The organism is Pseudomonas oryzihabitans (genome assembly GCF_024652905.1).
Lineage (GTDB): Bacteria > Pseudomonadota > Gammaproteobacteria > Pseudomonadales > Pseudomonadaceae > Chryseomonas > Chryseomonas benzopyrenica.
The window spans coordinates 1,533,581-1,983,524 of the sequence record NZ_CP102428.1; the positions used below are offsets into that span (position 1 = coordinate 1,533,581).

407 protein-coding genes, 23 tRNA genes, 3 rRNA genes, 1 other RNA gene and 7 pseudogenes (1 of these 441 only partly in view) are annotated in these 449,944 nt (G+C 64.7%); 200 read left to right on the forward strand and 241 right to left on the reverse strand.

Annotated features, from left to right (window positions below; translation table 11 throughout):
• From treY to NRG74_RS07110, 6 genes are all read left to right on the forward strand, one after another.
• A protein-coding gene (gene treY, locus NRG74_RS07085) for a malto-oligosyltrehalose synthase (RefSeq protein ID WP_257706143.1) crosses the window boundary here: on the forward strand, nt 1-891 show its final stretch. It extends 1,917 nt beyond the left edge of the window; the window shows 891 of its 2,808 coding nt (coding positions 1,918-2,808); the start codon falls outside the window, past its left edge; its stop codon occupies nt 889-891.
• Nucleotides 888-1,376: a DUF2934 domain-containing protein gene (locus tag NRG74_RS07090; protein ID WP_257706144.1), complete on the forward strand. Its 489-nt coding sequence runs from the start codon at nt 888-890 to the stop codon at nt 1,374-1,376. The genes treY and NRG74_RS07090 overlap by 4 nt, the downstream gene beginning before the upstream one ends.
• Before the next feature lie 249 nt (nt 1,377-1,625).
• The gene (gene glgX / locus NRG74_RS07095; protein ID WP_231893088.1) at nt 1,626-3,815 is read left to right on the forward strand and encodes a glycogen debranching protein GlgX; all 2,190 of its coding nucleotides are present in this window, start codon (nt 1,626-1,628) and stop codon (nt 3,813-3,815) included.
• Entirely contained in the window at nt 3,812-4,573 is a 762-nt protein-coding gene (locus NRG74_RS07100; protein WP_017639947.1) for an endonuclease/exonuclease/phosphatase family protein, read from the forward strand. Before glgX ends, NRG74_RS07100 begins: the two co-directional genes overlap by 4 nt.
• Nucleotides 4,570-5,817: a cardiolipin synthase ClsB gene (gene clsB, locus NRG74_RS07105; protein ID WP_257706145.1), complete on the forward strand. Its 1,248-nt coding sequence runs from the start codon at nt 4,570-4,572 to the stop codon at nt 5,815-5,817. The genes NRG74_RS07100 and clsB overlap by 4 nt, the downstream gene beginning before the upstream one ends.
• Complete coding sequence (locus NRG74_RS07110; RefSeq protein WP_017639949.1) at nt 5,814-6,860, forward strand: lysylphosphatidylglycerol synthase transmembrane domain-containing protein; 1,047 nt, start codon at nt 5,814-5,816, stop codon at nt 6,858-6,860. The genes clsB and NRG74_RS07110 overlap by 4 nt, the downstream gene beginning before the upstream one ends.
• A gap of 7 nt (nt 6,861-6,867) precedes the next feature.
• Here NRG74_RS07110 and NRG74_RS07115 read toward each other — a convergent pair whose 3' ends face one another.
• The 8 genes and pseudogenes from NRG74_RS07115 to NRG74_RS07150 form a co-directional block, all read right to left on the reverse strand.
• Nucleotides 6,868-7,593, reverse strand: a complete 726-nt coding sequence (locus NRG74_RS07115) for a polysaccharide lyase family 7 protein (RefSeq protein WP_257706146.1) — start codon at nt 7,591-7,593, stop codon at nt 6,868-6,870.
• Between the two features lie 89 nt (nt 7,594-7,682).
• On the reverse strand, nt 7,683-9,902 hold the full coding sequence (gene glgB, locus NRG74_RS07120; RefSeq protein WP_257706147.1) for a 1,4-alpha-glucan branching protein GlgB: 2,220 nt from the start codon (nt 9,900-9,902) through the stop codon (nt 7,683-7,685).
• Entirely contained in the window at nt 9,899-13,228 is a 3,330-nt protein-coding gene (gene treS / locus NRG74_RS07125) for a maltose alpha-D-glucosyltransferase (RefSeq protein WP_257706148.1), read from the reverse strand. Before treS ends, glgB begins: the two co-directional genes overlap by 4 nt.
• Nucleotides 13,229-13,361: 133 nt before the next feature.
• On the reverse strand, nt 13,362-15,365 hold the full coding sequence (locus NRG74_RS07130) for an alpha-1,4-glucan--maltose-1-phosphate maltosyltransferase (protein ID WP_257706149.1): 2,004 nt from the start codon (nt 15,363-15,365) through the stop codon (nt 13,362-13,364).
• Between the two features lie 461 nt (nt 15,366-15,826).
• Nucleotides 15,827-16,654, reverse strand: coding sequence for an ammonia-dependent NAD(+) synthetase (gene nadE, locus NRG74_RS07135; protein ID WP_257706150.1), 828 nt, complete (start codon nt 16,652-16,654; stop codon nt 15,827-15,829).
• A complete protein-coding gene (locus NRG74_RS07140; protein WP_064308798.1) occupies nt 16,651-17,160 on the reverse strand; it encodes a CinA family protein in 510 nt (169 codons plus the stop codon). The genes nadE and NRG74_RS07140 overlap by 4 nt, the downstream gene beginning before the upstream one ends.
• Before the next feature lie 210 nt (nt 17,161-17,370).
• A pseudogene (locus NRG74_RS07145) lies at nt 17,371-17,808 on the reverse strand (nucleotidyltransferase family protein); the annotation flags it as partial.
• A 2-nt stretch (nt 17,809-17,810) separates the two neighbouring features.
• The gene (locus NRG74_RS07150; RefSeq protein ID WP_257706151.1) at nt 17,811-18,800 is read right to left on the reverse strand and encodes an XdhC family protein; all 990 of its coding nucleotides are present in this window, start codon (nt 18,798-18,800) and stop codon (nt 17,811-17,813) included.
• 144 nt (nt 18,801-18,944) lie between these two features.
• Here NRG74_RS07150 and NRG74_RS07155 point away from each other — a divergent pair, with 144 nt between their 5' ends.
• The 6 genes from NRG74_RS07155 to NRG74_RS07180 all read left to right on the forward strand — a co-directional run bounded on the left by NRG74_RS07155 (nt 18,945) and on the right by NRG74_RS07180 (nt 25,513).
• A complete protein-coding gene (locus NRG74_RS07155) occupies nt 18,945-19,814 on the forward strand; it encodes a Ku protein (RefSeq protein ID WP_257706152.1) in 870 nt (289 codons plus the stop codon).
• A gap of 11 nt (nt 19,815-19,825) precedes the next feature.
• Nucleotides 19,826-22,384: a DNA ligase D gene (gene ligD / locus NRG74_RS07160; protein WP_257706153.1), complete on the forward strand. Its 2,559-nt coding sequence runs from the start codon at nt 19,826-19,828 to the stop codon at nt 22,382-22,384.
• A gap of 117 nt (nt 22,385-22,501) precedes the next feature.
• A complete protein-coding gene (locus NRG74_RS07165) occupies nt 22,502-23,515 on the forward strand; it encodes an acyl-CoA dehydrogenase (RefSeq protein WP_371913893.1) in 1,014 nt (337 codons plus the stop codon).
• Nucleotides 23,503-24,264 carry a PIG-L deacetylase family protein gene (locus tag NRG74_RS07170; protein WP_236712145.1) on the forward strand — a complete coding sequence of 254 codons (762 nt, stop codon included), beginning with the start codon at nt 23,503-23,505 and terminating at the stop codon, nt 24,262-24,264. Before NRG74_RS07165 ends, NRG74_RS07170 begins: the two co-directional genes overlap by 13 nt.
• Nucleotides 24,261-24,860, forward strand: a complete 600-nt coding sequence (locus tag NRG74_RS07175; RefSeq protein WP_017639961.1) for a class I SAM-dependent methyltransferase — start codon at nt 24,261-24,263, stop codon at nt 24,858-24,860. The genes NRG74_RS07170 and NRG74_RS07175 overlap by 4 nt, the downstream gene beginning before the upstream one ends.
• Nucleotides 24,857-25,513: a glycosyltransferase gene (locus NRG74_RS07180; RefSeq protein WP_160922323.1), complete on the forward strand. Its 657-nt coding sequence runs from the start codon at nt 24,857-24,859 to the stop codon at nt 25,511-25,513. The genes NRG74_RS07175 and NRG74_RS07180 overlap by 4 nt, the downstream gene beginning before the upstream one ends.
• 3 nt (nt 25,514-25,516) lie before the next feature.
• Here the strand turns inward: NRG74_RS07180 and NRG74_RS07185 are convergent, their stop codons facing one another.
• Nucleotides 25,517-26,311 carry an AraC family transcriptional regulator gene (locus tag NRG74_RS07185; protein ID WP_257706154.1) on the reverse strand — a complete coding sequence of 265 codons (795 nt, stop codon included), beginning with the start codon at nt 26,309-26,311 and terminating at the stop codon, nt 25,517-25,519.
• Between the two features lie 76 nt (nt 26,312-26,387).
• Here NRG74_RS07185 and NRG74_RS07190 point away from each other — a divergent pair, with 76 nt between their 5' ends.
• Nucleotides 26,388-27,398: a bile acid:sodium symporter family protein gene (locus NRG74_RS07190; protein ID WP_184288526.1), complete on the forward strand. Its 1,011-nt coding sequence runs from the start codon at nt 26,388-26,390 to the stop codon at nt 27,396-27,398.
• 24 nt (nt 27,399-27,422) lie between these two features.
• On the opposite strand, the gene gorA is transcribed toward NRG74_RS07190, so the two are convergent.
• Together gorA and galU are read right to left on the reverse strand one after the other, a co-directional pair.
• Entirely contained in the window at nt 27,423-28,796 is a 1,374-nt protein-coding gene (gorA, locus tag NRG74_RS07195; RefSeq protein WP_257706155.1) for a glutathione-disulfide reductase, read from the reverse strand.
• A gap of 127 nt (nt 28,797-28,923) precedes the next feature.
• Nucleotides 28,924-29,754, reverse strand: coding sequence for a UTP--glucose-1-phosphate uridylyltransferase GalU (galU, locus tag NRG74_RS07200; protein ID WP_007161840.1), 831 nt, complete (start codon nt 29,752-29,754; stop codon nt 28,924-28,926).
• 239 nt (nt 29,755-29,993) lie between these two features.
• Here galU and NRG74_RS07205 point away from each other — a divergent pair, with 239 nt between their 5' ends.
• Nucleotides 29,994-30,476, forward strand: a complete 483-nt coding sequence (locus NRG74_RS07205; RefSeq protein ID WP_231355378.1) for a hypothetical protein — start codon at nt 29,994-29,996, stop codon at nt 30,474-30,476.
• 149 nt (nt 30,477-30,625) lie between these two features.
• Nucleotides 30,626-31,000, forward strand: a complete 375-nt coding sequence (locus NRG74_RS07210; protein WP_064308804.1) for a hypothetical protein — start codon at nt 30,626-30,628, stop codon at nt 30,998-31,000.
• Here the strand turns inward: NRG74_RS07210 and NRG74_RS07215 are convergent.
• From NRG74_RS07215 to NRG74_RS07225, 3 genes are all read right to left on the reverse strand, one after another.
• Nucleotides 30,966-31,322: an antibiotic biosynthesis monooxygenase family protein gene (locus tag NRG74_RS07215; RefSeq protein WP_257706156.1), complete on the reverse strand. Its 357-nt coding sequence runs from the start codon at nt 31,320-31,322 to the stop codon at nt 30,966-30,968. The genes NRG74_RS07210 and NRG74_RS07215 overlap by 35 nt on opposite strands.
• Complete coding sequence (locus NRG74_RS07220) at nt 31,319-32,029, reverse strand: glutamine amidotransferase-related protein (RefSeq protein ID WP_257706157.1); 711 nt, start codon at nt 32,027-32,029, stop codon at nt 31,319-31,321. The genes NRG74_RS07215 and NRG74_RS07220 overlap by 4 nt, the downstream gene beginning before the upstream one ends.
• A gap of 176 nt (nt 32,030-32,205) precedes the next feature.
• Complete coding sequence (locus tag NRG74_RS07225; RefSeq protein ID WP_173147314.1) at nt 32,206-33,243, reverse strand: NADP(H)-dependent aldo-keto reductase; 1,038 nt, start codon at nt 33,241-33,243, stop codon at nt 32,206-32,208.
• Between the two features lie 193 nt (nt 33,244-33,436).
• Here NRG74_RS07225 and NRG74_RS07230 point away from each other — a divergent pair, with 193 nt between their 5' ends.
• The 5 genes from NRG74_RS07230 (at nt 33,437) to tcyN (ending at nt 37,492) form a co-directional block, all read left to right on the forward strand.
• A complete protein-coding gene (locus tag NRG74_RS07230) occupies nt 33,437-34,090 on the forward strand; it encodes a 7-cyano-7-deazaguanine/7-aminomethyl-7-deazaguanine transporter (protein ID WP_257706158.1) in 654 nt (217 codons plus the stop codon).
• A gap of 68 nt (nt 34,091-34,158) precedes the next feature.
• On the forward strand, nt 34,159-35,151 hold the full coding sequence (locus NRG74_RS07235; protein ID WP_257706159.1) for a D-cysteine desulfhydrase: 993 nt from the start codon (nt 34,159-34,161) through the stop codon (nt 35,149-35,151).
• A 111-nt stretch (nt 35,152-35,262) separates the two neighbouring features.
• Nucleotides 35,263-36,060 (forward strand): cystine ABC transporter substrate-binding protein, encoded by a 798-nt coding sequence (gene tcyJ / locus NRG74_RS07240; protein WP_257706160.1) that lies wholly within the window; start codon nt 35,263-35,265, stop codon nt 36,058-36,060.
• The gene (gene tcyL, locus NRG74_RS07245; protein ID WP_064308810.1) at nt 36,057-36,731 is read left to right on the forward strand and encodes a cystine ABC transporter permease; all 675 of its coding nucleotides are present in this window, start codon (nt 36,057-36,059) and stop codon (nt 36,729-36,731) included. Before tcyJ ends, tcyL begins: the two co-directional genes overlap by 4 nt.
• Nucleotides 36,728-37,492 carry an L-cystine ABC transporter ATP-binding protein TcyN gene (gene tcyN, locus NRG74_RS07250; RefSeq protein ID WP_064308811.1) on the forward strand — a complete coding sequence of 255 codons (765 nt, stop codon included), beginning with the start codon at nt 36,728-36,730 and terminating at the stop codon, nt 37,490-37,492. The genes tcyL and tcyN overlap by 4 nt, the downstream gene beginning before the upstream one ends.
• Here tcyN and epsC read toward each other — a convergent pair.
• On the reverse strand, nt 37,483-38,427 hold the full coding sequence (epsC, locus tag NRG74_RS07255) for a serine O-acetyltransferase EpsC (protein WP_017639976.1): 945 nt from the start codon (nt 38,425-38,427) through the stop codon (nt 37,483-37,485). The two genes, tcyN and epsC, sit on opposite strands and share 10 nt — an antisense overlap.
• Before the next feature lie 116 nt (nt 38,428-38,543).
• On the opposite strand from epsC, the gene sseA reads away from it, so the two are divergent.
• The 6 genes from sseA to NRG74_RS07285 all read left to right on the forward strand — a co-directional run bounded on the left by sseA (nt 38,544) and on the right by NRG74_RS07285 (nt 43,249).
• Nucleotides 38,544-39,395 (forward strand): 3-mercaptopyruvate sulfurtransferase, encoded by an 852-nt coding sequence (sseA, locus tag NRG74_RS07260; protein ID WP_257706161.1) that lies wholly within the window; start codon nt 38,544-38,546, stop codon nt 39,393-39,395.
• A 157-nt stretch (nt 39,396-39,552) separates the two neighbouring features.
• A complete protein-coding gene (gene ahpC / locus NRG74_RS07265) occupies nt 39,553-40,116 on the forward strand; it encodes an alkyl hydroperoxide reductase subunit C (protein ID WP_007161854.1) in 564 nt (187 codons plus the stop codon).
• 83 nt (nt 40,117-40,199) lie between these two features.
• Nucleotides 40,200-41,759, forward strand: coding sequence for an alkyl hydroperoxide reductase subunit F (ahpF, locus tag NRG74_RS07270; RefSeq protein ID WP_257706162.1), 1,560 nt, complete (start codon nt 40,200-40,202; stop codon nt 41,757-41,759).
• Nucleotides 41,760-41,972: 213 nt separating this feature from the next.
• Nucleotides 41,973-42,638, forward strand: a complete 666-nt coding sequence (locus NRG74_RS07275; RefSeq protein ID WP_017639979.1) for a gamma-glutamylcyclotransferase — start codon at nt 41,973-41,975, stop codon at nt 42,636-42,638.
• A complete protein-coding gene (locus tag NRG74_RS07280) occupies nt 42,635-42,862 on the forward strand; it encodes a TIGR02450 family Trp-rich protein (RefSeq protein ID WP_064308814.1) in 228 nt (75 codons plus the stop codon). The genes NRG74_RS07275 and NRG74_RS07280 overlap by 4 nt, the downstream gene beginning before the upstream one ends.
• A 126-nt stretch (nt 42,863-42,988) precedes the next feature.
• The gene (locus NRG74_RS07285; RefSeq protein ID WP_007161858.1) at nt 42,989-43,249 is read left to right on the forward strand and encodes a hypothetical protein; all 261 of its coding nucleotides are present in this window, start codon (nt 42,989-42,991) and stop codon (nt 43,247-43,249) included.
• A gap of 43 nt (nt 43,250-43,292) precedes the next feature.
• Here NRG74_RS07285 and NRG74_RS07290 read toward each other — a convergent pair.
• The 11 genes from NRG74_RS07290 to NRG74_RS07340 form a co-directional block, all read right to left on the reverse strand.
• Nucleotides 43,293-43,379, reverse strand: a tRNA-Leu gene (locus NRG74_RS07290).
• 107 nt (nt 43,380-43,486) lie between these two features.
• A tRNA-Cys gene (locus NRG74_RS07295) sits at nt 43,487-43,560 on the reverse strand.
• Nucleotides 43,561-43,596: 36 nt separating this feature from the next.
• Nucleotides 43,597-43,672 (reverse strand) — tRNA-Gly (locus tag NRG74_RS07300).
• A 61-nt stretch (nt 43,673-43,733) separates the two neighbouring features.
• Nucleotides 43,734-44,294, reverse strand: a complete 561-nt coding sequence (pgsA, locus tag NRG74_RS07305) for a CDP-diacylglycerol--glycerol-3-phosphate 3-phosphatidyltransferase (RefSeq protein ID WP_017639981.1) — start codon at nt 44,292-44,294, stop codon at nt 43,734-43,736.
• Nucleotides 44,295-44,325: 31 nt separating this feature from the next.
• Nucleotides 44,326-46,152 (reverse strand): excinuclease ABC subunit UvrC, encoded by a 1,827-nt coding sequence (gene uvrC, locus NRG74_RS07310; RefSeq protein ID WP_026083722.1) that lies wholly within the window; start codon nt 46,150-46,152, stop codon nt 44,326-44,328.
• A gap of 1 nt (nt 46,153) precedes the next feature.
• A complete protein-coding gene (gene gacA, locus NRG74_RS07315; RefSeq protein ID WP_257706163.1) occupies nt 46,154-46,798 on the reverse strand; it encodes a response regulator transcription factor GacA in 645 nt (214 codons plus the stop codon).
• Nucleotides 46,799-47,507: 709 nt separating this feature from the next.
• Nucleotides 47,508-47,623, reverse strand: a 5S ribosomal RNA gene (rrf, locus tag NRG74_RS07320).
• A 158-nt stretch (nt 47,624-47,781) separates the two neighbouring features.
• Nucleotides 47,782-50,674 (reverse strand): 23S ribosomal RNA (locus NRG74_RS07325).
• A 292-nt stretch (nt 50,675-50,966) separates the two neighbouring features.
• Nucleotides 50,967-51,042 (reverse strand) — tRNA-Ala (locus tag NRG74_RS07330).
• Nucleotides 51,043-51,048: 6 nt separating this feature from the next.
• A tRNA-Ile gene (locus NRG74_RS07335) sits at nt 51,049-51,125 on the reverse strand.
• Between the two features lie 96 nt (nt 51,126-51,221).
• Nucleotides 51,222-52,758: ribosomal RNA gene (locus NRG74_RS07340) — 16S ribosomal RNA — on the reverse strand.
• Together the 16S, 23S and 5S rRNA genes with 2 tRNA genes alongside form the textbook arrangement of a ribosomal RNA operon.
• A gap of 595 nt (nt 52,759-53,353) precedes the next feature.
• Between NRG74_RS07340 and NRG74_RS07345 the strand changes: the two genes are divergently transcribed.
• Complete coding sequence (locus tag NRG74_RS07345; RefSeq protein ID WP_257706164.1) at nt 53,354-55,294, forward strand: UvrD-helicase domain-containing protein; 1,941 nt, start codon at nt 53,354-53,356, stop codon at nt 55,292-55,294.
• An 87-nt stretch (nt 55,295-55,381) separates the two neighbouring features.
• Here NRG74_RS07345 and NRG74_RS07350 read toward each other — a convergent pair whose 3' ends face one another.
• From NRG74_RS07350 to NRG74_RS07365, 4 genes are all read right to left on the reverse strand, one after another.
• On the reverse strand, nt 55,382-56,557 hold the full coding sequence (locus NRG74_RS07350) for an L-rhamnonate dehydratase (RefSeq protein ID WP_257706165.1): 1,176 nt from the start codon (nt 56,555-56,557) through the stop codon (nt 55,382-55,384).
• Between the two features lie 93 nt (nt 56,558-56,650).
• Nucleotides 56,651-57,664, reverse strand: coding sequence for a 4-hydroxythreonine-4-phosphate dehydrogenase PdxA (locus NRG74_RS07355; RefSeq protein WP_257706166.1), 1,014 nt, complete (start codon nt 57,662-57,664; stop codon nt 56,651-56,653).
• Nucleotides 57,661-58,611 carry an amidohydrolase family protein gene (locus tag NRG74_RS07360; protein WP_257706167.1) on the reverse strand — a complete coding sequence of 317 codons (951 nt, stop codon included), beginning with the start codon at nt 58,609-58,611 and terminating at the stop codon, nt 57,661-57,663. Before NRG74_RS07360 ends, NRG74_RS07355 begins: the two co-directional genes overlap by 4 nt.
• Nucleotides 58,604-59,926, reverse strand: a complete 1,323-nt coding sequence (locus NRG74_RS07365; RefSeq protein WP_257706168.1) for an MFS transporter — start codon at nt 59,924-59,926, stop codon at nt 58,604-58,606. The genes NRG74_RS07360 and NRG74_RS07365 overlap by 8 nt, the downstream gene beginning before the upstream one ends.
• Nucleotides 59,927-60,217: 291 nt before the next feature.
• Between NRG74_RS07365 and NRG74_RS07370 the strand changes: the two genes are divergently transcribed.
• From NRG74_RS07370 to NRG74_RS07415, 10 genes are all read left to right on the forward strand, one after another.
• Entirely contained in the window at nt 60,218-61,216 is a 999-nt protein-coding gene (locus NRG74_RS07370) for a tripartite tricarboxylate transporter substrate binding protein (RefSeq protein WP_257706169.1), read from the forward strand.
• 28 nt (nt 61,217-61,244) lie between these two features.
• The gene (locus NRG74_RS07375; protein ID WP_017641784.1) at nt 61,245-61,763 is read left to right on the forward strand and encodes a tripartite tricarboxylate transporter TctB family protein; all 519 of its coding nucleotides are present in this window, start codon (nt 61,245-61,247) and stop codon (nt 61,761-61,763) included.
• Nucleotides 61,760-63,280: a tripartite tricarboxylate transporter permease gene (locus NRG74_RS07380; protein WP_257706170.1), complete on the forward strand. Its 1,521-nt coding sequence runs from the start codon at nt 61,760-61,762 to the stop codon at nt 63,278-63,280. Before NRG74_RS07375 ends, NRG74_RS07380 begins: the two co-directional genes overlap by 4 nt.
• Nucleotides 63,281-63,372: 92 nt before the next feature.
• Nucleotides 63,373-64,326, forward strand: coding sequence for a LysR family transcriptional regulator (locus NRG74_RS07385; protein WP_017641782.1), 954 nt, complete (start codon nt 63,373-63,375; stop codon nt 64,324-64,326).
• 128 nt (nt 64,327-64,454) lie between these two features.
• Complete coding sequence (locus tag NRG74_RS07390; RefSeq protein WP_064308880.1) at nt 64,455-65,189, forward strand: SDR family NAD(P)-dependent oxidoreductase; 735 nt, start codon at nt 64,455-64,457, stop codon at nt 65,187-65,189.
• 199 nt (nt 65,190-65,388) lie between these two features.
• On the forward strand, nt 65,389-66,624 hold the full coding sequence (zigA, locus tag NRG74_RS07395) for a zinc metallochaperone GTPase ZigA (RefSeq protein WP_257706569.1): 1,236 nt from the start codon (nt 65,389-65,391) through the stop codon (nt 66,622-66,624).
• 14 nt (nt 66,625-66,638) lie between these two features.
• On the forward strand, nt 66,639-67,538 hold the full coding sequence (gene folE2, locus NRG74_RS07400; protein WP_257706171.1) for a GTP cyclohydrolase FolE2: 900 nt from the start codon (nt 66,639-66,641) through the stop codon (nt 67,536-67,538).
• Between the two features lie 112 nt (nt 67,539-67,650).
• Complete coding sequence (locus tag NRG74_RS07405) at nt 67,651-67,914, forward strand: hypothetical protein (protein WP_257706172.1); 264 nt, start codon at nt 67,651-67,653, stop codon at nt 67,912-67,914.
• Nucleotides 67,915-68,180: 266 nt separating this feature from the next.
• Nucleotides 68,181-68,762 (forward strand): hypothetical protein, encoded by a 582-nt coding sequence (locus NRG74_RS07410; RefSeq protein ID WP_017641777.1) that lies wholly within the window; start codon nt 68,181-68,183, stop codon nt 68,760-68,762.
• 395 nt (nt 68,763-69,157) lie between these two features.
• Nucleotides 69,158-69,379 carry a hypothetical protein gene (locus NRG74_RS07415; RefSeq protein WP_143075217.1) on the forward strand — a complete coding sequence of 74 codons (222 nt, stop codon included), beginning with the start codon at nt 69,158-69,160 and terminating at the stop codon, nt 69,377-69,379.
• Between the two features lie 447 nt (nt 69,380-69,826).
• On the opposite strand, the gene NRG74_RS07420 is transcribed toward NRG74_RS07415, so the two are convergent.
• Nucleotides 69,827-69,914, reverse strand: a tRNA-Ser gene (locus NRG74_RS07420).
• 127 nt (nt 69,915-70,041) lie between these two features.
• On the opposite strand from NRG74_RS07420, the gene NRG74_RS07425 reads away from it, so the two are divergent.
• From NRG74_RS07425 to NRG74_RS07455, 7 genes are all read left to right on the forward strand, one after another.
• Nucleotides 70,042-70,710: a Bax inhibitor-1/YccA family protein gene (locus tag NRG74_RS07425; RefSeq protein WP_017641775.1), complete on the forward strand. Its 669-nt coding sequence runs from the start codon at nt 70,042-70,044 to the stop codon at nt 70,708-70,710.
• Between the two features lie 49 nt (nt 70,711-70,759).
• Nucleotides 70,760-71,155, forward strand: a complete 396-nt coding sequence (gene tusD, locus NRG74_RS07430) for a sulfurtransferase complex subunit TusD (protein ID WP_257706173.1) — start codon at nt 70,760-70,762, stop codon at nt 71,153-71,155.
• Nucleotide 71,156: 1 nt separating this feature from the next.
• Nucleotides 71,157-71,513, forward strand: coding sequence for a sulfurtransferase complex subunit TusC (tusC, locus tag NRG74_RS07435; RefSeq protein ID WP_257706174.1), 357 nt, complete (start codon nt 71,157-71,159; stop codon nt 71,511-71,513).
• A complete protein-coding gene (gene tusB / locus NRG74_RS07440) occupies nt 71,510-71,809 on the forward strand; it encodes a sulfurtransferase complex subunit TusB (RefSeq protein WP_257706175.1) in 300 nt (99 codons plus the stop codon). The genes tusC and tusB overlap by 4 nt, the downstream gene beginning before the upstream one ends.
• A 2-nt stretch (nt 71,810-71,811) precedes the next feature.
• A complete protein-coding gene (locus NRG74_RS07445; protein WP_257706176.1) occupies nt 71,812-72,126 on the forward strand; it encodes a TusE/DsrC/DsvC family sulfur relay protein in 315 nt (104 codons plus the stop codon).
• Nucleotides 72,123-73,106 carry a glycosyl transferase family protein gene (locus NRG74_RS07450; protein WP_257706177.1) on the forward strand — a complete coding sequence of 328 codons (984 nt, stop codon included), beginning with the start codon at nt 72,123-72,125 and terminating at the stop codon, nt 73,104-73,106. Before NRG74_RS07445 ends, NRG74_RS07450 begins: the two co-directional genes overlap by 4 nt.
• A 65-nt stretch (nt 73,107-73,171) precedes the next feature.
• Complete coding sequence (locus NRG74_RS07455; protein ID WP_257706178.1) at nt 73,172-74,173, forward strand: glutathione S-transferase family protein; 1,002 nt, start codon at nt 73,172-73,174, stop codon at nt 74,171-74,173.
• A 3-nt stretch (nt 74,174-74,176) separates the two neighbouring features.
• Here the strand turns inward: NRG74_RS07455 and cysG are convergent, their stop codons facing one another.
• The 5 genes from cysG to NRG74_RS07480 are packed head-to-tail and all read right to left on the reverse strand — an operon-like array spanning nt 74,177 to nt 81,358.
• Nucleotides 74,177-75,571 (reverse strand): siroheme synthase CysG, encoded by a 1,395-nt coding sequence (cysG, locus tag NRG74_RS07460; protein WP_064308041.1) that lies wholly within the window; start codon nt 75,569-75,571, stop codon nt 74,177-74,179.
• Nucleotides 75,571-76,848 (reverse strand): serine--tRNA ligase, encoded by a 1,278-nt coding sequence (gene serS / locus NRG74_RS07465; protein ID WP_017641767.1) that lies wholly within the window; start codon nt 76,846-76,848, stop codon nt 75,571-75,573. Before serS ends, cysG begins: the two co-directional genes overlap by 1 nt.
• A 47-nt stretch (nt 76,849-76,895) precedes the next feature.
• Nucleotides 76,896-78,224, reverse strand: coding sequence for a replication-associated recombination protein A (locus tag NRG74_RS07470; protein WP_257706179.1), 1,329 nt, complete (start codon nt 78,222-78,224; stop codon nt 76,896-76,898).
• 9 nt (nt 78,225-78,233) lie between these two features.
• Complete coding sequence (lolA, locus tag NRG74_RS07475) at nt 78,234-78,857, reverse strand: outer membrane lipoprotein chaperone LolA (protein WP_257706180.1); 624 nt, start codon at nt 78,855-78,857, stop codon at nt 78,234-78,236.
• Between the two features lie 17 nt (nt 78,858-78,874).
• Nucleotides 78,875-81,358, reverse strand: coding sequence for a DNA translocase FtsK (locus NRG74_RS07480; RefSeq protein ID WP_017641765.1), 2,484 nt, complete (start codon nt 81,356-81,358; stop codon nt 78,875-78,877).
• 255 nt (nt 81,359-81,613) lie between these two features.
• Here NRG74_RS07480 and aat point away from each other — a divergent pair, with 255 nt between their 5' ends.
• From aat to infA, 3 genes are all read left to right on the forward strand, one after another.
• Nucleotides 81,614-82,303, forward strand: a complete 690-nt coding sequence (gene aat / locus NRG74_RS07485; RefSeq protein WP_017641764.1) for a leucyl/phenylalanyl-tRNA--protein transferase — start codon at nt 81,614-81,616, stop codon at nt 82,301-82,303.
• A 35-nt stretch (nt 82,304-82,338) separates the two neighbouring features.
• Nucleotides 82,339-83,046, forward strand: a complete 708-nt coding sequence (locus NRG74_RS07490; RefSeq protein WP_017641763.1) for an arginyltransferase — start codon at nt 82,339-82,341, stop codon at nt 83,044-83,046.
• A 94-nt stretch (nt 83,047-83,140) separates the two neighbouring features.
• Complete coding sequence (gene infA, locus NRG74_RS07495) at nt 83,141-83,359, forward strand: translation initiation factor IF-1 (RefSeq protein ID WP_002553999.1); 219 nt, start codon at nt 83,141-83,143, stop codon at nt 83,357-83,359.
• A 71-nt stretch (nt 83,360-83,430) separates the two neighbouring features.
• On the opposite strand, the gene clpA is transcribed toward infA, so the two are convergent.
• On the reverse strand, nt 83,431-85,701 hold the full coding sequence (gene clpA / locus NRG74_RS07500; RefSeq protein WP_093248996.1) for an ATP-dependent Clp protease ATP-binding subunit ClpA: 2,271 nt from the start codon (nt 85,699-85,701) through the stop codon (nt 83,431-83,433).
• Nucleotides 85,702-85,749: 48 nt separating this feature from the next.
• On the reverse strand, nt 85,750-86,106 hold the full coding sequence (gene clpS / locus NRG74_RS07505; RefSeq protein ID WP_017641761.1) for an ATP-dependent Clp protease adapter ClpS: 357 nt from the start codon (nt 86,104-86,106) through the stop codon (nt 85,750-85,752).
• 221 nt (nt 86,107-86,327) lie between these two features.
• Here clpS and cspD point away from each other — a divergent pair, with 221 nt between their 5' ends.
• On the forward strand, nt 86,328-86,603 hold the full coding sequence (gene cspD / locus NRG74_RS07510; RefSeq protein ID WP_093248999.1) for a cold shock domain-containing protein CspD: 276 nt from the start codon (nt 86,328-86,330) through the stop codon (nt 86,601-86,603).
• 2 nt (nt 86,604-86,605) lie between these two features.
• Here the strand turns inward: cspD and NRG74_RS07515 are convergent, their stop codons facing one another.
• Nucleotides 86,606-86,926 (reverse strand): SelT/SelW/SelH family protein, encoded by a 321-nt coding sequence (locus NRG74_RS07515; RefSeq protein WP_017641759.1) that lies wholly within the window; start codon nt 86,924-86,926, stop codon nt 86,606-86,608.
• A 71-nt stretch (nt 86,927-86,997) separates the two neighbouring features.
• Between NRG74_RS07515 and NRG74_RS07520 the strand changes: the two genes are divergently transcribed.
• The gene (locus tag NRG74_RS07520; protein WP_257706181.1) at nt 86,998-89,196 is read left to right on the forward strand and encodes a patatin-like phospholipase family protein; all 2,199 of its coding nucleotides are present in this window, start codon (nt 86,998-87,000) and stop codon (nt 89,194-89,196) included.
• Here NRG74_RS07520 and NRG74_RS07525 read toward each other — a convergent pair whose 3' ends face one another.
• The 3 genes from NRG74_RS07525 to recQ all read right to left on the reverse strand — a co-directional run bounded on the left by NRG74_RS07525 (nt 89,197) and on the right by recQ (nt 94,291).
• Nucleotides 89,197-91,404, reverse strand: coding sequence for a FimV/HubP family polar landmark protein (locus NRG74_RS07525; protein ID WP_257706182.1), 2,208 nt, complete (start codon nt 91,402-91,404; stop codon nt 89,197-89,199).
• A gap of 240 nt (nt 91,405-91,644) precedes the next feature.
• Nucleotides 91,645-92,079, reverse strand: a complete 435-nt coding sequence (locus NRG74_RS07530) for a MarR family transcriptional regulator (protein ID WP_017641756.1) — start codon at nt 92,077-92,079, stop codon at nt 91,645-91,647.
• Nucleotides 92,080-92,152: 73 nt separating this feature from the next.
• Nucleotides 92,153-94,291 carry a DNA helicase RecQ gene (gene recQ / locus NRG74_RS07535; RefSeq protein WP_017641755.1) on the reverse strand — a complete coding sequence of 713 codons (2,139 nt, stop codon included), beginning with the start codon at nt 94,289-94,291 and terminating at the stop codon, nt 92,153-92,155.
• 162 nt (nt 94,292-94,453) lie between these two features.
• On the opposite strand from recQ, the gene NRG74_RS07540 reads away from it, so the two are divergent.
• On the forward strand, nt 94,454-95,038 hold the full coding sequence (locus NRG74_RS07540; RefSeq protein WP_173148137.1) for a YecA family protein: 585 nt from the start codon (nt 94,454-94,456) through the stop codon (nt 95,036-95,038).
• A 3-nt stretch (nt 95,039-95,041) separates the two neighbouring features.
• Complete coding sequence (locus NRG74_RS07545) at nt 95,042-95,440, forward strand: YbaN family protein (RefSeq protein WP_068383999.1); 399 nt, start codon at nt 95,042-95,044, stop codon at nt 95,438-95,440.
• Between the two features lie 63 nt (nt 95,441-95,503).
• Here the strand turns inward: NRG74_RS07545 and NRG74_RS07550 are convergent, their stop codons facing one another.
• The 5 genes and pseudogenes from NRG74_RS07550 to NRG74_RS07565 form a co-directional block, all read right to left on the reverse strand.
• Nucleotides 95,504-95,671, reverse strand: a complete 168-nt coding sequence (locus NRG74_RS07550; RefSeq protein WP_184290704.1) for a hypothetical protein — start codon at nt 95,669-95,671, stop codon at nt 95,504-95,506.
• 57 nt (nt 95,672-95,728) lie between these two features.
• Complete coding sequence (locus tag NRG74_RS07555; protein ID WP_017641751.1) at nt 95,729-96,340, reverse strand: tRNA-uridine aminocarboxypropyltransferase; 612 nt, start codon at nt 96,338-96,340, stop codon at nt 95,729-95,731.
• Nucleotides 96,341-96,402: 62 nt separating this feature from the next.
• Nucleotides 96,403-97,404: pseudogene (locus NRG74_RS24575) on the reverse strand (methyl-accepting chemotaxis protein); the annotation flags it as partial.
• Nucleotides 97,405-97,686: 282 nt separating this feature from the next.
• Nucleotides 97,687-97,968: pseudogene (locus tag NRG74_RS24580) on the reverse strand (PAS domain-containing protein); the annotation flags it as partial.
• Nucleotides 97,969-98,072: 104 nt separating this feature from the next.
• Nucleotides 98,073-98,975: a LysR family transcriptional regulator gene (locus NRG74_RS07565; protein WP_231356153.1), complete on the reverse strand. Its 903-nt coding sequence runs from the start codon at nt 98,973-98,975 to the stop codon at nt 98,073-98,075.
• A 136-nt stretch (nt 98,976-99,111) separates the two neighbouring features.
• Here NRG74_RS07565 and speB point away from each other — a divergent pair, with 136 nt between their 5' ends.
• The 3 genes from speB (at nt 99,112) to NRG74_RS07580 (ending at nt 103,148) form a co-directional block, all read left to right on the forward strand.
• A complete protein-coding gene (gene speB, locus NRG74_RS07570) occupies nt 99,112-100,062 on the forward strand; it encodes an agmatinase (RefSeq protein WP_017641748.1) in 951 nt (316 codons plus the stop codon).
• Nucleotides 100,063-100,199: 137 nt separating this feature from the next.
• Nucleotides 100,200-101,705: a purine-cytosine permease family protein gene (locus NRG74_RS07575; RefSeq protein ID WP_257706184.1), complete on the forward strand. Its 1,506-nt coding sequence runs from the start codon at nt 100,200-100,202 to the stop codon at nt 101,703-101,705.
• Nucleotides 101,706-101,768: 63 nt separating this feature from the next.
• Nucleotides 101,769-103,148, forward strand: a complete 1,380-nt coding sequence (locus tag NRG74_RS07580) for a sodium:solute symporter (protein ID WP_257706185.1) — start codon at nt 101,769-101,771, stop codon at nt 103,146-103,148.
• 56 nt (nt 103,149-103,204) lie between these two features.
• Here the strand turns inward: NRG74_RS07580 and NRG74_RS07585 are convergent, their stop codons facing one another.
• On the reverse strand, nt 103,205-104,467 hold the full coding sequence (locus NRG74_RS07585) for a cytochrome P450 (RefSeq protein ID WP_257706186.1): 1,263 nt from the start codon (nt 104,465-104,467) through the stop codon (nt 103,205-103,207).
• A 199-nt stretch (nt 104,468-104,666) separates the two neighbouring features.
• Between NRG74_RS07585 and NRG74_RS07590 the strand changes: the two genes are divergently transcribed.
• Complete coding sequence (locus NRG74_RS07590; RefSeq protein ID WP_257706187.1) at nt 104,667-105,320, forward strand: DUF2238 domain-containing protein; 654 nt, start codon at nt 104,667-104,669, stop codon at nt 105,318-105,320.
• Here NRG74_RS07590 and NRG74_RS07595 read toward each other — a convergent pair.
• Nucleotides 105,317-107,011, reverse strand: coding sequence for a dihydroxyacetone kinase family protein (locus NRG74_RS07595; protein WP_257706188.1), 1,695 nt, complete (start codon nt 107,009-107,011; stop codon nt 105,317-105,319). The two genes, NRG74_RS07590 and NRG74_RS07595, sit on opposite strands and share 4 nt — an antisense overlap.
• A 213-nt stretch (nt 107,012-107,224) precedes the next feature.
• Here NRG74_RS07595 and msrP point away from each other — a divergent pair, with 213 nt between their 5' ends.
• The gene (gene msrP, locus NRG74_RS07600; protein ID WP_068383981.1) at nt 107,225-108,235 is read left to right on the forward strand and encodes a protein-methionine-sulfoxide reductase catalytic subunit MsrP; all 1,011 of its coding nucleotides are present in this window, start codon (nt 107,225-107,227) and stop codon (nt 108,233-108,235) included.
• Entirely contained in the window at nt 108,235-108,846 is a 612-nt protein-coding gene (gene msrQ / locus NRG74_RS07605) for a protein-methionine-sulfoxide reductase heme-binding subunit MsrQ (RefSeq protein WP_257706189.1), read from the forward strand. The genes msrP and msrQ overlap by 1 nt, the downstream gene beginning before the upstream one ends.
• A 167-nt stretch (nt 108,847-109,013) precedes the next feature.
• On the opposite strand, the gene NRG74_RS07610 is transcribed toward msrQ, so the two are convergent.
• Both NRG74_RS07610 and NRG74_RS07615 read right to left on the reverse strand, forming a co-directional pair.
• A complete protein-coding gene (locus NRG74_RS07610; RefSeq protein ID WP_017641740.1) occupies nt 109,014-109,613 on the reverse strand; it encodes an START domain-containing protein in 600 nt (199 codons plus the stop codon).
• Nucleotides 109,614-109,663: 50 nt separating this feature from the next.
• A complete protein-coding gene (locus NRG74_RS07615) occupies nt 109,664-109,918 on the reverse strand; it encodes a YkgJ family cysteine cluster protein (protein ID WP_257706190.1) in 255 nt (84 codons plus the stop codon).
• Nucleotides 109,919-110,103: 185 nt separating this feature from the next.
• Here NRG74_RS07615 and NRG74_RS07620 point away from each other — a divergent pair, with 185 nt between their 5' ends.
• Both NRG74_RS07620 and NRG74_RS07625 read left to right on the forward strand, forming a co-directional pair.
• Nucleotides 110,104-110,655: an exonuclease domain-containing protein gene (locus NRG74_RS07620; RefSeq protein ID WP_257706191.1), complete on the forward strand. Its 552-nt coding sequence runs from the start codon at nt 110,104-110,106 to the stop codon at nt 110,653-110,655.
• A gap of 83 nt (nt 110,656-110,738) precedes the next feature.
• Entirely contained in the window at nt 110,739-111,020 is a 282-nt protein-coding gene (locus tag NRG74_RS07625; RefSeq protein WP_017641737.1) for a pyrimidine/purine nucleoside phosphorylase, read from the forward strand.
• An 84-nt stretch (nt 111,021-111,104) separates the two neighbouring features.
• Here the strand turns inward: NRG74_RS07625 and pdxB are convergent, their stop codons facing one another.
• Complete coding sequence (pdxB, locus tag NRG74_RS07630; protein WP_257706192.1) at nt 111,105-112,268, reverse strand: 4-phosphoerythronate dehydrogenase PdxB; 1,164 nt, start codon at nt 112,266-112,268, stop codon at nt 111,105-111,107.
• 130 nt (nt 112,269-112,398) lie between these two features.
• Between pdxB and NRG74_RS07635 the strand changes: the two genes are divergently transcribed.
• The 3 genes from NRG74_RS07635 (at nt 112,399) to NRG74_RS07645 (ending at nt 116,743) form a co-directional block, all read left to right on the forward strand.
• Complete coding sequence (locus NRG74_RS07635; RefSeq protein WP_017639686.1) at nt 112,399-113,760, forward strand: MATE family efflux transporter; 1,362 nt, start codon at nt 112,399-112,401, stop codon at nt 113,758-113,760.
• Between the two features lie 93 nt (nt 113,761-113,853).
• Nucleotides 113,854-116,007: a mechanosensitive ion channel family protein gene (locus NRG74_RS07640; protein WP_257706193.1), complete on the forward strand. Its 2,154-nt coding sequence runs from the start codon at nt 113,854-113,856 to the stop codon at nt 116,005-116,007.
• An 85-nt stretch (nt 116,008-116,092) separates the two neighbouring features.
• Nucleotides 116,093-116,743: an SGNH/GDSL hydrolase family protein gene (locus tag NRG74_RS07645; RefSeq protein WP_257706194.1), complete on the forward strand. Its 651-nt coding sequence runs from the start codon at nt 116,093-116,095 to the stop codon at nt 116,741-116,743.
• A gap of 232 nt (nt 116,744-116,975) precedes the next feature.
• Here NRG74_RS07645 and NRG74_RS07650 read toward each other — a convergent pair whose 3' ends face one another.
• The 3 genes from NRG74_RS07650 to rlmM all read right to left on the reverse strand — a co-directional run bounded on the left by NRG74_RS07650 (nt 116,976) and on the right by rlmM (nt 119,205).
• Nucleotides 116,976-117,557 (reverse strand): Sbal_3080 family lipoprotein, encoded by a 582-nt coding sequence (locus tag NRG74_RS07650; protein WP_257706195.1) that lies wholly within the window; start codon nt 117,555-117,557, stop codon nt 116,976-116,978.
• Nucleotides 117,558-117,632: 75 nt separating this feature from the next.
• The gene (gene tusA, locus NRG74_RS07655) at nt 117,633-117,872 is read right to left on the reverse strand and encodes a sulfurtransferase TusA (protein ID WP_064308061.1); all 240 of its coding nucleotides are present in this window, start codon (nt 117,870-117,872) and stop codon (nt 117,633-117,635) included.
• Between the two features lie 271 nt (nt 117,873-118,143).
• Nucleotides 118,144-119,205 (reverse strand): 23S rRNA (cytidine(2498)-2'-O)-methyltransferase RlmM, encoded by a 1,062-nt coding sequence (gene rlmM / locus NRG74_RS07660; protein ID WP_257706196.1) that lies wholly within the window; start codon nt 119,203-119,205, stop codon nt 118,144-118,146.
• Between the two features lie 197 nt (nt 119,206-119,402).
• Between rlmM and acnA (NRG74_RS07665) the strand changes: the two genes are divergently transcribed.
• Nucleotides 119,403-122,102 (forward strand): aconitate hydratase AcnA, encoded by a 2,700-nt coding sequence (gene acnA, locus NRG74_RS07665; protein WP_257706197.1) that lies wholly within the window; start codon nt 119,403-119,405, stop codon nt 122,100-122,102.
• A 48-nt stretch (nt 122,103-122,150) separates the two neighbouring features.
• Here the strand turns inward: acnA (NRG74_RS07665) and NRG74_RS07670 are convergent, their stop codons facing one another.
• From NRG74_RS07670 to NRG74_RS07735, 14 genes are all read right to left on the reverse strand, one after another.
• Nucleotides 122,151-123,044 carry a LysR family transcriptional regulator gene (locus NRG74_RS07670; RefSeq protein WP_257706198.1) on the reverse strand — a complete coding sequence of 298 codons (894 nt, stop codon included), beginning with the start codon at nt 123,042-123,044 and terminating at the stop codon, nt 122,151-122,153.
• Between the two features lie 74 nt (nt 123,045-123,118).
• The gene (locus NRG74_RS07675) at nt 123,119-124,078 is read right to left on the reverse strand and encodes an ABC transporter substrate-binding protein (protein ID WP_257706199.1); all 960 of its coding nucleotides are present in this window, start codon (nt 124,076-124,078) and stop codon (nt 123,119-123,121) included.
• A gap of 13 nt (nt 124,079-124,091) precedes the next feature.
• The gene (locus NRG74_RS07680; protein ID WP_257706200.1) at nt 124,092-125,273 is read right to left on the reverse strand and encodes an acyl-CoA dehydrogenase family protein; all 1,182 of its coding nucleotides are present in this window, start codon (nt 125,271-125,273) and stop codon (nt 124,092-124,094) included.
• On the reverse strand, nt 125,274-126,599 hold the full coding sequence (locus NRG74_RS07685; RefSeq protein ID WP_257706201.1) for an LLM class flavin-dependent oxidoreductase: 1,326 nt from the start codon (nt 126,597-126,599) through the stop codon (nt 125,274-125,276).
• Entirely contained in the window at nt 126,596-127,543 is a 948-nt protein-coding gene (locus NRG74_RS07690) for an ABC transporter substrate-binding protein (RefSeq protein ID WP_257706202.1), read from the reverse strand. The genes NRG74_RS07685 and NRG74_RS07690 overlap by 4 nt, the downstream gene beginning before the upstream one ends.
• Before the next feature lie 69 nt (nt 127,544-127,612).
• Nucleotides 127,613-128,701 carry an LLM class flavin-dependent oxidoreductase gene (locus NRG74_RS07695; RefSeq protein WP_173148173.1) on the reverse strand — a complete coding sequence of 363 codons (1,089 nt, stop codon included), beginning with the start codon at nt 128,699-128,701 and terminating at the stop codon, nt 127,613-127,615.
• Nucleotides 128,702-129,386: 685 nt separating this feature from the next.
• Nucleotides 129,387-129,743: a hypothetical protein gene (locus NRG74_RS07700; protein ID WP_257706203.1), complete on the reverse strand. Its 357-nt coding sequence runs from the start codon at nt 129,741-129,743 to the stop codon at nt 129,387-129,389.
• 405 nt (nt 129,744-130,148) lie between these two features.
• Nucleotides 130,149-131,015: an ABC transporter permease gene (locus NRG74_RS07705; RefSeq protein ID WP_257706204.1), complete on the reverse strand. Its 867-nt coding sequence runs from the start codon at nt 131,013-131,015 to the stop codon at nt 130,149-130,151.
• A 15-nt stretch (nt 131,016-131,030) separates the two neighbouring features.
• A complete protein-coding gene (locus tag NRG74_RS07710) occupies nt 131,031-131,912 on the reverse strand; it encodes an ABC transporter ATP-binding protein (protein ID WP_017639670.1) in 882 nt (293 codons plus the stop codon).
• Between the two features lie 14 nt (nt 131,913-131,926).
• Nucleotides 131,927-132,808 carry a TauD/TfdA dioxygenase family protein gene (locus NRG74_RS07715; protein ID WP_160923165.1) on the reverse strand — a complete coding sequence of 294 codons (882 nt, stop codon included), beginning with the start codon at nt 132,806-132,808 and terminating at the stop codon, nt 131,927-131,929.
• 26 nt (nt 132,809-132,834) lie between these two features.
• Complete coding sequence (locus NRG74_RS07720; RefSeq protein WP_257706205.1) at nt 132,835-133,842, reverse strand: ABC transporter substrate-binding protein; 1,008 nt, start codon at nt 133,840-133,842, stop codon at nt 132,835-132,837.
• Between the two features lie 136 nt (nt 133,843-133,978).
• Nucleotides 133,979-134,644 carry an aspartate/glutamate racemase family protein gene (locus NRG74_RS07725; protein WP_257706206.1) on the reverse strand — a complete coding sequence of 222 codons (666 nt, stop codon included), beginning with the start codon at nt 134,642-134,644 and terminating at the stop codon, nt 133,979-133,981.
• Between the two features lie 56 nt (nt 134,645-134,700).
• Nucleotides 134,701-135,174, reverse strand: coding sequence for a ribonuclease E activity regulator RraA (gene rraA / locus NRG74_RS07730; protein WP_257706207.1), 474 nt, complete (start codon nt 135,172-135,174; stop codon nt 134,701-134,703).
• 30 nt (nt 135,175-135,204) lie between these two features.
• Entirely contained in the window at nt 135,205-135,888 is a 684-nt protein-coding gene (locus NRG74_RS07735; RefSeq protein ID WP_017639665.1) for a TerC family protein, read from the reverse strand.
• A 235-nt stretch (nt 135,889-136,123) separates the two neighbouring features.
• Here NRG74_RS07735 and acnA (NRG74_RS07740) point away from each other — a divergent pair, with 235 nt between their 5' ends.
• The 8 genes from acnA (NRG74_RS07740) to NRG74_RS07775 all read left to right on the forward strand — a co-directional run bounded on the left by acnA (NRG74_RS07740) (nt 136,124) and on the right by NRG74_RS07775 (nt 146,822).
• Nucleotides 136,124-138,811 (forward strand): aconitate hydratase AcnA, encoded by a 2,688-nt coding sequence (gene acnA / locus NRG74_RS07740; protein ID WP_257706208.1) that lies wholly within the window; start codon nt 136,124-136,126, stop codon nt 138,809-138,811.
• 160 nt (nt 138,812-138,971) lie between these two features.
• A complete protein-coding gene (phbB, locus tag NRG74_RS07745; RefSeq protein WP_017639663.1) occupies nt 138,972-139,715 on the forward strand; it encodes an acetoacetyl-CoA reductase in 744 nt (247 codons plus the stop codon).
• 68 nt (nt 139,716-139,783) lie between these two features.
• Nucleotides 139,784-141,121 (forward strand): CitMHS family transporter, encoded by a 1,338-nt coding sequence (locus tag NRG74_RS07750; protein WP_068383950.1) that lies wholly within the window; start codon nt 139,784-139,786, stop codon nt 141,119-141,121.
• Between the two features lie 141 nt (nt 141,122-141,262).
• The gene (locus NRG74_RS07755; RefSeq protein ID WP_017639661.1) at nt 141,263-142,183 is read left to right on the forward strand and encodes a GntR family transcriptional regulator; all 921 of its coding nucleotides are present in this window, start codon (nt 141,263-141,265) and stop codon (nt 142,181-142,183) included.
• A gap of 224 nt (nt 142,184-142,407) precedes the next feature.
• Entirely contained in the window at nt 142,408-143,478 is a 1,071-nt protein-coding gene (locus NRG74_RS07760; protein ID WP_017639660.1) for an isocitrate/isopropylmalate dehydrogenase family protein, read from the forward strand.
• Nucleotides 143,479-143,544: 66 nt separating this feature from the next.
• A complete protein-coding gene (gene otnK / locus NRG74_RS07765; protein ID WP_257706209.1) occupies nt 143,545-144,816 on the forward strand; it encodes a 3-oxo-tetronate kinase in 1,272 nt (423 codons plus the stop codon).
• A 19-nt stretch (nt 144,817-144,835) separates the two neighbouring features.
• A complete protein-coding gene (locus tag NRG74_RS07770) occupies nt 144,836-145,732 on the forward strand; it encodes a LysR family transcriptional regulator (protein WP_257706210.1) in 897 nt (298 codons plus the stop codon).
• A 28-nt stretch (nt 145,733-145,760) separates the two neighbouring features.
• Nucleotides 145,761-146,822, forward strand: coding sequence for an AbrB family transcriptional regulator (locus NRG74_RS07775; RefSeq protein ID WP_257706211.1), 1,062 nt, complete (start codon nt 145,761-145,763; stop codon nt 146,820-146,822).
• Nucleotides 146,823-146,894: 72 nt separating this feature from the next.
• Here the strand turns inward: NRG74_RS07775 and NRG74_RS07780 are convergent, their stop codons facing one another.
• The 9 genes from NRG74_RS07780 to NRG74_RS07815 all read right to left on the reverse strand — a co-directional run bounded on the left by NRG74_RS07780 (nt 146,895) and on the right by NRG74_RS07815 (nt 156,151).
• The gene (locus tag NRG74_RS07780; protein ID WP_017639656.1) at nt 146,895-147,629 is read right to left on the reverse strand and encodes a transporter substrate-binding domain-containing protein; all 735 of its coding nucleotides are present in this window, start codon (nt 147,627-147,629) and stop codon (nt 146,895-146,897) included.
• Nucleotides 147,630-147,647: 18 nt separating this feature from the next.
• Nucleotides 147,648-148,961 carry an MFS transporter gene (locus tag NRG74_RS07785; protein ID WP_064309047.1) on the reverse strand — a complete coding sequence of 438 codons (1,314 nt, stop codon included), beginning with the start codon at nt 148,959-148,961 and terminating at the stop codon, nt 147,648-147,650.
• Between the two features lie 63 nt (nt 148,962-149,024).
• Nucleotides 149,025-150,068 (reverse strand): lactonase family protein, encoded by a 1,044-nt coding sequence (locus NRG74_RS07790; RefSeq protein ID WP_257706212.1) that lies wholly within the window; start codon nt 150,066-150,068, stop codon nt 149,025-149,027.
• Between the two features lie 285 nt (nt 150,069-150,353).
• Entirely contained in the window at nt 150,354-150,788 is a 435-nt protein-coding gene (locus tag NRG74_RS24465; protein ID WP_367576070.1) for a helix-turn-helix domain-containing protein, read from the reverse strand.
• Entirely contained in the window at nt 150,707-152,047 is a 1,341-nt protein-coding gene (locus NRG74_RS07795) for a CitMHS family transporter (protein WP_257706213.1), read from the reverse strand. Before NRG74_RS07795 ends, NRG74_RS24465 begins: the two co-directional genes overlap by 82 nt.
• A 69-nt stretch (nt 152,048-152,116) precedes the next feature.
• A complete protein-coding gene (gene phbB / locus NRG74_RS07800; RefSeq protein ID WP_257706214.1) occupies nt 152,117-152,860 on the reverse strand; it encodes an acetoacetyl-CoA reductase in 744 nt (247 codons plus the stop codon).
• Nucleotides 152,861-152,995: 135 nt separating this feature from the next.
• Nucleotides 152,996-153,808: an amidohydrolase family protein gene (locus tag NRG74_RS07805; protein WP_257706215.1), complete on the reverse strand. Its 813-nt coding sequence runs from the start codon at nt 153,806-153,808 to the stop codon at nt 152,996-152,998.
• A 109-nt stretch (nt 153,809-153,917) separates the two neighbouring features.
• Nucleotides 153,918-154,988 (reverse strand): isocitrate/isopropylmalate dehydrogenase family protein, encoded by a 1,071-nt coding sequence (locus NRG74_RS07810; protein ID WP_257706216.1) that lies wholly within the window; start codon nt 154,986-154,988, stop codon nt 153,918-153,920.
• Between the two features lie 284 nt (nt 154,989-155,272).
• Nucleotides 155,273-156,151 (reverse strand): GntR family transcriptional regulator, encoded by an 879-nt coding sequence (locus NRG74_RS07815; protein WP_257706217.1) that lies wholly within the window; start codon nt 156,149-156,151, stop codon nt 155,273-155,275.
• Nucleotides 156,152-156,454: 303 nt separating this feature from the next.
• Between NRG74_RS07815 and NRG74_RS07820 the strand changes: the two genes are divergently transcribed.
• The 6 genes from NRG74_RS07820 to NRG74_RS07845 all read left to right on the forward strand — a co-directional run bounded on the left by NRG74_RS07820 (nt 156,455) and on the right by NRG74_RS07845 (nt 161,199).
• The gene (locus NRG74_RS07820; protein ID WP_257706218.1) at nt 156,455-157,828 is read left to right on the forward strand and encodes an NAD-dependent succinate-semialdehyde dehydrogenase; all 1,374 of its coding nucleotides are present in this window, start codon (nt 156,455-156,457) and stop codon (nt 157,826-157,828) included.
• A 22-nt stretch (nt 157,829-157,850) separates the two neighbouring features.
• Entirely contained in the window at nt 157,851-158,264 is a 414-nt protein-coding gene (locus tag NRG74_RS07825; protein ID WP_257706219.1) for a cupin domain-containing protein, read from the forward strand.
• Nucleotides 158,265-158,331: 67 nt separating this feature from the next.
• A complete protein-coding gene (locus tag NRG74_RS07830; RefSeq protein WP_231356199.1) occupies nt 158,332-158,517 on the forward strand; it encodes a tautomerase family protein in 186 nt (61 codons plus the stop codon).
• A gap of 23 nt (nt 158,518-158,540) precedes the next feature.
• The gene (locus NRG74_RS07835) at nt 158,541-158,834 is read left to right on the forward strand and encodes an antibiotic biosynthesis monooxygenase family protein (protein WP_257706220.1); all 294 of its coding nucleotides are present in this window, start codon (nt 158,541-158,543) and stop codon (nt 158,832-158,834) included.
• Between the two features lie 58 nt (nt 158,835-158,892).
• Nucleotides 158,893-159,660 carry an SDR family oxidoreductase gene (locus NRG74_RS07840; RefSeq protein WP_257706221.1) on the forward strand — a complete coding sequence of 256 codons (768 nt, stop codon included), beginning with the start codon at nt 158,893-158,895 and terminating at the stop codon, nt 159,658-159,660.
• 198 nt (nt 159,661-159,858) lie between these two features.
• Nucleotides 159,859-161,199, forward strand: a complete 1,341-nt coding sequence (locus NRG74_RS07845; protein WP_257706222.1) for a 2-hydroxycarboxylate transporter family protein — start codon at nt 159,859-159,861, stop codon at nt 161,197-161,199.
• Between the two features lie 22 nt (nt 161,200-161,221).
• Here NRG74_RS07845 and NRG74_RS24415 read toward each other — a convergent pair.
• Together NRG74_RS24415 and NRG74_RS07850 are read right to left on the reverse strand one after the other, a co-directional pair.
• Nucleotides 161,222-161,350, reverse strand: a pseudogene (locus NRG74_RS24415) (aliphatic sulfonate ABC transporter substrate-binding protein); the annotation flags it as partial.
• Nucleotides 161,351-161,367: 17 nt separating this feature from the next.
• Nucleotides 161,368-162,342, reverse strand: a complete 975-nt coding sequence (locus NRG74_RS07850; RefSeq protein WP_437181184.1) for an aliphatic sulfonate ABC transporter substrate-binding protein — start codon at nt 162,340-162,342, stop codon at nt 161,368-161,370.
• Between the two features lie 269 nt (nt 162,343-162,611).
• On the opposite strand from NRG74_RS07850, the gene NRG74_RS07855 reads away from it, so the two are divergent.
• On the forward strand, nt 162,612-163,979 hold the full coding sequence (locus NRG74_RS07855; RefSeq protein ID WP_257706224.1) for an LLM class flavin-dependent oxidoreductase: 1,368 nt from the start codon (nt 162,612-162,614) through the stop codon (nt 163,977-163,979).
• A gap of 17 nt (nt 163,980-163,996) precedes the next feature.
• The gene (locus NRG74_RS07860) at nt 163,997-164,782 is read left to right on the forward strand and encodes a MetQ/NlpA family ABC transporter substrate-binding protein (protein ID WP_257706225.1); all 786 of its coding nucleotides are present in this window, start codon (nt 163,997-163,999) and stop codon (nt 164,780-164,782) included.
• A 24-nt stretch (nt 164,783-164,806) separates the two neighbouring features.
• Here NRG74_RS07860 and NRG74_RS07865 read toward each other — a convergent pair whose 3' ends face one another.
• The 14 genes from NRG74_RS07865 to NRG74_RS07930 form a co-directional block, all read right to left on the reverse strand.
• Nucleotides 164,807-165,409: a class I SAM-dependent methyltransferase gene (locus tag NRG74_RS07865; RefSeq protein WP_257706226.1), complete on the reverse strand. Its 603-nt coding sequence runs from the start codon at nt 165,407-165,409 to the stop codon at nt 164,807-164,809.
• A 29-nt stretch (nt 165,410-165,438) separates the two neighbouring features.
• Entirely contained in the window at nt 165,439-166,185 is a 747-nt protein-coding gene (locus tag NRG74_RS07870) for an ABC transporter ATP-binding protein (protein WP_068383928.1), read from the reverse strand.
• 3 nt (nt 166,186-166,188) lie between these two features.
• Nucleotides 166,189-167,511 (reverse strand): ABC transporter substrate-binding protein, encoded by a 1,323-nt coding sequence (locus NRG74_RS07875; protein ID WP_257706227.1) that lies wholly within the window; start codon nt 167,509-167,511, stop codon nt 166,189-166,191.
• A gap of 76 nt (nt 167,512-167,587) precedes the next feature.
• Nucleotides 167,588-168,634 (reverse strand): branched-chain amino acid ABC transporter permease, encoded by a 1,047-nt coding sequence (locus NRG74_RS07880; RefSeq protein ID WP_257706228.1) that lies wholly within the window; start codon nt 168,632-168,634, stop codon nt 167,588-167,590.
• Between the two features lie 10 nt (nt 168,635-168,644).
• A complete protein-coding gene (locus NRG74_RS07885) occupies nt 168,645-169,526 on the reverse strand; it encodes a branched-chain amino acid ABC transporter permease (protein WP_017639643.1) in 882 nt (293 codons plus the stop codon).
• Between the two features lie 170 nt (nt 169,527-169,696).
• Entirely contained in the window at nt 169,697-170,485 is a 789-nt protein-coding gene (locus NRG74_RS07890) for an ABC transporter ATP-binding protein (RefSeq protein WP_257706229.1), read from the reverse strand.
• A gap of 3 nt (nt 170,486-170,488) precedes the next feature.
• Nucleotides 170,489-171,580 (reverse strand): dimethylsulfone monooxygenase SfnG, encoded by a 1,092-nt coding sequence (gene sfnG / locus NRG74_RS07895; RefSeq protein WP_017639641.1) that lies wholly within the window; start codon nt 171,578-171,580, stop codon nt 170,489-170,491.
• A gap of 291 nt (nt 171,581-171,871) precedes the next feature.
• Complete coding sequence (locus NRG74_RS07900; RefSeq protein ID WP_093249046.1) at nt 171,872-172,525, reverse strand: methionine ABC transporter permease; 654 nt, start codon at nt 172,523-172,525, stop codon at nt 171,872-171,874.
• Nucleotides 172,518-173,615: a methionine ABC transporter ATP-binding protein gene (locus NRG74_RS07905; protein WP_257706230.1), complete on the reverse strand. Its 1,098-nt coding sequence runs from the start codon at nt 173,613-173,615 to the stop codon at nt 172,518-172,520. The genes NRG74_RS07900 and NRG74_RS07905 overlap by 8 nt, the downstream gene beginning before the upstream one ends.
• Nucleotides 173,612-174,454, reverse strand: coding sequence for a MetQ/NlpA family ABC transporter substrate-binding protein (locus tag NRG74_RS07910; protein WP_257706231.1), 843 nt, complete (start codon nt 174,452-174,454; stop codon nt 173,612-173,614). The genes NRG74_RS07905 and NRG74_RS07910 overlap by 4 nt, the downstream gene beginning before the upstream one ends.
• Before the next feature lie 63 nt (nt 174,455-174,517).
• Complete coding sequence (locus NRG74_RS07915) at nt 174,518-175,546, reverse strand: ABC transporter substrate-binding protein (RefSeq protein WP_257706232.1); 1,029 nt, start codon at nt 175,544-175,546, stop codon at nt 174,518-174,520.
• 264 nt (nt 175,547-175,810) lie between these two features.
• A complete protein-coding gene (locus NRG74_RS07920) occupies nt 175,811-176,776 on the reverse strand; it encodes an ABC transporter substrate-binding protein (RefSeq protein ID WP_257706570.1) in 966 nt (321 codons plus the stop codon).
• 5 nt (nt 176,777-176,781) lie between these two features.
• Complete coding sequence (locus NRG74_RS07925) at nt 176,782-177,735, reverse strand: ABC transporter substrate-binding protein (protein ID WP_257706233.1); 954 nt, start codon at nt 177,733-177,735, stop codon at nt 176,782-176,784.
• On the reverse strand, nt 177,732-178,511 hold the full coding sequence (locus tag NRG74_RS07930) for a class II aldolase/adducin family protein (RefSeq protein WP_257706234.1): 780 nt from the start codon (nt 178,509-178,511) through the stop codon (nt 177,732-177,734). Before NRG74_RS07930 ends, NRG74_RS07925 begins: the two co-directional genes overlap by 4 nt.
• 251 nt (nt 178,512-178,762) lie before the next feature.
• Between NRG74_RS07930 and NRG74_RS07935 the strand changes: the two genes are divergently transcribed.
• Both NRG74_RS07935 and NRG74_RS07940 read left to right on the forward strand, forming a co-directional pair.
• Complete coding sequence (locus tag NRG74_RS07935; protein WP_257706235.1) at nt 178,763-179,365, forward strand: cysteine dioxygenase; 603 nt, start codon at nt 178,763-178,765, stop codon at nt 179,363-179,365.
• Entirely contained in the window at nt 179,362-180,930 is a 1,569-nt protein-coding gene (locus tag NRG74_RS07940; protein WP_257706236.1) for a rhodanese-related sulfurtransferase, read from the forward strand. Before NRG74_RS07935 ends, NRG74_RS07940 begins: the two co-directional genes overlap by 4 nt.
• Here NRG74_RS07940 and NRG74_RS07945 read toward each other — a convergent pair.
• On the reverse strand, nt 180,927-181,574 hold the full coding sequence (locus NRG74_RS07945; RefSeq protein ID WP_257706237.1) for an alpha/beta family hydrolase: 648 nt from the start codon (nt 181,572-181,574) through the stop codon (nt 180,927-180,929). The two genes, NRG74_RS07940 and NRG74_RS07945, sit on opposite strands and share 4 nt — an antisense overlap.
• Before the next feature lie 112 nt (nt 181,575-181,686).
• Here NRG74_RS07945 and hemN point away from each other — a divergent pair, with 112 nt between their 5' ends.
• Together hemN and fnr are read left to right on the forward strand one after the other, a co-directional pair.
• On the forward strand, nt 181,687-183,069 hold the full coding sequence (gene hemN / locus NRG74_RS07950) for an oxygen-independent coproporphyrinogen III oxidase (RefSeq protein WP_257706238.1): 1,383 nt from the start codon (nt 181,687-181,689) through the stop codon (nt 183,067-183,069).
• A gap of 63 nt (nt 183,070-183,132) precedes the next feature.
• Nucleotides 183,133-183,864 (forward strand): fumarate/nitrate reduction transcriptional regulator Fnr, encoded by a 732-nt coding sequence (gene fnr, locus NRG74_RS07955; RefSeq protein WP_017639628.1) that lies wholly within the window; start codon nt 183,133-183,135, stop codon nt 183,862-183,864.
• Nucleotides 183,865-183,908: 44 nt separating this feature from the next.
• Here the strand turns inward: fnr and NRG74_RS07960 are convergent, their stop codons facing one another.
• From NRG74_RS07960 to NRG74_RS08015, 12 genes are all read right to left on the reverse strand, one after another.
• The gene (locus tag NRG74_RS07960) at nt 183,909-186,326 is read right to left on the reverse strand and encodes a TonB-dependent siderophore receptor (RefSeq protein ID WP_257706239.1); all 2,418 of its coding nucleotides are present in this window, start codon (nt 186,324-186,326) and stop codon (nt 183,909-183,911) included.
• Between the two features lie 76 nt (nt 186,327-186,402).
• A complete protein-coding gene (locus NRG74_RS07965) occupies nt 186,403-187,332 on the reverse strand; it encodes a DUF4880 domain-containing protein (RefSeq protein WP_257706240.1) in 930 nt (309 codons plus the stop codon).
• Nucleotides 187,329-187,838, reverse strand: coding sequence for a sigma-70 family RNA polymerase sigma factor (locus NRG74_RS07970; protein ID WP_160923136.1), 510 nt, complete (start codon nt 187,836-187,838; stop codon nt 187,329-187,331). Before NRG74_RS07970 ends, NRG74_RS07965 begins: the two co-directional genes overlap by 4 nt.
• 98 nt (nt 187,839-187,936) lie before the next feature.
• Complete coding sequence (recR, locus tag NRG74_RS07975; RefSeq protein ID WP_017639624.1) at nt 187,937-188,536, reverse strand: recombination mediator RecR; 600 nt, start codon at nt 188,534-188,536, stop codon at nt 187,937-187,939.
• A gap of 62 nt (nt 188,537-188,598) precedes the next feature.
• A complete protein-coding gene (locus NRG74_RS07980; protein WP_257706241.1) occupies nt 188,599-188,925 on the reverse strand; it encodes a YbaB/EbfC family nucleoid-associated protein in 327 nt (108 codons plus the stop codon).
• A 33-nt stretch (nt 188,926-188,958) separates the two neighbouring features.
• The gene (gene dnaX / locus NRG74_RS07985) at nt 188,959-190,935 is read right to left on the reverse strand and encodes a DNA polymerase III subunit gamma/tau (RefSeq protein WP_257706242.1); all 1,977 of its coding nucleotides are present in this window, start codon (nt 190,933-190,935) and stop codon (nt 188,959-188,961) included.
• Nucleotides 190,936-191,113: 178 nt separating this feature from the next.
• Entirely contained in the window at nt 191,114-191,395 is a 282-nt protein-coding gene (locus tag NRG74_RS07990) for a hypothetical protein (protein WP_257706243.1), read from the reverse strand.
• A 176-nt stretch (nt 191,396-191,571) separates the two neighbouring features.
• Nucleotides 191,572-191,668: signal recognition particle sRNA small type (ffs, locus tag NRG74_RS07995), an RNA gene on the reverse strand.
• A gap of 88 nt (nt 191,669-191,756) precedes the next feature.
• Nucleotides 191,757-193,523, reverse strand: a complete 1,767-nt coding sequence (locus NRG74_RS08000) for an ABC transporter ATP-binding protein (RefSeq protein WP_257706244.1) — start codon at nt 193,521-193,523, stop codon at nt 191,757-191,759.
• Nucleotides 193,520-194,641 carry a beta-glucosidase gene (locus NRG74_RS08005; protein WP_257706571.1) on the reverse strand — a complete coding sequence of 374 codons (1,122 nt, stop codon included), beginning with the start codon at nt 194,639-194,641 and terminating at the stop codon, nt 193,520-193,522. The genes NRG74_RS08000 and NRG74_RS08005 overlap by 4 nt, the downstream gene beginning before the upstream one ends.
• Before the next feature lie 8 nt (nt 194,642-194,649).
• On the reverse strand, nt 194,650-195,828 hold the full coding sequence (gene glf / locus NRG74_RS08010; RefSeq protein WP_093249076.1) for a UDP-galactopyranose mutase: 1,179 nt from the start codon (nt 195,826-195,828) through the stop codon (nt 194,650-194,652).
• Nucleotides 195,819-196,997, reverse strand: a complete 1,179-nt coding sequence (locus NRG74_RS08015) for a glycosyltransferase family 1 protein (protein ID WP_093249078.1) — start codon at nt 196,995-196,997, stop codon at nt 195,819-195,821. The genes glf and NRG74_RS08015 overlap by 10 nt, the downstream gene beginning before the upstream one ends.
• A gap of 359 nt (nt 196,998-197,356) precedes the next feature.
• Between NRG74_RS08015 and galE the strand changes: the two genes are divergently transcribed.
• Nucleotides 197,357-198,445 (forward strand): UDP-glucose 4-epimerase GalE, encoded by a 1,089-nt coding sequence (gene galE / locus NRG74_RS08020; RefSeq protein ID WP_257706245.1) that lies wholly within the window; start codon nt 197,357-197,359, stop codon nt 198,443-198,445.
• 214 nt (nt 198,446-198,659) lie between these two features.
• Here the strand turns inward: galE and ligA are convergent, their stop codons facing one another.
• From ligA to smc, 3 genes are all read right to left on the reverse strand, one after another.
• On the reverse strand, nt 198,660-201,044 hold the full coding sequence (ligA, locus tag NRG74_RS08025; protein WP_257706246.1) for an NAD-dependent DNA ligase LigA: 2,385 nt from the start codon (nt 201,042-201,044) through the stop codon (nt 198,660-198,662).
• 114 nt (nt 201,045-201,158) lie between these two features.
• Entirely contained in the window at nt 201,159-202,058 is a 900-nt protein-coding gene (zipA, locus tag NRG74_RS08030; protein WP_257706247.1) for a cell division protein ZipA, read from the reverse strand.
• Between the two features lie 205 nt (nt 202,059-202,263).
• The gene (smc, locus tag NRG74_RS08035; protein WP_257706248.1) at nt 202,264-205,749 is read right to left on the reverse strand and encodes a chromosome segregation protein SMC; all 3,486 of its coding nucleotides are present in this window, start codon (nt 205,747-205,749) and stop codon (nt 202,264-202,266) included.
• Nucleotides 205,750-205,917: 168 nt separating this feature from the next.
• On the opposite strand from smc, the gene NRG74_RS08040 reads away from it, so the two are divergent.
• Nucleotides 205,918-206,913 (forward strand): sulfate ABC transporter substrate-binding protein, encoded by a 996-nt coding sequence (locus NRG74_RS08040; protein WP_257706249.1) that lies wholly within the window; start codon nt 205,918-205,920, stop codon nt 206,911-206,913.
• A gap of 91 nt (nt 206,914-207,004) precedes the next feature.
• Here the strand turns inward: NRG74_RS08040 and NRG74_RS08045 are convergent.
• The 6 genes from NRG74_RS08045 to NRG74_RS08070 all read right to left on the reverse strand — a co-directional run bounded on the left by NRG74_RS08045 (nt 207,005) and on the right by NRG74_RS08070 (nt 207,601).
• A tRNA-Gly gene (locus NRG74_RS08045) sits at nt 207,005-207,080 on the reverse strand.
• Between the two features lie 4 nt (nt 207,081-207,084).
• Nucleotides 207,085-207,160, reverse strand: a tRNA-Glu gene (locus tag NRG74_RS08050).
• Nucleotides 207,161-207,224: 64 nt separating this feature from the next.
• Nucleotides 207,225-207,300 (reverse strand) — tRNA-Gly (locus tag NRG74_RS08055).
• Between the two features lie 4 nt (nt 207,301-207,304).
• Nucleotides 207,305-207,380 (reverse strand) — tRNA-Glu (locus NRG74_RS08060).
• 63 nt (nt 207,381-207,443) lie between these two features.
• Nucleotides 207,444-207,519, reverse strand: a tRNA-Gly gene (locus NRG74_RS08065).
• Between the two features lie 6 nt (nt 207,520-207,525).
• Nucleotides 207,526-207,601, reverse strand: a tRNA-Glu gene (locus NRG74_RS08070).
• A 171-nt stretch (nt 207,602-207,772) separates the two neighbouring features.
• Between NRG74_RS08070 and NRG74_RS08075 the strand changes: the two genes are divergently transcribed.
• Nucleotides 207,773-208,540 carry a hypothetical protein gene (locus NRG74_RS08075; protein ID WP_257706250.1) on the forward strand — a complete coding sequence of 256 codons (768 nt, stop codon included), beginning with the start codon at nt 207,773-207,775 and terminating at the stop codon, nt 208,538-208,540.
• A gap of 25 nt (nt 208,541-208,565) precedes the next feature.
• Here the strand turns inward: NRG74_RS08075 and NRG74_RS08080 are convergent, their stop codons facing one another.
• The 4 genes from NRG74_RS08080 to msrB all read right to left on the reverse strand — a co-directional run bounded on the left by NRG74_RS08080 (nt 208,566) and on the right by msrB (nt 210,930).
• Nucleotides 208,566-209,054, reverse strand: coding sequence for a GAF domain-containing protein (locus NRG74_RS08080; protein ID WP_184290825.1), 489 nt, complete (start codon nt 209,052-209,054; stop codon nt 208,566-208,568).
• Nucleotides 209,051-209,938 carry an ATP-binding protein gene (locus NRG74_RS08085; protein WP_257706251.1) on the reverse strand — a complete coding sequence of 296 codons (888 nt, stop codon included), beginning with the start codon at nt 209,936-209,938 and terminating at the stop codon, nt 209,051-209,053. Before NRG74_RS08085 ends, NRG74_RS08080 begins: the two co-directional genes overlap by 4 nt.
• 108 nt (nt 209,939-210,046) lie before the next feature.
• Nucleotides 210,047-210,532, reverse strand: coding sequence for a glutathione peroxidase (locus NRG74_RS08090; RefSeq protein WP_257706252.1), 486 nt, complete (start codon nt 210,530-210,532; stop codon nt 210,047-210,049).
• Nucleotides 210,529-210,930 carry a peptide-methionine (R)-S-oxide reductase MsrB gene (gene msrB, locus NRG74_RS08095; RefSeq protein ID WP_184290831.1) on the reverse strand — a complete coding sequence of 134 codons (402 nt, stop codon included), beginning with the start codon at nt 210,928-210,930 and terminating at the stop codon, nt 210,529-210,531. Before msrB ends, NRG74_RS08090 begins: the two co-directional genes overlap by 4 nt.
• Nucleotides 210,931-211,086: 156 nt before the next feature.
• On the opposite strand from msrB, the gene NRG74_RS08100 reads away from it, so the two are divergent.
• Nucleotides 211,087-212,298 (forward strand): pyridoxal phosphate-dependent aminotransferase, encoded by a 1,212-nt coding sequence (locus NRG74_RS08100; RefSeq protein ID WP_173148232.1) that lies wholly within the window; start codon nt 211,087-211,089, stop codon nt 212,296-212,298.
• Nucleotides 212,299-212,491: 193 nt separating this feature from the next.
• Nucleotides 212,492-213,370, forward strand: a complete 879-nt coding sequence (gene htpX, locus NRG74_RS08105; protein WP_017642582.1) for a protease HtpX — start codon at nt 212,492-212,494, stop codon at nt 213,368-213,370.
• A gap of 39 nt (nt 213,371-213,409) precedes the next feature.
• Here htpX and NRG74_RS08110 read toward each other — a convergent pair whose 3' ends face one another.
• Both NRG74_RS08110 and NRG74_RS08115 read right to left on the reverse strand, forming a co-directional pair.
• Nucleotides 213,410-214,585, reverse strand: a complete 1,176-nt coding sequence (locus NRG74_RS08110) for a vWA domain-containing protein (RefSeq protein WP_257706253.1) — start codon at nt 214,583-214,585, stop codon at nt 213,410-213,412.
• An 8-nt stretch (nt 214,586-214,593) separates the two neighbouring features.
• Nucleotides 214,594-215,427 carry an AAA family ATPase gene (locus tag NRG74_RS08115; protein WP_257706572.1) on the reverse strand — a complete coding sequence of 278 codons (834 nt, stop codon included), beginning with the start codon at nt 215,425-215,427 and terminating at the stop codon, nt 214,594-214,596.
• 111 nt (nt 215,428-215,538) lie between these two features.
• On the opposite strand from NRG74_RS08115, the gene cysK reads away from it, so the two are divergent.
• Entirely contained in the window at nt 215,539-216,513 is a 975-nt protein-coding gene (gene cysK / locus NRG74_RS08120) for a cysteine synthase A (RefSeq protein ID WP_257706254.1), read from the forward strand.
• A gap of 103 nt (nt 216,514-216,616) precedes the next feature.
• Here cysK and NRG74_RS08125 read toward each other — a convergent pair whose 3' ends face one another.
• The 5 genes from NRG74_RS08125 to tig form a co-directional block, all read right to left on the reverse strand.
• A complete protein-coding gene (locus tag NRG74_RS08125) occupies nt 216,617-218,473 on the reverse strand; it encodes a SurA N-terminal domain-containing protein (protein ID WP_257706255.1) in 1,857 nt (618 codons plus the stop codon).
• A 174-nt stretch (nt 218,474-218,647) separates the two neighbouring features.
• The gene (gene lon / locus NRG74_RS08130) at nt 218,648-221,044 is read right to left on the reverse strand and encodes an endopeptidase La (RefSeq protein WP_064308841.1); all 2,397 of its coding nucleotides are present in this window, start codon (nt 221,042-221,044) and stop codon (nt 218,648-218,650) included.
• Nucleotides 221,045-221,170: 126 nt separating this feature from the next.
• The gene (clpX, locus tag NRG74_RS08135; RefSeq protein ID WP_017642587.1) at nt 221,171-222,451 is read right to left on the reverse strand and encodes an ATP-dependent Clp protease ATP-binding subunit ClpX; all 1,281 of its coding nucleotides are present in this window, start codon (nt 222,449-222,451) and stop codon (nt 221,171-221,173) included.
• Nucleotides 222,452-222,561: 110 nt separating this feature from the next.
• Complete coding sequence (gene clpP / locus NRG74_RS08140; protein WP_007162222.1) at nt 222,562-223,203, reverse strand: ATP-dependent Clp endopeptidase proteolytic subunit ClpP; 642 nt, start codon at nt 223,201-223,203, stop codon at nt 222,562-222,564.
• Between the two features lie 90 nt (nt 223,204-223,293).
• On the reverse strand, nt 223,294-224,604 hold the full coding sequence (gene tig, locus NRG74_RS08145) for a trigger factor (protein ID WP_160923123.1): 1,311 nt from the start codon (nt 224,602-224,604) through the stop codon (nt 223,294-223,296).
• A gap of 281 nt (nt 224,605-224,885) precedes the next feature.
• On the opposite strand from tig, the gene NRG74_RS08150 reads away from it, so the two are divergent.
• Both NRG74_RS08150 and NRG74_RS08155 read left to right on the forward strand, forming a co-directional pair.
• A complete protein-coding gene (locus tag NRG74_RS08150) occupies nt 224,886-226,193 on the forward strand; it encodes an Nramp family divalent metal transporter (protein WP_017642590.1) in 1,308 nt (435 codons plus the stop codon).
• A gap of 54 nt (nt 226,194-226,247) precedes the next feature.
• Nucleotides 226,248-227,198, forward strand: coding sequence for a 2-hydroxyacid dehydrogenase (locus NRG74_RS08155; protein WP_257706256.1), 951 nt, complete (start codon nt 226,248-226,250; stop codon nt 227,196-227,198).
• A gap of 29 nt (nt 227,199-227,227) precedes the next feature.
• Here NRG74_RS08155 and NRG74_RS08160 read toward each other — a convergent pair whose 3' ends face one another.
• Both NRG74_RS08160 and NRG74_RS08165 read right to left on the reverse strand, forming a co-directional pair.
• Nucleotides 227,228-227,674: a hypothetical protein gene (locus NRG74_RS08160; protein ID WP_173148240.1), complete on the reverse strand. Its 447-nt coding sequence runs from the start codon at nt 227,672-227,674 to the stop codon at nt 227,228-227,230.
• Between the two features lie 98 nt (nt 227,675-227,772).
• Nucleotides 227,773-228,729 carry a LysR family transcriptional regulator gene (locus NRG74_RS08165; protein ID WP_257706257.1) on the reverse strand — a complete coding sequence of 319 codons (957 nt, stop codon included), beginning with the start codon at nt 228,727-228,729 and terminating at the stop codon, nt 227,773-227,775.
• A 208-nt stretch (nt 228,730-228,937) separates the two neighbouring features.
• Between NRG74_RS08165 and NRG74_RS08170 the strand changes: the two genes are divergently transcribed.
• From NRG74_RS08170 to NRG74_RS08200, 7 genes are all read left to right on the forward strand, one after another.
• Complete coding sequence (locus NRG74_RS08170) at nt 228,938-230,671, forward strand: AMP-binding protein (RefSeq protein WP_257706258.1); 1,734 nt, start codon at nt 228,938-228,940, stop codon at nt 230,669-230,671.
• Complete coding sequence (locus tag NRG74_RS08175) at nt 230,668-232,182, forward strand: CoA-acylating methylmalonate-semialdehyde dehydrogenase (protein ID WP_257706259.1); 1,515 nt, start codon at nt 230,668-230,670, stop codon at nt 232,180-232,182. Before NRG74_RS08170 ends, NRG74_RS08175 begins: the two co-directional genes overlap by 4 nt.
• 13 nt (nt 232,183-232,195) lie before the next feature.
• Nucleotides 232,196-233,092: a 3-hydroxyisobutyrate dehydrogenase gene (gene mmsB / locus NRG74_RS08180; protein WP_257706260.1), complete on the forward strand. Its 897-nt coding sequence runs from the start codon at nt 232,196-232,198 to the stop codon at nt 233,090-233,092.
• Nucleotides 233,089-234,141, forward strand: coding sequence for an enoyl-CoA hydratase/isomerase family protein (locus NRG74_RS08185; RefSeq protein ID WP_257706261.1), 1,053 nt, complete (start codon nt 233,089-233,091; stop codon nt 234,139-234,141). The genes mmsB and NRG74_RS08185 overlap by 4 nt, the downstream gene beginning before the upstream one ends.
• Before the next feature lie 11 nt (nt 234,142-234,152).
• The gene (locus tag NRG74_RS08190) at nt 234,153-235,304 is read left to right on the forward strand and encodes an acyl-CoA dehydrogenase family protein (protein WP_064308847.1); all 1,152 of its coding nucleotides are present in this window, start codon (nt 234,153-234,155) and stop codon (nt 235,302-235,304) included.
• Nucleotides 235,305-235,441: 137 nt separating this feature from the next.
• A complete protein-coding gene (locus NRG74_RS08195; RefSeq protein WP_017642599.1) occupies nt 235,442-236,242 on the forward strand; it encodes a universal stress protein in 801 nt (266 codons plus the stop codon).
• Nucleotides 236,243-236,391: 149 nt separating this feature from the next.
• The gene (locus NRG74_RS08200; protein WP_017642600.1) at nt 236,392-236,943 is read left to right on the forward strand and encodes an ATP-dependent Clp protease proteolytic subunit; all 552 of its coding nucleotides are present in this window, start codon (nt 236,392-236,394) and stop codon (nt 236,941-236,943) included.
• A gap of 62 nt (nt 236,944-237,005) precedes the next feature.
• Here NRG74_RS08200 and NRG74_RS08205 read toward each other — a convergent pair whose 3' ends face one another.
• Nucleotides 237,006-238,778 carry a glycoside hydrolase family 5 protein gene (locus NRG74_RS08205; protein ID WP_257706262.1) on the reverse strand — a complete coding sequence of 591 codons (1,773 nt, stop codon included), beginning with the start codon at nt 238,776-238,778 and terminating at the stop codon, nt 237,006-237,008.
• A gap of 397 nt (nt 238,779-239,175) precedes the next feature.
• Between NRG74_RS08205 and NRG74_RS08210 the strand changes: the two genes are divergently transcribed.
• The gene (locus NRG74_RS08210) at nt 239,176-239,583 is read left to right on the forward strand and encodes a response regulator (RefSeq protein WP_026084051.1); all 408 of its coding nucleotides are present in this window, start codon (nt 239,176-239,178) and stop codon (nt 239,581-239,583) included.
• A 65-nt stretch (nt 239,584-239,648) separates the two neighbouring features.
• Nucleotides 239,649-239,858, forward strand: coding sequence for a hypothetical protein (locus tag NRG74_RS08215; protein WP_017642825.1), 210 nt, complete (start codon nt 239,649-239,651; stop codon nt 239,856-239,858).
• A gap of 16 nt (nt 239,859-239,874) precedes the next feature.
• Here the strand turns inward: NRG74_RS08215 and NRG74_RS08220 are convergent, their stop codons facing one another.
• The gene (locus tag NRG74_RS08220; protein WP_017642824.1) at nt 239,875-240,336 is read right to left on the reverse strand and encodes an Lrp/AsnC family transcriptional regulator; all 462 of its coding nucleotides are present in this window, start codon (nt 240,334-240,336) and stop codon (nt 239,875-239,877) included.
• Between the two features lie 223 nt (nt 240,337-240,559).
• Here NRG74_RS08220 and NRG74_RS08225 point away from each other — a divergent pair, with 223 nt between their 5' ends.
• From NRG74_RS08225 to NRG74_RS08245, 5 genes are read left to right on the forward strand one after another with little or no spacing between them, the layout of a single operon-like run.
• Nucleotides 240,560-241,792, forward strand: coding sequence for a 3-methyl-2-oxobutanoate dehydrogenase (2-methylpropanoyl-transferring) subunit alpha (locus tag NRG74_RS08225; protein WP_257706263.1), 1,233 nt, complete (start codon nt 240,560-240,562; stop codon nt 241,790-241,792).
• 4 nt (nt 241,793-241,796) lie between these two features.
• Nucleotides 241,797-242,855 (forward strand): alpha-ketoacid dehydrogenase subunit beta, encoded by a 1,059-nt coding sequence (locus tag NRG74_RS08230; protein ID WP_017642822.1) that lies wholly within the window; start codon nt 241,797-241,799, stop codon nt 242,853-242,855.
• Between the two features lies 1 nt (nt 242,856).
• Nucleotides 242,857-244,149 (forward strand): dihydrolipoamide acetyltransferase family protein, encoded by a 1,293-nt coding sequence (locus tag NRG74_RS08235; RefSeq protein ID WP_257706264.1) that lies wholly within the window; start codon nt 242,857-242,859, stop codon nt 244,147-244,149.
• A 2-nt stretch (nt 244,150-244,151) separates the two neighbouring features.
• Nucleotides 244,152-245,534 carry a dihydrolipoyl dehydrogenase gene (gene lpdA, locus NRG74_RS08240; protein WP_257706265.1) on the forward strand — a complete coding sequence of 461 codons (1,383 nt, stop codon included), beginning with the start codon at nt 244,152-244,154 and terminating at the stop codon, nt 245,532-245,534.
• Nucleotides 245,531-246,550: a helix-turn-helix domain-containing protein gene (locus NRG74_RS08245; protein WP_064308929.1), complete on the forward strand. Its 1,020-nt coding sequence runs from the start codon at nt 245,531-245,533 to the stop codon at nt 246,548-246,550. The genes lpdA and NRG74_RS08245 overlap by 4 nt, the downstream gene beginning before the upstream one ends.
• On the opposite strand, the gene NRG74_RS08250 is transcribed toward NRG74_RS08245, so the two are convergent.
• The 9 genes from NRG74_RS08250 to tyrS form a co-directional block, all read right to left on the reverse strand.
• Nucleotides 246,547-246,948 carry an ester cyclase gene (locus NRG74_RS08250; RefSeq protein ID WP_184290861.1) on the reverse strand — a complete coding sequence of 134 codons (402 nt, stop codon included), beginning with the start codon at nt 246,946-246,948 and terminating at the stop codon, nt 246,547-246,549. The two genes, NRG74_RS08245 and NRG74_RS08250, sit on opposite strands and share 4 nt — an antisense overlap.
• A gap of 61 nt (nt 246,949-247,009) precedes the next feature.
• Nucleotides 247,010-248,263, reverse strand: coding sequence for a metal-dependent hydrolase family protein (locus NRG74_RS08255; protein ID WP_184290863.1), 1,254 nt, complete (start codon nt 248,261-248,263; stop codon nt 247,010-247,012).
• Complete coding sequence (locus NRG74_RS08260; protein ID WP_184290865.1) at nt 248,260-249,555, reverse strand: MFS transporter; 1,296 nt, start codon at nt 249,553-249,555, stop codon at nt 248,260-248,262. The genes NRG74_RS08255 and NRG74_RS08260 overlap by 4 nt, the downstream gene beginning before the upstream one ends.
• A gap of 195 nt (nt 249,556-249,750) precedes the next feature.
• Complete coding sequence (locus tag NRG74_RS08265) at nt 249,751-250,653, reverse strand: LysR substrate-binding domain-containing protein (RefSeq protein ID WP_160923107.1); 903 nt, start codon at nt 250,651-250,653, stop codon at nt 249,751-249,753.
• Between the two features lie 65 nt (nt 250,654-250,718).
• Nucleotides 250,719-251,504 carry an enoyl-CoA hydratase gene (locus tag NRG74_RS08270; protein WP_257706266.1) on the reverse strand — a complete coding sequence of 262 codons (786 nt, stop codon included), beginning with the start codon at nt 251,502-251,504 and terminating at the stop codon, nt 250,719-250,721.
• Between the two features lie 14 nt (nt 251,505-251,518).
• The gene (locus NRG74_RS08275; protein WP_257706267.1) at nt 251,519-252,703 is read right to left on the reverse strand and encodes an acetyl-CoA C-acyltransferase; all 1,185 of its coding nucleotides are present in this window, start codon (nt 252,701-252,703) and stop codon (nt 251,519-251,521) included.
• A gap of 10 nt (nt 252,704-252,713) precedes the next feature.
• Nucleotides 252,714-253,481, reverse strand: coding sequence for an SDR family NAD(P)-dependent oxidoreductase (locus NRG74_RS08280; protein WP_160923104.1), 768 nt, complete (start codon nt 253,479-253,481; stop codon nt 252,714-252,716).
• 98 nt (nt 253,482-253,579) lie between these two features.
• Complete coding sequence (locus tag NRG74_RS08285) at nt 253,580-254,257, reverse strand: SDR family oxidoreductase (RefSeq protein ID WP_184290869.1); 678 nt, start codon at nt 254,255-254,257, stop codon at nt 253,580-253,582.
• A gap of 10 nt (nt 254,258-254,267) precedes the next feature.
• Nucleotides 254,268-255,512: a tyrosine--tRNA ligase gene (tyrS, locus tag NRG74_RS08290; protein WP_257706268.1), complete on the reverse strand. Its 1,245-nt coding sequence runs from the start codon at nt 255,510-255,512 to the stop codon at nt 254,268-254,270.
• Between the two features lie 607 nt (nt 255,513-256,119).
• Here tyrS and NRG74_RS08295 point away from each other — a divergent pair.
• Both NRG74_RS08295 and NRG74_RS08300 read left to right on the forward strand, forming a co-directional pair.
• Complete coding sequence (locus NRG74_RS08295) at nt 256,120-257,292, forward strand: GAF domain-containing protein (protein WP_257706269.1); 1,173 nt, start codon at nt 256,120-256,122, stop codon at nt 257,290-257,292.
• A 5-nt stretch (nt 257,293-257,297) separates the two neighbouring features.
• Nucleotides 257,298-257,909: a histidine phosphatase family protein gene (locus NRG74_RS08300; RefSeq protein ID WP_257706270.1), complete on the forward strand. Its 612-nt coding sequence runs from the start codon at nt 257,298-257,300 to the stop codon at nt 257,907-257,909.
• On the opposite strand, the gene NRG74_RS24585 is transcribed toward NRG74_RS08300, so the two are convergent.
• The 7 genes and pseudogenes from NRG74_RS24585 to NRG74_RS08325 all read right to left on the reverse strand — a co-directional run bounded on the left by NRG74_RS24585 (nt 257,906) and on the right by NRG74_RS08325 (nt 264,807).
• Entirely contained in the window at nt 257,906-258,448 is a 543-nt protein-coding gene (locus tag NRG74_RS24585) for a methyl-accepting chemotaxis protein (RefSeq protein WP_256664477.1), read from the reverse strand. The two genes, NRG74_RS08300 and NRG74_RS24585, sit on opposite strands and share 4 nt — an antisense overlap.
• A 48-nt stretch (nt 258,449-258,496) precedes the next feature.
• A pseudogene (locus NRG74_RS24590) lies at nt 258,497-259,219 on the reverse strand (PAS domain-containing protein); the annotation flags it as partial.
• Nucleotides 259,220-259,467: 248 nt separating this feature from the next.
• A complete protein-coding gene (locus NRG74_RS08310; RefSeq protein ID WP_257706573.1) occupies nt 259,468-260,931 on the reverse strand; it encodes a chemotaxis protein CheW in 1,464 nt (487 codons plus the stop codon).
• Complete coding sequence (locus NRG74_RS24595; protein WP_371913851.1) at nt 260,931-261,539, reverse strand: methyl-accepting chemotaxis protein; 609 nt, start codon at nt 261,537-261,539, stop codon at nt 260,931-260,933. Before NRG74_RS24595 ends, NRG74_RS08310 begins: the two co-directional genes overlap by 1 nt.
• Nucleotides 261,540-261,590: 51 nt before the next feature.
• Nucleotides 261,591-263,396: pseudogene (locus NRG74_RS08315) on the reverse strand (PAS domain-containing protein); the annotation flags it as partial.
• Between the two features lie 144 nt (nt 263,397-263,540).
• Entirely contained in the window at nt 263,541-264,326 is a 786-nt protein-coding gene (locus NRG74_RS08320) for a sulfite exporter TauE/SafE family protein (protein ID WP_026084050.1), read from the reverse strand.
• Between the two features lie 118 nt (nt 264,327-264,444).
• Complete coding sequence (locus tag NRG74_RS08325; protein WP_017642806.1) at nt 264,445-264,807, reverse strand: hypothetical protein; 363 nt, start codon at nt 264,805-264,807, stop codon at nt 264,445-264,447.
• Between the two features lie 166 nt (nt 264,808-264,973).
• On the opposite strand from NRG74_RS08325, the gene NRG74_RS08330 reads away from it, so the two are divergent.
• From NRG74_RS08330 to NRG74_RS08340, 3 genes are all read left to right on the forward strand, one after another.
• A complete protein-coding gene (locus NRG74_RS08330; RefSeq protein ID WP_017642805.1) occupies nt 264,974-265,177 on the forward strand; it encodes a hypothetical protein in 204 nt (67 codons plus the stop codon).
• Between the two features lie 76 nt (nt 265,178-265,253).
• Nucleotides 265,254-265,382 carry a hypothetical protein gene (locus tag NRG74_RS08335; RefSeq protein ID WP_017642804.1) on the forward strand — a complete coding sequence of 43 codons (129 nt, stop codon included), beginning with the start codon at nt 265,254-265,256 and terminating at the stop codon, nt 265,380-265,382.
• A 177-nt stretch (nt 265,383-265,559) separates the two neighbouring features.
• Nucleotides 265,560-265,754 carry a hypothetical protein gene (locus tag NRG74_RS08340; protein WP_064307152.1) on the forward strand — a complete coding sequence of 65 codons (195 nt, stop codon included), beginning with the start codon at nt 265,560-265,562 and terminating at the stop codon, nt 265,752-265,754.
• Nucleotides 265,755-265,873: 119 nt separating this feature from the next.
• On the opposite strand, the gene NRG74_RS08345 is transcribed toward NRG74_RS08340, so the two are convergent.
• From NRG74_RS08345 to NRG74_RS08355, 3 genes are all read right to left on the reverse strand, one after another.
• Nucleotides 265,874-265,958 (reverse strand) — tRNA-Leu (locus tag NRG74_RS08345).
• 51 nt (nt 265,959-266,009) lie between these two features.
• Nucleotides 266,010-266,085: transfer RNA gene (locus NRG74_RS08350), tRNA-His, on the reverse strand.
• Between the two features lie 35 nt (nt 266,086-266,120).
• A tRNA-Arg gene (locus NRG74_RS08355) sits at nt 266,121-266,197 on the reverse strand.
• 248 nt (nt 266,198-266,445) lie between these two features.
• Here NRG74_RS08355 and folD point away from each other — a divergent pair.
• Complete coding sequence (gene folD, locus NRG74_RS08360) at nt 266,446-267,300, forward strand: bifunctional methylenetetrahydrofolate dehydrogenase/methenyltetrahydrofolate cyclohydrolase FolD (RefSeq protein ID WP_017642802.1); 855 nt, start codon at nt 266,446-266,448, stop codon at nt 267,298-267,300.
• 42 nt (nt 267,301-267,342) lie between these two features.
• Here the strand turns inward: folD and NRG74_RS08365 are convergent, their stop codons facing one another.
• The gene (locus NRG74_RS08365) at nt 267,343-268,188 is read right to left on the reverse strand and encodes a glycine betaine ABC transporter substrate-binding protein (protein WP_423814414.1); all 846 of its coding nucleotides are present in this window, start codon (nt 268,186-268,188) and stop codon (nt 267,343-267,345) included.
• A 269-nt stretch (nt 268,189-268,457) separates the two neighbouring features.
• On the opposite strand from NRG74_RS08365, the gene NRG74_RS08370 reads away from it, so the two are divergent.
• Nucleotides 268,458-269,768: an alpha/beta fold hydrolase gene (locus NRG74_RS08370; protein ID WP_160923094.1), complete on the forward strand. Its 1,311-nt coding sequence runs from the start codon at nt 268,458-268,460 to the stop codon at nt 269,766-269,768.
• A gap of 97 nt (nt 269,769-269,865) precedes the next feature.
• Complete coding sequence (locus NRG74_RS08375; protein ID WP_231893032.1) at nt 269,866-270,582, forward strand: MlaA family lipoprotein; 717 nt, start codon at nt 269,866-269,868, stop codon at nt 270,580-270,582.
• A gap of 3 nt (nt 270,583-270,585) precedes the next feature.
• Here the strand turns inward: NRG74_RS08375 and NRG74_RS08380 are convergent, their stop codons facing one another.
• Together NRG74_RS08380 and NRG74_RS08385 are read right to left on the reverse strand one after the other, a co-directional pair.
• On the reverse strand, nt 270,586-271,722 hold the full coding sequence (locus NRG74_RS08380; RefSeq protein ID WP_257706272.1) for a patatin-like phospholipase family protein: 1,137 nt from the start codon (nt 271,720-271,722) through the stop codon (nt 270,586-270,588).
• Complete coding sequence (locus tag NRG74_RS08385) at nt 271,723-272,658, reverse strand: lipid A biosynthesis lauroyl acyltransferase (RefSeq protein WP_257706273.1); 936 nt, start codon at nt 272,656-272,658, stop codon at nt 271,723-271,725.
• Between the two features lie 151 nt (nt 272,659-272,809).
• Here NRG74_RS08385 and minC point away from each other — a divergent pair, with 151 nt between their 5' ends.
• The 6 genes from minC to NRG74_RS08415 all read left to right on the forward strand — a co-directional run bounded on the left by minC (nt 272,810) and on the right by NRG74_RS08415 (nt 277,499).
• On the forward strand, nt 272,810-273,556 hold the full coding sequence (minC, locus tag NRG74_RS08390) for a septum site-determining protein MinC (protein ID WP_257706274.1): 747 nt from the start codon (nt 272,810-272,812) through the stop codon (nt 273,554-273,556).
• 134 nt (nt 273,557-273,690) lie between these two features.
• Nucleotides 273,691-274,509: a septum site-determining protein MinD gene (minD, locus tag NRG74_RS08395; protein ID WP_017642794.1), complete on the forward strand. Its 819-nt coding sequence runs from the start codon at nt 273,691-273,693 to the stop codon at nt 274,507-274,509.
• A complete protein-coding gene (minE, locus tag NRG74_RS08400; protein WP_017642793.1) occupies nt 274,506-274,760 on the forward strand; it encodes a cell division topological specificity factor MinE in 255 nt (84 codons plus the stop codon). Before minD ends, minE begins: the two co-directional genes overlap by 4 nt.
• Nucleotides 274,761-274,879: 119 nt before the next feature.
• Nucleotides 274,880-275,515 carry an RluA family pseudouridine synthase gene (locus tag NRG74_RS08405; RefSeq protein WP_160923090.1) on the forward strand — a complete coding sequence of 212 codons (636 nt, stop codon included), beginning with the start codon at nt 274,880-274,882 and terminating at the stop codon, nt 275,513-275,515.
• 45 nt (nt 275,516-275,560) lie between these two features.
• Nucleotides 275,561-276,139 carry a class I SAM-dependent methyltransferase gene (locus NRG74_RS08410; protein ID WP_160923089.1) on the forward strand — a complete coding sequence of 193 codons (579 nt, stop codon included), beginning with the start codon at nt 275,561-275,563 and terminating at the stop codon, nt 276,137-276,139.
• A gap of 70 nt (nt 276,140-276,209) precedes the next feature.
• Nucleotides 276,210-277,499, forward strand: a complete 1,290-nt coding sequence (locus tag NRG74_RS08415; RefSeq protein ID WP_017642790.1) for a M18 family aminopeptidase — start codon at nt 276,210-276,212, stop codon at nt 277,497-277,499.
• A 7-nt stretch (nt 277,500-277,506) separates the two neighbouring features.
• On the opposite strand, the gene NRG74_RS08420 is transcribed toward NRG74_RS08415, so the two are convergent.
• A complete protein-coding gene (locus NRG74_RS08420; protein WP_017642789.1) occupies nt 277,507-278,244 on the reverse strand; it encodes a UTRA domain-containing protein in 738 nt (245 codons plus the stop codon).
• Nucleotides 278,245-278,426: 182 nt separating this feature from the next.
• Here NRG74_RS08420 and NRG74_RS08425 point away from each other — a divergent pair, with 182 nt between their 5' ends.
• Genes NRG74_RS08425 through NRG74_RS08450 form a run of 6 tightly spaced genes read left to right on the forward strand, consistent with a single transcriptional unit; the run spans nt 278,427 to nt 283,528 of the window.
• Nucleotides 278,427-279,488, forward strand: a complete 1,062-nt coding sequence (locus tag NRG74_RS08425) for an ABC transporter substrate-binding protein (RefSeq protein ID WP_160923087.1) — start codon at nt 278,427-278,429, stop codon at nt 279,486-279,488.
• 4 nt (nt 279,489-279,492) lie between these two features.
• Nucleotides 279,493-280,290, forward strand: coding sequence for an alkaline phosphatase family protein (locus NRG74_RS08430; protein ID WP_160923086.1), 798 nt, complete (start codon nt 279,493-279,495; stop codon nt 280,288-280,290).
• Nucleotides 280,287-281,120, forward strand: coding sequence for an ABC transporter permease (locus NRG74_RS08435; protein ID WP_093249171.1), 834 nt, complete (start codon nt 280,287-280,289; stop codon nt 281,118-281,120). The genes NRG74_RS08430 and NRG74_RS08435 overlap by 4 nt, the downstream gene beginning before the upstream one ends.
• Nucleotides 281,107-281,892 (forward strand): ABC transporter permease, encoded by a 786-nt coding sequence (locus NRG74_RS08440; RefSeq protein ID WP_059314502.1) that lies wholly within the window; start codon nt 281,107-281,109, stop codon nt 281,890-281,892. The genes NRG74_RS08435 and NRG74_RS08440 overlap by 14 nt, the downstream gene beginning before the upstream one ends.
• Nucleotides 281,889-282,878 carry an ABC transporter ATP-binding protein gene (locus NRG74_RS08445; RefSeq protein ID WP_017642784.1) on the forward strand — a complete coding sequence of 330 codons (990 nt, stop codon included), beginning with the start codon at nt 281,889-281,891 and terminating at the stop codon, nt 282,876-282,878. The genes NRG74_RS08440 and NRG74_RS08445 overlap by 4 nt, the downstream gene beginning before the upstream one ends.
• Nucleotides 282,875-283,528 (forward strand): HAD family hydrolase, encoded by a 654-nt coding sequence (locus NRG74_RS08450; protein WP_257706275.1) that lies wholly within the window; start codon nt 282,875-282,877, stop codon nt 283,526-283,528. Before NRG74_RS08445 ends, NRG74_RS08450 begins: the two co-directional genes overlap by 4 nt.
• Nucleotides 283,529-284,065: 537 nt before the next feature.
• Here NRG74_RS08450 and NRG74_RS08455 read toward each other — a convergent pair.
• The gene (locus NRG74_RS08455; RefSeq protein WP_026084048.1) at nt 284,066-285,028 is read right to left on the reverse strand and encodes an NAD(P)H-quinone oxidoreductase; all 963 of its coding nucleotides are present in this window, start codon (nt 285,026-285,028) and stop codon (nt 284,066-284,068) included.
• 237 nt (nt 285,029-285,265) lie between these two features.
• On the opposite strand from NRG74_RS08455, the gene NRG74_RS08460 reads away from it, so the two are divergent.
• Together NRG74_RS08460 and NRG74_RS08465 are read left to right on the forward strand one after the other, a co-directional pair.
• Nucleotides 285,266-287,347, forward strand: coding sequence for a carboxy terminal-processing peptidase (locus NRG74_RS08460; RefSeq protein WP_017642781.1), 2,082 nt, complete (start codon nt 285,266-285,268; stop codon nt 287,345-287,347).
• 92 nt (nt 287,348-287,439) lie between these two features.
• A complete protein-coding gene (locus NRG74_RS08465; protein WP_257706276.1) occupies nt 287,440-289,185 on the forward strand; it encodes a bifunctional diguanylate cyclase/phosphodiesterase in 1,746 nt (581 codons plus the stop codon).
• Between the two features lie 3 nt (nt 289,186-289,188).
• Here the strand turns inward: NRG74_RS08465 and NRG74_RS08470 are convergent, their stop codons facing one another.
• The 3 genes from NRG74_RS08470 to NRG74_RS08480 form a co-directional block, all read right to left on the reverse strand.
• Nucleotides 289,189-289,560, reverse strand: a complete 372-nt coding sequence (locus NRG74_RS08470) for a hypothetical protein (protein WP_184290902.1) — start codon at nt 289,558-289,560, stop codon at nt 289,189-289,191.
• Nucleotides 289,561-289,565: 5 nt separating this feature from the next.
• Complete coding sequence (locus tag NRG74_RS08475) at nt 289,566-290,030, reverse strand: YkvA family protein (RefSeq protein WP_017642778.1); 465 nt, start codon at nt 290,028-290,030, stop codon at nt 289,566-289,568.
• A 150-nt stretch (nt 290,031-290,180) separates the two neighbouring features.
• Entirely contained in the window at nt 290,181-290,954 is a 774-nt protein-coding gene (locus NRG74_RS08480; protein ID WP_017642777.1) for an FKBP-type peptidyl-prolyl cis-trans isomerase, read from the reverse strand.
• 255 nt (nt 290,955-291,209) lie between these two features.
• Between NRG74_RS08480 and NRG74_RS08485 the strand changes: the two genes are divergently transcribed.
• The 8 genes from NRG74_RS08485 to NRG74_RS08520 all read left to right on the forward strand — a co-directional run bounded on the left by NRG74_RS08485 (nt 291,210) and on the right by NRG74_RS08520 (nt 298,240).
• The gene (locus tag NRG74_RS08485; RefSeq protein WP_017642776.1) at nt 291,210-291,500 is read left to right on the forward strand and encodes a hypothetical protein; all 291 of its coding nucleotides are present in this window, start codon (nt 291,210-291,212) and stop codon (nt 291,498-291,500) included.
• Between the two features lie 63 nt (nt 291,501-291,563).
• On the forward strand, nt 291,564-292,238 hold the full coding sequence (locus NRG74_RS08490; protein WP_231356297.1) for an ABC transporter ATP-binding protein: 675 nt from the start codon (nt 291,564-291,566) through the stop codon (nt 292,236-292,238).
• On the forward strand, nt 292,235-294,694 hold the full coding sequence (locus NRG74_RS08495; RefSeq protein ID WP_184290906.1) for an FtsX-like permease family protein: 2,460 nt from the start codon (nt 292,235-292,237) through the stop codon (nt 294,692-294,694). The genes NRG74_RS08490 and NRG74_RS08495 overlap by 4 nt, the downstream gene beginning before the upstream one ends.
• A complete protein-coding gene (locus NRG74_RS08500) occupies nt 294,684-295,736 on the forward strand; it encodes a lipocalin-like domain-containing protein (protein WP_184290908.1) in 1,053 nt (350 codons plus the stop codon). Before NRG74_RS08495 ends, NRG74_RS08500 begins: the two co-directional genes overlap by 11 nt.
• A 124-nt stretch (nt 295,737-295,860) precedes the next feature.
• The gene (locus tag NRG74_RS08505) at nt 295,861-296,172 is read left to right on the forward strand and encodes a DUF6482 family protein (protein ID WP_017642772.1); all 312 of its coding nucleotides are present in this window, start codon (nt 295,861-295,863) and stop codon (nt 296,170-296,172) included.
• A gap of 163 nt (nt 296,173-296,335) precedes the next feature.
• On the forward strand, nt 296,336-296,767 hold the full coding sequence (locus tag NRG74_RS08510; protein WP_017642771.1) for a DUF4440 domain-containing protein: 432 nt from the start codon (nt 296,336-296,338) through the stop codon (nt 296,765-296,767).
• Nucleotides 296,768-296,910: 143 nt separating this feature from the next.
• On the forward strand, nt 296,911-297,936 hold the full coding sequence (locus NRG74_RS08515) for a TerC family protein (protein ID WP_257706277.1): 1,026 nt from the start codon (nt 296,911-296,913) through the stop codon (nt 297,934-297,936).
• Nucleotides 297,937-297,952: 16 nt separating this feature from the next.
• Nucleotides 297,953-298,240: a hypothetical protein gene (locus NRG74_RS08520; RefSeq protein WP_257706278.1), complete on the forward strand. Its 288-nt coding sequence runs from the start codon at nt 297,953-297,955 to the stop codon at nt 298,238-298,240.
• 380 nt (nt 298,241-298,620) lie between these two features.
• On the opposite strand, the gene NRG74_RS08525 is transcribed toward NRG74_RS08520, so the two are convergent.
• The gene (locus NRG74_RS08525) at nt 298,621-299,094 is read right to left on the reverse strand and encodes a GreA/GreB family elongation factor (protein WP_026084046.1); all 474 of its coding nucleotides are present in this window, start codon (nt 299,092-299,094) and stop codon (nt 298,621-298,623) included.
• Between the two features lie 139 nt (nt 299,095-299,233).
• Here NRG74_RS08525 and NRG74_RS08530 point away from each other — a divergent pair, with 139 nt between their 5' ends.
• The gene (locus NRG74_RS08530; protein ID WP_257706279.1) at nt 299,234-300,067 is read left to right on the forward strand and encodes a DUF1206 domain-containing protein; all 834 of its coding nucleotides are present in this window, start codon (nt 299,234-299,236) and stop codon (nt 300,065-300,067) included.
• 268 nt (nt 300,068-300,335) lie between these two features.
• Here the strand turns inward: NRG74_RS08530 and hrpA are convergent, their stop codons facing one another.
• The 3 genes from hrpA to NRG74_RS08545 form a co-directional block, all read right to left on the reverse strand.
• Nucleotides 300,336-304,361 carry an ATP-dependent RNA helicase HrpA gene (hrpA, locus tag NRG74_RS08535; protein WP_257706280.1) on the reverse strand — a complete coding sequence of 1,342 codons (4,026 nt, stop codon included), beginning with the start codon at nt 304,359-304,361 and terminating at the stop codon, nt 300,336-300,338.
• A 286-nt stretch (nt 304,362-304,647) separates the two neighbouring features.
• Nucleotides 304,648-305,427 carry an SGNH/GDSL hydrolase family protein gene (locus tag NRG74_RS08540; protein WP_064307172.1) on the reverse strand — a complete coding sequence of 260 codons (780 nt, stop codon included), beginning with the start codon at nt 305,425-305,427 and terminating at the stop codon, nt 304,648-304,650.
• 152 nt (nt 305,428-305,579) lie between these two features.
• Nucleotides 305,580-307,259 (reverse strand): long-chain fatty acid--CoA ligase, encoded by a 1,680-nt coding sequence (locus tag NRG74_RS08545; protein WP_257706281.1) that lies wholly within the window; start codon nt 307,257-307,259, stop codon nt 305,580-305,582.
• A 259-nt stretch (nt 307,260-307,518) separates the two neighbouring features.
• On the opposite strand from NRG74_RS08545, the gene NRG74_RS08550 reads away from it, so the two are divergent.
• Nucleotides 307,519-307,989, forward strand: coding sequence for a MaoC family dehydratase (locus tag NRG74_RS08550; protein WP_017642763.1), 471 nt, complete (start codon nt 307,519-307,521; stop codon nt 307,987-307,989).
• A gap of 153 nt (nt 307,990-308,142) precedes the next feature.
• On the opposite strand, the gene NRG74_RS08555 is transcribed toward NRG74_RS08550, so the two are convergent.
• The 14 genes from NRG74_RS08555 to NRG74_RS08625 all read right to left on the reverse strand — a co-directional run bounded on the left by NRG74_RS08555 (nt 308,143) and on the right by NRG74_RS08625 (nt 323,950).
• Nucleotides 308,143-308,718 carry a DUF1349 domain-containing protein gene (locus NRG74_RS08555; protein ID WP_257706282.1) on the reverse strand — a complete coding sequence of 192 codons (576 nt, stop codon included), beginning with the start codon at nt 308,716-308,718 and terminating at the stop codon, nt 308,143-308,145.
• Nucleotides 308,719-308,771: 53 nt separating this feature from the next.
• The gene (locus NRG74_RS08560; protein WP_017642761.1) at nt 308,772-309,839 is read right to left on the reverse strand and encodes a protein-glutamate methylesterase/protein-glutamine glutaminase; all 1,068 of its coding nucleotides are present in this window, start codon (nt 309,837-309,839) and stop codon (nt 308,772-308,774) included.
• Nucleotides 309,839-310,336, reverse strand: coding sequence for a chemotaxis protein CheD (locus NRG74_RS08565; protein WP_257706283.1), 498 nt, complete (start codon nt 310,334-310,336; stop codon nt 309,839-309,841). The genes NRG74_RS08560 and NRG74_RS08565 overlap by 1 nt, the downstream gene beginning before the upstream one ends.
• A gap of 11 nt (nt 310,337-310,347) precedes the next feature.
• Complete coding sequence (locus NRG74_RS08570; protein WP_017642759.1) at nt 310,348-311,160, reverse strand: CheR family methyltransferase; 813 nt, start codon at nt 311,158-311,160, stop codon at nt 310,348-310,350.
• A gap of 2 nt (nt 311,161-311,162) precedes the next feature.
• Nucleotides 311,163-311,645 (reverse strand): chemotaxis protein CheW, encoded by a 483-nt coding sequence (locus NRG74_RS08575; protein WP_257706284.1) that lies wholly within the window; start codon nt 311,643-311,645, stop codon nt 311,163-311,165.
• Nucleotides 311,645-313,306, reverse strand: coding sequence for a methyl-accepting chemotaxis protein (locus NRG74_RS08580; RefSeq protein WP_257706285.1), 1,662 nt, complete (start codon nt 313,304-313,306; stop codon nt 311,645-311,647). Before NRG74_RS08580 ends, NRG74_RS08575 begins: the two co-directional genes overlap by 1 nt.
• 354 nt (nt 313,307-313,660) lie before the next feature.
• Nucleotides 313,661-315,964 carry a methyl-accepting chemotaxis protein gene (locus NRG74_RS24600; RefSeq protein ID WP_437181170.1) on the reverse strand — a complete coding sequence of 768 codons (2,304 nt, stop codon included), beginning with the start codon at nt 315,962-315,964 and terminating at the stop codon, nt 313,661-313,663.
• 57 nt (nt 315,965-316,021) lie between these two features.
• Complete coding sequence (locus NRG74_RS08595; protein WP_017642755.1) at nt 316,022-316,528, reverse strand: chemotaxis protein CheW; 507 nt, start codon at nt 316,526-316,528, stop codon at nt 316,022-316,024.
• Between the two features lie 3 nt (nt 316,529-316,531).
• Nucleotides 316,532-318,976, reverse strand: coding sequence for a methyl-accepting chemotaxis protein (locus tag NRG74_RS08600; protein WP_257706286.1), 2,445 nt, complete (start codon nt 318,974-318,976; stop codon nt 316,532-316,534).
• A 20-nt stretch (nt 318,977-318,996) separates the two neighbouring features.
• Entirely contained in the window at nt 318,997-321,162 is a 2,166-nt protein-coding gene (locus NRG74_RS08605; protein WP_257706287.1) for a chemotaxis protein CheA, read from the reverse strand.
• The gene (locus NRG74_RS08610; RefSeq protein ID WP_257706288.1) at nt 321,159-321,464 is read right to left on the reverse strand and encodes an STAS domain-containing protein; all 306 of its coding nucleotides are present in this window, start codon (nt 321,462-321,464) and stop codon (nt 321,159-321,161) included. Before NRG74_RS08610 ends, NRG74_RS08605 begins: the two co-directional genes overlap by 4 nt.
• 20 nt (nt 321,465-321,484) lie before the next feature.
• The gene (locus NRG74_RS08615) at nt 321,485-321,856 is read right to left on the reverse strand and encodes a response regulator (RefSeq protein ID WP_007162125.1); all 372 of its coding nucleotides are present in this window, start codon (nt 321,854-321,856) and stop codon (nt 321,485-321,487) included.
• An 11-nt stretch (nt 321,857-321,867) separates the two neighbouring features.
• Nucleotides 321,868-322,896: a methyl-accepting chemotaxis protein gene (locus tag NRG74_RS24425; RefSeq protein WP_437181185.1), complete on the reverse strand. Its 1,029-nt coding sequence runs from the start codon at nt 322,894-322,896 to the stop codon at nt 321,868-321,870.
• A 286-nt stretch (nt 322,897-323,182) separates the two neighbouring features.
• Entirely contained in the window at nt 323,183-323,950 is a 768-nt protein-coding gene (locus NRG74_RS08625; RefSeq protein ID WP_064307183.1) for an FCD domain-containing protein, read from the reverse strand.
• 221 nt (nt 323,951-324,171) lie between these two features.
• Here NRG74_RS08625 and NRG74_RS08630 point away from each other — a divergent pair, with 221 nt between their 5' ends.
• The 4 genes from NRG74_RS08630 (at nt 324,172) to NRG74_RS08645 (ending at nt 328,880) form a co-directional block, all read left to right on the forward strand.
• On the forward strand, nt 324,172-325,866 hold the full coding sequence (locus tag NRG74_RS08630; protein ID WP_184290934.1) for a lactate permease LctP family transporter: 1,695 nt from the start codon (nt 324,172-324,174) through the stop codon (nt 325,864-325,866).
• 73 nt (nt 325,867-325,939) lie between these two features.
• Nucleotides 325,940-326,764: a (Fe-S)-binding protein gene (locus tag NRG74_RS08635; protein ID WP_184290936.1), complete on the forward strand. Its 825-nt coding sequence runs from the start codon at nt 325,940-325,942 to the stop codon at nt 326,762-326,764.
• Between the two features lie 5 nt (nt 326,765-326,769).
• Nucleotides 326,770-328,215 carry a LutB/LldF family L-lactate oxidation iron-sulfur protein gene (locus NRG74_RS08640; RefSeq protein WP_257706574.1) on the forward strand — a complete coding sequence of 482 codons (1,446 nt, stop codon included), beginning with the start codon at nt 326,770-326,772 and terminating at the stop codon, nt 328,213-328,215.
• Complete coding sequence (locus NRG74_RS08645) at nt 328,212-328,880, forward strand: LutC/YkgG family protein (protein ID WP_184290940.1); 669 nt, start codon at nt 328,212-328,214, stop codon at nt 328,878-328,880. Before NRG74_RS08640 ends, NRG74_RS08645 begins: the two co-directional genes overlap by 4 nt.
• A 340-nt stretch (nt 328,881-329,220) precedes the next feature.
• Here NRG74_RS08645 and NRG74_RS08650 read toward each other — a convergent pair whose 3' ends face one another.
• From NRG74_RS08650 to NRG74_RS08660, 3 genes are all read right to left on the reverse strand, one after another.
• On the reverse strand, nt 329,221-329,691 hold the full coding sequence (locus NRG74_RS08650) for an MEKHLA domain-containing protein (RefSeq protein WP_257706289.1): 471 nt from the start codon (nt 329,689-329,691) through the stop codon (nt 329,221-329,223).
• Between the two features lie 104 nt (nt 329,692-329,795).
• Nucleotides 329,796-330,917: a YncE family protein gene (locus tag NRG74_RS08655; RefSeq protein WP_257706290.1), complete on the reverse strand. Its 1,122-nt coding sequence runs from the start codon at nt 330,915-330,917 to the stop codon at nt 329,796-329,798.
• A gap of 102 nt (nt 330,918-331,019) precedes the next feature.
• Nucleotides 331,020-332,024, reverse strand: coding sequence for a ribonuclease Z (locus tag NRG74_RS08660; RefSeq protein WP_257706291.1), 1,005 nt, complete (start codon nt 332,022-332,024; stop codon nt 331,020-331,022).
• Nucleotides 332,025-332,210: 186 nt separating this feature from the next.
• Between NRG74_RS08660 and NRG74_RS08665 the strand changes: the two genes are divergently transcribed.
• The gene (locus NRG74_RS08665; protein WP_257706292.1) at nt 332,211-333,455 is read left to right on the forward strand and encodes an acyl-CoA dehydrogenase family protein; all 1,245 of its coding nucleotides are present in this window, start codon (nt 332,211-332,213) and stop codon (nt 333,453-333,455) included.
• Nucleotides 333,456-333,522: 67 nt separating this feature from the next.
• Here the strand turns inward: NRG74_RS08665 and NRG74_RS24605 are convergent, their stop codons facing one another.
• The gene (locus tag NRG74_RS24605) at nt 333,523-333,954 is read right to left on the reverse strand and encodes a methyl-accepting chemotaxis protein (RefSeq protein ID WP_437181186.1); all 432 of its coding nucleotides are present in this window, start codon (nt 333,952-333,954) and stop codon (nt 333,523-333,525) included.
• Between the two features lie 156 nt (nt 333,955-334,110).
• Nucleotides 334,111-334,839: pseudogene (locus NRG74_RS24610) on the reverse strand (PAS domain-containing protein); the annotation flags it as partial.
• A 211-nt stretch (nt 334,840-335,050) separates the two neighbouring features.
• Here NRG74_RS24610 and NRG74_RS08675 point away from each other — a divergent pair.
• From NRG74_RS08675 to NRG74_RS08690, 4 genes are all read left to right on the forward strand, one after another.
• Nucleotides 335,051-336,217, forward strand: a complete 1,167-nt coding sequence (locus NRG74_RS08675) for an acyl-CoA dehydrogenase family protein (protein WP_257706294.1) — start codon at nt 335,051-335,053, stop codon at nt 336,215-336,217.
• 10 nt (nt 336,218-336,227) lie between these two features.
• Nucleotides 336,228-337,313 carry a sigma-54 interaction domain-containing protein gene (locus NRG74_RS08680; protein ID WP_257706295.1) on the forward strand — a complete coding sequence of 362 codons (1,086 nt, stop codon included), beginning with the start codon at nt 336,228-336,230 and terminating at the stop codon, nt 337,311-337,313.
• 73 nt (nt 337,314-337,386) lie between these two features.
• Nucleotides 337,387-338,247 carry a pirin family protein gene (locus NRG74_RS08685; RefSeq protein ID WP_257706296.1) on the forward strand — a complete coding sequence of 287 codons (861 nt, stop codon included), beginning with the start codon at nt 337,387-337,389 and terminating at the stop codon, nt 338,245-338,247.
• 55 nt (nt 338,248-338,302) lie between these two features.
• Nucleotides 338,303-338,644 (forward strand): FKBP-type peptidyl-prolyl cis-trans isomerase, encoded by a 342-nt coding sequence (locus NRG74_RS08690; RefSeq protein ID WP_017640343.1) that lies wholly within the window; start codon nt 338,303-338,305, stop codon nt 338,642-338,644.
• A gap of 13 nt (nt 338,645-338,657) precedes the next feature.
• Here the strand turns inward: NRG74_RS08690 and NRG74_RS08695 are convergent, their stop codons facing one another.
• On the reverse strand, nt 338,658-338,846 hold the full coding sequence (locus tag NRG74_RS08695; protein ID WP_017640342.1) for a hypothetical protein: 189 nt from the start codon (nt 338,844-338,846) through the stop codon (nt 338,658-338,660).
• Nucleotides 338,847-339,070: 224 nt separating this feature from the next.
• Nucleotides 339,071-341,746 (reverse strand): glycoside hydrolase family 5 protein, encoded by a 2,676-nt coding sequence (locus NRG74_RS08700; protein ID WP_257706297.1) that lies wholly within the window; start codon nt 341,744-341,746, stop codon nt 339,071-339,073.
• 443 nt (nt 341,747-342,189) lie between these two features.
• On the opposite strand from NRG74_RS08700, the gene xth reads away from it, so the two are divergent.
• Entirely contained in the window at nt 342,190-342,978 is a 789-nt protein-coding gene (gene xth / locus NRG74_RS08705; RefSeq protein ID WP_160923052.1) for an exodeoxyribonuclease III, read from the forward strand.
• A gap of 6 nt (nt 342,979-342,984) precedes the next feature.
• Here the strand turns inward: xth and NRG74_RS08710 are convergent, their stop codons facing one another.
• Complete coding sequence (locus NRG74_RS08710; RefSeq protein WP_017640340.1) at nt 342,985-343,377, reverse strand: hypothetical protein; 393 nt, start codon at nt 343,375-343,377, stop codon at nt 342,985-342,987.
• A gap of 251 nt (nt 343,378-343,628) precedes the next feature.
• Between NRG74_RS08710 and NRG74_RS08715 the strand changes: the two genes are divergently transcribed.
• Both NRG74_RS08715 and rfbD read left to right on the forward strand, forming a co-directional pair.
• Nucleotides 343,629-344,474: a sigma-54-dependent transcriptional regulator gene (locus NRG74_RS08715; protein WP_257706298.1), complete on the forward strand. Its 846-nt coding sequence runs from the start codon at nt 343,629-343,631 to the stop codon at nt 344,472-344,474.
• Nucleotides 344,475-344,726: 252 nt separating this feature from the next.
• A complete protein-coding gene (rfbD, locus tag NRG74_RS08720) occupies nt 344,727-345,611 on the forward strand; it encodes a dTDP-4-dehydrorhamnose reductase (RefSeq protein WP_257706299.1) in 885 nt (294 codons plus the stop codon).
• A 69-nt stretch (nt 345,612-345,680) separates the two neighbouring features.
• On the opposite strand, the gene NRG74_RS08725 is transcribed toward rfbD, so the two are convergent.
• The gene (locus tag NRG74_RS08725; protein WP_257706300.1) at nt 345,681-347,249 is read right to left on the reverse strand and encodes a catalase; all 1,569 of its coding nucleotides are present in this window, start codon (nt 347,247-347,249) and stop codon (nt 345,681-345,683) included.
• A gap of 260 nt (nt 347,250-347,509) precedes the next feature.
• Between NRG74_RS08725 and NRG74_RS08730 the strand changes: the two genes are divergently transcribed.
• Both NRG74_RS08730 and NRG74_RS08735 read left to right on the forward strand, forming a co-directional pair.
• Nucleotides 347,510-347,785 (forward strand): hypothetical protein, encoded by a 276-nt coding sequence (locus NRG74_RS08730; RefSeq protein ID WP_160923048.1) that lies wholly within the window; start codon nt 347,510-347,512, stop codon nt 347,783-347,785.
• Between the two features lie 74 nt (nt 347,786-347,859).
• Nucleotides 347,860-348,066 (forward strand): carbon storage regulator, encoded by a 207-nt coding sequence (locus NRG74_RS08735; RefSeq protein ID WP_257706301.1) that lies wholly within the window; start codon nt 347,860-347,862, stop codon nt 348,064-348,066.
• 21 nt (nt 348,067-348,087) lie between these two features.
• Here the strand turns inward: NRG74_RS08735 and NRG74_RS08740 are convergent, their stop codons facing one another.
• The gene (locus NRG74_RS08740; RefSeq protein ID WP_160923047.1) at nt 348,088-348,558 is read right to left on the reverse strand and encodes a hypothetical protein; all 471 of its coding nucleotides are present in this window, start codon (nt 348,556-348,558) and stop codon (nt 348,088-348,090) included.
• Between the two features lie 590 nt (nt 348,559-349,148).
• Between NRG74_RS08740 and NRG74_RS08745 the strand changes: the two genes are divergently transcribed.
• Entirely contained in the window at nt 349,149-349,400 is a 252-nt protein-coding gene (locus NRG74_RS08745; RefSeq protein WP_257706302.1) for a hypothetical protein, read from the forward strand.
• Between the two features lie 183 nt (nt 349,401-349,583).
• Here NRG74_RS08745 and NRG74_RS08750 read toward each other — a convergent pair whose 3' ends face one another.
• From NRG74_RS08750 to dapA, 7 genes are all read right to left on the reverse strand, one after another.
• On the reverse strand, nt 349,584-350,318 hold the full coding sequence (locus NRG74_RS08750; RefSeq protein ID WP_257706303.1) for a retron Ec48 family effector membrane protein: 735 nt from the start codon (nt 350,316-350,318) through the stop codon (nt 349,584-349,586).
• Nucleotides 350,311-351,504, reverse strand: a complete 1,194-nt coding sequence (locus NRG74_RS08755) for a reverse transcriptase family protein (RefSeq protein ID WP_257706304.1) — start codon at nt 351,502-351,504, stop codon at nt 350,311-350,313. Before NRG74_RS08755 ends, NRG74_RS08750 begins: the two co-directional genes overlap by 8 nt.
• Nucleotides 351,505-352,244: 740 nt before the next feature.
• Nucleotides 352,245-352,334 (reverse strand) — tRNA-Ser (locus NRG74_RS08760).
• 80 nt (nt 352,335-352,414) lie between these two features.
• A complete protein-coding gene (gene purC / locus NRG74_RS08765; RefSeq protein WP_007162774.1) occupies nt 352,415-353,125 on the reverse strand; it encodes a phosphoribosylaminoimidazolesuccinocarboxamide synthase in 711 nt (236 codons plus the stop codon).
• 157 nt (nt 353,126-353,282) lie between these two features.
• Nucleotides 353,283-354,041 carry an MBL fold metallo-hydrolase gene (locus NRG74_RS08770; RefSeq protein ID WP_017640332.1) on the reverse strand — a complete coding sequence of 253 codons (759 nt, stop codon included), beginning with the start codon at nt 354,039-354,041 and terminating at the stop codon, nt 353,283-353,285.
• Nucleotides 353,980-355,164 carry an outer membrane protein assembly factor BamC gene (gene bamC / locus NRG74_RS08775; protein ID WP_257706305.1) on the reverse strand — a complete coding sequence of 395 codons (1,185 nt, stop codon included), beginning with the start codon at nt 355,162-355,164 and terminating at the stop codon, nt 353,980-353,982. The genes NRG74_RS08770 and bamC overlap by 62 nt, the downstream gene beginning before the upstream one ends.
• Before the next feature lie 14 nt (nt 355,165-355,178).
• Nucleotides 355,179-356,057: a 4-hydroxy-tetrahydrodipicolinate synthase gene (dapA, locus tag NRG74_RS08780; protein WP_257706306.1), complete on the reverse strand. Its 879-nt coding sequence runs from the start codon at nt 356,055-356,057 to the stop codon at nt 355,179-355,181.
• 153 nt (nt 356,058-356,210) lie between these two features.
• Here dapA and NRG74_RS08785 point away from each other — a divergent pair, with 153 nt between their 5' ends.
• Together NRG74_RS08785 and NRG74_RS08790 are read left to right on the forward strand one after the other, a co-directional pair.
• Nucleotides 356,211-356,771 carry a glycine cleavage system protein R gene (locus tag NRG74_RS08785; RefSeq protein ID WP_007162770.1) on the forward strand — a complete coding sequence of 187 codons (561 nt, stop codon included), beginning with the start codon at nt 356,211-356,213 and terminating at the stop codon, nt 356,769-356,771.
• Nucleotides 356,772-356,793: 22 nt separating this feature from the next.
• A complete protein-coding gene (locus NRG74_RS08790; protein WP_257706307.1) occupies nt 356,794-357,267 on the forward strand; it encodes a peroxiredoxin in 474 nt (157 codons plus the stop codon).
• Here the strand turns inward: NRG74_RS08790 and NRG74_RS08795 are convergent, their stop codons facing one another.
• A complete protein-coding gene (locus NRG74_RS08795) occupies nt 357,268-357,522 on the reverse strand; it encodes a sulfurtransferase TusA family protein (RefSeq protein WP_184290996.1) in 255 nt (84 codons plus the stop codon). It lies immediately after the preceding gene.
• Nucleotides 357,523-357,617: 95 nt separating this feature from the next.
• Between NRG74_RS08795 and NRG74_RS08800 the strand changes: the two genes are divergently transcribed.
• On the forward strand, nt 357,618-359,057 hold the full coding sequence (locus NRG74_RS08800; protein ID WP_160923041.1) for a M48 family metalloprotease: 1,440 nt from the start codon (nt 357,618-357,620) through the stop codon (nt 359,055-359,057).
• A 17-nt stretch (nt 359,058-359,074) separates the two neighbouring features.
• Here the strand turns inward: NRG74_RS08800 and nadA are convergent, their stop codons facing one another.
• Nucleotides 359,075-360,133 carry a quinolinate synthase NadA gene (nadA, locus tag NRG74_RS08805; protein WP_257706308.1) on the reverse strand — a complete coding sequence of 353 codons (1,059 nt, stop codon included), beginning with the start codon at nt 360,131-360,133 and terminating at the stop codon, nt 359,075-359,077.
• A gap of 211 nt (nt 360,134-360,344) precedes the next feature.
• On the opposite strand from nadA, the gene NRG74_RS08810 reads away from it, so the two are divergent.
• On the forward strand, nt 360,345-362,198 hold the full coding sequence (locus tag NRG74_RS08810; RefSeq protein WP_257706309.1) for a pyruvate kinase: 1,854 nt from the start codon (nt 360,345-360,347) through the stop codon (nt 362,196-362,198).
• A 21-nt stretch (nt 362,199-362,219) separates the two neighbouring features.
• Here the strand turns inward: NRG74_RS08810 and NRG74_RS08815 are convergent, their stop codons facing one another.
• The 5 genes from NRG74_RS08815 to apbC all read right to left on the reverse strand — a co-directional run bounded on the left by NRG74_RS08815 (nt 362,220) and on the right by apbC (nt 366,770).
• Entirely contained in the window at nt 362,220-363,110 is an 891-nt protein-coding gene (locus NRG74_RS08815; protein ID WP_160923039.1) for a S66 peptidase family protein, read from the reverse strand.
• Complete coding sequence (locus NRG74_RS08820; protein WP_160923038.1) at nt 363,107-363,910, reverse strand: MOSC domain-containing protein; 804 nt, start codon at nt 363,908-363,910, stop codon at nt 363,107-363,109. The genes NRG74_RS08815 and NRG74_RS08820 overlap by 4 nt, the downstream gene beginning before the upstream one ends.
• A 72-nt stretch (nt 363,911-363,982) precedes the next feature.
• Nucleotides 363,983-364,912, reverse strand: a complete 930-nt coding sequence (locus NRG74_RS08825; protein WP_017640322.1) for a chemotaxis protein CheV — start codon at nt 364,910-364,912, stop codon at nt 363,983-363,985.
• Between the two features lie 115 nt (nt 364,913-365,027).
• Nucleotides 365,028-365,594, reverse strand: coding sequence for a dCTP deaminase (gene dcd, locus NRG74_RS08830; protein WP_007162761.1), 567 nt, complete (start codon nt 365,592-365,594; stop codon nt 365,028-365,030).
• A gap of 81 nt (nt 365,595-365,675) precedes the next feature.
• Nucleotides 365,676-366,770: an iron-sulfur cluster carrier protein ApbC gene (apbC, locus tag NRG74_RS08835; protein WP_184291004.1), complete on the reverse strand. Its 1,095-nt coding sequence runs from the start codon at nt 366,768-366,770 to the stop codon at nt 365,676-365,678.
• A 122-nt stretch (nt 366,771-366,892) separates the two neighbouring features.
• Here apbC and NRG74_RS08840 point away from each other — a divergent pair, with 122 nt between their 5' ends.
• From NRG74_RS08840 to NRG74_RS08860, 5 genes are all read left to right on the forward strand, one after another.
• Nucleotides 366,893-368,044 (forward strand): M14 family metallopeptidase, encoded by a 1,152-nt coding sequence (locus NRG74_RS08840; RefSeq protein ID WP_257706310.1) that lies wholly within the window; start codon nt 366,893-366,895, stop codon nt 368,042-368,044.
• 220 nt (nt 368,045-368,264) lie between these two features.
• On the forward strand, nt 368,265-370,304 hold the full coding sequence (gene metG, locus NRG74_RS08845) for a methionine--tRNA ligase (RefSeq protein WP_257706311.1): 2,040 nt from the start codon (nt 368,265-368,267) through the stop codon (nt 370,302-370,304).
• Nucleotides 370,305-370,496: 192 nt separating this feature from the next.
• Nucleotides 370,497-371,471, forward strand: coding sequence for an RnfABCDGE type electron transport complex subunit B (locus tag NRG74_RS08850; RefSeq protein ID WP_257706312.1), 975 nt, complete (start codon nt 370,497-370,499; stop codon nt 371,469-371,471).
• Nucleotides 371,468-372,106, forward strand: coding sequence for an endonuclease III (nth, locus tag NRG74_RS08855; protein ID WP_017640316.1), 639 nt, complete (start codon nt 371,468-371,470; stop codon nt 372,104-372,106). Before NRG74_RS08850 ends, nth begins: the two co-directional genes overlap by 4 nt.
• A gap of 140 nt (nt 372,107-372,246) precedes the next feature.
• The gene (locus NRG74_RS08860) at nt 372,247-372,435 is read left to right on the forward strand and encodes a PA3496 family putative envelope integrity protein (RefSeq protein ID WP_160923033.1); all 189 of its coding nucleotides are present in this window, start codon (nt 372,247-372,249) and stop codon (nt 372,433-372,435) included.
• A 50-nt stretch (nt 372,436-372,485) separates the two neighbouring features.
• On the opposite strand, the gene NRG74_RS08865 is transcribed toward NRG74_RS08860, so the two are convergent.
• Together NRG74_RS08865 and NRG74_RS08870 are read right to left on the reverse strand one after the other, a co-directional pair.
• Nucleotides 372,486-373,703: an argininosuccinate synthase gene (locus NRG74_RS08865; RefSeq protein WP_017640314.1), complete on the reverse strand. Its 1,218-nt coding sequence runs from the start codon at nt 373,701-373,703 to the stop codon at nt 372,486-372,488.
• A gap of 116 nt (nt 373,704-373,819) precedes the next feature.
• Entirely contained in the window at nt 373,820-374,770 is a 951-nt protein-coding gene (locus tag NRG74_RS08870) for a flagellar protein MotY (RefSeq protein ID WP_257706313.1), read from the reverse strand.
• Between the two features lie 141 nt (nt 374,771-374,911).
• Between NRG74_RS08870 and pyrC the strand changes: the two genes are divergently transcribed.
• The 4 genes from pyrC (at nt 374,912) to bfr (ending at nt 377,633) form a co-directional block, all read left to right on the forward strand.
• A complete protein-coding gene (pyrC, locus tag NRG74_RS08875) occupies nt 374,912-375,955 on the forward strand; it encodes a dihydroorotase (protein WP_257706314.1) in 1,044 nt (347 codons plus the stop codon).
• Nucleotides 375,956-375,957: 2 nt separating this feature from the next.
• Nucleotides 375,958-376,629 carry a ribonuclease T gene (gene rnt / locus NRG74_RS08880; protein WP_371099781.1) on the forward strand — a complete coding sequence of 224 codons (672 nt, stop codon included), beginning with the start codon at nt 375,958-375,960 and terminating at the stop codon, nt 376,627-376,629.
• Between the two features lie 118 nt (nt 376,630-376,747).
• On the forward strand, nt 376,748-376,963 hold the full coding sequence (locus tag NRG74_RS08885; protein WP_026083759.1) for a bacterioferritin-associated ferredoxin: 216 nt from the start codon (nt 376,748-376,750) through the stop codon (nt 376,961-376,963).
• A 193-nt stretch (nt 376,964-377,156) separates the two neighbouring features.
• Complete coding sequence (gene bfr, locus NRG74_RS08890; RefSeq protein WP_017640309.1) at nt 377,157-377,633, forward strand: bacterioferritin; 477 nt, start codon at nt 377,157-377,159, stop codon at nt 377,631-377,633.
• Nucleotides 377,634-377,693: 60 nt separating this feature from the next.
• On the opposite strand, the gene grxD is transcribed toward bfr, so the two are convergent.
• Nucleotides 377,694-378,020 carry a Grx4 family monothiol glutaredoxin gene (grxD, locus tag NRG74_RS08895; protein WP_017640308.1) on the reverse strand — a complete coding sequence of 109 codons (327 nt, stop codon included), beginning with the start codon at nt 378,018-378,020 and terminating at the stop codon, nt 377,694-377,696.
• A 243-nt stretch (nt 378,021-378,263) separates the two neighbouring features.
• Between grxD and NRG74_RS08900 the strand changes: the two genes are divergently transcribed.
• Both NRG74_RS08900 and argF read left to right on the forward strand, forming a co-directional pair.
• Entirely contained in the window at nt 378,264-378,668 is a 405-nt protein-coding gene (locus tag NRG74_RS08900; RefSeq protein ID WP_017640307.1) for a DUF3597 domain-containing protein, read from the forward strand.
• Between the two features lie 194 nt (nt 378,669-378,862).
• Nucleotides 378,863-379,780: an ornithine carbamoyltransferase gene (gene argF / locus NRG74_RS08905; RefSeq protein ID WP_257706315.1), complete on the forward strand. Its 918-nt coding sequence runs from the start codon at nt 378,863-378,865 to the stop codon at nt 379,778-379,780.
• 45 nt (nt 379,781-379,825) lie between these two features.
• On the opposite strand, the gene NRG74_RS08910 is transcribed toward argF, so the two are convergent.
• Nucleotides 379,826-380,608, reverse strand: coding sequence for a PhzF family phenazine biosynthesis protein (locus NRG74_RS08910; RefSeq protein WP_257706316.1), 783 nt, complete (start codon nt 380,606-380,608; stop codon nt 379,826-379,828).
• Nucleotides 380,609-380,903: 295 nt separating this feature from the next.
• On the opposite strand from NRG74_RS08910, the gene NRG74_RS08915 reads away from it, so the two are divergent.
• The 5 genes from NRG74_RS08915 to metR all read left to right on the forward strand — a co-directional run bounded on the left by NRG74_RS08915 (nt 380,904) and on the right by metR (nt 387,004).
• Nucleotides 380,904-381,776: an MIP/aquaporin family protein gene (locus NRG74_RS08915; protein ID WP_257706317.1), complete on the forward strand. Its 873-nt coding sequence runs from the start codon at nt 380,904-380,906 to the stop codon at nt 381,774-381,776.
• A gap of 30 nt (nt 381,777-381,806) precedes the next feature.
• Nucleotides 381,807-383,315: a glycerol kinase GlpK gene (gene glpK / locus NRG74_RS08920; protein WP_093249319.1), complete on the forward strand. Its 1,509-nt coding sequence runs from the start codon at nt 381,807-381,809 to the stop codon at nt 383,313-383,315.
• Between the two features lie 172 nt (nt 383,316-383,487).
• The gene (locus tag NRG74_RS08925; RefSeq protein WP_007162742.1) at nt 383,488-384,252 is read left to right on the forward strand and encodes a DeoR/GlpR family DNA-binding transcription regulator; all 765 of its coding nucleotides are present in this window, start codon (nt 383,488-383,490) and stop codon (nt 384,250-384,252) included.
• Nucleotides 384,253-384,408: 156 nt separating this feature from the next.
• Nucleotides 384,409-385,938: a glycerol-3-phosphate dehydrogenase gene (glpD, locus tag NRG74_RS08930; protein WP_257706318.1), complete on the forward strand. Its 1,530-nt coding sequence runs from the start codon at nt 384,409-384,411 to the stop codon at nt 385,936-385,938.
• A gap of 148 nt (nt 385,939-386,086) precedes the next feature.
• Nucleotides 386,087-387,004 carry a transcriptional regulator MetR gene (gene metR, locus NRG74_RS08935; protein ID WP_064307222.1) on the forward strand — a complete coding sequence of 306 codons (918 nt, stop codon included), beginning with the start codon at nt 386,087-386,089 and terminating at the stop codon, nt 387,002-387,004.
• Nucleotides 387,005-387,026: 22 nt separating this feature from the next.
• Here the strand turns inward: metR and NRG74_RS08940 are convergent, their stop codons facing one another.
• Nucleotides 387,027-387,287 (reverse strand): type B 50S ribosomal protein L31, encoded by a 261-nt coding sequence (locus tag NRG74_RS08940; RefSeq protein WP_007162739.1) that lies wholly within the window; start codon nt 387,285-387,287, stop codon nt 387,027-387,029.
• A gap of 397 nt (nt 387,288-387,684) precedes the next feature.
• On the opposite strand from NRG74_RS08940, the gene NRG74_RS08945 reads away from it, so the two are divergent.
• The 4 genes from NRG74_RS08945 to NRG74_RS08960 are packed head-to-tail and all read left to right on the forward strand — an operon-like array spanning nt 387,685 to nt 392,679.
• Entirely contained in the window at nt 387,685-389,457 is a 1,773-nt protein-coding gene (locus NRG74_RS08945; RefSeq protein ID WP_257706319.1) for an N-acetylglutaminylglutamine amidotransferase, read from the forward strand.
• Between the two features lie 13 nt (nt 389,458-389,470).
• A complete protein-coding gene (gene ngg, locus NRG74_RS08950) occupies nt 389,471-391,210 on the forward strand; it encodes an N-acetylglutaminylglutamine synthetase (protein ID WP_173146868.1) in 1,740 nt (579 codons plus the stop codon).
• Nucleotides 391,207-392,394, forward strand: a complete 1,188-nt coding sequence (locus tag NRG74_RS08955; RefSeq protein WP_017640298.1) for an osmoprotectant NAGGN system M42 family peptidase — start codon at nt 391,207-391,209, stop codon at nt 392,392-392,394. Before ngg ends, NRG74_RS08955 begins: the two co-directional genes overlap by 4 nt.
• Nucleotides 392,395-392,448: 54 nt before the next feature.
• Nucleotides 392,449-392,679 (forward strand): YheU family protein, encoded by a 231-nt coding sequence (locus NRG74_RS08960; RefSeq protein ID WP_007162735.1) that lies wholly within the window; start codon nt 392,449-392,451, stop codon nt 392,677-392,679.
• A 15-nt stretch (nt 392,680-392,694) separates the two neighbouring features.
• Here NRG74_RS08960 and NRG74_RS08965 read toward each other — a convergent pair whose 3' ends face one another.
• The 13 genes from NRG74_RS08965 to NRG74_RS09025 all read right to left on the reverse strand — a co-directional run bounded on the left by NRG74_RS08965 (nt 392,695) and on the right by NRG74_RS09025 (nt 398,790).
• Complete coding sequence (locus NRG74_RS08965) at nt 392,695-393,024, reverse strand: YnfA family protein (RefSeq protein ID WP_007162734.1); 330 nt, start codon at nt 393,022-393,024, stop codon at nt 392,695-392,697.
• Nucleotides 393,018-394,160, reverse strand: coding sequence for a GNAT family N-acetyltransferase (locus tag NRG74_RS08970; protein ID WP_257706320.1), 1,143 nt, complete (start codon nt 394,158-394,160; stop codon nt 393,018-393,020). Before NRG74_RS08970 ends, NRG74_RS08965 begins: the two co-directional genes overlap by 7 nt.
• 134 nt (nt 394,161-394,294) lie before the next feature.
• A tRNA-Glu gene (locus tag NRG74_RS08975) sits at nt 394,295-394,370 on the reverse strand.
• A 34-nt stretch (nt 394,371-394,404) separates the two neighbouring features.
• Nucleotides 394,405-394,480 (reverse strand) — tRNA-Ala (locus tag NRG74_RS08980).
• Nucleotides 394,481-394,520: 40 nt separating this feature from the next.
• Nucleotides 394,521-394,596 (reverse strand) — tRNA-Glu (locus NRG74_RS08985).
• Nucleotides 394,597-394,630: 34 nt separating this feature from the next.
• A tRNA-Ala gene (locus NRG74_RS08990) sits at nt 394,631-394,706 on the reverse strand.
• 39 nt (nt 394,707-394,745) lie between these two features.
• Nucleotides 394,746-394,821: transfer RNA gene (locus tag NRG74_RS08995), tRNA-Glu, on the reverse strand.
• 41 nt (nt 394,822-394,862) lie between these two features.
• Nucleotides 394,863-394,938, reverse strand: a tRNA-Ala gene (locus tag NRG74_RS09000).
• Nucleotides 394,939-395,037: 99 nt separating this feature from the next.
• Complete coding sequence (locus NRG74_RS09005; protein WP_026083922.1) at nt 395,038-395,916, reverse strand: ParB/Srx family N-terminal domain-containing protein; 879 nt, start codon at nt 395,914-395,916, stop codon at nt 395,038-395,040.
• A 70-nt stretch (nt 395,917-395,986) separates the two neighbouring features.
• A complete protein-coding gene (locus NRG74_RS09010; RefSeq protein ID WP_017641792.1) occupies nt 395,987-397,108 on the reverse strand; it encodes a beta-ketoacyl-ACP synthase III in 1,122 nt (373 codons plus the stop codon).
• A gap of 72 nt (nt 397,109-397,180) precedes the next feature.
• Nucleotides 397,181-398,170 (reverse strand): DctP family TRAP transporter solute-binding subunit, encoded by a 990-nt coding sequence (locus tag NRG74_RS09015; protein ID WP_257706321.1) that lies wholly within the window; start codon nt 398,168-398,170, stop codon nt 397,181-397,183.
• Between the two features lie 187 nt (nt 398,171-398,357).
• A complete protein-coding gene (locus NRG74_RS09020; RefSeq protein WP_007162893.1) occupies nt 398,358-398,489 on the reverse strand; it encodes a hypothetical protein in 132 nt (43 codons plus the stop codon).
• 61 nt (nt 398,490-398,550) lie between these two features.
• Entirely contained in the window at nt 398,551-398,790 is a 240-nt protein-coding gene (locus NRG74_RS09025) for a DUF2789 domain-containing protein (protein ID WP_017641794.1), read from the reverse strand.
• Between the two features lie 139 nt (nt 398,791-398,929).
• On the opposite strand from NRG74_RS09025, the gene cprA reads away from it, so the two are divergent.
• A complete protein-coding gene (gene cprA / locus NRG74_RS09030) occupies nt 398,930-400,081 on the forward strand; it encodes a cationic peptide resistance protein CprA (protein WP_257706322.1) in 1,152 nt (383 codons plus the stop codon).
• 42 nt (nt 400,082-400,123) lie between these two features.
• Here cprA and NRG74_RS09035 read toward each other — a convergent pair whose 3' ends face one another.
• Complete coding sequence (locus NRG74_RS09035; protein ID WP_051226173.1) at nt 400,124-401,041, reverse strand: bestrophin family protein; 918 nt, start codon at nt 401,039-401,041, stop codon at nt 400,124-400,126.
• 304 nt (nt 401,042-401,345) lie between these two features.
• On the opposite strand from NRG74_RS09035, the gene NRG74_RS09040 reads away from it, so the two are divergent.
• A complete protein-coding gene (locus NRG74_RS09040; RefSeq protein WP_257706323.1) occupies nt 401,346-401,984 on the forward strand; it encodes a DsbA family oxidoreductase in 639 nt (212 codons plus the stop codon).
• Here the strand turns inward: NRG74_RS09040 and def are convergent.
• Nucleotides 401,981-402,520: a peptide deformylase gene (gene def / locus NRG74_RS09045; RefSeq protein ID WP_017641798.1), complete on the reverse strand. Its 540-nt coding sequence runs from the start codon at nt 402,518-402,520 to the stop codon at nt 401,981-401,983. The two genes, NRG74_RS09040 and def, sit on opposite strands and share 4 nt — an antisense overlap.
• Nucleotides 402,521-402,573: 53 nt before the next feature.
• Here def and NRG74_RS09050 point away from each other — a divergent pair, with 53 nt between their 5' ends.
• On the forward strand, nt 402,574-403,764 hold the full coding sequence (locus NRG74_RS09050; RefSeq protein ID WP_173146862.1) for a serine hydrolase domain-containing protein: 1,191 nt from the start codon (nt 402,574-402,576) through the stop codon (nt 403,762-403,764).
• Between the two features lie 4 nt (nt 403,765-403,768).
• Here NRG74_RS09050 and NRG74_RS09055 read toward each other — a convergent pair whose 3' ends face one another.
• The 6 genes from NRG74_RS09055 to NRG74_RS09080 all read right to left on the reverse strand — a co-directional run bounded on the left by NRG74_RS09055 (nt 403,769) and on the right by NRG74_RS09080 (nt 411,145).
• A complete protein-coding gene (locus tag NRG74_RS09055; RefSeq protein WP_257706324.1) occupies nt 403,769-405,610 on the reverse strand; it encodes a M48 family metallopeptidase in 1,842 nt (613 codons plus the stop codon).
• A 4-nt stretch (nt 405,611-405,614) separates the two neighbouring features.
• Nucleotides 405,615-406,202, reverse strand: a complete 588-nt coding sequence (locus tag NRG74_RS09060; protein WP_257706325.1) for a LemA family protein — start codon at nt 406,200-406,202, stop codon at nt 405,615-405,617.
• A 122-nt stretch (nt 406,203-406,324) separates the two neighbouring features.
• Complete coding sequence (locus NRG74_RS09065; protein ID WP_257706326.1) at nt 406,325-406,933, reverse strand: hypothetical protein; 609 nt, start codon at nt 406,931-406,933, stop codon at nt 406,325-406,327.
• 378 nt (nt 406,934-407,311) lie between these two features.
• Entirely contained in the window at nt 407,312-409,951 is a 2,640-nt protein-coding gene (pepN, locus tag NRG74_RS09070; RefSeq protein ID WP_257706327.1) for an aminopeptidase N, read from the reverse strand.
• Nucleotides 409,952-409,963: 12 nt separating this feature from the next.
• Complete coding sequence (locus tag NRG74_RS09075; RefSeq protein ID WP_257706575.1) at nt 409,964-410,797, reverse strand: DUF2797 domain-containing protein; 834 nt, start codon at nt 410,795-410,797, stop codon at nt 409,964-409,966.
• 84 nt (nt 410,798-410,881) lie between these two features.
• Complete coding sequence (locus NRG74_RS09080; RefSeq protein WP_059314391.1) at nt 410,882-411,145, reverse strand: YeaC family protein; 264 nt, start codon at nt 411,143-411,145, stop codon at nt 410,882-410,884.
• A 509-nt stretch (nt 411,146-411,654) separates the two neighbouring features.
• Between NRG74_RS09080 and pdeM the strand changes: the two genes are divergently transcribed.
• Nucleotides 411,655-412,314 carry a ligase-associated DNA damage response endonuclease PdeM gene (gene pdeM, locus NRG74_RS09085; RefSeq protein ID WP_017641805.1) on the forward strand — a complete coding sequence of 220 codons (660 nt, stop codon included), beginning with the start codon at nt 411,655-411,657 and terminating at the stop codon, nt 412,312-412,314.
• Nucleotides 412,315-412,507: 193 nt separating this feature from the next.
• Here the strand turns inward: pdeM and NRG74_RS09090 are convergent, their stop codons facing one another.
• A complete protein-coding gene (locus tag NRG74_RS09090) occupies nt 412,508-412,732 on the reverse strand; it encodes a hypothetical protein (protein WP_017641806.1) in 225 nt (74 codons plus the stop codon).
• 67 nt (nt 412,733-412,799) lie between these two features.
• On the reverse strand, nt 412,800-413,681 hold the full coding sequence (locus tag NRG74_RS09095) for a polyprenyl synthetase family protein (RefSeq protein WP_093249359.1): 882 nt from the start codon (nt 413,679-413,681) through the stop codon (nt 412,800-412,802).
• Between the two features lie 135 nt (nt 413,682-413,816).
• On the opposite strand from NRG74_RS09095, the gene fni reads away from it, so the two are divergent.
• The 6 genes from fni (at nt 413,817) to NRG74_RS09125 (ending at nt 420,454) form a co-directional block, all read left to right on the forward strand.
• Nucleotides 413,817-414,866: a type 2 isopentenyl-diphosphate Delta-isomerase gene (gene fni / locus NRG74_RS09100; protein WP_257706328.1), complete on the forward strand. Its 1,050-nt coding sequence runs from the start codon at nt 413,817-413,819 to the stop codon at nt 414,864-414,866.
• Entirely contained in the window at nt 414,866-416,161 is a 1,296-nt protein-coding gene (locus tag NRG74_RS09105) for a nucleotide disphospho-sugar-binding domain-containing protein (RefSeq protein WP_257706329.1), read from the forward strand. The genes fni and NRG74_RS09105 overlap by 1 nt, the downstream gene beginning before the upstream one ends.
• Nucleotides 416,124-417,317, forward strand: coding sequence for a lycopene beta-cyclase CrtY (gene crtY, locus NRG74_RS09110; RefSeq protein WP_257706576.1), 1,194 nt, complete (start codon nt 416,124-416,126; stop codon nt 417,315-417,317). The genes NRG74_RS09105 and crtY overlap by 38 nt, the downstream gene beginning before the upstream one ends.
• On the forward strand, nt 417,314-418,810 hold the full coding sequence (locus NRG74_RS09115) for a phytoene desaturase (RefSeq protein WP_064308033.1): 1,497 nt from the start codon (nt 417,314-417,316) through the stop codon (nt 418,808-418,810). Before crtY ends, NRG74_RS09115 begins: the two co-directional genes overlap by 4 nt.
• Before the next feature lie 2 nt (nt 418,811-418,812).
• Complete coding sequence (locus tag NRG74_RS09120; RefSeq protein WP_257706330.1) at nt 418,813-419,748, forward strand: phytoene/squalene synthase family protein; 936 nt, start codon at nt 418,813-418,815, stop codon at nt 419,746-419,748.
• A 172-nt stretch (nt 419,749-419,920) separates the two neighbouring features.
• On the forward strand, nt 419,921-420,454 hold the full coding sequence (locus tag NRG74_RS09125) for a gluconate 2-dehydrogenase subunit 3 family protein (protein WP_017641813.1): 534 nt from the start codon (nt 419,921-419,923) through the stop codon (nt 420,452-420,454).
• 39 nt (nt 420,455-420,493) lie between these two features.
• Here NRG74_RS09125 and NRG74_RS09130 read toward each other — a convergent pair whose 3' ends face one another.
• From NRG74_RS09130 to NRG74_RS09150, 5 genes are all read right to left on the reverse strand, one after another.
• A complete protein-coding gene (locus tag NRG74_RS09130; RefSeq protein ID WP_093249373.1) occupies nt 420,494-421,021 on the reverse strand; it encodes a sterol desaturase family protein in 528 nt (175 codons plus the stop codon).
• Between the two features lie 22 nt (nt 421,022-421,043).
• The gene (gene yegS, locus NRG74_RS09135) at nt 421,044-421,988 is read right to left on the reverse strand and encodes a lipid kinase YegS (protein ID WP_257706331.1); all 945 of its coding nucleotides are present in this window, start codon (nt 421,986-421,988) and stop codon (nt 421,044-421,046) included.
• A gap of 126 nt (nt 421,989-422,114) precedes the next feature.
• The gene (locus NRG74_RS09140) at nt 422,115-423,311 is read right to left on the reverse strand and encodes a molybdopterin molybdotransferase MoeA (protein ID WP_257706332.1); all 1,197 of its coding nucleotides are present in this window, start codon (nt 423,309-423,311) and stop codon (nt 422,115-422,117) included.
• Complete coding sequence (gene moaB / locus NRG74_RS09145) at nt 423,308-423,847, reverse strand: molybdenum cofactor biosynthesis protein B (protein WP_017641817.1); 540 nt, start codon at nt 423,845-423,847, stop codon at nt 423,308-423,310. Before moaB ends, NRG74_RS09140 begins: the two co-directional genes overlap by 4 nt.
• Before the next feature lie 237 nt (nt 423,848-424,084).
• On the reverse strand, nt 424,085-424,576 hold the full coding sequence (locus NRG74_RS09150) for a hypothetical protein (protein WP_017641818.1): 492 nt from the start codon (nt 424,574-424,576) through the stop codon (nt 424,085-424,087).
• A 203-nt stretch (nt 424,577-424,779) separates the two neighbouring features.
• Here NRG74_RS09150 and mobA point away from each other — a divergent pair, with 203 nt between their 5' ends.
• The 3 genes from mobA to NRG74_RS09165 all read left to right on the forward strand — a co-directional run bounded on the left by mobA (nt 424,780) and on the right by NRG74_RS09165 (nt 425,982).
• A complete protein-coding gene (gene mobA, locus NRG74_RS09155) occupies nt 424,780-425,361 on the forward strand; it encodes a molybdenum cofactor guanylyltransferase MobA (protein ID WP_257706333.1) in 582 nt (193 codons plus the stop codon).
• A gap of 246 nt (nt 425,362-425,607) precedes the next feature.
• Nucleotides 425,608-425,829, forward strand: coding sequence for a YgdI/YgdR family lipoprotein (locus NRG74_RS09160; protein ID WP_064308028.1), 222 nt, complete (start codon nt 425,608-425,610; stop codon nt 425,827-425,829).
• Between the two features lie 76 nt (nt 425,830-425,905).
• Nucleotides 425,906-425,982: transfer RNA gene (locus NRG74_RS09165), tRNA-Pro, on the forward strand.
• 780 nt (nt 425,983-426,762) lie between these two features.
• On the opposite strand, the gene herA is transcribed toward NRG74_RS09165, so the two are convergent.
• From herA to NRG74_RS09195, 6 genes are all read right to left on the reverse strand, one after another.
• Nucleotides 426,763-428,502 carry an anti-phage-associated helicase HerA gene (gene herA / locus NRG74_RS09170; RefSeq protein ID WP_257706334.1) on the reverse strand — a complete coding sequence of 580 codons (1,740 nt, stop codon included), beginning with the start codon at nt 428,500-428,502 and terminating at the stop codon, nt 426,763-426,765.
• A complete protein-coding gene (locus tag NRG74_RS09175; RefSeq protein WP_257706335.1) occupies nt 428,499-429,770 on the reverse strand; it encodes an SIR2 family anti-phage-associated protein in 1,272 nt (423 codons plus the stop codon). The genes herA and NRG74_RS09175 overlap by 4 nt, the downstream gene beginning before the upstream one ends.
• A 32-nt stretch (nt 429,771-429,802) precedes the next feature.
• On the reverse strand, nt 429,803-430,750 hold the full coding sequence (locus NRG74_RS09180; protein ID WP_257706336.1) for a hypothetical protein: 948 nt from the start codon (nt 430,748-430,750) through the stop codon (nt 429,803-429,805).
• Between the two features lie 283 nt (nt 430,751-431,033).
• Complete coding sequence (locus NRG74_RS09185) at nt 431,034-431,654, reverse strand: LysE family translocator (RefSeq protein WP_257706337.1); 621 nt, start codon at nt 431,652-431,654, stop codon at nt 431,034-431,036.
• Nucleotides 431,655-431,759: 105 nt separating this feature from the next.
• Nucleotides 431,760-432,248 (reverse strand): hypothetical protein, encoded by a 489-nt coding sequence (locus NRG74_RS09190; RefSeq protein WP_184291064.1) that lies wholly within the window; start codon nt 432,246-432,248, stop codon nt 431,760-431,762.
• A gap of 206 nt (nt 432,249-432,454) precedes the next feature.
• A complete protein-coding gene (locus tag NRG74_RS09195; protein WP_082900412.1) occupies nt 432,455-432,841 on the reverse strand; it encodes a response regulator in 387 nt (128 codons plus the stop codon).
• Nucleotides 432,842-433,076: 235 nt separating this feature from the next.
• Between NRG74_RS09195 and NRG74_RS09200 the strand changes: the two genes are divergently transcribed.
• The 4 genes from NRG74_RS09200 (at nt 433,077) to NRG74_RS09215 (ending at nt 439,065) form a co-directional block, all read left to right on the forward strand.
• A complete protein-coding gene (locus NRG74_RS09200) occupies nt 433,077-434,690 on the forward strand; it encodes a hybrid sensor histidine kinase/response regulator (protein WP_026083928.1) in 1,614 nt (537 codons plus the stop codon).
• Between the two features lie 261 nt (nt 434,691-434,951).
• Complete coding sequence (locus tag NRG74_RS09205) at nt 434,952-436,445, forward strand: ATPase domain-containing protein (protein WP_064308015.1); 1,494 nt, start codon at nt 434,952-434,954, stop codon at nt 436,443-436,445.
• Nucleotides 436,442-438,544 (forward strand): ATP-binding protein, encoded by a 2,103-nt coding sequence (locus NRG74_RS09210; RefSeq protein ID WP_257706338.1) that lies wholly within the window; start codon nt 436,442-436,444, stop codon nt 438,542-438,544. Before NRG74_RS09205 ends, NRG74_RS09210 begins: the two co-directional genes overlap by 4 nt.
• A 35-nt stretch (nt 438,545-438,579) precedes the next feature.
• The gene (locus NRG74_RS09215; protein ID WP_064308013.1) at nt 438,580-439,065 is read left to right on the forward strand and encodes a GNAT family N-acetyltransferase; all 486 of its coding nucleotides are present in this window, start codon (nt 438,580-438,582) and stop codon (nt 439,063-439,065) included.
• A 743-nt stretch (nt 439,066-439,808) separates the two neighbouring features.
• Here the strand turns inward: NRG74_RS09215 and codA are convergent.
• Nucleotides 439,809-441,050 (reverse strand): cytosine deaminase, encoded by a 1,242-nt coding sequence (gene codA / locus NRG74_RS09220; RefSeq protein WP_257706339.1) that lies wholly within the window; start codon nt 441,048-441,050, stop codon nt 439,809-439,811.
• 11 nt (nt 441,051-441,061) lie between these two features.
• Nucleotides 441,062-442,321 carry a cytosine permease gene (gene codB / locus NRG74_RS09225; RefSeq protein ID WP_437181171.1) on the reverse strand — a complete coding sequence of 420 codons (1,260 nt, stop codon included), beginning with the start codon at nt 442,319-442,321 and terminating at the stop codon, nt 441,062-441,064.
• A gap of 197 nt (nt 442,322-442,518) precedes the next feature.
• Between codB and NRG74_RS09230 the strand changes: the two genes are divergently transcribed.
• The 7 genes from NRG74_RS09230 (at nt 442,519) to NRG74_RS09260 (ending at nt 449,937) form a co-directional block, all read left to right on the forward strand.
• Nucleotides 442,519-443,436, forward strand: a complete 918-nt coding sequence (locus NRG74_RS09230) for a 3-hydroxyacyl-CoA dehydrogenase family protein (RefSeq protein ID WP_257706340.1) — start codon at nt 442,519-442,521, stop codon at nt 443,434-443,436.
• Complete coding sequence (locus tag NRG74_RS09235) at nt 443,433-444,875, forward strand: sigma-54 interaction domain-containing protein (protein ID WP_257706341.1); 1,443 nt, start codon at nt 443,433-443,435, stop codon at nt 444,873-444,875. Before NRG74_RS09230 ends, NRG74_RS09235 begins: the two co-directional genes overlap by 4 nt.
• Before the next feature lie 360 nt (nt 444,876-445,235).
• On the forward strand, nt 445,236-446,630 hold the full coding sequence (locus NRG74_RS09240) for a GntP family permease (protein WP_017641834.1): 1,395 nt from the start codon (nt 445,236-445,238) through the stop codon (nt 446,628-446,630).
• A gap of 10 nt (nt 446,631-446,640) precedes the next feature.
• Entirely contained in the window at nt 446,641-447,393 is a 753-nt protein-coding gene (locus NRG74_RS09245; RefSeq protein ID WP_017641835.1) for a 3-hydroxybutyrate dehydrogenase, read from the forward strand.
• A 19-nt stretch (nt 447,394-447,412) separates the two neighbouring features.
• On the forward strand, nt 447,413-448,114 hold the full coding sequence (locus NRG74_RS09250; RefSeq protein ID WP_257706342.1) for a CoA transferase subunit A: 702 nt from the start codon (nt 447,413-447,415) through the stop codon (nt 448,112-448,114).
• A gap of 1 nt (nt 448,115) precedes the next feature.
• Nucleotides 448,116-448,742 carry a CoA transferase subunit B gene (locus tag NRG74_RS09255; RefSeq protein WP_017641837.1) on the forward strand — a complete coding sequence of 209 codons (627 nt, stop codon included), beginning with the start codon at nt 448,116-448,118 and terminating at the stop codon, nt 448,740-448,742.
• Nucleotides 448,743-448,755: 13 nt separating this feature from the next.
• On the forward strand, nt 448,756-449,937 hold the full coding sequence (locus NRG74_RS09260) for an acetyl-CoA C-acetyltransferase (RefSeq protein WP_257706343.1): 1,182 nt from the start codon (nt 448,756-448,758) through the stop codon (nt 449,935-449,937).
• Nucleotides 449,938-449,944 lie beyond the last annotated feature (7 nt).

Genomic DNA, 449,944 nt, shown 5'->3' on the forward strand with positions numbered 1-449,944 from the left:
CCCGCACCGACCCCAGGTGATGAGCTGATGCTCTACCAGACCCTGCTCGCCAGCTGGCCGCTACAGCTGCAGGCCGACGACCCGCAGGGCCTGCAGGCCTATCTGGAGCGCCTGCTGCAGTGGCAGGAAAAGGCCCTGCGCGAAGAGAAGCTGGAGTCCGACTGGTGGGCGCCGAATGGGGACTACGAAGCGGCCTGCAAGGCCTTCCTGGAAGGCCTCCTCACCGACGACAAGTATCTTGCCCTGCGCCGCGAGATCGTCGCAGCCGTCCGTGAACTGGCTCCAGCCGGTGCCCTGAATGGCCTGGTGCAGATGTTGCTGCGCAATACCGCGCCCGGCGTGCCCGACCTCTACCAAGGTGGTGAATTCTGGGATTTCAGCCTGGTGGAGCCCGACAATCGCCGCGCCGTGGACTACGCCCCGCGGCAGCAGGCCCTGGCCAAGCACACCACTGCCGACGCGGCTCTGGATACCTGGCAGAACGGCGAGATCAAACAACAGGTGCTGGCCAGCGTGCTGCAACTGCGCAAGCTGCAGCCACAGCTGTTCACCGAAGGTAGCTACCTCCCGCTGTCCGTTGCGGGCGCCCACGCCGATCAGGTACTGGCCTTCGCCCGTACCTGGGAGCAGCAGGCGGTGATCGTCATCGTGCCGGTGCATGCCTCCGACCTGCTGGAGAACAGCGAAACATTGCGCTTTTCTGCAGCGGCCTGGGGTGATACCCGGATAAAACTCCCGGAAACCTTGTCCATGTACCGTTTTGGGGAAACTTTCGCCCCTTCGTCTGTCCATGACCAGAAGAAAGAGCTTTCTGTCGGCGAGGTTCTGGCACGTTTTCCGCTTGGATTGCTCAGCACACAAGACATCACTCAAGGAGCCGTACCGCAATGACCCAAAAAGACGAACGCATCCAGCAGCTCGCCTATCAGATCTGGGAGTCCGAAGGACGGCCGGCCCACGAACACGATCGCCATTGGGAAATGGCGACCCGCCTGTACGAAGCCGAACAGGAAGGCGTGGCCAAGAAGACCGCGACCAAGAAGCCTCGTGCAATCAAGACCACTGCGGGCGCGGACACGCCCGTGGCGAGCAAGGCCCGCACCGCTGGCAAGACCAAGAGTGGCAGCGAAAAGGCGGCCACCGAGGCGGAAGCTACCGGTGAGTCCGTGACCGAGAAGGTCGAGTCGGCTGCCAAGAAGGTCGCCTCCAAGGTCAAGCAGGCGGTCAAGCCCAGTGCAAGCAAGACCACCGCCAGCAAGGCTAAAGCCGATGCCAATGTCGAGGCGACTGGCGTAGGTGTGGCACCTGCCACGCCGAAGAAGCCGCGTGCCTCCCGGGCCAAGGCGACGACGGCCAAGCCCGCCGCCAGCGAGTGATGTGATGTTCCGGCCTGGCCACTCGGCCAGGCCTTCTCTCTGCCGCCTCGCTGCGGCGTCTGCGTTATCCCTGGTTTTCTGATTTTTCCTGCAAAAACAACGCTTTGTCGGCTCGCCATGGGAGCTCGGAACTGCGCTGCGCCGGGCCTTTCATATGCAGGTAGCCGGATCTGTATCGATTCAGCCACCGGCAGGTATTGAGAGCCGAGTCAGAGCTACTTCCTTCCTAGCTATCCCGAGAGCGTCGAAATGACTTCAACTGAGTCCAACAAGCCGTTAACCGAAGCAACCACTTTCATCAGTAAGTCCAAGTCTCGTGTTCGTGAAGGCCTGCCCTATCCCCTGGGCGCTACCTGGGACGGCTCCGGCGTGAACTTCGCCATCTTTTCCGCCAACGCCACCAAGGTCGAACTCTGCCTCTTCGACGATGAAGGCAAGGAAGAAATCGAGCGCATCGAACTGCCGGAATTCACCAATGAGATCTGGCACGGCTATCTGCCCGATGCCCGTCCCGGCACCCTCTACGGCTACCGGGTACACGGCCCGTACGAGCCGCAGAACGGCCATCGCTTCAATCACAACAAGCTGCTGATCGATCCCTATGCCAAGCAGATCGTCGGCGAGCTGGAGTGGAACGACGCCCTGTTCGGCTACACCATCGGCCACGCCGATGGCGACCTGTCCTTCGACGAGCGTGACAGCGCGCCCTTCATGCCGCGCTGCCGGGTCATCGACCCCGCCTTCACCTGGGGCAACACCACCCATCCGCGGGTCCCGCGTGATCGTACCGTGTTCTACGAGACCCACGTCCGGGGTTACACCATGCAGCACCCGGCCGTCCCGGAAAGTGCCCGCGGTACCTTCTCCGGCCTGCAGGAAAGCGAGGTCATCGACTACATCAAGTCCCTCGGCATAACCTCCGTCGAGCTGATGCCGATCCACTACTTTCTGGACGACAACCATCTGCTGGAAAAGGGCCTGAAGAACTTCTGGGGCTACAACACCCTGGCTTTCTTCGCGCCGCATTCGCGCTACATGGCCAGCCAGTCCATCGGCGAATTCAAGGTGATGGTCGCGCGCATGCACAATGCCGGCCTCGAGGTCATTCTCGACGTGGTCTACAACCACACCGCGGAAGGCAACGAGATGGGCCCGACCCTCTCGCTCAAGGGCATCGACAACGCCAACTATTACCGCCTGATGCCCGATGATGCGCGCTACTACATCAACGACACCGGTACCGGCAACACCCTGAACATGAGCCATCCCTGCGTGCTGCAGATGGTGACCGACTCGCTGCGCTACTGGGCCACCGAGATGGGCGTGGACGGCTTCCGCTTCGACCTGGCCACCATCCTGGGCCGCGAGCCGGATGGCTTCGACGAAGGCGGCGGCTTCCTGCACGCCTGCCGTCAGGATCCGATCCTGGCCGAGACCAAGCTCATCGCCGAGCCCTGGGACTGCGGTCCCGGCGGCTACCAGGTCGGCAACTTCCCACCCGGCTGGATGGAGTGGAACGATACCTTCCGTGACACCGCGCGGGCCTTCTGGAAGGGTGACGAAGACAAGATCGGCGATTTCGCGAAGATCTTCCTGGGCTCCGGCGACAAGTTCAATCGTCGCGGTCGCAAGCCCTATTCATCGGTGAACTTCGTGACCGCCCACGACGGCTTCACCCTGGCCGACACCGTGTCGTATAACGACAAGCACAACGAGGCCAACGGCGAAGGCAACAACGACGGCCATTCCCACAATCTGTCGTGGAACTGTGGTGTCGAAGGCGAGACCGACGATCCGGAAATCATCGAACTGCGCTATCGCCAGATGCGCAACCTGCTGGCCACCCTCTTCCTGTCCCAGGGCACGCCGATGCTGCTGGCCGGTGACGAATTCGCCCGTACCCAAGGCGGCAACAACAACGGTTACTGCCAGGACAGCGAGATCGGCTGGGTCAACTGGGAGATCAGCGAAAAGAGCGCCGAGCTCCAGGAATACGTGCGCAACCTGATCGACCTGCGCCGTCGCTATCCGCTGCTGCGTCGCAGCCGCTTCTTTACCGGTGCCTACAACGAGGAACTGGGCGTCAAGGATGTCACCTGGCTGCAGCCCGGCGGCACCGAGATGGGCGACGAGCAGTGGCAGGACGGCAGCAACAAGTGCATGGGCATCCTGCTCGATGGCCGTGCCCAGCCGACCGGCATTCGTCGCAAGGGCGCGGATACCTCGCTGCTGATTCTGGTCAATGCTCATTATGACGTGGTGGATTTCACCCTGCCGGAAGTCCCCATGGGCGAGCATTGGTCCCTGCAGCTGGATACCAATCAGCCTGACCTGGATGCCGGCGACGTCTTCAATTTTGGAGACACCTATCAGGTCACCGGACGCTCGGTACTGCTGTTCGAGCTGACCCAGACCAAGCGGAGGAAGCGCCAGGCATGACGAACGCGCAACAGGGTTTTTCGTTCAAGGTCCTGACCATCAACACGCACAAGGGCTTCACGTCCTTCAACCGCAAGTTCATCTTGCCGGAATTGCGCGAGGCGGTGCGGACGGTGTCAGCGGACATTGTCTTCTTGCAGGAGGTGTTGGGTACCCACGAAAAGCACCCGTTGCGCTTCGAGAACTGGCCGGCGGCGCCGCAGTACGAGTTCCTGGCCGATTCGATGTGGACCGATTTCGCCTACGGGCGCAATGCGGTCTACCCGGACGGCCATCACGGTAATGCGGTGCTGTCGAAGTTTCCCATCGTCAGTTACGACAACTTCGACATTTCCATCGCCGGTCCGGAAAAACGCGGGATGCTGCATTGCGTCCTGCGCGTACCGGATCAAGGGGTGGATCTGCACGTCATCTGCGTCCATCTGGGGTTGCGGGAAAAGCATCGCCAGATGCAGATGAAGCTGATCTGCGAACACATCAATTCCCTGCCCAGCGACGCGCCCGTCGTGGTGGCAGGGGACTTCAACGACTGGCGCCAGAAGGCCAACGACATCCTTGGCCAAGGCGCGGGACTCGAAGAGGTGTTCATGAAGACCGCAGGGCGGCTGCCCAAGACCTTCCCGGCGAAGCGTCCACTGCTCTGCCTGGATCGCATCTATACCCGTAACGTCAGCGTCGGTCGCCCACAGGTGCTGGGCAATCAGCCGTGGTCGCACCTGTCCGATCACGCGCCCCTGGCTGCGGACTTCCACCTATGAACTTCGAGTGGCGGGACGGAAACCGCATCGCCTTGCTGGAAAACGGCGAGGACTTCTTTCCCCGGGTTTTCGAGGCGATCCGCGAGGCGGAGCGCGAAGTCATCATCGAGACCTTCATCCTGTTCTACGACAAGGTGGGTCAGGGCCTGCAGCAAGAATTGGTGGCGGCGGCCAGGCGTGGTGTCCAGGTGGACATCACCGTGGATGCCTATGGCTCGCCCGATCTGCCGCGTGATTTCATCGATGAGATGGTTCATGCCGGCGTGCGCTTCCGCTACTACGATCCGCGCCCGCTGGTCATGGGCATGAGGACCAACCTCTTCCGCCGCCTGCATCGCAAGATCGTGGTTGTGGATGGCCGCCTGGGCTTCATCGGTGGCATCAATTATTCCGCCGAGCACCTGGGTGACTTCGGGCCGGAAGCCAAGCAGGACTACGCCGTCGAGGTGGAAGGCCCCATCGTCGACGATATCCATCGCTTCGCTCGCGACGCCATCAACTCGCCTGAGGAAACCCACCGCTGGTGGGGCAAGCGTTCGCAGAAGCCGGCCAACAACCGCAACCCGGGCAATGCCCAGGCCCTGCTGGTGTACCGCGACAACGACGAACATCGCGCCGACATCGAAAAGCACTACCTGGAAATGCTGCGCAACGCCAAACGCGAGGTGGTGATCGCCAACGCCTACTTCTTCCCGGGCTATCGTCTGCTGCGGGAGATGCGTAACGCGGCGCAGCGCGGCGTCCGGGTGGTGCTGATCGTACAAGGCGAGCCGGACATGGCCATCGTCAAGGTCGGCGCCCAGATGCTCTACAACTACCTAGTCAAGGCCGGGGTGGAGATCTACGAATACTGCCTGCGCCCCTTGCACGGCAAGGTGGCGACCATGGACGAGCACTGGTCCACCGTGGGTTCGAGCAACCTGGACCCCTTGAGTCTTTCGCTCAATCTCGAATGCAACCTGATCTTCCATGACCACGCTTTCAACCGTGAATTGCGCGGTCGCCTGGAAACCCTGATCGAGCATCACTGCGAGCACGTCGACAGCAGCAAGGTGCCCAAGCGCACCTATTGGCACCTGGCCAAGACGATGCTGGTCTTCCACTTTTTGCGCCACTTCCCCGCCTGGGTCGGCTGGCTGCCCGGTCATACCCCCAAGATCGAACTGGTGAGTCCACCGGTGCAGCCCGAGCTGGAAACCCAGGACCGGGTCGATTCCCCGATTTCAAGGTATCCCCAACGATGAGCAGCCACAGCGACACCCTGGATCACGCCGACGACCAGGAAGACGGGCAGACTGCCGCCAAGCCGCAGAACGGCCGCTGGGTCCTGGCCAAGAAGATCCTGACCTGGGTGTTTCTGATCGCGGTCGTGGTGCTGCTGGTGATCTACGCCCGGAAGGTCGACTGGGGCGAGGTCTGGAAGGTCTTTACCGGCTACAAGTGGACGACGCTGGCCATGGCCGGTGGCCTGGTGGTGCTGTCCTACATCATGTACGGCTGCTACGACCTCATCGGTCGGGCCTATTGCGGGCACAAGCTGGTCAAGCGCCAGGTGTTCCTGGTGTCCTTCATCTGCTACGCCTTTACCCTCACCCTGAGCACCTGGGTCGGCGGCATCGGCATGAGGTATCGCCTCTACTCGCGATTGGGTCTTTCCAGTGGCACCATCACCCGCATCTTCTCCCTGAGCATCGCCACCAACTGGCTGGGGTACGTGCTGCTCGCCGGTGGCATCTTCGTCAGCGGTGTGGTGGACATGCCGCCTAACTGGTTCGTCGGCGACACCACGCTGCGGCTGATTGGCTTCGGCTTGCTAGCCTTCATCGTCTTCTACCTGGGCGTCTGCGCCTTCGCCAAACAGCGCGAATGGACGGTGCGCAAGCAGCGGCTCGCCCTGCCCTCACTGCGCATGGCCTGCCTGCAACTGCTGGTGTCTTCGATCAACTGGATGGCCATGGCCGCCATCGTCTATCTCTTCCTTGGCCGCCAGGTGGACTATCTGCATGTGCTCGGCGTACTGCTGCTCTCCAGCATCGCCATGGTCATCGTGCATATCCCGGCTGGCGTCGGCGTACTGGAGACGGTCTTCATCGCCCTGCTGGCCAATGACGGCCTCAGCCAGGGCAAGATCATCGCCGCCCTGCTTGGCTACCGGACCCTTTATTTCATCATCCCGCTGCTGATCGCCGCGGTGCTCTATTTCGCCTTGGAAGGTCGTGCCAAGAAGCTCAAGGTGAGCAATGATCGGCGCGAAGAGCGCAAGCAGCAGGAAAAGCACGCCACCTGAGACGGGCCTACCGATTATTGGGCTGGTGCATGGAAATCAGCCGGTAGAAGAGTACCCGTCCGCCCTCGGTGGCGGGTCCTTCCCCGTCACGTAAGCGGGCGCCCGCCTTGAAATACAGGTGATGGTTGCTCCAGGCGTTGTCCAGTTGCAGACCCAGATCCCCGTTTCGTGAACCGGCACCATGGGCACGTATGGTGAGCACGCCACTGCGCGTCAGCTTGATGTCGTAGCTGAAGCGACTGTTGAGCGGCAGGTGCTCCAGCAGGATGACGTCCTTGGGGCTGTCGCTGGGGCTCTCTCGCAACCGGGCGATCAGTTGACCCTGGGCGACCTGCCCATTGCCCGTGGCCGGACTCTCCACCCGATAGACCAGTTGCAACAGCGCCTGAGGCGCGGCCGGTATCGCGGTCTGGTCCTCGATCTGGCTGATGATGACCTCAGGGCGTGACGGCACCTGCTGCACCGCCGCCTCGGCCTGTAGCAGGGCGTCCGCCTCGCGGTACTTCCAGGCATAGGCACTGCCGTCCGGACGCGTCTCGCGGAGCTCGGTGGCGGGATAGCTGCTGAAGGGCTGCGGGGTGCCGGTCACCGGGACCCAGAACACCAGCGATCCCCCCTCGCCGCGCGTGAGGTAGAGGCTGCGAAAGGCGCTACTGTTGAGTTCGGCGGTCTGTACCTGGGCCACGGGCATGGGTACGGGAACCGTCAGATTCCATTCAGCGAGATCGATCATGGGGTTCTCGGTGGCCAGATGCCTGACAAGCATCGCCCAGAACGGGGATGCCTGTCAGCGGAACGCGCCCCGTATGGGGCGCTCCCGGATCAGCCCTGCGGCTTGAACACCAGCAGACCCAGCGGTGGCACTTGCAGATTCAGCGAGGCCGGCTGGCCGTGGGCGCCGATTTCCTCGGCCGTCACGCCGCCGCCATTGCCCAGATTGGAGCCACCGTAGCGCTCGGCATCGCTGTTGAAGATCTCCTGCCAGTGGCCCAGTGCAGGCACGCCCACTCGGTAGTCGTGACGCGGCACTGGGGTGAAGTTGGCGATGACCAGCAGCGGTCGCTGCTGGGCGTCCTTGCGCAGCCAGGCGAAGACGCTGTTGCCATTGTCGTCCCCTACCACCCAATCGAAGCCCTCAGGCAGATGATCACGCTCGTGCAGGGCCGGCTCATGACGATAGAGGTGGTTGAGATCGGCCAGCAGCTGCTGCACGCCCCGGTGGGTACCGTGCTCCAGCAGGAACCAGTCCAGCTCGCGATCATGACTCCACTCGCGCCACTGACCGAATTCGCAGCCCATGAACAGCAGCTTCTTGCCCGGGTGGGTCCACATAAAGCTCAGGTAGGTACGCAGGTTGGCGAACTTCTGCCAAACGTCGCCCGGCATCTTCTCGATCATCGAGCCCTTGCCGTGCACCACCTCATCATGGGAGATGGGCAGCATGAAGCGTTCGGACCAGGCGTACACCAGGCCAAAGGTCATCTGGTGATGATGGTACTGGCGATAGACCGGATCCTCTTCCACATAGTGGAGGGTGTCGTTCATCCAGCCCATGTTCCACTTGAAGTCGAAACCCAACCCCCCTTCGCTGACCGGTGCGCTGACGCCCGGCCAGGAGGTGGATTCCTCGGCGATCACCAGCGCGCCTGGCGCCTCTTCGTGGACCACCTCGTTGAGGTGACGCAGGAAGGCGATGGTCTCCAGGTTCTCGCGACCGCCGTGGATGTTGGGAATCCACTCACCGTGCTTGCGCGAATAGTCGCGGTAGAGCATGGAGGCCACGGCATCCACCCGCAGGCCGTCGATGTGGAAGTGCTTGAGCCAATGCATTGCGGAAGCCAGCATGAAGCCGTGCACCTCGTGGCGCCCCAGGTTGTAGATGTAGGTGTTCCAGTCCTGGTGGAAGCCTTCGAAGGGGTGCTCGTACTCGTACAGGGCGGTACCGTCGAAACGGGCCAGGCCGTGTTCGTCGGTGGGGAAATGCGCCGGGACCCAGTCGAGGATCACACCGATGTCCGCCTGGTGACAGGCATCGACGAAGGCAGCGAAGTCTGCCGGGGTGCCGAAGCGCGAGGTGGGCGCAAACTGGCCCAGCGGTTGGTAGCCCCAGGAACCGCTGAAGGGATGCTCCATGATCGGCAGCAGCTCGATATGGGTGAAGCCCATCTCGCGGACGTAGGGAATCAAGCGCTCCGCCAGCTCGCGCCAGTTGTACTGTCGCCCCTCGTCACCCCCTTCGCGGCGCCAGGAACCGGCGTGCAATTCGTAGACCGAGATAGGCGCTTCCACGCCTTGCAACTCGCGACGGCGAGCCATCCAGTCCTGATCGTGCCAGGTGAAAGGCTTGTTGTCGGCCACCACCGAGGCGGTGCGCGGCGGCAACTCCGCCGCCAGGGCAATGGGGTCGGCCTTGAGCGGCAACACGCCGTGCTGGCCGAGGATCTCGTACTTGTAGGCCGTGCCGACCGGCAGGCGCGGGACGAACAGCTCCCAGACGCCACTGTTGGCACGCAGACGCATGGGCAGGCGGCGGCCGTCCCAGCTGTTGAAGTCGCCCACCACCGAAACGCGCCGGGCATTGGGCGCCCAGACCGCGAAGCGCACGCCCTCGATGCCGTCGACCTGGCAGCGTTGGGCGCCAAAGGTCTCGCCGAGATTGCGGTGGCGGCCTTCGTTGAACAGGTAGAGATCGGTCTCCCCCAGCAACAGGCCGAAGGAATAGGGATCCTCGGTTTCCTGCACACCGCTGGGCCAGCGGATGATCAGCTTGTAGGGCGCGGCGTACTCCAGCCGTGCAACGAACAGGCCGGGCACCCGCCCGGGCTGCATCTGGGCCAGGGGCCGACCGCTGACGCGATCGACCAGTTCGACACCCAAGGCACTGGGCAGAAAGGCGCGGACGATCACGTCCTCGCCATCGGGATGGGGACCGAGCACGGCGAAGGGATTGCCGTGCTCGCCGCGGGCCAGCGACTCGGCTTCGGCAGCCGAGAGCCGGGCGTCGTCCAGGAGAGCGACGGGGGCGGTATTGTGATCGGTCATGCGCGGGCTCCGGACAAGAGGGTCTCGACGATGGCGGCGACGCCACGTAGCGGGATGTTGATCCAGGTGGGTCGATTGGCAGCCTCGTAGCCTATCTCATAGACCGCCTTCTCCAGGCTGTAGAGATCCAGCGCCGCCTGCTCGCCCCGCTCGCTCCACTGGTGGCCGATGTCGGCCGCCGCAGTGCGATAGCCTTCCAGGAAGGCTGCGTAGGACGCATTGCGGTAGGTCTCTGCCGCCTTGGCACGCAGTTGCAGATGCTCTTCCGAGGTATCGGCGCCGGCGTTGCTCGACTGGGTGACCATGGCCGCCGCGTAGTCGAAGGAGCGCAGCACCCCGGCAACGTCCTTGTGCGGACCGTACTTGCCGCGGCGGTCTTCCAGCGACCGCGCCGGCTCGCCTTCGAAGTCGATGAGGATGGCATCGTCCTGGGCCACCAGCACCTGACCCAGGTGCAGATCGCCGTGGACACGGATACGCAGACCACCCTCGACGTCGGCGGCCAGGGCCTCGATCCGCTTGGCCAGGGCTTCGCGCTTGCCGACCAGGCGCTGCAGCAGCTCCTTGCCGGTAGCATCGAGCTGGTCGCCCATGCCCTGCAGGGTATCCAGAGCGCCGTCGACCTGGACGCGTACGCGATGTGCCAGCTCCTTGGCCGCCTGGGCGTCCACGGTTTCGGGGGCGAAGGCTGCATCCTCGGTGGGCTGCGCCAGCACCCGATGCATCTCACCGAGACGCTTGCCCAGTACGCCAGCGAAGGCCGTCAGATCGCCCATGGCGGTGAATTCGTTCTCCACGTCGGAGATGCCGCCACTGAGCAGATCGCGGGTGACGCGATCCAGCCCGTCCAGGCTCCAGGTCCAGGCATCACCCTGGTTGTGGATGTGCTGCTGGACCAGCATCAGTACGTGCGGCGTGCCATCCGCGGCGACGCGTTGGGCCACGGCGTGGGTCGCGGCGATATTGGCGAATCCGGCCTGGGCCAGATAGCGGCCCATCTCCACTTCCGGATGGATGCCCGGCGCCACCTTGCGGATCAGCTTGAGCATCAGGTGATCGCCGACGATCAGCGAACTGTTGGATTGCTCCACGCCCAGGTGCTTGATCTCGATGTCCGGATCCAGCGCGAAGTCTTCGGCCTGATCGTAGACCTCGAAGCGCAGTTCACCCGCGGGCACGGCAAGCTTGGCGCCCTTGTGGAAAGCGTCGAACACGCCATGCACGAAGCTGGTCAGAGCGAAGGCGTCGGTCACCAGGCCCACGCGGCGCACATGACGGATGCGGGAAATGGCCAGTTGGGTCGCCAGCGGGCTGCAGTGCTGGTCTTCCTCGGCAAGGAAACCCAGGGGCAGCGCATAACGCTCCTCGCCCTTGGCGTTGGTCACCACCACTTCGCTGAACATCACCGGCAGCTTGGGGGTATTGATCTGGGCGGCGTAGTCCAGCCGCACGCCGGTGATGGCCTCGTCCTTGGAACCGAACCAGCGGCGCTTGGGCAGATAGACCGGCAGTACCTCTTCGAAGATGCGGCGCGGCTCGCCGTCGAGCAGCTCCTGCAGATTGCGCTTGATCACTACCGTCTGGTAGTCGGGCATCGGCGCCGGCGGCTCGGTGTGCCAGGCGGGCATTTGTTCGTTGCCGGCCAGGTAGAACCAGTAGAAGCCATAGGGCGGCAGGGTCAGCATGTAGGGCAGCTGGCCGATGGGCGGGAAGGCGCTGCCGCCGATCATTTCCACCGGCACCTGACCGGCGAAGTTGGACAGGTCCAGCTCCACCGCCTGGGCGGCACGGGAAACGTTGGCCACGCAGAGGATGGTCTCGTGCTCACCCTGGGCATTGGTGAAATCGCGCAGGTAGGCCAGGATGCGTCTGTTGGTGGGCGACAGCATCTTCAGGGTGCCGCGACCGAACGCCTTCTGCTGCTTGCGCACGGCCAGCATGCGCCGCGTCCAGTTGAGCAGCGAATGGGGATCGCGGGACTGAGCCTCGACGTTGATCGCCTGGTAGCCGTAGAGCGGATCCATGATCGACGGCAGCACCAGGCTGGCTGGATCGGCGCGGGAGAAGCCGCCGTTGCGGTCGACCGACCACTGCATCGGGGTCCGTACGCCATCGCGGTCGCCCAGGTGAATGTTGTCACCCATGCCGATTTCGTCGCCGTAGTACATCGTCGGGGTACCGGGCATCGACAGCAACAGGCTGTTGAGCAGCTCGATACGGCGACGGTCGCGCTCCAGCAGAGGCGCCAGACGACGACGGATGCCGAGGTTGATACGCGCGCGGCGATCCGAGGCGTAGTAGTTCCAGAGATAATCCCGCTCGCGGTCGGTCACCATCTCCAGGGTCAGTTCATCGTGGTTGCGCAGGAAGATCGACCACTGGCAATTGGCCGGGATCTCCGGGGTCTGGCGCAGGATATCGGTGATGGGGAAGCGGTCTTCCTGGGCGATGGCCATGTACATGCGCGGCATCAGCGGGAAGTGGAAGGCCATGTGGCATTCGTCGCCATCGCCGAAATACAGCTGGGTGTCTTCCGGCCACTGGTTGGCCTCGGCCAGCAGCATACGGTCCGGATAGTTGGCGTCGATCTCGGCGCGAATCTCCTTGAGCACCACGTGGGTCTCGGGAAGGTTCTCGTTATTGGTGCCGTCGCGCTCCACCAAGTAAGGAATAGCATCCAGACGCAGACCGTCGACACCTAGATCCAGCCAGTACCTCATGATCGAGATGACGGCCTTCATGACCTGGGGATTGTCGAAATTGAGGTCCGGCTGGTGGGAATAGAAGCGGTGCCAGAAGTACTGGCCGGCGACCGGGTCCCAGGTCCAGTTGGACTTCTCGGTGTCGAGGAAGATGATGCGGGTGCCATCGTACTTCTGGTCATCGTCGGACCAGACGTAGAAATTGCGCGCCGCCGAGCCCTTCTTGGCGCGGCGGGCGCGCTGGAACCAGGGGTGCTGGTCGGACGTGTGGTTGATGACCAGCTCGGTGATCACCCGCAGGCCACGGGCATGGGCTTCGGCGATGAATCGCTTGGCATCGGCCATGGTGCCGTAGTCAGGGTGGATGCCACGGTACTCGGCGATGTCGTAGCCGTCGTCGCGGCGCGGCGAGGGATAGAAAGGTAGCAGCCAGATGGTGTTGACGCCCAGGCTGGCGATGTAGTCCAACTTGTCGATCAGGCCGGGGAAGTCGCCGATGCCATCGTTGTTGGAGTCGAAGAACGACTTCACGTGCACCTGGTAAATGATCGCGTCCTTGTACCACAGCGGATCGTCGATGAAGGCGGCAGGTTTGCGGGAACGAGCTTTATTGGGTTTTGCCATGTCGTCAGGTCCTTAACAGGGCGTCTGAATCAGATACGTGCGCCGGTCGTCCATGCCGCCCGGCGATGGAGATGGATCGGACCAGGCACGCCGGGATGTCTCCCGCTGCCTGGTCGACCCGTCTGAGAGGTCGCTAGTGGCCCGCCTGGATGCGCCAGATGCCGAAGGGCATCGACGGCTCCAGCCGTGTCCATTGGGTCTTGCCGTGCCAGGCCCAGCGGTGCCCGGTCATCAGGTCTTCGCCATAGGTAGTGGCGTGATCGTCGAGGCCCAGCTCCCACAATGGCAGTTCGAAATGGCCTTCCTGGGCGTTGAAGGGATCCAGGTTGATCGCCACCAGGATGAAGTTGCCCAGGTCGTCGGTGCGTTTGCCGAAATAGAGGATCTGGTCGTTCCAGCAGGTGTAGACCTTGAGCCCCAGATGGGTTTGCAAGGCGGGGTTCTGCCGGCGGATCCGGTTGAGCTGGGCGATCTCGCCCATGATGTTGCCCGGCGCATAGAAGTCGCGCGGGCGCAGCTCGTACTTCTCCGAATCCAGGTATTCCTCCTTGCCGGGCGTGAGGGGCGCGCCCTCGCAGAGCTCGAAGCCGGCGTACATGCCCCACAGACCGGAACCCATGGTGGCCAGGGCCGCGCGGATCAGGAAGCCGGGACGGCCACTGGTCTGCAGGAAGCCCGGGTTGATGTCCGGCGTGTTGACGAAGAAATTCGGCCGGTAGCAATCGCGCAGCGGCGCTTCGTTGAGCTGGGTGAAATACTCGGTCAGCTCAGCCTTGGTGTTGCGCCAGGTGAAATAGGTGTAGCTCTGGCTATAACCCACCTTGCCCAGGCGCGCCATCATCGCTGGCTTGGTGAAGGCTTCGGCGAGGAACATGACATCGGCGTCGCGCCCACGGATGTCCGCGATCAGCCATTCCCAGAACGGCAGCGGCTTGGTGTGGGGGTTGTCGACGCGGAAGATCTTCACGCCCTGCTCCACCCAGTGCCAGACCACGTCACGCAGCGCCAGCCACAAATCCGGCACGGCATCCTTGGCATAGAAGTCGACGTTGACGATGTCCTGGTACTTCTTCGGCGGGTTCTCCGCATAGCGCATGGACCCATCCGGCCGCCAGGAGAACCAGCCCGGATGTTCCTTGAGCCATGGATGGTCGGGCGAACACTGGATGGCGAAGTCCAGGGCGATCTCCAGGCCGTGGTCGGCGGCCGCGGCCACCAGGGCGCGAAAGTCCTCCAGGGTACCCAGCTCGGGATGCACGGCATCGTGGCCGCCATCGGGGCTGCCGATGGCATAGGGACTGCCCGGCTGATCCGCGCCCGCCCCCAGGGTATTGTTCTTGCCCTTGCGGTGGGCCAGGCCAATCGGATGGATCGGCGGGAAGTACAGGACATCGAAACCCATGTCGCGAACACGCGGCAATTCGCCGATCACGTTACGGAAGGTGCCGTGGCGCTGGGGGTCATCGGTGATCGAGCGTGGGAAGAGTTCGTACCAGCTGGCGAATTCGGCGCGTAGGCGCTCGATGTCCAGCGGGTATTCGATGCTGTGGGTCAGATGCACATAGGCATCCACAGGTGCCATGGCCTGGCTGGCCTCACCCGCCAGCAGCACGGCGACCTTGTCGCCCTCACTGCCCGCCTGATCGAGGCGCTGCAGTAGCGCCTCCAGCGGACCGCGCTGCTCGCCTTCAGCGCGAGACAGCGCCTGTTCCACATGGATGCGGCCTTCCTGCAACTCCAGGTTCAGGCCGACACCCGCGGCGTACTTCTTCTCGATCTCGTAGCGATAGGTGCCCCAGACGTCCCACCAGGCCTGGACCACGAATTCGTAACGACCCACGGCCGGCGGTGTGAAGCGACCGCGCCAGAGATCGTTGGTTTCCAGGGTCAGCGGAGCGTGTTGCCAGTTCTCCTCGCCCTCCTGACGCCAGAGCACGCTGGCAGCCAGCTTGTCGTGGCCATCGGCGAAGATCTTGGCGGTCACCTCGACGACCCGACCGGCGATACCTTTGGCGGCAAACTGGCCATTGTCCACGGCCGGAGTGACCGATTCGATGGCGATGCGCGGAGTCTGGGCAGCCGTGACGGGATCGAGGGAAAGCGTGGAAAAAGAACCGGGGAGATCGGTGTTCGACATCGAGCCTGACTCCATCTAGAGACGCGTGAAAGGTCGCAGCGCTCAAGCGCTGCGACCTAGGTCATGAACCCACTACTGCTTGGCTTGCCGCCAAAGAGGCCTGGCTGGCCAACCCCTCGCAGAGGGATCGGTAACCCGTAGCGATGCCCAGGAGGACACCACTCCAGACAGCCGCGGCTCTACTGCAACCGGAAGCACTCACGCGGGTGTGTCTGAAAGAGTCTGAGCACCGAGGGCGCGCAAAAGTTCAGCGAAACGGCAATGACCGATCGCTTCTGAAAAATGGATAAAATCCATAAATATCATCTGCTTATGACAGGAATATAAAGTTATTTATAAATAAAGAAGCCTGTGTCCCGGTATTCGCTGGGATATACCGGGACGCAGGCTGAAAGGCGGGCAATATTCAGGAACGGACGTCAGAAAAAACCTTTATAAAACGTCCTAACCCTTTGAATCAATTAGAAAGGGGTATAGGGAAGATCACGCTTATGGGCATTGCGCCGGTAAGTGTTGAGGATGATCTCCAGGGTTGCCGGGCTCACCGGTTTGCCTTCGAGGAAGTCGTCGATTTCGGCGTAGGTGATGCCGAAGGCATCTTCGTCGGCCTTGCCCGGTGAGAGGGATTCCAGATCAGCGGTGGGCACCTTGTGTACCAGATCGTCCGGCGCACCCAGCCATTCGGCCACGGCCCGGACCCGCCGTTTGTTGAGGCCGTGCAAGGGCGTGAGATCGCAGGCGCCATCGCCGAATTTGGTATAGAAGCCCATCAGAGCCTCCGCCGCATGGTCGGTGCCTATCACCAGCCCTCGACGGGCGCCGGCCACGGCGTATTGGGCGATCATGCGCTGACGCGCCTTGATGTTGCCCAGCGTGAAGTCTTCGTGGAGCTCGTCATCGAAGGCCACCTGCGCCTCGCGCACCGAGGCGAGCATGGCGTCGCTGGCCGGCTTGATGTTGACGGTATGGGTCTCGTCCGGCTGGATGAATTTGAGCGCGCGCTGGGCATCTTCCTCATCACGCTGGACACCATAGGGCAGGCGCATGGCGATGAATCTCAGGCGTGCGTTGCCGCTCTCCTCGCGCGCGTGCTCCACGGCCAGCTGCGCCAGGCGGCCGGCGGTGGAGGAATCCACGCCGCCACTGATGCCCAGCACATAGCTCTCCTGGCGGCTGTTGAGCAGATAATCCTTGAGAAACTGGATGCGCCGCTCGGCCTCCTGGGCTGGATCGAATTGCTCGGGTACCTGCAGGGCCTGGATGATGTCGCGCTGAAGGGCTTCGGTCATCGGGCATTCTCCTCTGATTCGCGTTCGAGACGTTGATGATAGGGCACTACGGCGTTCAAGCTGTGCCGGGCCGCGGCCAGCTGCACGGCCTCGCGGTCACCGTCGAAATGCTGGGTTTCGGAATAGAGCACGATGTCGTCACCGACCCGATAGCCCCAGGCGAAGCAGACGGTTCCCTGGGGAATGCCATCCGCCCCGCCCGGCCCGGCCAGCCCGGTATTGGCGATGGCCACCTGGGCCGGACTGTCGCGCAGGGCGCCCGCGGCCATCTCTCGTGCCACGGCTTCGCTGGTGAGGTTATGCCGCTCGATCGTCTCCGGCTTGACGCCCAGCAGACGTTGTTTGGCTTCGGGCGAATAGACGACGTAACCGGACTCGATACAACTGCCGCTGCCGGGTATTTCCGACAGCAACCCTACTACCTTGCCCGCGGTGCAGGATTCCGCCGTGGTGAGCTGCAGCTCGTGATCCTTGAGATAGTCCAGCATGGACTCGATGGTATTCATGATCGTCTTGCCCCAAATAGCGTTCTCCTGCGTTGGAAGAACAGCGAAATGAGGAAGTTCGAGAGCCACCGAGGGTGTTTTTTCAAGGTCAGCGGGGGTATCGATGTCAAGGTGGATACCGGCGTCCGTCACCTTCCGCTCTAGCACCGACGCCTGGCGCAAGAGCCGTTTCGCTCCTTCGTCGCCCAGGAGGTCGCCCAGCGCAGCGGCAAAATTCCGACCAAAGAGCACGGGGTGACCGCGCTTTTCCTGAAAAACGGGTACGACGACGCGCGCCGGGTCATGCAGCGCCAGCAGCTGTCGCGCCGTGGCGGGCTGCACGAAGGGCATGTCGCCCAGGGCGACCAGCCAACCGGATGCGTCCGGCGTCGCTCGCACTGCGGCGGCCAGGCTGTCGCCCATGCCGGTGGTGGGCAGAGTCAGCACTTCCAGGCCCTCCTCTCGGGCCAGCTCGGCGCGCCAGGGGGCCCCGCTCGCGACCACTGCCAGGCAGGGCAGATCCAGGCTCTTCCAGAGGCGAAAGGTGGCTTGCAATACCGTCGATTCGGGGTGACCGGGCAATGGTGCCTGCAGCTTGTCGTCACCGCCCGCTGCGCGGAAACGGCTACCGGCTCCGGCTGCCAGGACGAGCACCTGTACCCCTGTCATCCCTAGGCGACCTGTTCCACCGCCACCAAGGCCCGCTTCTTCTGGGTCAGGGCGATGCCGTTCTTGACCGCTACCACCTCCGCCAGCAGCGACAGCGCGATCTCCGGCGGCGTATGGCTGCCGATATGCAGGCCGATGGGGCCATGCAGGCGGTTGATGGCCGCCACTGGCACCTCCAGCTGCAGCAGCCGCTCACGACGGCGGTCATTGTTGCGCAGCGAACCCAGGGCGCCGACATAGAAGGCATCGGACTGCAGCGCCGTCAGCAACGCCAGGTCATCCAGGCGCGGATCGTGGGTCAGGGCCACCACCGCGGTGCGTTCGTCCGGGCGGATCGACAGCACCGCATCGTCCGGCATGCCGGAAATAAAACGCGCCTGACGTGTCTCCCACCCCTGCCGGAATTCCTCACGGGGATCGCAGACCAGCACTTCGAAATCGAGCATGGCGGCCATGTCGGCGACATAGAGCGACAGCTGACCGGCACCGATCAGCAGCAGGCGCCAGCGTGGGCCATGCACCAGGCGCAGGCGTCGTTCGTCCAGGGTGACCGGCTCGTCGCGCGTGGCGCTGGAGATCCGCACCTCGCCGGTGGCCAGGTCCAGCTCGCGCAAGGCCAGTTCATGACCGTCGCAGCGCTGTAACAGCTGCTCCACCCAGCGCCAGTCACCGACCTGTTCCTGGACCAGACGCAGGGTACCGCCACAGGGCAGCCCGAAACGCGCCGCTTCGTCGCCGGAGACACCGTAGGTGATGATCTCCGGGCGTTCCCCGGCGAATTGGCCGGCGTGCAGTCGGGCGATCAGATCGTCCTCGATGCAGCCACCGGACACGGAGCCACAGACCTGGCCATCGTTGCGCAAGGCCAGCATGGCGCCCGGCGGCCGCGGCGAGCTGCCCCAGGTCTGGACCACGGTGAACAGGCTGACGCCATGGCCCTCCCGTCGCCAGGCCAGGGTCTTGCGCAAAACTTCCTGATCGACACTGTCCACGCCCTGCTCCTCTCTACCCTGCACCTGCAACGGCAAAATCGTCGTTCGGGGGTAGAACCCAACAACGAAGCGGGGTTCCCCGGGGGCGGAACCGGGTGGATCGCCGGCCTATCCATAGAGGGACACCCCTCAAGGAGAACGTCCATGCCCCGCTCGATCTGGAAAGGCGCCGTCAGCTTCGGCCTGGTGCACATCCCCGTCTCGGTGGTCTCGGCGACCCGGCAGTCGGGCATCGACTTCGATTGGCTGGACGATCGCAGCCTCGACCCGGTGGGCTACAAGCGCATCAACAAGACCACCGGCAAGGAGGTGCCCAGCGAACACATCGTCAAGGGCATCGAACATGGCAAGGGCAAGTACGTGGTGCTCAGCGAGGACGAGATCCACAATGCCCTGCCCGAGGCCACCCGCACCATCGACATCCTGACCTTCGTCGAGGCGCGCGAGATCTCCATCCTGCACTTCGAGAAGCCCTACTACCTGGCGCCGGACAAGAATGGCGAAAAGGTCTATGCCCTGCTCCGTGACACCCTGAGCGCCGCCGGCAAGGTCGGGGTGGCCAATCTGGTGATGCACTCCAAGCAGCACCTGGCGGTGATCATGCCGCTGGGCGATGCGCTGGTACTCAATACCCTGCGCTGGGCCGACGAGGTGCGGTCCGCGGAAGACGTCGGACTCGAAGGGTTGGACGCCAAGGTGAGCAAGAAGGAAGTGGACATGGCCCAGCGCCTGGTGGACGACATGACCGAGCAATGGGATCCGGACCAGTACCACGACACCTTCAAGGACAACGTCATGGCCTTGGTCGAGCGCAAGCTCAAGGATGGCAAGCTCGAAGCCGTCGCCGAGGAGCCCGAAACCGAAGACAGTGGCGCCGACGTCATCGACCTCACCGAATTGCTGCGCCGCAGCCTGGGTGGCAAGCAGGACAAGGCCAAGGATTCACCCAAGCCCAAGAGTGCTGGCCGCTCGGCCAGTCGGCGTAGCCCTGCCGCCCGTCGCAAGGCCAAGTGAGGATCGCTGCCATGGCTCCTTCGACCAGCGAATACAACCGCAAGCGCAACTTCGACATCACCGCCGAGCCGCGTGACGAGGACAACCCACGTCGACGCAAGGCCAAGGGCGCTCTGAGCTTCGTCATCCAGAAGCACGACGCGCGCCGTCTGCACTATGACTTCCGCCTGGAACTGGACGGCACCCTCAAGAGCTGGGCGGTGCCCAAGGGGCCCAGCCTGGACCCGGGTGAAAAGCGCCTGGCGGTGCAGGTCGAGGATCATCCCCTCGCCTATGGCAGTTTCGAGGGCAGCATTCCCGAAGGTCAGTACGGCGCGGGCGACGTCATCGTCTGGGATCGCGGCGAGTGGCAGGCCGATGGCGATGCGGCCGAAGGCTATGCCGCCGGCAAGCTCAAGTTCGAACTCAGGGGCGAAAAGCTGCGCGGCCACTGGACCCTGGTGCGCACCCGGTTGCAGGGTCATAGCGACAAGCCTCAGTGGTTGCTGATCAAGGAACGCGACGATCAGGCCCGTGACATCGCCGACTACGACGTGACCGCCGCCGAGCCCGACAGTGTGCTGAGCGACAAGACCCTACCGCGCCTGGGTCAGGGCAAACAGACCAAGGCCAGCACCCGCTCGACCAGTCCCAAGCCGCCGGCACGCAGGGCCAAGGCGCGTAAGGCCGAATTACCGGAGACCCTGGAGGCGCAACTCGCCACCCTGGTCGACAGTCCACCCGCCGGCGACTGGCTGTATGAGGTGAAATACGACGGCTACCGCCTGCTCGCCCACATCGAAGGCGGCGAGGTGCGCCTCTTCACCCGTAGCGGCAACGACTGGACCGAGCGCCTGCCGGAACAGGCCCGGGCGCTGGCCGCGCTGGGCCTCGACAACGCCTGGCTGGACGGCGAGATCGTGGTCAACGACGGCCAGGGCGTCTCCAGCTTCCAGGCGCTGCAGAATGCCTTCGAGACCGGCAAGGCCACCCGCATCGCCTATTACCTGTTCGACATGCCCTATCTGAACGGTGCAGACCTGCGCGAGGTCCCGGTCGAGCAGCGCCGCGAGCTGCTGGGCAAACTGCTGGAGGACAGCAACGACAGCGACCTGCTGCGCTTTTCCGCCGCCTTCGAGGTGCCCGCCGATCGCATCCTGGCGAGTGCCTGCGAACTCGGTCTCGAGGGGGTTATCGGCAAGCGCCTGGGCAGCCCCTATCGCTCTCGGCGCAACAAGGACTGGATCAAGCTCAAGTGTGCCCACCGCCAGGAATTCATCATCGTCGGCTACACCCCGCCCAAGGGCGGGCGGCAGCACCTGGGCGCGCTCCTGGTGGCGCTGCATGATGAGCAAGGGGAGTTGCACTATGCCGGCAAGGTCGGCACCGGTTTCACCGCAGCGATGCTCAAACAACTGCATGGCAGATTCCAGCCGCTGATCGTAGAGCGGCCACCCGTGGTGGATCCGCCCAAGGGCGCCGCCTACCGCGAGGTGACCTGGCTGAAGCCCGAACAGCTGTGCGAAATCGCCTACGCCGAGATGACCCAGGATCGCATCGTCCGCCAGGGCGTCTTCCATGGCCTGCGCGACGACAAGCCAGCCCGGGAGATCGGGCTGGAGGAGGCGACTCCGGCCCGGGAGGCCGAGGCGGCGCCCCCCTCTGCCTCACGCCGCCCGTCCGCAGGCAAGGAGAGGGATGCCACCGTGGCCGGGGTACGCATCAGCCATCCGGAGCGGGTCATCGACGACGCCAGCGGCGCCCGCAAGCTCGACGTGGCCGGCTACTACGCCGCCGTCGCCGACTGGATCCTGCCGCACCTGGCCGACCGGCCCGTCGCCCTGGTCCGCACGCCCGAGGGCATCGCTGGCGAGCAAATCTTCCAGAAGCACAAGCAGACCCTGGCGATCCCCCACATCCGCGAACTGGATCCGGTACTGGATCCCGGCCACGCTCCCCTGATGGTCATCGACAGCCGCGAGGCGCTCATCGGTGCGGCCCAGATGGGTACGGTGGAACTCCATACCTGGAATGCCACCGCTGACCGTATCGAGCGCCCCGACCGCTTCATCCTCGATCTCGACCCTGATCCCGCCCTGCCCTGGTCGCGCATGGTGGAGGCGACGGAGCTGGTACTGACCCTGCTCGACGAGCTGGAGCTGCAGGCCTTCGTCAAGACCAGCGGCGGTCGCGGCCTGCACCTGGTGGTGCCCCTGGATCGGCGCCAGGACTGGGAGATCGTCAAGGCCTTCGCTCAGGCGGCAGCGCAGCACCTGGCCAATACCCTGCCCAAGCTCTTCGCCGCCAAGATGGGCGCGCAGAATCGCCAGGGGCGGATCTTCGTCGACTATCTGCGCAATCGCCATGGCGCCACCACGGTCAGCGCCTTTTCCCTGCGCGCCCGTCCGCACCTTGGCGTTTCGGTGCCCATCGCTCGCGAGGAGCTGTCGTCCCTGGAGGCGAGCGATCAATGGCGCTTCGACTCCCTGCTGCCACGCCTCGAAGCGCTCAAGGATGATCCCTGGGCCGGGTATGCCAAGGTGCGCCAGGGCCTCACGGCGGCACGGCGCAAACGGCTGGGCGTCGAGTAGCGACGCGCCTGCCGTCGGCCAACGTACCGCCTAAGCGAAACCCCTCCGCGTTGCCCGTGGTCTGCACTAACGAGCGTTGTCGTGGACAGCGCCGTCGCCAGCCACGGGATGGAGCCGATGTCGATCGATCTGGATAACCTTCAGGACACCCTGGACGAGTGGGCCTATGACGAGGTCACTCCTGCACTGCTGCAACACCGACTCCAGATTCTCAACCAGCGCGGCCTCGATCGCCTGCCGCTGCCAGGCCAGGGGCAGACCCTGGAGCGCTGGCGCGCCCTGGCCAAGGTAGCCAATCACGACCTGGGCCTGGTCAAGCTGTACGAAGGCCACACCGACGCCCTCGCCATCCTCAGCGAACTGGATGGCTTCGTGCCGCCGCCCGCCAGCCTCTGGGGTGTCTGGGCAGCCGAGCCGCCGGATGCCCGGCTGCTGGTGCGCTATGGCGCCGACAGCATGGTCACCCTGCACGGCCGCAAGTCCTGGTGCTCCGGTGCCGCTCTGGTCAGTCACGCCCTGGTCACCGCTTGGATGGACGACCATCCGATGCTGGTGGCGGTGGAAATGAATCAACCCGGCGTCGAGGTCACTCAGGACGGCTGGCGGGCGATCGGCATGCAGCATACGGGCAGCGTCGACGTGCTGTTCGATGGTGCAGCCGGCGTACTGGTCGGTGCCCCTGGCCGTTATCTGCATCGCCCTGGCTTCTGGCACGGCGGCGGGGGAATCGCCGCCTGCTGGTATGGCTCGGCCACCGCCCTGGCCGACACCCTGCGCGCCTACTGCAAACGCCATCGCGAGCCCCATGCCCTGGCCCATCTGGGCCACGTGGATGCCGCGTTGCTCGGCGCCGCGACCGCGCTGCGTCAGGCGGCCCACTGGATAGATCAGGAGCCTGTAGCGGACGCCCGCTATCCCATCTGCCAGCTACGGGCCCTGGTCGAACAGTGCGCCGAAATCGTCGTCCGCCATACCGGCCGGGCCTTTGGCGCCGCGCCGCTATGCCGCGACGCCTACTGCGCCCGCCATATGGCGGACCTGCCGGTCTACCTGCGCCAGAGTCATGCCGAGCGTGATCTGGCGGTACTGGGTGACCTCAATCTGCTGGAGGGTGCCCCTTGGCAACTGTAGGCGATCGTCAGATTCAAGGAGCCGGCACCACGCCCGAGGCCTGGCTACAGTGGTCCGGCTTTGGCGAGATGCCGGCCATCGAGGCGTCGCAACTGGTCCCGCCCGGACATCGCGCGGTGGTCGTCGCGCCGCATCCGGACGACGAGATCCTAGGCTGCGGCGGCCTGCTCTGCCAGCTGGGTGAACTGGGTCGCCGCCTGGCGCTGGTAGCGGTCACCGATGGCGACGGCAGCCACCCGCGATCCACCCTCTGGCCCACCACCCGACTGCGCAATACCCGTCCGCTGGAGACCCGCGAAGCCCTGCGCCGCCTGCGCCTGGAGCGCGCCACCGTGACGCGCCTGGCGATTCCGGATGGCCAGGTGAGCGAGCAGGAAGCCGTGCTGCAACAGCGGCTGCTGGAGTTCATCACGCCCGAGGACGTGGTCTTCGCCACCTGGCGGCTGGATGGCCATCCCGATCACGAAGCCACCGGCCGCGCTGCGGTGGAAGCCTGCCGGCTGCGTGGCGCTCGCTGCATCGAAGTACCGGTCTGGACCTGGCACTGGGCCGCTCCGGGTGACCCACGGGTGCCCTGGGAAAGAGCGCGCCGCCTGGATCTGGAAGAAGACGTTTTGGCGCTGAAGAAGCGTGCAGTGAATGCCTTCGGCAGTCAGTTGACCGAGGATGCCAGCACGGGACAGGGGCCGATCCTGCCGCCTGCGGTGGTCGCCCGTCTCACCCGTGCCTGGGAGGTCTATCTGACGTGACCGTCTCCATGAGCTATTTCGACTCCCTGTACGCCAGCAGTGAAGACCCCTGGGACTATCGTCATCGCTGGTACGAGGCGCGCAAGCGGGACCTGACCCTGGCCATGCTGCCCCACCGCCGCTACACCCAGGGCTACGAGCCGGGCTGTTCCACTGGTGAGCTGTCCAGGCGGCTGGCCGAGCGTTGCGAACGCCTGCTGGTCAGCGACGGCAACGCCTCCGCGGTCGCCACGGCCCGCGAGCGCCTGGCCGATCAGGCCCATGTCGAGGTACGCCACCTGCTGTTGCCGGACGCCTGGCCGGCAGGCGCCTTCGATCTCATCGTCATCAGCGAGATCGGCTACTACCTCGGCGAGAACGGCCTGGCTGCCTTGCTGGATCGCGCTCACAGCGCCCTGCTACCCGGCGGTGTCCTGCTCGGTTGCCACTGGCGCCACCCCATCGAAGGCTGCGCCCTGACCGGCGACCAGGTCCACGAACGCATGGCCGCCCTGCCCGGCCTGCATCGCCTGAGCCACCTCGAAGAATCCGATTTTCTCCTCACCCTCTGGTCCTCCGACCCCACCTCCGTCGCCCGCCGGGAGCAGCTTCTATGATAGGTGCCGTGATACCCGCTCATAACGAAGAGCAACACGTCGAACGCTGCCTGCAATCGGTGCTGCGCGCCGCGCGACATCCGGCGCTGCTGGGTGAAGCCGTCGAGATCGTCATCGTGCTGGACAGCTGCACCGACGGCACCGCCGACATCGTTCGCCGCTTGCCGGTGACCGCCCTGGAGGTCTGGGCCTGCAACGTCGGCCTGACCCGGGCGACCGGTGCGGCGCACCTGATCCAGCGTGGCGCTCGCTGGCTGGCCTGCACCGATGCGGACTCCGAGGTGGCGCCGGACTGGTTCGCCGCCCAGCTCGCCTATGGCGCCGATGCCGTCTGTGGCGTGGTGGAGGTGGATGACTGGACGCCACATTCGCCTGGTCTGAGAGCCCGCTATGAGGCGGCCTATCACGACCGCGAAGGCCATCAGCACATCCATGGCGCCAACTTCGGCATTTCTACCGCAGCCTATCTACAGGCGGGCGGTTTCCCCTCCATGACCGTGGATGAAGACGTCAGCCTGGTCACGGCGCTCAAGACTCAGGGCGCACGCATCGCTTGGAGCAACAGCGTACGCGTCCGTACCAGCTCGCGGCTGGATTGCCGCGCGCGCGGCGGCTTCGGCGACTACCTGAATCTGCTTGGCGCTACCGCCTGACCCTTAGACCCCCAGGGCGAAGGCCCCGGGTGTCGCGCCGAACTGCCGGCGAAAGGCGGCGATAAAGGCCGACGGCGAGTTGTAGCCGCAATCCAGCGCCACCTCGGTCACCGCGGCGCCCTGCTCCAGGCGCTCCAGGGCACTGATCAGCCGCAACCGCTGCCGCCAGGTTCTGAAGGTCAGCTCGGTATCCCGCAGAAAAGCCCGACTCAGGGTCTTTTCCGAGGCGCCCAGCACCCCGGACCACTGCGCCAGGGTACGATCGTCCGACGGATTGGCCGCCAGGGCCTCGCACAGCAGGCGCAGCCGGCCATCCTGGGGCGCCGGCAGCGATAGCCCCACCTCGGGCGCCGCCTGCAACTGATCCAGCATCACCGACACCAGCCTTCCCTCGGTGCCGTCCTCGTCATACTCCCGGGCGAAGCCACTGAAGGTCTTGATCAGCTCACGGATCAAGGGACTCACCGCCACCACCCGACAGCGCTCACCGACATAGGGCGCCGCCTCGGCACCGACATAGAGACTGCGCATCTCCGCCCTGGGCGAGGAACGCACCTGATGCTCGACATCGGCGGCGATCCACACCGCCCGCTGCGGTGGCGCCACATAGCTGCCCTCGGCGGTGGTCACCGTGAGCACGCCCTTGATGGCATAGGACAGCTGCCCCCAGGGATGCCGGTGCCAGGGTGTCCAGGCCGGTTGCGCCAGGGATTCGACCCGGGCATAGAGGCGCCGTGGCAGGTTGGCGAGTTCGGGAACGGGACGTTCGACCGCAGACTGTCCGTTTGACGACATCATTGGGGCTTTTCGCGTTAGTCGGCTAGGTCAGGAGACGATAGCCTTGGGGCTATTCGCAGACAACCCGAGAGAGACCATGGCTCGTCCCCGCCTGATGCCCGATAACTTCACCCTAATGCTGGTCGCCACGGTGATTCTCGCCAGCGTGCTGCCCTGCCGGGGCCTCGCCGCCCAGATCGCCAACGTGGTGACCAACATCGCCATCGGCCTGCTGTTCTTCCTGCATGGCGCCAAGCTGTCGCGCCAGGCACTGGTGGCCGGCATCACCCATTGGCGGCTGCACCTGCTGGTGTTCGCCTTCACTTTCGTCAGCTTTCCGCTGCTGGGCTGGGCGCTGCAGCCGCTGCTGGCGCCGCTGGTGACGCCCGAGCTCTATCTGGGCGTGCTGTTCATGTGCGCCCTGCCCGCCACGGTGCAGTCCTCCATCGCCTTCGTTTCCATGGCCCGCGGCAATGTCTCGGCGGCGGTCTGCAGCGCGTCGTTGTCCAGCCTGCTCGGTATCTTCCTCACGCCGCTGCTGGTCCGGCTGCTGCTCGACGCCCATGGCGGCTCGGATGGCCAGAGCACCCTGGATGCCATCGTCAAGATCTGCGTCCAGCTGCTGCTGCCCTTCGTCGCCGGCCAGCTGCTGCGCCCGGTGATCGGCCACTGGGTGGACCGCCACAAGGGCAAGCTCAAGTTCGTCGACCAGGGCTCCATCCTGCTGGTGGTCTATACCGCCTTCAGTGCAGCGGTGATCGAAGGCCTCTGGCGGGAGACGCCGATCCTGTCGCTGGTGGGCCTGGTGTTCATCTGCGCCACCCTGCTGACCCTGGTGCTGCTCGCCACCCGCTACAGCGCGCGGCTGCTGGGCATGAGCAAGGAAGACGAAATCACCGTGGTCTTCTGCGGTTCCAAGAAGAGCCTGGCCACGGGGGTGCCCATGGCCAAGGTGCTGTTCGCCGGCAGCACCATGGGGCCGGTGCTGCTGCCGATCATGCTGTTCCACCAGATCCAGCTGATGGTCTGCGCGGTGCTGGCCCAGCGCTACGCCAAGCGTGAGGCGGTAGCGCCTGTCACGCCCGTGGTAGCGCCGCTACCCAAGTAATGCGCGCGGCGGCGAGGCGCCCGATCAGCGCGCCTCGTCCTCGCGAACCGGTTTGCGCATGGTGACCCACTCTTCCGCGGCGGTGGGGTGGATGCCCAGGGTGTCGTCGAAGCAGGCCTTGGTCGCTCCGGCCTTGAGGGCGATGGCCAGGCACTGGATCTGCTCGCCGGCGTCCGGCCCCACCATGTGGCAACCCAGCACCTGATCGCTGTCGGCATCCACCACCAGCTTCATCAGGGTGCGCTCCTGCACCTCGGTCAAGCTCAGCTTAGTCGGCCGGAAGCTGCTCTGGAAGATCTTCAGCCGGTGGCCACGCTCGCGCGCCTCTTCCTCGCTCAGGCCGATGCTGGCCAGGTTGGGCAGGCTGAAGACCGCGCTGGCGATCAGGTCGTAGTTCAGCGGGCGATAGCTGTCGGGGCTGAACAGGTGTCGCGCCAGGGTCATGCCCTCGGCCAGCGCCACCGGGGTCAGTTGCACCCGACCGATGACGTCGCCGATGGCGTAGATCGATGGCTCCGTGGTCTGGAAGGTCTCGCCGACCTCGATGAAGCCCCGCTCGTCCAGGGCGACCCCGGTGTTTTCCAGCCCCAGGTCATCCAGCATCGGCCGGCGGCCAGTGGCATAGAAGACGCAATCGGCTTCCAGGACGCGCCCGTCCTTGAGCGTCACCTGCAGGCTGCCATCGGCGACCTTGTCGATCCGCGCCACGTCGGCGTTGAACTGCAGATCATGGCCACGTTTGAGCATCTCGTCGCGCAGGTGCTCGCGCACGCCCTGGTCGAAGCCGCGCAGGAAAAGTTCGCGGCGATACAGCAGGGTGGTCTTGGCGCCCAGGCCCTGGAAGATCGAGGCGAATTCCACGGCGATGTAGCCACCGCCCACCACCACCACCCGCTTGGGCAGCTCCGGCAGGTAGAAGGCTTCGTTGGAGGTGATGGCATGCTCGCGACCAGGGAAATCCGGTACGTCCGGCCAGCCACCGGTGGCGATGAGGATGCGCTCGCAGCGATAACACCGGCCTTCCACCTCGACGGTGTGGGGATCGAGGATGCGGGCATGGGCCTCCAGCAGGGTCACTCCGCTGTTGACCAGCAGGGCGCGGTAGATGCCGTTCAACCGGCGGATCTCGTGATCCTTGCTGGCGACCAGGGTATTCCAGTCGAAGGCCGGGACCTCGGCGTCCCAGCCATAGCCCCGGGCCTGACGGAATTCATCGCGAAAGGAAGCGCCGTAGATGAAGTATTTCTTGGGCATGCAGCCCACGTTCACACAGGTTCCGCCGAGGTAACGGCTTTCCGCTACCGCCACCCGGGCCCCGAAGTCGGCGGCGAAACGCGCCGCGCGCACGCCGCCCGAACCGGCGCCGATCACGAAGAGGTCGAAATCATAGGTCGTCATGGAGCTCTCTCTCTGCTGCTGCTGGCGCCAGCATAACGCAAGGCCACCCCGGGCAGCGGCACGGCTGGCCGACCGCCAGAAACGACGAGGCCACCCGCAGGTGGCCTCGTCCATCGCACAGGGCGTCTTACAGCGCCTTGTACAGATTCTCGAAGCAGAAGTTGGTGGCTTCCACGAAGCCTTCCGCGCTACCGCAATCGAAACGCTGCCCCTTGAATTTGTAGGCCAGTACGCAACCATCCTGGGCCTGCTTCATCAGGGCGTCGGTGATCTGGATCTCGCCACCCTTGCCCGGCTCGGTCTGTTCGATCAGGTCGAAGATGTCCGGGGTCAGGATGTAGCGGCCGATGATCGCCAGGTTGGACGGCGCATCTTCCGGCTTGGGCTTCTCGACCATGTTGTTCACCCGGTAGATGTCGTCACGGATCATCTCGCCGGCGATCACACCGTACTTGTTGGTCTCGTTGGCCGGGACTTCCTGGATGGCCACGATGGAGCAGCGGAACTGGTTGTACAGCTTGACCATCTGCTTGAGGACGCTGTCGCCTTCCAGGTTCAGGCAGAGGTCGTCCGCCAGGACCACGGCGAAGGGCTCGTCACCGATCAGCGGGCGGCCGGTCAGGATGGCGTGACCCAGGCCCTTCATTTCCACCTGACGGGTGTAGGAGAAGGTGCAGTTGTCGATCAGCTTGCGAATGCCGACCAGGTACTTTTCCTTGTCGGTGTTCTTGATCTGGCTTTCCAGCTCGTAGCTGATGTCGAAATGGTCTTCCAGCGAGCGCTTGCCACGACCGGTGACGATCCCGATCTGATGCAGGCCCGCCTCCAGAGCTTCCTCCACGGCGTACTGCACCAGCGGCTTGTTCACAATGGGCAGCATTTCCTTGGGCATGGCTTTGGTCGCAGGGAGAAAACGAGTGCCATAGCCGGCTGCCGGAAACAGACATTTGGTGATCATGGGAGTCCTTTGATCTGTACGTGAAGGCAAAACGAACGGCGGTCTATCCAGCCGCTTGTCGCATACAATGCCCGAAGCGCGCGACGCTGGAAATAGCCAGGCATGGGCGCTCTGTGGACGTGCGGATACGACTCCAGGATTGCCTTCCGGTTCTGCGCAAAGCTGCAAAGAACTGCTATCGTCCAAAGTTTGGAACCAGCGTCACGACTCCGCGGATAGATCTCGACATGAAGAAATGGATGCTCCCGTTGCTGTGTGTTTCCCTCGCCGGCTGCTCCCTGGGCGGTCACCACGAGGTAGCGGAAACGCGGCCGCTCAGCGCGGAACAGACCACCCTGCTGCGCCAGAACGACCTGTTGCAGGCCAAGCTGCTGGTATTGGGTGGCAGCGAAGAACAGCTCAAGCTCGCGGATGCCCTGCTCTTGCGCAACGGCGGGACCAGTGCCGATGGCGAGGTGGAGTTCTATCGCGCGGTGATCGCCATCAAGCAGGGCCCGCAGACCGATGATGTCCTGGAATTGCTGAACGCCTCTGCCGATCATCGTTATCCGCTGGCCTATGCCCTGCTCTATCGCCTGTACACAGATCCCTTCCTGGTTCCTGAAGCGGATCCCATCCAGGCGCAGACCTACAAGAGCGCCTATGGCGAGCTGGCGGTGGCCAAGAGTGGCTATCCGTCCTTCGACAAGGCCGTGGAAGTCACCCGCCAGCTGGCGCCCTGAGCCGCCCCTCTAGCCGGCCGCTTTGCGGCCGTTCACAGTCTGGCACTGGCGAATGAGCAGCCGTTGACCTTTCCTTCATGTGAATGATGTCAATGGGCCGCACGACGGTAGCATCGAGCCTCTACCGTCCGCCGCCCAGAGCCATTCCCATGTCCTCGCTTGGCAAGCTGTCACCCGATATCGTTGCCGCCCGCACCGTGACGCAGCGGCTCGTCCTGCTGCTGATCGGGTTCTTCGCGCTGGCCATCCTGCTGACGCGGCTGCCGACCTTCATCAACGCCGCCAGTGGCGAAACCTGGCAGATCCGTGGCGGCCAGATTCCGCTGATGCAGTATCCCTCAATGCCGGAGCGCAGCGTGGTCGCCAATCGCCAACTGCTCGCCATGCTCGAACCAGGGGACCGCATCCTGGTCCTGGAAAGCGCGCCCTTCCGCCCCTGGAAGAAGGTCATGCTGATCGGCGAAGACAGTCGCATCGGCTGGATTCGCGTCACTCCGGCGCTGGGCGCGATCCGCCTGGAATGACGCCAGTCCCGAAGCGCGACGACAGCAGCCGCAGGACCCAGGTGTCATGCCAGCGATACCAGCGTTCATGGCCCAACCGTTGCGCCTGGCGATGCTCCGGATGGGCACCCCAGGCCGCAACCGCGGCCTGGTCGGTCCAATAGGACAGGGTGATACCCAGGCCATCGGCGCCGCGTACCGATTCCACCCAGAGAAAGCCCGGTTGCGCCTGCGCCAGCTCAAGCATGCGCGCCGCCATGCGCTCATAGGCCGGATCGTCGTCTGCCCGTTGCGAGACGAAGGCGATCACCACGCAATCGGGCGGCAGGTCCGGCCGGCTCATGGCTGCGGTCTCCGCGCTGCGACCACGGCCTCCAGCCAGGCGCGCACCGCGGCGGGCACCCGGCCGGTCAGCGCCTCACGCTCGGGCTGATAGAGGGTGCCGAAGTGGCAGGGCTGGGTACCCAGCTCGAAGGCCACGGGCACCTCTTCCTCATCCCAGGCCAGTACCCGCCAGCCGGCGGCGAGCAAGGCCGGCAGGTACTCGGGATTCACGCCGAAGCGACAGTGATAGCTGGCCTGCGCCCGCAGACCGCCCTCGCCCTCGCCCTCCGCCAGGCGCGAACCGGGCTCCAGGCGGAGCTCATTGTGATACTCGATGCGGGCACAGCTCAGGGGCGCCAGCAGCGCTCGCGACGTCAGCGGATCCTCCTCGGCGTGGGCCGCATCCGTCCAGCCCAACACGGCATGAGCGTACTCCAGCAGGGCGTACTGCAGCCCGCCACAGGTACCGAGAAAGGGAATCCGCCGTTCACGGGCGGTGCGAATGCTCGCCAGCACCCCGTCTCGATTACGGTAGGGACTACCCGGCACGCACCAGAGGCCATCGCACTCAGCCAGGGCGCCATCGGCCGCCACACTCGGCAGCCAGCGTGATCGCAACGTGATGCCCAATGTCCTGGCGGTCAGCGCCAGGGCCTGGGGGATGGCCTGATGAGCCACGATGGAAGCGTCCTGGTCACCCAGGAGCACGATTTCGTACGACGTCATGACGGACACCTGCAGGCGTGGAAGGTCCGACCGACTCTAGGGCGTCGGGGCCGCGATTTTAATAGGCGTCGCGGACAGCAGGCCTTGCGCCACTGCCCTGTTGGTCACCGTCCAGTCAGGCGAGCCAAAAAAAGCGCCCGGTACCGCTGCTGTACCGGGCGCCGGATACCGCGCGATCAGGGCGCCGGATTGGGCTGGTCGACGTGGATGGCTTCGATGGCGGCCAGGGTTTCCTGGTCCAGTACCAATTCGCTGCTCGCCAGGTTGCTTTCCAGCTGAGCGAGAGAGGTGGCGCCGATGATGTTGCTGGTCACGAAGGGCCGGCTGGTGACGAAGGCCAGGGCCATCTGCGCCGGATCCAGACCGCGTTCCCGTGCCAGCTCGACATAGGCCTGGGCAGCCCTTTGCGCCTGGGGATTACTGTAGCGCTGGAAGCGTTCGAACAGGGTCAGCCGCGCCCCTTCTGGGCGCGCGCCCTGCAGGTACTTGCCCGCCAGCACGCCGAAGGCCAGCGGCGAATAGGCCAGCAAGCCCACCTGCTCGCGGATGGCCTGCTCCGCCAGTCCCACCTCGAAGCTGCGATTGAGCAGGTTGTAGGGATTCTGGATGGAGACCACCCGCGGCCAACCCCGGGTCTCGCTCAGGTGCAGGAATTGCTGGACGCCCCAGGGCGTCTCGTTGGACAGCCCCACATGGCGGACCTTGCCCGCGCGCACCAGGCCGTCGAGGGCCTCCAGGGTCTCTTCGAGGGGCGTGAAGGCCGCCTCGCTGTGCTCGTAGCCCAGCTGACCGAAGTAGTTGGTGCGGCGATCCGGCCAGTGCAGCTGGTAGAGATCCAGATAGTCTGTGTTGAGCCGCTGGAGACTGGCCTCCAACGCCGCGGTGAGATTGGCCTTGGTAAAGGCCAGACCGCCCTCGCGGATATAGTCCATGTCGCGCCCCGGACCGGCCGCCTTGCTGGCCAGCACCCAGTCGGCACGATCGCCATGCCGACGGAAGTAGTTGCCGATGATGGTCTCGGTGCGGGTATAGGTCTCGGCACGTGGCGGCACCGGATACATCTCCGCCGTGTCGATGAAGTTGACCCCAGCGGCCTTGGCGGCACGCAGCTGTTCGAAGGCCTCGGCCTCGGTGTTCTGCTCACCCCAGGTCATGGTGCCCAGCGCGATGGCGCTAACCTTGAGATCGGTACGACCCAGCGATCGAAAGTGCATCAGGAAGCTCTCTGTCGGTGCGGAAGTCGTACAAGTTAGCAGGAGGCTGCCCGCTCTGCCCATCGCGTTGATGAGCCTTTCGATCGGGCGCCGACCACCGCACCCTCGCCAGGCGCGCCGCGAATCCGTAGAATGCCGCCCCGCCTCAGCGCCCTGGGTTCCCTCACCCCAGGTAACCAAAAAAGGACTGCCCATGTCTGCCTTGCTTGCCACCCCGAAGCGTGCCCTCGTGGCCGCGCTCGTCGCCTTCCATATCCTCATCATCATCGCCAGCAACTACCTAGTGCAGTTGCCATTGCAGCTGTTCGGCTGGCACACCACCTGGGGCGCCTTCAGCTTTCCCTTCATCTTTCTCGCCACCGACCTCACCGTCCGAGTGATGGGCAAGGCGCCGGCCCGCCAGGTCATCGCCCGGGTCATGCTCCCAGCGCTGGTGGTTTCCTACGCGGTCTCGGTGCTGTTCCAGGACGGCAGCTTCCAGGGCTGGGCGGCGCTGGCCGCGCTCAACGTTTTCGTCCTGCGCATCTCCCTGGCCAGCTTCTGCGCCTATGTGCTCGGCCAGCTGCTCGACATCCAGGTGTTCGACCGGTTGCGGCGTTCGCGCCACTGGTGGCTGGCGCCCACGGTCTCGACCCTGTTCGGCAACGCCCTCGATACCCTGGCCTTCTTTTCCATCGCCTTCTGGCACAGCGACAATCCCTTCATGGCCAGCCACTGGCCAGAGATCGCCCTGGTCGACTACGGCGTCAAGCTGACGGTCAGCCTGCTGCTCTTCGTACCCCTCTACGGCGTACTGCTGCGCTCGTTGGTGCCCCAGGCCTGGGCGCGTCGTCCGGACCTCGCCTGAGGCCAGGATTGCTGGCGGGCAGGGCTTGGCCCTAGAGTGATGCCCTCTTCACTGCCCAGGGTCCCGCCATGCTCGCCACTGCCCTCGCCCGCTTTCCGCGCCTGACGCTGCAACCCTCGGCGACCCCGCTGGAGGTCCTGCCGCGGCTCTCGGCGGAGCTGGGCCGACCGGTCTACTGCAAGCGCGACGACACCACCAGCCTGGCCCTGGGCGGCAACAAGGTGCGCAAGCTGGAATACCTGGTCGCCGAGGCGCTGGCCGTCGGCGCCGACACCCTAGTGACCGCCGGGGCCATCCAGTCCAATCATGTCCGTCAGACCGCCGCCGTCGCCGCGCAACAGGGCCTGGCCTGCGTCGCCCTGCTGGAAAATCCCATCGCCACCGCGGATCGCGGCTACCTGCACGGCGGCAATCGCCTGCTGCTGGAACTGTTCGGTGCCGAGATCAGGTCGGTCGCCGCACTCGACGACCCGATCCGCCAGCTGGAGGCCGAAGCCGAGCGCCTGCGTCAGCAAGGACGCAAGCCCTGGGTGATTCCCATTGGTGGCTCCAGCGCCCTGGGCGCCCTCGGCTATGTGCGTGCGGGTCTGGAACTGGACGCTCAGTTGGACGCCCTGGACCTGCAACCCGCGGCCATCATCCTGGCCTCCGGCAGTGCCGGCACCCAGGCCGGCCTGGATCTGGCCTTGCACCATTTGCGCCCCGACCTGCCGGTGATCGGCGTCACCGTCTCCCGTACCCAGGCCGACCAGTTGCCCAAGGTCACCCAGCTGCGCCAGCAATTGGCCGAGCTGCTGGGCGTCGCGCTGCCCCAGGATCCGCCGCAGCTACGCGACGGCTACTTCGGCCCCCGCTATGGCGAACCCAATGCCGGCACCCTGGCGGCCATTCGCCGGCTGGGCCGACTGGAAGGCCTGGTGCTCGACCCGGTCTACACTGGCAAGGCCATGGCCGGCCTGCTGGACCTGGTGGCGAGCGGCGCCCTGCCACCCGGCCCGCTGGTCTTCCTGCACACCGGCGGCGCGCCGGGCACCTTCGGCTATGGCGACTGGTTGGCGTGATCGGCTAGCAACGAACTGGACGATGGCATAACGTCAGCAGTTTTCGGACTTGGGATGTCAGATCAGACACCCCCATAGTGGCGCACCCTAACAACCTCAAGGATTTCCTTCATGCGCAAGCCTCTCCCCCAGCGTCTGCTCCGTAGCGCCACCCTGCTGTTGGCCCTGGGCCTGGCCCACCAGGCCACCGCCCAGGCGGAAGACCTCCTGCAGACCGTCAAGCAGCGCGGCGAACTCGTCGTCGGCCTGGAAGGCACCTACCCGCCCTTCAGCTTCCAGAACGAACAGGGCCAACTGACCGGGTTCGAAGTGGACTTCGCCAAGGCCCTGGCCAAGGAACTGGGCGTCGATGCCAAGATTCAGCCCGGCAAGTGGGATGGCCTGCTGGCCGCCCTGGAATCCCGTCGTCTGGACGTGGTGATCAACCAGGTCACCATCAGCGACGAGCGCAAGAAGAAATACGATTTCTCCACCCCCTACACCGTCTCCGGCATCCAGGCCCTGGTGCGCAAGGACGACGTCGACAGTATCAAGACCGCCGCCGATCTCGCCGGGAAGAAGGTCGGTGTCGGCCTGGGAACCAACTACGAGCAGTGGCTGCGCCAGAACGTACCCAAGGCGGACGTGCGCACCTACGAAGACGATCCCACCAAGTACCAGGACCTGCGCGTCGGCCGCATCGACGCCATCCTCGTCGACCGCCTGGCCGCCCTGGAATTGCTGTCCAAGACCAAGGATCGTCTGGCCCTGGCCGGCGAACCTTTCAGCCGCCAGGAGTCGGGCATCGCCGAACGCAAGGGTGATCCGGAATTCCATGCAGCGGTCGACCAGGCCATCGCCAAGTTGCGCGCCGACGGCACCCTGGCCAAGATCTCCGAGAAGTGGTTCAAGGCCGACGTCACCCAATGAGCGACACGCTACAGCTCCTGCTCGATTCGCTGCCCTTCCTCCTGAAGGGCGCGATCTGGACCGTGGTCCTCAGCCTCGGCGGCATGTTCTTCGGCCTGCTGCTGGGCTTCGGCCTGGCCCTGTTGCGTCGCTCCCAGAGCCTGCCGCTACGCAGCCTGGCGCGGCTGTACATCTCGTTCTTCCGGGGTACGCCGCTGCTGGTGCAGCTGTTCGTCATCTACTACGGCCTGCCCGAGCTGGGTCTGCAGCTCGATCCGCTGCCGGCGGCGCTGATCGGCTTCTCGCTGAACATGGCCGCCTACACCGCGGAAATCATCCGCTCGGCCATCGGCGCCATCGACCGCGGCCAGTGGGAAGCCGCCGCCAGCATCGGCATGACGCCATTGCAGACCCTGAGGCGGGCCATCCTGCCCCAGGCCCTGCGCATCGCCCTGCCGCCACTGGGCAACAGCTTCATCTCGCTGGTGAAGGACACCTCGCTGGCCGCCACCATCCAGGTGCCTGAGCTGTTCCGCCAGGCCCAGCTGATCACTGCCCGCACCTTCGAGATCTTCAGTCTCTACCTGGCCGCGGCGCTGCTCTACTGGGTGCTGGCCAGCTTGTTGTCCACCCTGCAGAATCGCCTGGAACGGCACTACGGGCGTCACATCAACGAGCGAGGCCCGTCATGATCGAGGTGCAGGGGCTGTCCAAGTCCTTTCAACAGCAGACCGTGCTCCAGGCCATCGACCTCCAGGTGGCTCAAGGCGAGGTGGTGGCCATCATCGGTCCCAGCGGCTCGGGGAAGACCACCCTGCTGCGTTGCCTGAATCTGCTGGAGACCCCGGAGGCCGGCAGCATCCGCCTGGGGGACCTGCGCATCGATGCCAACCGGCCGCTCAAGGCCCAGCAGGGCAGCATTCGCACGTTGCGCCAGCGCATGGGCTTCGTCTTCCAGAACTTCAATCTGTTTCCCCATCGCACCGCGCTGGAGAACGTGATCGAGGGTCCCCTCATCGTCCAGGGCGAGCCGCGCGATACCGCCCTCGTCCGCGGTCGCGAGCTGCTGGCCAAGGTCGGGTTGGCCGACAAGGTCGACAGCTATCCAGGGCAGCTATCGGGTGGCCAGCAGCAGCGGGTCGCCATCGCCCGGGCGCTGGCCATGCGCCCCCAGGCCATCCTCTTTGACGAACCCACCTCGGCGCTGGATCCCGAACGGGTCGGCGAGGTGCTGGAGACCATCCGCGGGCTGGCCCAGGAGGGTCGCACCCTTCTCATCGTCACCCACGAGATGGCCTTCGCCCGCGACGTCGCCCACCGGGTGCTGTTCATGGACGGTGGACGCATCGTCGAGCAGGGCCCGGCGGCCGAGTTGTTCAATCACCCACGCGAGGAACGAACCCGGCGCTTTCTCGCCAAGTTCGCTCGTGACAACGCCGCCGACTACTCCTGAGCCAGACCGGCGCAGCCCTGCAGGCTGGCCTGGCTGACGTTGCTGTTGGCCGGCACGCCATGGGTCAGCCAGACGTTGCCGCCGATGGTCGAGCCCTGGCCGATGGTGATGCGCCCGAGGATGGTCGCTCCGGCATAGATCACCACGTCGTCCTCGACGATGGGATGGCGCGGGTGCCCCTTCTTGAGGTTGCCCTCGGCATCGGCCGGGAAGCGCTTGGCGCCCAGGGTCACCGCCTGATAGATGCGTACCCGGTCACCGATGATGCAAGTCTCGCCAATCACCACGCCCGTGCCATGGTCGATGAAGAAGCCTTCGCCGATCTGGGCGCCCGGATGGATATCGATCCCGGTCGCCGAATGCGCCCGCTCACTGACCATGCGCGCCAGCAACGGCAGGCCGCTGCGATAGAAGTGATGGGCGATGCGGTGATGGATCATCGCATGGATGCCCGGATAGCAGAGCAGCACCTCGTCCACGCTGCGCGCCGCGGGATCACCCTGGTAGGCGGCGATCACGTCGGTATCCAGCAGACGGCGCAGGTCCGGCAACGCCAGGGCGAAGGCCTGCACCAGCCGGCGCGCCTCGTCGGCGCGATTGACGCCATTCTCGCCACGCTGCTTGGCGAAATAGTCCAGCTCCAGCTTCGCCTGGATCATCAACGCATTGAGCGCGCGCTCCAGCTCGAAGCCGACATAGAAGTCCTCGCTTTCCTGGCGCAACTGATCCGGACCGAGGCGCAGCGGAAAGAGCGCACCGCTCAGGGATTCGATCACGCTGGCCATGACGCTGCGCGACGGCAATTCGCGGCCGCTGAATTCGCGGAAGCGTCCATGGGTCTCGCGCCATTGGCTGCGTGCCTCATGCAGTTCACCGACGATCCGTCCTAGTTGCCAATCGTTGCCGCCCGTGGATTGCCCGTTAAGTTCGCTCATAAGTCATCTATCCAGTTGCCAGGCTGACGAGGATAAAGTATCCGCTGATCCCTGACAGCCCACGTCACGCCAGGCGCGCTAAGCTGTCGCCCTTTGTTCATCAAGGAACGCCGCCCATGATCGCCTCCCCGCTGGTCACCGCCACCTGGCTGCAGGAGCAACTCGGTCGCCCGGATCTGCTGATCCTCGATGCCAGTCTCTACCTGCCCAACGAACCCCAGATCGCCGACGAGACCTATCGACAGCAGCACATCCCGGGTGCCCTGCGCTTCGATATCGAACACTTCTCCGATCCGGACACCCCGCTGCCGCACATGGTCCCCACCGCGGGTCGTTTCGCCCGCCTCGCGGGCGAATTGGGCGTCACCCCCGAGACGACCCTGGTGGTCTACGACCAGAAGGGCCTTTTCTCCGCTGCCCGGGCCTGGTGGCTGTTCCGTCTGTTCGGCCACGACCAGGTGATGGTGCTCGATGGCGGCCTGCCACTCTGGCGGGAACAGGGCCTGCCGCTGGAGGCCGGTGAAAACCAGCCCAGCCCGCAGCCGCCCTACCCGGTCATCTTCAACAATCGCCTGCTGTGTGGCCTGGGCGATGTGCAGACCGCGCTCAGCCTGGGCCAGACCCAGGTCCTCGATGCCCGCGGCGCCAAGCGCTTCACTGGCGAAACTCCCGAACCACGCCCAGGCGTGGCCTCTGGTCATATGCCCGGCAGCCTGAATCTGCCCTACGACAGCCTGCTGACCGCGGCCGGTACCCTGCTGCCACCCCAGGAGCTGCGCCAGCGCTTCCAGGCACTGGGTATAGATGGCCTGCATCCGGTGATCACCAGCTGCGGCAGTGGCGTCACCGCCGCGGTACTGCTGCTCGCCCTCAGCGTCGCCGGCCTGCCGGATGGTCGACTCTACGACGGCTCCTGGAGCGAATGGGGTCAGCATCCGGCTACGACTAAGGCGCTGGGCCCGGCCTGAGGCAGGCTAAGTCACTGATTTGACTCAATACCTGTAGTATCCGATAGAGACGCCCAATCGTTGGCATCGCCTTTAACAATGAGGTGAATCGTCAAAATGCGATTAGTATGCGTCCTATCGATTTCAACCCTGACTTAAACCTATCAAGGAGTCATCAATGTCCCTGATCAACACCGAAGTGAAGCCTTTCACCGCGACCGCCTACCACAACGGCAAATTCGTCCAGGTGACCGAGGCCGATCTGAAGGGCAAGTGGTCCGCCATTGTCTTCTACCCGGCCGACTTCACCTTCGTGTGCCCCACCGAACTGGAAGACCTTGCTGACCTGTACCCCGAGTTCCAGAAGCTGGGCGTCGAGATCTACGGCGTGTCCTGCGACACCCATTTCGCGCACAAGGCCTGGCACGACACCTCGGAAGCCATCAAGAAGGTGAACTACCCGCTGGTAGGCGATCCCACCGCTCGCCTGGCACGCAACTTCGAAGTCCTGATCGAAGAGGAAGGCCTGGCCCTGCGTGGCACCTTCCTGATCAACCCGGAAGGCCAGATCAAGCTGTGCGAAATCCACGACAACGGCATCGGCCGTGACGCCAGCGAACTGCTGCGCAAGGTCCGCGCTGCCCAGTACGTCGCCAACCACCCGGGCGAAGTCTGCCCCGCCAAGTGGAAAGAAGGCGAAGCGACCCTGACCCCCTCGCTGGACCTGGTCGGCAAGATCTAACGCCCGCCTGATCTAGCCCGAGCGCCCGGGCGCCTTGCCCGCGCGCTCTTTTTTTGCCCATTTTTTACGGAAGCCACGTCGCCATGTTGGACGCCAATCTGAAAGCCCAGCTCAAGACCTACCTCGAACGCGTCACGCGCCCCATCGAGATCGTCGCGTCCCTCGACGATGGCGCGAAGTCCCGTGAAATGCACAGCCTGCTGCAGGACATCGCCAGCCTGTCCGATCAGGTCAGCCTCAGCACCGACGGCAGCGATGCGCGTCGTCCCTCCTTCGCCCTGCTGACCCCAGGTCAGAACATCGACCTGCGCTTCGCCGGTCTGCCCATGGGCCACGAATTCACTTCCCTGGTCCTGGCCCTGCTGCAGGTGGGCGGTCATCCCTCCAAGGCCAGCCAGGACATCATCGAGCAGGTCAAGGCCCTCGACGGCGACTACCAGTTCGAAACCTATTTCTCCCTCTCCTGCCAGAACTGCCCGGACGTGGTGCAAGCCCTGAACCTCATGGCCGTGCTCAACCCCCGGGTCAAGCACGTCGCCGTCGACGGCGCCCTGTTCCAGGACGAGGTCGAGCGTCGCCAGATCATGGCCGTGCCCAGCGTCTACCTGAACGGCGAACCCTTCGGCCAGGGCCGCATGGGCCTGGAAGAAATCGTCGCCAAGCTCGACACCGGCGCCGCTGCCCGCTCCGCCGACAAGCTCAACGCCAAGGACGCCTTCGATGTCCTGGTCATCGGAGGTGGCCCAGCCGGTGCCGCAGCCGCCGTCTATGCCGCACGCAAGGGCATTCGTACCGGCGTCGCCGCCGAGCGTTTCGGCGGTCAGGTATTGGACACTCTGGCTATCGAGAACTTCATCTCCATCAAGGAGACCGAAGGTCCGAAACTGGCCATGGCCCTGGAAGAGCACGTCAAGCAGTACGAAGTCGACATCATGAACCTGCAGCGCGCCGAGCAGCTGATCCCGGCACACGAAGCCGGCGGCCTGCACGAGGTTCGCTTCACCGATGGCGGCTCGCTCAAGGCCAAGACGCTGATCCTCGCCACCGGTGCCCGCTGGCGCGAAATGAACGTCCCGGGCGAGCAGGAATACCGCAACCGCGGCGTGGCCTACTGCCCGCACTGCGACGGCCCCCTGTTCAAGGGCAAGCGCGTCGCCGTGATCGGTGGCGGCAACTCGGGTGTCGAGGCCGCCATCGACCTCGCCGGCATCGTCGCCCAGGTGACTCTGATCGAGTACGACGGCCAGCTGCGTGCCGACGCCGTGTTGCAGCGCAAGCTGTTCAGCCTGCCCAACGTGACCGTCATCACCAGCGCCCTCACCAGTGAAGTCAAGGGTGACGGCCAGAAGGTCAACGGCCTGGTCTACAAGGATCGCAATTCCAGCGAATTCCATCACATCGACCTGGAAGGCGTTTTCGTACAGATCGGCCTGGTGCCCAATACCGATTGGCTCAAGGGCACCGTCGAGCTGTCGCCGCGCGGCGAGATCGAAGTCGACGCCCGTTGCCAGACCTCCCTGCCCGGCGTCTTCGCCGCAGGCGACGTCACCACCGTGCCCTACAAGCAGATCGTCATTGCTCTGGGCGAAGGCGCCAAGGCTTCTCTGGCCGCCTTCGATCACCTGATCCGCACCAGCGTCTGATTGGTCTCGTGCTCTTTTCTCAGCCCGGCAACCGCCGGGCTTTTTTTCGTCTGGCGCTTTTTCGCTGCGCCCTGGCATGTTTCTCGCTGCAACCTAACCAGGCGTCATAAAGATGGGCACGAACGGTCTAGGAGTTCTTCCCGGACTTTCGTTAGGATCTTAGTGCCGGGTTCCTAGACCTGGCAGCTCCAGCGGTTGAGGACCAGGCGACATATGCACAGACAGATTTCTTCCAGCACCCACGATTCCTATCCCCCCAAGCTGGCGCCCGCCACCCCGCTCACCCATCCTGAACTCGTAGCCTCTCTGGAGGCCACCCTGGCCCAACGCCAACCCGGCCCAGTGTGGCTGTTCGCCTACGGCTCGCTGATCTGGCGCCCCGAGTGCCCCGCCGTCGCCGTGCGCCGGGCTCGGGTACATGGCTACCACCGTGGCCTCTATCTCTGGTCCCAGCTACACCGCGGCACCCCCGAGCAGCCCGGCCTGGTACTGGGTCTGGATCGCGGCGGCTCCTGCTCGGGCTTCGCCTACCAGTTGCCCGATGATCAGCTGGACGATCATCTGCTGGCGCTCTGGAAACGGGAGATGCCAGATGGCTCCTATCGCCCCCGCTGGCTGCAATGTCACCTCGAAGACGGCAGCAAGGTCCAGGCGCTCGGCTTCGTGCTCAAACGCAATCTCCCCTGCTATGCCGGCAGCCTCTCCGATGACATCCTCAATCGCGTCCTGACCGAAGCCTGCGGCCATTTCGGCACCACCCTGGAGTACGTCGAGCGCACCATCACGGCGCTCAGGGCCCACGCCATGCCCGATCGCAACCTCGAAGCCTTGCTGCAACGTTATCGCAGCGCCCCGCTGCTGGAGGCCATGCAGGGATGAGGCAACGTCAGATCAACCCCAACAAGCTGCTGCTCAGCAAATGGACGGCCGTCCAGCCGCGGGAACGGCAAAAGCACTTCATCGTCACCCGCGTTCACACCCCGGACGTCGAGACCGACCCCATCTCGCAGATAGATATACAAGCCGTTCTCACTCGCCGCACCTGGACGCTGGACTGGCACGAGCTGCAGGATGCAGAATGCTGGCTGCAAGGCTGGCAATGAAAATCCGAAAGCAGCGCCGGGATTTTGCGACTAGCATCGCGATATGACGGCACTTTTCTGCAAAGGTGAAACCCTGTAGCAGCCAATGCTGTCACAGTGCCACCTTTGAACAGGAAGCTCTTCCGGATGACCCTCTATGTCGAACTCGCCAGTGCCTTCAACACCCTGAAAGGCGGATTCGAGCCGTTGCGCTGCGTGATCTCCACGCGCGATCAGCGTGCCTACGATGTCGAGGTCTTTTCCCGCAGCGGTCAGTCGGTACTCAACCGCCCCATCGCCCGCACCGAATTGCTCGACGCCGCCATGCTCGAGGCCTTCATTCTCGACAGCCGTTCCCGTATCGAACGCGACGCGGATGAAACACCCTACTGGACGATTCCCTCCTAAACGAAAAAAGGCCACTCATGCATGAGTGGCCTTTTTCTTTGGATGGTGCCCGAGGCCGGAATCGAACCGGCACGACCGTTAAGTCGAGGGATTTTAAGTCCCTTGTGTCTACCAGTTTCACCACTCGGGCATAGCCGGACTCAGCAATTTCCGAGTCCGCAGAACCTGATCCAGTATTCACACATCCCTGGATGATGAAAAGCCCCGTAGACCTGAGATCTACGGGGCTTTCAATAGTGGAGGCCGAGGTCGGAATCGAACCGGCGTACACGGATTTGCAATCCGCTGCATGACCACTCTGCCACCCGGCCTCAAACCTGAATGTCTTGCGACACTCATGTAAAACATGGAGCGGGAAACGAGACTCGAACTCGCGACCCCGACCTTGGCAAGGTCGTGCTCTACCAACTGAGCTATTCCCGCTTGGTGACGGGCGCCATTCTATCTGAGCTACCCTTTATGTCAAGCCATTGATTCAAAAAACTTATTTCTTTTTCTCGGCGCTCATCAGGTGCGGCCAGGCCGCCATCAGATAGGTGCACATGGACCACAGGGTCAAGGCCGCCGCGACGATGAGCAAGGCATAACCACTGATCACCCAGAAAGTCATCTGCGGCGGATTGGCCAGCAGAATGACAAGGGCCAGCATCTGCGCCGCCGTCTTCCACTTACCCAGATTGGATACCGCCACCTGGGCACGCGCACCCAGCTCGGCCATCCACTCACGCAGTGCGGACACCACGATCTCGCGACCAACGATGATGACGGCAGGCAACGTCAGCCAGGCGTTGGCATGCTCCTGCACCAGCAGCACGAGCGCCACGGCGACGATGAGCTTGTCCGCCACCGGATCCAGGAAGGCGCCAAAGGGCGTGCTCTGCCCCAGGCGACGGGCCAGGTAGCCATCCAGCCAATCGGTCGCACAGGCGATGGCGAAGACGGCACTGGCGGTCCAGTAACTCCAATGGACTGGCAGGTAGAACAGGATGACGAAGAGCGGAATGAGGAAGACGCGCAGTACGGTAAGCAGATTTGGAATATTCATTGGCGCGGCTATTGGTGAACGTGAGGCGATTCTACTCGCTGTGCAAGGCCGCATAAATCTGCTCGGCCAGCTTTTTGCTAATGCTTGGCGCTTTGGCGATCTCCTCGATACTGGCGCGCTGCAATTCACGCAGTCCGCCGAAGTGCTTCAAGAGCTCCTGGCGGCGCTTGGGTCCGATGCCGGCGACCTCCTCCAACGAGGACGTCCTGCGTGCCTTGCCGCGACGTGCGCGGTGTCCGGTGATGGCGAAACGGTGCGCCTCATCGCGAATCTGCTGAATGAGATGCAGCGCGGGGGAATGAGCCGGCAGGGTGAATTCGTTGGAAGGATCGTCCAGATACAGCACTTCGAGCCCCGGCTTGCGAGTAACGCCCTTGGCGACCCCCAGCAGGACCAGGTCCGGCACGGCGAGCTCCCTGAGCACCTCGCGGGCCATGGCCAACTGGCCCTTGCCGCCATCCACCAGCAGAATGTCGGGCAACTTGCCCTCGCCGGCCTTCAGCCGGCTGAAGCGCCGCGTCAGCGCCTGGTGCATGGCCGCATAGTCGTCACCGGCCGTCACACCTTCGATGTTGTAGCGACGATAGTCCGACTTGAGCGGCCCTTCTGGCCCGAAGACCACGCAAGACGCCACCGTCGCTTCGCCGCTGGAATGACTGATGTCGAAACACTCCAGCCGTTGCGGAGGTTCTGGCAGATCCAGCGCCTGCACCAGGGCATCGAAACGCACCCCCATGTGCTGACGATTGGCGAGACGCGTATTCAAGGCCTGCTCCGCATTGGTCACCGCCAACTGCTGCCAGCGTGCCCGGGTACCCCGGACGCGATGGGCAATGACCAGCTGGCGCTTGTGAACCTCGGCAAAGGCGTCGATCAGGGTGGCGAAGTCCTCATGGACGGAGTTTACGATGATCTCGTCCGGCAGGTCCCGCTCCAGGTAGGCGAGGTAGTACTGTTCCAGGAAGGCGGCCAGCACTTCGCTGGAGTCTTCCTCGATCCCCACCTCCGGAAAGAAATTCTTGCTACCCAGTACTCGCCCGCCGCGAACACTGACCAGATGCACACAGGCCCCACCCGGGTTGACCAGGGCGGCTATGACATCGACGTCCCCAGTCCCGCCCTCGATGCTCTGCTGATCCTGCACCCGCCTGACCAGGGCCACCTGATCACGCAACTCCGCTGCTCGCTCGAACTGCAGATTGATCGAGGCGGTTTCCATCTTGGCTTGCAGCTCTTCGGCCAGGGCATTGCTGCGGCCTTCGAGAAACATGGCCGAATGGCGAACGTCCTCGCCATACTCCTGCTCGCTGACCAGCGCGACACAGGGGCCCTTGCATCTCTTAATCTGATACTGCAGGCAGGGACGCGTCCGATTGCGGAAGTAGTTATCGTCGCACTGCCGTACCTGAAAGGCTTTCTGCAGCAGATTGAGGCTTTCGCGAATGGCACCGGCGCTGGGATAGGGTCCGAAATAACGCCCCTTCCCTCTCTTCTCGCCACGATGAATGGTCAGCCGAGGATACTGATCCTCGGTGGAGAGATAGACATAGGGGTAGGACTTATCATCCCTCAACAGGATGTTGTAGGGCGGGCGCCACTGCTTGATGAGGTTTTGTTCCAGCAGGAGCGCTTCGGTCTCGTTGCCGGTGATGGTGATCTCGATCTGGGCGATCTTGGACACCATGGACGCCGTTTTCGGCGCTAAACCAGTCTTTCTGAAGTAGCTCGAAAGACGGTTCTTGAGGTTCTTGGCCTTGCCTACATAGAGGAGCTTACCGCCCCCATCGAACATCCGGTAGACACCCGGACGTCCACTGCAACCGGATAGAAAGGCCGCAGCATCGAAAGATTGACTCATATCAACTCGCTGCATCTACCATGCCGTGGCGAACAGCCAACATGGCCAATTCGACATCGCTGGTAATCGATAATTTCTCGAAGATCCGATAGCGGTAGGTGTTGACGGTCTTGGGCGACAGGCAGAGCTTGTCAGAGATCACCTGGACTTTCTGGCAGCCGGCAATCATCAGGGCGATCTGGATCTCGCGCTCGGACAGCTGATCGAACGGCGAGGCCTCTGCCTTGGACTGAAAAGGCTTCAGGGCGAGCTGTTGAGCGATCTGCGCACTGATGTAACGCCGCCCGGCGAAAGCTTGCTTGATGGCGGTGATCATCTCTTCGATATCCGCCCCCTTGGTCAGATACCCTGCCGCGCCGGCCTGCAGCAGCCGGGTCGGGAAGGGATCTTCTTCACAGGCGGTCACGACCACCACCTTCAGATCGGAGCGACTGCGCAGCAGCTTGCGAGTGGCTTCCAGCCCGCCGATACCAGGCATCCGGACATCCATCAAGACGACATCCGGCTCCAGCTCGCGAGCCAGCTTTAGTGCATTTTCGCCACTGTCGGCCTGGCCGACGACCTGAATTCCTGCCACATCCGCCAACATCCTCACGATGCCAGTACGAACAAGATCATGATCGTCGACAACCAGCACCTTGATCAAAATCGAATCCCCTTCGCTTGCGCTTTCATCGCTTGCGTCACCTAAACAACAGTCCGCGGATCCCAACGTTCAAGGGATAGGATCCTAGGCTACGCTATAAATTTGATTGGTCAGGCAAAGAAAAAAGGGGTACGACGCTGCGCACCCCTTGCCTACCGGCCTTAGGCCACTGGGCATTGTATACCGAAAAAACGCATGAGATTGAAGCGGATCCAGAATCATTACAGATTAGAGTATCGACAGTCCTACCAGTGGTACGACGAAGCCTGCCTATCGCAGCACTCTTACGATGTCTTTCATACGGCGATGCGCTCTATCTGCTTCGGCAGCGCCCTGGCAGCAGCAACGTGATCGCGGCCATAGCTAGGTGGTCTGCGGCCTGTTGGGCTTCGCTGCGCTCAGCACCAACCTACGCCGGGTCTGTGCCGCGTTTCAAACACGACAGCCCGGCTACGCCGGGCTGTCGGTGCTCTTGCAGACCTCCAGCCGCACCTGATCCAGCAAGCACAGCTCAAGCCTCAGCCACTCCGCTCACGTCCCCTCTCCCCCCGGGAGAGGGCTAGGGTGAGGGCAACCTCAGCCGCATGACTGCCCGGCTTCCGCTGGCAGGGCTATCGGCCCAAGTGCCTTGGCGTCCAGCCAAACTTTTCCCGCCCCAAAGACAACACCCCCGCCAGAGTGATCTGAGCGGGGGTGCTGGGTGTTAGGCGCTTGACGATGACCTACTCTCACATGGGGAAACCCCACACTACCATCGGCGATGCATCGTTTCACTTCTGAGTTCGGGAAGGGATCAGGTGGTTCCAATGCTCTATGTTCGTCAAGCAATTCGGTTGGCTGGCCAGGCGTTGAAGCTTACCTGGCTGGCCCAATTGGGTCGGTGATCGAAGTAGACAACTCGTCTTGGGTCTTGCGAACCCACGCGCCGTTTTCGGCGTCGTCTTCCTCACGCTCTGACTGCGGTCAGATTGTTTGGGTGTTATATGGTCAAGCCTCACGGGCAATTAGTATCGGTTAGCTCAACGCCTCACAGCGCTTACACACCCGACCTATCAACGTCGTAGTCTTCGACGGCCCTTCAGGAAGCTCAAGGCTCCAGTGAGATCTCATCTTGAGGCAAGTTTCCCGCTTAGATGCTTTCAGCGGTTATCTCTTCCGAACATAGCTACCCGGCAATGCCACTGGCGTGACAACCGGAACACCAGAGGTTCGTCCACTCCGGTCCTCTCGTACTAGGAGCAGCCCCTCTCAAATCTCAAACGTCCACGGCAGATAGGGACCGAACTGTCTCACGACGTTCTAAACCCAGCTCGCGTACCACTTTAAATGGCGAACAGCCATACCCTTGGGACCGGCTTCAGCCCCAGGATGTGATGAGCCGACATCGAGGTGCCAAACACCGCCGTCGATATGAACTCTTGGGCGGTATCAGCCTGTTATCCCCGGAGTACCTTTTATCCGTTGAGCGATGGCCCTTCCATACAGAACCACCGGATCACTAAGACCTACTTTCGTACCTGCTCGACGTGTCTGTCTCGCAGTCAAGCGCGCTTTTGCCTTTATACTCTACGACCGATTTCCGACCGGTCTGAGCGCACCTTCGTACTCCTCCGTTACTCTTTAGGAGGAGACCGCCCCAGTCAAACTGCCCACCATACACTGTCCTCGATCCGGATGACGGACCAGAGTTAGAACCTCAAGGTTGCCAGGGTGGTATTTCAAGGATGGCTCCACGCAGACTGGCGTCCACGCTTCAAAGCCTCCCACCTATCCTACACAAGCAAGCTCAAAGTCCAGTGCAAAGCTACAGTAAAGGTTCACGGGGTCTTTCCGTCTAGCCGCGGATACACTGCATCTTCACAGCGATTTCAATTTCACTGAGTCTCGGGTGGAGACAGCGCCGCCATCGTTACGCCATTCGTGCAGGTCGGAACTTACCCGACAAGGAATTTCGCTACCTTAGGACCGTTATAGTTACGGCCGCCGTTTACCGGGGCTTCGATCAAGAGCTTCGCTTGCGCTAACCCCATCAATTAACCTTCCGGCACCGGGCAGGCGTCACACCCTATACGTCCACTTTCGTGTTTGCAGAGTGCTGTGTTTTTAATAAACAGTCGCAGCGGCCTGGTATCTTCGACCGGCATGAGCTTACGGGGTAAACCCTTCACCCTCACCGGCGCACCTTCTCCCGAAGTTACGGTGCCATTTTGCCTAGTTCCTTCACCCGAGTTCTCTCAAGCGCCTTGGTATTCTCTACCCGACCACCTGTGTCGGTTTGGGGTACGGTTCCTAGTTACCTGAAGCTTAGAGGCTTTTCCTGGAAGCATGGCATCAACCACTTCTCCTTCTAAAAGAAGGATCGTCATCAGCTCTCGGCCTTAACTGTCCGGATTTACCTAAACAGTCAGCCTACCACCTTAAACTTGGACAACCAACGCCAAGCTGGCCTAGCCTTCTCCGTCCCCCCATCGCAGTAACTAGAAGTACGGGAATATTAACCCGTTTCCCATCGACTACGCCTTTCAGCCTCGCCTTAGGGACCGACTCACCCTGCGTCGATTAACGTTGCGCAGGAACCCTTGGTCTTTCGGCGTGCGAGTTTTTCACTCGCATTGTCGTTACTCATGTCAGCATTCGCACTTCTGATACCTCCAGCAAGCTTCTCAACTCACCTTCACAGGCTTACAGAACGCTCCTCTACCGCATCACCAAAGGTGATACCCGTAGCTTCGGTGCCTGGTTTGAGCCCCGTTACATCTTCCGCGCAGGCCGACTCGACTAGTGAGCTATTACGCTTTCTTTAAAGGGTGGCTGCTTCTAAGCCAACCTCCTAGCTGTCTAAGCCTTCCCACATCGTTTACCACTTAACCAGGACTTTGGGACCTTAGCTGACGGTCTGGGTTGTTTCCCTTTTCACGACGGACGTTAGCACCCGCCGTGTGTCTCCCATGCTCGGCACTTCTGGGTATTCGGAGTTTGCATCGGTTTGGTAAGTCGGGATGACCCCCTAGCCGAAACAGTGCTCTACCCCCCAGAGTGATACATGAGGCGCTACCTAAATAGCTTTCGAGGAGAACCAGCTATCTCCGAGCTTGATTAGCCTTTCACTCCGATCCACAAGTCATCCCCTGCCTTTTCAACGGAAGTGGGTTCGGTCCTCCAGTCAGTGTTACCTAACCTTCAACCTGCTCATGGATAGATCGCCCGGTTTCGGGTCTATTCCCAGCGACTAAACGCCCTATTAAGACTCGCTTTCGCTACGCCTCCCCTATTCGGTTAAGCTCGCCACTGAAAATAAGTCGCTGACCCATTATACAAAAGGTACGCAGTCACCTAACAAAGTAGGCTCCCACTGCTTGTACGCATACGGTTTCAGGTTCTATTTCACTCCCCTCTCCGGGGTTCTTTTCGCCTTTCCCTCACGGTACTGGTTCACTATCGGTCAGTCAGGAGTATTTAGCCTTGGAGGATGGTCCCCCCATATTCAGACAGGGTTTCTCGTGCCCCGTCCTACTCGATTTCATTGATAAGAGCGTTTCGCGTACAGGGCTATCACCCACTATGGCCGCACTTTCCAGAGCGTTCCGCTACTCTCAAATCAACTTAAGGGCTGGTCCCCGTTCGCTCGCCACTACTAAGGGAATCTCGGTTGATTTCTTTTCCTCAGGGTACTTAGATGTTTCAGTTCCCCTGGTTCGCCTCTTAACCCTATGGATTCAGGTTAAGATACCTAGCTTATGCTAGGTGGGTTCCCCCATTCAGAGATCTCCGGGTCACAGGTCATTTGCCACCTCACCGAAGCTTATCGCAGGCTATCACGTCTTTCATCGCCTCTGACTGCCAAGGCATCCACCGTATGCGCTTCTTCACTTGACCATATAACCCCAAGCAATCTCGCTGACGTCCAAGGACGCTACCGATCTGCAGGGCGCTAGATGAGTGAAGACGACATTTCGCCGAAAACTTGCGCTTGAGTTCGCAAGATTTTACCTTGACGACACTAACTGCCAGTGAAAACAGTTAATGCAGTCTACTTCTATCACTTTCCCAATTTTTTAAAGAACAGTTCTGATCAAAGACCAGACATCAACGTTTCACTTCCCATTATGCAGGGTAGTAAACGCTCATGTCTGAGCTTTCAAGCAATCGCGTTAGCGGTAGGTGGAGATGGTGGAGCCAAGGAGGATCGAACTCCTGACCTCCTGCGTGCAAGGCAGGCGCTCTCCCAGCTGAGCTATGGCCCCATCGATTGGTGGGTCTGGGCAGATTCGAACTGCCGACCTCACCCTTATCAGGGGTGCGCTCTAACCAACTGAGCTACAGACCCAATCGTCTTACCTTGAGTCTAACTAACTCAATTGCTCTTCTATCAGTGAATCAAGCAATTCGTGTGGGTGCTTGCCAGCAAGCTGACATCTTCGATTAAGGAGGTGATCCAGCCGCAGGTTCCCCTACGGCTACCTTGTTACGACTTCACCCCAGTCATGAATCACTCCGTGGTAACCGTCCTCCCGAAGGTTAGACTAGCTACTTCTGGAGCAACCCACTCCCATGGTGTGACGGGCGGTGTGTACAAGGCCCGGGAACGTATTCACCGTGACGTTCTGATTCACGATTACTAGCGATTCCGACTTCACGCAGTCGAGTTGCAGACTGCGATCCGGACTACGATCGGTTTTATGGGATTAGCTCCACCTCGCGGCTTGGCAACCCTTTGTACCGACCATTGTAGCACGTGTGTAGCCCTGGCCGTAAGGGCCATGATGACTTGACGTCATCCCCACCTTCCTCCGGTTTGTCACCGGCAGTCTCCTTAGAGTGCCCACCATAACGTGCTGGTAACTAAGGACAAGGGTTGCGCTCGTTACGGGACTTAACCCAACATCTCACGACACGAGCTGACGACAGCCATGCAGCACCTGTGTCTGAGTTCCCGAAGGCACCAATCCATCTCTGGAAAGTTCTCAGCATGTCAAGGCCAGGTAAGGTTCTTCGCGTTGCTTCGAATTAAACCACATGCTCCACCGCTTGTGCGGGCCCCCGTCAATTCATTTGAGTTTTAACCTTGCGGCCGTACTCCCCAGGCGGTCAACTTAATGCGTTAGCTGCGCCACTAAGATCTCAAGGACCCCAACGGCTAGTTGACATCGTTTACGGCGTGGACTACCAGGGTATCTAATCCTGTTTGCTCCCCACGCTTTCGCACCTCAGTGTCAGTGTCAGTCCAGGTAGTCGCCTTCGCCACTGGTGTTCCTTCCAATATCTACGCATTTCACCGCTACACTGGAAATTCCACTACCCTCTACCGCACTCTAGCCAGACAGTTTTGGATGCAGTTCCCAGGTTGAGCCCGGGGATTTCACATCCAACTTATCAAGCCACCTACGCGCGCTTTACGCCCAGTAATTCCGATTAACGCTTGCACCCTTCGTATTACCGCGGCTGCTGGCACGAAGTTAGCCGGTGCTTATTCTGTCGGTAACGTCAAAACTCACAGGTATTCGCTGTAAGCCCTTCCTCCCAACTTAAAGTGCTTTACGACCCGAGGGCCTTCTTCACACACGCGGCATGGCTGGATCAGGCTTTCGCCCATTGTCCAATATTCCCCACTGCTGCCTCCCGTAGGAGTCTGGACCGTGTCTCAGTTCCAGTGTGACTGATCATCCTCTCAGACCAGTTACGGATCGTCGCCTTGGTAGGCCTTTACCCTACCAACTAGCTAATCCGACCTAGGCTCATCTAATAGCGTGAGGTCCGAAGATCCCCCACTTTCTCCCGTAGGACGTATGCGGTATTAGCGTTCCTTTCGAAACGTTGTCCCCCACTACTAGGCAGATTCCTAGGCATTACTCACCCGTCCGCCGCTGAATTGAGGAGCAAGCTCCTCTCATCCGCTCGACTTGCATGTGTTAGGCCTGCCGCCAGCGTTCAATCTGAGCCATGATCAAACTCTTCAGTTAAGTAGACTGATCGGGTTTTGAGAAAACCCTAAACTTGGCTCAGCAATCGCAAAAAACTCATGAATTCACGAGTTACTTGTGTTGCTGATAATCTTGCGACATCAGACTTATCTCACAAGCACCCACACGAATTGCTTGATTCAACTTGTTAAAGAGCAGCTGGTTGCGACCGTGTCGCTAACCGAGGCGCGCATTCTACGCTAGCCTCACATCCTGTCAAGCGTTGATTTGAACTTTTTCGTTTCAACTCAACCACTTGCGCTTGCCTGACCGGTCTAACCAATCTCGGCAGCGGGAGGCGAATCCTACAGCATCCTGAGACGCTGTCAACCCCCTCCGCTTCATTTCGTCATCACCCTGAGGCGAGAGCCAAATGGCGAAGAATCCGTGGACCCCTCGCCCGACCCAGACCTAAGTGCTTGATTTTCAAGCCGCTTCAGCGTCTGCGCCGGAAGTGGGGCGCATTATAGGGGAGTTTTGAGGCAGGTCAACAGGTTATTTCAAGAAACTTTCAGCAGAGACCAAAAAGCCTCCACGAGATCGAGCTGTCACCTGTGCAGGGTAAGATGCCGGCAGACGATGTTTCGAGGATTGCATGACTTCCATCCTGGCCCGCTACCGACAACAGCTGAAGAACTCCCTGGGCAATTGGTTTCCCCGCACCACGCTCTTCCTTAAAGGAGAGGCGCCTATAAAGGGAGAGCCCACGTCAGGCAGGCAGAACACAGGCGAGCCGGTCAAAGGCCGTAAGCGGCAGACCGCGTCCAAAGCCACCATCAAGGACGCGGGGAAGGAGCGATCCGTTACCCAATCCTCCGCGGCGATCCCCTCCCCTATCGCTATCTATGGCCCTTCGATCACGATAAAGCGCTCCCAGGAACAGCGGATGAAGGCGCGTGTCGAGCAAGCCGTGGCTCAGGGCATCATCCAGCCACCGTCACCGGAGCAGTGGAAGATGATCCTGGCGCGTACGCCGGCGACGCGAATCTTCGCGGGTGCCGGCTCCGGCAAGACCACGACCCTGGTACTGCGGGTGGTGTTCATGTTGTGTCACCTGCAGATCCCCCGCGAGCAACTGACCGTCATTTCCTTTACCAAGGCATCCTGCGAAGAGCTACGTGCCCAGCTCAAACGTGTTCTGGCCTTTTGGGAAGCGCCCCTGGATGACGAATCGGCTCGGGAGCTGGTACGGACCTTTCACTCGGCCCTGGCGCAACTGGCACGCACAGAACTGAGGGCGACACAGTGGTTCGAGCAGCTATCTGCCCACTCAACAGGTGAGGAAGAACCGGATAACGGCATGCTGGCAGGGGCGACCCTGAATGATGGTCAACGGCAACTCCTGCTCCAGGCCTACGGGAACTGTTATCGCGAGGAGGCCAGTTTTCGCCGCCGCGTCCATCTGTTGCTGGAACTCGCGGCGCCCAACGAAGAAGAGTTGCCAGGCGAGCCGCCTTTGCAGCCCTTCGTACTCAATGGTGAGCGTCAACCGCAACCGCTGCCCGACCTCTTCTATGGCCAGGCCTCGTTCGCCGAAACCCTTGGCCTGAGGGTCGGCGCCATAAAGAGCAGCCAGCTGGAATGCTCGACGCGGGATCGGATCTTCCTGGAGGCCATGCAGCAGTTCTGGCGACACTTCGGCAAGGTGCTGAAGGAACAGCGGCTGATCACCTTCAATACAGCCTTCGCCGTGCTGACGGATCGCCTGGAAAAGAAACCTAGCCGTGCGCTGATTGAAAGGCTGCGACCCTTTACCCATCTGCTGATCGATGAATTCCAGGACATCTCGCCGCAGATCGCTCTTTGGCTGCAGCAGGTGCAACTCAGGCTTGCCGAGGAGAAGCTCGCGCCCTCGCTGATGGCCATCGGTGACGACTGGCAATCCATCTATGGCTGGCGGGGCAGCTCGCCGGAGCTGTTCATTCATTTCGATCGCTGGTTTCCTGGCCAGACGCCCAGTCAGACGCTGATGCTGGGGACCAACTATCGCTCTTCACCCGCCATCGTAGCGGACGGCGAGCGCATCCTGACGCAGGTGCGGCACAAGCAACCCAAGAAAACCCAGGCCTTTCGTGCAGCAAATGAGCTTGGGCACGGGGTGAAGGTCGTGCCGCAATTCGATATAGGTCGCCAGTTGACCTCATTGCTAGGTGAAATCGAAGCTCAGCGAAGCTATGCAGCGGAGCGAGAACGGCCAGAGCGTTGCGCGGTCATGGTGATGAGTCGCCTGAATGCACCTTTGAAAGCCATCAACGAGCAGCTGGGCCGACAGCCGGGAGTGCGCACCTGCACCATTCACCGCGCCAAGGGACTGCAGGCCGAGGTGGCTATCGTGCTGGACGACGGTCAGCCCCAGCAGCCGCACCCGCTGCGCAATGCGCTCTATGCCGCCAGCGGACATTTCCAGCAGAGCTACGACGATGCCATGGCCGATGAAGCGTTGCGCCTGAGTTATGTGGCGGTGACCCGCGGGGTCAGCCGAGTACTGTGGTACACCCGGCAGCCACGGGGGGCAGCGGCGATCCTGGCGGGGTGAGCCGAACAACGCGCCGACTCGCGCCATTCAGCGTCGCGGCATTGAAATGGCCACCGCCCTCCCCGCGGGCGGCAGCCAATGGGCGCCCTATTCGATCACGTCGAAATCCTTGAGGTGCTCTTCGGACAACTCCAGACCCAGGCCGGGCTTGTCATCATCCAGCTGCAGGTAGCCACCGACCGGCTGGGGTTCGCCCTTGAAGACGTAATAGAAGAGTTCGTTGCCCACTTCCACGTCGAAGACGGGGAAGAACTCGGCCATGGGCGAGGCGGTGCTGGCCATGGTCAGGTGGTAGTTGTGCATCTGGCCGGCGTGAGGAATGACCGGTACCGACCAGGCTTCGGCCAGGGCGTTGATCTTGCGCGCGGCGGTGATGCCGCCGACGCGGTTGGTGTCGTACTGGATGACGTCCACCGCGCGGCGTTCGAGCAGGTCCTTGAAGCCGTAGGAGGTGAATTCGTGCTCGCCACCGGAGATGGGCATGATGCCCATCTTCTTGAGTTCGACGTAGCCTTCGATGTCGTCGGCGATGACTGGCTCCTCCAGCCAGCGCGGTTCGAATTCGGCCAGTTTGGGCAGCATGCGCCGGGCGTATTCCAGGGTCCAGCCCATGTAGCACTCCAGCATGATATCGACGTCCGGGCCGGCCAGTTCGCGCAGGGCGCGCACCTGCTCGAGGTTACGCCGCATGCCAGCGGGGCCGTCCTTGGGTCCGTAGCCGAATCTCATCTTGAGGGCGTCGAAGCCCTGGTTGAGATAGCCCTGGGCTTCTTCCAGGAACAGGTCCAGGTTGTCGTTGGCGTAGAGCTTGGAGGCGTAGCAGGGAATCTTTTCCTTGGTACGGCCGCCCAGCAGCTTGAATACCGGCTTGTTCACGGCCTTGCCCATCAGGTCCCAGAGCGCCAGGTCGACGGCGGAGATGGCGGCCATGCCGATGCCCTTGCGGCCCCAGGCGTGGGTGCGGCGGTACATCTTCTGCCAGAGGTATTCGTTGTCGAAAGGATCCTGGCCCATGACGATGGGGGTCAGGTACAGATCGATGATTTCCTTGGCCACTCGCGGCGCCAGGGCGCAGTTGCCGAGGCCGACCAGGCCGCTGTCCGTCTCGATCTCCACCACCAGCCAGCCATGGAAGCGGAAGGAGCCCATGGCGTCGCCGCGTTCGTAGAGGATGTCAGTGGCGTTGGTGCAGAAGTGCGCCTGGGGCGGGACGACCTTGCCTTTCCATTCGAAGACGCGGGTACGGACACTGGTGATTTTCATGGTGAGTTTCCTTTTTCGAGCATGAGTCAGGCCTGCCGGCTCCTTGAGCCGGTTCGGCGGATTCGGTAAGCGCCTAGGGCGCCTCGATAGCTATCAGTGGCGGGACATGCCCAGGCGACAGGCGATCTCGAAGGCCTGGCGGGTGGCGCCGACGTTGGCGCGGCCCTGGCCGGCGATATCAAAGGCAGTGCCATGGGCCGGGGTGGCGATGGGAATGGGCAGGCCGCCCTGCACCGTAACGCCACGAGAGAAGCCCATCAGCTTGATCGCGATCTGGCCCTGGTCGTGGTACATGGTGACCACGGCGTCGAAGGCGCGGGCGTCGCCCTGGACCTTCAGAAAGATGGTGTCGGCCGGATAGGGGCCGTCGACGGCGATGCCCAGCATCTTGGCCCGCTCCACAGCCGGACCGATGAGATCGAGCTCCTCGCGGCCGAAGCTGCCGTTGTCGCCATTGTGGGGATTGAGGCCGCAGACACCGATGCGCGGCCGGGCCAAACCGCTGCGCTTGAGTTCATTGTCGATCAGCTCGATGGCTTCGATCACCCGTTCCTGGCTGAGCAGACCGGGGACGTCCTTGAGCGCGACATGGGAGGTCACCCGCGAGGTCCAGAGATCGTCCAGCACGTTGAATTCGCAGAACGGTCCCGTGTACCCCAGGCGCTCGGCGAACCAGTGCAACTCGTCGTTGTGGCCCAGGCCGGCGAGGTGCAGCGAGGTCTTGTTCAGCGGACCGAAGAGGATGGCATCGGTATGGCCGGCCTGGGTCAGGTCCAGGGCGACGGCCAGGGTGTCCAGGCTGTAGCGACCACCGACGACGCTGGCTTCGCTACGGGGGAATGCACCCTCGGCGGCCCCGCGATAGGGATACAGCAGCGGCACGTCGTCCTGGAAGTCGAGGGCATCCAGGCTGTCGATGCGGCGATAGGGGTATTCGCAACCGGCAATGCGCATGCCGGTGCGGGCTTCGTCCTCGTCGGCGATCAGCACCATCCGGGCACGACCGCGCACCTCGGCATCGGTCAGCAGGCGGGCGATGAGTTCGGGGCCGATACCGGCCGGATCGCCCAGCACCAGGGCCAGGCGGGGAAGCGTGGAATTGCTCATGCGGAAGTCCTCAGGTAAGGGTCCAGGCGGATGACGTCGGCCACCGGTCGATAAATACGCTGGGCGGTGTCATGGAAGAGTTGGCGTTGGGCTGTGATGGGCAGGTCGGCCACCAGGCGCTTGAAGCCGCCAAGGATGGTGGCGTAGCTGCCGCACAGGTGATCGACGGGAAAGTTGCTGGCGAACATGGCCCGCTCGGGGCCGAAGATGGCGATGGCCTCGCGGACGATCCAGGCATTGTCCTCGGCGCGCCAGGGTTGGCCGGCGAGGCCCAGACCGGAGATCTTCAACGCCACATTGGGCCATTCGGCCAGGCGGGCCAGGGCGGCGCGCCAGGCGGCCAGGCCTTCGGGACGGCGATCGGACGGCAGGCCGGTGTGGTTGAGGATCAACTGGATGGCCGGGAAGTCCCGCGCCAGGCGGCAGGCCTCGTCGAGATTCCACCAGGGCGTCTGCAGGTCGAAGTGCAGGCCGTGGCGCTGCAGTTCGGCGTAGCCCTGCCGCCAGCGGTCATCGCTCATCAGGGTGCGCTGGCTGCCGACCTCCTCCGGACGACCAGGACCGCCCGGTTTGTGTCTTACGCTACGCACCCGCGCGAAGGCGGCCTGGGCGGCGAGCAGCTCTGCAGCGTCTTCGGCATCCAGCCAGGCCTGAGCGACCATCGCGTTGGGTACGCCATGGCGGCGCGCCAGTTCGTGGACGTAGCGGGTCTCGCCCAGGGGATCGCGGGGATCCCACTCGGTCTCGACGTAGACGGTCTGGACCACGTCATGACCGGCCGCATCGGTGAAGTAGTGCTCGGGGAGGTAGTCGCCCTTGATGGCGCTGTAGTCGCCATAACGGAAGGGAATGGTTTCCGCGCCGGACAGCCAGGGGTGGAAGTTGCGCCGGGGCTCCCAGAAGTGGTGGTGAGCGTCGATGATGGGGCCGCTATAGCGCTCAGTCATGCTGCACCTCCCGCTGGTCCAGGGCGATCAGCAGGGTGCCGATGATGAACAGGCCGGAGCAGAGGGCGAAGAAGCCCAGTACCGCCGGATAGCCACCCAGGTGCTGCAGCAGCAGGCCGACCAGGATGGGCACGGCGATACCACCCAGGCTACCGGCCAGGTTCATCACCCCGCCGATCAGACCCACCCGTGCCGGCGCCGCCAGCAGCGCCGGGAAGCTCCAATAGAGGCTGCCCCACATGAGGAAGAAGGCGGTGAGGGACAGCAGTGCCACGGCAGCGTAGGGATCGGTGAGGTGCGGCAGCAGCAGAAAGGCTACGAAGGCCACCAGGCCGGAGCAGGACAGTAGTCCCTTGGCGGCGAGGCCGCGGCGCACGCCCTTGCGCACCAGCAGGTCGCAGAGGAAGCCACCCACCAGCGAGCCCACGGCTCCGCAGAGGAAGATGACGAAGGTAGCGGCGCCGATGCCCTTGATGTCGAAGCCACGGGCCTGGGCCAGGTAGCTGGGCCCCCAGGTCAGCAGGCCGAAGAAGACCATGGCCCAACTGGCGCGACCGATGAGGATGCCGGCCAGGGAGCGACGGGCGATGCCCAGGCCCCGGGCGCCTGCCTTGGCCGCCTGGGCCACCGAGGTGGTGCGGCCTTCGTTGATGCGTGCGAGTTCAGCGGCATTGACCCCGGGGTGGGTCGCCGGGTCGTCCCGGAGATAGCGCCAGGCGAGCCAGGCCATGGCCAGGGTGGCGATACCGGCGATGAAGAAAGCAGTGCGCCAGGAGCCGAAGACGGCGATCAGGTAGGCGATGAGCAGACCGCCCAGGGCCACGCCCAGGGGACCGCCGCAATCCATCAGCACCGCGCCCCGGCCACGTTCACTGGAGGCCAGCCAGAGCGAATTGAGCTTGCCACCGGCGGGGAACAGCGGTGCTTCGGCAGCGCCCAGGGCGACCCGGGCGAAGATCAGCGATAGGCCGCCGGTAGCGAAGGCGGCCAGGGTCTGGAATACGCCCCAGAGGCCGGTGGACCAGCCGATGACCCGGCGCGGGCCGTAGCGATCGATCAGCCAGCCACCGGGAATCTGCAGGAGGGCGTACGCCCAGAAGAAGCTGCTGAGAATCAGCCCCTGGATGGCCGGCGTCAGCTGGAACTCATGGGCGATGGTAGGCATGGCGATGGACAGGGAGACGCGGTCCACCAGGTTGATGACGGTGAGGCCGAAGATGATGGCGAAGATGCGCCAACGCACGCGGGAGGCCTGCAGGGCCGTGGGTATGGCGGCGGCTTCGTCGAGGTGGTTGGCGCGGGACGTCGAGAGCATGGCGTGACCCCTGATTATTGTTATGGGCGTTCAGCAGCCGGCTGGCGAGGTCGACTATCGGCTGCCGGTTCGATAACCGTCTAATCAAATCTGCATATAGGTGTATAGCCTGAGGATATAGGTGCCTTTCAGTGTTTCGCTGGAGAGCCCTTGGCGCCAAGGTCTCCGCAAGCTCACCCGCTACGACATAACCTCAGGCTATCGGTGCATGCCTTTTTTTGAGTGGTCAGGATTGCCCGGGGCTGCGCACACTCGGTCCACCCAAAACAACGACAAGAAAGAGGTAGTCCCATGCGCAGCACCTCCCTGCTCGCCGCCCTCCCCCTGTGTCTGGCCGCTGCGGCGGCTCCCCTGGCCCAGGCCGCCTGGCAGCCCGACGGCAAGGTGGAGATCGTGGTCGCCGGTGGCCCCGGTGGCGGCACCGACCAACTCGGCCGGCTGATCCAGTCGATCATCACCCAGCACAAGCTGCTCGATGCCAGCACCGTGGTGATGAACAAGGGAGGCGGTAATGGCGCCGAGGCTTTTCTGGAGATGAAGCTGGCCAAGGGCGAGGCGGACAAGCTGGTCATCGCCACCAACAACGTCTATCTGCTGCCCCTGACCGCCAAGCTCGGCTACCAGTTGAGCGATCTCACCCCGGTGGCGGCCATCGCCGAGGATGACTTCATCCTCTGGAGCTACGCCGACGCGCCATGGAAGGATGCCCGCGGCTACATCGACGCCATCAAGCAGGACCCGGCTGGCAAACGCATGGGTGGCAGCCAGTCGAAGGACGTCGACCAGACCCTGACCCTGCTGCTCAATCGCACCGAGGGCACCAAGCTTACCTACATACCCTTCAAGAGCGGCAGCGAGGCGGCGACCCAGCTGGCTGGCAAGCACATCACCTCCAACGTCAACAATCCCAGCGAGAGCCTGAGCCAGTGGCGTGGTGGACAGGTAGTGCCGCTGTGCGTGTTCAGCCAGAGCCGCATGGCCTATACCGCCAAGGTCACCGAGACCCAGGCGTGGTCGGACGTACCCACCTGCAAGGAGCAGGGCCTGGGTATCGATCAATACCGCTTCCCGCGCACCGTGCTCTTGCCGGGCGGCGTCAGCGAGGAGCAGCGCGCCTTCTATGTGGAGCTCATGCGCAAGGTGAGTCAGACGCCCGAATTCAAGGCCTATATCGAGCGTAACGCCCTGGTGCCGACGTTCCTCGAAGGCCAGGCGCTGCAGGACTACATCGCCCAGGACACCGCCCGGGTCACCCCGGTGTTCGAGGCCGCGGGCTGGCTCAAGCGCTGATCGGCGCACCGACACAGGAGAGACGGCCATGGCCGGAGATTCCCTGATCACCACCCGCTGGGTGGAACTGGGCGTGGCGGCGTTCACCGCCGGCCTCGGTGGCATCGTGATGATGGGCAGTCTGGAGCAGGGTATCGGCTGGGGCGATGCCGGCCCCGAGCCGGGCTACTTCCCCTTCTACATCGGCCTGCTGCTTGCCTTGGCCAGCCTGGCTACGGCACTGCAGACCCTGTGGCGCTGGCAGGCGCTGCGCACGGGCTTCGTCGAGCGCGCCGCCTTCGGCCAGGTGCTGCGGGTATTCCTGCCGATGCTGGCCTTCGTCGTCGCCCTGCCCCTGCTGGGCCTCTATGTCACGGCCTTTTTGTTCATCGCCTGGTTCATGGCGCGCGATCGCCAGCGGCAAAGGCGCTACGGCGCCTGGCAGATCCTCGCCACCGCCGGCGGCGTGAGCCTCGCCAGCTATCTGATCTTCGCCCTCTGGTTCAAGGTGCCACTGGATGCCGGCCCCCTGGCCGACCTCGCCCGCCTGCTGAGGAGCCTGTCATGAGCGAATTCGATTCCCTGATGCACGGGATGGGCCTGATCCTGTCCTTCCATCACATCGCCCTGATGGTGATCGGCGTGCTGCTCGGCATCCTGGTCGGGGTGCTGCCCGGCCTGGGCGCGCCCAATGGCGTCGCCCTGCTGCTGCCACTGACCTTCACCATGAGCCCGACCTCGGCCATCATCCTGCTCTCCTGCATGTACTGGGGCGCGCTGTTCGGGGGTTCCATCACCTCCATCCTGTTCAATATCCCGGGCGAACCCTCGTCGGTGGCCACCACCTTCGACGGCTACCCCCTGGCGCGCCAGGGCCGCGCTGGCGAGGCCCTGACCGCAGCCTTCACCTCGGCGCTGCTGGGCGCCTTGGTCGGGGTGCTGCTGCTGACCTTCCTCTCCAGCCGCATCGCCGCCTTCGCCATGGAATTCAGCTCGCCGGAGTTCTTCGCCGTCTACCTGCTGGCCTTCTGCACCTTCATCGGCATGAGCAAGAATCCGCCGCTGAAGACGGTGGCGGCCATGATGATCGGCTTCGCCATGGCGGCGGTGGGCATGGATACCGTCTCCGGCAATCTGCGCCTGACCTTCGATCAACCGGCACTGCTCTCGGGCATCAGCTTCGAGGTGGCGGTGATCGGCCTGTTCGGCATCGGCGAGATCCTCTGCACGGTGGAGGAAGGCCTGGTCTTTCGCGGCGAGCAGGCGCGCATCACCCTGCGTACGGTGCTCGCCACCTGGAAGCAATTGCCGCGCTACTGGCTGACCTGGCTGCGCAGCGCCCTGGTCGGCTGCTGGATGGGCGTGACCCCGGGCGGCCCTACCGCCGCCTCCTTCATGAGCTATAGCCTGGCGCGGCGTTTCTCGAAGAATCGCGAGGGCTTCGGCAAGGGCGAGCTGGAGGGGGTGATAGCGCCGGAGACCGCCGACCACAGTGCCGGCACCAGCGCCCTGCTGCCCATGCTGACCCTGGGTATCCCCGGTTCGGCCACCGCCGCGGTGATGCTCGGCGGCCTGATGATCTGGGGCCTGCACCCGGGGCCGACCTTGTTCGCCGAACAGCACGACTTCGTCTGGAGCCTGATCGCCAGCATGTACCTGGGCAACGTGGTCAGCCTGATCGTGGTGCTGGCGACGGTGCCGCTGTTCGCCGCCATCCTGCGCATTCCCTTCTGCATCATCGCGCCCATCATCTTCACCGTCTGCGTGATCGGCGCCTATTCGGTGCACAACAGTCTGTTCGACGTCTGGCTGATGCTCGGCTTCGGCGTCCTTGGCTATGCCTTCAAGAAGCTCGGCTATCCCATCGCCCCCTTGGTGCTGGCGGCGGTGCTGGGCGACAAGGCCGAAGACGCCTTTCGCCAGTCGATGCTGTTCTCCGACGGCCAACTGGGCATCTTCTGGTCCAATCCCCTGGTGGGCAGCCTGACCACCGCGGCGCTGCTGATGCTCTGCTGGCCGCTGCTGGCGCGCGGACTGCAGGCGCTGCGCCAATACGCGCCGCGAGCCAAGGTACGGCCCTCGTGAACGCCCCGGCCTGGCGCGGACGCACCCCAGCTGCGCCGGGCGCGGGTTCATGCGCTACCCTAGCCGGCTCCCCTGCCCCAAGGTCCGCCAGCATGACGCGCATTCCCGATGCCCACACCATCCACAGCCGTCTGCGCTTGCGCCAGTTGCGGCTGGTGCTGGCACTGGCGGAATTCGGCTCCCTGCGCCGCGCCGCCGACGACATCGGCATGACCCAGCCGGCCGCCACCAAGATGCTCCACGAGATCGAGAGCCTGCTGGGCGTGGGGCTGTTCGAGCGGCTGCCACGGGGCATGCGCGCCACGGCCTTCGGCGAGACGGTGATCTACTACGCGCGCATGGTCTTCGCCGAGCTGTCGGGCATGCGCGAGGAGCTGGTCGCGCTGGAATCGGGCAATCTCGGCCGCGTGGCGGTGGGTGCCATTCCGGCGCTGGCCTCGGGGCTGCTGACCCGCACTATCGCCACCCTCAAGCAGAGTCATCCGCGGCTGTCCATGTCGATCCAGGTGGATACCAGCGACGTACTGGTCCAGGCGCTCTTGCAGGACCAGCTGGACGTGGTGCTGGGGCGCATTCCCACCGGCGCCCGCGCCGAGGAGCTGCTGTTCGACAGCCTGGGCGAAGAGGTGCTCTGCGTGATCGCCGGCGCGCAGAACCCCCTGGCCCAGGCCACGCACCTGACCTGGGGCGAGTTGCAGGAGCACACCTGGGTGCTGCAGCAGCACCCCAGTCCGATGAGGGCCATCATCAACCAGGCCTTCCACGACGCCCGGGTCGACATTCCCGGCAGCATCGTCGAGACCACCTCCATCATGACCCTGCTGGCACTGCTGCAGCAGACCGACATGCTCGGGGTGACCCCGCTGTCGGTGGTCAACGACTACCCTGGTCGCCACCTCCTGGCGGTGCTGCCCATCGCCTTCGAACCCCGGCTGCCGCCCTACGGGCTGATCCGGCGCCGGCATCGGGTGCAGTCGTCGGCCATGCAGACCTTCATGGCCACGGTGCGCACCGAGCATGGCCGGTTGCGCCAGGACGACGCCTGAGCACCTTGGCCGCGGATTGCTGCTGGCTCCCAGCTTGGGCATAGTGAACCGGCCTGCCAGACGCCGGAGCCAACCACCATGCTCGCCTTGTCGCTTCTCGCCTACACTGCTTCCCGCCGGGGCCGCCCATGACCCAGCGTACCATGCTGCTCACCGGCGCCAGCCGCGGGATCGGTCATGCCACCGTCAAGCTGTTCCGCAACCTGGGCTGGCGGCTGCTCACCGTTTCCCGCCAGCCGTTTTCCGCAGAGTGCGCCTGGCCGGAAGCTCGCGATGCGCACATCCAGGCCGATCTCGCCGACCTTTCCCAGATCGACCGCCTGGTCGCCACTGTCCGCGAGCGCCTGCCCAGTGGCAAGCTGCACGCCCTGGTGAACAACGCCGGCATCTCACCCAAGGGGCCCGATGGCAGCCGCCTCGGGGTATTGGCTTCCGATGCCGACACCTGGACCCAGGTGCTCAACGTCAACCTGGTGTCCACCGCCCTGCTCGCGCGCGCCCTGTTGCCGGAGCTGGAAGCGGCCCAGGGCAGCATCGTCAACGTCACCTCCATCGCGGGCTCCCGGGTGCATCCCTTCGCAGGCGTGGCCTATGCCGCCTCCAAGGCGGGCCTCGCCGCGTTGACCCGCGAACTGGCCCATGAATTCGGTCCCCGGGGCGTGCGCGCCAACGCCATAGCGCCCGGCGAAATCGCCACCTCCATCCTTTCGCCCGGTACCGACGGCTTGGTGGAAGCCGAAGTCCCACTCAAACGCCTGGGCACTCCCGACGAAGTCGCCGAGACCATCTACTTCCTCTGCAGCGAACGCTCCTGCTACATCAACGGCGCCGAAATCCATATCAATGGCGGTCAACACGTCTAGGCAGCGCCTGCCTCTGAAGCCTGCCCGCACAGACTGGGAACGGGCAGCCAGGCCACCACCATCAACGTTGCGGGTGGCGCTTCAGCGCCAGGCAGAGGCGCCTTCTTAACACACCATTAATGTTATGTTATAACGTTTATATACATCCCGATGCCCATATCACAGGGATGCATCCGTCCTACGACTTCTTCTACCCGTGATGACCATGACGACCCAAGCCAGCCTTTCCAGCCAGAAACTCCCCGTCACCGTACTGTCCGGCTTTCTCGGCGCCGGCAAGACCACGCTGCTCAACCATATTCTCAATAACCGCGAAGGCCGCCGGGTGGCGGTCATCGTCAACGACATGTCCGAGGTCAACATCGACGCCGCCCTGGTTCGCGACGGCGGCGCCGAGCTGTCGCGCACCGAGGAAAAGCTGGTCGAGATGAGCAACGGCTGCATCTGCTGCACCCTGCGCGAAGACCTGCTGCTCGAGGTGGAGCGGCTCGCCCGGGACGGCCGCTTCGATCAGCTGGTCATCGAATCCACCGGTATCTCCGAGCCGCTCCCGGTGGCCGAGACCTTCACCTTCGCCGGCGAAGACGGTCGCTGCCTGGGCGATGTCGCCCAGCTCGACACCCTGGTCACCGTGGTGGACGCCTTCAACTTCCTGCGCGACTACGCCTCCAGCGACTCCCTGGAGTCCCGCGGCGAGTCTCTCGGCGAGGAAGACGAACGTACCGTGGTCGACCTCCTGATCGAGCAGATCGAATTCTGCGACGTCCTGGTGGTGAACAAGCTGGATCTGGTCGAACCGGCCGAGCGCGATCGCTTGCTGGCCATCCTGCGCAGCCTCAATCCTCGCGCGAGGCTGGAGTTGGCCAGCTTCGGCGCCGTCCCCCTGGAGCGGGTGCTGCAGACCGGTCTCTTCGACTTCGACGAAGCCGCCAAGGCGCCGGGCTGGTTGCAGGAACTGCGTGGCGAGCACACGCCCGAGACCGAGGCGTACGGCATCACAAGCTTCGTCTACCAGGCGCGTCGCCCTTTTCATCCCGAGCGCTTCTTCGCCCTGGTCGAGCAGGAATGGCCAGGCGTGGTCCGTTCCAAAGGCTACTTCTGGCTGGCCAGCCATCCCGCCCATGCCGGCACCTGGTCCCAGGCCGGCGCCGTCGCCCGCCATGGCGTCGCCGGGCGCTGGTGGGCCGCGGTACCGCCCGAGCAATGGCCGGACGATGAAGAAACCGTCGCCATCATCAAGGAGAAATGGCACGAGGGTGTCGGCGATGCGCGCCAGGAGCTGGTCCTCATCGGCATGGACATGGACGAAGCCGCACTGCGTGCCCGCCTGGATGCCTGCCTGCTGACCGACACCGAGCTCGCCGCTGGCCCCTCGGCCTGGATGCGCCTGCACAACCCCTTCAGCGACTGGCCCCCAGCCGCCGATCCCCACTGAGCCAAGCCCTGCCCATGAACGCCATCCTCCCCGACGTCTCCCTCAGCGAGACCGCCACCCTGCCCGCCGCCCTCGATTGGGTCGGCATGCAGGGCATCGACCTGCCCATCCGTCTCGGCGAAGGCGATCTCGACAGCTTCGTGCCTGCCAGGGCCGACGTTCAGGTCGATCTGCCCGCGGCCACCGCCAAGGGCATCCACATGTCCCGGCTCTACCGGTTACTGGACCGCCTGGGCGAGCCGCTCACGCCCGAACGCCTGCGCTCGCTGCTGGCTGACATGGTCACCAGCCACCGCAGCTGCGACTCCCGCGCCGCCCGGCTGCGCCTCGACTTCGCCCTGCTGGTTCGTCGCCCAGCCCTGGTGACCGCCGAGCTGAGCGGTTGGAAGCGCTATCCAGTGCGCCTGGAAGCCAGTTGGGTTGCCGGCGTCTTCCAGTTCAGCGCCCGCGTCGAAATTCCTTATTCATCCACCTGCCCCTGCTCCGCCTCCCTGGCCCGCCAACTGGTCGAACGGGCCTTTCTCGAAGAGCACGGGACCGCCGAGCACGTGGATCCGGTCACCGTCGCCAGCTGGCTACGCCGCCACGCCTCCCTGGCCACCCCGCACAGTCAGCGCAGCCTGGCACAGGTGCAGGTCAGCATTCCGGCAGGCGCCGTCGACCTCAACCTGCTGCCCTTGATCGACCAGTGCGAAAGGGCCCTGGGCACCCCGGTGCAAACCGCCGTCAAGCGCGCCGATGAACAGGCCTTCGCCGCCCTCAACGGCAGCAATCTGATGTTCGTCGAGGACGCCGCCCGCCGCCTGCTGGTGGCCCTGCGTGATAGCCACCAGGAAGTGCGCATCCACGTGCGCCATCTGGAGAGTCTGCACCCGCACGACGCCTCCGCCTGGGCCTCTAGCTCGCCCGCTTGACCAAGGCGCTTCGGCAGCTCTCCTTTCCCAATGCCAGCTTTAGCGCTTTACTGCAAACGAAGCGGTCGCTTTGGGCGACCACTCCCGCTGTCTCGACTCAGGAGCGCCTCCGATGAAATCACGCCTTACCGCAGCAACCCTGACCGTTTTGCTAAGCGTCCTCAGCACGGGGGTCGCGCTGGCCGAAAGCCCGCTGGAAAAGAGCGTCCGCCAGGACGGCCGTGACGTGAGCGAAGACGCGCGCCACGATCGGAAGGAAGTCGACAAGGGTGCGGCCCATGCCGCTGACGAAGCCGACCGCACCGATACCCAGCTGGACAAGGAACGCCACCGCGAAGACAAGAAGGCGGACAAGGAATACAAGAAGACGCTGTAACGCTCGCGGGCAGAGCCCAAGGACGGTCTTGTCCTTCGACTCTGCCCCTTCCCTTCACGCCCCACAGGCTGCGTGAATTTCAACCACTGAACGCAGGCAACCCTCTGGCCTGCCACCCAACTGATGAGTGTGTCAGGGGCATCCGCCCGGCTGCAGAGCCCGGCAACCGACTCGCGCCCTCATAAATTTAGTGACCTGAATCACATTATTTTGGCATGACGAGTCTGATGGCTTAGACTGCGCGCCTCTCGAAAAAGGAGTTTCGCATGAAGCCATCTCATCTCTTGTTCATCGCCTTCGCCACGCTGCAACTCGCCGGTTGCGCCATCGGCCAGAAGATCGACTACCGCCAGACCGCCCCGCAACTCAGCGTCAAGGCCGACAAGCCGGTTGCCGTCGCGGTACTCGATGAGCGTCCCTATGTGGTCGCCCAAGACAAGGACGCCACCTACGTCGGCAACATCCGCGGCCTCTACTACAATCCCTGGAGCGTCCGCACCTACAGCGGCAGCCCCCTTTCCGCCGACCTGCAGGACGCCGTGCAAAAGGCCCTGGCCCGCGCCGCCATTACCGCCATGCCCAGCCAGGCCAGCGACCGCGCGCCCCAGGGTCAGAAGCTGCTGGTGCTGAAACTGCGGGAATGGAAATCCGACGCCTACATGCGCGTCCGCTTCGACTATGACGTCATCACCCAGGTCCTCGACGACCAGGGCAAGGTGCTCGCCAGCGACGAGATCAAAGGCAGCGGCCCGACCAACAATGTCATCCTCTCGGGCACCCAGGTCCTGGCCAACGCCATCGATGCACCGGCCATCGCTGCCGCCCTGGCCAAGGGCAACACGCCCTGACTGGGACGCCGCACCTCGGCATGAAAAAGCCCGCTTCGCGCGGGCTTTTTCATGCCCACAGGTGCTGGGGCAAGATACGCAGCAGAGCGAATCGCACGGCCATCGAGACGAGCGCCAAGGCGCACGAAAGGTTTCAGCCAGGCTGCAGCGATCAGCGGCTACAGCCTGTCGGAGCAGGAAGACCGGGGTACAAAGTAGTCAGACAGGATCAGGCTAAACCAGTATTCAACCGCCCCGAACGCAACGCTCAGGCTGTGGATTGCGACATCGCGCTGGGCGACGCCTTACTGCAGTTACGGGCCTTGGTTGATCGTGAGAAGCCAACGACCTCCGCACTTCTGCCGCCTGCAGTTGTCAGACCACCTCATTCGACGTGACCCTGCTAGGCAAGCAACATGAATGCACCTGTGAAAGAACAGAAGGTGATCAATGCGATTGCCATAGGAACCTGCGTAGCAGCAATGGTCTTGCTGTTGAGCTTCGCTGAAGCCACAATCGCGGCCAATAGCTGGGTACCGCAGCCCAATACCGAAACTGAAAAGGATACTTCAGTTGCGCTATCAATTGACAAGGACAGTGACGCTCTTCGAGTCGAGGCCCCACGGCCGGCTAAATAGCGTCCCGCTTAAATCTGCACTCATTCGTCCGAGATCGCTTACCAGCGATCAGGGCCTACTGGCGCTCACCCTGGGCGCCATGTGTATTGGGCTGGCAACCATCTTCGTGGTGGCCATGGTAGCCTGCTGACGATGGTGCTTGACAAGGGTCGGTAGCTTCGGTGGGTAACCGATAGTTTGGCGATGCTTTGCACGCCCTGACTCAAGCCGTCCTGCCTGCTCATCTCACAAGGCAGTTTCCAACGATCGCACTCAGCTCAGCCCTCGCTCTCGTGCGGGGCCTGGGTTGCCGCGATGCCCAACCTCATCGGGGCGGGTGCTATAGAAGGTCAGGCCTCGGCGCTGTTCCCAAAGAACTTTGGAACTCCTCCTTTTCACTCGCCCAACAGGTCTTGAAATTCGACCCTGCAGACAGCAAAAAGCCCCGTAGGAACGGGGCTTCGAAGATGGCGGAAGCGCAGAGATTCGAACTCTGGGACCCTTGCGAGTCGGCGGTTTTCAAGACCGCTGCCTTAAACCACTCGGCCACACTTCCGTAAGAGGGGCGCATAGTACCTGATGGCAACACACTGTCAAACACTCGCAAGCGATCCTTAAGCAACATTTGCTATCTTCGGGGTCGTACGGTACATCACACCGTTAAATTAGCTTTGGAGTACACCATGAACGAGCGTCAATACGCCTACAACCCTGCCATCGCGCAACCGCGGGACGTCAGCCGTGTATTGCGCAACACCTACGCCCTGCTGGCCATGACCCTGGCATTCAGTGGCTTGGTTGCCTTCGTCTCGCAGCAGATGCGGCTACCCTACCCCAACATCTTCGTGGTACTGATCGGCTTCTACGGCCTGTTCTTCCTGACCATGAAGACCCGTAACAGCGGCTGGGGGCTGGTCAGCACCTTCGCCTTGACTGGCTTCATGGGCTACACCCTGGGCCCGATCCTGAACATGTACCTGGGTCTGCCCAACGGCGGCAGCGTGATCGCTTCGGCTGCCGGCATGACCGCCCTGGCCTTCTTCGGTCTGTCGGCCTACGCGCTGATCAGTCGCAAGGACATGAGCTTTCTCGGTGGCTTCCTGATGGCGGGCTTCTGGATCCTGCTGGGCGCCGTGGTGCTGTCCTTCTTCGTCCAGATCAGTGGTCTGCAACTGGCCATCAGCGCGGGCTTCGTGCTGTTCGCCGCCGCGGCCATCCTGTTCCAGACCAGCGCCATCGTGCACGGTGGTGAAGACAACTACATCATGGCTACCATCACCCTGTACGTCTCGATCTACAATATGTTCATCAGCTTGCTGCAGATCTTTGGATTCGCCAGCAATAACGATTGATCATCGGCGGTAGCCCAAGAGGCCCGCTTCGGCGGGCCTTTTTACATCTATGAAATTTGCCATCGTTATCCTTTCCCCGCCCCAGGCGCCTTCGGCCCGTCGGGCCCTGCGCTTCTGTGAGGCACTGCTGGCCGGGGGTCATGAGCTGTCGCGACTTTTTCTCTATCGCGATGGCGTTCATAACGCCTCCTACGCCACCGTCAGTGGCCAGGACGAGTCGGATCTACCCGCGCGCTGGCGTGAGCTGATCGAACGTCACCAGATCGACGCCGTGGTCTGTATCGCCGCCGCCCTCAAACGTGGGCTGCTGGATGAAAACGAGGCACGGCGCTATGAACGTGAGGGCGCGGTGAACGTGCGGGCGCCCTGGCAGCTGTCCGGTCTGGGCCAACTGCATGAGGCGGTGCAGGACGCTGATCGCCTGCTCTGCTTTGGAGGCGACTAGCATGGCCAAGAACACCCTCGTCATCTCCCGCCAGCCCGCACTGAGCGGCCCCGGTCCGCGCGAGGCCCTGGATATCGTACTGGCCGGCGGTGCCTTCGAACTGCCCCTGGCGCTGCTGTTCGCCGGTCCTGGCGTGACCCAGTTGCTGACAGCCGACAGCGTTGCCTTGGAGCAGAAGGATCTGAGTGCCAATCTCTCCGCGCTGCCGTTGTTCGGTGTCGAGGCCATCTACGCCGAAGCCACCGCCCTGCAACGTCTGGGCATCACGCCCGAGCAGTTGCCCGCTTGGGTGACGCCACTGGAGCCCGAGGCCCTGGCAGGGCTGATCCACGACCATGACCAGGTGATTTCCATTTGACTACCCTGCACCTGTTTTCCCGCTCGCCGCTACTGGACGCCGGCGCGCTAGATGGGCTCGCCTGGGTGCGCGACGAGGACGCCGTCCTGCTGACGGGAGGCGCCGTCGAAGCGTTGCGCCCAGGCAGCGTCGCGGCAGCGCTGTTGATACAGCTTCCCGCCAAGACGACCCTCTATGCCTTGGCGGAAGACGTCCAGGCACGGTGCCTGCAACCCGAGCGCGCCGTGACCTTGATCGACTACCCCACTTTCGTCGACCTGAGCGTGAGCTGCGCCAAGGTCATCAGTTGGACCTGAGTATGGCCCCTCTCGACCTCGACCCCGAAGGCTACCTGCGTGATCTCTCCCAGTGGAATCCCGAGGTGGCCCAGTACCTGGCACTCAAGGAGGGCATCGAGCTGACCGATCGCCACTGGCAGGTGCTGCAGGCGCTACGCGACTTCTACGCCCAATTCCAGCTTTCGCCGGCCAACCGGCCACTGATCAAGTACATTGCCCAGACACTGGGCCCGGAACTGGGCACCAGCCTCCAGCTCAACCTGCTGTTCAAGGGCGCGCCAGCCAAGCTCGGCGCCAAACTGGCCGGCCTGCCGAAACCGGATAATTGCCTATGACCTTCACCACGCCCGAAGAGCATCCCTTCGCCGTCTATGTCCGGGCCCTGGGCAAGGGCAAGCGCGGCGCGCGCAGCCTGACCGAGGCCGAGGCGGAAGCGGCCATGGGCCTGATTCTCGACGGCCAGGTCACCGATGCGCAGCTCGGTGCCTTTCTCATGCTGCTGAGGCACAAGGAAGAAAGCGCCGAAGAGCTGGCCGGCTTTACCCGCGCCGTCAGGGCGCGGCTGCAGCCGCCAGGCTTCGCCGTCGACCTCGACTGGCCCTCCTACGCCGGCAAGAAGCGTCACCTGCCCTGGTACCTGCTGGCGGTGAAATGCCTGGCCGGCAGTGGCGTGCGGGTGGTCATGCATGGCGGCGGCACCCATACCGCGGGCCGACTCTATACCGAGCAATGCCTGACCGACCTGGGCATGCAGAGGGTCGATAGCTGGCAGGACGCCGGCACCCTGCTCGACCGAGGCCAGCCGGCCTTCCTACCCCTGGCGGCCTGGATGCCCGAACTGCAGCGGATGATCGATCTCAAGGCCGAGCTCGGCCTGCGCTCGCCGATCCACTCCCTGGTCCGGCTGCTCAATCCCAGCCAGGCGCGTTGCATCCTGCAGAGCATCTTCCACCCGGGTTACCAGGAGGTCCACCGCGAGGCCAGTCGCCTGCTGGGTGACGACAGCATCGTCATCAAGGGCGAAGGTGGCGAAGTCGAGCGCAATCCCGATGTCATCGCCCACCTCTATGGCACCCGTGGCGGTGAAGCCTGGGACGAAAGCTGGCCGGCGCTGACCGAGCGCCGCCAGGTCAAGCCGGAGCGCCTCGACCCGGCGTTGCTGGCCACCACTTGGCGCGGCGAGGCAGAAGACCCCTATGGCCGTCTGGCGGTCATCGCCACCCTGGCCGTGGCCCTCCGCGCCCTGGGTCAGGATCAAGTCAGCGCCCAAAGCGAAGCCGAACGCCGCTGGGAAGCGCGCGACCGCTCGCTCTGACGTCGCCTCAGGAACCCGGGGCGGCTCCCCGGGTTCCTAACCGCAACGCAGCGGAGGATGACGATATGGGCTTGTTGGTCGATGGACAGTGGCAGGACCGTTGGTACGACAATGGCAAGGATGGCCATTTCAAGCGAGAAGAGGCCCAGCGTCGTGACTGGATCGCTCGCATCGAGCAGGCCATTCCCGAAGGGGTCTCGCGCTACGCACCGGAGGCCGGTCGCTACCACCTCTATGTGTCCCTGGCCTGCCCCTGGGCTCACCGCACCCTGATCTACCGCAAGCTCAAGGGCCTCGAAGAGCTGATCGGCGTTTCAGTGGTCAGCTGGTTGATGCGCGAGGAAGGCTGGACCTTCGATACAGCCAAGGGCTCCAGTGGCGACGAGCTCTATCAGCTCGACCGCCTCTACCAGCTCTATCAACGCGACCAGGTCGATTACACCGGCCGGGTCACCGTACCGGTGCTCTGGGACCGCCAGGAAGAACGCATCGTCAGCAACGAATCCGCCGAGATCATCCGCATGTTCAATGGCGCCTTCGACGAGCTGACCGGCAATTGCCTGGATCTCTACCCCGAGGCCCTGCGCAGTCGCATCGACGCCCTCAACGACCGCATCTATCCGACGGTCAACAACGGCGTCTACCGAGCTGGCTTCGCCACCACCCAGGAGGCCTATGAAGAGGCCTTCGACGAGGTCTTCGCCACCCTGGACGACCTGGAAAAGCTGCTGCAGACCCAGCGCTATCTGACCGGCGAATGGCTGACCGAAGCCGATTGGCGCCTGTTCACCACCCTGATTCGCTTCGATGCCGTCTACCACGGTCACTTCAAGTGCAACCTGCGGCGCATTCGGGATTATCCGGCGCTACAGGGTTGGCTGCGCGAACTGTATCAGTGGCCGGGGATCGCCGAGACCGTCGACCTCCAGCACATCAAGCACCATTACTACAGCAGCCATACCCAGATCAATCCGACCGGCATCGTGCCCAAGGGACCGGCCCTGGAGCTGGATCTGCCCCCTGGCCGCGAGGCCCTGAGCAGTGCCGGCATCCAGGGCGCGGCTTGAGGATCAGACCGCCGTCTGGGCACCTTCGAACCAGGCCAGCTTCTCGCGCAGCGCCACAACCTCGCCGACGATCACCAGGGTCGGCGCATGCACCTCATGCTCTGCGACCAGCTGCGGCAGATCCTGCAAGGTACCGGTGAACACCCGCTGATTGAGCGTGGTGCCCTGCTGCACCAGCGCAGCCGGTGTGGCCGGGTCCTTGCCGTGGGCGATGAGTTGCTCGCAGATGGTCGGCAGCCCCACCAGTCCCATGTAGAACACCAGGGTCTGCCCCGGCGCCACCAGATCGGTCCAGGGCAGATCGGCCGAGCCGTCCTTGAGATGACCGGTGACGAAGCGTACCGACTGGGCATGGTCGCGGTGCGTCAGGGGAATGCCGGCATAGGCCGCACAGCCACTGGCCGCGGTGATGCCCGGCACCACTTGGAAAGGAATGCCTTCAGCCGCTAGCTCCTCGATCTCTTCGCCACCACGGCCGAAGATGAAGGGATCGCCGCCCTTGAGCCGCAGGACCCGCTTGCCTTCCTGGGCCAGCTTGACCAGCAGGCGATTGAGATCGTCCTGGGGCACCGCATGCTCGGCGCGGCGCTTGCCGACATAGATACGATCGGCGTCGCGCCGGCACATGTCGAGGATGGTCGGAGCTACCAGGCGGTCGTAGAGCACCACGTCGGCCTGCTGCATCAGCCGCAGGGCGCGGAAGGTCAGTAGATCCGGATCGCCGGGACCGGCGCCAACCAGATAGACCTCGCCGCGAAAGGTGGCCGTCTCGCTGGTCAGCTTGGCTTCCAGCAGTTGTTCGGCGGCCTGGGGCTGGCCGGAAAAGACCTTTTCCGCGACCTCGCCCTGGAACACTTCTTCCCAGAAGATGCGTCGCGCCTGCAGATCGGCGAAACGCGTCTTGACCCGGGCGCGGAAGCGCTGCGCCAGTTGCGCCAGCTGACCGTAGGTAGCGGGGATCCAGCTCTCCAGCTTGGCGCGCACCAGGCGGGCCAGCACCGGAGCATCGCCGCCACTGGAAATGGCGATCACCAGCGGCGAACGATCGACGATGGCCGGGAAGATCACGGTGCACAGTTTGGGCGCATCCACCACGTTGACCGGCAGGCCCAGGGCCTGGGCATCGTGGGACACCGCCTCGTTGACCGCGTCGTCATCGGTGGCCGCGATCACCAGGCAATGCCCGGCGAGCTGGTCCGCCGCATAGCGCTCGACCCGGCAACTACCGCCCCGCGCCTCGACGAAGGCACGTACCTCCGGCTCGATCTCCGGCGCCACCAGGGTGATGCGGGCACCGGCTTCGGCCAGCAGCACGCTCTTGCGCAGGGCGATGTCGCCCCCGCCGACCACCAGCACCGGACGGCCATCGAGCTTGTGGAAGAGCGGTAGGTAATCCATCAGCCGATGACCTCGAGGCCACCCATGTAGGGCTTGAGTACCTCGGGGACGCGGATGCTGCCGTCAGCCTGCTGATAGTTCTCCAGCACGGCGACCAGGGTACGACCCACGGCCAGGCCAGAGCCGTTGAGGGTGTGCACCAGCTCGGGCTTGCCCTCGGCGTTGCGGTAGCGGGCCTGCATGCGGCGCGCCTGGAAGTCACCGCAGTTGGAGCAGGACGAGATCTCGCGATACTTACCCTGGCTCGGCACCCAGACTTCCAGGTCGTAGGTCTTGGTGGCGCCGAAACCCATGTCGCCGGTGCACAGCGACAGCACCCGGTAGGGCAGCTCCAAGCGCTGCAGCACGGTCTCGGCGTGGCCGGTCAGTTCTTCCAGGGCCTGGAAGGAGGTACTCGGCTCGACGATATGGACCATCTCTACCTTGTCGAACTGGTGCTGGCGGATCATGCCGCGGGTGTCGCGACCCGAAGCCCCGGCTTCGCTGCGGAAGCAGGGGGTATGGGCGGTGAACTTCAGCGGCAGGCGCTTGGCGTCGAGGATCTGGCCAGCGACCAGGTTGGTCAGAGTGACCTCGGCGGTGGGGATCAGGTAGAGATCGCTCTCGCCTTCCCGGCCGATCTTGAACAGGTCTTCCTCGAACTTGGGCAGCTGACCGGTGCCCTGCAGGGTCTCGGCCTGCACCAGGTAGGGGGTATAGGTCTCTTCGTAGCCGTGCTCACCGGTGTGCAGGTTGAGCATGAATTGCGCCAGGGCACGGTGCAGACGGGCGATGGGACCGCGCATGACGGCGAAGCGAGCGCCGGAGAAGCGTGCGGCGGTCTCGAAGTCCAGCCAGCCGTGGGTCTCGCCCAGGGCGACGTGGTCCTTGATCTCGAAGTCGAAGTCGCGCGGGGTGCCCCAGCGCCGGACTTCGACGTTGTCGTCTTCATCCTTGCCGACCGGCACCGAGGCGTCGGGCAGGTTGGGCAGGCCCAACAGCAGGGCATCCAGCTCGCCCTGGACCAGATCCAGCTCACGCTTGGCTTCTTCCAGCTCACTGCCCATGCGATCGACTTCGGCCAGCAGCGGCGCGATGTCTTCACCGCGCGCCTTGGCCTGGCCGATGCCCTTGGAGCGGGCGTTGCGCTCGGCCTGCAGGGTCTCGGTGCGGGTCTGCACGGCCTTGCGACGAGCTTCCAACGACTCCACCAGGCTGACGTCGAGGACGTAGCCACGGGTCGCCAGGCGTGCGGCCACCTCCTCGGTTTGGGTGCGAACCAGTTTCGAATCAAGCATGTCCGTGTCTCTTGCTTAGGAATGGGGGCAGCCGCGCCGGCCAGGCGTCAGGAACGCGGCCGGCGCTGGCGCGGGCTGGACCGGTCGAGGTCCGCCAGGTGCTGCAGTTTATCGCGGATCTTCAGCTCCAGCCCACGGGGAACCGGCTCATAGTAACGGCGCGGCTCCAGCTCTTCGGGAAAGTAGTCCTCGCCCGCGGCATAGGCTTCCGGTTCATCGTGGGCATAGCGGTATTCGTCGCCGTAGCCGAGGTTCTTCATCAGCTTGGTCGGCGCATTGCGCAGGTGCAACGGCACCTCGCGCGAGCCGTTCTGGCGCACATCGGCCAAGGCGGCCTTGTAGCCCATATAGACGGCATTGCTCTTGGGCGCGCAGGCCAGATAGACGATCGCCTGGGCGATGGCAAGCTCGCCTTCCGGACTGCCCAGGCGCTCCTGGACATCCCAGGCGTCCAGGCAGAGGCTCAGGGCGCGGGGATCGGCATTGCCGATGTCTTCGCTGGCCATGCGCACCACCCGCCGGGCGATGTACAGCGCATCGCAGCCACCGTCGATCATCCGAGCGAACCAATAGAGAGCGCCATCAGGATTCGAGCCCCGCACCGACTTGTGCAGCGCGGATATCTGGTCATAGAAGGCCTCGCCGCCCTTGTCGAAACGCCGGCGCTGATCGCCGAGCAGACTCTGGAACAGCTCGGCATCCAGGACGCCACCGTCCTCGGCCAGGTCCGCGGCGTTCTCCAGCAGATTGAGCAGCCGCCGGCCATCGCCGTCGGCGGCCGCCAGCAGCAGCGCCAGGGCATCGTCGGGCAGGCTCAGGCGCCGATCGCCCAGGCCCTTGGCGCTGGTGAGGGCGCGCTGCGCAAGGCCGCCGAGCGCCTCGTCGTCCAGACTCTTGAGCACATAGACCCTGGCCCGCGACAGCAGCGCGTTGTTGAGCTCGAAGGAGGGATTCTCGGTGGTCGCCCCGATAAAGATCAGGGTGCCGTCTTCGACATAGGGCAGGAAGGCATCCTGCTGCGACTTGTTGAAGCGATGCACCTCGTCGACGAAGAGGATGGTGCGCCGGCGATACTGGGCAGCCTGCTGCTTGGCCACCTCCACCGCATGGCGGATCTCCTTAACCCCGGAAAGCACCGCCGAGAGCGTTTCGAAGTGGGCATCGGAAACCTGGGCCAGCAGCCGCGCCAGGGTGGTCTTGCCCACCCCGGGCGGCCCCCAGAAGATCATCGAATGCAGCGCACCCTGTTCCAGCGCCTCGCGCAGGGGCTTGCCCCGCGCCAGCAGGTGTTGCTGACCCGCGTATTCATCGAGGCTCGCGGGACGCATGCGGGCAGCCAAGGGCTGCCCGACGGGTGCGGTGCTGAAGAGATCCATGGGGTGCGATCACTCCTGGATGACGTCGGCTCCCTTGGGCACCTGGAAGGTGAACTGGGACGCGGCCACCGGCTCGTTGAGCTTGACGTTGAAGAAGAGGATGTTGGTTCTCTGACCGGCACCGTCGATCAACTGCATGTCGTTGATCACGCCATTGCGGAACGACAGCCGCAGGCTGTCGAACAGGGTGTCCTTGGTCTTGGGCTTGAGCACGAAGTCGACGACGTTGCCGGCGTCCTTGCTGGTGACGTCGAAGCTGCTTTCGATCTTGGAGATGTCACCCGACAGCAGCAGCGCCGGAGTCTGGGTCAGGCGCAGGTCCAGCTTGCGGATGGTGACCTGCTCCAGGTCCGGGTCGTACAGCCAGACCTGCTTGCCGTCGGACACCAACAGTTGCTCCTGGGGCGCATCGGAATGCCAGCGGAACAGCCCGGGACGCTTGAGGCTCATGTTGCCGGCGGTTTCCTGCAGCCGGGTACCCGAACCATCCAGGGTCAGCTGCGAGAAACGCGCGGTCAGGGTCTGGGCCTTGTCCAGCAGTTGCGACAGGCGACCCACCGACGCCTGGTCGGCATGGACGGAAAAGCTTACAGCGGCCAAGGCGGCCAAGGCGAAGCAACGCAGCTTGTGCATCGAAGTCCTCATGGATGTCAGTCTCTCACCGGAGCAGGCGCTGTGACCTCGCGCGAACCGTTGGTGTTCATGGGCGATACGACACCGGCCATTTCCATGGTTTCGATCATCCGTGCCGCCCGGTTGTAACCGATCTTGAGCTTGCGCTGAACCGCGGAGATGGACGCCCGCCGGCTCTCGGTGACGAAACGCACCGCTTCGTCATAGAGCGGATCGTCCTCGTCGCTCTCCCCGCCTTCGCCGCCACCACCGTCGAAGCCCGCACCACCGCCCTCGTCCGGGCCGCTGAGGATGTCTTCGATGTAGTCGGGTGCGCCCCGCTCCTTCCAGGCCTCGACCACGCGATGGACCTCGTCGTCGGACACGAAGGCGCCATGGACCCGGATCGGCAGACCGGTACCCGGCGGCAGATAGAGCATGTCGCCGTGACCGAGCAGCTGTTCGGCGCCGCCCTGGTCGAGAATGGTCCGGGAGTCGATCTTGCTCGACACCTGGAAGGCCATCCGCGTGGGGATGTTGGCCTTGATCAGACCGGTGATGACGTCCACCGAGGGGCGCTGGGTGGCCAGGATCAAGTGGATACCGGCCGCTCGCGCCTTCTGCGCGATCCGCGCGATCAGCTCTTCGACCTTCTTGCCGACGATCATCATCATGTCGGCGAATTCGTCCACCACCACGACGATGGTCGGCAGTGTCTTCAGCAGCGGCGCCTCGTCGTCCATGCTCTCGCGACGATAGAGCGGATCGGTCAGCGGCGTACCCGCTTCCTCGGCGTCTTTCACCTTACGGTTGAAGCCGGCCAGGTTACGCACGCCCATGGCCGCCATCAGCTTGTAGCGCCGCTCCATCTCCGCCACGCTCCAGCGCAGGGCGTTGGCGGCTTCCTTCATGTCGGTCACGACCGGGCAGAGCAGGTGTGGAATGCCCTCGTAGATCGAGAGTTCCAGCATCTTGGGGTCGATCATGATCAGGCGCGCGTCTTCCGGACTCGACTTGAACAGGATCGACAGCAGCATGGCGTTCACGCCCACCGACTTACCGGAGCCGGTGGTACCGGCCACCAGCAGGTGTGGCATCTTGGCCAGGTCGGTGATGACCGGCTTGCCACCGATGTCATGACCCAGGGCCAGGGTGACGGGCGACTTGGCCGCCGCGTACTCGGGCGACTCGAGCACTTCGGAGAAACGCACCATCTGGCGATCTTCGTTGGGAATCTCGATACCCACGGTGGTCTTGCCGGGAATGACCTCCACCACCCGCACACTGAACACGGCCAGCGAGCGCGCCAGGTCCTTGGCCAGGTTGGAAATACGACTGACCTTGACGCCGGCCGCCGGCTGAATCTCGAAACGGGTGATCACCGGACCGGGATGGACGCTCTCCACGATCACCTCGACGCCGAACTCCTTGAGCTTGACCTCGAGCAGGCGCGACATGTTCTCGAGGAATTCCGGCGAATAGCTCTGCTGTTTCTTCTCGGCGCGATCCAGGATCGACAGCGGCGGCAGCGTACCTTCCAGATCCGCGTCGACCCGGACCACGGCAGCCGCCGGCGAATAGGGCGCGGGGGCCGGTGCTGGCACCGTCTTGCGTGGCGGCGGCGTGGGCGCGGCGACATTGGCAGGCGCTGGGACAGGCGCGGCAGCCACAGGCGCGGACTCGGGTGCTTCGGCGACAAAGCGACTGGCCGCGGGCATCTCGATGCGCGGCGCGGCGCGCTCCACCCGTGGGGGCGGTGCGATGTCGAGCAGGTCATCCAGGTCTTCGTCGGCGACCGGAACCGGCACTTCGCGGGCCTTGCTCTTGCGCGCAACCGGCGGCGACACCGGCTCGTCGAAGGTGTCCAGCTCCGGGGCCTGACGGCGACCGCCGGCCAGGCGGCTGAAGCCACCCTGCACCAGATCCAAGAGATCCAGCACCACCTTGCCGGTGAAATCCATCACCTTGAACCAGGACAGATCGGTAAAGACCGTCAGTCCCAGCAGGAAGAGCGCGAGGAACAGCAGCGTACTGCCCTGGACATTCAGGGCGGCGACCGACAGCTGCCCGAGGCTCTCGCCCAGGGCACCGCCCGCCGATGCCGGCAGGGCGGACACGGCATGGAAATGAATGTAAGCGAGCACCGAACCCGAGATCACCAGCAGCACCAGGCCGGTCAGGCGCCAGGAAAATAGCCAGCCGCTCCACTCCCAGGGCAGATGCCGCTTACGGAAGATCTGCCAGGTCTTGACGGCGAGCAGGACGGGAAACACGAAGGCGAAATAGCCGAGTGCCATGAACAGCACATCGGCCAGCCAGGCGCCGGCGCGGCCAGCGGTGTTATGGACCTGGTCGATGCGACTGGTGTGGGTCCAGCCCGGATCGGAAGGGTCGTAGCTCAGCAGAGCCATGAGTAGATACAGGCACAAGGCGGCCAGTGCGATGAGCACCACCTCCTTGAGACGATAATGCAGATGCTCACGCCATTGGTTGACGTGGCTGACAGAACTGGATTGCTTCAAGCGCGCTTTTCCCGCACACGGAACGTGTGACCGTGAATCAAAAACAGTGCGCCATTCTAGATCGTCCGGGCCCTGGTTCTACAGTCCCGCAACGAAACATGGCACGATAGCGGACGGTCGTACCGGAACCGCCTTCAGGCACAACATTGGAGCATTCTTTCGTTGTCCTGACAAAGAGTTATGACGATTTCTTGAGCTTGTTACGCACAAGCTCATACCCTCAGCTTCCTGTATCAGAAGGCGCCCTCCCCTACCATGGTGAAATGGCTGACCCGCGAAAGCCCTGACTTCCCGCCCCTGCAGCAGGCGTTGCGCGAACCCAACGGCCTGCTGGCGATCGGCGGCGACCTGAGCGCGGCGCGTCTGGTCAATGCCTATCGTCACGGCTGCTTTCCCTGGTATCAAGCTGGCCAACCCTTACTCTGGTGGTCGCCGGATCCCCGTACGGTGCTCTTCCCGCCGGACCTGCATGTCTCCCGCAGTCTGGCGAAGACCCTGCGCAAGACCCCACTACGCGTCACCTACGACCAGGCCTTCGCTCAGGTGATCCTGGCCTGCGCCGGTCCGCGACGCGATGCCGACGGCACCTGGATCACCGCGGAAATGCGCCAGGCCTACCAGGAATTGCATGCCCAAGGCTGGGCCCATTCCGTGGAGGTTTGGGACGGCGATCAGCTCGTCGGCGGGCTCTATGGCATCGCCATGGGCAAGCTATTCTTTGGCGAGTCCATGTTCAGCCATGTCGACAACGCCTCCAAGATCGGCTTCGTGACCCTGGTACGGGATCTGGCGGCCTGGGGCTTCGTGATGATCGACTGCCAGATGCAAACCGCACATTTGCAGAGCCTGGGCGCGAGCAGCCTGTCACGGGAACGCTTTGCCGATTACCTGGCCAAATACCTGGATCAGGCCAGCATGGCCGCCTGGCCTACCTCCTGCGGGTGACTTACACTCAGGCCAGGCTTATGTAGAGATTCGACATGACCGAGCTGGCGAGACTCAAGTTTTACGCAACCCAGCCTCACGCTTGCAGTTACCTGCCCAACGAGCAGGCGACCACGCTGTTTCTCGACCCCTCGCAGCCCATGAACGGTCAGATCTACGCCGAGCTGTCCGAGCTGGGCTTTCGCCGCAGCGGCGATCATCTCTACCGCCCCCACTGCCAGCTCTGCAAAGCCTGCGTTCCCGCGCGCATTCCCGTCGCTCGTTTCCGCCCTAGCCGGAAGCAGAGTCGAGTGCTCAAGCGCAACCTCGACATCAAGGTCACCCGCTGCGACCCGGGCTTTACCGAGGAGCGTTACCAGCTGTACGCCCGCTACATCAGCGAACGCCACGCCGACGGTGACATGTTCCCGCCGAGTCGAGGCCAGTTCTCCACCTTCCTGGTCAGCCATCTGCCCTACGCCTTCTTCTACGAGATGCGCGTCGAGGACCGCCTGATCGGTCTTGCCGTCACCGACGTGCTGCCCAATGGCATGTCGGCGGTCTATACCTTCTACGACCCCAGCGAAGAAAAGCGCAGCCTGGGCGTGTTCGGCATCCTCTGGCAGATCGCCGAAACCCGCCGCCTGGGGCTGAATGCGGTTTATCTCGGCTATTGGATCAAAGGGTGTCGCAAGATGTCCTATAAGACCGAGTATCGCCCCATAGAGCTCTTCGTCAACCAACGCTGGGTCGCCCTGGCCTGATGAAATAGCGCTTTTTCTGAATTTCTGTCAGAATATGGGCCTTTTTCGCCCGGACTGCTCTGGGCCTATCTTGTCACCGAGGGCTTTTCTATATATGTCGAAAGAAGACAGCTTCGAAATGGAAGGTACTGTCGTCGACACCCTTCCCAACACCATGTTTCGCGTGGAGTTGGAAAATGGGCACGTCGTCACCGCGCACATCTCCGGAAAGATGCGTAAGAACTACATCCGCATCCTGACGGGCGACAAGGTTCGCGTGGAACTGACGCCTTACGATCTGAGCAAGGGCCGGATCACCTACCGCGCGCGCTAAGCGGATCCTTTCATGAAAAAGCCCGGCTATGCCGGGCTTTTTCATGAGCGATTGTAAATCGCGACCTGCCCTCAGGCAGGTTCGGCCGTGGTCTCGAACTCGAATTCCAGCTCGTCGTCCACCGCATCGATATGAACGATGCCGCCATGGTCAGCCAGTTCCCCGAACAGGATCTGCTCGGCCAGCGGCCGCTTGATCTTGTCCTGGATGAGCCGCGCCATGGGACGAGCGCCCATCTGCACGTCATAACCCCGTTCCGCCAGCCAGCCACGGGCAGCATCGCTGACTTCGAGCTGTACACGCTTGTCTTCGAGTTGCGCCTGGAGTTCGGTGAGGAACTTGTCGACGATGCTCTTTATGACTTCGGTGCTCAGGCGGCCAAATTGGATGATGGTATCCAGACGGTTGCGGAACTCCGGCGTGAAGCTCTTCTTGATGACTTCCATGGCATCGGTGGTGTGATCCTGCAGCGTGAAGCCAATGGACGCGCGTGAAGCGGTTTCGGCACCAGCGTTGGTGGTCAGGATCAGGATCACATTGCGGAAGTCGGCTTTACGGCCATTGTTGTCCGTCAGGGTGCCATGGTCCATGACCTGCAGCAGCAGGTTGAACACTTCCGGGTGAGCCTTCTCGATCTCGTCGAGCAGGAGCACGCAGTGCGGGGTCTTGGTGATGGCCTCGGTCAGCAGACCGCCCTGATCGAAACCGACATAACCGGGAGGCGCGCCGATGAGACGGGACACGGTATGCCGCTCCATGTACTCGGACATGTCGAAGCGTACCAGCTCCACACCCATGGCCTTGGCCAGCTGCCGCGCCACCTCGGTCTTGCCGACACCCGTAGGCCCGGCGAAGAGGAAGGAGCCGACCGGCTTGTCCGGCGATTTCAGACCGGCACGAGACAGCTTGATGGCGGTGGACAGGGATTCGATGGCCAGATCCTGACCGAAGACGGTCAGCTTGAGATCGCGCTCCAGGTTACGCAGCAGTTCCTTGTCGGAGCTGTTGACGGTCTTGGGGGGAATCCGTGCGATCTTGGCGACGATGTCCTCGACCTGCTGGACATCGATGCGCTCGGCACGCCGGTCTTCGGGCTGCAGGCGCTGGTAAGCACCGGCTTCGTCGATGACATCGATGGCCTTGTCGGGCATGTGCCTGTCGTTGATGTAGCGCGCGGCCAACTCGGCTGCTGCGCGCAGCGCCTCGTCGGTGTACTCGATGTGGTGGTGCTGTTCGAAGCGCCCCTTGAGGCCACGGAGGATGCCGTAGGTGTCATCCACCGACGGCTCGACGACATCGACCTTCTGGAAGCGCCGCGCCAGTGCCCGGTCCTTCTCGAAGATGCCGCGGAATTCCTGGAAGGTGGTCGAGCCGATGCAGCGGATCTCACCGGAGGACAGCAGCGGCTTGAGCAGGTTGGAGGCGTCCATCACCCCACCCGAGGCAGCCCCGGCACCGATGATGGTGTGGATCTCGTCGATGAAGAGCACCGCATGGGGGCGCTTCTTCAGTTCCGCCAGCAATGCCTTAAATCTCTTTTCGAAATCGCCGCGGTACTTGGTACCCGCCAGCAGGGCGCCAAGATCCAGGGAATAGACCACGCTGTCGGCCAGCAGGTCAGGCACCTGGCCATCGACGATGCGCTTGGCCAGGCCTTCGGCTATGGCGGTCTTGCCGACGCCTGCCTCACCCACCAGCAAGGGATTGTTCTTGCGACGACGGGCCAGGATCTGAGCGACGCGCTCGACTTCCTGCTCGCGACCGACCAGCGGATCGATACGACCCTGACGGGCCTGCTCGTTGAGATTGCTGGCATAGGCTTCGAGCGGATTGTTGGAGGAGCTGGGCTCAGCACCCTCCTCCTCGCCCGCATCCTGGTCCTGCTCGGCTTCGGGCGCAGCGCCGGGGACCTTAGAAATACCGTGGGCGATGAAGTTGACGACGTCGATCCGGGCCACGCTTTGCTGCTTGAGCAGAAACACCGCCTGGCTTTCCTGCTCACTGAAGATCGCCACCAGCACATTGGCGCCGGTCACTTCGCGCTTGCCCGAACTCTGCACATGGAAAACTGCGCGTTGCAGAACGCGTTGGAAGCCCAGCGTCGGCTGGGTCTCGCGCTCGTCATCCTGCTGTGGGATCAGGGGCGTGGTGGAATCTATGAATTCCAACAGATCGCGGCGCAGGCGATCGATGTTGGCGCCGCAGGCTCTCAACACGGTGGCGGCCGCTTCGTTATCCAACAGCGCCAGCAGGAGGTGCTCAACGGTCATGAATTCATGACGCTTCGTCCTCGCCTCCTTGAAGGCGAGATTCAGGGTGACTTCGAGCTCACGATTCAACATAGCTTCACCTCATAGCCCAAGCAGCACAGTAGCCCAAGCAGCACAGATCTAACTTTCGATTTCGATTTCACACAACAGCGGGTGGTTGCACTCCCTCGCATATTGATTGACTTGCATGGCCTTGGTTTCAGCGACATCGCGAGTAAATGTTCCGCAGACCGCCTTTCCCTGGGTATGTACGGTAAGCATCACTTGGGTAGCGGCCTCGCGGTTCATGCTGAAATAGCTCTCCAGCACCTCTACGACGAACTCCATGGGGGTGTAGTCATCGTTATACATCAGAACGCGATATCTGGCTGGCCGTTTTAGCGCAGGTTTTGCCTCCTGCACCGCCAGGCCACCGTTGTCGCCGTCCTGATGTTGGTTGTCGTCCGCCGCCAGTCGGATGGGGTCGATTACACGCATTCTGATCGATTCCGAATTACGGGATGAATAGCAGGAAAAAAAGAGCTTGATCCACGTCTCAGCCGCCTAGTGCCTCGCCTTGACTAAGGCTGAAAGGGTGTTACAAACATCCTGTACCGACGAGGTACCAAGGGTTCCGTTGTAGTGGCGTCTGTGTGGATTCACTGGAACTGTAGTCGAATGATACTCCAGGCTTGGAGTCCTTTGCAGAGGGAGCCGGTATGCTCAGTGGCAAGGTCAAATGGTTCAACAACGCCAAAGGATATGGCTTCATCGTTGCAGATAACAGTGATGAAGACCTATTCGCTCATTACTCGGCCATTCAGATGGACGGTTACCGCACACTGAAGGCGGGCCAGGCGGTCAACTTCAATATCGTTCAGGGCCCCAAGGGCCTGCACGCCGTCGAGATACGCGCGGCCGAAGTGAGCGCACCTGCCGCTGCGCCGGCCACCAACGCTCTCGATGTACGGGACACGGTCAGTACGGAAGCCTGATCTCACGCCCCTTCGGGGGCGCCATCTCCCCCGTCGCGCCGCTGTCCTTCGCCGTGACCCAGATCGCGTTCCGGAAACATCAGGTCCCTGACCCGGTTCTTCAGCGTTCTGGCGTCGGGAAAGCCGCCGTCTCTCTTGCGCTCCCAGAGCACCTCCCCGCCACAGGCGATCTCAAAGACGCCACCGGTTCCCGGTAGCAGCGTAACCCCACCCAGATCGGTACCGAAGGTGCTGAGCAGTTCCTGAGCCAGCCAGCCCGAGCGCAACAACCATTGGCACTGGGTACAGTAGTGGATGGTGATGAAGGGTTTGGCGTCCGCCACGATACACCTCGCAAGGCCTGGGCTCCCTATAATACGCAGCCCCCGATCCTGTCCGCCATGTGGTCCATCCTATGCGCCCGTTGCTGCTGGTTGCCTGCCTTCTGCTGTCCACTCTGGCCTGGAGCGCGCCGCCGACCAAGGTCGGACTGGTGCTATCCGGCGGTGCCGCGCGGGGACTGGCGCATATCGGCGTGCTCAAAGCCCTGGAAGAACAGGGCATTCAGGTGGATGCCATCGCTGGCACCAGCATGGGTGCGGTGATCGGCGGACTCTATGCCGCCGGCTACAGCGCCGAGGAGCTGGAACGCATCGCCCTGGAAATGGACTGGGGCCAGGTGCTCTCCGACCAGCCACCGCGCAAGGACGTGCCCTTTCGCCGCAAGCAGGACGACCGGGATTTCCTGATCAAGCAGAAGCTCAGCTTTCGTGACGACGGCACCCTGGGCCTGCCCATCGGCGTGATCCAGGGGCAGAACCTGGGGATGATGCTGGAAAAGCTGTTCGTGCATACCAGTGACACCCGGGATTTCAATCAGCTGGCTATCCCCTTTCGCGCCGTGGCCACGGATATCACCAGCGGCGAGAAGGTGGTCTTCGACCATGGCCACCTGCCCCGGGCCATTCGCGCCAGCATGTCGATTCCGGCGGTATTCGCTCCGGTGGAGATCGACGGCCGCCTGCTGGTGGATGGCGGCATGGTCGACAACATTCCCATCGATGTCGCCCGTGACATGGGTGCGCAACGAGTGGTCGTCGTGGACATCGGCACTCCCCTGCTCAAGCGCAAGGACCTGACCACGGTACTCGACGTGCTCAATCAATCCACCACCCTGATGACCCGCAACAATTCCCAGGCGCAGCTGGCGACGCTGGGCAAGCAGGACCTGCTGATCCAGCCGCCGCTGGCCAGCTATACCAGCGCCGACTTCAGCGAGGTCGAGGCACTGATCGATGCAGGCTATCGGGCGACCATGGCCATGGCGGGCGAACTGGCGGTGCTGCGCAAGGACGCGCACGGCGAACGCTCCACGGCGGTCGCGGCCGCGCGCACACCCAGCAGCCGCACCCCGGTCATCGACGCGATCCGCATCGAGAACGACTCCAAGGTCGAGGACGAGGTCATCCGGCACTATATCCGTCAGCGACTGGGCGAGCCGCTTAATGTCGAGCGCCTGCAGGACGACATGAGCACCCTCTACGGCCTGGACTATTTCGACCAGGTGGAATACCGCATCCGCCGAGACGGCCCCGGCGACAACGTGCTGGTGATCTATGCCCGCGGCAAGCGCAGCGGCACCGACTTCCTGCGACTGGGCCTGAATCTGTCGGACGACCTGCGGGGTGACAGCACCTTCAACTTCGGTGCCAGCTATCGCGTCAACGGCCTCAATCGCCTGGGCGGCGAATGGCTGACGCGGGTGCAGATCGGCGATCATCAGGAGCTCTACAGCGAGTTCTACCAGCCGCTGGACGTCGGTTCCCGCTACTTCATCGCGCCCTACGTCGGCGGCGAGGCCCGCAACATCGAACAGCTGGAACGCAACGACCCCGTCGCCGAATATCGGCGCGAACGCTATGGCTTCGGTCTGAACCTGGGTCGGCAGATCGGCAACAAGGCCGAGGTACGGCTGGGTATCGGCCACGACTGGGGCAGTACCAAGATGCATGTCGGACCGCGCGATACGCCGGAGGAATCCTTCACCGAAAGCTTCTACGAATTGCGCTATTCCCTGGACGATCTGGACGACGTGAACTTCCCGCGTGAGGGCCAGGACCTGGCACTGACACTCAAGCAATTCGATCCAAGCCTGGGCTCGGATTCGCGCTACCGCCAACTGGATCTGCACCTGAACAAGGCGCTCAGCTACGGCTACAACACCTTGGTGCTGGGTGGCGGTCTAGGGCGGACGCTGTCGACCGACAGCGACACCAATGTGGTGACCAGCAGCTTCCTGCTGGGTGGCGCCTGGCAACTTTCCGGCTATCGGCAGGACGCCCTGTCCGGCCAGAACTACGGTCTGGCGCGGCTGATCTACTACCACCAGCTCACCCAGAGATCGCTGTTTCCGCTGGACACCCCGGTCTATCTGGGCGGCAGCCTGGAAAGGGGACGGATCTGGAATCGGGATGACGACTACGACAGCGGCAACATCAGCGCGGCCAGCCTGTTCCTCGGACTGGACACGCCCCTGGGACCGCTCAAGTTCACCTATGGTCTGAGCGACCAGGGCCAGCACGCCTTCTACATCAACCTGGGCAACAGCTTCTGATCAGGCGATCCGGGAGAGCAGGATCTCGGCCCGTTCGCGCTGGCTGTCACTGCCTTCGCTGACGATTTCCTGCAACAGCGAGGTGGCGTGCTGGACGTCACCCTGGTCGAGACAGGCCTCGGCCTCGGCAAACCGCCGGGCGATGGTATCGGCCATGAAGTGCTCATCGAGACTCAGGTCCAGTTCCATGACCGCAGGCAGCTCACCGAGTCCCTCGGGGAAATCGTCCTCCAGGGTGACTTCCAGGGCGTCGGCCTGCTTCCAGCCGGAATCGGCGTCCAGCTCTTCGGTCAGGGCAATGGCTTCATCCAGACTCAGATCCGCCAGATCCAGATCATAGTGCTCCTCGGTCACCGGCGCGGGTACCGCCGGCTCGGCGAACTGCAATTCCGCCGACCATTCGCTGGCCGGCGCATCGAAGGCTGGCAGGTCGAGGTCCAGATCGTCCTCTAGCAGGGGCTCCACCGGATCGGCGGACATCCCGGGAAACTGGGCATGCAGGACCGCCAGACTCGCCGCCACGCCTCCCAGCGCCAGAAAACGCTGTTCGTGCTCCCTGAATGCCGGAGCCTCGCCCAGGGTGGCCAGCACCCGGAGCAGCAGCAGCCGCAGATCCTGGCGCCGATCATCTTCGGCCAGGCCGCTTTCCAGCACTTCCCGCGCCTGGCCGTAGCGGCCATAGGCGATGTAGATCTCCGCACGACCGGCATGATCGTCGACCGGCGCCGGGCTGGCAGCGACGGCTGTGGGCTTGGCCTTCGACTTGGCGATCACCGGCTGAGTAGCGGCCAGCACAGGCTCAGGCAAGGGCTCGACCATTTCGACACTTTCGACGTCACCCGCGTCGTCGAAGACGACGTCTTCCGCCTGCCGCCGGCGCCACCAGAGCACACCGGCGAGGGCCAGCAGGGCCGCGCCACCCGCTAACAACAGCGAGCGCAGTGACAACAGACCTTCGTCGGTGCTGCCCGCGGTAGGACTGGAGGCGACGGGCGCCGCCTGAGCGGCAGGGCTTTCCGGTGCCGGCGTCGCGGGTACGGGCGTCGGCGTGGCCAGGGCCACCGAACGCGCCTGCTTCAATTGCTGCTGCAGACCTTCACGGTCCTGCTGGAGCTGCTCGATCATCACCTCTTTCTGTGCCAGCAATGCGTCGTAACGCTCCTGCAGCTGGGTCAGCTGACCTTCCAGGTCGCCAACCTGACGCCCGAGGTCCTGCGTCACCAGCAGGGGCTTGGTGTCTTCGGCAGAGCTTCCGGCCGGCTGCGGCGCCGCTACTGGAGGCGCCACTGATTCCGGTGCCGGTGCCGGCGCAGCGACGGGTGCTGCGGCCGGTGCTGGCGCAGCAGGTGCAGGTGCCGGTGCCAGGGCGGGCGCCGTGGCGACTGGTGCGGCGGGTACCGGGCTGGGTGCGGGCGGCGTGGTCCTGGCGACTGCCGGCTGCCGCGGCGCAGGTTCGCTGACACCCACGGGCAGGCGCAGGCGCTGACCGGCCTTGAGTCGTCCGGGATCATTGTTGGCGAAGGACGCCGGATTGAGGGCGAACAGATCGGCCATGAGCTGCTCGGCCGATCGATTGGCCATTGGCCCCAGGCGCTTGGCGATGCTCCAGAGGGTATCCCTGGGACGCGTCTGGTAAACGCCCTCCCCAGCGGCTAGGTCTGGCGAGGGCGCCAGCCCCTGGCGCGGTGCAGATACGGTTTGGCGGACCATCGGATCGGCGGCCGGGGCAGCGGCGCGAGCGGACGCCGCCTGGACGCGCGCCGGGGCGGTACTGGCGACGCTGGTGGGCGTGCCACCACTGCGCGGTGGATCCACCAGCAGGGTGAATTCGCGCAGCTGCTTGCCACCCGGCTGCTCGAGCTGAACGATGAAGCCCAGATAGGGCTCGACCAGTGAGCGGCGGGAGGTCACTTCGACATAGCTGCCCGCCGCCGTGCGCAGGTGCGGAGTGAACTTCAGATCGTCGAGGAACTGAGTGCGATCCACACCGGCTTGGGCGAACGCCTCGTTCGCCGCCAGGTGGATGCGGAAGTCCCCGGCATCGGCATCGCCGAGGTTGACCAGCTCGATCCGTGCACGCAGGGGTTCGTTGAGAGCTGACTGCAGGGTGATGCCCCCCAGGCCGAGCGCGAGCGCCGCTTGAGGAAGAGTGGTCAGCGCAGCGGCCGACAGGATGACAAAGGCAAGGGGACGGCGTTTCGCGACCATGGATACCGCTGCGTCAGGTATTCGAAGAAACCGGTGTTTTAGCGCGGTGGCTCACAAAAATCGCCTCCGCCACGCTGGAACGTAGCATCGATACCGACAGACGGCAAACCGATGACCAGCAGCGCGAAAAGGACGGCTGCGGATGGGATGGAGCGCTAGCGGCGATGCCAGACGCTCCGGCCAGATCCAGTACCTGTGCTGGGTGGAGGTACCCGGACGGAGCGAGCCGCCAGACGGCGGTCAGCCGCGCTCGAGATTGGCGAGGACGCGCTGATGCACCTGCTGGCAGATGGCGATCTCTTCATCGTCGAGACCACTGAGCAGCTCCTTGCGCAGGGCCTCGGCGATGGTCTCGATCTTCTCGATCAGCGGACCGGCTTCCTGGGTCAGCATGATGCGCTTGGCACGACGGTCCTCGGTGACCGCCAGGCGCTTGACCAGCCCCTGCTTTTCCAGGCCATCCAGCAAGCGGGCCAGAGTCGGCCCCTCGATACTGATGCTCTGGGCCAGTTCACGCTGGGTGGGCTGGACCCCCTTCATCCGCGCCAGGTTCAGCAACACCTGCCAGCGCGCCTGAGACAACCCCAGGTGACTCAGGCGACGGTCGAGCTCGGCGCGCCAGGCACGGGAGACATGAAAGATCTGGCGGCCGAACAGGTGTGGATCGGTAGTCATTCAGGCTAAACCTTGTACTTGGATTTTCTCATTATTCTGGGTGTAGGCCCTGCGGAGCAACCGCCGTCCTCAGCTAGTCGGCCAACTCGGCCTGCAGGGCAGCCCGCACACAGTACAGCGCGCCACTGGTCACCCGCCCTTCGAAACGCGGGGCGATCTGGGCTACCGGCGGCAATTCGCCTTCGTCTTCGAGGAAGGCATCCTGGATTTCCGCCAGCAGCTCCTCCGGCAGGTCCAGGGCCTGCTCCAGAGCGATCTGCTGTTGGGCAATGGCTTCGGCCAATAGTGCATAGACATTCTTTTCAGAGCAATTCAGTTGGCGCGCGGCCTGCTCCGGGGTCATGCCGGCGCGTACCAGCGTCAGCACCTCGTGACGCACGTCGGCGACCGGAGCCGGCGCCGCGCCACCGTCATTGAGAGCGTCGAGAAAGGCCTGGCCATAGCGCTCCAGCTTGCGGGCACCCACACCGCTGACGCGACTCATCTCGTCCAGCGAGCGCGGCTGGCTGCGCAGCATCTCCAGCAGGGTGGCGTCGGGAAAGATCACATAGGGCGGTACCGAGTGCTCTTCGGCCAGCTTGCGTCTCAGGGTGCGCAACACTTCCCACTGCTCGCGTTCGTCGGCACGTACCAGCTGGCTGGCGGCGCTGGCCGAAGAGCCGCTGCTCGTGCCACGCCCGCGCTGAGGCTTGGGATCACGACGCAATTCGATGCGGACTTCGCCGCGCAGCAGGGGTCGGCAGCTTTCGGTCAGGCGCAGGCCGCCATAGCCGTCGACGTCCACCTCGGCCAGGCCACGGGCGACCAACTGGCGGAACAGGGTGCGCCACTCGTCTTCGCCGCGCGCCTTGCCCAGGCCGAAGACCGCCAGGCGTTGATGGCCGAGACTGACGATCTTCTCGGTCTCGCGACCGAGCAGGATGTCGACCAGGTGCCCTACCCCGTAGCGCTGACCGCTGCGGTAGATGGCCGACAGCGCCTGGCGCGCCGGCTCGGTGGCATCCCAGGTCTCGACGGTGTCGATGCAGTTGTCGCAATGGCCACAGGGCTGCGGCAGGTGCTCGTCGAAATAGGCCAGCAGCACTTGGCGCCGGCAGCGGGTTTCTTCGCACAGGGCCAGCATGGCTTCGAGCTTGTGCCGCTCGATGCGCTTGTGGCGCTCGTCACCTTCGGAGTTCTGCATCATCTGCCGCAACAGCAGTACGTCCTGCAGGCCGTAGGCCATCCAGGCGTCGGCGGGCAGGCCATCCCGCCCGGCGCGACCGGTTTCCTGGTAGTACGCCTCCAGGCTCTTGGGCAGATCGAGGTGGGCGACGAAGCGCACGTTGGGCTTGTCGATACCCATGCCGAAGGCGATGGTGGCCACCATGATCAACCCTTCCTCGTTGAGGAAACGCTTCTGGTTGGCGGCGCGGACGTCGTTGGGCAGGCCAGCGTGATAGGGCAAGGCGGGGAAGCCCTGATTGCTGAGCTGCTCGGCCACCTCCTCCACCTTCTTGCGCGACATGCAGTAGACGATGCCAGCATCACCGCGACGCTCGGCGAGAAAGGCCAGCAATTGCTTGCGCGGCGCTTCCTTGGGCACGATGCGGTAGAAGATGTTGGGGCGATCGAAGCTGGAGAGAAAGCGCTCGGCCTCTTCCAGGTGCAGGCGACTGGCCATCTCCTCACGGGTGCGGGAATCCGCGGTGGCGGTGAGCGCCAGGCGCGGCACGTCGGGGAAGTGTTCGGCCAGTTGGCCGAGCTGCATGTATTCCGGGCGGAAGTCATGCCCCCACTGGGACACGCAGTGGGCTTCGTCGATGGCGAACAGGGCGATGGGCAGGCGCTTGAGGAAATCCAGCATGCGCGGCTGCACAAGGCGCTCGGGCGCTAGATAGAGGAGCTTGATCTCACCGCGCTCCAGCTGCGCGGCGACGGATCTCTGCTGTTCGCCGGTCATGGTGGAGTTGAGCGCGGTCGCTGACACGCCCAGTTCCAGCAGGGTGGCGACCTGGTCGTCCATCAGCGCGATCAGCGGCGAGACCACCACGGCCACGCCGGGCCGCAGGAGGGCCGGCACCTGGTAGCACAGGGACTTGCCGCCGCCCGTGGGCATCAGCACCAGCGCATCGCCACCGCTGGCCACACGCTCGATGATCCGGGCCTGGTTGCCACGGAACGCGTCGTAGCCAAAGACGTCTTTAAGGATGCGCAGCGCAGGTTCTGACATGAAGCCTCCTCGAATGGAAAGGCCATTATACGGATGCCGAGGTCGCTGCGGCGGTGCTTTTCCGTCGGCCGGCCCAGGGTCGTCAGGTTCGACGTGACCCGGGCGCTCGTCTACAATTCCGGCCGTTCTGCCCTTTCGAATCCTTTCCGAGGTAAGTAGCCGATGTCCTTCGCCGAACAATTGACCCGTCTGCGCGATTTTCTCGATGCAGACGATCTGCACGAAGAAGCGCTCGACTACGTAGCCGCCCATGGCTACCTGACCGCCCTGTCCATTTGCCCGGAAGAGGTTCCCGAACGCGAGTGGATCGATGCCCTCTTCGCCGAACCGCCGCAGTATCGCGATGCCGCCCAGCAGGAAGAGATCGAGCGCGCCCTGGTGCAGCTCAAGGCGCACATCCTGCGCGTGCTGGGCAGTGACGAAGAGCTGGACCTGCCCTGCGACCTGGAACTCGGCCCCGAGCCGGACGACTCCGAGCTGCGCGGTTGGTGCATCGGCTTCATGGAAGGCGTGTTCCTGCGCGAAGCCGTGTGGTTCGAAGACGCCGAAGACGAGGTCAGCGAGCTGCTGCTGCCGATTATGGTCGGTTCGGGCCTGTTCGATGAACAGCCGGAATTCGCCGAGATCGCCCAGGACCGCCGCCTGGTGGCCGACATGATGGTGCAGATTCCGGAATTGCTGACCCAGCTGTTCCTGCTCTGCCATTCCCCCGAAGAAAAGCCGGCGCTGCTCAAGCCGCGTCACTGAGCGATGGACGAGGCCACTCCCAGACCCCGCCAGCGCAAGGGCTGGGTCCGCTACCTGCTGCTGGGCCTCGGCTGGCTCAGCGTGGCGCTGGGCATCATCGGCGCCTTTCTGCCGCTGCTGCCCACCACGCCCTTCCTGCTGCTGGCCGCGGCCTGCTTCATGCGCAGTTCGGAGCGCTTCTACCTGTGGCTGATCAACCACAGGTGGCTGGGACCCTGGGTCAAACCCTACCTGGAAGGCGACGGCATCCCCCTCAAGGGCAAGGTCTACGCCATCGTCGCCATGTGGATCAGCGTGGGTTTTTCCTGCTGGCTGGTGCCCTATGTCTGGGCACGGGTGGCGGCCTTCACCAGCTGTGCGGCGGTAACGGTCTACCTGCTCAAGCAGAAGACCCGGCGCTAGCCGATAGGCATAAAAAAGGGCGATCAGTGATGATCGCCCTTTTTCATGGGTGACGCCGTGGCGTTAGGCGGCGCTGGCCATGGGGGTTGGCGGCGCCTGATCGGGGACGGTGGGCTCGCCCGGCTCGCTGGGCTGGATGGGCGCCGGATCGGGCTGATCGGGTTCGCCGCCAGCACGGGGCATGGCAAGGCTGGCGAATTCATCATCGGGGCGGATCGGGAAGCGGGACATGGCGTGACTCCTCTGCTGACTCTCTAGGTAGAGTGGTCCGGCACCTGGGTAATTCCCCTAGTCACGCTGCTCCGGTCCGCCATGATTGCGTGCAAAGGTTTCCGGCCCCATGGCGGCGATCTGGCCGTCGATCAGCGCCTCGAAAGGCGCGAGCAGCGCATCGAAGCGGCGCGGCGCCTCCAGCGCATTCAGCGCCGTCACCACGGCCTCCACGGTCGATAGCGCATCCGGCGCCGGGGCCTTGCGCACCCGGTAGCGCGAAGGGGCGCCAGGCGGCAGGGTGAGCCTGGGCAGCGCGGCCAATAGCGGATTGGCGTGCAGCAGCAGCCGTGCCTTGCGCCAGGTGCCGTCGGGAATCACCAGCAGCCGTTTCGACTCGATCTTAGCCGGGGGTGGCACGAGGTTCACCGTGAGCGCTTCGGGGCCGGGAAACAACAGCCAGGCATCATGATCGGCGAGCCAGAGCGGCAGGTCGGCAAAGGTCTCGCCGATCTCCAGTTGCGCATTGCTGAGCCCGAGGGCGACCAGACGTGCGGTGTTGAGGGGATGGCGCCGCTCGCTGGGATGCTGCAGCAACAGCACCCGCGTGCGACTGGCCAGCGCAGGGATCAGCGCGCACAGGCAGAGCGACAGGGGACGCTGGCAGCGCGCGCAAGCGGGACGGGACATCAGGGCTTCCAGAGCGAATCGAGGCGGCGATCATACCGGATCGCCGCCGCCCTCCCCGCGACTCAGCGATTGAAGCGGGCGGTGAGATCGTGCAGGTAGTCGGCCATGCCTTCCAGCTCGCGACTCAGTTCCGAGCCGCGGCGGGCCTGGGCGGAACTGTGGTCCGAGAGATCGGCGATGCGGCTGATCTGCCGATTGATGTCTTCGGACACGTGGCTCTGCTCCTCCACCGCGGTGGCCATCTGCTGGCTCATGGCGGTGATGAGGCTGACCGATTCGCTGATGCCCTCCAGGGATTCGCGTACCGCTGCCGAATGGCGTTCGCTCTGGCGCGAGGTCTCCTCGCCGCGACTGGCGGTGGCCACGGCACGGTCGGCATTGGCCTGCAGATTGGCGATGATCTGGTGGATCTGCTCGGTGGACTCGCGGGTACGGGAGGCCAACGAGCGGACCTCGTCGGCCACCACCGCGAATCCGCGACCGGCTTCACCGGCGCGGGCGGCCTCGATGGCGGCGTTGAGCGCCAGCAGGTTGGTCTGTTCGGCGATGGCGGTGATGACATCGGCGACGCTGCCGATGCTCTGGGTGGAGCTGGCCAATTCGCCCACCGCCTGGCCGATGTCGCTGACCGCCGCGCCGAGTTCACGCATGGAGGTCAGGCTCTCTTCAGCCTTGTCGCGTCCGGAATGCACCATGTTCTCCGCGTTGGCGGCGGCCTGGGCGGTTTCCTGGACGTTTTGCGAGACCTCGTGGATGGTGGAGGTCATCTGGGTGATGGCGGCGGCGGATTGATCGGTCTCATGGCGCTGCTGTTCCAACAGCTCCGCCCCGGACTGGGACAGCTGCGAAGACTCGCGGGCCTTCTGGCGCACGCTGTCGCCAACGTCGGCCAGACGCGTCAAGGCGGTCTGCAGACGCGCGGCTTCGCTGTGCAACGCGAGGTCCAGACGCGCTGGGGCGCCGATCTGGTCGCTGTAGGTCGGCGCAACCACATCGCTGGAGAACATCTTGGGATGATCGGCGAGGATGCGCTCGATACTGGCGCGCTGGCGATACAGCTGGTGGGCACTGACACCCAGCAAGGCGGCGACGATAAGGGCTGCCTGAGCGGTGTCGTCCAAGATGAAGTGACCGCCCAGGATGACGCTGGCGGCCGCCACGGTCGACCAGCAGGCGGAGATGGCGCTGGTCAGGCGACGGATCCGAGGCACGGGAGCCTTGCCGGTATTGATCCGTGCATAGAGCTCGCCGGCGCGGCGCACCTCGTTGGCACTGGGCAGGGAACGCACGGATTCGTAGCCGATCACCCGCCCCTGTTCCAAGATCGGCGTGACGTAGGCACTGACCCAGTAGAAGTCGCCGTTCTTGCAGCGATTCTTGACGATGCCCATCCACGGCTTGCCCTCCTTGAGGGTCGCCCACATGTGGCTGAATACGGGCGGCGGCATGTCGGGATGACGCACCAGATTGTGCGGACTGCCGATCAGCTCCTCCCGCGTATAGCCACTGATGGCGATGAACGCTTCGTTGCAGTAGGTGATGTTCCCCTGCAGGTCGGTGGTGGAGATGAGTCGTTCTTCTTCCTTGAAGGTACGGCCCTGTTGGGTGACCGGCAAATTCGTGCGCATGCGGGTGCCTTATCTAGCGGGTTATCTACTCCGTGGGACATCAACCATTTAAATGGTGGCCAATTGCCCGCACAGGTGAAAACGGTAACCCCTTGGTTATCGTCCTAGTCACTATCGGCATGTTGCATCTGGGCTTTAAGGATGCGTTGAAAACTCTGGATAAGCGGCTCCCTTCCACGCCCTCGGCGGGTGATGAGGGAGAACGGCGCCTGATAGCCAAAGGTCGCCGGTTGCAGCGCCTTGAGGCGCCCCTGGTCGACCCAGGCATGGACGTAGTGCTCCGGCAGATAGCCGATATAGGCGCCAGAGAGGATGAGAATCAGCTGGGCCTCCATGCTTTCCACGGTGGCGGCGCTTTCCTTGAAGCCATGGCGTGCCAGCTCGGCCTGACTCCAGTAGCCGCGCCGCACCATGCGCTGGCGGGTGATCACCTCGGCAGGGATACGCCGCTCCTGGAACAGTGGATGCCGATCGCTGCAATAGAGCCAGTGCTGCTCGCGATAGAGCGGCTGGTAGACCACCCCGTTCATGCGCGCGGAAAAGGCGCCCACGGCGAGATCCAGCCGTCCCTCCAGCACGCCCAGCTGCAACTCGTAGGGACTGGTCACCGCCAGATGCAGGTGAACGCCGGGATAGTCGTGGGTATAGCTGCCGATCACCTGAGCCAGCGGCAGCGCCGGCTCGCTGGACAGTGAATCCAGTACGCCCAGGTTGAGGGTGCCGCTCAGTTCGCCCTTGAGGGTGGTGGCATAGCGTTCGAAGCCTTCGATCTCGCCGAGGATCCGCAGGGTTTCCTGGTGGAAGAGTTCGCCCTTGCTGGTCAGGGCGAAACCACCCCGGCCGCGATGACAGAGGGTGACCCCGAGCTGCCCTTCCAGTTGGCTCATGTAGGTGCTGATGGCCGAGGTGGACAGGTTCAGCTCCTGCTGCGCCGCGGCGAAGCCCTGGTGGCGTACCACGCAGGCGAACAGCTTGAGCAGGCGGATGTCGTGGAGGGCATTGGCCATGGCGGACTCCCGGTGGACGCGGCCCGGCAGTCTAGCCATCAGTTCAGAAATCTCTGAAGTGATTTTTTGCCTGCGCCGATTCTTCGGCTGTCAGGGACTTTGCACAATCGGGTCATCAGCACAACGAGGATGACCCGTGGAAAAGATCCTGCACCAGCCGCTGGGCGGCAACGAGATGCCCCGCTTCGGCGGCATCGCCAGCATGCTGCGACTGCCCCACCTCGCTTCCCCGGCCGGACTCGACGCCGCCTTCATCGGCATACCGCTGGACATCGGTACCTCGTTGCGCTCCGGCACCCGCTTCGGTCCGCGGCAGCTGCGCAGCGAATCGGTGATGATCCGTCCGTACAACATGGCCACCGGCGCGGCGCCCTTCGACTCCCTGAGCGTCGCCGATCTGGGCGACGTCGCCATCAACACCTTCAACCTGCTGGACACGGTGCGGCTGATCGAGGAGCACTACGACCGGGTGCTGGAGCACGATGTCATCCCCCTCACCCTGGGCGGCGATCACACCCTGACGCTGCCCATCCTGCGGGCCATGAAGAAGAAATACGGCAAGATCGGCCTGGTGCACGTGGATGCCCATGCCGACGTCAACGAGCACATGTTCGGCGAGAAGATCGCCCATGGCACCACCTTCCGCCGCGCCGTGGAAGAAGGCCTGCTGGACTGCGACCGGGTGGTGCAGATCGGCCTGCGGGCCCAGGGCTATGCCGCCGACGACTTCGACTGGTGCCGCGAACAGGGCTTTCGGGTGGTGCAGGCCGAGGAGTGCTGGCATCAGTCCCTGACCCCGCTGATGGCCGAGGTGCGCGAGCGGGTGGGCGGCGGGCCGGTGTATCTGTCCTACGACATCGACAGCATCGATCCGGCCTGGGCACCGGGGACCGGCACGCCGGAAATCGGCGGCCTGACCACCATCCAGGCATTGGAAATCATCCGCGGCTGCCGCGGCCTCGATCTGGTGGGCTGCGACCTGGTGGAGGTGTCGCCGCCCTATGACACCACCGGCAATACCGCCCTGCTTGGCGCCAATCTGCTCTACGAGATGCTCTGTGTGCTGCCGGGGGTCGCCTACCGCTGACCCTCCAAGGTGCGGTGACCCGCCATGACGGTCACCCACCCTCTGTCTTTTCGCTGCCGAACACCGGCGGACCCCCTGGTCCGCCGACAACAAGAACGCAGGTCCAGCCTGCGTATAACCGTGTCGAGGCGTCATCCATGGACCATCATGACGGCATCACCCGTATCGAAACCTTCGGGGTCGAGCAGATTCCCGACCACGAACGCCATGCTACCCCCTTCGATCTCTTCCGCCTGATCTTCGGCGGTGCCAACACCTTCGCCACCGCCGTCCTGGGTAGTTTTCCGATCCTATTCGGCTTGTCGTTCCAGGCCGGGGTGCTGGCCATCGCAAGCGGGGTCCTGTGTGGCGCGCTGATCCTGGCGCCCATGGGTCTGTTCGGCGCGCTCAACGGCACCAACAACGCCGTCTCCTCGGGCGCTCACTTCGGCGTGCATGGGCGTATCGTCGGCTCCTTTCTCTCCCTGCTCACCGCCATCGCCTTCTTCTCGCTGTCGGTGTGGAGTTCCGGCGACGCCCTGATAGGCGGGGCCCAGCGCCTGATCGGATTGCCGGAGAACGCCCTGACCCTGGGCCTGGCCTACGGACTGTTCGCCATGTTGGTGCTGACGGTCTGCCTCTATGGCTTTCGCTTCATGCTGTGGGTCAACAAGATCGCCGTGATCAGTGCCAGCCTGCTGTTCCTGCTCGGCATCCCGGCCTTCGCCGGCAGCTTCGACGCCGCTTACGAAGGCACCCTGCAACTGGGCCAACCGGGCTTCTGGGCCGCCTTCATCGGCGCGGCGCTGGTGGCCATGAGCAATCCGGTGTCCTTTGGCGCCTTTCTCGGCGATTGGTCGCGCTACATTCCCCGGCAGACGCCGCGCCGACGCATCCTGCTGGCGGTGATCGCGGCTCAGACCGCCACCCTGATTCCCTTCCTGTTCGGCCTGGCCACCGCCTCCCTGGTGGCGGTGCAGGCCCCCGCCTATATCGCGCAGAACAACTATGTGGGTGGCCTGCTGGCCATAAGCCCCACCTGGTACTTCCTGCCGGTGTGCCTGCTGGCGGTCATCGGTGGCCTGTCCACCGGCACCACGGCGCTCTATGGCACCGGCCTGGATCTCTCCAGCGTGCTGCCCCGGTTGTTGACCCGGGTGCGGGCGACCCTGCTGATCGGCCTGGCGGCCATCGCCTTCATCTTCATCGGGCGCTTCAGCTTCAACCTGGTGCAGAGCGTCTCAACCTTCGCGGTGCTGATCGTGACCTGCACCAGCCCCTGGATGGTGATCATGATCCTGGGCCTGCTGGTCCGCCGGGGCTTCTATTGCCCGGACGACCTCCAGGTGTTCACCCGTGGCCAGCGCGGTGGCCGCTACTGGTTCCACCACGGCTGGAACTGGCGCGGCATGGGCGCCTGGATTCCCAGCGCCCTGCTCGGGCTGGCCTTCGTCAACCTGCCCGGCCAGTTCGTGGGCCCCCTGGGCGCGCTGGCCGGCGGCATCGACCTGAGCCTGCCCCTGGCCCTGGGCAGCGCCGCCCTGCTCTACCTGATTTTGCTCCTGCTGTTCCCGGAACCGGTTGCCGTCTATGGCCCGGCCGGTGCACGGCGCCCCAGACGCCGACGTGCCCGCGCAACACCTCCAGGCATCCGCGCCGCCTGATCCCGAACCCTGTCATGGGGCCGGCGCGCCCGGCCTTGCTCAGCCCTACAAGAGATCCCGTCAATGATCCTGGATATTTCCGTCGTCCTGGCCTATGCCCTGGCCATGTTGTTGCTCGGCTGGTACGGCATGCGCCGTGCCCGCAATCAGGAGGAATTCCTCGTCGCCGGCCGCAACCTCGGTCCGGCCTGCTACCTGGGCACCATGGCCGCCACCGTGCTGGGGGGCGCCGCCACCGTGGGCACGGTGCGGCTGGGCTACGTCCATGGCCTGTCCGGCTTCTGGCTGTGCGCCATGCTGGGCGGCGGCATCCTGGTGCTCAACCTGTTTCTCGCCAAGCCACTGCTGAAGCTGCGCATCTATACCGTGACCCAGGTGCTGGAACGGCGCTACACGCCTCTGGCGCGCCAGGCCAGCGCCGCCATCATGTTCGTCTATGCGCTGATGCTCAGCGTGGTCTCGGTGCTGGCCATGGGCACGGTGATCCAGGTGCTGTTCGAGTTGCCGTTCTGGAGCGCCATTCTGCTCGGCGGCAGCGTGGTGGTGATCTATTCCAGCATCGGCGGCATGTGGTCGCTGACGCTGACCGATATCGTCCAGTTCGTCATCAAGACCGCGGGCCTGATGTTCGTGCTGCTGCCCATCTGCCTGACCCGGGTCGGTGGCTGGGACGCCCTGGTGGCCAAGCTGCCGGCCAGCGCCTTCGCCCTGACCAGCATTGGCTATGACACCATCCTCACCTACTTCCTGATCTACTTCTTCGGCATCCTGATCGGCCAGGACATCTGGCAGCGGGTCTTCACCGCGCGCAGTGAAGGCGTGGCGCGAGCGGCGGGCAGCCTGGCCGGCATCTATTGCGTACTCTATGGTCTGGTAGGCGCGCTGATCGGCATGTGCGCCCGGGTGCTGCTGCCGGACCTGGGCGATGCCAACAACGCCTTCGCCGCCATCGTCCGCAGTACCCTGCCGGACGGCATCCGCGGCCTGGTGATCGCCGCCGCCCTGGCGGCCATGATGTCCACCGCCAGTGCCGGACTGTTGGCGGCCTCCACTACCCTGACCGAGGACCTCCTGCCCCGGCTGCGTGGCGGCAAGGCCTCGACCCTGGGCATGGCACGTGGTTTCACCCTGCTGACCGGCCTGGCCGTGCTCGCCGTCGCCTTACTGGTGAATGACGTCATCGGCGCCCTGACCCTGGCCTACAACCTGCTGGTGGGCGGCATCCTGGTGCCGTTGCTCGGTGCCATCCTCTGGCCGCGCGCGACCACGGCCGGAGCGCTGGCGAGCATGCTGCTGGGCTCGATCGCGGCCATCGTCTTCATGCTCAAGGACGGCCTGGAGGCGAATACGCCGATCTATTTCAGCCTCGGCCTGAGTCTGGTCAGCTTCGTGCTGGTGAGTCTGCTCACGGCACGTACCCAGGTGGCGCCGCGGCCTGCCTGACCGGCCGCTGCTGCTGCGCGAGCGCCATGACGAGGCGCTCCGACCCCCGGAGCAAGCTAGGCCACCGAACTGCGGGTGCGCTGCACCGCCTGGACCTCGCTCAGGATCAGGCCGCTGGCGGGGCGCATCGGCATCCGCGCCAGATCGATGCGCAGATCCTGGGTTGGCACCTGGTAGGTCATGTCCTGCAGCAGCAGGCGCAGGGCGGAGGTCATGAGCGCCAGGGCGATGCCTTCGCCCGGACAGCGGTGCTGATGGGCCACATCGCCGCCGCCCTGGGGTACGAAGGCGGCGGCCGGGATCGCCTCGGCGACAAAGCGCGTGGGCTCGAACACCTCGGGACGCTCCCAGCTGCGCGGATCGCGATTGGTGCCATAGAGATCCAGCAGGACGCGGGTGCCGCGGCGGAAGGCGACGCCGTGCCATTCGAAGGTTTCCCGTACTCGCGCCACGGTGAAGGGAAAGAAGGCGTAGAAGCGTCGCACCTCCTGGGCGAAAGGCAACCGGGCGGCGGGATCGGCCCGCAACCGTTCGCGCCAGGCCGGTTGCTTGTAAAGCGCCAGGGCGGCAAAGGTGGAAAAGCGTGCTACGGCCACCGTTGGCCGCAGCACATTGAGCAGCTCCACCGCGGCCACCCGTGGCGACAACGGCTGACCATCCGGCTCCCGGTGCTGCGCGATCAGCGCCAGGGCGCTGCCAGTCGGTGCCGGCTGCTTGCGGGCCTGCTCGACCTGCCCGCCAAGCCAGCGCTCCAGCCGCCGACGTGCCCGGCGAGCGCCCAGGTTGGCCAGGCCTGGGCTGCCGGCGCCTTCGAGCAGCGCGACCAGGTCGGCACAGCGCTGCCCCTCCTCTTCCGGGGCCAGGGTGACGCCCGCCCAGTCGCAGACCGCGCGGGTATAGAGGCGATGCAATTCGTCCAGCAGGATGATCTCTCCGCGGCTCTGCCAGCTGGGCAGCCTGGCGCGCCACTCCCGTTCCACCCGGGTGATCAAGGCCTCCACCCGCGCCGGCCGGGTAATCTCAAGGAAGAGCGCCTTGCGCTGGCGGTGAGCCGCACCATCCAGGCCCTGGACGCCGCCTTCGCCGAACAGTGTCTGGCGCAGTGACCGGGGCGCGGCATCCACTCGGGTGAAACGTTCCTCACGATAGAAGAGCTCCACCGCCGCCTGGCCACGCAGACAGAGGATGGGCTGCAGGAACAGCCGGGTGGCGAAGACATCGCTATCCAGGCGATCGCAGCGATTGCTGATGAAGGCATAGCCTTCGCGCAACAGTGCCAGGCTCGAATCGAAAGCCGAGAGCGGTGGCAGGATGGACATCGAGAGCTCCAGGGGAGGGAAAGGTCCTGCCCGTGGGACCGCGGGCAAGCGGCGCCGGTGCCTCCGCTGCGCTTGCTGTTTTTGCAGCGACGCCGCGACGATATCGGGTCGCCGCATTCGAACGCTGGCGGTCGAGCGGAGGTCCACGCAGCAGGGGCCGTCGTCGCGACGCTCCGCATTCCGGACAAGGCTCTCGCGTTTGAACCCCACCCGCTGTTCCCGTCTGCAACTCCTTCTTCTGCTGACCCTGGCCGTCCTTACCCTGGCGCTCGGCTGGTCCCCCTTGGACCGTTTCACCTGGACGATCGAGCAGCTACTGGTGATCATCGCCGTGCTGGGCGTGGCCCTGGTCCAGCGACGGCTTCGGCTGTCGGCCAGCGCCAGCCTGCAACTCTTCGGCTTTCTGGTGCTGCACCAGATCGGCGCCCACTACACCTATTCCCGGGTGCCCTACGACGACGCCTGGCAGGCCCTGATCGGTTACCGGCTGACCGAGGTCCTGGATCTGCAGCGCAACCACTACGACCGGCTGGTCCACCTCGCCTATGGCCTGCTGTTGGCCCGGCCAATTCGGGAAGTGGTCCAGGGCCTGACCGGGCTGCGCGGCTGGCGGAGCGCCTATGTGGCCCTGGAATTCATCCTGGCCTCCTCAGCCGGTTACGAATTGATGGAATGGCTGGGCGCCGATCTGCTGGCGGGCGACGCCGCGGAAGCCTTCGTCGGCGCCCAGGGCGACCCCTGGGACGCGCAAAAGGACATGGCCCTGGCCTTCGTTGGCGCCCTGCTGTCGCTGGTCTGCCGCCATGGCTGGCCCGGTCGCCGCGGGACCGGCCATGGCGCTGACTCGCGCTAGCGGGCGATCACGGGTTCCAGGGCTTCCAGCCAGCAGACCACCGCCACGGCGCCGCCATCGGGAATGCCGCGGGCCCGTTCGCCCAGGTAACTGGCGCGACCCTGGGCCGGTAGCATCTCGGCGGTAGCCGCGGCGCCCTCGCGAGCGGCAGCGAGGGCCGTGGCAAAGGCCTGCGCCGGGCTGGCACCAGCCCGGGCACCGGCCAGCAGGGCATCCGCTGCCGGTCGCAAGGCATCGAGCATGGTGCGCTGGCCCGGTTGGGCGCCGCCGAGTTCGGCAAGGGCCTGGACGCCGCCATCGAACGCCTCGGCCCATTGGGCCAGCGTGGGTCGCTCCACCCCGTCCAGCACCTGGGCGGCGCGGACCAGGGCGCAGGCGTAGAAGGGTCCGGAGCTGCCGCCGATGGCGCGGCGCAGAGCCTGCCCCATGGCCGCCAGGGCACTGGCCGGGGCGTACCAGGCGCTGGCTGGCAAGGCACGCAGCGCCTCGGCGCCACGGGCCAGGCTGGTGCCCAGATCGCCATCCCCGGCGCGGCTGTCCAGGTCGGTGAGGCGAGCTTCGTTGGCCAGCAGGCTGGCGATGACCGCATCTGCCGCCGCCTGCAGACGCTCGGCCAGGGGACCAGGGGTGCATGGGGTTGTTTCGGCTACCGCCGCAGGTGCGGACAACAGCGTGGGTGCCGCCGGTACCTGGCCAGAGCCCGGCCAGGCGCGGGCCAGGGTCGGCGCATCGAACAGCGCCAGGCGCACCTCATCCACCGGTAGCAGCGACAGCGAACAGCCGGGCATGTCCAGGGCGCTGAGAAAGGTGCCGGTCCAGGCCCGCGCCACCACCAGGCCGCGCTGACGCAACTGGAGCAGTGTCGCCCGCGCCATCAGCGCGAGTTCCAGCGGCGGCGTCGCGCCCAGGCCATTGACCAGCAGCGCCAGGCGCGTCCCCCTGGCGTAGCCGCCGTCTTCGATGAGGGTATCCAGCAGCCGCGCCACGGTGGCATCGGCGCCCAGCCAGGGGCCGCGCTCGACGCCCTGCTCGCCATGGATGCCGAGGCCCCACTCCACCTCGTCCTCCGCCAGCTGGAAGCCTGGGTGCCCTACCGCCGGTACCGTGCAGGCGCCCAGGGCGACACCCATGCTGCGCAGTTCGGCACTCGCAGCGCGGGCCAGGCTGGCCACCTCCGCCAGCGACCGTCCGGCTGCGGCCGCCGCGCCGGCAAGCTTGTGGATCAGCACGGTGCCGGCGATGCCGCGGCGCCGCTCCGGAGCCACGGTATGGCGCAGGGCGGCGTCGTCGGCCACCAGTACCGTCTCGACCGGAATGCCCTCGCTGCGCGCCAGTTCCGCGGCCAGGCCGAAGTTGAGACGATCACCGGTGTAGTTCTTGACCACCAGCAGCGCCCCGGCGGGCCCGGCGACCGCCCGGATCGCGGCCAATACGGCATCCACGCTGGGCGAGGTAAAGACGTCACCAGCCACCGCGGCGGTCAGCATTCCGTCCCCGACGTAGCCGGCATGGGCCGGCTCGTGGCCGCTGCCACCGCCGGAAATCACCGCCACCGGGCGTTCGGCGGCGGCCAGGGGCTGGCGCAGGATGACCTGTTCCTCGGCCAGCAGGGCCAGGCCGGGATCCAGGCTGACGAGACCTTCGAGCAGTTCGCGAACCACCGCGGTGGGGCTATTGATCAGCTTCTTCATCGGGCACTCCTGAGGGCGAGAGGTCGCCGCAGTATGGCACGGGGTCCCGAAGGTGCCTGGCGACGGCCTGAACGTCCCGCCCGTCCGAGCGCAACGGCCTTCCGCCGGACCGGGACGGCGGGCTATCGTTGGCGTGGGAAGCTTTTCACGACCGGGATGTCTCACGCTGTTAGCCAGCCGCTCCCTGTCGAGCGCCCCCCATCGAGGTCCGTCATGCCGATCAAGATCGTTCCGCGCTCTGCCTGTCGTGGGTCGGAGATCACTCCCGAAGCCGTCTACCTGTCCCGGCGCCAGTTGCTCGGTGCCAGCGGCGCCCTGCTTGCCGGCGCCGCCCTGCCCGGCTGGGCCCTGGCCGCCGCCTCCAGCTACGGCGACGTCGAAGCCGCCAAGGGCCCGGACTGGTTCGAGCGCAAGCTGCCGGATACCCGCTGGCAGGCGGCCACGGTCAAGGGCGAAGACATCACGCCCTTCAAGGACGCCACCCACTACAACAACTTCTACGAATTCGGGCCGGACAAGAGCGATCCCGCGGCCCATGCCGGCCAGCTGCCGACCCAACCCTGGAGCGTGGTGGTCGACGGCGAGGTGGGCAAGCCAGGCACCTACGGCCTGGAAGACCTCTTCGGCCCCGACACCCTGGAAGAGCGCATCTATCGCATGAGATGCGTCGAGGCCTGGTCCATGGTCATTCCCTGGCTGGGCTTTCCGCTGGCCAGCCTGCTCAAGCGCGTCGAGCCCACCGGCAAGGCCCGCTACGTGAGGTTCGAGACGCTCAAGGATCCACAGCACATGCCCGGCATGAACTCCAGCTTCGCCCTGCTGGACTGGCCCTATGTCGAAGGCCTGCGCCTGGACGAGGCCATGCATCCGCTGACGCTGATGACGGTAGGCATGTACGGCCGGGTGCTGCCCAACCAGAACGGCGCGCCGCTACGCTTGATCGTGCCCTGGAAATACGGCTTCAAGGGCATCAAGTCGATCGTGCGGATCAGCCTGGTGGAAGAACAGCCGCGCACCACCTGGCAGGGCATGGCACCCAACGAGTACGGCTTCTATGCCAACGTCAATCCGGAAGTGGACCACCCGCGCTGGAGCCAGGCCCGCGAACGGCGCCTGCCCAGCGGTCTGTTCAGCCCCAACGTGCGGCCGACCCTGATGTTCAACGGCTATGGCGAGGAAGTGGCCTCGCTCTACAGCGGCATGGATCTGCGGAGAAACTACTGATGGGCTTGCTGCTCTGGCGGGTCGCGGTGTTCATCGCCGCGCTCTGCCCGCCGCTGTGGTGGCTGTACCAGGCCTGGATCTTCGCCCTCGGTCCGGATCCGGGCAAGGCACTGGTGGACAAGCTGGGCACCGGCGCCCTGGTGCTGCTGTTGCTGACCCTCAGCCTGACCCCGCTGTCGCGCCTCACCCGCTGGAAGCTCTGGCCGGTGATCCGCCGTCAGCTCGGCCTCTGGACCTTCACCTACGCCCTGTTGCACTTCCTGGGCTACCTGGCTTTCGTCCTGGGCTTCGACCTGTCGCAACTGGGGGTGGAATTGCAGCGCCGGCCCTACATCATCGTCGGCGCCGCGGCCCTGCTGATCCTGTTGACCCTGGCCGTCACTTCCAACCGCCCCGCCATGCGCCGCCTGGGCAAGCGCTGGAAGGAACTGCATCGGCTGGCCTACCTGGTGCTGGGCCTGGGGCTCTTGCACTATCTCTGGATCGTGCGCTCGGATCTCGAAGAGTGGTCGATCTACGCAGCCATCGGCGCCGCCTTGCTGGCCTTCCGCCTGGTGGACGGCTGGCGGCGCAAGAAACGCAGTCATTCGGCAGCCAACCCGGCTCGTTGATTACCACCGCTGAAGCAGAGAGGTGAATCCCCTCTGCTTCAGCGCTATAGGGGTGGTATTAAAAAAGGCTACCAGGGAATACCTTGGGCCGGCAAGATCCGGCACAGGGGTGGTATAAAAAAGGCCTGGCGCCATGGGAGCCAGGCCTTTTGCCTAGAGACGCCGGATCAGCGCTGCGCGGCCTGGCGCAGACCCTTCAGGGTGTTGAGCGGGGCATCCACCACGAAACTGTTGGCCAGCCAGGACGGCACGTTGCCACCGGGCTCGCTCTGGGCCTCGTAGGTCACTTCCGAGCCACCGTTCTTCGGCACCACGCGCCACTGGCCCTGGAAGCTCGCCACCCGCACATAGCCATCGGCGGCAGGACGATAGTCGGGCTGGCCTTCGAGGGTGCGGGTGAAGCCGCCGTCGGGGGTCTTCTGCTCGGTGATATGCAAGACCACGTCGCGCGCGGTCACCGGCCAGGGCATCTCGATGCGCATGTAGGTCCAGGCCTGGTTGTCCTGCCGCTTGAGCACCTGCAGCGACTGGCAACGGAAGATCCATTTGCAGGAGCCCACCGGATCGTCCTGCAGCTTGGCGATGGTGGCTGGATCGGCCTTGATCTGGACCACGCCGCGATAGGCCTTGTACTTGGAGCCAGCGACGGCGCGGGTATAGACCTGGATACCGTCTTCCTGCTTGGCGAGTTGCCAGTCTTCGGCCTGGGCCAGACCAGTGGCGACGAGCAGGGTCAGGGCGAGGATGGAGCGAAGCGGCTTGTGCATGGGACGTCCCTTGTTGTTGTGATTGTCGGAGAGCGCAGTTCAGAACCGGATCAGGCGGCGGTTTCACCCTCCAGGCGCAAGAGGATGGCCATGGCCTCGGCGCTGTTGCTGCCGCAGAAGGCCAGCTCGGCCCGGAAGCCGCCGCACACCACCGGGCGCAGCGGAGAGTCGAACAGATCGCAGCGATTGGTGCTGTCCAGGTGGGCGCAGCGCACGCCGGAAGGCTTGCCCTGGGGCATGCGTGGCAGCGGTGAGGAGATCGACGGCGCGATGCAACAGGCGCCACAGCCCGGACGGCATTCCATGGTGAAACTCGCTGGAGAAGAGGCTTGAAGCTTAAAAGCAAGGCTGGAGCCTCACAAGCGAATCGTGACCAGATGTCGCTATCGAGTCATGAATGTAACATTCATTCGCACGATGCTACGCAACCCAGAGATTTTTCGGCCGTCATATCTGCGATGAGCGGGGCGGCTGGCCCGAGGGCGTGACGATGAAGCATTGGCTGGTGCTGGACCTGGAGGCGACCACCGACGAGGGCGGCTGGCCGCTGGAGTTGATGGAAATCATCGAGATCGGCGCGGTGATGGTGAACGCCGAGGGGCAGGAGCTGGATCGCTACCAGAGCTTCGTCCAGCCCGAGCGCCTGCCGCTGCTGACGCCCTTTTGCCGCAACCTCACCCACATCAGCCAGGCGGATGTCGATGGCGCCGAGCCGCTGGCAGGCACCTGGCTGGGCTTCGAGCGCTGGCTGGGCGCCTATGAAACCACCCTGGCCGGCTGGTGCAGCTGGGGCGATTTCGACCGCCGCCTGCTGGAGCACGCCTGGCGCGAGCATGATCTGCACACCCATCTGGCGCGGGTACCGCACCGCAATCTCAAACAGGCCTTCGCCAAGGCCCGCGGTCTGGCGCGCCCGCTGAGTCTCACCGCCGCACTGGAGTCGGCGGGGCTGGCCTTTACCGGAGTACTGCACCGTGCCGAGACCGATGCGCGCAATACCGCCAAGCTGCTGCCGGCCAGCCTGCCCGCCTTCGCCCGCTAGTCGCGGTGTGGACCGGTGACAGCCGGGGACGGCCTTGGGCATACTCGCGGACGCTTCTAACCGCTCTCGCACAAGGAAATCCGATGTTCAAGGTCAACGAATACTTCGACGGCACCGTCAAATCCATCGCCTTCAGCCTCAAGTCCAAGCCGGCCACCCTCGGCGTAATGGCCCCTGGCGAATACGAATTCGGCACCAGCCAGCTGGAGATCATGCATGTGGTGGCCGGCGCCCTGACCGTCAAGCTGCCGGGCAGCGAGAGCTGGGAAACCTTCGCCGCGGGCAGCCAGTTCACCGTGCCGGCCAACGCCAAGTTCCAGCTCAAGGTCGCGGAAGACACCGCCTACCTCTGCGAATACCACTGATTTCGCGCGTCCCGTCTCTCGGCCATCCAGGCCGACTGGCGGGGGGCCGCTGTCCTGCGTGAACGCTTCCGCTCCGCCTCGGTCCTAAGCGACACCGCCGCTTTCGGAGTCGTCGCCATGTCGCCAGTCGCAGCCCAGGGCACTCGCCAGCCGAGCCACACCCGCCCCTTCGAGCAGCAGCCCCGGAATCTCCCGACGCATGGGATAGCCCTTGCGCAGGGCGTCGAACGCCTGGGCGCGCGCCAGGGCCGGCAGGCCGAGGGTCGCGCGTAGCGCCGCATCGTCGTCGCGCGGATCGTAGACCGCGCGACAGACACGCCTGAAGGCCGTCGCCTCGGGCGCATCTCCGCTGAACACCAGGCGCTTTAGCTGCTGCGGTGGCAACAGCTCGTCCAGACTCAACCGTGGCGTCTCTCCCGCCCAGGCACAGAACGCCGCATAGATCTGCGCGGTGCCGCGCCACTTGCCTTCCAGGCTGTGCCCGGCGATATGGGGCGTCACCAGCTGACAGAGACGGGCCAGTTCAGGATCGATACCTGGCTCGCCTTCCCAGACATCCAAGGCCACCTTCAGCTCGGCGCCACCGGCCAGATGCGCACGCAGCGCGGCGTTGTCGACTACCTCGCCCCGGCAGGCATTGAGCAGCCAGCTGCCCGGACGCAATCTTGCCAGGCGCGTCGCATCGAACAGATGCAGGGTGCGCTGTTCGCCATCACGGACCAGCGGGGTGTGCAGACAGAGCACGTCGCAGCGCTCGATCAACTCGTCCAGGCTGTGGAAGTCGCCCGGCTCGGTCGCCTGCCGTGGCGGATCGCAGACCAGCACCGTCCAGCCCAGCCCCCGCAACACCTCGGCCAGGCGGCCTCCGACCTGGCCGGCGCCGACGATGCCGTAGGTGCGCCTGGCCAGGTCGCCGCCAGCGCCGTCTGCCAGTGCCAACAAGGCGCCCAGCACCCAGTCCACCACGCCGCGGGCGTTGCAGCCGGGAGCATTGCGCCAACGGATACCCGCCTGGTCCAGATAGCCGAGGTCCAGGTGATCGGTACCTATGGTGCAGGTGCCGACGAAGCCGACCCGAGATCCGGCCAGCAGCGCCGCGTCGACGCGGGTGATGGAGCGCACCAGCAGGGCATCGGCGCGGCTCACGGCGGCGCGATCGAAGGCCCGTCCGGGGAGGCGTTCGAGGGTGGCGTGGGGGCCGAAGAAGGCGTCCAGCAACGGAATGTTTTCGTCGGCGAGAATGTGCATGCCTGGGCACTCGCAAGGGCGGGGACCGGCACTTTAGCAGGCATCCCGCACCAGGCAATGGTCGCCGCGAGGCTTGTCACGCCGGCCATGAGGACTAGACTATCGGCCCCGAAGCTGACCGAACGATCAAGTGACCTCCTCCCTGCCCCGTATCAGACGTGAATTCGGCGCCCTGCTCTCCCTGGCCGCGCCCATCGTCATCGCCCAGCTCTCCCATTCGGCCATGGGCTTCGTCGACGCCGTCATGGCCGGTCGCGTCGGCCCGCTGGACCTCGCCGCCGTCGCCCTGGGCAACTCCGTGTGGATTCCGGTGTTCCTGCTGATGACCGGCATCCTGCTGGCGACCACGCCCAAGGTGGCCGAGCGCCACGGCGGCGGCCGCAGCCAGGAGATCGGTCCGCTGGTGCGCCAGGCGCTGTGGCTGGCCCTGGGCTGTGGCCTCATTGCGAGCCTGCTGCTGCTCAACGCCCGCCCCCTGCTGGTGGCCATGCATGTCGACGCCCAGCTGATTGGCCCGACCCTGCTCTATCTCAAGGGCATCGCCATGGGCCTGCCGGCCACCGCCTTCTACTATGTGCTGCGCTGCTTCAGCGACGGCCTCGGGCGCACCCGGCCGGCGATGCTGGTGGGCATCGCCGGTCTGGCGCTGAACGTGCCGCTGAACTGGATCTTCATCCATGGGCACCTAGGGCTGCCGGCCCTGGGCGGTGCTGGGTGCGGCTTCGCCTCGGGCACGGTGATGTGGGCGATGCTGCTGGCCATGCTGGCGATCATCCGCACCGAACGCTATCGCGCCTGCGCCCTCTTCGCCCGCTTCGAGCGGCCGCACGGCCCAACGCTGCGCGCCCTGCTGGCCATCGGCGTACCCATCGGCATCGCGGTGTTCGCCGAATCCAGTATCTTTTCCGTGGTGGCCCTGCTGATCGGCGAGCTGGGGCCGACCGTGGTCGCCGGTCACCAGGTGGCACTCAACTTCTCCGGCCTGGTATTCATGGTGCCCCTGGCGCTGGGGATGGCGGTGACCGTCCGCGTCGGCCAGGCACTGGGTCGCGGTGAGCCGCGCGAGGCCCGCTTCGCCGCCGGCGTCGGCATGGCCGCGGGGCTGCTCTGCGCCTGCGTCTCCTGCACCCTGATGCTGACCGCGCGCACCTTCATCGCCGGCCTCTACTCCCAGGACCTGGCGGTGATCCAGCTGGCGGCCTCGCTGCTGGTGTTCGCCGGTATCTTCCAATTCTCCGACGCCATCCAGGTCACCGCCGCCGGCGCCCTGCGCGGCTATCAGGACACCCGGGCGACCATGGTCATCACCCTGCTGGCCTACTGGGGCGTGGGCTTGCCGGTGGGCTGGGCGCTGGGCCTGAGCGACTGGTTCGGGGCACCGCGCGGCCCAGCCGGGCTGTGGCAGGGGCTGGTGCTGGGCCTGACCTGCGCGGCCATCCTGCTGTCGGTGCGCCTAGCCCGCAGCGCCCGTCGACGCATCCACAGCGCCTAGCGCGCTGCCCTTGCTACACTGGCCACCTCGTCGCGGACGGCTGCTCTGCCGACCGGGACGAGGGTTTCCCTCTTTCGTGAGCGTGCGGCTACGATGATCTTTCGCCTGCTTCAACTCCTCTGTCTCTGCTTTCTGCTCATCGGCCCGGTCCAGGCCGCACTGCCCGGGCTGCCGGGTACCCAGAAGGACCAGGTCGATCCGCAATTCGGCCAGTCCCTGGACCAGGTCATCAAGACCCTGGAAAGCGAGCAGCAGCGCAATCGCCTGCTGGCGGATCTCAAGAAGCTGCAGGCGGCCCAGGCCAAGGCCGAACCCAGCGCCTCCCAGGGCGTGATCGGCCTGATCACCGACACCATGACGGTGGTCGAGCAACAGCTGCAGCGCGACAACCTGCGCCAACGCTGGCAGTACCAGCTGGAGCAGGCCGGTGCCGAACTGGCCGCACTGGCACCGGCGCCCGAGCAGCGCCTCAACCTGCTCTCCGGCTTCGTCATCACCCTGGCCTTCTGGGCCGGCTGCGCCCTGGGCTTGAAAAGCATCAGTCACCGCCTGCGGGTGAGATTCGGACTGGCGGAGGAGTTGCCGCTCCAGCCGCGGACCCTGGATCTGGTGCGTTTCGCCCTGCGCAAGCTGGCGCCCTGGCTGCTGGCCTTCATCCTGACCCTGGTGGTGTCCCTGTGGCTGCCGGATTCACTGGGCAAGACGGTGGCCGTCGCCCTGGCCTATGCCGCCGTCACCGGTCCGCTGTTCGCCGCCACGGTGGTGGTGATCTGCTCCCTGCCCAGCGGCGCCCATCGCAACCGCGCCCTGCTGATCCTGCGCCGACGCGCCTTCCGTCCCCTGTGGATCATCGGCAGCCTGGCCGCTCTCGGCGGCGCCGCCAGCGATCCGCACCTGGCCGAGACCCTGGGGCCCCACCTGGCCGCCGTCATCGCCATCGGGGCCAATATCTGCGCGGCGCTGCTCACCGCCCAGTTCGCCTTGAGATTCCGCCGCCCCATCGCCCACCTGATCCGCAACCAGCCGCTGGCCAAACGGCAGGCCCTGCGTGGCCTGCAGGGCGTGCGCCACCTGATCGCCCGGCTCTGGCACCTGCCGCTGCTGATCCTGGTGGCGGTGTCGGTGGTGGCCACCTTCGTCTCCGCCGGCGACACCAGCGATGCCCTGCGTCGCGCGCTGCTGTTCGCCGTGACCATGGGCGCCGCCCTGGGCCTGAATGCGTTGGTGCGGGCGCGGCTGCTGCGCCGCCGGCCCAGTGGACGCATCCAGGAGGCCTATGCCGAACGGCTGCGCGCCTTCTTCGTGCTGGTGCTGGGCATCGTCATCTGGCTGGTAGGCATCGAGCTGGCCCTGCGCGCCTGGAATCTCTCGCTACTGAGATTCAGCCAGGGCGACGGCCATGCGGTCGCCAGCAAGTTCTTTGGCCTGGGCGGCACCCTGCTGCTGGCCTGGCTGGTGTGGATCCTGGCCGACACCGCCATCCACCGCGGCCTCAATCTGCACCGCGTCAGCCCCAACAACGCCCGCGCCCAGACCATGTTGCCGCTGATCCGCAACGTGCTGTTCCTGACCATCTTCGTCATCGCCCTGATCGTCGCCCTGGCCAACATGGGCGTGAACGTCACTCCGCTGCTGGCCGGTGCCGGCGTCATCGGCCTGGCGGTGGGCTTCGGCGCTCAAAGCCTGGTGGCCGACCTCATTACCGGGCTGTTCATCATCATCGAGGACTCCCTGGCCATCGGCGACTATGTCGACGTCGGCAACCACCTGGGCACCGTGGAGGGCCTGACCATCCGCACCGTGCGGTTGAGGGATATCGACGGCATCGTCCACACCATCCCCTTCAGCGAGATCAAGAGCATTCAGAACTACTCGCGGCAGTTCGGCTACGCCATCTTCCGCTTGCCGATCCCCCAGGCACTGTCGGTGGACAAGGCCATCGAGATGGTCCAGGAAGTCGGCCGCTCGCTGCGCCAGGACCCGCTGATGGGCCGGGACATCTGGTCACCGCTGGAGCTGCAGGGGGTGGAGAGCTTCGATTCCGGCATGGCCATCCTGAGATTCCGTTTCAAGACTGCGCCGATTAAGCAGTGGGAGGTCTCGCGGGCCTTCAACCTCAAACTCAAGCGCTACCTGGACGACGCCGGCATCGAACTGGCCTCGCCACGCATGAACGTGCGCTACGAGGTAGGCGGCTCGCCACTGGACCAGGCGACGCGGGGCAGCGAAGCGCCGAGCGAAGGCTGAGGTCGCTGCAACGACCGTCGGTTCTCGCGGCGCCGCGGAAAAGCCTCTAGGGTGGACGTCACTCTGTCCTGGCGAGGTCCCCGACATGCCCCTGCGTACCCTGCTCTGCTATGGCGACTCCAACACCCACGGCACCCGGCCGCTGACCCAGCCCGGCGTACTCGAACGCTTCGACTGGGACGAACGCTGGACCGGCATCCTGGCGCGCGGCCTGGGCCGCGACTGGCGCGTGATCGAGGAAGGCCTGCCGGCACGGACCACGGTGCATGACGACCCCATCGACGGCCACCACAAGAACGGCCTCAGCTATCTCCGGCCCTGCCTGGAAAGCCAGCTGCCCGTGGATGTCCTGCTGCTGATGCTGGGTACCAACGACCTCAAGGCGCGGCTGTCGGTGACGCCCGCGGACATCGCCAGTGCCCTGCAGGTGCTGCTGGAAGAGATCAAACGCTGCAATGCCGGCCCGGACGGCGCTACGCCCAGGCTCATCGTCATGGCCCCGGCGCCCATCGAGGAAGTGGGCTTTCTCGGCGAGATCTTCGCTGGCGGCGCGGCCAAGTCTCGCCAACTGGCCGCACGCTATCGCCAGGTGGCCAAGGCCCAGGGCGCGGCCTTCGTCGATGCGGGCGAGATCATCCAGGTAAGTCCGGTGGACGGCGTGCATTTCGAGGAGGACCAGCATCGGCGGCTGGGAGAGCATCTGGTGGGCGTGGTCAAAGGCTTGGATGCTGCCTAAGCGTAGGCTGGACAACGGCATGCCCTCGTTCACGGGTTCGGGGCTCGACGGTGGAAAACGCTGCGCGGTTTTACACGTTACGGGGTGACGGGCATCGTCCTGTTGGGCTTCGACGATGGAGCCGTCTCAACCCAACCTACGAAAGCCAACCCCGTGCGGTGGGGCCTTGGCTACGCGTCGTAGGTTGGGCTGAGCGTAAGCGAAGCCCAACGTTACGGGCTCGACATTGAAGTCAGCGATCCAGACCAAAGCGCTGCCGAAGCGCACGGTACTGATTGCTGTAGTCCTGATAGCTGAGGTTTTTTGCCTGAAGCGCAGCCAATTCGTCTTCAAAGGTCAGCCCGGCAGCTGCGGAGGTAGGGACAGCACTCGGGGTCAGTCTGGTGACAGGTGCGGGAGGCATCTGACCCAAGAGCTCATCTACCACCGGATTGATCTTTGTTGCGGTCCCCTGCCACTTCATAAGGGAGAAACCACCCTTACCCCGCAGGTGATAGTCAGCCTGACCCACCAGGCGCCCACTGGCGTCACGCAGGGTCAGCTCGGCAGCTGATAAGTAAGGCACGCCGTCCCAGGTTTGCCGCGCGGTGTACGCAAGAATGTATGGGCACTCGCGTGGCACCTGCGTATAGCTCTCGGTAGGCACACTGTGCCGAGCAAAGCCGGCCCGGACCACGGGGAGAAAGTCCTTCACCCAAACCGCAGGATTCTCCTGGATACATACCAGATCCGGGCGTACGGCGACGGGCTGGACCTGTACCGACGTGCACCCCGCGAGAATGAGCGAGACAACACCCAGCATCCTGGCTTTCATAAAAAGGCTTCCTTGCTTGCTAGATCATTTATTGTGAGCTAATTCACAATATCAAAGCGAGCTTTCGCGCAACCCTCACTCCACCTTCTTGCGAATCCAGTACAGATAACGCCCGTCCCCTTCGCTCTTTTCCACCAGTTCATGACCGAGGAAGACGCAGAACTTGGGGATGTCGCGCTGCGTGGAGGGGTCGGTGGCGATGACCTTGAGCAGGGCGCCGGGGGCGATGTCGCGCACCTTGTTGTGCAGCATCATCACCGGCTCCGGGCAATTGAGCCCGCTGGCATCGAGGGTGGCATCGGCTTCGAGGGTCATCGGTACTCCAGAAAACGCTAAAAATAGATATCGAGTAGGCGCGAGAACCTGTGCAAAGTTTCGCGAGCTAAAGACAGGCAAGGCGCAACGACCAGCGAGAGTAACAGCCAACGGCTGGCCCGAAGGGTGAGCGCCAGCGAATAAAGCCGTCGAGGAAGCGCAGTTTACGAGTGTAAATGAGCATTTCGACGGGTCCACCTCAGGGCGGGCGGGCGATCCAGGCGGTTTTCAACGCACCCTGGCCAACGCATAGCAAACTTTGGATAGGTTCTCAGGGTTTCCGATCCAGCCGGCGCAGATGACAGGTCACTTCCTCGCGGTCGTGGTAGAGCTGCTTGCAGCCGATGACCACGCGCTGGCCGCGATCTTCGAAATGGTCGCGCAGGCGTTCGAGGATGCTGGCCACTTCGCGATAGCGCTGCTTCATCGGCAGCTTGAGATTGACCACCGCCTCGCGGCAATGACCTTCGCCGATCCAGCGCTCGATCAGCGCCGCGGTACGCGCGGGCTTCTCGACGATGTCGCAGACCATCCAGTCCACCGGGCGCTTGGGAACATAGGCATAGCCGTCGACCTGCAGGTGCTCCACCAGGCCGCTGTCCATCAGCGTCTCGTTCATCGGACCATTGTCCACCGCCGTCACCAGCATCTCGCGGGCCACCAGCTGCCAGGTCCAGCCACCAGGCGCTGCGCCCAGGTCCACGGCACGCATCTCCGGCGCCAGACGGGTCTCCCATTCGGCGCGGGGAATGAACTGGTGCCAGGCTTCTTCCAGTTTGAGCGTCGAGCGACTGGGGGCCTCGCGAGGAAACTTCAGCCGTGGGATGCCCATGGGCCAGAGCGCGGCGTTGTCCGCCTCGACCACGCCGACGAAAACCTCGCGACCACTGAGAAAGGTCAGCTGCAGGCGTGGCGCCCGGGCATCGTCCACCAGACGACCTGCCTTGCGCAGCGCCAGGGTCAGGGGGCGCTCGAATTTCTTGCAGAAGGTGGAGAGCGCCTTGCCGTCATTGGTATCGGGCATCTCCAGAGCCAGGCTGCCGCAGACGGGATAGCTGGCCAGCAGCTCCAGCAGCGGACCGATGCGGTCCTGCTCGGGCAGGCTGAGAAAGGCGCCACGAGACCACTGACGAGGGAAGATCAGCTCGCCGAAGGTGATGTTCTGCATCAACCGGGCGGCACCCTCGGCGTCGCCACAGACGAATTCCGCATAGGCCGCACCCGGCTTGCCCTTGGCGTAGCCACTCACGCCGAGCAGCGCCGCCCGCTCGCCGAGCTCGGCGCAGACCTCGCCTTCGAATCCGGTACGGCACAGCAGCAACAGGGTATTCACGACAGGGCTTCCTCAAGGGGTCACGCAGGGCGCGCACTATACCCCAGCGCGCCCGCTGGGGAACGCCAGCGGCGCCTATCGGTCCAGTACTACACCTAGAAAAATCAGTCCGCCCAGCGCTGGTACGGGTCTCCTTCACGTTTCGAGGCTCGTACGGCCAGCGGGCAACCGTCGAAGCGTCGATAAGGAGACCCCTGATGCCAGCCCTGGACAGCCTCAAAAGCCTCAAGACCCTGCAGGTCGGTGAGCGCACCTACCACTATTACAGCCTGCCCGACGCGGCCCAGACCCTGGGCAATCTCGACAAGCTGCCCAAGTCCCTCAAGGTGCTGCTGGAGAACCTGCTGCGCTGGGAAGACAACCAGACCGTTACCGGCGAGGACCTTCAGGCCCTGGCCGACTGGACCAAGACCCGCTCCGCCAATCGCGAGATCCAGTACCGGCCGGCGCGGGTGCTGATGCAGGACTTCACCGGCGTACCGGCAGTGGTCGACCTGGCCGCCATGCGCGAAGCCGTGGCCAAGGCCGGTGGCGATCCGCAACGCATCAATCCGCTTTCCCCCGTCGATCTGGTGATCGACCACTCCGTGATGGTCGATCGCTACGCCAGCGAAAACGCCTACCATGAGAACGTCGAGATCGAGATGGAGCGTAACGGCGAGCGCTATGCCTTCCTGCGCTGGGGCCAGAACGCCTTCGACAACTTCCGCGTGGTCCCGCCGGGCACCGGCATCTGCCATCAGGTCAACCTGGAGTACCTGGGCCGCACCGTCTGGACCAAGGACGAGGACGGCCGCACCTATGCCTTCCCCGACACCCTGGTCGGCACCGACTCCCACACCACCATGATCAATGGCCTGGGCGTGCTGGGCTGGGGCGTCGGCGGTATCGAGGCCGAGGCGGCCATGCTCGGCCAGCCGGTGTCCATGCTGATCCCCGAGGTGGTGGGCTTCAAGCTCACCGGCAAGCTGCGCGAGGGCATCACTGCCACCGACCTGGTGCTGACCGTGACCCAGATGCTGCGCAAGAAGGGCGTGGTGGGCAAGTTCGTCGAATTCTTCGGTGATGGCCTGGCCACCCTGCCCCTGGCCGACCGCGCCACCATTGGCAACATGGCGCCGGAGTACGGCGCCACCTGCGGTTTCTTCCCGGTGGACCAGATCACCCTGGATTACCTGCGCCTGTCCGGTCGCCCCGAGGAGACCGTGCAACTGGTGGAAGCCTACACCCAGGCTCAGGGCCTGTGGCGCAATCCCGGCGACGAGCCGGTATTCACCGACGTGCTGGAGCTGGACATGGGCGAAGTCCAATCCAGCCTGGCCGGCCCCAAGCGACCGCAGGATCGTGTGCTGCTCGGCGAAGTCGCCAAGACCTTTGGCGATTTCACTGCCCTAGCACCGAAAAAAGCCGAGGCCCCCAAGGCTGGCAGTGGCGTGGAAGTCCAGCTCGACGGCCAGACCTTCCAGCTGGAGGACGGTGCCGTGGTGATCGCCGCCATCACCTCCTGCACCAACACCTCCAACCCCAGCGTGATGATGGCCGCCGGTCTGCTGGCGAAGAAGGCCGCCGAGAAGGGCCTGATGCGCAAGCCCTGGGTGAAGTCGTCCCTCGCCCCCGGCTCCAAGGTGGTGACCGACTACTACAACGCCGCCGGACTCACCCCCTATCTCAACGACCTCGGTTTCGATCTGGTCGGCTATGGCTGCACCACTTGCATCGGCAACTCTGGTCCGCTGCTCGATCCCATCGAAAAGGCGATCCAGGACGCCGACCTCACCGTGGCCTCGGTGCTCTCCGGCAACCGTAACTTCGAAGGCCGGGTGCATCCGTTGGTCAAGACCAACTGGCTGGCCTCGCCGCCGCTGGTGGTGGCCTATGCCCTCGCCGGCAGCGTCAAGGTCGATCTGACCCAGGAGCCGCTGGGCACGGGCAACGATGGTCAGCCGGTCTATTTGAAAGACGTCTGGCCCAGCCAGCAGGAAGTGGCCGACGCCGTGCAGAAGCTCGACACCGCCATGTTCCACAAACAATACGGCGCCGTCTTCGACGGTGACGAGAAGTGGCAGGCGATCCAGGTGCCGGACGCCGAGACCTATGTCTGGGATGCCGACTCCACCTACATCCAGAATCCGCCCTTCTTCGAGACGATTGCCGGCGATCCGCCGCGTATCGCCGACATCCACGATGCTCGCATCCTGGCGTTGCTGGGCGATTCGGTCACCACCGACCACATCTCCCCTGCCGGCAACATCAAGAAGGACAGCCCCGCCGGTCGCTACCTCGCCGAGCACGGCGTGGACTATGCCGACTTCAACTCCTACGGCTCCCGTCGTGGCAACCACGAAGTCATGATGCGTGGCACCTTCGCCAACATCCGCATCAAGAACGAGATGTTGGGCGGCGAGGAAGGCGGCAACACCTTCCACGTCCCCACTGGCGAAAAGCTGTCGATCTACGACGCGGCCATGAAGTACGAGCTGGAGAACACGCCGCTGGTGATCATCGCCGGCAAGGAATACGGCACGGGTTCCTCCCGTGACTGGGCCGCCAAGGGCACCAACCTGCTGGGCGTCAAGGCGGTGGTCGCCGAGAGCTTCGAGCGCATCCACAGATCCAACCTGGTGGGCATGGGCGTGCTGCCGCTGCAGTTCAAGGACGGCGTCGATCGCAAGTCCCTGGGGCTGACCGGCAAGGAAAAGATCGCCGTGCTGGGCATCGACGGTGTCGAGTTGCGCCCGCGCATGCCGCTGACCCTGGAAGTCACCCGTGAGGATGGCAGCCTGGAAAGCGTCGAGGTGCTCTGCCGCATCGACACGCTCAATGAAGTGAGCTACTTCAAGGCCGGCGGCATCCTGCACTACGTGCTGCGGGAGTTCTTAGCGAAACCTGCGGCCTAAGCAGGCGTTAGCGGACGCCCGGTAGCCAGGCTGCCGGGCGTTCTGCTGTCAGGAGGCTGCCAACAGCTGACTCGCCGCCCGCCCGAAGCCCTCGACCACCTCCTGCAGCGGCCCGAGAAATCGTGGGTGGACCAGCCACAGCTGGATCTCCGGCTTGAAGTCCTTCAAGGGGATCATCGCCAGCCGTTCGCGATGGGCGCTCAAGGCCAGCAGCGGTGCCGGGACCAGGCCAAGGCCCTGGCCATCCGCGACCAGGCCGAGCTGGAGTTCGGTGCCATAGGTTTCCAGGTTGATGCGCAGCGCCTGGCCCTGCTCGGCCAGGGTGCGTTGCAGACTGGCGCGAAAGCCGCAGCCATCGGGATTGAGCACCCAGCCCTGCGTTTGGAGGTCGGCCAGGCGCTTGGGTTTGGCCGGCGCCTGCGCGCGGGCGCAGACCACCTGCAAGGGCATGGCGCCCAGGGCCTGGGCCTCGATACCGTCGGGAAAGACCTTGTTGGCCGGAAACAGCACCAGGGCGCCGTCCAGTTCGCCGTGCTCGATCCGGCTCACCAGTACGCTGCCCCAGCCGGTCGCCACCTGGGTGCGCAGCTCCGGGTAGCGGGTGCGGATGTCTTTCACGGCCTCTAGCAACAGCGCATCGCCCAGGGTCTGGGGTACGCCCAGGCGCAGCAGTCCAGACGGCGGGGTATCACCCGCCACCCGCTCGCGCAGGGCATCCATCTCGCGCAGAATGGCACGGCAATGACCGTAGACCTCCTGACCCAGGCGCGTTGGCTTGAGCGGCTTGGTGTGGCGGTCGAGCAACTCGACCCCGAGATCCTGCTCCAGGCTCTGCAGGCGCCGGGTGATGGCCGGCTGGGTGAGGCCCAGCGTTTGCGCGGCGGCGTTGAGGGAGCCGCTGCGGAGCACCGCGACGAAGGCTTCGATATCGTCCGTCTTCATGAGGAGGCGTCTGACTTCCTGCTGGTGGATATGCGCCTCAAGCATAACGCAACACCTCCCCCGCTGCCCGGTGCTCAGCGTTGCGCCGTCTGCGCGAGCGGGGCCAGGCTCGTGCCGAAGCCATCGTAGAACAGACGGCTGGCGTCATAGCCCTTGACCAGCCCTTCGCCCGCGAAGAAGTCGACGGTGCGCTGCGCCTGGGCAATGGCGGCAGGAGTGACTGGCCCGATGCTGGTGCGGGCACGGGCGAACCAGGCCTGGGCGATGGCCGCATCAGCGCGGGTGCGCTCGGCCCAGGCGCGGGCATAACGCGCCGTATGCGCCGGATCGGCATTGGCCCAGGTCCGTGCCCGTTGCAGCCGCTGCAGGAAGTCGCCGATGGCACGGTGCTTGGCGGCATCGTCCAGGGCGCGCTGGCTGGCCACCACGAAACTCTGTGCCGGGATCAGATCTTCGGCGGTGGTGAGCACCCGGGCGCCATGGCGCTGGGCCTGGGTGACATAGGGCTCCCAGGTGGCGATGGCGTCCACCGAGCCGCCCTCCAGCGCATGGGAGGCATCCAGGGCGTTGAGGTAGCGGAAGCTCACCCGATCGCGCGGTACGCCCGCGCGATCCAGGGCGGACAAGGCCAATTGCTGGCTCCAGGAGCCCTTCCAGATGGCCACCGTCTTGTCCTGCAGATCCGCCAGGCTACGGATGCTGGAATCGCCGCGCACCAGCACTGCCACCCCGTCAAGGCTCTGACGACTGATGCCGACCACCTTGATCGGCGCGCCGAGGGCGCCAAGGAACAGCGGCGGCGCATCGCCCAGCAGGCCCAGGTCGAGGCTGCCGACGTTGAGCGCCTCGGCCACCGGCGAACCGGCGGTGAATTGCTTCCAGTCCAGCTGGTACGGCAGGTCGTCGAGGACACCGGCGGCTTCCATCACGGTACGGGTGTTATAGCTCTGATCGCCCACCACCAGCGTGGTAGCCAACGTCTGGGTAGCGGCGAGCAGGCCGAGGGTGAGGCCAACAAGGGTCTTGCGTAGCATGGGAAGCCTCTCGTCAGGTATAGGCACGGATATCGGGGTACTGGCCATTGACCGCATAACGGCCGACCTCCAGCACCTTGTAGGCCAGGGGGTCGTGCAGGCTGTGGGTGCGCACGTCGCGCCAGAAGCGATCCAGACCGAGGCGGTTGTGGGTGGCGCGGGCACCCAGGGCGTCGAATACCCGGGTGGTGACGTCCAGGGCGGTACGGGCAGCCAGCACCTTGGCGCTGGCCACGGCGATGGCCGTCTCGCCGCGCAGGTCGGCGGTAAAGGTGGCATCGGCCTCGAGCAGGTCATCCACCCGCCGTGCCGCCACGTCGGCGAGGGCCACGGCGCCCTGCAGGGCGATCCAGAGTTCGCCCATCTGGCTCAACACCAGTTGATCCTCGCTGGCGCTGGCGGCCAGGGAATGCACCCAAGGCCGCGCCTCTTCGTGCAGATAGCGCCGCGCCTCGCGCAGCGCGCCCTGGGCGGCACCCAGGTAGTACTGGGTGAAGGCCGACTGGTTGACCGGGGTGCGGATCACCGCGGCAAAGTCACCGGCATCTTCCAGGTCGCAGACTTGGGCCTCCTCGGCACTGGCCCAGACGTCGGTCAGGGTAAAGCTGCCACTGTCGCTGCGCGCCACGCCGAAGTGGTCCCAGTCCTCGGCATAGGCCAGCCCCGCGCGATCCCCTGGCAGGGTGACCATCAGCCGCGCCCCGCTCTGCCGGTCGCGGGCACTGATGGTGAGGCGATCGGCGAAGGCGGCGCCGCTGCAGAAGCCCTTGCGCCCGGTCAGGCGATAGCCACCGCCGGCAACGGGCGTGGCGAGGATGTCGTCATCCCGGGGATTGACCACCCCGGCGAGCCACAGCCGGCCCTCGGCGATTTCCGCCAGCAGGCGGTCGCGCCGTGGCTGGGGCTCGCGGCGCAGGTTCACCGTATTGAGCAGGTGATAGCCAAAGAGCAGGCCGACCGAGCCGTCACCGGCAGCGATCTCGCGCAGCACACGCATGGCCAGCGACCAGGGCTGGCCGGCGCCACCAAGGCGCACGGGTATGACCAGGTTGGTCAGGCCGCTGTCCTTGAGTCTTTGCAGCTGGGCATCGGGACGAATGCGGTCGCGTTCGTCGGCCACCACCCGGGCAGCGAATTCCGCGCCGATCTCGCGGGCCAGCGTCAGCCAAGTCTCGGTATCCTTGATGGTGCTCATCTAGTCCTCCAGAGGGCCGAGGCCCAGGTGGTCTCTCAGGGTCGTGCCCTGGTACTGGCGTCGGAACAGGCCGCGGCGCTGCAGGTGCGGCACCACGCTTTCGCTGAACTCGACGAAGGACCCCGGCAGGTAGCCGGGGGAAATCACGAAGCCGTCGCAGCCGCCGGCTTCGAACAGCTCGGCCAGCTGTTCGGCGATCTGGGCGCCGGTGCCCACCAGTTGCGGCACCCGCACGCTGGCGGCATAGCTGCGACCCAATTCGGCCAGGGTGGTCCGCGACCCCAGCGCCAGGAGTTTTTCGGCAGCGGCCGGTGGCAGGCCGCCGACCTCGGCCACCTCACCCAGGGCGGTATCGAGGGTAAAGCGCGACAGGTCGATATTGAGCTGGGAGCAGAGGGTGATCAGCCCCACCTCGGGTTGCGCCAGGGCGTTGTGCCTTTCCTGCTTGGCCCGCGCCTCGGCTTCGCTGCCGCCGATGAAGGGCATGACCGAGGTGAGGATCTTGCAGCCGTCGGGGGAGCGCCCCTGCTCCAGCACCTGGCGGCGGACGTCGTCGCGAAAGGCGCGCATGGCGGCGAGGTCTGGCTGGATGGTGAAGATGGCCTCGGCCCAACGTGCGCCGAAGCGCCGGCCACGACCACTGGAGCCGGCCTGGATCAGTACCGGTCGCCCTTGCGGACTGCGCGGGATGTTGAGCGGCCCCTCCACGCGGAACCAGTCGCCCTGGTGATCGAGGGCACGCACCTGCGCGGGATCGGCCAGCACGCCGGCGTCTCGATCCAGGCGCAGCGCGCCAAGTCCCCAACTGCGCCAGAGCTTGACGGCCACCTCGACGAATTCGTCAGCACGGTCGTAGCGCAGGTCGTGCTCCAGGTGGCGCTCCTTGCCGAACAAGCGCCCCTCGCTGTCGTTCATCGAGGTGACGATGTTCCAGGCGGCGCGCCCGCGGGACAGGTGATCGAGGGTGGCGAAGGCCCGGGCGACGTGGGCCGGTTCGTAGTAGGTGGTGGAGCGGGTGCAACCCAGCCCAAGGTGGCGGGTGTGAGCCACCAGATAGGACAACAGCGGCAGCGGATCGAGTCGGGTGGCGTCCTGGGCCCCTAGGCGCAGGGCGGTCTCCCGCGAGCCGCCGAGCTGATCGCCCACGGCCAGGCGGTCGGCGAAGAACAGGAAGTCGAACAGCCCCTCCTCCAGCGCCTTGGCCGCGCGGACGTAATAGTCCGGGTCGAGGAAGTCGCCCTGGGTTTCGGGGTGGCGCCAGACGGCGTGGCTATGGACGACCGGACCAGCCAGCAGGAAGCCGGCGAGGTGCAATTGGCGACTCATCGGCTGGCCTCCCGGAGCGCTTGCAGGTAGCGGTTGAAGCTCTGGTCATAGAGCGGCTTGACGTCGTACGGCTGTTGCAGCACCCCGGCCTTGACCAGGAAATCGGCGGTCTTCTGGCCGTCGCTCAAGGTCTGGGCGCTGATCGGTTCGACCCAGGTGGCGTCGCGCCGGAACCAGCGTTCGGCGATGGCCGGATCGGAGTTGTTGCGCCTGGCCCAGGCCTGGGCATAGACGTCGACGTGGTCGCGCGCCCAGCTGCGAGCACGTTGCAAGCGGGCGATGAAATCGCCGATGGCGGCGCGGTTCTCGTCCAGGCGCTGGGTGTTGGCCACCACATAGACCGGCGCCGGCATCAGGTCCTTGGCGGTGATCAGCACCCGTCCGCCCTGGCGCTCTACCATGCTCACGTAGGGCTCCCAGGTGGCGGTGGCATCGAGGGTGCCCTGGCTCAAGGCGGCGACCGCCTCGGTGGGCATCAGGTAGCTGTAGCGCGGGGCATCGTTGGGCAGCCCGGCCTGTTCCAACGCCGAGTAGACCAGTTGCTGGCTCCAGGAGCCCTTCCAGATGGCAACCCGCTTGCCGGCCAAGTCCGCCACCGTCTTGATGGGTGAATCCTTGCCGACCACGATGGCAGTGCCGTCCGGTCTATTGCGGGTCACTGCCACCACCTTGATCGGCCCACCCCGGGCGGCCAGGGCGATCACCGGGGTGTCGCCGACGATGCCCAGGTCGATGGAGCCGACATTGAGCGCCTCCACCACCGGGCTACCGGCGTTGAACCTCTTCCACTGGATCTCGTACGGCAGGTCCTTGAGTTCACCTGCCTGCTCGAGCAGGGTGCTGCTGTAGTAGAACTGGTCACCGATGGTGAGGGTGACCGCCTGGGCCAGGTTGGCGGAGGTGCCAGCCAGCAGGCCGGCGGCGAACAACAATCCCTTGATCACGAAGGCGTCTCCTCGAAGGTATCGGGAGCGCTCCGTGGGTACGGTCGCGCAGGTGTCAGATGTCGGGATTCAGCCGGTGCGGCGGGCACCGGCCAGGCGCGCGGCGACCTTCTGCCGGGTCAGGGGAATCAGTTCGCGGCCGTACTCGACGGCGTCGTTGAGCGGATCGAAGCCGCGAATCAGGAAGCTGTCGACGCCCAGGTCGTAGTAGTCCAGCAGGGCATCGGCCACCTGCTCGGCGGTGCCCACCAGGGCGGTGGAGTTGTGCCCGCCGCCGACCAGGGCGGCGATGCCGGTCCAGAGCCGGCGATCCACACGGTCGCCCAGGGCCACGGTATCGCGCAGACGCTGTGCCCCGACCGCTTCGGGTTTGGCGGGATGCACGGCGCCGTCGGCGGCGAGGCGCGCCTTGGCCTGCTGGCGAATGGCCTCGGCCTTGGCCCAGGCATCATCCTCGGTGTCGCCAAGGATCACCCGGAAGGACACGTTGAACTTCGGGGTACGGCCATGGCGCGCCGCCTCGGCGCGGACCGCAGCGATGGTCTCGCGGGTCTGGGCCAGGGATTCACCCCACAGCGCGAAGACGTCGGCGTGCTTGCCGGCCACCCGCAATGCGGCTGGCGAGGAACCGCCGAAATAGACCGGCAGGCTCGGCTGCTGCAGCGGCTTGATGGCGGAGAAGCCCTTCGCCACCCGGTAGTGCTCACCCTCGTGATCGAAGGGCTGGGTGCTGGTCCACTCCTGGCGGACCACGTCGAGGAATTCCTCGGTGCGGGCATAGCGCTGGTCGTGGTCGAGCCAGTCGCCGTCCTTGCGCTGCTCCCCATCGCTGCCACCACTGATGATGTGCACCGCCAGGCGACCGTCGAGCAGATGATCGAGGGTCGCCAGCTTGCGCGCCGCCAGGGTCGGGGCGACGAAACCGGGACGGTGGGCCAGCAGGAACTTGAGCGTCCGGGTGGCCTGCCCCGCCAGGGCAGTGACCAGGAAGCCGTCGGGCTGATCGGACCAGTAGCCGACCAGGATGCGATCGAAGCCGGCCTGCTCGTGGGCCTGGGCGAAGCGGGTGATATAGCCCTTGTCGAAGATGGGACCGGAGGGGGCGATGATCTCCGAGGTGAGGCGGTGGCCGATCATGCCGAGGAATTGGACGCTCATGGTAGTGAATCCCGTGCCGAGGTAAGGGGACGCCTTCAGGAAGGCGTTGGCTGGGTTCCACCTTAGGCAACCAGGGCATAAGAAGGAAATTCCTTATGCGCATATCCTAATTATTGTTTTATTTGAAACATGCATTTAAAGATGGTTGCTTGCCTCATGAAGCGACGCTCTTCAAGGGTAGAAGCAGCAGTACTTCCTCGTTCCGTAGGAGCGGCCCATGGCCGCGATCGCCCAAACGATCCCAGGGCGCCTCGGCGTGGAAAAAGGCGTTAGCCTTTTCCACCAGGGCCTTCGGTGCGAGGGGCGCCCTCACCCCAGCCCTCTCCCCAAGGGAGAGGGGGTTATCCGAGTGAGGCTTGAAAGTCGTTGTTCCTGGACCAAATCCGTGGCCTGTTGGGCTTCGACGATAAAGCCGTCTCAACCCAACCTACGGGGCTATGTCGTAGGTTGGGTTGAGCGCAGCGAAGCCCAACGACCAAGCGCCGTAGCGTGGAAACGGCGTAGCTTTTTTCCACCAGGTAGTTCAGCCACAAGGACGCCCTCGCCTCCACATTCTCCTGAAGGGTTAAATCGAGCGAATACCGGTCTCAGTCGATCCGAGAAGACCTCTTCGACCGCAGCCACCTGCCCGTAGGAGCGGCCCATGGCCGCGATTGGCCAATCACTCATACTACGCTGACGGTCTTCAAAGCCAGGCCGTAGCCGCCAACCCCAGGGCGCCGAGGATGAAACCCACCAGAGCGCCCCGACCCGGTAACTCCTGGAATAGCAGCCAGATCAGCAACGGCTCGCAGACCAATAACACCAGTACGGAAACGACCGCGACCACCCAGATATCACCGGTAGCCCGATAGCCCAGGCCGTAGGCCAGCAACAGGCAGAAACCGGAAAAGCAAGCGAGCCCCGCCAATAGCAGCGCATCATGCCAATCGAAACCGACCGCAGCCGCCAACCGCGCCGCTGCCAATTCGGCGTAGATGATGCAGCCTTCGCCGATGATCATCAGGGCGATGGCGAAGATTCCAAGCACTTCTTTGGACATGAAAGACCTTCCTTTTGGACCGAGCGGACTGACGCTGTGTCGTGATGCACACCGCGCTCAGATGGGGTACTGAGGTCGATGCAGTCAGTGGCGTCAGGGGCTCGATACGGAAGGCATACATGAGCGAAACCTCTGTGAGGGAGTGGCTCTATAAAGGCTAGATCAGGGTACAGCGGTAGAACAGCGGCGGGTTATCGGTGTTAGAGGATGTTGGTCTTTGAACAGAAATTCTTCATAGGAGCGATAGCCCTGCGGACCGCCAAGACTGCAAGCCGCCATGTACTACTGGCGAACAGCAACCCGCGATCTGTTGGACTTCGACGATAAAGCCGTCTCAACCCAACCTACGGGGCTATGCCGTAGGTTGGGTTGAGCGCAGCGAAGCCCAACAGGCCGGTGAAGACCCTACCGCTGCATCCCCCACTTCTTCACCGTCAGCCGCTCCAAGGTGGCGAACACCAGGCCTTCCACCAGCAGGCCAATGATGATCACCGCGGCGAGGCCAGCGAAGACGCGGTCGGTGTAGAGCTCGTTGCGATTCTGGAAGATGTACCAGCCCAGGCCGCCCTTGCCGCTGGAGGCGCCGAACACCAGCTCGGCGGCGATCAGGGTGCGCCAGGCGAAGGCCCAGCCGATCTTGAGGCCCGAGACGATGGCCGGCAACGCCGCCGGGATGAGGATCAGCCCGACGTACCTCAGCCCCTTGAGGCCGTAGTTGCGCCCGGCCATGCGCAGGGTGTCGGAGACGCCGAGAAAGCCCGAGTAGGTGTTCAGTGCCATGGGCCAGAGCACCGAATGCACCAGCACGAACACCAGGCTGTTCTCGCCCAGGCCGAACCAGAGCAGCGCCAGCGGCAACAAGGCGATGGCCGGCAGCGGATTGAACATCGAGGTCAGGGTGCCGAGCAGGTCGCGACCGAACTGTGTGGAGACGGCCAGGGCGCTCAGCGCCAGGGCCAGCACCACGCCCAGCAGATAGCCCTTGAGCAGGGTGCCGAGGGAAATGGCGATCTTGGCCGGCAATTCACCGGTGACCAGCCCATCCCAGAAGGCCGCGGCGGTCTGCAGGAAGCTGGGCAGCAGCAGGTCGTTACCCTGCCAGCGGGCGGCCACTTCCCAGGCCAGCATGAGGATCGCCAGGATCACCAGCTTGCGCAGCCAGGCCTGGCTCCACAGGCGCGTGGCCAGAGGTAGTTCCACCGCCAGCGGCAAGTCGTTGAGGGGCGCGAGGTCCCGTTGGTATTCGGCCCGCACCGGGGGCTGTCGAGTCATGGGTCCACCTCGAAACTAGTAGGAAATGCGGCCCTGGACGATGGCCTGCTGCAGGCGCAGGCGCTCGTCGGCGACCTCCGGCGGCAGGGTCTGGACGTCGTCGGGAAACAGCAGGTTGTGGATGCGCAGTGCGGTGCTCTGGAATTCGGCGCCGCCAAAGTCCTCGAGGCCGAACTGGTGACAGTTGAGCTCCGCGCGGACCCGGCCCGGATGGGGCGACAGCAGCAGGATGCGATTGCCCACCACCAGCGCCTCCTCGATGGAGTGGGTGACGAACAGCAGGGTGAAGCGCACCTCGTCCCAGAGCGCCAGGAGTTCTTCCTGCATCTTGCGGCGAGTCAGGGCGTCCAGGGCGGCGAAGGGTTCGTCCATCAGCAGGATCTTGGGCTGCATGGCCAGGGCGCGAGCGATGGCCACCCGCTGCTTCATGCCGCCGGAAAGATGATGTGGATAGGCGTCGACGAAGCGCGCCAGGCCGACCTTGTCCAGGTAGTGCAGCGCCCGCTCGCGCGCCTCGCCACGACTGGCCTGGCGACTGGCGAGCAGCGGGAACATGGTGTTCTCCAGCACCGTCTTCCACGGCGGCAGCTGGTCGAATTCCTGGAACACCACGATGCGATCCGGCCCCGGTCCCTTGACCGGCTGGCCGTCCAGACGGATCTCGCCGTGCAGCGGCGGCAGAAAGCCCGCCACCGACTTGAGCAGACTGGACTTGCCGCAGCCGGACGGACCGAGCAGCACGAAGCGGTCAGCGCCATGCACCTCGAAGGACACTTGGTGGGTAGCCCGCACCCGGCGTTCGCGGGTGCGGTATTCGAGGTCGAGATCCTGCACCTGCAGCAGCGGCTGGGTCTGCGCCAGGGTCAGGTGCGGACGGGAAGCTAGAGGGGCATTCATGGTCGTCTCCTCCCTTAAAACGGCGCATCGCCCTGGATGGTGGTGCGATACAGCTTGCGCCGCAGATGATTGGGGCAGCCGGCCGCCAGGTGCAGCAGCGAGCGGTTGTCCCAGAACACCAGGTCGTGGGGCTGCCACTGGTGGCGATAGAGGTGCTCGGGCTTGATGCTGTGGGCATAGAGCTCGGCCAGCAGCTCGCGACTCTCGTCTTCCGGCAGGCCGACGATGTGGGTGGTGAAGCCCTCGCTGACGAACAGCGCCTTGCGGCCATTTTCCGGATGAGTACGTACCACCGGATGCACCACCGCCTTGACCTCGGCCAGCTGCGCGGCGGTCAGGGTCGGCCGCCAGTTGCCCTCGAACTTGGGTTTGGCGTAGGTGGCGGTATAGGAATGCTCTGCCTGGAGACCCTCGACCTGGCGCTTGAGCGCCGCTGGCAGGGTGTCGTAGGCCAGGTGCATGTTGGCGAAGAGGGTATCGCCGCCCTCCTCCGGCAATTCCTGGGCATGCAGCATGGAACCCAGGCTCGGCAGCTCCTTGTAGGAGAGATCCGAGTGCCAGAACTTGCCGGCATCGCCCAGGCCGATCGGCTGACCGCCTTCGACGATGTTGGAGACGATGAGGATCTCCGGGTGGCCGGCCAGGTGGAATTGCTTGAGCACATGGATCTGCAACTCGCCGAAGCGGCGACTGAAGGCGATTTGCTCTTCGGGGGTGATGCGCTGGTCGCGGAACACCACCACATGGTGGTCCAGGTGGGCGCGATGAACGCGGGCGAAGTCTTCGGCATTGAGCGGCTGGGCCAGATCGATGCCGAGGATCTCGGCGCCCAGGTTACCGAAGGGACGGATCTCGAAAGTCTGGCCGGCGGCCGGACGTGAGGAAGCGAGAGTCATTGGAGTGTTCTCCTTGGTGGTCCAGCTCAGCTGCCGGGACGCTCGTGGGCTTCGGGGAAGAAGTAGTCCTGCCAGGAAGCAGCCTGGTGTTTCAGCACGCCCAGCTCATGCAGCTTCTGGGCGTAGACGAAGGTCCGCTGGGGCTCGACGGTGAAGTCGATCTCCGGGTCCTCGACGATGCGCTGCACCAGGGCCAGCGGCAGCTTGGAATGCTCGACGCGGATATAGGCCTCGGCGGCCGCGGCCTTGTTGGCGCGGATGAAGGCGGCAGCCTCCACCAGGGCGCCGTAGAAGGCGCGGTAGGTCTTGGGGTTCTCGTCGTGGAATTTCTCGGTGGTGTAGAGGACGTTGAAGGTGCCTGGTCCGCCGAGGACGTCGTAGCTGCTGAGGATGCGATGGACCCGAGGATTCTCCAGCGCCTGGTACTGGAACGGTGGGCTGGAGAAATGGGTAGTGATCTCGGAGCCGCCCGCTATCAGGGCGGCACTGGCATCCGGGTGCGGCAGACTCACGCTGATGGCATCGAATTTCTTGAACTGGGCGTCACCGAACACCTTGGCGGTCTCGATCTGCAGGGTGCGCGACTGGAAGCCCACGCCCGCCGCCGGCACGGCGATGCGGTCCCGGTCGGTCAGATCGGTGATCGACCTGACCTCGGCGCGGTTGCTCAGCAGGTAGTTGGGCATGGAACCCAGGGCGGCGATGGCCTTGACGTTCTGTCGTCCGCGGGTGCGATCCCAGACCGTCAGCATCGGCGGTACCCCGGCGGAGACCACGTCGAGCGAGCCGGCCAGCAGCGCCTCGTTCATGGCAGTGGCGCCGGAGATGCTGTTCCAGTCCACCTGGATATCCAGGCCGGCGGCCTTGCCGTGCTTCTCGATCAACTGCTGATCGCGCACCACGTCGAGGATCAGATAGCCGATGCCGAATTGCTGGGCGATGCTGATCCTGCCCTCGGCGGCGGCACTGCCCGCGAAGCCCAGGGCACCTACCACGGCGGCGATCACCGCCAAGCCCTTCCCTACCCTGCTCATCCTTACGCTCCGTGCCGACTGGCCATCCGAAAGCGTTATAGGCTAATGAGCTGTTATAACTTTTGGTAAAGACGGAATTTGACTAACCATATGCACGGAGATGCGGGACCGGGTGAATTGGATCGCTGGAAAGGTCCTAGCCTTCAAGCAGCTGTCGCAGCCGCCGCACGGCGCTGGCCGGTGTGGTAAGCACCGAGCCGCCCCAGGCGGCTTCGCTGGCCGATTGCGCGGCGGTCATGGAAAACTGCGCGAAGCAGAGCACGTCATAGTCGCCGCGTAGCCGCTCTGCAGCCGCGGCGATAAGGGCGTCGTGGCGGGCCTGGTCACCCGCATGCAGGGCTTCCAGCGCGCCTTCGCAGAGGATCGGTGTGATGTCCGCTGCCTGACCACGGCCGCTTGCCTCGAGTTCGAAGTCGTTGACGATGGCCGCGCCCGCCGGACCGAAGGTGGTCAGGGCGGCGATGCGCCCGCCTTTGGCCAGGGCCTCCTGCACCATGGCCTCGTTGGGCTTGAGGACCGGTCGATGATAGCGGCGCTGGCAGGCTTCGATAGCGCTGGAAAAGGCCGAGCAGGTAAAGAGCACGGCATCGGCCTGGGCGCGAAAGGCATGCTCGGCCAGGTCTTGGATGCGCTGGTCCAGCGCTGTCGTACTGCCGCCAGCGGTGCTGGCGTCTTTCGACAGCGAGTCGTCCCAGAGATCGAAGCGCAGCGCCTCGGGCCAACCCTGGGCGAAGGCCGCGTTGATGGGCTCGATGGCGATGCGGGTGGCGTGGATCAGAAAGATCCGTTTGGCGGCGGTCATGGCGAAAGCACTCGTGAAGGGCCGCCAGAACGGCGGCTGGTAGCTGGCAGAAGCGCCTAGCGGACGTCGAGGATGATCACGCCGTCGGCATCGGCATAGAGTTGATCACCACTGCGGATCGTCTGCCCGGCGAAGGTCACCGCCTCGCCGATCTGGCCTTCGTTGCGCTTGACCGATTTGCGCGGCGAGACGCCCAGTGCCTTGACCGCCAGCGGTAGTCCCGCCAGCACCGCCTTGTCGCGGACCTGGCCATAGATGAGCGCACCGGCCCAGCCGTTCTTCATCAAGTCCTCGGCGATGATGTCGCCGAGCAGCGCGCAACGGTCGCTGCCACCACCATCGACCACCAGCACGCGTCCCTCGCCCGGCTGCTGGCTCAATTCCTTGATCCGCGAGTTGTCCTCGAAGCACCTGACCGTCAGCGCCGGTCCGGCGAAATCGGTGCGACCGCCCAGGTCCTGGAAGATCGGCTGCAGGACTCGCGCCTGGTCGCCATGCTCGTCGCACAGGTCGGTGGTCTTGAAGGTCATGGTGATGCTCCTTGGTGGTCGAAAGATCGGTCAGGCCGTAACCGTTCGCCGTGCCAGTAGCTGGCCGGTCACGAGCACGATGAGGACGCCGGCGACGCCGGCCGCATAGGGAACCCAGTGCAGGTCTCCGGTACCGAGCCAAGCCTGCAGGAGTTCGTCGCTGGCGATCAGCTTGCCGGCGATCCAGCCGAGCAGGGCCGCCCCGGCCATGACCAGCCAGCGGAAGCGTTCCATCAGGCGCAGGATGAGCTGGCTGCCGAAGATGATGATGGGGATGCTGATGAGCACCCCGGTGACGGCCAGGCCTAGATGGCCCTGGGCTGCGCCGGCCACGGCGATGACGTTGTCCAGACTCATCACCACATCGGCCACCATGATGATCCAGATGGCCTGGCCCAGGGTGGTACCGGCCTTGACGTCGGCCTCGTCATTCTCGGGCACCAGCAACTTGATGCCGATCCACAGCAGCAGCACGCCGCCCACCACCTTGAGCAGTGGCCAGCCCAGCACGTAGCTGGCGACGAACAGCAGCAGGATGCGCAGGATCACGGCACCCGCCACCCCGCCCAGGATGGCCTTGCGGCGTTGCGCTTCTGGCAGACGCCGACAGGCCAGGGCGATCACCACGGCGTTGTCGCCGCCGAGCAGGATATCGATGATGACGATCTGGAGCAGACTGGTCAGGAAGACCGGATCGGACAGGGCGGTAAGCAAGGTGGACCTCGTCTATTTAGGAGCTGACGTCCCTTGGGCAGCAACAGCCCGTAATGATTTCAGGTCACTATTATTGTCTTTTATATCAATACAGAACAATATTGGCCATACCTGAATTCCAGCGTTCGCCGACCGAGAACGCTGCGTTAGCCAGATACCAATTTCGAGTGACTGCCAGCTTTCCTAGCATGGCGCTCACACCGCCCACGATCACGACAACCAGACCGGACAGCCCATGAAGTTTGCCCTGGATTCCACTTACACCGGCCAGCTCACCCTCGGCGACCGGCATTACGCCTATGTCGACCTCAAGCGTCTGTTCGACGCCGACACCCTGGCGCGCCTGCCCTACTCCCTGCGTCTGCTGGTGGAAAACGTCGCCCGCTGCTTTCCCGAGGCGCTACCGCCGGTGCTGGCCCGTGCCCGTGGCGAAGGCCCGCCATGCGAGGCGCCCTTCCTGCCCAACCGCCTGATGTTCCACGACACCACCTGCCTGCCCGCCCTGGCCGACTTCGCCGGCATGCGCGACATGGTGGCCGAACTGGGCGGCGATCCGAGCCGGATGAATCCACGCATCCCGGCGGTGCTGACCATCGACCACTCGGTGATCGTCGAACGCTTCGCCGAGCCGGACGCGGTGGAAGCCAATCTGGACATCGACTACCGCCGCAATACCGAGCGCTACCAGTTCATCAAGTGGGCGCAGAAGAGCCTGGACAACTTCAAGGTGGTTCCACCGGGCACCGGCATCATCCACCAGGTCAACATGGAGTCCCTGGGCACCGTGGTCTGGGAAAGCGAGACCAGCGACGGCCAACCGCTGCTGCACCCGGACGACATGGTCGCCACCGACAGCCATACGCCGATGATCAACGCCATCGGCATCCTCGGTTGGGGCGTGGGCGGTCTGGAAGGCCAGGCGGCCATGCTGGGCGAGCCGGTACCGATCAGTTTTCCCGAGGTCATCGGTATCCGTGTGACCAATGCGCTACGTCCGGGGGTGACCGCCACTGACCTTTCCTTGAAAGTCACCCAGTTGCTGCGCCAGCGCGGCGTGGTGGGCAAGTTCGTCGAGTTCTGCGGACCGGGCCTGTCGGGCCTGAGTTGGGCCGCCCGCGGCACCCTCTCCAACATGGCACCGGAATACGGCGCGACCGTGGTGTTCTTCCCCTTCGATACGGTGACCATGGAGTACCTCGAGCTCACTGGCCGCACCCCGGAGCTGCGCGAGCGGGTCGCGGCCTACCTGAAAGCCCAGACCCTGTGGCGCCACGACAGCGATCCCGAGCCGGTCTTCACCGAGGTCATTCCGCTGGACCTCGCCAGCATCGAGCCCAGCGTGGCCGGTCCGCACCAGCCGCACCAATGGCAACCGCTGGCCAAAGCCCGCGACTCCTTTCGAGCCGAGGTGCCGACCAACCCGGACGCCGGTCTGATCGCGCGTTCCACCGCGGCTACGGCGGACTACTTCGAGCCGAGCTTCGGCCAGCCGCTGACCCATGGCGCTATTTCCATCGCCGCCATCACCAGCTGCACCAACACCGCCAACCCGAGCCAGATGATCCAGGCCGGTCTCCTGGCGCGAAGGGCGCGCGAACGTGGCCTTACCCGCAAGCCCTGGGTAAAGACCTCGCTCTCCCCTGGCTCTCGGGTGGTGGCGGACTACCTGCGCGAGGCCGATCTGCTGAGCGACTTCGCCGCCCTCGGTTTCGACCTGGCCGGCTTCGGCTGCATGACCTGCATCGGCAACTCGGGCACCTTCGAAGCCCACATGGAAGCCTTCGCCGACCAGGGCCTGAAGACAGTGGTGGTGCTCTCGGGCAATCGCAATTTCGAAGGCCGGGTCAATCCCAAGGCGCAGTTCGGTTACCTCGCCTCGCCGGCCCTGGTGGTCGCCTACGCCCTGGCGGGCAGCATCGACGTCGATCTCGAACAGGCCGTGCTAGGGCTGGACCAAGCCGGTCAGCCCGTCTACCTATGCGATCTGCTGCCGGGCGATGACGAGGTCCAGGCGCTGGTCCGCGAGACAGTGCGCCCGGAGTTGTTCCGCCAGCGCAACGCCACTCTCTGGGATGGGACCCACCACTGGCAGGCGTTGTCCGCCGAGGGCAGCGTGCGCTTTCCCTGGTCGCCCAGCTCGACCTATCTGCGCCGGCCGATCTATCTGCAGGGGATCACCCCAGAGCCGCCCACGTCGTTGGCCGTGCGCGACGCCCGCACGCTGATGGTGCTGGGCGACAACATCACTACCGACCACATCTCGCCCGCCAGTGCCATCCCCCTGGACAGCCCGGCGGGCCGCTGGCTGGTGGACCATGGCGAGGCGCCGGAAGACCTCAATCAATACTCGACCCGGCGCAGCAATCACGAGGTGATGATGCGCGGTGCCTTCGTCAACCGCGCGGTGAAGAATCGCCTGCTGCCGGCGCATCCGGGCCAGGGCGGCTGGGCGCGGGCGGCCGACGGCGAGGTGCTGCCGGTGTACGACGCCGCCCTCAGCTGGGTCCGCCAGGGCACGCCGCTGGTGGTGTTCGCCGGCCTCAACTACGGCGCCGGCTCCAGTCGCGACTGGGCGGCCAAGGCGCAGGCTACCCTGGGCGTCAGGCTGGTGGTGGCGCAGAGCTTCGAGCGCATCCACCGCAGCAACCTGATCGGCATGGGCATCTTCCCGGTGCGCTTCCCCGCCGGGCAGGGCGCCGAAAGCCTGCGCCTGAGCGGTGACGAGCGTTTGGACTTCGCCGGGCTGGATGAACTGCGGGTAGGCATCAACCTCATCAGGCTGCAGATCACCCGCCCGGATGGCCAGAGTGACAGCGTCACCCTAGAACTGCCGCTGGATTCCAACCAGGAGATCCTCTACCTGCGCCAGGGCGGCATCCTGCCCTACGTGATCCGCAAGACCCTGAGCGAAGGACGGATGTGAATCCAGGGCCTCGCTAGCTCGAGGCCGAAACGCCCAAACCCACCGAAAGCTACCGCCCATCCTCATAATTGTATCTTGTGTATTTACAAGACAATTCGATTCGTCTTACCGTGCCTTATACGGCTCACGCCCGACAAGAACGACAACAGGAGAGCTACACATGAGCAAGCGCATCGCCTTCGTCACCGCCGGTATGGGCGGATTGGGAACCGCCGTTTGCCAACGCCTGGCTCGGGACGGCTTCACCGTCATCGCCGGCTGCGGTCCGGACTCACCGCTCAAGGCCGACTGGCTGGAACAGCAACGCAAGCTGGGCTTCGACTTCATCGCGGCCGAAGGGAACGTCGCTGACTGGGAATCCACTCGTGCTGCCTTTGCCAAGATTCGCGACGAGGTCGGCCCCGTCGATGTCCTGGTCAACAACGCCGGTACCGCCTGCAACGTGGTGTTCCGCGACATGCAACCGGGTGACTGGCAGACGGTGATCGATACCAACCTCAACTCCCTGTTCAACGTCACCCGCCAGGTGATCGATGGCATGACCTCCCGCGGCTGGGGACGGATCATCAACATCTCCTCGGTCAACGCCCAGCTCGGTCAGGTCGGCCAGGTCAACTATTCCACCGCCAAGTCGGCGATCCGCGGCTTCACCCGCGCCCTGGCCCGTGAGCTGGCGGCCCGCGGGGTCACGGTCAACACCGTCTCGCCCGGCTACATTGCCACGCCACGGCTCAAGGCCCTGACCCGCACCGAACTCATGGATCGCATCGTCCACGAGATCCCCATGCGCCGCCTGGGTACGCCGGAAGAGATCGCCTCCATGTGCTCCTGGCTGGCGTCGGACGAATCGGCCTTCGCCACCGGCGCGGACTTCTCCCTCAATGGCGGCCTTCACATGAGCTGATCGCTACTCCGCCACCGAACACAACGACAACCACAACAAAAGTTGTATTTTGGAATCAGGAGATACAGATGCTCTCTCTGCTCGGCTATGGAATGATCGTGACCTTCATGGCGCTGATCATGACCAAGCGGCTGCCGCCCTTGGTGGCCTTGACCATCATCCCCATCATCTTCGCCATCATCGGCGGCTTCGCGCCGGAGATGGGGCCGATGATGATCGATGGCCTGCGCAAGGTCGCACCCACCGCCATCATGGTGATGTTCGCCATCCTCTATTTCGGCCTGATGTTCGATACCGGGCTGTTCGATCCCATCATCCGCACCTTCATCAAGCTGATCAAAGGCGATCCCGCGAAGGCCGTGCTCTTCGCTACCCTGCTGGCCGGCATGGTGTCCCTGGACGGCGACGGTTCCACCACCTACATGATCACTCTGACCGCCATGCTGCCGCTGTTCCGCCGCCTGCGGCTGAATCCGCTGATCCTACCCTGCGTGGTCATCCTCGCTGCCAGCGTCACCAACTTGCTGCCCTGGAGCGGACCCATGGCCCGGGTCGCCGCGGCACTGCAGGTGGAAACCAGCCAGCTGTTCATCCCGCTGATCCCGCCGATGATCGTCAGCTTCATCGGAGTCCTGGCGCTGGCCTTCTGGTTGGGGTTGCAGGAGCGGCGCCGTCTGGGCCTGCTGGTGGCACCGGGTGGCAATCCGCTGCGCGCGACGGGCATGGACGAAGACATGGGCGATCTGCTCACGCTGAGCGACGAGAACGCCGAACTGCGCCGGCCCAAGCTGTTCTGGTTCAATGCCCTGCTCACCTTGGCGCTGATGACCTGCCTGGTGATCGAACTGCTGCCACTGCCGATCCTATTCATGGTCGCCTTCTGCATTGCCCTGACCATCAACTACCGGCAGATGGACGACCAGCGTCGGCGCATCTCGGCCCATGCCCCCGCGGCCCTGACGCAGATCTCGATCTTCATCGCCGCTGGCATCTTCGCCGGCATCCTCTCCGGGACCGGCATGGTCAAGGCCATGTCCGGCTCGCTGCTCTGGGCCCTGCCGGAGAGCTGGGGCAACTACCTGGCGCCCATCACCGCGCTGCTGAGCATTCCCGGCACCTTCTTCATGTCCAACGACGCCTTCTACTATGGCGTACTGCCGGTGCTGGCCCATGCGGCCGAAGCCTATGGCATAGGCGCGGCAGAGATCGGCCGGGCTTCGCTGATCGGGCAGCCGGTGCACCTGCTCAGTCCGCTGGTGGCGTCCACCTATCTGCTGGTGGGCCTGGCCGGAGTCGAGTTCAGCGATCACCAGAGATACACCATGAAATGGGCGTTCGCCCTGAGCTTTCTGCTCATGGCGGTCTCCATGGCGCTGGGGCTGTTCCCGCTCTACTCGGCCCGCTGACGGTCTCGGCGACGGTGCATCCGGCGCCGTCGCCCGCTCCGGAGGGCCGTGGTTATGGTAACGTCAGGGCGCTCCGCCAGACCCGGCTGGCCAACCTCTTCCGTACCTGCGCTCCGGTACCCGTCGTCCAGAAGACTCCCGATGAAAAAAGACCTCGCCGAACAACTCGCCCCGCGCATCATCGACCTTGCCCGTGCCCGCTCGATGAAGGCCGGTGATCCGTTGCGCGAGGAGGCCTTCGCCAAGGAACTGGGCGTTTCCCGCTCGCCGGTACGACGGGGCTTCGCCTTGCTGGAACAATTGGGCCTGGCGCGCAAGGAGCCCAATCGCGGCTTCTTCCTCACCCGCAACGCCACCACCATCGAGCAGGCCGCCCTGCCCAGCGAGGACGATCCCTATGAGGAGCTCTACCTGCGGGTGGTGGACGACATGCTGCGCGGCGACATCCGCAGCAGCTTCTTCGAGGCCGAGTTGCTGCGGCGCTACCAGATCCCTCGCGGCCAGTTGCTCAAGGTGCTCAACCGCCTGGCCAGCGAGGCCATGATCGAACGCCGCCCTGGCCAGGGGTGGGAGATCAATACTTTCCTGCATGACAGCGAAGCCCATATCCAGAGCTATCGCTTCCGCATGGCCATCGAGCCCTTCGCCCTGCGCGAGCCGGGCTATCGCATCGACAAGCGCGCCTTCGCCCAGGCCCGCCAGCGGCAGCAACGATTGCTGGACGGGGAGCTGTTCACTCTGTCCCGCGCCCAGCTGTTCGAGATCGGCTCCAGCTTCCACGAACTGCTGGTGCGCTGCTCAGGCAATGTCTTTCTACTCGAAGCCATCCGCCGGCAGAATCAGCTGCGTCGCTTCATGGCGTACCGCTCCAACGTCGAACGCTCGCGGCAGATCGGCCAGAGTCAGGAACACCTGCATATCCTCGACCTGCTCGAAGGCGGCAGTCGCGAAGAAGCGGCGCTCTTCCTGCACCAGCATCTCGACGTGGTCAGCCGGCTCAAGGCCGCCCAAGACCGCCAGCTGGAAGCCGCCGAAGAAGACGCGGCAAAGCAGCCAGCCTGATTCGCCCGCGCGCCTGACCCTCAATGCCCCTGCACGCCCGTCACCCATACGGGCGCTGAGCCCACACGTTCGCCAGGCACGAATCGATGTCGCTTTTTTTGTCCTGCACCGTTGCGTGAATTGTTTTTAGATGACATAAAGTACAAATCGTCCTGCCCAAGTTGTGACCTCCTCAGGCTCAGCCATCAGGCCGACGTCCCCACAGAATCTACAAGGAGAAAACAATGCGTATTCTGGTCCTGCCCTGCGACGGTATCGGTCCCGAAATCATCCAGGCATCCATGTCCGTGCTGGATGTCGCCAACGAAAAGTTCGGCCTGGGATTGACCTTCGATTACGACGACGTCGGCTTCACCAGCCTGGAGAAGCACGGCATTACCCTGCGTGACGAGACCCTGGAAAAGGCCAAGACCTACGATGGCGTGATCCTTGGCACCCAATCCCACGCCGACTACCCGGCGCCCGAAAAAGGCGGTCGCAATGTCTCTGCCGGCTTTCGCATCGGCCTCGATCTCTATGCCAACGTGCGCCCGGCGCGCACCCGGCCGTTCCTCGCCTCCAACATGAGGGAAGGCAAGAGCATGGACCTGGTGATCATGCGCGAGGCCACCGAAGGCTTCTATCCGGATCGCAACATGAGCCGCGGCTGGGGCGAGGTGATGCCCTCCCCGGACATGGCGCTGTCCACCCGCAAGATCACCCGTCACTGCAGCGAGCGTATCGCGCGCCAGGCCTTCGAGCTGGCGATGAAGCGCCGGCGCAAGGTCACCGCCATTCACAAGGCCAACAGCTTCCACATGACCGACGGCCTGTTCCTGGAATGCGTGCGCAACGTGGCCAAGGAATTCCCCGAGGTGCAGCTCGACGATCTGCTGGTGGACGCCTCCACCGCGCACCTGGTGCGCAACCCCGAGCGCTTCGACGTGCTGGTGGCCACCAACTTCTATGGCGACATCATCAGCGACCTGGCCAGCGAACTCTCCGGCAGCCTGGGCCTCGCCGGCTCCATCATGGCGAGCAACATCCACTGCTGCGCCCAGGCCCAGCATGGCTCGGCGCCGGATATCGCCGGTCAGGACAAGGCCAACCCGGTGTCGATGATCCTGTCCATCGGCATGATGCTGCACTGGATGGGCGAGCACCGTGGCAATGCCAAGCTGCAGGAAGCGGCCGCGGCGATCGACCAGGCGGTGGACAAGGTGCTGGAGGATCCGGCCAAGCGCACCGCCGACCTGGGTGGCAGCCTGGGCTGCGCCGCCTTCGGCCAGGCAGTGGCCCAGGTCCTGCGCGGCTGAGGTCATACCCGCCTCTCCGGGGCGTGCGCGCCCCGGAGACCCCTGACAAGAACAAGGAGAATCTCCATGGCCACGCCGCTCCTGGGCTGCATCGCCGACGACTTCACCGGCGGTACCGACCTCGCCAGCACCCTGGTGGCCCAGGGCATGCGCACCGTTCAGGTACTGGGCGTGCCGGACGGACCCCTGCCCAGCGACGTCGACGCCGTGGTGGTCGCCCTCAAGACCCGTACCCTGCCTACCGCCGAAGCGGTCGCCGAGTCCCTGGCGGCCCTGGCCTATCTGCGCGCGCTGGGGTGCCGGCAATTCTTCTTCAAGTATTGCTCAACCTTCGATTCCACCGCGGCCGGCAACATCGGACCGGTCGCCGATGCCCTGGCCGGTGCCCTGGGCGCCACGTTGAGTATCGCCTGCCCCGCTTTTCCCGAAAACGGCCGGACGCTCTACCTCGGCCAGCTGTTCGTCGGCGACCAGCCCCTGGCCGAGTCGGGCATGCGCCACCACCCGCTGACCCCCATGACCGACAGCAACCTGGTGCGGGTACTACAGGCACAAACACCCCATCCCGTCGGCCTGGTACGCCTGCCCCAGGTGCGTCAGGGCAGCGCAGCCCTGGCCACGGCTCTGGCCGACCTCCAGGCGCAGGGCGTTCGCCATGCCATCGTCGACGCCATCGACAACGCCGACCTGCACGCCATAGGTGCAGCCGTGGCGGATCATCCACTGGTCACCGGGGGTTCCGGCGTGGCCCTGGGACTGCCGGCCAACTTCCGCCGCCGCGGCCTGCTGGCCGCCCATGCCGAAGCATCAGCCCTGCCCGCTGCGCCCGGTCTGGCTGCCGTGCTGTCGGGCAGCTGTTCCACCGCGACCCGCGGCCAGGTGGCCGTCTGGCTAGAGCACCGGCCTGGCTTCCGCCTCGATCCGCTGGCCCTGGCCACGGGCGACGATCAGGTCGGTGCCGCGCTCGCCTGGGCCGAAGCGCGCCTGGCTACCGAGCCGGTGCTCATCTATGGCAGTGCTGACCCCGAAGCGGTGCGCAAGGCCCAGGCACAGCTGGGCGTGGAGCGCGCCGGCCAATTGGTCGAAGATGCCCTGGCCCGTATCGCCCAGGGCCTACAAACGCGTGGCGTGACGCGGCTGGTGGTGGCTGGCGGCGAAACCTCGGGGGCGGTGGTCAAGGCCCTGGCGATCGTCAGTCTGCGCATCGGGGCGCCCATCGCCCCGGGCGTCCCCTGGACCCTGGGCAGCGGCGCCCGGGGGGACATCGCCCTGGCGCTCAAATCCGGCAACTTCGGCACGCCGGACTTCTTCGAACGGGCCCTGGCCGTCGCCCCCTGACCCCTTGCGAGGATCGCCCATGAGCGGCTCTGCGCCACGCTACGATCTGGTCAGCCTGAACGTCTTCCGGGTGGTGGCCCAGGAGCGCAACGTCACCCGCGCCGCGCGGCTCTGCCATCTGGCCGTCTCCGCCGTGAGCAAGAGAATCAGCGAACTGGAAGACCAGGTCGGGGTGCCACTGTTCATCCGGCACGCCCGTGGCATGGGACTCACCCCGGCCGGCGAGACCATGCTGCACTATGTGGAGCGGGTGCATGGTGATCTGCGCCTCATGCAATTGGAACTCAACGAGCACGGCAGCGGCGCCACCGGCCATATCCGCCTGCAAGCCATCACCTCGGCGCTGACCAATCACCTGACCCCCGATCTCGCCAGCTTCATGAGCCTCTATCCGCGGGTGGATTTCGACATCGAGGAGCGCGTGGGCAGCAGCATCGTCCAGGCGGTGGCCGAAGGCAGGGCGGATGTGGGCATCGTCGCGGCCGATACCGCCGCCCTGGACCTGGAGACATTCGCCTATCGCCGCGAGCGACTGGTGGTGATCGCCGCTGCGGATCACCCCCTGGCCGGGCGCGAACGGGTAAGCTTCGCCGAGACCCTGGATCATGAATTCATCGGCCCCCACGTGGAGAGCTCGATGAACGCCCTGCTCTCGCGCCAGGCGGCGCTGCTCCAGCGCAGCATCCGTCAGCGCGTGCGCATCAGCAGCTTCGAGGCCATGTGCCGACTGGCGGCGATTCGCCTGGGCCTGTGCGTGCTGCCCGAGTCCATCGTGCGGCCTTATCTCAAGCCGATGAAACTGGTAGCCCTAGAGCTGGACGAAGCCTGGGCCAGCCGCGCCATCGTCGTAGTGGTGCGGCGCTATAGTGCGCTGTCACCGGTGGCCAAGGCTTTTGTCGGTCATCTGCGTCCCTGAACCCTGCAACCGGATCCTGTACCACGCCATGTCGACCTCCCGCTTCGCCCCTCGCCCCTGGTGGCCCACCCCCTTCGTCGGCCTGCTCGGCGGCTGGCTCGCCAGCCTGGTGCACTGGCCGTTGCCCTGGATCACCGGCGCTCTGATTGCGGTGACCCTCTGTCGCTGCCTCGGCTGGCGCATCACCGCCATTCCCCACGGTCGCCCCGCCGGGCAATGGCTGATCGCCACGGCCATCGGCCTGCACTTCACCCCGGCGATACTGACCGAGGTCGTCAGGCACCTGCCGCTGATGGCCTTGGCGGCCATCGCCACCCTGGTGCTCGCGCTTGTCGGCATCACCGTCGTGCAACGCCTAGGCACGGAACCCAAGACCGCCTTCTTCGCCTTCATGCCAGCCAACTTCGCCGAGATGATCAATCTGGCCGAACGCCATGGCGCCGATGCACCCAAGGTCGCCGCCGCCCATACCCTGCGGCTGGTAATCATCGTGCTGGTGGTGCCGCCGGCCATGCTCTGGGGCGTCCCCGGTATCGCCCAGGCCGCCCATGTCCCACCGCCGCCGGACTGGCGCTGGCTGGCCCCGCTACTGGCGGCCGGCCTGGTGGCGGCCCTGGCCTGGAAGCGTCGCGGCTGGCCCAACCCCTGGATGTTCGGCCCCCTGGCGCTGTGCTGCCTGGTCACCGCCTCCAGCGGCCTGGTCACCAGCCTGCCGCCGACGCTGAGCCACCTGGCCCAGGTGCTTATCGGCGTCACCCTGGGGTGTCACTTCGACCGCGCCTTCTTTCGCCGCTCGCCGCGCTTTCTGCTGCTGGCAACCCTCTACACCCTGCTCTGCCTGGTCGCCACCTTCCTGATCGCCTGGTTGCTGGCCCAGGTGTTCGCCCTGCCCTTCACCACCCTGGGCCTGGGCATGACGCCGGGTAGCACCACCGAGATGTACCTGACGGCCGAGGCCCTGGGGCTGGGCGTAGGCACCGTCACCGCCATGCAGATCCTGCGGCTGGTGGTGGTGATGGCGGTGGCCGAACCGCTCTATCGGCGCTGGTGCGCACGCTCGGTCGAGCCGGTGACCAGGGAATCGCCCTAGCGCCGGCTGAGACGGTGCGGCGACCGCTGGACCTGGCTACGGGTACGTGCCCGCAGCCAGGTCCAGCCGATGTCAGGCGTTCAATGCGGGCCCGACCCGTGCCTCGGACTGACCGCTGGCGGCCAGTTCGCGGGCGACGAAGCCATTGCGGATCTGCTCGTCGAGAAAATCCCGGACGAAGGCCGCGCCGGCGCTGCGCCCCTTGGGCACGGCCATGGCCTGACGGATTTCGGTAAAGCTGTCGGCCAGCACCCGATAGCCGGCGTGAGCCCGGGCATAGGCCTCAAGCGGTTGGCGCACGCCGGCGGCGGCGTCCAGGCCCTGATCGACGAACCAGTCCACCGCCGCCGCCGAGGTCGGCGCCCGCACCAGTTCGGCCTGGGTCAGGGTGCGGCTCAGATAGAGGTCGTAGGCGGCGCCCTGCCCCACGGCGATGCGGCGGTCGGCCCGATCCAGCTCGGCCACGCCCTGGGCGGGATCGGCGTCCTGCAGCAGATAGGTGCCCTCGATGATGACGTAGGGATGGCTGAAGTCGATCTGCGCCGCCCGCACCGGTTCGATGGCCAAGAAGGCCAGGTCCCAGGCCTCGTCTTCGAGGGCGGCGAAGACCTTGCCGGCGGCGTCGTAGGTGCTGAACTGCACGGGCACGCCCAGGCGCTCGGCCAGGGCGTGGGCCAGGGCCGCGGAGACCCCGGCCGGCTGGCCATCGGCGCCGCGCTGCGCCAGCACCGGATTGCCGTAGTTGATCGCCGTCCGCAATGCGCCCTGGGGGGCGAGGTCCGCGAGTACCGCTGAGCTGGGGGTCATGGGAGAACTCCTTGGAGGTCAGGTGGTGACCGCGGCGGCGCGAGTGTCGTCGCCACGGTCGAGACGGATCAGCAGGGTCATGATGAAGGCGATCGCCAGCAACGCACTGAGAAACAGCAGGCCCGCCGAGGCGCTCTGGGTATTGCCCTTCACCATGCCGATCATGAAGGGTCCGACAAAGCCGCCCAGGTTGCCAATGGAATTGATCACGGCGATGGATACCGCGGCCGTGGAACGACTGAGAAACAGTGTCGGCAGCGCCCAGAACGGCGACTTGAAGCTGTACAGGCCGGCCAGCGCCAGGCTGATCAAGCCGATCGCCAGGTAAGGATCGTGCACCAGGCCGGCACCCACCAGCGCCACCGCCGCGACCGCCAGCGGAATGGCCGAATGCAGACGCCGTTCGCCATGGCGATCCGAACGCCGCGACCAGGCGATCATCACCAGGGTGGCGACGATGTAGGGGATGGTGGCGATCAAGCCGATCTGAGTGTGGCTCAGCGCGGAGGAGAAGCCCTTGATGATCTGCGGCATCCAATAACCCACGCCCAGGCTGCCGCACTGGTAGACGAAGTAGATGAAGGCCAGATAGAGCACCTTGGGATTGCTCATGGCCTTGAGCGCGCCGAAATGCTTGACGTCCTTGCGCGCCTGGCGATCACGCTCCAGCTCGGCCAGCAGCCAGGCCTTTTCCTCGGTCGTCAGCCAGCGCGCCTGCTCGGGCCGATCGGTGAGGTAGAAATAGCACAGCACGCCGAGGAACACCGCCGGGATACCTTCCAGGAACAGCATCCAGCGCCAGCCACTCCAGCCCAGCCAGTGCACGTTGTCCATGATCCAGGTCGAGAGCGGCGCACCGATGATGTAGGACACCGGGATCGCCGCGGTGAAGAGTGCCACCGTGGTGGCCAGTTCGCGGGAGCGAAACCAGTAGGTCAGGTAGACGATGATGCCGGGAAAGAAACCCGCCTCCGCGACACCTAGCAGGAAGCGCAGGACATAGAGGTGCATGGCGGTCTGGGCGAAGGCCGTGGCCGCGGCGATCACCCCCCAGGTGACCAGGATGCGCGCGATCCATACCCGCGCGCCAAAGCGTTCGAGCAAGAGGTTGCTCGGCACCTCGAACAGGAAGTAGCCGATGAAGAAGATACCCGAGACGAAGCCGAAGACTTCGCTGGACAGCGCCAGCTCGGCGTTCATCTGCAACGCCGCGTAGCCGATGTTGGCCCGATCCAGGTAGGAGACGATGTAGAGCAGGAAGACGAAGGGGATGATGCGCCAGGTCACCTTGCGGATGATGGCCTGCTCCCGGCTCACGGGGGTGGTGTTCATGATGGCCTCACAGGGCCGCGACGAGGCGGCCGATCTTGTTGTTGTAGGATGCGGCGGCGATCTTCAGCGGCTGAAGACCAGGCACACCGGGCTGCCGCAGCGCACCGCCGTGCCGGTGGGTTCGAGGATTCCCCGGGTCTCGTCGACCAGGAAGGTGACGATGCTGTCGCTGTCTTCGTTGAGGGCGAACAACTGGCGGCCATCCGGCGCCAGAGCGAAGGCGCGGGGCGTGCGGCCACCGCTCGCCAGGCTGCCGAGCGGCGTCGGCAGCCCGCTCTGGGGATCCAGCGCGAAGACCATCAGGCTGTCGTGGCCGCGATTGGAGGTGTAGAGCAGACGCCCGCTGCGATCCAGTTCGATGGCCGCCGCCCGGCTGTTGCCGGTGAAGCTGGCTGGCAGCGTCGAGTGGATGGCCAGGGGTTCGAGAACACCGGAGCGGGCATCGAAGGCATAGCTGGTGAGGGTCGAATCCAGCTCGTTGACCACATAGGCCCGCGGCAGGTGCGGATGGCAGACCAGGTGCCGTGGCCCCGCGCCCTCGCGGGTCGCCACCTCGGCCACCGGCACCAGGCGTCCGTCGTGAAAGGCAAAGCTGAAGATCCGGTCCAGTCCCTTGTCCGGCACCAGCACGAAGCGGCCACTGGGGTCGAAGGGATTGCAGTGGGGCTTGGCATGGGGTTGTTCCTGGCGATGCGGCCCGGGTTCGCCCTGCAGCTCCAGCAGCTGGACCAGTGGCTCCAGCCGCCCATCCGCCGCCACTGGCAGGACAGCGAGACTGCGACCGAGGTGATTGCTCACCACCAGGTGGCGATCGTCCGGCGCCAGCGCCAGGTGCACCGGGTTGCGACCGCCGCTGGATTGCTGGTTGAGCAGGGTCAGGCATCCGCTCGAGCGGTCGACGGCGAAGGCGCTGACCGCCTGCTCGTCGCCATGCACCGTATAGAGACGGTCACCCGCCCGATTGAGGATCAGGTAGGACGGATTGATCAGGTCACCGACCACCTGGACGAGCTCCAGCGCGCCTGCGGGCATGACCCGGTAAACGCTGATCCCCTCCCCGCGGGCCTGACGGGCACGGGTGGTTCGGCTGCCGACATAGGCGTACATAGGGCTCTCCTGGCACCGATTGGAAAGGTCCGACGTCCGCGCCATGGCGCCCGTCAGACCCGCTTGCGCCACCTTAGGCAACCCGCTGCCCAGCGAAAATTGACCTTTGGCCAACGCAGCGTTCGCTTCTGGCGAACGCTTGCCGGGTGTTCATAGTTGCGCGCGAAGGTCGGTGCCAAGCGCTAGTCTTGGCGAACGCATAAGGGCTGATGAGAGGGCAGACGACCAATTGCTACACGGTAGTCTCTTGGCGTTGCCTGGCCGGCAAGGTCTTTCCCCGGTATTTCAGCTACGAGCCGCGCGCAGTGTCCTTTCTCGGGCGTCAACGAATCGCATGCGCCAGCGGGAGACCGTTCGCGCCGTGACGCCTATTCGCGCCGCTATATCCACGCCTTTTTCGCCAGCTGAACAAGCAAGGATGATTTGTGCAGCCACCCTCCTCCGACCGGACAGGTGTTGGCTGTTGATGATCGCAACCAGCATCTTTCGCTCAAGCGTCGTCAGGTGGACTTCAGCCGGGGGACGACCTTGCCGTTGACCATTCTGCTTAGCAGACGTGATCCGCCTCCGGGCTTTACCCGGAGACGTTTCCTCTACATCAGCTTCACAATGTCGTATGACCATAGTGCTCCTCAGGATCAACTGTTCGTTGAATAGAGGGGGAATAGGCCGAGCATCATGGAGACCCCCATGAGCAAGAAGCTCAAAGCAAAGGCCCATTTCATGGTGTATCTCTGGTGATCGCTAAACTCCACGCCAGCCAGGCCCACCAGCAGATAGGTAGAGGCTACCAGCGGGCTGAGCAGGTGCACCGGCTGGCCAATGAGCGAAGCCCGACCGATTTCGGCCGCACTGATACCGTAGGCATCAGCAGCCTGCGCGAGCACCGGCAGCACGCCGTAGTAGAAGGCGTCGTTGGACATGAAAAAGGTACCGGGAATGCTCAGCAAGGCGGTGATCGGTGCCAGATAATTGCCCCAGTTGTCTGGCAACGCCCAGAGCAGAGATCCAGACATGGCCTTGACCATGCCTGTGCCAGACAAGATGCCGGCAAAGATGCCCGCCGCGATAAAGATAGCGATCTGGTTCAATGCAGCGGGAGCATGGGCTGCGATACGTCGACGCTGATCATCCATATGACGGTAGTTGATGGTCAGGGCGATGCTGAAGGCGACCATGAATAGGATGGGTAGCGGTAGCAACTCGATGACCAGGCAGGTCATCAGCGCCAGGGTCAGGATGGCGTTGAACCAGAACAGCTTGGGCCGCCGCAGTTCGGCGTTCTCCTCACTCAGGGTCAGCAGATCGGCCATGTCTTCATCCATGCCGGTGGCCCGCAGCGAATTGCTGCCGGGTGCGACCAGCAGACCCAGGCGCCGCCGTTCCTGCAGCCCGAGCCAAAAGGCCAGGGCGAGCACGCCGATGAAGCTAACGATCATCGGGGGAATCAGGGGAATGAACAGCTGGGTGGTCTCCACCTGCAGTGCCGCGGCGACCCGCGCCATGGGCCCGCTCCAGGGAAGCAGGTTAGTAACGCTGGCGGCGAGGATGACCACGCAGGGAAGGATCAGCGGATTCAGCCGCAGCCGGCGGAACAACGGCAGCATGGCGGTCACGGTGATCATGTAGGTGGTGGAGCCGTCGCCGTCCAGAGAGACCATGCCGGCTAGCAGGGTAGCGAAGAGCACTGCCTTGGCGGGATCGCCTTTGATCAGCTTGATGAAGGTGCGGATCACCGGATCGAACAAACCGGTATCAAACATCAGCCCAAAATAGAGGATGGCGAACATCACCATGATGGCAGTGGGTGCCACCTTGCGCAGGCCATCAATCATCATCGGGCCCATGACCGGCGCGAAGCCGCCGATCACTGCGAATAGAATTGGGATGATGGTCAGAGCCACTAGCGGTGGCAGCCGCTTGGTCATGATCAGCGCCATGAAGGTCACGATCATTCCATAGCCGAGCAGAGAGAGCATCGGTATCTCCTGGTGCCAAAGTACAACTGTTGTTGTGGTTGTTGTTGTGGTCCGGTGGCAGTGCGGTGATCAGCTCATGTGCAGACCACCGTTAAGAGAGAAGTCCGCGCCGGTGGCGAAGGCCGACTCTTCAGAGGCAAGCCAGGAGCACATGGAAGCGATCTCTTCCGGGGTACCGAGACGGCGCATGGGAATCTCGTGGACGATGCGATCCATGAGATCGGTTCGAGTCAGGGCCTTGAGACGCGGTGTGGCGATGTAACCAGGCGAGACCGTATTGACCGTGACCCCGCGCGACGCAAGTTCTCGTGCAAGGGCCCGAGTGAAGCCGCGGATGGCCGCCTTGGCGGTGGAATAATTGACCTGGCCGACCTGACCGAGCTGAGCGTTGACCGAAGAGATGTTGATGATCCGGCCCCAGCCGCGCGAAGTCATGCCATCGATCACCTGGCGGGTGACGTTGAACAGCGAGTTCAGGTTGGTATCGATCACCGTCTGCCAGTCACCCGGCTGCATGTCGCGGAACACCACGTTGCAGGCGGTACCGGCGTTGTTGACCAGCACATCGACAGGACCAACCTCGTCGCGAATTTTCGCGAAGGCGGCACGGGTGGATTCCCAATCCGCGACATTGCCCTCAGAGGCGATGAAATCGAAGCCCAACTTGCGCTGCTGCTCCAACCAGTCAGCCTTCATTGGCGAATCCGGGCCGCAGCCCGCGATTACCGTGTAGCCGTCCCGTGCCAGTCGCTGGCAAACGGCGGTACCCAGGCCGCCCATACCGGCGGTAACGAATGCGATACGCTTACTCATCTGGTGCTCCTTGTAGGTGCTTATTGTTCAAACATTTTTTCCAGACATGAGCTCTCCCCTCCTCTGCCAAGAGGACAAATCGCGTTAAGGGAGAGCAAGGCGCGCGCTACCTCTCTAGAGGATTGGCGCGCTTAGCTACACGTTGAAGTGAAACAGCTCGGAAGGCGTATCCCACAGAACTTGCCCTCGAACTGGCGGGTCGCTGAGCCAGCGATCTCTGTCGTCAATCTGCATCTGATAGGTCTGGCTGTCTTCACGTTGGGTAAATGGCCAGTCGCTTGCCCAAACAAGCCGGTGAGCACCGAAGGTCTCTAGGAGGAGAGGCACCGCTGCGTCAGCGAGAGACCTGCTCGTCCGATAAGCTCCCGACAGTTTCAGCCAGAGCAGTTGCGTGTCAGCCAACTTCAGTAATCGTTGAAAGGCTTCACCCGACAAGCCCTCGTCGGCATTGGGCATACCGAAGTGATCGACCACGACACGTGTTCCGCTTTCCAGGAGAGGCTCAACGGTCATTGGAAGACGATCACAACGGTCATTGACTTCGATATGCCAGCGATTTTGCCGACAGAAGTCGAGGATGTCGGGCCATTGACCAGACTTGAAATCCGGCACAGGCAGATTGCCTGTCAGGTTGAGGCGGATCCCGACAGCTCCCGAATCAGCGTATTCAGGTAAGCGATCAATATCCGTGGCTGGATTTATTGCAACGACTCCCCGAAGTCGTCCGTTGCTGCGCTTGAGCGATTCCAGCAGATAGCTGTTGTCAGCCCCGAGAATGCTGATGGCAATGAGAACCGCCTTGTCGACGCCGTGCCTGTCCAATGTCTCGATCAGTCGTTCGTAAAGGACGTCATAGTCAGGCGTAAAGCGGCGGCTATCGATGAACTTCAGACCACGATGAAACACGTGAACATGGGTATCGATAACAGCTTCGCGCGAACCGATCATAAGGATCTTCTCCTACGCGGTTACCGCCGACAGCAGCTCGCGAGAATCGCTGTCGGCTATAAGTAGGCGCCGTTGCCCTGATTTACTGGGAAACGGCAGCCTTTCTGCCTTAGGCGTTAAGCGCTTCGGCGACTGCTTTACCGAAGGCTTCACAACCCAGTCGCCCGCCCAGATCTGCAGTGCGGGTCGCAGGATCCTGAAGAACGCGGTCGACGGCCTGGTCGATGCAAGCAGCTGCTTCCTGGTATTTGGGGCTGCTGCGCTTCTCGCCGAGCCAATGCAGCAGCATTGCAACCGACAGGATCATGGAGGTCGGGTTGGCTTTGTCCTGACCGGCGATATCCGGCGCGGAGCCGTGCTGCGCCTGGGCGCAACAGTGAATGTCACTGGCATTGATGGATCCGGCCAGACCAAGGCTTCCCGACAGCTCGCTGGCCAGGTCGCTCAGGATGTCGCCGTAGAAGTTGGTCGCGACGAGGACATCAAAACGTTCCGGATTGCGCACCAGGTAGGCGGTCGAAGCGTCCACCAGCAGCGTGTCCAGTTGAACCTCTGGGAAGTCCTTGGCGACGTGCTGAACACATTCCAGGAAGAGCCCGTCGGTCATGTGGAAACTGTTGGCTTTATGGATGGCGGTGACCTTGCGGCGGCGTTTCATCGCCAGCTCAAAGGCCTGGCGCGCGATGCGCTCGCTGCAGTGCCGGGTGATCTTGCGGATGGACAGTGCCATGTCCGGCGAAGGCATGACCTCACCCCAACCGCGGCTCATGTTGCGGTCTGCATAGAATCCTTCGGTCGCCTCGCGCATGATCACCAGATCCATGGTGCGACCCTCTTTCATATTCGAAGCGAGGAAGGATCGGGTACGGGCAGGTCGGACGTTGGCATAAAGATCCATGCCAACCCGGAAGCCGGCCGAGACGTTACGTCCGCCTTTCTCGGGCGCCGGATAATCCGCGTGCGACTGGGTCCCAAGAATGATGCCGTCATAGCCACGAGCCTTTTCAAGGGTCTCGTCACGCAGCGTCGTGCCGTACTTTTCCAGGCTGGTGAAGCCCACATCGTCGTAGTCGAAGGCCAAGTCAAGGCCAAATTGGGCGTTGGCTGCATCCAGCACAGCGATGGACGCTTGAACGATTTCAGGGCCGATGCCATCGCCAGGCAGAACCAGAATGCGCATTGTTTTTCTCCGTAAGTAGGTCTGGGCACGATCGCCGTTCAGAGTTCACCTGGTCGAGGCGACAGATCTGGCAACAGCGTGTGGTGGTATTTTATTCCATCAAAAAACACTCAATGCAAGCGTTATCGAAATACACACGCACACTGAGGCGCCGCTCCGGTCAGGGAACGGGCTTGAAAGGCAGACTGGTTGGGTGCTGGAAGGCCTATATGCCTATCCAAAGAAATAGCTATGGTCGAGTAATCGCGGGGGAGTTACCGCTCGCCGAGCGCGAGCAGCAGGGATCACGCCTGCAGGAAATTCTGCTTTTCCCTGGCAGCGGTAGTCAGGTGAGTCGTCATGAAGGCCGCGGCCTCCTGAATCTCTCCAGCGAGCAGGAGATCGATGAGTAGCAGATGCTCTTTGCACCGCCTGAGCGTTTGCTCGCGATCTACCGCCTTCTGATACTCCATCAGTCTCCGAATACGATTCAATCGACGCAGGGAATCGAAGATGAAGGCATTCCCTGAGCAACTGGCGATCGTTTCATGAAGGCGTGTATTCGCATCGAATATCTCGGCTGGTGACGCCTCGAAAACGCGGCCGTTGGCCAAGAGCTCCTGCTCTTCTCGGCAGATCGACAGTCTGAACGCATCCACCTTGAACGTTGGCTCCAGAATACCCGCCGGCTCGATCAGCAGCCGAAAACGGTAACTCTGGGCGTAGGCCGCAGGCGAGGTCATGCCCTCGACGAACTCCCAACCATACCCTGGTAGCCGCTCCGCCCACCCCTCCTGGACACACCGACGCAGGATGTCTGCCAGCTGCGACCTTGTGACCTGATAGCGCCGCATGAGCTCATTCTCGGTCACTTTGAGTGGCAGCTGATCCTCCAACCGGTCCTTGGCGATTTCGAGATAGATACGCTCCGTATTCGAGACCTCCTCTTGGGCTTGAGGAGTGGCGGCCAGGGCTGCAGATGCAACGACGTACCCGCCTTCCGGGTGCGCGGCAAGCAGGTTCTGAGTGGCCATTGCCTTGAGTGCGCTCCGCACAGGAGACCTGGAAACGCGAAGCCGCTCCGCAAGCGCGCGTTCGGGTAATCGAGTGCCTACCTCAAGGTTATGGGAACTGATGTACGTCAGGATGTTGGGAATGAGCTGAGAGACCAGCGACGTGCTCATGGCGCAGACAATTTCGCAGTGAAAGTGCGGATGCTACCACGCACTCACCGAACTGACGGCGCGCCTTAGCCCGACGATCCGCCGACAGCGCACCTTGCACTCTCTAAAATCATCGTGGTATATCATTTACACGAAATACCCACGGCGATAATCTGCTGGGGTGAAGGCTCTCAAGCGCCGGTGTTGAAACCGGACCCATACCCTTCCCCTTTAGGTGTTCGTGCGGCGAAACGACGTTGAGCGTTCCCTCCCGCGCCATTCCGATCTGTTCAAAGACCGCCCCTTAGCGAGCTGGAGCTCCAAATGACAATAACCTCGATTAATCCCGCCACTAACCAGGCGTTGGCCACCTACGAGCTGCACACGGCTGAGCAAGTCGAACAAGCGCTGGCAGGCGCGGCTGAAGCGCAAAAATCGTGGGCCACCCGTCCCATCGAAGAGCGGTGTTCCCTACTGATCAAGCTTGCCGCTGTGTTGCGTGCGAATCGTGACGAATACGCGCTGCTGATCACCCGGGAAATGGGTAAGCCGATCGTCGAAGCCGAGGGGGAGATCGAGAAGTCCGCGGTGACCTGCGAATTCTACGCACGCCAGGCTCCGGTCTATTTGGCGGACAGCACCGTCGAAACCAACGCTGCAGATAGCCGAGTGGTTTTTGATCCGCTGGGCGTCGTCTTGGCCGTCATGCCCTGGAACTATCCGTTCTGGCAGTTTATCCGTTTCGCTGCGCCTGCGCTGGCTGCGGGTAACGGGGCGATCCTGAAGCACGCGAACAACGTACCGGGTTGCGCACTCGCACTGGAAAAGGCATTTGCTGAGGCCGGCCTGCCGGATGGTCTGGTGGCAACGCTGCTGATCGATGCATCCAAGGTGGCCGGCGTTCTGGCGGATGACCGGATTGCGGCAGTTACTCTCACCGGCTCCACTGCCGTAGGTAAGCTCGTCGCAGCCCAAGCCGGCAGCGTGATGAAGAAGCAGGTACTTGAACTCGGTGGCTCGGATCCCTTCATCGTTCTGAAAGACGCTGATATTGAGCTGGCTGCGAAAAACGCTGTGAAGGCGCGCTTCTCCAACACCGGACAAAGCTGCATTTCAGCCAAGCGCTTCATCGTCGAGGATGCTGTTGCAGACCAGTTCGTTGATGCCTTCGTAGCTGGGGTAAAGGCGTTGAAAGTGGGCGACCCGGAAGCTCGCGACACGCAAATTGGTCCGCTTGCGCGGGCCAATCTTCGGGACGACCTCCACTCGCAGGTACAGCGATCCCTGGAACAGGGTGCCAAGCTCCTCACCGGCGGTAACGCGGTTCACGGCGCTGGCTTCTATTACCAGCCCACCGTATTGGATTTCGTCCATCCCTCCATGGTCGCGGCTTGCGAAGAGACCTTTGGCCCTGCTGCGGCCGTGATTCGCGTTAAAGATGAGGACGAAGCCATTCAGGTCGCCAACGCCACCGAATTTGGCCTCGGCGCTGCCCTTTGGACCGGCGACGTGAACAAGGGTCAACGCTTGGCGCGCCGCATCGAAGCCGGCGCCGTATTCATAAACGCCTTGGTGGCTTCCGATCCCCGCGTACCCTTCGGTGGCATCAAGCAGTCCGGCTATGGCCGCGAACTGGGTGATTCCGGTATCCGCGAATTCACCAACATTAAAACGGTTTGGCAAGGCCCCAATCAATAAACCAGAACAAGAGACTGCCCCAATGATCAAGACTGAATCGGATGCCTGGCTGCTCAAGCCGGAAGTTATCCAAAAGCATGACAGAGGCGGTGGCGCTTCGACCACTCCCCTCGTAACGAAGGGACTTGGTGCCAGTCGCTTCATCAACGGCTTTACCGAGTTTGCCGGGGGAGCCAAGATTCCCTTCCATTTCCATAACTGCGAAGAGAGCGTGATGCTCATCGAAGGTCATGCGATTTTTGATATCGACGGCCAGGAATTCGATATTAAACCGCAGGACGTGACCTTCATCCCTGCCGGCGTCCCTCATCGCTTTCGCAATGCGTCGGAAACTGAACCCATGAAGATCCTCTGGATTTATGGATCTGCCGACGCCACGCGCACGCTCGTCGAAACAGGCGAAACCCGTTCCATCGCCGCGGAACACAAGACCTGAACCCAAAATAGAAACGTTCTCCACGACCGTGGAGAACGTCAGCAACTTATATCAGCGGATAAAGATCATGCCCGAGATCGTTGTTTATGCCGTTCAAGGCCGCACCCATGAGCAGAAAAAAATGCTGATGCAGAAAATCACCGAAGCCGTCGTGGAAAGTTTCAATGTGCCCACTGACAAGGTGGTGGTCCAAATCGTCGAATCAGACCCGAATAACAAGTCGCGCGGTGGCGTGTTGTATAGCGAACGCTAAATTTATTTCGCTGGAGTCGAGCAATGATTATTGAAGTGGCGGACATCGAGGTTGCTGCCGAGCGGCAAGAAGAGTTCGCGAAAGCCATCGTTCGGGGGGTTGAGACGGTGATTTCTAAAGCGGACGGTTACCAAGGCTATCAGGTCTTGCACGGCATCGAGTCGCCTGGCCGTTTCTTGCTACAGATCAAATGGAAAACGCTGGAAAACCATACCGTGGATTTCCGTCAGTCCGAAGCCTTTTCGGAATGGCGAAGCATCGTTGGTCCGTTCTTCCTGCGCCCACCGATTGTCGAACACTTTTCAGTTATTTCATAAAAGATCAAGCGCCGGTATCGGCGCTTGACGCCAGCGTCTATCAGGAGGGATCCCCTCGATGAGCGCGTTACAGAAAATTGCCTTGGTCACCGGCGCCGGCAGCGGGATCGGTAAGGCAGCAGCCTTGGCCCTGGCCAAGGACGGCTATACCGTTATTTTGGCGGGCCGACGTGAAGAACGACTAATAGCCGTGGCTGAAGAGATTAGGTCGAAAGACCGCAATCATCCTTCGGCAGTGACTGCGGTCGTTGATGTTGGCGATTCGGAAGCCGTGAAGGGCCTGTTCCTTGATATCCAAGAGCGCTTCGGCAGGCTGGATCTGCTTTTCAACAATGCCGGTCGCGGCAACCCTCCAGGCGCATTCATCGACTGGGACGCGAGCCAATGGCGCGAGGTCGTCGATACCAACCTCAATGGCATGTTTTTCTGCCTGCAACAAGCCTTTCGAATGATGCGGGACCAGCATCCTCAGGGTGGCCGGATCATCAATAACGGTTCTCTAGCTGCGTATTCTCCAAGGCCCAATTCGATCGCCTACACCGCGACCAAGCATGCTGTCACTGGCCTTACCAAGGCCGCGTCCCTTGACGGCAGAGCTTTCAGCATCGCAGTCGGTCAGATTGATGTTGGCAATGCCATGAGCGAGCTCGCATCGAGAATGGCTGCAGGCGTCCCTCAGGCAAACGGTGAGCTCAAAGCCGAACCGCTCATTGATGCGAGCCTAGTTGGTCAAGCCGTTGTATACATGGCTAGCTTGCCATTGGAAGCCAATACCCTCTTTCACACCATCATGGCTACCAATATGCCATTTGTGGGTCGAGGCTAAACTAGGGCTTCAATCGTCCAGCGCCCTAGCTAATTACGCGACCGTAGTGAAGCCTTTGCACGCGCTTTCCGGATAGCTACATCATCCGTTTTAACTGTTTAAAAGCATAACACGCTCAGCAGCCCAGCGGCAGCAGGAAGCCTGCTCGCGCACACTCGCGCGCAGGCAATTTTCAATAAAAACAACTGAGTTTCCGTCATGAGTGAACAACAATTATCGACCCGCAGTGCATCACCCGAATCCATTTCGTTGAAAAAGGGCCTCTGGCAACGTTGGATGGATACCGATGTGGGTATAATTCCACTACCCATCTACGTCCTACTCGTTGCGGTATTGATCGTCTTTAGCGTTCTGGGAAAATTCAAAAGCGACATCGCTACCGTGATAGGCATCATGACCGCGTTCGCCTTTGCACTGGGGGAAATCGGCAAGCGTATGCCGATCGTTAAGAATATCGGCGGCGCCGCAGTGATCGTGACCTTCGTACCCTCTTATCTCGCCTATAAGGGCCTGATACCAGCCCCCATGACCGCTGCTGTAGAAAGCTTTTTCAAGTCATCCGGCATTCTGTATGTATTCATTGCCGCCGTGATTGTCGGCTCCATCTTGAGCATGGAAAGAGAAACCTTGATCAAAGGTTTTCTCAAAATATTCGTTCCGCTATTTGTTGGATCCATAGTCGCAGCTTGTGTGGGAACGCTGACCGGCACCCTGCTCGGACTGGGGGCCTGGCATACATTTTTCTATATCGTGGTGCCCATCATGGCCGGCGGCGTAGGTGAGGGTGCTATTCCTCTTTCCATTGGATACCACGGAATCACCGGAATCGACCAAGGTGAGATTCTCGCACGAGTGATGCCCGCGATCCTGGTAGGTAACCTGACCGCGATTATCTGCGCAGGAAGTCTGGCATGGATTGGAAAGCGTAGGCCGCAACTCACCGGAAACGGTCAGCTTCAGCCAGGGGGAGACGAAGAGTTTCGTAGCGGTCATCAGGGGCCAATGGACGGCAACGTGCAGAACATAGCCGCTGCGGGAATGATCGCGGTGACGCTGTACCTGGCAGGCACCCTTTCCCAGCAGCTATTGTCCTGGCCCGCTCCGGTGGTGATGCTAGCGTTGGCAGTGGCACTGAAGCTGTGCCATGGCGTAACCCCTCGTCTGCAGTCGGGCTCCTACACCGTCTACAAGTTTTGCCTGACTGCAATCGCCTATCCGATGCTGTTCGCCTTCGGGATCGTGCTGACTCCGTGGCAGACGCTGATCCAGGGTTTTGCTCCGGCAAACCTCATCACCATCGTAGTCACAGTGGTGTCGATGACGGCATCGGGCTATGTGATAGGACGCTGCGTCAAGCTCTATCCGATAGAGTCAGCCATAGTGGCCAGCACTCACAGCGGCATGGGCGGCGCGGGTGACATTGCCATCCTCTCCGCTTCCAATCGCATGATGCTGATGCCCTTTGCCCAGATCGCAACACGTATTGGCGGTGGTATCACCGTTGCGTTGGCGTTGATTGCGATGGCGGCGCTTTGGTAGGCCCAGGCTGCGCCCTGCTACTGAGCACCAGGCTGGTGGGGGCATAGTAGGCGTAGTCCAGGCGGACTTCCTTGGGCGATGCGGCCTGCGCCAGCAGCGCGCTGCCGAGCAGGGCCAGGCCGGCAGCCCAGCGTAGCGTGGTCTTGTGCATCTCGAGTTCCTTGTCGACTAGCGGGAGGTCAGGGGGGCGCTGGGGGTCCAGAGGTCCACGGCGCTGGCATCCACGGCAGTGGGTAGCAGCTTGGCCGCGTGGAAGGCATCGGCGATGCGCTGCTGCTCGCCGAGGGCGGCGTGACTGACCGGCTGGACGTCATAGGTGCGGCGGCTGTTGGCCAGCTGCACGGTGGCCTCGTCCAGGCGGCCCCACTGCGGACCGAGGAGGCGTGCCGCCTCGGCGGGGTGTTGCTTCACCCACTGGCCGGTGCGCTGCAATTGGCCGAACACCAGGGCCAGCACCTCGGGATGGGCCTGGGCATAGGGGCTGGCGGCCAGGTAGTAGCGCTGGTAGCTGGCCAGGCCCTCGCCCGAGGCGAGGATGCGTACCTGCTGCTGACGCTGGGCGCTGGCGACGAAGGGCTCCCAGGCCACCCAGGCATCCACCTTGCCGTTCTCCAGGGCGGCGCGACCGTCGGCGGGGGTGAGATAGGCGGGCTGGATGTCGGCAAAGGTCAGACCGGCCTTCTGCAAGGCGGCGATCAGCAGGTAGTGGCTACCGGCGGCCTTGGTCACGGCGACGCGCTTGCCCTTGAGATCAGCCAGCGTCTCCAGCGGCGAATCCTGCGGAACCACGATGGCCTGGGCCTGGGGCGAGGGCGTCTCCCGAGCGAAATAGGTGAGCTTGGCACCCGCCGCCTGGGCGAACACCGGCACGGTGTCGGCGACGTCGGCGGAGAGATCCACATTGCCGACGTTGAGGGCCTCCAGCAGCGGCAGACCGCTGGAGAACTCATGCCAGCTGACGGTGATGCCCCTGGCCGCCAGATCCCGTTCCAGGGTGCCCTGCTCCTTGAGCAGTACCAGCAAGGTGGAGGATTTCTGGTAGCCGATGCGCAGACTGGTATCGGCCTGGGCGGCGTAGGCGAGGCTTAGCAGACCCAGGGCGAGCAGCCCCCGGCGGAAGCCTGAGCGGAACGAAAGGCGGATAGCGGCCATGAATTCCTCAGTGGACGGCGAATGGATGCCGGCCACGATAAGGAATAGGCAAAGGTCAGATTGATACCGATTTGGAATTTGGTTAGAGGGGAGCGACATACCCATGAACGCCTTAACTATATTCCAAAAGGCTATTTAAACCGTCGGATATCTAGCGGCTAACGTATAACCACCGGACCACCGGATCTCTCCTTTCGCCTTTACCTCGAGGATCCCATGGCTGTGCTCCGGACCTTTCTCCCCGCAGGGGCGCCCGCCCCATGACCGCCCCCGCCAAGCAGGTGCTGCTCAACGCCTTCAACATGAACACCGTGGGCCACATCAATCATGGCCTCTGGACCCATCCACGGGACACCTCCAGTCGCTACCACACCCTGGGCTACTGGACCGAGTTGGCCCAGCTGCTGGAGCGCGGGTTGTTCGACGGCCTGTTCATCGCCGACATCCTCGGTGTCTACGACGTCTATGGCGGCAACGTCGACCTTACCCTGCGCGAGTCCATCCAGTTGCCGGTCAATGACCCCCTCCTACTGGTCTCGGCCATGGCCGCCAGCACCCGGCACCTGAGCTTTGGCCTGACCGCCAACCTCACCTACGAGCCGCCCTACCCCTTCGCCCGCCGTCTTTCGACCCTGGATCACCTGAGCGAAGGCCGCGTCGGCTGGAACATCGTCACCGGCTACCTGGACAGCGCCGCCCGCGCCATGGGCCTGGACCGGCAGATCGCCCACGACCGCCGCTACGACCAGGCCGATGAATACCTGGAAGTGCTCTACAAGCTGCTCGAAGGCAGCTGGGCCGACGATGCGGTGGTCCGTGACCGTGCCCAGCGGATCTATGCGCGCCCAGAGCGGGTGCGCAAGGTCGAACACCATGGCGAATTCTTCGACGTCGAGGGCTATCACCTCTGCGAGCCCTCGCGGCAGCGCACCCCGGTGCTGTTCCAGGCCGGCTCCTCGGATCGCGGCCTGGCCTTTGCCGGGCGCCACGCCGAGTGCGTGTTCATCTCCGGGCAGGACCAGGCCGCCACCCGCGCCCAGGTCGAGCGCGTCCGTGGCGCGGCAGTGGCCGCCGGCCGGCGCGCGGATGACGTCAAGCTGTTCATGGGCCTCACGGTGATCGTCGCCCCCACCGCCGCCGAGGCCCGCGACAAGCACGCCGAATACCTGAGCTATGCCAGCGCCGAGGCCGGCGTGGCCCACCACTCAGCCTCGGTGGGCATCGACCTGGCCACCTATGGCCTCGACGAACCCATCCGCCCGCAACGGACCGAGGCCATCGAATCGGCGCTCAAGCGCCTGGTGGCCAAGGACGCCGGCTGGACCCGCCGCAAGCTCCTGGAGCAGCACGCCCTGGGTGGCCGCTACACCGCCCTGGTCGGCGATCCCAGGCAGGTGGCCGATGCCCTGCTCGGCTGGATCGACGAAACCGGGCTGGACGGCTTCAACCTCGCCCGCACCGTTACCCCGGAGTGCTACGGCGACTTCATCGATCTGGTGATCCCAGAGTTGCAGAGCCGGGGACGCTACAAGACCGCCTACGCCGAGGGCAGCTTCAGACACAAGCTGTTCGGCCGCGGTGACCACCTCGACAGCCGCCACTTCGGCAGTCGTTTCCGCCAGGACTGACCCTTCAAGGACGCCCCATGACCCGCCTCAAACCTCTGCTGTTCGCCCTCGGCCTCTTCAGCACCGCAGCCCTGGCTGCCCCCCTCAAGATCGGTACCACCGCCGCCTTCGCCCCGCCCCTGGAAGTGGCGGTGCAGGAGGCCAAGGCTGCCGGCGTGGACGTGGAGATCGTCGAATTCAGCGACTGGATCGCCCCCAACACCAGTCTCGCCAACCACGACATCGACGCCAACTACTACCAGCACATCCCCTTTCTGGAGAACGCCAAGCGCACCGCCGGCTATGACCTGGTGGCGGTGGCGCCGGGGATCATCAACAACGTCGGGCTCTATTCGAAGAAGTACCGGACCCTGGCCGAGGTGCCCAAGGGGGCGCGGGTGGCCATCGCCAACGATGCCATCAATGGCGGCCGTGGCCTGTTGCTGCTGGAGAAGGCCGGCTTCATCACCTTGAAGCCCGGCGTCGGCTACCACGCCACCCTGGCGGACATCACCGGCAATCCCCGCGATATCCAGATCGTCGAGCTGGAAGCCGTGCAGCTGGCCCGCTCCCTGGACGACGTCGACGTGGCCCAGGGCTATCCCCACTATCTGCGCCTGGCCAAGACCATCGATCCCAACCAGGCCCTGCTGTTCGATGGCCTCGACCACCCCGAGTACGTCATCCAGTTCGTCGCTCGCCCGGACAACAAGGACGATCCACGCCTGGCCAAGCTGATCAATGTCTACCAGCACTCGCCCAAGGTCCGCGCTGCCCTGGACCAGGCCCATGGCACCCTCTACCAGCCGGGCTGGAAGGACTGATCGAAGCCTCGTTCTCTTGGAGCGTCAGAGCTTTTCCACGACGAAGGCGCAGCGCCCCCGGTTCCGCCCCCCGTCGGGCAGGTCCATGAATTCGTCGATGAGGATGCGCACGCCCTGCGCCACGAGCAGGGCACGCAGCTCTTCCGGCGGATGCGAGTCATAGAAGAATGGCTGGTCGAACATGGTATCGACGAAGGCCTCGTTCGCCGAGCCGCCGGCCGTCAGCATCAGGCGGCCACCCCGTGGCAACCCGCCGATCACCCGTGCCAGGAGGGTCGCGTGCCAGCGGCGCTCCAGATGAAACAGCGAATCCCACAGCAGCGCGCCCTGGTAGGGCTCGGCGCAGGCGTAGGTTTCCAGCCGCGCCTCGATCCAGCGCTGCTTGGGAAATTCCCGCCGCGCATGGGCCAGCATGGCGGCCGCCTGGTCGACACCCAGCACGCGATGCCCCTGGGCGAGGATGGCGGCGGCCACCGGGGTGCCGGTGCCGCAGCCCAGATCGAGCAGGGTGGCGCCGGGTTCGAGCTTTTCCAGGAGCACGTCCAGGTAGCGACGCTCGTCGTCCCTGAGGCTGACGCGGGCCTGGCGAAAGGTATCGGCGATGGCGTTGTAGGAGGTCTTGTTCATGGCGTGGGCTCCCTGGTCGTCACGGGAGCTTAGCCCACCCCCAGGTAGGCCGCCTGCACCGCCTCGCGCGTCAGGCCCGTACCGGGCACGCCGGACTGCACCACCCGCCCGCTTTCCAGCACGAAGGCCTGATGGGCATAGTCCAGGGCGATGGCACTGTTCTGCTCGGCCATCAGCACACTCAGGCCCTCCTCCCGGTTGAGCCGGGCGACGCTGGCGAAGATCTCCTCCACCAGCAGCGGCGCCAGGCCCATGGAGGGTTCGTCCAGCAGCAGCAGGCGAGGCCGCGCCATGAGCGCGCGACCCAGGGCGATCATCTGCTGCTCGCCGCCCGAGGTCAGACCCGCCAGCTGCCGGCGCTTGCCGGCCAGGCGAGGAAACCAGGCATAGATGCGCTCCAGTTCCTCACGCTGCGCGGCGCGCCCTAGGCGGCGGACGAAACCGCCGCTGAGCAGATTTTCCTCCACGCTGAGTCGCCCGAAACAGTGGCGCCCCTCCAGCACCTGGACCAGTCCGGCGCGGACCCGGGCATCGGCCGACTGGCCCGCGAGGTCCTGCCCCGCATAGCGGATGGCACCGCGGACCAGGCTACCGCGGGCGGCGCCGAGCAGCCCCGAGATGGCCTTGAGCGTGGTGCTCTTGCCGGCGCCATTCGCGCCGAGCAAGGCCACGACCTGGCCCTGGCCGACCTGCAGACTGACGCCATCGACGGCCAGGATGGCGCCGTCGTAACGGACTTCGATGGCCTCGACCGCCAGCAAGGGGGTGGTCGTCATGTCTCAGCCCTCCTTGCTGCAGTCACGCGGCGTGATGCCCTTTTCCTTGGCGTACTGCCTGGCCGAGGCCTCGATGATCGGTCGCAGGAAGGCGCGATCGGCCTGCACCCAGTCGCTCACCAGCTGCCATTTCTCGCCATCCCACTGCTGGATGCGGATGGCGCCGCCGCCTTCGTGGTCGGCGCAGGAGAGCTTGAGCGGCTGCACCAAGCCCTTGGCGCCCAGGGCCTGCAGACGGGCATCGTCCAGGTTCAAGTGCTCGAAACCCCAGCGCACCTGCTCGCCGCTGAGGGGTTTGTCACCGTACTTGGCCTGGGCCAGGCGCAGCGCCTCGACGTTGAGGATGCCGTTGACCACGCCGAGGTTGTAGTAGACGGTGCCGAAGCGCTTGGGATCGGCGAGGTCACTCTGCCCCTTGGCCACCACGTCGCGCGCGATGCCCTGCAGCACCGGGAAGTCGGTGCCCGAGGGGTGGGTGGTGATGGTCAGGAAGCCCTTGGCCGCCGCCCCGGCCGGGCGGACGTCTTCCTCGGAATTGCTCCAGATGTTGCCGATGATGTGGTCGACCGGATAACCAACTTTCTGCGCGGTCTTGATCGCCACCGGATTCATCACCCCCCAGCCGCGCAGGATCACCCAATCGGGCTTGATGCGGCGGATGTTGAGCCACTGGGATTGCTGCTCGTTGCCCGGATGCGGTACCTCCAGCAGGGTCAGCGCGAAGCCGTAGCGATCCGCCAGCTGCTGCAGCACCTCGTTGGTTTCCTTGCCGTAGGGCGAGCCATGGTAGAGGGTGACGATCTTCTTGCCCTTGAGGCTATCGACCCCGCCGCCCTGCAGGGCGATCCAGTTGAGGATGGCCGAGACCTCCGAATAGGGATTGAGCTGCAGCGGGAAGACATAGGTAAAGACGCTGCCGTCAGTGGAATCGGTACGGCCATGGTTGATGGTGATCAGCGGCAGCCGGTCGGCGGTGGACCTTTCCAGGGTGGCGTAGGCGATGCCCACCGACAGCGGATTGGTGGCGGCCGCGGGCGCGCCGTTCCGCCCATTCTTCAGGCGCTCATAGCACTCCACGCCCTTCTCGACGATGTACTCGGTCTCGCATTCGCTCCACACCAGCTTGACGCCGTTCACGCCACCGTTGGCGTTGACGTACTTCAGGTAGTCGATGAAGCCACCGAAGAAGCCCGTGCCCCCTGCCGCATAGGGACCGACGCGATAGCTCTGCAGCGGGAAGTATTGCTCGCCGGCGGCCTGGACCGGACCGAGGGTGGTGAGGCCCAGGGCCAGGACGAGGCTGCCGAGCAGATGACGTTTGCACATGGGGACTTTCCTTGTTGGGGGTGTGGGCCTTGTGAAGGTGTGAGACCGGCGAGCCTTCTCGCCGGCAAACGGGATGTCAGCGGCGGCACAGGCGTTGCCAGCCGCGGGTGGCCAGGCGGGTCAGGCCCTCGGGTTCCTTGATCAGCACCAGGATGATCAGGGCGCCGAAGGCCATCTTCTGCAGGTTCTCCAGCTGGCCGGCGGCGATGAGGTCAGCGGGTAGCCAGCCGGCCAGGTTGGAGAGCAGCAGCGGAAACAGCACCATGAAGGCGGCCCCATAGAGGCTGCCGGCCAGGCTGCCGAGTCCACCGAGGATGACGATGAAGAGGATCTGGAAAGAGCGACTCAGGTCGAAGCCGTGGGGCTCGACGGTGCCCAGGTAGGTGAAGGCCCAGAGCGCACCGGCGATGCCCAGGTAGAAGCCACTCAGGGCGAAGGCCAGCAGCTTGGCCCGGACCACCGACAGACCCATCACCGCAGCGGCCGTCTCGCGGTCACGGACCGCCATCCAGGTCCGGCCGAGTTCGCCGTGCACCAGTCGCGCCGCGAAGGCGAACAGCGCCAGCACCACCACCAGGGTGGCCAGATAGCGCCCCAGCGGCCCGCTGAAGTCCTGGCCCAGCAACACCAGCGGCGGCGCGCTGATCACCCCCGAGGCACTACCATGGGAGAACCAGTCGAAGCGGGTCAGGGCCCAGACGATAGAAAACTGCGCGGCCAGGCTGGAGACGATCAGGTAGAAGCCGCGAATCCTCAGGCTGGGCAGGCCGAACAGCAGCGACACCAGGGCTGCCAGCAAGCCACCGGCGAACAGGCACAGCGGCAGGGGCCAGCCCAGGCGCACCTGCAGGTTGTAGGTGGCGAAGGCGCCCACCGCCATGAACGCGGCCGAGCCCAGCGACAGCTGGCCGGCATAGCCGGTGAGCAGATTAAGCCCCAGCCCGGCCAAGGCCAGCACCAGAAAGGGAATCAGCAGGGCATTGAACAGGTAGTCGGTGCCGACCCAGGGCACCACACCGCAGGCCAAGGCCAGGAGCGCGACCAGCGCTAGGCGGGCGGGTCGCAACGCAGGGGCACGAGGGGACAGCGGACGCGCCGTCAGGGCGTCGAGGGAGGTGGTCATGGGAAGTCCTCTAGACGCGCTCGACCGTAGGTTCGCCGAACAGGCCGACCGGTCGAATCAGCAGGAATACCAGGGCGAAGGCATAGGGAAACCAGTTCTCCAGGCCGCCGCCGATGAGGGGGCCGAGATAAACCTCGGCGAGTTTTTCGCTGGCACCGATCAGCAGGCCGCCGACGATGGCCCCGGTGACCGAGGAGAAGCCGCCGATGATCAGCACCGGCAGCGCCTTGAGTACGATCAGCGACAGCGAGAACTGCACTCCCAGCCGCGCGCCCCAGAGCAGGCCCGCCACCAGGCCGACGCAACCGGCCACCGCCCACACCAGCACCCAGATGCGCGGCAGACGAATGCCCACTGCCTGGGCCGCCAAGGGATCGTCGGCCACGGCGCGCAGGGAGATGCCCAAGCGGGTTCGCTCGAACAGCAGCGACAGTCCGATCACCAGCACCGCCGCCACCGCCGCGGCGAACAGGTCGAAGGTCGACAGCAAGAGATCGCCCACCTCCAGCGGGGTATCCTCGATACCCAGGTCCAGACCATGCACCTGGGCGCCCCACAACGCCTGGGCGGCGCCCTCGAGGAAATAGGCCAGGCCCAGGGTGGCCATGAACAGCACCAGCGGCGAGCGATTCACCAGCGGCCGCAGCACCGTGCGCTCCACCGCCACCGCCAGCAGCACCATGACGCCCAGGGTGCTGAGCAGCGCCAGCCAGCCGGGCAGCCCGCGCTCCACCAAGCTGACGTAGGTCAGGGCGGCGAACAGCAGCATGGCGCCCTGGGCGAAGTTGAACACGCCCGAGGCCCGGTAGATGAGCACGAAGCCCAGGGCCACCAGGGCATACATCACCCCGGCGAGCAGGCCGCCGAGCAAGACTTCCAAGAAAAACGCCATGATTTTCTCCCTGAGGCGTCCAGTGTCCTTAGAAGCTGTTTACGATCTCGCGAGCTAGAGCCAAACAAGGCGGAAAGGCCTGAGGAAGCGGAGTTTACGAGTGGTAAATGAGCATTCCGAAGGTCTTTCCAACGCCGGTTGGCCGACGCGCAGCAGATCGTCAACAACTTCTAGTGACGGGTCCCGAGATAGGCGGCGATCACCGCCGGATCCCGGCGCACCACGGCGGGTGCGCCGTCGGCGATGAGGCGACCGTAGTCCAGCACCACCACGTGATCCGCCAGCTGCATCACCACCTGGATGTCGTGCTCGATCAGCACCACGGTGACCCCGTGCTCGCGGTTGATGGCCTGGATGTAGCCGCTCAGCTCGCGCTTCTCCTTGGCGTTCATCCCGGCCATGGGTTCGTCCAGCAGCAACAGCCGCGGCTCGGCCGCCAGCGCCCGGGCCAGCTCCACGCGCTTCTGCAGGCCATAGGGCAGGCTGCACACGGCAGTGTCGCGCCAGGCCCCCAGTTGCAGGAAATCCAGTGCCCGCTCGGCCACTGCCCGTTGCGCCCGCTCTTCGGCCGGGGCGCGGCCCAGGCTTAGGGCCTGCTCCAGCCAGGAGGCCCGCCGATGGCGGCCGCGCCCAGTGAGCACGTTGTCGAGCACGCTCATGCCCTTGAACAGCGCCAGATTCTGGAAGGTGCGCGCCACTCCGGCGTGGGCCGCGGCCTGCGGGCGACGCAGCGCGCGGCTCGATCCGGCCAGCCGCACGCTACCCCGCTGCGGTCGGTAGAGGCCGTTGATCACGTTGAGCAACGAACTCTTGCCGGCGCCATTGGGCCCGATCAAGGCGCAGATCTCGCCTTCGCGAACCTGGAAGCCGACCTCGGCGAAGGCCGTGACCCCGCCGAAGGCCAGCGCCAGGTCGCTGACCTCCAGAAGGACCGGGCGCGTGGCCAGGCTCGCGCCCATGGTCTAGGCCGCCGCCTGGGCCGCGGCCCGGGCTTCGAGTTCGCGCACCAGCGGCAGCACCCGCCGGCCGAAGTACTCCACCTCTTCCTGGAAGTGCAGGAAGCCCGCCAGCACCAGATCCACACCCACCGCCTTGAGGGCGACGATGCGCTCGGCGATCTGCTCGGGGGTACCGATCAGGTTGGTCTTGAAGCCGTCGTTGTACTGCACCAGGTCTTCGAAGCTGGACTTGGCCCAGTTGCCCTCGCCTTCCGGACTGGCCGCGCCGGCATTGCGCGCCTCGTGACCGAAGGCCTGGACCGCCTCCGGGTTGGCCTTGGCGATGATCTCGTCGAGCACCGCGCGGGCCTCGGCCTCGGTGTCCCGGGCGATGACGAAGGCATTGACGCCGACCTTGATCGAATGACCGTTCGCCGCGGCCTTGGCGCGCAGGTCCTCGACCTGGGCGCGGATACCCTCGGGGGTGTTGCCGTTGGTGAAGTACCAGTCGGAGACCCGCGCCGCCATGTCCCGTGCGGCGCGGGAGCTGCCACCCTGGAAGATCTCCGGGTGCGGCTGCTGCAGCGGCTTGGGTTTGAGGGTGTAGTTGCGGAAGCGATAGAAGTCGCCGGCGAAGCTGAAGCTGTCCTGGGTCCAGATGCCCTTGAGGGCGCGGATGAATTCCTCGGAGCGCCGGTAGCGCTCGTCGTGGTCGAGCCAGGGCTCGCCGATGCCGTGGAATTCGCCTTTGAACCAGCCGGACACCAGGTTGATGGCGACCCGGCCATTGGTGAGCTGGTCGATGGTCGCCAGCTGCTTGGCCGCCAGCGCCGGATTCCAGGGGCCGGGCAGGATGGCGGCGATCACCTTGAGCCGCTCGGTGGCGGCCAGCAACGCATGGCTGAAGGCCACCGATTCATGCTGGTACTCGGCGCCATAACCGGCGGTGAAACGGATCTGCGTCAGGGCATAGTCGAAACCGGCCTGCTCGGCGAGCTGGGCCAGCTTGCGGTTGTAGTCGATGCCCCAGTGGGTGCGCTGCTCGATGGTGCTGACCACCAGGCCGCCGCTGACGTTGGGGACCCAATAGGCGAATTTGACGGGGACGTGGGACACGGTTGTTTCCTCCAGGTGACGCCGCCGTCGAGGGCGGTCGAGATGATGGCTACCCTGGACTAATCAAGAACCGGACCAACAGAGATAATCCTTACAAATCAATCATTTAAAAGAAAATCTTGGCATCGACAGGCTGTTTCGACCCAGGCACCTGTTGGGTCCCTGTCTCCTCCGCAACAGCAGGCAGAGGCTCTGGCCTGGGCTTTTGCCCGCTGACTGTCCAATATCGAAAACGACGACGCCCGGAGGACCAAGGGCCGCTCCGGGCGTCGCAAGGGAAAGAACGAGGAGTTAACGCGCCCGCAGGTGCCGCACGTAGCGATCGCCGATGAACTGGATGCCGCACACCAGCACCACCAGGATGGCGATCACCACGGCCATCACCTGGCTGTCGTAGCGCTGGTAACCGTAGCGGATCGCCAGGTCGCCGAGACCGCCCGCGCCTATGGCGCCGGCCATGGCCGAGGCGCCGATCATGGCCACCAGGGTCACGGTGAAGCCGCCGATGATGCCGGGCAGTGCCTCCGGCAGCAGCACGTTGAAGACGATGTGGCGCCGCTCGCAGCCCAGCGCCTGGGCTGCCTCGATCACCCCGCCGCCGACCTCGCGCAGGCTGACCTCGGCGATGCGAGCGAAGAACGGCGTGGCGCTGAGGGTGATGGGCACCACCGCCGCCCAGACGCCGATGGTGGTACCGGTGATCAGCCGCGTCAGCGGGATCAGGGCCACCAGCAGGATGATGAAGGGCGTGGCGCGAAAGGCGTTGATGACCGTACCCAGCACCCGGTTGAGGGTCGGCGCGGCGAAGATGGCGCCACGTCCGGTGGTGACCAGCACCACCGCCAGGGCGATGCCGGCGAACCAGACGATGGCCGCGGACACGCTGACCATGGTCAGGGTATCGAGAAAGGCCTTCCACAGCGCCTTGAGCATGAAGTCAGACATAGCCCAGCACCTCCGCCCGGGCAAACAACCCGGTCTGGGTCAGGAAGCTGGCCAGCCGTCGCTCCGGTGCTGCCGTCGCCACCAGCAGGCGGCCCAGGGCATGGCCCTGGATACGGTCGATACCGCCATGCAGCAGTTCGACCGGTGCCCCCAGGGCCTGGCCCAGCGCCTGGAAATCGGGCTCCGCACCCCGACCGTCGTAGCTGAGTTCCAGCACGGCCCGGGCGCCCGGTTGCCGGGTGGTACCGAGCCGCCTGGCCAGATCTGCCGGCAGCTGGGCCGCCAGGGGTGCCAACAGCGCCCGGGTGGCCTCCGCCTGGGGTGCGCCGAACAGCTGCCACACCGGTCCCTGTTCGACGATGCGCCCGTGCTCCAGCACCACCACCCGGTCGCAGATCTGGCGAATCACCGCCATCTCGTGGGTGATGAGCACGATGGTCAGCCCCAGGCGGCGATTGATGTCCTGCAACAGCGCTAGGATCGACTGGGTGGTCTCCGGGTCCAGCGCCGAGGTGGCCTCGTCGCAGAGCAGCAGCTCGGGCTTGAGCATCAGGGCACGGGCGATACCCACCCGCTGCTTCTGGCCGCCGGACAGACGGGAGGGATAGACCTGCTCCTTGCCCTGCAGGCCCACCAGTTCCAGCAATTCCCGGGCCCGGGCTTCGATCTCGTCGCGGCGAAAGCCAGCGGCCTTGAGCGGCAGCGCCAGGTTCTCCAGCACCGTCTGCGAGGCCAGCAGATTGAAGTGCTGGAAGATCATGCCGATGCGTCGCCGCAGCGCCACCAGCCGGTCGCCCTGCAGGGTGCCGATGTCGACGCCGTCGACCAGCACCTGGCCGGCACTGACGTCTTCCAGGCGATTGAGGGTGCGGATCAGGCTGGACTTGCCGGCGCCACTGCGGCCAATGATGCCGAAGATCTCGCCGCGGGCGATGCTGAGGTCGATGTCCGCCAGGGCGGTCACCGGTAGCGCACCGCCGGTATAGACCTTCTGCACCCCGCTTAGGCGCAGATGCTCGCGCGCGGAGGCTGCTTGGGGTTCGAGGGGCGGCTGCGCCGCCGCGGCGGGTTTACGCAGGGCAGTGTTCATCGGGCGACCTCCTGCCGATTCAGCCAGGCCAGGCTGTAGAGCTGCGGATTGCCATAGGCCTGGGCGATGGCCTCGCGCACCCGCGGATCGTTCTGGAACACCTGGATGAAGGTACGAATCGCCGGGTCATCCGCCTTTTCCGGCTTGGTCACGAATCTCAGGGCATAGAGGTGGCCGCTGGCCTCGTCATCGCTGAACAGCAGCGCGCTGTTGGGATCCGTCGTGCCGGCCGCGAGGATGTGCGAGGGATAGCTCTGCGCCAGGATCACGTCGTCCAGCACCCGCGCCAGTTGTGGCCCGGGCAGCTCGATGAATTTCAGTTGCTTGGGATTGGCGACGATGTCCTGCAGGCTGGCCTTGGGTCCGGCGTCGGGCCGGAGCTGGATCAGGCCGGCGCGGGCATAGAGGTGCAGCCCGCGCCCCTGGTTGACCGGATCGTCGGCCACCGCCACGGTGGCGCCGTCCGGCACCTCGGCAAAGCTTTTCACACGTTTGGAATAGAGGCCGACCTTGTTTTCCACCCCGTAGCCGATGGGCACCAGGCCGTAGCCGTTCTGGGCATTGGCATTTTCCAGGAAGGGTTGATGCTGGAAGTAGTTGACGTCGATGTCGCCATGGGCGAGCGCCAGATTCGGCGTGTTCCAGTCGCTGAAGGCGACGATCTCCACCGCCACGCCCCTGTCCCGCGCCACCTCGGCGGCGCGCTCCAGAGCGGCGTTCTGCGGACTGTCGTTGATGCCGAGGCGAATCTTCTGCAGCTCGGCCGCCTGGGCGGACAGCGCCAGGGTCGTGCTCGCCAGGAGCAGCCCAAGGCGCTGGAAAATCGGGGGAATAGCCATGGGAGACCTCGAGATGTCGAGGGCTCGTCCGGTGGTCCGGTGGAACCCGTAAGGGAAAAGGGATCAGCTGCCCTTCTGGTCGGGCGCGTCGACGAAGAAATAGTCCTGCCAGCTGCTGGGCTGGTTGCGGATGGCGCCGATGCGGTACATGAACTCCGCCAGCTTCAAGGTGTTCTGCGGCGCCGTGTCGAAGTTGACCTCGGGGCTTTCGATGATCTGCTGGATCAGTGCCGGATCGAGACGGGAATTCTCGACCTTCACGTAGGTACGGGCGGCGGCGGCCTTGTCCTTCTCGATGATCTGCCCGGCCTCGATCAGCGCCTCGCAGAAGGCCTTGTAGGTCTTGGGATTGTCCCGGCGGAATTTCTCGGTGACGAATACCAGGTTGGGCGAGACGGCCCCTCCGAGCACGTCATAGGAACTGAGCACCTTGTGCACCTTGCCGCTGGCCAGTTCCTGCTCCTGGAACGGTGGATTGGCGAAATGGCTGTTGATCTCAGTACCGCCGGAGATCACCGCGGCGGTGGCATCCGGATGGGGCACCGCCACGGTCAGGGGATCCAGGCGATTCCAGTTCTTCTCGCCGAAGGCCTGGGCGGCGGCGTACTGCAGGAAGCGCGATTGCACCGAGACGTTGACCGCCGGTACGGCGATGCGGTCCTTGGCGGTGAAGTCAGCCAGGGTCTTCACCTGCGGGTTGTTGGTGACCAGATAGTTGGGAAAGGCCCCCAGGCTGGCTACGGCCTTGACGTTCTGCCGACCATGGGTGCGGTCCCAGAGCGTGAACAGCGGTCCGAGCCCGGCGGAGCCTACGTCCACCGCCCCCGACAGCACCGCCTCGTTGACGGCCGCGCCGCCGGACAGCTTTATCCAGTCGACCTTGATGTCGACGCCCTCTTGCTTGCCGTGCTTCTCGATCAGCTGCTGGTCACGCAGCACATGGAGGATCACATAGGACACGCCGAATTGTTCGGAGATGCGCAGGGTACCCTCGGCCTGGGCCGCCTGGGGTGCGGCGATCAGCCCGGTGAGCAGGCTGACGGCGAGTCCCAAAGCCAGGGGACGACGGGTGAAGGGAAGACGTAAAGGCATCGTGGCACGCTCATCCATGGAATTGGCTTATATCCTAATAAAGTTGTTCAGCGTTTTTGAAATAAGGATGGATTATATGGATAGGTCGGGTGGCGGTGTGGCTTTTCCCTTACCCCAGCCCTCTCCCAAAGGGAGAGGGGGCGCTAGCGTACGTAGGTTGGCGCTGAGCTCCGATGGAACCACTCCCACTACCTGGCGCCTGGTCCTTAGGTTGGCGCTGAGCAAAGCGAAGCCCAACGGGCCAGGGACACCTGAACCACCGCCCTACTCCCGCGCCGCCTGCCGCGGCTGGTCCGGCTTGGCTACCTGAAACCCCTCGGCGAAGGTCGCCTGCGCATCCAACCGCTGCGGAATCAGGCCACTGCGGTGGTAGAAATCCGCCGCCGCCTGCTGATCGGCCACCACCTGGCGGTCGATGGGTTCCCAGTGCAGCTGGCGGCGCTCGAATTGCAGCCGGGCCACCGCCTCGGGAAAGCCGATGATCTGCGCCAGGGTCTTGGCATAGCTGTCGAGGTGGGCGTAGCCCCAGCGCTGGGCAGCGGCCAGACGATTGAGGTAGTCCTGCAATGCCGCGCGCCGAGCCGGATCGGCCAGAGCCGTGTCGGTGGCAGCCAGGAAGCTGTTGCCCGCCCAGAGCCCACGGCCGTTGACCAGCACCCGGGCGCCGTCGACCTGTTCGGCCTGGGCGGTATAGGGCTCCCAGGTCGCCCAGGCATCCACCGAGCCATTGGCCAGGGCCATCTTGGCGTCCACCGGGCCGAGGAAGCGAAAGCTCACGTCCTTGGCCGTCAGGCCCACCGAGTCCAGCGCCTTGAGGGCGATGTAGTGGCCGATGGAGCCACGCCCGGTGGCGATGCGCTTGCCCTTGAGATCGGCCGCGCTGCGCAGCGGCGAGTCGCGTGGCACGATCACCGCCGTGCCATAGGGATCGGACTTGTCCACGGCGATGGCCTTGACCGGCGCGCCGGCAGCCAGGGCGAACAGCAGCGGACCATCGCCGATGATGCCAGCATCCACTGCGCCGGCATTGAGCGCCTCGGCCAGGGGCGCGGCGGCGGGAAATTCCGCCCACTGGATGCGATAACCCGGCAGGTCGCGCAGGCCATCGGCGGCCTCCAGCTGGGCGCGCATGTTGCCCTTCTGGTCGGCGATGCGCAGGGTCAGAGGCTCGGCGGCCAGGGCCGCGCTGGCGGCGAGCAGCAGCGGTAGCGCCAGCAGGGTACGGCGGATGAGAGTCATGGTTTGGCTTCTTGGGTAAAGACACTGGCATCGGCCAGGGCGGCGACGTCGACCGGCTTGGGCAGCACCTGGAGTTCGCTGAAGAGATCGGCCACCTGCTGCACCGCGACAAGGTCCGCCGGCTGCACCGGGCGCAAGCCGTGGGAGGTGCGGGTGGAGATGGCCACCGCGGCGCCTTCCGGCAGGCGCGTCAATTCGGCGTAGACCCGGGCATAGTCCTGCGGATGAGCGACTGCCCAGGCCCGTGCCTGGGCCAGGCGCCCGGCGAAATCGGCGATGGCGGCGCGCTTGGCTGGATCCTCCAGCGACGCTGGCGTGGCAGTGAGAAAGCCCAGGGCAGTGGTCAGCCCCTGGCCGTCGCGCAGCAGCCGGGCGCCGTGCTGCTCGGCGATGCCTAGATAGGGATCGAAGGTCGCCCAGGCCTCGATCTGCCCGGCGTTGAAGGCGGCACTGGCATCGGTGGGTAGCACGAACTTGACCGTCACGTCCTCACGCTTGAGTCCGGCCTCCTCCAGGGCGGCATAGAGCAGGTGCTGGGAGATGCTGCCCTTGGCCGAGGACACCACCACGGTGCGCCCCTTGAGGTCCCTGACCGAACGGATCGGTGAATCAGCCTGCACCAGCAGCCCATTGGCCTGGGGATAGCCGACATTGGTGGCGATGAGCTTGAGCGGCACGCCGCCGGACGCGGCCATCAGCACCGGCAGGTCACCGGCGTAGGAGGTGTCCACCGCGCCAACGCGTTGGGCCTCGAACAGCGGCGCGGCGCCCTGGAAGTTGGCCCAGCGATAGCTATAGGGCGCGCCTTCGAGGGTCCCGGCGGCTTCCATCATGGCGCGCAGTCCCCGGGCCTGGTCGCCCAGTACCAGGGTCACCCCGGAAAGATCCGGAGCCGCCTGGGCCTGTCCCAGCAACAGCGTCAGGCCCAGCGTGGCGAGCAGTCGCTTCATTGCGCGTACTCCCGGCCCTCATGGCGCTCCAGCTGGCGCACCGCCGCGTCCCAGTGACGAATATGGGCGCCGCGCGCCAGATTGCCGGGGATGAGATCGCTGACCTTCTGGGCGACGGCGTCCGCGGCGATCACCAGTTCGGCGCCGCCGCTCTGGGCCGCCAGTTGCGCCGCGCATGAACGCTCCAGGTAATAGAGGTGCCAGAAGGCCTCTTCCAGACTTGCGCCCACGGTGAGCAGCCCATGGTTGCAGAGGATCATCGCCGGGTGCGCCCCGAGGTCGGCCACCAGTCGACTCTGCTCGTCCAGATCCAGGGCCACGCCCTCGTAGCCGTGATAGGCCAAGCGGCCAAAGAATCTCATGGCGTGCTGGGAAATCATCAACAATCCGCCGCGCTGGGCGGACACGCCGATACCTGCCGCGGTATGGGTGTGCAGCACCGCATGGAGGTCCGGCTGGGCGCGATGGATGGCGCTGTGGATCACGTAGCCGGCCGGGTTGATGCCGAGCCCGGTGGGGTCGAGGACGATCTTGCCGTCGATGTCCACCTTCACCAGCGAGGAGGCCGTGATCTCGTCGAAGGTCTGGCCGAAGGGATTGATGAGGAAGTGCGCGTCCGGCCCCGGCACCCGTAGCGAGAAATGGGTGTAGATATGGTCGGTCCAGCGTTCGCGGGCGGCCAGGCGATAGGCGGCGGCGAGTTTGACCCGCGCCTCCCATTCGGCGGCGGACACCTGGGCGCGGACGCTGACGAGGGCATTGTGGAAGGCGGTCATGCAGCGGCTCCAGAAGCAGAAGAGGCGCCAGGGCGACGGGCGTTGCCCTGGTCTGCTTAGAACCTAACGTTGGGAGTCGCCGAGACGGAAATATCGATTGCGCATAACCTAATATGCACACTATGGATAACCTAAACTAAAAAATATGCGAATTATGGTTTTCAGCACAGAACCAATCGATCTAAGGTGCTGGGCGCCAGCCTTGCTTTAATGGCCGTCATCGCCCACCCGTCTCATCCGTGGAGCCCTCCATGACCCTTAGGCTCGACCGCCTGCGCCTGTTCCTGCATGACCTCGCCACCCTGGTCGACGAACACCCTGCCGAACCGCAGCTGCTGCAGCGCGGCGCCGCCCTGCTCGGCGAACTGGTCCGCCATGACGACTGGCTGCCCGAGGACTGCGCCCTGCCCCGCCCCGGGCGCTACAGCCAGTACCTGCTGCATGCCGATGCCCGCCAGCGCTTCTCGGTGGTGAGTTTCGTCTGGGGGCCGGGCCAGGCCACCCCGGTGCATGACCACCGCACCTGGGGCCTGATCGGCATGCTGCGCGGCGCCGAGACCGCCCAGAGCTTCGCCCGCGACCCCGCCGGCCGCCTGCTGCCGGAAGGCCCGCCTGTGCGCCTGGAGCCGGGCCAGGTGGAAGCGGTCTCGCCGCAGGTGGGCGACATCCACCAGGTCAGCAACGCCCATGCCGACCGCACCTCCATCAGCATCCACGTCTATGGCGGCAACATCGGTGCCGTGCGCCGCGCCGTCTATGCCGCGGATGGCCAGGAAAAGCCCTTCATCTCCGGCTACACCAATCGCCAGCTGCCCAATCTGTGGGACCTGTCCCAGGAGACCGCCACGCCATGACCGCCATCCGTACCGCCGAAGACATCCGCCAGGCCCTGCTCGCCGGCGCCGAGGTCGCCCTGCTCGACGTCCGCGAGGAGGATCCCTTCGCCGCCGGCCATCCGCTGTGGGCAGCCAACCTGCCGCTGTCGCGCCTGGAGCTGGAGGCCTGGTCGCGACTGCCGCGCCGCGACGTGGCCATTACCCTCTACGACAATGGCGAGGGCCTGGCCGAACGCGCGGCCGAACGCCTGCACGCCCTGGGCTACACCGACGTGGCCCTGCTCGACGACGGCCTGGCGGGCTGGCGCGCCAGCGGCGGCGAACTCTTCATCGACGTCAACGTGCCGAGCAAGGCCTTTGGCGAGCTGGTGGAAGCCCGGCGCCATACCCCCTCGCTGCCCGCCGAAGAGGTCCAGGCGCTGCTGGAGCAGGACGCCGATCTGGTGATCCTCGACGCCCGCCGTTTCGAGGAATACCAGACCATGAGTATTCCTGGTGGGGTCAGCGTGCCGGGTGCCGAACTGGTGCTGCGGGTGGCCGAGCTGGCACCCGATCCGCGGACCCGGGTCATCGTCAATTGCGCCGGCCGTACCCGCAGCCTGATCGGCGCCCAGTCACTGATCAACGCTGGCATTCCCAATCCGGTGGCCGCCCTGCGCAATGGCACCATCGGCTGGACCCTGGCCGGCCAGACTCTGGAACACGACCAGCAACGCCGCTTCGGTGCGGTGAGTCCGGCGACCCGGGCGACCGCCGCCGCCCGCGCCCGCCAGGTCGCCGATCGCGCCGGCGTCGCCCGCCTGCCCTTCAGCGAACTGGAGACCTGGCGCAGCGATGCCCAGCGGACCAATTACCTGATCGATGTGCGCACTCCCGAGGAATACGCCGCCGGCCACCTGCCCGGCGCCCGCTCGACGCCGGGGGGCCAGTTGGTGCAGGAGACCGATCACAGCGCCCCGGTGCGTGGTGCTCGCCTGGCCCTGGTGGACGACGACGGCGTGCGCGCCAACATGAGCGCCTCCTGGCTGGCGCAGATGGGCTGGGCGGTTGCGGTGGTCGACGACATCCCGACCGGCGCCCTGAGCGCCACTGGCCCCTGGCAGGCACCGGCGCCCACGCCGGGGCCGGTGGAGCGCATCTCGGTGACGCGGTTGCAGGAATTGCTGGCCGAGCCGGGCACCCTGGTAGTGGACGTCACCGCCAGTGCCAATTATGTGCAAAGGCATATCCCGGGCGCCGCCTGGGTGCTGCGCGCCGATCTGCCCGCAGCGCTGCCACCCGCCGAGCGCTATGTCTTCACCTGTGGCAGTGGCCAACTGGCCGCCTTCGCCGCCGTCGATGCCCAGGCCACTACCGACCGGCCGGTCCTGCTGCTGGAGGGTGGCACCTCGGCCTGGCTGGCCGCCGGCCTGCCGGTGGAAGCCGGCGAGACACAGCTCTTGTCGACTCGGCGTGACCGTTACCGGCGCCCCTACGAGGGCACCGACGCCCCACGCGAGGCCATGCAGGCCTACTTGGACTGGGAGTTCGGCCTGGTCGAGCAGTTGCGGCGGGATGGCACCAGCGGCTTCCGGGTCATCTAGCCGCTGGTCCGCACGAAGGCCGCCACCCAGGCCGCCGTCTCCACCAGCGCCTGGGAATGGCTCAGGCCGCTGCTCTTGAGCGGCTTGAGATCGTGGTCGGCAGTGGCGATCCACTGCAGCTCGATGCTTGGCGCCAGGGCATAGCCCGCCACCTCCTCCCGCGTGCCCAGGGCATCGCGCTCGCCCTGGACGATCAGGGTCGGCGTGGCCAGGGTCGCCAGGTGCTCGGTGCGCAGCCGCTCGGGCTTGCCCGCCGGGTGGAAGGGATAGCCGAGACAGATGAGGCCCGCCGCACCCAGTTCGTCGGCCAGCAGACTGGCCATCCGCCCGCCCATGGACTTGCCCGCCAGCCACAGTGGTCCGCTTTCTGCCGCGCGCCAGGTGGCGACCGTCTCCCGCCAGTGCTCCAGCAGCACCAGCGCCGGATTGGGCGGACGCCGCTTGCCCTCGGCGCGGGCCCGCGCCATGTAGGGAAAGTCGAATCTCAGGGTCCGGATCTCGCGCCGGGCCAGTTCCTCGGCCAGTTGCTGCAGGAAGGGGCTGTCCATTCCCGCGCCGGCGCCATGGGCCAGCAACAGGGTCGCCAAGGGCTCACCCGTGGGTCGGCATTCGCGAAAGCTGTCGAGGTACAACTCGTCTGCCATGGGCTACTCCTCGTCAAAACGCCAGAGCTTAACCTGGCCTTTATTGATCTGGATCAATAAAGCCAGGAGCCTGCCCCTCACACTGGGCGCCTCGAAACCACTGGAGCCCGGCATGACAGCCGCCCTCGCCTGGGACGCCGACCTCATCGCCCGCTACGATCGCGCCGGCCCCCGCTACACCTCCTACCCCACCGCCGTGCAATTCCACGACGGCATCGGTCCCTTCGACCTGCTCGGCGCCCTGCGCCTGAGCCGCCAGGCCGGACGCCCGCTGTCGCTCTACCTGCACGTGCCCTTCTGCGCCAACATCTGCTACTACTGCGCCTGCAACAAGGTCATCACCAAGGACCGCAGCCGCAGCGCCGCCTACCTCGACGCCCTGCGCCAGGAGATGATCCTCACCAGCCGGCACCTGGATGGTGCCCAGCGGGTGGAGCAACTGCACCTCGGTGGGGGCACCCCGACCTTTCTCAATCCCATGCAGCTGCGCGAGCTGATGGCCGACCTGCGGCGCCACTTCACCCTGGCCGACAGCGACCGCGGCGACTACTCCATCGAGATCGATCCGCGCGAGGCCGATTGGAGCACCATGGGTCTGCTCCGCGAACTGGGCTTCAACCGCGTCAGCTTTGGCGTCCAGGACCTGGATCTGCAGGTGCAGTTGGCGATCAATCGCCTGCAGCCCTTCGACGACACCCGCACCCTGGTGGAGGCCGCCCGCGCCCTCGACTATCGCTCCATCAACCTGGACCTCATCTACGGTCTGCCCCGGCAGACCCCGGCCAGCTTCGCCCACACCGTGGAGCGGGTCCTGGAGCTGCAACCGCATCGCCTGTCGGTGTTCAACTACGCCCATCTGCCGCAGCGCTTTCCGCCGCAGCGGCGCATCGAGGCCAGCGAACTGCCAGACCCCGCGGTCAAGCTGGAGATGCTGCAGCGCACCGTGGAGCAACTGCTGGGTGCCGGCTATCGCTACATCGGCATGGACCACTTCGCCCTGCCCGACGACGACCTGGCCATCGCCCAGGAAGACGGTACCCTGCAGCGCAATTTTCAGGGCTACACCACCCACGGTCACTGCGACCTGCTGGGCCTGGGCGTCTCCGCCATCAGCCAGATCGGCGAGGTGCTCTGCCAGAATACCCCCGACCTCGCCCGCTACCAGGAGCGACTGGGCCAGAGCGAACTGGCGGTGGCCCGTGGCCTGCGTCGCTCGCGGGATGACCGCATCCGTGGCGCGGTGATTGCCCAGCTGATCTGCCATTTTCAGCTGGATTTCGCCGCCATCGAACGCAGCTGCGAGCTGGATTTTCGCCACTACTTCGCCGACGCTTGGCCGCAGCTCGAGGCCATGGCCGCCGATGGCCTGATCCGCCTCGATGCCCGCGGCCTGCAGGTGCTGGCGCCCGGCCGCCTGCTGATTCGCGCCCTGTGCATGCTGTTCGACCGCTATCTGTCGGGCGACGACAATCAGCGTTTTTCCCGGGTGATATGACCCATGCCTGCCACGACTGCTAAAGTTAGACTTTTGGAACCAGACGAGAAGCGATCTTCCCCCATGACCGAGCCCCTCAAGCTGCGCACCGCCCAGGCCCATTGCAAGGATTGCAGCCTCGCCTCGCTGTGCCTGCCGCTGTCGCTCGATCTGAAAGACCTGGACGCCCTCGACCAGATCGTCAAGCGCGGCCGGCCGCTGGCCAAGGGCGACCACCTGTTCCGCCAGGGCGATACCTTCGGCTCGGTCTATGCGGTGCGTTCCGGCGCCCTGCGCACCAGCAGCCTGAGCGATGCCGGCGAGGAGCAGATCACCGGTTTCCACCTGCCCAGCGAACTGGTCGGGCTGTCGGGCATGGACACCGAGCGCTATCCGGTCTCGGCCCGGGCGCTGGAGACCACCACCGTCTGCGAGATCCCTTTCGAGCGCCTGGACGAACTCTCCGAGCAGCTGCCGCAACTGCGCCGCCAACTGTTGCGGGTGATGAGCCGGGAGATCCGCGACGACCAGCAGATGATGGTGCTGCTGTCCAAGAAGAGCGCCGACGAGCGCATTGCCACCTTCCTGGTCAATCTCTCCGCGCGCTTCCATGCCCGCGGCTTTTCCGCCCAGCAATTCCGCCTGAGCATGTCGCGCAACGAGATCGGCAACTTCCTCGGCCTGGCGGTGGAAACCGTGTCGCGGGTGTTCACCCGCTTCCAGCAGAGCGGTGTGCTGGCGGCCGAAGGCAAGGAAGTACGCATTCTCGACTCCGCCCGCCTCTGCGCCCTCGCGGGCGGCCAACTGGAAGGTTGACGGCGTGCGCCTGCCGCTCAGCCACCGGCAGGCGCCCTGCCCCGCTAGAAGCTGTAGCTGACCGTCGCGGTCACGTTGCGCTCTTCGCCGAAGTAGCAGAAGTCCAGGCTGTAGCAGGACGCCACATAGTCCTTGCCCATCAGGTTGTTGGCATTGACCCGCGCCGTGAGCCCCGGCATCCCCAGCCGGGTGAAGTCATAGGCCAGCATGGCGTCCACCAGGGTGTAGGCCGGTACCTTGCGGGTGTTGGCCTTGTCCGCCCAACTGGTGCCCACGTAGCGCGCGCCGGCGCCGACGCTGAAGCCCGCCAGGAGCCCCGCCAGCTCGTATTGCCCCCACAGCGAGGCCTGGTGCCGCGGCGCCTGGTTCGGCGTATTGCCCTGGGTGCCGTCCAGCGCCTGGGTGTACTCGATGTCGGTGAAGGTGTAGCTGCCCAGCAGCTTGAGGCGCTCAGCCAGCTGCAGATGGCCTTCCAGCTCCAGGCCACGGGAGCGGATCTCGCCTACCGAGGAATAGAAGTCTTCCTGCGGCAGCTTGGTCGCCACGTTTTCCTGGGTGATATGGAACAGCGAGGCGGTGTAGAAGCTGGCGCTGCCCGGCGGCTGGTACTTCAGGCCCAGCTCCCACTGCTTGCCCTCGGTGGGCTCCAGCGGATTGCCCGCCGCATCGTTGTAGGCATTGGGATTGAAGGAGGTGGAATAGCTCAGGTAGGGCGCCAGGCCATTGTCGAACAGATAGAGTGCCCCGGCCCGCCCGCTGGCCTGGCCGCGGCGCGCGCTGCTGCGCGAACCCGCCAGACGATCCTCGATGCCGATCTCCACCCAGTCCTGGCGTAGACCCAGGGAAAAGCGCCAGCGATCCAGCTCGATGAGATCCTGCAGGTAGACGCCGGTCTGCGCCAGCTCGCGGCGGTATTCGCTGCCGGGGGAGAGGGTCACCTGACCGCCGTAGCTGGGCGCGAAGGCGTCCAGCGGATCCGCCGTGCCACTGGGCCAATCCACATGGGTCCAGCGACGCTGGTAGTCCAGCCCGGCGAGCAGGGTGTGCCGACTGCCGGCCCAGTCGAAGTCCGCCTGGACCAGATTGTCCAGGGTATAGGCGTGCAGGTTCTCGCGGCCGCCGGAGTAATAGCGATTGAGCAGGTTGCTGTCGCCAACATAGCCGTAGCCATAGACCTGCTCCAGTTCGACCCGCGACTTGGCGTAGCGGAAGTTCTGCCGCGCGCTCCAGACGTCGTTGAATCTGTGCTCGAACTGATAGCCGACCATCTGCTGGGTGCGTTCGAATTTATCGTGATCGGGCTCGCCGTCGAAGAAATGGTTGCTGATGTAGCGACCATTTCTTCGATAGAGACTGCCCTCGGCCGGTACCCCGCTGTGGTAGCCACCGTCCGGGTCCTTTTGCAGATAGGCCTGCAGGGTCAGGGTGGTGTCATCGCTAAGGTCGATGGCCAGGCTGGGCGCCAGGGCATAGCGCTCTTCTTCCACGTGGTTGAACTGGGTATCGCTGTGCTGAGCGAGGCCCACCAGGCGATAGGCGATACGCCCCTCCTCGTCCAGCGGCCCGCCGAAATCGAAACCGGCGCCGTGCTGGCCGAGGTTGCCCAGGGTGGCCTGGACCTGGTGATAGGGCTGGTACAGCGGCTTCTTGCTGGTGAGCGCCACCAGGCCGCCCGGCAGACTGCGGCCATAGAGCACCGAGGCCGGCCCTTTGACCACGTCGATGCGCTCGAGAAAGTAGGGATCGACCTGCAGCGAGCTGAAGGTGCCGCTGTCGCCCATGGTCTTGAGGCCGTCGAGAAAGACGTTGTCGACGCTGTTGTCGGCGAAGCCGCGCATCACCACATAGTCATAGCGATTGGACGCGCCGATCTGGCCGGTGAAGATGCCCGGGGTGTACCTCATGGCCTGCTGCACGGTCTTGGCGCCCTGGTCATCGATCTGCTCGCGGGTCACCACCGAAACCGACTGGGAGGTTTCCAGCAGACCCTTGCTGGTCTTGGTGGCCACGTCGCTATGGGTCGCCAGGTAGCCATCGGTCTCGCCCAGGGCATTGCCCAGGGCGAAGCCGGTCACCGTGGTCTCGCTGAGAGACGTCACCCCGGTCGCGGCCGCCGACTCCAGGCGATAGCTGCCATCGGCCTGACGCACCGCCTGCAGGCCACTGCCCTGGAGGATCTGCTGGAAGCCCTCGGCCGGTGTGTAGCGGCCCTGCAGCCCCGGACTGCGGCGACCCTCCAGCCCCTGGGCGGGGGCCGACAGCAGTACCCCGCCCTGGGCGGCGAAGGTGCTCACTACCGTGGCCAGGCTACCGGCCTCGATGCGGTATTCCTGGGCAATGGCGGCAGCCTGGGCCAGGCCATGGGGCACCGCCAGGCCAGTGACACCCAGCGGTACGGTCAGGGCGAAGGCGCGCAGGGCGCGGCGCAGGGGATGCAGCGTGAAACGGGTAGGGCGATGCATGGAGGGCCTCGAAACAGGGATCGTTTCCCCTAAGCCCCACGAGAACGTCAAAGGGGAACCGTCGGCGGCAGTTTTTTCAGGCGGGCACGATCTGCACCCACCAGGGCAGGCGCCGCTCCACCCGCACCGGCAGGCTGTCGGCCAGCGCGGCCAGGGCGCGATCGGTGTCAGCCAGGGGATAGCTGCCCACCACCCGCAGGTGCGCGACCGTGGCGGTACAGGTCAGCAGGCCCGGGCGATAGCGCCCCAGCTCCGCCACCAGGGCCGCCAGCGACCAGTCATCCACCACCAGCCGCCCCTGGCGCCAGAGCTGCCGCCCCGGATCGACGCGACCCAACGGCTGCACGGCGGTAGGCGTCAGCAGGGCCTGCCTACCTTCCGCCAGGGTCTCCGGCCTGGCCTGGCGTGGCAGCAGCTGCAGAGCACCGCTGTAGGCCGCGACCTCCAGACCGCGGTCACGCGCGCGGACCGCGCAGCAGCCCGCACCGAAGCGCACCCGACCCGGCGTCGCCTCCAGCACCGTGGGCGTGGTTCCGCCGCGGCTTTCGAACAGCGCCTCGCCGCGCAACAGCCGCCAATGGTTCGCAGTCTCCTGCGCCAGCTGGCTGTCGGTGTTGAGCCAGACGCGTACCCCGGCCGCCAGATCGAAGGCGCGCATCTCGCCGACCGCCGTGCGCAAAGTGGCGCCCTGCCCCAGGCGCCAGTCGTCCGGCCGCGCCCAGCCCAGCGCCAGACCACCCAGGGCCAATCCCAGCACCTTGAGCGCCCGCCGTCGTCCCAGGGATTCGCGCCGCGTCAGGGCCATCCGCCCGGACGGAGGCAGACCGCTGAAGCGGGCGCTGATCTCCTCCACCCGCGCCCAGGCCACGGCGTGGCGACTATCCGCCTGTAACCAGCGCTCCCAGGCCCGCTCGGTGGCTGGATCCACCTCGTCGGCGGCGAGTTCGGCGAACCAGTTCGCCGCCTCTTCCAGAGGTCCGCCCTGGCTGGGTGTGAGAAGACTCAAGAAACCAGTTCCAGGCAATGCAGCATGGCCTGGGCCATGTACTTCTTGACCATCCGCTCCGACACGCCTAGACGCCCTGCGATGACGGCATAGGTGAGTCCTTCCAGCTGTGCCAGCAGAAAGGCCTGGCGCACCCGGCCAGGCAGGCGGTCGAGCAGCGCATCGAGTTCGGTGAGGGTTTCCAGGATGAGCGTCTGGGCTTCCGGCGAAGGCTGTACGGCTTGCGGTCGCGCGGCGAGTGCTTCGAGATAGGCGCGCTCCAGGGCCTGGCGCCGCCAGTGGTTGGCCAGCAATCCCTGGGCGATGGTCGCGAGGAAGGCACGGGGTTCACGCAGCCGTTCCAGCTCTCCTTCCCGGGCCAACAGCCGGACGAAGGTGTCCTGGGCCAGGTCGGCCGCCTGCCCCAGGCAACCCAGCCGCCGCTGCAGCCGCTCGCGCAGCCAGCCGTGGTGGTCCAGGTAGAGGGTCCGGATATGTCCGTGCCGGTCGGACTCGAGCGTCTGCATCACCATCCTCGGAAGCAGCTGACTTCCGAGGATGATAATGCTTCTCGATCACAAGATACAGGCCTGTTGCCCTTTCAAGGCGACGGGATAGCGTCGCGCTAGAGCGAGATCGGCTTGCGCCCGGCAAAGGCGTGGGTCAGGGTGCCGCCGTCGACCAGATCCAGCTCGCCACCCAGGGGCACGCCATGGGCGATCCGCGAGATGGTCAGGCCCTTGGGCGCCAGCAACTGGGCGATATAGTAGGCGGTCGCCTCGCCTTCCACCGTGGGATTGGTGGCGATGATCATCTCCTGGAAGCCCCCTTCGCTGACACGCCGTTCGAGCTCGGGCACGCCGATGGCGTCCGGGCCCAGACCGTCGATGGGCGACAGGTGCCCCTTGAGCACGAAGTAGCGTCCGCGATAGCCGGTCTGCTCCACGGCGAAGACATCCATGGGGCCTTCCACCACGCAGAGCAGGCTGTCGTCGCGCCGAGTATCGGCGCAGAAGCCGCAGATCTCGTCTTCGCTCAGGGTGCGGCAGCGTTGGCAGTAGCCGACCCCTTCCATGGCGGCGTTGAGGGCACTGGCCAGGCGCAGGCCACCCTGGCGTTCGCGTTCGAGCAGTTGCAGGGCCATGCGCTGGGCGGACTTCTGGCCAACACCGGGCAGGACCCGGAGCGCATCGATCAATTGGCGAATCAGGGGACTGAAGCTCATGGACTACCGTACTGGAAGGCGGGAGAAACGGGTGTCCGACGGACACCCGCTATTGAAGCGTCTTAGAAAGGCATCTTGAAGCCGGGCGGCAGCTGCATCCCGGAGGTCATGCCGGACATCTTGTCCTGGCTGTTCTGCTCGATCTTGCGCACGGCGTCGTTTACCGCGGCGGCGATCAGGTCCTCGAGTATTTCCTTCTCTTCCTGCATCAGGCTGTCATCCAGGCTGACGCGCTTGACGTCGTGTCGGCCGGTCATGACGACGCTGACCAGGCCGGCGCCGGATTGCCCGGTCACTTCGGCGTTCGCCAGCTCTTCCTGCATCTTCTGCATCTTTTCCTGCATCTGCTGGGCCTGCTTCATCAGGCCGGCCATGCCACCTTTCATCATGTCTGCTACCTCGAACTATGAATGGAAAACCGGTCAGGCTTGGGTGTCGACCGGCTCGATGGTACCCGCGCGCACCGTGGCGGCGAACTGTTGCATCATCTGGCGGATGAGCGGGTCGTCCTGAATGGACTGCTCCGCCTGCCGCTGCCGCTCCGCCCGGCGCCGCGCAGCGGCCTGGGCGGGCGTCTCCTGCTCGGGGGTCTGGATGGTGACCTCGAGCGTGATGGGTCGTCCCTGCTGCTGATTCAGCGCATCGTTGAGCCGGCGCTGCTGGTTGGCGTTGAACAGGGCGCTCTGCGCCGGATCCAGGTGCAGGTGCCAACGATCGCCGTCCACCGCCACCAGGGTGCAGTTGGCCGCGATGCTGGCGGTCAACCCGCCCAGCTTGAGGTCGGGGAACAGCGCCTGCCAGTCGGCAGCGAGGCCCGTGGCCGGCTGCACCGCCGGCGTCGGCGCCGCAGCGATTTCGTCGTCAGCCGGATCGCCAAGGCTGTCGAGATAGTCGTCCAGCCCCACCTCGTAGTAATCCTCGGCCGGCGGCGGCTCTTCGTCACCGTCCAGATCGTCACCGGAGGTGTCCGCAGGCAATTCGGCGATCACCGTGGCTTCAGGGGTAGCCTTGACCTGGGGGGTCGGCAGCGCCTGGGATGCGACCGGTGCACCGACTGCCTCGACCGGAGCCGAAGCCGCCTTGGTCGCCACGGGCGCAGGATCCTCCCAGGGGAGATCCACCAGCTCTTCTATTGGGGTGGTATTACTCACCATCGGCGTTGCCTGGACAGGCGCAGGGGGCGTCTCTTGCACTGGAGGGCGCGCAGGCGCAGCCGCTGCCGGAACCGCCGCGGCCACCGGACGGGGGTTGGAGTCAGCCGTGGCCGGGCTGGCTCCCGTCGTCTTTAGTGCCGGTCGCTCGGCAATCGCCGCACCGGCAGGCCGGAAGGCCAGCATGCGCAGCAGGACCATCTCGAAGCCGTGGCGTGGGTCGGGCGCCAGCGGCAGATCGCGCCGGCCCACCAGGCCCAGCTGGTAGTAGTACTGGACATCTTCCGCCGGCAGCGTCTGCGCCAGGGTCAGCACCTGCTCGCGATCGCCCTGGCCATTGTCCACCGCATCGGGCAGCACCTGGGCGATGGCCACGCGGTGCAGCACATTGAGCAGCTCGGCCAGCACCCCGCCCCAGTCGGGGCCCTGCTCGGCCAGATGACGGACCGCATCCAGCACGGCACGACCATCCCCTTCCAGCAGGGCCTGGAGCACGTCGTAGACCTGGCCATGATCGAGGGTACCGAGCATGGCGCGCACGTCGGCGGCGAGTACCTTGCCCTCGCCAAAGGCGATCGCCTGATCGGTCAGGCTCATGGCGTCGCGCATGGAGCCATCGGCCGCACGACCCAGCAGCCAGAGGGCATCGTCCTCGAAGGGAATGCTCTCCGCGGCGAGTACGTGCTGAAGATGGGCAACGACCCGCTCCGGCGGCATGTTCTTCAGCGAGAACTGCAGGCAGCGCGAAAGGATGGTGACCGGCAGCTTCTGCGGATCGGTGGTGGCGAGCAGGAACTTGACGTGGGGCGGTGGCTCTTCCAGCGTCTTGAGCAGCGCATTGAAGCTGTGGGTAGAGAGCATGTGCACCTCGTCGATGAGGTACACCTTGTAGCGACCGCGGGACGGTGCGTACTGCACGTTCTCCAGCAGCTCACGGGTGTCTTCCACCTTGGTGCGACTGGCGGCGTCCACCTCGATGAGATCGACGAAACGGCCTTCGTCGATCTCGCGGCACACCGAGCAGGTGCCACAGGGCGTCGAGCTGATGCCGGTCTCGCAATTCAGGCACTTGGCCAGGATCCGCGCGATAGTGGTCTTGCCCACCCCGCGGGTGCCGGTGAACAGATAGGCGTGGTGCAGCCGCTCGTTGTCCAGCGCATTGATCAGCGCCTTGAGCACATGGGTCTGGCCGACCATTTCGCGGAACGACCGCGGGCGCCATTTGCGCGCAAGAACCTGGTAACTCATCGAGACCTGATCAGGAGAAGACGTGAGGGGAGCACATGCTAACGAAGAGGGGCCACGAATGCATCCCGCGGCGTGGCATCGGAGGGATGCCGTGCGGGCTGCGGCTACCTCCCTAGATGAAGGCGGCCAAGCGGCTTTTCAAGCGATCAGGAGGGAAAGCGCCAGCGAAAAAGCCGTTTCAGGCACGCAGGCAGTGGTCTTCGCCATCGGCCAGGACCACGCTGGAGACGTAGGCTGCCAGGGCATCCAGCTGGCCACGCAGTCGGGTCACGGTGGCGTTCATCTTGAAGGGATTGCTTGCCTCCTCGTTGGTCAGGTCGATCCTGATCAGCAGCAGGGGCTCATTGGGATGGTAGATGTGGGCGATCAACGTCGCCGCGGTATCGCGTCGGCAATCGATGCGATAGGGATGGAGACCATTGCTGAGGGCGCGTCCTGCGCTTTCGAGTCCGTTCTTCACGATGAATCCTTGGACATTTGTCCAGTAATGATGAGACGGCGCGCATGATGGCATAGAGCCATGAACCAAAACAGTGCATTTCGTCACGAAAGCCCTGTGGAGCGGTTAACCAGGCAGTGCGAGCAGAAGGAGGGAAGAAGGCAGGGAGAAAAAGCGGAGGGCAGAAATGGAGGTGGCCCCGCCAGCCACACCCCGGCACACGACATCACCGCTGCGGCTGCTCCCTTCCGGGCCTGACCGGGTTCACGGTTGATCGTTGCGGGGGGACCGACAGAGCCACCATAACGCCTCACCCTGAGGTGAGGTGCATCATTCTACGCGGTTGGGGCGAAGTTGCAAGCCATACAAGGACTTAGGTTCGCTAGGGTGCTGCCTGCAGGTCCCAGAGCGCGGCGAAACTGCCCTCCCCCTCGCGCAGCCGCTGCGGCGGGCCGTCCTCGACGATGACGCCCTGCTCCAGCACCAGGATGCGGTCGAAGCCGGTCAGGGTGGATAGCCGATGGGCCACCGCCACCACGGTGCGGCCCTCCATCAATTCCAACAGTGCCCGCTGGATGACCGTCTCGGAATGGCTGTCCAGCGCCGAGGTGGCTTCGTCGAGGATGAGGATGGGCGCATCCTTGAGAAAGGCCCGGGCGATACCCAGACGCTGGCGCTGACCACCGGAAAGCAGCACGCCGCGCTCGCCAACCGGGGTGTCGTAGCCCAAAGGCAACTCGCGGATGAAGTCGTCGCAATAGGCGTGGCGGGCCGCCGCCTCTACCTCGACGTCGCTGGCTTCCGGACGGCCATAGCGGATGTTCTCGCGAATGCTGCGATTGAACAGCGCGGTCTCCTGGGGCACCACGGCGATGCGCTGGCGCAGGCTGTCCTGACTGACCGTGCGGATGTCCTCGCCATCGATGCAGATCCGTCCCCGCTGGACATCGTCGAGGCGCTGCAACAGCCCGATCAGGGTCGACTTGCCGGCACCCGACGGCCCCACCAGCCCGATCTTCTGGCCGGCCGGCACCTCCAGATCGAAACCCTGGAACACCTGCCGCCCATAGGGATAGCGATAGTTCACGCCCGTAAAGCTCAGGGCGCCGCGCGCCTGGGTCAGGGGCCGCTCGACATCACTCTGGCCGTGGGGCTGGATAAGGATGCGCAGCGTTTCGCCGATGGCGCCCAGTTGCTGAGTGGTGTCCACCAGCGCCAGGGCCAGGTCACGGGAGCCGTGCAGGATGCGAAAGGTCAGGGCACTGACCATGACCACGTCGCCGGCGGTGATGCTGCCGCGGCTCCACAGTGCGATGGCCCAGGCCAGCATACCGCCGGCCATCAGCGACAGGCAGGTGTCATGGAGTACCCGGGCCTGTTCCAGATGCATCCAGCTGCTGCGCTGGGCACGCGCCTCGACGCCGATGGCCTGGGCCAGTCGCTGCACCTCGCGCTCCCGGGCGGAAAAGGCCTTGATGGTCCAGACGTTCTGCACCAGGTCCACCAGCTCGCCGCCGACATGGGCCGACTGGGCGGCGAAGCGCTGGTGCCGCGCCCGCCCGCGAATGCCGAAGGCGGTGATCACTAAGGCCACGATCAGCACGAAGGCCACCAGCGCTCCGGCCATGCGCAGGTCCACGGTGCAGAGCACCACCACCGCGCCGATGAAGTCGACACAGGGCGGCATGATCTTCCAGGCCAGGCCGCCGTAGATGGCCCCCGCGGCCGCTCCGGTGGCGGAGATGCGATTGCCCAGGGCCCCGGCGAAATGCTGGGAGAAGTAGTGCATCGGATGGCCCGTGAGATAGCGGAACAGATCGACGCGCAGATCGGCGCAGCTGGCCACCACCGTACGGCAACCCAGCCAGCCACCGCTGCGCCAGAACAGGTTCTCCAGCACGATCAGCGAGATGAACAGCCAGAAGGGTCCCCACACCGCCGCCCGGCGAGCCGGATCGGCCATGGCATCGACCAGCAGCTTCATGCCGTATTGCACCGCCACCGCGCAGGTCGCCGCGCCGACCACCAGCAACAGCAGGCCGCCGAAGTGCCAGGGTCGCAGGCGGACATAGCGCCAGAGAAAGCCGCCGACCCGCTCCGGCAGGGGCCATTCGGCGCGCCGCTGCTCGCGGCGCCTGGCTGCGCTCATCGCCCCTCTCCGCCTGCCAGTATCTGGCGTTGGCGCTGCAGGACCTCGGCCAGGGGCTCGTGCAGCGCCCGGCGCCCTGCCCCGTCGGCCATGCCGAACAGCCCGGTGGGACAGAGGCGATCATCGTCCCAGCCGGGATAGTCGAGCACCGGATACAGGCAGATGCCCTGCACCGGCACGCCCTGGCGCAGCGCCCGCCCGACCTGATCGGCGACGTGTTCCAGCCAGGCGGCCCGCGCCGGACCTTCGGCCCCCGTCTCGGCGATCAGCAATGGCCGGCCATAGCGCTGGTGGACTTCGGCCAGCATCCCCTGCAGGGGTCGATAGGCCGGATCGTCCGCCGCCAGGGTACCGCCGTCCAGATACCACTGGTTGTCGGAGTAGTAGTTCAGACCCAGGATGTCCAGGTAATCGGGGCGACCGCCCAGGCCGGGCCACTGACGCCCGCAGAGCAGGTCCCAGGCCTCGAACTGGGCCTGGCGATAGGCCTCCGCGGCCTGGCGCTGCTCGGGGCGGCGCGCGGCGACATGGATGAGCGGATCGATGGCAAGGAACCGCGCCTCGGGCAACTCGTCACGAATCGCCTCGATAGCGGCGATGCTGGCGCGCACCAGTTGATGCTTGAGCTCCTGACCGCGGCCTTGGGCGGTGGGATTGAACAGACCCTGATCGCCGCCGGCCCAGGCCCAGTAGGAGATCTCGTTGATCGGCGCCAGGCAGGGATGGGTCTCGCCCTCCTCGCGCAACAGCCGGGCGAAGGCGGCGGCATAGCGGGCGAAGGCATCGACGAAGGCCGGTCGCCAGATATCCAGGTGATCGGGCCAGCCATAGTGACAGAGGTCCCAGATGACCTGGACGTTAGCCGCCCGCGCGGCACGCACCTGCGGCAGGACACTCGACCAGTCATAGCGCTCGGCCAGGGCCTCCACGCGGTGCCAGCGAACGCCGTCGCGCACGGTGCGCAGGCGCTGGGCGGCCACCGCGCGATAGTCTTCCGCGGCCCAGCGATCATGGCCAGTGCTGGCGAGCAGATCCAGGCGTCGGCCATCGGCGCGTCTATGGCTGGAGCATTCGAAGCCGGCCATGAAGAAACTCTGGAAGGGCGAGCGCTCGGCCATCACGTCTTTCATGGTGCCTGCCGTGCCAGGCTTTCGTGATGTTCGGCGCTCTCCCCCGCCGCCGGCCCCAGTTCCGCTTCCTCGATGCGCTTGTAGGCGGCCAGCGCCTGACCCACGACTTGGTCCATGTTGTAGTAGCGATAGGTCCCCAGGCGGCCGATGAAGACGACATTGGGTGTCGCCTCGGCCAGGTGTTGGTAGCGCCGGAAGAGCTCGGCGTTTTCCGGGCGTGGAATCGGATAATAGGGCTCGCCTTCCGCACTGGGATATTCGTAGGTCAGGCTGGTGCGCTCGTGCGTCTGGCCGGTGAGGTGCTTGTACTCGGTGATGCGGGTGTAGGGCACCGCTTCGCTGGGATAGTTGACCACCGCCACCGGCTGGAAGCGCGGCGTATCGCGCGTCTCGTGCTTGAAGGTCAGGGAACGATACGGCAGGCGACCGAAGCGATAATCGAAGAATTCGTCGATCGGTCCGCTGTAGACCAGATGCTCATGAGGGATCAGTTCACGGATCTCACGGTAGTCGGTGTTCACCATCACCTTGATGTTGGGATGATCCAGCATCCGTTCGAACATGCGGGTGAAGCCGTGCAGGGGCATCTGCTGGAAGGTGTCGCCGAAGTAGCGATCGTCGGTGGTGGTTCGGGTCGGTACCCGCGCCGTCACCGAGCGGTCCAGTTGCGACGGATCCAGGCCCCACTGCTTGCGGGTATAGCCGCGAAAGAAGGTCTCGTAGAGTTCGCGCCCGACCTGGTTGATCACCACGTCCTCGGAGGTGCGGATGTCCTCGACCGGCTCGGCGCGGGCGGCGAGAAAGGCTTCGGCGCCCTGCTCGTCCAATTCCAGACCGTAGAGGCGATTGAGGGTGGTCAGGTTGATCGGGATGGGCACCTGTTGACCCGCGACGTCGGCCAGGACCCGGTGCTCATAGGGCCGCCACTCGGTGAAGCGTGACAGGTAGTCGACGATGCGCTGGGAATTGGTGTGGAAGATGTGCGGACCATAGCGGTGCACCAGCACCCCGGCATCGTCATAGTGATCGTAGGCATTGCCGCCGATGTGCGGGCGCCGATCCACCACCAGCACGCGCTTGCCCAGTCCTGCGGCCAGCCGCTCCGCCAGCACGCTGCCGGCGAAGCCAGCCCCCACGATCAGGTAATCGAAACGCTCCAGCGCCGTTACCGCCATTGGATCTTCTCCCGCATCAGGTTACAGGTGCTGTCCCAGGACATCCCGGTCAGCAGGGCATCGGCGCGCGCCAGAAAGGCTTCGCGCTGGTCTTGACTGGCCAGGGCCGCCTCGCAGGCGGCGACAAAGGCCTCGGCGCCTTCGGCGATCCAGACCACACCGCTGTCGCCGTAGGTGCGCACCACATCGGTGATGGGGGTCGACACCACCGGACAGCCTCCGGCCAGGTATTCGGGCGTCTTGGTCGGGCTGATGAAGCGCGTCGCCTCGTTCAGCGCGAAGGGCATCAGGGCCACGTCCCAGCCAGCCAGATAAGCCGGCAACTCGTCATAGGTCTTGCCGCCCAGGTAATGCAGATTGGGCAGCTGCGGCAGGCTGGTCGGATCGATCTTGACCACCGGGCCCAGGATCACCCACTGCCACTGGGGACGCAGCTGCGCTACCGCGGCCAGCAGGTCGAGATCCAGACGCTCGTCGATCACGCCATAGAAGCCCAGCCGCGGTCGCGCCAGACCGGCCTGGTCTGCAGGCTCCGACAGGGCCGCGCGAGCCTGACCGAAGTGCGCCACGTCCACGCTGCTGGGAAAGGGAAAGACCCGCGGATGGCGGTCACGCTTGGCCTCGTAGAGGCTGTAGCCCCCGGTAAACACCAGATCGGCGCGCTGCAGCAATTCCCGCTCCCGCTGCAGCAGGGTCGGGGGCGCGCCGCGAAAGGCCGAGAGTTCATCCATGCAGTCATAGACCAGGGTCTGCGCCGGGATCTCGCCGGCATAGTCCAGCGCCATGGGCGTGAAATACCAGGCCACTGCCACCGGTTGCCGCAACTCCTGCAGATAGGTTTGCAGCAGTTCCTGCTGGGCGCAGGCTCGGGCTTCCGCGGAGAGGCCGCGAGGCAGATGCGGCACCAATACCCGCACCCCGTTCTCTTCCACCCGCACCTCAAGGTGCGACCGGCCATCCGTGGCATCCAAGGGCTCTTCGCAATAGAGCACGTTGTAGTGCTCGGCGAAGCGCACCATCTCGTGCTGCGGACGCTGGTAGACGAAGCTCCAGCGCAGATGGGCCAGGCATAGCAGCAGGGGCCTGGCAGGATCCAGGGGGCGCTCCGCAACGCGCGCGGGCTGTTTGGTCTTGCCGATCGTTTCGGTATGGGGGCCGGCCCAACTCATGGTGTGCTCCTGTGAGATCGAACGCCTGGCCGAGCGCGGCAAAACAGCCGCGCCCCGGCCGGCACCTTGGCAACTTGCAAAACGTCCAGAGACCGTCCCGAAGGTATCGGCAGGCTGACTGCGCGATATCGAGCAACGTTATCGACTTATCCAACTGGCAAGGGTTCATAACTTTGTCGATGAACTCCCGCTTCGCTAGAACCAATATCTTCATTCACCTTCAGAACAACGTCTACTCGATGAATTGGCATAACTAACGCTTCGCTCGACAAGAATTAAAGCGAAGCGTTAGTTGCACTCGAGCCTGAACGAAACAGTTATTTCGAATTAATAGCTACAGGTTTGGCGAGGACGGTTGCATGTTGATGATCACGGGCGGCGCAGGCTACATAGGTTCTCATACGACGCTGGAGCTGCTCCGTGCGGGCCACGAGGTGGTGATTCTGGACAACCTGGTCAACAGCCGCGTAGAGGTCGTGCAACGCCTTACCACGCTCGCCGGGCGGGCGCCTCTCTTCGTGCGCGGGGACGTCCGGGATCGCGCCCTCCTGGATCGGCTGTTTCAGGAGCTGCCGATCACCGGGGCCCTGCATTTCGCCGGCCTCAAGGCGGTCGGCGAAAGCGTGCAACACCCCCTGCGCTATTTCGACAACAACGTCGGCGGTACCCTGGTGCTCTGCCAGGCCATGGCCGCCGCCGGAGTGCACCAGCTGGTCTTCAGCTCTTCCGCCACCGTCTACGGCCACTGCATTCCACCCATCAGCGAAAGCTGCCCAACCGCCGAGCCGACCAACCCCTATGGCCAGTCGAAACTCATGGCCGAGCAGGTGCTGCGCGGGCTGGCCGGCGCCGATCCGCGCTGGTCCATCGCCGTGCTGCGCTACTTCAACCCCATCGGCGCCCATCCTTCCGGACTGATCGGCGAAGACCCCCAGGGCACCCCCAACAACCTGGTGCCCTATCTGCTGCAGGTGGCCAATGGTCGCCGGCCCTGGCTGGACGTCTACGGCGACAACTACCCGACGCCCGATGGCACCGGCGTCCGGGACTACATCCATGTCCAGGACCTGGCCCGCGGTCATCTGGCGGCGCTGAACGCCCTGGCCCGACGCCCGGGCGTCTCGACCTGGAACCTGGGCACCGGACGCGGACATTCGGTCAAAGAGGTGGTGGCGGCCCTGGAACAGCAACTGGGCCGCGACATCCCCTGTCACTTCGCCCCGCGACGCGCGGGCGACGTGGCGCAGTGCTGGGCCGATCCGGAAAAAGCGTGGCAGGAACTGGGCTGGCGCGCCGAACGCAGCCTCGCCACCATGCTGGAAGATGCCTGGCGCTGGCAGTCGCTCAATCCCCATGGCTATCGCCAGACGACCAAGGCGGCCATCGCTGTGGAAGAAGTTTATGAGAAAGAACAACGTGCGAGCGAACCCGCCACGCGCTCCGCTTGAACCTAGCAATTATTCTGGCCGATAAATAAGGCTTCGCTTAAACCAAGCGAAGCCTTATTTTTTCAGTCATTGCCTTGGCACTGCCTTAAAGCAGTTTTTAAACGAAGCGAAAACCATGGGCACGTCTTTATTACCGCTTCGTTATAACCAACAACGCCTGCAATTATTGGCAGAAGGAGTGAAGATCAGACCCTTGCTGGTCTGATCCCTGGCACTAGCGGACGCCTTGCGCCTCGAGGATCTGCAGGAAGGCATCCTCGTCCAATACCTTGACCCCCAGCTCGTTCGCCTTGGTCAGCTTGGAACCCGCCCCCGGCCCGGCCACCACCACGGCGGTCTTGGCCGATACCGACCCCGACACCTTGGCGCCCAGGGCTTCCAGGCGCTCCTTGGCCGCATCGCGACTCATGGCCTCCAGGGTTCCGGTGAGCACCCAGGTCTGACCGGCGAAGGGTAATCCCTGTACAACCTGGCGCGTGCTTTCCCAATGCATGCCGAAGGCCTTGAGCTGGGCCTCGATGGCCAGGGTATTGGCCACCTTGTCCGCCTCGGCGAAGTATTCGCGCAGCCCCTGCTTGGCCCGCTCGTTGAGGCCGGACAGGGTCTTGAAGGTCAACCAGTCCTGGGAGCCTTCGATCAGCGCCGCGAGCGTGGGAAAGGCCGTGGCCAGGGTCTTGGCGCCGGTCTTGCCGAGATAGGGAATGTGCAACTGGTCGAGGAAATCGGCGAAGGCGGCGTAGCCGGAGAATTCGGCGTGCACCTCGCCCTCGTCGGCCAGCTCGATGCCGTTGGCCAGCAGCGCCTCCAGGACGTCACGGTTGTGCGCGGACTGGAAGAAGTTATGGATCTCGAAGGCCACCTCCGGCCCGATGTCCGGCAAGTAGACCAGCACCTCGGGCAGGGCCTCGCGGATACGCTGCAGGCTGCCCAGGGCGCGCGCCAGGCGCTTGGCGGTCTCCTCCCCCACTTCGGGGATGCCCAGGGCGAAGATGAAGCGCGCCAGCGCTGGCCGGCGGCTGGCCTCGATGGCGGCCAGCAGGTTGCGACTGGACACCTCGGCGAAGCCTTCCAGTTCGACCACCTGCTCATAGGTCAGGGTGTAGAGATCGGCCGGCGACTTCACCAGCTCGCGGTCCACCAGTTGCTCGACGATGCGATCGCCCAGGCCGTCGATGTCCATGGCCCGCCGCGAGGCGAAGTGGATGATCGCCTGCTTGAGCTGGGCCTGGCAGGCCAGGCGCCCCACGCAGCGATAGACCGCGCCCTCGCTCACCGACTCCTTGCCCTTGCCGCGCTTGATCAGCTGGGTGCGCTCCACCGCAGAACCGCATACCGGGCAATGGGTGGGGATCTCCACCGGCCGGGCATCCGCTGGCCGCCGCTCCGGTACCACCTGCATGATCTGCGGGATGACGTCCCCGGCGCGGCGCACGATCACGCTATCGCCGATCATCACCCCGAGGCGGGCGATCTCATCCATGTTGTGTAGGGTGGCGTTGGTCACGGTGACGCCCGCCACCTGTACCGGCTTGAGCCGGGCGACCGGGGTGATGGCCCCGGTGCGCCCTACCTGGAATTCGACATTGAGCAGCTCGGTCAGCTCTTCGCGAGCGGGAAACTTGTGCGCCAGCGCCCAGCGCGGCTCGCGCGCGCGAAAACCCAGCTCACCCTGCCAGTCGAGCCGGTTGACCTTGTAGACCACGCCGTCGATCTCGTAGGCCAGCGCATCGCGCCGCTGGCCGATGTCCTCGTAGTAGGCGCGGCAGCCTTCCGCGCCCTGCACCTTGCGCAACTCGCGGCTGATGGGGATTCCCCATTCACGCAGCCGCTGCAGGATGTCGTACTGGGTGTCCGGCAGCGCCCCGCCCTCGACCCGCCCGAAACCGTAGCAGCAGAACTCCAGCGGACGTTGGGCGGTGATGCGCGAATCCAGCTGGCGGAGGCTGCCAGCGGCAGCGTTGCGCGGATTGGCGAAGGTCTTGCCGCCGCTTTCCATGGCCCGGGCATTGAGCGCCTCGAAGCCGGCGCGGGACATGAACACCTCGCCGCGCACCTCCAGCACCGCCGGCCAGCCCTCGCCTTGCAGGCGTAGCGGAACGTTGCGGATGGTGCGCACATTGGCGGTGATGTCTTCCCCGGTGGTGCCGTCGCCGCGGGTGGCGCCGCGGGTCAGCACCCCTGCCTCGTACAGCAGGCTGACCGCCAGGCCATCGAGCTTGGGCTCGCAGGTGTACTCGACGCCCGAATCCGGCCCGGCGAAGTCGGTCTCGCCGAATTCCTCGCGCAGGCGCTTGCCAACGCTGCGGTCGAAGTCCTGCAGATTCTCATCGGCGAAGGCGTTGCCCAGGCTGAGCATGGGCACCTCGTGGCGGATGGTGCCGAAGGCGGCCAGGGCCGCGCCGCTGACCCTCTGGGTGGGCGAGTCGGGCGTCACCAGTTCGGGATGCTCGGCCTCCAGCGTCTTGAGTTCGCCGAACAGCCGGTCGTACTCGGCATCGGGCACGCTCGGCTCGTCCAGCACGTAATACCGGTAGTTGTGGGCGTCGATCTCGCTGCGCAGGGCGGCGATCCGGGTGACGGCATCTTGGGCGTCGGTCATGGCGGTCTCTCACTGTCGCCACCCAGGGGTGGCCCTGGCGCCACCAGCGGCGCCGCTACAAGGATTACAAACAAAAAGAGCAGCCGAGGCTGCTCTTGGTTCGCTCCGGCGCGATCAACGCTTGAGCATCAGGCTCTTGCGTTCGAAGTCGACGATGCGCTGACGATAGTGCTCGATGGTCTGGGCGGTCATGACGCTGCGCTGCTCGTCCTTCAACTCGCCATTGAGTTCCGACGAGAGCTTGCGCGCCGCAGCGACCATCAGGTCGAAGGCCTGCTTGGGATGGCGCGGACCGGGCAGGCCCAGGAAGAAGCTCACCGCGGGGGTGTGGAAGTCGTCGATGGCGTCCAGGTCGAAGGTACCCGGACGTACGGCATTGGCCATGGAGAACAGCACCTCGCCATTGCCGGACATGCTCTCGTGACGATGGAAGATGTCCATGTCGCCAAATCTCAGCCCGCTTTCGAGGATGTTCTGCAGCAGTGCCGGACCGGAGAAGCCCTTCTCGTCACGGGAGATGACATTGATCACCAGCACCTCGTCCACCGGCGCCATGGCCGCCTGACTGTTGCCACTGCTGCTGACGGGTTCGCTGACCGACTCACGCTCGGGCGCCTTGCTGCTCAGCGGCTTTTCCTTGCGCGGCTTGTCGCGACCACGAGTCACGACTTCATCGGAATCGGCGGCCAGGCCTGCCAGGCTTTCATCGCTGGACAGGTCGAAGCTGTCGGCACTGGGTTCTTCACGGCGTTCTTCACGACGCTTGCGCTGCGTGGAGCGCGGTGGCGTCGGCTCGCCCGGATCGTCCAGGGAAGGCTCCTTGGGTTCTACCACCCGCGTCGGACCGACGATTTCCGGATCCTCGTCCTCGTTTTCCGGCTGATTGTTCAACGACTGGTCAAGTTTGAACTTGAGCTTGCCCTTGCCGCTCATGCGACGCCAACCATCGAACAGAATACCGGCAATGACGATGACGCCGATGATGATCAGCCACTCGCGCAGACCCATATCCATGAAAAAGACATACCCCTGTGAAAATAATGGACCGACACCCGTCGGGAAACTTTGGAAAGTCGACGCTTGCGAGGTCTTTCCAAAACCTCCGAAACCTACGCCAAGTCAGTGTTCTTCTTAGCTTTTTCCACTTACCGCTAGCGCGGCCATAAGCTAGCACGACTGTTGCCAACTTTACACCGCCAAGCCGCGAGGCTGTGGGGCATTAGGCATCGACCATGGCCACGGCCTCTTCCACATCCACCGCCACCAGCCGCGAACAGCCCGGTTCATGCATGGTCACACCCAGCAACTGATCGGCCATCTCCATGGCGATCTTGTTGTGCGTGATGTAAATGAACTGCACCTTCTCCGACATGCTCTTGACCAAGCGGGCATAACGGCCGACGTTGGCGTCATCCAGGGGTGCGTCCACTTCATCGAGCATGCAGAACGGCGCCGGATTCAACTGGAAGATGGCAAATACCAGAGCCAGAGCCGTCAGCGCCTTTTCACCGCCCGACAACAAATGGATGGTGCTGTTCTTCTTGCCCGGCGGACGCGCCATGATCGCAACCCCGGTATCGAGTAGATCTTCCCCGGTAAGTTCCAGGTAGGCACTGCCGCCACCGAAAACTTTTGGGAACAAGGCCTGCAGGCCGTGATTGATCTGGTCGAAGGTATCCTTGAAGCGATTGCGGGTTTCCCGGTCGATCTTGCGGATGACGCTTTCCAGGGTCTCCAACGCTTCCACCAGATCGGCGTTCTGGGCGTCCAGATAGGTCTTGCGCTCGGCCTGCTGCTGATATTCGTCGATGGCCGCCAGGTTGATCGGTCCAAGCCGGCCGATCCGCGCCGCGACGGCTTCCAGCTGCCCCTCCCAGGCTGCCTCGCTGGCCTCCGCCGGCAGGGTCGCGATCACCGTCGGCAGGTCATAGCCATCGGCCGCCAACTGCTCGGCGAAGCCGCTGCGCCGGGTCGCCAAGCCCTGCCATTCCAGGCGATGCTGCTCCAACTGGCCGCGCAGCAGCGTCGCCTGCTGTTCCGCCTGCAACCGCCGCCGCTCGAAATCGCGCAACTCCCGATCGGCATCCTCCAGCGCCAGGCGCGCCGTCCGCATTTCTTCGTCGACCTGCAGGCGCCGCTCCAGCAACTCCTCCAGGCGCAGCCGCACCTCGTCGAGGGGCTCGCCGCCCTCTTCCAGGTTGAGCGAGAGCTGCTCGCAGCGCTCGCCGAGGCGCGCGGTCTGCAATTCCAGTCGTTCCAGGGCCTGGAGGGTCGACTGGCGCTGGGCTCTCAGGGTGGTCAGCCGCACCGTCAACTGATGCAGTTGTTCCTGGGCCTGGCGCTGACGCTGCCGCGCCGAATCCACCGCCTGGCGGTGCCGGTCGCGCTGCTCCTGCAGCTGCGCGCGCTGCTCGGTATCCACCGCCATGGCATCGAGGGCGTCTTGCAGCCGCAACCGGCATTCGCCCAACTCTTCCTGCTCACGCGCCAGTTGTTGCTCGACGTCCTGGAGATCGGCCTCCAGTTGCTGCCGACGGATGCTCAGCTGCTCGGCCCGTGCCTGCTGGGCAGAGAGCTGGGCACGGGATTCGGCCAGCCGCTGCTGCTCCTGCTGCTGGCGCCGCCGCGCCTCTTCACGCTCGCCTTCCAGCCGCTGCTGGGCCGCGCGACGATCCTCCAGTCGCTCCTCCTGAAGGGCGAGCGCTTCGCTCAGCTCCAGGCGTCGCGCCTGCAGCTCCTCCAGTTCGCGGCCGCGCGCCAGGACACTGCCCTCGGCGGCCTGGGCCCGCCGCACACGTAGGAAATGCCGGGAGAGCCAGTAGCCTTCCGGGGTGATGAGACTTTGCCCGGGGGCGAGGGCCGCCCTTCGTGCCAAGGCTTCGTCGTAGCTCTGGGCAATCAGCACCTGCCCCAGCCAGGGCGACAGGTCGCGCGGCGCCTGCACCTGCTCCAACAGACTGCCGGCGGCGACCGGCAGCGACCCGGGCAGCGCCAGATTCAAGGCACCGCTGGCGAAGGTAGCGAGACGCAGAGGCGCCAGGTCATCCAGGCAGACCGCCTGCAGGTCGCTGCCGAGGACGGTCTCCACCGCCAGCTCCCAACCGGGGGTGACCTGGACATCGTCCGCCAGCTGTGGCGCCTGAGTGAGACCCTCGGCCTCGAGCCACTGGGCCGCGCCGGTATCGGGTGCCAGGGCCGCCTGCTGCAGGGCCTCCAGCGAGGCGATGCGGCCTTCGAAGCGCTGCAATTCGCCCTGGCGCTGACTCTGCTCGCCTGCCAACCCCAACAGTTCTTCGCGTAGTCGCTGCAGGCCTTCGGCGACCTGCAATTCCTGTTCGGCCAAACCCTCCAGCAGCAACTCGTCCTCGGCGATCTGCTCTTCCAGCATGACCAGACGCTCGGAAGGCCCGTCCTCGCCCAGCAGAGTGCGTTCATCACGCAGCCGGCGCTGCCGGTCCATGCCGCGCTCCAGGCTCTGCTCCAGCGAGCGGATCCGCGCCTGCTGCACATCGGCCTCCCGTTGCGGCTCGACACTCGCCGCGCTGAGCGCTTCCCAGCGTTGCTGCCAGTCCGCCAGGGCCAGCTCCGCCTCTTCCAACGCGGCACCGCCCTCCTCGCCCAGCTCCCGGGCCGCCTCTTCCTCGGGTTCGAGCATCGCCAGCTCTTCCTCGAAGGTGGCGAGCAGCACCCGGTCGTGCTCCAAATGGGATTCGGCTTCGCTACGGGCCTGTTCGGCTTCGCGCAGATCGTCCTGCAACTGGCGCTGGCGCTGCTGACCGTGTTGGATGGTCTGCTCCAGGCGGGCGATGTCACCACCCAGGGAGTAGAAGCGGCCCTGCACCAAATTGAAGGCCTCGCTCAATTCATGATGGCCATCGCGCAGTCTTTCGATGCCGGCGTCCGCCTGGCGCTGTTCGGCGGTCAGGGCTTCGAGGGCCGTCTCCTGGTCGCGGATCACCTTTTCGCGCTGCTCGACGCGGCTATCCAACTCGCGCCAGCGCACCGCCTGCAACTGCGCCTTGAGTTGCCGCTCCTCCTGCTTGAAGGCCTGGAAGCGCTCGGCCGACTGCGCCTGGCGATGCAGTCGTTCCAGCTGCCGCTCCAGCTCCTCGCGCAGATCGGTGAGGCGGGCGAGATTCTCCTGGGTGCGGCGAATGCGATTCTCGGTCTCGCGCCGCCGCTCCTTGTACTTGGAGATGCCCGCGGCCTCCTCGATGTAGTGCCGCAGATCCTCCGGGCGCGCCTCGATCAACTTGGAGATCATCCCCTGCTCGATGATCGAATAGCTGCGCGGCCCCAGGCCGGTGCCGAGGAAGATATCGGTGATATCCCGCCGGCGGCACTTGGTGCCGTTGAGGAAATAGGTGTTCTGGCCCTCGCGGGTCACCCGGCGGCGGATGGATATCTCCGCGTAGCTCGCGTATTCGCCCACCAGGGTGTGGTCGGAGTTGTCGAAGATCAGCTCGATGGAGGCCTGGGATACCGGCTTGCGACTGTTGGAGCCATTGAAGATGACGTCCGTCATCGACTCGCCACGCAGATTCTTGGCCGAGCTCTCGCCCATCACCCAGCGTACGGCGTCGATGATGTTCGACTTGCCGCAACCGTTGGGACCGACCACCGCTGCCATGTTGCTCGGGAAATTCACCGTCGTCGGATCGACGAAGGATTTGAATCCCGCCAGCTTGATCGACCTCAACCGCATATCAGGAGCCCTTGTTCACCGCGCCGTGCCCAACCGCAGGCGAAAGGGCGAAAGTCTACCATTGGCGGCCACGACTGCCGTTGCTGAGCATGAGCTTATTTCCAGCCGTTCTGCACGCCGCCGGGGCGACAGGCTATAGTCCTGCACCCCCAATCGCAGGATGCCCCCATGAAGATCCTTCGCTTCACCCTGCTCGCCGCCGCCCTGGCGGCCAGCGCCCAGGCCCTCGCCGCGCCGCCGCTGCTCAACGTCTCCTACGACGTCATGCGTGACTTCTACAAGGACTACAACCCGGCCTTCCAGGCACACTGGAAAGCCGAGCACGGCGACACCCCGGTGATCCAGATGTCCCATGGCGGCTCCAGCAAGCAGGCGCGCGCGGTCATCGACGGCCTGCAGGCCGACGTCATCACCATGAACCAGGCCACCGACATCCAGGCCCTGGCCGATCGCGGCCTGGTGCCCAAGGACTGGGAAACCCGCCTGCCCGATCGCAGCGCGCCCTTCACCTCGGCCACGGTGCTCATCGTGCGCCAGGGCAATCCCAAGGGCATCCATGACTGGTCCGATCTGCTCAAGGACGGCGTCCAGGTGATAGTGCCCAATCCCAAGACCTCCGGAAACGGTCGCTACACCTACCTCTCCGCCTGGACCTACGCCCTGCGCCAACCGGGTGGTGACGAGCAGAAGGCCCGCGGCTTCGTCGCCGAGCTGTTCAAGCACGTGCCCATCCTGGATACCGGCGGTCGCGCCGCCACCACCACCTTCATGAAGAACCAGCAGGGCGATGTCCTGGTGACCTTCGAGAACGAAGCCGAGATGATCGCCCGGGAATTCGGCCGGGGCGGCTTCGAGGTGGTCTACCCGAGCATCTCGGTGCAGGCCGAGCCACCGGTGAGCGTGGTCGACAGCGTCGTCGACAAGAAGGGCACCCGCGCCGAGGCCGAGGAATACCTCAAGTACCTCTGGTCCGACGAAGGCCAGAAGATCGCTGCGGATAACTTCCTGCGTCCACGCAACGCCCAGGTCCTGGCGCAGTACGCCGATCGCTTTCCCAAGCTGGAACTGATCGATGTGCAGAAGGAATTCGGCCCCTGGAGCGGCATCCAGAAGACCCATTTCGCCGATGGCGGCGTCTTCGACCAGATCTATACGCCTCAATAGGACGCTCGCGCCCGGCCTGGTGCCGGGCCTCTGACCGGCATAAAAGCCGCGCACACAAAAACACCGCCCTGAGGCGGTGTCTTTGTTTATTTGGAGCGGGAAACGAGACTCGAACTCGCGACCCCGACCTTGGCAAGGTCGTGCTCTACCAACTGAGCTATTCCCGCAATGTGGCGTCCTCTAGGGGACTCGAACCCCTGTTACCGCCGTGAAAGGGCGGTGTCCTAGGCCACTAGACGAAGGGGACGAAACCTCTTTCTGCAAGGCCTTTCACCTTGCATCCCACTGTCATGAAACCGTGAGATTGTGTTTGGAGCGGGAAACGAGACTCGAACTCGCGACCCCGACCTTGGCAAGGTCGTGCTCTACCAACTGAGCTATTCCCGCAATGTGGCGTCCCCTAGGGGACTCGAACCCCTGTTACCGCCGTGAAAGGGCGGTGTCCTAGGCCACTAGACGAAGGGGACGAAACCTCTTTCCGCAAGGCCTTTCACCCTGCATCCGCCCGCCAAAGGCAACCGGACTGTATTTGGAGCGGGAAACGAGACTCGAACTCGCGACCCCGACCTTGGCAAGGTCGTGCTCTACCAACTGAGCTATTCCCGCAATTTTTGGCGTCCCCTAGGGGACTCGAACCCCTGTTACCGCCGTGAAAGGGCGGTGTCCTAGGCCACTAGACGAAGGGGACCAGGTAGAATCCCTGAGGACTCTGGCCTACCACTCGGCTGACGCTTGCCGCCGTTGGGAGTGCGCGCATTCTAGGGAGCCTTACCCTGGGCGTCAATAGCTGATTAAATACTTTTCAAATCAACGACTTCGCTCGCACGACAAACGGCGGGCAAGCACCATGGAGAAGGTCATGTCCTCAACGATGATTGCAGCGGTAGTGGGGCTTGGCATCCTCTTGTTGATCATGATCGCCTTCGTCAACCAGAAGCTCGAAGCGGGCCGCCTGGAAAAGCAGCGCCTGGTCGCCGACCTCACCGACCGCATCAAGCGCTGCGCTCAGCTGGCCGGCAGTCTGCCCGGCCAGCTGATGACCCCGGCGCTCAAGCAGCTGTTCCACCGTATCGAACTCGGCCTGATCGCCCGCCTTGCCGCCCTGCAAGCCCCTTCCGCCGGCCTTACCGCACGCAAGACCGAACTGGAAGAAGCCCTGGCCAAGGGCGATGACATCGAACTCACCAATGCCGCCAGGCCAGTGCATACCGAGGCGCGGGTCAAGGAAGTTCGTGGCTATATGGAGATGCTGCACGCACTCGTCGCCCATGCCAATCAGATCGGCATTTTGGACGGCCAGGAAGCCCAGCGCTGGGTGGGCGAGATGCGCTACCTGCTCACAGCCACCTATGTGGAGTTCTTTCGCTACCAGGCCGAACAGCAGATCAAGAGCGAACACTATATCCAGGCACGCCAGTCGTACGAACGGGCGATCATGCAGATCCGCAAGCAACAGCAACCCGAGCGCTATACCGAGTTGCTGGCCTATCTGGAAGAGCAGATTGCCCAGGTGAAACGCCAACAGAGCGAACTGGTCGAGCAGGCCAGCAGCAGCGCCAACGAGTTGTCGGATAGCGTGGACACGCTCAAGGACGACAGCTGGCGCAAGAAGAACGACTACGAGTGAGGGCTTCCCTGCCCTCCCCCGCCGATCAGCAATCGGTCGCGGCCAGAAAGGCCTCTACCATGGCTTCGATACCCGCCTGATCCGCCGCGCTGAAGCGCGCCGGATGCGGGCTGTCCAGATCCAGCACGCCGATCAGGCGACCGTCCTGCACCAGCGGCACCACCAGTTCGCTGCGCGAGGCCGCGTCACAGGCGATATGCCCGGGAAAGGCGTGGACATCCTCGACGCGTTGGGTGCGGCGCTCCCGGGCGGCCGCGCCGCACACGCCCTTGTTGAAGGGAATGCGCATGCAGGCCACCTTGCCCTGGAAGGGACCGAGCAGCAGCTGGTCTTCACCCTCGACGAAATAGAAGCCGGCCCAGTTCAGGTCCGGCACTTCCTGATAGATGAAGGCCGACAACTGGGCGGCATTGGCCACCAGGTTGCGCTCACCGACCAGCAGGGCTTCCACCTGGGCGGCCAGCATGGCGTAGCCCTCGAGTCCTGCCCCTACGCCCGTCAGTTCTACGGTCATGTGTTCTCCAACAGTTTGAGCCCGACCCATTGCCGGGCGAATTGATAGGCACAACGGCCATTGCGGTTGCCGCGACCGGACGCCCAGCGGATGGCTTCGCGATCCGCCTCTTCGGACCACTCCAGCTGCAGGCCGGACTTGCCGGCCAGGGTCGTGCACCAGTGGCGCACCACGGCTAGATAGTGATCCTGGGTAAAGGGGTAGAAGGACAGCCACAGCCCGAAACGATCCGACAGGGCGATCTTGTCCTCGGCCGCTTCGCTGGGGTGCAGCTCGCCGTCGACGTGCTCCCAGTTGGCGTTGTCGCTCTGCCGCTCCGCCACCAGATGACGGCGGTTGGAGGTGGCGTAGAGGACCACGTTGTCCGGCGCCTGCTCCAGGGAGCCATCCAGCACGCTCTTGAGCACCCGGTAATCGTCGCTGCCGGAATCGAAGGACAGGTCATCGCAGAACACCACGAAACGCTGTGGCTGGCCGGCGAGCTGTTCCACGGCGCGGGGCAGATCGGCCAGGTCGTCGCGCTCGATTTCGATCAGGCGCAGGCCCTGCCCGGCATACTCCGCCAACAGCGCCCGGATCAGCGACGACTTGCCGGTGCCACGCGCGCCCCACAGCAGACTGTGGTTGGCCGGCAGCCCGGCCACGAACTGGCGGGTGTTACGGGCGAGCTGGTCACGCTGCCGATCGATACCCAGCAGGTCGGCCAGGCGCAATTCCAGATTGACGTCGAGCGGTTGCAGATAGCCGCCATGGCCTTCCCGGCGCCAGCGCGCCGCATAGCAGTGCTGCCAGTCCAGCGGCTCGCGACGATGGGGCAACAGGGGTTCGAGGCGCTCCAGCACCTGCCGTGCGTGGAGCAGAAAGTCTTCTAGGGAGGCATTCACAGGGATGATCCTTGACGACGAAAAAAAGAACAGCGGACCAGCCGCCTTCCAAGCCGCGCATTATCGTATGACTTTTGCCCTCCAGACAAAGTCCGGAGGGCTACCACGCTAGGACGCCAGCGCCTGGCGGACATGCTTTTCCAGCTGGGACGGACGGGTGATGGGCGCGAAGCGCTGGACGCGCCCTTGGGCCGGCGTGACGAGGAACTTGGTGAAGTTCCAGCGGATGGCGCTTCCCAACAAGCCCGGCGCCGCCTGCTTGAGCGCCACGAACAGCGGATGGGCGCCGTCGCCATTGACGTCGAGCTTGGCCATCACCGGAAAGCTGACATTGAAGCGGGTCAGACAAAAGGTCTGGATCTCGGCATTGCTACCTGGCTCCTGACCACCGAACTGATTGCAGGGAAAGACGATCACCCGCAGTCCCTCGGCCAGATAACGCTGCTGCAGCGCTTCGAGGCCGTCGTACTGACGGGTGAAGCCGCAACGACTGGCGGTATTGACCACCAGGTAGGCCCGCGCCGGCCAATCGGCCAGACAGGCCCGCTGGCCATCGGCGGTCTCGAACGGCACGCTGAGAAGGTCCCTGATCACGCGGAGGCCCTGGGTTGCAACTGTAGCGCCACCGAATTGATGCAATAGCGCAGACCGGTCGGCGGTGGACCGTCGGGGAAGACATGCCCCAGGTGGGCGTCGCAGCGGGCGCAGAGCACCTCTACGCGCTGCATGCCGTGGCTGAAATCTTCCTTTTCCCGTACCGCCTCGGCATCGATGGGCGCGTAATAGCTGGGCCAGCCGCAGCCGGAGTCGAACTTGGTGCTGGAGTCGAACAGTGCCAGTTCGCAGCAGGCGCAGTGATAGACGCCGGGCGTCTTGGTGTTGCAGTAAGCACCGGTATAGGGTCTTTCGGTGGCGGCCAGGCGACAGACGCGAAACTGATCGTCGGTCAGGCGCTCACGCCAGTCTTCCGGGCTACGCTGTACTTTTTCCATGATGACCTCTCTGGATGCCGGCGCATCTTTTGTAACAGGCGATGCAGCCGTATGATTCCCGCTCAGTCTGGCATCCACCCGCGGATGCTGCCAAGCGCCGGTCGGCGTCCGTCCCCGCCGAGTCTTACTCGCCCCTTTTCCAGGATTCATTTCCCCATGCAGGTCTCCAAGTCGAACAAGCTCGCCAATGTCTGCTACGACATCCGCGGCCCGGTCCTCAAGCATGCCAAGCGCCTCGAAGAGGAAGGCCATCGCATCCTGAAGCTCAACATCGGCAATCCGGCGCCCTTCGGCTTCGAGGCGCCCGAGGAGATCCTGCAGGACGTCATCCGCAATCTGCCGACCGCCCAGGGCTACAGCGACTCCAAGGGCCTGTTCAGCGCGCGCAAGGCGGTGATGCAGTACTGCCAGCAGAAGCGCATCGAGGGTGTCGGCATCGAGGACATCTACCTGGGCAACGGTGTCTCCGAGCTGATCGTCATGGCCATGCAGGCCTTGCTCAACAACAACGACGAGGTGCTGATCCCGGCTCCCGACTATCCACTGTGGACCGCCGCGGTCAGCCTGGCCGGCGGCAAGCCGGTGCACTATCTGTGCGACGAGCAGGCCGGCTGGTTCCCCGACCTGGCCGACATGGAAGCCAAGATCACCAGCAATACCAAGGCGCTGGTGCTGATCAACCCGAACAATCCCACCGGCGCGGTCTATTCCAAGGAGGTACTGGAAGGCATCGTCGAACTGGCGCGGCGGCACAACCTGGTGCTGTTCTCCGACGAGATCTACGACAAGATCCTTTACGACGAAGCCCAGCACATCTCCACCGCCTCCCTGGCGCCGGACGTCCTGTGCCTGACCTTCAACGGCCTGTCCAAGTCCTATCGCGTCGCCGGTTTCCGTTCGGGCTGGCTGATCGTGTCGGGCCCCAAGCACCGCGCCCACAGCTATATCGAAGGCCTCGACATCCTGGCCAACATGCGCCTGTGCGCCAACGTGCCGGCCCAGCACGCGATCCAGACCGCTCTCGGCGGCTACCAGAGCATCAATGACCTGGTGCTGCCGCACGGACGCCTGCTGGAGCAGCGTAATCGCACCTGGGAACTGCTCAATGACATCCCCGGCGTCAGCTGCGTGAAGCCGATGGGCGCGCTCTATGCCTTCCCGCGGATCGATCCCAAGGTCTGCCCCATCCACAACGACGAGAAATTCGTTCTCGACCTGCTGCTCTCGGAAAAGCTGCTGGTGGTCCAGGGCACTGCCTTCAACTGGCCCTGGCCCGACCACTTCCGGGTCGTCACCCTGCCCCGCGTCGATGATCTGGAACAGGCCATCGGCCGCATCGGCAACTTCCTTGGTAGCTACGCCCAGTAGCGGCAAAGCATTTCCGGGTCTTTCATCGGTTGACGCGCCTCGCGGCGTCAACCGGCGCAGGCACTCGCGCGACAGCCGCCAGCAGTTTCGCCAGCCCCCAGACGACACAGTTTGCAATAGTGGAAACATTGAATGGATCGGGGCCGAACCTTATATAGCCGGCAGATAAACCTGTGAGGAGCTATACCCCACCATGATGCGCATTCTGTTGTTTCTGGCTACCAACCTGGCGGTGCTGATCGTTGCCAGCATCACCTTGAAGGTGCTTGGCGTGGATCGCTACACCGGTCAGAACTATGGCAGTCTGCTGGTGTTCTGTGCCGTGTTCGGCTTTGCCGGCTCGCTGATCTCGCTGTTCATCTCCAAGTGGATGGCGAAGATGAGCACCCGTACCGAGGTCATCAGCCAACCGCGTACCCGCCATGAGCAGTGGCTGCTGCAGACCGTCGAGGAATTGGCCCGCGAAGCCGGCATCAAGACCCCCGAGGTCGGTATCTTCCCGGCCTACGAAGCCAACGCCTTCGCCACCGGCTGGAACCGTAACGACGCCCTCGTCGCGGTGAGCCAGGGCCTGCTGGAGCGCTTCTCGCCCGACGAGGTGCGCGCGGTGCTGGCCCACGAGATCGGTCACGTCGCCAACGGCGACATGGTGACCCTGGCGCTGATCCAGGGCGTGGTGAACACCTTCGTGATGTTCTTCGCGCGGATCTTCGGCAACTTCGTCGACAAGGCCATCTTCAAGAATGAGGAAGGCCACGGCATCGCCTATTTCGTGACCACCATCATTGCCGAACTGGTCCTGGGTATCCTGGCCAGCATCATCGTCATGTGGTTCTCGCGCAAACGCGAATTCCGCGCCGACGAAGCCGGTGCCCGCCTGGCTGGCCCCAACGCCATGATCGGCGCCCTGCAGCGCCTGCGTGCCGAGCAAGGTATCCCGGTGCAGATGCCCGACACCCTGAACGCCTTCGGCATCAACGGCTCGCTGAAGAACGGTCTGGCCGGTCTGCTGATGAGCCACCCGCCGCTGGAAGACCGCATCGAGGCCCTGCGCCGCTACGGTCAGCGCTAAGCGCGAGCAATGAAAAAACCCGGCTTCGGCCGGGTTTTTTCATGGGCGGGTCAAGGATCGGATGGCATCGCCCAGCCCCTCGCCGGTCAAGGGAAACATCCGCTGGGCAATGAGTTCGCGCAGCAACTGGATCGAGGTGCTGCTGGCCCAGCCGTCCTGCGGATAGGGATTGAGCCAGACCGCCCGTGGGAAGTGCTGGCAGAGTCTCTGTATCCACAGGGCACCGGGCTCTTCGTTCCAGTGCTCGACGCTGCCACCTGGATGGGTGATCTCGTAGGGCCCCATACTGGCGTCGCCGACGATCACCAGGCGGTAGTCCGCTCCATAGCGGCGCAGCAGTTCGGCGGTCGCCAAGCCTTCCTCATACCGACGAGCATTATTGCGCCAGACCCGCTCGTAGACGCAGTTGTGGAAGTAGTAGTACTCCAGGTGGCGGAACTCCAGGCGACAGGCGCTGAACAACTCGCTGCACAGGCGCACATGCAGATCCATGGAGCCGCCGACATCCAGCAGCAGGAGCACCTTGGTGGCGTTATGGCGTTCAGGGCGATAGCGCACGTCCAGCAACCCACCCTCCTGCGCCGTGGCGGCAACGGTCTCATCCAGGTCGAACTCCGCCGCCGCACCCTGGCGAGCGAAGCGCCGCAGCCGGCGCAGAGCCAATTGCAGATTGCGCCGATCCAGGGGCGCGCGATCGTCCAGATTGCGGTAGTCACGCTGCTCCCAGACCTTGGCCGCCCGCCCCTGGCGGGTACCGGCCTCGCCGACGCGCACACCGAAGGGATTGTAGCCACCGCTGCCGAAGGGACTGGTGCCACCCGTGCCGACCCATTTGTTGCCACCGGCGTGCCGCTCGCGCTGCTCGGCGAGGCGCTGCCGCAGGGTTTCGAGCAGTTCGTCGAGGCCGCCCAGGGCCTGGAGTCGCTGGCGGTCCTCGTCCGACAGCAAGCGCTGGAACTCCAGCCGCAACCAGTTCGCGGGAATCGCCTTGGGCTCCGCCAGACGTTCGGACCTGGCCAGCTCGCCGGCATAGACCTGATCGAAGCGGTCGAAGAAGCGCTCGTCCTTGACCAGCACGGCCCGGGCCAGCAGATAGAAGGCGTCTGGATCGGCCACTACCAGGCCCGCAGCCAGGGCGGCGTGCAGATCCAGCAGTTCGCCCAGGGACACCGGAATGCCGGCGGCCCTGAGTCGGGTGAAGAAGTCGAGGAACATGCCCGCCCTCAGCTCCGCCGGCGGCGCATGAAGGCCTGGCGTTCGAGCAACTGCAGATCCTGCTCGTTCTTCACCAGGGCGCCCGCCAGCGGTGGCAGGCCACCCTCGCCGTGCAGGGCCCGCTGCGCCGCCTCATCGCCCAGCAACAGGGCCAGCCAGTCCACCAGTTCCGAGGTGGACGGCTTCTTCTTCAACCCCGGCACGCTGCGCAGGTCGAGAAAGAGATCCAGGGCCTCCTTGATCAGGCGCGCCTGAAGGTCGGGGTAATGCACCTGGACGATACGCTCAAGGGTCTCCCGCTCCGGGAAGCGGATGAAATGAAAGAAGCAACGACGCAGGAAGGCGTCCGGTAGCTCCTTTTCGTTGTTGGAGGTGATGATGATCACCGGTCGTCGCTGGGCGCGGATGGTCTCGCCCGTCTCGTAGACATGGAATTCCATGCGATCGAGTTCCAGCAACAGGTCATTGGGAAACTCGATGTCGGCCTTGTCGATCTCGTCGATCAAGAGCACCACCGGATCCTCGGCGGTGAAGGCGTCCCACAGCTTGCCGGGCTTGATGTAGTTCGCCACCTCCTGCACCCGGGGATCCCCGAGCTGGGAATCGCGCAGGCGACTCACGGCATCGTATTCATAGAGGCCTTGCTGGGCCTTGGTGGTGGACTTGACGTGCCAGGTGATAAGACGTGCGCCCTGGCTCTCGGCCACCTGCTCGGCCAGCAGCGTCTTGCCGGTGCCCGGCTCGCCCTTCACCAGCAGCGGACGTCCCAGCTGAATGGCGGCATTGACCGCCAGACTGAGCTCGGCCGTGGCCACATAACGCTCGGTACCCTGAAAGGCCATCATCTATCCTCTGGCAGCTGTTTCGCCTGACGATAACACGCCGTGCCTGGGCTGGACGCCATCGTACGCAAGGCCTAGGCTGCGAGTTTTCCGCGCCGTACAGGATCCGCCATGAGCCGCATCTTCGCTGACAACGCCCAGTCCATCGGCAACACGCCACTGGTCTACATCAACCGCCTCGGCCCCAAGGGCGTCACCCTGCTCGCCAAGATCGAGGGGCGCAATCCGGGCTATTCGGTCAAATGCCGCATCGGTGCCAACCTGATCTGGGACGCCGAAGCCAAGGGCCTGCTCAAGCCTGGCATGAGTCTGGTGGAGCCGACCTCGGGCAACACCGGTATCGGCCTGGCCTATGTCGCCGCCGCCCGTGGTTATCGCCTGGTGCTGACCATGCCGGCCTCCATGAGCCTGGAGCGGCGCAAAGTGCTCAAGGCGCTGGGGGCGGAGCTGGTGCTGACCGAGCCGGCCAAGGGCATGAAGGGCGCCATCGAGAAGGCCCGGGAAATCGCCGAGAGCGAGCCCGATCGCTACTTCATGCCACAGCAATTCGACAACCCGGCCAATCCGGCCATCCACGAGAAGACCACCGGCCCGGAAATCTGGAACGACACCGATGGCGCCATCGACGTGCTGGTGGCCGGCGTCGGTACCGGCGGCACCCTGACCGGCATCTCGCGCTTCATCAAGAACACCAAGGGCAAGCCGATCCTTTCGGTCGCGGTGGAGCCGGAGGCCTCGCCGGTCATCAGCCAGACCCTCGCCGGTGCCGAGGTGAAACCCAGTCCGCACAAGATCCAGGGCATCGGCGCCGGCTTCGTACCCGGCAACCTGGACCTCTCCATGGTCGATCGCGTCGAGCAGGTCAGCGATGAACAGGCCAAGCTGATGGCCCAGCGCCTGATGCGTGAGGAAGGCATTCTCTGTGGCATTTCCTGCGGCGCCGCCATGGCCGCCGCGGTCCGGTTGGCCGAGACCCCGGAGATGCAGGGCAAGACCCTCGTGGTCATCCTGCCGGACTCCGGCGAGCGCTATCTGTCGACGATGCTCTTCGATGGCCTGTTCGACGAGCAGGAGCTGGTCCAGTAAGACCTCGAGGCAACTGCCCTCCTCCCTACCGGAGGCGCTCGACAGGCACGGACACCTTTGTCGCCACCCAAGAAAAAGCCCGGTTTCCCGGGCTTTTTTCGTATCAGAGATGCTTGATCTCGGCCTTGGCATCCAGGGCTCGACGGTAGGCCGCGAAATCGACCTGCCCGGCTCGCGAGGCCAGGTAGCGACGATACAACGCCTTGTCCTCGGCGCTCAGGGCTTCCTTGGGTACGCCTACCCCCTGCAGACGGATCAGGACGAAGTCCCCGTTCTGCAGGCTGATGCCGGCATAGGACGGCTTGTCGGCTTCCGGCTTGGCCATGCGGAATGCGGCCTGCAGCACCTGGGGATCGACGCCCTCCTGATTGCGCGTGGCGGCCTCGACGGTACGCCAGTCACCCGCAGCGGCCTTGCCGCCGGCACGCAACGTCTTGAGCTGCTCTTCGCCGGCCTGCTTGGCCACGGCTGCGGCCTTTTCCTGGGTCAGGCGGGTCACGATCTCTTTCTTGACCGCATCCAGGGGTTGCAGCTGCGGCGTGCGGTGCTCCTTGTCACGGATCACCACCAGGGTCTCCGGGTCGAGCTGCAGGGCGGTGCTGTTGGCACCGTTACGCAGGACGTCTTCGCTGAAGGCCGCCTCGATCACCTGGCGGTTGGCGGTCAACCCCTCGCCACCTTCGCGACCGAAAGGTGCGCTGGTCTTGACCTGCAGACCCAGCTCCTGGGCCGGCTGGCTCAGGTCGGAGGATTCGTAGGCGGAGCTTTCCAGCTTGCGGCCCGCTTCCACGAACAGGCGGTCGGCGTCTTCCGCCTTGAGCTGCTGTTCCAGACGCGGCCGGACACTGGCCAGGGTGGGCACTTCCGGCGCCTGGACGCCCTGCAGCTTGATCAGGTGCCAGCCAAAGCTGGTACGCACCGGTGCCGAGACCTGTTGCGGTGCCAGGGCGTACAGTGCCTCTTCAAAGGCCGGATCATAGACGCCACGACCGGCGAAGCCGAGGTCACCGCCATTGGCCGCCGAACCCGGATCCTGGGAGAACTCCTTGGCCAGCTTGGCGAAATCTTCACCCTTGTTCAGGCGCTCCTGGATCTGCTGGATCTTGGCCTTGGCCTGCTCATCGTTCTGCTTGTCGTTGACCTCGATGAGGATGTGAGCGGCGTCGCGCTGCTCCGACAGATTGGCGATCTCGGACTTGTAGGCGGCCTGCAGGCGGCTTTCGTCGACCTTGGCCTTGGCCAGGAAAGCGGCCTTCTTCAGCTCGACGTACTCGATGACTACCTGCTCAGGCGTCATGAAGGCGTTCTTGTGGCTGTCGTAGTAGGCCTGGATCTCGTCCTGGGTCGGCGTGATGCCAGCCGGCGAGGCCTTGACGGTACGCATGGCGAAATCGCGGGTCTGACGCTCGAGCGCGGCGAAGGCCTCGATATCGGCATCGGTGACGAAATTGCTGCCGACGATACCGGCACGCAGCTGACCGATCAGCATTTCGTCACGCAGCAGATCGCGGAATTGCAGGCGGTTGTAGTTCATCTGGCGAACGGCCTGATCGAAGCGCTGGGGATCGAAACGCCCTTCGGTCTGGAATTCGGGGGTATTGAGGATCAACTGATCCAGTGCCTGCTCGGAGAAGGCGAAGCGATCGGCTTTGGCGCTCTGCAGCAGCAGTTGCTTGTCGATGAGTGCCTTGAGGGCGGATTCGCGCAGCAACCGGTCATCCAGGGTGGAAGGATCGAAGCCCTGCCCCAGTTGTTGCTGCAGCTGGCGACGCTGCATTTCCACGGCCTGGGCCAGCTCCGTCTGCTTGATCTCGTCGCCATTGACCAGGGCGACGGCACCCTGGTGACCCGTGGCGCGGATGATCGCTTCGAAGCCGGTCAGCGCCATCAGCAGGATGATGAATCCGATGATGACTTTGGCAATCCATCCCTGCGAACGGTCCCTGATGTTTTGTAGCATGTTCCCCCCACGAGCTGTGGCCAGACCGGCCATGGCGAAATCGTCGAATAGCAAATAGCGAAAAGGCGCATCTCGAGATGCGCCTTTTCGTCGATCAAGGACCTTGCATCCAGCAGGACGGCGGAACACCAGCAACCTTGGCTGGCGCCCCGCCCATCAAGCCCAAGGGCGCCGTCAGTGCGTACTGACGCGCTCCTTGCCTTCCTGATCCCGCTTCTCGTCCTTGCTGACGAGCTCCGGACCATCGTCCGGAAGCGGCTCCGGCGTATATTGCAGCGCAACCTCCAAGACCTCGTCAATCCATTTGACTGGCTTGATCTGCAAGTCGGCCTTGATGTTGTCCGGAATGTCCCGCAGATCCCGGACGTTTTCCTCGGGAATGATCACGGTACGGATGCCGCCGCGGTGGGCCGCAAGCAGCTTTTCCTTGAGCCCACCGATGGCCAGCACCTGACCACGCAGGGTGATCTCGCCGGTCATGGCCACGTCGGCACGCACCGGGATACGGGTGGCGGCCGAGACCAGCGCCGTGCACATGCCGATACCGGCGCTCGGGCCGTCCTTGGGCGTGGCGCCTTCGGGCACGTGGATATGGATGTCGTGCTTCTCGTGGAAGTCCTTGGGAATGCCCAGGCTGCGACCACGACTGCGGACCACGGTCAGGGCCGCGGTGATGGACTCGGCCATCACATCGCCCAAGGAACCGGTCTTGATCATCTGGCCCTTGCCGGGGACGACCGCGGACTCGATGGTCAGCAGTTCGCCGCCAACCTGGGTCCAGGCGAGGCCGGTGACCTGACCAACCTGATCCTGCTGCTCGGCCAGGCCATAGCGGAATTTGCGAACGCCCAGCCAGTGCTCCAGGGTATCCACGGTGACGCTGGCCGTGCGCTCCTTGCTCAGGGCATGCTGTTTGACCACCTTGCGGCAGACCTTGGCCACCTGACGCTCCAGACTCCGTACGCCCGCTTCGCGGGTGTAGTAGCGGATGATGTCGCGCAGGGCGTCTTCGTCGAATTCCACCTCGCCCTTCTTCAGGCCATTGGCCTTGACCTGCTTGGGAATCAGGTAGCGGGTGGCGATGTTGACCTTTTCCGCCTCGGTGTAGCCGGGCAGGCGAATGACTTCCATACGGTCCAGCAAGGGCGCCGGAATGTTCATGGAGTTGGCGGTGCAGACGAACATCACGTCGGAGAGATCGTAGTCCACCTCCAGGTAATGGTCGTTGAAGGTGTGGTTCTGCTCCGGATCCAGGACCTCGAGCAAGGCGGAGGCGGGATCGCCACGCATGTCGTTGCCCATCTTGTCGATTTCGTCGAGCAGGAACAGCGGATTGCGCACCCCGACCTTGGTCATCTTCTGGATCAGACGACCCGGCATGGAACCGATGTAGGTGCGGCGGTGACCACGGATCTCGGCTTCGTCACGCACGCCGCCCAGGGCCATGCGCACGAACTTGCGACCGGTGGAACGGGCGATGGACTCGGCCAGGGAGGTCTTGCCCACGCCGGGCGGACCGACCAGGCACAGCACCGGCCCGCGCACCTTTTTCACACGCTTCTGCACGGCGAGGTATTCAAGAATGCGTTCCTTGACCTCTTCCAGACCGTAGTGGTCCTTGTCCAGGACTTCCTCGGCACGGCCCAGGTCCAGGCGGACCTTGCTTTCCGCCTGCCACGGTACGTTCACCAACCAGTCGATGTAGGAGCGCACCACGGTGGCTTCGGCCGACATCGGCGACATCTGCTTGAGCTTGTTCAGCTCGGCCGTAGCCTTGGCCAGGGCATCCTTAGGCAGACCGGCGGCTTCGATGCGACGCTTGAGGTCGTCGACCTCGTTGTGGCCTTCGTCGATGTCACCAAGTTCTTTCTGGATGGCCTTCATCTGTTCGTTGAGGTAGTACTCGCGCTGGCTGCGCTCCATCTGCTTCTTGACGCGACCACGGATGCGCTTTTCCACCTGCAGGAGGTCGATTTCCGCATCCAGCAGGGCCAACACGTGCTCGACGCGTGCGCCCAGCTCGGTGATCTCGAGAATTTCCTGCTTCTGTTCGATCTTCAGCGCCATATGGGCGGCCATGGTGTCGACCAGACGGCTGGGATCCTCGATGCTGTTGAGCGAGGACAGGACTTCGGCAGGGACCTTCTTGCCGAGCTGTACATATTGCTCGAACTGACTCATCAGGCTGCGCGAGAACACCTCGGATTCACGATCCGGGGCTTCGCTGTCTTCGATCAGGGTGACCAGCGCACGGGCATAGGCCTGGTTTTCGACGAAGGATTCGATACGGCCGCGCTGCTCGCCTTCGACCAGGACCTTGACGGTGCCGTCGGGCAGCTTGAGCAGCTGGAGAACGGTCGCGACCGTACCCATGTGATACATGTCGTCCGCGGCGGGATCGTCATCGCCGGGATTCTTCTGTGCGACCAGCAGGATCTGCTTGTCGCCAGCCATGGCGGCCTCGAGGGCCTCGACGGACTTTTCCCTTCCGACGAACAATGGGATGACCATGTGGGGATAGACCACTACGTCACGTAGGGGCAGCAGGGGAAGTTCTATCGTCGTAGTCATGGGGTACGGGTCTCGGCAAATAATCGGCCGCAGATGCGGTTAAGGCCTCGGTTTCCCCTAACATGAGGTTGACCGCCGCAAAATACAACCGTCGCTGAAATGAAAAAGGGGCCGAAGCCCCTTCTGTCACGCGTCTGGCGCCGCCTTGGCGGGCTCGCTGTTCTCGTAGATGAGCAGCGGCTGGGAACTCCCCTCGATGACACTCTCGTCGATGACCACCTTGCTGACCTCCTTCTGCGAAGGAATCTCGTACATGGTCTCGAGCAGGATGCCTTCGAGGATGGATCTCAGACCCCGGGCACCGGTCTTGCGCTCCAGTGCCTTGCGGGCGACCGCCTTGAGGGCATCGGGACGAAATTCCAGATCCACGTCTTCCATCTCGAACAGCTTGGCGTACTGCTTGGTCAGGGCATTCTTCGGCTCGGTCAGGATCTGCATGAGTGCCGGCTCATCCAGCTCGTCCAAGGTCGCGATGACCGGCAGACGACCGACGAACTCGGGAATCAGGCCGAACTTGACCAGATCCTCGGGCTCGGCGTCACGTAGGGATTCGCCGATCTTCTTGCCCAGTTCCACGCTGCGTACCTCGGCGTTGAAGCCGATGCCGCCACCCTTGGTGGAACGATTCTGGATGACCTTTTCCAGGCCAGCGAAGGCACCGCCGCAGATGAATAGGATGTTGCGGGTATCTACCTGCAGGAATTCCTGCTGGGGATGCTTGCGGCCACCCTGAGGCGGAACCGACGCCACGGTACCCTCGATCAGCTTCAGCAGTGCCTGCTGCACGCCCTCGCCCGAGACGTCACGGGTGATGGAGGGGTTGTCGGACTTGCGCGAGATCTTGTCGATCTCGTCGATATAGACGATGCCCATCTGGGCCTTTTCCACATCGTAGTCGCACTTCTGCAAGAGCTTCTGAATGATGTTCTCGACGTCTTCACCCACATAACCGGCTTCGGTCAGAGTGGTGGCATCGGCGATGGTGAAAGGTACGTTGAGCAGGCGCGCCAGCGTTTCCGCCAGCAGGGTCTTGCCCGAACCGGTCGGACCGATGAGCAGGATATTGCTCTTGCCCAGCTCGACGTCGTCTTTCTTCTCGCGCTGATTCAGACGCTTGTAATGGTTGTAGACAGCAACGGCGAGGACCCGCTTGGCACGCTGCTGACCAATGACATACTGGTCGAGGATGGCGCTTATTTCCTTCGGCGCTGGCAGCTTGTGCGCATTGCTTTCGGCCTGAGCTTCCTGGACCTCCTCGCGGATGATGTCATTGCACAGGTCGACGCATTCGTCGCAGATGAAGACGGAGGGTCCAGCGATCAATTTACGTACTTCGTGCTGACTCTTGCCGCAGAAGGAGCAGTAAAGCAGCTTGCCGTTATCGTCGCTATTGCGCGTATCTGTCATTCGATCGATCCAATGGAATGTGCTTACATCAACAAGATGGAGCCTATTGCACGGTTTTTCAAGCCTACCCGCCCAAACGACCGGCGCTTGGGCAGGTGGTCGAGGCGGGGTCAGGCGGGGATGTTGCGCTTCTCGAGGACCTTGTCGATCAAGCCGTAGGCAACGGCTTCGGGGCCACTCATGAAGTTGTCACGGTCGGTATCGCGGGCGATCACGTCCATCGGCTGACCGGTGTGATGCGCCAGCACCTTGTTCAGACGCTCACGGATGGTCAAAATTTCACGGGCGTGAATTTCGATGTCCGATGCCTGACCCTGGAAGCCGCCCAGCGGCTGGTGAATCATCATCCGCGAGTGCGGCAGGCAGAAACGCTTCTCGGCGGCACCGCCTGCCAGCAACAGGGCGCCCATGCTGCAGGCCTGGCCGATGCAGATGGTGGAGACGTCGGGCTTGATGAACTGCATGGTGTCGTAGATCGACATGCCCGCGGTCACCGAGCCACCCGGGCTGTTGATATAGAGGTGGATGTCCTTGTCAGGATTCTCCGCTTCCAGGAACAGCAGCTGGGCGACGACCAGATTGGCCATGTAGTCCTCGACCTGGCCGACCAGGAAGATGACCCGCTCCTTGAGCAGCCGGGAGTAGATGTCATAGGCGCGCTCACCCCGGGCGGATTGCTCCACCACCATGGGTACCAGACCGCCAGCGGCTTGAATATCGGGCATGGATTGCATGTATGAATTGCGGGACATGTCCTGCACTAGCTCCCTATCTGGATGACCTGTCAAAAACACATAAGCCAGCACGAGGCTGGCTTAGGTGAACTAGCAACTGGAGGCAGATCAGGCTGCTTGGGGAGCCTCGGCCGGTTTGACCGCGTCCTCGTAGGAGACCTGCTTGTCGGTGACTTTTGCCTGCTTGAGGACAGTATCCACGACTTGTTCTTCCAGTACAACCGAACGCACTTCGTTCAGCTGCTGCTCGTTCTGGTAGTACCACTTCACTACCTGCTCGGGCTCCTGATAGGCCGCAGCCATCTCTTCGATCAGCTCGCGAACGCGGGCGTCATCGGGCTTGAGCTCGAACTGCTTGACCATCTCGGCGATGATCAGGCCCAGCAGCACGCGGCGCTTGGCCTGCTCGCTGAACAGCTCGGCCGGCAGTTGCTCGGGCTGGATGTTGCCGCCGAACTGCTGGACGGCCTGGACGCGCAGGCGATCCACTTCGTTGCTGATCAGGGCAGCCGGTACGTCGATCTGGTTGGCAGCCAGCAGACCGTCCATGACCTGGTTCTTGACCTTGGTCTTGAGCGCCTGGCGCAGCTCGCGGTCCATGTTCTTGCGCACTTCGGCGCGGAACCCTTCGACGGTGGTCTCTTCCACGCCGAACTGCTTGAAGAAGGCTTCGTTCAGCTCGGGCAGCTCGGGTGCGGCCACTTCCTTGACGGTGACCTTGAACTGGGCGGCCTTGCCGGCCAGATCCAGGTTCTGGTAGTCCTCGGGGAAGGTCAGGTCGAGCACACGCTCGTCACCGGCCTTGGCACCGACCAGACCGTCTTCGAAACCGGGGATCATGCGACCCGAACCCAGCACCAGCTTGGTGTTCTCGGCGGAGCCACCGGAGAAGGCTTCGCCATCCTGGGTACCGACGAAGTCGATGGTGACCTGGTCGTCGTTGGCGGCAGCGCGGTCAACGGCTTCGTAACGGGTACCCTGCTTGCGCAGCACGTCGAGCATCTTGTCGATGTCGGCGTCTTCGACGCTGGACTCCTGGCGCTCGATCTCGATGCCGTCCAGGCCCTTGACTTCGAACTCGGGGAAGACTTCGAAGGTGGCGACGTATTCCAGGTCCTTGCCCTTTTCGAACACCTTGGGTTCGACGGCGGGTGCGCCGGCCGGGTTGAGCTTCTGCTCGACGACGGCTTCGTAGAAGGTTTCCTGAATGAGATCACCCAAGGCTTCCTGACGAGCCGAGGCTTCGTAGCGCTGGCGGATGACGCTCATGGGTACCTTGCCCGGGCGGAAACCGGGAACCTTGGCACGCCGTGCAGTCTGCTGCAGACGCTTGTTCACTTCGGTTTCAATACGCTCGGCCGGCACGCCAATGGTCATGCGACGCTCGAGAGCAGAGGTGTTTTCAACGGAAACTTGCATGGATATTCCTCGTGGCACAAGAACAGGCCGGCTTTCCGACCCCCCAGAATCAAGGGCGACCATTCTAGAGACAGTCTCAAGCGAAGTCACCTGGCTTGATCCAGCGGTACGTACGGCAATCAACGAAGGGCGTCTGGCCTGACCCGACGAAAGCAACATTTTGTTGCCCACCTTTAGTTGTACGACGTCGTATGTAGTGCTAAACCCTGAAAGGGCAAGCTAACGAAAAGGCCACTTCCGGCCCCTTCACAACAACAACAATCGTTAGGAGAACCGCCCTAATGGAGCGATCCGGTTCCGTCGAAAAATCCGTACCTCTGGCCAAGGAGCAAGGCTCCGGCCTGCGCCGCCTGGCGAAGCTGCTGGGCCCCGGCATCATCGCGGTGCTGTCCTGGCTGGGCGCTGGCGACCTCATCACTTCCTCGGTGGCTGGCGCCAACTATGGCTACGCCATGATGTGGGTGCTGGCGGTGTCCCTGCTGCTGCGCTTTCTCATCGTCAACATCATCGCGCGCTTCCAGCTGTGCAATAACAAGGGCATGTCGATCCTAGAAGGCTATGCCCAGCTGCACCCGGTGTTCGCCTGGTTCATGCTCGGGTACGCGCTCGTCATGGGGCACCTGACCAACGCCTACATGCTCAAGGGCGCTGGCGAGGCCCTGGCCACCCTTCTCCATGTCGACTATCCGCTGCTTTGTTCGGTGGCGGTGGTGATCGCCGTCTGGCTGCTGGTGGGACGGAACTTCTATGCCCTGATCGAAGGCGTGATGAAGGTGCTGCTGGCGGTCATGACCCTGGCCTTCATCACGCTGGCGGTGATGTCGGGCCCGGACCTGGGCGGCATCCTGCGCGGCACCATCGGCTTCAGCATTCCGCCGGACGAAGGCGTGCATGGGGCTCTGCTGGTGGCCGTGTCGGTCATTGGCGCCGTGGCCGGTTCCATCGCCAACTTCGTGCATCCCTATGTGATGAAGGAAAAGGGCTGGACCGGCCCGGAGCACAAGCGCATCCAGCGCAACGATCTGCTGTTCGCCGTGGTGGTTGGCATCATCATCAACCTGGCCATCTGGGTCGTCGGCGTGGAAATCCTCAGACCCAACGGCCTGCAGGTGAACACCCTGAACGACTTGGGCTCGGCGCTGGAGCTGTTCTTCGGCTCGGGCGGCTGGTTGATTTTCTTCACCGGCGTCTTCGCCACCCTGTTCGCCAGCGTGGTGGGCAAGACCACCGCCTTCCCCATGCTGATCACCGATGCCCTGCAGCACATCCGTCCGGAACGGCGCGAGCGCTATGGCAAGACCTTTCATAAGGACCCGGCGCACAAGTGGTTCCTGCTCTTCATCCTGGTGACGCCGCTGGTGTGGTCGCTGCCGGGCATGCCCGACTTCGTGACCCTGACCATCGGCGTGAATGCCTTGAACATCGTCGGCCTGCCGGTGATCTCCCTGGGCCTGCTGATCATGTCCAACCAGAAGTCGCTGCTGGGCGACGAGTACCGCAACAACTGGTTCGAGAACCTGGCCCTGGGTTTCGCCACCCTGTTGGCGATCTGGGTCGCGATCCAGCTTGGCCTGCAATTGCTGGGCTGAGCCCACCGCTTCAAGGGGCGGTTCGCCGCCCCTTCTCTTTCAAGGAGTCTAGAAATGGCTGAACAGAACCAACGTCCGCTGTTGCTGCAGGTGGGTCCGCTGCTGCCTGCGCTGCAGGACGCGCTAGAGACCCGTTATGAGGTGCTACGACTTTGGGAAGCACCCGATCAGTCCGAACTGCTCGCGGCACGCGGCCAGGACGTGGTGGCCGTGGTGACCTCAGGCGTGCACGGTGCGACCCGCGAACTGATGAGCGCCCTGCCCGCCCTAGCGGCGGTGTTCAGTTTCGGCGTGGGCTACGACAGCATCGACATCGCCGCGGCGCGCGACAGAGGCGTGCTCGTGAGCAACACCCCGGGTGTCCTGGACGACTGCGTCGCCGACACCGCCTTCGCCCTGCTGATCGATGTAGCGCGGGGCATCAGTGCGGCGGATCGTTTCGTGCGCCGCGGCGACTGGCGCCAGGGCAAGTTTCCCCTGACCTCGCGCCTGGCGGGCAAGACCTGCGGCATTGTCGGTCTGGGTAACATCGGCAAAGGCATCGCCCGACGGGTGGAGGCTTTTGGCATGGAAGTGGCCTACCACGGTCGCCATCGGCAACCGGACGTACCCTATCGCTATCATGCCGATCTCGAATCCCTGGCGGAGGCAGCGGACTTCCTGGTGCTGTCGCTGCCCGGTGGTGCCGCCACCGATGGGCTGATCGACGCGCGGATCCTCGCGGCCCTGGGACCGCGTGGCTATCTCATCAACATCGCTCGCGGCAGTGTGGTCGATGAGCCGGCCCTGGTGGCGGCCCTGCAGAGCGGCGCCCTGGGCGGCGCCGGGCTGGATGTCTTCGCCGAGGAACCCGAGGTGCCCACGGCGTTGCTGACGCTGGACAACGTGGTCCTCACCCCGCATCTCGGCAGCGGCACCCACGAGACGCGCCAGGCCATGGCTGATCTGGTGCTGGCCAATGTGGAGCGCTATTTCACCGACGGGACCCTGGTCACTCCCGTCTGAAAAGCGGCGGCCCGCGCGGCCGCCCTTTCCTACTCGATGGCGGGCAGGGTCTTGCTGCGGATCCGTCGTGCCAGCGAATCGTAGATCTCGCGGCAGCCTTCGTCCCAGAATCGGTCGGGATCGTCCTGAGGTTCGAGGGCAACGGAGAATTCGCCGTCGCGCTCCTTCAGCACGAAGTGGTCGTTGGTATAGAAGAAGGACAGCCCGATGGCGAAGGTCTGGGGCGTGCCGGCCAGGTCATCGACGATCACCGTGAGGTCGTAGCGCGCATAGACTTCCAGTTCGCGGACGATGTTGCCATCGACGCGCTTTTCCAGGCCCAACCCGGCATCGACCTGATCCGCGGGAGTGAGCCCCAGGTAGCGGGTGAAGCACTCCGGCAATTCATGCAGGCGGCGCTCCAGCTCCTGCCAGTAGGCTTCTTCCCGCTCGGCTGACTTGCTCAGCGCCTGACTCAATGCCTGATATCGTTCCATTGCCGTTCCCATCTGTTCACTGGAGGCCGTCGAAGGACGACCGACAGCTCTGAGACCCCGGCCGGGTCCCGGGGTGCCGCAGCGATCGGCGCCGGGCCTCAGGTCGCCGGCCAGCCCAGCACTGGCGCGCGGGTTTCGCCGAGCAGGAAGTCGCGATTGGCGTCGGTGCAGGCGCGCAGGTAGTCGGTCACCAGGGTGATGCGGCGCAGGCGGCGCAAGTCTTCGCGGTAGTAGAGCCAGAATTGCCGGGTGATCTGGATCTGTTCCGGCAGGAGCGCCACCAGGCGCGGATCCGGCTCGGCGACAAAGCACGGCAGGATGGCCAGGGCGTGTCCGCACAGGGCGGCCTGATACTGGGCAATCACGCTGGTACTGCGCAGGCCGCTGCTGGCCTCCGGCAGGATGCGCTCCAGATAGAGCAGCTCGGGGCTGAAGGCGAGATCGTCGACGTAGGTGATGAACCTATGACGGTGCAGATCCGCGAGCTGCGCGATGGGCGGGTGGCGGGCCAGGTAGTCGGCGGTGGCATAGAGTCGCAGGCGATAGTCGCACAGCTTGCGGCAGACATAGGGTCCGCGCTCGGGGCGTTCCAGGGTGATGGCGATGTCGGCTTCGCGGCGCGACAGGTTGACGAAGTGCGGGACCGGTAGCACATCGAGGGTGATCCCCGGATAGCGATCCTGGAAGAAGCTCAGCTGAGGCGCGACGAAGTAGCTGCCGAAGCCTTCGGTAGCACCGATGCGCACCTGGCCGGAAGGCGCCAGACGGGTATCGGAGATCTGCTCGCAGGCGGTCTGCAGGGTGCTTTCCAGGGTTTCGGCGTGCACCAGCAGCCGCTGCCCTTCCATGGTGAGGCTGAAGCCGGTGCTGCGCGACTTCTCGAACAGCAGGGCACCAAGCGCCTTTTCCAGGGCCGAGATACGCCTCGAGACGGTGGTGTAATCGACCCCCAACCGCCGCGCCGCGGCGCTGGCCTTCTGGGTGCGGGCGACTTCGAGGAAGAATCTGAGATCGTCCCAGTCGAGACGCGCTGCCGGGTTATTGGATTTTTGCATGTCGGTCGGGCGTTTTTGTCGGAAGCCAAGAGACTTTTGCCGGAACTATACTGCTTACCAGGGCGCGTCACGAGTGGTGACGGCGCGACCCGCTGCTACCCAACAACAATAAAGAGCAGGCAACCATGACCCACCCTCAGGCCCCATCCCGGCGCCAGGCCGGACGCTGCCCTTCCTTCCCGCTCCTGCAGGCCGCGGGGTATCGCCCATGACGGCCGGCGACGCCTTCCGCGCAGCGCGCGACTTCCTGCTGCGCCATCGCACCGACTACGCCACTGCCGTCCGCGATTTTCGCTGGCCGCAACTGGAACACTTCAACTGGGCGCTGGATCATTTCGATCGCCTGGCCGAGGAGCATGCCGGTCCGGCACTGTGGCGACTCGACGCCGAAGGTCGCGAAGAGCGCTACAGCTTCGCCGAGCTGCGCCAGGCCTCGAATCGCACCGCCAACTTCCTGCGGGCCCAGGGCGTGCGGCGCGGCGAACGCATCCTGGTGATGCTGGGCAACGAGGTGGCGCTGTGGGAGACGCTGCTCGGTGCCTTCAAGCTGGGTGCCGTGGTGGTGCCCGCCACCACCTTGCTCAGTGATGCCGATCTGCAGGATCGGGTGCAGCGCGGGCGCATCGCCCATCTGGTGGTGGGCAGCGCCCATACGGAGCGTTGCGCCAGTCTGGATCCGGGCCTTACCCGGATCTGCGTCGGGTCGCCGGTGGCCGGTTGGCAGCCCTATGCACCGGGCGCCTGCGCCAGCGACTTCCTGCCGGACGGCCCTACCCTCGCCACGGATCCGCTGCTGCTCTATTTCACCTCGGGGACCACCTCGCGACCCAAGCTGGTCCTGCACAGCCACAGCAGCTATCCAGTCGGGCACCTGTCGACCCTCTACTGGATCGGCCTGCAGCCAGGCGACGTACACCTCAACATCTCCTCCCCAGGCTGGGCCAAGCATGCCTGGAGTTGCGTCTTCGCCCCCTGGAATGCCGGTGCCTGCGTGTTCATCCATGACGTGCCGCGCTTCAAGCCCCAGGCGCTGCTGGAGGTGCTGGCGCGCTATCCCGTCACCAGTCTCTGCGCGCCGCCCACGGTGTGGCGCATGCTGATCCAGGAGGACCTTGCCGCCTATCGCGAGCGGCTGCAGCTGCGGGAGCTGGTCGGCGCCGGCGAGCCGCTCAATCCGGAGATCATCGACAGCCTGCAGGCGGCCTGGGGGCTGACCCTGAGAGATGGTTTCGGCCAGTCGGAGACCACCGCCCTGGTAGGCAATACCCCGGGCCAGCCGCTCAAGCCGGGCTCCATGGGTCGTCCGCTGCCAGGGTGCCACGTCGAGTTGCTGGATGCCGATGGCCAGCCGGGCAACGACGGCGAGGTGGCCCTGTCGCTGCAGCCGCGCCCCGCCGGGTTGATGCTGGGCTACGAGGACAGTCCGGAGAAAACCGCCGAGGTGATGCGGGACGGCCACTACCGCACCGGCGATACCGCGGTGCGTGATGCCGAGGGCTACATCACCTTCGTCGGGCGCGCCGATGACGTCTTCAAGTCGGCGGACTACCGCATCAGCCCCTTCGAACTGGAAAGCGCCCTGATCGAGCACCCGGCCGTGATGGAAGTGGCCGTGGTGCCGAGCCCCGACCCCTTGCGCCTCAATGTACCCAAGGCCTTCGTCATCCTGGCCGCCGGCCACGCGCCTTCGCCTGAACTCGCGCAGGAGCTGCTCGGCTTCGCCCGTGGCTGCCTGTCCCCCTACAAGCGAGTACGCCGCCTGCAATTCGTCGGCGAACTGCCCAAGACGCTGTCCGGCAAGATCCGCCGCATCGAGCTGCGCCTGGGCGAGGCACAGCGCCGCGCGGCTGGCACAGCCGACCTCCACGACTATGCCGAAGAAGACTTCGCCAACCACCCTGCCCCGGCCTCCGTTGCCACCGCCCAGGAATCCCTGTCATGACCCAGACCGCCATCAAAGACGTGCCGCTGCTGATCGACGGCCAATTCGTCACCTCCACCAGCCGCGAAGGCCGCGAAGTGATCAACCCGGCCACCCAGGAGGTGCTGGCGCGGGTGCCCTTCGCCACCACTGAGGAGGTACAGCGCGCCGTGGCCAGTGCCAAGGCGGCCTTCGCCACCTGGCGCAAGACGCCCATCGGCGCCCGGGCACGCATCTTCCTGCGCTACCAGCAGCTGATCCGCGAACACATGAGCGAACTGGCCGCCCTGCTCACCGCCGAGCAGGGCAAGACCCTGGCCGACGCCGAGGGCGATGTCTTCCGCGGCCTGGAGGTAGTGGAGCACGCCGCGGCCATCGGCAATCTGCAACTGGGCGAACTGGCCAACAACGTCGCCAGCGGGGTGGACACCTATACGCTGCTGCAACCCCTGGGCGTCTGCGCCGGCATCACCCCCTTCAACTTCCCGGCGATGATTCCGCTGTGGATGTTTCCCATGGCCATCGCCTGCGGCAATACCTTCGTCCTCAAGCCCTCGGAGCAGGATCCGCTGGTGACCATGCGCCTGGCCGAGCTGGCGCTGGAAGCCGGGGTACCGCCCGGGGTGCTCAACGTGGTCCATGGCGGACCGGCGGTGGTGGACGCCCTCTGCGATCACCCGGATATCAAGGCGCTGTCCTTTGTCGGCTCGACCCGCGTCGGCACCCATGTCTATCGCCGCGCCAGCGAAGCCGGCAAGCGCGTGCAGTGCATGATGGGCGCCAAGAACCATGCGGTGGTGATGCCCGATGCGCCCCGCGAACAGACCCTGGCCAACCTGGTGGGCGCCGCCTTCGGCGCGGCGGGTCAGCGCTGCATGGCGGTCTCGGTGGTGGTGCTGGTGGGTGAAGCCAACAGCTGGGTGCCGGACCTGGTGGCCAAGGCGCGCAGCCTCAAGGTGGGTGCGGGTCACGAGCACGGCACCGATGTCGGCCCGCTGATCTCCTGCCAGGCCCTGGACCGGGTCAGCGGCCTGATCGAGCGCGGGCTGAGCGAAGGCGCGACCCTGGAGCTGGACGGCCGCAACATCCAGGTCGAGCGCTACGAGAAGGGCAATTTCGTCGGCCCGACGCTGTTCTCCGGGGTGACCACCGACATGACCCTGTATCGCGAAGAGCTGTTCGGGCCGGTGCTCTGCGTGATGCACGCGGCCACCCTCGACGAGGCCATCGCCCTGATCAACGCCAACCCCAATGGCAACGGCGTCGCCCTCTTCACCCGCTCCGGCGCCGCGGCCCGCCGCTTCCAGGAAGACATCGACGTCGGCCAGGTTGGCATCAACGTGCCCATCCCGGTGCCGGTGCCGCTGTTCTCCTTCAGCGGTTCGCGCGCCTCCAAGCTGGGCGACCTGGGGCCCTACGGCAAGCAGGCGGTGCTCTTCTATACCCAGACCAAGACCATCACCACGCGCTGGCCCGACGAGCAGGACGTCGGCGGCGCCGGGGTCGTCAACACCACCATCACCCTCAAGTAAGGGAGACGCCAGCATGCATCTGGGATTTCTGGGACTGGGCAACATGGGCGCGCCCATGGCCCGCAACCTGCTCAAGGCCGGCCACCAGCTGACCGTCTATGACCTTTCCACCGCTGCGCTGGACGCACTGCGCGCCGAAGGAGCCGAGGTCGCTGCCTCGCCCACCGCCGTGGCGGCGAGTGGCGCGGAGGTGATCATCACCATGCTGCCCGCGGCCGCCCAGGTGAAGACGGTCTACCTGGGCGAGGACGGACTGATCGCCCGTGCCCGGCCGGGCACCCTCTTGATCGATTCCTCCACCATCGACCCGCTCAGCGCCCGGGCGGTGGCCAGCGCCGCCGCCGAGCGCGGCCTGGAACTGCTGGACGCCCCGGTCTCCGGCGGCACCGGCGGCGCCGCGGCAGGGACTCTCACCTTCATGGTCGGCGGTAGCGAGGCCGGCTTCCAGCGTGCCCAGCCGCTACTGGCCGCCATGGGCCGCAACCTGGTGCACTGTGGCGCCAGCGGCAACGGCCAGGTGGCCAAGGTGGCCAACAACCTGTTGCTGGGCATCTCCATGGTCGGGGTAGCCGAAGCCATGGCCCTGGGTACCCGCCTGGGCATGGACGCCAAGACCTTGGCCGGGGTGATCAATACCAGCAGCGGGCGCTGCTGGAGTTCGGAGGTCAACAACCCCTATCCGGACGTGCTGCCCCAGGCACCGGCCTCGCGCGGCTACCAGGGCGGCTTCGCCGCCGAGCTCATGCTCAAGGACCTGGGCCTGGCCACCGAGGCGGCGCGCGCCGTGCGCCAGCCGGTGATCCTCGGCGCAGTGGCGCAACAGCTCTACCAGAGGTTCAGCCGCGCGGGTGGCGGCGGCCTGGATTTCTCGGCCATCATCCAGGACTACCTGGACGAGGACGGTGCATGAACGAGGCCAAGGTGCTGCTGGAAAGACGCGGCGGGGTCGGCTACCTGACCCTCGACCGCCCGGCCGGGCTCAATGCCCTGGATCTGGACATGGTGCGCGCCCTGCACGGTGCGCTGCGCGACTGGGAGCAGGACCCCGGCGTGCGGGTGATCGTGCTCCGTGGCAACGGGCCCAAGGCCTTCTGCGCCGGCGGCGATGTGCGGGCGCTGTATGACAGCTACCAGCGCGGCGACGACCTGCACCTGACCTTCTTCACCGAGGAATACGCCCTCGACCTGGCGCTGCACCGCTATCCCAAGCCGGTGCTGGCGCTGGCCCATGGGCTGGTGCTGGGCGGCGGCATGGGCCTGGTGCAGGCGGCGCGCCTGCGGATCGTCAGCGAGCGCACCCGCATGGCCATGCCGGAAACCGCCATCGGCTACTTCCCCGATGTCGGCGCCAGCCACTTCCTGCCACGCCTGCCGGATCAGCTGGGCCTCTATCTCGGCCTGACCGGCGTGCAGATCGGTCCGGCCGATGCCCTGGCCGCCGGCCTGGCCGATGTCTTCATTGCCGAAGCGACGACCGACGACCTCCTCCAACGGCTGGAGGCGGCCACTGCCCAGGGGCCGACCGATCTGGCCGCCCTGCTGCAGGAGTTCGCCACGGCGCCGGCCGAGTCGGCGCGTCTGACCGACCTGCGCCCCGCCATCGCCGAACACTTCGCCGCGGCGACCGTGGAAGAGTTGCGCGGCAGCCTGCAGGCGGAAAGCCGCTCCGCCTATCGCGACTGGGCCCAGGAGACCCTGTCCATCCTGGACGCCCGCTCGCCACTGGCGGTCGCCACCGCCCTGGAATTGCTGCGTCAAGGCGGCGGGCTGTCGCTGGAGCAGTGTTTCGCGCTGGAGCTGCACCTGGATCGCCGCTGGTTCGAAAAGGGCGAGATCATCGAGGGGGTGCGCGCCATGCTGGTGGACAAGGACCGCACGCCGCACTGGAATCCGGCTCGCTGGCAGGATTTGGATCCACGCCGCGTCGCGGCCTTTTTCACCGATTTTCGCCATTCCTGAGGAAGGCTTCCATGCACGACATCGAACTCACCGAAGAACAACGCATGATCCGCGACATGGCGCGTGACTTCGCCCGCCGCGAGGTCGCGCCCCACGCCCGGGCCTGGGAAAAGGCCGAGTGGATCGACGACGCCGTGGTTGCCCAACTGGGTGAACTGGGCCTACTGGGCATGGTGGTGCCCGAGCAATGGGGCGGCACCTATATGGACTACGTCGCCTATGCCCTGGCCGTGGAAGAGATCTCCGCCGGCGACGGCAGCCTCGGCGCCCTGATGAGCATCCACAGCTCGGTGGGTTGCGGCCCACTGCTGCGCTACGGCACCGCCGAACAGCAGGATCATTGGCTGCCCGACCTGGCCGCCGGCAAGGTCATCGGCTGCTTCTGCCTGACCGAACCCCAGGCCGGCTCCGAGGCCCATAACCTGCGCACCCGCGCGGTCCTCGACGGCGACAGCTGGGTGCTCAATGGCAGCAAGCAGTTCGTCAGCAACGGGCGCCGCGCCGGCCTGGCCATCGTCTTCGCGGTGACCGATCCGGAGCTGGGCAAGAAGGGCCTGTCGGCCTTTCTGGTACCCACCGACACTCCCGGCTTTCGCGTCGAGCGCACCGAACACAAGATGGGCCTGCGCGCCTCCGACACCTGCGCGGTCACCCTGGACAACTGCCGGATCCCGGCGGCCAACCTGCTGGGCGAGCGCGGCAAGGGCCTGGCCATCGCCCTGTCCAACCTGGAAGGCGGGCGCATCGGCATCGCCGCCCAGGCCCTGGGCATCGCTCGCGCGGCTTTCGAGGCGGCGCTGGGCTACGCCCGCGAACGCATCCAGTTCGACAAGGCCATCATCCAGCACCAGAGCATCGCCAACATGCTGGCCGACATGCACACCCGGCTCAATGCCGCGCGGCTGCTGATCCTGCATGCGGCGCGGTTGCGCACGGCGGGCCAGCCCTGCCTCAGTGAGGCCTCCCAGGCCAAGCTGTTCGCCACCGAGACGGGCGAATGGGTGTGCTCCAAGGCCATCCAGATCCATGGCGGCTATGGCTACCTGGAGGACTATCCGGTGGAACAGTACTACCGCGATATCCGCATCACCCAGATCTACGAAGGCTCCAGTGAAATTCAGCGTTTGCTGATCACCCGGGAACTCGATCGCTACGAAATGTGAGGGCGTCCGGGATGACGGCCGTGACCTGCCCAGCAAAAGCCGAAGATGACATCCAGGCGTCATCAGCAGGCGCTGGGCGGGTGCTACGCTCCTGACAGGGATCGTGTCTGGTCCCGGTCTCGTCAAGGAATACCGTTATGGCCTCCCTGCTCGCCTGCATCGATGGATCCCCCCACGCCGAAAGCGTCTGCGACCACACCGCCTGGTTGTCGCGGCGGCTGGATGCACCCGTCACCCTGCTGCACGTGCAGGAATCGGCCAGCAGCGGCAAGAAGGTCGCCAACGGCGCCCCGGTCTATCTGGACGATGATGTCGGTGCCGGGATGGCCAAGGCGCTGCTGCTCAATGCCCGTCAGCGCCTGCTGCAGCAGGGTCTGACCTCCGCCCCACAGATCCTGCGGCGGCCCGAGGGCCTGGTGGATACCCTCAAGACCCTGGAAGCCGACACCCGCCTGTTGGTGATCGGCAAGCGCGGCGAGCGCTCAGGGGACAGCGGCATCGGCAGCCAGCTGGAAGCCGTGGTGCGCGCCGTGCACCGGCCGATCCTGATCTGCTCGGGGCCATTCAAGCCGCCACGGCAATTCACCATCGCCTACGACGGCCGGGAAGCCACTCACCAGGGCATCCTGGCGCTGGCCCGCAGTCCGCTGCTGGCCGGCATGAGCGGCACCCTGCTGCGGGTCGGCGAAGACGATCCGATCCTGCGCAAGCGCCTGGAGGACCTGGCCCTACTGCTGCGCAGCGCCGGTTGCCGGGTGGACACCACCGTCGCCCATGGTGACGTGGAGCGCATCGTCCCCCGCCACCTCGACGAACGCCGGGCGGATCTGCTGATCATGGGTGCCTACAGCCACTCTTCGGTCTGGCGCTTCCTGCGCGGCAGTCGCACCACCCAGTTGCTGCACAAGACCGAAGTGCCGATGCTCCTGCTGCGCTGAGATCGCGATTGCGCCCAGGCGCAGCCCATCCGTCTGGGACGCGCTTCGTCGGCCAGCCGACGCCAGCGCTCAAGCCCGGCCGAAAGTCGCCGAAGCAGCTCCTATAGAGCCCGCCTTCCGCCGGGCTCCCCGGCGCGTCGGTAGGCCCCATGAGCACCCATGTCATCCATTTCACCGGTCCCATCAATTCCACCAGTTGCGGCCAGCTGATCGCCCAGTGCTCTCAGGCGGTCCAGCAGGACGCCTCGCGCATCCTGCTCAAGATCGCCACCATGGGCGGCGATTGCAGCTACGGCTTCACGATGTACAACTTCCTCCTGTCCCTGCCGGTACCGGTGCACACCCACAACCTGGGTACCGTCGAATCCATGGGCAACATCCTTTTTCTCGCCGGTGAACAGCGTACCGCCAGTCGCCACAGCAAGTTCCTCTATCATTCCTTCTACTGGAATCTGAACAACTCGGTGGACCACGCACGCATGGCCGAATACGCCATGTGCCTGGACTACGACCTGGATCTCTATGCCCGCATCGTCGCTGAGCGCACCGCCGGTGCCGCAGAGGCCCTGGACATCTACAGCTGCCTCAAGGCCAACGCCCGGCTGCTGAGTCCGGAAGCGGCCCTGACCACCGGGGTGATCCATGCCGTGGATGAATGCCGGGTGCAACCGGGAGAGGTCACCACCTTCATCCATCTTTAAGCAGGCAACAAAAAACCCGGTGGACAATGGCCACCGGGTTTTTTGTTGCCTGATCCCGAGGATCAGCGACTGAAGGAAATCAGGGTGTTGGGATAGCCGACGCTGGCATCCAGCCGGCTGGCATCGAAGAAAACGCCCAGGTTTTTCGCCCCATCCTGCACGTAGCTGATCTTGAGGATCTGGCCGTTGACGAGGCGTACCGAGCCACCCAGCTTGAAGGCCGAGCGATTGGCTGCGGTCGCCGGGATGGAGATGGCCGCGGCGCGACGGTAGACGCCGCGATTCCAGTCGGCGTTGGTGAAGTCGTTGATGGCACTGCTGACGCTGGCGGCGCTGGTCACCCCGGTGGGCGAGACCGTCACGGTCTTGGGATAGCCCACGGCGTTGCCGTTGAAGGGCGTCCCCTCGGTGAAGACGCCCAGGCTATTGCCGGCCTGTACCGAGGAGATCCGCCGTACCTGGCCATCCGCGGTGGTCAGGTAGGCACCGGCCTTGAAGGCGGCGCGATTCACCGCGGTTCCGGGTACCGAGATCGCAGCCTTTTTGAGGAACACCCCCTTGTGCCAGTCCGGGTTGGTGAAGTCGTTGACCACCGAGGTGACAGTGCCTGCGGTGGCACCGGTGCTCGGCGGAATCTGGACCCCGGCGTTGCTCCCCGTATTGCCTGTGTTGCCGGTGTTGCCAGCGCTGCCACCACCGGAATTGCCCACGGCGCCGGCATTGCCACCGATGGAGCCGCTGTTGCCAGTGCCGGTACCGCCGGCGGCCGGCGCGGTGCTGCCACTGGCGTTTGGACCGATGGCAGTGCAGCTGCTGTCGTCCAGGTATTTGCGCAGGGTCGGCCACTGCGGGCGCTCCTGGCCATTGATGGGCTCCACCGACATGAAGTAACTGCCCCAGCCGGGACCTGCGGCCCAGTAGGAGGCCGGAATGCAGTTCTGCTTCAGGTAGGCCAGCATGTTGTCCATCAGCAGGTTCCAGCGCGGATTGTTGTCCGGGACACCGAACTCGCCGATATAGCCACGCTTGCCGTTCTTCTTCAGCCAGTCGACGAAGGGCTTCACCCGCGTCACGCCATAGTTGGCATCGAGCTTGTTGACGTCGGTCTTGTCGTAGCTGCCGCCGGCGTTCTCGTCGAAGTAGGAGTGCGCCGAAAAGATGATGTTGTTGGCCGGATCCTTCAGCCCCAGCAGGACATCGTTGAATTCGGCCCAGCGGGTGGCGCTCGACCAGCCGTTACCTTCGACGATCACCGGCCGGGTGCTGTCCACCGCCCGGACGCCATTGATGCCGTACTGGGCCGCGGTCGGCCAGTAGGCCATGGCATCGTGGGGCTCGTTCATGATGTCGTAGGCGTACAGCGAGGACTGGCCGCTCCACTGCCGCGCGATGTGGGTCATGATCTCTTGATAGCGGGCGTAAGGTACGCCGCTGGTACCTATCACCTGACCGCGATAGCGGGCGTAGTTGTGCAGGTCGAGGATGATCTTGATGCCGTGCTTCTGCGCATAGCCGAAGGTTTGGCTCACCAGGGCCACGTAGGCGCTATCCAGAGGTCCGCCCAGGCGTGGCTGCAGGCGTTCCCAGATGATGGGGAAGCGAATCAGCTTCACGCCCCGCGCGCTCCACTGCTGGAAGTAGGCTTCCACCGGGAAGATGTAGTTGGTGCCATTGATGCCGGGCAACACCTGGGGCGCGAAGCCCGCACCAGACAGATTCAGACCTACCAGGCTGACAGGCTCGGCCTGGGCGAAGCCAGCGGACAGCGCGACGACAGCAGCGGCCGCGGCGAGCGGACGACGAAGGGCGGTAACAACGGAGCGAATAGGTGTCATGGACAGGTACTGCTTTGGGAGGCGTGGCGTCGATGTCCTTTGTGTACGAGCAAAGCCTGGGTTTAGGTAAGGCCACTGGGACGTGACAAAAAAAGCGCTCTGCGTCCTGCAGTTGTCTCACCTAATACAAGTCATATGCCAGCCAAGTGAAACCTTTCACCCAACGGGAAGTCTCTGCGTCCAAAGAAACGCTGAAAGCACCGGAACAGAGGCCTTGCGGCAAACGTAACCAAATGTGCGCGACACAGGGTCGCAGCTTGGAAAGCGGGCACCTGGTTGGTCTTTCGACCCCGCGAAGACAGAAATCTGACGCCAAAATTCTCCGAGCTCTCTCAGGGAATTTTCCTCCACCGTTACCCTCCAAGGCTCAGCAATGTCTTGTATATAAGGTCCAGTCATGCGCGCAGAACAGCCGGGAACCCCTGTCTTCCGACCCACTCTCCTGGTGGTGGACGACGAGCCACTGGTAGCGGATTTCGTCCGCGAAATCCTCGAGCCCGAAGGCTTCAACATCATCGCCGCTGACTCGGCCGACACCGCCCTGTCGTTGCTGGAGAAAGAAGACGCCAACATCGACATTCTATTGACGGACATTCGCATGCCCGGCTCGATGGATGGCGCGCAGCTGGCCAACATGGTGTGCCAGCGGTGGCCAGACATGCCGATTATTGTCATGTCCGGCTACGAAACGCCGTCCACGGCCAGCATCAAATGCAAGGTTCGGTTCCTGCCCAAGCCCTGGTCGATCGGTCAGCTGATCGACGCGGTGAATGGCGTGGCCTATTCGGTGACGCCCAGCGCCTGACTGGCGAGGAACCTCGGCAATGTGAACGCTGTCACATTGCCACCTCGACCGTCCGGACCGCCATAATGCTCGCCCTGACCCAGCAATTCGTTGCCCAGCTCCCCAACGTCACCTGCCTGTTCGGCCCGCTCACGCCGGATGGCGGTCTGCCCGCCCAGCTCTGCAACTCCTCCGGTCGACGTCGCCTGACGCTGATGCTGGATATCGCCCGGCTCCGCGATTCGAATTATTGTGCCGTTCAGGCGCAGCAGGTGCGCCGCTCACTGGGCACCTAACCGCTCGCTCGATCGTTCAGAGGGGTGGCGCCGGTCTGAGCAGAACCGCCTTGAGCGAAAAGGCCGAGGTCACGCTGGCTACCCCGGGAATGCAGGTCAGAGTATCGGCCAGAAAGTGCTGGTAGGCCGCCAGATCCTGCACCACCACCCGCAACACATAGTCGGCATCGCCGGTCATCTGGAAACAGCTCATCACCTGGGGCGCCTTGACGATCTCCCGTTCGAAGGCGCGCAAGTAATCGGTGGACTGCTTTTCCAGACGTACCGAGACGAAGACGCTGACACTGCCGGCCAGCCGGGTTTCGTCGAGCTGGGCGTGATACCCCTGGATATAGCGCTCCTCCTCCAGACGCTTGACCCGCCGTAGCGTCGGGGTCAGCGACAGCCCTATCTTCTGTGCCAGATCGCGCCAGCTCAGACGGCCATCGGCGGACAGGGCATTGAGAATGCGCAGGTCGATACGGTCCAGACCAGCCATGGTGCAAAACCTCTACTGTTGTTCTTGTAGAGAGTTCAATAGCACCAAACGACCCTGCTGCCCACCTCCAAATTGCGGCAAAACGGCTAGCAGAGCCGGCCTATACTCAGGTGACCAATAACAAGAATGCCGAGGCCTCCACCATGTGGCACCCTGCATCGCACCCGGACGGCCAACCCGTCCTGCGACCCGCCCGCCCCCTTACCTACCTGGGGGGTCGGCCATGAGCGACTACCCACCCCTGCGCCTGCACGTCCCCGAACCCAGTGGCCGACCGGGCCGTCCTACCGACTTCAACTATCTGCAGCTCTGCCCCGCTGGCCGTGCGGAAAAGCCACCCGTCGACGTGGCGCCGGTGGATACCCGCGAGCTGGCGACCCAGCTGATCCGCATCCTCGATGAAGACGGCTGCGCCGTCGGCCCTTGGGCCACGGAAGAGGCGCCCGACCTGTTGCTGCAAGGCCTGCGCGCCATGCTCAAGACGCGCCTGTTCGATGCCCGGATGCTCAAGGCCCAGCGGCAGAAGAAGCTCTCCTTCTATATGCAGTGCCTCGGTGAGGAAGCCATCGCCGTCGGCCAGACCCTGGCCCTGCGTCCGGACGACATGCATTTCCCCACCTACCGCCAGCAGGGCATCCTCATCGCCCGCGAGGCGCCGCTGGACGAGATGATCTGCCAGCTGCTGTCCAATGCCCGGGATCCGCTCAAGGGTCGCCAGTTGCCGGTGATGTACTCCTACCGCGACCTCGGTTTCTTTTCCATCTCCGGCAACCTGGGCACCCAGTACATCCAGGCAGTGGGCTGGGCCATGGCCTCGGCGATCAAGGGGGACACCCGCATCGCCGCCGGCTGGATCGGCGATGGCGCCACCGCCGAAGGCGATTTCCACGCCGCCCTCACCTTCGCCCATGTCTACCGGGCGCCGGTGATCCTCAACATCGTCAACAACCAGTGGGCCATCTCCACCTTCCAGGCCATCGCCGGCGGCGAGGGCATCACCCTGGCCACCCGCGGTATTGGCTACGGCATCGCTGCGCTACGGGTGGATGGCAACGACTTCCTCGCGGTACTGGCCGTCTCGCGCTGGGCCGCCGAACGCGCCCGGCGCAATCTGGGGCCGACCCTGATCGAATGGGTGACCTATCGCGCCGGTCCCCACTCCACCTCCGACGATCCGTCCAAGTACCGACCCGCCGATGACTGGGCGCACTTCCCCCTGGGCGATCCCATCGACCGGCTCAAGGCGCATCTGATCGGCCGTGGTCTCTGGTCGGACGCGCAGCACCAGGCGCTGGCCGCCGAGCTGGAAGCCGAGGTGGCCGCCGCGCAGAAGGCCGCGGAAGCCCACGGCACCTTCGCCAGCGATCTTGCCCCCAGCGCCGCCGACATGTTCGAGGAGGTCTACCAGGACCTGCCGCCGCACCTGCGCCGCCAACGCCAACAGCTCGGGAAGTGACGCCATGACCGTACAACAGGAAACCGACTTGCCGACCCAGGCCGGCAGCCGCAGCACCCTGACCATGATCCAGGCCATCCGCTCGGCGATGGACGTGATGCTCGAACGCGACGACAACGTGGTGGTCTTCGGCGAGGACGTCGGCTACTTCGGCGGCGTCTTTCGCTGCACCGAGGGCCTGCAGGCCAAATATGGCGCCTCGCGGGTATTCGATGCGCCCATCTCGGAGAACGGCATTGCCGGCGCCGCGGTGGGCATGGGCGCCTACGGCCTGCGCCCGGTGGCGGAGATCCAGTTCGCTGACTATGTCTACCCGGCCATCGACCAGATCGTCTCCGAGGCGGCGCGGCTGCGCTATCGCTCGGTCGGCCAGTTCACCTCGCCGCTGGTGTTCCGCATGCCCTGTGGTGGCGGCATCTATGGTGGCCAGACCCACAGCCAGAGCCCGGAGGCAATGTTCACCCAGGTCTGCGGCCTGCGTACCGTGATGCCCTCCAATCCCTACGACGCCAAGGGTCTGCTGATCGCCTCCATCGAGAGCGACGACCCGGTGATCTTTCTCGAACCCAAGCGCCTCTACAACGGCCCCTTCGACGGCCACCATGATCGTCCGGTAACGCCCTGGTCGGGCCACCCGGCCAGCGCCGTGCCGGACGGCTATTACCGCGTGGAGCTGGAACGGGCCGCCGTGGTCCGCCCTGGCAAGCAGGTCACGGTGCTGACCTATGGCACCACCGTCTGGGTCGCCCTGGCGGCCGCCGCCGAGACCGGCATCGATGCCGAGGTGATCGACATCCGCAGCCTCTGGCCGCTGGATCTGCAGACCCTCACCGATTCGGTGACCAAGACCGGCCGTTGCGTGGTGGTGCATGAAGCGACCCGTACCTGCGGCTACGGCGCCGAGCTGGTGTCCCTCATGCAGGAGCACTGCTTCCATCGCCTGGAGGCGCCCATCGAGCGGGTCACCGGCTGGGATACCCCCTATCCCCACGCCCAGGAATGGGACTACTTCCCGGGTCCGTCCCGGGTCGGCGCCGCGCTTAAGCGCGTCATGGAGGTCTGAGATGGGTACTCATGTCATCAAGATGCCCGACATCGGCGAAGGCATCGCCGAAGTGGAACTGGTCAAGTGGTACGTGGCGGTAGGGGATGAAGTCGGCGAAGACCAGACCCTGGCCGACGTCATGACCGACAAGGCCATGGTGGAGATCCCCTCCCCGGTGGTGGGCCGGGTGGTCGCCCTGGGCGGTGCTCCCGGCCAGGTCCTGGCCGTCGGTGCCGAGCTGATCCGCCTGGAAGTGGCCGGTGACGGCAACGTACGCGAAGCCAGCCGACCAGCGCCGGCAGAGCCAGCACCGGCACCGGCACCGGCACCCAAGGCGGAAGCGTCCAAGTCCGAGGCGGCACCTGCCCCGCGCCGTCCGGAACCGAAGGCCCCTCGCCAAGATGATCGACCGGCCTCCCGCCCAGCCCCGGGCAGCCCCCCGCTGGCGTCTCCTGCGGTCCGTCAGCACGCCTGGGACCTGGGCATCGAATTAAGATTCGTCACCGGCACCGGTCAGGGCGGACGTATCCTGCATGGCGATCTGGAAGCCTATGTGCAGCAACGCGACGCCGGACTGCCACCGGCCACCGGCGGCGGTGGCCTGGCGAAACGCAGTGGCGAGGAGCGCATCCCGCTGATCGGCCTGAGACGCAAGATCGCCGAGAAGATGCAGGCCGCCAAGCGGCATATCCCCCACTTCACCTATGTGGAAGAGGTGGATGTCACCGAACTGGAAGCCCTGCGTGCCACCCTCAACCAGCGCTGGCAGGGGCGTCGCGCCCACCTCACCCTGCTGCCCTTCCTGGCACGCGCGCTGGTCGTTGCGGTGCGGGACTTTCCGCAGATGAATGCGCGCTTCGACGAAGACAGCAGCACCGTGACGCGTTATGGCGCGGTACATCTCGGCATCGCCACCCAGGGTGAGCAGGGCCTGGCGGTACCGGTGGTGCGCCACGCCGAGGCGCTGGATCTCTGGGGCTGTGCCCAGGAGGTGGCGCGCCTCGCGACCGCAGTGCGCGGCGGCAAGGCCGGGCGCGACGAACTGTCCGGCTCGACCCTGACCATCAGCAGCCTCGGTCCGCTGGGAGGCATCGCCTCCACGCCCATCATCAACCATCCCGAGGTGGCCATCATCGGCGTCAATCGCATCGTCGAGCGCCCGGCCTTCCGCAACGGCCTGGTGGTGCCACGCAAGCTGATGAATCTCTCCGCCTCCTTCGACCACCGGCTGATCGATGGCCAGGACGCCGCCAGCTTCATCCAGGCCGTGCGCCAGCTGCTCGAACAACCCGCCACCCTCTTCCTGGAGTAGCCATGGACACCCGACTCCTCATCATCGGCGGCGGCCCCGGCGGTTATGTCGCAGCCCTGCGCGCCGCCCAGCTGGGCATCGTCACCACCCTGGTGGAGGGCGCTGCCCTCGGCGGCACCTGCCTCAACGTCGGCTGCATCCCCTCCAAGGCGATGATCCATGTCGCCGAGGAATACCAGCGGGCCTGCGGGCGCGCTGAGCATGGCAGCCTGGGCATCCGCCACGGCCGCCCGGAGCTGGATCTTGGCCAGGCCGTGGCCTGGAAGAACGGCATCGTCGATCGCCTCACCACCGGCGTCGCCGCCCTGCTCAAGAAGCAGGGCGTGACGGTAATCGAGGGCTGGGCCGAAATCCTCGACGGCAAGACCGTCGAGGTGCAGCGTGCCGGCGGTGAGCAACTGCGCATCCGCACCGAGCACCTGGTGCTGGCCATGGGCTCCACCTCGGTGGAGCTGCCCAACCTGCCCTTCGGTGGCCCGGTGATCTCGGCGACCGAGGCCTTGTCACCCACGGAAATTCCCGAGCATCTGGTGGTGGTGGGTGCCGGCTACATCGGCCTGGAACTGGGCATCGCCTATCGCAAGCTGGGCGCCCAGGTCGCCGTGGTGGAAGCCCAGTCGCGACTGCTGCCCGGCTATGACGCCGAGCTGACGACGCCGCTGCGCCAGCGGCTGGAACGCCTGGGCATCGAGCTGCACCTGGGCTGCACCGTCGCCGGTCTGGCCGCAGACGGCGCGGGCCTGCGGATGACCCGTGGCGACGGTCGGGAAGAGCTTCTGCCGGCCCAGCGCATCCTGGTCGCCGCCGGCCGCCGCCCCCGCACCGAAGGCCTGGATCGCCTGCCGCTGGACTACGACGGTCGCTACATCCGCGTCGACGACGGCTGCCGCACCAGCATGACCGACGTCTGGGCCATTGGTGATCTCACCGGCGAACCCCTGCTGGCCCATCGCGCCATGGCCCAGGGCGAAGTGGTGGCTGAGCTCATCGCCGGCAAGCGTCGGCGCTTCGCGCCGGTGGCCATTCCGGCGGTCTGCTACACCGATCCGGAGATCGTGGTGGTAGGCCTCACCCCCGAGCAGGCCAAGGCGCAAGGCCTGGAGACCAAGGTCGCCAGCTTCCCCTTCGCCGCCAATGGCCGCGCCCTCACCTTGGAGGCGCCGGAAGGCTTCGTGCGGGTAGTGGCCCGCGCGGATGACCACCGCATTCTCGGCTGGCAGGCCACCGGGCAGCAGGTGGCGGAACTGGCCACGGCCTTTTCCCACAGCCTGGAGATGGGCATGCAGCTGGAAGACGTGGCCGCCACCCTGCACCCCCACCCCACCCTGGGTGAGGCGGTGCAGGAGGCGGCGCTGCGTGCCCTGGGCCGGGCGCTGCACCTGTGACCGACCTGCCGCGCGACAGCCTGGCCCCAGGCATCCTCGACGAGGCCCTGGCCGGGCTTTGCCGGCAAAGCGGTCAGTTGCCGGACGCCCTGCTCGCCGCGGAAGGCGTCCGGCTATCCGACCTGCTACTTGACCGAGAACGTCTCTCGGCGCCGCTGTTCGGCCAGCTGTGGTATCGCCTGGCACGGCGCTTCGATGACGAATTCTTCGCCCTGGGTCCGCGTCCGCTGCCGGCGGGCAGCTTTGCCTTTCTCTGCCAGAGCACCCGCCTGCAACCGACCCTGGGCAATGCCCTGCGGCACAGCGCCGACTTCCTGCGCCTGACCTTGGGTGTAAACCTGCGGCTGCAACGCGACGGGGAGCGGGCGACCTTGCGATTGGCACCCGGTGGTCTGCCGGGCAGCTTCGCGGTCTTTACCCTCTGGCTGATCCTGCATGGCCTGGCCTGCTGGCTGGTGGGCCGCCGGCTGCCGCTAGAGGAGATCCGTCTGACCGCTCAGACGCCGGGAGCGGACCTGCTGGCCGACTATCAGCAACGCTTCGGGCCACGGCTAAGCTTCGCCAGCGATGACGACTGCCTGGTGCTGGACGCCGCCCTGCTGGTCCTGCCGATCCGGCGCAGTGCCACGGACGCGCGGCGTTTCATCGCCGGCGCGCCGGGCAATCTGCTGGTGCACTATCGCGACGACGCCAACCTGATCGCCCGCATCCGCACCCTGTTGCGCAGCCGTGCACCCGAAGACTGGCCGGACGCCGTCGGCCTGGCGGCAGACCTGGGGCTCTCGCCCGCCACCCTGAGACGCCAGCTGGCGGCAGGCGGCCAGTCCTACCAACGCCTCAAGGACGAACGCCGGTGCCGGCTAGCCTGTCGCCAGCTGGATCAAGGCGCCCTGCCCCTGGATGAACTGGCCCTGCGCCTGGGTTTCGCCGATCCCCGCTCCTTCCAGCGCGCCTTTCGCAAGTGGACGGGCCTCAGTCCCCTGGGCTATCGCCAGCGCCAGAGTCGAGCGGGTTAGCCGTCGGCCAGCTGGGCAGCGATGGCGGCGGTATCTATCACCGAGCGCACCTCGCGGATGCGTCCGTTCTCGAAGCGATAGAAGACATGTTCGCTGAAGCGTACGCGCCGTCCGTTCACCGCCAGCCCGAACAGCTCGCCACGCGGCGTACAGTCGAAATCCAGCTGCGCGACCAGCCAGGGTGCTTCCACCACCAGCAGATGCGCGGTGAAGTGCAGATCGGGAATGGCGGCATGATCGCCTTCAAGCATGGCCTGGTAGCCCGCCAATCCCAGGGGCCGGCCATTGTGTTCGACGGCCTCGTCGACATAACGGCCCAGCTCCGCCCAGGCCTGGCGGTTGAGGCAGTCGAGGTAGGCCTGGTAGTGGCTGCCGAATTCGGTTGCGGCGAGCGGCATCGCGAGCTCTCCATGGGCATTGACTGCTACAGGGGACCGCGCCAGTCCGGCAAGACTCCCGTTACCCGAGGCGATTCTTCACCAGACGGCCACCTTGCAGGATGACGTCGAGTCTTTCGCCCTGCCCCACCAGACAGGAGATATCAGCCAGCGGATCGCCATCCACGACCAGCAGATCGGCCAGGGCTCCGGTCGCGATACAACCCAGTTCGCCCTCGCGTTCAAGGATGCGTGCCGCGACACTGGTGGCGCTGCGCAAGGCCTCCAGATTGCCCAGCACCTCGGCGCGGATGCGCAGTTCCTGCGTCTGGTATTCGTGCATCTCGCCCAGCAGGTCGGAGCCGTAGCCCATGGGTACGCCCGCCTCGGCGAAGAATTCCAGGGCGCGACGGCCCGCCAGGCGGACGTCTTCGATCTTGGCCACGGAATCCGCTGGCAGCCCATAGCGGGCGCCGTGCTCGGCGAGCATCTCGTAGGTCACCTGGGTGGGCACGGCGAAGGCGCCCCGTTCGCGCATCAACTGCGCCGTCTCCCGGTCGACCAGATTGCCGTGCTCGATGGTGCGCACCCCGCACGCCACGGCACGGCGAATGGCCCGGGCGGTATAGGCATGGGCCATCACATAGGTGTTGGCCGCCTCAGCTTCCTCGACGATGGCACGAATCTCGGCTTCGCTGTACTGGGTATTGGCGATGGGATCGGTAGGCGAGGAAACACCGCCGGAGGCCATGATCTTGATCTGGCTGGCGCCCTGCTGCAGTTCTTCGCGCACCGCCTTGCGCACGTTGTCCACCCCGTCAACCACCCGGGCGATGGCGCCAGCACGGAAGCAGCAACTGCACGGTTCGTTCAGCAGCAGTTCCCCACGCGCCCGCATGTCCCCGTGGCCGCCGGTCTGCGACAGCGCCTTGCCGGAGGCGAAGATCCGCGGGCCTGGCACCAGCCCCAGAGCGATGGATCGTGCCAGTGCCCAGTCCGCGCCGCCGGCATCGCGGACGGTAGTGAAGCCGCGCTCGAGCATCGCGCCCAGAATGGGCAGGGCGCGGTACATGATGATGGCGTTGGGCTGCAGGGCGTTGAAACCCAGGTTGGCACTGGACGCCAGTACATGTACGTGGCAATCGATGAGGCCCGGCATCAGGGTGCGACCCCCGAGGTCGATGACCGTGGCAGCGGCCGGTGGAGTAGCGCCCTGGTCACGGACCGCGGTGATGCGCTCACCTTCCACCAGGACTTCCTTGCCGGTGATCAGGGTGCCGCTCGCCAGATCCAGCAGCTTGCCGTTGCGCAGCAGTAGAGAGGTGCTTTGAGTCATGCGGATTCTCCCGATGGTTGGCCGCTGGTGGCATCGCGGAACAGCGCGGCGCCCCCGGCACTGATGGCCGCCGCGAACATGATGTAGAAGGCCGGCGCCAGCGGGCTGCCGGTAGCGGCGATCAGCCAGGTCACGGTAAAGGTGGCGAAGCCGCCGAACAGGGTCACGGCGAAGTTGTAGGCCACCGACAGTCCGGTGGAGAGCACCCGCGTCGGCAACAATTCGCCGAAGGCTGCCAGCAGACCGCCCAGATAGCCGGAGATCAGCAGCCCCAGCACGGCCTGGAACACCAGCAGGGAAGGCAGGCCCGGCCAGCGATTGAGCATCCAGAACAGCGGCCAGGCGGCGCAGAAGATGGCCACGGCCGACCCCAGCAGCCAGGGTCGCTTGCCATGGCGATCTGCCAGGCGCCCTACCAGGGGCGTCGCCACCAGCAGCACCAGGCCACCGAGTACACCGGCGGTGAAGCCCAGGCCACTGGGCAGGCCCAGCACCCGAGTAGAGTAGGACGGCAGGTAGAACAGCACGGAGTAGGTGCAGACCGTCCAGAGCACGACCATGGAAAAGGTAATGGCGGTCTGGCGGGGATAGATGCGCACTACCTCCCGCAGCGGCGACTGGGCACGCTCGACGGAGGCATAGGCAGGGGTTTCGTCGATGCGGCTACGGATGTAGAAACCGACGGGGCCGATCAGGGAGCCGAACAGGAACGGCAGGCGCCAACCCCAGCTCTCAAGTTGCTCCGGGGTCAGCAACGCCGACAGCAGCGCGCCGGCGCCTGCACCCAGGGCGACCGCCACCCCGATGCTGGCCTGGATCCAGCTGGAGTAGTAGGCCTTTTGCCCAGCGGGCGCGTGTTCGGTAAGAAAGGCGGTCGCGCTGCCCATCTCGCCACCCGCGGAAAAGCCTTGCAGCAAGCGCGCGAAGACGATGAGCGCCGGGGCGAACAGCCCCCACTGGGCATAGCCCGGGGTCACGGCGATGATCAGGGTACCGGCGGCCATCAAGAGGATGGTCAGCGACAGCGCCGCCTTGCGACCGCGGCGATCGGAGTAGATGCCGAGCAGGATGCCCCCTACTGGCCGCATGAAGAAACCGACGCCAAAGGTGGCCAGGGCCAGCAGATAGGAGGTCAGCTCGTTGGCGCTCGGAAAGAACACCTTGGCGATGATCACGGAGAAGAAGCTGTAGACGGTGAAGTCGAACCACTCCAGACCGTTGCCGATCACGGTGGCGACCACCGCCTTGTTGGCCTGGCGGCGCTGGACGGCGGACGGCTGCGGGAAAGTCATAGCGCTCTGCATTGTTGGCTCCCTGAATGCGAGTCGCGCAGGAAACTCGGGAGTCCCTGCACCGGCGACGGCAGTTTCGATAAAGGAAACAGGACGAGGATCTTTGCCCTCTGCCGCCGAGCTTAAGGGGCTACCCGGGACGCAGGAAAACGCTGATTGCAGGGGTTTGCATGCGCCAGGCGCATGCAAGAGGGGTTAGAGCGACGCGCTCAAGCCGTCGTTCAGCCAGGCTTCGAAACGGCGCGCTGCCAGGCCCGGCTGACGATCACCCGGCCACAGCAGGTAGTACCCCCCCTGCCCCTGCACGCATTCGCTACAGGCTTCGACCAGCGAACCCGAGCGCAGGTGGGCATCGATCATGGGGCGCCAACCCAGGACGATACCGTGGCCGGCAATCGCCAAATCGACCAGGATGGGGTACTGACTCACGGTGAGCCGCTGGCGGATCCGCGGGGCGGGATAGCCCAGGCGCGCGAACCATTCCGCCCAGGACAGCCAGCGTCGCTGCCCGTCCTCGATCATCAGCAGGCGCCGGTCGAGCAACTCCAGGGGTGACAGTTGCTGCCCGCCCAGGTATTCCGGGGCGCAATAGGCGCCCACCCATTCGGGAAACAACTGGCGGCCGGCCAATCCCGGGGGCGGCGGCTCCCGCAGGAAATAGAGCGCCAGATCGAATTCAGGCTTGAGCAGGGTATCGAGGTTGTCGAGCACCCGCAGGCGCACGTCGATGCTGGGAAAGGCGCTGGCGAAACGGCCGATCAGTGGACCCAGCCACAGCGCAGCCACGCCCGAGGAGCAGGCCAGTACCAGCTGCTGCTCGCCGCTGAGATCCATGACGTCCGCCGTGGTTTCCGCGAGATCCGCGAGCAGCTGCTGAACCCGCTCGGCATAGCGCTGCCCGGAGACGGTCAGGTGCAGCCGCTTGTGCTCGCGCCGAAACAGCGCGCGACCGAGAAAGGCCTCCAGCTGCGCCACCTGACGACTGATGGCGCTCTGCGTGAGGTTGAGCTCCAGCGCCGCCCGGGTAAAGCTGCCAAGCCTGACCGTTGCCTCGAAGGCAATCAAATTGGTCAGGGGTGGCAAGGGATCGATACGCATCCGAGGGCTCTGCGACGCTGGGCGGAAACGGCCAGTCTAGCGCCTCCGAGAAGCGCCGGGTGCGCTCAACGATGCTCGAACTTCGCCGGACGCTTCTCGACGAAGGCGGCCATGCCTTCCTTCTGGTCGGCACTGGCAAACAATGAGTGGAAGACCCGGCGTTCGAAGCGGATGCCTTCGGCCAGGCTGGTTTCGAAGGCCCGATTGACGCTTTCCTTGAGCAGCAGGGTCGCTGGCAGGGAGCGACTGGCGATACCGCGGGCGGCTTCCAGGGTGCGCTCCAGCAGCTCATCGGCGGGAAAGACCTGGGCGACCAGGCCGGCGCGTTCGGCTTCGGCGGCCTCCAGCTGTCGACCGGTCAGACACAGTTCCATGGCCTTGGCCTTGCCCAGGGCACGGGTCAGGCGCTGGGTGCCGCCGATGCCGGGAATGACGCCCAAGGTGATCTCCGGCAGGCCGAAGCGGGCGGTGTCGGCGGCGTAGATGAAGTCGCACAGCAGCGCCAGTTCGCAGCCACCACCCAGGGCGTAGCCGGCCACGGCGGCGATCAAGGGCTTGCGGCGCTCGGCGATGCGGTCGGCGACGCGGAAATAGTCGTCCAGATAGATCTGCGGATAACCCTGCCCGGCCATTTCCTTGATGTCGGCGCCGGCGGCGAAGGCCTTGGCCGAGCCGGTGAGCACCACGCACCCCACCTCGGGATCGGCGTCCAGCCGCGCCAGCATGGAGTCCAACTCAGTGAGTAGCTGGGCATTGAGGGCGTTGAGCGCCTTGGGTCTGTTGAGGGTGATGAGGGCCACACGGTCCTCGATGTCCAGCAACAGGGTGGATTCGGTAGAGGCTTCGCTCATGATCTTGTCCTTGTCTAGTCGTTGAGTTCCAGAGCCAGGGCCGTAGCCTCGCCGCCGCCAATGCAGATGGCGGCTACGCCCCGCCGCAGGCCACGCTGGCGCAGTGCCTGGATCAGGGTCACCAGGATGCGCGCGCCGGAGGCACCGATGGGATGGCCCAGGGCACAGGCACCACCGTGCACGTTCAACCGCTCCGGGTCCAGCCCCAGGGCATCCTGGGCGGCCAGCGCCACCACGGCGAAGGCTTCGTTGATTTCGAAGAGATCGACATCCGCCAATTGCCAGTCGATGCGTTCGAGCAGCGTGCGAATGGCGCCGATGGGGGCGGTGGGAAAGTCGCCTGGCGCGCCGGCATGGGCGGCATGGCCACGGATGGTCGCCAGCGGGGTCAGGCCCTCCCGCGCGGCCGTGCTAGCGCGCATCAGCAGCAGCGCCGCGGCGCCATCGGAGATGGAGCTGGCATTGGCCGCGGTCACGGTGCCGCCTTCGCGGAAAGCCGGCTTGAGCGTAGGAATCCGCGCAGGGTCGGCGCGGCGGGGTTGCTCGTCGGTGTCGAGGCGCAGGGTCTCCTTGCGCGTCACCACCTCCACCGGGACGATCTCGGCGGCGAAGGCGCCGCTGGCCTGGGCCTGACGTGCCCGTGCGAGAGACTGCTGAGCATAGGCATCCTGGCGTTCGCGGCCGATGCCCAGACGTGCGGCGCAATCCTCGGCGAAGGTCCCCATCAGGCGCCCGGGTTCATAGGCATCTTCCAGGCCGTCGAGAAACATGCTGTCGATCAGGGCGCCATGGCCAAGGCGATAGCCGCTGCGGGCCTTTTCCAGCAGATAGGGCGCACGGCTCATGCTTTCCATGCCGCCCGCCACCACCACCTCGGCGCTGCCAGCGCGCAGCAGGTCGTGACCGAGGATGGCCGCCTGCATGCCCGAACCGCACATCTTGTTCAGGGTGGTGCAGCGCGTGCTCTGGGCCAGACCGGCGCCAAGCGTCGCCTGGCGTGCCGGTGCCTGGCCGAGGCCGGCGGGCAGCACGCAGCCCAGCAGCACCTCGTCGACCCGTTCCGGCGACCAGCCCGCCCGCTCCAGTACCGCGCGGACCACGGCACTGCCCAGTTGCGGCGCCGAGAGCGCCGCCAGTTCGCCACCCAGGGCGCCCATGGGCGTACGGGCGGCGGCGACGATGACAATGGGATCATTCATGGCGATTCTCCTAGCGCGGGGCCATGCGCAGGGCGCCGTCCAGACGGATCACCTCACCGTTGAGCATGGAGTTCTCGATGATGTGGCGGACCAGGGCGGCGAATTCCTCGCCGCGACCGAGCCGCGGCGGAAAGGGCACGTTGGCGGCCAGGGCCTCGCGGACCTCGGGGGTCATGCCGGCCATCATGGGTGTCTCGAAGACACCCGGCGCTATGGTCATGACCCGGATGCCCTGCCCGGCCAGTTCGCGCGCTGCCGGCAGGGTGAGAGAGGCGACACCGCCCTTGGAGGCCGCATAGGCCGCCTGGCCGATCTGGCCGTCGAAGGCGGCGATGGAGGCGGTGTTGATGATCACCCCGCGCTCGCCACCGGCATCGGCCTCGCCCTTGGCCATGGCGGCCGCGGCCAGGCGCAGAACGTTGAAGCTGCCCACCAGGTTGACCGTGACGATACGAGCGAAGGCGGCGAGATCATGGGGACCGTTGCGTCCGAGGATGCGGGCGCCACCGACGATACCGGCGCAATTGACCGCGCCCTGCAGACTGCCCCAGCGAGCCAGTACGGTATCGATGGCCGCGCTCAGGGCCTCGGCATCGGTCACGTCCACCGGCAGCGCCAGGGCCCGCTCACCCAGTCGTTCCGACTGGGCCTGCACAGCATCGGCCTGCAGATCCAACAGCGCCACCCGGGCGCCTGCCGCGGTCAGTACCTCGGCCGTAGCGGCGCCCAGGCCGGAGCCGGCGCCGGTTACCAGAAAGGTTCGCTCGTCGATGCGCATGATGACACTCCCCAGGGTGGTGTCTGCATCTTCGATCCTCGACAGAGGTCGGACAAGGGCCAGAACGCTCAGCCGTGCTGAGCGATCCGGTTCCTCGCTCACCAGGGCAGGGCTTGCCCCTGATAGTCGAGAAAGGCGCTGCCGCTTTGGCCGGCCCGGGCGTCGATAGTCGCGACCAGACCCGCGACGCTATCGGCCACCTCGACCGGCGCCTTGTCGCCACCCAGTTCGGTGCGGACCCAGCCCGGGTGCAGCGCCAGCACCGCGAAAGCCGGCTGCCGCCCAACTACCCAGCTCTGCAGCAGGCTGTTCAGCGCTGCCTTGCTGGCGCCATAGAGCGGCATCTCGGCGGCCCGCGCCAAGCTGACGCTGCCCATCTGCGAACTCAGGCAGGCCACAACCCCCTCGGCTGCCATCCGTGGCGCCAGGGCATCCAGCAACCGCAGGGGCGCCACGGCATTGGTGAGGAACAGCTCGCCCAGCTCCGCGACGCTGGCCCGCTGCCCGTTCTCTTCTGCCGGGCCCATGATGCCGGCATTGACGATCAGCCGCTCCAGCGCGCCGTCACCCAGCTCGTCCAGGAGTCGTGTGCCCAGGTCAGGATCACGCAGATCGCCGGTCACCACCCGCAACCGCCCCTTGGCGGCCGCGGCCAGGGCATCCAACGCCGCATTCGGCGTTCGCACCACCGCCAACACCCGAGCACCTTGCGCCAGATATCGCTCCACCAGCCCCAAGCCTATGCCCCGCGAGGCACCTATCACCCAGACATTCATAGCCTTCTCCTCAGTCCACCAACGTGATGCGCAAATGCCGTTTCTTGCCCAGACTCACCCGCCGGCCGGCGTCGCTCGCCGTCAGCAGGACATCGGGGTCCAGCACCGGTTGCTCGTCCAGCCGCAGGCCACCGCCCTCTGCCAGCCGGCGGACCGCACTGCGCGACGGTTGCAGTCCCGCTTCGACCAGCAACTCCACCAGGGTGACGCCTGCGTCCAGCTGCCGGCGGCTCAGGACGACCTCCGGCAATTGACCCGCGCCGTCGCGAGCGGCGAACACCTCGGCGGCCGCGGCCTCGGCCTCGCGCTGGGCCCGCTCGCCATGGGCCAGTCGGGTCGCCTCGTTGGCCAGCACGGTCTTGGCCAGGTTGATCTCCGCCCCACCCAGGGCGCCGAGCCGCCGGACCTCGTCCAGCGGCAACTCGGTGAACAGCGCCAGGAAACGCTCGACATCGGCATCGTCGCAGTTGCGCCAGAATTGCCAGAAGTCGAAGGCCGACAGTCGCTCCTCGTTGAGCCAGACCGCGCCCTGGGCCGACTTGCCCATCTTGCGGCCGTCACGGGTGGCCAGCAGCGGCATGGTCAGGCCATAGAGTTGGGGACCGCCCTGCCGGCGCGACAGCTCCACACCGTTGATGATGTTGGCCCACTGGTCCGCGCCGCCTAGTTGCAGGGTGCAGCCATAGCGCCGCGACAGCTCGACGAAGTCGTAGGCCTGCAGCAGGGTGTAGCCGAATTCCTCGAAGGACAGCGAGTGCTCGCGGTCGAGACGATTCTTGATGGCATCGAAGGTGAGCAGCCGGTTGATGGAAAAATGCCGGCCGACGGCGCCGAGAAAATCCAGGTAGCCCAGGCCGTCGAGCCACTCGGCGTTGTCCACCACCTGGGCACGACCGTGGCCATCGCCCACTTCGAGATAGCGGTGAAAGGCATTGGCGATGCCGGCCATGTTCAGGGCGATCTGGCCGTCGGTGAGTACCGGGCGACTGCTGTCGCGGAAACTGGGGTCGCCGATGCGGGTGGTGGCACCACCGATCAGCAAGAGGATGGGATGGCCGGCACGCTGCAGCCAGCGCATCAGCATCAGGCCCTGCAGATGGCCGACATGGAGGCTGTCGGCGGTGGCGTCGAAGCCGAGATAGCCGGTCACCGGCCCTGCGGCGAAGGCGCGCGCAAGGCCGTCCCGGTCGGTGGTCTGGTGAATGAAACCGCGGGCTTCGAGGGTGGTGAGCAGGTCTTGCGTGGTGCTGTCCATGGGGTCTCCTGTGGCTGGACGGTGCCAGGGAGACCGGGAGAAGTTGCCTTGACCGAGCCGCCCTAGGCGGTTCGGTCATGCAGCGCAGTACCTACCACCCGATGTTGGTCAGGTAGCAGTAATAGGCGCTGATGGGGCAAAGAAAGGTTCGCATGGGTCGCCACGCTACCGGCTCGCCTGCCGCTTGGCAACTGCGAACCGCTCGCACTGCCGCTTCGACCAGATGTCGCACCTCCTCTGGCAGCGGCTGAACGAACAGCGAGAGTGGCGTTCCGACTCCTGTCCTTTGCCAGCAGTATCGAGACGCAGAGATGAACGTACCCGCTCCACCCCGCGAGATCCCCAGCACCGGCATGGCAGTCCCAGGCGTACCTGGACATGGAAAAGCCTTTGCGTGAGAGGATCCCCCCAATGAAATGCATTACCCCAGCCAACCTGCTGTTGCTGCTGCTCTGCCTCACGGTGCTGGCCTACGCCACCGACCTGATCGGCTAGACGAGACCTGACCGTCCGGACGGTCAATCGGGTGGCATGGCAGGGCCACGGTTGCCCTCGGCCGTCTCTTGGCCTAGCGTTCAGGGCCTGTCCGTCAGAGAACTACAGCGTCATGCCCAGCCAACCCTCCAGTACCGTCGAAAGCATCGAGCTGATAGCGTCCCTGGATTCCGTCGCGGCGCTCCTGCGCGTCGTCTGTGATGTCAGCGGCCTTGGGGTCGCCACCGTCGCCGAGGTCACCGAGCAGCGCTGGATCGCCTGCGCGGTGGAGGATCGTATCGCCTTCGGCCTACGACCCGGCGCCGAACTGGATCTCGAGTCCACTCTGTGCAACCACGTGCGCTCCTCCCACGACGCCGTGATCATCAGCGACGTGACCCGGAACCCCACCTACTGCGATCATCCGGCGCCCAGCCTCTATGGCTGGAAGAGTTATCTATCGGTCCCGGTATTTCGTCCCAACGGGACCTTCTTCGGGACGCTATGCGCCTTCGATCCCCAGCCCAGGCCGCTGCTGGAGCAGCGCTCGGTGATCGATACCCTGGACGGTTTCGCCCGTCTGCTGGGTGAATTGCTCGCCCGCGAAGAACAGCGTCGCGAAGAAAGCCCCGGTGCGCGCGTCGACCGGGATCTGACGCCCTTGCACGACCAATTGCTGGTACTGCTGGAGGAGGATCTGCAGCGCCCGCTGCAGGCGCTGGCTGCGCAGGACCTGCACGCGGACGCATCCCAGATGCGGCACTGGCACACCGAGGCCCAGCGCCTGGCCGAACGCAGCGGCGTGGCCGCCGACTTCGTCCGCGCGCGCCTGGGCCATGGCCTGCCCCTGAAACCGGCGTTGGTTGACGGCTTCAATGAACAGCTCCTGGGCTTGTTCGCCACGCTGCAGACGCGCTTTCCCGGGCAGACCTTGAGCAGCAAATTGCCGGCCTTACCGGCTGCCTTGCGGCTGGATCTGCCGCGGGTGCTGCAGGCGCTGGACGCCGTGCTGGAGCAGGTCGCTTCCCGCAATCCTTCTGGGGGCAACCTGTTGCTGCGTGGCGCGATCAAGGATCGCTGCTACAGCCTTATCGTGGAAAGCAGCACCGCCGTGGTGGAACCTGGCACCCTGAGTCAACTGTTCCAGCCGGCGCTGACCAGGGCCGACCTTGCGCAGCCCGCCCGCCTGGACCTGGGCCTCTATCTCGCTCAGGAAATCGCCCGCGGCCATGGCGGCAGCCTGGTCGCGCGCCTGGAAGCCGGTCACTTGAGATTCCTCCTTACCCTGCCCACTGCTCTGGATTGATGCCCTTGCCCTTCCCTTCTCCCCTGCTGGTGATCCGTCACGGCGAAACCGACTGGAACGCCAGCGGTCGCCTCCAGGGTCGCCAGGACATACCGCTCAACACGCGCGGTCGTGCCCAGGCCGAAGCCGTGGGCCTGGCCCTGCGCGACCGCCTCGACATCTCTCGCTTCGCCTGCCTGAGCAGTCCGCTGCAACGCGCCAGCGTAACGCTCGATCTGATCCTGGCGCAGCTGCCAGGCACGCCAAGAAACCTGGGCCGCGATGCGCGCCTGGCGGAAAAGGCCTTTGGCGACTGGGAGGGCCTGGACATGCCCACCATCGCCCAGCGTTATCCCGAGCAGCACGCCCGCCGCGCCGCCGAGCCCTATACCTTTCGGGTATCCGGTGGCGAAAGCTATGCCGATGCCGCCGAGCGGGTGCGCCCGCTGCTGGAGGAACTCCAGGGCCCCACCCTGCTGGTGGCCCACGGTGCTCTGATCCGCAGCCTGCTGGTAGCGATCGGCCTGGCCAGTCCGGAGGTGGCGACCCGGATGGTCATCCACCAGGGCCGCTGGCTGGAGCTCACGGCCGCGGGCTATGAGTGGTACAGCGCCCCAGGCTGGGGCGACCAGCCTTAACTTAGCCGGCGGGCGAACTGGCTGACCGCGCCCACCACCTGGCGGGCGCCATCCTGGATCTCGGTGATGCGCACCCCGGCGTTGCTGGCCAGGTGCAGCCCCTGCTCCGCCTGCTGCCGGCTGGCGGCCATGTTGCTGACCGCCGTCTGCGCCAGTTGCTGGTTCTGCTGCACCACCCCGACGATCTCCTCAGTGGCCTTGCTGGTGCGCCCGGCCAACTGCCGGACTTCGTCCGCCACCACCGCGAAGCCACGCCCCTGCTCACCGGCCCGGGCGGCTTCGATGGCGGCGTTGAGCGCCAGCAGATTGGTCTGCTCGGCGATGCCGCTGATGGTCTTGACGATGGCGCTGATCACCAGCGACTGCTTGCCGAGGTCTTCGATGCCGTTGGCGGCGACCTGGATCTCGTCGGCGATGCGGGTCATCACCGCCACGGTGTCCTGCACCACGGCCGCGCCCTGACGCGCGCTTTCGTCGGTGGTCTGGGAGATGTCGAAGGCGACCCGTGCGGCCTCGGCCACGGCCAGTTCCTGCTCCACCTGCTCGGTGATGACGGTGGCGAACTTGATGACCTTGTACAGCTCGCCGCGGGTGTTGAGGACGGGATTGTAGGAGGCTTCCAGCCAGACCGTGCGGCCATGGCTGTCGATGCGCTTGAAGCGACTGGCGACGTAGTCGCCACGATTGAGCCGCTCCCAGAAGACGCGATAGTCAGCGGACTCCGACTCTTCGCGGCTGCAGAACATCCGATGATGCTTGCCGACGATCTGCGCCAGTGAATAACCCATGCCCTGCAGGAAGCGCTCGTTGGCGGTGAGCACCTCGCCGGACAGGTTGAATTCGATCACCGCGGTGGAACGCAGCAGCGCATTGATGATGCCCGAGTGCTCGGTGGAGGTTTCCACCTGCTCGGTACGGTCGTAGGCATAACAGCGGATCTGTTTGACCTGGCCCTGGGTGTCGCGCACGGGCGTCCAGATCGCATAGAGCCAGGCGACGCCACCCGTCCCGCGCAGCAGCCGATAGATGCCACTGGCCTGGCGACCTTCGTTGAAGCTGCGCTTCAGATCGCCATAGCAGACCAACTTCTTCACGTAGTCCGGAATGATGTCGTCCAGGTTCCGCCCGGTGAGGCTACCCGGTGCGTAACCCAGGCACTGGGCGAAATTGTCATTGAAGTCTTCGATCCGGCCCTGGGCGTCCAGCAGTAGGCAAAGGGCGTCATTGCAGAACGCCGCGCGCAGCTGACGGTGCTCGGCCAGCTCGGCTTCGAGATCAGCGATACGGCGTTTGAGTGCGGAGTTGAACATGGGATCACCCAGGAAAGTTGTGTCTTTCTCTGGTTCGACGCGCCGCGAGATTTCTTGACCAGGTGCTGATGAACGCTGGACGCGGACACGTCAGGAGAAGTGTCGACGATGCGCTTCGCGTGGTGCCGGCTGGAAAGCGCCACGGGCTCTAGCCTGCCGCTACCGCTTTGATAACGAACTCCACCGAGGTCGACGAAGGCGCGGGCGATCCGTTACCCGACCGCTCAGCGAAGTGACGAGCGGTCGAGTCAAATAGTCGCGGGCCCAGGCTCGGGCACGGCCTGGCGGGCCTGTCGTTCCAGGCGCTGCACCAGCGCGCCAAGATCGATCAAGGTGGCCTGGCGACTGTTGCCCCCGGTACTTACGCCCACCCAGCTCTGCGCCCGCTGTGCCGGCATCGCCCCGCCCTCCCCGGGCAATTGCCAGCTGCGCGCCAGGGCATCCGCCCGCAGGTCGGTAAAGGCCTCGATGGCCTCCACCCGCTGTACCACGAAGCCCAGGCGCTGGCGCTGTCCTTCCACCACGATCACCTGATCGCCCGGACCGGACTCGACCCTCTGCGCACCGGCCAGGGTCCGCAGGCACACCAGGGTGATCTGCTGGCCCCGGACCTCCATCACCCCCAGCAGCCGCGGATCCCGCTGCCCGAGGCGCAGGTAGCGCGACGGCAGGGGCAAGACCTCGGCCACCTGCTCCAGCGGGACGGCGAACAGCAATTCGGCGAGAAAGGTAAGACAGGGCTGGCGGCGGACCTGGCGCCGTTCCTCCTGCAACAGATCGCGGTCGGTGCGATAGATCCGCGCATAGGCGACCGCCGCCGCCTGGCAACCCAGGACCAGGTGATCGATCACGATCGCCGTCTCGCCATCCGCTGCGCTGAAAACCCCGCACAACAGCTCGGGCTGCTCCAGGCCAAAGCCGAGCAGCGGCGCGCACTGCGCCGGATCCCGTCGCCACATGCCGAGCAGCCGTTCGAAACCGAAGGCCACCCGATACTGACCCTGGTCGCCCGCCGCCAGCACCAGCAGTTGCTCACGGCGACTGTGCGCGGGCGTGGTCAGCCCCAACAGTGCGGACAGCTCCAGCACCGGCAACGTCTGGCCGCGTAACTGCACCTGGTGGCGACAGCTGTCGCTGGCGAATTCGCTGGGCGCCAGCTGCGGTCGATCCACCAGTTCCTGCACCACCTCCGCATCCAGGCAGAGGCGACGTCCGTCGCATTCGAACAGCAGATAGAGCCGCTCGCCATCCTTGCCGGCGCTGGCCCCCTGCCGATGGGCGTGGGGCACGTCGGCGCTGACCTCGAAGCCTGGCAAGGCGGCCAGGGCTTCCAGGTCCAGCAGATGGACCAGCCGGCCGCTTTCCGGGCGCAGGTGGACCTGCCCCAGGAGGCGCCCGGGTGCCCCCTGCAACTGCACGATGGCGTCCGCCGGCAGCCTGAGGATATCCACCACGTTATCGATGGCCAGGCCGAAGCGACCGCCGCCCTGGCGAATCACGGCGATCCGGCGCTCGCGCTCGACCGGCGGCACCCCCAGCAAGCCATGGCCGTCCACCAGCGGCAGTGGCTGACCGCCCAACTCGAAGAGACCGAGCAGCCAGGGCACCGGACTCGGATGGGCGGCCAGGCGGTCCGGCCAGGGCACCACGCGTTCCAGGGCCTGGGCGGGCAAGGCGACTTCCAGTTCGCCGATCCGCACGACACCCCGCATCACGAACGGGTGCCTCCGATGATGGGCGCCACCGTGGTGGCCGCGTCGAGCTCCTGGATCAACTGATTGACCCGCGCCGCATCGTCGAGCTGGGCGGCGGTGGAGCCGTTGATCGCCTCGATGGACTGTTGGGTCTTGCCCACCCCTTCGGCGATCAGCCCGAAGGCCTCGCCCACGCTGCGCGAGATTTCGCTGCCCTGGGCGATGCTCTTGACCGATTCCAGGATCAGCTTGTTGATCTCCTTGGTCGCCTGGGACGACTTCTCGGCCAGCTTGCGCACCTCGTCGGCCACCACCGAGAAGCCCAGGCCATGCTCACCGGCGCGGGCGGCTTCGATGGCCGCGTTGAAGGCCAGCATGTTGGTCTGGTTGGCGATATCGCTGATCACCTGGACGATGTCCTGGATGCCACCGGCGGTGGTGCCTATGGCCGCCATGGCGTCCAGCGAGCGCGTCAAGGTCAGGGAGCCGCGCTCCGCTTCCTCCAGCGTGCGGCGGGCCATGCGGTTGGCGTCATCGGTGGTCTCGGCGATTTGGTTGATGGAGCGGGTCAGGGCGTGCAGCGAGAGATTCATCTGCTCGATCTTCTGCCGCACATGCTGCTCCATCTCCACCTGCCGGGTGATGTCGGTGGCGAACTTCACCACCTTGTGCACCTGGCCTTCGGCATCGAAGATCGGGTTGTAGGTGGCCTGGATCCAGATGCGCTGACCGAACTTGCTCAGGCGCATGAAGCGGCCGCCGAACACCTCGCCCTGGGCCAGCCGCGCCCAGAATTCGCGGTACTCGCTGGAGGCGACGTGGTCGGCCTCGCAGAAGATGCGGTGGTGCTGACCGCGGATCTCCTCCAGGCGATAGCCCAGGGTCGCCAGGAAATTGCGGTTGGCCTCGAGGATCTTGCCGGTCAGGTCGAATTCGATCACCGCCTGGCCGCGGTCGACGGCCGCCACCTTGCCGGCATAGTCGCTGTTGCGAATCTGGCTTTCGGTGATGTCCACGGCGAACTTCACCACCTTGCACGGCTTGCCGTCGGCGTCGAAGATGGGGTTGTAGGTGGCCTGGATCCAGATCTCCTCACCCCGGCTGTTGCGCCTCTTGTACACCCCGGCGTCGAATTCGCCGCGCGCCAACTTATCCCAGAACAATCGGTACTCGGCCGAACGGGCGTAGTCGTCGGAGCAGAAGAGGCGGTGGTGTTTGCCCACCACCTCGTCGGACTGGTAACCCAGGGCCAGCAGGAAGTTGCGGTTGGCGGTGAGTACCGTGCCGTCGACGGTGAACTCGGCGATGGCCTGGGATCGGTCGATGGCCGCCACCTTGCCTTCGTAGTCGCTGTTGCGCAGCTGGCTCTCGGTCACGTCGCTGGCGAACTTGACCACCTTGTAGGGCTTGCCCTCGGCGTCGAGGATGGGATTGTAGGTGGCCTGGATCCATACCTGGCGGCCGTCGCTGGCGCGTCTCTTGTACAGGCCGGCATCGAAGTCGCCCCGACCGAGCTTTTCCCAGAACAGGCGATAGCCGGGCGAACGGGCATGCTCGGGTTCGCAGAAGATCCGGTGATGCTTGCCACGTACCTCGTCCAGGCTGTAACCCAGGGCGGACAGGAAGTTTTCGTTGGCGGAGAGGATGTTGCCGTGCAGATCGAATTCGATCACCGCCTGGGCGCGGTCGATGGCGGCCATCTTGCCTTCGAATTCGGCAGCCTGCAGTTGCGCATCGGTGACGTCAGTGGCGAACTTCACCACCTTGTAGGGACGACCGTCGCTGTCGAGGATGGGATTGTAGGTGGCCTGGATCCAGATCGGCCGGCCATCCCGGCGGATGCGCTTGTAGACCCCGGTATCGAAGAGACCCTGCCCCAGGCGATTCCACAGCAGCGCGTATTCTGGCGAACGGGCATAGTCGGCCGGGCACATCAGGCTGTGATGGCGGCCGCGCAACTCCTCCAGCGCATAGCCGGTCATGCCGAGGAAATTGTCGTTGGCCCAGAGCACATTGCCCTGCAGGTCGAATTCGATCACCGCCTGAGAGCGGTGAATGGCAGCGATCTTGCCCTCGTACTCCACCGCCTGCAGGCGACTCTCGGTAATGTCGGTGGCGAACTTGATGATACGCTGCGGTCGTCCCTCGGCATCCAGCAGCGGATTGTAGGTCGCGCGGATCCACCTCAAGCTGCCATTCTTATGCTGGCGCCGATAGACGCCGCTGTGGAACTCGCCGCGCCCCAGGGTCTGCCAGAACTGCTGATAATCCTCGCTCTCCACCACCCCTGGCGGGCAGAACAGACGATGATGCCGGCCGCTGACTTCCTCCAGGCGATAACCGAAGGCCTGCAGGAAGTTGTCATTGGCGTGCAGCACCCTGCCTTGCAGATCGAATTCGATCACTGCCAGGGAACGGTCCAGCGCCTGACGCAAAGCATGATAGGCGGAGGTATCGTCGACAGTGACAGATTCGGAAAACATGGGCAGCTCCAGGAAGGGGACTCGACAATCAGGCTATCGGCAATCGCGATAACAAATTGAACGCTGCCTATCCTAGAACTGTTTTCCGCTGGTGGAATCGCCAATGGTCGTCCGACGAACGACTCCCATGCTGGCCAGACGCCTTCAGACCACCAGCTTGGTGCCTATGACCAATAGCATGACCGCCAGACAGGGCCGCAGCACGCCATCGGGTACCCTCCCCGACAGGTGACTGCCCAGGAAGATGCCTGGCAGTGAGCCCAACAGCAGAAAACCCAGCACATGCCAGTCCAGGTTGCCCAGGCCGGCGTGGCCAAGCCCTGCCACCAGGGTCAGGGGCACCGCATGGGCGATCTCGGTGCCGACCAGGCGCCGAGTCGCCATCAGCGGATAGAGCAGGAACAGCGCCACCGTGCCCAGGGCGCCGGCGCCGATGGAGGTCAGGGTCACCATGAAGCCCAGCACCGCACCGGTCAGCACCGTGAGGGCATTGAGACGCCCCGTACTCAGGTGAAATCGGTCACCGGCATGCCGGCTGGCGAAGGCGAAAATCTGTTGCTTGAACAGGATGGCCAGGGCGGTCAGCAGCAGCACGATACCGAGGGCATGCTTGATGAGCGCATTGGTGGCGTGTTGGTCACCCGGGAGCAAAGCCAGCGCGAGGAGTGTGAGAGCCGCAGCGGGTACGCTGCCAGCGGCCAGCCAGCCGGTCACCGTCCAATCGATGTTGCGATTACGTTGATGGACGAAGACGCCGCCCGCCTTGGTGATGGCGGCATAGAGCAGATCGGTGCCCACGGCCGCGGCCGGGTTGATGCCGAACCAGAGCAGAATGGGCGTCATCAGCGACCCACCGCCTACCCCTGTCATACCCACGATGAAACCTACCACCAGCCCCGCGATCACGAAGCCCATTGCCCCAACTTCCATTACAGCCCCAATTGCCGTTGTCGGCTCATCTTGCGGCCGCACAGGATAACCACTCAGGTTATGCCGGGGTATATTGAAAGAGTCTTTGCTTATAACAGCTGGAACTATGAATCAGCCGTCATCGTGGGCGACGGGCGTCCAGATAGGCCAGGACTTCCTCATCGCCATAGCCCGCACGTCGCGCATGGGCCTCAATGGCCGCGCGGCAAGCGGGATCGGTGATGGTCGCCGGCATAGAGGCGCCGCAGGGCGCCAGTGCGGCCTGGGCCAGGAAGCTGTCCAGATCCTGCTTGTGTTCGTCAGCGACGGCGTGGGTGCCCGTGGTGGGCGCATGCGCTGCGACTGGCGGCGTGGTGGTCGCCACGACGGCGGGCTCGCTGGCTGTCGAATCGCCTTTGTGCGTGGTCGCCACCGCAGCCACCACCAGCAGGCCAAAGCCTGCCGTCAACACCAGCAACTTGCGTGTCGAACTTCCGCTCATGATCTCTTCTTCCCTCTAAAAAGCTTACCGTCCTGGACCTGAAAGCGACCTGGGCCGCCTAACGTCCGACTTTTGACCAATCGAGTTGGACAATATTTTTCCAGCTTGTGTTCAGCCCAAGGCGGGTCATGCCACACTCGGCGGCATCAGGAGACAGGAGCGGCTCATGCAGCAGAAGGATTTCGTCGGCCCCCGTTTGCGCCAGCTCAGCGCCGATCTCTCGCTCGCCGATCGACTGGCCGAGAGCGCTCAAATCGATCTCAACGCCGATCTCAAGCGCCGGGTCCGGGATGACCTCGAACGGGCGCTGCGGGAGATCGGGCAGCTCAGCGAAGAGCAGACCCTCTGGCTGAACTGGGCGAACACCTAACCCAGGCACGTCCAACGTCGTCGCGCTGTAACGCGCGGCTGCTATCTGTAGCGGCATCCACCCTCTGGAGCCGAGCATGAAAGCGGAATACGAAATCAGTGACGACATCGCCCAGTTCGTCGGCGGCGCCTTGATCAGCCTGGTATTGCTCAGTGGCGGAGCCATCGGCGGCGCCTGCTTCCTGCTGGCCGAGACGCTTGGTTGACCGCCCGCCGCCTACCCCCTAGCTAGCGTCAGGGCTGCGCAGCCATTCTTGAGCGAATGCCTGGCCGCCTACCCGGCTGACATCCATTGATTCATAGGCAACTTGCATTGCGCTGAGGGCGCATTACTCTTGAAAGCTGACAGTAACAATTAGCGCACACAGTTAAGAGGTCGGATCATGCGAACCCAACTGACCCGCTCGATCACCCTGTTCGACGCCCCTCGCCCCCAGGCGCAAGCCAAAGATGAGTCGGCGGTGCCCGCCGATAACGGTTTTACCGGTCGCACCAACCAGCGGTGGACGGCAACCTTTCTCTGCGGCACCGCCCTGGCGTTCGTCTTCTGCGCGCCACTGTTCCGGCATCTACACTAGCTCTGCTGGCCGATAGCAGCTATTCGGGAACGGTGCGCAACCATGGCGTTCCAGCTGCTAGCTGAATCGCGGGCACAAAAAAACCGGCGCTGGGCCGGTCTCTTGCTGTGCATCTTGAATGGTGCGGACGGAGAGACTCGAACTCTCACACCTTGCGGCGCCAGAACCTAAATCTGGTGTGTCTACCAATTCCACCACGTCCGCGAGACGCTTGAAAGACGAACGCCAGACACGAGGTCTGGCGTTCGCTGAATATGGGGTGGACGATGGGAATCGAACCCACGACACCAGGAGCCACAATCCTGTGCTCTACCAACTGAGCTACGCCCACCATATCTTACCTGCTTGCCGTCGCCGAACCGCCAATGGCGCGCCCGGCAGGACTCGAACCTGCGACCATCCGCTTAGAAGGCGGATGCTCTATCCAGCTGAGCTACGGGCGCCTGTTACGGCAGCTGCCCTAGCAGAGACTTCCTTGGTGAGAAGTCTCTTGCCTGGCCCTTGTCAGTGACTTGGGCTGTGCTCGGCAAGCGGGGCGAATGTTATAAAGCTCCCGCAGGTCCGTCAACTAATTTTTTAAAAATTTTTAAGCAGAAAGAATGAGTTAGCCGCCACAGAGGCTTCTCTGTTGCCAGCAGGCCCGTCCATGCGAAAATAGCCGACCCTTTTCCGTCACCACCAGAAATCGCCCATGACCGCCCAACTGATCGACGGCAAGTCCATTGCCGCCCGCCTGCGCCAGGATATTGCCCAGCGAGTCTCTCAACGTCGTAGCGCCGGCCTGCGCGCCCCTGGCCTCGCCGTCATCCTGGTCGGCACCGATCCCGCCTCGCGCGTCTATGTGGCGCACAAGCGCAAGGATTGCGAAGAGGTCGGTTTCGACTCCTATGCCCATGACCTGCCGGCCAGCACCACCCAGGCCGAGCTGGAAGCCCTGATCGACCGGCTCAACGACGACACCAGCGTCGACGGCATCCTGCTGCAGCTGCCCCTTCCCGCGCACCTGGATGCTACCCAGCTGCTGGAGCGCATCCGTACCGACAAGGACGTGGACGGCTTCCACCCCTACAACCTGGGTCGTCTGGCGCAGCGCAACCCCCAGCTGCGCCCCTGTACGCCCAAGGGCATCATGACCCTGCTGCACAGCACCGGCGTCGACCTCTATGGTCTGGATGCGGTGGTGGTCGGCGCCTCCAACATCGTCGGCCGTCCCATGGCGCTGGAATTGCTATTGGCCGGCTGCACCGCCACCGTGACCCACAGATTCACCCGCTCCCTCGAACACCATGTCAGCCAGGCCGATCTGGTGGTGGTGGCCGTGGGCAAGCCCGGACTGGTCAAGGGTGAATGGATCAAGCCCGGCGCCATCGTCATCGACGTCGGCATCAATCGCCAGGCCGATGGCCGCCTGGTCGGCGACGTGGAATACGAAAGCGCCTGCGAACGCGCCAGCTGGATCACCCCGGTTCCGGGCGGCGTGGGCCCCATGACGCGGGCCTGCCTGCTGGAAAATACCCTGTACGCAGCCGAGCAGCTGCACAGCTAGCAAAACGGGCCCCGCGGGGCCCGTTCTTCATTCGGCCAGGTTTCAGGGCAGCCAGGACTTCACGCGATCCGGATGGGCCGCGATCCAGGCCTTGGCGGCCTCTTCCGGCTTCTTGCCCTCTTCCACGGCCAGCATCACCTCGTTGACCTCACCGGGTTGCCAGGCGAACTTCTTCAGGAAATCCCAGACTGGTTTGGCCTTGGCTTCCAGGGCCGGGTTGGCCACGGTGTCCACGTGCTCGGAACCGCCGAACACACCCTTGGGATCTTCGAGGAACTTCAGCTTCCACTTGGCGAACATCCAGTGCGGTACCCAGCCCGTCACCACGACGGCCTTCTGGTCCTTCTCGGCGCGGGTCAGCTCGGCGATCATGCCGCTGCCCGAACTGGCCACCAGCTTGTAGTCCAGACCGTAGTCCTTGATCGCCTGGTCGGCCTTGAGCATGACCCCGGCACCGGCGTCGATACCGACGATCCGGCCGCCGAAGTCGGCCTTCTGCGCCTGCAGATCGGCGATACTGTTGGCCTTGACGTACTCCGGCACGATCAGACCGATCTTGGCGTCGGGTGTATTGACGTTCAGATTGACCACCTGGTCCTTCATCTTCTCGTAGTAGGCGCCATGGGTGACCGGCAGCCAGGCGGACAACATGGCATCGAGCTTGCCGCGCGCGACGCCCTGCCACATGATGCCGGCGGCGACCGGCATGAGCTTGACCTCGTAGCCCAGATTCTGGCGGATCACTTCAGCTGCGGTGTGGGTCGTGGCCACGCTATCGGCCCAGCCATCGACATAGCCGATGGTGATTTCGGGCTTGGCCGCCTGAGCCAGGCTCATGGCCGAGGTCAGCGCGACACCGAGTCCTATTCCCAACAGTTTCTTCACCATGCTCATGCAGCAGTCCTCTCGCTATGGAAGTCGGGCGGTTGCCCCACCCCCATCATTCGGGCAATGCAAGATGGCCACTACCGCCTGGACGACGCATAACGACCGGTTAGCGACAGGAGCTGCACTTTCCGCGACATCCGATGTCGCTTGACGCAGCCCGTCGACCGCTCTGTAATCGACGCCTCGCAGAAACCTGCGGCTGCCGATGCAACCTATTGGCGGACCGTTGTCTTACCTACGCTCTCAAGCCCTCTGAAAGGACTCTGTCCATGCGTCTTCCGTTGCGCGTCGCCGCCCTGCTGGGCGCGCTGTTTTCCGGCCTCTGGGGTACCGCGCACGCGGCCGCCGAAGTGGATGCCGCCACCTATGGCTATCCACTGGTCAATCCTTTCGAAGCCACCATCGTCACCACCCCGGAGAAATTCCGGCCCGAGCTGCCGCCCGAAAGCACCATCGACCAGGACGACTACAGCCTCAACCTGCGTCCCGAGCGGGAGTATCAGCTGCCCGGCAACTTCTGGCCGGTGAAGAAATTCCATTACCGGCTCGCACGGCAGGACCATCCGGCCCCGCTGATCTTCCTGATCGCCGGCACCGGGGCCAACTACTCCTCCAGCACCCAGGAATACCTGAAGCGGCTGTATTACGCGGCCGGTTACCACGTGGTGCAGCTGTCGTCGCCTACCAGCTGGGACTTCATGGTGTCGGTATCGCGCACCGCCACGCCGGGCTACACGCCGCACGATGCCGAGGATCTCTATCGCGCCATGCAGGCGGTGCGCGCCCAGCACCCCAAGCTGCCGGTCACCGACTATTACCTGACCGGCTACAGCCTGGGCGGCCTGGATGCCGCCTTCGTCTCCTATCTCGACGAGACCCAGCGCAGCTTCAACTTCAAGAAGGTGCTGATGGTGAATCCGCCGGTCAACCTGCTGACCTCGGTACGCAACCTGGATCGCCTGGTACAGACCGAAGTGAGGGGCGTCACCAACAACCGCACCTTCTATGAGCTGATCCTGTCCAAGCTGACCCGCTACTTCCAGGAGAAGGGCTACGTCGACTTCAACGACGCCGTGGTCCGCGACTTTCAGCGCTCGCCGGAGCGACTGAGCAACGAAGAGCTGGCCATGCTGATCGGCTCGTCCTTCCGTTTCTCGGCGGCGGACATCGCCTTCACCTCCGACCTGATCAACCGGCGCGGCCTGATCACCCCGCCGACCTACCCGATCAGCGAGGGCACCAGCCTGACGCGCTTCTTCGCCCGTTCGCTGCAGTGCGACTTCGACTGCTACATGACCGAGCAGGTCATGCCGTTCTGGCAAAAGAACTTCAAGGGGCAGAACCTCGACGATCTGGCGCGCAAATCCAGCCTCACGGCGCTGGAAGACTATCTGAAGAGCAGCTCCAAGATCGGCGTCATGCACAATGCCGACGACATTATCCTCGGCCCGGGGGACCTGGGTTTCCTGCGCAAGACCTTTGGCGATCGCTTGACCGTCTACCCCCACGGCGGCCATTGCGGCAATCTCAACTACCGCGTCAACGCGAACGCCATGCTGGAGTTCTTCGCCCGTGGTTAAGTCCCTGCTCGCTCTCCTCCTGATGGCCAGTGCTTCGGTATTCGCTGCCGAATCGAGCCCGCCGCCATCCTCCACCCTGACCATCGGCTCGGACACCATGCCGGCCGCTCCCGTGGGCGCCGACGGCTTCAGCAATCCGCTGTCGACCCTCAAGTACAACCCGGGGCTGGATCAGCGCGAATTCGAACGGGCCTCCCTGGTCGCCCTGGACGTCTACGATCCCTTCGAATCCTGGAATCGCCACGTCTACCACTTCAACTACCGGCTGGACGAGTGGGTCCTGCTACCGGTGGTCAACGGCTATCGCTGGATCACCCCGCGCTTCGTGCGTTCGGGCGTGAGCAACTTCTTCAGCAACCTGGGCGACGTCAACAACCTGCTCAACAGCGTGCTGCAGTTCAAGGGCCGCCGCGCCCTGGACACCACCGGCCGGCTGCTGCTCAACACCACCGTCGGGGTGTTCGGCCTGTGGGACCCGGCGACCCGCGTCGGGCTGATCAAGCAGCCGGAAGACTTCGGCCAGACCCTCGGCTTCTATGGCGTGGGCGATGGTCCCTTCCTGATGCTGCCGGTCCTCGGCCCGTCCAACCTGCGCGACACCGGCGGCTTGGCGGTGGATTTCGCCGCCGAGGCGCAGATCAACTTCCTCAACGTCAGCGACGAAAGCGGTCGCCACCCGGAGATCATGGTGCTGCGCGGCATCAACCTCAGGTACGTGACCGACATGAGATACGGCCAGCTCAATTCGCCCTTCGAGTACGAGAAGATCCGCTATTTCTACACCAAGGCGCGGGAACTGCAGATCGCCGAATAAGGCCTAGGCGTTGGCGAGAAAGGCCCGCAGCTCCGGCAGGCGGGCCTGCGCATCGGCCCGCCCCAGCGCCATCAGCTCCTGGCAGTAGGGGGCCTCGAACAGCAGATAGCTGAGCAGGGCGCTCCCCGAAGGCCGATTCACCCCAACCCCCCGCAACAACTGCCGCAACGCCGGCGGCAGGCGCTTGCGGTGCCGGGTGGCGATGTCGCCCAGTGGCTGGCTGGGTGAGATCACCAGCATCTCCACCGGTCGGCACAGGCGACCACTGACCGGATCCCCCGCCGGCAGCGCATTGCTCAGCAGGTTGAGGCGGCGCAGGGTTTCGGTATCGCTGTCCAGGGCATCGACAAAGGTGCTGTTGAGCAGGTGGCCGCCGATCTGCGCCACGGTCGGCGGCCGGCCCTGCACGCCATGCTCCTGGCCACCCGGCGCGCCCAGCCCTATCACCAGGATGCGATCCGCGCCCAGATGCAGCGCCGGACTGATGGGCGCCGTCTGCCGGACCGAGCCATCGCCCAGGAACTCACGCCCCACCTTCACCGGCGGAAAGAACAGCGGAATGGCCGTGCTGGCCAGCAGGTGGTCGACCGCCAGCCGCGCCGGCACCCCGACGCGCCGATGGCGGAACCAGGGATCGAGGACGCCCTGACTCTGGTAGAAGGTCATCGCCTGTCCCGAGGCATAGCCGAAGGCGGTCACCGCCACCGCTCGCAGCGCGCGCTGGCGCAAGGCCGCGGTGATGCCGGAGAAATCCAGCTCGCGACTGAGCAGCGCCCGCAGGGGCGCGTTGTCGAGCAGCGCCAGCGGTTCCTGCCGCCAGGCACCGAACAGGGTCTGCAAGCCGAAGCGCGCCGCCTGGCGGGTCACCCCGCCCCAATCGCTGCGATAGATCATCGCGGTTTCCAGGCCCGACCAGACCGCGGCCAGGCGCTCCACCGCGCGACCGAAATCCAGGGCGCCGCAGCCCAGCACCGCCGCGTTGAGGGCACCGGCCGAGGTGCCGACCAGAATGGGAAAGGGATTCTCGGAGCGCACCGCCAGGGTATCCGCCACCACCTGCAGCACCCCGACCTGATAGGCGGCCCGCGCGCCACCGCCGGCCAGAATCAGCCCCGTGCGCCGCTCGGCGGCCAGGCTCATCTAGCGCCTCTTCTTCGGATACAGCTTGGGCTCGCCAGGCGGGCGGGTCTTGAACCGCCGGTGGGCCCAGAGGTATTGCTCGGGCAGCTGGCTGACGCAGCGTTCCACCCACCGATTGATGCGCAGGCAGTCGGCCTCCTCGCTCTCGCCGGGGAAATCGGCCAGGGGCGGATGGATGACCAGGCGGTAACCCGATCCATCCGCCAGACGCTCCTGGGTGAAGGGCAGCACCCGGGCCCGGCCCAGGCGGGCGAACTTGGTGGTGGCGGTAACGGTAGCGGCCGGAATGCCGAACAGTGGCACGAACAGGCTCTGCTTGGCGCCGTAGTCCTGATCGGGCGCGTACCAGATGGCGCGACCGGCCCGCAGCACCTTGAGCATGGCGCGCACGTCCTCGCGCTCGATAGCGGTGGCGTCCAGGTTGTGGCGCTCGCGACCGCTACGCTGGATGAAGTCGAACAGCGGATTCTTGTGCTGGCGGTACATGCCATCGATGGTATGCCGCTGACCGAGCAGCGCAGCGCCGATTTCCAAGGTGGTGAAATGCAGCGCCATGAGGATCACGCCCTGCCCGTCGCGCTGAGCGGCCTGCAGATGTTCGAGGCCTTCGATATGGGCCAGCCGGGCCAGGCGCTGGCGCGGCCACCACCAGCTCATGGCCATTTCCAGCAGGGCCATGGCGCTGCTGGCGAAGTTGCGCCGCAACAACCGATCGCGCGCCCGCTCGTCGAGCTGGGGAAAACAGAGTTCCAGATTGCGGCGAGCGATGGCCCGGCGCTGGCGGGCGACGTGGTAGAAGATCCAGCCGAGGCCCTGGGCGAGACGCAGCAGCACGCCATAGGGCAGTTGCACCAGCAGCCAGAGCAGGCCAAGCCCCAGCCAGAGCGGCCAGTACCGTGGATTGAGAAAGGCGAGGCGGAAAGACGGCCGCTCCATCGGAACTCCTGCATGAAAAAGTCGCGCCATTCTACAGGCCTCACGCAGATTTCCCGTAGCCTTCACAGTCACGGCCCCCCACACCCGGTGAGGGTTGCGGCACGCGGGGCATCCCGCTATAAGTCCCGCCATCCAAGCACAAGTACCCACCATGACCGCAGCCGATCCTTCCGAAAGCGACTCCGTCTTCCAGCTCAAGGGCAACATGCTCGCCGTGACCGTGCTGGAGCTTCTCCGCAACGACCTGGGCCGCCTGGACCGGCAACTGGCCCAGAAGGTCGCCCAGGCGCCCAATTTCTTCCAGGAAACGCCGTTGGTGCTGGGCCTGGACAAACTCGCCGAGGACGCCGGCCCGCTCGACCTGGGCGCCCTCCTCGATCTCTGCCGTCGCCACGGCCTGCGTACCCTGGCGCTGCGCGCCAGTCGCAGCGGGGATCTGGCCGCCGCCAACGACTACGACCTGCCGATCCTGCCGCCCAGCTCCGGCGGTCGTGAGCGCCAGGTCGACCCACGTGACCGCGAACCGGTCAAGCCAGCCGACCCTGTCGTACCGCCCGCCCCGGCGATCAATCCGACCAAGATCATCACCGCGCCGGTGCGCGGTGGGGTGCAGCTCTATGCCCCGGCTGGAGACCTGGTGGTACTGGCGCCGGTCAGCCCGGGCGCCGAGTTGCTCGCCGACGGCAACATCCACGTCTACGGCCCCATGCGTGGCCGAGCATTGGCGGGCGTAAAAGGTGATACTAAAGCGCGGATTTTCTGCCAGCAGCTGACCGCGGAACTGCTCTCCATCGCCGGCCAGTACAAGGTCGCCGAAGACCTGCGACGCCATCCGCAATGGGGCAATCCGGTACAGGTCGCTTTGGTGGGAGATGTGTTGAACATCACCCGCCTTTAACGGATAATTTCGCGAATTTTTCGCAATTGGCGCCTAAACCGCCAAGGGCAATACGAAGCGCGACACTGCCTGCAATCTCGTCACCGAGGGCACCGAGTCGCTTCAGTTATTACTTTCGATCAAGGTGAATCAGTTTGGCCAAAGTACTCGTAGTCACCTCCGGCAAGGGCGGCGTCGGCAAGACCACCAGCAGCGCTGCCATCGGTACCGGTCTCGCTCTGCGCGGCCACAAGACCGTCATCGTCGACTTCGACGTCGGCCTGCGTAACCTCGACCTGATCATGGGTTGCGAGCGCCGGGTGGTGTATGACTTCGTCAACGTGATCAACAACGAAGCCACCCTGAGCCAAGCCCTGATCAAGGACAAGCGCCTCGAAAACCTGTTCGTGCTGGCTGCCAGCCAGACCCGTGACAAGGACGCCCTGACCCAGGACGGCGTCGAGCGCGTGATCAACGAACTCAAGCAGACCTTCGACTTCATCGTCTGCGACTCTCCCGCAGGGATCGAGAAGGGTGCCCACCTGGCGATGTACTTCGCCGACGAGGCCATCGTGGTCACCAACCCCGAGGTCTCCTCGGTGCGTGACTCCGACCGCATGCTCGGCCTGCTGGCCAGCAAATCGCGCCGCGCCGAAAAGGGCGAGGAAGCCATCAAGGAGCACCTGCTGCTGACCCGCTACAACCCCGAGCGTGTCACCAAGGGCGAGATGCTTGGCGTCGAGGACGTGGAAGAGATCCTGTCCATTCGCCTGCTCGGCGTGATCCCCGAATCCCAGGCGGTGCTCAAGGCCTCGAACCAGGGCATTCCGGTGATTCTCGACGAACAGAGCGACGCCGGTCAGGCTTACAGTGATACCGTGGAGCGACTGCTCGGCAAGGAAGTGGCCTATCGCTTCCTCGACGTGAAGAAGAAAGGCTTCCTGCAACGTCTGTTCGGGGGTGGTGCCGAATGAACATCTTCGACTTCTTTCGCGACCGGAAGAAGCAGAACAGCGCTTCGATAGCCAAGGAACGGCTACAGATCATCGTGGCCCACGAGCGTGGTCGCCACGAGCAGCCGGACTATCTGCCGCAGTTGCAGAAGGACCTGCTGGAAGTGATCCGCAAGTACGTGCCCATCGAGCAGGACCAGATCCAGGTAGAGCTGGAAAACCAGGGCAGCTGCTCCATCCTCGAACTCAACATCACCCTGCCCGACCGCTAATGCGAACCAGGCAGGACAGCGGCGGCCCCAGGGCCGCCGTTGGCGTTTAAGCCCTGTCGAATTTTCGGGCACCTGCCAAGCGGACGCCAGGATTCGAAACCATGGCCTCTAGGAATCCCATGCCTCTCTCCAACATCCGCATCATTCACCAGGACGACGCCCTGCTGGTGGTCGACAAGCCCACCCTGCTGCTGTCGGTCCCCGGTCGCGCCGAAGACAACCGCGATTGCCTGGTGACCCGCCTGCAGGACAACGGCTATCCAGAGGCCCGCATCGTCCATCGACTGGACTGGGAGACCTCCGGGGTCATCGTGCTGGCGCGGGATGCCGACAGTCATCGCGAGCTGTCGCGACAGTTCCATGATCGGGAAACGGAAAAAGCCTACACCGCCCTCTGCTGGGGCGAGCCGGAGGCCAACAGTGGCCGCATCGAATTGCCGCTGCGCTACGACCCGCCGACCAAGCCGCGCCATGTGGTGGATCACGAGCTGGGGCGCCATGCCCTGACCTTCTGGCAGGTACTGGAGCGCCACGGCCACTACAGCCGGGTGGAACTCACCCCCATCACCGGACGGTCGCATCAGCTGCGCGTCCATATGCTGAGCATCGGTCATCCGCTGCTGGGCGATCAGCTCTATGCCGAGGGCGAGGCCCTGGCGGCCCAGCCGCGGCTCTGCCTGCACGCGCGCCTGCTGACGCTGACCCATCCCCTCTCGGGCGAGCGTATGAGCTTTACCAGTCCCGCGCCTTTCTGACCGTCGGTGCTGGCATACTGAGGCGCTCAGCCAAAGGAGTGCCTCTTGTCCTCCTGGACCTCCTACTACGCCGCCACCGCCCAGGGTGCCCCGCGCGACACCCTGCTGCAGGCGCTCGCCTGCTGGTCGAGTCCGCCAGGATTGGCGCTGGATCTGGGCTGTGGCACCGGACGCGATACCCTCGTCTTGCTGGAACGCGGCTGGCAGGTGCTGGCGGTGGATGCCGAGGCCGAAGCCCTGAGCGGATTGCGCCAGCGCGTGCCGGTCCTGCTGCAGGCCCGTCTGGAGACCCGCCAAGAGCGCTTCGAGACGACCAAAATTCCCCGCTGCGACCTCGTCAATTCCAGCTTCGCCCTGCCCTTTTGCGAACCGGCGAGTTTTCCCGCGCTCTGGACCAGGATCACCGCGGCCGTCCGCCCGGGTGGTCTGTTCTGCGGCCAGCTCTTCGGCGAGCGGGACGGCTGGGCCAGCAGGGGCGTGACGGTCGTCGCCGCCGCTGCCCTGGAGCAGCTGCTCCAGGACTGGCAAGTCCTCCAGCATGTCGAGGAGGAAGAGGACGGCCACACCGCGGTCGGACGGTCGAAGCACTGGCACATCCACCACCTGGTGCTGCAGCGCCGTTGAGCCTGGGCGCTACGCTCGACTCCCCTTGGTCCAGAACCTAGACTGAACGCCTTGTCGTCCGGAGTCGTCCATGCGTACCGATCAGATCCAAGGCCTCATCGATTTCCTCTCCACTTCGCCCACGCCCTTCCACGCCACCGCGGCCCTTGCCCGCCGTCTCGAAGCCGCCGGCTACCAGCGCCTGGACGAACGCGAAAGCTGGTCCGTGCAGCCGGGTGGCCGCTACTACGTCACCCGCAACGATTCCTCGCTGATCGCCGTGCGCCTGGGCGCCCAGCCGCTGGAGCGCGGCCTGCGCCTGGTCGGCGCCCATACCGACAGCCCCTGCCTCAAGGTCAAGCCGCAGCCGGAGCTGCAGCGGCAGGGCTTCTGGCAACTGGGGGTCGAGGTCTACGGCGGCATGCTGATGGCGCCCTGGTTCGACCGCGACCTGTCCCTGGCGGGCCGGGTGACCTATCGCGCCGCGGGTCGGGTGCAGAGTCGGCTGATCGACTTCCGCAAGCCGCTGGCGATCATCCCCAACCTGGCCATCCACCTCAATCGCGAGGCCAACCAGGGCTGGGCCATCAACGCCCAGAACGAGCTGCCGCCGATCCTGGCCCAGGTGCCGGCCGGCGAGCGGCGCGACTTCCGCGCCCTGCTGGCCGCGCGCCTGCAGCAGGAACACGGCATAGACCAAGCCGAGGTGCTGGATTTCGAACTGAGCTTCTATGATGTCCAGCCCGCCGCCCTGATCGGGCTGGACGATGACTTCATCGCCGCCGCTCGCCTGGACAACCTGCTGTCCTGCCATGCGGGTCTGGAAGCCCTGCTGGCCGCCGAGGGCGACGAGAACGCCGTGCTGGTCTGCACCGATCACGAGGAAGTGGGCTCCACCTCCTGCTGCGGCGCCGATGGTCCCTTCCTCGAACAGGTGCTGCAACGCCTGCTGCCCGCCGGGGATGCCTTTACCCGCACCCTGCAACGTTCGCTGCTGATCTCGGCCGACAACGCCCATGGCGTGCACCCCAACTATGCCGACAAGCACGATGGCAACCACGGCCCGAAACTGAACGGCGGCCCGGTGATCAAGGTGAACGCCAACCAGCGCTATGCCACCAGCAGCGAAACCGCGGCCTTCTTCCGCGACCTCTGCCAACGCGAAGCGGTGCCGGTACAGAGCTTCGTGGTACGCAGCGACATGGGGTGCGGCTCCACCATCGGCCCCATCACCGCCGGTCAGCTGGGAGTGCGCACCGTGGACATCGGCCTGCCCACCTTCGCCATGCATTCCATCCGCGAATTGGCCGGCAGCCACGACCTCGGCCATCTGATCAAGGTGCTGACGGCCTTCTATGCGAGCAGCGAACTGCCGCTCTGAAGCCAGCCTAGTCCGGTACTTCGACCCTGACCTGGATGGCGTCGTGCCGCCAGAATTCCAGGTCGCAATCGATCAGTCGCCCCTGCTGGTCGTGGTTGATGCGGGTGATATGCAGCGCCGGACTGCCCTGCGCCACCCGCAGCGCCTGGGCCGCCTCCGGCAGCAGCGCCGTCGGCAGGATCTCGAAGCGCACCTCGCCGTAGCGGATGTCGTAGCGGTCGCGATACAGCTCGGTGAGGGAACGCTGCAGGTCGTGCTCCAGCAAGCCCGGGAAGTAGGCCGCATTGAGGTAGTGCTCGACATAGAGCACCAGCCGGCCGTCCACGCGGCGCACCCGGCGGATCTGATAGACGCTGGACAACGCCGGTAACTCCAGCAGGCGACATATCTCCGCGGACGCCAGCATCTGCCGCGCCGCCAACACCTCGGTGGCCGGTCGACGACCCTGGGCTTCCACCATGGCGTGGAAATGGGTGCGGGCCAGGGGGTTGTAGGCCAGGCGTGGCGGCGCAACGAACCAGCCGCGCCGCTCTTCGCGATAGATCAGGCCCAGGGCTTCCAGTTGCAACAGGGCCTCACGCAGGGTGATGCGGGTGGTGGCGAACAGCTCGCTCAGCTGGCGCTCGGACGGCAAGCGCTCCATCGCCAGCAGCAGGCCATGGGCGATCTGCTCCTGCAGCGCCTGGCGGATGGCGCTGGCGCCCGGCGCACCTCTTTGGACTAGACCAGCTTCGGATTGGTGCACCCGGAACGCCTCGACTAGGGTTTGCTGGGAGACTAGGGCGGCCAGATGACCGCTTGGTGACGACTGCAGCGCCGGTGCCAGCGGTGGAACGGGGCGAACTGCCATCAAATCGTCATACCTCGCTCCTAGATTGGCCGGTGTCTTGCTGACCTAGACCAAGCCCTAACACCTGGAGCGCCCGTATGACCCGTCTGCTTGCTTCCTTGTTGGCCACTGCTGTTGCGGTACAGGCCGGTACCGCCTTCGCCGATACCGTCGATCTCAAAGCCCTCGAAGCCGCCGCCCGCAAGGAAGGCCAGGTGAACAGCGTCGGCATGCCCGATACCTGGGCGAACTGGAAAGGCACCTGGCAGGACCTGGAGCAGAAGTACGGCCTCAAGCACCAGGACACCGACATGAGCTCCGCCCAGGAGATCGCCAAATTCGCCGCCGAAGGCGAAAACGCCTCCGCCGACATTGGTGACGTCGGTGCCTCCTTCGGCCCCATCGCCGTGCAGAAGGGCGTTACCCAGCCCTACAAGCCCAGTACCTGGGAGCAGATCCCCAGTTGGGCCAAGGACAGCGACGGCCACTGGGCGCTGGCCTACACTGGCACCATCGCCTTCATCGTCAACAAGCAGACCGTCAAGGACGTGCCCCACTCCTGGGCCGACCTGCTCAAGGGCACCTACAAGGTCACCATCGGTGACGTAAGTGCCGCCTCCCAGGCGGTGAGCGGCGTGCTGGCCGCGGCCTACGCCAACGGCGGCGACGAGAAGAACATCAAGCCGGCGCTGGATTTCTTCGCCAAGCTGGCCAAGCAGGGCCGCCTGTCCTTCACCAACCCGGTGGTGGCCAACCTCGAGAAAGGCGAGGTAGAGGTGGGCGTGGTCTGGGACTTCAATGCCCTGAACTACCGGGACCAGATCGACCGCTCGCGCTTCGAGGTGCTGATACCCTCCGACGGCTCGGTGACCTCCGGCTACACCACCATCATCAACAAGTACGCCAAGCACCCCAATGCCGCCAAGCTGGCCCGTGAGTACATCTTCTCCGACGCGGGCCAGATCAACCTGGCCGAGGGCTATGCCCGACCGATCCGCGCCGAGCACCTGACCCTGCCGGCGGACGTCCAGGCCAAGCTACTGCCCCAGGCGCAATACGCCAAGGCGCGCCCCATCACCGACGCCAAGGCCTGGGAAGAGACTTCCAAGCGCCTGCCACGGCTCTGGCAGGAACACGTCCTGATCAACATGCAGCAGTGACGTCATGAAGGTCATCCTGGTCGTGCTGGACGGACTCGCCCTGAGGGTCGCCGAACACGGACTCGGCTTCCTTCAGGCGCTGTGCCTGGCCGGCCGGGGTCGCCTCTACCGCCTGGAGTGCGAGTTGCCTTCGCTCTCCCGGCCGCTCTACGAATGCCTGCTCACCGGGGTGCCACCGGTGAGCAGCGGCATCGTCCACAACGGTGTCAATCGACTCTCGACCGAGACCAGCCTGTTCCATCTGGCGCGGGCCGCCGGTCTCACCACCGCGGCAGCCGCCTATCACTGGGTCAGCGAACTCTATAACCGCAGCCCCTTCGAGCCGGGCCGGGACAGGCACGTCAGCGACACCGGCCTGCCGATCCAGCACGGCCACTTCTACTACGCCGACCACTACCCGGATTCCCACCTGTTCGACGACGCCGAGCACCTGCGCCTCACCCATGCCCCGGACATCCTGCTGGTGCATCCGATGAACATCGACGACGCGGGCCACAAGCACGGTCTCTCCAGCCCCGAATACCGCAATGCCGCGCGCCGCGCCGATGGCCTGTTGTCACACTATCTGCCTACCTGGCTGGACGCCGGCTACCAGGTGCTGGTGACCGCCGATCACGGCATGAACGATGACCGTAGCCATGGCGGGACGCTAGCGGAAGAACGCGAGGTTCCGCTGTTCGTGTTCGGCGAAGGCTTCTCCCTGGGCGAGGCCACGCCGCGGCAGGTGGAGATATGCGGAACGGTGTGCAGCCTGCTGGGGCTGGCCCACGACAAACCCTGGTGCCGGGAGCTGCTGGCATGAAGCGGCCCTGGCTCGCCCTGCTGCTGATCCTGCCTTTCCTGCTGGTGTTCGGCGCCTTCCAGCTGGCGCCCCTGACCTGGATCGCCTTCAACAGTTTCGACTCCAGCGAAAGCGGCTGGGGCCTGGGCAATTACGCCGAGATCCTCGGCTCGCCCTTTTACCTGCAGGCCATCCGCTTCTCCCTGGAGATCTCGCTCTGGTCCAGCGTCTGCGGCCTGCTCATCGCCCTGGTCGGTGCCTATTCGCTGACGCGGGTGGACTCGCGACTGCGCGGCTTCGTGGTGGCCTTCACCAACATGACCAGCAACTTCGCCGGGGTACCGCTGGCCTTCGCCTTCATCATCCTGCTGGGCATCAATGGCTGCCTGACCCTGGCGCTCAAGCAGCTGGGACTGATCGAGAGCTTCAACCTCTACACCAAGGGCGGCCTGATCCTCATCTACACCTACTTCCAGATCCCCCTGGGCGTATTGCTGCTGTTTCCGGCCTTCGAGGCCCTGAAGCAGGACTGGCGCGATGCGGCAGCGCTGCTCGGCGCCGGCACCTGGCAATACTGGCGGCATATCGGCCTGCCGGTGCTCAGCCCGGCGCTGGTGGGCACCTTCATCATCCTGCTGGCCAACGCCCTGGGCGCCTACGCCACCGTCTACGCCCTCACCGTGGGCAACTTCAACGTGGTGCCGGTGCGCATCGCCGCCCTGGTCTCCGGCGACATCTATCTGGAGCCCAACCTGGCCGCCGCCCTGGCCATGCTGCTGGTGGCCTTCATGACCCTGATCACCCTCGTCCATCAGTGGCTGCTGCGGCGGAGTCGTCATGTCCAGAGCTGAGCGCCTCTATCATCGCCTGGTGGTCTGGCTGCTGTTTCTGATCCTGTTCGCACCCCTGGCCGCGACCCTGGTCTATTCCCTCGCCACCCAGTGGTCGGCGACCCTGCTGCCGGCCGGCTTCACGTTCAAGTGGTATCTGCAGCTGTGGAGCGATCCGCGCTTTCTCGCCGCCTTCGGTCGTTCCCTGGCGATCTGCTTTGGCGCCCTGGCGCTTTCCTGCGTGCTGATCCTGCCCGCCATGTTCGCCATCGCCTACCACTTCCCGCGGCTGGATGCGTTGATGAACGTGCTGATCCTTTTGCCCTTCGCGGTACCTCCGGTGGTCTCGGCGGTGGGTCTGCTGCAGCTCTATGCCGGGGGCCCACTGCCGCTGACCGGCACACCCTGGATCCTGGTGTTCTGTTATTTCACCATCGCCCTGCCCTTCATGTACCGCGCCATCAGCAACAACCTCCAGGCGCTGAATCTGCGTGACCTGATGGACGCCGCCCACCTGCTCGGCGCCAGTTCCTGGCGCGCCGCCCTGCTGGTGGTGCTGCCCAATCTGCGCACCGGGCTGATGGTGGCGCTGTTCCTGTCCTTTTCCTTTCTCATCGGCGAATTCGTCTTCGCCAACCTACTGGTGGGGACGCGCTACGAGACCCTGCAGATCTACCTCTACAACCTGCGCAACGGCAGCGGCCACCTCACCAGCGCCCTGGTCATTTCCTACTTCTTCGCGGTGCTGCTGATGACCTGGATCGCCAATCGCCTCAATCGGGAGCGGACATGAGCTATCTCGCGGTCAAGGGACTGCACAAGCGCTACGGCGCCAACACCCTGTTCACCGACATCGAATTCCACGCCGAACAAGGCGAACTCGTCACCCTCCTGGGGCCCTCCGGCTGCGGCAAGTCCACCCTGCTGCGCTGCCTGGCCGGCCTCACCGAGGTCGATCGCGGTGCCATCGTGCTGGCTGGCCAGGACATCACCAAGCTGCCACCACAACGCCGTGGTATCGCCATGGTGTTCCAGAGCTATGCCCTGTTCCCCAACATGACCGTGGCGCAGAACGTCGCCTTCGGCCTGCGCATGCAACGGCTGGCGCGGGACGAAATCGGGCAGCGGGTGGGCGAGGCCCTGACCCTGGTAGAACTGCAGGGCTTCGCCGAGCGCTATCCGCATCAGCTCTCCGGTGGCCAGTGCCAGCGCGTGGCCCTGGCGCGCTCGCTGATCGTGCGGCCGCGCCTGCTGCTGCTCGACGAACCCCTCTCAGCGCTGGATGCCCGCATCCGTCGCCACCTGCGTGAACAGATCCGCGCCATCCAGCAGGAGCTGGGCCTGACCACGGTGTTCGTCACCCATGATCAGGAAGAAGCCCTGACCCTGTCCGATCGCATCGTGCTGATGCGCGAAGGACGCATCGTCCAGAGCGGCGATGCCGAGACGCTCTACACCGCGCCGGTGGATGCCTTCGCCGCCGGCTTCATCGGCAACTACAACCTGCTCAGCGCCGACCAGGCCAGCCGGCTGTTCGGCCAGACCTTTCAGGGGCAGGTGGCGATTCGCCCCGAGGCCATCCGCCTCGGCGTGGCGGGTGGCTTCAACGGCCGCATCGTCGGCCACAGCCTGCTGGGTAACGTGATCCGCTACCGGATCGCCACCGAAGCCGGCGAACTCAATGTCGACGTTCTCAACCATGGCCCGACGGCCTTGCAGCCGAACGGCACAGCCGTCACCCTGGCCGTCGATTCCGACAGCCTGAGAGAAGTGGCATGACCCTGGCGATTTTCGATCTCGACGAAACCCTTATCGACGGTGACTGCTCCAGTCTCTGGAGCCAGCAGATGGGCGTCCTTGGCTGGGTCGACCGCGAGTCCTACGTGCGGCGCGACAGCGAGCTGATGGCGGCCTATGCCCAGGGCGAACTGGCCATGGAAGACTACATGGCCTTCCACCTCGAACCCCTGGTGGGCCGCACGCCCGAAGAGGTGGATTTCGAGGTCGGACCCTGGGTCGAGGACGTCATCGAACCGCTGATCTTCAGCGACGCCATGAAGTGCATCGCCGCCCACCGCGCCGCTGGCGACCGGGTGATCATCGTCTCGGCCTCCGGGGTGCATCTGGTGGAGCCCATCGCCGAACGTCTCGGCGTGGAAGAGGTGCTGGCCATCGACCTGCAGGTCAGCCACGGCGTCTACAGCGGCCAGGTGGAGGGGGTCATGACCTTTCGCGAAGGCAAGCTCACCCGGCTGCTGGAACTGCTCGGCGGCGACCGCAGCCTGCTGGATTCCGCCAGCTTCTACTCCGACTCACGCAACGACCTGCCGCTGCTGGAAGCAGTGGGCAAGCCACACGTGGTCAACCCCGATCCGGTACTGCGCGAACGCGCCACAGCGGCCGGCTGGCCGATCCTCAGCTGGCGGTAACTCGCATCGCGACAGCTCCTGCGGGGTGCCGGTGTTTTCGTAGGTTGGGTTGAGAGGGCTTTATCGTCGAAGCCCAACATGGCCGACTCCGAGCAGGACCCGTTGGGCTTCGCTGCGCTCAACCCAACCTACGGGCGCTCCCATGGAGTACCGATGTTCGTAGGTTGGGCTGAGACAGCCCCATCGTCGAAGCCCAACATGGCCGGCTCCGAGCAGGGCCCTGTTGGGCTTCGCTGCGCTCAACCCAACCTACGGACGCCGATGTTTTCGTAGGTTGGGCTGAGACGGCTCTATCGTCGAAGCCCAACATGGCCGGCTCCGAGCAAGACCCCGTTGGGCTTCGCTGCGCTCAACCCAACCTACGGCCAATCCCACTAGTTGCCGGTGTTTTCGTAGGTTGGGTTGAGACGGCTTTATCGTCGAAGCCCAACATGGCCGGCTCCGAGCAAGACCCGTTGGGCTTCGCTGCGCTCAACCCAACCTACGCCCAATCGTCGGCGGACCGCCCTGACCGCGATCAATAGGCGCCTGCCGGTACTATTCCAACCCTTCGTCCAGCACCAACACTACCTTGCCGTTCACCTCGTTGCTTTCCAGGGCGGCAAAGGCGGCTTCGGCGTTCTGGGCGGTGAAGCGGCGTTCCAGGTTGACGTTCAGCTTGCCTTCGGCGAACAGTGGCCAGACCTTGGCTTCCAGGGATCTCATGGTCTTGGCCTTGAACTCCACGGAGCGGTTGCGCAGGGTCGAGCCGATGATGCGGATGCGCTTGCCAAGCACCTTGCCCAGATCCATCTCGGCCTGGCGGCCGCCCATGAGACCGATCAGCACCCAGCGCCCGTCCTGGCCCAGCAGATCCAGGTTGAGCGACGCATAGTTCGCCCCGACCGGATCTAGGATGACGTGGAAGGGCGCGAAGTCGCGCAGGCCTTCCAGATCGGTCTTGCGCAGCACCCCACCCTCGGCGCCGAGGCGCTCGCAGTGGGCCAGGCGCTCCTGGGAGCCGACGCTGACCCAGCAGGGATTGCCGAAGGCCTTGCACAGCTGGATGGCGGCCGAGCCGACGCCGCTGGCACCAGCGTGCAGCAGTACCTTTTCCCCCGGCTGCAGCGCGGCCAGGTCGAACAGATTGCTCCAGGCGGTCGCCCAGACTTCGGGCAGCGCCGCCGCCTCGATCAGCGACAGGCCGTCCGGCACGGACGCCGCCTGGCGTCCATCCACCACCACCTCGCTGGCCATGCCACCGCCGGCCAGCAGCGCGCAGACGCGGTCACCGACCTGCCAGCGCGAATCCGCGGTGGTCTCGCTGACCACCCCGGCGCATTCGAGACCCAGGGTGGCCGGCGCACCGGGCGGCGGCGGATAGTTGCCGGCCAATTGCAGCAGATCGGCGCGGTTGAGACCGGCGGCCGCCACCTTGATGCGAATTTCCCCGGGCGCCAGAGCGCGAGCGCTCAGTGACTGCCATTCCAGTTGCCCTTCGATACCTTGCAATGCGTTCACGGTGCCTCCATAGTGGCTCAGGCTTTGACGAAAAGCGCCTGCGCCGGCGGGTTCTGCGGGAGTCGAGCGGACCGGAAGACGCGGGGCTGTCACAGCCGTCCCCTCCGATCGTCGCTATCCTTCAGACCGCCGTCAGACGACTTTCGTCAGCGCCCGTCATACTTCCCCAGGCCGCGGAACCGCCCGGGCCGGGAAGGGCCTATAGCCTATTCCTTTCCGTGCATTAGTCGAATACACATGAAGCAGCTCTTGTCCCGTACCGCCCTCGTTGTCCTGCTTGGCGTCAGCGCAACGCCCCTCTTCGCCAAGCCCAACGCGCCGGTAGGCGCCGAGAAACTGCAACCCGACCGCGACCAGGTCATCGCCAGCCTCAACATCGTCGAGCTGCTCAAGCGCCACCATTACAGCAAGCCGCCGCTCAACGATGCCCAGTCGATCAAGATCTACGACAGCTATCTGAAGATGCTTGATCCCGGCCGGCTGTATTTCAATGCCGCCGATATCCGCGAATTCGACGCCGCGCGCACCCGTTTCGACGACTACCTCAAGCAGGGCAATCTCGAACCGGGTTTCGCCATCTACCGCCGTTATGCCCAACGCATGACCGAGCGGCTGAACTACGGCCTGGGTCTGCTCAACGCCGGTATCGGCAAGCTCGACTTCACTGTCGACGAATCCTTCAACACCAATCGCGAGAAGGCGGCCTGGCCGGCGGACACCGCCGCATTGGACGATCTCTGGCATCGCAAGCTCAAGGACGAGGTCCTGCGCCTGCGGCTGTCCGGCAAGACCGACCCGCAGATCCAGCAGCAGTTGACCAAGAGATACAAGAACCAGCTGGCACGCCTCAACCAGACCCGCAGCGAAGACGTCTTCCAGGCCTATATCAACGCCTTCGCCGAGTCCTATGACCCGCACACCCAGTACCTCTCGCCGGAAAGCGCCGAGAATTTCGACATCAACATGAGCCTGTCGCTCGAAGGCATCGGCGCGGTACTGCAGAACGACAACGACTACGTGCAGATCCTGCGCCTGGTCCCGGCTGGCCCGGCCGACAAGTCCAAGCAGATCGCGCCGGCGGACAAGATCGTCGGTGTCGCCCAGGGCGATGGCGAGATGGTCGATGTCATCGGCTGGCGTCTGGACGAGGTGGTCAAGCTGATTCGCGGACCCAAGGGTTCCAAGGTGCGGCTGGAGATCATTCCGGCGAGCAACGCGCCGAACGACCAGAAGACCAAGGTGGTCGCCATCACCCGCGAAGCGGTCAAGCTCGAGGAACAGGCCGCCCAGAAGCACGTGATCGACGTTCCTCACGAGGGCAAGCACTACAAGCTCGGGGTGATCAACGTGCCGGCCTTCTACCTGGACTTCAAGGCCTACCGCGCGGGCGATCCGAACTACAAGAGCACCACGCGTGACGTGAAGAAGCTCATCGGCGAGCTGCAGAAGGAAAAGGTCGACGGCATCGTCCTGGACCTGCGCAACAACGGCGGTGGCTCGCTGCAGGAAGCCACCGAGCTGACCGGTCTGTTCATCGATCAGGGCCCCACCGTGCTGGTGCGCAATGGCGACGGCAAGGTCGAGGTGCTGGCCGACGACGAAGGCGGTGCCTTCTACAAGGGCCCCCTGACCGTGCTGGTCAATCGGCTGTCCGCCTCGGCGTCGGAGATCTTCGCCGGTGCCATGCAGGACTATCACCGCGCGCTGATCGTCGGTGGCCAGACCTTCGGCAAGGGCACCGTGCAGACCATCCAGCCGCTCAACCATGGCGAGCTGAAGCTGACCATCGCCAAGTTCTACCGCGTCTCCGGTCAGAGCACCCAGCACCAGGGCGTGCTGCCGGACATCGACTATCCAGCGGTGGTGGATACCAAGCAGATCGGCGAAAGCGCCCTGCCCGACTCCATGCCCTGGGACACCATCCCCCCGGCGGTGAACGGCCTGAGCAACCCCTTCGCCAACTATCTGCCGGAGCTGGTCAAGCGGCATGACGTGCGGGTGCAGAAGGATCCCGACTTCATCTTCGCTCGCGAGCGGCTGAAGCTCGCCCAGGAACTGGCGGCGGATACCACCGTCAGCCTCAACGAGCAGAAGCGGCGCGCTGCACAGACCGCCCTGGACAACCGCCAGTTGGCCATGGAAAACCAGCGTCGCCAGGAGAAGGGCGAAGCCCCGCTCAAGGAGTTGAAGAAGATCGACGAGGACAATCCCGCGATCGACGACGACAAGACCAAGCCGCAGGATGACGCCTACCTGATGGAGTCCGGTCATGTAATGCTGGACTATCTGGACCTGAGTCAGACACCGCCCAAGCGCTGACATCAAAGCGTCACATCTCTGTCGTGAAATGCCCGGGGGTCGCCAAGTGCGACCCCCGGGCATTTTCGTTTCTGGGTTCTTACAGGCTTACCATGACGCTTAACGACCAGGCTGGGGTGTTGGATCGCATTCTCGCCAACAGCGAGCTGCATTCGCTCTTTCAACCCATCGTTTCGTTGAGCGAGCGGCGCATCCTGGGCTATGAGGCCCTCATTCGCGGCGCCTCCAATACCCCGCTGCACTCGCCCTTGCCCCTCTATGCCACCGCCCGTCAGGCCGGGCGCCTGTCCGAATTGGAAATCGCCGCGCGCCAGCAGTCCTGCCTGACCTTCCGCGAGCTGGCCCTGGATGGTCTGCTGTTTCTCAACGTCTGCCCGGAAACCCTGCTGGAACCGGCGCACCAGTCGGGCCAGACCCTCAAGTTGCTGCAGCGCCTGGGGTTGTCTCCCGCGCAGGTGGTCATCGAACTGACCGAGCAGGCGCCCATCGATGACTTCGCGCTGCTGGCCACCGCCCTGCATCACTACCGGGCCATGGGCTTTTCCATCGCTCTGGACGATCTGGGTGCCGGCTATTCCAGCCTCAGACGCTGGTCGGAATTGCGCCCGGACTTCGTCAAGATCGATCGGCATTTCATCGAATCCATCCACCGCGATGCGGTGAAGCGCGAATTCGTCGGCTCCATCCTGAAGATGGCCGCAGCCTCCCGCGCGCAGGTCATCGCCGAAGGCATCGAGACCCACGAAGAGTTGTCGACCCTGGCCAGCATGGGTGTCGACCTGGTCCAGGGCTATCTGCTGGGCCGCCCCAGCGCCGCGCCACCGCGGGAGATCCAGACCCTGTTGCCGGTCATGGTCAGCCGCAGTTCGGAGCTCGCCGAGGAGTCCACCACGGTCGCCGGCCTCCGGGTGGAACAGGTCGCCGTAGGCCAGGACATGCTGATCCCGGCGGTGCTGGAGCGCTTTCGTCTGCAACCCAGCCTCAATACCCTGGCGGTGGTGGATGACGACGACCGCCCAGTAGGCATCGTCCATCACCACGAGCTGAGTTCGGCGCTGCTCAAGCCCTTCGCCCACGAGGTGTTCGCCCGCAAGCCCATCGCCCGGTTGATGAACCAGGACTTCCTGGCGACCGAATCCAACCAGTCGCTGCAACAGGTCAGCCGCCTGCTCACCGCGCGGGCACGCCAGCGCATCGAAGAGGATTTCATCATCACCGAGGGCGGTCGCTATGTCGGGGTCGGTCGGGTGATGGATGTCTTGCGGCTGATCACCGAGCAGCGCATCCAGCAGGCCAAGCACGCCAATCCCCTCACCCAGCTGCCCGGTAATGTGCCCATTCAGCAGTGCCTCACGCGTTTGCTGGATCAGCAGCGCGAAGCCGTGGTGTGCTACGTCGACATCGACGGCTTCAAGCCCTTCAATGATCTCTATGGCTACGCCAAGGGCGACGAGGTCCTGCTCTGCCTGGCGCAGACGCTTTCCGAGCGCCTGGATCCGCAGCAGGATTTCGTCGGCCACATCGGCGGCGACGACTTCCTGGTGGTGCTGGGTTCGGCGGACTGGCGGAAAAGACTGAACGGTCTGATGGCGGCCTTCCAGGAGCGCTGCCGGTATTTCTATCGCAGCGAGCACCTGGAGGCTGGCTGTTTTCTCGCCTACGACCGAGATGGTCGCCGTCGCGAGTATCCGCTGTTGTCGCTGTCACTGGGGGTCGTGGAGCTGGACAAGGAGGCCGGCAAGCGAGTGGATGCCAGCGGCCTGGCCGGCCTCGCCTCGGAAGCCAAGCGCAACGCGAAGCAGGTGCCCGGCTACAGCCTGCACCTGATGCGCGCCTGACGCCTACTCCTGGTGGTGATCGGGATAGCGGTGCTCGAACACCCGCGTCACCTCGGCCGCATGCCAGCTGACGGCATCGGTCACTTGGGGCGAGCCTTCCAGCGCACCCAGGCGCAGGGCGCAATCAAAGAAGCCCTCACGGGGGATACGGGTGCCGCTCTGGCTGACCACCAGCGCACTGCGCAGCGGTCGACCCTCGCGACGATCTAGAGCGGCCAGGTATTCCAGCGCCGTGGTCAGGGTCACCATCGCCGGCTGGGGCAATCCCAACCGTTCGATGACCGAGCGATAGGTCAGAAGGCTGCGGCTACGCCGCGCGCGCTCCAGTTCATCCAGCAGGGCCAGCCAGTGCTGGCGACTGATGCGTACGCTCAAGCCGTTCAATCCCGCAGCTGATCGAGGGCGACACCTGCCGCCGGCCGCTCGTGCTTGTCAGGCAGGGCCGCCAGGGCCGCCTGCTGACTCGCGGTACGGTTATCACGCCAGGCACGGAAGCCGTCCAGCTCATCGCTGCAGGCCTTGCCGATCCAGGCCAGGACGGCGAGGTCGTCGAGCAAACCGAACATGGGTACCCAATCGGGAATGAGGTCGATGGGCAGGAGGAAGTAGACCAGGCCGCCCGCCACGGTCAGCAGCGTCTTGCGGCTGATCCCGCGGTATTGGCCACGCCACCAGGCCAGCAGCAGTTGATGGAACAGGCTCAGGGTATCGCGCGCCTCGCCGAGCTTGAGCCCCCGCTTGCTGGTCTTGCGCGCGACCCCCAGCAACAGGGCTGGCAGCCGGCCGCGGATCAGCAGCCGCTGGGCGATACCAAGGTAGCGATCAAAGTTCTTCGGCGGCTTCATGGACACCTCGAGCGGGTAAGGACGATAGGTGCGGACCTGCAGGGCACAGGGCGTCGCACACCCGGGTTTGGATCGCACCGATGTCCCAGGGTTTCCCCGGCACCATGTAAAACGCCCTGCGAGCAGGGCGTTTGGCGGAGCGAGAACCCCTTACTTCTTGGCCGGGGCCTTTTCGGCAGCGGCCGGAGCATCGGCAGCCGGAGCAGCCGGGGCGTCTTCGGCGTCCGCGGCAGCGGCGTCCTTGATGCCGAGCAGTTCCAGGTCGAACACCAGCACGGAGTTGGCCGGGATCGCCGGGCTCGGGCTCTGGGCGCCGTAGGCCAGCTCGGAGGGGATGTACAGCTTGATCTTCTCGCCGACGTGCATCAGCTGCAGCGCCTCGACCCAGCCCGGGATCACGCCGTTGACCGGCAGGTCGATCGGGGTGCCACGCTTGATGGAGCTGTCGAACACAGTGCCGTCGACCAGCTTGCCCTCGTAGTGCACGGTGACCACATCGGTGGGCTTGGGCTGCGGACCGTCGGCCTTCTTGACCACTTCATACTGCAGGCCGGAGGCGGTGGTGATCACGCCAGGCTTCTTGCCGTTCTCTTCGAGAAACTTCTTGCCGGCCTTGGCGTTGTCTTCGCTGACCTTGGTCATCTTCTCTTCGGCACGCTTCTGCAGGGCGGCGAAGGCTTCGGTGAGCTGCTGATCGGTCAGCTTCTGATCCTTCTTGCCTACCGCATCCTCGATACCCAGGGCGACGGCCTTGGGATCCAGGTCGTCGATGCCTTCCTGGGCCAGGCTCTTGCCCATGTTCAGGCCGATGCCGTAGGACGCCTTCTGGGCCGGGCTTTCCAGCTCGACCTTGGGCTTGGAGTCGCAGCCGCTCAGAACCAGACCCACCAGGGCCACCGCTGCTGCCAACCGATACTGTTTCATGTTGATTCCTTATCCGTGCGCATTGTGCGCGTTCAAATAACTGATCGAGCTTACAAGGAGACCTGCTCGCTTGCCATCGCCAGGCCTCTAAATGGCTGCAAAGGATAAGATTTCAAGCTTATGTCTGCCTGAACATCGCGTGAACGAGCGGCGGGCAGCCCCTGCGACGTCTTGTCCGGGGCACCCGAGCAGTGGCGACCGCCAGGCGTCCAGGCGCTAAACTAGCGCCTTCTTCAGTGCCAGTCAGAGACCTCCATGTTCGAGCCCAACGATCTGAATCGCCCGCCCCTCGACCTCGCCCGCGAATCGCGCAAGGCCGGTGGCTACGGCCTGCTGTACTCGGTGCTGCTGGCGATCGGCATTCTGCTCTATCACCACTGGGTGCCCAGTGCCTTCCCCGGCAGCCTGCTGCAGATGTCCCTGGCGCTGCCCGTCATCCTGTTCGCCGGCAGCGCCGTGTACTACCTCACCATGGTGCGCAAGTGCGAGCGCCTGCAGCGCGAGGAAGACGAGAAGACCGGCAAGGGCAAGACCAGACGCCGCTAGCCGCGCTGAACGTCGCCGCCCCCGCCCGGTCGATTGCAGACCACGACCGGCGCTGGAGGCGCGATGCTGACCATCACCGATCTGCACAAGAGTTATCCTACGCCCCAGGGCCCACTGCCGGTCCTGCGCGGCGTGGACCTCAGCCTGGCACGGGGCGCGAGTCTGGCGCTCATGGGCGAATCCGGCAGTGGCAAGAGCACCCTGCTGCACCTGGTCGCCGGACTCGACCGGCCTGACCAGGGCCACATCCAGGCCGCTGGCCAGGAGCTCTCCACCCTCAACGAACGGGCCCTGGCTGCCTGGCGCCGCGAGGGCATCGGGCTGATCTTCCAGCAATTCAACCTCATCGCCAGCCTGACGGTGGCCGATAATCTCGCCTTCCAGGCGCGGCTGGCCGGCCGTCATGATCCGCGCTGGCAAACCGAACTCGCCGAACGCCTGGGGCTAGCCGCCCTGCTGGAGCGCTATCCGGAGCAGCTTTCCGGCGGCCAGCAGCAACGCGTGGCCCTGGGTCGCGCCCTCGCCTCCCGGCCGCCCCTGCTGCTGGCCGATGAACCCACCGGCAACCTCGACGAAGCCAGCGGCGACCAGGCCCTGGCGCTGCTGCTGGAGCTGGTGGCCGAGACCGGCAGCAGTCTGCTGATGGTGACCCACAGCGCGCGCATCGCCAGCCATCTCGATCGCACCCTGCAGCTGGAACGCGGACGCCTTGGCGGCGCAGCCGTGGCTCGGCCATGAGGCTGCTCTTCTGGAGTCTGCACAGCCTGGTCAGCCACTGGCGGCGGCATCCCCTGCAACTCGCCGGCCTGATCGCCGGCCTGTGGCTGGCGACGGCACTGCTGATCGGGGTGCTGGCGCTCAATGCCCAGGCCCGCCAGAGCTATGCCCAGGCCAGCGCGCTCTTCGGTGCCGACCAGTCGAGTCTGGAGGCCCGCGACGGCAAGCGCTTCACCCAGGCGCTGTTCGTCGAGTTGCGCCGGCAGGGCTGGCCGGTGTCGCCCGTCCTGCAGGGCCGCCTGACCCTGGCGGAGCGCGAGGGCACCCTGCCGTTGCTGGGCATCGAACCGGTCAGCCTGCCCAGTGACCAGGGGGTGGCGGCCGGTGCCTCGCCCGCGGCCCTGTACGACTTCCTCAGTCCGGCTGGGACCACCTGGATCGCGCCGGAGACGCTGCATGAATGGCAGCTCCAGGCGGGCCAGGTGCTACACCGCGCCGACGGCCTGCCGCTGCCACCGCTGCAACCCCGGCCCGGCCTGGCGCCCGGTACCCTGGTACTGGACATCGGCCAGGCCCAGCGCCTGCTGGACGCACCGGACCAGCTCTCCCGGCTGATCCTGCCAAAGACCTTTCAGCGCGCGCTGCCCAGCTTCGACGGCGTCGACCTGCACCGGGTGGAAAACGACCAAGGCGCCGAGCTGGATCGTCTGACCGACAGCTTCCACCTCAATCTGCTGGCGCTTGGCCTGCTGGCCTTTGCCGTCGGCCTGTTCATCGTCCATGCCGCGACAGGTCTGGCGCTGGAACAGCGCCGCGCCCTGCTGCGAACCCTGCGCGCCTGTGGCCTCTCGGCCGCGACCCTGGTGCTGGCGTTGACCCTGGAGCTGGCGCTGATCGCCCTGGTGGCCGGCGCCCTGGGGGTTGCCAGCGGCTATCTTCTGGCGGCGCTGTTGCTACCCGATGTGGCGGCCAGCCTGCGCGGTCTCTATGGCGCCGAAATCGCCGGCAGCCTGACCCTGAGTCCGGCCTGGTGGCTGGCCGGCCTCGGCCTCAGCCTGGGTGGGGCCCTGCTGGCCGGTGCCGATGGTCTGTGGCGTGCGGCGCGGCTACCGCTGCTGGCCCTGGCCCAGGGCGAAGCCTGGCGCGCCGCCCATGGTCGCTGGCTCAGGCGCCAGGCCCTGGGCGCCCTGCTGGGGGGCCTGGCAGCGTTGGCCCTATGGCTGGGCGGCAACAGCCTGGCCAGCGGCCTGGCCCTGCTCGGCTGCCTGTTGCTGGCTGCTGCCCTGGCGCTGCCGCCGCTGCTGAGCGCCCTGCTGGATCTCTTGCTGAAGCGAGCGAGGCGCCCCCTTTCACGCTGGTTCCTGGCCGATGCCCGGCAGCAACTGCCCGGTCTATCCCAGGCGCTGATGGCGCTGCTGCTGGCCCTGGCGGCCAATGTCGGCGCCGGCAGCATGACCGAGGGTTTTCGCCGCACCTTCGATGGCTGGCTCGACCAGCGCCTGGCCGCCGAACTCTACTTGCGCCCGCAGGATGCTACCCAGGCAGCGGCCCTGCTCGACTGGCTGCCCCGGCAACCCAGCGTCGGCGCGGTGCTGCCGGTGTACGAACTGGAGACGGGCATTCAAGGCCAGCCGTCCACCCTGAGCGGTATCCTGGACGCTGATCTCTATCGTCGACACTGGCCGCTGCTGGATGCCGGTGGCGAGGCCTGGACGCCCTTCTTCGCCGGCGACGGCCTGATGCTCAGCGAGCAACTGGCCCGCCGCCTGGGCGTGGTCAAGGGCCAGCGGGTAGAGCTGCAGGGGAGCCAGGGTCGCTGGTCCGCCCCGATATTGGCCACCTACGCCGACTATGGCAATCCGCGCGGTCATGTGCTGCTGTCCCAGGCACGGCTGCGGGCGCTGTGGCCGGAGGCCACCCTGGTGCGCATCGTCGTTCGCATGGCGCCCCCACAGGTAGAGGCCTTGCGTAGCGAGCTGCAGCAGCGCTTCGGGCTGGACACCAGCCATTCCATCGACCAGGGGCAGTTGCGTCGCTATGCCGATCAAGTCTTCGAGCGCACCTTCAGCGCCACCGCGGCGCTCAACGCTCTGACCCTGGCGGTAGCCGGCCTCGCCCTCTTCATCGCCCTGCTCGGCCAGGCGCAGCGGCGTCTGGGCCAGCTCGCGCCGCTCTGGGCGCTGGGCATCGAGCGTTCACGACTGATCCTGCTCAGCCTGGGGCAACTATTGGGGCTTGCCCTTCTTACCCTGGCCCTCGCCATGCCGCTGGGCATCCTGCTGGCCTGGTGCCTGGTGGCGGTAGTGAACGTCCAGGCCTTCGGCTGGCGACTGCCCCTGCAGGTCTTTCCAGGTCAACTGCTGGCGCTTTCTGCCATTGCCCTGCTGGCGACCCTCCTGGCGGCCGCCTGGCCGTTGTTGCGGCTGCAGCGCAGTCAACCACTGGATCTGCTGCGAGAACTCGGCAATGAACGCTAGGGCCCTGCTGGTCGCACTCCTGCTGCTCACCGGTTGCGACAAGCAGCCGGCATCCGAGGGCTTCGCCGGCCTCGGCCAGGGCAGCGAAGACTTCGCCCTGGTGGTACCGGGCAAGGTGTTCAGCTTTCCCGCCGATCACGGTCCCCATCCGGATTTTCGCATCGAGTGGTGGTACGTCACCGCCAACCTCAGCGATGCCGAGGGCCATCAGTACGGCGTGCAGTGGACGCTGTTCCGCAATGCCCTGCGCCCCGGCGCCGACCAGCCCGGCTGGGGCAACGGCAACCTCTGGCTAGGCCATGCCGGGCTCACCAGCGAAACCCGCCAGTTCTCCGCCCAGACCCAGGGTCGCGGCGGCATCGGCCAGGCCGGGGTGACGGCCGCCCCCTTTTCCGCCTGGATCGACGACTGGCGGCTGAGCGGCGACCTGACCGGGCGGGCCGAGGTCCAGGCCAAGGGTCCGGGCTTCGCCTACCGGCTGAATCTCGCCGCCACTGGCCCGCTGGTGCTCCAGGGCGAAGGCGGGGTGAGTCGCAAATCCGCCAGCGGCCAGGCGTCCTATTATTACAGCCAGCCCTTCTTCCAGGCCCAGGGCGAACTGCAGATCGAGGGCCGGCGCGTGCCGGTCAAGGGTCTCGCCTGGCTGGATCGCGAATGGAGCAGCCAGCACCTGGCTGCCGATCAACTAGGCTGGGACTGGTTTTCCTTGCACCTCGACGACGGTCGCCAGCTGATGCTCTATCGCCTGCGCCAGGCCGACGGCCAGCATTATCTGTTCGGTAACCTGATCGCCGCCGATGGCCACAACCAACCCCTGCATCCCGGCGATATCCGCCTGGCACCGGAGTCCACCTACAGGGTAGCCGGACGCGAGGTGCCGGTACGCTGGTCCATCACTCTGCCGGGGCAGCAGCTCGACCTGCGCATCGCGGCGATCAACCCCGATGCGTGGATGGCCCTGGGTACGCCCTACTGGGAGGGACCGGTCAGAGTGGAGGGCAGCGCCAAGGGGGTGGGCTATCTGGAGATGACGGGGTACTGACAAGGGCAGCGGGACGCACCCAGGAGACCGCCACCCCGGAACTCCCGGCCCCGCTCCCGCCTCGAATCCATACCTGTCCCTGCCGTCACGCAGGGCTCCTTAGCGTGATAACCGAGGTTTCTCGATGAATGTCAAAGAGCTGAATCAGCAGATCAAGGCCGGCGCGGTCAAGGAAGTCAATCTGGTGTCCATGGAAGGTGGCTCCTATGTCATCCATGCGCTGGTGGACGGCACCTCGGTACCGGTCGCCGACGACAAGGGCGCGACCCTGCACGTGGCCTCGGTGGAAGAAGCCCGGCGTATCCTCGACGACGTCAAGGATGTTCGCCTGTTCATCGCCCAGCCGGCGGTCTATGAAGAGATGGTGGGCCAACCGGTGAGCGACACGGATTCGCGCGAAGAGATCCCGCTGCGCTCGAAGATCGAAAATCGCTGATTCGCCGTCCCCTTCCGTCGCCGGCAGCCGACGGCGACCTTGCCTTGCCCTGACCTAGACGCCACGAACTGGCGTCATCCCCCAACGATGTGTCCGTACAGCTCACCTGCTCCAGGCAAGTTGTTATATTATAACAATTGCACTTTCGCCTGAGGATAACGCCATGTCCGTCGCGACGCCTGGCTACGCGCCTGTTCGCTCCAATGAAGAAATCGCCTGCCTTGCCGGGGCCAAGGCCGCCCTGCATACCTGGGCCGCGACCGTGGCCACCCGCGAGGTGGAAGCCATTCTCGCCCTCTATGCACCCGACGCCATCCTGGTGCCTACCCTCTCCAACGAAGTCCGGGACTGCGAGGACAGCCGACGCCAATACTTTCGCAACTTCCTCGCCAACGAAGGGCTGGTGTGCGATGTGCAGATCTTCAAGAAAAGGGTCAGCAGCACGCTCGGCACCGTGGTCGTCGGCGGGCTCTATGTCTTTCACTATCGGGAAGGTGAGCAGGTCATCAGTGTCCCCGCGCGCTTCCTCTTCACCTTCGAGCAGATCGAGGGTCGCTGGCTGATCACCGGCCACCATTCCTCCCGAGAGGCCTGACCTAAAGCGGTTGCATTTTGTAAAACTGCAACCCTTGCTGAATGTGCGCGAGTTCGAAATCCTGTATGGGTGACCCGGGCCCCTCTGACGGCGTGTGCCGCCATGTCGAGTCATAGTCTTGCAACTTGACTAAGGAGGGGCTCATGAACGCCCTGCATGCATTCTTCTTCGCCGACTTCCTCGGCACCGCCACCTGGATGTGGCTTACCTTCTTCACCGTCGTCATCGCCCTGCTGGCCTTCGACCTGGGTGTCCTCCACAAGGAGAACAAGCCCATCGAGGTCAAGGAGAGCCTGCTGCTGTCCGCCGGCTACATCACCGCGGGTCTGCTGTTCGCCCTCTTCGTCTGGCAGCTCAAGGGCGCCGATGCCAGCCTCGACTACGTCACCGGTTTCCTGATCGAGAAGTCGCTGTCCATGGACAACGTCTTCCTCATGGCGGTGATTTTCGGCTTCTTCGCCATTCCGCGTGAGTATCAGCACCGGGTGCTGTTCTGGGGCATTCTCGGGGTGATCGTGCTGCGGGCCATCATGATCGGCCTGGGCGCCGCCCTGATCCACAGGTTCGACTGGATCCTCTATGTCTTCGGCGCCTTCCTGGTGATCACCGGGGTCAAGATGCTGTTCGCCAAGGTGGACGAAGAGCCCAAGCTCGACGACAACGCCTTCATCAAGTTCCTGCGCAAGAAACTACGGGTGACCGATGAGCTGCATGGCCAGCACTTCTTCGTGCGCCAGCCCGATGCCAGCGGCAAGACGGTGCTCTGGGTGACGCCGATGTTCCTGGCGCTGATCGTGATCGAGTGCGCCGACCTGGTGTTCGCGGTGGACAGCGTGCCGGCGATCTTCGCCATCACCCAGGATCCCTTCATCGTCTACACCTCCAACGTCTTCGCCATCCTGGGCCTGCGCGCCCTGTACTTCGCCCTGGCGGCGATGATCCACCGCTTCGCCTATCTCAAGTACGCCCTGGCGCTGGTACTGGTGTTCATCGGCTGCAAGATCTTCCTGGTGGGCATCATCGGCAAGATCCCGCCGGTGATCTCCCTGAGCGTGACCCTGGGCCTGCTGGCCGGCGGCGTACTGGTCTCGCTGTATAAGACCCGCGGCGAAGCCAAGCACACCGCCGCCGGTCAGGAATCACGCGATTCGCTGAATCGGCCTTCGTGAACAGGAGCAGTCGACCATGAACACCAGAGTCATCCTCAGTCTTGCAGGCATCCTCCTGCTGCTCGGCCTCGGCGGTTGCGACAGCGCGGAGAAGGCGGCGGACAGCTTCGCCACCAAGGTGGAAGAAGCCGCCCGCGAACAGGCCCGGGAAACCCTGGGCGGGACCTTCGACGAGCTGAACAAGAAGGTCGACGAGGCCCAGAACCAAGGCCGCGCCTGGCTGGATCAGCACCGGCCAAAGCAGGAAAAGGAAGAGGCAACCCCACCCCGAGCTACCAAGTCAGTGGAGGGCGTCGAAGCCTAAGGCTTTGGTCGCAAGAGCGTGTAGGTCGGGCTGAGACAGCTTCATCGTCGAAGCCCAACAGGGCATACATTGAGCCTGGGCGCTGTTGGGCTTCGCTGCGCTCAACCCAACCTACGGTGTTCCTTTGGGAGCACGGATCGTAGGTTGGGCTGAGACGGTTCCATCGTCGAAGCCCAACAGAGCTTGTATCAAGCCTGGGCTCTGTTGGGCTTCGCTAACGCTCAACCCAACCTACGGTGTTCCTTTGGCAGCGCGGATCGTAGGTTGGGCTGAGACGGCTTCATCGTCGAAGCCCAACAGGGCATGCACCGAGGCTGGACTCTGTTGGGCTTCGCTGCGCTCAACCCAACCTACGGTGATCCCTGAGGGCAGCCTGAGGCTCAGTGCACCGCCACGATCTCCTGGCGGTGCACCTTGCCCTCCACCGTCACCGCCACCTCATCACCCTCCTCCCGACCGAGCAGAACCTGCCCCAAGGGGGCGCGGGGCGAGATCACCAGCACCTCCTGGCCGTCCAGCCTGACCTTGAGCCCCGCCGCATCCGGGCCAAGGAACAGCCAGCGGCTGGCCGTCGGGGTGGTCAGCTCGATCAGGGCACCGACGCGGATACCATCGGTCATGGCCACGGGCGTCAACGCCCGGTAGGCGGCCAGCGCCAGCTCGATCTCGTGCAGGCGGCGGCGTTGGCCGTCGGCCAGATAGGCCGCCTCCAGACCACGAGTGTCGTACTTGTTCTCGGCCTTGCTTTCGCTGTGGGTAGCCGCTTCGTGACTGGCCGTCAGCTGTTGGCTGATGACGTCGCGGTCGGCTTCCAGTGCCTGAAGAATGAGGGTGAGCAGTCGTGCCTTGTCCATGAACCGATCGCCGGGCAAAGGGTGCGAGCCTAAGGCCTAACGCCGCATCCTGCCAGCACCCTGATGCGCCTGTCCGCCCGCCAGAACCCGCGCGCGGCCCATTGGTCAGTACAAGGCAGAATGTAACAGGACATAACAGATGCGCACCCGTACCGGACTCACTCTTCTGGCCCGCGGCGGCTATGCCGCCCGTGGCCTCGTCTACCTCATCATCGGCGTGCTGGCGCTGCTGGCCGCACGGGGCTCTGGCCAGCCGGCGGACAGCCATGACAGCCTGGAAGCCCTGCTCGCCCAACCCTTCGGCCACTTCCTGGTCGGCCTGGTGGTGGTCGGCCTGGTGGCCTTCGCGGCCTGGCGCATCCTCCAGGCCATCCGCGATGTCGATGACCATGGCAGCAAGCCCAAGGGCCTGGTGATCCGCGCCGGCCTACTGGTAGGCGGCATCACCTACGGCGCCCTGGCCTTCTTCGCCCTGGGCCTGCTGGTCAGCGGCCTGCGCCAGGGCGGTGGCTCGGGTGGCGACACCAATGACTTTCTGCAGATGCTGCTCAGCTGGCGCTATTCCAACCTGCTGGTGTACATCGCCGCACTGATCCCCCTGGGAGTGGGCCTCGCGCATTTCGTGAAGGGCTGGAAGGCCAGCTTCGAGCGCTATCTCGAAGCCAGTCCGGAACAGCTGCGGCTGATCCGCCCCATCGGTCGCTTCGGCCTCATCGCCCGTGGGATAGCCTTCGTCGAGATCGCGGTGCTGCTGGTGGTCAGTGGCTCGCGCTATCAGGCGCTGCATCCGCCGGGCATGAAGGACGCCCTGAACGGCCTGCAGAATCTGCCCTTCGGCGGACTGATCCTGTCCGTGGTCGGCCTCGGCCTGATCGCCTTCGCCTGCTACAGCTTTGCGGAAGCCTGGTGGCGGCGCATCGAGATGGACCTGCCGGATGTGGGCGGGTCATTGCGCCAGGTATTGCCACGCTAGACCGGCGCCAGACATCAACGCCTGGCGCGCCAGTCCGAGCGGGATGGACGATAACCTGATGGCCGTCAGCGCAACGGCCTAGCCATTAATCGGCAATCGCCCCACCTCGGTATGGCGTACGCCGCGCACTCGAACCGGACACCCAACCGCGACGGGCTGGGGTCAGAACGCGATCGCGGGCGCCGTGGACGCGAAAACTGGCCTGGGTCCTGACTTCACTCAGACAACGGCCGACCCGGGCCAGCGGTGGCTCCGATGAATGACCGCGCTAGGCCTCCACCAGGCTCCACTGCTTGTTCAAGCGCTTGTCCGACACCGGCATCCGGGTCCCCAGTTGCTGGGCCCAGAGCGACACCCGGTACTCTTCCAGCATCCAGCGATAGAGCTCCAGGTTGGCGTCGCGCTTGCCCTCCTGACCATGCTTGGCGGCGCGGGCGCGATACTGCTCCCAGAGTCCGGCCAGCTCGCCGCTCCAGACGCGATCGCGCTGCACCTGGCCGCCGAGCTTGTCGAAACGCTGCTCGATGGCCTTGAGGTAGCGCGGGTATTCCTTGAGCCACTCCAGCGGCGTATCCCGGACGAAGCCGGGATAGACCAGGCTGGCCAATTGCGCCTTGATGTCGTTCAGGGCCACCGCCTGGGCCAGGTCGATGCGGCCCTTGAATTTCTTCTGCAGGCCATGCCAGAGCTTGAGGATCTCCAGGGTCAGGCGTGCGATCCGTTCGGCCTGTTCGGTCAAGCCCGCCTTGCGTCGCTCGGCCAATGAAGCCAGGCCGGCGCCATCGCGGGGCAGCTCGGCTTCGTCGGCGAGGATGGCGGCGTCCAGGCTGGCCAACAGGATATCTTCCACCAGGGCTTCCGGCCGACCCAATTCGCGGTGCAGCAGACTCAGCTCGGTGAGGCCGGGCAACTTGCCGCGCAGGAACTTGGCCTGCTCCGTCAGTTGCTGCAGCAGCAGTCGCTGCAACGCGCGACGGTGCTGGTAGCGGGCCTCGGCCTGGGTGGCGAAGCGGCCTTCGCGTACGGTGCCCTGCTCGTCCACCAGTGCCGGATAGACCGTCATCGACAGTCCTGCCACCTGCTGCTGGGTCTTGGCCGCCACCTCGGCGAAGGCCTTGGCCTCCACCGGGCGCTGCTCCTGACGCTTCTGTGTCGGTAGCGCCAGTGCCGCCTGGCTTTCCTGGGCGAAGCGCGCCGTCACCTCGGCCAGATCGCGACCTTCGCCCAGGGGCTTGCCCTGGGCATCGACGACTTCGAGATTCATGCGCAGATGAGGGTCCAGGCCGGCTTCGGCTTCCGGCCAGGCTTCGTCGGGAATGCGCGCGCCGGTCATGCGCTGCAGTTCGCGCCCAAGGGCTTCGTGGAGCGAGCCCTCGCCGAAGGGAATCTTGTCCAGGGCGGCGCGAACGAAATCCGGAACCGGGACGAAGTTCTTGCGCAAGGCCTTGGGCAGGTTGCGCACCAGGGCCACGCAGCGATCATAGAGCAACCCCGGCACCAGCCAGTCGAGGCGCTGGGGTGGCAACTGTGGCAACAGCGGCGCGGGCACCCGCAGGGTGACGCCATCGCGGGGATGGGTCGGGTCGAATTCGTAGGACAGCGGCAAGATCAGTTCGCCCAGGCGCAGGGTGTCCGGGTACTGGGTGGCGGTCACCTCGCTGGCTTCGCGGGCGAGGACGTCCTCTTCACGCATCAGCAAGAGGTCAGGCTGCTTGGCGCTCTCGCGGCGATACCAGCTGTCGAAGGTGGCGGTCTGGTAGACGTCCGCCGGCAGGCGCGCGGCATAGTAGTCGAACAGCGTCTCTTCGTCGGCGAGGATGTCACGGCGCCGCGCCTTGGCCTCCAGCTCGTCCAGGCGTTCCAGCAGGGCGCGGTTGGCCGCCAGGCACTTGGCGCGGCTGTTGATCTCGCCACGCACCAGGCCTTCGCGGATGAACAGCTCGCGGGCAGCAGGCGGATCGATGGGGCCGAAGTGCACCGGGCGGCGGCCGACCACGATCAGGCCATAGAGGGTGACCTGTTCATAGGCCACCACCTGGCCGCGCTTCTTCTCCCAGTGCGGTTCCAGATGGGTCTTCTTGACCAGGTGGCCCGCCACCGGCTCGATCCAGTCCGGTTCGATCTTGGCCACCATGCGGGCGAACAGCTTGGTGGTCTCCACCAGTTCCGCGGCCATGATCCAGGTGGGTTTCTTGCGGCCGATGACGCTGCTGGGATGGATCCAGAAGCGTCGCTGACGCGCGCCCAGGTAGTCGCCGTCCTCGCTCTTCTGGCCGATCTGGCTGAGCAGACCGGCGAGAATGGCCTTGTGCAGCGCCGCATAGCCGCGGGCACGCACCGCCGCCTCGCTGGCCTCGGCCTGTTGCTGGGCCTTGGCGTTGACGTGCTTGTCGGTGGTAGGCGCAGGTCTGTTGCCGACCTCCGCGGGTGCCGGCGCCGGACTTTCGGTCTTGCGCGCCTGGAGCCCCAGCTCCCGGCAGAGCAGGGTCAGCTGGCGATGGGCATCGCGCCATTCGCGCAGCCGCAGGTAGTTGAGGAAGTGCTTGCGGCACCAGCTGCGCAGGGCATTGGAGCCCAGCGCCTGGCGCTGCTCCTCGAAGCCGTGCCAGAGATTGACCAGGGCGGCGAAGTCCGAATCCGGGTCCTTCCACTGGGCATGGGCTTGGTCGGCCTGGGTCTGGCGATCGGCCGGGCGCTCGCGCGGGTCCTGCACCGACAGGGCGCTGGTGACGATCAGCACCTCGGCGAGACTGCCCTGCTCCGTTGCCTCCAGCAGCATGCGGCCCAGGCGCGGATCGACGGGCAGGCGCGCTAGTTGCCTACCCAGGGGCAGCAGGCGGCCTTCGACATCGACCGCCGAGAGTTCCTGCAACAGGGTGAAGCCGTCCTTGATGGCCTTGCCATCCGGCGGCTCGATGAAGGGGAAATCTTCGATGCGACCCAGGCGCAGATGCAGCATCTGCAGGATCACCGCCGCCAGGTTGGTGCGCAGGATCTCCGGATCGGTGAAGGTCGGCCGCCCCAGGAAGTCTTCTTCGCTGTAGAGGCGAATGCAGATGCCCGGCTCGACCCGCCCGCAGCGGCCTTTGCGCTGGTTGGCGCTGGCCTGGGAGACGGCTTCGATAGGCAACCGCTGGACCTTGGCTCTATAGCTGTAGCGGCTGATGCGCGCGGTGCCGCTGTCGATCACGTAGCGAATGCCCGGCACGGTCAGCGAGGTCTCGGCGACGTTGGTGGCCAGCACGATCTTGCGTCCGGGACGCGGCTGGAAGATCTTCTGCTGCTCGGCCGGGGTCAGCCGCGCATAGAGCGGCAAGACCTCGGTGAATTTTAGCTGGGCCTTGCGCAGCACCTCGGCGCAATCGCGGATCTCGCGCTCGCCGGGCAGAAACACCAGCACATCGCCCGGGCGCTGGCCAACGCTGCGCTCGTGGGCCTCGATCTCGTCCAGGGCCTGGAGGATGCCCTGGTCCACGGAGAGGTCGTCCACCAGCCGCTCGCCGTCTTCGTCCACCTCGGCGCTGAGGGGGCGGTACCAGGTATCCACCGGATAGGTCCGCCCGGACACCTCGACGATGGGCGCGCCGTCGAAATGCTGGGAGAAGCGCTCCAGGTCGATGGTGGCCGAGGTGATGATCAGCTTGAGATCGGGTCGGCGCGGCAGCAGGGTCTTGAGAAAGCCCAGCAGGAAATCGATGTTGAGACTGCGCTCGTGGGCCTCGTCGACGATAAGGGTGTCATAGCGTTCGAGAAAGCGGTCGTGCTGGGTCTCGGCCAGCAGGATGCCGTCGGTCATCAGCTTGATCAGGGTGGCGTCGGTGCTCTGGTCTTCGAAGCGCACCTGATAGCCCACCAGCTCGCCCAGCGGCGAACCCAGCTCCTCCGCTACCCGCGCACCCACGCTGCGTGCTGCCAGCCGGCGGGGCTGGGTGTGGCCGATCAGCCCTTGTACACCCCTGCCCAATTCCAGACAGATCTTGGGCAACTGGGTGGTCTTGCCCGAACCGGTCTCGCCGGCGATCACCACCACCTGATGGCCTTCGATGGCGCGCTTGATCTCCTCGCGCTTGGCCGCGATCGGCAGGGCATCGTCGTAACGGATGCGCGGCACGCTGGCACGCCGCGCCTCGACCTTGGCGCAGGAGGCCTGAAAGCGTTCCAGCCACTGGGCCTCGCGGGCTGGATCGGGCTGTTTCTGCAAGGCCTGGAGCTGGCGTCTCAGGCGATGGCGATCGGCGTTGAAGGCCTGATCCAGGTTGGCGGCAAGACGGGCAACGGCGGGGGTATCGGTCATGAAACTCTTTCGACGGCGGTCGTTTGGACCGGTAAGTGTAAAAGAGTTGGGGGGTCTGGCGGGGCTTTACAAGAACGGCGGGCGGAAAACCGCCGGGTTGCCTGCCTTTGCGCGACGCCTGGTCGCGCAAAGGCAACACGAGGTCAGAGGCTGTTCAAAGGCTAGCGAGCTAGAGACAAACAAGGCGAAAGTGGCTGAGGAAGCGGAGTCTACAATTAGTAGATGAGCATTCCGAAGCCACTTTCAACGCCGTTTGGCCGACGCGCAGCAGTCTTTGAACAGTCTCTCAGCGCTTGGCCTGGACACTGGCCATGTTCAATCCGGCCGGCGGCGTGCGCAGCGCCATGTCGAGGGATTGCAGCGCCTTCCAGGCATCCTGCTGCAGATCGGCCGGATCGGCATGATCGAACTTGATCTTCTCGCCGGCGGCCGGCAGCGGTGGACGGGTGCCGTAGATCAGCGCATAGAACACCGAAGCGGTCAGGTAGGTGCCAGTAAAGGACGGGTGGCTGCCGTCGGGCAGGAACAGCCCCGGCTGCGGCTGATCGGCCAGGGCCTTCTGCCAGGCCTGGCCCACCGGGGCCAGCAGCGCGCCGGTTTCCTTGGCCAGGGGGGTGTAGACGCTGTCCAGCTGCGCCTGCATGGTCGGGTTGTTCTGCCGTGCCCAGGTCAGGTAGAGGATCGGCTGGGCGCCGTCCTTGCGCGCCAGATCGGCGATCAGGCGGACGTACCGACGGGTGAGGTCCGGATTCTTCACCGGCATCATGCTGTGGTCCTGGATCACCACGTAGTCGTAGTTGGCCTTGGCCAGCTCGTCCTGCACGTCGTGGCGCTTCCAGTGTTCCTCAAGGCTGGCGCCGCTGAAGGTCACATGCTTGACGTCCAGCGGGCGGGGTTGGCCGGCCTCGACGGACATTTGACGGACCATCGCCGGTAGATCGTTGACGAAGGTATAGCTGTTGCCCACGAACAGGACGCGGATGGGTTCACCCGCCTGGACCTGGCCGAGCATGCTGGAGCCCAGCAGGAAGAGGCCCAGCAAGGCCTGGCGTACGCAAATTCGCATGGTGTGTCCTCAAGGAGAGAGGTCGAAGAGATGACGGCAAAATGCCGCCTGCGGTTTATACCCGAACCTCTTGCGAAAACCATGCTTGGAGACCGGCGGCACCGCTACCAGTCGACGAGAGGTAGCGGCGCGGGGGACATGGTGAAGCCCTGTTACGTCTTCTTGAGTTCGGCGTCACGCAGTTCGCGGCGCAGGATCTTGCCAACGTTGGTGGTCGGCAGGCTGTCGCGGAATTCCACCAACTTGGGTCGCTTGTAGCCGGTGACGTTGTCGTGCATGTGCTTGAGCACCTGTTCGGTGGTCAGGGATGCACCCGGCTTGGGCACCACGAACACCTTGATCTTCTCCCCTGCCACCTCGTCGGGAATGCCGATGGCCGCGCACTGCAGCACCCCGGGTAACTGGGAGAGCACCTCTTCCAGTTCGTTGGGATAGACGTTGAAACCGGACACCAGGATCATGTCCTTCTTGCGATCGACGATGCGCAGATAGCCATCGGGTTCGATGACGGCGATGTCGCCGGTACGCAGCCAGCCTTCGGCGTCCAGGACTTCGGCGGTGGCCTCGGGGCGCAGCCAGTAGCCCTTCATCACCTGAGGCCCCTTGACGCACAGTTCACCGGGGGTGTCGAAGCCCAGGGCCACGCCATCGGCATCCACCACCTTGCAGTCGGTACCTGGTACCGGTACGCCAATGGTGCCCAGCCGGCGACGCTCCAGCGGATTGAAGCTCACCACGGGACTGGTCTCGGTCATGCCGTAGCCTTCGCAGATGCCGCAGCCGGTCACCTCTTCCCAGCGCAGGGCCACGGACTGCTGCAGCGCCATGCCACCGGAGAAGGTCACCTTGAGCTGGGAGAAATCCAGCTGGCGGAACTCCTCGCTGTTGCACAGGGCGGCGAACAGGGTGTTGAGACCAACGAAGCCGTTGAAGCGCCACTGCCTGAGTTCCTTGACCAGCGCGGGCAGGTCGCGGGGATTGGTGATCAGGACGTTGTGGTTACCCTGGATCAGCATGGCCATGCAGTGAATGGTGAAGGCATAGATGTGGTAGAGCGGCAGCGGCGCGATCATGACCTGGGCACCGCCGCCCAGGTACTTGGTCATCAGCACCTGGCACTGCAGCATGTTGGCCACGAGATTGCGGTGGGTCAGCATGGCGCCCTTGGCGATGCCGGTGGTGCCGCCGGTGTACTGCAGCACGGCGACATCCTCCGCCGCCGGGTCGGCGTCGACGAAATCGACGTGCTCGCCCTTGGTCATGGCATCGACGAAGCGGATGGAATGGGGAATGCGATAGGCCGGCACCATCTTCTTGACGTGGCGGACCACGGCGTTCACCAGCAGGCGCTTGAAGGTCGGCAGCAGGTCGCCGACCTCGGTGATGATGACGTGCCGGATGTCGGTCTGCGGCAGCACCTGTTCGGCCAGGTGCGCCATGTTGGCCAGGCACACCAGCGCCCGGGCGCCGGAATCCTTGAACTGGTGCTGCATCTCACGGGCGGTGTACAGCGGGTTGGTGTTGACCACCACCAGGCCGGCGCGCATGGCGCCAAACACCACCACCGGGTACTGCAGCACATTGGGCATCTGCACGGCGATGCGATCGCCGGGTTGCAGGTCAGTGTGCTTCTGCAGGTAGGCAGCGAACTGACCGGACAGCTCATAGAGTTCGCGGTAGCTCAGCGTCCGCCCGAGATTGCTGAACGCCGGGCGCTCGGCGTAGGTCTGGCAGGCCTCGCGGAATACCGCCAGGACGTTGCGATAACGGTCCAGGTCTATGTCTGTCTGGATGCCCTCGGGATATTTGTCACTCCAGAAATTCGGCATCATGCAGCCCGCTCCCGCTCTATGGTTATTGTTCGTTGGCGTGCCGTGATCAGCGCTGAACCGGCCCTGCGAGCCTAGCAGCTTTGCCCTGCCCGCAACAGCATCAATATCCGCCCTGAACGTCACCTAATGACCATAAAGTCATTTATGGTCACCTTCTCTGTCGGCTTTTCCGGGCGTCGATTAGCCTCAGACGACCAGCCTGGGTAGAATGCCCGGCTTCGCGGCGTCTGCCGCCTTGTCACAGCTGCTGGAGCGCCTCATGAGCCTGACCGAAAACATCCCTTATGAAGCCCTCGAGATCGGCCAGAAGGTGACCGTGACCCGCACCATCGAGCAGCGCGACGTGCTGCTGTTCGCCGCCCTCTCCGGGGACTGCAACCCGTTGCACCTAGATGCCGACTTCGCCGCCAAGACGCTGTTTCGCGAGCCCATCGCCCACGGCATGCTCAGTGGCGCCCTGATCAGCGCCGCGGTGGCCTGCAACCTGCCGGGCCCAGGCACTCTTTATGTCGACCAGACCATGACCTTCGAAAAGCCGGTCAAGCTGGGCGATACCCTGACGGTGGAAATCGAGGTGCTGGAAAAGCTGCCGAAGTTTCGCGTGAACCTGGCCACCCGCGTGTTCAACCAACACGGTGACAAGGTCGTCGACGGTGTCGCCAAGGTGGTCGCGCCGCGCAAGGCGGTGCAGGTGCAGCAGGTCGAACTGCCCCCCGTTACCGTCGGCTGATGTTCAGCCACGATCTGCTGCGCGTCGGCCTAACTGCGTTAAAAACGCCTTCGGAATGCTCATTTACCATTTGTAAACTCCGCTTCCTCAGGCGTTTTTGCCTTGTTCGACTCTAGCTCGCTAGATCGTAAAACATAGCTTATCAACACTACCTCAACTCAGATCGGCCAGGCCTCGTTGCAGCGGGGCTTGCAGACTGAACTCGCTGAACGCCACTTCCATGCCGCCCCGCTCCGGGGTGCCACAGACCGGGCCGACCCGGTACTCCGCGGCGGCTGGCAAGCTGGCCAGGCGCAGCAGCGGCCAGCGCTGACCGTCCAGCGAGGCCTGCACCCGCAGGCTACCCTGGGTCAGGGTGACCCTCAGCCACACCTCTTCCCGCTCGCCCAGCGGTGCGCCCAGGGCAAGATCCGAACGGCCCTGGGTCAGGACGCTGAGCAGTTGCGGCGTGTCGTCGAAGTAGCCGATGCCAGCGCGCAGCCACTGCTGCTCGTCGATCCGCACCATCAGCCCGGCATGGTCACCCTGGTTCTTGCAGCGCGCCACGACCCGCACCTGCGCGGTGAAACCGCTGGTGACCCGGGCGCCGAAGAAGTGACCACTGTGGCGCTCGGCGCCGTCGCGGGTCTGACGCCAGAAGTCACTGTGGCGATCGGTGATGACCCGGAGCCGCTCGGGCTCGGCCAGCCAGGTCTCGGGTTCATTGATCCATTGGCAGATGTCGAACATGGGGCTCTCCTCGCGTGCTCGCGCTTGGAGTCCGGGCTGCCCCGCAAGTTCGTCTAGGCGCCGCCTTTGAGGATGGCGGCGGCGATCTGGTTGAGACCGATTTCCTGCTCCACGGCGCCGAGTTTCATGGCCTCCTTGGGCATGCCGTACACCACGCAGCTGTCTTCGTCCTGGCCGAGGGTACGGCCGCCGGCTTCGCGTAGTTCCTTGAGGCCACGGGCGCCGTCGTCGCCCATGCCGGTCATGATGATGCCGAGGGCGTTGCTGCCGGCCGCCCGCGCCACCGAGCGGAACAGTACGTCCACCGAAGGTCGGTGGCGGCTCACCGGCGGGCCATCGACCACGTCCACGTGGTACTGGGCACCACTGCGCTTGAGCAACATGTGCCGGCCACCCGGGGCGATGAGCACCCGTCCCGGGGTGACGCGATCACCGTGCCGCGCTTCGCGGACCTCAAGGTCGCAGAGGCGATCCAGGCGCTCGGCGAAGGCGGCGGTGAAACGCTCGGGCATATGCTGCACGACGACGATGCCGGGACAGACCCGCGGCAAGGAGGTGAGCACGGCTTCCAGCGCCTGGGTACCCCCGGTGGAGGTGCCCAGCGCCACCAGCCGCTCGGTGGTCCGGGCCATGGCCGTGCCACCGGCGGGTAGGATGACATCGGCGCTGAGCTTGGGCGCTGCCACCACGGGCGCCGCCCGCGGCGCCAGGCGCTTGAGATTGGCGCGGGCTGCCGCCTTGATGGCATGCACCAGGTCCTCGGTCGAGCCCTGGAGGAATTGCTTGAGATTGGCCTGGGGCTTGGTGACGATGCTAACCGCGCCAGCCGCCATGGCCTGCAGGGTGGTGGCAGCGCCCTTCTCGGTGAGGGTGGAGCAGATCACCACCGGGGTCGGCCGCTCGGACATCAGCTTCTTGAGAAAGGTGATGCCGTCCATGCGCGGCATCTCCACGTCCAGCACCAGGACGTCCGGCCATTGCTTGCGCATCTTGTCCATGGCGAATACCGGATCGGCCGCTACGCCGACCACCTCGATGCCCGGATCCAGGGCCAGGCTCTGTGCCAGCACCTGACGCACCACGGCTGAATCGTCGACGATGAGAACCTTGATCTTATTCATTAGGGGTAGTCCGGAGAGGAGGGATTTGCGCTCAGGGTCGCCTGCTGGAGAGAGACAGCGCCCGTGCGCAGATCGAGGATCAACTTGCGGTGCCCGATACCTTCGACATGGGTCTTGTCGCACCTTAGACCATAGGCGGCCAGCAAGGCGCGCGCGGCCTCCACGTTGCGCTGCCCGATGGACGCCACCGGCGTGCTCGGCACTCCGGGGAACATGGAGCCACCGCCATAGAGGTGAATGCGATACCCGCGTGGATCGCTGCCATGGCGCGCCATGGCCCTGAGGATCAGATAGAGGGCATCGTCGATGTAATGGCCGTCGCGCCGGGTGGTCTTGGCGCCACCCAGCCGACTGGGCAGCAGGGAGTGGGTCATGCCCCCCAACCGATCACCCGGGTGCCAGAAGACGAAGGACACGCAAGAGCCCAGTACCGTCCGCAGTTGCAGATCGCCACGACCGAAATACCAGTCGCCGGGGGTGAGGAAGCGTTCGCCCACCGCCACGGTGCTCAGATCGGCCGCTGATAGATGGAAGGCGACACCATGCGCAAGGCCTCGGTCACGCCATTGAGGGTTTCCGAATGGCTGATGAAGAAATAGCCACCCGGACGCAGATGGCGGACCAGCCGTTCGACGACCTGGCGCTTGGTGGGCAGATCGAAATAGATCATCACGTTACGCAGAAAGATGACGTCGAATTTGCCCACCTCCGGCAACCGGGTATTGAGGTTGATCTGCATGAAGGAGATGCGCGCCGCCAGTGCCGGATCGACCAGGAAGATGCCGGCGTTGTTACCCACGCCCTTGAAGCAGTACCGCCGCAGCAGGGCTGCGGGAATGCCTTCGGCCTCCTCCAGCGGGTACTGCCCGAGGCGCGCCTTTTCCAGCACCCGGGTGCTGAGATCGGAGGCGAGCATCTCCCAGGGCTTCTCGCCGAGGCCCTCGGCCAGGGTCATGGCCAGGGTGTAGGGCTCTTCGCCGGAGGAACAGGCGCCGCTCCACAGGCGAAACGGCTGGCTGCCCTTCCAATTCGGCAGCACCTGGGTGCGCAGGAAGTCGAAGTGCTTGGGCTCGCGGAAGAAATAGGTCTCGTTGGTGGTGAGCAGATCCACCGCCATCTGGAACTCCCCCCGATCCTGCTGGATCAGGCGGAAGTAGGCGCCGTAGCTGGGCAGCTGGCGCAGGCGGATGCGCTTGGCCAGCCGTCCGCCCACCAGCGGCTTCTTGGCATCGGACATGCTGATGCCCGCGACCTTGAAGATCAGGGAGCGGAATTGCTGGAACTCGGCATCGGTGAGCGCGAGGGCCTCGGACACGCTCATGCTCAGGCAGCCGGAATGGCAGCGAGCTGCTGGTAGTCGTCCTCACCGAGCACGCGCTCGATGTTGAGCAGGATGACGAAGCCGTCGCCCTGCTTGGCCATGCCGAGGATGAAATCGGTGCGCACCCGGGCGCCGAAATCCGGCGCCGGCTCGATGGCATCCGCGCCGATTTCCAGTACCTCGCTGACGGCATCCACCACCACCCCCAGCACCTGGGTGCGCTGCCCGCCCTGCACCTCCAGCACCACGATGCAGCTGCGCCGGGTCACCTCTGTGGGCCGGCCATGAAAACGCACGCCGAGGTCCATCACCGGTACCGCGGCGCCGCGCAGGTTGATCACCCCACGGATCGATGGCGGTAGCATGGGTACGCTGGTCACCGCGCCATACTCGATGATCTCGCGCACGCAGCCGGTACCCACCGCGTACATGTCACCGCCCAGCTGGAAGGTAAGAAACTGCCGGGGCAGATCTGTACTACTCATCAGACACTCTCCTCGAAATGGGCGAAGCCGACCGGGGCCTTGCCCCGGGTGGCAACGGTCACGGGCGCGGAGCGGAAGGCGGATGCCTTGCGCTTGGCCTTGCCCTGGCTCGAGCCGGTATTCGGGGACAGGCCCGCGTTGACGCCCGGCAGGGCATTGCCCAGGGTGAAGAATTCCATCAGTTGCTGCAGTTGCTCGGCCTGGCCGCTCATCTCCTCTGAGGTGGCCGCCAGCTCTTCCGACGCCGAGGCGTTCTGCTGGGTGAGCTGGCTCAGTTGCAGCATGGCGCTGTTGATCTGATCGACCCCGGCGCTCTGCTCTTCGGAAGCAGCGGTGATCTCCTGCACCAGATCCGAGGTCTTGTTGATCGAGGGGACCATCTCGCTGAGCAGGGTGCCGGCGCGCTCGGCCAGGGCCACGCTGTTCTTGGCGACCTCACCGATTTCCTGGGCCGCGACCTGGCTGCGTTCGGCCAGCTTGCGTACCTCGGCCGCCACCACCGCGAAGCCCTTGCCGTGCTCGCCGGCGCGGGCCGCTTCGATGGCGGCGTTGAGCGCCAGCAGGTTGGTCTGGTAGGCGATGGCGTCGACGATGCCGATCTTGTCGGCGATGGTCTTCATCGCCACCAGGGTATCGCGTACCGCCTCGCCACCCTCGCCCGCTTCCCGCGCGGCCTTGCCGGCCATGCCGTCGGTGACCCGGGCGTTCTCGGTGTTCTGGGCGATGGAGGCCGACATCTGCTCGATGCTGGCGCTGGTCTCCTCGACCGAGGCAGCCTGCTCGGTACTGGCCTGGCTCATGCTCTGGGCGGTGGCCGAGACCTCTTCCGAGGCACTGGCCAGGGAATCGGCGTTGCCGCGTACCTCGCCGATGATCTGCCCGAGGCGTTCGGTCATGCCGCGGATGGCCGCCAGCATGCTGGTGGTATCGCCCTCGCGGGTCTCCACCACGACGCTCAGATCGCCGCGGGCGACCCGACTGACCACATCGGCGGCATAGGCCGGCTCGCCGCCCAGCTGGCGGATGAGGCTGCGGGCGATCAGGTAGCCCATGGCGACCGACATCAGCAGCGCCACGGCACCCAGGACGATCATCAGGTTGCGGGCGTCCACATAGGCGCCGGTCGCGGCTTCGCCGGACTCGATCATGCGCTGGGCCTGGAGGTCATTGAGCTGATTGACCGCGGTGACCAGCTCGTTGTTGTTGGGGGCGAAGACGTTGAGCAGATAGTCACGCGCCTGCCCATGGTCGACGTCCAGCAGGCGGAAGAATTCGCTGTACTTGTCCTGCAGGCGCTGGCGGCTTTCCAGCACGGCCTTGAGCTTCTGCTTGCCTTCGTCGCTCTGGATCTTCTTGCCCAGGTCGGTGAGGATGTCGCCGTTCTCGCCCCGAATGCGCTTGATCTCGTCGAGGGTCTTGGCACGCTGGTCAGCGCCGTCCTGCAGCAGCAGGTTACGCATCTGGCGGCCGGAATCCAGGGTGTTGCGGGCCAGGGTGTTGGCCTGCACCGTCATGGGAAAGCGATACTGCGACATGGAGTCAGCGGCGTCCCTCATCGTCCCCATGTTCAGCAGCGCCACGCCGATGGTCAGCAGCAGCATGAGGATGGCGGCGCCGAAGCCCAGCATCAATTTGGTCGAAACACGCATCTTGTTCAGCATGGAATGACTTCCTAATGGTTACTGCCTAGTTCTTCGGCCTAGCCCTGGCCTTCTTTAACCGTTCTGCTATCTAGCACTTACCGCGTGTCCGCTCTGGAATGCGCCTCATCCGTTGCTCGACAGGGCCTTTGCAGCGCGACTCAGCAATACCAAGGCCTAGCCTGGCTGGCGTGTGTGCCACTTCCTTTCCACAAGGAAACGAAGCGTTACCCTTGGTCCGCAGCCGTCCATTCGGTTAGCACGGCGACCTAGCCAGCCGATCAATCGGTGGCATTACCGCCAAGGGGCGCATCAGCCGGCGCAGCGGCGCCAGCCGATGGCTGTTCAGCCAGGCCACGGCATGGCGCCTAGGCGCTATTCACCGAAGCGTGTGAAACCTTCTGGAAAGCGAGCGTTCGCCGTCTCGCCACGACCGGACGCTAGCGGATGATGGGACCTCGGCAACGACGGTCGGGCATGTTCCAGCGCGCGATCCAGATCGCGCATGGCGCGCCCCTTTCCGGTATGGAAGAAGTCCATGAGTCGTTGCAACTGTTCGGCCTGGCCGCTCATCTCTTCGGCCGTGGCCGCCAGCTCTTCCGATGCCGAGGCATTCTGCTGGGTGATCTGATTGAGTTGCAGCATGGCGGCGTTGATCTGCCCTGCCCCGCCGCTCTGCTCGTCGCTGGCCGCGGCGATCTCCTGTACCAGGCTCGAGGTCTTGGTGATGGAAGGGACGATCTGGTCCAGCAGGGTGCCGGCGCGTTCAGCCAGAGCCACGCTATTCTTGGCCACGGCACCGATTTCCTGGGCCGCCACCTGGCTGCGCTCGGCCAACTTGCGCACCTCGGCGGCCACCACCGCGAAGCCACGACCGTGCTCCCCGGCCCGCGCCGCCTCGATGGCCGCGTTGAGCGCCAGCAGATTGGTCTGGTAGGCGATGTCGTCGACAATACCGATCCGGTCGGCGATAGTCTTCATCGCCACGGTGGTATCACGGACCGCAGCACCACCCTCTTGCGCCTCCTGGGCCGCCTTACCGGCCATGCCGTCGGTAACCTTCGCATTTTCCGAATTCTGCGCGATGGACGCCGACATCTCTTCGATGCTGGCACTGGCTTCTTCCACGGATGCCGCCTGCTCGGTGCTGGCCTGGCTCATGCTCTGAGCGGTGGCGGAGATCTCCTCCGAGGCACTCGCCAGGGCATCGGCCGACAACCGCACCTCTCCGATGATCTGGTTGAGCTTGTCGACGGTGCCGTTGATGGAATTCTTCAGCTCCAGCAACTGGCCCTGGTAGTCGCCCTGAACGGTACGACTCAGATCCCCCTCCGCTAGCCTGGCCATCACGCCCATGGCCTCGTTCACTGGGGCGACAATGGCGTCCAAGGTACCGTTGATGCCAGCGACGATTCGACGGAAATCGCCCTGATGCAGGCTGACATCGGCGCGCGTATCGAGGTGACCGGCCATGGCCGCCTCGCTGAGGTGTTGGGCGTCATCGATCAGACGCTGGATATTGATCCGAACCTGTTCGACGTTGTCGTTGATGAAGGCCTTCTTGCCGGGGAAGCGCTCCAGCGGCGCCGAGAGATCGCCTTCGCCGAAGGCCTTGATGCAGGCCATGGCCTTCTTCTTCACCGCGATATGACCGGCGACCATGGCATTGATGCCAGCGGCGATTTCGCGATAGGAGCCCTGGAAGCGTTCGGCGTCGATACTGACGTCGATGTCGCCGGCATCATGCTCCCGGGACATCCGCTGCATCTCCGCCATCAATCCCTGCAGATTGCCCCGCAGCTGCTCGATGTGGGCGTTGATGAAGGCTTTCTTGCCCGGGAAGGCCTCCAGCGGCGCCGTCAGGTCGCCCTCGCCAAAGGCCTTGACGCAGGCCATGGCCTTCTTCTTGACCTGGATGTGACTGTCGACCAGCGCGTTGATACCGCTGGCCATCTCGGCAAAGGCGCCCTGCAGGCCCTGGGCTTCGATGCAGACCTCGATATCGCCGATGGCATGCTCGTGGGACATCCGCTGCAATTCGCCCTGCAGGGTCTGCAGACTGCCGCGCAGTTCCTCGACACTGGCGTTGATGAAGCCCTTCTGCCCGGGATAGGGATCGAGCTTCGCCGTGAAATCGCCAGCGGCGATCGCGCTGACGCAGGCCATGGCACGTCTTTGCTCGTCCTGCTGCAGTTGCAGCGTGCCAGCGTACTGCTCCAACCAGTCGCGATAGCAACCCGGAAACGCCCTGGCATTGGAGCGACCGTCGAGCTGACCTCGCGCCTGCTCCGTATTGATGCGTCCCCACTCGGCATCCACTTCGCGCAAGGTCGCCACCAGCCCGGCCAGTTGCGCCAACAGGCTCTGGGTATCCCCTTCGCGCAACGGCAACTGGCGTGGAAACTCACCACGCGCGAGCTGCGCCACCACCTGGGCGGCAACCCGCGGATCGGCGCCAAGCTGACGCTGCAAGGTGCGTATGATGAACCCGCCACCGAGGACCACTACGCCCAGGGCAGCCAGGCCCAGCACGCCCACCAGCCACTGGGCCGAACCGACACCTGGACCACCCAAAGCTTTCAGCTGATAACAGGCCGCCCCCACTACCAGAAGCAGGGCTACGGCCATGCTCAGTACCGACCACACCACTCGAGTCCGTAGCGAGAACATCAACTGCATGTTGCGCTTCCTTTTTCCTGTCTTTTCTGAGTCTTTGCATCAGGGATCCAGCGGCGCTCAGCTGGTACTACGCGCGGCCAGGCCGGCCAGTTCTTCGATATCCAGCACCCGCGGGACATCGAGGACGACGACGAAGCCGCTGCCCGACTTGACCATGCCGGCGATGAAGTCCGGGCGCAGGCGACTACCGAAGCTGGGCGCCGGGCGGATGTCGCCGGGGGCGATCTCCAGCACCTCGCTGACCGCATCGACGACCACGCCAAGCACCTGCAGGTCATCGCCCGTGGGCACCTCCAGGATGACGACACAGGTCCGTGGCCCGACCTGGGTCGGACTACCGCCGAAGCGTGCCTCCAGATCGATCACCGGCACCACCGCCCCGCGCAGGTTGATGACGCCGCGGATGCACGCCGGCATCCGCGGAACCTGGGTGAGCTGGCCGAATTCGAGAATCTCGCGCACGGCCAGGGTATCCACCGCATAGGTCTCTTCCTGCACGACAAAGGTCAGGTGCTGGTGACCCAGGGTGTCTTGCTCGAGATCGGAGATCGTCAGGGCGTTCATGGGTTACTCCGAGAAACGTACGTAGCCTTCCGGCAGGCGACCACCGGCGGCGGACTGGGAGCGGACGGCGACTTGCGGACTGCGCGGAGCGGCTGGCCGAGCCCGCTCCATGGCCCGTTCCAGGTCCTGTACCGCACGGCCTTCACCGGTGTGGAAGAAGCCCATCAGCTGCTGCAGTTGCTCGGCCTGGCCGCTCATTTCCTCGGCAGTGGCCGCCAACTCTTCCGAGGCCGAGGCGTTCTGCTGAGTCAGCTGATTCAACTGCAGCATAGCCCCGTTGATCTGACTTACCCCGCTGCTCTGCTCTTCGCTGGCCGCAGCGATCTCCTGCACCAGATCCGAGGTCTTGCCGATGGAGGGCACGATCTGGTCCAGCAGGGTGCCGGCACGCTCGGCCAGGGCCACGCTGTTCTTGGCCACGTCGCCGATCTCCTGGGCCGCGACCTGACTGCGTTCGGCCAGCTTGCGCACCTCGGCCGCCACCACCGCGAAGCCCTTGCCGTGCTCGCCGGCGCGGGCCGCTTCGATGGCCGCGTTGAGCGCCAGCAGATTGGTCTGGTAGGCGATGGCGTCGACGATGCCGATCTTGTCGGCGATGGTCTTCATCGCCACCGTGGTATCACGTACCGCTTCACCACCCTCGCCCGCCTCTCGCGCGGCCTTGCCGGCCATGCCGTCGGTGACCCGGGCATTCTCGGTGTTCTGGGCGATGGAGGCCGACATCTGCTCGACGCTGGCACTGGTCTCTTCGACCGAAGCGGCCTGTTCGGTACTGGCCTGGCTCATGCTCTGGGCGGTGGCGGAGATCTCTTCCGAGGCACTGGCCAGGGCATCGGCCGACAGCCGTACGTCGCCGATGATCTGGTTCAGCTTGCCGACGGTGCCGTTGATGGAATTCTTCAATTCCAGCAGCTGACCCTGGTAGGCGCCCTGGACGGTACGGCTCAGGTCACCCTGGGCCAGACCGGCCATCACGCCCATGGCCTCGTTGACCGGGGCGACGATGGCGTCCAGGGTGCCGTTGATGCCGGCGACGATACGGCGGAAGTCGCCCTGGTGGGCACTGGCGTCGGCACGGCTATCGAGGCGCCCGGCCATGGCCGCCTGGCTCAGCTGGGCGGCGTCTTCGACCAGGCGCTGGATGTTGCCGCGGACCTGCTCGAGGTTGTCGTTGATCACTGCCTTCTGCCCAGGGAAGCGTTCCAGCGGCACCGAAAGATCGCCTTCACCAAAGCTCTTCACACAGGCCATGGCCTTGCGCGAATCCTCCAGGTGCCCGGCGACCATGGCATTGACGCCTTCGGCCATGTTGCGGAAGGTACCCTGGAAACGCTCCACCGGAATGCGGGCGTCCGTCGCGCCGCGATCATGGGCCTCGGACAGCTGCACCATTTCCGCGACCAGGCGCTGGATGTTGCCGCGCACCTGTTCGAGGTTGTCGTTGATCACCGCCTTCTTGCCGGGGAAACGTTCCAGCTCGGCCGCCAGATCGCCTTCGCCAAAGCTCTTCACGCAGGCCATGGCCTTGTGGGAATCCTCCAGGTGACCGGCGACCATGGCATTGACGCCTTCGGCGACGTTGCGGAAGGCCCCCTGGAATCGCTCTTGCGGCAGGCGCGCGTCCGTCTCGCCGCGATCATGCTCGGCGGCCATGGTGGTCATCTCCTGCACCAGGCCGCGCAGGGTCAGCACCATGCGCTGCATGGCGGCCATCAGGCTGGAATCGTCGCCAGCGCGCAGCTGCAGATCGTCGGGCAGGTCGCCTGCGGCCGTGCGGTTGGCGACCTTGGCCACCTCGGCCGGCTCGCCACCCAGTTGGCGCAGCAGGTTGCGGGTAATGAAGAAGCCGAGCAGGCCGACGGCCAGCAGGGTCGCGAGTGCGATGCCGATGGAGACGACTGTGGCCTGGCTCATGGTACGGCCGGCGACCTGCGCCTGCTCGCTGCCGAGCTTCTGGTTGTAACTGCGGTGCGCATCGAGGGCATCGCCGACATGGTCGATCACCTTGCGCTGCTCGCCGAGGATGCGTTTGACGTCCTCGTCCTGGCTCGCTCGCGACAGAGGCAACACCGTTGCCACCAGATCGTTCAGGGCCACGATGGCCTGGCGATCGTCCTGCAGCATGCGCCGATCGGCTTCGTCGGAGATCAGCGGCTCATAGTCCTTGAGCGCCTTTTCGGTCAGTTGCTGGGCCTCGGTCAGTTCCTTCTCGGCCTCGCGCGTGGCGACGTCGCCGTCCGCGGCCAGGTGGCGGTAGATGCCGGTGATGATGTCGGCCGAATGGGCATCGATGGCATCGATGCCCAGGATCGACGGTACGGTGTTGTCGTTGCCGTAATTGGCGCGGTCGTACACCTGGCTCAACTGCTGGTAGGCGATACCCGCGAGCAGGATGATGCCCAGCAGCGCGGAGAGCACCAGCAGGGACATGCGTTTGGTAACGGTCATGTATTCTTATTCCTTGTCGCTCAGGCCGGTACGGCGGCGTGGGCGGAGACGGTGGTGGACGAAGCCTCGCCGATCAACCCGGGCACGCTGAGGATCAGCGCCACGGCGCCGCTGCCGAGGATGGTGAAGCCGCCCAGGCTGCGGTTGTGGTCGAACAACGGACCGAGAGGCTTGATCACGGTCTGGAATTCACCGAGCAGCTGATCGACCACCAGACCGGCGCGCTGGCCGGCGTAGCGCACCACCACCACGTTCTGGCGCCGCGGCGGCGCTTCCTCGATGGCGAACAGCTGGCGCAGGCGCAGCACCGGCAGCACCTCGCCGCGCAGGTCGAGATAGTCGTTGCCGCTGGCCTGGACGCTGGCCGCCTCGGTCAATTCGATGCACTCCTCCACCGCTTCCAGGGGCACCACGTAGGCGGCCTTGCCAACGCCGATGAGGAAGCCGTCGATGATCGCCAGGGTCAGCGGCAGGCGGATCGTTACCGTGGTGCCCCGGCCCTCCTCGCTGGTGAGGTCGACGCTGCCGCGCAGGGCGGTGATGTTCTTTTTCACCACGTCCATGCCGACGCCGCGACCCGACAGGTTGCTGATCTGCTCGGCGGTGGAGAAACCCGGCTCGAAGATCAGGTTGAACACCTCCTTGTCGCCCAGCACCTGGCCTTCGCTGATCAGGCCGCGCTCGGTCGCCTTGCGCAGGATGCGCTCGCGCGACAGACCGCCACCGTCATCGGTGACTTCGATGACGATGCTGCTCGACTCGTGATAGGCGTTGAGGCCCACGGTGCCCTGGGCCGGCTTGCCGCGGGCCAGGCGCAATTCGGCGGATTCGATGCCATGGTCCATGGCGTTGCGGATCAGGTGGGTCAGCGGATCGCCGATCTTTTCCACCACGGTCTTGTCCAGCTCGGTATCGCCGCCGCTGATGCGCAGGGCGATGTCCTTGCCGATTTCCTTGGAGACGTCGCGCACCACGCGCTGGAAGCGGTTAAAGGTGGTGCCGATCTGCACCATGCGCAGGGTCAGGGCGGTATCCCGCACCTCCTCGACCAGGCGCGACAGCACCCCGGTGGATTCCACCAGGGTGGTCAGGCCGCTCTGCTGAGCGATCAGCTGGGTGCCGGCACCGGCGATGATGAGTTCGCCAATGAGGTCGATGAGCTGGTCGAGCTTGGTGGCGTCGATACGGATCAGTTGGCCTTCGCTGGCTGGCGCCCGCTGTTCCTTGATCCTGCGCTGCTTGTTCAGGGCCGCGTCCACCACCGGCGGATTGACCAGTTGGGCCTCGACCAAGACCTCGCCGATGGGCTTGCGCGGCACCGCCGGATCGGCCTGGCGGCGCAGCACCTCGTCCAGCTCGGTGGCGGTCAGGGTGCCGCAGCGCACCAGGATTTCGCCCAGGCGCAGGTCTTCCTCGGGCAGATCGTCGATCAGCTGGCAATAGTCGCTGCTGCGGCTGTGCGGCGGCAGGATGCGGATCTGGCTGTCTTCGCGGACGAATTCGAAGGCCGCCTCGATGGTTTCCTTGTCGGCGTCGCTGTCGAAGGCGACCTCGAAGCCCAGGTAGCAGGTTTCCGGATCCATCTCGGCGGCGGTCGGAATGGCATCGAACAGGGTAACGATGTTGACGATGCGGCCGAAGGTATTGAGGTAGCGCACGAAGGCCAGCGGATCCATGCCATTGCGCAGCATGTCCGGGCCGAAGCGCAGCGACAGGTGCCAGTGGCCGGCGGCCACGCCATCCACCGGTGTCACCAGGGCGCGCGCCACGGCGGTCGGCTGGGCCGCCTGGGCGCTCGGCTGCAGATAATGCTCCAGGCGCTGCACCAGAGCGGCGCCCACGGCCTGGAAGTCGGCCTCCGGCTCGCTGCCGGACGACACCCGGGCAATCAGGCCATTGAGGTGATCGCAAACCTCCAGGAACAGTGCCGACAGCGTCTCGTCGAACGCCATTTCACCACTGCGGATGCGATCGAGCACGCTTTCGGCGACATGGGTGAAGGCCACCACATGGTCCAGGCCGAACAGCCCCGCCGAACCCTTGATGGTATGGGCGGCGCGAAAGATGGCGTTGATCAGCTCGGCGTCATCCGGCGCCTGCTCGATCTGCAGCAGGGCGGCCTCCATCTGCTGCAACAGCTCCTCGCTCTCGGCGATGAACGTCTTGAGGATCTCGTCCATGTTCATGCGGCCACCTCCTGCGCGGCAGCCGCGGTAAAGAAGTCGGCGAGACCTGCCAGCTCCAGCAATTCGGTGACGGCGGGGCTGGGATCGACCAGTTCGAGGCTGCCGCCCAGACGCTGCGCCTCCCGGTGGGCCAGCAGCAGCAACTGCAGACCGGCGGAGTCGAATTCATCGACTTCGGCCAGTTCCAGCGCCACGGTGATCCCGGCGGTGAGGGGTTCCATCAGCAAAGGCTTGCTGTCGGCCGCGGTGTAGATGGTCAGCGGCCCAGTAAGGGGCAGGCGGGTACGAACGACATCGTTCATGGGGGCAGCCTCCAGGGCTATCAGGGCATGATCAGCTTGGAAACCGCTGCCAGCATCTGTGCGGGCTGGAACGGCTTGACCATCCAGGCCTTGGCCCCAGCGGCCTGGCCGGCGGCCTTCTTGGCGGCGTCGGATTCGGTGGTGAGCATGATCACCGGAGTGAACTTGTAAGCGGGCAGCTTCTTGGCCGCGGTGACGAAGGTGATGCCGTCCATGTTGGGCATGTTCACGTCGCTGATGATCAGGTGCACCTTGCGACCGTCCAGCTTGGTCAGGGCATCGCGACCGTCACAGCCCTCGATGACGTCGTAGCCCGCGCTTTTCAGCGTCATGGACACCACCTGGCGGATGGAGATGGAGTCGTCGACGATCAGAATGGTCTTGTTGCTCATGGCAGCTTTCCTTAGAAGAAGGTGATATCGGATTCGGCAGCGGCGGCGGCCGGTCGCTTGCCGTGGTGCACGGCGACCTGCTCGGCCATGGTGTAGGTACGGGCCAGCTCGGCGAGCCAGCCCTTGGTGTCGAGGGGCGGCAGCGGCTGGCCGCTGGCGGCCAGGGCGCGACGCTCGATCACCAGGCGCTCGAGGCGGGCCTGGTCGTCGCGGATGTGGCCGAGCATCTGGCTGACGCGATCCTGGAACTGCAGGGCGACCAGCACCTCGGCGATGGCGCCGCCCACGGCCGCGGCGTTGTCGGCCAGGGCATCGCTGCGCTCGACCACGTCGCGGGTGGTGCCGCCAAAGCTACCGATGACCTGTTCGATGGTCTCGCCGGACTGGTTCAGGGTGCCGGTGTCGCGCTCGGCGTGGCGTTGCGACAGCTCCAGGGTGCGGGCGATGGCGCCATTCACCGTTTCCACGGTTTCGCCGATCTTCTGCCCGGTGTCGCCGGACAACGTGGACAGCTTGCGGACCTCGTCGGCGACCACGGCGAAACCGCGCCCGGCTTCACCGGCACGCGCGGCTTCGATGGCGGCGTTGAGGGCCAGCAGGTTGGTCTGGCGGGCCACGTCGCCGACGTCCTTGGCCATGCTCTTGAGTTGCTCGGTCAGGCCGGCCAAGCCGTTGACCTCGGTGAGCAACGCGCCCTTGCTCGACAGCGCCTCACGCAGCGATTGCAGGATGCCGTCCAACTGGTTCTGGCTGCTGGCCATCAGGCTGACCAGGCGATCGCCACTGCCGTGATCGTTGCCAGCGACACTGTGGATACGGTCCGCCAGCTCGGCGAAGCGACTGGTCAGACTGACGATTTCCTGCTCGGTATGGACGCGCGCGGCTTCGATCTGCTCGGACCACACTGGCAGCACGGCTACACAGAGGGCTTCGAGAGCTTCGTCCCGGCCGCTGACCGGGCTCTGCTGGATGGCCTGACCGGCAGACCGCTCGACCTGCCGTGCCTGAGCGCGACGCAGCTGCCAGAAGCCCAGGCCCATGGCCAGGACCACCTGGGTGGCACTCAGGGCCAGGGTGGTCGCAGTGACACCGCCCGCGTACAGGATCGCGCCGGTGCCACAGGCACCCAGCAATGCAGGGGTGAAGGTAAAGTCGACGAGCGAAGGCGAGGAAGGGGCGTGTTCCACAGGAAGATACCGGTCTAGACGCCAGCGAAGGCGGGAAGGTGTGACCGGGTTATCAGCTCTGGAACGCTAAACTTTAGCCACGGACGGATAACTTATTGTAATAGCTTAGTGCCACTACAAGTTTTTCCGCCAGCTTTTTTCAGAGTTCGTCGCGCCGTTTGGCCCGTGCTAGACGGCCTGCCATGGCTCCCGCCTCTTCCAGAACCTCTCGTACATAGCCCAGATGCAGGCTCGCTGCCTCGCGCGCGCGTTCGGCTTCACCCGCGACAATGGCTTGGTAGAGCGTCCGGTGCTGTTCCAGCAAGCGCTCGCGGGTTTCGCCACGCTGCGCCTGCATGCCGCCGATATTGGTCACCATGTGATGCCGCAGCAGTTCGAACAGGCTGCGAATGCTGTGCAGGTAGACGGCGTTGTGGCTGGCCTCGGCGATGGCCAGGTGAAAAGCCGCATCGGCCTCGCCCTCCTCTTCCCGAGCCAGGGTCTCCCGCCGCCGATAGCAATCTTCCAGTCGTTCCCAGGCCAGGGTCAGTCGCGCCAGATCAGGCTCGGTGGCCCGTTGCGCAGCGTAGTAGGCGCAGGCGCTTTCCAGGGTATGGCGAAATTCCAGCAGGTCGCGCCGGGTTTCCTCGCGGCTTTCCAACAGCGGCAGCAGCGGATCGGTGAAGGCACTGTTGAGCGCCTCGGTGACATAGGTACCGCCGCCCTGGCGGCTGAGCAGCAGTCCCCGCGCTACCAGTTTCTGGATGGCCTCACGCAGGGACGGTCGCGACACCCCGAAGCGCTCGGCCAGCACCCGCTCGGCTGGTAGGCGCTCGCCAGGTCGCAGGGAACCCTCGGCGATCAGCGCCTCGAGATTCTTGACGATGTCGTCCGACAGACGACGTTGCTTGACCGGTTCGAACCCCATGAAAAACCTCGAAAAATGCCGCAGACAGCAGCGGCCGTCCGCCGGGTGGAAGGGATGGGCCGACGAAAGTCGCACATCAAGGGGTTTGACAGAGGCAAAGACCCCGCTTAACGTGCGTGAAGTCGCACTTGTAAATTGGTCTTACCAATTTTTGCCACAGGTCGCGATCTTGTGCAACCCCGTCCTGCCGCCTCCCTACAAAAACAATCAAGGAGCACCCGATGGAAACCTGGCAACAGATCTATCTCCCCCTTGGCAGCCTGGGCCTTTCGGCCTTCGTCGCCGCCTTGCCCATTCTGTTCTTCTTCGTTGCCCTCGCCGGTCTGAGACTCAAGGGCCATGTGGCGGGCGCCATCACCCTGGCGATCGCCCTGCTCATCGCCCTGTTCGTCTATCGCATGCCGGTGGACAAGGCGCTGGCCTCGGCCGGCTACGGTTTCCTCTACGGCCTCTGGCCCATCGCCTGGATCATCGTCACGGCGGTGTTCCTCTACAAGCTGACGGTCAAGTGCGGCCAGTTCGACATCATCCGCAGCTCGGTGCTGTCGATCACCGACGATCAACGCCTGCAGGTGCTGCTGATCGGCTTCTGCTTTGGCGCCTTCCTGGAGGGTGCGGCCGGTTTCGGCGCGCCGGTGGCCATCACCGCTGCGCTGCTGGTGGGCCTGGGCCACAATCCGCTGAAGGCGGCCGGGCTCTGCCTGATCGCCAACACCGCGCCGGTAGCCTTCGGCGCCCTGGGCATCCCGACCATCGTCGCCGGCCAGGTGACCGGCATCGACGCCTTCAAGATCGGCGCCATGACCGGTCGCCAGCTGCCACTGTTGGCGTTGCTGATACCGCTGTGGCTGATGTTCATGATGGATGGCATGCGTGGCCTGCGGGAAACCTGGAAACCGGCGCTGATCTGCGGTGGCACCTTCGCGGTGGTCCAGTACCTGACCTCCAACTTCCTCGGCCCAGAACTGCCTGACATCACCTCGTCTCTGGCTGCCATGATCGCCCTCACCGGCTACCTCAAACTGAGCCAACCGCAGCAGGCCACTGCCGGTGCCAACACCGTGGTGAGCGGCGGCGGCGCAGCTGCGCTAGGCGGTGGTGCAGGCTTCGGCCAAGGCGGTCGCCTGCCACCGGAGCATTCGCTGGGCACCGTGATCAAGGCCTGGTCACCCTTCCTGATCCTGACCGTGATCGTCACCCTCTGGACCACCAAGGCCTTCAAGGCACTGTTCGCCACCGGCGGCGCCCTCTATGCTCTGGTGATCAACGTCCCAGTGCCCTATCTGGACAAGCTGGTGATCAAGACACTGCCGATCGTGGCCACCCCGACGCCCATGCCGGCGGTCTACAAGCTCGACCTGCTGTCGGCCTCGGGCACGGCCATCCTGATTTCCGCCTTGATCTCCATGGCCATCTTCCGCATCAAGCCCTCGACCGCCCTGGGTGTGTTCAAGGAAACCCTGGTGGAACTGCGCAAGCCGATCCTGTCCATCGGACTGGTGCTGGCCTTTGCCTTCGTCGTCAACTATTCGGGCATGTCCACCACCCTGGCCCTGTTGCTTGCCGGCACGGGCGCGCTGTTCCCCTTCTTCTCGCCGCTGTTGGGCTGGCTGGGGGTATTCCTGACCGGTTCGGATACCTCCTCCAACGCCCTGTTCGGCTCCCTGCAGGCGACCACCGCGCACCAGATCGGCGTTTCCGACACCCTGCTGGTGGCCGCCAACAGCTCCGGCGGCGTGACCGGCAAGATGATCTCGCCGCAGTCCATCGCCGTGGCTTGCGCTGCCACCGGGATGGTGGGCAAGGAGTCCGACCTGTTCCGCTTCACCGTGCGCCACAGTATCGGCTTCGCCATCCTGGTCGGCTTCATCACCCTGGCGCAGGCCTATGTGTTCACCGGGATGCTGGTGCACTGATAGCGCGTTTCCCGGCGGCGGCTCAGGCCATCGCCGGTCCTCTTATTACCGGGCTAACCCGGAGTGACGCCTGATGAACGATCTTTTCTACAACGCCGCCCCCAACGCCACCCGTACCGCGCCGCCCCTGGCGCCGCCACGGACCTATCCGCAGCAGAAACCGACCCAGGTCTATCTGTTCGGCACTTGCGTGGTCGACCTTTTCTATCCCGAAGCCGGCCTGGACAGCATCCGCCTGCTGGAGCGCGAGGGCATCCGCGTGCATTTTCCCCAAGCGCAGAGTTGCTGCGGCCAGCCGGCCTACACCTCGGGCTACACCGAGGAAGCCCGTGCCGTAGCCCGCGCCCAGCTGGCGCTCTTCGCCGAACCCTGGCCGGTGGTGGTGCCCTCCGGCTCCTGCGCCGGCATGCTGCGCCATCATTATGCCGAGCTGTTCGCCGACGAGCCGGAGACCTTGCGCCAGGCGCTCGACCTGGCCGAACGCACCTACGAACTGGCGGAATTTCTGCTCAATATCTGTCAGGTCGACTACCAGGACCGCGGCGCCCCGACCAAGGTGGCCCTGCACACCTCCTGCAGCGCTCGGCGCGAGATGCAGACCCACCTGCACGGCCGCGCCCTGCTCAGCCAGTTGGCGGCCGTGGAGCGCGTCGACCATGATCACGAGAGCGAATGCTGCGGTTTTGGCGGCACCTTCTCGGTACGCATGCCGGACATCTCCGGTGCCATGGTGGCGGACAAGACCCGCGCCCTGCAGGACAGCGGTGCCGCTCAGGTGCTCACCGCCGACTGCGGTTGCCTGATGAACATCAACGGCGCCTTGGAAAAGCAACGCGCCGCCTTGCGTGGCGAACACCTGGCGAGCTTTCTCTGGCGCCGTATCGGAGGTGCAGCGTGAACGAGATGCTGAAGATTCCCCTTACCGACATCAGCGAGGCGCCGCCCTTCAAGACGCGTGCGCGTCAGGCCCTGGGCGACGACCAGCTCAGGCGAAACTTCCGCACGGCCATGGATTCGCTGATGACCAAGCGGCTGGCCAGCATGAGCGACGCCGACGAGCGCGAGCGCCTGCGCGAGTTGGGCAATCGCATCCGGGCCCGGGCGCTGTCCAAGCTGCCGGATCTGCTGGAGCGGCTGGAAGCCAATCTCAGACGCAATGGCGTCCAGGTGCACTGGGCCGAGACCACCGCCGAGGCCAACGCCATCGTCCAGGGGATCGCCGAGCGCCATACGGCCAAACTGCTGATCAAGGGCAAGTCCATGGTCAGCGAAGAGATGGACATGAACCACGTCCTCGGCGCCCAGGGCATCGACTGCCTGGAGTCGGACATGGGCGAGTACATCATCCAGCTCGCCGGGGAGAAGCCCTCGCACATCATCATGCCGGCCATCCACCTCAACCGGCAGCAGGTAGGCACCCTCTTCCACGAGCACCTGGCCGAGCCCTACACCACCGACGTTGATGAACTCATCCAGACCGGCCGGCGGGTGTTGCGGCAGAAATTCTTCGAGGCCGACATCGGCATCTCCGGCGTGAACTTCGCCGTGGCCGAGACCGGCACCCTGCTGCTGGTGGAAAACGAGGGCAACGGGCGAATGTCGACCACGGTGCCGCCCGTACATATCGCCGTGACCGGCATCGAGAAGGTGGTGGAAAACCTCAGAGACGTGGTGCCCCTGCTGTCGCTGCTGACCCGCTCGGCGCTGGGTCAGCCCATCACCACCTACGTCAACATGATCTCCGGGCCGCGCAAGGCCGAGGAACTGGACGGGCCGCGCGAGGTGCACCTAGTGCTGTTGGACAACGGTCGCAGCCAGGCCTTCGCCGACAGCGAATTGCGCCAGACCCTCAACTGTATCCGCTGCGGCGCCTGCATGAACCACTGCCCGGTCTATACCCGTATCGGCGGCCACGCCTATGGCGAGGTCTATCCCGGCCCCATCGGCGCCATCATCACCCCGCATCTGGTCGGCCTGGAACGGGCGCCCGATCATCCCAGCGCCTCGTCGTTGTGCGGCGCCTGTGGCGAAGTCTGCCCGGTGAAGATCCCGATTCCCGCCCTGCTGCGCCGACTGCGCGAGGAAAACGTCAAGGCGCCCGAGGCAGAGCCGCAGCTCCTGCGCGGCCAGGGCAGCAAGTTTTCCGCCCGCGAGCGCTGGACCTGGCATGCCTGGCAGAGCCTCTTCACCTCGCCGCTGCTCTATCGCGGCTTCAGCTACCTGGCCACCCGCTTCGGCCGCTTCACCCCGGGCCAACTCGGGCCCTGGACCGAGCACCACAGCGCGCCCAAGCCAGCGAAGCGCTCGCTCCACGAACTGGCCCGCGAACACCTGGAGAACCGCCCATGAGCGCCCGCGACAACATCCTCGCCAAGCTGCGTGGCAGTCTGCAGGGTACCCAGCCCCTGGCCGACAACTTCGACGAAGCCCTGGTGACCGAGCCTTGGCGCTACCCACCCACGGAGCGCGTCGCCCGTCTGCGAACCCTGATGGAAATGGTGCATACCGAGACGCACCTGACCACCACGGCGGACTGGCCGGCGCAGGTGGAGCGCGTCCTCGCCGAACGAGGTCTGGATCAGCTGTTGATCGCCCCCGGCACGCCGCATGGCGCGCGCCTGGTGGAGCGCTGGCAGGACCAAGACCAGCCGCGCTGGAAGGCCTATGACCGCCCCGTGGAAGAGTGGAAGGCCGAACTGTTCAACGACACTCCGGCGAGCCTCACCGGCACCCTCGGCGCCCTGGCCTCCACCGGCAGCCTGGTGCTCTGGCCGGATCGCCAGGAACCGCGGCTGATGAGCCTGGTGCCGCCGTTGCACATCGCCCTGCTCAGGGCCAGCACCGTGGTCGACAACTTCTATGAGTTGCAGCAACAACACCGCTGGCAGGATGGCATGCCGACCAATGCCCTCCTGATCTCCGGACCATCCAAGACCGCCGACATCGAGCAGGTGCTGGCCTATGGCGCCCATGGGCCCAAGGACCTGGTGGTGCTGATCGTCGAGGACGAGTGAGGGTTTTGCCCCCTTACCCCAGCCCTCTCCCCAAGGGAGAGGGCGCGGTCCAGCTCACCGCGTAGGTTGGGTTGAGCGCAGCGAAGCCCGACAGAGCCCAGCCTCGATGCATACCCTGTTGGGCTTCGACGATGAAGCTGTCTCAGCCCAACCTACGGTCCTCGCTGCAAAAGGAACACCGTAGGTTGGGTTGAGCGTTAGCGAAGCCCAACAGAGCCTAGCTTCGTGCGGATCCTGTTGGGCTTCGACGATGGAGCCGTCTCAATCCAACCTACAAGCATTATGGCCAAAGAGTCATCGTAGGTTGGGTTGAGCGCAGCGAAGCCCAACGATCTCCCCCTCACTCCAGCTGACCAACCCGCTGCGGATCCGGCCAGAACAACGCCGCCTGCCCCAACCGCTGTCCGTCGACATCGAGCAGATTCCAGACCACGCCGGCATGGATCTGGAAGGCCTCACCGTCTCGATCGACCCGCCAGCCTTCATAGCCACTGGCATAACCCTGGCGCCCCACCGCCTCCATCAGGCGCTGACGCTCGTCCCGGTCCTTGGGCGAGGCGCTGAAGCGCGACGGCATGCCGAGAAACTCGGCGCGGGGATAGCCGAAGCAGCACAAGGCCTGGTGGTTGGCGTAGCAGAACAGCGGATCCTGTTCGATGCCGTGGGCCAGCAGGGCATAGGGCGCCCTTTCGTGCAGCCACGTCAGAACGTCGGCCTGAGACAGGCCGGCAGGCCGCGGCAGCGGTTGGCCGAGCCAGTGGTGGTAGGAGGCGTCCAGCAGTGGAAGCAAACTGAGATCGGTAGCGGACAAACCGGTAGCTCCTTGGCGAGGGATCACCATTCAAGAGCAACCCGGCGGGCTTGGGAAGCCCAGGGCCACCGCGGCAGGACGCCACGGCAGCCCGCAGGCGCGGTTTACTTCACCGCGGAAAGGTCGATGCGCACAACGCTTTCCGGCGCGGTGTTCATGTATTCCTTGTCGAAGGGCGTCTTCACCGTCGCATACAGCGTCTGGCCATCCGGACTCACCAGCAGGCTGTTGGGATTGGGCTTGAGGTCGTAGGCCTTCTTCTCGGCGTAGGTGGTGGCGTCCAAGATCAGCAGCCGACCGGTCTCGCGCTGAGTGATGTACAGCTCGTTACGCGTGGTATTGAGCTTGATGGCCAGGGCATCGCCCACCGGTAGACGCTTGATCACCTTGCCGCTGCGGATATCGAAGACCAGCACGGTCTTGGCTTCGGAATTGTCGGTGACGAACAACTGGTGGTTCGCGCGATCCTCGGCCAGATTCAGCAGCAGGTACTTGCCGCCATCGCCCGGGGTCCAGCGGTGCTCGATCTTGCGGGTACGCGGATTGATCACCAGCACTTCCCCGCTGCCATTGGCCGCATAGAGACGCCCGGTATCCTCGGAGTACAGCAGGCCGGTCACCCACTTGCCGGCATTGGGAATGCGCGCCTTGAGGGTCAGGGTCTTGGCGTCCACCACCCAGATCACGCCCGGATCGCCAACGCCGCCGACATACAGCATGCCGTCATGCAGGATGACCTGGCGCGGATTGACCGGATGGCCGTCGCGGCCCATCTCGTTGAATTTCAGGCGCTTCTCCACCTTGCCGGTGCGCAGGTCGATGCGGCTCAGACCACCATCCAGGGAGTTGGTGACGAATAGCGTCTCACCACTGGCGTCGGTGGTCAGGGCGAAATTCTTCAGATCGGTGTGGATCTGCCCGGTGATGGCCAGGGTCGCCGGGTCCAGCTGATAGATCACCCCGCCGGTGACGCCCTTGGTCAGTTGGGCGGTCGCAGCATAGACCGACTGCTTGGCCGGACTGTAGGCCAGTTCATAGACGCCGTAACCCAGCTCGATACGCTTGAGTTCGGCGGGTGCCTGGGGCGCGGCCGGTTGCGCGGCCACGGGAGCCGGCGCGGGTGGCGGCGGCGTCGGTGCCTCCGGGCGATTGGAACAGGCGGCCACTGCCAGGGACAGTAGCGCCATGGCGCCCAGCGTCGAGACCTTGTTGAAAGACACCGCCATTTGCTTCTCCTAGGGACGAGGTACGAGAGATCAGGACAATCCTGAAATGATAAACGTTCGCACTATGCCCAAGGAGAACAGGTCAGACAAGGCCGAAAAGTTTCAGCCTCTCACCTGGTACGGCTCGTCATCCTCTGCCCCTCCGCTCTGGCCCAGGGTTTTCAGTCGCCCCTGACGATCCAGGCGAAAGCGCGAGAAATCCTCCGCCAGGTGCAGCTCGCCGCTATAACAGGCCACCGCCTCTTGACGCAGCTCCTCGATGGAGGGCGAACGCCCCGCAGCGGCCTGGTAGCGCGGACTGAAATGGGTGAGCAGCAAGGCGGGTAGCCCCTGCGCCTCGGCAAAGCGAGCGACCCCGGCCGCACTGCTGTGGCCCCAGCTCTGCCCGGTCTTGTCGATCTGCGCCTGGGCGTAGGTGGCTTCATGGACCAGCACCTGAGCGCCCCGGCAGGCCTCCGCCAGCAGCGCAGGATCGTCATTGTCCCCCGCCACCACCAGCCGCCGCTCCCCATGGGCCGCCTGCAGGAAGTCGGCGCTGCGCAGCAACCGGCCCTCGTGCGGCACATCCTCGCCTCCATGCAATCTTCCCCAGAGTGGGCCGCGCGGTACTTGGGCAGCCGCCAGGGCTGCCGGATCCAGCCGTTGCGGTCGGCGGGTCTCGCGGAAGCGAAAGGCGTGGCTGGGCACCCGGTGGGAAAGCGCGAAGGCGTCGATATCCCAGGCGCCCACGGCAAGCCCGGTGAAACCTTCCAGGGCATGGAACCGCAACTCGAAGGGCAGGTGCAGCGCGGTCAGGGCCTGGGTAGCGGCCAGCCAGTCCTGTACCGCCTGGGGCGCGATCAGCACCAGTGGCTGGCTGCGTCCGGTCATGGCGGCGCTGGCCAGGAGTCCCGGCAGGCCATAGCAGTGGTCGCCGTGGACATGGGTGATGCAGATGGCGCGCAGGTCCGCCGCCGACAGCGGCGTGCGCAGCAGCTGGTGCTGGGTGGCCTCGCCACAATCGACGAGAAACCAGCCCTTGCCCTGGTCCTCGATCAGGGCAAGGGCCGAGACATTGCGCCGCCGGGTCGGCACCCCGGCCGAGGTGCCGAGAAACAAGAGGTCCATGGAGGCTCCAGGCAAAAGACCAGTCTAGCGTGGCTGCCCCGCTGTCGCCCGAGCAACAGCAGCCGGGCACTCCTGCTGCCGGCCAGGCAGCCCAGGCCCGGCAAACCCCGAGAACGCGGGCTTTTTCGCCCTGGCAACGCTCTTGCAAAGCCTCTGGCGTCGCCCCTACATCCGCCGAGGACCACCATGAATCTGCCCATTCGCCACCTGCCGCCTGCCCGCACGGAAAGCCCGGACTACGAACAACTGGCTGCCCGCTTCCGCCCGATCTTTACCCGCATCGCCGAGGGTGCCCTGGAGCGCGAACGCAACCGCAACCTGCCCTATGCCCCCATCGCCTGGCTCAAGGAGGCCGGCTTCGGTGCCGTGCGGGTGCCCGTGGCATTCGGTGGCGCCGGCGCCAGTCTGCCGCAACTGGTCCAACTGCTGATCGAGCTGGCGGCTGCCGACAGCAATTTGCCCCAGGCCCTGCGCGGCCACTTCGCCTTTGTCGAGGACCGCCTCAACGCCCACGCCAGTGCCTCCCAGCAGATCTGGTTCGAGCGCTTCGTCGCCGGTGACCTGGTGGGCAATGCCTGGACCGAGATCGGCACGGTCAAGCTTGGCGAGGTCATCACCCGGGTCAGCCGTAAGGACGGCGAGTGGCGTCTCAACGGCACCAAGTACTACAGCACCGGCAGCCTGTTCGCCGACTGGATCGACGTCTACGCCCAGCGTGACGACACCGGCGGGGACGTCATCGCCGCCATTCGCACCGACCAACCAGGCGTGCGTCAGTCCGACGACTGGGACGGCTTCGGCCAGCGCACCACGGCCAGCGGCACCTCGGTGTTCGAAGATGTCGTCGTGGAACCCGACAACCTCATCGACTTCGCTACCCGTTTCAAGTACCAGACCGCCTTCTACCAGTTGGTGCTGCTGGCGGTGATCACCGGCAGCGGCCAGGCGGCCGTGCGCGAATTCGCCGGTGAAGTGCGCGGTCGTACCCGGATATACAGCCACGGCAATGCCAGCGCGGCCAGTGCCGACCCTCAGGTGCAACAGGTGGTCGGCAAGGCCTCGGCCTTCGTCTATGCCGCCGAGGCGGCGACCCTGGCAGCCGCCGTTGCGGCCCAGGCCGCCTTCGAGGCCCGCTATGCCGGGGACCCTGCCGCCGAGCACGACGCCAACGTGGCGGCGGAACTGGAATCGGCCCAGGCGCAATCGGCGGTCGCCGAGCTGGTACTGCGCGCCACCAGCGATCTGTTCAATGCCCTGGGCGCCTCGGCCACCAGCACCCGCAAGGGACTCGATCGCCACTGGCGCAACGCCCGCACCGCCGCCTCGCACAATCCGCTGATCTACAAGGAGCGCATCGTCGGCGTCTGGCAGATCGAGGGCAGCGAACCGCCCTTCGTCTGGCAGATCGGCGGCGGCAGCAAGCAGGGCTGACGTCGAGTGACCACCTGAATGCACAACGGCAACCCCAAGGTTGCCGTTGTGCATTCAGCGCGCTGGATCAATTCGACAGCTGGCGGGCGAACCGTCCCACGGCCCCAACCACCCGCTGGGCGCCGTCCTGGATCTCCACGATCACCTGCCCGGCCTGCCCGGCCAGTTCCAGGCCCTGCTCGGCCTGGCGCCGGCCATTCTCGATCACCGTCACCGCTTCGCCGGCCAGTTGCTGGTTCTGTTGCACCACCCCGACGATCTCCTCGGTCGCCTTGCTGGTGCGCGAGGCCAGTTGCCGGACCTCGTCGGCCACCACGGCGAAGCCGCGGCCCTGCTCGCCGGCCCGGGCCGCTTCGATGGCCGCGTTGAGTGCCAGCAGGTTGGTCTGCTCGGCGATGCCGCTGATGGTCTTGATAATGGTGCCGATCACCTGGGACTGATTGTCCAGCGCCTCGATGCCCTTCACCGCCTCGTGCATCTGGGTAGCCAGGGCACGCATGACGTCCACCGTCTGCTGCGCCACTGCCGCGCCTTTGCGGGCGGTGTCATCGGTATGCCGGGAAGTCTCGAAGGCCACGCTGGCGGCTTCGGACACCGCTTGCTCCTGGTGAACCTGATCGGTGATCACGGTGGCGAACTTGACCACCTTGTACAGGCGATCATGGGCATCGATCACCGGGTTGTAGGAGGCTTCCAGCCAGACATCGCGACCGTGGGCATCCAGCCGTTTGAAGCGATCCACGACGAATTCGCCGCGACGCAGGCGCGCCCAGAACTGCCCATAGGCGTCGGAGTTGGCCTCGGCTGGCTCGCAGAACAGCCGGTGGTGCTTGCCCTTGATCTGCGCCAGGGAATAACCCATGGCCTGCAGGAATCGGTCATTGGCATCGAGCACCTCGCCGTCGAGGTTGAACTCGATGACCGCCGTGGAGCGACGCAGGGCCTTGAGCAGGCTTTCGTGCTCGCGGGAGGTTTCGATGGTTCGAGTCAGGTTATTGCAGAACAACCGAAAGCGCGTCACCTGGCCCTGGCTATCATGGAAGGGATGCAGGATGCCTCTTAACCAGGCTTCCTGGCCGTCGCCACGCAGGAGATGCAGGGCACCGCTGTAGGGCTCACCGCGACTCAGACTCTGCTGCAGGCGCCGGCTGTACTCCTGGTTCCGAACGTGTCCCGGAATCAGCTCGGCCAGGGGGCGACCCAGCAAATCCGCGGCCCGCAGCCCCATCTCCTTTTCGAAATTGGCGTTCACGGAGGTGATGCACCCCCTGGCGTCCAGCTCCAGGCCGATCATCTCCACATCGAGTTCGGCCTTCAGTCGCTTGAAGGAATCCACCTGCTCGCGGAGACGCTGCAATTCTTGTTTTAGTCCCTTGTTAAACATGACACGCCCCTGGTCGGGAGATTGAGTTAACTCGGTGTCGGCAGCCAATAGTCAGGTCTTAAACTCGATGGTCAAGGAAATGACCAGGCGGTCGGAATGCAAGATGGATGGCATGGAGCCATTAACTAATAACAAAAAAATATTTCAAACCAGGGCTTACTCAGCATTACGTTCTAACGCCTGCCAGATCAGTCTACGCTAAGAGCTCCCCATGTCCGACTCCCTGCTGGAACCACTCGCGCCCCTGCTGACCCTGTTCGCCGCCACGGCCGCGGAACGGGATCGTCAGGGTGGTACCCCCAAAACCGAGCGGGACGCCCTGCGCCAGAGTGGCCTGCTGGCCATGAGCATTCCCGTCGAACTGGGGGGCCTGGGCGCGCCCTGGGACCAGACGCTGGAGGCGGTGCGTCGACTGGCCCGGGTCGACAGCTCCCTGGCCCATGTCTTCGGCTTCCACCATCTGCTGCTGGCCACCGCCCAGCTGTTCGGCCAGCCCGCGCAATGGCGTCCCTGGCTGGAAAGCACCGCCCGCGACACCCTGTTCTGGGGTAACGCCCTTAATCCCCTGGATCGCCGTACCCTCGCACGCCGCAGCGGCGACGCCTGGCAGGTGGATGGCCAAAAGAGCTTTTGCAGTGGCGCCCTGGACTCCGATCTGCTGCTGCTTTCGGCCCTGGAAAACGACGACAACGGGCGCCTGCTGATCGCCGTGGTCCCCACCGGCCGTGCCGGTATCCAGCTGTTCGACGACTGGGACAACAACGGCCAGCGCCAGACCGACAGCGGCAGCGCCCGCTTCGACGCCGTGCGTGTCGAACAGCGGGAATGGCTGCTCGACCCCGGCCCCCTGAGCACGCCCTTCGCCTGCCTGCGGCCGCTGCTGGCCCAGCTGGTCTTCGCCAACATCTTTCTCGGCCTGGCCGAAGGTGCCTTCGCCGAGGCGCGCCGCTACACCACCACCCAGGCGCGCCCCTGGTTCAAGTCCCCGGCGGCAAGTGCCAACCAAGACCCCTACATCCTGCGTCACTACGGCGAGTTCTGGGTGGCCTTGGAAAGCAGCCGCCTGCTGGTGGAGCGGGCCAATGGCGCCTTCGCCCAGGCCTGGCAACAGGGACCGGCCCTTACCGCCGAAGTCCGCGGCGAACTGGCCGTCGCCATCGCCACCGCCAAGGTCGCCGCCAGTCGCCACGGTCTCGATCTCGCCAGTCGGCTGTTCGAAGTCGGCGGCGCCCGGGCCACCGCCGGCGCCCTGCGGCTGGATCGCTACTGGCGCAACCTGCGCACCCAGACCCTGCACGATCCGCTCGACTACAAGCTGCACGAACTGGGCGACTGGGCCCTCAACGACGTCCTGCCCACCCCCAGCTTCTACTCCTGAGGAACCCGCGATGACCCTGCTGACCCTGACCCGCACGCCCGAGGTGCCCCGCTACCGGGCGACCGCCCAGGTCTTCGCCGACCCGAAATCACGAGAGCTGCTCGCCCATCTGGAAAAGATCGCGCCGAGCGATGCCAGTGTGCTGGTGATCGGCGAGACCGGTACCGGCAAGGAGCTGATCGCCCGGCATATCCATGCCCTGAGCCACCGTCATGCCGGCCCCTTCGTCGCCGTCAACTGCGGCGCCTTCGCCGAGAGCCTGGTCGAGGCGGAGTTGTTCGGTCACGAAAAAGGCGCCTTCACCGGCGCCCTGACTGCCCGCGCCGGCTGGTTCGAGGAAGCCAACGGCGGCACCCTGTTTCTCGACGAGATCGGCGATCTGCCGCTGTCGGTGCAGGTCAAGCTGCTGCGCGTATTGCAGGAGCGCGAGGTGGTGCGACTGGGTTCTCGGCGCAGCGTGGCCCTGAACGTGCGCATCATCGCCGCGACCAACGTCCCGCTGGAGCGAGCGGTGGCCGAAGGAAGCTTTCGCGAGGACCTCTGGTATCGCCTCAATGTGGTCAGCCTGCCGCTGCTGCCCTTGCGCCAGCGCCAGGGCGACATCCTGCCGCTGGCCCGGCACTTCCTCCACGCCTATGCCCAGGCGCTGGTCTCCCTGACGCCGGCGGCGGAGCGACGCCTGCTGGAACACCCCTGGCCGGGCAATATCCGCGAGCTGGAAAACACCCTGCAGCACGCCCTGCTGCTCAAACCCCAGGGCCAGCTGGAAGCCACTGACCTGTCGTTCGTCCAGCGGCCCAGCCTCGTTCCGCCAGCACCTCGGCCGGTCGAAACGGCGCCGGTGGACAGCCTGCTGACCGAGGCCTTCGCCCAGTTGTTCGAAGAGCAACCGGAGGCCCTGCACGAGCGCGTCGAGGCTGCCCTGGTGCGCGCGGCCTATCGCTTCTGCCATCGCAACCAGGTCCATACCGCGCGCCTGCTGGGGCTGAGTCGCAACGTCACCCGTGCTCACCTGATCCGTATCGGCGAACTGGTGGTCAATCATCGCCGTCCACTCGTGGCCCGGCCTGAACGCGAGATGCGCTTCTCCATCTGAGCCGGTCCGCCCAGCTGGGGTACCCGCGTGCCGAGGCGCCCCTTACACTGGGGTTTTGCCCCGCGAGGCCCGCATGACCGCCCGAACCCTGCTGCACCGTCACCCCGCCCGGCGCGACGATATCGGCGATCTCCAGACCCGGCGCCCGCTGCCGGGTCCCGGCCTGCCCCACCTGGATCCCTTTCTCTTCCTCAATCACCATGGTCCCCAGGTGTATCCGCCGCACAACGCCGGCCTGCCCTTCGGGCCCCACCCCCATCGCGGATTCGAGACGGTGACCTTCATCCTGGCCGGTTCGCTCGCCCACCGCGACAGCGGCGGCCACGAGAGCGTGATCGAAGCCGGTGGCATCCAGTGGATGACCGCTGGCAGCGGCCTGGTCCATGCCGAGCTGTCGCCTGCCACCTTCAAGCGCGACGGTGGCGACCTGGAGATCCTGCAGCTGTGGATCAATCTCCCCGCTCGCCTCAAGTTCACGCCGCCGGCCTACCACGGCGTCCCGGCTGCGGACCTGCCGCTGATCGAGGCGGATGACGGCCGGGTACGCCTCCGCCTGGCATCAGGTAGCCATCAGGGCATCCGGGGCGCGGTGGCGACGCCAACCCCCATCACCCTGATGACCGTCGAGATCGCGCCAGGGGGCCGCGCCACCCTGCCCGCCCCGTCCGGCGCCACCGTGTTCTGCTACGGCGTCCGTGGCAGCCTGCAGATCGGTGGCCAGGAAGAAGCGCCGTGGCAGCTGTTCCAGTTCGCCGACGACGGCGACCAGGTCGAAGTCACCAGTCGCGACGGCGCGGTACTGCTCTATGGGCATGCGGCGCCCTTTGCCGAACCCATCGTCGCCCACGGCCCCTTCGTCATGAACAGCGCCGAGGAGATCCGCCAGGCAATCCGCGACTATCAGGCGGGCCTGTTCGGCGAGGTGCCGGAGTGAGTCAGCCATAAGAGCACGCTCAGGCTAGAATCCGGCTTTTGCCGGGAGCGCAGCGATGAGTGACGAAGTGCGGATCGAGGATCTGGTAGTGGGTGACGGCAAGGCGGTGGTCAAGGGCGCCTTGATCACCACCCACTACGAGGGCTGGCTGGACGACGGCACCCTGTTCGATTCGTCCCGTGCCAAAGGGCGGCCCTTCCAGTGCGTGATCGGCACCGGCCGGGTGATCAAGGGCTGGGACCAGGGGCTGATGGGCATGCGGGTGGGCGGCAAGCGGCGCCTGGAGGTACCGGCGGCGCTCGCCTATGGCGAACGTCAGGTCGGTGCTCTGATCAAGCCGCACTCCAACCTGAGGTTCGAAATCGAGTTGCTGGAAGTCTTGACGCGGGACGATTGATGCCTGACCGACTTCAGTTCGACGCCTTGGTATTCCGGCGTACCAGCTCGAGTTGGGCTTCGAGCACGCTTAGCCGGGCAAACTCTCGGGTGTAGATGACGAATTGCTCCTGAAAGCTCTGCCGGCTCCGGGCGAGATCCTGTCGATGACTGCGAATTTGCTCTTCGAGAGTCTGCAGCCGCTGCTGGGTGGTTTGCGTCATGGCACCTACTCCTTGTGCTTGTGGTGTCAAGCGGACTCTAACCGTGCCCTGACAAATCGAGCTAGAGCCGTTCGTCGTCCCTTAAACCACCGCTACAGAGCCGTTTCGTCTCGCTGATGCGCTTCCGTGCTGCGTGAAAGGCGCGTTTTTCCTTACCAATCGGTCAAGAAAAAAGGCGACGAACCTCAAGAGGTTCGTCGCCTTCAGGATAGGCTCAGCGAAAGCTAGCGCGGTCCTACCGCCGTGCAACTGTTGCTGGCATCGACGTACTTCTTCAGGGTCGGCCACTGCGGCCGCTCCACGCCATTGACCGGCTCCACCGCCAGCGCGGCAGTTCCCCAGCCCGGACCCGCCGCCCAGTACGTCAGCGGCATGCAGTTCTGCTGCAGGTAGGCCAGCAGATTGTCGGTAGCCGTCAGCCAGCGGCTGTCGCCAGCCGGTACGCCGAACTCGGCGATCATGCCGCGCTTGCCATTGCGCTTGAGCCATTCGACGAAGGGCTTGACGCGATTGACCCCCACCTGCGGATCGAAGTTGTTCATGTTCTGCGCGGCGTAGGTGCCACTGCCGTCCTCATCGAGGTAGACGTTCGCCGCGTAGATGATGTTGTTGGCCGGATCCTTGAGATTGAGCAAGGCATTGCTCGCGCTCGGCCAGTTGGCCGCGCTACCCCAGGCATTGCCCTGGACGATCACCGGGTGGGTGCGGTCCATGGTACGCACCCCGTCGATGCCGGACTGCGCCGTCACCGGCCAGCTGCTGTCGGCGCCATTGGGCTTGCCCATGATGTCATAGCCATAGAGCGCGGCATGGTTGCCCCACTGGTAGGCCAGACGGTACATCAGATCCCAGTAGTTGAAGTTGGTGACGGTACCGGTGCCGATCAGGGTGCCCTTGTAGCGGCCGCCGTTGTCCAGCGCCAGGATCACCTTCATGTTGTACTTCTTGGCCAGCTCCAGCACCTGGGTGACCTGCTGGATGTACGCCCCTTCCAGGCTCCCGAAGAAGCGCGTCTGCAGACGTTCCCAGATCACCGGGAAGCGGATCAGCCGTACGCCCTTGGCGCTCCACTGCTGGAAATGCGCCTCGCCCGGCATGATGTAGTTGACGTTGAGCACCCCTGGCAGGCTCTGGGGCGCGAAGGCGGCACCCGAGAAGTTCAGCCCCACCAGATTGAGCTTGGCGCTGTTGGCGGGTGTGCCGGTCGATCCCGTGGGTGTGGCCGTCGAACCGGTGGCGGGCGTGGTGGCACCCGAGGAGCCCGTGCTGCCGCTGCCGGTCGCAGGCTTCACCTCGGCCACTGGCGTCGTCACGGCCGGCGTCGCACTGCCCGAGTTGCTGCCCGAACTGGTGCTGCCGGTGCTGCCCGTAGAGCCCGTCGTGGTACCCGGCACCGTCGTCGACGTGCCGGAGGTGGTGGTCCCGGTCTTCAGGGTCTTGGGATAGCCGTAGGCGTTGCCATCGAGCTGCGGGCTCTCGATGAAGACGCTCATGTTGCTGCCGACGACCTGGGCATAGGTCACCTTGTAGCTCTTGCCATCGGCCGGCGTGATCTGCGCGCCTACCTTGAAGGCGCCCACGTTGGCGGCCGAGGCCGGAATGGAGAAGCCGGCGGCCTTACGATAGACGCCATGCAGCCAGTCTTCGTTAGTGAAATCATTGATCGCGGTGGTCACCCCGGTCGTGGTGGAGCCTCCGGTATTGCCGCCGCCCGTGGCGGGAGCCGCGCCCGAGCTGCCACCGCTGCTCGAACCGGTATTGCCGCTGCTGGAACCACCACTGCCGCCGGTGGCACCAGTGCCGCCACCCGTCGCCCCGGTGCCGCTGGCCGGGGTGCTGCCGGTACCGCTGGCGAAGGGACCGATGGCGGTGCAGCTGCTGTCATCGATGTACTTGCGCAGGGTCGGCCACTGCGGCCGGTCGACGCCATTGATCGGCTCCACCGACAGGAAATAGTTGCCCCAGCCCGGGCCGGCGGCCCAGTAGGTGGCGGGAATGCAGTTCTGCTTGAGATAGGCCAGCATCCGGTCCATCAATGGCAGCCAACGGGGATCGTTATCCGGCACGCCGAACTCACCGATCATGCCCTTCTTCCTGTTCTTCTTCAGCCACTCGACGAACGGCCGAACACGTTCCACGCCGTAATCCTGGCTCAGCTTGCCGACATCAATCCCGGTGTAGTTGCCGCCGGCGCTCTCGTCGAAATAGGAATGCGCCTGGAAGATCAGGTTATCGGACGGATCCTTGAGCGCCAGCAGGGAGTCGTTCCACAGCGGCCAGCGGGTCGCCTCCGACCAGCCATTGCCCTCGATCATGATGGGCTTGGTCTTGTCGACCGCGCGGACCCCGTTGATGCCGTACTGGGCGGCGATCGGCCACTGGGCCATGGAGTCGTGGGGCTCGTTCATGATGTCGTAGGCATACAGCGAGGATTGGCTGCTCCAGCGCTGCGCGATCCGGGTCATGATCTCCTGATAGCGGTCGTAGGGAACCGCCGCGCTGCCGATCACCGATCCGCGATAGAAGGTGTAGTTGTGCAGATCGAGGATGATGCGCATGCCGTACTTCTGCGCATTGGCGAAGGTCTGGTCCACCAGCGCCGCATAGGTCGGGTCCAACGGACCGCCCAGTACGGGTTGCAGGCGCTCCCAGATGATCGGGAAGCGAATCAGCTTGATGCCCTTGCCACTCCACTGCTTGAAGTAGGCTTCGACGGGAAAGATGTAGTGGGTACCGTTGACACCCGGTAGTACCTGTCCGGCGAAACCGGCACCGGACAGATTGAGGCCCACCAGATTGACCTGCTCGGCCTTGGCACCGGCAGCCAGGGTCAGGGCGGCAACGAAGGGCAGCACCCGGGCTGCCCTGCGGGAAAACTTCAGGAAGGATGGATTCATCATCACCAACTGCGCTAAATCGACAGCGCGCTCCCTGAACACTGGCCGATATGAAGTGGGAGAAGAGTCGCGCGCAGGAAATTTGGCACGACGTTGCCTCCAGGCAGGTTGACCTATACAAGCCACATGCCAACTTCATCAGCAATTATGATGGCCACTATTTAGGCATCACGGCAGAATAATAAAAGCCTTTGTTTTTATTGAATTTTTTAAAATTTCCGCTCATCGACTCAGACGAGTGAATCCATTCACCTCCGTTTTCCCAGCACCATACTCCCGCCTGCCGTCAAATTTACTTCCGCCATATTGGAACAACCGCCAAAAAGTTCCCTAAGGTGCCAAAAAAAGTAAGTCACAAATTAATGCGAAGTTGATCACATAATGGTGCAAGAGGAACTGGCTACATCAGCGCCGGGTCATGGCTATAATCGACTCAGGAGCGACCCATGACCGTCCTCACCCTTGCCACCTATAACGTCAATGGCATTCGCGCTCGGCTGCCCATCCTCCTGCAGTGGCTGGAGCGGGAGCAGCCCGACATCGTCTGCCTGCAGGAACTGAAGGCCAAGTCCGCCGACTTTCCCCAGGCGGAGCTGGAAGCGGCGGGCTACGGTGCGCTATGGGATGGCCAGCCGTCCTGGAATGGGGTCGCTATCCTGGCGCGGGGCGACCAGCCCCTGGAGATTCGGCGCGGCCTGCCAGGACTGTCCAACGATCCGCAACGTCGCTATCTGGAAGCGGCGGTCAAGGGCGTGGTCGTCGCCAGCCTCTATCTGCCCAACGGCAACCCCTGGCCTGGTCCTAAATTCGACTACAAACTGGCCTGGTTCGAGCGCTTCATCGACCACGCTCAGAGTCTGTTGGAGAGTGGTCATCCGGTAGTGCTGGCCGGGGACTACAACGTGGTGCCGACCGACCATGACATCTACGATCCGAAGTCCTGGCGCAAGGACGCCCTGCTGCAACCCGAGAGCCGTGCCTGTTTCGAACGCCTATTGCGTCAAGGCTGGCTGGATGCCCTCCGGGCCTGCCATCCGGACGAGGCGATCTACACCTACTGGGACTATTTTCGCCAACGCTGGCAGCGCAACGCCGGCCTGCGCATCGATCATCTGTTGCTGAGTCCGGCACTGCAGGATTCCTTGCAGGAAGCGGGCGTGCATCGCTGGGTACGCGGCCTGGAAAAGACCAGCGACCACGCCCCCACCTGGATTCGCTTCAAGGCCCCTGCCTGAGCGCGCTCAGGCGTCGCGCAGCAGATCGTTGGCATTGAGCAGCGCGAAGAGGACTTCCGGACGCTGGTTAAGACCACGGCGCACCGCCGCCGGTATCGACTGATGGAGCTTGCGGCACAGTCCCGGTCGCGGCTGCAATTCGATCAGCATGCCACGGGCGCTGCGTACCTCTCCGGGTCCCGGCCCGATCTCCAGGCGGATGCCTAGCTGTTCCTGCAGGCGCTGCTGCAGTCGCTCCAGCTCAGCTACGCTGGCGATGTTTTCCAGCCGCTCCAGTAGCCGCTGCTCTTCCTGGCGATTGAGCAACAGCGCTCGGGCATCACCGGCAGGGTCCGCCAGAATGGCGTCACGCTCGCAGGTGCAGACACCAGGTGGACAGGGAGCACGCAGGGAAGCCATCTGACTTCGATTCCTCTTCTTCAGGGGCAACAGGAATAGGCCCGCGGCTCCACCCTAGCGATAGTGGCAGCGGTCACGCAATGCAGCCTTGTTGGAAGAGGCAATTGCCGGTCTTCAGCAGACCTTCAGGTCACTACCCGGACTCCCAGGGCTGCGATCAATTCATACCCGATCCGTATAGATAACCAAACGAGCTAAAGGCATAGCTAAAGCTTATTTTTGGCATAACAACTACCACGTAGGATGATGCTTTGACTGCCTACGACCTCACCATGCCTACGCTCTCGTCCGATCTGCTGATCGTCCCTGCGGATCAGCAAAGTACCCTGACCATCCGCGCCAAGGCACTGGCCTTCGCCGATCCCCGCTCCCGACAGCTGCTCGAACAACTGGACGAGTGGGCACCCTTGCCAAGCCCTGTAGTACTGTCAGGCGAATGGGGAACCGGGCGCGAGCTACTGGCGCGTCGGCTGCACGAACGCAGCGGCCGAAGCGGCCTGTTCAGCAGCCTGAATTGCGCCTCGCTCAGTCGCCGACATGGCGCTGCCGAATTATTTGGCTATGTCCCCCGGGCCTATGCCGGCACCTCTGGCAGCCGCCTGGGCTGGTTCGGCACCGCTCACGAGGGCAGCCTCTATCTCGACGAAATCGCCGACCTGCCTGGCGCGTTGCAGGAAGAGCTGGTGGAGGTCCTGCTGGACGGCAGCATCCTGCGCCTGGGCAGTAGCTTACGCACAGCCGTGGATGTCCGCCTGATCGCCGGTTCCAGCGTCGACCTGGCACAGGCGGTTCAGGCGGGTAACTTCTCTACTCGCCTCTGGGCGCTGCTTGCGCCAGGTCTGGTGCCCGTCCCGCCGCTCCGTGAGCGCCCGGCCGACCTGCTACCGCTGGCCCGGTATTTCCTCCAGCAGCACGCGGACCGTCTCGACCGCAGGGCGCCAGAGCTGACGGCCCAGGACCAGGCTGCATTGATCGCCTATCCCTGGCCGGGAAACATCCGCGAACTTGAACAGGTTCTCCATACCGCCTTGCTAACCGCCTCGACGGCAGGGCTGCAGCTTGGCAAGCTGCTGCCATCGTCCTCCGGCACGCGCTGAACTCCGCCGACAGACGGCAGTCCTAGCCGCGTACGCTATTTCGCTCGAGTCCTACCATGACCTCCATGTCCATCCCGTCGATGCCCACTCCGCCATAGCCAGCGGCTGCCATCTTTCTTTGGAAAGATGACCGCAAGCCTTGATTTGTCGCCTCGCGCGGCAGGCCTTGGTGCGTTTGGGAAAAGCCCGAGGCTTTTCAGGAATCGACTTTTTGGACTACGCCTTCAGCTGAAGGCGTTCAGGCAAGGTTTCATGAATATTGTGATCACTGGCCGCTCCGGCCAAGTTTCGCGCGCCTTGCAGCGCGAGTTCGGCAGCACCCATCAATTGACCGTACTGGGTCAGACGGACCTCGACCTCGCCCAGACTGAGCAACTGCGTGCGGCCTTCGACCAGCTGGCACCCGACCTCATTCTCAACGCCGCCGCCTATACCGCGGTGGATCAGGCCGAAGAAGACGTCGAGCGTGCCGAGGCCATCAATGCCCGGGCGCCGCAGATTCTGGCCGAGCTGGCGCGCGAACGGGATATCCCTTTCGTGCACTACTCATCCGACTATGTCTTCGATGGCAGACGCCGCCAGCCTTACACCGAGAGCTGCATCCCAGCGCCTCTCAGTGTCTATGGCCGCTCCAAGCTGGCGGGCGAGCAAGGGGTGCTGGCGGCAGGGGGTCGCGCCCTGGTGTTGCGCACCTCCTGGGTCTACTCCCATGACGGCCAATGCTTCTTCAACACCATGCGCCAACTGCTGGCCGAACGCGACGAATTGCATGTGGTGGAGGATCAGCTCGGCGCCCCCACCTGGGCCCCTACCATCGCCACGGCCACTCGCCAACTGGTCGAACGCCTGCTGACGCACAACGACGTCGGCGGCCTCTATCACCTGACCAATGCGGGTCAGACATCGTGGTACGGCTTCGCCGCGGCCATTGCCGAACGCCTGGATCAACGCGGCGAGCTGCGCGCGCGTCTCTATCCCACCACGACCGAACATTACCCCACGCCGGCGACGCGACCGCTTTACTCCTGTCTCGACTGCAGCAAGGTCGAGGCGGTACTGCCGAGCGCCCTGCCGGACTGGCAGGCCGACTTCGACCGCTGCTGGGCGCGGTTAGAAAGCGATAGAACGCTGAATTGAGCGGGCCGGACCCCGGCGGCGCCTGTCCGCCGGGCCGCCTCGGTTTCAGCCGCAGGCGATGGCGCCCCCTCAACGGCTTTCCCGTTCCCCACCCTGGTAGGTGGCTTCCGCTACGTCCTCGTTGGGCGCAGGATGGCCCGGCAGATTCGGTAGCGCCTTGGCCCTTTCCAGGTCGATGCCGGCGCCCTGGGCCACCTGGGTGCCATAGTCCGGGTCGCAATGCCAGAAGTGCCAGACCATCCGCAGCTGGATGTCTTCGGGACAGGCCTGCATGTCGGCAACCAGGTTGGCGATGAGATCGTCCCGTTCCCAATCTTCGAAGCTGCGATAGCGCGCGCCGGTCTGCTGGTAATCGGCAGCCGTCTTGCGAGATTGATAGCGCCCCAGATGGCCCTCGATCCACTGACGATACTCGTGCTGCGGCCGCGGCGCCTCGCGCAGGCCACCCTGGGAGCTGGGCTCGTAATTGACGTGGGGATTGCTCCCGCTGCGATCCACCTGCAGCGCCATCTGACCATCGCGCTGATTGGTGGCGTAGGGGCATTTGGGGGCATTGATCGGCAATTGCAGATAGTTGGCGCCGACCCGATAGCGCTGGGTATCGGAATAGGACAGGGTCCGCCCTTGCAGCATCTTGTCGCCGGAAAAGTCGATGCCCTCCACCAGCACCCCCGTGCCGAAGGCGGCCTGCTCGGTTTCGGCGAAGACGTTCGAGGGATTGCGATCCAGCACGAGCCGGCCCACCGGCAGCAGGGGAAATTGGTCCTCCGGCCAGCGCTTGGTGTCGTCCAGGGGATCGAAGGGCAATTCGTCGTGTGCCTCGTCCGTCATGATCTGCACGCACATCTCCCACTCGGGATGATCGCCGCGCTCGATGGCATCGTAGAGATCCCGACTGGCGTGGCCCACGTCGTACTTCTGGATCTCGGCTGCCTGCTCGCTGGTGAGATTCCTGATGCCCTGTCTGGGTTCGAAGGAAAACTTGCACAGCACCGCCACGCCCTGGTCGTTGACCAGCTTGTAGGTGTTCACGCTGGACCCCTGCATGTGCCGATAGTCCGCCGGGATGCCCCAGGGACTCTTCACCCAGGTCACCATGTGCAGGGCTTCCGGATGATGCTGGACGAAATCGTAGAAGCGCCAGGGCTCCTGGCGATTAGTGATGGGGTCGGGCTTGAAAGCATGGATCATGTCGGGAAACTTGATGGCGTCGCGAATGAAGAACACCTTCAGATTGTTGCCCACCAGATCCCAGTTGCCGTCCTCGGTATAGAACTTGATCGCGAAGCCCCGCGGATCGCGCGCGGTCTCCGGTGACTCCTTGGCACCGATGACGGTGGAAAATCTCAGGAAGACCGGCGTCTTCACCCCGGTCCTGGTCAGCACCTTGGCGCAGGTGTAGCGGCTGGCCGGCTCATCGCCGATGGTGCCGTAGGCTTCGAACCAACCATGAGCAGCGGTCCCCCGGGCATGCACGACCCGCTCGGGCACCCGCTCCCGGTCGAAGTGAGTGATTTTCTCGATGAACTGATAGTTTTCCAGCGTGGCAGGGCCTCGCTCGCCCACGCTGCGCAGGCTCTGATTGTCCCGTACCGGATGACCCTGGCGGGTCGTGAGAGTGATCTTGTCGTCGCTCATGGTGGTCTCCAGGCTAGTCACGTCGAACACAGCAGTGACCGGACCCGTCCACAGCAGTTGTCCTCTGTCAGACGAGCTGTCCAGAGACGAAACGGCGCCACGGTCGCTTATGCTGACCACCCGAGGCTCTAGCCGATACCTCTCGTCCGTTCGGCGGAAATAATCGCTGATCGCGCTATCGATCCCATCCAGACTGTTCATCGTCAGTCGATAAGACTCATGGCGATACTGTCCAACAAGAACAGCAGCCGGAGCCTCCCATGGCAGAAGAATATGAAAGCGACCTGCAGCCCTTCTCGCAACCTGCGTGCGAATCCGACTTCAACGAGATGGCCGCAGCCGTTGCGACCGCCATTTGCATGTGGGCGCTGACAACCTTGATCGCGGTGGTCGGGGGCTACCATGGTGGTGTGGTCACCAACACCATCAACCTGCTGGTAGTGGCCGCAGGCGCGCTGGGCTACCTTGGGCGACGCTGGCAACTGAGGCGCCGATATCGCTCTGGGCGCCGTACCAGAGCTTTTCCGCAGCGCTAATACTCTGGCTACTGGTTCTCAGCCGGAGCGGGACTGGCTATCATCAGAGCCCTGAAATCATGGCAGGGATGCTCATGTCTTATCTGATCTTGACCCGTCGCACCGACGAAATCATCAATCTATCCCTGAAACCGGGAGCCGATGAAGAGCAGGTGCTGGATCTGCTGTTCAACGGCGGCATCAATATCCGCATTCTCAAGGTTCAGGGCGATCGCGTGCAGGTGGGTATTCAGGCCCCTGCCGACATCAGCATCATGCGCCAGGAGTTGCTGCCCTTCTGACTCGGCCGGTAGCTGGCGTAGCTACCGCAACCAGGGCGAATGGCGATTGCGCACGTACTCGAAGCGCCCGTCCAGCCCACGCCATTCCACCCCCTGCCAGAGCTCCGGTGCCAGCGTGCCTTCCGCCTGCAGATCCGCTCGGTAATGGGCGAAGAACGGTTGGCCATCGCGCAGCACGATGACGTTGTGGCGCTCTTCGATCTGGGCGATCAGATCCAGTACCGCTTCGGCCGAGCGCCCGCCGCTCAGGCAATAGCAACTCCCATACTGGTGAAGCATGCTTTCGAAGCGGTAACGATAGAGGGTGCAGCGATCGGTTTCGAGGTGAACGCTCTGCCCCTTGGCATCCTGCAGGGCATGATGAACGCAGTGATCGCAGTCTTCGAACTCCTGACGCGACTCCACCCACTCACCGAGAAACTGCTTCTTCCACCGCCACACCAGCAGCCCACGATCTTCAGGCCGGGAATACACGCTGACCTTGTAGAACATCGCTCGACTCCTCTTATTGTTATGCGCCGAAGCCACCGTCCAATGGCTGCCGCTTGCCGCTCGGCCATTGGAGGTCGCACGCTCTGAGGCGTACCTTTCCAGCATCGCTCCATTTGTCTGAGGCGTCCAGCCATTCCCCGACGCTGATCCCTACCGCTCGACGGTGCACCTCCTCCGCAAACGGCCCTGAATGCGTCATGAAGCGCCGCGGCTTCGTACAACTTCCATACAGGATGAAGTCGGGCCTGCCGGCCGATTTATCGCCTCGAGATCGTGCAAGACCGCGATTCCAGAGCAGGATACAACAAGGGTACAGGTTCTGGTGCCGCCTATCAGGTGGGTCGATATTGGCTGCTCGAGACGATCCCAGCGAACTAGTATTCGGGCAACGGTGATTGCCGGGCGATAAAAATCGCGGCTCTGACAAGGACTTGGATGGTCTCAGTGCCGAGGCAGCCGCGTCTGCCCGCGTTCGGATCCATGACCGTCTGAAGACCGTTTCGCGAACTGCCACCCGCAGTAGGGCCTGCAACTGTCGTGGCCAACCAGGCGGCACCTCGGTGAACCCCTTATCCACTCAAGGACCTTTTATGACTGGCCTGGATAGCGACTGCAAAGAGGCGCTCCGTTACGCCATCAGAAACTGTCCCGCGCGTACGACGGGTCAACTGGCGGCTATCGACTATGCCGAACGGGCCATCCGCCAGGGGCTAGACGCCCTCTGCCCCCTGGAGCAGAAGACGCTGGCCCTGGAGCTAGGTTTCTGGCTGACCCGTTACCAGCGGATCCAGGAGTTCGCTGCAATAAATGAGGCATCCGGAATTCAAACAAATAAATATTAGGCTTATAGCGAAGCAAAAAGCGTGCAATGCATATCACACCAAAAGCCTAAAATGCGTTTCAAATTATATATAAAACTAAACCAAAAATAAATAATAAATAATAAATCAAGTATTTTGAAATCTAAAGTTTGAAATAAAACAAAAATAGCGGCCAAGGTTTTTGACTGAAGGCAGCCTTATATACTACAAGTACCGACGATTTGGAAGTACGGAAATATCAGATTCTAAGCAAAAGGTTTTGTTTACAGAACTTATTAAAGAAAACATCTCATCTTCAACCTCGCACCATTGCTTGCGATGAAATCTCTCCATAGTTATTCCGATTTCATTTAACGCGCTAACCACCGATTTTTGGTGATCTATATAGCTAAATTTTTTATTAATCCCACCTAAAATTAATGAATTAGATGCCTCGATTATATTACTTAGATTTTTAATGCGCTGAGCATAATTCGGGGAGACGATTAGACTTCCTTTACGGGAAGACGGAAAAATTGAATTATACCAAGCTAATATATCAAATGATGAAATCGAGAGCTGATCGCAGCGGTTTATTTGAAGCGTAACGTAGGACTGAAAATTAGCGAACTGCGACAAGTGAATTGCAAGCGCATTAGTTTTACTCACCTCTAAATAATTATTTAGCGCTATAAATATCCCTCCTATTGTCGCAAATGCGACTAGAACCTGAACAGCCGCCCAAAACACAACAAATACTTGGTCAAAGTTTTTGATCGTGCCTTCTATACAAACATTGGTCAAACAAATCTTCTTTAAATAGAACTCCCCTACAACATATGTTGGAACCAAAATCACTATAGAAACAACCACACCCGTGATAAATATACCCCCACCAAATATGATCATTACCGCAAGTGGCGGAGGGATGTTGTATTTCCTAACCACCCAATCAATCATATGCTGGTCCTAAACCGCGAAGGCGCTCTCTCAGCTCTGAAGCCGAATCCGGAAAACTTCTTTTTAGTAGATTTAGTCTTTCATGAGCTCTATAAAATCGTTTTTTGTACCAATAGGAATCACGCTTTTCACAGTAGTCTCGCTCGATGCGCTCAACCGCAAGCCGAGCACGTGTAATATCTTTAAAGGACGGAAGTGGATAACACTTCAACATGCGTCCTTTTAAGTTTCCATGCTGTAAGTGCCCTATGCGCTTCAGCTTGTTAACCCGCCCCATCACTCGATTGAAGTCATGTCTATAAGCATGGGTAATTCTATACAAATGGTCGCCAGCCAAGATTTCGATATCTTTAACAGCAGCCCTAATCTTCCTCACCTCGCTTGAGGGTAAGCGCGGCTCAATGTGAGAAACTCTTAGGCCGTGAACCATTAGAGGAGCTGAGGAGTGATTATAAATAGCAGTCTTTTTTGTATTGACAGGAAGGTCTTTGGAAAAAAGCATATCTTCAATAATTTGCTTTGCAAATGAAAAGTCATAACCAGACCTTTTTGATGATACCGTAATATCATCGATCAAGCGGGTATACGTAAGCCCTTTATTCTTCAGCCTAAGAACGACAGCACTTTCGACATCAAAAAGACATAAGCATGCTAAATAGCTCGACGTTAGACCACCTTGTACAACAAAGTCTCCTCGACAGCATATATTTGCTAAAACTTTTGAAACTACATCAGAAAAATTCAAGAAAAATTTAAATACATCAAAAACCAAGTTTAAGTGGATATTATCAAAAAAATCTTTTACATCCATTTTTAATATGCTTCTAGCCATACAATGCTGGCGTGCGCAGTTCACATAATCTTTAGCTAAAACATCTCCATTAGGTAGTTTTTTATTGGGCACACTTCCAAAAATGTGATCCGGCCAGTCGATGTATCCCTCCTGACCTAAAATTCTTTTATTTATTCTCCGCTGAATTTTTCTGATAAGGTGATGGGGCTTGTAAGCGACCCTTGGCGTTCCATCACTCTTGAACAGCTCTTTTCTCGGAGCTGCATAGCGATCTTCAACCGGCATGGACAAAGCCTGTTGAAGTTCTTCCAAGGATATTGAGAGAGTAACGCATAAAGCATCTATCGTAGCGATAGAGCCTTTGGCGTTTTTTGTAGGTTGGAGTTGCCCCATAGCGATCCTTCGCAAAGATAAATGCGGGCTTACGTCAGCTCATACCATAGAGCTTTTATGGGGAACATGTTGCGTTCATCGATACTCGTAACAGACTGCCATGTTCCACATGACGTAGCCCACCGTCCTACTCTCTCTTCCGGGTACCGGGAGAGGAGGGAGGGTGTGGACCCTCGGACAAGCCCGGAGTTACCCGGACGCTCAATTAAGAGCAATGTTACGTACGAGCTTAAACTATCGACTGCAGCAAGTAAGCGGTTCGCTTACGCGCGATCAGTTTGCACGAAGTGACACTAGTTATCAATCGTTTTTCCTTACCGGCTGTCAGGAGTCAAGGCGATAAAATAGTTATCACGCTACGCTTTGAGAACGATCAAAAATCATCAAAAACGAATTGCCTATGAGCTATGGTGGGCAATTCTGAGTAGTGACAGCCTAGGAATGATAGATATGCTGAGCCTTTTGTACCAGATGCCCTAGGGTCGCCAGCAAACGCTGCCTGCCTTATTACAAGCAATATCTGCTTTCGGAGCATTTCTGACTTGTATTGCCAGCAAGCCTTCCTAGGATCCCCACTGCGACGCCTGCATGAACCAAATCCAGAGACATGCAATCTGTGGGAGCAATCAGAGGCGACTGTCTGCAGTCACCTCTCTCTAACCTGAATTACAGACAGTAGGCAAAAACGAAAAAGCCCCTGGAACATTCAACATTTCCAGGGGCTTCAACGATTTACGATATGGCGGAGAGATAGGGATTTGAACCCTAGGAGCCATTGCTGACTCAACGGATTTCGAATCCGTCCCGTTCGACCACTCCGGCATCTCTCCAACGCGGCGCATGATACCAGTCATGCGGAAAAAAGCGAACAAGCAATTGCAAAAAAAGCTCTGGTATCAGCGGCTTGCGTTTAGAGCGGGACGCCCAGGCGCTGGGCGACCTCTTCGTAGGCCTCGATCACGCCGCCCAGCCCCTGACGGAAGCGATCCTTGTCCATCTTCTTGCGGGTTTCCTTGTCCCAGAGACGGCTGCCGTCCGGGCTGAATTCGTCGCCCAGCACGACCTTGCCGTGGAACAGGCCGAATTCGAGCTTGAAGTCCACCAGCAGCAGGCCGGCGTCGTCGAACAGCTGCTTGAGGATGTCGTTGATGCGGAAGGTCAGCGCCTTCATCTCGGCCAGTTGGTCGAGGGTGGCCCAGCCGAAGGCCTGGACATGGCTTTCGTTGACCATGGGGTCGTGCAGCGCATCGTTCTTCAGGAAGAGTTCGAAGGTCGGCGGCGTCAGCTCCAGGCCCTCTTCCACGCCCAGACGGCGCACCAGGCTGCCAGCAGCGAAGTTGCGTACCACGCACTCCACCGGAATCATCTCTAGCTTCTTGACCAGGCACTCGTTGTCGCCCAGCAGTTGTTCGAACTGGGTGGGGATACCGGCGGCTTCGAGCTTCTGCATGACGAAGGCATTGAACTTGTTGTTCACCATGCCCTTGCGCTCGAGTTGCTCGATGCGCTCGCCATCGAAGGCAGAGGTGTCGTTGCGGAACAACAGGACCAGGCGATCGGGATCGTCGGTGGTGAATACCGACTTGGCCTTGCCACGGTAGAGTTCTGCGCGTTTTTCCATCTTGGACTCCGGTTCGAATGGCTTGCAGGCTGTGGACGAACGCAGGTGAGACGAGCGGTTCGGGACGAGTACAGCCGGGAAGCGCAGTTTACATAGGATCGTGGGTATTTTGGCCGTGCAGCAGCGCCCGGCCGCTAAAGAAAACCGGGTCGGCGCCTCAGGCGATGGCCTGCCACTCCAGTCCCTGCTGCTGATCGGCGATCTGCAGCCAGTCCGCGTCGCAGCCGAGCACGTTGGTAAAGCAGGCGCGGGCAAGCCAGGGGTTGTTGTTCTTTTCGCTCAGGTGGGCGAGCACCAGATGCTGCAGGCCCGGACAGGCCAGCTCCATCACCAGCTCGGCCGATTGCCGGTTGTTGAGATGCCCACGCACCCCACCAACCCGCGCCTTGAGGTGATAGGGATAGGGTCCCGCGGCGAGCATGTTGCTGTCGTGGTTGGCTTCGATCACCAGGGCATCCAGACCGCGGTAATGGGCCAGCACGCCGGGAGTGGCCTCGCCGAGATCGGTGAGCACGCCGAGGCGCTTGCGGCCGTCGTCGAAGACGAACTGGGTCGGCTCCAGGGCGTCGTGGGACACCTGCACCACCGTCACCTCCAGGGCATCCAGCACCAGCCGCTCGCCGTCCACCAGCAGGCCCTGGGCCGCTACTGGCTTGCGCAAGCCGCGACCGGTACCGGCACTGTAATACACCGGCACCCCGTGCTTGCGCGCCAGGAGCTCGACGCCCTGCACGTGATCGGAGTGTTCGTGGGTGACCAGGACGGCGTCCAGCTGGGCAGGTACCACGCCCAGCCGGGCCAGACGACGTTCGGCTTCCCGCAGGGAGAAGCCGCAGTCGATCAGCACATAGCTGTTATGGCTGTGCACCAGGGTCGAGTTGCCCCGACTGCCGCTGCCCAGGATTGCGAAGCGCATACTGCATGCTCGTCTGAAGCTTTTTCAGCACGCCTTCGGCGATGTCCTGGGGTGCTGCGGTGTTGATGGTCTTGTCCAGGGTGACCTGGACGGTGTTGCCCACCGAGGTGAGGCGCACCTGGAAGCGCCGTGCGCGGGCGTCTTCCTCTTCCTTGCTTTCGCCCTTGCCGAACAGGCGACCGAAGAAACCCGGCTTGCGCTCTTCGGGTTTCTGCGCGCCCTCGGCGAGGTTCACGTAGTACACGCCCAGACTGCGGTCCATGTCGTCGACGCGGATGTCGGCGCCTTCGATGGCGCGACCCACGCTGGACCAGGCGCGATTCAGGTCGCTTTCCAGCACCAGCATGGGCACGCCGCTGCCGTCGACCTCGTAGGTCACGCGCTCGGGGGTATCGTAGCCACCGGCGGCCAGCAGCGAGACCGAGCCACTGCCCTGCTCGCTACGGTCCAGGCCGGCTAGTACCTGATTCAGCAGGGCGTCATCGAGCGCCGAGCTGTTCTGGCTGCTGGACCAGGACGGCTCGCTGGAGCTGCCCTGGCTGCGGGTCTGGGTCTGGAGGAAGATCTCGCTGCTGCCCGATTGCACGCCCGGCTCGATGCGCAGGCGGGTGCGCAGTTCGGTGCCCGGCTGCAGGCGGCCATTGGTGCTCAGGCTGCGGGCCAGGGGCGTCGACAGCTCGGTCGGCGACTGCCAGGCAGTGATGATCTCACCGGTCTGCGGACGCTCTTCGGCGATGCGGAAGCCATTGTCGGTCAGGTACTGACGGGCCACCGGCCAGACGTTGGCCGGGACCTTCTGGGCGGCCAGCCAGCGGGCGTTGCCGCTGCGCTGCACGCTGAACTGCTCGTTGCCACTGCCCTGGACGGCCAGCGCCTGGGGTTTCGGCACTTCGAAGCCATAGGAGCGATTCTGGGTGTCGGCCACGTTGGCCGGGATCGGCAGCAGCGGATCCAGGGGTTTGGCCTGGACATCGGTCGGCACCTGCATGGGGCCGGTTTCGCGGGATTCGAGATAGTCATTGCCGCGATCGCGGAAATAACCGTGCTCGCCCCACACCCAGCTGCAGCCACTGGCGGTGGCCACGGCCAGCCCCAGGGTGGTCAAACCCAGAACACGTTTCATCGACTGTTTCCTGATCACGCCAGCACTCCCGCCTGACGCAGGGCCTGACGTACCACTTCGTGGCAGCGCGAGCTCAGCCAGGTCAGCGGCAGGCGGATACCGGCGTCGATCATGCCCATTTCGTGGAGGGCCCACTTCACCGGGATCGGATTCGATTCGATGAACAGATTCTTGTGCAGCGGCATCAGCTTTTCGTTGAGCGCGCGTGCGGTGTCGGCATCGCCCCGCATGGCCGCGGCGCAGAGTTCGCTCATCGCCCTGGGCGCCACGTTGGCAGTCACCGAGATGTTGCCCTTGCCGCCCAGCAGCATGAGCTCCGCAGCGGTGGCGTCATCGCCCGAGTAGATCAGGAAGTCCTTGCTGACACGGGAGAGAATGTCGCGTGCGCGGGCCAGGTCGCCGGTGGCTTCCTTGATACCGATGATGTTCGGCACCTTGGCCAGGCGCTCGACGGTCTCGGCCAGCATGTCGCAGGCGGTACGGCCCGGCACGTTGTAGAGGATCTGCGGGATGGCGACAGTTTCGGCGATCATGCGGAAGTGCTGATACAGCCCTTCCTGAGTCGGCTTGTTGTAGTAGGGCACGACCAGCAGACAGGCATCGGCGCCCGCGTCCTTGGCGGCGCGGGTCAGGTCGATGGCCTCACGGGTGGAATTGCCACCGGTGCCGGCGATGACCGGGATGCGGCCCTTGACCTGCTCGACCACATGACGGATCACGGCCACGTGCTCGTCGACGTCGACCGTGGCGGATTCACCCGAGGTGCCCACCGCGACGATGGCGTCGGTGCCTTCGGCGAGATGGAAGTCCACCAGCTTGGTCAGGTTGTCCCAGTCGATACGCCCCTGGGCGTCCATAGGGGTGACCAGCGCCACCATGCTCCCCGCAATCATGCAACCGCTCCTGCCGGAAAAAGAGAGCGGTAATGGTACTGACGCCTCTGCGCCAGCACAAGCAACGTGCCCCCAACGGGCATTCCCCCCGCGAGCGCTTTTCGCTACCCTTTCGCCTTTGCCAGTCTGTATCTCCCCCTGCCAGGAACCCTAATGTCCGCTACCCCCCCGATTCGCGAACAATTTCTCGTCATCAGTGCGCTGGGCGCCAATCCCATGGAACTGACCAACGTGCTCTACCGCAGCTGCATGGACAACCGATGCGCGGTGGTCAGCAGCCGGCTGAGCCGCCACGGGGAATACAGCGCGTTGATCCTGCAGGTCTCGGGCAACTGGGACGGTCTGGCGCGCCTCGAAGGGGGCCTCGCCGGCCTTGGCAAGCGTCACGGCTTCACCGTCGGCGTCACCCGCAGCGCCGCCCTGGAGAATCGCCCCCAGGCCCTGCCGTACGTTGTCTATGTCAGCGCCGCCTATCGTCCGGACATCCTCAACGAACTCTGCCAGTTCTTCGCTGACCACAAGATCGAGGTGGAGAACCTGGTCTGCGATTCCTACCAGGCGCCCCAGACCGGCGGCACCATGCTCAACGCCACCATCACCGTGACCCTGCCGGCTGGCACCCAGATCAGTTGGCTGCGCGACCAGTTCCTGGATTTCGCCGACGCCCTCAATCTCGATGCCCTGATCGAGCCCTGGCGCCCGCAGAGCAACTGACAGGACCCGCAAGGAGCTGCCCATGAGCGTGACCCTCGACCAACCGCTTCCGGATTTCCAGGCCCAGGCCACCAGCGGCCTCGAGGTCTCGCCCGCCAGCCTGCGCGGTCGCCAGGTGGTGCTGTACTTCTATCCCAAGGACAACACCCCCGGCTGCACCACCCAGGGCCAGGGCTTTCGCGATCTGCACGAGCAGTTCCAGGCGGCCGACACCCTGATCCTCGGAGTCAGCCGTGACAGCCTGCGCACCCACGAAAATTTCCGCACCAAGCAGGGCTTTCCCTTCGAGCTGATCAGCGACAAGGACGAGACCCTCTGCCAGCTGTTCGACGTGATGCGGCAGAAGAAGCTCTATGGCAAGGATTACATCGGCGTGGACCGCAGCACCTTCCTCATCGACCGGGAAGGCGTGGTGCGCCAGATCTGGCGCGGCGTGAAGGTCCCCGGGCACGTCGCCGAGGTGCTGGCCGCCGCCCAGGCGCTGAACGGGGCCTGATCAGGCCTTGCGCAGCCAGTAGCGGAAGGTCTCCCCTACCACCTCTTCGCCCACCAGGGCGTGTCCCGACAGCTTGGCGAAGGTGCGGAAGTCGCGTTGCGAGCCGGCATCGGTGGCCGTGACGGCGAGGACCTCGCCGGCTGCCAGACGGTTGAGTTCCAGCTTGGCCTTGAGCAACGGCATGGGACAGTTCAGGCCGGTGGCGTCCAGCTGGGCGGTCACCGCGCCGGTGTAGGGTTGGCTCAGGTCGGCCATGGGATTCTCCATTGTGGGGTACGCCAGTGTCAGGGTCGCTAGGCACCTAGACGGCGGGCCGCTAAAGTAGCCCTTTTGCGGCCACGAGTCATGCCATGAAAGTCCTGCGCCCTGCCCTGCTGTCCCTGGCGCTGCTCGCCGCGCCCTTCCTGGCGCAGGGGGCGAACGATCTGCCGTCGCTGGGCGATGCCAGCTCTTCGATCGTCTCGCCCGAGCAGGAGTTTCAGATGGGTCGCGCCTGGCTGAGCATGTTGCGCGGCCAGGTCCCGGCCATCAACGATCCGCAGCTCAAGCAATTCGTCGAACAGACCGTCTACAAGCTGGCCGAGACCAGCGACCTGCAGGACCACCGCCTGGTCTTCATCCTGATCAAGGATCCGGAGATCAACGCCTTCGCCGCGCCCGGCGGGGTGATCGGGGTCAATGGCGGGCTGTTCCTGAAGTCGGAGACCGAAGCCGAGTACGCGGCGGTCATGGCCCATGAGCTGGGTCACCTCATCCAGCGCCACTTCGCCCGCGGGGTGGAAAACCAGCAGCGCATGCAGTTGCCGCTGATGGCCGCGCTGCTCGCCGGTATCGTAGCTGCGGCCGCGGGCGGTGGCGATGCAGGAATCGCCGCCATTGCCTCGACCCAGGCGGCGGCCATCCAGAGCCAGTTGCGCTTTTCCCGGCTCAATGAGCAGGAGGCCGACCGGGTCGGCATCGTCAATCTGGAGCGCGCCGGCTACGATCCGCGCGCGATGCCGGAGATGTTCGGCCGTCTCGCCCGCCAGTATCGCTACGACCGCACCCCGCCGGAATTCCTGCTGACCCACCCGGTCACCGACAGCCGGATCGCCGATACCCAGGCGCGTGCCGAGCGTTTTCCCAAGGGCGGCGTCGAGGACAGCAAGCGCTTCCAACTCATGAAGGTGCGTGCTCAGATGTATTTCGAGGAAACCGCCGGCCTGCTGGTGAAGCGCTATAGAGCCCAGCTGCAGGAAAACCCGGACAACGACGCTGTACGCTACGGCCTGGCCATGGGACTGACCAAGCAGGGTCAGCTCAACGAGGCGCGCGACACCCTGGCGCCGCTGCTGCGCAAGGCGCCGGACGATATCAGCTACAACCTCGCCCAGGTCGATCTGGACATCACCGCCAATCGCCTGCCCGACGCCCAGAAACGGGTGCAGCGGCTGCTGGAGCTCTATCCGGACGATCTGGCCGTGAGTCTGGCGCAGGTGGACATGCTCGGCCGCACCAAGCAGGCCAAGGCCGCCAGTCAACTGCTCGACAAGCTGCTCAAGCAGCGGCCGATCGATCCGGATCTGTGGAACCAGGCGGCGGACGTCCGCGGCCAGGCCGGTGATCTGGTTGGGGTGCATCAGGCGCGAGCCGAGTATTTCGCCCTGACCGGCGACTACAACCAGGCCATCCAGCAACTGGGCTTCGCCAAGCAGCGCGCGGCCAGCAACTATCAGCTGGCCGCGCGGATCGACGCCCGTCAGCAGGAGATGATCGCCCAGCGTAAGCTGAGCGAAGAGATCCTGCGCTAGCGTCCAGGGCCGCGCCCTCAGGCGTTGCCCTTGACCCTTAGCTGCAGCGCCTGGGTGAAGTCGAGCATGCGCTTGAGCGGCTTGACCGCTCGGGGGATGAGGGCCGGATCGACCAGCACCTCGCCGGAGCCGTCGAGCAGGCAGTTGAGAGTGCGCTCCAGGGTATTCATCGCCATCCAGGGGCAGTGGGCGCAACTGCGGCAGGCGGCGCCGTTGCCCGCGGTGGGCGCCTCGATGAAGGTCTTGTCCGGACAGGCCTGCTGCATCTTGTAGAAGATGCCGCGATCGGTGGCGACGATGAACTGGCGATTGGGCAGCGTCTGGGCGGCCTTGATCATCTGGCTGGTGGAACCGACATGGTCGGCCAGTTCGATCACCGCCTCGGGCGATTCCGGATGCACCAGGATGGCGGCCTCCGGGTAGAGCCGCTTGAGGTCTTCCAGCTGGCTGGCCTTGAATTCCTCGTGGACGATGCAGGAGCCTTCCCACAACAGCATGTCGGCACCGGTCTCGCGCTGAATGTAGCGACCCAGGTGACGATCGGGCGCCCAGAGGATGGTCTCGTCGTTGTCCATCAGGTGCTCGACGATATCCAGCGCGCAGCCGGACGTCACTACCCAGTCCGCGCGCGCCTTCACCGCAGCGGAGGTGTTGGCATAGACGACCACGGTGCGCTCGGGGTGCTGGTCGCAGAAGGCGGAGAATTCCTCCACCGGGCAGCCCAGGTCCAGGGAGCAGGTGGCTTCCAGGGTCGGCATCAGCACCCGCTTTTCCGGGTTGAGGATCTTGGCCGTCTCGCCCATGAACTTGACCCCGGCCACCACCACGGTGGACGCCGGATGGCGATTGCCGAAGCGCGCCATCTCCAGGGAATCGGCGACGCAACCGCCGGTCTCCTCGGCCAGGGCCTGGATCAGCGGATCGGTGTAGTAGTGGGCCAGGAGCACCGCGTTCTGCGCCTTGAGCTCGCGGGCGATGGCGGTCTTGTAGGCCGCGATCTCGTCCGGACCGAGCGCCTTGGGCTGCTTGGCGGCCAGATGGGCCTGGACCAGGAGACGTTCGGAAATCTGCACCATGGCGGGTACCTGAAAACGGGGGTCGTCAAGGCCGCGCATCATAGCAGCATCCTCGCCGACTCCCTATGGTCGCCCGCGGCTCCTCCGTGATGAGTGGCCATGTGCCGCTAATGTCTGGCAACACTTGGCTTTTCACTTCTCCAGCGGCCGGGGGTCCGACACAGGAACGCCCGGCGAGCGTCTCGCCGGCCCCTGCTGCTGGAGACCTATCGTGCCGCCCCGTTCGACCTCGCGCTCCCGGACCCCCGATCACGCTCTCGCCACCCTCCTCGATGAGCTACGCGCCCTGCACGGCGCTCTGCAACAGGCCAGCGCGGACCCACGGCTGGATCGGCAGGCGCTCAATCCCGCCTACCGGGCCAGCGCGCAGAACCTGCTCGCCTATCTGGCGCTGCGCGATGGCGACCTGCATAGCCTGCAGCTGCAGCTCTCCGCCCTGGGGTTGTCCTCTCTGGGCCGCTCCGAAGCCGCGGTGCTGCCGGCGGTGACGACGCTCATCAACACCCTGGAACGATTGCTGGGTGGCAACCCAGCGGCACGGCCTACCACCAAGACCGCCAACCCCCTGGCCGACCACGCCCGGACGCTGTTCGGCACCCCGTCCTCCGCACGGGCGGTGCGCATCATGGTCACCCTGCCACGGGAGGCCGCGGACAACTATTCGCTGGTACGCGACCTGCTGGCGGCGCACATGGATTGCGCGCGCATCAACTGCGCCCATGACGAACCGGTCAGCTGGCGGCGCATGATCGAGCACGTGCGGCGGGCCAGCGCGGAGCTGGACCGGCCGTGCAGGGTGTTCATGGACCTGCCGGGACCCAAGTTGCGCACCGGCCCCATCGCCACGGGCGCGGCGGTGCAGAAGGTAAAGCCCGAGCGCGACGCCCAGGGTCGCGTACGCCATCCAGCGCGGATCTGGCTGACCGGTCGCCGCCGGTCGCGACCGGCGCCCTCCCCCGCGGCGGCCAGTATTCAGGTAGGCGAGCGCTGGCTGAGCGGCTTGCAGCCAGGTGACCGGATCCAGCTGACGGACACGCGTCGGGCGCAGCGCCGCTGGACGATCGTCGAGGTCACGGACCGCGGCTGCTGGGCGGAGGCGGCCAAGACCACCTATCTCGCACCTGGGCTGCGCCTGAGCGTCGAACGCGACGGACGCAAGCGGCACAGCCGCATCGGTGACTTCGCTCCGCAGCCAGGCGCTCTACGGTTGGCCGAGGATGACCTGCTGATCCTGACCGCCGACCAGACGCCCGGCCAGCCCGCCAGCCATGACAGCGGCGGTCGCCTGCTGACACCGGCCACCCTGGGCTGCACCCTGCCACAGGTGTTCGCCGACGTGCGCGGCGGCGAGCCGGTCTGGTTCGACGACGGCAAGATCGGCGGGGTGATCGAGCGCGCCGATCAAGACGCACTGCACGTCCGCATCACCCATGCGCCCGGCGGCGCCAAGCTCAAAGGCGACAAGGGCATCAACTTTCCCCAGAGCACCCTGCGGCTGGCAGCGCTGGGCGACCAGGACCTCGCCGCCCTTGCCTTTGCCGCCGAGCATGCCGACGGCATCGAGATGTCCTTCGTCAACAGCGCGGAAGACGTCCGCGCCTTGCTCGTGGAATTGGAACGCCTGCAGGCCGACCAGTTGGCCGTGGTATTGAAGATTGAGACCCGGCGTGGCTTCGACAACCTTCCCGCGCTGTTGCTGGCGGGAATGCAGCGCGGCGGATTCGGCGTCATGATCGCCCGTGGCGATCTGGCGGTGGAAGGCGGCTTCGAGCGTCTGGCGGCCCTGCAGGAAGACATCCTCTGCCTGTGCGAAGCGGCCCATGTGCCGGTGATCTGGGCGACCCAGGTCCTGGAGAACCTGGCCAAGAAGGGCTCGCCTTCCCGCGCCGAGATCACCGATGCCGCCACCGGGGTCCGCGCCGAATGTGTGATGCTGAACAAGGGCCCGCACATCCTCAAGGCGGTCGCCACCCTGGATGAGTTGCTGGTGCGGATGCAGGGCTACAACAGCAAGAAGCGCCAGATGCTGCGCAAGCTGGAACTGGCCTCGCCCTGGGCGGACTGATCCGCCCAGGGCCGGTCAGGCCTAGAGGACCTGCAGGCGACCCGCTTCCAGACGGACACGAGCCCCATAGGGCCAGGCCTGGTTTTCCGGGCCGTGGCCGCTGGGCAGGCCGCGGTAGAGGGCGATGCCGCGCGGGGCCAGCCATTCGGTGAAGATCTCTTCCAGCGACTGCTCGACGTTGCGCTGCGGGCAGTCGGTGAAGGTGCCCAGGCAGACGGCGCCGATGCGATGTTCGGTCAGGTTGCCCAGCAGCTGGCAGAGGCTGCGCTCCAGCCGGTAGTAGGGCTCGCCGACGTCTTCCAGCATGAGGATGGCGCCATCATGGGGACGCAGCGCTGCCGCCGTGCCGACCACGCTGGCCAGGGTGGTGAGGTTACCCCCGATCAGCTCGCCGGCAGGCACCTGGGCCGGACCGGCCAGGCGCTCCAGCTGCCAGCCCGGACGGGCACCGGCGCACAGCTCCAGCACCGACTCCAGCGAGCGGGTACGGGCGGCCTGGGCTTCAGGATCCTCGTCACGACGCCCCCAGTCCAGCGCGCCGGGACCGTGGATTGCGGTGAGGCCACGGCGGTGAAAGGCTTCCAGCAGTACGGTCAGATCGGAGTAGCCGATCAGGGGCCGCCCCTTGCTGCTGGACAGCCGCGACCAGTCCAGCCAGGGCAGCAGCTGGGCGGAGCCATAGCCGCCACGCAGGCACCAGACTGCATCCACGTCTGCCTGGCTGAACGCCCAATGCAGATCCGCTGCCCGCTCCTCGGCGGTTCCGGCGAGATAGCGATGGCGCTTGAGCGCCTGCTCCCCCAGCACCGCTTCGATACCGGTGGCCTGCAACTGCTCGACCGCTGCCGTGACCAGCTCTTCCTTGACCGCACCTGCCGGACTGACCAGCGCCACACGCCGCACGGGACTCATTCCAGCACCTCCACTGGCATGCCGGCCTCGATGACGCCACGGCCCAGGGGGATGACGTTCATGCCGAACAACATGCGGTTGTCATTGAAGCGGTATTCGCGCAGCGCAGTCAGCGGTTGCCGATCCGGGTCCTTCTCGCCGGTCACCGGATCCTGGGTGATGACGATGCAGCGCGCGCAGGGACAGGCCACAGCGAAGTCCACCGCACCGATGCGCAGTCGCTTCCAGCCGTCCTCGGCATAGGCCGGCGTCCCTTCCACCACCAGATTCGGCCGGAAGCGCAACATTTCCAGCGGCTTGCCCACGCGCGCCACCAGATCGGCCAGGGAGGCCTCGCTGGTCAGCAGCAGAGGAAAGCCATCGGCGAAGTGGACCTTCTGCCCCGGCTCGGCGAAGTCGGTGTTGATCTGGCGGGCATGGCTTTCGGCGACGTGCACCAGGCGGCAGCGACGACCGAGGAAGTCGCTCAGCCAGGCATCGGCCTCGGCGGCCACCGGTGCCTGCAGGGTATCGCGCCAGATGGTCACGCCGAGTTGCTCGTCTGCCGCGCCCGGCACCGCCACCTCGATCGGCGTCCGTCCCGGTGCGCTCAGGCGCAGGCGATCGGCGGCCAGCCAGCGCGCCTCGATGTGATTCATCTGCGCCAACTGGCGCAGGGTCAGGAAGCGGCCGGTGTCGGCATCCACTACCATCCAGCGGCGATCACCCACCAGGCCCAGGGCGTCCACCTCGGCCTGCGCCAAGGATTCCACGGCCGTCGACTTGACGGGATAACGATAGAGGGCACTGAGGTGCGACATGGGCGCGGCTTCCTGGCGGCGGACAAAGGCCGCCAGTGTAAGGGAGGCGCCGGAGCGGCGAAACCGCGGGGATTACTCCTCGGCCAGCGCCAGGCGCCGGCGCACTTCCTCGACCAGTTGATCGGGCTGGAACTTGGAGAGGAAGGCGTTGCAGCCCACCTTTTTCACCATGGCTTCGTTGAAGCTCCCCGACAGCGAGGTGTGCAGCACCACATAGAGATCGGCGAGACGCGGATCCTGGCGGATCTCGGTGGTCAGGCGGTAGCCGTCCATTTCCGGCATCTCGGCATCGGTCAGCACCATCAGCAGCTTCTCGGTCAGCACCACACCTTCATCGGCCCAGGCCTTGAGCTTGCGCAGGGCCTGCAGGCCGTCGGTGGCGACGTGGAATTTCAGATCCAGCTGCACCAGGGTGTCGCGCAACTGGCCGATGGCGGTGCTGGAGTCGTCGACCAGCAGCACCTCGCGGCCGCGGGCCTTGGCCAGCAGCGGATCGGCCAGGCGTTCCTGGGAGACCTTGACGTTGTAGGGGGCGATCTCCGCCAGCACCTTTTCCACGTCGATCACCTCCACCAGGCGGTCTTCGATACGGGTGATGGCGGTCAGGTAGTGCTGGCGTCCGGCGCCGCCGGGCGGGGCCTGGATGCTGTCCCAGTTGAGGTTGATGATGCGATCGACGCTACCGACCAGGAAGGCCTGCACCGAGCGGTTGTACTCGGTGACGATGATGGTGCTGTTCTCGTCGGGGGTGATGGGTCGCATGCCGATGGCGGCGGCCAGGTCGATCACCGGCAGGGTCTGACCCCGCAGGTGGACCACGCCGCAGATCATCGGATGGCGCTTGGGCATCTGGGTCAGGCGCGGCAGCTTGAGGACTTCCTGCACCTTGAACACGTTGATGGCGAACATCTGCCGGCTGGACAGCTGGAACATGAGAATTTCCAGACGGTTCTCGCCAACCAGCTGAGTGCGTTGATCGACGGTGTCGAGAATGCCGGCCATGGAAAGTCCACTCCAAAGATAAGTCAGGTCACAGGCTATCGGCGGCTGACGCCAGTTCTTGAATCCCGGAAACAGGAAAGCCGCCCGAGGGCGGCTTCCAGAACGGACGCGCGGATCAGGCGCGCGGCAGGGTCACGCCGCGCTGGCCCTGGTACTTGCCGCCGCGATCCTTGTAGGAGACCTCGCAGGCCTCGTCGGATTGCAGGAACAGCATCTGGGCCACGCCCTCGTTGGCGTAGATCTTGGCCGGCAGGGTGGTGGTATTGGAGAACTCCAGGGTCACGTGGCCTTCCCACTCGGGCTCCAGCGGCGTGACGTTGACGATGATGCCGCAGCGGGCATAGGTGCTCTTGCCCAGGCAGATGGTCAGGACGTCACGGGGGATACGGAAGTATTCCACGGTGCGGGCCAGGGCGAAGGAGTTCGGCGGAATGATGCAGACATCGCTGACCACATCGACGAAGCTCTTGTCATCGAAGTTCTTCGGGTCCACCACCGCGGAATGGATGTTGGTGAAGACCTTGAATTCATTGGCGCAGCGCACGTCGTAGCCGTAGCTGGACACCCCGTAGGAGATCACCCGGCTGTCGTCCGCGCCGCGCATCTGGCGCTCGACGAAGGGCTCGATCATGCCGTGCTCCTGGGCCATGCGGCGAATCCACTTATCCGATTTGATGCTCATGGCAGGTCTGGCTCCGGGGCGAAAAAATTGACCGCGCATTCTAGTGGATAGCCGCGCGGTCTCAAAGGCGAACGGACGAAATCAGTCGTCGCTGACGGTGATGGTGGGCATGCCGCCGCCGGCCTGACCGCCCTGGGCGATGCGAGCGCCGACCTTGCGCGCCAGCTCCTGGTAGATCAGCGCGATCTGGCTGTCGGGATCGGCGATGGCGGTGGGACGTCCGGCGTCAGCCTGCTCGCGGATAGCCATGGCGAGCGGCAAGGAAGCCAGGAGATCCACGCCGTACTGCTCGGCCAGCTTGCTGCCGCCGCCTTCGCCGAACAGGTGCTCGGCATGGCCGCAGTTGGAGCAGATGTGCACCGCCATGTTCTCCACCACTCCGAGCACCGGGATGTTGACCTTCTGGAACATCTCCACGCCCTTCCTGGCGTCCAGCAGGGCCAGATCCTGGGGCGTGGTGACGATCACCGCACCGGCCACCGGCACCTTCTGCGCCAGGGTCAGCTGGATGTCGCCGGTGCCCGGGGGCATGTCGATCACCAGGTAGTCGAGGTCATTCCAGGCGGTCTGGGTGATCAGCTGGATCAGGGCGCCAGAGACCATGGGACCGCGCCAGGCCACCGGGGTCTTGTCATTGGTCAGGAAGGCCATGGACATGACCTCGACACCATGGGCCTGCAGCGGGATGAACCACTTCTCGTCGCGCACCTCGGGGCGGGTGCCCTCGGCGAAGCCGAACATGATGCCCTGGCTGGGGCCATAGATGTCGGCGTCCAGCACGCCCACCCGGGCACCTTCGCGAGCCAGTGCCAGGGCCAGGTTGGCGGCGGTGGTGGACTTGCCCACCCCGCCCTTGCCCGAGGCCACGGCGATGATGTTCTTGACGTTGCCCATGGCCTCCAGCTGCGGCTGGGCGGCGTGGGGCGCGATGGTGCAATCGATCTGAATCTCGGCGGTCTCGACCCCGGGTACGTTCTCCAGCGCGGTCTTGAGCACCTGGGCCAGGCCACCCTTGAACAGCCCGGCAGCATAGCCCAGCTCGAAGCGGGCGCGCACCCGGCCACCGTCCAGTGCGAGGTCGCGCAGGGCGCCGGCGCTGAGCAGGTCCTGTTCGAGATAGGGATCGTGATACTGGCGCAGCGCGGCCTCGATGGCCTCGCGAGTCGGAGCGGTCATGCAGACTCCCGGAAACAGCGGATAGGAAAGAGAAGCTGCGGCCTATGCTACCCACTGTCCTTGCTAAAGCCTATCCACGCGGCGCTACACTCCCGGCTTTCCCCTCGCCCGTGGAGCCCTGCGTGAACGCCTCTTCCCTGCACATCAGTTCCACCTTCGACAGCGGCGCCGTCGAGGTGCTGTCCCTGGCCGATCACGCGGACATCCGCCTGCGCATCCGCCCGGACACCGCCTCGCCCTTCACCCAGTGGTTCCATTTCCGTCTCGAAGGCGCCCGCGGCCTGCCCTGCCAGCTGAGCTTCGACAACGCCGGCGCGTGCGCCTACCCAGAGGGTTGGCGCGACTATGGCGTGGTCGCCAGCTATTGCGGCCAGGAGTGGTTCCGCATTCCCAGCCGCTATGACGGCAAGACCCTGAGCTGGACCGTCACCCCGGAACACGACAGCCTGTTCTTCGCCTATTTCGAACCCTATCCGGAGAGCCGTCACCTGGCCTTCATGGGCGAGGCGCAACGCCACCCCGCCGTCCGTCTGGAAACCGTCGGCCGTTCGCTGCTGGGACGTTCGCTGGACCTGCTGCGCATCGGTACGCCAGGCGCCGGCAAGAAGAACATCTGGATCATCGCCCGCCAGCACCCCGGCGAGCCCATGGCCGAGTGGTTCGTCGAAGGCCTGCTGCGCCGCCTGCTTGGCCTGGGCGAATACCAGGGCGACCCGGTCGGTGCCAAGCTGCTGGAGCACGCGGTACTGCACGTGGTGCCCAACATGAATCCCGACGGTTCGGCCCTGGGCAATCTGAGAACCAACGCCGCCGGTGCCAACCTCAACCGGGAATGGCTGGAGCCGGACGAGGAGCGCAGCCCCGAGATCCTGGCGGTACGCCGCGCAATCGCCGCGAGCGGCTGCGACCTGTTTCTCGACATCCACGGCGACGAGGCCCTGCCCTATGTCTTCGTCGACGGCTGCAATGGCCTGCCCAACTTCGGTGAGCGCGAAGAGGCCGAGCAACAGGCCTTCCTGCAGCGCTTCCAACGTGCCAGCCCGGATTTCCAGACCCGGTACGGCTATCCACGCGGTCATTTCGGCAGCGAGACCCTCAAGCTCGCCACCAAGTACGTCGGCCATACCCATGGCTGCCTGGCCCTGACCCTGGAGCTGCCGTTCAAGGACAACGCCAACGATCCCCGCCCGGATGTGGGCTGGAACGGTGCCCGCAGCGCCGCCCTGGGCGCGGCCATGGTTAATGCCCTGTACTGGCAGCTGGCCGATCTCTGAATGCTCGAAGTCTGCTGCGCGTCGGCCAGACTGCGTTGGAAACTGCCTCAGAATGCTCATTTACCCGTTGTAAACTGCGCTTCTTCGGCAATTTCCGCCTTGCCTGGCGCTAGCTCGCAGGACTTCGCGCTTTTCAACGCCCATCCCCAAGGATGAAACCGACCGGCCATTTCGCTATGATGGTCGGTCAACTTATCAGCGCCGCGATCCAGCCAAGACCATGACCGAGCCCCGCAAGATTCTCGTCACCAGCGCCCTGCCCTACGCCAACGGCTCCATCCACCTCGGCCACATGGTCGAGTACATCCAGACCGACATCTGGGCCCGCTTCCAGCGGCTGCGCGGCAACCAGTGCATCTATGTCTGCGCCGACGACGCCCATGGTTCGGCCATCATGCTGCGCGCCGAGCGCGAGGGAATCACGCCCGAGCAGCTGATCGACAACGTCAAGCGCGAGCACAGCGCCGACTTCGCCGACTTCGGCGTGGCCTTCGACAACTTCCACTCCACCCATGCGGAAGAGAATCGCGAGCTGTCGCGCGCCATCTACCTGAAGCTGCGGGAGAACGGCCACATCGCCACCCGTCCGGTCACCCAGTACTTCGACCCGGACAAGCAGATGTTCCTGGCCGACCGCTTCATCAAGGGCACCTGCCCCAAATGCGGCAGCGCCGACCAGTACGGCGACAACTGCGAGAAGTGCGGCGCCACCTATGCGCCCACCGAGCTGAAGGACCCCAAGTCGGCCATCTCCGGCGCGACCCCGGTGCTGCGCGAATCCGAGCACTTCTTCTTCAAGCTTCCCGACTTCGCCGAGATGCTCAAGGGCTGGACCCGCAGCGGCGCCCTGCAGGAATCGGTGGCCAACAAGATCGCCGAATGGCTGGACGCCGGCCTGCAGGAATGGGACATCTCCCGTGACGCGCCCTACTTCGGCTTCGAGATCCCCGACGCCCCGGGCAAGTACTTCTATGTCTGGCTGGACGCGCCCATCGGCTACATGGCCAGCTTCAAGAATCTCTGCGACCGTCGCGACGACCTGGATTTCGACGCCTACTGGGCCAAGGACAGCACGGCCGAGCTGTACCACTTCATCGGCAAGGACATCGTCAACTTCCATGCGCTGTTCTGGCCGGCCATGCTCGAAGGCGCCGGCTACCGCAAGCCCACGGCGCTGAACGTCCACGGCTTCCTCACCGTCGACGGCCAGAAGATGTCCAAGTCCCGCGGCACCTTCATCAAGGCGCGCACCTACCTGGATCACCTCAATCCCGAATACCTGCGCTACTACTTCGCCGCCAAGCTCTCACGCCACGTCGAGGACATCGACCTGAACCTCGAGGACTTCGTGCAGAAGGTCAATTCCGACCTGGTGGGCAAGGTGGTCAACATCGCCAGCCGCTGCGCCGGCTTCATCCACAAGGGCAACGCCGGCCTGCTGGTGGATGCCCAGGCCGCACCCGAACTGGAAGCCGCCTTCCGCGCCGCCACGCCGAGCATCGCCGAGGCCTACGAGACCCGTGACTTCGGCCGTGCCATGCGCGAGATCATGGCCCTGGCCGACCGCGCCAACGCCTGGATCGCCGACAAGGCGCCCTGGAGCCTGGCCAAGCAGGACGGCAAGGCCGACGAAGTCCAGGCCATCTGCGCCCAGGGCATCGAGCTGTTCCGCCAGCTGGCGATCCTGCTCAAGCCGGTATTGCCCAACCTGACCGCCGCCGCCGAGGCCTTCCTCAACGTCGCGCCCCTGACCTGGGCCGACCTCGACACCCGCCTGGCCAATCATCAGCTCAACGCCTTCCAGCCCCTGCTCACCCGCATCGAACCCGCCAAGGTGCAGACCATGATCGACGCTTCCAAGGAAGACCTGGCCGCCCAGGCCGCGCCCGAGCCCGCCGGCAACGGCGAACTGACCAAGGCCCCGCTGGCCGAGACCATCGACTTCGATACCTTTTCCAAGGTCGACCTGCGCATCGCACTGATCGAAAAGGCCGAATTCGTCGAGGGCGCTGACAAGCTCCTGCGCCTGACCCTGGACATCGGCGACGCCAAGCGCAACGTCTTCTCCGGCATCAAGAGCGCCTACCCGGAGCCGAGCCAGCTCGAAGGTCGGCTGACCCTGTACGTCGCCAACCTGGCGCCGCGCAAGATGAAGTTCGGCGTCTCCGAAGGCATGGTCCTGGCCGCCGGCCCCGGCGGCACCGAGATCCACCTGCTCAGCCCCGACAGTGGCGCCAAGCCCGGCCAGCGGGTGATGTGACAGCGACGGCGCCGAGAGCCTGCTCAAAGGCGAGCGAGCTAGCGACAAACAAGGCGAACATGGCTGAGGAAGCGGAGTTTACAAAGCGTAAATGAGCATTCCGAAGCCATTTTCAACGCAGTTTGGCCGACGCGCAGCCGACTTTGAGCAGGCTCTCAGGACGCCGTTCTTCCTCCAGCCCCGACCCTGATCATGAACGCTCACGCCACCCTCATCAGCGCCATCGACGCCCTGCTGCCGCAGACCCAGTGCGGCAAATGCGGCCACCCCGGTTGCCAGCCCTATGCGGCGGGCATCGCCGCGGGCGAAGCGCACAACAAGTGTCCGCCCGGGGGCGCAGCCACCATCCTCGAGCTTTCAGCGCTGCTGCAGCGTCCGCCGCTGCCACTGGATTCGCCCTATCCGGTGACGCCCAGCCAGCGCGCGGTGATCCGCGAGGCCGAGTGCATCGGCTGCACCAAGTGCATCCAGGTCTGCCCCACTGACGCCATCCTTGGCGCGGCCAAGCTGATGCACACGGTGATCGAGAGCGAATGCAGCGGCTGCGAGCTGTGCCTGGCGCCCTGTCCGGTGGACTGCATCGATCTGGTGGCTGCACCCGCACCGGTCGATCGCGTCGAAGAGCGCCAGCGCGCGCAGTACTATCGGCGCCGCTTCGATGCCCGCCAGGCGCGCCTGCAGCGGGACCGCGAGCGACTGGACGCCGAGCGCCAACGCCGTCAGGTGCCACCTGCAACCGCCACGGTTGCAGAGCACCCCGCCACGGCGGAATCCTCGCTCAAGCCGCTGAAGATCGCTGCCGCCATGGCACGTGTCGCCCTGCAGAAGGCCGAACGGCAACTGGCCCAATACGGCACGCCCGCACTGGAAACCCAGGTGCAGCAGTTGCGTGAAGCCGCCCAGCAGGCCCAGGCGGCCCTCGACCAGGCGCAGCAAGCGCCCGCCACTGCCAGCGCACCTGCCCTGGCGACGCCAGCCGCCGATCCCGCCGCTCTCAAGCAGGCGCGGATCGCTGCCACCCTGGCGCGTGCCCAGCTGACCAAGGCCGAGCGGGCCTTTGGTACCGAGCCAACACCCGAGCAGAACGCGCAACTGGAAACCTTGCGCAGCGCCGCTCAGCAGGCGGCTCACCGCCTCGCGGCCCTGGAAGAGCGAATCGCCCCATGAACGCCGCCAAACGCCTGGAAATCTTTCGTCGCCTGCACGAAGACAATCCCGACCCCAAGACGGAGTTGGCCTATGCCTCGCCGTTCGAGCTGCTCATCGCGGTGATCCTCTCCGCCCAGGCCACCGACGTCAGCGTCAACAAGGCCACCGCCCGCCTCTATCCGGTGGCCAACACGCCCCAGACCATCCTGGATCTCGGGGTAGAGGGTTTGTCGGAGTACATCAAGACCATAGGGCTCTACAACAGCAAGGCCAAGAACGTCATCGAGACCTGCCGGCTGCTGCTGGAACGCCATGGCGGCGAGGTACCCCAGACCCGCGAAGAACTGGAGGCCCTGCCCGGCGTGGGCCGCAAGACCGCCAACGTGGTGCTCAACACTGCCTTCCGCCAGCTCGCCATGGCGGTGGACACCCATATCTTCCGGGTCAGCAACAGAACCAATCTGGCCCCCGGCAAGAACGTGGTGGAGGTCGAGCTCAAGCTGCTCAAGGTGGTGCCGAAGGCCTACCTGCTGGATGCCCACCACTGGCTGATCCTGCATGGCCGCTATGTCTGCCAGGCGCGCAAGCCCCGCTGCGGCAGCTGCCGCATCGAAGATCTCTGCGAATACAAGGCAAAAACCTCTGACGATTGAAAAAGGGCGTATCAAAGCCCTTCGGCGATTGAAAAAATCTTTTTTACCGGCCCCTGCTTTGTCGTTATAAGGTGCGCGAAAAGGTCCCGCCGCCCTGTCATGAGTGCGTGTGACCCTGTCCAGCCTTGCAGGAGTTACCAATGGCCGAAGACAAAAGCGATATCGATGTAGACGACGATTTCGAGACCGACAACGAGGCGCCCGAAACCGTCGATCCCGTCGAGCCCATCGTCAGCAAGACCAACCTGACCAAGCGGCGCCTGATCGACAACATGCTCGAAGAGCGCCGCCTGAAGCGGCAGATCTCCGAGTACGACTTCGATCTCTAGGCCATGAAAAACCCCAGCCTAGGCTGGGGTTTCGCGTTGCAGGGCCACCCTTACAGCAGGGTGCGACCCTTGCCGGCGGCGATGCGCATGCGCAGGGCGTTGAGCTTGATGAAGCCCGCCGCGTCCGCCTGGTTGTAGGCACCGCCGTCTTCTTCGAAGGTGGCGATGTTGGCGTCGAACAGCGACTCGTCGGACTGGCGACCGACGACGATGACGTTGCCCTTGTACAGCTTCAGCCGCACCACGCCGTTCACGTTGGCCTGGGAGGCGTCGATCATCTGCTGCAGCATCAACCGCTCGGGACTCCACCAGTAGCCGGTGTAGATCAGGCTGGCGTACTTGGGCATCAGCTCGTCCTTGAGGTGGGCCACCTCGCGGTCGAGGGTGATGGACTCGATGGCGCGGTGGGCCTTGAGCATGATGGTGCCGCCGGGGGTCTCGTAGCAGCCACGGGATTTCATGCCCACATAGCGGTTCTCGACGATGTCCAGGCGACCGATGCCGTTCTCGCCGCCGATGCGGTTCAGTTCGGCCAGCACCGTGGCCGGGCTCAGCTCCTTGCCATCGATGGCGACGATGTCACCGTTGCGGTAGGTCAACTCGATGTAGGTCGGGGTGTCAGGTGCGGCTTCCGGGGACTTGGTCCAGCGCCACATGTCTTCTTCGTGCTCGGTCCAGGTGTCTTCCAGCACGCCACCCTCGTAGGAGATGTGCAGCAGGTTGGCGTCCATGGAGTACGGCGACTTCTTCTTGCCGTGGCGCTCGATCGGGATCTGGTGCTTTTCGGCGTAGTCCATCAGCTTCTCGCGGGACAGCAGGTCCCACTCGCGCCAGGGGGCGATCACCTTGACGCCTGGCTTGAGCGCATAGGCACCCAGCTCGAAGCGCACCTGGTCGTTGCCCTTGCCGGTGGCGCCGTGGGAGATGGCGTCGGCACCGGTTTCGTTGGCGATCTCGATCAGGCGCTTGGCGATCAGCGGACGGGCGATGGAGGTACCCAGCAGGTACTCGCCTTCGTAGACGGTGTTGGCACGGAACATCGGGTAGACGAAGTCGCGGACGAACTCTTCGCGCAGGTCGTCGATGTAGATTTCCTTGACGCCCATGGCCTGGGCCTTGGCGCGTGCCGGTTCGACTTCCTCGCCCTGGCCGAGGTCAGCGGTGAAGGTCACCACTTCGCAGTTATAGGTATCCTGCAGCCACTTGAGGATCACCGAGGTGTCCAGGCCGCCGGAATACGCCAGGACTACCTTCTTCACATCCGCCATGCCGTTCGCTCCCGTGTGTTGCGTTGAGTCGGAAAGCGACAAGTCTACTGGTCGCCTCGCCGCTTTTACAGGGGCGCGACGCACTCTGATGTCTGGGCGACATCCGGTCGGGTGGATCAGCCCTTGGGTTTGGCGGGCGGTGCCGGGGTAGGCGCCGGCGGTTCGGCCGGATTGGCGGCGGTGCTGGTGGTTGGTGCGGCCGCTGGTTCGCTGCTTGCCGGCGCCCGTGAGAACACCAGGGTCACCCGGCGATTGAGCGCGCGATTGGCCTTGCTGGTGTTGGGTGCCACGGGATACTGCTCGCCAAAGAAGCGCAGCTCGATCTGCTCGGCGGCGAAACCCTTGCTCTTGAGGTACTCCATCACGGCGATGGCGCGCAGGCGGGATTCCTGGCGATTGTCCAACCGGGTGCCCTGGTTGTCGCTGTAGCCGGAGACGATGACGTGATTGACCGTCGGATCGGCCTTCAGGTACTCGTCGATGAGATCGAGCTTGGCCTTGGCGAGGTCGTCCAGGGTATCGCCGCCGCCCGGGAAGCCGACCTGGGAATGACGGATCTGCTCGAAATTGACCGCCAGCAGCTTCTGGGTACAGGCCTGGAATTGCTGGTAGGCCGGCTCGAAGCGCACCGGCAGCAGCCGGACCTCGATCCGGTCGTCCAGGGCACCTGCCCTGCTCACCTGGGGCATACGCCCTTCCATCAGCCCCGCCAGCAGGCGCTGCGCCTGCTGTGCGCTGGTGGCCAGCGCCTGTTCGCCCTCCACCACCTTGACCGAGCCGAGGCTGATGTCGCCGAGCCCCGGCTTCCAGGGCACTGCGGCCGCCTTGAGGTGGGCACTGCCCGCCGGCAGCCACTGGCCATTGGGCCGCAGCTCGAACACCGTGGCTTCGCCCGCGCGGCGCAGAAAGCCACCACTGCCGAAGCGCGGGATGGGCTGCAGCAGGCGACAGGCGAAGATGTCGCCTTCCACTTTCCATTCCACGCTCTCGAGCCGGCTCTGGAAGGTCATCCCCCAGGCCGGCACGGCGAGCAGCAGACAGGAAAGGAAGAGGTAACGCGGGCGCACGTCGGGCTCCGGAAAGAAAAAGTACTTGGGCTTCTTATCGGTCGAGGGCGCGGAAAACTTGAGCGCGGTCCCGCCGCACGGGTGCCGGCTACCCCCTTTTCCGGTAGCATTTCCCCACTTTCCCGCAGCCTGGAATCCCGCATGACCGACCGGATCACCCTTGCCCGTCCCGATGACTGGCACATTCACCTGCGCGACGGCGCCGCCCTGCCGCAGACCGTCGCCGACGCCGCCCGGGAATTCGGTCGCGCCATCGTCATGCCCAACTTGGTGCCACCGGTGCGCAACGCCGAACAGGCCGCCGCCTACCGCGAGCGCATCCTGGCCGCGCGCCCGGCCGGCAGTCGCTTCGAGCCACTGATGGTGCTCTACCTCACCGACCGCACCAGCCCGGACGACGTACGCAGCGCCAAGGCCAGCGGCTTCGTGCATGCCGCCAAGCTCTATCCGGCCGGTGCTACCACCAACTCCGATTCCGGGGTCACCTCGCTGGACAACCTCTTCCCCACCCTGGAAGCCATGGCCGAGATCGGCCTGCCGCTGCTGGTGCATGGCGAGGTCACCCATGCCGAGGTGGATGTCTTTGATCGCGAGAAGCGATTCATCGACGAGCACCTGGTGCGTATCGTCCAGCGCTTCCCGACACTGAAGGTGGTGTTCGAGCACATCACCACCGGCGACGCCGCCGCCTTCGTGCGCGAGGCCCCGGCCAACGTCGGTGCCACCATCACGGTCCACCACCTGCTGTACAACCGCAACCACATGCTGGTGGGCGGCATCCGGCCGCACTTCTATTGCCTGCCGATCCTCAAGCGCAACACCCACCAGGGCGCCCTGCTGGACGCCGCCACCAGCGGCAATCCCAAGTTCTTTCTCGGCACCGATTCGGCACCCCATGCCCGTCACGCCAAGGAAGCCGCCTGTGGCTGCGCCGGCTGCTACACCGCCTATGGCGCCCTGGAACTCTATGCCGAGGCCTTCGAAAGCCGCAATGCCCTCGACCGCCTGGAAGGCTTCGCCAGCCATTTCGGTGCCGACTTCTACGGCCTGCCGCGCAATACCGAGATCGTCACCCTGGTGCGCGAGGACTGGCAGGCGCCGGCCTCCCTGCCGTTCGGCGACCATGAGGTGATTCCGCTGCGCGCGGGCGAAACGTTGCGCTGGCGGCTGGAGGTGGGCGCATGAGCATGGACGAGACCTTCAGCGACGAACTGGATGCCAGCCAGCCGATGTCCGACTCGCGCATCCCCATGGCGCGCCGCTTTCGCGGCTATCTGCCGGTGGTGGTGGACGTCGAGACCGGTGGCTTCAACGCCGCCACCGATGCCCTGCTGGAAATCGCCGCCACTACCGTGGCCATGGACGAGGAAGGGGTGCTCTATCCGGATCACACCTACTTCTTCCGTGTCGAACCCTTTGTCGGCGCCAACATCGAACCGGCGGCGCTGGAATTCACCGGCATCAAGCTCGACCACCCGCTGCGCATGGCGGTGGGCGAAGAGCAGGCGCTGAGCGAGATCTTCAAGGGCGTGCGCAAGTCGCTCAAGGCCAGTGGCTGCAAGAGAGCCATCCTGGTCGGCCACAACAGCAGCTTCGACCTGGGCTTTCTCAATGCCGCGGTCTTGCGTTGTGGCCTGAAGCGCAATCCCTTCCACCCCTTCTCCAGCTTCGATACCGCTACCCTCGCCGGCCTGGCCTATGGTCAGACGGTATTGGCCAAGGCCTGTCAGGCGGCCGGTATCGAATTCGATAATCGCGAAGCCCACTCGGCCCGTTACGACACCGAGAAGACCGCCGAACTGTTCTGCGGCATCGTCAATCGCTGGCGGGAGATGGGCGGCTGGGTCGACCTGGACTGATCAGACAACCGCCTGTCGCCCAGGACGCCTTTGATGAGATTTTGCCGCCTACAACTTTGACAATCATTCTCATTGTCATTAGCTTTGGCGGCACCTCCACTCATACAGCAGGCGATCCATGTACGTGTGTCTTTGCCGTGGCGTGACCGACAAGCATATTCGCGAAGCCATCTATGAAGGCTGCTGCAGTTATCGGGAAGTCCGGGAAAGCACGGGTTGCGCCACCCAGTGCGGCAAGTGCGCTTGCCTCGCCAAGCAGGTGGTCAAGGAAACCCTCGGTGAGCTGCATGGTGCCCAGCAGCTCGCCTACGCCCTGGACGTCCCGCGCGCCTGAGCAACATCCCTGCAAAAAAAAGCCGGACCTTGCGTCCGGCTTTTTTATTGTCTAATCAAACGCTTACGGAAAGGATGGAAAAGCTTTCGATTACCGTTCGATTTTCGTCGATTTTTCAACAACTTAAGCTTTTGACAAAGGGCCCTTCCACGCTCAGACTGCCGGCAATCCCACCCGATTTGCAGGTCCGGCCATGAAAGGCGATATCACCGTCATCCAGCACTTGAACAAGATCCTTGGCAACGAACTGGTGGCCATCAACCAGTATTTCCTGCACTCGCGGATGTACAACGACTGGGGTATCCGCAAGCTGGGTCATCATGAGTACAAGGAATCCATCGACGAGATGAAGCACGCCGATCGCTTGATCGAGCGCATCCTGTTCCTGGAAGGCCTGCCCAATCTGCAGGACCTGGGCAAGCTGATGATCGGCGAGAACACCCAGGAAATGATCCAGTGCGACCTGCGCCTGGAAATCAGCGCCGTGGCTGACCTGCGTGAAGCCATCACCTATTGCGAAAGTGTGCGGGACTACGTGAGCCGCGACATGCTCAAGAGCATCCTCGAGTCCGAGGAAGAGCACATCGATTGGCTGGAAACCCAGCTGAGTCTGATCGCCAGCGTCGGGATCGAGAACTACATCCAGTCGCAGATGCACGACGACGATTGATCGGGCAAACGCCCATAAAAAAAGCCCGCACGCTGCGGGCTTTTTTTATGGGCCAAAGACTCAGGCGTCCTTGGTTTCCACGGCTTGCTTGATCAGGGTCTGCAGCTCGCCCTTCTCGTACAGCTCGGCCAGGATGTCGCTGCCGCCGACCAGCTCGCCGCCCACCCACAGCTGGGGAAAGGTCGGCCAGTTGGCGTACTTGGGCAGATTGGCGCGGATTTCCGGATTCTGCAGGATGTCGACATAGGCGAATTTTTCGCCACAGGCCATCAACACCTGAGCGGCACGGGAAGAGAAGCCGCACTGAGGCGCGTTCGGCGAACCCTTCATGTAGAGCAGCACGGGATTGTTGGCAATCTGGTCTTTGATGGTATCGATGATTTCCACGATGCACCTCGCTAATACGGTGGGACGATTGTAACGGAAAGGCCGGTGGAACGCCGGGATTTCCGCGACGTCCAGCCCGAAACAGGCGCGGCTCGACCTGGCAATCGACCACGTCTGTCGAGGCCCGTTCGCTCCGCCCGCAGCGATTTGGCAGACCAACTGGCAAACTTTGGCGGCGAGGCTGTGGTCAGGTTAAGGGTAGGCGCCACTCGGTGCGCCTGATCCAAGACCCAGGAGAACTCCATGAGCCTGTTCAGCAAGATCCTCTCGAAGCTTGGCATTGGCGAAGCCCACGCGGATACCCCCGCCGCAGCGCCCACCACCGGCGCGACCGATACCGCCGCACCCGCCGGCAACCCGGCCGCAACCGGCGGCGCCACTCCCATGAGCCAGGTGGATGTCGCCGCCAAGCTCGATGGCCTGGCAGCCCAGAAAGGCGAACAGCTCAACTGGAAGACCTCCATCGTCGACCTGCTCAAGCTGCTCGACCTGGACAGCAGCCTGACCGCGCGCCAGGAACTGGCCAAGGAGCTGAACTGCCCCGCCGACAAGCTGAACGACTCCGCCCAGATGAACATGTGGCTGCACAAGGCTGTTCTGCAGAAGCTGGCCGACAACGGCGGCAACGTTCCCACCGACCTGCTGTAAACCCCCACCCATCCGCTACCCTGTCCCAGGCTAGCCGCCCTGAATTGAGGGCCTAGCCTGCGATGGTGGTAAAATGCGACATGAACTTATACCATTTCGCCTTTGGTCTTTCCGCCGTTTGAAACGGCATGCTCTCAGGTTCGCCGCGTCCTCCAGGGACGGCCGTTACCGGGACGGGACGCTAGGGTAACGAAATGACGGTTCGCCACTTTCTCTCTTTCATGGATTGTTCCTCCGCGGAACTCCGGCAACTCATCGCACGGGGCATCGAGCTCAAGGCCCTGCGTAACCAGGGTGTGCTGCACGAACCCCTGCGCAATCGCGTCCTGGGCATGATCTTCGAGAAGGCCTCGACCCGCACCCGCCTCTCCTTCGAGGCCGGTATGATCCAGCTCGGCGGCCAGGCGATCTTCCTCTCCTCCCGGGATACCCAGCTCGGCCGCGGCGAACCCGTTCCGGACAGCGCCCGCGTCATGTCGAGCATGCTCGACGGCGTGATGATCCGCACCTACGCCCACGAGATGCTGACCACCTTCGCCGCCCATTCCCAGGTGCCGGTGATCAATGGTCTATCGGATGACCTGCACCCCTGCCAGCTGCTGGCCGACATGCAGACCTTCTTCGAACACCGGGGCGATATCCGTGGCAAGACCGTGGCCTGGATCGGCGACGGCAACAACATGTGCAACAGCTACATCGAGGCGGCCGAGCAGCTCGATTTCACCCTGCGCATTGCCTGTCCGGAAGGCTACGAGCCCAACCCGCGCTTTCTCGAACGGGCCGGCGACCGCGTGCGGCTGACCCGGGATCCGCGCGAGGCCGTGGCCCAGGCGCACCTGGTCAGCACCGATGTCTGGACCTCCATGGGCCAGGAAGAAGAAACCCGTCTGCGCCTGGCAGCCTTCAAGCCCTACCAGGTCACCGCCGAGCTGCTCGATGGCGCCGCCCCCGAGGTGCTGTTCATGCACTGCCTACCGGCTCACCGCGGTGAGGAAATCAGCCATACCCTGCTGGACGATCCGCGCGCCGTGGTCTGGGACGAAGCCGAAAATCGCCTCCACGCCCAGAAGGCGCTGCTCGAATTCCTCATCAAGCCGCCGCTGCACGCCTAATCCTGGCGCAGGCCTCGGTTGCGCCAGGCAGCCGAGGCCTTTGGCTCACAGCAACAGCTGCCCGCGCATGACCGTCACCGCCCGCCCGGCGATACTGACCCGATCGCCTTCCAACCGACACCTGAGTTGCCCACCGCGAGCGGAGAGTTGCTGGGAGGTGAGCATCCGCTTGGCCAGTCGCCGCGACCAGTAGGGAATCAGGCTGCAATGCGCCGAGCCGGTGACGGGATCCTCGTCCACACCCACTGCCGGGGCGAAGAAGCGCGAGACGAAGTCGACCTCCTGTCCCCGTGCGGTCACGATGACGCCCTGCCAGGGCAGCCGGGCGATGGCAGCCAGATCCGGCTTGCAGTCACGCACCGCCTGTTCCGACTCCAGCAGCACCAGCAGCTTGTCCGCCGCCAGGGCATCCACCGGCGAGACCTGCAGGGCTCGCTCCAATTCGGGCGTCACCCCCAGCTCCGTGGGCACCAACGCCGGAAAATCCAGCGCCAGCAGGCCATCGCCCTCGCGAAACACCCGCAGCACGCCCGACTGGCAGATGAACTCCAGTCGATCTCCAGGCTCTCCATAGGCTTCAAACAGCACATGGGCGGCTGCCAGGGTGGCATGACCGCATAATGGCACCTCGGTCCGCGGGGTGAACCAGCGAATCCGCCAGGTCTCGCCCTCGCGCACCACGAAGGCGGTTTCCGAAAGATTGTGCTCGGTGGCGATTCGCTGCAGCAGCTCGTCGGCCGGCCAGCTATCCAGGCGGTAGACGGCAGCAGGATTGCCGCGAAAGGCCTGATCGGTGAAGGCATCGACCTGATGAAATTCTAGGGACATGCACGCTACCTGAGCAGAAGAAGAGAAACAGCAAGCGTCAACGTCGCACGGGCACCCGGCCTCTGATGATCCCTGTAGCGACGGCTACAGCCTAAGACCGGCCGATGGACAGGTTGTCTTCACAAGTCCTATGACCAAAATAGCAGGCGGCGTCGCATCGGCAATGAATTGTCGAACGTCGTCACTGTTTTTGCGCTCAGGAGCTTTGACAGTTTTCATATTTGAAATTAGATTTTCGGTTGCGAACAAATGGCCCACCGGCCACCTATAAATACAACAACCACGAGGCTCCCCCATGAGTACTCTTCTCGCTCCAACACTACGCGGTCAATGCATCGCCGAATTCCTCGGCACAGCCCTGCTCATCTTCTTCGGTACCGGCTGCGTGGCGGCCGCGAAGGTCGGCGGCGCTACCCTCGGCCTGTGGGAGATCAGTATCATCTGGGGCGTCGGCGTGAGCATGGCGGTCTACCTGTCCGCCGGTGTCTCCGGCGCGCATCTCAGCCCGGCCGTCACCATCGCCCTCTGGCTGTTCGGTGGCTTCGAAAGACGCAAGGTTCCGGCCTACATCCTGGCCCAGGTCGCCGGTGCCTTCTGTGGCGCGGCGCTGGTCTACGGCCTCTACAGCAGCCTGTTTTTCGATTATGAACAGGCCCACAACATGGTCCGCGGCAGCCAGGCGAGCCTGGAACTGGCCGGCGTCTTCTCCACCTATCCCCATCCTTCCCTGTCGATCGGTCAGGCCTTCCTGGTCGAAGCCGTCATCACCGCCATCCTGCTAGCCATGATCATGGCCCTCACCGACGACGGCAACGGCCTGCCCCGTGGCCCGCTCGCCCCCCTGCTGATCGGCCTGCTGATCGCCGTGATCGGTGGTTCCATGGGTCCGCTGACCGGCTTCGCCATGAACCCGGCCCGGGATTTCGGACCCAAGCTGATGGCCTTCTTCGCCGGCTGGGGTGAAATCGCCTTTACCGGTGGCCGCGACATCCCCTACTTCCTGGTGCCGATCTTCGGCCCCATCGTCGGTGCCTGCCTGGGCGCCGCCGGTTACAAGGCGCTGATCTGCCGTCACCTGCCTGGCCTGGCTTCCGGTGCCTGCGACGTCCCGGCCAAGACCGATGACAGCGCCCGCACCGAAGTGAACTCCGCTTCCAAAGCGTCCTGATCGCCGCGAATCACAATAAGGAATACGACCATGACCGACCAGAACAAGCAGTACATCGTCGCGCTCGACCAGGGCACCACCAGCTCCCGCGCCATCGTGCTGGACCGCAATGCCAACGTGGTGACCATCGCCCAGCGCGAATTCGCGCAGATCTATCCCCAGGCCGGCTGGGTCGAGCACGACCCCATGGAGATCTGGGCCACCCAGAGCGCGGTGTTCGTCGAGGCTCTGGCCCAGGCCAGCATCAGCACCGAGCAGATCGCCGCCATCGGCATCACCAACCAGCGTGAAACCGCCATCGTCTGGGACAAGCTTACCGGTCGTCCCATCTACAACGCCATCGTCTGGCAGAGCCGCCAGAGCACCGCGATCTGCGACCAGCTCAAGCGCGACGGCATGGAAGACCATATCCGCAAGACCACCGGCCTGGTGATCGATCCCTATTTCTCCGGCACCAAGATCAAGTGGATCCTCGATCACGTCGAAGGCAGCCGTGAACGCGCCCGCCGCGGCGAGCTGCTGTTCGGCACCGTGGACACCTGGCTGATCTGGAAGATGACCCACGGTCAAGCCCACGTCACCGACTACACCAACGCCTCCCGCACCCTGCTGTTCGATATCCACAAGCGTGAGTGGGATGCCACCATGCTCGAGGTGCTCGACATCCCGCGCGAGATGCTGCCGGAAGTGAAATCCTCCTCCGAGGTCTATGGCCAGGCGCACCTGGGCAGCGGCCAGACCACCGGCATCCCCATCGCCGGTATCGCCGGCGACCAGCAGGCGGCGCTGTTCGGCCAGATGTGCGTGGAGCCCGGCCAGGCCAAGAACACCTATGGCACCGGTTGCTTCCTGCTGATGAACACCGGCGAGAAGGCGGTGCAGTCCCAGCACGGCCTGCTGACCACCATCGCCTGCGGTCCTCGCGGCGAGGTCAACTACGCCCTGGAAGGCGCCATCTTCAACGGCGGCTCCACCGTCCAGTGGCTGCGTGACGAGCTCAAGGTGATCAACGATTCCCTGGACTCCGAGTATTTCGCCACCAAGGTGACCGACAGCAACGGCGTCTACCTGGTCCCGGCCTTCACCGGTCTGGGCGCGCCCTACTGGGATCCCTATGCCCGCGGCGCGCTGTTCGGCCTGACCCGGGGCGTGAAAGTGGACCACATCATCCGCGCCACTCTGGAATCCATTGCCTTCCAGACCCGCGACGTGCTGGACGCCATGCAGCAGGATGCCGGCGAAGCCTTGAAGTCCCTGCGCGTGGACGGCGGCGCCACCGCCAACAACTTCCTCATGCAGTTCCAGTCGGATGTGCTCGGCACCCGGGTCGAGCGACCGGAAATGAAGGAGACCACGGCCCTGGGCGCGGCCTACCTCGCGGGTCTCGCCACCGGCTTCTGGAGCAGCCTGGACGAGTTGCGCAGCAAGAGCACCATCGAACGGGTCTTCGAACCGGCTTGCGATCCGAGCAAGAGAGACACCCTGTACAAGGGTTGGAAGAAGGCCGTCGAGCGTACCCGCGGCTGGGCGCTGGACTGAGTCGAATCCGACCGGGAAGCGGCCGGTACTTGCCGGGGCCGCTTCCCGCAAGGCTCCCCCACGAGGCCGGCGTCTTCCGACGCCGGTCTTGCTTTGCGCGACAAGCGCTTTCCACCTTGAAAGAGCTACGGCATCCTCTGTGAATTTACTCGATCACCTCAAGGAAGCCGTAATGAGCCTGGCGCCTCGCCAACAGCAGATTCTCGAACTGGTCCGTGAGCGCGGCTACGTCAGCATCGAAGAGCTGGCCCAGCATTTCTCCGTCACCCCCCAGACGATCCGCCGCGACATCAACCAGCTCGCCGAAGCCGGGCTGCTGCGGCGCTACCACGGGGGTGCCGCCCACGACTCCAGCGTGGAAAACACCGAATACAGCATGAGGGCCGGACAGATGCGCGAGGAAAAGCGCCTGATCGCCGAAGCCGTGGCCGCTGCCGTGCCCGACCATGCATCGCTGTTCATCAACATCGGCACCACCACCGAGGCCATCGCCCATGCCCTGCTCGGGCATCGCAGCCTCAAGGTCATCACCAACAATCTGCACGTGGCCAACATCCTCAGCGCCAAGGACGACTTCGACGTGCTGATCGCCAGCGGCAAGGTACGCAGCGACGGCGGCGTAGTGGGCCAGGCCACCGCCGACTTCATCAAGCAGTTCAAGGTCGACTACGCCCTGGTGGGCATCAGCGGTATCGACGAAGACGGCACCCTGCTGGATTTCGACTACCAGGAGGTCTGCGTCTCCCAGGCCATCATCCACAATGCCCGCCAGGTGTTTCTCGCCGCCGACTCCAGCAAGTTCGGCCGCAACGCCATGATCCGCCTGGGCAGCCTGGAGCAGATCGATCAGCTGTTCACCGAGCAGGAGCCCTCTCCGGCCTTCGCGCGCTGCCTGCGCGAATGGCAGGTCAAGGTCGAGGTAGCGCGCCCGCGCTGACCTCCAGGGGCGACGACCATTCGTCGCCTCCCCTCTCTCCATATTCGTTTTTTTTCGTTTTAGCGGTCTGAAGACACAGACCTGGCTAGAACCTGAGTTTTTGCTGGGCTATTATGTTCGAAACCGAATAATTATGTTCGTTTCACAGGAGGCACCATGGCCCAGGCACCCACTGCAACTCCCCGGACCTACGATCTCGCCGTCATCGGCGGTGGCATCAATGGCGTCGGCATCGCCGCCGACGCCGCCGGTCGTGGCCTGTCGGTGTTCCTCTGTGAACGTGACGACTTGGCGAGCCACACCTCCTCTGCCAGCAGCAAGCTGATCCACGGCGGCCTGCGCTACCTGGAACACCATGAGTTCCGGCTAGTGCGCGAAGCCCTGGCCGAGCGCGAGGTACTGCTGGCGAAGGCACCCCACATCGTCAAACCGATGCGCTTCGTCCTGCCCCATCGCCCGCACCTGCGTCCGGCCTGGATGATCCGTGCCGGTCTCTTCCTTTATGACCACCTCGGCAAGCGCGAAAAGCTGCCAGGTTCGCGCGGCCTGAAATTCGATGCCCAGGGGCCGCTCAAGGCCGAGATCAAGCGTGGCTTCGAGTATTCCGATTGCTGGGTGGACGATGCCCGTCTGGTGGTGCTCAACGCCATGCAGGCGCGGGACAAGGGTGCCGACATAGTGACCCGCACCCGTTGCGTCAGCGCCCGCCGCGTCGAGGGTCACTGGGAGGTTGAGGTCGAAGGTCCTCAGGGGCGCCAGCAGATCCGTGCCAAGGGCCTGGTCAATGCCGCCGGCCCCTGGGTCGCCAGCTTCATCCGTCAGGACCTGCAGCAGAAGTCGCCCTATGGCATCCGCCTGATCCAGGGCAGCCATGTCATCGTGCCCAAGCTGTACGAAGGCGAGCAGGCCTACATCATGCAGAACGAGGACCGTCGCATCGTCTTCGCCATTCCCTACCTGGGCCAATACACCATGGTCGGCACTACGGATCGCGAGTACCAGGGCGATCCGGCCAAGGTGGCCATCACTGACCAGGAAATCGACTATGTGCTGGGGGTGGCCAATGCCCACTTCCGCAAGCAGCTCAGTCGCGATGACGTCCTGCACACCTTCTCCGGTGTCCGCCCGCTGTGCGACGACGAGTCGGATAACCCCTCCGCCATCACCCGCGACTACACCCTGTCGCTGGCCGAAGAACAGGGCGCCCCGCTGCTGTCGGTGTTCGGTGGCAAGCTGACCACCTATCGCAAGCTGGCCGAGTCGGCTATGGCGCAGCTGCAGCCCTTCTTCCCCCGGCTGGGCAACAGCTGGACAGCCTCGGCACCGCTGCCCGGTGGCGAGAACATGACCACGCCCCAGGCCTTGACCCGCGAACTGCTGGACAAGGTCAGCGGCCTAACGCCGGCCCTGGCGCAGCGCTGGGCCACCACCTATGGCAGTCGGGTCTGGACCCTGCTGGGTGATTCGCGCTCGGTGGAGGAACTAGGTGCGGTAATCGGCGCTGACCTCCACGTGCGTGAAGTGGAATACCTGCAGCGCCACGAGTGGGTCACCCGTGCCGATGACGTGCTCTGGCGGCGGACCAAGCTGGGCCTGGTATTCACCGATACGGAGCGGGCCGCTCTGGAAAACCTCCTGGCGCATTCCGAACCCGCCCGGAGCGCCAAGGACAGCAACGCGGCCTGACGCCTGCTGTTCCTGAGCGGGCAATCCGCTCAGGAACAGTGGTGTTCACCCTTGCAATAGACACTGAAACAGCGCGCCAGGCACGTTGGAGTATAGGCAGCACCATGAAAAGTCTTCATGATGCACCTTTACCTCCAGCGCCGACGCCATGTTCGAACTTCGCCACCTGAAAACCCTGCATGCACTCCGCGAATCCTCCAGTCTGGTGGAGGCTGCAGAACGCTTGCATCTAACCCAGTCCGCCCTCTCCCATCAGTTCAAGGAACTGGAAGAACGGCTGGGGACCCCGCTATTCATTCGCAAGACCAAACCCATCCGCTTCACCAGCGCTGGTTTGCGCCTGCTGCAGACCGCGGACGCGGTGTTGCCGCATCTGCGCAGTGCCGAACGGGATCTGGCGCGACTGGTGGGCGGGACGGCGGGCCGGCTGCACATGGCCATCGAATGCCACAGCTGCTTCCAGTGGCTGATGCCCACCATCGATCAATTCCGTGATTCCTGGCCGGAAGTGGAGCTGGACCTGGCGTCCGGGTTCTCTTTCGCACCCTTGCCCGCGCTAGCACGGGGCGATCTGGACCTGGTGGTGACCGCCGATCCAGTGGACCTCTCGGGGGTCACCTATGTGCCGCTGTTCACCTACGAAGCCCTGCTGGCAGTGGCCAACCAGCATCCCCTGGCACAGCGGCCCTATATCGTGCCCGAGGACCTCGCCCAGGAAACCCAGATCACCTATCCGGTGGAGCGCGATCGACTGGATATCTTCACCCGTTTTCTCGATCCGGCCGATGTCGAACCGCTCTCGATTCGCACGGCGGAGATGACGGTGATGATGCTGCAACTGGTGGCGTCAGGCCGTGGCGTCTGCTGCCTGCCCAACTGGGCGATCCACGAGTACAGCTCGCGCGGCTACGTGACGGCGCGCCGGCTGGGGGAGAAAGGCCTCTATGCGACGCTCCATGCGGCGATTCGCGAAGACATGCTGGAAGCGCCCTTCATGCAGGATTTCCTGCTGACCGCCAAGGACACCTCCTTCGCCACCCTCGAAGGGGTCAGCAGCGCGCGCTGAGCCGGCGCGCTGCCCGTGGCGCTTACTTGCTGTTGCCACCCGGGAAGCCGGCGAACTTCTTGTTGAAGCTCGAGACGCGGCCTTCGACCTTCATCTGGCGCTGCTCGCCGGTGTAGATGGGGTGGGAAGCGCTGGATACGTCGAGGCTGATGTAGGGATAGGTCTCGCCTTCGTATTCCTGGGTGCGGTCGCTCTCAGCCGTGGAGCGAATCAGGAAGTAGGTGTCCGAGGTGGTGTCGTGGAACAGCACGGGACGGTAGTTGGGATGGATACCGGGTTTCATGAGACGTCTCCTGGTCTGGGGCGCCGAAGACGAGATGCCTTCCGCGCGCCGATTAAAGATACATTATAACATATAAAGATCACTTTTGCAGTCCCGCCTGTGACGGTGGCGGCAGCCATGACCCTTGCGATGGAACCATCCGCCGCGCCTGGGGCTCGTAACCTGAGGCCCTGACCGGCGGTACCCCACTCTCTTTGAGACCAGCTGTCGGTCGGTGCGTGCGTTCAAGCCCACGGCGCCAGACAGACGAGCTGTCAGCCCCTGCCCTTTGCGCCCGCACGGCGCCCTGCATTGGCTTCTCAAGGATCGCGAGAAGTCCACACGCATTGGATGCGCACGCCGGGTTCGGGACTGAACTCGTTGCGCCGCATCCCAAGGATTCAAGAGGCACAGCACCATGTGCGGCATCGCCGGAGAGCTTCGTTTCGATCAACAACCTGCAGCCATCAGCGCGGTGGAGCGCATCACCCACCGCCTCGAACAGCGCGGACCGGATGCCTGGGGCTTCCATAGCCAAGGGCCGGTCGCCCTGGGCCACCGGCGGTTGAAGATCATGGATCTGGCGGAAGCCTCGGGCCAACCCATGATCGAGCCGGAACTGGGGTTGTCGATGGTGTTCAACGGCGCCATCTACAACTACCCGGAATTGCGCAGCGAGCTGGAAGCCAAGGGTTACAGCTTTTATTCCGGGGGTGACACCGAGATCCTGCTCAAGGCCTATCACGCCTGGGGTAAGGACATGCTGCCCAAGCTCAATGGCATGTTCGCCTTCGCCATCTGGGAGCGTGACAGCGGCCGGCTGTTCATCGCCCGGGATCGTCTGGGGATCAAGCCGCTGTATCTGTCGTTCACCGACAAACGCCTGAGATTCGCCTCCAGCCTGCCCGCCCTGTTGGAAGGCGGTGACATCGACACCCGCATCGATCCGGTCGCGCTCAACCACTACCTGAACTTCCACGCTGTGGTGCCGGCACCGCGCACCATCCTGCAGGGCGTGCAGAAGCTGCCGCCAGCGACCTGGATGACTGTGGATGCGTCTGGCCAGCAGCATCAGGAGACCTGGTGGAATCTGGACTACGGTCCCCGTGAAGACGAGCGTCGCTACACTCTGGACGACTGGGCCGAGCGCGTCCTGCATGGCCTCAAGGACGCGGTGGCGATCCGCCAGCGCGCGGCGCGCGAGGTCGGTGTGCTGCTCTCCGGCGGGGTGGACTCCAGCCTGCTGGTGGGCCTGCTGCACGATTCGGGGGTCAAGGACCTGCTGACCTTCTCCATCGGCTTCGAGGATGCCGGCGGCGAGCGCGGCGACGAATTCCAGTATTCCGATCTGATCGCCAATCACTACGGCACCCGCCACCACCAGTTGCGCATCGCCGAGGACGAGATCATCCAGCAGCTGCCGCGCGCCTTCTCGGCCATGAGCGAGCCGATGGTGAGCCACGACTGCATCGCCTTCTATCTGCTGTCGCGCGAGGTCTCCAAGCACTGCAAGGTAGTACAGAGCGGCCAGGGCGCGGACGAACTCTTCGCCGGTTACCACTGGTATCCCCAGGTGCATGGCGCCGCCGATCCCTTCGCCGCCTATCGCGCCGCCTTCTTCGACCGCGACTATGCCCAGTATGCCGCCACCGTGCAGGCGGGCATGCGCCTGGAGGAAGACGCCGCCGAGGCCTTCGTCCGTCAGCACTTCGCCAAGCCGGGCGCCAGCGCCGGGGTCGACAAGGCCCTGCGCCTGGACAGCACCGTGATGCTGGTGGACGACCCGGTCAAGCGGGTCGACAACATGACCATGGCCTGGGGCCTGGAAGCCCGGGTGCCCTTCCTCGACTATCGCCTGGCCGAACTCTCGGCGCGCATTCCCGCCGAATTCAAGCTGGGCGACGGCGGCAAGCAGGTGCTCAAGGCCGCTGCGCGCAAGGTCATTCCCCAAGAGGTGATCGACCGGCCCAAGGGCTATTTCCCGGTGCCGGGCCTCAAGCACCTGGAAGGCAACACCCTCAGCTGGGTACGCGAGCTGCTGCTGGATCCCAGCCAGGATCGCGGCCTGTTCGACACCGCCGAGATCGATCGCCTGCTGACCAATCCGGCCGACCGCATCACGCCCCTGCGTGGCTCCAAGCTCTGGCAACTCGCCGCGCTCAACCTCTGGCTGAGCGAACACGGACTGTGAGGGTGCAAGACGCATGAAAGCGACCAGCTACAACCAGCGCCTCCAGCGTGCCCAGACGCCCTCCTACGAACGGCTGCAGGCGCGCCTGGCGGAAGGCGATCATCCGACCTCCCAGCCGCTCTGCCTGCATTGCGGCTGGGGACGGCTGCTCGTCGGCCATACCTATCCCGACCCCGCCAGCCTGGCCAAGGAGCTGCTCACCGAAACGCCCGGCGAGCGCGACATCGCGCTCTACGTGGCCGCGCCGCATCAGGTGCTGGCCCAGGCACCCCAGCAGCTGTTCCTCGACCCTAGCGATACCCTGCGGATCTGGTTCAGCGACTATCGTCCGGCCCGCCGGATCTATCGCGGCTTTCGGATCCGCCGCGCCTGCTCCGCGCAGGACTGGAGCGAGATTAACCGGCTCTATCAGCAGCGGCACATGCTGCCCGTCGATACCGAGCGGCTGACGCCCCGGCACAAGGGCGGCCCGGTCTACTGGCTGGCGGAAGACGACGACAGCGGCGCCATCATCGGCTCGGTGATGGGCCTCAATCACGTCAAGGCCTTCCAGGATCCCGATGGCGGCTCCTCGCTGTGGTGCCTGGCGGTATCGCCCGAGTGCAGCCGACCCGGCGTCGGCGAGGCGCTGGTGCGCCACCTGATCGAGCACTATGCCAGTCGCGGCCTGGCCTATCTGGACCTGTCGGTGCTGCATGACAACCTGCAGGCCAAGCGCCTCTACGACAAGCTGGGTTTCCGACCGCTGCAGACCTTCGCCATCAAGTGCAAGAACGGCATCAACCAGACCCTGTTCCTTGGTCCTGGGCCAGCGGCCGAGCTGAACCCCTATGCGCGGATCATCGTCGACGAAGCCCTGCGGCGTGGCATCGAGGTCCAGGTGGACGATGCCGAGGGCGGCCTTTTCACTCTGATCCAGGGCAACCGCCGCATCCGCTGCCGCGAATCTCTCACCGATCTCACCTCCGCCGTGACCATGACCCTCTGCGCCGACAAGGTGCTGACCAGCCGCACCCTGGCCCGGGCCGGGTTGAAGGTCCCTGAACAGCAACTGGCGGGCAGCGACGAAGACAACGCCGCCTTCCTGGAGAAGCATGGCGCTCTGGTGGTCAAGCCGGTCAATGGCGAACAGGGCAAGGGCGTGGCCGTGGATATCCGCGACGCCGAACACCTCGCCACCGCCATCCAGGCGGCGCAGCGTCATGACGATCGCGTGCTGCTGGAAAGCTTTCACCAGGGCCTCGACCTGCGGATAGTGGTCATTGGCCACGAGGTGGTGGCTGCGGCCATCCGCCGGCCGGCGGAAATCGTCGGCGACGGTCAGCACAGCGTCCGGGACCTGATCGAAGCCCAGAGTCGCCGTCGCCAGGCCGCCACCGGCGGCGAGTCGCGCATCCCGGTGGACGAGGAAACCGAACGCGCCATCCGCGGTGCCGGCTACGAGTGGGACAGCGTGCTTCCCACCGGCACCCACCTGGCCGTGCGCAAGACCGCCAACCTGCACACCGGCGGCATCCTGGAAGACGTCACCGACAGCCTCCATCCGGTGCTGGCCGACGCTGCCATCCAGGCGGCCCGGGCACTGGACATCCCCGTCACCGGCATGGACCTGCTGGTCCCGGCTGCCGATTCGCCCGACTACGTCATCATCGAAGCCAATGAGCGGCCGGGCCTGGCCAATCACGAGCCCCGCCCCACCGCCGAACGCTTCATCGACCTGCTGTTCCCGCTCTCCCGGGAGGTTCCGCTATGAATCGCTTGCCCGAGCCCGATCTGGATTACCTGCGCAAGGTCCTGCTGGACATGCTGGCCATCCCCAGCCCCACGGGCTTCACCGACACCATCGTCATGTACGTGGCCGAACGGCTCAACGAACTCGACATCCCCTTCGAACTGACCCGCCGCGGCACCATCCGCGCCACCATCAAGGGCCACAAGGAGAGTCCCGACCGGGCCGTCTCCGCGCACCTGGACACCATTGGCGCCATCGTCCGCGAGATCAAGGACAATGGCCGCCTGGGCCTGGCGGCGGTCGGCCACTGGTCGAGTCGCTTCGCCGAAGGCAGCCGGGTCAGCCTGTTCACCGATGACGGCACCCTGAGAGGCAGTGTGCTGCCGCTGCTGGCCTCGGGTCACGCCTTCAACACCGAGATCGACAAGATGCCGGTGACCTGGGACCACATCGAATTGCGCCTGGACGCCGTGACCAAGAGTCGCCACGAGACCGAGCAACTGGGCGTGCAGGTCGGCGACTTCGTCGCCTTCGATCCGCTGCCGGAATTCACCGACAGCGGCTACATCAGCTCGCGCCACCTGGACGACAAGGCGGGCGTGGCTGCCCTGCTCACCGCCTTGAAGATGCTCAAGGAAACCGGCCAGACGCCACCCATCGACTGCCATCCGCTGTTCACCATCACCGAGGAGGTGGGTTCGGGGGCTGCCGGTGCCCTGCCCTGGGACGTCAGCGAATTCGTCGGCATCGACATCGCCCCGGTCGCGCCCGGCCAGCGCTCCGACGAGCACCGCGTCAGCGTCGCCATGCAGGATTCCGCCGGCCCCTACGACTATCACCTGTCACGGCACCTGCTGCGCCTGGCGCAACGCAACGACATCCCAGTGCGCCGCGACCTGTTCCGCTACTACTACAGCGACGCCCACTCGGCGATCAGTTCCGGCCAGGACGTGCGGGTCGCCCTGCTGGCCTTCGGTTGCGACGCCACCCATGGCTACGAGCGCACCCATATCGTCAGCCTGGCGGCGCTCAGCCAGCTGCTGACCGGCTACATGCTCAGCCCGCCGGTGTTCGACAGCGATGCGCAACCGGCCGACAGCTCGCTGGACCGCTTCGGTCACCAGTTGCTGCCGGAAGACACCCAGATGGACAACCAGACGCACCTGCCGCCGCTGGAGGAGGTCGTTGGCGACGGCAGCAAATAGCGTTCGAACCAAGCGCCTGGGGTATCCTGGGCGCCTTTTTTCAGGCCCCTCTCCATGATCATCCCCCACGACCAGCTCGCTGCCGCCACCCTCGACAACCTGCTGGAAGACTTCGTCACCCGCGACGGCACCGACAACGGTGACGAGACGCCCCTGGCGACCCGTACCCAGCGCGCGCGCCGTGCCCTGGAAACCGGCGAAGCCGTCATCCTCTTCGATCCGGACAGTGCGCTGTGCCAACTGGTGCTGCGCCGCGACGTGCCGCCCGAGTTGCTCGACGACTAGCGCGTCTCGCGCCTGTCAGGCACTGCCGCGCGGCGCCAACAGGATCACCAGCGCCCCGGCCACGCACAGCAGACCGCCCGCCAGATCCGTCCAAGTCGGCCGGGTGCGCTCGACCAGCGCCAACCAGCCCAGCGACGCCACCACATAGATGCCGCCATAGGCGGCGTAGGCGCGCCCGGCGTAGGCCGCCTCGATACGGGTCAGCAACAGGGCGAAGAGCACCAGGCTGGCAAGCCCGGGCGCTATCCACCAGGGACTGCGATCCAGCCGGAGCCAGAGCCAAAAGGCATAGCAGCCGGCGATCTCGAACAGCGCCGCCAGTAGGAACCAGAGATAGTTCAGCATGGTGCCGCGCCGTCTTCCTGGCGATAGGGCAAGGCCTCGGCGGCCCGGCGCGCATAGGCCTGGACCCCCTCTCGCTCCTGGTCGAGAAACTCCGCCACAGCGGCTCTCAAACCCGGATGCACCAGGTAGTGCCAGGAATGGGTCAGGGTGGGCTCGAAGCCCCGAATCAGCTTGTGCTCACCCTGGGCGCCGGCATCGAAGCGCTGCAGCCCTTCGGCGATGGCGTACTCGATACCCTGGTAGAAACAGGTCTCGAAGTGCAGCTGGTCGAATTCCTGCAGGCAGCCCCAGTAACGGCCATAGAGGGTGTCATCGTCCTTGAGATAGAAGGCCATGGCCACCGGCCGGCTGCCCTGGCGCACCAGCACCACCCGAATCGCCTCGGGCAGCCGCTCGGCCAGCAGGCTGAAGAAGGCGCGGGTCAGGTAGGGATCCTGGCCGCGTACCTCGTAGGTATTGGCATAGCAGGCATAGACGAAGTCCCACTCCGCCTCGCTCAACTCATCGCCCTTACGCCACTCGAAACTCACCCCCAGGCCGGCGACCTGGTCGCGCTCCTTGCGCAGCTGCTTGCGCTTGCGCGAGGTCAGGGCGGCGAGGAAGTCGCCATAGTCGCGATAGCCGCGGTTATGCCAGTGGAACTGGCAACCGAGGCGGGCCAGAAAGCCATCGCGATCCTGCAGCACGGCATCGGCCTTGGGGTCGGTGAAGTTTACGTGCAGGCTGGAGAGCTCCAGACCGGCCAGGCTGCCCGTGGTGGCGTCGAGCAGGGTCGCGCAGGCGGCTGGCTCGCCCAGCAGACGCGCCCCCTGCACCGGCGAGAAGGGCACGGCGGCCAGCAGCTTGGGATAGTAGTCGATCCCGGCACGCCGGCAGGCATCGGCCCAGGCCCAGTCGAAGACGTATTCGCCATAGGAGTGCGCCTTGAGATAGGCCGGCATCGCGGCCCGCAGTCGACCCTGTTCATCCTTGAGGATCTGGTGCGCGGGCTGCCAGCCGGTCCCCTGCCCCAGGCTGCCGCTGTCTTCCAGGGTGGAGAGGAATTCATGCCGCAGAAAGGGCTGGTCGTCCACCAGCAAACCGTTCCACTGCTCGGCAGACACCTGGGCCAGGCTGTAGAGATACTCGACGATCATCCCACTCCCCTTGCTTGGACTCGGCGTACAGGTCTAACACAATTCAATGCCCTGACGGGCACCTGGGAAAGACCCTGGTGAATGGCTTTCGTGCGGACGAAAAAAAACCGCCGTGAGGCGGTTTCTTTCGAGTGTGGCGTCCCCTAGGGGACTCGAACCCCTGTTACCGCCGTGAAAGGGCGGTGTCCTAGGCCACTAGACGAAGGGGACGTTACCCTGGTGCGACCCTTGCGGATCACGAAATTGGTGGAGCTAGACGGGATCGAACCGTCGACCTCTTGCATGCCATGCAAGCGCTCTCCCAGCTGAGCTATAGCCCCAAGTACAGCATCTTGCCACGCCTGGGATGCGTGACCGATATGGCGTCCCCTAGGGGACTCGAACCCCTGTTACCGCCGTGAAAGGGCGGTGTCCTAGGCCACTAGACGAAGGGGACGTTACCCTGGTGCGATCCTTACGAATCACGAAATTGGTGGAGCTAGACGGGATCGAACCGTCGACCTCTTGCATGCCATGCAAGCGCTCTCCCAGCTGAGCTATAGCCCCGCGTACAACGTTCGCCACGTCTGGGATACGTGACTGATATGGCGTCCCCTAGGGGACTCGAACCCCTGTTACCGCCGTGAAAGGGCGGTGTCCTAGGCCACTAGACGAAGGGGACGAAACCTTCTACCGATTTCCCCCGAGGGCGAAACCGAAATTTGGTGGAGCTAGACGGGATCGAACCGTCGACCTCTTGCATGCCATGCAAGCGCTCTCCCAGCTGAGCTATAGCCCCGTCGGTCAGGACGGGGCGCATGTTAAGAGGCCCGGCCTCCCCTGTCAACACCAATCAGAAAAAAACCTGCTAGTAACAGACACTTAAGCCGGAAAAGGGTCAGATCGCCCGCGCCAGGGCCGCACGCTGGGCGCGGGCCGCCAGCAGGTAGGTGAACTTGCCATCGCTGGCGGAGAGCTTGCGCAGGACCTTCTTGTCCAGGGCGCGGTAGCCGCCCATCTCCAGCGCCGTACGCCCCGAGCTGCCGATCAGCATGCCGGGATTGGCCACCATCAGCCGGGCCGCCTGCTCCACGGCCTTGGCGTAGCTCTTGCGATCATTCAGGTCATAGCCTTGCAAGGGCAGCAGCATGCGCAGCCATTCGGCCCAGTAGAATTCAAGGAATTCCGAGGGCAGTACCCGGCCATCCGGCGTACGCGGCTTGTCGTAGCCGATCTGGCGAGTGAAATACACCAGGGCGCGGTAGGGATCGTCGGCCATGGCGGTGAGCCCTAGGGATTCAGGCAGCTGTTCGGGCAGGATCGGACGCCCCTGGGGGTCCTTGAGCCAAGCCTTGCGCTCGTCGAGCAGGCGAATCCAGAACTCGGCCATGCTCGCCGCGCCGCTGAAATCGTCGGTGACCCTGACCCACACCGAGGTCTCGGCGCCACCGCCGGGGTGTTCCCAGAAGGCGGAAAAGGTGTGGTGACCATCGGTGAGGTAGAGCTGCTGTCCGGGGCCGATGACCACGGTCTTCATTTCGTCTGGATAGGTGCCGGGTGGCTTGACGCCCAGGGCGTCGCCAGCCGAGCGCAGACTGGTGCTCGGCTGAAAACCGCCACTCAGGTGCTGGCCGTTGGCTTCGCAGTAGTCGTCGAACAGCTTGCGTCGGTCGCAGGCGTACTTGCCAAGCTTGTACAGCACCTGGTCGTGGCCGATCGCGGGCTGGGTGGGGCGCAGCTGGCGCAATTGCACCCGGAGCAGGCTTCCTGGCGACACGGGGTCTTCCTTTCTCGAGAGGTCTTCCCAGGTCCGACAACGGTCCTCCCGGGAAGACTCCTGCCGTCGATCAGACCTTGCGCAGGACCACGCTGCCGATGGAGTAACCGGCGCCGAAGGAGCTGAGCACCCCCAGACTGCCACTGGCCAGATCCTCGTGGTGCAGATGCAGGGCGATGACCGAGCCGGCCGAGCTGGTGTTGCCGTAGGTATCCAGGATGACCGGCGCCTCGCCAGGCTCGGGTTCGCGCCCCAGCAGGCGCTTGACGATGAGGTGGTTCATCGCCAGGTTGGCCTGGTGCAGCCAGAAGCGCGAGACCCGCTCGACGGGGATATCCAGCTCGGCGAGGTGATTGGCGATCAGCTCGGCCACCAGCGGGCAGACCTCCTTGAACACCTTGCGCCCTTCCTGGACGAACAGCTTGTCCGGGTGGGTCATGCCCTCCTCCGCCGCGCGGTTGAGGAAGCCGAAGTTGTTGCGGATGTTGTTGGAGAACTGGGTGAACAGCCGGGTGCCGAGGATTTCGTAGCGGTGCGCCGAGGTCGCCTGGTCGGCGCGTTCCACCACCAGGGCGGTGGCGGCATCGCCGAAGATGAAGTGGCTGTCGCGGTCGCGGAAGTTCAGGTGCCCGGTGCAGATCTCCGGATCTATCACCAGCAGTGCCCGCGCCTGGCCCAGTTGCACGGCGTTGGCCGCCGTCTGCAGACCGAAGGTGGCCGAGGAGCAGGCGACGTTCATGTCGAAGCCGTAGCCCTGGATGCCCAACGCGGCCTGGACCTCGATGGCCACCGCCGGATAAGGCCGCTGCAGGTTGGAGCAGGCGACGATGACACCGTCGATGTCGGCCGCGGTCCGCCCTGCCCGTTCCAGCGCCTCGCGCGCCGCGGCGACGCCCATCTCGCAGAGGATCGAGGGCTCGTCGTTGGAACGCTCGGGAATGCGCGGCACCATGCGCGCCGGATCGAGGATACCGGCCTTGTCGACCACATGGCGGCTGCGGATGCCGGAGGCCTTCTCGATGAAGGCGGCGCTGGATTCCGGCTGGGGCGCCAGACTGCCTTGGGCGATGGCGTCGGCATGCTCGGCATTCCACTGGCCAGCCCACTGGTTGAAGGACGCAACCAGCTCGTCGTTGGAAATGCTTTCGGGCGGCGTATAGAGCCCACTACCGCTGATGACCGCGTGCTGCACGGCTATTCCTCTTGTTGTCAGGATGAAGCCGTGCCAGTTTGCCGCAAATCCAGGGTGGACGCCCGTGCAATCTCAACGCCGATTGGCGGCCTCGGCGGCGCGCAGGACGTCGCTGCCCACTTCGCTTTCGTACCTCTTGAGCAACGGCGCCACGGCCGTGCGCCAGGCTTCCCGCTCGGCAGGCGTCGGCATCAGGATCCTGCTGGTATTGGCCGCGACCACCCGTTCGCGCGCCTTGGCGTTGATGGCTTCGGCATCGCGGTTCACCGACTGGGTCACTTCGTCGAGGATGGCCTCCAGCTCGCTGCGGATCTGGAACGGCAGGCCATTCCAGAAGGTGGTGTTGGTGATGAGCATATAGGTGAGGAAACTGTGGTTGTCCTCGACGATATAGGGCTGCACGCTGTTGATCTTCTGTCCCAGCAGGTTCGACCAGGGATTCTCCGCTCCCTGCACCTTACCGGTCCGGAGGGCGTCGTAGACCTGGGCGAACGGCAGCTTGACCGCCTCGGCACCCAGTTGCTGGTAGTAGGCGGCCAGCACCTCGGAGGATTCGACGCGGAAGGTCAGCCCCTTGAGATCGGCAGGAATGTGGATTTCCCGCGTGGCCGAGAGCTGGCGGCCGCCGTTGTTCCAGTAGCCCAATCCGGTGATGTTGTGGCTGATCAGGCTGCCTAGCAGTTCGCGACTCTTGTCGCGGCGCTGGAAGCGCTTGACCGCCTCGATGTTGTCGAACAGGAAAGGCAGATCGTAGACCCTGAGTGGTTTGGCCAGGGCGTTGAGCTTGGAAACCGAGGGTGCCAGCAGTTGGACCTTGTTGCTGCGCAGGGCGTCCAGTTCGTCGGCGTCGCCCACCAGGCTGGAATTGGGATAGACCTCCACCTTGACCTGGCCGGCCAGTCGCTCCTGCACCAGCTTCTGGAACTGCAGGGCACCACGGCCCTTGGGCGTATCGTCCGTCACCACATGGGCGAACTTGATGACGATCGGCTCGGCCACAGCGAAGGGCATGGCCAAGGCGATAAGCGAGCCGGCCAGGGTGGCGAAGAAGGTCTTGATCATGGAATTCCCTGCGTTGAACGATCCATCGGATCGCCTGCGCGATCCCGGTCACGCTGCGTGCGCGACGCGGTTACCTTAGCAGTCGCGAGGTGAATGGCTGGTCAGCGCAGGGAGATGGCACGACGAATGTGCAAGAAAGTAGGATCAGGGGTAGGACCAGCGCCGTCGAAACGGCGCCAGGAAATCATCAAGGCGAAATGGGATCGCTTGCAGGAAAGGTTTCCTCGACGGATTCGTCGAGCTGCTCTTCGCTTACCTCGTCTTCATCGTCGGCGACGGGCGGATCGTTCGGCTGCTGCTGGGCATGGACGGCGTTCATGGCAAATCTCCAGACGCGGAAAGAGAAGGACTACAGGGCCGAAAGGGTTCGGCCCTGTACGTTAGTCATGGCGATGCAGGCGGACGTTCAGCTCGTCGACGATCGGTGCCCAATCGGCATCTTCCATGATCTCGTCCTTGAGGAACGCCTTTTGCGACGGTGACCAGAAATCGGCTTCCGAGACCTTCACCTCGTCGGGCAGCGGGGAATGGCTGGCGATGAAAGCATCAATGGCAGCCGGATCGGAATCCAGGCCCAGTTGCTCGAAGAGGGTCGTCAGATCGTGAACGGGAAGTTCCATAGGGGTCTCCAGGCAGGTATCGGTCGGTAACGGCAACCATCTAGAAAGACGCCAGCCTTGAGGGGTTCCCCGGCCTTAATAAATCCTTCAGCGTCGGGCCTTAAGGTACGCCCACGTTTCGCCAACCAGGGCCTTCGCCATGTCGCTTCCCGTCTCTGCCATTCACTTCACCGCCGCACCGCGCCGCATTCTCGTCACCGGTGCCACCGGCTTTCTCGGCGGCGCCGTTACCCTGCGCCTGCTGGAGCTGGGACATGTCGAGGGGCTGCAGTTCCTGGTCCGGGCGGCCAACCCGGCGGAAGGTCTGGAGCGGCTGCTGCAGAATCTGCGCGTCCATGACGTCGACGAGCGCCTGGCCGCCCTGCTCAAACCCGAGCAGATCCTCTGCGGTGATCTGCTGGACACCCATTGGATCGAGGCCGCCAAACCACAACTGCTGGCGCTGGACGAGGTCATCAACTGTGCGGCGGTGGCCTCCTTCTCGCGCAATCCGAAGATCTGGCCGGTCAATGTCGAGGGCACCTTCGCCCTGGCCGAGGCCTGCGCGCAGTCCCGGCGGCTGAAACGCTTCCTGCACGTCAGCACTGCCATGGCATGCGGCCCGCAGCGCCAGTCACCGGTCGCCGAGACCTGGGACTTCCCCGAACCCGAACAGCAGCTGGTGGACTACACCGCCTCCAAGGCCGCCATCGAACTCAAGCTGCGTAACGAATTGCCGCTGCTGCCGCTGGTGGTGGCGCGTCCTTCCATCGTCGTGGGTCACCGTCGCTCGGGCTGCAAGGCCTCGGGCAGCATCTTCTGGGTGTTCCGCATGGGCTTCGCGCTGGAGCGCTTCACCTGCGGTCTGGATGAGCAGATCGATGTCATTCCGGTGGACTACTGCGCCGAAGCCCTGGTGGAGCTGGCGCTCAAGCCCAAGCTGAACTACAGCCTGTATCACATCTCGGCGGGCAATGCGGGCGCCTGCACCTTCGGCGAAATCGACGAGGCCTATGCCGGCGCCATGGGCGACGCCCCGGTGGGCGAGCGCTATCGCCAGGTGGACAGCGCCGATCTCAAGGAACTCGCCGCCGACTTCAACGAACGCATCGGCCCGGCCAATCCGCGCCTGGTGCTGCGGGCGTTGAAGCTGTACGGCGGCTTCGCCGATCTGAATTATCTGTTCGACAACCAGCGGCTGCTCGACGAAGGCATCGCCGCCCCACCGCGCTTCACCGATTATCTGGATGTCTGCGTGCATTCCTCGCGGGACATCAGCATACCCGCGCAGATGCAGTGGGACTTCAAGTAAGGCCTAACCCCGGTCCTGGCAATCGCCAGGGCCGGGTCTTGCTCAGACGGGGTCCTTTTCCGGCGAATTCAGCCGCGAATCCCGCACGATCTCGCTGACCGAAGCATAACCCCCGCGGGCATCGCGCAGCATGGTGCGCAGGTTGCCTTCGATGGTGTTGCAGATGGTACCCATGGTGATCTGGTGACGACTGCGCTGGAAGGGATTCTGCAGATCGGTGCCGACCTTTTCCATGGCCAGGAAGATGAAGCCCACCACGGTGGAGGCCAGCGGCGTGTACCACTCCAGGCTTTCCACCAGGCCGATGGGCATCAGCACGCAGAACAGGAAGATGAACAGCCGCGGAAAATTCACATAGGGATAGGGCAAGGGGGTATTGGCGATGCGCTCCATGCCGCCCTGCCAGTTGGACATGTCGACGAAGGTGGCTTCCAGGCGCTCCAGGCGGATGCTGTCCAGGCGACCGGCGCGGTATTCCAGGGCGATTAGGCTGGAGGAACCGCTGAGGATGGCGTTGGCGAAGTTGTTGGTCTCCTTGCGCATCGCCCACTCCTCCTTGCCCAGGTAGGTGCGCACCTCCTTGGGCAACGAATCACCGCTGAGCTGGCAGGCCAGGCAGCGGACATAGGCGAGGTGACGCTCGATAAGCACCGTCTTGATCGCGTTGAAATGTTCGTCGCCGTCGTCGATGAGCGTTAGCGCCTGCCGAGCGAAGCTACGCGAGCTATTGACCATGCCGCCCCAGAGGGTGCGCGCCTCCCACCAGCGTTGGTAGGCACTGGTATTGCGAAAGCTGGTCAGCACGATCAGCGCAGAGCCGATCAGGGTCAAGGGAATGTTGGGCAGCTGCGCCCGATTGTCGACGAAAATCATGTAGTCGACGGTAACGGCGATGTCCCACAGCAGCAGCCAGAACACCGACCAGCCGACGTAAGTGAAGGTTTGCCGAAGGAAGGTCATTTTGCTGGTGAAAAAACCCAAGGTGATAGTCCTTAGCGCGAGAAAGGAGGGATGCAGCCATAGGAACCTGGGGTCGAAAACAGGTTCAAGGCAAGCCTCTAGAGCGCGGATCGCCGCCCATTTCACGTAATAGGCCCGGGACAATTGCGTTTCCAGATATGAAGAGGCCCGTTGCGCAGGCCGTTACCTCGCCAAGGCAGCAGCGCCTGGCTGGTTGCCACGTCACGGAGGATATCGACCCGTTCAGCGAACATCCGCGCCCTGGTGCGGTCCGACGGACACCACGCCCTTCCGGAGCACTGCCATGACCGCCACCCCGCGCGTTCGTCTGGATGTCTGGAGCGACTACGTCTGCCCCTTCTGCTACCTGGAGCTGCCCCAGCTGGCGCGCCTGCAGGAGGAATTCGGCGATCAACTGGCCATCGAGTGGCATGCCTTCGAATTGCGCCCCGAACCCACGCCCACCCTGGATCCCGCCGGGGATTATCTGCGCCGGACCTGGGACCGGGCGGTCTATCCCATGGCGGCGGAATACGGCATGGTGCTGCGGCTACCACCGGTCCAGCCGCGCAGCCGTCTGGCCCTGGAAGCAGCGGAATTCGCCCGCGACCACGACCGCTTCGACGCCTTCCATACGGCGGTCTTCCAGGCCTTCTTCGAAGAGGGGCGCGATATCGGCGGGCGGGAGGTGCTGATCGATCTGGCGCGCCGCAGCGGTCTCGATGGCGAAGCCTTGCAGGCCAGCCTGGCGCGCGGTGACCACACCGACGTGGTGCTGCACGCCGAGGATCGCGCCGAAGCCCTGGGCATCACGGCCGTACCGACGCTGCTGCTGCGTTCCGCGCAGGCGCCCATCGAACAGGCGCGGGCTCTGGATGGAGCGGTACCCTTCGCCCAGTTGGCGGCAGCCGTCCGGGCGCAGCTGGACGCGATCCAAGCCTAGCGCTGGGCGGCCGGCGTCAACTCGGGGAACAGCACCTCGGTAAAGCCGAAGCGGGCAAAGTCCTGAATCCGCGAGGGATAGAGCCGACCGATCAGGTGATCGTACTCGTGCAGCACCACCCGCGCATGGAAGCCTTCGGCCTGCTGGTCCACCAGGTTGCCCGCGCCATCCACGCCTCGATAACGGATTCGCCGCGGCCGCGGTACCTCGCCGCGCAGCCCGGGGATCGACAGGCAGCCTTCCCAGCCCAGTTCTTCGCTGGCATCAAGGACCTCAATACGCGGATTGATCAGTACCTGCAGCGGTACCGGCGGCGCCTCGGGATAGCGGGCATTGCGCTCGAAGCCAAAGACCATCAGCTGCAGGTCCTCACCGATCTGCGGGGCGGCAAGACCCACGCCACCCGCGGCGGCCATGGTATCGAACATGTCCTGGATCAACGCCTGCAGCTCCGCCGAGCCGAGGCGCTCGGCGGCTATCGGCGGCGCCACCCGCAGCAGCCGGGGATCACCCATCTTCAAAATGTCGCGAATCATGCGAGGATTCCTTCTTTGCCAGTCACCGGCGTTTCGCCAGGAGCTTAAACCAGATGTCCTCCCTACTGCTCGCCAGCGCCCTCGGTCTCGGCCTGAGCGCTCCCCTCGTCCAGGCCGAGGAAGCCGCCCTCGCCGCGCGGCTGGATCCGATCCTGGAGCGCGCCATCGCCCAGCAGCGCATCGTCGGTACCGTGGTCATGGTCGCCCGTCAGGGCCGGGTGGTGTATCACCGCGCGGCGGGATTCGCCGATCGGGAAGCGCAGCGGCCGATGCAGGAAGACCAGCTGTTTCGCTTTGCCTCCCTGACCAAACCGCTGGTGGCGGTGACGGCGCTGCGCCTGGCGGATCAGGGGCGCCTGGATCTGCAGGCGCCGGTCAGTCGCTACCTGCCCTACTTCACCCCGCACCTGGCCGATGGCACTCCAGCCGTGCCCACGCTGGCCCAGCTCCTCAGCCACACCGCGGGCCTGCACTACGGCTTCGGCGAAGACCAGGACGGTCCCTATCACCGCGCCGGGGTATCCGACGGCCTGGATGGCGCCCCCCTGACCCTGGAAGAAAACCTGCGGCGCCTCGCCGGCGTACCGTTGGACTTCAAGCCAGGTACCCAGTGGCGCTACTCCCTCGGGCTGGATGTCCTGGGCGGCGTGCTGGAAGCCGCGACCGGCCTGCCCTTGCCTCAGGTCGTCCAGCAGCAGGTGGCGGCACCGCTCGACCTGCACGACCTGAGCTTTCACGTCAGCGACCCCAGCCACCTGGCCACGGCCTATCGCGACGGCTATCCACGCCCGGAGCCCATGAGCGAGCCCTATCTGCTGCCCCTGCCCAAGGGCGGCATCCTTTATTCCCCGGCGCGGGCACTCTCGGCCACGGCCTTTCCCTCGGGCGGCGGCGGCATGCAGGGCAGTGCGGGAGACTACCTGGCCTTCCTGGAGGCGCTGCGCCAGGGCCGGCTGCTCACCCCGACCAGCCAGCGTCTGTTCATGGAAGACCAGATCCCCGGGCTGCAACGCGACGACGCGCCAGGCTGGGGCTTCAGCCTGGGCGCGGCGGTGCTGCGCGATGCCCGGCTGGCGAAGACACCGCAGACGCCCGGTACCCTGCAATGGGGCGGGGTCTACGGCAACGCCTGGTTCATCGATCCGGCGCGCGAGCTGAGCGTGGTGATCCTCACCAACACGGCGATCGCTGGCATGAGTGGTCCCTTTCCCGACGCCATCCGCGATGCCCTCTACCGGGACTGATCGCTCAGCTGGATAGGACAGGAGCGGCCGAGCGTCCAGGCAACGGCCCGTCCTCGCCGCGAGAAAGCTGTGCCTGAATGACGGGAAAGGGCAATTCCAGCACGGCGCAACACAGCCTCAGCAGCTCCAGTTCGTGGATTCGTACGGCTTGATCCGCCTCCACCAAGCGGATCAAGCCTTCCAGTACCAGGGTCCGCGCCTCGACGCCCAACCGGCCTAGGCCCATCAGAGCCACTTCGAGCGCGGGTAGCCAGGCCAGTGGCGGCTGGTAGGCACAGTGCAGTCCGGGAAAGGTGGTTGCCACGGCCAGGAGGAAGGCGCGCCGCGCCGCCAGGACGCTCTCATGGGTCTGCTCGGCAGCGACCGCGTAGAGGGTGAGCACCGCCGTCCGCTCCTGGGCCAGGGTACGCCGCCCTGCAGGCTGTTGGCGTCCGGGCGCCAGGCTGCCGATCAGCTGGCGCTGGATGATCCGGGCGAGGCAATAGCGGGACAGATCCAGCTCCGCGGATCGCAGCTGCGTCTTGAGCGCGACCAGCAAGGCACGCAAGGCAGGCCGGGGCAACTGCCGGATGGCCGGAAAGGTCAGCTGGGCCAGCGGCAGGTGCAGCGCCGTGTCCAGGCTATCCACCCAGCGTCGCCCCTCCCCTGCAGCAGTCGGCGCGGAGGCACCGGCCAGGGCCAGCAGCACCTCGGCGGCCTGTTGCGGGTCTTGCAGGAAGAGGTACAGCGCTGGCGGGATGTCCGCCAGGCGCTCGTCGGCCAACGCGGGCGGGGCTGTTGGTTGACTCGCGGTCGGTTGTGCCGGCGCGGGTGGCGGACTGCCGGCGACATAGGCCACGCCCGTGGGCAGCAGCGCCTCCGCCCGCAGGCGCTCCAGCTGCCATTCGTCGAACCCCGGTTCGAGTTGCTGGATGCGTTCCAGGACCGGTGGATGGGTGGCGAACCAGGACGCGCCGGAGTCGCCCAGCACCATGTGGGCGACGCTGCGCGCCCGGCGATGATAGAGCCGCCCCTGCAGCGGATGGGCGGCGATCTTTTTCAAGGCATCGGCCAGCCCCTGGGGATGGCGGGTGAACTGCACGGCGGAGGCATCCGCCAGGCGCTCGCGCGAGCGCGTCGCCGCGGCCTGGATCAGATTGGCGAAGAACAGTCCGCAGCCGCCGATCGCCAGCAGCACGGTACCCAGCAACCAGCCCAGCAGATGGTTGCCGTCGACCCGGGTGGTGGTCGAGGTGCGATCGGAAAACAGCTCCTGTCCCAGATCGGCGATCAGGCTGATGCCATGCAGCCAGCCCAGCAGGCGCAGATTCAGGCGCATGTCGCCATTGAGCAGATGACTGAATTCATGGGCGACCACGCCCTGCAACTCGTCCCTGTTCAGCTGCTGCAGGGCGCCGCGGGTCAGGCACAGGCTCGCATCAGCCGGTCCATAGCCACTGATGAAGGCATTGATGGCCGGTTCGTCCGGCAGCAGATACAGCCACGGCACCGGTACGCCGGCGGCCAGCGCCATCTCCGCCACCACGTTGTGCAACTGGCGGGTCCGGGGATCGGCCTGATCGTCCAGCGGCACCGCGCCCATGCGCCTGACCACCGCCTCTCCACCCTGACGGGCGAGTTGCCGGACCTTCCAGAAGGACGCTCCGGTGATGACGCCGACAAAGACCAATCCGCTCTTGACCAGCGTTGGCCCGCGTCCGCCCAGGTAGTCGACGACCTCCCGCGGCAAGAACACCAGGGCCAGTCCGGCACTGGCCAGCGCCATGAGCAGCACCACCAGAGCCAGCAAGGCGAGACACAGCCGGGTGCGCCGACGCGCCGCGGCCTGGTCGTCGAGAAAGCGCACGAACTCAGCTCAGGCTGATTCGCGGCACCTGGCGCGCGGCCCCATCCGGCAGCGCCAAGGGCTGCGCCAGGCGAAAGCCGAAGCGGCTGGCGAGCAGCGATCCGGGAAAGGTCTCGCAGCGATTGTTGTAGTCCATCACCGCATCGTTATGGGCCTGACGCGCGTAGGCCAGCCGATTTTCCGTGGAGCTCAGCTCTTCCATCAACTGGATCACCGTCTCGTTGGCCTTGAGCTCCGGATAGGCTTCGCTCACGGCGAACAGCCGCCCGAGAGCGAAGCCGAGCCCCTGCTCGCCCTGCTCCAGGGCATGCAGCGCGGCGGGATCCTCCGGCCGGGTCTTGGCCTGATGCAGACCGGATTGCGCCTGCTGGCGCGCCACCATCACCGCCTGCAAGGTCTCGCGCTCGTGCTGAAGATAGCCCTTCACCGCCTCCACCAGATTGGGGATGAGGTCGTGTCGGCGAGTGAGCTGGACATCGATCTGGGCGAAGGCATTGCGATAGGCGTTACGCGCCGTGACCAGGGCGTTGTAGAGGCTGATCGCGAACAGACCGATGGCGACCAGGGCAGCCAGCAGGAGCAGCAATTTCATCGAATCGTCCTTGAAGGTGGTGAGAGTGCCAGTCTAGGAGCAAGCCGCGCCGATCGCTGTTCAGCGCGACGGATGCGGCGGTTGAGGGGATGGCTGGTGGAGCATGGGCCGACCATCGCTGCTCAGGGCGAGGATGGCGCGCCCGTGTCGGTCGGGTGCCGTGGCGCCGAATCCCCCTTGCGGCTGTGCTGCACCTCCACCAGCAGGGCGTCACGCTCCTGGCGCATCTGGGAGAGACTGGTCTGAGCTCGGGTCAGCTCTTCCTGCAGCCGCTGGGCCTGGGCCTCGGAGGCGCGCAATTCCCGATTCTGCGCGCGCAGCCCGGTCACCACCTTGTGCGCCCGGGTGAGCCGCATGACCATGTTGTCCACCTTGAGCTCCAGGGCTTCGCGGTGGGACAGCAGCTCCTCGACGTAGGGGTCGTCGCTTTTTTTCCATTCGGGGTAGTTTTCGTCGTACACCTCCTCCGGTCCCTCGTCGAAGAGGTCGACGTTGCGGTTCGCCGCCGGGCCGGGGCTGACGGGAAGAGGTGGCGGCTGGGTATCGGCAGGCGGATTGACGATCGCCTCGGGGAGGGCCGGCGCCTGCGCCTCGCCGGCCTCCTCGCCCTTGGCCGCGGCGTCGCCGGCGAAGTAGCGCTGCCACAGGAGAAACACCACCAGGGCGATCAGCAGGATGTTGCACAGGGTTATCAGGACGAATCCCCAATCCATCAGCTGTGCATGACTCATCTGCCGCTCCGCTCTCTTCCGGTGATAGGGCCTGGGTGCCAAGCGAGGCCGCACGCCTACCCTGTCGGCGGCGGCGCCTCTCTGCAGCTGATTTGAATACAGTTGTCAGCCTAAAGCATTTTCATCAGCCAGGCGGCGCCCGAGTGGGGACGAGTTGTCAGGCACGAGGATGTGCGAGATTTTTCAGCGGGCGGCAGAGGCGCTACAGGCTAGGGCCGCGCGGGAAAATCTGGGCAAAAAAAAAGCCCGACGCTGGGCGTCAGGCTTGGCGGCGGGCGATGTTGGGCTTCGCGGGGCTCAACCCAACCTACGGGACGAGGTAGGTTGGGTTGAGACGGCTTTATCGTCGAAGCCCAACAAGCAGCCCAGTCGGCTCCCCTACGCCAGGCTCTTGCTCACCACCTCGTAGACGTCGCTGGACAGCTCGCCGCTGGCCAGGATCCGCTCCAGCTCGGCGCGCATCAGCGCCTGGCGCGCGGGACCGTACTTCTTCCAGCGGGTCAGGGGCGTCAGCAGGCGCGAGGCGATCTGCGGATTGAGCCGATTGAGGGTGATGATCTGATCGGCCAGGAAGCGGTAGCCGCTGCCGTCCTCGGCATGGAAGTTGACCAGATTGCTGTTGGCGAAGGCGCCGATCAGCGCCCGCACCTTGTTGGGGTTTTTCAGGGTGAAGACCGGGTTTTCCATGAGTGCCTGGACGCGGGCCAGGCCGCTCGGCAAGGGGCTGGACGCCTGGACGCTGAGCCAGGTGTCCATCACTAGCGGATCGGCCTTGAACTCCTCGAAGAAACGCGCCAGTACCTCCGCCTTTTCCTGCTCAAAACCGGAGTTGACCAGGGCGCTCAGCGCAGCCAGGCGCTCGGTCATGTTGTCGGCGTGCTCGAATTGCTCCAGAGCGGCGTCGCGCGCCTCCGGCTCTTCCAGCAGCATGAGGTAGCCCAGCGCAGCATTCTGCAGGCTGCGACGCGCGATATGGTCGGCGCTGGCCTGGTAGGGCGTGGCGCGCGATTCCTCCCGAGCGCTGCGATAACGCTGCCAGAGCACGTCGCGCAGGGCCTCGGCGATGGTCCGGCGGGCCTGGCGACGGGCACCGTGGATGGCACCGGGATCAGCCTGCTCGGACAGCTCCACCAGATAGGCCTCGGACGGCAGCGACAGCATCTCGGCGACCATGGCCGGATCGAGGGACTCATCCGCCGCCACGGTGCGCAGGGCCTCCACCAGACGGGTGTCCAGCGGCTGGCCGGCGATCATCTCCTGCAGCACCTGCACCGCCAGTTGCTGGCCAGCATCCCAGCGATTGAAGCCGTCGCTGTCATGCTGCATGAGGAAGGTCAGCTGCTCGCGGCTGTAGGGGAAGCTGAGCTTGACCGGGGCGGAGAAGCCGCGCAGCAGCGAAGGCAGCGGGCGCTCGGGCACATCGACGAAGGTGAAGGTCTGCTCGGCCTGGGTGACCGACAGCACCCGGTCGGTACCCTGGGCAGCGGCTTCGCCTTCCAGGCGCAGGGGCAGCTCGCGACCCTGACCATCCAGCAGGCCCAGTTGGACCGGGATGACGAAGGGTTCCTTGGTCGGCTGGCCTGGGGTGGGCGGGCAGCTCTGGCGGAAGGTCAGGCGATAGGTCCTGGCCGCCGCATCGTACTGCTCGCTGACCGCCAGGCGCGGGGTGCCCGACTGGCTGTACCAGCGCTTGAACTGGCTGAAGTCGGCGCCGTTGGCGTCTTCCAGGGCCTTGATGAAGTCGTCGCAGGTCACCGCCTGGCCATCGTGGCGCTCGAAATAGAGATCGGTGCCCTTGCGGAAGCCCTCCGGCCCCAGCAGGGTGTGCAGCATCCGCACCACCTCGGCGCCCTTCTCGTACACCGTCAGGGTGTAGAAATTGGAGATCTCGATGAAGTGATCCGGACGCACCGGGTGGGCCATGGGGCCGGCGTCCTCGGCGAACTGGTTGGTGCGCAGGAAGGCCACGTCCTCGATGCGCTTGACCGTCGGCGAATTCATGTCGGAGCTGAAGCCGGCGTCGCGGAACACGGTGAAGCCTTCCTTGAGCGACAGCTGGAACCAGTCGCGACAGGTCACGCGGTTGCCCGACCAGTTGTGGAAGTATTCGTGGGCGACGATGGCCTCGACGCGCTGGTGGGCGGCGTCGGTGGCGGTGCGCGGGCTGGCCAGCACGGCGCTGGAGTTGAAGATGTTGAGCCCCTTGTTTTCCATGGCGCCCATGTTGAAGTCGTTCACCGCCACGATCATGAAGATGTCCAGATCGTATTCGCGGCCATAGGCCTCCTCGTCCCAGCGCATGGATTTCTTCAGGCTGTCCATGGCGTGCTGCAGCTTGCCGATGTTTTCCGGCTCGACGTAGATACGCAGGGCCACGTCGCGGCCGCTGCCGGTGCGGTAGCTGTCTTCCACGCACCAGAGGTCACCGGCTACGAGGGCGAACAGATAGGCTGGCTTGGGGAAGGGATCTTCCCAGGTGGCCCAGTGCCGACCACCCTCGGTGTCACCGCTGGCCACGGGGTTGCCATTGGAGAGCAGGATCGGGTACTTGGCCTTGTCGGCCTCCACCGTGGTGGTGAAGACGCTCATCACGTCCGGACGATCCAGGTAGTAGGTAATCTTGCGGAAGCCCTCGGCCTCGCACTGGGTGCAGAACATCTTGCCGGAGACGTACAGCCCTTCCAGGGCGGTGTTGCTTTCCGGGTGGATGCGCACCGAGGTCTTGAGCACGAAGGCCTCGCCCTGCGGCTGCAGGGTCAGGCTGCCCGCCTCGACCTGGTAGTCGCCAGCGGCTAGCGCCTGATCGTCCAGCGCCACCGCCAGCAGTTCCAACTCCTCGCCATGCAGCACCAGCGGCGGCAGGCCGGCGCCGCGCATCGGATTACGCTGCAGCCGCAGTTCGGCGTGCACCAGGGTCTGGTCGTCGTGCAGCTCGAATCTGAGGCGGGTTTCCTCGATGAGGTACTCGGGCGCCTGGTAGTCCTTGAGGTAGATGGTCTGGGGCTGGTCGGTGCGCATGGGTTTACATCCTTACTCGGAAACGGACACGGCCAGCTGATAGGCCGTGTACTTGCGAATGTTGATCACGCCGGTGTCGAACATCAGGTATTGACCCTTGATGCCCAGCAGCGTGCCTTCCACCACGGGGGTCTTTTCCAGGTCGTGGCTGACCACCTTGGTGGGATAGACCGTGACCGGATAATGGATCTCGATGGGCGCCATGTCGACCACCGGCTGGATCGCCTGCAGGCCGAAACGGCACTGGAGATCGTCCAGGCCCTGGGCGCAGGCATCGAAGATGCGCTCCCGTACCGCCACCAGGTCTTCCGGCGCGGCGACGCCCTTGAGCATGGCGCGCCAGTTGGTGCGGTCGCCCACCTGGCTACGCAACACGTCCTCCACCAGGCCGGACTGCTGGCGGGTAGCGACCCTCAGGATCGGCAGCGCCTGATAGGCGCCCTGGTCGATCCAGCGGGTGGGCAGCTGGGTGGCGCGGGTGATGCCGACCTTGAGGCCCGAGGAATTGGCCAGGTAGACCACGTGCGGCACCATGCAGTGGGCTTCGCCCCACTCCGGCTGGCGGCAGGTGCCGTGCTCGTAGTGACACTTTTCCGGACTGACGATGCAGCTGTCGCACTGGGCCAGGGCGGTGAAGCAGGGATAGCAGTAGCCCTGGCTGAAGCTCTTGCGGGTCTTGCGACCGCAATGGGTGCAATGGATGGCGCCCAGGTATTCGAGGCGCACGCGGCGGCCGATCAGCGGGTTGACCGGCACCTCGCGCTCATCGAGGCGGAAGGCATAGTTGACGGGGTCGGCCAGGGTCACGGCCATCTTGCGCAGGGCGCCACGGCCCAGTTCGGTCATCACGGTAGGAATTTCTCGATCTCTAAAAGACGCGAGGTGCCTCTTCGTCACCAAAGGGCACCTCGTCGGGTAGGGCGTAGTCGATCAGTGAATGGCGTCGGACTTGAACAGGATGTTCTCGATGGGCACCGACTTGGAGGCGCATTCCTGAGGGCCCATGTAACCGGTCCGCTGGTCTTCGGGCAGGTGCTTGGCCTCGTAGGCGATCACCGCCTGCAGACAGAGCTCGACCTGGTCACGACTGAGTTTGCGGCCGTCGGGCCACTTGCCGATCTCCACGGCCAGCTTCAGGCCGTCGTAGATATCGGGGGTGATGTTTTCCAGCATCTGGGCGAAGGATGTCGACATGGGTCGCTCCGGACTCTAGTGAACCGCCAGTTTACCGGGCTGCCCGCCGCGGTGCACCTGGCCTGGCTCAATGGCGGTCATAGGGTGTGTTTCGGCTCGGGGCCCGGAGTCGCGGTAGGTTGGGTTGAGACGGCTCCATCGTCGAAGCCCAACGGTGGCGATACCGGATTGGGCTGTTGGGCTTCGCTGCGCTCAACCCAACCTACGCGGGTGCGTATGCCGTCGCGTGGAAAACGGCGCAGCCTCTTTCTTCGAGTAGTTCGAGGCAAGGGTCGCCTTGGCGGACTGGCACAGCAACGAAAAAGTTTCTCGACCTCAGCGCTCGGCGAACGCCAAGATCACTTTGCCACGGTGTTTCGCTGCTACCAGCCCCCCTGTTCGAGGTCCAGAAGACCGCCGGCGTCCAGCGCCTTACGCGTCTGATCCCACGCCGTGTTGCCCAACGTGCAACGCCGCTGAACCCTGGCACCCCGCCGCCATCAGAGCAGGAGGCCTTTTCTGGAGACCCCATGCCTGCCTATCACCCTCTCATCCTTGCCGGTGTCGAACTCTGGCTGCTCGCGGAAAAGGCGATCTACTGGCCGGCGCGCCAGGCGCTGCTGGTGGCGGACATCCATTTCGGCAAGGCCGCGGCGTTTCGGGCACTGGGTCAGCCGGTACCCCACGGCACCACAGCGGGCAATATCGCGCGACTGGACAGCCTGCTGGCGCGCTACGACTGCCGCGAGATCATCTTTCTCGGTGACTTCCTGCACGCGCCGGAATCCCGCGCGCCCCTGACCATGGACACCCTGGAGCGCTGGCGGGAACATCAGGCCCACCTGCGGCTGCTGTTGATCCGCGGCAACCACGACCGCCGCGCGGGAGATCCACCGGCCGCCCTGGGTATCGACGTGGTAGCTGAGCCGCTGGAACTGGACGGCCTGTCGCTGCAGCACGAACCCGATCCCCATCCGCGACTGCCGGTGCTGGCCGGACACATCCATCCGGCGTTTCGCCTGCACGGCCGCGGTCGTCAGGCGCTACGCCTGCCCTGCTTCTGCCTGGAAAACGATGAAGTGCTGATCCTGCCGGCCTTCGGGGACTTCACCGGCGGGCACCTGCTGGCGCCCGATCCGGCGCGACGGATCTTCGTGGTAGGGGATGGCGGTATCTGGCCCCTGCGCTAGGTTCTGTACGAAAAGTGCCTACGCTCGGTGATACTTCGTTGAAAAAGGCCTGGATCGCCAGCCCGGTCGGAATGCTCATTTACCGCTCGTGAACTCGAGCGCGAGTCCGATCCGCTTCCTCAGCCTATTTCGCCTCGCCTGACCTTCGCTCGTCGACTTTTCGTACAGAACCTAGAACCAGATACCCTGGAGATCAGCCCTCTTCGGTGATCCCGGTGATGGTGATGCCGTGCCGCTCCAACAAGGCTACGGTAGGTTCGTCGTAATCCCGCGGGACCTCGCTGTCATCGTACTCTTCCAGGGCATCGTCGCGGACGATCTGGGCGACCCGCTCCATATCCGGCTTCTGCTCGGCTTCGGTGGTGACCACCGAGGTGTTGCCGTCAACGTTGCTGTAAGCAATTTTCCACTTCGACATCTCAGGACTCCTCACACGGGAACAAGGCTATCGAGAGATTAGAGGGCCAGACGCCCAGTAATTCGCCCTAACGCGGACGAAAGACGATATCCAGCAATCCGGCCAGGGCACCATCGGCGCAATCGGCCACGGCCAGCGCCTCGCGGGCCTGCTTGAGGTGACTCTGCAACTGGCGTTGAGCATGGTCGCGGCCGAGCAGGCTGACCAGGGTGGACTTGTCGCCATCCTTGCCGGCGTCCTTGCCCAGGCCCTTGCCGTCGTCGAGATCGTCGAGCAACTGGAAGGCCAGGCCCAGCTGGCAGGCGAAGACGTGGAAGGCTTCGCGCTGCGTTGCGCTGGTGACCAGGGTGGCACCCGCCATGCCCATGGCCGCGGAGAACAGCGCTCCGGTCTTGAGCTGGTTGGTGAGGGCGATGGCATCGGCCGGACGCGTCTGGCGACCGCCGTGCAGGTCATGGTACTGGCCGCAGACCAGCCCGGCCGTACCGACCGCATCGGCCAGCTGGCAGACCATCTGGGTCCGGGTTTCCGCCGGCACCCCGGCGAGGCCGGCGACCAGCCGCAGGGCATGACTGAGCAGGGCCACCGCCGCCAGCATGGCGACGTCTTCGCCGAACTCGACATGCAGGGTCGGACGGCCACGGCGCAGGCGCGCATCGTCCATGCAGGGCATGTCGTCGAGGAACAGGGAGGCCGCGTGCACCATTTCCACCGCGCAGCCCAGATCGAGCACGGCTTCGTCGGACTGACCCAGGTCCTCGGCGGCCAGGACCATCAGCAACGGACGCAGTCGCTTACCCGGGGCCATGACCCCACTGCGGATGGCGGCGGCGACCGGATCGGTCCCGGCTGGCAATAGCTCTGCCAGACGCTCGTCGATACGGGTACGCTGCCATTGCAGCGAAGCGGCAAAATTGTCTGTCGCGTTCGGCACTAATACGGTCGCCATGAGTCGAGATACTCCATATGTGGAACCGACGAACGGTCGCACCTCGGTGGATTAGGTCTTCGCAAAGCGAACCCGTCGTCCCCTACCAGACCACAACGACCGACGAAAGGTCATTCAGGGCGGACTCTAGAAGACATGGTGGATTGGGAACTGGCAAGCCGCAAGAACGATCATCTGGACATCGTGCTGGATCCCCACAAGGCCCGCAGCGCCGTCACCACGGGCTTCGACGCCTATCGCTTCACGCACTGCGCCCTGCCCGAACTGAATCTGGACGAGATCGACCTGGGTACTCGGCTGTTCGATCGCCCCCTGGCCGCGCCCCTGCTGATCAGCTCCATGACCGGCGGGCCAGAGCGGGCCGCGCTTATCAATCGCCATCTCGCCGAAGCGGCCCAGACCTTGGGTATCGCCCTGGCGGTCGGCTCCCAGCGGATCGCCCTGCAGCAGGGTGGCGACCAGGGCCTGACCGGCGAATTGCGGCGCCTGGCGCCGGACGTACCCCTGCTGGCCAACTTCGGTGCCGCCCAGCTGGTGGCCGGTTATGGCCTCGACGAGGCACGCCGCGCTGTGGAGATGATCGAGGCAGACGCCCTGATCGTGCATCTCAATCCCTTGCAGGAAGCCGTGCAGGCCGGTGGCGATCGGACCTGGCATGGCATCCTCGGCGCGCTGGAAAACCTGGTTACACATCTGGCCGTGCCGGTCGTCGTCAAGGAAGTCGGGGCCGGCCTTTCGGGCCGGGTCGCCCGGCAACTGCTGGAAGCTGGCGTAGCGGTGCTGGATGTCGCCGGGGCCGGCGGCACCAGTTGGGCCGCGGTGGAAGCCGAGCGCGCCCGTGACGAGCAGCAGCGTGCCATCGCCCGCGCCTTCGCCGACTGGGGCATTCCCACCGCCGAGAGCCTGCGCCAGGTGCGCGCGGCCTGCCCCGCGGCGACGGTGATCGCCTCGGGCGGCATCCGCGACGGCATCGACGCCGCCAAGGCCATCCGCCTCGGCGCGGATCTGGCGGGCCAGGCCGCCGCGGCCCTGCCCGGCGCCACGGAATCCACCGAGGCAGTGATCGCTCATTTCCAGGTGGTGATCGAACAGCTGCGCATCGCCTGCTTCTGCACCGGCTCGGCCGATCTGGCCAGCTTGCGCCAGGCCGAGTTGCTGGACGCCACGCCGCTGCGGTGCCCATAGTGGCCGACACCCGACCGGACGCCGCCATGCATGTCGCCCTGATCTCGCCGCCGCTGCCCAGCCATTTGTCCACCCATCTGGTGCTGGGCGAGGCGCTGGTCGCCCTCGGCCACCGGGTCACCCTGTTGCACCAGATGGAGGTGGGCGATCGGACGCTCCCATCGGATATCCAGTTTCAGGCGATAGGTGCGACCAGCCATCCGCGTGGCAGCCTGGGCCCCTTGCTCGCCCGTACCGCCAGCAGCAAGCCCTGGTCGGTGTTCGGGGTGATCGCCGACATGGCACGCAATACCGAATTGTTCTGCCGCGAAGGCCCGACCGTCCTGCGCGACCTGGGTGTCGACTGCCTCATCGCCGACCAGATGGAACCGGCCGGTGGCCTGCTCGGTGACCACCTGGGCCTGCCCTATGCCTCGCTGGCCTGCGCCGTGCCGATGAATCGCGAGCCCCATCTGCCGCTGCCCACCCTGCCCTTCGCCTATCCCGGCACCGAGCGGGAGCGGCAGATCGTCCAGGGCGCCATCCAGGTGTTCGACCTGATGATGCGTAGCCAGGGCAAGGTCATCCAGCGCCAGGCTCAGGCCTTCGGCCTTGGCGACCGGCGCACTTTCGACGACTGCTTCTCGCCATATCTGCAGTTGAGCCAATGCCTGCCGGGCTTCGACTTTCCGCGCCGCGCGCCGCCACCCCACTTCCACGAGGTCGGGCCGCTGCGCTCGCCGGCAGTGCGTGAGCAACGGCTGGAACTGGAGATCGATCCGCGCCGGCCCTTCGTCTTCGCCTCCTTCGGCACCTTGCAGGGTGGCCGGCTACCGCTGTTCCGCCGCATCGCCCAGGCCTGTCGCCAACTCGGCGTCCAGGTGCTGATCGCTCACTGCGGGCGGCTGGACCCCAGCGCCGAGCGGCGTCTGCTGGACGATGGCGCTACCTGGGTGACCGACTTCGCGCCCCAGGAAGCGGCCATCGCCCGCGCCGATGCGGTCATCACCCATGGCGGCTTCAATACCGTGCTGGACGCCCTGGCGGCCGGCAAACCCATGCTCGCCCTGCCCATGGTGTTCGACCAGCCCGGCATCGCCCGCCGCCTGGAGCGGGTCGGCGCCGGCATCTGCCTGGCACCGCGACTGGCTAGCAAGGCCCGCCTGACCCAGGCCCTGGGCGCGGTGCTGGCCGACCCGGCCTATCGCCGGGCGGCCGAACGCTTCGTGCCCATTACCCAGGCGGCCGGCGGTGTCTCGGCTGCCGCCCGCCTGGTGGATGGCCTGGCCCGAAGAGGGCTCGATCGTGCGTCCTGATCTGTTGATCGTCGGCGGCGGCCTGGCCGGTGGCCTGCTCGCCCTGCGCCTGGCAGAGACGCGGCCAGAACTGGACTGGCGCCTGGTGGAAGCCGGCCCACGCCTGGGCGGCAACCACACCTGGTCCTTCCACGAACCGGATCTCACGGCACCGCAGCATGCCTGGATCGAGCCCCTTGTCGCCCATCGCTGGCCGGGCTACGAGGTGCGCTTCCCCAAGCGGCAGCGACAGCTCGGCAGCGGCTACGCCAGCATCAGCGCCGAACGTTTCCATGAGGTGCTGAGCGCGCGCCTGCCGGCCGAGCGCCTGCTGCTGGGCCGTGAGGTGCTGCGCCTGCAGGACGATGGCGTGGTGTTCGCCGATGGCTACACCCTGGCCGCCGGCGCGGTGATCGACGCCCGCGGCCCGCGACCCGATCCGGCGCTCTGGCTCGGGTACCAGAAATTCCTCGGCCAGGAGGTGCGCCTGGTTCGCCCCCATGGCCTGGCCGAACCCATCGTGATGGACGCCACCGTCGATCAGTTGGACGGCTATCGCTTCGTCTACAGCCTGCCGCTGGCCCCGGATCGGCTGCTGATCGAAGACACCTACTACGCCGACGGCGAAAGCCTGCCGGTCGAACGTCTGCGCCAGCATTTGGCCGACTACGCCCGCCAACAGGACTGGGAAATCGCCGAGGTGCTACGCGAGGAACAGGGCGTGCTGCCCATCACCCTGGGCGGCGATCTCGACCGCTACTGGGACAACGTCGCCGCCGGGGCGCCCATCGGCCTGGCCGCGGGCCTGTTCCACCCCACCACCGGTTACTCGCTGCCGGAGGCGGTGCGTCTGGCGGAGCACCTGGCCGCCCAGCCCTTCACCTCCAGTGCCGTGCTGCGCGACACCCTGCGGCAGTATGCCCAGGGGCGCTGGCGGCAGCAGGGCTTCTTCCGCCTGCTCAATCGCATGCTCTTTCTCGCTGGCCGCCCCGAACACCGGGTACGCGTCATGCAAAGGTTCTACGGCCTCGGCGAACCACTGATCCAGCGGTTCTACGCCGGCCGCCTCACCGCCTTCGATCGCCTGCGCATTCTCTCCGGCAAACCGCCGGTACCGCTGAAACCGGCCCTGGATGCCGCGTTGGCGCGTCCCCCTCAGTTCAAGGAAGCACCATGACCCAAGGTAACGGGCCCAAACGGGCCATCGTCATCGGCGCCGGCTTTGGCGGTATCGCCCTGGCGATCCGCCTGCAGTCGGCCGGCATCGCCACCACCCTCATCGAGGGTCGCGACAAGCCCGGCGGTCGTGCCTATGTCTATGAAGACGCCGGCTTCACCTTCGATGCCGGCCCCACCGTCATCACCGATCCGTCGGCGCTGGAAGAGCTGTTCGCCCTGAGCGGCCGGCGGATGAGCGACTATGTGGAGCTCCTCCCGGTCAGCCCTTTCTACCAACTGTGTTGGGAAGACGGCACCCGCTTCGACTACGTCAACGACCAGGCCCGGCTGGACGAGCAGATCCGTGCCCTGGAACCGGACGACGTGGCTGGCTACCAGCGCTTTCTGGCCTATTCCCAAGCGGTGTTCGAAGAGGGCTACCTCCGTCTCGGCGCCAAGCCCTTCCTCAAGGTCGGCGACATGCTCGCCGCTGGCCCCAAGCTGGCCCAGCTCACCGCCTGGCGCAGCGTCTACACCCAGGTGTCGCGCTTCGTGAAGAGCGAGAAGCTGCGCCAGGCGCTGTCCTTTCACACCCTACTGGTGGGCGGCAATCCCTTCGCCACCTCCTCGATCTATGCGCTGATCCATGCACTGGAGCGCAAGTGGGGCGTCTGGTTCGCCAAGGGCGGTACCCATCAGTTGGTCCTGGGTCTGCTGAAACTCTTTAGCGACCTCGGTGGCGAGCTGCGGCTGAATGCGCCGGTGGAACGCATCCTCACCGAAGGCAATCGCGCTACCGGCGTCTGCCTGGCCGATGGCAGCCAGATCCCGGCCGACCTGGTGGCCTCCAACGCCGACGTGGTGCACACCTATCGCAAGCTGCTCGGTCACCACACCCATGGCGTGGTCGAGAGCAACCGCCTCAAGCGCAAGAGACACAGCATGTCGCTGTTCGTCATCCACTTCGGCCTGAGCCAGCCGCCGGTGGGTCTCGAACACCACATGGTCTGTTTCGGCCAGCGTTATCGCGGTCTGATCGACGAATTGTTCAAGGGCCCGGGCGTCCCGGACGATTTCTCGCTCTACCTGCATTCGCCCTGCGTCACCGACCCCTCGCTGGCGCCACCCGGCCAGAGCGCCCACTACGTGCTGGCGCCGGTGCCGCACCTGGGCAATGCCGACGTCGACTGGAGCGTGGAAGGCCCACGCCTACGCGACAAGATCCTCGCCTATCTGGAAGAGCGCTACATGCCGGGCCTGCGAGCCAATCTGGTCACTTCGCGCATCTTCACTCCAGCCGACTTCCGCCAGGAGCTCAATGCCCACGTCGGCTCGGCCTTCTCCCTGGAGCCCATCCTCACCCAGAGCGCCTGGTTCCGCCCGCACAATCGCGATAAGGTCATTCCCAACCTCTACCTGGTCGGCGCCGGGACCCATCCTGGCGCCGGCGTTCCGGGCGTGGTGGGCTCGGCCAAGGCCACCGCCAGCGTCATCCTCGAGGAGCACGGTTAGCCATGACTGCCACCCATGACGTCGTCGACCACGCCGAGCAGAGCATCGCCGTCGGCTCCAAGAGCTTTGCCGCGGCCGCCAAGCTGTTCGCACCCGAGACCCGCGAGAGCGCCGTGCTGCTCTATGCCTGGTGCCGCCATTGCGACGATGTCATCGACGGCCAGGAACTGGGTCATGGCCAGGTCGAGGGCGACCGCCGTGGCGGTCGGGATCGCCTGGTCGAGCTGGAACGGCTGACCCGCGCCGCCTATGGCGATGCGCCCCTGCAGGATCCGGCCTTCGCCGCCTTCCAGCGGGTGGTCAAGCGCCACGGCATCCCCCTGGCCCTGCCGCTGGACCACCTGGCCGGTTTTCGTATGGACGTCGAGGAGCGCGTCTATGTGGAACTGGAAGACACCCTGGAGTACTGCTACCACGTCGCCGGCGTGGTCGGGGTGATGATGGCGCGCATCATGGGCGCCGAAGACGAGGAGACCCTGGATCGCGCCTGTGACCTGGGCATGGCCTTCCAGCTCACCAACATCGCCCGCGACATCGTCGAGGACGCCCGCATCGGCCGCATCTACCTGCCACGGTTGTGGCTCGACGAGCTCGGCGTGCCGGCCGAAGAGCTGGCCGACCCCCGCCATCGCGCAGCGGTCGCCCAATTGGCCGAGCGGCTGGTACGTCTGGCCGAGCCCTACTACGATTCGGCGCGCCAGGGCCTCGCCGCCCTGCCCCTGCGCTCGGCCTGGGCCATCGCCACCGCCCGTGGCGTCTACCGCGAGATCGGCGTGCAGGTGCTGCACCTAGGCGCCCATGCCTGGGACCAACGCGTCAGCACCAGCACCGCCGACAAGCTGCGCCTGGTCTGCCGCGGCGCCGCGCGCGCCATGCTTTCCCGGCACCAGCGCGACGAGCCGCGCCCGGCCATGCTCTGGACCCGGCCGCGCCGCTGACGCCAGCGATTACGCTTCGGTCACATTTGCGTGCATCTCGGGGATGCCCAACAGCAAACTTTTATGCGATAAACGGGTCGGATTAAAGCGACCCATCGCGGGCCGCGGATGGATGGATGCCTGAGCCAGAGCGCTGCATCCGGTAGTCAGCCTACGAGTATGGGATTTGCACATGCACAAGACGGAAACGGCTGTTTCACACGATCGCTTCGCTGCCTCCTCGTCACTACTTGCCCTTGGCCTTTCCGCTAACGCGCAGTCCGGTTACAAGCCAGAATTCTTCAACGCCACCCAGTGGCGTACCCTGGTCGCCCTGTGCGCTCATCTGCAGGCCGACAGCCAGCAGGCCGATGCTCGCCTGCCCGAATTCATCGATCGCCACATGCTCACCCCCTACGCCCATGGCGACCGCTCCAACATCGTCGATCCCTTCGACGAACAGGCGCAGGTCCAGCAGGGCGCCAATCTGCGCGACCTGCTGCGTGACGGTCTGGCTGTGGTGGATAGCTATTGCACCGAGCGACTGGGTGCCGGTTTCGCCGACCTGGCGGCTGGCGAGCAGGCCCAGGTGGTCACCGCCGCCGAAGCGGGGACCCTGAATCCGCCGGCCAAGGAATTTATCGATCTGCTGCGCAACGAGAGCGAGCGCAGCCAGTACGCCCATTCGCTGTTCGCTGCCTACGACGACACCCCCGCCGTCGCCTGACCCCGGTTAGCGCCTCCCAGGAGGCGCTTCCGCTCCCGCCTAGTCCATGCCTTCCTGCACCTGATCCCGGGCCTTGCGCTCACGCGAGGAATCCAGGGCGCCGCCGTGTATCTCACGCAACTGCTGTTTGAGCTGCTGGGTGGTTGGCGCCAGCAGGAAGCCGAAGGACACGCAGCCGTCCTTGCCGTCCACCGCATGGTGCATGCGGTGCGCCTGATAGAGCCGTTTCAGATAGCCGGTGCGCGGCACGTAGCGGAACGGCCAGCGCTGATGGACCAGGCCATCGTGGGCGATGAAGTACAGCAGGCCGTAGAGGGTCATGCCGGCGCCGATCCATTGCAGGCGCCAGTAACCGGCATTGCCCAGGGCGATCAGCAGGATGGCGAGGCCGGCGAAGACGACCGCATAGAGGTCGTTCTTCTCGAACCAACCCGTGCGCGGGCGGTGGTGGGATTCATGCCAGCCCCACCCCCAGCCGTGCATGATGTACTTGTGCGACCACCAGGCGAAGGCTTCCATGCCAGCCACGGTGGCCAGCACGATTCCCGCATTGATCAGTAGCTCCAACGTTACCTCCGCACCCACCTGCTCAGGACGTCGCGACCGGCTCGGCCAGGGAGCCGGCGGTCTCGCCCAGCAGGGGCGAATCCACTGGTAGATAGACCTGCAGGATACCCGGACGCACCTCGAATCTCACCCGGTCGCGCTTGACCGGTTCGCCATCGAGATTCATGTCCAGACCTTCGGCGGCTTCCAACTCCACCCAGGGCAGGCGCGCGCGGATGAACATTTCTTCGGTGCTGAAGCCTTTGCTGAGGAATTCGCCAAGGGTACCGAGCACGTCCTGGGACGCCGGCAGGATGCCCACGTCGAGCAAGCCATCGTTGACCACGGCGGTGGGACAGAGCACATGGCCACCGCCCGCCTGACGACCATTACCGATGCCCAGGGCGAGGAATTCACCTTCCCACTCGAAACCCGGCCCGCGGAAATGGCCGTGGGCCGAATGCACCTCGGCGAAGCGGGTCAGGCCGGTGAGCAGATAGGCCGCCCCGCCCAGCAGGCGCTTGAGTTCACCCGGGGTATTAGCGGTGACCTGGGAGCCGAAGCCACCGGTGGCCATGTTGAGGAACAGTTGACCATCCGCCGCGACCAGGTCGATGGCGCTGGTCGGGCCGTCCAGCAGCGCCAGGGCCGCCGCGGGTTCTACCGGCACCCCTGCTGCGCGGGCGAAGTCGTTGGCGGTGCCCAGCGGCAGCAGACCGAGGCACGCCTGGCTGTGGTTCTGGGCCATGGCTTCGGCCACCGCGCGCAGGGTGCCGTCGCCACCGGCCGCGACCAGGGTGCCATAGCCTTCGCGGGTCGCCTGCTCGACGAAGCGCGCCGCATCGTCTTCTTCCCAGGTTACCCGCACATCGATGCGATGACCGGCGGCACGCCGCTCGAGAATGGCCTCTCGAACGTCCTCGTTACCGGTTTCCTTGCCATTGAGAATGACCAGGGCTGCGTCAGCCAGGGTGCCTGTCGTCGTCATGTCTGTCGTCCAAGGTTGGCGCTGCGCGGCGAGATGCCGCGTCAGGTACCGGGCAGAGCCCGGCGTGCGATTCTGGAGACTAGGACTGTGGCCCAACGGCCACGTTCAGTCCTGACGATCGGTTGGCTACGCCTTGAGCAATTCCGCGAGGGGAATGAAGCGCACCAAGTCACCGACGGCGAAGGTGCGGTCCTCGCGGATCTCCACCAGACCATGGGCCCAGGCCGCGGTTTGCAGCACATTGGAACCCTGGTTGCGATGGGGCACCGCCCGGCCATTCTCCAGGCGCGCGCGCTGGTATTCACGGCGCGCCCCGGCTCGCGACCAGTCGAAACCCGCCGGTACCTCGACGCTCAGCGGCGCCACGTCGATCTTGCCGGCCCGGCGCAGCAGATAGGGCCGCGCCAGCAGGCCAAAGGTCACCAGGGTCGAGGCGGGATTGCCCGGCAGGCCGATCAGCGGGATACCGCGGAAACGCCCACAGGTCAGCGGCTTGCCCGGCTTGAGCGCCAGCTTCCACAGGGTCAGCTCGCCCTCTTCGCGCAGTGCCTGGCCCAGATAGTCGGCCTCCCCCACCGAGACGCCGCCGGTGGACAGTATCAGATCGGCCTGCAGCGAGCCGAGCCGCTGGCGGGTCTCGGCGAGGTCGTCCGGCAGGATGCCCTGGTCCGAGACCTCGCATCCCAGCCGCCGCAGCCAGCTGATGAGCAGGGCACGATTGCTGTTGTAGATCTGCCCCGGTCCCAGGGGCTGCCCAGGCGCCACGAGTTCATCGCCGGTGGACAGGACCGCGACCTTGGGGCGGCGAAAGACGTCCAGCCGGGCACGCCCGAGGGACGCCGCGACGCCCAGTTCCACCGGGCCCAGGGCAGTACCGGCCGACAGGACCTCGTCCCCCACCTTGACCTCGTTGCCGCGGCGGCGGATGTTGCGCCCCGCTCGCAGTTGCTCGACGAAACGGACCCGGCCGTCGTCCAGCACCTCGGTGTTCTCCTGCATTTCCACGCAGTCGGCACCCGCTGGCACCGGCGCGCCGGTAAAGATGCGCGCACAGGTGCCTGGCTCCAGCGGCGCCGGTGCCTGGCCGGCGAAGATACGCTGGGAAACCCGCAGCGGCTCGCCCTGCCAGTCATCCAGGCGCAAGACATAGCCGTCCATGGCACTGTTGTCCCAGGGCGGCAGGTCCAGGTCGGCGATCAGCGGAGCGGCCAGGATGCGCCCGTCGGCGTCTTCCAGGGCGACGCGCTCCTGGGGCAAGGGACCGTCTTCGGCGGCCATGGCCAGCAACCGCGCCAGGGCCTCTTCCAGCGACAGCAGGCTCATCCGCGCGGCCCGCAGGGTTCGGCCTGCTTCAGATGCGGCACGAAGTTGCAGGGGCGATGACGGTTGTCCAGCTGCTCGGCGAGGATGCCGTCCCAGGCGGTGCGGCAGGCATTGGTCGAACCGGGCAGGCAGCAGACCAGGGTGCCGTTGGCCAGACCGGCCAGGGCACGGGACTGCACGGTGGAGGTGCCGATGTCGGCCACGGAGATCTGGCGGAACAGCTCGCCGAAGCCGTCCACCTGCTTGTCCAGCAGGCAGGCCACGGCTTCCGGGGTGCTGTCGCGACCGGTGAAGCCGGTGCCACCGGTGATGAGCACCACCTGCACCTGGTCTTCGGCGATCCAGTGGGCGACCTGGGCGCGGATCCGATAGAGGTCATCCTTGAGCAGCACGCGGTCGGCGAGGAAGTGGCCGGCGGCCTGCAGGCGGTCGACGAACAGCTGACCCGAGGTATCGGTCTCGAAGGTGCGGGTGTCGCTGACCGTGAGGACGGCAACGTTCAGCGGTACGAAAACCGCCTCGGCTTTATGGCTCATCTGCTTGGGTTTCCGAAGAGTGCGAAAGAAAGGGTGCAGCGGAAGACCGCTGGACGGGCAGCGGGTTTCCCGTGGGTGAGGTGACCAGGGGTGGCTAAGGCCAGGAGGCGAGCGCTCCGGCAGGGAGGCTCGCTGTCGGCCACCAGGGTCAGGGAAGACATCCGCGCGGGCTGCATAGTGACAGCCTAGAGGAAAAGCCGACGCCCCTTCAACCCGCAGGGGCGCGACCGGCCATGGCTAGCGCTGGCGTTGTTCGCCCTCGGCGTGGCTGTCCCACTTGATGGGGCGCGGATCGGCGATATCGTTGGCGTCCTGGCTGAAGCGACCATATTGCGGCGCGATGTCCGGATCCTCTTCCCAGGTCGCCTGCTGGGTGAAGGTGCCGGCCTTACGATCGAAGGTGAGGAAGTGCCGGGCCGTCTTGCCACCCCAGTCCGCAGACGGCAGCGAGATGAAATCCACCTGGTACTTATCGTCGGTCAGTTGGCCATGCACCACGTAGACGCCATAGTGCTCCTCGCCCGGCGAGATGATCTTGTAGACGCCATTGCTGTAGTAATAGAGGGTGGCGTCGGGATAGGGCTTCTTCTCGTAGAGCTTTTCGTAGAACAGCTTCTGCCGGATGGTCGGCTTGCCGAAGGTGACCTTGATCGAGGGCGGTTCGCCACCGCCCGCGCCAAAGGCGGGCAAGGCCGCCAGGGCCAGGGCGGAAAGCAGCATCGTCTTCATCGTTTCCAAACTCCTTCTGGGCAGGGACTCCCCTCCACCAGGCGGAGAGGATCAAAGGTGTCTAGTACGCCCCTTTGCAGGGCACGCCCGAGTCTAGCCCAGGGCTGCTGCCCGAACAAACCCCGCCAGAGCCGGCAGCCAGGGCTTAAACCGGGCTAGGATGGACGCCCGCTTCCCACGTCCTGACACTCGAGGTCTTTTGCATGTCCCTCCTGCCCGCTTCCATCCTGATCCTTGCCGGCGGGCGCGGCCAACGCATGGGCGGGCGCGACAAGGGCCTGGTGGAATGGCAGGGCCAGCCGCTGGTGGCCCAGGTGCAGGCGGCGGTGCGAACGCTGACCGATGACCTGGTGATCTCCTGCAACCGCAACGCGCCGCGCTATGCTCAATGGGCCGACCAACTAGTGGCCGATGACCAGCCGGACTTTCCCGGCCCCCTGGCCGGCATCCTCGCCGGCCTCGCCGTGGCGCGGCATGACTGGGTGCTGCTGCTGCCCTGCGATGCGCCCCGTATCGATGCCGCCCTCGCCCGGCAGCTGCTGACCGCGGCCCAGGCGAGCGACGGCCCGGTGATGGCGCGCCAGGGCGGCTACTGGCAACCGCTGTTCAGCGCCCTACCCCGGCGCCTGCTGCCGGCGCTACGTCAGGCCTGGGCAGGCGGCGAGCGCAGTCCGCGTGGGGCCCTGCTGCCGCTGGGCCTGACCGCGGTGGATTTCGCCGAAGACGATATCCGCCTGGCCAACTTCAACGATCCCACAGCCCTGGAAAGCGCGATCCGACCCTAGGTTCTGTACGAAAAGTCGACGAGCGAAGGTCAGGCGAGGCGAAAAAGGCTGAGGAAGCGGAGTTTACGAGCGGTAAATGAGCATTCCGAAGCCTTTTTCAACGAAGCATCACCGAGCGCAGGCACTTTTCGTACAGAACCTAGCGACCCATCGAGCCAGAGGGTGTGACTCACCGGTTCCCGGACGAACTTGACCCCGCGCCAGCGGTCCTAAGGCCGCTTGGTTGCCAAGAAAGGAGACCGTCACATGAACAAGCACCTGTTCCCCGCCGCCCTGTTGGTCGTCGCCAGCACCCTGCTCGCCGGCTGCTCCACGCCCAGCGTCATCACCCTCAACGATGGCCGCGAGATCCAGGCCACCGACACGCCGAAGTACGATGACGACTCGGGCTTCTATACCTTCAAGCAGCTCGACGGCAAGCCGACCCGCATCAACAAGGACCAGGTTCGCACCATCAAGGAGCTCTGATTCCTGCCCGGCGCGATTTTTTTACCTAACCCCTTGTGCTTGCATGAGTTTTAGGTAGAATGCGCGCCATCCATTACGGAGCGTAGCGCAGCTTGGTAGCGCGTCTCGTTCGGGACGAGAAGGTCGCTGGTTCGAATCCAGTCGCTCCGACCAATCTGATCCGCCAGGATCACCCCAAGGCCCGCCTAGTGCGGGCTTTGTTGTTTCTGGGGTTTGGTTGTCCGCTTGGATCGCCCAGCTCCGCTCTCCTGAATCGACGGTTTGCGACCGGGAACGCCTAGAACCTGTCCTGCCATACTGCTCGACGAAACGACGGCAGCCGCCGCGCCAGCCGACGTGGATCCGCCCGAGCAGACCTTGCTTGTGCTTGACCTCACGACCTACGAGCTGACCGGCCGGGCAACAAGCGTCCTCGCGCTGAACCTCCAGCGGGCCGGGGCCCAGGCGCTGCTCGAGCAGCAAGGCCAGCAGCGCAGCGCCTACTCTTCCTAGCCAGCGACAGGCCACCTACGGGCGGCCTTTGCGTGTCCGGCCGCCGAGGGTCACGTCGACGCGCTACGCGCCTTGCAGGGAGTCTGCCTAGATCAGAGGGGTCGGCCTGCTGAATGCATAGCGGCAGGAGCGTCACAGGCTGCGGAACCGACTGACTGCACCGATCACCGCACCCTGGCCAGCGAAAGGCCAAAGGCGGGCGGCATGGAGGTGTCCGGGCAACCGGTCCTACACCTTGGCCGCCAGGGGCCGCGCCGGAGGGCTCTGCACCCGGCGCGCGCCGTCGTCACCCCGCCACGCCTGCGGGCTAAACATGTCGCTTTTTCTGCACCCCTGCATCAAGCCTAGTGACGCGGTAGTACTGGTGCGCCAAAAGGTTTGAATGACTCCAGATTGCCTGCGAAACCTTGCAGCTAGCGCAAGCGGATCTCCATGCCAACACTAGCCATCAATCCAGCTGTCAAAGTCAGCATCGCTTGAATTAGGCCTCGGAATCGCTTCTGGCGATACGATCATGCTAGGCATTGAGACGCTACCGCCGAAGATCATCGCCGTGCGCCGGGGAAGCCCAGTAATACGCTTCAGTTCTCTTCGGTCAGACCACTCTGAAGCCGCCGAAACAGCCGCAATATCCTTTTCAGATGTCAACCTAAACACGACCCAATTGTTGCACTGAGAAAGAACAGTAGGCGATATTTCAGATGGGCGCTGAGTACTAAGCCATAGCGCCAACCCAAATTTCCGACCTTCCTTTGCAAGCCGCTCATAAGCTAGAGAAGCCCCCATATTGTCTTCTACGGATCCCGTAGGACGCATGTAGTGGTGCGCCTCCTCCAAAACCAACAAAGTAGGGATTTTCTCATCCTGACCTCGTTCAAACAGCTCATAAGCATAAAGCTCCAAAAGGGAACCTAATACAAAAGGCGAAAGATCTTGAGGTAATCTTCGAAAATCAATTACATGGATTCGCCAAGTGCTTTCGTGAGTACCAAAAAGCTCACCCACAAGCGCCTTTGATTCCTGCGACCAGTTAAGCGGTCGCCCATCCGCTTCACTACCATGAACGTCAACCACCTCACAGAACATCGGATCCTCAACCAGCCGGTTTATTCGAGTTATAAGGGGAGAAATGTTGGAGTAGGCAAATGCATTACGTTCCTGCCCCCCTCCCCTAACAGGCTGAATACCGTGGCTCTCGGCAACGAGCGAAGCCAAAGCGTTCATATGAGGCCAGCAAAGGGCGTCTCGCGCCGCACCTGATCTTATTGCATTGATCTTGGTATGCGCGATATCCGCGCCGATGGGCCTGCAATCACTAAAAAGAGTAGCGTTCTGATCTTCAACTAGGCCTGCCCCTGCTTGGGTAGGAAACCATCTAACCTTGTGCAAATTCTCTAATGCAAATGTCAAAGCCGGGCGCTGAGTTTTTTCGCTCGGAACTAGAAGGCGATGCAACCCATGTCGACCCAAGGCATAGTACGGAATTTTAAATGAACCTGGCTCGCCCCCACCCATGGCAGTCTTTTTCACAGCGCCAACAGGTAATCCCTCTAAATCAAAGGCATTTGTATACTCACCATTTAAATCGAAAATCACTATTCGCGATCGCGGCAATCTTACAAGCTGCTGCAAAATTGCTGCAGTAAAGCAGCTTTTTCCCTGACCAGAGCTTCCTAATACAGCCACATGCCTTGCAACCAGGTCGGTTATTCCGATACTCAAATCACCGCCACCACGCAAATCTCTTCCCAAGCAAACTTTCGGACCAGGCTGTTGATTTCCACACAACACCGATTGAAGCTCATCTAAAACAAGCGGGAATACTTCGACACCCAGAGCGGGAGTCGCAACGCATTCGTTAAAAAAACTTAACTCACCGGAAGCTCTCTCCAAGCGTCCAACAACTACGCATTTTATATTCCTCAACGGATCATTATGCTGTGCATTTGTACCGATACCATAACGATGCGCTTCCCTAGGTTCATCGAAGCTTAAAGACATGACCTTAAGGACTAGCGAATTACTTGCGTAGGGCACAAGCAGCAAGCTGCCAACCTCTGTAACTCCAGATATTCCGTACTGGTGGGATGTAAGATGACCTTTGTGAAGGTCCAGCAAATTTAGGGTTACTTCGACGCCATCAACGCGTACGACGTAGCCAATCGGCATACGACCGTTCACGGAGCAACCTCACGCAGTTGATCTTTCAACGCTTTTGTCAAACGCTGAAGGTTTTCATCATAAATTGCTGGATCAGGTAGTTGGCTGGCTAACGCATCTACATAGGCGCCATTGCCACCACCCACCACGGTAACTCTAGGATTACTTAGCGACAGAATCTTTCTAAGAGCTTTGGGTAGTGCTTGAGAGGTCGCATTGCCATCAAAGCCTGGGAAATAGATCATCACCTGAAGGGTAGGATTTAGTAGAGCAGACCTAATCAGCCTGTTTATATGCTCATCTCCGAAGCTATACCCACAAACTATCAAGGCAGCTTGTGGCTTAGCCATAAACTCTGCAAACCGCCTAAACATCTCACCCAGGACATAACCAACGGTGTCAAAATACTTGGCAGCACGGGGCATAACCATAAGCCCAAGATCTTGAATGTCATCATCTTCAAGAAAAGCCTGAATTTCATCGCGAGCCAAAACCGCAGGAATTTCAAAAATCTCACCACCTTGCGCACACCACGCCATAGATCCGTGAAGTTTTGCAAGATATATATTAAACACACCAAATCTAGCCTCTCCACGCGCCTGGACATTTCTAAACCCCATGTCAAAGCTGTGAGGAGAAAACCTTCTAGAATGAGTACCAAGAAAACCATTGATCACCTGGAGATCAATTGACTCTGCCGCCCATTCGATAGCCAGATCATAGTTAGTTGTAAACACCCACGGCGAAGGCTGAGCAGGCTGACGAGCTGAAACAAGTTTCTGCAAAATCGTACGATGATTAAGCAAGGCCACGTCATCGCTTTCAACGCCTGCTGGTGATTCCCACCAAGAATTTTCCAGCAAAGCAGCTTCAACCACTAGCCGGTATAGGCTTTTGCGAGCATCTTTTAAATCAGCTAGATTTTCGGCAGCTACAACTTCATCAATATCTATTGGATTAGGACCGTTAATTACACACTGCCTGTCCCATTCTATAACAGCAACTTCTAGACTATCGAGAAGCCTTTCCATATTAGGCATCTTTCTGTTGTCTGTTGAAGTTGCGTCATTGTCAACGAATCCAAATGCTTTCAGCCAATTTGCATGAACCTCGAATTCATCTACAAATCGATCCCAAACAGATGCCATAGTCATCCCACCACAAGGCACGGACGCCCCTGCTCCAAGCAGAAGACCTGCGTTTTCCAATCGCAGCATCGCTGCCAGATATGCTTTTAGCTCCAGCTCGTCAGTTATGATTACATTGCCGCGAATAGCTATAATAGGCATTCCTTCTCCACATACAACTTAGCAATTAATATCTAGGATTTCTGACATATTTTTGCAATCTTTTCACGCCAGGCTGCTGGATCTTCACCCTCAGCAAATGAATCTTTTTTAATCTGGATGAATTCGTCATCACTAACAGCGCCTTTGGAAATATCCCGAATCCAATTTTCAATAGACTTCCGGGATGCACCAGACAACGGCGACACGTACAGCATGGACTTCAATGCAAGCAAGTATTTGTATTGATCTTCTTCCGGAACCTTAGAACATTCGGAAGCAAGATAATCTGCAAAGCCTCTGTAGGACAATTCAGCACCGGAGAACCTGACCGCACGCGCCTCTGTTGAAAGACCGGAGGAATCGCATATAAATGCGCACAACTCGTTGTTCTCCAAACTAACCCCAGATGTTCCACCAAGGTGCCGGGAATTTCGATAGCGAATTAGGAAGCTCGACAGCAGAGCAGCAAAACCCATAGCATAAAAAACATAGTCGATCGAATCGTTTTTAAACAAAAGCGAGCTAGAGCTAGCCGCTGATAGATTTGTAGCCGTTACACCAGGAGCTCTAACAATGATCTGCGGCTCTCCTCTAACAGATCCCATTGATGCTAGAAAAGAAACCTTTACCCTCTCACCTGGATTAAGCAAGTCAGCGTAAAGCGCAGTAAACCCCTGCTCGCTTTCTTTTTTCAGCTTCACGCCTGGCGATGCCTCGACCTGGACCTCCGCAAAATCGGCTCCTGGCATACCGATCCGAACATAAGTTTGCGCTATTTCTTTTTTGCCAGAGTTTTGCACATCAATTAGGAAAATCCTTTTTGACGATGAAGCTCCTTCTAAAGAGGGCCCGCCAGATACTGTATAAGCCAACTCTGGCTCTTTCGTCGTTAGCCAATAAGTAGCAACACCAGCTGCAATTGTCGCGATACAGGTAATAATTGCTGTTATAACAGCGGGCTTGATACTGGACTCGCTCATAAGACCATCCTTGTCAGGAATTACTTTCCACTAGGTGAACCTCCTAAAGCTAGTGGCAAAAATGCTACAACGCAAACGGGATGGGAAATGCCGTGTATGCCAGCTTGTATGCGAGCGAATAGAGTTATCAAAAAACCCTTAAAACACGGGCATTACAGCGATATTTTTGGACGTAGTCGCTCGACCAATATGATCCGCAAGGGTTCCCCCAAGGCCCGCCTAGTGCGGGCCTCGTCGTTTCCGGGATTTTTCTTTAGCGCCCCAAAGCAGCGCCACCCTCCCCCTACCGCCGACTCAACGCCAGCTTCGCCGCGAACAGCAGAAAGACCACGCCCGTCACCCGATCCAACCAGCGGATCACCGCGGCGTTGCGCAGGGTCTCGCCCAGGGTGCGGGCGGCGCCGATCAGGGTCAGGGACCAGAGCAGGCTCAGCAGTACATGGATGGCGACCAGGCCGAAGGTCCAGGCGATCAGGGGTTGGCCCTGGGGGATGAACTGGGGCAGGAAGGACACATAGAAGATGCCGATCTTGGGATTGAGGACATTGCCGAGCAGGCCCTTGAGAAACCAGTTGGAGGCCGTACCGCCCTCGCCTGTCGTGGGTGCGAGGGCGGTACGGGGGCGCAGCAACAGGTTGAGGCCAAGCCAGCAGAGGTAGGCGGCGCCGCAGTACTTGAGCAGCGTATAGGCCAGTTCCGAGACCGCCAGCAACGCGCCCAGGCCAAAGGCCACGGCGGCGCCCCAGAGCAGGCAGCCGGCATTGATCCCCAGGGCCGCGCGCCAGGCCTGAGCGCGGCCTTCGACCGCGGCGGTGCGCAGGATCAGGGCGGTATCCAGGCCAGGGGTGATGGTGAGCAGGGAGGCGGCCAGGGTGAAGGCCAGCAGGTTGTCGGCGAGGAGCATGGCGGGACCTGTTGCGGCGTGTGGCTCGCAACGGTAGCACGCGCCAGGACAGCGATCAGCCTGCCCCTGTATCGCGAGGCCGCCCGCAGGCGGCCATGACGAGGCTCAGCCGGCGGCGCGGAAGGCCGGTTCCTGGTCGGCGATGTAGCGGGCGGCGGCGCGGCGGGCTTCCAGTTCGAAGGCCTGGGGGTGGCGATCGACGATGCGCTCCAGGGTGCCACGGGGAATGCCGTCGGCTTCGAAGTCGGTACGGCATTGCAGGGCGCCGGCGTGGCAGACGTTGCGCTCGACGGCTTCGATCAGGCCACCGGCGCGCAGGCTCTTGACGATGTTGTGGGGCAGACGACGACTGCGGCGCAGGGCGGCCGTGGCCGTGGCCAGAACGTCGAGAACCTCGTTTTCCACCGGGCTGAAGGGACCGTTGCCAAGCTTGCCCTTCTGCAGCAGATAACGACGGGAGAGCAGATTGCCTTGGCGTTCGAGGGCGTCTCTGGCCGCCAGGTCGAGGCGACCGCGGCTTTCCAGGCTGCGCTCTAGCGCGATGAGAAATTCCCAATCGGTGATCTGAGAAATCTGGGTGATGACTGCGTCCATGAAGCGCTCCTTGCCAGTCGGGAATAGATGGCACATTGATAGCGTTCGGCGTATTTGGTTCCCTGCCAAAGGGGCTTGCCGACGGACGTCATATCATTTGGCCAGTGCCGCCGTAGTCGTGCCGACGAACGTCTTCTTTCCAGGCACCAACGGTGGGATCACTGATGTGGGTCAAGGGCGATTGGGAAGTCGGCAGGCAGGGGGCGCTAGCGGCGCGGCAGCAGGTTTTCGACCAGCTGGCTGAGGTCGGCGACACTCCAGGGCTTGGGCAGGAAGGCCGCGCGACGCGGCAGGATGGCGAGGTCCTGGTCGATGTAGCCGGAGATGATGATGAAGGGCACCGTGGGCCAACTGACGGCGGCCAGCTGGGCGAAGGCCAGGCCGTCCAGCATGCCTGGCACGTTGACGTCGGCGATGACCAGCTTGGTATCGCTGCCGCGGGCGTCCATGTGCGCCAGGGCCTCGTCGCTGGAAGCCACCGCCACGACGTCCAGTCCCTGTTCGGTCAGGATTTCGGTCAGCAGCTCGCGCTGCCCCGGATCGTCTTCCAGAACAAGAATTTGTCTTTGTATATCAAGGCTTCTCGGCTTCATGGCAGCTCAGACATCGGATGCCGGAGAGGTTCTCCGCAAACTTACCTAACGGTCACCTGAGAGAGGTGAGCGGTACACTGGCAAATTGCCGCCAAAGCCGCGCCGCGCCTGGCTTTCAGCCCAGCAAAGGAGGATGCCAGACGGCCTCGGACGACGCGCCAGTGAAGTTTTTTCGCCGCTTGGCTGTCTGAGGACCATACCGCCCCATTTTGCCTGCGCAAGGATTCCGCCCCCCGTGAGCCGACAGCACCCACCCCGCAAGGCGCGGGTCGATAATTCAGCGACGAGCGATGTTTCGCACGAGGGCAAGAACATCTTCTTCGCCGCGGTGGAAACGACGCGGATGCCGATGCTGATCACCGATCCCAACCAGCCGGACAATCCGATCCTCTTCGCCAACAATGCCTTCACCGAGATGACCGGCTACCAGGTGGACGAGCTGCTGGGGCGCAATTGCCGGTTCCTGCAGGGGCCGGAGACGGATCGCTCGGTGGTCGCCCAGGTTCGCGAGGCGGTGGAGCAGGAGCGCGAGGTCTCGGTGGAGATCATCAATTACCGCAAGGATGGCTCGACCTTCTGGAATGCGCTGTTCGTCTCGCCGGTGTACAACGAAGCGGGCGAGCTGACCTACTACTTCGCGTCCCAGCTGGACGTCAGCCGCCGTCGCGACGCCGAGGATGCCCTGCGCCAGGCGCAGAAGATGGAGGCCCTCGGCCAGCTCACCGGCGGTATCGCCCACGACTTCAACAACCTGCTGCAGGTGATGATGGGCTATATCGACATCATCCAGCGCACCGCGGAAAAGCCCAGCTTCGACCAGGAGCGCATCGTTCGCAGCGCGACCCATGCCAAGTCCGCAGCCGAACGCGCCAGCACCCTCACCCAGCAATTGCTGGCCTTCTCGCGCAAGCAGAAGCTCGAAGGCCGGGTGCTGAATCTGAACAACCTGATTCGCTCCTCCCACGAACTGGCCGAGCGGACCCTGGGCGATGTGGAGATCCGCACCCAGCTGGATCCGAACCTGTGGAATTGCCGCATCGATCCGACCCAGGCCGAGGTGGCGCTGCTCAATATCTTGATCAATGCGCGAGACGCCCTGGCGGATCGAGCGCAACCCAGCCTGGGCATCGAGACGCGCAACGTCGAGGTGCGCGAACTGGCCAACATGTCCTACGACGGCCTCATGCCGGGCCGTTACGTCAGCCTGGCGATCACCGACAACGGCCACGGCATGCCAGCCAGCATCCGGGACCGGGTGATGGATCCCTTCTTCACCACCAAGGAGGAAGGCAAGGGCTCGGGGCTGGGTCTGTCGATGGTCTATGGCTTCGCCAAGCAATCCGGCGGCACGGTGCGCATCTATTCGGAAGAGGACGTCGGCACCACCCTGCGCCTGTACTTCCCGGTGGACGACAGCCACATCACCCATCAGCAGGGCGAGCAGCGCTCGGAGCGCCGTAATGGCACCGAACGCATCCTGGTGGTGGAAGACCGCCCGGACGTCGCCGAATTGGCCAAGCTGGTGCTGGAAGACTATGGCTATACGGCGCAGATCGCCTTCAACGCCAGCGAGGCCCTGCGCGTGCTGCGGGAGACCGAACAGCCCTTCGATCTGCTCTTCACCGATCTGATCATGCCGGGCGGCATGAACGGCGTGATGCTGGCGCGGGAGGTGAAACGCCTGCATCCGGAGATCAAGGTGCTACTCACCACCGGCTATGCCGAGAACTCCCTGGAGCGCACCGACATCGGCGGTTCGGAATTCGATGTGATCTCCAAGCCCTATATCCCCAACGATCTGGCGCGCAAGATCCGCCGGGTACTGGATGGCCCGAACGGGATCGCCTAAGCATCGCGCCGCGCCAGCCGGTACCGACGTATCGGTATGGCCGGGTGACCGCCTGTCACAGTGGCCTGGCGCCGGCGACAGCATTAGACTGACCATTAACAAGGTGCGGGTCTTGCCGTCACCCTCTCCCGCCGAGGTCTTTCGGCGTGCTGCCGTCACTGCCTGCACCTTGCCGCCGCCCTGTCGAGTCCGCTCGGGGCGCAGGCTGGGCCGCGTATATCCTGTGTTTTTCGCTTCCGCCACCACGAGGTCCGGTCATCCATGAGTTCTCCCAGCCAGTCAATTATCGCGACAGGCAATGCCGGTCTGGATCAGGTGTTACGCGGCGGTTTGCCCAAGGACCGGCTCTATTTGCTGGAAGGCACCCCGGGGTCGGGCAAGACCACCCTGGGCCTGCAATTTCTCTTCGAGGGGGTGCGTCGAGGCGAGTCGGTGCTGTACATCACCCTGTCGGAAACCAGCGAGGAGTTGCAGAGCGTCGCCGAATCCCACGGCTGGAGCCTGGAAGGCATGCACCTGTTCGAACTGTCGGCTGCCGATGCGGTGCTGGGCGGCGCGCAGGAGCAGACCATCCTGCACCCCTGGGAATCCGAATTGGGCGATACCATCGAGTTGATCCAGACCCGGGTGGATGAGCTCAAGCCAAGCCGACTGGTGTTCGACAGCCTGTCGGAGATGCGCCTGCTGGCCCAGGACCCGCTGCGCTATCGACGCCAGGTGCTGGCGCTCAAGCAATTCTTCGCCGGCCGCGGCCTCACCGTCCTGTTGGTAGATGACCTGACCACCAGCGGCGGCGAGCGGGACAATCATCTGCACAGCCTCTGCCACGGCGTGTTGACCCTGGAACGCCTGACCCTGGACTTCGGCGCCGCTCGTCGCCGCCTGCAGATCCAGAAGCTGCGCGGCCGGGACTTCGTCGCCGGCTATCACGACTTCACCATCCGCCATGGCGGCCTGGAGGTCTATCCGCGGATGATCGCCGCGGGGCGCTACCAGGATTTCGCCGGCGAGCCGGTACCCAGCAGCATCGCCGACATGGATGCCCTGTTGCACGGCGGGCCCTTGCGTGGCACCAGCACCCTGATCACCGGGCCGGCCGGCACCGGCAAGACGACCCTGGCCCTGCAGTACGTGATGGCCGCCTGCGCCCGCGGCGAGAGGTGCGCCCTCTATGAATTCGACGAGCGCATCGGCACCCTGCTCAAGCGTGCGGAAAGCATGGGGATGCCACTGCTGCGCTATATCGAGGAAGGCCTGCTGGTGGTTCACCAGATCGATCCCGCCGAGCTGTCTCCCGGTGAATTCGCCTGGCGCGTGCGGCGAGACGTCGAGGAGGACAACTGCCGGATGCTGGTGCTGGACAGCCTCAACGGCTACCTCGCCGCCATGCCCCAGGAACAGCAGTTGATCCTGCAGCTGCACGAATTGCTCTCCTATCTGAGCCAGTCCGGGGTCGTGACCTTTCTCATCAACCCCCAGCACGGCCTGGTCGGCTCGATGACCTCCAGCCTGGACATCTCCTATATCGCCGACACCGTGGTGCTGATTCGCTTCTTCGAGGCCCAGGGACGCCTGCGCAAGGCCATCTCCATCCTCAAGCATCGCGGGGGTGGCCATGAGGATGCGATTCGGGAATTGCGCATCGACACCCGGGGCATCCGCGTGGGCCAGCCCCTGGTGGACTTCCGCGGCGTGCTGACCGGGACCCCGGAATACTTCGGTGCCAAGCAACCCCTGATGGAAGAGCGCGATTGACCGAGACCACGACGCCGGCCTGTGAGCTGATCATCTGCGCCCCGTTGCGGGGTGACGCGGCCAGTCTGCAGCGCCTCTTCACCCAGGGCTACCACACGCGTTACCTGGCCAGCCTCGACGAGGTCGCCGCCGCGCTGGGCGACGAGACGGGCATCATCGTGTTCACCGAAGAGGCCCTGCGCCAGGACCTGCAGGCGCTGGCAGAGGCGCTGGAGCGGCAACCGACCTGGTCGGATATCCCGCTGGTGCTGCTGGCCTCCGACGCCAAGCGCTCGGGCCGCGGCAATGACCTCCTGCGTCGGCAGCTGCCGGCGGCGACCACCAACCTGGTCATCCTGGAGCGCCCGCTGAGCGGTGCCTCGCTGCTGAGCAGCGTGGCCGCGGCCTGGCGTTCGCGCCTGCGCCAGTTCGAGATGCGCGACCGCCTCGCCGAACTCGCCCAGGAACGCGAGCGCATGCAGACACTGCTGGAGAACCTGCCGGTCGGCGTGTGCTTCATGGACAGCGAAGGCCGCACCCTGGTCAGCAATCCCTTCTATGAGCAGCATGTGCCCGGTCAGCGCATCCCCTCCCAGCAACCCGAGGAAGCCACACGCTGGACCGCGCTCGACGACAGTGGACGCCTCTTGCCGCCCGAGCGCTTTCCGGGTGCCCGCGCCCTGGCTGGCGAACGGGTCAAGGGCCAGGATTTCTATCACACCACCGCGACCGGCGAGGAATCCTGGTTGCGGGTAAGCGCGGTGCCCCTGCACGACGCCACCCAGCGGATCATCGGGGCGACCACGGTGATCGCCGACATCAGCGACGAAAAGCGCGCCGAACTGGCCTTGCGCCGCTTCAACGAAGAACTGGAATTCCAGGTCGAGGAACGCACCCGGACCCTGGCCCACACCCTCAGCGAGCTGCAACGGGAGACCGTCGAGCGCAGTCGCGCCGAGGAGCAGTTGCGCCAGTCACTGAAGATGGAAGCGGTCGGCCAGCTCACCGGCGGCATCGCCCATGACTTCAACAACATGCTAACCGGGGTGCTGGGCGCGCTGGATCTGATGAAGATCAAGAACAAGGGCCAGCTGGCGGGGCTTGAGCGCTACATGGAAGCCGCTCAGCATTCGGCGCACCGGGCGGCGGCGCTGACCCAGCGGCTGCTGGCCTTTTCCCGGCGGCAATCGCTGGAATCCCGGCCAATGTCCGCCAATGACCTGATCCTGGCGCTGCAGGACCTGCTGCAACGCACGGTGAGCGAGCAGATCTCGGTGACCCTGGCGCTGGCCGATGACCTGCCCTGGATCCTGGCGGATGCCAACCAGCTGGAGAATGCCCTGCTCAACCTGGTGATCAATGCCCGCGATGCCATGCCGCACGGCGGTGTCATCACCCTGGAGACCTATCCGCTGACGGTCACCGAGCCGGGTAGCGGGGATGATGCGCTGGCCCTGGGCGACTACGTCTGCCTTGAGGTCCGGGACACCGGGACCGGCATCCCCGAGCGCCTGCTCGGCAAGGTGCTCGAACCCTTCTTCACCACCAAGCCCCAGGGCCAGGGCACGGGGCTGGGTCTGTCGATGGTCTATGGCTTCGCCCGGCAGAGCAACGGCCGCCTGACCATCGCCAGCGACACGACGGGGACGCGGGTTTGCGTCTGCCTGCCGGCGGCCGAGCAGCGCCGCGAACCCAAGCGGATCGAGCCGGCCGAATTCGTCCAGGGCGCTGGCGAGACCATCCTCCTGGTGGAGGACGACGATGCGGTGCGGCTGGTCAACCAGGAGGCGCTGGAAGCCCTGGGTTATCGCGTCTGGAGCGCGGCCGAAGGCAAGGCCGCGTTGCATCTGCTGGAGCAGATCCCGCGGCTGGATCTGCTGGTGACCGATGTGGGCCTGCCGGGCCTCAATGGTCGCCAGCTGGCGGAGGTGATCCAGCAGCTCAGACCGCGGCTGCCGGTGCTGTTCCTCACCGGCTACGCCGAGGGCGCGCTCAGTAGGACCAGCTTCCTGGGTGGTAACATGGAATTGATGACCAAGCCCTTCACCCTGGACCGGTTGGCCGCGCAGGTCGCCGCCATGCTGTCCGGGTCCGCCAATCGGGCCGTGGTGCCCTCCTGAGGTCGCCGCTGCCCCACGAACTGACCAAGGCACCCATGACCACCCAGATCCGCCCCGCCCGCCGCACCGACGCCGCCCGCATCCATGCATTGATCGTCGAGTTGGCCGACTACGAAAAGGCCATCCACGAGGTCCTGGCCAGCCCGGCCCAGATCGAGGCCACGCTATTCGCCGCCGACACCCCGACCCGCGCCCTGGTCGCCGAGCAGGAAGGTGTGGTGGTGGGCTATGCCGTGTATTTCTACAGCTATTCCACCTGGTTGGGCCGCAACGGCATCTACCTGGAAGACCTCTATGTGAGCCCCAGCGCCCGCGGCACCGGCCTGGGCAAGGGCCTGCTGCGCGAGCTGGCCCGCGAGGCGGTGGCCAACGATTGCGGTCGCCTGGAATGGAGCGTGCTGGACTGGAACGCCCCCGCCATCGACTTCTACGAAAGCCTGGGCGCCCAGGCCCAGAGCGAATGGGTACGCTATCGCCTGGATGGCGCCGCGCTGCGGGATTTCGCCGAAAGCGGGCGATAGGCTTTCGTAGGTTGGGCTGAGCGCAGTGAAGCCCAACAGCTCTTGTCCCGGCGCCGGATTTGTTGGGCTTCGACGGTAGAGCCGTCTCAACCCAACCTACGGTGATCGCGGCATGGTCACGATAGATGGACCGCCGTAGGTTGGGTTGAGCGCAGCGAAGCCCAATAGCTGTTGCCCTGGCGCCGGATTTGTTGGGCTTCGACGATAGAGCCGTCTCAGCCAAACCTACGCTGATCGCGGCCATGGTCACGATAGATGGACCGCCGTAGGTTGGGCTGAGCGCAGCGAAGCCCAACGAGCGATGCTTCGGGCGTGTGATGTTGGGCTTCGACGGTAGAGCCGTCTCAGCTCAACCTACGGTGATCGCGGCCATGACATGGTCACGATAGCTGGACCGCCATAGGTTGGGTTGAGCGTAGCAAAGCCCAACAGCTGTTGCCCCGGCGCCGGATTTGTTGGGCTTCGACGGTAGAGCCGTCTCAGCTCAACCTACCGTGATCGCGGCGTTGGCGGTCCGCTCCGACACCCTGGCTCCTCGTAGGAGCGGCCCATGGCCGCGATCCGTATCAGCCGGCGCGTGGAAACGGCGCAGCCTTTTCCGCTGGGGGCTTCGGCAGGGGGGCGCCCTCACCCCAGCCCTCTCCCAGAGGGAGAGGGGGTTGTCCGAGTGAGAATCAGATCTTTGCCATTCCTGAAAAATCGCAAGCGACCGGTACAAGCCGGACCGCCCTGATCAACACCTATTACAGATCCGCCAACTCCACCTGCGCCGGGCGGCGTTGCATCAGCACCTTGCCGTGGCGGATAGAATACAGCGGCAGGCCCTGGCTGCGGACCATCTCGTAGTCGCTCTCGGCGGACAGCACCAGCAGATTGGCGGGGCGCCCCTCCTCCAGGCCATAGCGGTCGCCCAGGCACAGTGCCTTGGCACTGTTCACCGTGACCAGATCCAGCGCCGACTGCAGGTTGCGATAGCCGAGCATGTGGCAGATGTGCAGCCCCGCCTCCAGCACCCGCAGGATGTTGCCGTTGCCCAGCGGATACCAGGGATCGACGATGGAATCCTGGGCGAAGCAGACGTTGAGGCCGGCCTCCAGCAGCTCGTTGACCCGGGTCACGCCGCGGCGCTTGGGAAAGCTGTCGAAGCGGCCCTGCAGGTGGATGCTCTCGGTCGGGCAGGAAATGAAGTTGATGCCGGCATGGGTCAGTAGGCGAAACAGCTTGGCGCAGTAGGCGTTGTCGTAGGAGCCCATGGCGGTGGTATGGCTGGCGGTGACCCGTGCGCCCATGCCGCGGCTGCGCGCCTCTTCGGCCAGCACCTCCAGAAAGCGCGAATGCGGATCGTCGGTCTCGTCGCAATGGACGTCCACCAGGCAACCAGTACGCTCGGCCAGGTCCATGAGGAATTTCACCGAGCTTACGCCCTGGTCGCGGGTGTACTCGAAGTGCGGAATGCCGCCGACCACATCGGCGCCCAGGCGAATCGACTCCTCCATCAGCTCGCGGCCGTTCTTGAAGGATTCGATGCCCTCCTGGGGAAAGGCGACGATCTGCAGATCGATCAGGTGGGCGGTTTCCTCGCGCACCTCCAGCATGGCCTTGAGCGCGGCCAGGGACGGATCGGTGACGTCGACATGGGTGCGCACGTGCTGGATGCCGTGGGCGGCCAGGGCGCGGATGGTGCGCGTGGCGCGGGTCTTGGTGTCTTCCCGGGTGATGGTGGCCTTGCGCTCGCCCCAGCATTCGATGCCTTCGAACAGGGTGCCGCTCATGTTCCAGCGCGGCTCGCCGGCGGTCAGGGTGGCATCGAGGTGGATGTGCGGCTCGACGAATGGCGGCACCACCAGGTTGCCAGCGGCGTCGATGTCGTCCGGCCCCACCGCGGGGGGCATCAACTGCTCGGCGATGGCGGCGATGCGCCCGCCTTCGAGGCGGATGTCGTACAGGCCTTCGCGGTCACGCAGGCGGGCGTTGAGGATGCGCATGGTGGATCTCCCTAGAGCGAGGCAGGAGCAGTAGTACGCCCCCGAGTCAGTCCATTGAACACGCCATAGGCCAGTGCCGCCACCCCGATACCCACCAGCGGTGCGACCCAGGGTGAGCCGAAGGCGGCGATGGTGCCCAGGCCATAGGCGGCCAGGCCCGGCCAGTTGTAGTGCGGCAGGCAGGCCTCGGCGAGCAAGGGATAGCGCCCGCGATGGCGCAGCCAGAAGTCGGCGACGATCACCCCGCCGATGGGCGGGATCACCGTGCCGAGCAGCACCAGATAGGGCACCAGCAGGTCGTACATGCCCAGCACGGCCAGGGCGGTGCCGATCAGGGCGCCGGCCAGGGTCACGGTCTTGCGGCGATCGGTACGCACCAGGTTGCAGCCGGCCACGGCGAAGTTGTAGATGGTGTTGTCCTGGGTGCTCCAGATGTTGAGCAGCAGCATGGCCAGGGCGGCGGTGGCGAAGCCCTGCAGCATCAGCACCTCCACCACGTCGGGCTGCTGGTAGACGATGGCGCCATAGGCGCCGATCAGCACCATCAGGCCGTTGCCGAGGAAGAAGCCGATCAGGCTGGCCAGCACCGCCACTCGCGTGGAGCGGGCGAAGCGCGTCCAGTTGGTGGCCTGGGTGGCACCGCTGACGAAGGTGCCGAATACCAGGGTGATGGCGGTGGACAGGTCCAGGCTGCTGCTGGGTTGGATCGCCAGCAGGCCGGCCAGGCCGCCGGCCTTGGCGGTGGTCACGCTCATGGACAGGATCAGCAGCAGCGCCATGGCCGGCACGGCGATCCAGGAAAGGATCTCCAGGCCGCGATAGCCGATGTAGGCAGTGGCGCAGAAGCCCAGGCCGAATACCGCCATCAGCGCCAGCACCGCGCCCTGCTCCAGGCCGAAGTACTTGCCCAGCACCACGGCGGCGGTGGCCGTACCCCAGGCGTACCAGCCGATCTGGGTGAAGCCGAGGATGAGGTCGCACAGCTTGCTGCCGCGCTCGCCGAAGGCGAAGCGCCCCATCAGCACCGAGTTGAGGCCGCTGCGACAGGCGATATGGCCGAGGGCGGCGGCATAGAGACCCAGCAGCAGGTTGCCGAGGGCGATCACCAGCAGCAGGTCGGCGAAACCGAAGGCCACTCCCAGCTTGCCGCCGGCGAACATGGTGGCGGTAAAGAAGGTGAAGCCCAGCAGCACCATGGCCAGGGAGGCCAAGCCCTTGCGGGCCTCGGGCGGGACTTCGCTCAGGGGGTAGTCGTTGCCAGCGTTGCTCATGGCGATCTCCTGGGGATGGGCGTGCTTGTCCTTAGCAGTGCCCGTGCCAGGCATCGTCGAGCGGCGTGGCAGAGCCGTGGCGGAGCCGCAGGTCCGCAGCTGGGGCCCACCTTTGGTGCAAGGGAGCGCCCCTGTGCCTTGGCCGGGGGCGGTCAAGTGTGAGACGGTTGCCGCGGCCGTCTCACAAGGAAAAGATCATGACCACGCCACGCCTCGCCGTCCTGGGTTCCGGTCTCATGGGCATCGGCATCGCCGTGCATCTCGCCCGCCACGGCCATGCCGTGCGCCTGCAGGATGTCGACCCCGCCCGTCTCGCCGAGGTGGCCGCCACCGCGCGTACCCTGCTCGCCGAGCTGGAAGAAGCCGACATCGCCGTGGACACCGAGGCGGTCGTCGCCCGCCTCACGACGACGACCGAGCTTGCCGATCTCGCCGACTGCGACCTGCTGTTCGAAGCCGTGCCCGAGCGCCTGGAGCTCAAGCACCAGCTCTATGCCCAGCTCGAAGCCGTGCTGCGCCCCGACGCCCTGATCGCCAGCAACACCAGCGGCCTGCCACCGGACGAACTGGCCGCGCACCTGCGCCATCCCGAACGCCTGCTGATCGCCCACTTCTGGAATCCGCCGCACTTCATTCCCCTGGTGGAGCTGGTGCCCGGCACGGCCACCCTGCCCGCTCACCTGGAGGCCGTGCGCCAACTGCTGGAAGCCGCCGACCTGGAGGCCGTGGTCCTGCAGCGCGCCATTCCCGGCTTCGTCGGCAATCGACTGCAATTCGCCCTGCTGCGCGAAGCCCTGCACATCGTACAGAGCGGCGCGGCGGACGCCGAGACGGTGGACCGGGTGATGCGTGCCTCCCTCGGTCGGCGCTATGCCATGGTCGGTCCGCTGGAAGCGGCGGACATGGGTGGCCTGGATACCTTTCGCGACATCGCCCGGCATCTCTGGCCGACCCTGGCGCGGGACGAGGCCCCGCTGCAGCTGCTGGAAGACCAGGTGGCCGCCGGCCGTACCGGCCTGCGCAGCGGCCACGGCTTCCATGAGTGGGACGCCGCGCGGCGCGAGCGCATCGTCCAGCGGCGCCTGCACCAGCTGCGCCATGCGCTGAAGCCATGAGCCGCACCCCGCCGGGTCTGCCCGGGCTGGAAGACTACGCCGACATCCGCCAGCGGGCGATCCGCTCGCTGTTCGAGATCATCGAGCAGACCAGCAACGGCACGGTAATCGTCGACCGCGAGGCGCGCATCGTCTGGATCAACCAGAGATACGCCCAGCACTTCGGCCTGCCGGATGCCGCCGCCGCCATCGGCCAGCCGGTGGAGCAGATCATTCCCCACAGCCTCTTGCGCGAGGTGGCGCGCAATGGCCAGCCGATCCTGCTGGACATGCTGGAGACCCGCAACGGACCGCTGGTGGTGATGCGCCTGCCGATCCATACCGACGAGGGCGAACTGATCGGCGCCATCGGCTTCGCCCTGTTCGACCAGTTGCAGCAACTGGCGCCGCTGGTGACCCGCTACCTGCGCATCCAGGAAGAGCTGGCCACCACTCGGCGCTCGCTGCAGCATGCGCGCACCGCCAAGTACGGCTTCGGCCACTTCGTCGGCAGCGGCCCGGCCAGCCTGGAGGTCAAGCGCCGCGCCCGGCGCGCTGCCGCCAGCGAGGCCGCAGTGCTGCTGCTGGGCGAGACCGGTACCGGCAAGGAGCTGCTGGCCCACGCCATCCACGGCGCCTCGCCACGCGCAGGGCGACCCTTCGTCAGCATCAATGCTGCCGCCATCCCGGAAGGCTTGCTGGAAGCGGAATTCTTCGGCACCGCGCCGGGTGCCTTTACCGGCGCCGAACGCCGGGCACGTCCAGGCAAGTTGCAGATCGCCCAGGGCGGCACCCTGTTTCTCGACGAGATCGGCGACATGCCCCTGGCCTTGCAGGCCAAGTTGCTAAGGGTGCTGCAGGAAAAGGAGTACGAGCCACTGGGCTCCAACGAGGTACTGGCCTGCGACGTGCGAATGATCGCTGCTACCTCGCGTGACCTGGAGGCGGCCGTGGCTGAAGGACGCTTTCGCGCCGATCTCTATTACCGCCTCAACGTGCTGCCGATCCGCATCCCGCCCCTGCGTGAGCGCCTGGACGACCTGGCGGTGCTGGCCGAGGCCATCCTCGACAGTCTGCCCCAGGTGGGCGGACAGCCCACCCCTGAACTCACCGCCGATGGCCTGGCGCTGCTGCAGCGCCAACCCTGGCCCGGCAACGTGCGCGAGTTGCGCAACGTGCTGGAGCGCGCGGTGCTCTTAGGTGACGACAGCCAGCTGGACGCCAGGGCACTGGCCGCGGCGCTGGATGGGGCCCCCGCACCTGCCACAGCAGGTCAATCCCTCCCTGGCCCGAGCGGCGAAACCTATGCCGAAGCCCGCCAGCGCTTCGACCGCGAGCTGTTGCAGGACACCCTGGCCGCCTGCGGCGGCAAGGTGGACGAGGCCGCCCGGCGTCTGGGTCTGGGGCGGTCTACGCTGTACAAGAAGCTGGTGGCGCTAGGGTTGATGTCTCGAATATGAGATATGTCCATATATAGAGACATAGCTTGTAGGCGCGGCCCGTGGCCGCGATGGATCGTCAATCGCGGCCATGGGCCGCTCCTACAGGTCACGACCGTAGGTTGGGTTGAGACGGCTCTATCGTCGAAGCCCAATATGAAAGGCCATGGGCTGATGTTGAGCTTCGCTTCGCTCAACCCAACCTACGGGGTCCAGCTTTTGAGACAATTTACCGCTAGCTGGCGAAGATCGAAATAAAAATTCATGCAAAACAATAGCTTATAAAGCTGGCACGGTTCTGGCTCCTGTATTCGGGCGATCCCTGTATCGCCCTATAACAACAAGAACCGCTTCGCCTCATGCGAAGCTCTAGGAGAAGCCATGAGTGTCCTGATCGCACTCGCTGCCCTGGCGCTGCTGATGTTCGCCGCCTACCGGGGTTTCAGTGTCATCCTCTTCGCCCCCCTCGCCGCCCTCGGCGCCGTGTTGCTCACCGATCCCTCCGCCGTGGCGCCCGCCTTCACCGGGGTATTCATGGACAAGATGGTGGGCTTTCTCAAACTCTACTTCCCGGTGTTCATGCTGGGCGCCCTGTTCGGCAAGTTGATCGAGCTGTCGGGCTTTTCCCGCGCCATCGTCGCTGCGGCCATCCGCCTGCTCGGTCGCGAACGGGCCATCCCGGTGATCGTCGCGGTCTGCGCCCTGCTGACCTATGGCGGCGTGTCGCTGTTCGTGGTGGTCTTCGCCGTCTATCCCTTCGCCGCCGAGATGTTTCGCCAGAGCGACATCCCCAAGCGACTGATCCCGGCCACCATCGCCCTGGGCGCCTTCTCCTTCACCATGGATGCCCTGCCCGGCACCCCGCAGATCCAGAACATCATCCCCACCAGCTTCTTCCAGACCACCGCCTGGGCCGCGCCCTGGCTGGGCCTGGCCGGGTCGCTGTTCGTCATCGCGGTGGGCCTTACCTACCTCGGCAGCGCCCGCCGCAAGGCCCGCAACAGTGGCGAAGGCTATGCCAGCGTGCCGCTGCGCAACGAACCCGAGACCGCCGCCGACCTGCCGCTGCCCAATCCCTGGCTGGCCCTGGCACCGCTGGTGCTGGTGGGCGTGCTCAACCTGCTGCTGACCCGCTGGATTCCCGATTGGTACGGCGCCACCCATAACCTGGCGCTGCCGGGCATGGCCAAGCCAGTGACCCAGGAGGTGGCCAAGCTGACCGGCATCTGGGCGGTGGAAGGCGCGCTGCTGGCGGGCATCCTGCTGGTGCTGGCCACGGGTTTCGGCGCCATCCGCGGGCGGTTGGCCGAGGGCAGCAAGACCGCCGTCTCCGGCGCCCTGCTAGCCGGGATGAACACGGCGTCCGAATACGGTTTCGGCGCGGTGATCGCCGCCCTGCCCGGCTTCGTGCTCTTCGCCCAGGGCCTCAAGGCCATCCCCGATCCGCTGATCAACGAGGCGGTGAGCGTGACCCTGCTGGCCGGCATCACCGGCTCGGCCTCCGGTGGCATGAGCATCGCCCTGGCCGCCATGAGCGACACCTTCATCGCCGCCGCCAATGCCGCGGGCATCCCGCTGGAGGTGCTGCACCGGGTGGCGGCCATGGCCAGTGGTGGCATGGACACCCTGCCGCACAACGGCGCGGTGATCACCCTGCTGGCGGTGACCGGCCTGACCCACCGCGAAGCCTATGGCGGCGTGTTCAAGATCACCCTGATCAAGACCGTGGCGGTGTTCTTCGTCATCGCCCTCTACTACCTGACCGGCCTCGTCTAAGGAGACAACCATGGACCTTACCGGCAAGACCGCCCTGGTCACCGGCTCCACCAGCGGCATCGGCCTGGGCATCGCCCAGCGCCTGGCCGCCGCTGGCGCCACCCTCATCCTCAACGGCTTCGGCGATCCCGCTGCGGCCCAGGCCAGCCTCCCCGGCCACTCAGGTTTCCACGGGGCCGACCTGTCCAGGCCGGAGGAGATCGAAGACCTCTTCGCCTACGCCAAACGCGACTTCGGCGGCGTGGACATCCTGGTCAACAACGCCGGCATCCAGCACGTTGCGCCGCTGGAAGACTTTCCGGTGGAGCGCTGGGACGCGGTGATCGCCCTCAATCTCTCGGCCGTCTTCCACACCACTCGCCTGGCGCTGCCGAGCATGCGCGAACGCGATTGGGGACGCATCGTCAACATCTCCTCGGTGCACGGCCTGGTGGCTTCCACTGGCAAGGCGGCCTACGTGGCCGCCAAGCATGGTGTGGTGGGCCTGACCAAGGTCACGGCCCTGGAGACCGCTCGCACCGGCATCACCTGCAACGCGCTCTGCCCGGGTTTCGTGCTCACCCCGCTGATCCAGCAGCAGCTGGACAGCCGTGGCAGCGATCCGGACCAGGCCCGTCGCGACCTGCTCAGCGAGAAGCAGCCCTCGCAGGAATTCGTCACCACCGACCAGCTGGGCGAGCTGGCGCTGTTCCTGTGCAGCGACGCCGCCGCCCAGGTGCGCGGCGCCGCCTGGACCATGGACGGCGGCTGGACCGCCCAATAACGACAAGAGGATCTCTGCCATGAACAAGCTCTACCCCAACGCCGCGGCCGCCCTCGACGGGCTGGTCAGCGACGGCATCACCCTGGCCGTAGGCGGCTTCGGCCTCTGCGGCATTCCCGAGGCGCTGATCGCCGCGCTGCGTGACACCGGCGCCCGCGAGCTGACCGCCATCAGCAACAACGCCGGAGTCGATGGCTTCGGCCTCGGCCAACTGCTGGAGACCCGGCAGATCCGCAAGATGATTTCCTCCTACGTGGGCGAGAACAAGGAATTCGAGCGCCAGTACCTGGCCGGCGAGCTGGAACTGGAATTCACGCCCCAGGGCACCCTGGCCGAGAAACTGCGCGCCGGTGGCGCCGGCATCCCGGCGTTCTATACCCGCACCGGCTACGGCACCCTGGTGGCCGACGGCAAGGAGGTGCGCGACTTCAATGGCCAGCCCCATGTCATGGAACTGGCGCTGACCGCCGACGTGGCCCTGGTCAAGGCGCTGCGCGCCGACAAGGCCGGCAACCTGGTCTTCAACAAGACCGCGCGCAACTTCAATCCGCTGTGCGCCATGGCCGGTCGCGTCTGCGTGGCCGAGGTGGAAGAGCTGGTGGAAGTCGGTGAGCTGGACCCCGACCAGATCCACCTGCCCGGCATCTTCGTGCAGCGCCTGGTGGTCAACGCAAGCCCTGAGAAACGCATCGAGAAACGCACCCTGAGCGAGGAGAAGTAAGATGGCCTGGACCCGTGAACAGATGGCGCAACGCGCCGCCCGGGAGCTGCAGGACGGCTTCTACGTCAACCTCGGCATCGGCTTGCCGACCCTCGTCGCCAACTACATCCCCGCCGGCATGGACGTCTGGCTGCAGTCGGAAAACGGCCTGCTGGGCATCGGCCCCTTCCCCACCGCCGAGACGGTCGATCCGGACCTGATCAACGCCGGCAAGCAGACCGTCACCGCCCTGCCCGGCAGCAGCTATTTCGACAGCGCCACCAGCTTCGGCATGATCCGCGGCGGCCATGTGAACCTGGCCATCCTCGGCGCCATGCAGGTGTCGGAAAAAGGCGATCTGGCCAACTGGATGATCCCCGGGAAGATGGTCAAGGGCATGGGCGGCGCCATGGACCTGGTGGCTGGCGTGCAGCGCGTGGTGGTGCTGATGGAGCACACCGCCAAGGGTGCCCACAAGATCCTGCCAGCCTGCGACCTGCCGCTGACCGGGGTTGGCGTGGTCGACCTGATCATCACCGACCTGGCCGTGCTGGAGGTGACCGAAGGCGGCCTGAAACTGGTGGAGCTGGCCGAAGGCGTGAGCCTCGATGAACTGCGCGCCGCCACCGGCGCCCCCATCCAGGCCTGAGGAGATCCCAGCCATGCAAGACGTCGTCATCGTCGCCGCCACCCGCACCGCGGTCGGCAGTTTCCAGGGCTCCCTGGCCAATGTGCCCGCGGTGGAGCTTGGCGCCACCGTCATCCGCGCCCTGCTGGAACAGACCGGCGTGGCCCCAGCCGCGGTGGATGAAGTCATCCTCGGCCAGGTGCTCACCGCCGGTGCGGGCCAGAATCCGGCGCGCCAGGCGGCGGTCAGGGCCGGCCTGCCCCACGAGGTGCCGGCCCTGACCCTGAACAAGGTCTGTGGCTCCGGCCTCAAGGCGGTGCAGCTGGCGGTCCAGGCGATCCGCTGCGGCGACGCCGAGATCGTCGTCGCCGGCGGCATGGAGAACATGAGCCTGGCGCCCTATGTGCTGCCCAAGGTACGCACCGGCTTGCGCCTGGGCCATGCTGAGCTGGTCGACACCATGATCAGCGATGGGCTGTGGGATGCCTTCAACGACTACCACATGGGCCAGACCGCGGAGAATCTGGTGCAGAAATACGGCATCAGCCGCGAGGCCCAGGATGCCTTCGCTGCACGCTCCCAGCAGCGCGCCGCGGCAGCGGTGGAGTCCGGGCGGTTCCGCGAGGAGATCACCCCGGTGACCATCCCCCAGCGTAAAGGCGAACCGCTACTGTTCGACACCGACGAAGGCATTCGCGCCGACACCACCGCCGAAGGTCTGGCGCGCCTGCGTCCAGCCTTCACCAAGGACGGCAGCGTCACCGCGGGCAACGCCTCCAGCCTCAACGATGGCGCCGCTGCCGTGCTGGTGATGAGCGCGGCCAAGGCCGCCGCCCTGGGGCTCACGCCGCTGGCCCATATCGCCGCCTATGCCAGCGCGGGAGTGGATCCGGCGATCATGGGTATCGGCCCGGTCTCGGCCACCCGCAAGACGCTGGAAAAAGCCGGCTGGCGGCTGGCCGATCTGGATCTGATCGAAGCCAACGAAGCCTTCGCCGCCCAGGCCCTGGCGGTGGGCCAGGAGCTGGGCTGGGATAACGAGAGGGTCAACGTCAACGGCGGCGCCATCGCCCTGGGCCACCCCATCGGCGCCTCCGGTTGCCGGGTGCTGGTGACCCTGCTCCACGAATTGCGCCGCCGTGACGGTCGACGGGGTTTGGCGACCCTGTGCATCGGTGGCGGCCAGGGCGTGGCCCTGGCGGTGGAGCGGCGTTAAAGCCTAT

What these genes read in the sequence shown, in the direction of transcription:
- NRG74_RS09125 (WP_017641813.1), top strand. Translation starts at nt 419,921, where the DNA reads ATGCACAAGACGGAAACGGCTGTTTCACACGATCGCTTCGCTGCCTCC.
- NRG74_RS08945 (WP_257706319.1), top strand. Translation starts at nt 387,685, where the DNA reads ATGTGCGGCATCGCCGGAGAGCTTCGTTTCGATCAACAACCTGCAGCC.
- NRG74_RS07230 (WP_257706158.1), top strand. Translation starts at nt 33,437, where the DNA reads ATGTCTGCCTTGCTTGCCACCCCGAAGCGTGCCCTCGTGGCCGCGCTC.
- NRG74_RS07365 (WP_257706168.1), bottom strand. Translation starts at nt 59,926, where the DNA reads ATGCTCTCGACGTCCCGCGCCAACCACCTCGACGAAGCCGCCGCCATA.
- NRG74_RS08510 (WP_017642771.1), top strand. Translation starts at nt 296,336, where the DNA reads ATGTCCGTCGCGACGCCTGGCTACGCGCCTGTTCGCTCCAATGAAGAA.
- NRG74_RS08225 (WP_257706263.1), top strand. Translation starts at nt 240,560, where the DNA reads ATGAGCGACTACCCACCCCTGCGCCTGCACGTCCCCGAACCCAGTGGC.
- gorA (WP_257706155.1), bottom strand. Translation starts at nt 28,796, where the DNA reads ATGACGACCTATGATTTCGACCTCTTCGTGATCGGCGCCGGTTCGGGC.
- NRG74_RS09175 (WP_257706335.1), bottom strand. Translation starts at nt 429,770, where the DNA reads ATGCCTATTATAGCTATTCGCGGCAATGTAATCATAACTGACGAGCTG.
- NRG74_RS08800 (WP_160923041.1), top strand. Translation starts at nt 357,618, where the DNA reads ATGAAAGTCCTGCGCCCTGCCCTGCTGTCCCTGGCGCTGCTCGCCGCG.
- pdeM (WP_017641805.1), top strand. Translation starts at nt 411,655, where the DNA reads ATGCCTGCCTATCACCCTCTCATCCTTGCCGGTGTCGAACTCTGGCTG.
- NRG74_RS07565 (WP_231356153.1), bottom strand. Translation starts at nt 98,975, where the DNA reads ATGGCCAATGCCCTCCACGACATCCGCCTGCTCAAGCTGTTCGCCTGC.
- cprA (WP_257706322.1), top strand. Translation starts at nt 398,930, where the DNA reads ATGTCGCTTCCCGTCTCTGCCATTCACTTCACCGCCGCACCGCGCCGC.
- NRG74_RS07695 (WP_173148173.1), bottom strand. Translation starts at nt 128,701, where the DNA reads ATGAGCGTCCAATTCCTCGGCATGATCGGCCACCGCCTCACCTCGGAG.
- tyrS (WP_257706268.1), bottom strand. Translation starts at nt 255,512, where the DNA reads ATGGACAGCACCACGCAAGACCTGCTCACCACCCTCGAAGCCCGCGGT.
- NRG74_RS08610 (WP_257706288.1), bottom strand. Translation starts at nt 321,464, where the DNA reads ATGAACGATGTCGTTCGTACCCGCCTGCCCCTTACTGGGCCGCTGACC.
- NRG74_RS07595 (WP_257706188.1), bottom strand. Translation starts at nt 107,011, where the DNA reads ATGAAGAAGCTGATCAATAGCCCCACCGCGGTGGTTCGCGAACTGCTC.
- NRG74_RS24465 (WP_367576070.1), bottom strand. Translation starts at nt 150,788, where the DNA reads ATGGGCCTTTGCTTTGAGCTTCTTGCTCATGGGGGTCTCCATGATGCT.
- NRG74_RS08200 (WP_017642600.1), top strand. Translation starts at nt 236,392, where the DNA reads ATGAGCACCCATGTCATCCATTTCACCGGTCCCATCAATTCCACCAGT.
- NRG74_RS08405 (WP_160923090.1), top strand. Translation starts at nt 274,880, where the DNA reads ATGCCTCTCTCCAACATCCGCATCATTCACCAGGACGACGCCCTGCTG.
- NRG74_RS09230 (WP_257706340.1), top strand. Translation starts at nt 442,519, where the DNA reads ATGACCACGCCACGCCTCGCCGTCCTGGGTTCCGGTCTCATGGGCATC.
- NRG74_RS08160 (WP_173148240.1), bottom strand. Translation starts at nt 227,674, where the DNA reads ATGGAACGATATCAGGCATTGAGTCAGGCGCTGAGCAAGTCAGCCGAG.
- NRG74_RS08605 (WP_257706287.1), bottom strand. Translation starts at nt 321,162, where the DNA reads ATGAACATGGACGAGATCCTCAAGACGTTCATCGCCGAGAGCGAGGAG.
- NRG74_RS08220 (WP_017642824.1), bottom strand. Translation starts at nt 240,336, where the DNA reads ATGGCTGGTCTGGACCGTATCGACCTGCGCATTCTCAATGCCCTGTCC.
- NRG74_RS07090 (WP_257706144.1), top strand. Translation starts at nt 888, where the DNA reads ATGACCCAAAAAGACGAACGCATCCAGCAGCTCGCCTATCAGATCTGG.
- nadA (WP_257706308.1), bottom strand. Translation starts at nt 360,133, where the DNA reads ATGGTGCAGATTTCCGAACGTCTCCTGGTCCAGGCCCATCTGGCCGCC.
- NRG74_RS07805 (WP_257706215.1), bottom strand. Translation starts at nt 153,808, where the DNA reads ATGATCGGTTCGCGCGAAGCTGTTATCGATACCCATGTTCACGTGTTT.
- NRG74_RS07615 (WP_257706190.1), bottom strand. Translation starts at nt 109,918, where the DNA reads ATGGAATGCCGTCCGGGCTGTGGCGCCTGTTGCATCGCGCCGTCGATC.
- NRG74_RS08075 (WP_257706250.1), top strand. Translation starts at nt 207,773, where the DNA reads ATGTCCTCAACGATGATTGCAGCGGTAGTGGGGCTTGGCATCCTCTTG.
- NRG74_RS07180 (WP_160922323.1), top strand. Translation starts at nt 24,857, where the DNA reads ATGATAGGTGCCGTGATACCCGCTCATAACGAAGAGCAACACGTCGAA.
- NRG74_RS08600 (WP_257706286.1), bottom strand. Translation starts at nt 318,976, where the DNA reads ATGACCGTTACCAAACGCATGTCCCTGCTGGTGCTCTCCGCGCTGCTG.
- NRG74_RS08190 (WP_064308847.1), top strand. Translation starts at nt 234,153, where the DNA reads ATGCACGACATCGAACTCACCGAAGAACAACGCATGATCCGCGACATG.
- NRG74_RS08540 (WP_064307172.1), bottom strand. Translation starts at nt 305,427, where the DNA reads ATGCGAATTTGCGTACGCCAGGCCTTGCTGGGCCTCTTCCTGCTGGGC.
- NRG74_RS08005 (WP_257706571.1), bottom strand. Translation starts at nt 194,641, where the DNA reads ATGGCCGAGCGCTCGCCCTTCCAGAGTTTCTTCATGGCCGGCTTCGAA.
- NRG74_RS08625 (WP_064307183.1), bottom strand. Translation starts at nt 323,950, where the DNA reads ATGGGGTTCGAACCGGTCAAGCAACGTCGTCTGTCGGACGACATCGTC.
- NRG74_RS09120 (WP_257706330.1), top strand. Translation starts at nt 418,813, where the DNA reads ATGACTGCCACCCATGACGTCGTCGACCACGCCGAGCAGAGCATCGCC.
- NRG74_RS08265 (WP_160923107.1), bottom strand. Translation starts at nt 250,653, where the DNA reads ATGCGTATCGATCCCTTGCCACCCCTGACCAATTTGATTGCCTTCGAG.
- hemN (WP_257706238.1), top strand. Translation starts at nt 181,687, where the DNA reads ATGACAGCCGCCCTCGCCTGGGACGCCGACCTCATCGCCCGCTACGAT.
- NRG74_RS08645 (WP_184290940.1), top strand. Translation starts at nt 328,212, where the DNA reads ATGAGCGCCCGCGACAACATCCTCGCCAAGCTGCGTGGCAGTCTGCAG.
- NRG74_RS07915 (WP_257706232.1), bottom strand. Translation starts at nt 175,546, where the DNA reads ATGCCTTTACGTCTTCCCTTCACCCGTCGTCCCCTGGCTTTGGGACTC.
- NRG74_RS08690 (WP_017640343.1), top strand. Translation starts at nt 338,303, where the DNA reads ATGAGTGACGAAGTGCGGATCGAGGATCTGGTAGTGGGTGACGGCAAG.
- NRG74_RS08195 (WP_017642599.1), top strand. Translation starts at nt 235,442, where the DNA reads ATGGCCTCCCTGCTCGCCTGCATCGATGGATCCCCCCACGCCGAAAGC.
- uvrC (WP_026083722.1), bottom strand. Translation starts at nt 46,152, where the DNA reads ATGAGTCAATCTTTCGATGCTGCGGCCTTTCTATCCGGTTGCAGTGGA.
- NRG74_RS08465 (WP_257706276.1), top strand. Translation starts at nt 287,440, where the DNA reads ATGACGCTTAACGACCAGGCTGGGGTGTTGGATCGCATTCTCGCCAAC.
- NRG74_RS07280 (WP_064308814.1), top strand. Translation starts at nt 42,635, where the DNA reads ATGAGGCAACGTCAGATCAACCCCAACAAGCTGCTGCTCAGCAAATGG.
- NRG74_RS07355 (WP_257706166.1), bottom strand. Translation starts at nt 57,664, where the DNA reads ATGAGCAATTCCACGCTTCCCCGCCTGGCCCTGGTGCTGGGCGATCCG.
- NRG74_RS08295 (WP_257706269.1), top strand. Translation starts at nt 256,120, where the DNA reads ATGCCCAGCCAACCCTCCAGTACCGTCGAAAGCATCGAGCTGATAGCG.
- NRG74_RS07585 (WP_257706186.1), bottom strand. Translation starts at nt 104,467, where the DNA reads ATGTCCATCCTGCCACCGCTCTCGGCTTTCGATTCGAGCCTGGCACTG.
- NRG74_RS07970 (WP_160923136.1), bottom strand. Translation starts at nt 187,838, where the DNA reads ATGCAGACGCTCGAGTCCGACCGGCACGGACATATCCGGACCCTCTAC.
- NRG74_RS08260 (WP_184290865.1), bottom strand. Translation starts at nt 249,555, where the DNA reads ATGACTTTCCCGCAGCCGTCCGCCGTCCAGCGCCGCCAGGCCAACAAG.
- clpS (WP_017641761.1), bottom strand. Translation starts at nt 86,106, where the DNA reads ATGCGTGTAATCGACCCCATCCGACTGGCGGCGGACGACAACCAACAT.
- NRG74_RS07890 (WP_257706229.1), bottom strand. Translation starts at nt 170,485, where the DNA reads ATGGGCGCGAGCCTGGCCACGCGCCCGGTCCTTCTGGAGGTCAGCGAC.
- dapA (WP_257706306.1), bottom strand. Translation starts at nt 356,057, where the DNA reads ATGATTGCGGGGAGCATGGTGGCGCTGGTCACCCCTATGGACGCCCAG.
- NRG74_RS07610 (WP_017641740.1), bottom strand. Translation starts at nt 109,613, where the DNA reads ATGCACAAGCCGCTTCGCTCCATCCTCGCCCTGACCCTGCTCGTCGCC.
- NRG74_RS07405 (WP_257706172.1), top strand. Translation starts at nt 67,651, where the DNA reads ATGAAATCACGCCTTACCGCAGCAACCCTGACCGTTTTGCTAAGCGTC.
- NRG74_RS07525 (WP_257706182.1), bottom strand. Translation starts at nt 91,404, where the DNA reads ATGGTCGCGAAACGCCGTCCCCTTGCCTTTGTCATCCTGTCGGCCGCT.
- NRG74_RS08250 (WP_184290861.1), bottom strand. Translation starts at nt 246,948, where the DNA reads ATGCCGCTCGCCGCAACCGAATTCGGCAGCCACTACCAGGCCTACCTC.
- ahpC (WP_007161854.1), top strand. Translation starts at nt 39,553, where the DNA reads ATGTCCCTGATCAACACCGAAGTGAAGCCTTTCACCGCGACCGCCTAC.
- NRG74_RS09260 (WP_257706343.1), top strand. Translation starts at nt 448,756, where the DNA reads ATGCAAGACGTCGTCATCGTCGCCGCCACCCGCACCGCGGTCGGCAGT.
- NRG74_RS09235 (WP_257706341.1), top strand. Translation starts at nt 443,433, where the DNA reads ATGAGCCGCACCCCGCCGGGTCTGCCCGGGCTGGAAGACTACGCCGAC.
- NRG74_RS09060 (WP_257706325.1), bottom strand. Translation starts at nt 406,202, where the DNA reads ATGAAATTGCTGCTCCTGCTGGCTGCCCTGGTCGCCATCGGTCTGTTC.
- epsC (WP_017639976.1), bottom strand. Translation starts at nt 38,427, where the DNA reads ATGAGCGAACTTAACGGGCAATCCACGGGCGGCAACGATTGGCAACTA.
- NRG74_RS08960 (WP_007162735.1), top strand. Translation starts at nt 392,449, where the DNA reads ATGATCATCCCCCACGACCAGCTCGCTGCCGCCACCCTCGACAACCTG.
- NRG74_RS07375 (WP_017641784.1), top strand. Translation starts at nt 61,245, where the DNA reads ATGGCCGGAGATTCCCTGATCACCACCCGCTGGGTGGAACTGGGCGTG.
- NRG74_RS08110 (WP_257706253.1), bottom strand. Translation starts at nt 214,585, where the DNA reads ATGTTCCTCGACTTCTTCACCCGACTCAGGGCCGCCGGCATTCCGGTG.
- ligA (WP_257706246.1), bottom strand. Translation starts at nt 201,044, where the DNA reads ATGACCGACGCCCAAGATGCCGTCACCCGGATCGCCGCCCTGCGCAGC.
- NRG74_RS07860 (WP_257706225.1), top strand. Translation starts at nt 163,997, where the DNA reads ATGACCCGCCTCAAACCTCTGCTGTTCGCCCTCGGCCTCTTCAGCACC.
- glpK (WP_093249319.1), top strand. Translation starts at nt 381,807, where the DNA reads ATGACCGACCAGAACAAGCAGTACATCGTCGCGCTCGACCAGGGCACC.
- dcd (WP_007162761.1), bottom strand. Translation starts at nt 365,594, where the DNA reads ATGAGCATCAAATCGGATAAGTGGATTCGCCGCATGGCCCAGGAGCAC.
- NRG74_RS09195 (WP_082900412.1), bottom strand. Translation starts at nt 432,841, where the DNA reads ATGAAGCCGAGAAGCCTTGATATACAAAGACAAATTCTTGTTCTGGAA.
- NRG74_RS08770 (WP_017640332.1), bottom strand. Translation starts at nt 354,041, where the DNA reads ATGCGCTTCGCAATCCTGGGCAGCGGCAGTCGGGGCAACTCGACCCTG.
- NRG74_RS09185 (WP_257706337.1), bottom strand. Translation starts at nt 431,654, where the DNA reads ATGCTCCTCGCCGACAACCTGCTGGCCTTCACCCTGGCCGCCTCCCTG.
- NRG74_RS08445 (WP_017642784.1), top strand. Translation starts at nt 281,889, where the DNA reads ATGAGCTATCTCGCGGTCAAGGGACTGCACAAGCGCTACGGCGCCAAC.
- NRG74_RS08490 (WP_231356297.1), top strand. Translation starts at nt 291,564, where the DNA reads ATGCTGACCATCACCGATCTGCACAAGAGTTATCCTACGCCCCAGGGC.
- NRG74_RS07930 (WP_257706234.1), bottom strand. Translation starts at nt 178,511, where the DNA reads ATGACCGCCTTCCACAATGCCCTCGTCAGCGTCCGCGCCCAGGTGTCC.
- crtY (WP_257706576.1), top strand. Translation starts at nt 416,124, where the DNA reads ATGGCCTGGCCCGAAGAGGGCTCGATCGTGCGTCCTGATCTGTTGATC.
- NRG74_RS08450 (WP_257706275.1), top strand. Translation starts at nt 282,875, where the DNA reads ATGACCCTGGCGATTTTCGATCTCGACGAAACCCTTATCGACGGTGAC.
- NRG74_RS07625 (WP_017641737.1), top strand. Translation starts at nt 110,739, where the DNA reads ATGTTCAAGGTCAACGAATACTTCGACGGCACCGTCAAATCCATCGCC.
- NRG74_RS08155 (WP_257706256.1), top strand. Translation starts at nt 226,248, where the DNA reads ATGGCTGAACAGAACCAACGTCCGCTGTTGCTGCAGGTGGGTCCGCTG.
- NRG74_RS24595 (WP_371913851.1), bottom strand. Translation starts at nt 261,539, where the DNA reads ATGGAGCAGCATGTGCGGCAGAAGATCGAGCAGATGAATCTCTCGCTG.
- NRG74_RS08430 (WP_160923086.1), top strand. Translation starts at nt 279,493, where the DNA reads ATGAAGGTCATCCTGGTCGTGCTGGACGGACTCGCCCTGAGGGTCGCC.
- NRG74_RS07820 (WP_257706218.1), top strand. Translation starts at nt 156,455, where the DNA reads ATGACAATAACCTCGATTAATCCCGCCACTAACCAGGCGTTGGCCACC.
- NRG74_RS07450 (WP_257706177.1), top strand. Translation starts at nt 72,123, where the DNA reads ATGACCTTCACCACGCCCGAAGAGCATCCCTTCGCCGTCTATGTCCGG.
- NRG74_RS08595 (WP_017642755.1), bottom strand. Translation starts at nt 316,528, where the DNA reads ATGAACGCCCTGACGATCTCCGATCTCGAGCAAGACACCCTGGGTCAC.
- lpdA (WP_257706265.1), top strand. Translation starts at nt 244,152, where the DNA reads ATGGACACCCGACTCCTCATCATCGGCGGCGGCCCCGGCGGTTATGTC.
- NRG74_RS07670 (WP_257706198.1), bottom strand. Translation starts at nt 123,044, where the DNA reads ATGAAGACGGACGATATCGAAGCCTTCGTCGCGGTGCTCCGCAGCGGC.
- lon (WP_064308841.1), bottom strand. Translation starts at nt 221,044, where the DNA reads ATGACTACGACGATAGAACTTCCCCTGCTGCCCCTACGTGACGTAGTG.
- NRG74_RS07545 (WP_068383999.1), top strand. Translation starts at nt 95,042, where the DNA reads ATGGACGAGGCCACTCCCAGACCCCGCCAGCGCAAGGGCTGGGTCCGC.
- NRG74_RS07775 (WP_257706211.1), top strand. Translation starts at nt 145,761, where the DNA reads ATGTCGACCTCCCGCTTCGCCCCTCGCCCCTGGTGGCCCACCCCCTTC.
- NRG74_RS08175 (WP_257706259.1), top strand. Translation starts at nt 230,668, where the DNA reads ATGACCCAGACCGCCATCAAAGACGTGCCGCTGCTGATCGACGGCCAA.
- msrB (WP_184290831.1), bottom strand. Translation starts at nt 210,930, where the DNA reads ATGGAAAAAGTACAGCGTAGCCCGGAAGACTGGCGTGAGCGCCTGACC.
- NRG74_RS08015 (WP_093249078.1), bottom strand. Translation starts at nt 196,997, where the DNA reads ATGAGTTGGGCCGGCCCCCATACCGAAACGATCGGCAAGACCAAACAG.
- NRG74_RS07700 (WP_257706203.1), bottom strand. Translation starts at nt 129,743, where the DNA reads ATGTCCAAAGAAGTGCTTGGAATCTTCGCCATCGCCCTGATGATCATC.
- NRG74_RS08040 (WP_257706249.1), top strand. Translation starts at nt 205,918, where the DNA reads ATGAAGATCCTTCGCTTCACCCTGCTCGCCGCCGCCCTGGCGGCCAGC.
- cysK (WP_257706254.1), top strand. Translation starts at nt 215,539, where the DNA reads ATGAGCCGCATCTTCGCTGACAACGCCCAGTCCATCGGCAACACGCCA.
- NRG74_RS08505 (WP_017642772.1), top strand. Translation starts at nt 295,861, where the DNA reads ATGAATGTCAAAGAGCTGAATCAGCAGATCAAGGCCGGCGCGGTCAAG.
- NRG74_RS08630 (WP_184290934.1), top strand. Translation starts at nt 324,172, where the DNA reads ATGGAAACCTGGCAACAGATCTATCTCCCCCTTGGCAGCCTGGGCCTT.
- NRG74_RS09050 (WP_173146862.1), top strand. Translation starts at nt 402,574, where the DNA reads ATGTCCTCCCTACTGCTCGCCAGCGCCCTCGGTCTCGGCCTGAGCGCT.
- folD (WP_017642802.1), top strand. Translation starts at nt 266,446, where the DNA reads ATGACCGCCCAACTGATCGACGGCAAGTCCATTGCCGCCCGCCTGCGC.
- recQ (WP_017641755.1), bottom strand. Translation starts at nt 94,291, where the DNA reads ATGTCAGAACCTGCGCTGCGCATCCTTAAAGACGTCTTTGGCTACGAC.
- folE2 (WP_257706171.1), top strand. Translation starts at nt 66,639, where the DNA reads ATGAACGCCATCCTCCCCGACGTCTCCCTCAGCGAGACCGCCACCCTG.
- NRG74_RS07385 (WP_017641782.1), top strand. Translation starts at nt 63,373, where the DNA reads ATGACGCGCATTCCCGATGCCCACACCATCCACAGCCGTCTGCGCTTG.
- galE (WP_257706245.1), top strand. Translation starts at nt 197,357, where the DNA reads ATGTTGATGATCACGGGCGGCGCAGGCTACATAGGTTCTCATACGACG.
- NRG74_RS08865 (WP_017640314.1), bottom strand. Translation starts at nt 373,703, where the DNA reads ATGGCGGATGTGAAGAAGGTAGTCCTGGCGTATTCCGGCGGCCTGGAC.
- NRG74_RS08820 (WP_160923038.1), bottom strand. Translation starts at nt 363,910, where the DNA reads ATGTCGCACCTCAGTGCCCTCTATCGTTATCCCGTCAAGTCGACGGCC.
- glf (WP_093249076.1), bottom strand. Translation starts at nt 195,828, where the DNA reads ATGGCGGTAACGGCGCTGGAGCGTTTCGATTACCTGATCGTGGGGGCT.
- nadE (WP_257706150.1), bottom strand. Translation starts at nt 16,654, where the DNA reads ATGACCGAAGCCCTTCAGCGCGACATCATCCAGGCCCTGCAGGTACCC.
- NRG74_RS07840 (WP_257706221.1), top strand. Translation starts at nt 158,893, where the DNA reads ATGAGCGCGTTACAGAAAATTGCCTTGGTCACCGGCGCCGGCAGCGGG.
- infA (WP_002553999.1), top strand. Translation starts at nt 83,141, where the DNA reads ATGTCGAAAGAAGACAGCTTCGAAATGGAAGGTACTGTCGTCGACACC.
- NRG74_RS09150 (WP_017641818.1), bottom strand. Translation starts at nt 424,576, where the DNA reads ATGAAGACGATGCTGCTTTCCGCCCTGGCCCTGGCGGCCTTGCCCGCC.
- NRG74_RS07810 (WP_257706216.1), bottom strand. Translation starts at nt 154,988, where the DNA reads ATGCGCATTCTGGTTCTGCCTGGCGATGGCATCGGCCCTGAAATCGTT.
- NRG74_RS08580 (WP_257706285.1), bottom strand. Translation starts at nt 313,306, where the DNA reads ATGCTGAACAAGATGCGTGTTTCGACCAAATTGATGCTGGGCTTCGGC.
- NRG74_RS07540 (WP_173148137.1), top strand. Translation starts at nt 94,454, where the DNA reads ATGTCCTTCGCCGAACAATTGACCCGTCTGCGCGATTTTCTCGATGCA.
- NRG74_RS08080 (WP_184290825.1), bottom strand. Translation starts at nt 209,054, where the DNA reads ATGACCGTAGAACTGACGGGCGTAGGGGCAGGACTCGAGGGCTACGCC.
- NRG74_RS07760 (WP_017639660.1), top strand. Translation starts at nt 142,408, where the DNA reads ATGCGTATTCTGGTCCTGCCCTGCGACGGTATCGGTCCCGAAATCATC.
- NRG74_RS08255 (WP_184290863.1), bottom strand. Translation starts at nt 248,263, where the DNA reads ATGACTCAAAGCACCTCTCTACTGCTGCGCAACGGCAAGCTGCTGGAT.
- NRG74_RS07770 (WP_257706210.1), top strand. Translation starts at nt 144,836, where the DNA reads ATGAGCGGCTCTGCGCCACGCTACGATCTGGTCAGCCTGAACGTCTTC.
- NRG74_RS09040 (WP_257706323.1), top strand. Translation starts at nt 401,346, where the DNA reads ATGACCGCCACCCCGCGCGTTCGTCTGGATGTCTGGAGCGACTACGTC.
- NRG74_RS07115 (WP_257706146.1), bottom strand. Translation starts at nt 7,593, where the DNA reads ATGATCGATCTCGCTGAATGGAATCTGACGGTTCCCGTACCCATGCCC.
- serS (WP_017641767.1), bottom strand. Translation starts at nt 76,848, where the DNA reads ATGCTTGATTCGAAACTGGTTCGCACCCAAACCGAGGAGGTGGCCGCA.
- sseA (WP_257706161.1), top strand. Translation starts at nt 38,544, where the DNA reads ATGATCGCCTCCCCGCTGGTCACCGCCACCTGGCTGCAGGAGCAACTC.
- NRG74_RS08150 (WP_017642590.1), top strand. Translation starts at nt 224,886, where the DNA reads ATGGAGCGATCCGGTTCCGTCGAAAAATCCGTACCTCTGGCCAAGGAG.
- NRG74_RS09095 (WP_093249359.1), bottom strand. Translation starts at nt 413,681, where the DNA reads ATGGCGACCGTATTAGTGCCGAACGCGACAGACAATTTTGCCGCTTCG.
- NRG74_RS08750 (WP_257706303.1), bottom strand. Translation starts at nt 350,318, where the DNA reads ATGATTGATTGGGTGGTTAGGAAATACAACATCCCTCCGCCACTTGCG.
- tcyJ (WP_257706160.1), top strand. Translation starts at nt 35,263, where the DNA reads ATGCGCAAGCCTCTCCCCCAGCGTCTGCTCCGTAGCGCCACCCTGCTG.
- NRG74_RS24425 (WP_437181185.1), bottom strand. Translation starts at nt 322,896, where the DNA reads ATGGGCCTGGGCTTCTGGCAGCTGCGTCGCGCTCAGGCACGGCAGGTC.
- NRG74_RS07370 (WP_257706169.1), top strand. Translation starts at nt 60,218, where the DNA reads ATGCGCAGCACCTCCCTGCTCGCCGCCCTCCCCCTGTGTCTGGCCGCT.
- NRG74_RS07445 (WP_257706176.1), top strand. Translation starts at nt 71,812, where the DNA reads ATGGCCCCTCTCGACCTCGACCCCGAAGGCTACCTGCGTGATCTCTCC.
- NRG74_RS07780 (WP_017639656.1), bottom strand. Translation starts at nt 147,629, where the DNA reads ATGACCCCCAGCTCAGCGGTACTCGCGGACCTCGCCCCCCAGGGCGCA.
- tusC (WP_257706174.1), top strand. Translation starts at nt 71,157, where the DNA reads ATGGCCAAGAACACCCTCGTCATCTCCCGCCAGCCCGCACTGAGCGGC.
- NRG74_RS07640 (WP_257706193.1), top strand. Translation starts at nt 113,854, where the DNA reads ATGATCTTTCGCCTGCTTCAACTCCTCTGTCTCTGCTTTCTGCTCATC.
- NRG74_RS07555 (WP_017641751.1), bottom strand. Translation starts at nt 96,340, where the DNA reads ATGTCCCGTCCCGCTTGCGCGCGCTGCCAGCGTCCCCTGTCGCTCTGC.
- NRG74_RS08910 (WP_257706316.1), bottom strand. Translation starts at nt 380,608, where the DNA reads ATGTCCCTAGAATTTCATCAGGTCGATGCCTTCACCGATCAGGCCTTT.
- minC (WP_257706274.1), top strand. Translation starts at nt 272,810, where the DNA reads ATGACCGCAGCCGATCCTTCCGAAAGCGACTCCGTCTTCCAGCTCAAG.
- NRG74_RS08525 (WP_026084046.1), bottom strand. Translation starts at nt 299,094, where the DNA reads ATGGACAAGGCACGACTGCTCACCCTCATTCTTCAGGCACTGGAAGCC.
- NRG74_RS07580 (WP_257706185.1), top strand. Translation starts at nt 101,769, where the DNA reads ATGATCCTGGATATTTCCGTCGTCCTGGCCTATGCCCTGGCCATGTTG.
- NRG74_RS08735 (WP_257706301.1), top strand. Translation starts at nt 347,860, where the DNA reads ATGTCTTATCTGATCTTGACCCGTCGCACCGACGAAATCATCAATCTA.
- NRG74_RS08115 (WP_257706572.1), bottom strand. Translation starts at nt 215,427, where the DNA reads ATGGCCTTTCAGGGTACCGAGCGTTATGTGGCCACGGCCGAGCTCAGT.
- ligD (WP_257706153.1), top strand. Translation starts at nt 19,826, where the DNA reads ATGGCTCCTTCGACCAGCGAATACAACCGCAAGCGCAACTTCGACATC.
- bamC (WP_257706305.1), bottom strand. Translation starts at nt 355,164, where the DNA reads ATGAAACGTGTTCTGGGTTTGACCACCCTGGGGCTGGCCGTGGCCACC.
- NRG74_RS09115 (WP_064308033.1), top strand. Translation starts at nt 417,314, where the DNA reads ATGACCCAAGGTAACGGGCCCAAACGGGCCATCGTCATCGGCGCCGGC.
- pepN (WP_257706327.1), bottom strand. Translation starts at nt 409,951, where the DNA reads ATGCGCACCGACCAGCCCCAGACCATCTACCTCAAGGACTACCAGGCG.
- NRG74_RS08940 (WP_007162739.1), bottom strand. Translation starts at nt 387,287, where the DNA reads ATGAAACCCGGTATCCATCCCAACTACCGTCCCGTGCTGTTCCACGAC.
- NRG74_RS07830 (WP_231356199.1), top strand. Translation starts at nt 158,332, where the DNA reads ATGCCCGAGATCGTTGTTTATGCCGTTCAAGGCCGCACCCATGAGCAG.
- NRG74_RS08640 (WP_257706574.1), top strand. Translation starts at nt 326,770, where the DNA reads ATGCTGAAGATTCCCCTTACCGACATCAGCGAGGCGCCGCCCTTCAAG.
- NRG74_RS09240 (WP_017641834.1), top strand. Translation starts at nt 445,236, where the DNA reads ATGAGTGTCCTGATCGCACTCGCTGCCCTGGCGCTGCTGATGTTCGCC.
- pdxB (WP_257706192.1), bottom strand. Translation starts at nt 112,268, where the DNA reads ATGCACATTCTCGCCGACGAAAACATTCCGTTGCTGGACGCCTTCTTC.
- NRG74_RS09190 (WP_184291064.1), bottom strand. Translation starts at nt 432,248, where the DNA reads ATGGACGCAGTCATCACCCAGATTTCTCAGATCACCGATTGGGAATTT.
- NRG74_RS08275 (WP_257706267.1), bottom strand. Translation starts at nt 252,703, where the DNA reads ATGAATGATCCCATTGTCATCGTCGCCGCCGCCCGTACGCCCATGGGC.
- NRG74_RS07935 (WP_257706235.1), top strand. Translation starts at nt 178,763, where the DNA reads ATGACCCTTAGGCTCGACCGCCTGCGCCTGTTCCTGCATGACCTCGCC.
- NRG74_RS07980 (WP_257706241.1), bottom strand. Translation starts at nt 188,925, where the DNA reads ATGATGAAAGGTGGCATGGCCGGCCTGATGAAGCAGGCCCAGCAGATG.
- NRG74_RS09205 (WP_064308015.1), top strand. Translation starts at nt 434,952, where the DNA reads ATGAGTTCTCCCAGCCAGTCAATTATCGCGACAGGCAATGCCGGTCTG.
- NRG74_RS07680 (WP_257706200.1), bottom strand. Translation starts at nt 125,273, where the DNA reads ATGAGCACCATCAAGGATACCGAGACTTGGCTGACGCTGGCCCGCGAG.
- tcyL (WP_064308810.1), top strand. Translation starts at nt 36,057, where the DNA reads ATGAGCGACACGCTACAGCTCCTGCTCGATTCGCTGCCCTTCCTCCTG.
- zigA (WP_257706569.1), top strand. Translation starts at nt 65,389, where the DNA reads ATGACCATGACGACCCAAGCCAGCCTTTCCAGCCAGAAACTCCCCGTC.
- NRG74_RS08815 (WP_160923039.1), bottom strand. Translation starts at nt 363,110, where the DNA reads ATGAGTCCCGTGCGGCGTGTGGCGCTGGTCAGTCCGGCAGGTGCGGTC.
- cysG (WP_064308041.1), bottom strand. Translation starts at nt 75,571, where the DNA reads ATGGATTACCTACCGCTCTTCCACAAGCTCGATGGCCGTCCGGTGCTG.
- NRG74_RS07110 (WP_017639949.1), top strand. Translation starts at nt 5,814, where the DNA reads ATGAGCAGCCACAGCGACACCCTGGATCACGCCGACGACCAGGAAGAC.
- NRG74_RS07875 (WP_257706227.1), bottom strand. Translation starts at nt 167,511, where the DNA reads ATGTGCAAACGTCATCTGCTCGGCAGCCTCGTCCTGGCCCTGGGCCTC.
- dnaX (WP_257706242.1), bottom strand. Translation starts at nt 190,935, where the DNA reads ATGAGTTACCAGGTTCTTGCGCGCAAATGGCGCCCGCGGTCGTTCCGC.
- NRG74_RS09035 (WP_051226173.1), bottom strand. Translation starts at nt 401,041, where the DNA reads ATGACCTTCCTTCGGCAAACCTTCACTTACGTCGGCTGGTCGGTGTTC.
- NRG74_RS24600 (WP_437181170.1), bottom strand. Translation starts at nt 315,964, where the DNA reads ATGCAGTTGATGTTCTCGCTACGGACTCGAGTGGTGTGGTCGGTACTG.
- pgsA (WP_017639981.1), bottom strand. Translation starts at nt 44,294, where the DNA reads ATGAATATTCCAAATCTGCTTACCGTACTGCGCGTCTTCCTCATTCCG.
- NRG74_RS07705 (WP_257706204.1), bottom strand. Translation starts at nt 131,015, where the DNA reads ATGACTCGACAGCCCCCGGTGCGGGCCGAATACCAACGGGACCTCGCG.
- NRG74_RS08485 (WP_017642776.1), top strand. Translation starts at nt 291,210, where the DNA reads ATGTTCGAGCCCAACGATCTGAATCGCCCGCCCCTCGACCTCGCCCGC.
- NRG74_RS08795 (WP_184290996.1), bottom strand. Translation starts at nt 357,522, where the DNA reads ATGGCCGACCTGAGCCAACCCTACACCGGCGCGGTGACCGCCCAGCTG.
- NRG74_RS08480 (WP_017642777.1), bottom strand. Translation starts at nt 290,954, where the DNA reads ATGAAACAGTATCGGTTGGCAGCAGCGGTGGCCCTGGTGGGTCTGGTT.
- cspD (WP_093248999.1), top strand. Translation starts at nt 86,328, where the DNA reads ATGCTCAGTGGCAAGGTCAAATGGTTCAACAACGCCAAAGGATATGGC.
- NRG74_RS08280 (WP_160923104.1), bottom strand. Translation starts at nt 253,481, where the DNA reads ATGCGCATCGACGAGCGAACCTTTCTGGTAACCGGCGCCGGCTCCGGC.
- pyrC (WP_257706314.1), top strand. Translation starts at nt 374,912, where the DNA reads ATGACCGACCGGATCACCCTTGCCCGTCCCGATGACTGGCACATTCAC.
- NRG74_RS09180 (WP_257706336.1), bottom strand. Translation starts at nt 430,750, where the DNA reads ATGAGCGAGTCCAGTATCAAGCCCGCTGTTATAACAGCAATTATTACC.
- clpP (WP_007162222.1), bottom strand. Translation starts at nt 223,203, where the DNA reads ATGTCCCGCAATTCATACATGCAATCCATGCCCGATATTCAAGCCGCT.
- tusD (WP_257706173.1), top strand. Translation starts at nt 70,760, where the DNA reads ATGAAATTTGCCATCGTTATCCTTTCCCCGCCCCAGGCGCCTTCGGCC.
- NRG74_RS09140 (WP_257706332.1), bottom strand. Translation starts at nt 423,311, where the DNA reads ATGAGCCTGCTGTCGCTGGAAGAGGCCCTGGCGCGGTTGCTGGCCATG.
- NRG74_RS09245 (WP_017641835.1), top strand. Translation starts at nt 446,641, where the DNA reads ATGGACCTTACCGGCAAGACCGCCCTGGTCACCGGCTCCACCAGCGGC.
- NRG74_RS07490 (WP_017641763.1), top strand. Translation starts at nt 82,339, where the DNA reads ATGACCGAGCTGGCGAGACTCAAGTTTTACGCAACCCAGCCTCACGCT.
- NRG74_RS07550 (WP_184290704.1), bottom strand. Translation starts at nt 95,671, where the DNA reads ATGTCCCGCTTCCCGATCCGCCCCGATGATGAATTCGCCAGCCTTGCC.
- NRG74_RS08415 (WP_017642790.1), top strand. Translation starts at nt 276,210, where the DNA reads ATGCGTACCGATCAGATCCAAGGCCTCATCGATTTCCTCTCCACTTCG.
- NRG74_RS07960 (WP_257706239.1), bottom strand. Translation starts at nt 186,326, where the DNA reads ATGCATCGCCCTACCCGTTTCACGCTGCATCCCCTGCGCCGCGCCCTG.
- NRG74_RS08435 (WP_093249171.1), top strand. Translation starts at nt 280,287, where the DNA reads ATGAAGCGGCCCTGGCTCGCCCTGCTGCTGATCCTGCCTTTCCTGCTG.
- NRG74_RS08380 (WP_257706272.1), bottom strand. Translation starts at nt 271,722, where the DNA reads ATGAGCCTGGCCGCCGAGCGGCGCACGGGGCTGATTCTGGCCGGCGGT.
- NRG74_RS08370 (WP_160923094.1), top strand. Translation starts at nt 268,458, where the DNA reads ATGCGTCTTCCGTTGCGCGTCGCCGCCCTGCTGGGCGCGCTGTTTTCC.
- phbB (WP_017639663.1), top strand. Translation starts at nt 138,972, where the DNA reads ATGAGCAAGCGCATCGCCTTCGTCACCGCCGGTATGGGCGGATTGGGA.
- NRG74_RS07155 (WP_257706152.1), top strand. Translation starts at nt 18,945, where the DNA reads ATGCCCCGCTCGATCTGGAAAGGCGCCGTCAGCTTCGGCCTGGTGCAC.
- msrQ (WP_257706189.1), top strand. Translation starts at nt 108,235, where the DNA reads ATGGGCTTGCTGCTCTGGCGGGTCGCGGTGTTCATCGCCGCGCTCTGC.
- xth (WP_160923052.1), top strand. Translation starts at nt 342,190, where the DNA reads ATGACCGTCCTCACCCTTGCCACCTATAACGTCAATGGCATTCGCGCT.
- NRG74_RS07880 (WP_257706228.1), bottom strand. Translation starts at nt 168,634, where the DNA reads ATGACCACCTCCCTCGACGCCCTGACGGCGCGTCCGCTGTCCCCTCGT.
- NRG74_RS07425 (WP_017641775.1), top strand. Translation starts at nt 70,042, where the DNA reads ATGAACGAGCGTCAATACGCCTACAACCCTGCCATCGCGCAACCGCGG.
- minE (WP_017642793.1), top strand. Translation starts at nt 274,506, where the DNA reads ATGAACATCTTCGACTTCTTTCGCGACCGGAAGAAGCAGAACAGCGCT.
- NRG74_RS08730 (WP_160923048.1), top strand. Translation starts at nt 347,510, where the DNA reads ATGGCAGAAGAATATGAAAGCGACCTGCAGCCCTTCTCGCAACCTGCG.
- NRG74_RS08000 (WP_257706244.1), bottom strand. Translation starts at nt 193,523, where the DNA reads ATGAGCGCAGCCAGGCGCCGCGAGCAGCGGCGCGCCGAATGGCCCCTG.
- tusA (WP_064308061.1), bottom strand. Translation starts at nt 117,872, where the DNA reads ATGACCCTCGAAGCCGATGCCACCCTCGATGCCAGCGGGCTCAATTGC.
- NRG74_RS08675 (WP_257706294.1), top strand. Translation starts at nt 335,051, where the DNA reads ATGTCCGACTCCCTGCTGGAACCACTCGCGCCCCTGCTGACCCTGTTC.
- NRG74_RS08125 (WP_257706255.1), bottom strand. Translation starts at nt 218,473, where the DNA reads ATGCTACAAAACATCAGGGACCGTTCGCAGGGATGGATTGCCAAAGTC.
- NRG74_RS07825 (WP_257706219.1), top strand. Translation starts at nt 157,851, where the DNA reads ATGATCAAGACTGAATCGGATGCCTGGCTGCTCAAGCCGGAAGTTATC.
- NRG74_RS07750 (WP_068383950.1), top strand. Translation starts at nt 139,784, where the DNA reads ATGCTCTCTCTGCTCGGCTATGGAATGATCGTGACCTTCATGGCGCTG.
- NRG74_RS08655 (WP_257706290.1), bottom strand. Translation starts at nt 330,917, where the DNA reads ATGGCGGTGTCTTTCAACAAGGTCTCGACGCTGGGCGCCATGGCGCTA.
- NRG74_RS08785 (WP_007162770.1), top strand. Translation starts at nt 356,211, where the DNA reads ATGTCCGCTACCCCCCCGATTCGCGAACAATTTCTCGTCATCAGTGCG.
- NRG74_RS08550 (WP_017642763.1), top strand. Translation starts at nt 307,519, where the DNA reads ATGAGCCTGACCGAAAACATCCCTTATGAAGCCCTCGAGATCGGCCAG.
- otnK (WP_257706209.1), top strand. Translation starts at nt 143,545, where the DNA reads ATGGCCACGCCGCTCCTGGGCTGCATCGCCGACGACTTCACCGGCGGT.
- NRG74_RS07900 (WP_093249046.1), bottom strand. Translation starts at nt 172,525, where the DNA reads ATGTCTGACTTCATGCTCAAGGCGCTGTGGAAGGCCTTTCTCGATACC.
- NRG74_RS08680 (WP_257706295.1), top strand. Translation starts at nt 336,228, where the DNA reads ATGACCCTGCTGACCCTGACCCGCACGCCCGAGGTGCCCCGCTACCGG.
- NRG74_RS07225 (WP_173147314.1), bottom strand. Translation starts at nt 33,243, where the DNA reads ATGCACTTTCGATCGCTGGGTCGTACCGATCTCAAGGTTAGCGCCATC.
- NRG74_RS07855 (WP_257706224.1), top strand. Translation starts at nt 162,612, where the DNA reads ATGACCGCCCCCGCCAAGCAGGTGCTGCTCAACGCCTTCAACATGAAC.
- NRG74_RS08710 (WP_017640340.1), bottom strand. Translation starts at nt 343,377, where the DNA reads ATGGCTTCCCTGCGTGCTCCCTGTCCACCTGGTGTCTGCACCTGCGAG.
- NRG74_RS07165 (WP_371913893.1), top strand. Translation starts at nt 22,502, where the DNA reads ATGTCGATCGATCTGGATAACCTTCAGGACACCCTGGACGAGTGGGCC.
- NRG74_RS08570 (WP_017642759.1), bottom strand. Translation starts at nt 311,160, where the DNA reads ATGAGCGTGTCCGAGGCCCTCGCGCTCACCGATGCCGAGTTCCAGCAA.
- NRG74_RS08215 (WP_017642825.1), top strand. Translation starts at nt 239,649, where the DNA reads ATGCTCGCCCTGACCCAGCAATTCGTTGCCCAGCTCCCCAACGTCACC.
- NRG74_RS08325 (WP_017642806.1), bottom strand. Translation starts at nt 264,807, where the DNA reads ATGAGCGGAAGTTCGACACGCAAGTTGCTGGTGTTGACGGCAGGCTTT.
- NRG74_RS09015 (WP_257706321.1), bottom strand. Translation starts at nt 398,170, where the DNA reads ATGATCAAGACCTTCTTCGCCACCCTGGCCGGCTCGCTTATCGCCTTG.
- NRG74_RS08755 (WP_257706304.1), bottom strand. Translation starts at nt 351,504, where the DNA reads ATGGGGCAACTCCAACCTACAAAAAACGCCAAAGGCTCTATCGCTACG.
- NRG74_RS08335 (WP_017642804.1), top strand. Translation starts at nt 265,254, where the DNA reads ATGAAAGCGGAATACGAAATCAGTGACGACATCGCCCAGTTCGTCGGC.
- NRG74_RS07285 (WP_007161858.1), top strand. Translation starts at nt 42,989, where the DNA reads ATGACCCTCTATGTCGAACTCGCCAGTGCCTTCAACACCCTGAAAGGC.
- NRG74_RS08555 (WP_257706282.1), bottom strand. Translation starts at nt 308,718, where the DNA reads ATGTTCGACATCTGCCAATGGATCAATGAACCCGAGACCTGGCTGGCC.
- NRG74_RS08925 (WP_007162742.1), top strand. Translation starts at nt 383,488, where the DNA reads ATGAGCCTGGCGCCTCGCCAACAGCAGATTCTCGAACTGGTCCGTGAG.
- NRG74_RS08100 (WP_173148232.1), top strand. Translation starts at nt 211,087, where the DNA reads ATGCAGGTCTCCAAGTCGAACAAGCTCGCCAATGTCTGCTACGACATC.
- NRG74_RS08235 (WP_257706264.1), top strand. Translation starts at nt 242,857, where the DNA reads ATGGGTACTCATGTCATCAAGATGCCCGACATCGGCGAAGGCATCGCC.
- NRG74_RS07620 (WP_257706191.1), top strand. Translation starts at nt 110,104, where the DNA reads ATGAAGCATTGGCTGGTGCTGGACCTGGAGGCGACCACCGACGAGGGC.
- NRG74_RS07390 (WP_064308880.1), top strand. Translation starts at nt 64,455, where the DNA reads ATGACCCAGCGTACCATGCTGCTCACCGGCGCCAGCCGCGGGATCGGT.
- zipA (WP_257706247.1), bottom strand. Translation starts at nt 202,058, where the DNA reads ATGGATATGGGTCTGCGCGAGTGGCTGATCATCATCGGCGTCATCGTC.
- yegS (WP_257706331.1), bottom strand. Translation starts at nt 421,988, where the DNA reads ATGACGACGACAGGCACCCTGGCTGACGCAGCCCTGGTCATTCTCAAT.
- NRG74_RS07845 (WP_257706222.1), top strand. Translation starts at nt 159,859, where the DNA reads ATGAGTGAACAACAATTATCGACCCGCAGTGCATCACCCGAATCCATT.
- NRG74_RS08530 (WP_257706279.1), top strand. Translation starts at nt 299,234, where the DNA reads ATGCGCACCCGTACCGGACTCACTCTTCTGGCCCGCGGCGGCTATGCC.
- NRG74_RS07235 (WP_257706159.1), top strand. Translation starts at nt 34,159, where the DNA reads ATGCTCGCCACTGCCCTCGCCCGCTTTCCGCGCCTGACGCTGCAACCC.
- NRG74_RS08545 (WP_257706281.1), bottom strand. Translation starts at nt 307,259, where the DNA reads ATGATGCCGAATTTCTGGAGTGACAAATATCCCGAGGGCATCCAGACA.
- tig (WP_160923123.1), bottom strand. Translation starts at nt 224,604, where the DNA reads ATGCAAGTTTCCGTTGAAAACACCTCTGCTCTCGAGCGTCGCATGACC.
- mobA (WP_257706333.1), top strand. Translation starts at nt 424,780, where the DNA reads ATGTCCCTCCTGCCCGCTTCCATCCTGATCCTTGCCGGCGGGCGCGGC.
- NRG74_RS08165 (WP_257706257.1), bottom strand. Translation starts at nt 228,729, where the DNA reads ATGCAAAAATCCAATAACCCGGCAGCGCGTCTCGACTGGGACGATCTC.
- NRG74_RS07865 (WP_257706226.1), bottom strand. Translation starts at nt 165,409, where the DNA reads ATGAACAAGACCTCCTACAACGCCATCGCCGATACCTTTCGCCAGGCC.
- NRG74_RS09215 (WP_064308013.1), top strand. Translation starts at nt 438,580, where the DNA reads ATGACCACCCAGATCCGCCCCGCCCGCCGCACCGACGCCGCCCGCATC.
- NRG74_RS07685 (WP_257706201.1), bottom strand. Translation starts at nt 126,599, where the DNA reads ATGAGTCGCCAATTGCACCTCGCCGGCTTCCTGCTGGCTGGTCCGGTC.
- lolA (WP_257706180.1), bottom strand. Translation starts at nt 78,857, where the DNA reads ATGCACAAGCTGCGTTGCTTCGCCTTGGCCGCCTTGGCCGCTGTAAGC.
- NRG74_RS07455 (WP_257706178.1), top strand. Translation starts at nt 73,172, where the DNA reads ATGGGCTTGTTGGTCGATGGACAGTGGCAGGACCGTTGGTACGACAAT.
- NRG74_RS08515 (WP_257706277.1), top strand. Translation starts at nt 296,911, where the DNA reads ATGAACGCCCTGCATGCATTCTTCTTCGCCGACTTCCTCGGCACCGCC.
- codA (WP_257706339.1), bottom strand. Translation starts at nt 441,050, where the DNA reads ATGCGCATCCTCAACGCCCGCCTGCGTGACCGCGAAGGCCTGTACGAC.
- phbB (WP_257706214.1), bottom strand. Translation starts at nt 152,860, where the DNA reads ATGAGTAAGCGTATCGCATTCGTTACCGCCGGTATGGGCGGCCTGGGT.
- hrpA (WP_257706280.1), bottom strand. Translation starts at nt 304,361, where the DNA reads ATGACCGATACCCCCGCCGTTGCCCGTCTTGCCGCCAACCTGGATCAG.
- NRG74_RS08965 (WP_007162734.1), bottom strand. Translation starts at nt 393,024, where the DNA reads ATGCTGAACTATCTCTGGTTCCTACTGGCGGCGCTGTTCGAGATCGCC.
- acnA (WP_257706208.1), top strand. Translation starts at nt 136,124, where the DNA reads ATGAAGTTTGCCCTGGATTCCACTTACACCGGCCAGCTCACCCTCGGC.
- NRG74_RS08320 (WP_026084050.1), bottom strand. Translation starts at nt 264,326, where the DNA reads ATGGAAGTTGGGGCAATGGGCTTCGTGATCGCGGGGCTGGTGGTAGGT.
- NRG74_RS07185 (WP_257706154.1), bottom strand. Translation starts at nt 26,311, where the DNA reads ATGATGTCGTCAAACGGACAGTCTGCGGTCGAACGTCCCGTTCCCGAA.
- rfbD (WP_257706299.1), top strand. Translation starts at nt 344,727, where the DNA reads ATGAATATTGTGATCACTGGCCGCTCCGGCCAAGTTTCGCGCGCCTTG.
- NRG74_RS07725 (WP_257706206.1), bottom strand. Translation starts at nt 134,644, where the DNA reads ATGACCGCCGCCAAACGGATCTTTCTGATCCACGCCACCCGCATCGCC.
- NRG74_RS07945 (WP_257706237.1), bottom strand. Translation starts at nt 181,574, where the DNA reads ATGGCAGACGAGTTGTACCTCGACAGCTTTCGCGAATGCCGACCCACG.
- htpX (WP_017642582.1), top strand. Translation starts at nt 212,492, where the DNA reads ATGATGCGCATTCTGTTGTTTCTGGCTACCAACCTGGCGGTGCTGATC.
- NRG74_RS08230 (WP_017642822.1), top strand. Translation starts at nt 241,797, where the DNA reads ATGACCGTACAACAGGAAACCGACTTGCCGACCCAGGCCGGCAGCCGC.
- NRG74_RS08665 (WP_257706292.1), top strand. Translation starts at nt 332,211, where the DNA reads ATGAATCTGCCCATTCGCCACCTGCCGCCTGCCCGCACGGAAAGCCCG.
- NRG74_RS07715 (WP_160923165.1), bottom strand. Translation starts at nt 132,808, where the DNA reads ATGACTCTCGCTTCCTCACGTCCGGCCGCCGGCCAGACTTTCGAGATC.
- NRG74_RS08685 (WP_257706296.1), top strand. Translation starts at nt 337,387, where the DNA reads ATGACCGCCCGAACCCTGCTGCACCGTCACCCCGCCCGGCGCGACGAT.
- NRG74_RS08560 (WP_017642761.1), bottom strand. Translation starts at nt 309,839, where the DNA reads ATGAATAAGATCAAGGTTCTCATCGTCGACGATTCAGCCGTGGTGCGT.
- NRG74_RS07905 (WP_257706230.1), bottom strand. Translation starts at nt 173,615, where the DNA reads ATGAACACTGCCCTGCGTAAACCCGCCGCGGCGGCGCAGCCGCCCCTC.
- NRG74_RS07650 (WP_257706195.1), bottom strand. Translation starts at nt 117,557, where the DNA reads ATGAAAGCCAGGATGCTGGGTGTTGTCTCGCTCATTCTCGCGGGGTGC.
- NRG74_RS07220 (WP_257706157.1), bottom strand. Translation starts at nt 32,029, where the DNA reads ATGACGTCGTACGAAATCGTGCTCCTGGGTGACCAGGACGCTTCCATC.
- NRG74_RS08440 (WP_059314502.1), top strand. Translation starts at nt 281,107, where the DNA reads ATGTCCAGAGCTGAGCGCCTCTATCATCGCCTGGTGGTCTGGCTGCTG.
- NRG74_RS08500 (WP_184290908.1), top strand. Translation starts at nt 294,684, where the DNA reads ATGAACGCTAGGGCCCTGCTGGTCGCACTCCTGCTGCTCACCGGTTGC.
- aat (WP_017641764.1), top strand. Translation starts at nt 81,614, where the DNA reads ATGGTGAAATGGCTGACCCGCGAAAGCCCTGACTTCCCGCCCCTGCAG.
- NRG74_RS08825 (WP_017640322.1), bottom strand. Translation starts at nt 364,912, where the DNA reads ATGGCCGGCATTCTCGACACCGTCGATCAACGCACTCAGCTGGTTGGC.
- NRG74_RS07380 (WP_257706170.1), top strand. Translation starts at nt 61,760, where the DNA reads ATGAGCGAATTCGATTCCCTGATGCACGGGATGGGCCTGATCCTGTCC.
- NRG74_RS07870 (WP_068383928.1), bottom strand. Translation starts at nt 166,185, where the DNA reads ATGACGACCACCCCCTTGCTGGCGGTCGAGGCCATCGAAGTCCGTTAC.
- clpA (WP_093248996.1), bottom strand. Translation starts at nt 85,701, where the DNA reads ATGTTGAATCGTGAGCTCGAAGTCACCCTGAATCTCGCCTTCAAGGAG.
- NRG74_RS09080 (WP_059314391.1), bottom strand. Translation starts at nt 411,145, where the DNA reads ATGTCGACATCCTTCGCCCAGATGCTGGAAAACATCACCCCCGATATC.
- NRG74_RS07575 (WP_257706184.1), top strand. Translation starts at nt 100,200, where the DNA reads ATGGACCATCATGACGGCATCACCCGTATCGAAACCTTCGGGGTCGAG.
- tcyN (WP_064308811.1), top strand. Translation starts at nt 36,728, where the DNA reads ATGATCGAGGTGCAGGGGCTGTCCAAGTCCTTTCAACAGCAGACCGTG.
- NRG74_RS08575 (WP_257706284.1), bottom strand. Translation starts at nt 311,645, where the DNA reads ATGAGTAGTACAGATCTGCCCCGGCAGTTTCTTACCTTCCAGCTGGGC.
- fni (WP_257706328.1), top strand. Translation starts at nt 413,817, where the DNA reads ATGGTGGATTGGGAACTGGCAAGCCGCAAGAACGATCATCTGGACATC.
- NRG74_RS08285 (WP_184290869.1), bottom strand. Translation starts at nt 254,257, where the DNA reads ATGAATGTCTGGGTGATAGGTGCCTCGCGGGGCATAGGCTTGGGGCTG.
- NRG74_RS07530 (WP_017641756.1), bottom strand. Translation starts at nt 92,079, where the DNA reads ATGACTACCGATCCACACCTGTTCGGCCGCCAGATCTTTCATGTCTCC.
- NRG74_RS07520 (WP_257706181.1), top strand. Translation starts at nt 86,998, where the DNA reads ATGCGCCCGTTGCTGCTGGTTGCCTGCCTTCTGCTGTCCACTCTGGCC.
- clpX (WP_017642587.1), bottom strand. Translation starts at nt 222,451, where the DNA reads ATGACAGATACGCGCAATAGCGACGATAACGGCAAGCTGCTTTACTGC.
- nth (WP_017640316.1), top strand. Translation starts at nt 371,468, where the DNA reads ATGAACGCCGCCAAACGCCTGGAAATCTTTCGTCGCCTGCACGAAGAC.
- NRG74_RS07790 (WP_257706212.1), bottom strand. Translation starts at nt 150,068, where the DNA reads ATGTACGCCTATGTCGGCAGCCGAACCACCCGTGCCCGTCAGGCCCGC.
- treS (WP_257706148.1), bottom strand. Translation starts at nt 13,228, where the DNA reads ATGGCAAAACCCAATAAAGCTCGTTCCCGCAAACCTGCCGCCTTCATC.
- NRG74_RS08850 (WP_257706312.1), top strand. Translation starts at nt 370,497, where the DNA reads ATGAACGCTCACGCCACCCTCATCAGCGCCATCGACGCCCTGCTGCCG.
- ngg (WP_173146868.1), top strand. Translation starts at nt 389,471, where the DNA reads ATGAAAGCGACCAGCTACAACCAGCGCCTCCAGCGTGCCCAGACGCCC.
- NRG74_RS07360 (WP_257706167.1), bottom strand. Translation starts at nt 58,611, where the DNA reads ATGACTGAGCGCTATAGCGGCCCCATCATCGACGCTCACCACCACTTC.
- NRG74_RS07710 (WP_017639670.1), bottom strand. Translation starts at nt 131,912, where the DNA reads ATGAATGCCCCTCTAGCTTCCCGTCCGCACCTGACCCTGGCGCAGACC.
- NRG74_RS08970 (WP_257706320.1), bottom strand. Translation starts at nt 394,160, where the DNA reads ATGATCGTCGAGTATCTCTACAGCCTGGCCCAGGTGTCTGCCGAGCAG.
- moaB (WP_017641817.1), bottom strand. Translation starts at nt 423,847, where the DNA reads ATGAGCCATAAAGCCGAGGCGGTTTTCGTACCGCTGAACGTTGCCGTC.
- NRG74_RS08210 (WP_026084051.1), top strand. Translation starts at nt 239,176, where the DNA reads ATGCGCGCAGAACAGCCGGGAACCCCTGTCTTCCGACCCACTCTCCTG.
- rraA (WP_257706207.1), bottom strand. Translation starts at nt 135,174, where the DNA reads ATGACCTTCAAGACCACCGACCTGTGCGACGAGCATGGCGACCAGGCG.
- NRG74_RS07675 (WP_257706199.1), bottom strand. Translation starts at nt 124,078, where the DNA reads ATGCTACGCAAGACCCTTGTTGGCCTCACCCTCGGCCTGCTCGCCGCT.
- NRG74_RS09160 (WP_064308028.1), top strand. Translation starts at nt 425,608, where the DNA reads ATGAACAAGCACCTGTTCCCCGCCGCCCTGTTGGTCGTCGCCAGCACC.
- NRG74_RS08205 (WP_257706262.1), bottom strand. Translation starts at nt 238,778, where the DNA reads ATGACACCTATTCGCTCCGTTGTTACCGCCCTTCGTCGTCCGCTCGCC.
- galU (WP_007161840.1), bottom strand. Translation starts at nt 29,754, where the DNA reads ATGATCACCAAATGTCTGTTTCCGGCAGCCGGCTATGGCACTCGTTTT.
- mmsB (WP_257706260.1), top strand. Translation starts at nt 232,196, where the DNA reads ATGCATCTGGGATTTCTGGGACTGGGCAACATGGGCGCGCCCATGGCC.
- NRG74_RS07345 (WP_257706164.1), top strand. Translation starts at nt 53,354, where the DNA reads ATGACTTCCATCCTGGCCCGCTACCGACAACAGCTGAAGAACTCCCTG.
- NRG74_RS09250 (WP_257706342.1), top strand. Translation starts at nt 447,413, where the DNA reads ATGAACAAGCTCTACCCCAACGCCGCGGCCGCCCTCGACGGGCTGGTC.
- smc (WP_257706248.1), bottom strand. Translation starts at nt 205,749, where the DNA reads ATGCGGTTGAGGTCGATCAAGCTGGCGGGATTCAAATCCTTCGTCGAT.
- NRG74_RS08365 (WP_423814414.1), bottom strand. Translation starts at nt 268,188, where the DNA reads ATGGTGAAGAAACTGTTGGGAATAGGACTCGGTGTCGCGCTGACCTCG.
- NRG74_RS09255 (WP_017641837.1), top strand. Translation starts at nt 448,116, where the DNA reads ATGGCCTGGACCCGTGAACAGATGGCGCAACGCGCCGCCCGGGAGCTG.
- NRG74_RS08425 (WP_160923087.1), top strand. Translation starts at nt 278,427, where the DNA reads ATGACCCGTCTGCTTGCTTCCTTGTTGGCCACTGCTGTTGCGGTACAG.
- NRG74_RS08495 (WP_184290906.1), top strand. Translation starts at nt 292,235, where the DNA reads ATGAGGCTGCTCTTCTGGAGTCTGCACAGCCTGGTCAGCCACTGGCGG.
- NRG74_RS08790 (WP_257706307.1), top strand. Translation starts at nt 356,794, where the DNA reads ATGAGCGTGACCCTCGACCAACCGCTTCCGGATTTCCAGGCCCAGGCC.
- NRG74_RS07275 (WP_017639979.1), top strand. Translation starts at nt 41,973, where the DNA reads ATGCACAGACAGATTTCTTCCAGCACCCACGATTCCTATCCCCCCAAG.
- NRG74_RS08745 (WP_257706302.1), top strand. Translation starts at nt 349,149, where the DNA reads ATGACTGGCCTGGATAGCGACTGCAAAGAGGCGCTCCGTTACGCCATC.
- NRG74_RS07885 (WP_017639643.1), bottom strand. Translation starts at nt 169,526, where the DNA reads ATGGCGTTTTTCTTGGAAGTCTTGCTCGGCGGCCTGCTCGCCGGGGTG.
- NRG74_RS09075 (WP_257706575.1), bottom strand. Translation starts at nt 410,797, where the DNA reads ATGACCGAACTGGGCCGTGGCGCCCTGCGCAAGATGGCCGTGACCCTG.
- glgX (WP_231893088.1), top strand. Translation starts at nt 1,626, where the DNA reads ATGACTTCAACTGAGTCCAACAAGCCGTTAACCGAAGCAACCACTTTC.
- NRG74_RS08310 (WP_257706573.1), bottom strand. Translation starts at nt 260,931, where the DNA reads ATGCGGGGTGTCGTGCGGATCGGCGAACTGGAAGTCGCCTTGCCCGCC.
- NRG74_RS07100 (WP_017639947.1), top strand. Translation starts at nt 3,812, where the DNA reads ATGACGAACGCGCAACAGGGTTTTTCGTTCAAGGTCCTGACCATCAAC.
- NRG74_RS07205 (WP_231355378.1), top strand. Translation starts at nt 29,994, where the DNA reads ATGCTCCCGTTGCTGTGTGTTTCCCTCGCCGGCTGCTCCCTGGGCGGT.
- NRG74_RS07130 (WP_257706149.1), bottom strand. Translation starts at nt 15,365, where the DNA reads ATGTCGAACACCGATCTCCCCGGTTCTTTTTCCACGCTTTCCCTCGAT.
- NRG74_RS07795 (WP_257706213.1), bottom strand. Translation starts at nt 152,047, where the DNA reads ATGCTCTCTCTGCTCGGCTATGGAATGATCGTGACCTTCATGGCGCTG.
- NRG74_RS07720 (WP_257706205.1), bottom strand. Translation starts at nt 133,842, where the DNA reads ATGAGCAGGGTAGGGAAGGGCTTGGCGGTGATCGCCGCCGTGGTAGGT.
- NRG74_RS08340 (WP_064307152.1), top strand. Translation starts at nt 265,560, where the DNA reads ATGCGAACCCAACTGACCCGCTCGATCACCCTGTTCGACGCCCCTCGC.
- rnt (WP_371099781.1), top strand. Translation starts at nt 375,958, where the DNA reads ATGGACGAGACCTTCAGCGACGAACTGGATGCCAGCCAGCCGATGTCC.
- NRG74_RS07470 (WP_257706179.1), bottom strand. Translation starts at nt 78,224, where the DNA reads ATGGATCTCTTCAGCACCGCACCCGTCGGGCAGCCCTTGGCTGCCCGC.
- NRG74_RS08885 (WP_026083759.1), top strand. Translation starts at nt 376,748, where the DNA reads ATGTACGTGTGTCTTTGCCGTGGCGTGACCGACAAGCATATTCGCGAA.
- fnr (WP_017639628.1), top strand. Translation starts at nt 183,133, where the DNA reads ATGACCGAGCCCCTCAAGCTGCGCACCGCCCAGGCCCATTGCAAGGAT.
- NRG74_RS08330 (WP_017642805.1), top strand. Translation starts at nt 264,974, where the DNA reads ATGCAGCAGAAGGATTTCGTCGGCCCCCGTTTGCGCCAGCTCAGCGCC.
- ahpF (WP_257706162.1), top strand. Translation starts at nt 40,200, where the DNA reads ATGTTGGACGCCAATCTGAAAGCCCAGCTCAAGACCTACCTCGAACGC.
- NRG74_RS08695 (WP_017640342.1), bottom strand. Translation starts at nt 338,846, where the DNA reads ATGACGCAAACCACCCAGCAGCGGCTGCAGACTCTCGAAGAGCAAATT.
- NRG74_RS07415 (WP_143075217.1), top strand. Translation starts at nt 69,158, where the DNA reads ATGAATGCACCTGTGAAAGAACAGAAGGTGATCAATGCGATTGCCATA.
- recR (WP_017639624.1), bottom strand. Translation starts at nt 188,536, where the DNA reads ATGAGCTTCAGTCCCCTGATTCGCCAATTGATCGATGCGCTCCGGGTC.
- glpD (WP_257706318.1), top strand. Translation starts at nt 384,409, where the DNA reads ATGGCCCAGGCACCCACTGCAACTCCCCGGACCTACGATCTCGCCGTC.
- argF (WP_257706315.1), top strand. Translation starts at nt 378,863, where the DNA reads ATGACGGTTCGCCACTTTCTCTCTTTCATGGATTGTTCCTCCGCGGAA.
- NRG74_RS07835 (WP_257706220.1), top strand. Translation starts at nt 158,541, where the DNA reads ATGATTATTGAAGTGGCGGACATCGAGGTTGCTGCCGAGCGGCAAGAA.
- NRG74_RS07925 (WP_257706233.1), bottom strand. Translation starts at nt 177,735, where the DNA reads ATGAAGCGACTGCTCGCCACGCTGGGCCTGACGCTGTTGCTGGGACAG.
- NRG74_RS08660 (WP_257706291.1), bottom strand. Translation starts at nt 332,024, where the DNA reads ATGGACCTCTTGTTTCTCGGCACCTCGGCCGGGGTGCCGACCCGGCGG.
- NRG74_RS07645 (WP_257706194.1), top strand. Translation starts at nt 116,093, where the DNA reads ATGCCCCTGCGTACCCTGCTCTGCTATGGCGACTCCAACACCCACGGC.
- NRG74_RS08900 (WP_017640307.1), top strand. Translation starts at nt 378,264, where the DNA reads ATGAGCCTGTTCAGCAAGATCCTCTCGAAGCTTGGCATTGGCGAAGCC.
- NRG74_RS08700 (WP_257706297.1), bottom strand. Translation starts at nt 341,746, where the DNA reads ATGATGAATCCATCCTTCCTGAAGTTTTCCCGCAGGGCAGCCCGGGTG.
- NRG74_RS08375 (WP_231893032.1), top strand. Translation starts at nt 269,866, where the DNA reads ATGCCGGCCGCTCCCGTGGGCGCCGACGGCTTCAGCAATCCGCTGTCG.
- NRG74_RS08915 (WP_257706317.1), top strand. Translation starts at nt 380,904, where the DNA reads ATGAGTACTCTTCTCGCTCCAACACTACGCGGTCAATGCATCGCCGAA.
- NRG74_RS07210 (WP_064308804.1), top strand. Translation starts at nt 30,626, where the DNA reads ATGTCCTCGCTTGGCAAGCTGTCACCCGATATCGTTGCCGCCCGCACC.
- NRG74_RS08385 (WP_257706273.1), bottom strand. Translation starts at nt 272,658, where the DNA reads ATGGAGCGGCCGTCTTTCCGCCTCGCCTTTCTCAATCCACGGTACTGG.
- NRG74_RS08615 (WP_007162125.1), bottom strand. Translation starts at nt 321,856, where the DNA reads ATGAGCAACAAGACCATTCTGATCGTCGACGACTCCATCTCCATCCGC.
- NRG74_RS08170 (WP_257706258.1), top strand. Translation starts at nt 228,938, where the DNA reads ATGACGGCCGGCGACGCCTTCCGCGCAGCGCGCGACTTCCTGCTGCGC.
- NRG74_RS08635 (WP_184290936.1), top strand. Translation starts at nt 325,940, where the DNA reads ATGAACGATCTTTTCTACAACGCCGCCCCCAACGCCACCCGTACCGCG.
- NRG74_RS09090 (WP_017641806.1), bottom strand. Translation starts at nt 412,732, where the DNA reads ATGTCGAAGTGGAAAATTGCTTACAGCAACGTTGACGGCAACACCTCG.
- NRG74_RS08740 (WP_160923047.1), bottom strand. Translation starts at nt 348,558, where the DNA reads ATGTTCTACAAGGTCAGCGTGTATTCCCGGCCTGAAGATCGTGGGCTG.
- NRG74_RS09025 (WP_017641794.1), bottom strand. Translation starts at nt 398,790, where the DNA reads ATGGAACTTCCCGTTCACGATCTGACGACCCTCTTCGAGCAACTGGGC.
- NRG74_RS24605 (WP_437181186.1), bottom strand. Translation starts at nt 333,954, where the DNA reads ATGCGTGCCCTGGCTACCCAGATGCACGAGGCGGTGAAGGGCATCGAG.
- NRG74_RS07190 (WP_184288526.1), top strand. Translation starts at nt 26,388, where the DNA reads ATGGCTCGTCCCCGCCTGATGCCCGATAACTTCACCCTAATGCTGGTC.
- metR (WP_064307222.1), top strand. Translation starts at nt 386,087, where the DNA reads ATGTTCGAACTTCGCCACCTGAAAACCCTGCATGCACTCCGCGAATCC.
- NRG74_RS08725 (WP_257706300.1), bottom strand. Translation starts at nt 347,249, where the DNA reads ATGAGCGACGACAAGATCACTCTCACGACCCGCCAGGGTCATCCGGTA.
- NRG74_RS07815 (WP_257706217.1), bottom strand. Translation starts at nt 156,151, where the DNA reads ATGAGCACGTCGCTGGTCTCTCAGCTCATTCCCAACATCCTGACGTAC.
- NRG74_RS07350 (WP_257706165.1), bottom strand. Translation starts at nt 56,557, where the DNA reads ATGAAAATCACCAGTGTCCGTACCCGCGTCTTCGAATGGAAAGGCAAG.
- NRG74_RS08475 (WP_017642778.1), bottom strand. Translation starts at nt 290,030, where the DNA reads ATGAAGCCGCCGAAGAACTTTGATCGCTACCTTGGTATCGCCCAGCGG.
- msrP (WP_068383981.1), top strand. Translation starts at nt 107,225, where the DNA reads ATGCCGATCAAGATCGTTCCGCGCTCTGCCTGTCGTGGGTCGGAGATC.
- NRG74_RS08185 (WP_257706261.1), top strand. Translation starts at nt 233,089, where the DNA reads ATGAACGAGGCCAAGGTGCTGCTGGAAAGACGCGGCGGGGTCGGCTAC.
- def (WP_017641798.1), bottom strand. Translation starts at nt 402,520, where the DNA reads ATGATTCGCGACATTTTGAAGATGGGTGATCCCCGGCTGCTGCGGGTG.
- NRG74_RS08520 (WP_257706278.1), top strand. Translation starts at nt 297,953, where the DNA reads ATGAACACCAGAGTCATCCTCAGTCTTGCAGGCATCCTCCTGCTGCTC.
- bfr (WP_017640309.1), top strand. Translation starts at nt 377,157, where the DNA reads ATGAAAGGCGATATCACCGTCATCCAGCACTTGAACAAGATCCTTGGC.
- NRG74_RS07940 (WP_257706236.1), top strand. Translation starts at nt 179,362, where the DNA reads ATGACCGCCATCCGTACCGCCGAAGACATCCGCCAGGCCCTGCTCGCC.
- NRG74_RS09020 (WP_007162893.1), bottom strand. Translation starts at nt 398,489, where the DNA reads ATGAACGCCGTCCATGCCCAGCAGCAGCCGAACGATCCGCCCGTCGCC.
- codB (WP_437181171.1), bottom strand. Translation starts at nt 442,321, where the DNA reads ATGAGCAACGCTGGCAACGACTACCCCCTGAGCGAAGTCCCGCCCGAG.
- NRG74_RS08860 (WP_160923033.1), top strand. Translation starts at nt 372,247, where the DNA reads ATGGCCGAAGACAAAAGCGATATCGATGTAGACGACGATTTCGAGACC.
- acnA (WP_257706197.1), top strand. Translation starts at nt 119,403, where the DNA reads ATGCCAGCCCTGGACAGCCTCAAAAGCCTCAAGACCCTGCAGGTCGGT.
- NRG74_RS07410 (WP_017641777.1), top strand. Translation starts at nt 68,181, where the DNA reads ATGAAGCCATCTCATCTCTTGTTCATCGCCTTCGCCACGCTGCAACTC.
- glgB (WP_257706147.1), bottom strand. Translation starts at nt 9,902, where the DNA reads ATGACCGATCACAATACCGCCCCCGTCGCTCTCCTGGACGACGCCCGG.
- NRG74_RS07910 (WP_257706231.1), bottom strand. Translation starts at nt 174,454, where the DNA reads ATGGCTATTCCCCCGATTTTCCAGCGCCTTGGGCTGCTCCTGGCGAGC.
- NRG74_RS07755 (WP_017639661.1), top strand. Translation starts at nt 141,263, where the DNA reads ATGAAAAAAGACCTCGCCGAACAACTCGCCCCGCGCATCATCGACCTT.
- NRG74_RS08270 (WP_257706266.1), bottom strand. Translation starts at nt 251,504, where the DNA reads ATGAGCGAAGCCTCTACCGAATCCACCCTGTTGCTGGACATCGAGGAC.
- NRG74_RS07140 (WP_064308798.1), bottom strand. Translation starts at nt 17,160, where the DNA reads ATGAATACCATCGAGTCCATGCTGGACTATCTCAAGGATCACGAGCTG.
- clsB (WP_257706145.1), top strand. Translation starts at nt 4,570, where the DNA reads ATGAACTTCGAGTGGCGGGACGGAAACCGCATCGCCTTGCTGGAAAAC.
- NRG74_RS07215 (WP_257706156.1), bottom strand. Translation starts at nt 31,322, where the DNA reads ATGAGCCGGCCGGACCTGCCGCCCGATTGCGTGGTGATCGCCTTCGTC.
- NRG74_RS09065 (WP_257706326.1), bottom strand. Translation starts at nt 406,933, where the DNA reads ATGAGTCATGCACAGCTGATGGATTGGGGATTCGTCCTGATAACCCTG.
- metG (WP_257706311.1), top strand. Translation starts at nt 368,265, where the DNA reads ATGACCGAGCCCCGCAAGATTCTCGTCACCAGCGCCCTGCCCTACGCC.
- NRG74_RS08460 (WP_017642781.1), top strand. Translation starts at nt 285,266, where the DNA reads ATGAAGCAGCTCTTGTCCCGTACCGCCCTCGTTGTCCTGCTTGGCGTC.
- NRG74_RS07785 (WP_064309047.1), bottom strand. Translation starts at nt 148,961, where the DNA reads ATGAACACCACCCCCGTGAGCCGGGAGCAGGCCATCATCCGCAAGGTG.
- purC (WP_007162774.1), bottom strand. Translation starts at nt 353,125, where the DNA reads ATGGAAAAACGCGCAGAACTCTACCGTGGCAAGGCCAAGTCGGTATTC.
- NRG74_RS08955 (WP_017640298.1), top strand. Translation starts at nt 391,207, where the DNA reads ATGAATCGCTTGCCCGAGCCCGATCTGGATTACCTGCGCAAGGTCCTG.
- apbC (WP_184291004.1), bottom strand. Translation starts at nt 366,770, where the DNA reads ATGACCGCTCCGACTCGCGAGGCCATCGAGGCCGCGCTGCGCCAGTAT.